The following is a 458,341-nucleotide window of genomic DNA, read 5'->3' on the forward strand; positions in this document are numbered from 1 at the left end:
TTGCTGCGCACGAAGTGCAGCGCATCTTCGTAGGCGGCGCGGGCGATGCCGGTGTCGATGGCGGCGTGAAGGATCTGCGCCAGCGGGCCGACCGGGGTCGGGCGCTCGAAAGCGCTCTGGAACGGGATGACATCTTCGGCGGCGACATACACGTCTTCGAACACCACCGAACCGCTGCCGGTGGTGCGCTGGCCGAAGCCGCTCCAGTCGTCGATCACGGTCAGGCCTTTGCTGTCGCGGGGGACGAAGGCCAGTTGCTGCACGCCGTTTTCATCGACCACGGACGTTGGAATGCGTTGGGCGTAAATCGCACCGGTCGCATAGAACTTGCGGCCATTGATGCGATAACCGCTGCCGTCGCGTTCGAGGCGGGTGACCCGGTCGTGGGCGGTCCTGGTGCCCAGTTCTGCCAGGGCATTGCCGAAGCGCTGGCCGGCGAGGACTTCGGCGTACAGCCGTTGTTTCTGCTCGTGGCTGCCGTTCACCCGAAGCACTTCGAGGGCATAGAAATGGTTCTGTGGAATCTGCCCCAGCGAGCCGTCAGCCCGGGCGATCAGGGCGATGACTTTGGCCAGGGTCACGTTGGACACACCGGCGCCACCGTACTCCTTGGGCACGCTGATGCCCCACAGGCCGGAGCGGGAAAACACGTCGAGTTCCGGCAGCGGCAGGCGGCGTTCGCGGTCGCGCAGGTTGCTGTCGCGCTGGAAATCTTCGGCCAGGTCGCTGGCGACGATCAGGGCTTGCTCGTCGCTGGTGATGAGCGCGACGGGATGGGAAAGAGTCATGTGTTTCTCCAGAGATCTGGTCAAAAGTGTTCGGGTCGTCAGATCCAGGAATGGCGAGCCGGCAACTTGCCGTTGAGGCGATAGGCGCCGACCGCGTGATACTTCCAGCGCACCGGGTCGTGCAGGGTGTGCACCCGGGCGTTGCGCCAGTGACGGTCGAGGTTGAATTCGGCGAGGGTGGCGCGGCTGCCGGCCAGTTCGAAGAGTTTTTCGCTGGCCAGCAGTGAGATCTCGGTGGTCAGCACCTTGGCTTCGGCCACGGCAATCGACGCGCGGGCGGCGGATTCGGCGGTCAGTGGCGCGGCGTGCACCTTATCCAGCACTTGCCCGGCCTTGCGCAGCAGCGCTTCGGCGGCGTGCAGTTCGATTTTCAGTTTGCCGATGTCGGCAATCACGTAGAGGTCATCGCTGGCCCGTTCGACGTTGGCGTCGATCCACGGCCGCGCGCGAGTCTTGACGAATTCGATGGCGTCATCGATGGCGCCACGGGCGATACCGGCGTCGATCGCTGCCTGAATCAGCTGCGACACCGCGCCCTGGGTGTTGGGCTTTTCGTTGATCTTCCAGTTGTCCACCACGAGGCCGGCGTCGACCCGCACGTTGTTCAACAGGATCGTGCCGCTGGCGGTGGTGCGCTGGCCGAAACCCGACCAGTCATCGACGATGCGCAATCCCGGCGTGCCGCGCCGGACGAAAGCCAGGACTTGCTTGCCGTCATCGTTGAGCGCCTTGACTGCGACCCAGTGGGCGAACAGGGCGCCGGTGGAGTAGAACTTCTGGCCATTGATCACGTAGTCATCGCCGTCGGCGGTGATGCGCGCCTTCAGTTCCAGGGTGTCCTTGGTGCCGCGTTCAGGCCCGGCGTTACCGATGCGCCAGCCTTCGAGCACGCTCTGCAGCAGATGCTTTTTCTGCTGCTCGGTGGCGCTGCCGAGGATCAGGTTGATGATGCCGAACTGGTTCTGCGGGATCTGTCCCAGCGCCGGGTCGGCTGCGGAAATGATCGCGAACACCTCGGCCAGGGTGACGAAGGAAACCTGCGGGCCGCCGTACTCGCGCGGAATCGCGATGCTGCCGAGGCCACTGCGGGTGAACTGTTCGATTTCCGACCATGGCAGCTTGCGCTGGCGATCGCGTTTGGCGGCCTGCACGCGGGCGACCTGCGCCAGCTCATGGGCGGCCTTGATGGCTTGAGCGTCGTTGCGCAGCACTTGTGCGGGCAACAACAGCGGGGCGATGTCCAGGTCACTCTGGACGTTTGCGTCTGCCAGACTGGACATCAGTGCCGCTCCTTGGCTGCACGCAATGCCCTGGCGATCTGCACTGGGGTGATTGTGTTCCGGACCATGCTACCTACCTCACATCTCATGAAAAACGCCGCAAAGGTGCGGCGAACGAAAGAATGTCCGGTGGTCCGGTGTATATACCCTAAGCGCGTATAAAATTTAAATAAACTAACTTTTAGGAATATGTATAGAAGGGGGCGTGGTCTGGCTGGTTAAGCGTGCGGCGACGAGGGACGGCGTCCCTCATCGACCGTTTTGGCTCATTTCTTTTGTGGCTCTGCCGCCTTCAGCGTTTCCTTGAGCGGCACCTTGAGGTAGGGATTCACGCATCCGATCTTCAGCGTTCGCGGCGGTGCCCAGCGCGAGTTGTTGCCGACCCGGTCGAGGATGCAATAGGTCACGTCCAGCCGCAGATCCTCGCCGGCCTCGGTGATGACTGCCGGCGGCACCCAGACCTGAATCGGCTTGCCGATATCGGCAGGGGTGATGCGTGCCAGATCCATCCGTACATCGCCCCAGCGCAAGGTGATGGCATCGCCTTCGGCCATGTTCAGATACGGCTCGATAGTCAGTGGCACGCCGCGTCTGATCTGGTTTGCGTTGACGCCCTGACGGCGAATGGTCTCGGGCAGGGTCACAGGAGCCAGTTGCTGGTTTTCGTCGCCACACAGCGCTGGAGGCTGTCCTCCGGGGCAGTCGAGCTTGACCGTGACCCGCGCCGCCGCCGACAGCGATGGCCCGTGCCCCACCCGCATGACTCGATAGTGGATGCGAGACGAGCCGCTGGCGATGAAGCTTTCCGGCACTCGCAGGCTGACTGGGGTTGCGACGTCCTGTGCTGTCAGCACGTGAGAGGCGACGTAGCAGTTGTCCCAAAACAGTTCGATCAGATCGCCGGTGTCCATGTCCGGATAAGGCGGCACATCGACCAGCAGATGAGCCGCTGCCGCGAGGTTGATGCCGTTGTTTCGGGATGGCGCCAGGCTCGGCGCGGCCAGTTCGGGAATGTGCGAAGTGCGGGTCATGAAATCCTCTCCTTGAAGCCTTGCAGCGAAATCCGTTTCTGAAAGTTCAAATGGCATGAATTGCCCAGTAATAAAAACAGGGTCGTTCGGCCATTCGTTATCGGGTCTTGGTAATGTTGTGGCGCGATGAGTGACTAGATAAAAGTTCGCTGAATGGCGTGTCAACGGACAGGGTTAGTTAATTGGAGAATTACGGATTTATCAGAAGCTTCCTACGCAGATAAGGCACTCTACCTATTCTGTATGGCGAATCGAGCCACAGCTTTTGCCGGATTTTATCGTTCTGTCGTCGGTCGGTTTGTACAGCTGGAAATTTGGAGGGGGCGAACTTTAATCGCGGCGAGACTGTTGCAGGACATATATATGTAATGCAGTCACTTGATTAATCTTTTAGTGGGGAGGGCGTAAGCGAAACTTCCATCCATGGAAGTTTGTATTCCGGAAAGTTTACAGGTCAGCCGTTATTTCTGAACTTACTGAGGAACTGTCGAGTGCGTTCTTCTTTCGGATTGGCAAACAACGCTTTCGCTTCACCTTGTTCGACGATCACGCCTTTATCGAAAAACACCACGCGGTTGGCCACATCACGAGCGAACGCCATTTCGTGGGTGACGATCACCATGGTGCGTTTCTCCTCGGCGAGGCCGCGGATGGTCGCCAGCACTTCACCCACCAGTTCCGGATCGAGGGCCGAGGTCGGCTCGTCGAACAGGATCACTTCCGGCTCCATCGCCAGCGCCCGGGCAATCGCCACGCGCTGTTGCTGGCCACCAGACAGGCGCCGTGGGTAGGCGTCTTCCTTGCCCGCCAGGCCAACCTTGGCCAGCAGCTTCTTGCCCAGGGCAATGGCTGCATCGCGAGGCGTCTTCTTGACCACGATCGGGCCTTCGATGACGTTTTCCAGGGCGGTGCGGTGCGGGAACAGGTTGAAGTTCTGGAACACGAAGCCCACATGCTGGCGCAGGTTGCGCACCAGGCTCTGCTGCTGGTTCAGCGGGCGGCTGGTATCGATCTCGATCTCGCCGACCTTGATCCGGCCGCTGGTGGGTTCCTCGAGGAAGTTCAGGCAACGCAGGAACGTGGTCTTGCCCGAGCCGCTGGGGCCGATGATTGCCACGACCTCGCCTTCCTTCACCTCCAGATCAATGCCGTTGAGCACGACTTGACCCTTGAACTGCTTTGTCAGTTTTTCCACGACAATCATGGGGTCAGGACTCCTGGTCGTGCCGATTGACCCGCTCTTCCAACTTGTTCTGGAAGTGCGACAGCACCGTGGCCAGAATCCAGTAGATCAGCGCGGCGGCAAGATACATGGTGAAGACTTCAAAAGTTCGGGCGGTAATCAGCTGCGCCTGACGGAACAGCTCCGGCACCTGAATGGTGGCGGCCAGCGCGGTGTCCTTGACCAGCGAAATGAAGCTGTTGCCCAGCGGCGGCAACGCCGTGCGCATCGCCTGCGGCAGGATGGCCCGGCGCAGGGTCTGCGCGCGGGTCATGCCGATGCTCGCAGCGGCTTCCCACTGGCCGCGTTCAATCGAGCCGATCGCGGACCGCAGGATTTCACAGGCGTAGGCGGCCATGTTCAGCGAGAAGCCGATCAGCGCCGCCGGCAGCGGGTCGAGTTCCATGCCCAATTGCGGCAAGCCGTAATAGATCACGAACAGTTGCACCAGCAACGGCGTGCCGCGAAAGAACGACACGTAGATGCGGGCCAGCCAACTGACCGACTTGAAACGCGACAGGCGCATCAACGCCAGGCCAAAGCCCAGCAGCAGGCCGAAGAACATGCCGCCGAGGCTGAGGATTACCGTGTAGTACGCGCCCTTCAACAGGAAGGGCGCGGAGTCCAGTGCGAGTTGGAAAGCTTCTTCCATTATTGGGTGACGTCAGCGTTGAAGTATTTCGTGGACAGCTTCTCAAGGGTGCCGTCGGCACGCAGTTCGTCGAGGGCCTTGTTCACGGCGGCCAGCAGTTCAGGCTCGCCTTTGCGCAGGGCAATACCGGCTTCCTGACGCGAGAAGGCTTCACCGGCGGCGATGGTTTTCGGCGCTTTCTTGGCGTATTCCAGTGCGGCCAGACGGTCGATCAGGATCGCGTCGGTACGGCCGTTGTTCAGGTCGGCGAACTTGGTCGGATCATCGTCGTAGGTGCGCACGTCGGCACCCGGCACGTTGGCGCGGACCCACTGTTCGTAGTTGGTGCCCAGGCCCACGCCGACTTTCTTGCCGGACAGGTCAGCGGCGGATTTGATGTTCAGCGCGGCGGCCTTGTCTTTCAGTACCAGCGCCTGAATCCCGGAAACGGTGTACGGCTCGGAGAAGTCATACTTCTTCTTGCGCTCGTCGGAGATGGTCACCTGATTGACCACGACGTCCAGACGCTTGGATTCCAGTGCCGCGAGGATGCCGTCCCATTTGGTCGGCTGAATCTTGGCCTTCACGCCCAGCTTCTTGGCCAGGGCTTCGGACAGTTCGACTTCGAAACCCGACAGCTTGCCGTCGGCATCGACGAAGCTGAACGGTGGGTAAGTGCCTTCCAGGCCGACGTTGATAACGCCTTTGTCCTTGATCTGTTGCAGTTGTTCACCGGCAACGGCGCTGCTGATCAGACCGGCGCTCAGTGCCAGGCCCAGCGAACCTACCAGCAGATTTCGACGTAGTGCGGAAAGAATCATGACAAGCCCCTGTGTTTTCTTATGGAAGACGCTTAAGGAAAGTTGGCGAATCCGGGAATTGGACGACAGCGCTATCCTGCCTTAAAGCAGCTTATGCGTCTCTCGCGAAATTCGCCTGCGGCGAGACTATATGACGGATCTTTTAGAATGGAAAATAATGAATTTTCTGTTTGTTATTCATCTGTGGAATATGTGTTTTTCGTATTCCGGGATGCATTCCCACGCAGAGCGTGGGAACGAGCGCGTCAGAGAAAATCCTTGTACGCAAACAACGCCGGGGCGCCGCCGGTGTGCAGGAAGATGATCGGGCCGTCGTCGAAACGCCCGCGACCGATGCCGTCGAGCAGCCCGGCCATGGCCTTGCCGGTGTAGACCGGATCGAGCAGCACGGCGTCCTGACTCGCCAGCAGTTTCACCGCCGCCAGTGTCCCGGCATTCGGCTCGCCGTAGCGCGGGCCGAAGTATTCGTCCCACAACTCGACCTTGAAGCTGTCCGGCAGCGCCACGCCCAGCAGGTCGGCGGTGCGTTCGGCCAGGCCCTGGACTTTCGGGCGCTGATCTTCTTCGCTGCGCGAGACGGTCACGCCTATCACCGGCAGTTGCGGCAGGGCTTCGCTCAACGCCAGCGCCAGACCGCTGTGAGTGCCGGCACTCCCCGAGGCCAAAACGACGGCGGAAAATTGCAGCCCGGTGTCCTTGATCTGTTCCGCCAGCTCCAGACCGGCGCGCACGTAACCCAGCGCGCCGAGGGCGTTGGAGCCTCCGATCGGCACCAGATACGGTTTCTTGCCGTTGCTGCGCAGGCGCACGGCGAGGGCGGCCAGTTGTTCGTCGGCGTTGTCGAGGTTGTCGACCAGCTCGACCTTGGTGTCGAACAGGTCCAGCAGCAGGCGATTGCCGTTGCCGGTGTAGTTGCTGTCGTCGGTGCCCAGCGGATTTTCCAGCAGCGCTACGCAACCCAGGCCCAGTTTGGCGGCCAGCGCGGCGGTCTGGCGAACGTGGTTCGATTGCAGTGCACCGGCGGTGATCAGGGTATCGGCGCCTTGGGCGAGGGCGTCGGCGGCGAGGTATTCGAGCTTGCGCAGCTTGTTGCCGCCCATGGCCAGCGGCGTCAGGTCATCGCGTTTGATGTAGACATCGCGGCCGAGCCAGGTGGACAGACGCTCGAGCTTTTCCAGTGGGGTCGGTTGGCCGAGCAGGTCGAGGCGGTTGAAGCGTTGCAGCTGTTGTTTGATCGGTTGTGTGGACATGGTTCCGTACTGGCGGAGGAAGATCACCGGACTATAGGCACGCCGATTTACCGGGGCAACCGTCAATCGCTTATAGCCAAATGTGCTTAGTCCAGCACTATCGGTTCTTAATTCGCCCCGATGGGGTTGCCGTAAAGTAGTCGCCGTTGACGCGGCCAGACAGTCCGGCCGCCCGTGAGGAGTCTTTACCGTGAGCGAGCGTTCCAGCCATTGGCAATTGCAGACCATCGTCAGCCAGCTGCGTACCGCGCGGGATCAGTGGCGGGCACAAAATGGCCGCGCGTCCGGCGAGCAGGGCGGGCGCGAATTGCCGTCCCGCGATGCGATGGCGCAAATCCTTGAAGCCCTGTGCGGCGCACTGTTTCCGATGCGGCTGGGGCCGGTGGATCTGCGTGAAGAGAGCGAGGATTTCTACGTCGGCCACACCCTCGACGTCGCGCTGAATGCGTTGCTGGCCCAGGCACGACTCGAGTTGCGTTACGTCGCCCGTCACAGTGCTCAGGCAGACACTGAAGTCGAGGCTCAGGCGATCAGGATCATCCAGGATTTCGCCCTCGCACTGCCGGGCCTGCGCAGCCTGCTCGACACCGATGTGCTGGCCGCCTACCACGGCGACCCGGCGGCGCGCAGCGTCGATGAAGTGCTGCTGTGCTATCCGGGGATTCTGGCGGTGATTCACCATCGTCTGGCTCACCATTTGTACCGCGCAGGCCTGCCGCTGCTGGCGCGGATCAGCTCGGAAATCGCCCACTCGGCGACCGGCATCGATATTCATCCGGGCGCGCAGATCGGCCGCAGTTTCTTCATCGACCACGGGACAGGTGTGGTGATCGGCGAGACCGCGATCATCGGCGAGCGCGTCAGGATTTATCAGGCGGTGACCCTCGGCGCCAAACGCTTCCCGGCGGATGAGGACGGCCAGTTGCAGAAGGGCCATCCACGCCATCCGATCGTCGAGGACGACGTAGTGATTTACGCCGGGGCGACGATTCTCGGGCGGATCACCATCGGCAAGGGTTCGACCATCGGCGGCAACGTGTGGCTGACCCGCAGCGTGCCGGCCGGGTGTAACCTGACCCAGGCCAACCTGCAGCATGATGACGGGACGCAGAAGTAAAACATCAAAAGCCACCCTCACCCCAGCCCTCTCCCGGAGGGAGAGGGAGCCGACCGAGGTGTCTGGCGCTGTACATCGACCTGAAACACCGAGTCGATTATGGATTCAGCGAAGCACTTTCACGTCGGCGTATCTCATGAATATCCCCCAATCAGTCCCCTCTCCCCCCGGGAGAGGGTTAGGGTGAGGGCGCTTTTGACTTTGATTTTTCCACTGAACGAATCCGCCCAAACCCCCGTCATACCCAACCTTGAGCTAGCGTACGAAAAGTACCGCTGAGCCCTGCGATTAGTCCTTGGCGCGCTATCCATGTTTAACTTGAACGTTCATTCAAGTTAAACCGGCGGTTCGCTGCCCGCTCACAACAGGAGGCTTGCCTTTGCTGAGTCCGATCATTTCAGCCATTTCCCAACGCCTTGAGGTGCACCGTTCATGAGTGCATCGTCCACCCCCGCCAGCGGTCTGGTGCGCATGAATCCGCCGGTGTTCTGGTTCGCCGCGACGGTGATTCTGCTGTTCGGCCTGACCGTCATCGCCATGCCGGAACAGGCCGGCGCCTGGCTTCTCGAAGCGCAAAACTGGGCGGCCAACACGGTCGGCTGGTACTACATGCTCGCCATGACCCTGTATCTGATCTTCGTGGTGGTTACCGCGTTGTCGGGCTACGGCAAGATCAAACTCGGTGCCGACCACGACGAACCCGAATTCAGTTACCTGTCCTGGGCCGGCATGCTGTTCGCCGCCGGGATCAGCATCACGCTGTTTTTCTTCTGCGTGTCCGAACCGTTGACCCACATGCTTCAGCCGCCGCAAGGCGAGGCCGGCACGGCGGACGCGGCGCGTCAGGCGATGCAGATTCTGTTTCTGCACTGGGGCCTGCACGGCTGGGGCGTGTTCGCTTTCGTCGGCATGGCGCTGGCGTATTTCGCCTACCGGCATAACCTGCCGCTGGCCCTGCGTTCGGCGCTGTATCCGCTGATCGGCAAACGCATCAACGGTCCCATCGGCTACGCGGTGGACGGCTTCGGCATCATCGCCACGGTGTTCGGCCTCGGTGCGGACATGGGCTTCGGCGTGCTCCATCTCAACTCCGGTCTGGACTATCTGTTCGGCATCGCCCACACCCAGTGGATTCAGGTCGGCCTGATCACGCTGATGATGGGCGCGGCGATCATCGTCGCCGTCTCCGGCGTGGATAAAGGTGTGCGGGTCATGTCCGACATCAACATGCTGCTGGCCTGTGCGTTGCTGCTGTTCGTGTTGTTCGCCGGTCCTACCCAGCATTTGCTCAACACCCTGATCCAGAACCTTGGCGACTACCTCGGCGCGTTGCCGATGAAGAGTTTCGACCTCTACGCCTACGACAAACCGAGCGACTGGCTCGGCGGCTGGACGGTGTTCTACTGGGCCTGGTGGATTGCATGGTCGCCGTTCGTGGGCCTGTTCATCGCACGGATTTCCCGTGGCCGGACCATCCGCGAATTCGTCTTCGGCGTGCTGCTGATTCCACTGGGTTTCACCCTGGCGTGGATGTCGATCTTCGGCAACAGCGCCATCGACCAGGTGCTCAATCACGGTATGACGGCATTGGGCATGTCGGCCCTCGACAACCCGTCGATGACCCTTTACCTGCTGCTGGAAACCTACCCGTGGAGCAAAACCGTCATCGCGGTAACGGTGTTCATCAGCTTCGTGTTCTTCGTCACCTCCGCCGACTCCGGCACCGTGGTGCTCTCGACCCTGTCGGCCAAGGGTGGCAACCCGGATGAAGACGGGCCGAAATGGCTGCGGGTGTTCTGGGGCGCGATGACCGCGCTGGTGACCAGCGCACTGTTGTTCTCCGGCAGCATCGATGCGTTGAAGTCGGCGGTGGTGCTGACCTCGCTGCCGTTCTCGATGATCTTGCTGCTGATGATGTGGGGCCTGCACAAGGCGTTCTACCTGGAGTCGCAGAAGCAGATCGCGCAACTGCATTCCCTGGCGCCGGTGTCCGGTTCACGGCGTGGCAAGGGCGGCTGGCGTCAGCGTTTGAGCCAGGCTGTGCACTTCCCGTCGCGCGACGAGGTGTACCGCTTCATGGACACCACGGTGAAACCGGCCATCGAAGAAGTGACGGCCGTGTTCGCCGAGAAAGGCCTGAACGTGGTCACCCAACCGGACCCGGCACACGACAGCGTCAGCCTGGAAATCGGTCACGGCGAGCAGCACCCGTTCATCTATCAGGTGCAGATGCGCGGCTACTTCACGCCGTCGTTTGCCCGTGGCGGCATGGGCTCCAAGCAGCTTAACAATCGCCGCTACTACCGCGCCGAAGTGCATCTGAGCGAGGGCAGTCAGGACTACGATCTGGTCGGCTACACCAAGGAGCAGATCATCAACGACATCCTCGACCAGTACGAACGGCACATGCAGTTCCTGCATCTGGTGCGTTGATCGGGGCAGGGCGCCGGGACGCTTTCAGGTCTCGGCGCTCAGCACCATGAACAACACCATCGCCGCCAGCGGCACACCATACACGGCGCTGCCGATCGCAATCTCCGACCCCAACGGCTGCCCGGCATGCACCACGCCGACCGCACCATTGATCACCGTCAACGCCAGCCACAACGCCGCGAAACCATAGGCCAGCGTCTGCCGACTGAAGCCGATGCGCTCGCCGATGTAAAACATCAGCGCCAGCAGGATCAGGCCGAAGAAGATGATGATTGCGGTGTGCATGGGGAGGCCTGCGGCATAGTCGGTGTTTGGTCGGGCGCCTTCGCGGTTTCATTTAGAGCATAGCCAAACCAGCCCACGCCATATTCGTCAGGTACTTTCCCGCTCAATGACCGTGCACTGCAGCAGATTCAACCGCTGCACCTCATCGCTCGGCAACACGCCAAGGCTTTCCAGCACCCGCGTCGCTGCCAGTACGCCAATCTCCAGCGCCGGCGGTTTGATGGTGCTCAGGCTCGGCAGCAGCATCTCGGCGAACGGGTAGTCGCCGAAGCCGAGGACGGCGCAGTCTTCGGGGATGTTGAGGCCGGCGCGTTGTCCGGCCAGCAGGCCGCCAGCGGCGAGGTTGTCGTTGGCGAAGATGATCGCGTCCGGGCGTGGTGAGGCGTTCATCAGCGCTTGCATCGCTTGCTTGCCGGCCTCGAACGGCGCGCGATCGGCGTCCGGTGCGAATACCCAGGGCTCAAGTCCTAGCTCACGCACGGTCGCCGCATAGCCGTCGCGGCGCTCCAGTGCGCTGAAGTCGCCGGGTGCGCTGTTCTGCACGAACGCGATGCGTCGATAGCCTTTGTTGTGCAGATAGCGAGCGGCGCTGACACCCACTTCAAAGTGCGAAAAACCGATCTGCATCGGCTCGCGATCCGGCTGGTAATCCCAGGTTTCGATCACCGGGATATCCGCTTCGGCAAGCATCTTTTCTGTGCCCGCGCTGTGGAAGTGACTGGTCACCACCAGCGCCGCCGGCGACCAGCCGAGGAAGGCCCGCACCGCGTTTTCTTCCTGTTCAGTGCTGAAGTAACTCGAGGCCAGAAGTAGCTGATAGCCGTGACGGCTAAGGGTGTCGCTGAAGCCCTGAATGGTGTTGGCGAAGATCGGCCCGGAAATGTTCGGGATCACCATACCGACGATTTTTCCCCGTGCCGAGGCGAGTCCGCCGGCCACCAGATTCGGCACATAACCCAGTTCGGCGACCACCGCCGCGATCCGTTCGCGACGCTCGGGCGAGACCTGTTCCGGCTGGTTGAAATAGCGCGACACGGTGATCGCCGAAACACCGGCCTGGCGCGCCACCGCGTTGAGGGTCACGCGACCGGCGCCACGGCGTTTGCGGGGCTTTTCTTCGCTCAAGGCTCGATCCTTCTTGAAAACCAAAACGCATATAAAAGTAATTTTTCAGTATTGGACGATCTATGTCCGGCTTGCCAATACTGGCGATGTTAGCGCTAACAATGCGCGTTGTCTGCTACTCGCTCGAGCGAATGCCCAAGACACCGAGACAGGCGCTGTCGTCGCAGAACGGCAGCGGTTCAGGGCAACTTTTCGAGCGGGCAAACATGCACAACATTCCTGGGGCGACACACAAACTGGCGCAATCGATCCGCGCTGCGGGCTGGCTACTCACCGGGCTGGCCGCGCTGCCGCTGCCCGTCGCGTTCGCCGCCGACAGCACCGATCAGGAGCCGACCCTCAAATCCGTCACGGTCACCGCCACCCGCCGCGAAGAGTCGCTGCAAAAAGTGCCGGTGGCGGTATCGGTGATCGACGGCGAGCAGCTGGAACGCGACAACCGCAACAGCGTGGCGAGCATCGTCCAGCAAGTGCCGTCGCTGAATTTCCGCACCGGCGCATCGAACAAGGACACCTCGTTGTTCGTGCGTGGCGTGGGGACGATTTCCACCTCGCCAGGCGTCGAGCCGACGGTGGCTACGGTGATTGATGGTGTGGTTTATGCGCGCCCCGGCCAATCCACTCTGGATCTGCTGGACCTGGAACGCGTCGAAGTCTTGCGCGGCCCGCAAGGCACGCTGTTCGGCAAGAACGCCTCGGCCGGCGTGCTGAACATCACCAGCAAGGCGCCGACCGCCGCGACCCACGGCTACATCGATCAGTCGTATTACAGCGGCAACGAAAGCCGCACCCGTTTCGGCATCGGCGGCAGCCTGATTCCGGACACGCTCAAGGGTTCGATCAGCACCTTGTTCGGCACTTACGACGGCAACGTCGACAACCAGCACAACGGTCAGGAGGTCAACGGCTACAACCATCGCGGCGTGCGCGGCAAACTGGAATTCACCCCGAACGACGACGTCACCTTTACCCTGATCGCCGACTACATGCAGTCCCACGATGACGGCCCCAACGGCGTCGTGACCAAGTCGTTGACCCCGGCCTTCGCCAATGCGTTGAGCCCGGTCAGTGCCACCAGCCACAATCGCGACATCAACACCGACACCCGCTCCCACGTCGAGGACACCAACAAGGGCCTGTCCGGCCAGCTCGACTGGCAACTGGGCGATTACACCCTGACGTCGATCACCGCGTGGCGTGGCTGGGACAACACCCAGTATCAGGACGGCGACCGTCTCGGCACGGTGACGGCGGCGTTCCCCGGCACGGCGGACAAGGGCGATCTGGCCTTCGACCAGTACTCGCAGGAGCTGCGTCTGGCGTCGCCGAAAGGCGAGTTCCTCGAATACGTTGGCGGCCTGTTCTACATGCATGGCAAGGATGACGAGACTTATCAGCGCACGCTAACTACAACAACCAGCATCAACCGTGGCGTCGCCGATTACAGCACCACCAGCGACAGCTATGCGGTGTTCGGCGAAAGCACGCTGAATTTCACCTCGGACTTTCGTGGCATCGCCGGCCTGCGCTACACCCACGACGATCTGGAATACGATCACCGTCGCGTTTCCACTTCCGCCACCACCGTCAGCGGCATTCAACCGGCCACCCGCAGTTCCGGGTCGGTGGATGAGGACGGCTGGTCCGGTCGGCTCGGTTTGCAGTACGACCTGAGTGATACCGTCACCACTTATCTGACCTATTCGCGTGGCTACAAAGGCCCGGCCTACAACGTGTTTTTCAACATGCAGCCGCGCGACACCGAAGCGCTGAAACCGGAAACCTCCAACACCTGGGAGGCGGGGATCAAGGCTTCGTCCTGGAACAATCGCCTGACCACCAACCTCGCGGTTTTCCACAGCGACTACGACAACTATCAGGCGAATTTTTTCGACACCGTCGCCGGGCAAGTCGTAACGCGCCTGATCAACGCCGGCAGCGTCAGCACCGAAGGTGTGGAACTTGATTTCGCCCTGCAGGCGACCCAGCAACTGAAGTTCTCCGGCGCGCTGGCCTACACCCGCGCGCGCATCGACGAGTTCGCCTGCCCGGCGGGTGCGGCGGCGTCGTGCAACGTCGACGGCAAACCGCTGCCGTTCAGCCCGGACTGGAAAAGCTACGTGCGGGCCGACTACACGATCCCGCTGGATAACGGCCTGGATATCGAACTCGGCACCGACTACAGCTGGCAGAGCGAAGTGCAGTACGACATCAGCCAGAACGCCGACACCAAACAGGGCGCCTACGGTCTCTGGAACGCCAGCGTGGCTCTGGCCGATTACACCAACGGCTGGCGCGTGGCGTTGCTCGGCAAGAACCTCACCGACAAGTCCTATTCGCCGCTGCTCGCCAGCGGAGGCAACTACATCTACCGCGCCGTGCCTCGCGACGACGAGCGCTACTTCGGCGTGCAACTGCGCAAGGACTTCTGAGATGAGCAGACAGCTGAAACTCGGCGCGTTCCTCATGGCCACCGGGCACCACGTCGCCGCGTGGCGTCATCCGGACGTGCCGGCCAACGCGGGACTGGATTTCGCCCATTACAAACGCCTGGCGCAGATTGCCGAGGCAGCGAAGTTCGACACCCTGTTCGTCGCCGACAGCGTCGCCGCGCCGACCCAGGACATCGCCAGCCGCATGGCCCGCTCCGATCATTTCGAGCCGCTGACCTTGCTCTCGGCATTGAGCGCAGTGACCGAACACATCGGCCTGATCGCCACCGCGACCACCAGTTACAACGAGCCGTACCACGTGGCGCGCAAGTTCGCTTCGCTCGATCACCTGTCCGGCGGGCGAGCGGGGTGGAATCTGGTGACCTCCGACAATGCCGCCGAAGCGCAGAATTTCGGCCGCGACGAACACATCGGCCATGCCGAACGTTACAGCCGCGCCCGGGAGTTTCATCAGGTCGTCACCGGGCTCTGGGACAGTTGGCAGGACGATGCCTTCATTCGCGACAAGGCCAGCGGCGCGTATTACCACCCGGAAAAACTGCACGTGCTGAATCACGTTGGCGAGCACTTCCGGGTCAAAGGCCCGCTGAATGTCGCGCGTTCGCCACAGGGTCAGCCGGTGATCGTGCAGGCCGGCTCGTCGGAAACCGGACGTGAACTGGCTGCACAGACCGCCGAAGTGGTGTTCACCGCGCAGACTTCACTGGCCAGCGCCCAGGCGTTTTACGCCGACCTCAAGGGGCGCTTGCCGAAGTACGGACGCAGTGCCGATTCGCTGAAAATCATGCCCGGCGTGTTTGTCGTGGTCGGCCAGACGGAAGCCGAAGCACAGGAAAAATGTGAAACGTTTCAGCAATTGGTCGAACCCGAGGTGGGCATCGCTCTGCTTGGGCGTATGCTGGGCAACTTCGATCTGTCGAAGTACCCGCTGGACGGGCCGTTGCCGGAATTACCGCTGACCGACAGCGGCCAGCAGAGCCGACAGAAACTGCTGACCGAACTGGCCGGCCGCGAGCATCTGACCTTGGCCGAACTGGGGCGCAGAATCGCCGGCGGTCGCGGACATTACAGCCTCGTCAGCACTCCGGCGCAGATTGCCGACCGTTTGCAGGAATGGTTCGAGCAGGGCGCGGCGGACGGTTTCAACGTGCTGGTGCCACACCTGCCCGGCGGGCTCGAAGACTTCGCCAATGGCGTGGTCCCGGAACTGCAACGGCGTGGGCTGTTCAGAACCGAATACGAGGGCCGGACCTTGCGCCAGAACCTTGGCCTCGACCGGCCCGGCAACAGATTTGCGTAGCAATCGACACCCGATTCAAGACCGACAAGAGAGGATTCGATGACTTACACCGCTGCCGAAAACCGCTATGACTCCATCCCTTACCGCCGCGTCGGACGCAGCGGTCTGGTGCTGCCGGCGCTGTCCCTGGGCCTGTGGCACAACTTCGGCGACAGCACGCCGATCGACACACAGCGCTCGTTGCTGCGCACGGCGTTCGACCTGGGCATCAACCACTTCGACCTGGCCAACAACTATGGCCCGCCCTACGGCAGCGCCGAGATCAACTTCGGCCGTCTGCTGCGCGAAGACTTCAAGCAGTACCGCGATGAACTGATCATCTCCAGCAAGGCCGGCTGGGACATGTGGCCCGGCCCTTACGGTCAGGGCGGCGGCTCGCGCAAATACGTGCTGGCCAGCCTCGACCAGAGCCTGCAACGCCTGGGCCTGGACTATGTGGATATCTTCTATTCGCATCGCTTCGACCCGGACACCCCGCTGGAAGAAACCGCCAGCGCCCTCGCCACGGCGGTGCAGCAGGGCAAGGCGTTGTACATCGGTATCTCGTCGTACTCCGGGGTGAAAACCCGCGAGATCGCCGCGTTGCTCAAAGAGTGGAAAGTGCCGCTGCTGATTCATCAACCGGCGTACAACCTGCTCAACCGCTGGGTGGAAAAGGACCTGCTCGACACCACCGACGAACTCGGCACCGGCGTGATTGCGTTCACCCCGCTGGCGCAGGGTCTGCTGACCGACAAATACCTCAACGGCGTGCCGGCGGATGCGCGGGTCAATCGTCCGGGCGGTGGTTCGTTGCAGGCTTCGCACTTGTCCGAGGCGAACATCGCTCACGTGCGGGCGTTGAATGAAATCGCCAAACGTCGCGGGCAGAGCCTGGCGCAACTGGCGTTGGCGTGGACGCTGCGCGATCCGCGAGTGACTTCGGCATTGATTGGTGCGAGCCGGCCAGAGCAGATTATCGAGAACGTCGGGGCGTTGAAGAACCTGAGCTTCAGTGCGGAAGAGCTGGCGGAGATTGACCGGTTTGCCCAGGAGGGCGGGATCAATCTTTGGGAGAGGCCTTCGACGGCGGAGTGATCGAAATTGGGGTGGGTCAGATAGATCCACCCCCTCACCCCAGCCCTCCCGAAACGTCGGACCGCCCGTAGGGAGAGGGAGCCTACCGAGGTGTCTTGCGTCATACATCGACCTGAAAAATCCGGTCGATTATGGATTCAGCAAAGTACGATCAGGTCGGTGCATCTTTAAAGCATCCCCCAATCAGTCCCCTCTCCCTACGGGCGGTCCGACGTTTCGGGAGGGTTAGGGTGAGGGGGGCTTTTGATTTTGCTCTGGCGTTAAAGGCTCAGCGAAAAAACGGCACATCCCCCAACACCGTAGCCCGCTGCATCACCCGCCGTGCAGGCCGGTAATCATCCACCGCGTAATGCTGCGTCACGCGGTTGTCCCAGAACGCGATGTCATCCTTCTGCCAGCGCCAGCGAATGGTGAATTCCGGCCGCGTCGCGTGGGCGAACAAGAACTTCAACACCGCTTCACTCTCGGTCTCCGACAGCTCATTGATCTTCGACGTGAACCCTTCGTTGACGAACAACGAGCGCCGTCCGCTCACCGGGTGCGTACGAATCACCGGGTGCGACAGCGGTGGATTCTTGCGCCGTGCCGCTTCCCACTGCGCCAGCGCTTGCGGCGTGTTGCCGTAGCGCTCCAGCGGAAAAGAACGGGTGAAATCGTGAGTCGCGGTCAGCCCTTCGAGCATTGCTTTCATCGGCGCCGACAGCGCCTCATATGCTGCAATCCCGCTGGCCCACAACGTGTCGCCACCGAACTCCGGCAACAGCTTGGCGCTGAGCACCGCGCCCATGGCCGGGGTCGGCAGGAAGGTCACGTCGGTGTGCCAGATCGCGTTGTCGCGCACGTCGGTGACGGCGGTGTCGAGGATCAGCACTTCCGGTTGTTCCGGTACGTTCGGGTAGATCGGGTGAATATGCAGGTCGCCGAAATAGGCGGCGAAGCGCGCCTGCTGCGATGGCTCGATCGGCTGATTGCGGAAGAACAGCACCTGATATTTGAGCAGTGCCTGCTCGATGGCGTCGCGCTGTTCCAGGTTCAGCGGCTGGCTGATGTCGACGCCGCTGATCTGTGCGCCGAGGGCCGAGCTTAACGGGGTGATGTTCAGGCTGCTCATGGTGGTTCTCTTCAATTCCGGGGCCCCGAAACTGTCGGGGTAGTCAGTGCTGAAAAATCAGTGGGCCTGGCCGTGCCACGGCACCAGTTTGCGTTGCAGGGCGCGCAGGCCCATTTCCATGGCGAAGGCGATCAGGGCGATGACCAGAATCCCCAGCACCACCACATCGGTGACCAGGAACTGCGCAGCCGACTGCACCATGAAGCCCAGGCCGCTGGTGGCCGCGATCAGTTCGGCGGCGACCAGCGTCGACCAGCCCACACCCAAGCCAATGCGCACACCGGTCAGAATGTCCGGCAGGGCGCTTGGCAAAATCACATGGCGGATCAGTTGCGCGCGGGTGGCGCCCAGCGACTGTGCGGCGCGCAATTTGGCCGGGTCGACGGTGCGCACACCGGTCGCGGTGGCAATCGCGATCGGAGCGAAAATCGCCAGGTAGATCAGCAGCACTTTCGACAACTCGCCGATGCCGCACCAGATCACGATCAGCGGCAGATAGGCGAGCGGCGGAATCGGCCGGTAGAACTCGATCAGCGGATCGAGCACGCCACGGGCGATGCGGTTGGCGCCGATGGCGATGCCCACCGGAACCGCGGTCAGAATCGCAAAACCCAGGCCCAGACCGATGCGGCTGAGGCTCGCGCCCAGGTGCTGCCACAACGTCGAATCCATGTAGCCCGTGGTCGCCAGCAACCAGCCTTTTTGCAGCACGGCGGACGGTGGCGGCAGGAACAGCGGCTCGATCAGGCCAGTGGCCGTCACCGCCCACCAGATCACCAGCAAGGCGAACAGGGTCAGCAGGCTGATCCAGCGGGTGCTGAGACGGCGGCGCACGGGAGTCGCCACTGACGTGGCGGCGGGTTTCACGGCGGTGGCGGAAACGTCGTAACTGCTCATGCGCGCTCCTGCCGCTGAACGGCGCTGCGTTGCGAGAACACTTTGGCGAGCACGTGTTCGCGGGTTTCGATAAAACGCGGGTCGGATTTGATGGCTCGTGCCGACTCACCGGCGGCGTAACGCTGACCGAAGTCGAGGTGCAGACGCTCAACGATCTGCCCCGGATTCGGCGCCAGCAGAATCAGGTCGGTGGCGAGGAACACCGCTTCTTCAATGTCGTGGGTAATCAGGAACACCGGTTTGGCGGTGCGTTGCCAGACTTGCAGCAACAGCTCCTGCATCTGTTCGCGGGTGAAGGCGTCAAGGGCGCCGAAGGGCTCGTCCATCAGCAGCACGCGCGGGTCGGCGGCGAGGGCGCGGGCCAGGCCAACACGTTGCTTCTGGCCGCCGGAAAGCTGCCAGATGCGACGGTGTTCAAAACCGGAAAGGTCGACCAGCGCGAGCATTTCCCGGGCGCGCTGTTCGCGTTTGTCCTTGGCCACTCCGGCCAGTTCGAGACCGAAAGCCACGTTGGCCAGCACGTCCTGCCAGGGCAACAGGGCGTCGTCCTGGAACACCACGCCGCGCTCAGCGCTCGGGCCTTTGACCGGCACGTTGTCGAGGGTGATGCGGCCGGCGCTCGGTTCGACGAAACCGGCAATCAGGTTCAACAGCGAAGTCTTGCCACTGCCGGACGGGCCGAGGGCCACCAGCAATTGCTGCGGGCCGAGGGTCAGGGAAATGTCGGACAGTACCGGTTCCGGGCTGCCGGGATACTGTGCGCTGATGCGCTCCAGCTGTAGCAAGGCCATCGCAATTAACTCCCGATCAGTTGGTGATGTACTTGGCGCTGACGTACGGCGCGTAGTCCGGCAGTACTGCTTCGACCTTGCCTTGCTCCTTGAGGAACGCAGCTGTGTCGGTGATGGCTTTGGTGGTCGGTGCGCCGAGGTCGCTGACCTGATCCGCCGCCAGTGGGTAGACGTTGCCTTGCAGCAGCAATGGGATGTCGCTGGCTTTGGCGCCGGACAGTTTCACCAGCTTGTCGACGTTGCTCTGATTGGCCAGCCAGGCTTTCGGATCCTTGCGGTAGTCGGCGTAGGCGTCGAGGGTAACCTTGGCGAAGGCGGTGACGATTTCCGGGTGCTTCTCGGCGAAGTCCTTGCGCACGATCCAGGCGTCGAAGGTCGGCGCGCCGAACTTGGCCAGTTCACCGGAAGTGATCAGCACTTTGCCGTTTTCCTTGGCCACACCCAGCGCCGGATCCCAAACGTAGGTGGCGTCGATGTCACCGCGTTTCCACGCGGCAATGATTGCCGGCGGGGCGAGGTTGAGCACGGTGACTTTCGAAGGATCGATGTTCCAGTGCTTCAGCGCGGCCAGCAGGCTGTAGTGACCGGTGGACACGAACGGCACGGCGATTTTCTTGCCGACCAGATCCTGCGGGGTCTTGATGCCGGAGCCATCACGGGCGACCAGTGCTTCGGCGGCGCCGATCTGGGTGGCGATGAGGAAGGTTTCCACCGGAACTTTGCGGGTGATCGCAGCGGTCAGCGGGCTGGAACCGAGGTAGCCGATCTGCACGTCACCGGAGGCGATGGCGGCAATGATGTCGGCACCGTTGTCGAATTTGCGCCAGTTGATGTCGGCTTTGGTGGCTTTCTCGTAGGCGCCGTCGGCCTGGGCGACTTTCGCCGGGTCAACGGTGGTCTGGTAGGCGACGGTGAGGTCGGCGGCCTGAGCCAGGAAGCTCGCAGCAGCCAGAGAGGCCACGGCCAGCAGGCGAAGCGGGAAATTCAGTTTCATTCAAGAGCTCCATATCAGGCGACCGAGCGTCGGCGTGAAAGGAGACTAAATGATCTAAGAATCTAAAAATAAATAACTTTTTAGAATGAGCTTATGAGCGGAAAAATCTAAGGCTCGCTGGTGTGGGGGGCGTTTGAGTTTTGGGTATGGCTTGAGATTTTTTCCCCCTCACCCCAACCCTCTCCCCCAGGGGGGCGAGGGGGAAAGGGAGCTGATCGCGGGCTTTTCAGATCCTGAGTTCGACTCGGTATTTCACGTCGACGTAGCTCTGATAAACACTGCGGTCAGTCCCCTCTCCCTCTGGGCGGTCCGACGTTTCGGGAGGGTTAGGGTGAGGGGGCTGCGATCCAACGCCGATCAATCAGTTACTGATCGCCAGAATGCTCGCCTGATACGACCCGACAAACACGTCGAAATCGCCCACCTCGTTCTGCTCCAGCTCCGCCTGTTGCGCCAGCGAAGACCGCGCCAGTTCTTCGAACTTCGCTTGCTCGTCAGCCGCCAACGGCTCGCTGCGGAAGAACTCCGCGTGAGCCTGGCTCTGGCGCAGGGAGAATTGCGCGAAGCTTTCCTTGTGCGCGGCCATTGCCGCCAGCACCTGGGCCGAAGGCGTCAGGGACGAATCCTTGACCTTGGCCAGTTGCGCATCGAGCGCCTTGCTGTGGGCATCGCCGCCGTGGCTTTGATCCAGCAGCGCCGCCAGCGGAGCGATTTTTTCCAGCAGTTCGGCGGCCCATTCCTTCAGCTCGACCGGTTGGCCGTCGCGCTGCAATTGCAGGCCCGGACGGCGACCTTCCTTGACCACGCTGAGGAAGTTGGAGGTGGCGTTGCCGCAGGAGTTGTTGGTCAGCAGCGGGCTTTCGTTCAGCGCGCAGTACAGCAGGAATGCGTCGAGGAAGCGCGACTCGGTGAGGTCGATGCCCATCGGCAGGAACGGGTTGATGTCCAGGCAGCGCACTTCGACATACTGGATGCCACGGGCCATCAAGGCCTGGATCGGCCGCTCGCCGGTGTAGGTCACGCGTTTCGGGCGGATGTTCGAGTAGTACTCGTTTTCGATCTGCAGGATGTTGGTGTTCAGTTGCACCCACTCGCCATTCTGGTGCGTACCGATTTCAACGTACGGCGCGTACGGCGTGGCCACCGCTTGGCGCAGGCTGTCGGTGTAGCTCGTCAGGTCGTTGTAGCACGGGGTCAGGCCCGCCTGGGCGTTGCTCTGGTAACCGAGGTCGCTCATGCGCAGGCTGGTGGCGTAGGGCAGGTACAGGGTGTCCGGATCCAGCTGTTCCAACTGGTGCGAACGACCCCGCAGGAAACCGGCGTCCAGCGCCGGCGAAGCGCCGAACAGGTACATCAGCAGCCAGCTGTAGCGGCGGAAGTTACGGATCAGCGCGATATAGGACGACGACTGGAAATCCCGGTCAGTGCCAACGAAGCCTTCGGCTTCTTTCAGCAACGGCCAGAGCTTTTCCGGCAGGGAGAAGTTGTAGTGAATCCCGGCGATGCACTGCATGGTCTTGCCGTAACGCAGGGCCAGGCCCTTGCGGTAGACGTACTTGAGCTGACCGATGTTGGAGGTGCCGTAATAGGCGATCGGGATGTCTTCCTCGGCCGGCAACGGGCACGGCATCGATGGACTCCACAGGTACTCGTTGCCGAGCTTGCTGTAGGCGAAGCGATGAATCTTGTCCAGGCTGGCCAGGGTATCGGCCGGGTCCGGCAGGGCGGGCGTGATGAACTCCAGCAGCGACTCGGAATAGTCGGTGGTGATCTGTTCGTTGGTCAGCGCGGAACCCAGGGCTTCAGGGTGCGGCGTCTGGGCCAGGCGGCCTTCGCCGGTCACCCGCAGGCATTCACGTTCGATACCGTGAAGGCACTGCTCAAGCAGAGAGAGGTTAGCGCGCTCGCCGAGCAGAGCCAGGCGGCGGTTGAGAAGTTCGCTCAATTTGGATTCCTTCACGCGTCATTCGCCCCAATATGGGGGTGGGCAGGACGGTCTACAAGGGTGAAGTTGAAACTGGCGTTTTCGCCTGGTTTGTCGGGCTCTGAAGCCCCCGTTGAAACGCCAACTTCACTCCCTGAATCTGGCCGATGCACGCGAAGATTACGCGGTTCCTGTGGGAGCGGGCTTGCCCGCGAAGGCGTCGTGTCAAGCGAACTGATGCTGCCTGACACTCCCTCTTCGCGGGCAAGCCCGCTCCCCCAGAAACGCTCGACGCTGCGATCACAGCGCCGAAATTAACTCAAAATGATGAACAACATCTACAGGACAGCGAACGTGCCTTGCGCTTTTGCGACCAGTTTGTCGCCCTGCATCACGTCGGCTTCGACCACCAGCGTGCGCCGGCCCGGGTGGATCACCCGCGCCGTGCACAGCACCTCGCCATCAGAGACGGCGCGGATGTAGTTGATCTTGCACTCGATGGTCGCGCTCTGCTGGTCGAAGCCGTGGGTGCTGGAGCAGGCCAGCCCCATGGCGATATCGACCAGACTGAACAGCGCGCCGCCGTGCAGCTTGCCGCCGCGATTGCGCAGTTCGGGTTCCAGCGCCAGGGCGACTTGCGCCACCCCGGTTTCCAGGCTGTGCAGGCGGCAGCCCAACAGCTTGAAAAACGCGCTCTCGACGAGCCCGGCCGGAATCTCCATCAGCGTTTCTTCAACTGCTTGGCGTTGGCGAACAGCGACGCCATGGCGTTGTTCGCCGGAGCCGCCGGGGTGGTTTCCTTGCGCGGCGCCGAACCTTGCGACTGGCGTGGCGCCGAGCCCGGACGCGAGCCACGGGCACCGTCGATCTTCTCGCCCGGGGTGTCGCTCATGCGCATCGACAGGCCGACGCGTTTGCGCGGGATGTCGACTTCCATGACCTTCACCTTCACCACGTCACCGGCCTTCACCGCTTCGCGCGGATCCTTGATGAATTTCTCCGACAGCGCGGAAATGTGCACCAGACCGTCCTGATGCACGCCGATGTCGACGAACGCACCGAACGCGGTCACGTTGGTCACCACGCCTTCGAGGATCATTCCCAGTTGCAGGTCCTTCAGGTCCTCGACGCCTTCCTGGAACTCGGCGGTCTTGAACTCCGGACGCGGGTCGCGGCCCGGTTTTTCCAGCTCTTGCAGGATGTCGGTGACGGTTGGCAGACCGAAAGTCTCGTCGGTGAATTTCTTCGGATCCAGACGCTTGAGGAACGCCGCATCGCCGATCAGCGAGCGGATGTCACGGTCGGTTTCAGCGGCGATGCGCTGCACCAGCGGATAGGCTTCCGGGTGAACGGCCGAGGAATCCAGCGGGTTGTCGCCATTCATCACGCGCAGGAAGCCGGCGGCCTGTTCGAAGGTTTTCTCGCCCAGACGCGCGACTTTCTTCAGCGCCGCGCGGGTCTTGAACGCGCCGTGCTCGTCACGGTGGGCCACGATGTTCTGCGCCAGGGTCGCGTTGAGGCCGGAGATCCGCGCCAGCAGTGCCACGGAGGCGGTATTCACGTCCACGCCCACGGCGTTCACGCAGTCCTCGACCACGGCGTCCAGACCGCGCGCCAGTTTCAGTTGCGACACGTCGTGCTGGTACTGACCGACACCGATGGATTTCGGGTCGATCTTCACCAGTTCGGCCAGTGGATCCTGCAGACGACGGGCGATCGAGACCGCGCCACGGATCGACACGTCCAGATCCGGGAATTCCTTGGCCGCCAGTTCCGAGGCCGAGTACACCGATGCGCCGGCTTCGGACACCATGACCTTGGTCATTTTCATCGCTGGATATTTTTTGATCAGTTCGATGGCCAGCTTGTCGGTTTCACGGCTGGCGGTGCCGTTGCCGATGGCGATCAGGTCGACCGAGTGCTTGGCGCACAGGGCGGCCAGGATGGCGATGGTCTGATCCCATTTGTTGTGCGGCACGTGCGGGTAAACCGTGGCGTGATCCAGCAGTTTGCCGGTGGAGTCGACCACCGCTACCTTGCAGCCGGTACGCAGGCCCGGGTCGAGACCCAGGGTGGCGCGCGGGCCGGCCGGGGCAGCCAGCAGCAGGTCGTGCAGGTTGTGGGCGAACACGTTGATCGCTTCGGTTTCGGCGCCGTCGCGCAGCTCGCCCAGCAGGTCGGTTTCCAGGTGGGTGTAGAGCTTGACCTTCCAGGTCCAGCGCACCACTTCGCTCAGCCATTTGTCGGCCGGACGGTTCTGGTTCTGGATGCCGACGTGCTGGCCGATCATGCCTTCGCACGGGTGCAGGGTGCCCGGCAGTTCTTCGCCGACTTTCAGTGCAGAGCTGAGAATGCCTTCGTTGCGGCCACGGAAAATCGCCAGCGCGCGGTGCGACGGCATGCTTTTCAGCGGTTCGTCGTGTTCGAAGTAATCACGGAACTTCGCGCCTTCCTCTTCCTTGCCGGCGATTACGCGGGCACTGAGGGTGGCTTCCTGCTTCAGGTAGGTGCGCAGTTTTTCCAGCAGGTTGGCGTCTTCGGCGAAGCGCTCCATGAGGATGTACTTGGCGCCTTCCAGTGCTGCCTTGGCGTCGGCCACGCCTTTTTCGGCGTCGATGAAACGTGCGGCTTCGGCTTCCGGGGTCAGCGACGGGTCGTTGAACAGACCGTCGGCCAGTTCGCCGAGGCCGGCTTCCAGGGCGATCTGGCCCTTGGTGCGGCGCTTCTGCTTGTACGGCAGGTACAAGTCTTCGAGGCGGGTCTTGGTGTCGGCGAGTTTGATTTCGCGCTCCAGCTCAGGGGTGAGTTTGCCCTGCTCCTGGATGCTGGAAAGAATGCTGATGCGCCGTTCGTCGAGTTCTCGCAGGTAGCGCAGACGCTCTTCCAGATGACGCAGTTGGGTGTCATCGAGGCTGCCGGTCACTTCTTTCCGGTAACGGGCGATGAAGGGAACGGTAGAGCCTTCATCGAGTAGCGCGACGGCCGCTTCGACCTGTTGTGGGCGTACGCCGAGTTCCTCGGCGATGCGGCTGTTGATGCTGTCCATAAAACCACCTGACAAATTGTGAAAGCAGGCTCGCAGGCGCGTGAATTAAGGCCCGGAGTCTGGTGGGGCGGCTTGATGCTGGCCGCTGCCTGGGTCAAAAGGCATCCCATTGACCCGTGAAATCGAACAATTACTGCGGCGCCCATGAAAATAAGGGACGGCCACCTGCGGTAACGATTCAGACGTTGCCTGACACAAAAGGCCGCGCATTATAACCAGCGTTCTGTCATTCGGGGGCGACACAGTCTGTAGGCACAAGCCCCGGTTTTCTGGCAGTGAAGGAAAAATCTGCTAACAATGCACACGGTGCGTATAACGGCAGCTACGCCATAATGCGCGCCGAGCTAAAAGGAGCATCCAATGAGCAGCACTGCACAAACTGCTGAAGGCGAAAAAATTCTCATCGTTGACGACGATCCGGGGCTGAGCAGCCTGCTGGAACGCTTTTTCGTCAGCAAGGGCTACCGTGCCCGCGCCGTGCCGAACACCGAGCAGATGGATCGTCTGCTGTCGCGTGAAGTGTTCAACCTGGTCGTCCTCGACCTGATGCTGCCCGGCGAAGACGGCCTGACTGCTTGCCGTCGCCTGCGTGGCGCGAACAATCAGATTCCGATCATCATGCTGACCGCCAAGGGCGACGAGCTGAGCCGTATCAAGGGCCTGGAACTGGGTGCCGACGACTACCTGGCCAAGCCGTTCAACCCGGACGAGCTGATGGCCCGCGTCAAGGCCGTACTGCGCCGTCAGGCCGCACCAGTGCCAGGCGCGCCGGGCAGTGAAGAAGAAAACGTCACGTTCGGCGATTACGTGCTGTCCCTGGCCACCCGCGAACTCAAACGCGGCGACGAAGTACACATGCTCACCACCGGTGAGTTTGCGGTGCTCAAGGCCCTGGTGATGAATGCCCGTCAGCCGCTGACCCGCGACAAGTTGATGAACCTGGCCCGTGGCCGGGAGTGGGATGCCCTTGAGCGTTCCATCGACGTGCAGATTTCCCGTCTGCGCCGGATGATCGAACCCGATCCGTCCAAGCCGCGCTACATCCAGACCGTCTGGGGTGTCGGCTACGTGTTCGTGCCGGATGGCAACTCCACCAAGTGATGGGTGATTTGTAGGAGCGAGTCTGCGGGGAACGGTCGGAAACGCCGTCCACGCAGACTCGCAATCCGCAATATGCGAGCATTGCTCGCTCCTGCAAGTGTGTAGCGGTTATCCATGAAAACCCCCGTCTGGTTCCCCCAAAGTTTCTTCTCCCGCACCCTGTGGCTGGTGCTCATCGTCGTATTGTTTTCCAAGGCATTGACCCTGGTTTATCTGTTGATGAACGAGGACGTGCTGGTGGATCGCCAATACAGCCACGGCGTCGCCCTGACGCTGCGTGCCTACTGGGCCGCCGACGAAGAAAACCGCGCGAAAATCGCCGATGCCGCGACCTTGATCCGGGTGGTCGGCGCCGGTGTGCCGGAAGGCGAACAGCACTGGCCCTACAGTGAAATCTACCAGCGGCAGATGCAGGCGGAGCTGGGCGCCGACACCGAAGTGCGCTTGCGCATGCATTCGCCGCCAGCGTTGTGGGTGCGCGCACCTAGCCTCGGTGATGGCTGGCTGAAAGTGCCGTTGTACCCGCACCCTTTGCGCGGCCAGAAAATCTGGAACGTACTCGGCTGGTTCCTGGCCATCGGGTTGCTGTCCACGGCATCTGCCTGGATTTTCGTCAGCCAGCTCAATCAGCCATTGAAACGTCTGGTCTATGCCGCCCGGCAACTCGGCCAGGGCCGCAGCGTACGCCTGCCGATCAGTGACACCCCCAGCGAAATGGCCGAGGTTTATCGCGCCTTCAACCAGATGGCCGAAGACGTCGAGCAGGCCGGTCGCGAGCGTGAGCTGATGCTGGCGGGGGTCTCGCATGACTTGCGTACGCCGCTGACCCGTTTGCGGCTGTCGCTGGAGTTGATGGGGGACCGCACGGATCTGACCAACGATATGGTGCGCGACATCGAAGACATGGACGCCATCCTCGACCAGTTCCTCGCGTTCATTCGTGATGGTCGGGACGAGTCGGTGGAGGAAGTGGATCTCAGTGATCTGGTGCGTGAAGTCGCGGCACCGTACAACCAGAGTGAAGAGAAAGTGCGCCTGCGCCTGGAGCCGATCCAGCCGTTCCCGTTGCGGCGGGTGTCGATGAAGCGTTTGCTGAACAACCTGATTGGCAACGCGTTGAATCATGCCGGAGGGAGCGTGGACGTCGCGGCCTATGTATCCGGAGACACGAGTGCGCCGTACGTGGTGCTGAGCGTAATGGACCGTGGGGCGGGAATCGCCCCGTCGGAACTTGAGGCGATTTTCAACCCGTTCACCCGAGGTGATCGGGCCCGGGGCGGAAAAGGTACCGGCCTGGGGCTGGCGATCGTCAAGCGGATTGCTTCGATGCACGGCGGCAATGTTGAACTGCGCAACCGCTCCGGTGGCGGGCTGGAGGCGCGGGTTCGATTGCCGCTGGGATTGATGCTGCCAAGAGATGCCGTTTAACGGCAGCTACAAGCTGCAAGCTACAAGCCAAAGCTGCTTTTACTCGCCGCTTGCAGCTCGTAGCTCGTCGCTGCCCCTATCCCTTGCCTTTTGTGCGGGTCATGTTCGGCCCGCCATTCTTCTCAAGGTGTTCGATGATGATCCCCGCCACGTTCTTGCCCGTGGTGGTTTCGATCCCTTCCAGGCCAGGTGACGAGTTCACCTCCATCACCAGCGGCCCGTGGTTGGAGCGCAGGATATCCACACCCGCTACCGCCAGGCCCATGACCTTGGCGGCGCGCAACGCAGTCATGCGTTCTTCCGGAGTGATCTTGATCAGGCTGGCACTGCCGCCACGGTGCAGGTTGGAGCGGAACTCGCCGGGCTTGGCCTGACGCTTCATGGCCGCGATCACCTTGTCGCCGACCACGAAGCAGCGGATGTCGGCGCCGCCGGCCTCCTTGATGTATTCCTGCACCATGATGTTCTGCTTCAGGCCCATGAACGCCTCGATCACCGACTCCGCAGCCGTTGCGGTTTCGCACAGCACCACGCCGATGCCCTGGGTGCCTTCGAGCACTTTGATCACCAGCGGCGCGCCGTTGACCATGTCGATCAGATCGGGAATGTCGTCCGGCGAGTGGGCGAAGCCGGTCACTGGCAAACCGATGCCCCGGCGCGACAGCAACTGCAGCGAACGCAGCTTGTCCCGCGAACGGGCGATGGCTACCGATTCGTTGAGCGGAAACACCCCCATCATTTCGAACTGACGCAACACCGCGCAGCCATAAAACGTCACCGACGCGCCGATCCGCGGGATCACTGCGTCAAAACCCTCCAGCGGCTTGCCGCGGTAGTGGATCTGCGGCTTGTGGCTGGCAATGTTCATGTAGGCGCGCAAGGTGTCGATCACCACCATTTCATGCCCGCGCTCGGTTCCGGCTTCGACCAGACGGCGGGTGGAATACAGACGCGGGTTCCGCGACAGCACAGCGATCTTCATGCAACACCTGTGGAGGAGGTAGATACCGGGAACACCGGCTTGTCTTGTACATATTTGATGCCCGGATTGACCACCAGCTGGCCGTCGATCAGGGCTTTGGAACCGAGCAGCAGGCGATAGCGCATGGACTTGCGGCAGGCGAGGGTGAATTCGATCGGCCAGACCCGATCACCCAGGGCCAGGGTGGTGCTGATCACGTAGCGCACCTGGGCCTGGCCATTCGAGCTCTTGATGGTCTTGCGGGCGACCAGCGGCGCTTCGCAGCGTCGATGGCGCAGCTGCACGACGGTGCCCAGGTGCGCGGTGAAGCGCACCCACTTCTCGCCGTCGCGTTCGAACGGCTCGATGTCGGTGGCATGCAGGCTGGAGGTGCTGGCGCCGGTGTCGATTTTTGCCCGAAGGCCGGCGACTCCCAGATCCGGAAGCGCCACCCACTCGCGCAGACCGATAACGGTCAAATGGTCAAATGTCTTCAATGGAAAAAACCAACAATTAACGCGTCCACGCTTCAGGGGATACCTGGGCCAACGCTTTGAATGCGGGCCTGGCGAACCAGTAACCCTGCATCAGAAATATTCCGCAGTCCGCCAGGAAATCCCGCTCACCAGCGCTCTCGATGCCTTCGGCGATGACTGTAACGTCCAACTCCGCACAGATTGTGACAATCCCCCGAACGATAGCCTGACGAACACGGTCATGGTCGATATCGCGAATCAGCGCCATATCGAGTTTGATCAGGTCCGGTTGGAAATCGGCCAGCAGATTGAGCCCCGAATAGCCGGCACCGAAATCGTCGATGGCCGTCTTGAAGCCGAATTCGCGGTATTCACGCAGAATATTGGTCAAATGGCGATAGTTATCTACATGCTCGCTTTCCAGTGTTTCGAAAATCAGCCGGTCGATCGGAAAATTGTGTTTCCTGGCGGCCTCCAGGGTGCTGCGAATGCACAACTCTGGACGATAGACGGCGTTGGGCATGAAGTTGATCGACAAGTGTGTCTGCATATTAAGTTCGGCCGCGCCTTCGATGGCGCGAGTCCGGCAGAGCTGGTCGAAACGGTAGCGGTTATCTTCTGTAACCTGATCCAGCACGGTTAATGCGCCTTCACCGGCCACACCACGGACCAGTGCCTCGTAGGCGTACACCGACTTGTCACGCAGATCCACGATGGGCTGATACGCGAAGGAAAAGTCGAAGCCCAGCGGCTCGCTTTGCTGGCAGCCCAGGCACCCGGATTTGGGCGAGGTCAATGAAGACGGAAATTTGGTCACTCGATCACTCCATGCCGTTGAACCGGCGAAGATCACAGTTTATCTGGAGGGCCGAGTTCTTGCGCCCGACAGAATCGGTAGTACAGTTCCGACTACTGGCTGAACGAGGAATTCATATGGCACAAAAAAGCGAAGAGGACGACAAGGTTCGTCTCGATAAGTGGCTGTGGGCCGCGCGTTTTTTCAAGACTCGCGCCTTGGCCAAAGCCGCCATCGAGAGTGGCAAGGTGCATTGTCGGGGAGAGCGCTGCAAGCCTGGCAAAGAACCACGCATTGGCGATGAATTCGAGATTCGCGCCGGCTTCGACGAAAAGACCGTTGTGGTTCAGGCCCTGTCGATCGTACGTCGCGGCGCACCTGAGGCGCAGACGCTGTATGCCGAGACCGAGGCCAGCATTGCCAAGCGTGAAGCGGCTGCGGCGATGCGCAAGGCGGGCGCTCTGGGTGTCACCACCGACGGTAAACCGAGCAAGAAGCAGCGTCGGGATCTGTTTAAATTTCGTGGGAACAGTAGCGGCGAATAAAAAACGCAGCCTGCCGGCCTGGGTTCAAGACCCGCCGGCGGCTGCGCTTTTTGTTCAGCAATGTTCGATTATTGCGCGGACACCACACTCATCCGCGAAACCACCGGCAGCTTGCCCAGCAGCCGGAAGACCGGTGCCGTGACCTTCAACCAGAAGTTCGCCGCGTGATAAGCAAACGGCGTGTAGTAACCCCAGCCCAGTGCCCACACCGCCAGCAGCATGCCGCCGATGTAATCGTCCTGGCCCCAATGAGCACCGGCGACCAGACGCGGCAACATGAACAGCAGTGCTAGGCCCCAGATCACCAGAAACTGACCAGCCGTACGGCTGAACACGCCCATGAACAGCGCCCAGATCAGCAGCACCGAGGCGTGGTCACCGGGGAAGCTCTGGCTCGAGCGATCCTTCAGCTCCCAGGTCTTCTCCAGATGCGGGAAGTAATCGCTGATATGCACGGCACCTTCGAGCACCATCGACGGGCTGCTGTGCTGCCAGCCCATGTGATCGGAGAACTTGGAAAACAGCGCGCGGATCACCACCATCAGCAGCAGGATCGAGAAAAAACCGAAAAAGGCGCGGCGCACGTCAATCGCCCTGAACACCCAGTCGCCCTTGATCAGCAGTGTCAGCAGAATCAGGCCGACGACGATGTCGAACGGTCGCAGACTTGCAATTGCCCAGATGTGGAGCCATATGGGGTTGCTGGCCAGCGGTGCGTTGAGTGAGCGGAACAGCCACTCGTCGAAAATCACACACAGCATCTGACCTGTAGGCCATAACCAGAAAGCCAGTAGTGCCAATGGCACAACGTTGCACAGAACCAGCCGGCCGAGGTTCCACCTTGATTGGAACAAACCCGGATTGTTCATAAAATGCCTCCCGTGGCTGAACATCGGCATCAAAAAGGATGCCAGAAGCGCGGGATTTTCATTCTTTGTAACCATTTTGTCATCACATTCAGATACCCAGACCTATGACCGATTTCCTCGATACCGATTACACCCAACGCTTCATCTTCGATGACAGCGACACGCGCGGCGAACTGGTGTCGCTGGAGCGCAGCTACGCCGAAGTGCTCGCCAAGCACCCGTACCCGGAACCGGTTGCGCAATTGCTGGGCGAACTGATGGCTGCCGCCTCGTTGCTGGTGGGCACCCTGAAATTCGATGGCTTGCTGATTCTTCAGGCCCGTTCCGAAGGCCCGATCCCGCTGTTGATGATCGAGTGCTCCAGCGAGCGCGAAATCCGCGGCCTGGCGCGCTATCACGCCGAGCAGATTCCTGCCGACGCGACCCTCGGTGATCTAATGCCGAACGGTGTCCTGGCCTTGACCGTCGACCCGATCGCTGGCCAGCGTTATCAGGGCATCGTTGATCTCGACGGCGAAACCCTGTCCGACTGCTTTACCAACTATTTCGTCATGTCCCAGCAGGTCGGCACTCGCTTCAAGCTGTGCGCCGACGGCCGTCGTGCCCGTGGTTTGCTGCTGCAGCAACTGCCGGCCGATCGCCTGAAAGACGAAGAAGAACGCGCCGCCAGCTGGCAGCACATCACCGCGCTGGGCAACACCCTGACCGCTGATGAACTGTTGAGCCTGGACAACGAAACGGTTCTGCACCGCCTCTACCATGAAGAGCAGGTTCGTCTGTTCGATGTGCAGAAACTGCGCTTCCACTGCAGCTGCTCCCGCGAGCGTTCGGGTAACGCACTGGTCAGCCTGGGTCTGGAAGATGCGCAGGCACTGGTGGCCGAGCAAGGTGGCCAAGTCGAGATCGATTGCCAGTTCTGCAACCAGCGCTACCTGTTCGACGCGGCAGATATCGCTCAATTGTTCGCTGGCGCAGGCGTCGAGACGCCGTCAGATACCCGGCACTAAAACGGTTCAGCGCAGGTAAATTCACTGCTCAACGACGGAATTACGCCGTTACGACGGGAGGGCCCTACTCTTTTTGGGCTTTTCTGGCATAATCCGGCCCACTTTTTTCGCGGTAGTAGTGCACGACTTTCTACTACAAAACGTTTGGAGCACACTCGGCCACTGGCCGACGGGGAACCTCATGACGCAAGCCAATAACGCCGTGTACACCGATCTGAGTGTTGATGATCTGGTAAAAGAAGCCCTGAACCGCGGTGAGGGCGAGCTTGCCGATACCGGCGCTCTGGTTGTTCGCACCGGTCACCGCACCGGCCGTTCGCCAGTCGACCGTTTCATCGTTGAAGAGCCTTCCACCCAGGCTGCCATTGCCTGGGGCCCGATCAACCGCAAGTTCCCGGCCGACAAGTTCGACGCGCTGTGGGCTCGTGTTGAAGCATTCAACAACGCGCAAGAGCATTTCGTTTCCCACGTGCATGTAGGCGCGGCCGAAGATCACTACCTGGCCGTGAAAATGACCACCCAGACTGCATGGCAGAACCTGTTCGGTCGTTGCCTGTTCATCAACCCGGCTCAGTACAACCCGGCCGGTCGCGAAGAGTGGCAAGTGCTGAACGTCGCCAACTTCGAGTGCGTGCCAGAGCGTGACGGCACCAACTCCGACGGTTGCGTGATCATCAACTTCGCCCAGAAGAAAGTGCTGATCGCCGGCATGCGTTACGCCGGTGAAATGAAGAAAGCCATGTTCTCCGTGCAGAACTTCCTGCTGCCGGCCGCTGACGTGCTGCCAATGCACTGCGCTGCCAACATCGGCGAAGAAGGCGACGTGACCCTGTTCTTCGGTCTGTCGGGCACCGGCAAGACCACCCTGTCCGCCGACGAAAGCCGTTACCTGATCGGTGACGACGAACACGGCTGGGGCGAAGGCGTTGTCTTCAACATCGAAGGCGGCTGCTACGCCAAGTGCATCGACTTGTCCGAGAAGAACGAGCCGGTCATCTGGAAAGCCATCAAGCACGGCGCGGTACTGGAAAACGTCGTGATCGACGACGCCAAACACGCCGACTACGCCGATGTCAGCCTGACCCAGAACAGCCGCGCGGCCTACCCGCTGGAGCACGTTGCCAAGCGTTCCGAGAAGAACCTGGGCGGCGAGCCGAACGCTGTGATCTTCCTGACCTGCGACCTGACCGGCGTCCTGCCGCCAGTGTCGATCCTCAACGAAGAACAAGCGGCCTACCACTTCCTGTCCGGCTACACCGCACTGGTGGGCTCGACTGAAATGGGTTCGGGCAGCGGAATCAAGTCGACGTTCTCCACCTGCTTCGGCGCACCGTTCTTCCCGCGTCCGGCCGGCGAATACGCTGAGCTGCTGATCAAACGCATCCGCGGCTTCGGCTCCAAGGTCTACCTGGTCAACACCGGCTGGACTGGCGGTGGCTACGGCGTCGGCAAACGCTTCAACATCCCGACCACCCGCGCGGTGATCGCAGCGATCCAGAGCGGCGCGCTGATCGGTGCAGCCACCGAGCACCTGGACACCATCAACCTGGACGTGCCACTGGCCGTACCGGGCGTCGAAACCAACCTGCTCAACCCACGCAACACCTGGGCTGACAAGGCTGCGTACGACGAAGCTGCCAAAGCACTGGCCGGTCTGTTCATCGAGAACTTCAAGAAGTTTGAAGTGAGCGACGCGATCAAGGCTGCCGGGCCTAAGTTGTAAGACTGGGTTTGTAGCGAATGAGAAAGCCGCCTCTTGAGGGCGGCTTTTTTGTGGGTGATGGGTTGGACTTCATTGTCAGATCAACTGCCATTATTCCCGCAGAATCCGCGTTAAACAGCCAGAATAATGCTACTTAAGGAGCCGTGAACTCCTAAGCATTTTCCCTCCAGCCATCATGGCCATTGCCGTCTGGTATGCAGCACTCGTAGCACTTCCACAACATCAACTTTGACTGTGTAGATGATGACGTAGTTTGGAGTGACGACGATTTCGCGGGTATCTCCCGCGATACCTTTTCGGTACAGGGCTGGGTGCTGCCGAGCGCTTTCTCCTTTCAGTTCGAAAGCCTCATCAAGTTCAATCGCTGCAGCGGGATTTTCCTGGCCGATACGCTCCATGATGTTGTCTCGGTCATCCAGCGCTTCTTGGCGCCAGACCAACCTCATCAACGTGCTCGCTGACGAAGGGCATCCCGTTTGGCGGCAAATATCCTGCGAGCGTCTTCATCGCTGACGCTGGGTCTTGGGTCATCAATGCTGATTTGTACCTGTTGCTTGACCCATTCTTCATACGCAGCTGCTTCATGAGCTTGTTTCATCGCTTCGGCGCGATCAGGGCGAGCATAGGTTTTTATCTGTAGGGGGTCGTAACTGGAGGCGTCCACATCGAAGTGATTGATGCCCACTCCTTGCAGGTAGGTCACCAGTGTTTCAAGCCGCTTGAACAGACGTACCTGGCCACTGCGTTGTGCGGTCAGTGAGTATTCTTTGCTTCCTTGCTGAATCTGAATCGACCAGCCACCCGGTTTGGCGACGATATGTGCGCTACTGATCGAACCGTTCTCAAACAGCCGCGTGAGAGTGCTGTGATCAATGGTTTCAGTGGTCATGAAGGCAAGCCCTTGGTTGAACAATGGCTCCCATCGTACGCAATCAATAATAGTTTGCAAAATTCTGATCCTTAAGTTTTGCGCCGGAGATGTCAGCGTCAGTGTTCGAGATAGAGGCAGGCAGTTCTAGCCATGAACACGCCTGCCCGAGGAGTCCGTCAGGCCGGCGCTTTCCAGTTGAGCATTCGCTGCTGGGCGACCTGGAGCAGGTCATAGCCGTCTTTGGTGAGAAGGTAGAGCGCGTGGGTGATGTGCGGGATGTCTTCGACGTCGGCGTGTTTGAAGCAGAGGCAGTAGAGGGTTTGCAGCAGGTCGCTGGAGGCGCGCAGACGCTGGACGGCGCATTCGAGGATGTCTTGCGGGTTGGCTTCGGTGTCGATGACCAGGGGCTTGGTGTCGGTGAGGTTGGAGTCGAGTGGGCGGTAGCGATCGGAGTGGAGCTCGTTCCATGATTTCATTTTTTAGATCCTCAATTGCTTCGAATGAAGCCACCACATCGTGACCAAGCGACTGGAGGCGACTGTGTTCGGGTTGGTCAACCGGTGAGGATCATGCACATACCCGGCACGCTCGGAAGCGTCCCAAACACAGCCACCATAACGCTACTGGCAATTGAGTGCCGGCAGCATACAGCGGACGCGAATGCATGTTCCATTCGGGTGACCAAGCCCGAGTCGCTGAATTGGCAGCGACAGTCACAACTATAGGTTTCGGCCCACTGGCGCCGATAGAAGACAAGGCGCCGCTACGTGTAGGAACTGGATGCATATTCCGGCAGTCCGTTCCTACAGATCAATCACGGTTTTCAACGAATAGCCCGATACCCCTCAACATCCAGCACACTCGTCGTCAGCCCGGTCGCCGGGGTGTAGATCGCGCCTTTCACCGTCGAGAGCGGAACGCCTTTGCTGCCCAGCGATACGTAGCGTTCGCCTTGATCCAGTTCGGTGAACCAGGTGTAGGAACACTTTTCCATAGCCTTGTATTTCGCTGCCGCGTTGACGATGGCGGCAGTGTGGTTGCGAAGGTCGGCATCGGTGAGGTTGAGGTTCTTGTCGAGGACGGTGCCCCAGCGTTTCAGGCAGACCTCGGCAAAGTGACGGACGATGAGGCCGGGTTCGGCCAGCACTTTTGGACCACTGTTGCCGTCGGCGGAGGCGTTGCCGACCAGGGTGGCGTGACGGCCGGGCATGGGGAAGATGCTGGTCTTGGTGCCGGTCGCGGTTTGCGGAATGACACAACTGAAACCCTTGGAGCGCTCATCCCGCGCATAGAAACCCACATATTCTTTTACGTTGCTATTGAGCTTTACCCGGTGTTCCTGAAAGTTACCGATGCCCGGCACCGGGTCGATGGCAAAGATATTCACTGGAATGTTTTTCAGTGCACTGTCGTTAAACATGGCATTGGCCAGCATGTGACAACTGATACCGCCGCGGCTCCACCCCACCAGATTGACTTTTGTTGGAATAACACCGTCCTTGCGAAAGGTTTTGATAATTTGCTCCTGTAACTTCTGTTGCGTGACGCTGCGATCACCATAGTTATATTTACGCCACAGCCAGGAACCTTCGACTTTTACATCTTCAATCGGAATGCCGGCGGCTTTGAGGCGGTTGTATTCCGCTTCGGTCAGTTGTTCGCGCTGCCAGTCACATTGGCCTTTGATGATGTTCATCGCGTGCTGGACGTTTTCCTCCCAGCCCTTGCCGAACAAGGTACCACTGAGGCCGTAGTCCTTGGACTGGGTGAACAGTTCATCGGCTTGCAGGTTGCTGGTGCCGGGGCCGTCGACCACGATCCAGTCTGCGAACTCGCGCCCGGTGTGGTGAGCGGCCAGTGTGGAGACCAATTCCCCATTCCAATAGTTAACGTGTGCATTATCAAACTTTGTAGAACCTGTACCGCAGAAGAAAATAGTTAACGTAGTCATGTTGTTGCTCTCGGTTGATATAAGAGCAATCAGGCTAGTTGTAAACTTTGTAGTAATGGAAGCGAAGGGTTGTTGCGAACTTTGTAAATGTGGCTGGCGGCGTTAGTTGTTTATTCGTTGTCTGGCAACTTCCAACAAGTCACAACCGTCTTGGGTCAATAAATAAAGCGCATTGACGATGTTGGGAATGTCTTTCACATCGGCCTGTTTGAAACACAAGCAGTAAAGAGTTTCCAGCAGATCGCTGGCGGCACGCAGGCGTTGATCGGCGGCATTGAGCAGGTCACCCGCTGTTGCAGCGGTGTCGATGACCATTACCGGGTTGTCGCCGTCGCAGGTCTTGAGAGGGCGAAAACGAGTATTCAGCGGTGTGAACATGTTCATGATTGAGGCGTGTCCTTTACGAAGTCGCTTCGGTGGGCCGACACAGTGTTTTCAGTCGCGCCGGCCACTATAGAAGGACGCCGTCGAGTGGGACAAGACGGCCGCAATGGACAGATTTCGTAAGGGTTTTTTCCACGATATGGGCATTTGCCCTACATGTTTTTTCGGTTTTTCAAAGCCAAACCCTTATTGGCGAATTTTCCGACGTGATTATCAGGCGTTTCAAAGTAAACCTCTGTATGGTGCGCGCCAGAATCCGTAGGGCGTTTCCAAATGTCCGACACACGCTTAAAGGGAATTAGGTATGCAGTGGCTACGAATGGCCTCGATCGTTTTGCTGTGGGTGAGTGGCTGTCGTTTGGCGTTGGCCTCCGACACGGGCAACGGGTTGCTGCTTGCCAACCTGGAGCGCACCGGTTGGCCCGACGCGCTCGCCACTCAGGCTGACATCGACACAGCTGCCCGTGCTGAAGTGCTGGTTTTCGGCAAGGCTCTGCTGGCGAGCGAAGCCCTGGACGAACCGGGACTCACGCAACGACTGGGCGTGCAGCCAATGCAGCTCAAGTCGATCAGACAAGTACGCGACGGTCTGTGGGATCGCTTGCTCAACACCTACCGCAATGCCAGCACTCACTGCGACGAGAAAGCATTTTGCCCCCGGGTGCGCAGCGTTGCCGACTTGCGTCAACTGGCGGCAGCCTTCACCGGCGATATCAGCCCGGCTCATGCACGATGGGCGAGCCAGAGCCTCGATGTGCATGAACGGGTACTGGATGAGCAATTGCGGGTAGCCGTATTGCGGCCCTGACACAGCGCTTGCGGGGGTTAAGTCGAGGGCGCTGCGGTGACGGTCACGGCGCTGGCCAGGATCGGCGGAAAGTCGTCGGGAGAGGGGGTGCAGCCTCCCAGCAGCAGGGAGGCAAAGATCAGGGCGAGGGGCAGTTTCAAGTTGTTCGACATGTTCACTCCTTGGTAAAAATCCATGCGCATTGGCCGTCCTGGCTCAAGGCGTGACGGACATTACCCTCGGATCGCTTCACCCGGCGATGAACAAAGTGTTTCATTTGTTTGATCCCTTGACCGTGCCGTCGACGCTGTATCATCCCGTATCGATTTGATCCCCGACCTATTCTCGACGCGCTGCGATCGCCCGCTAGGCTGTTGGCATCACAGCGGTCAACGGAGTGACAGCGAATGCACAACACCCTGGAACAGGTTTTCGGTTATCCACAGTTTCGACCCGGTCAGGAGGCCGCGATCAGCGCTGTTCTCGCCGGGCGCTCGGTGGCCGCGATATTTCCCACCGGCTCCGGCAAGTCCCTTTGTTACCAGGTCCCGGCACTCTTGCTGCCACACCTGACGCTGGTGGTCTCACCGTTGCTGGCGCTGATGCAGGATCAGCTTGAGTTCTTGCGCCGGCACGGGATATCCGCAGGCAGCATCGATTCGGCGCAGAGCCGCGAAGACGCCAACGATGTGATGGCCCGCGCCCGTTCGGGCGAACTGAAGATCCTGATGATTTCCGTGGAGCGTTTGAAGAACGAGCGCTTTCGCAACTTTTTGCAGCAGGTGCCGATCTCGCTGCTGGTGGTGGACGAGGCGCACTGCATCTCCGAGTGGGGCCACAACTTCCGCCCCGACTACCTCAAGCTGCCGGACTACCAGCGCCAGTTCAACATCCCGCAAACCCTGCTGCTGACCGCCACCGCAACGCCAAAGGTCATCGACGACATGCAGGCGAAATTCGCCATCGCGGCAGACGATGTGGTGACCACCGGTTTCTATCGGCCCAACCTCAATCTGCTGGTCGAGCCGGTGCGTGGGCAGGACAAGCGCCGGCGTCTGGTGGAGTGGATGAAAGAGCGTGAGGGCCAACCGAGCATCGTTTACGTGACCCTGCAGAAAACCGCCGAGCAGATTGCTGAACATCTGGAGCGCAATGGCATTCAGGCCGAGGCTTATCACGCCGGTTTGCCCCATGAGCAACGGGACGCGATCCAGAAGCGCTTCATGGGCGGGCAGTCCGATTGCATCGTCGCCACCATCGCCTTCGGCATGGGCATCGACAAGAGCGACATCCGCAACGTGGTGCATTTCGACCTGCCCAAATCCATCGAAAACTACAGCCAGGAAATCGGCCGTGCAGGGCGTGACGGGCAGCCGTCCGACTGCCTGGTGTTGGCCAACCGCGACAGCCTCAACGTGCTGGAAAACTTCGTGTATGGCGACACGCCGGAACAGGAGGGCATTCGTCATGTGCTGGACGAGCTGCAGGCCGCCGCGCCGGAAGGCCAATGGGAGTTTCTGCTCGGGCCGCTGGCGGATCAGAGCAACATTCGCGCGTTGCCTTTGAAGACGTTGTTGGTGCAGTTGGAGCTGCGAGGACTGATTGCCCCGCGCTACGCGTACTACGCCGAGTACCGTTTCAAATACCTGCTGGAGCCCGAGGCGTTGCTTGAGCGTTTTGAAGGTGAACGCAGGGATTTCGTCACCGCGATCATCCAGACCTCAAGCCGCGCGCGTACCTGGGCCACGGTGAATTTCCAGGCGATGTACGAGCAGTATTCCGCCGAGCGCAACCGCGTGGTGAAAGCGCTGGATTACTTTCAGGAGAAGGGCTGGGTCGAGCTTGAGAGCAAGCAGATGACCGAGGTCTACAACGTGCTGCGCGGCGATTTCGACAGCCAGACCTTGAGCGCTGAACTGCATGACTATTTCACCCGCCATGAACAAACCGAAGTGGCGCGGATTCACGCCATGCTCGAGCTGTTCGCCACCGAGCGATGCCTCGGATATCGGCTGGCGGAATATTTTGGCGATCACAATGCGCCGCAGCAGTGCGGACATTGCTCGGTGTGTCACGGGCACGTCGCCCGGTTGCCGGCGCCTCCGAAACTGCCGGCGCTTGTGGATAAAAATTTTGCGGCGTTGTGTGGCGATTTTATCCACAGGCATCAGCAGCACGCTGGCAGCGCTCCGTCGGCCGAGCGGCTGACCCGGTTCCTCTGCGGAATCAGTGTGCCGCTGTTTACCAAACTCAAGGCGCGGGCCATTTCCGGGTTTGCGGCGCTCGAGGAATATCCCTACGCCGAGGTCCGGGCCTGGGCTCAGACGCATCTTTGAGATTCCGAATCCATCTGCTGAATGTCGATCATCACGGCAATGAACTTCAAAAATGCCCGGTGGCTGACTATGGTGATGGCTGTCTTCGGATCGCCAACAAGAGAACAACATGAGCCAGACATCCTTCGCTATTCAGCAGGCCGCCGTGATCGGCGCCGGCACCATGGGCCGCGGCATTGTCATGTGCCTGGCCAACGCCGGCGTGTCAGTGCAGTGGGTCGATAACAATCCACAGATGCTTGAGCAGGCGCTGTCCACCGTGGCCGAGACCTACGCGCACAACGTGCGACAGGGGCGGATCGATCAGGCCGAAGCCGATGCGCGGATTGCCCGTGTCAGCGCGGCGGCGGACTATGTGGCAATCCGCAACGTCGACCTGGTGATCGAAGCGGTGTACGAGAACCTCGAGCTCAAGCAGAAGATCTTCCGCGAGCTCGATGGCGTGTTGAAACCCGAGGCGCTGCTGGCGAGCAATACTTCGGCGCTGGATATCGACGCCATTGCCGCCGCGACACGGCGACCGACTCAAGTGCTGGGCCTGCATTTCTTCAGCCCGGCGCACATCATGAAGTTGCTGGAAATAGTCCGTGGCGCACAAACTTCTCCGGCTGTGCTTGAGGCTGCGCTTGAGCTGGGCAAGCGCATGGGCAAGGTCAGTGTGGTGTCGGGCAACTGCCACGGTTTTATCGGCAACCGCATGCTGCATCCGTATGTGCTCGAAGCGCGCAAGATGTTGCTCGAAGGGGCGTACCCGCATCAGGTCGATGCGGCGTTGCAGAGTTTCGGTTTTGCCATGGGGCCGTTTCGCATGTACGACGTGGTCGGCATCGATCTCGAGTGGCGTGCCCGTGAACTGGCGGGCAAGGGGCAGGATGCACCGGAGGTTCAAGTGGATAACCGTCTGTGCGAGTTGGGCCGGTTCGGTCAGAAGTCCGGCAACGGTTATTACCACTACGAGCCGGGCAGTCGACAGGCCGAGCATGATCCCGAGGTCGATGCGCTGGTGTTGAGCGTCAGTGAAGGCCTGGGGTTTCATCGCCGGGATATCGGCTCGGAGGAGATCCTTGAGCGGTGCCTGCTGGCGTTGGTCAACGAGGGCGCGAAGATCCTGCAGGAAGGGATTGCCGAGTCGGCGTATGACATCGATCAGGTTTATCTGAATGGCTACGGCTTCCCGGCAGAGAGAGGCGGGCCGATGGCCTGGGCGGATGACCAGGGGCTGGCCGACATTCACAAGCGATTGCTGGCACTGGAGACCCGGCAGGGTGATCACTGGCGGCCGGCGCCATTGATTGGCGAGCTGGCGGCGCGCGGCAAGGGTTTTTATCTTTAGACTGAGCAGATCACTCCAGGAATCGACACTGATGTCCAACCCGATGCCGCAACGCAGCGATTACCCGCACTTCCAGCCGATCACCACGCGCTGGCACGACAACGACGCCTACGGTCACGTCAACAACGTCACCTATTACAGCTTCTTCGACACGGCGGTGAACACCTATCTGATTCAGGTCGGGGGGCTGGATATCCATGACGGCGAGGTGGTGGGGTTTGTGGTGAGTTCGTCCTGCGACTACTTCGCCTCGATCGCTTTTCCGGATCGAATCGAGATCGGCTTGCGGGTTGGCAAGCTGGGTAATAGTTCGGTGCAATACGAACTGGCGGTGTTCAAGGCCGAAGAAGACGAGGCCTGTGCCGCCGGGCGCTTCGTACATGTGTTTGTCGACCGGGCGTCCAATCAGCCGGTGTCGATTCCAACCCGATTGCGCGAAGCGCTGGAACGCCTGGCGATGTGACAGGCAAAAAAAATCGCAGCCCGGGGGAGCTGCGATTTTTCTTCAAGCCTTCGCCTCAGCGGTGGCGATAGTACTTGTGATGCTTGCGATGGCCGTAGGCATGACCGCGACCACGGTGGTCGTCACGGTAGTAGCGACGGTCACGGCCACGGTCGTAATGACGATCATCGTCATCGCTCTTGTTGCCCATGTAGTTACCCAGCGCGCCACCCGCGCCGCCGCCGGCTGCTGCGCCGATCAGGCTGCCGGTGGTGCCGCCCATGCTGCGGCCGACCACGTTGCCGCCGGCTGCGCCCAGCGCACCGCCAATGGCTGCTTCACCACGGCTGCGCTTGTCGGCGCCCACCGCACTACCACCCGCGCCGCCCAGGGCTGCGCCGATGGTTGAACCTGTACTGCCGCCTAACGATTGACCGACGACCGAGCCAAGAACCCCGCCCAATGCGCCGCCCACACCTGCTTCGGTGGTGCCTCCGGCAGAAGCGAAGCCACTGACCAGGCCAAGGGACAACAAGAGAATCGAGGAGAACTTCATAGAGGAGCCTCAAAGGGATGACGGCGCGATCCTGAGGCTCTGGAATGGGCGTGACAATCGAAATCCGACGAATAGCACGACCTGTATACAATTCTGCAAGTTGCTGATTTTTGGGCGGAACTTAACGGTTTTTCGCCGGTCTTTAACTACTTCGGACAGGCCGCTTTGATCACAAAGCGGCCTTTTTTGTGGGCGTTCGAAAAGTGCTCGCGAACGCCCGTTCAGGCGCCGTATCAGGCCGATCTGGCCATGATCAGCCCCGTTTCGCTCGCCGCTTCCAGGCGAATGGCAATGAACTTCGACGTCGGCGTATGGCTGCCATCGCCGGTGCTCTCCAACGGCACCAATGGATTCACCTCAGGGTAATAAGCCGCTGCCTGCCCTGCAGGAATATCGAACGCCAAGAGCGTGAAGCCCTTCACCCGACGCTCACGACCATCGTCCCACAGCGACACGATGTCAGCCTTCTGCCCCGGCTTGAAGCCCAGGCGGATGATGTCGGCTTCGTTGGCGAACAACACATCGCGCTGTCCCTTCACCCCGCGATAACGATCGTCGAGACCATAAATCGTGGTGTTGTACTGATCGTGAGAGCGCATCGATTGCAGGATAAGGTCCGGCAGTTTGCCGGTGGCGCGAGTGCGTTCGTGGATCAGGTCCTTGGGCAGCATGTTCGGCTTGAAGTTGGCCCGACCGGACGTGGTGTTCCACTTGCGCGCGCCGGCGCTGTTGCCGAGGTAGAAGCCGCCCGGGTTCTTGACCTTCTCGTTGAAGTCCTTGAAGCCCGGAATGGTGTCGGCGATCAGTTCGCGGATGCGCCGGTAGTCGGCCACCAGCCAGTTCCAGTCCACCGGTTTGCTGCCCAGGGTGGCGGCGGCAATGCCGGCGATGATCGACGGCTCCGAGCGCATCTGGTTCGACAGCGGCTGCAACTGGCCGTTGGAGGCGTGCACCATGCTGAACGAGTCTTCCACGGTGACAGCTTGCGGGCCTTCGGTCTGGATATCGATGTCGGTACGACCCAGGCACGGCAGGATCAGCGCGTCCTTGCCGTGGGCCAGGTGGCTGCGATTAAGCTTGGTGCTGATCTGCACGGTCAGGTCACAGTTGCTCAGGGCCTGGAAGGTGCGCGGGCTGTCCGGCGTGGCCTGGGCGAAGTTGCCGCCCAGACCGATAAACACCTTGGCGCGACCTTCGGCCATCGCGTGAATCGCTTCGACCACGTTGTGCCCGTTGTGACGTGGCACCTTGAACTGGAAGCGGCGTTCGAGGGAATCAAGGAACGCCACCGGCGGACGTTCGTTGATGCCCATGGTGCGGTCGCCCTGCACGTTACTGTGGCCGCGCACCGGGCACAGACCGGCGCCGGGTTTGCCAATGTTGCCGCGCAGCAGCATCAGGTTGGCGATCTCCTGGATGGTCGGCACCGAGTGGCGATGCTGGGTGATGCCCATCGCCCAGCACATGATCACGTTCTTGCCTTTGGCGTACATGCGCGCCGCTTGCTCGATTTCCACCAGGGTCAGGCCGGACTGAGTGACGATCTGCTCCCAAGGGGTATCGTCGACGACACCAATGTACTCGAGCACATTGACGCTGTGCTCATTGAGGAAGTCGTGATCGAACACGGCCGGTGCGCCAGCCTTCTGCGCATCGCGCTCCCATTGCAGCAGGAACTTGGCCATGCCGCGCAGCACCGCCATGTCGCCGCCCAGCGCCGGGCGGAAATACGCGGTGTTGGTCGGCTTGTCGCCGTTGGTGAGCATTTCCAGCGGATGCTGCGGATGCTGGAAGCGTTCCAGGCCACGTTCTTTCAGCGGGTTGACGCACACCACCTGGGCACCGCGTTTCACCGCTTCACGCAGCGGTTCGAGCATGCGCGGGTGGTTGGTGCCGGGGTTCTGGCCCCAGACAAAAATCGCATCGGCATGTTCGAAGTCGTCGAAGGTCACGGTGCCTTTGCCGACGCCGACACTCTGCGCCAGGGCCACGCCGCTGGCCTCGTGGCACATGTTCGAGCAGTCGGGGAAGTTGTTGGTGCCGAAGGCGCGCACGAACAGTTGATACAGATACGCCGCTTCGTTGCTGGCGCGGCCCGAGGTGTAGAACTCGGCCTGATCCGGGCTCGACAGCGCTTGCAGGTGTTTGCCGATCAGCGCGTAGGCATCGTCCCAGCTGATGGGTTTGTAGCGGTCGGTTTCGGCGTCATACACCAGCGGTTCGGTCAGACGACCTTGGTATTCAAGCCAGTAGTCGCTCTGTTCCAGCAACGAGGTGACGCTGTGCTTGGCGAAGAACTTGCCGTCGACCCGACGCTTGGTCGCTTCCCAGTTCACCGCTTTGGCGCCGTTCTCGCAGAATTTGACCATGCCGCTTTCCGGCGAGTCGCCCCAGGCGCAGCCCGGGCAGTCGAAGCCGCCGTTCTGGTTGGTCTTGAGCATCATGCGCAGGTTTTTCAGCGCGTTGTCGCTGGTCAACCAGGCCTGGGCCACGCTGATCAGGGCGCCCCAGCCACCGGCCGGGCCCTTGTAAGGCTTGTAGCGCGGAACGGGTTTCTGGTCGGCTTGATGATGTTGGCTCACGGGTGTTTCTCCATTTCTGGGCTATACACCCGCGGCGCGTTTTTCTGCGGCAGGTGAATGAGATTGAGGTTATGGCGTCGGGCCCATTGCACGGCGAGGCCGGTGGGCGCGGACAGGCTGACCAGGGTCTGAATCCCGGCCCGCAGGACTTTCTGGATCAATTCGAGGCTGCAACGGCTGGTGACAATTGCCAGGCCGCCGGCTGTGGATATCTTTTGCCGGATCAGACCGCCAATCAGCTTGTCGAGGGCGTTGTGCCGGCCGATGTCTTCGCGGCCCAGCAGCAATTCACCGCTGGCGTTCATGAACACCGCCGCGTGCACTGCGCCGCAATGCTGACCCAGCGGTTGGAATGCGCCGATACGCTGGCGCAAACCATCGAGCCATTCGGCGGGCGGCAAAGGTGCGCCGGGCAAGACCTTGAGGTCAGGCAGCGCCTGCTCCACCGCTTCCACGCCGCACAGTCCGCAACCGCTGGTGCCGGCCAGTTGCCGCCGCTGCTGCTTGAGGTTCCAGAAGGCGCGGTTGGCGATGGTCACTTGCGCGTATTGCGCCGAGCCCGAACCGCTCAGTTGCAGGTCGTAGATGTCCGAGGCGTCTTCGATGATGCCGCTGTCGAGGCTGAAGCCGACGATGAAGTCTTCAAGGTCGGTCGGCGTCACCAGCATCACGGCCTGACTGATGCCGTTGTAGGCAATCGCCAACGCGACTTCTTCGGCCAGCGCGGTGCTGGCCGATTCCGCGAGGGGGAGATTGCTGTAGCTGTAGGTCTGACTGGCGGCTGGCGCGGGCGTTTCGAGAGCAGGCGCCGCGCAGGCCGGGCGCTTGGCGTTCATGGCATCACCGACGGATTGATCAACGTTAAGACTAGGCGCGGCAAGATGTCGCGTCTAATCGCTAGTGTCGATCCTTCGATAGATGCCGTCGATCAAGTGTCCGTGGGTGATTTTTGATAGAGCGCGAAACAGGCCTCGGCCAGCGCCGAGCGTGGGGCGCCGCGACGCATGATCAGGCCCAGTCGGGCGAGGGTCTGGGCGTTTTCGATGGGTTGCAGGCGCAGATGATCGGTCAGGTTTTCCAGGCCGCCATCCAGTGGCATCACCGCACAGCACAAGCCGCCGTGCACCGCTTGCAACAATTGGTGAACGGCGTCGGTTTGCAGTAACGGCTGCGGCGTCAGGCCACGACTGTGGAAGTTATGGTCGATGGACTGGCGAAAGTGCATGCCGCTGGTGAGCATGCCCAGCGGCAGTTCGATCAGCGATTCCCAACTCAGCGGCGCCTCACCAAAGTTGAAGAACCGCTGGTCGTAGAGCAGACCCATCTGCGTTTCACTGAACGCCAGGGATTCAAACCGCTCGCCGTCGAGGCGGTCCAGGTAAGACACGCCAATGTCGATGCGATTGTTCGCCAGTTGCTCTAGAACCTGTTCGGAGCTCAGCGAGGACAGTTCGAAGCGCAGGTTCGGATGTTGCGCGTGCAGGCGTTGCATCAACGGCAGTGCATCGAAACTCGACAACGGCACCACGCCCAGGCGCAGGGTGCCGATCAGATTGCCGCGACAGGCCGCCGCTTCCGCCTGCAAGCCGTCGTAGGCCGCCAGTACCGTGCGCGCCCAGGCCAGCACCCGTTCGCCCGGTGCGGTGAACCCTTCGAAGCGCTGGCCACGGTTGACCAGTGGCAGGTCGAGTTCTTCCTCGAGGCTGCGCAGGCGCATCGACAGGGTCGGCTGGGTGATGTGGCAGCGGGCTGCGGCCTGGCCGAAGTGGCGGGTTTCGTCGAGGGCGATGAGGAATTTCAGCTGCTTGATGTCCATCTTCGCTCCGGGGCGCTGGCAGGGGTGGGCGATTCTACCGCTTGAGTGACGGCAGGGTCATTGGTCGGCTTGGAACCGGGTTTGTCCGGGGTGGTCTAGGCTTGGGCGTCTGGAACCCAAATCAAGGAGTGTGCGCCATGAGTCTTTTGAGCTTTGTGAAAGAAGCGGGTGAGAAACTGCTCGACCTGCTGACCCCCGGCAACGCCAATGCCAGCGAGCAATTGAAGGAACACATCAGCAAGGTCGGGTTGGGTAACCCGAATGTCCAGGCAACCGTGGACGGGGACAAGGTGACCGTTACCGGTGAAGTGGCGAGTCAGGAAGAGAAAGAGAAGATTCTTCTGGCAGTGGGCAACATTGCCGGTGTCGGCAGCGTCGATGACCAGATCACCGTGACCGGGCCGGTTGTGGCGGCGGCGCGTTTTGTGGTCGTGAAGAAGGGCGACACCCTCAGCGCGATTTCCCTGGCGGTGTATGGCAACGCCAACCAGTACAACAAGATCTTCGAGGCCAACAAGCCGCTGTTGTCACATCCGGACAAGATTTATCCGGGGCAGACGCTGCGTATTCCCGAGTAATCGCAGATACCGCTATCGCGAGCAGGCTCGCTCCCACATTGGAATGCATTTCTATTGTGGGAGCGAGCCTGCTCGCGATGGGGACGATGCGGTCTACAGGCCCGCAATCAAATCCCGATAATCCTCGACCGCCGCGAACTCCCCGGTGTCCTTCGGCCCTTTGCGGCTGTCCGGCTCTTTCACGGCCAACAGATGCGCCACGCCGAAATTCCGTGCACTGCGCAGGATCGGCAAGGTGTCGTCGATGAACAGACTACGCGCCGGGTCAAAACCGATGTCGGCCTGCAAGGCGTCCCAGAATTGCGGGTTTTCCTTGGGGAAACCGTAATCGTGGGAGCTGATCAGCCGTTCGAAGTACGGCGCCAGTTCGATGCGTTCCAGTTTCAGCGACAGTGAATCGCGGTGGGCGTTGGTGATCATCACCACGCGTTTGCCGGCTCGCTTGATCGCTTCCAGAAAAGTGTCGGCGTCCGGGCGCAGGGCGATCAGGTGGGCGGTTTCCCGTTTCAGTTCACGCACCGACAGCTTCAGCTCCGCGCTCCAGAAGTCCAGGCAGTACCACTGCAACTGACCGGCGTGGCGCTCGAACAACGGCTGCAATTCCATTTCCGCCATGGCCCGGCTCACGCCATGCAGTTCGGCGTAGCGCTGCGGCAGGTGTTCCAGCCAGAAGTGGTTGTCGAAGTGCAGGTCCAGCAACGTGCCGTCCATGTCGAGCAGAACGGTGTCGATGTCGGACCAGGGTAATGAAGGCATGGCAACGTCTCGAGCGGTAGAAGGATATCCGACGCAAACAATCGGAAAAGCCGCGTTATAGTAGCGCGTTCACGCCAAGGAGCTTTGCATGCGCCAGAAACCCACCGTACTCGCCCGCGAGATCGTCGCCACCAGCCGGCTGTTCTGCGTCGAAGAGCTGAAGCTGCGTTTCTCCAATGGCGTGGAACGCACCTACGAGCGACTGGTCGGCAAGGGCGCCGGCTATGGCGCGGTGATGATCGTGGCAATGCTCGATGCCGAGCACGCGGTGCTGGTCGAAGAATACTGCGGCGGTACCGACGAATATGAACTGTCGCTGCCCAAAGGCCTGATCGAGCCCGGCGAAGATGTGCTGGCTGCCGCCGAACGCGAGCTCAAGGAAGAAGCCGGTTATGGCGCGCGACAGCTGGAGCATCTGACCGAATTGTCGTTGTCCCCCGGTTACATGAGCCAGAAAATCCAGGTGGTGCTGGCCACCGACCTGTACGAAGAGCGTCTCGAAGGCGACGAACCCGAGCCGATGCGTGTAGACAAAGTCAATCTGCGACAGCTGTCGGCACTGGCGCAGAATCCGAATTTCAGTGAGGGCCGCGCCCTGGCGGCGCTGTACCTGACCCGCGATCTGCTGACCCAGCGCGGATTTTTCAGTCATGAGTGAGATATCGATGAATTTTCCCCATCCGTTGATGACGCCGGTGGTTGAACTGGCACTGCGGGCCGGCGAGGCGATCCTGCCGTTCTGGCGTGCCGATGTGGCGGTCACCGCCAAGTCCGATGATTCGCCGGTGACGGCTGCGGACATGGCCGCTCACCACGTGATCGTGGCGGGCCTGACGGCGCTGGACCCGAGCATTCCGGTGCTGTCCGAAGAGGACGCCAACATCCCGCAAAGCGTGCGCGCAGGCTGGCAGCGCTGGTGGCTGGTGGACCCGCTGGATGGCACCAAGGAGTTCATCAGCGGCAGCGAAGAATTCACCGTCAACATTGCGTTGATCGAAAACGGCCGGGTGGTGTTCGGTGTGGTGTCGATGCCGACCACTGGGCGGTTCTACGTCGGCGGTGCGGGACTCGGTGCCTGGCGCGGCGACACGGGCGGCACGCCGGTGGCGATTCAGGTTCGTGACGTACCGGGGCCTGGCGAAGCGTTCACCGTGGTTGCCAGCCGCCGTCATTCGAGTCCGGAGCAGGAACGCTTGCTGGCCGGTTTGAGCGCCAGCCTTGGCGAGTTGCAGCTGGCCAACATCGGCAGTTCGCTGAAATTCTGTCTGCTGGCCGAAGGTGCGGCGGATTGTTACCCGCGACTGGCGCCGACTTCGCAATGGGACACGGCGGCGGCGCAGGGCGTTCTGGAAGGGGCGGGTGGTGAAGTGCTCGACCTGAGTGGCGCAGCGTTCTGTTATCCAGCTCGGGAATCTTTGTTGAACAGTTTCTTCCTGGCGTTGCCGGCGAAAGCCGCATGGCGGGCGAAGCTGCTCGAACTTGCCCGCTCGTAAGCGTGTTCAGTCTTCAGCGGTGCAGGACGTACTGCCCGCTGAACGTCACTGCATCTTCATCGCTCCCGGCATTGACGACCCGCGTGTGCAGCGTCAGTCGCGCCCGCCCGTAGCGCTGATACATCGTCAGAAATTTCTTCCACTGCGCTGCGCTCGGTGACGGGCAAATCGCAATGGCATCACCGGTCACCGGCAGTGGATAACTGATCTGCCCCTCCTGGATCACGATGTGGCCGTCGGTGATGCCTTCTTCCTTCAATCGCAGATGCAGCCAGCCCCAACCGGCCAGCACCGCGCCGCAATACAGGCTGCCGCCGAACATGGTGCTCTTGTGATTGACGTTGGCGTCCAGCGGCAAGTGCAGGCGTAGTTGCTGTTCCTGCCAGTCGAGCACCTTGAGGCCCATGTCCCGGGTCAGCGGGATGTCGTGGTGAAGAACGGATTCCAGATAACGACTGTCGTGCTTCATGCCCGGACCTCTTGCGGCAGAAAAGTGAATTGAGCGTGCTTCATTCGGATTCGTCGGAATGGCCGCCGCTGCCAGCGAAATTCAGCCCGTGCTTGCGCAGTTTGTCGTGCAGGGTCTTGCGCGGAATGCCCAGGGCTTCGGCGAGACTGCGTACGGAACTGTGAGAGCGGGCCAGTTCGGCGGCGATCAGGGATTTCTCGAAATTTTCCACTTGTTCGCTGAGCCCGCCCGCCGTGATTTCGACGGTGATGCCGGGGCTGCCATCGGGCTGCGTGTTGTCCAGGGCCAGCTCCAGGCCGAGGGCAAAGCGCTCTGCCGCGTTCTGCAATTCCCGCACGTTGCCCGGCCATGAATGGCGCAGCAGCAACGCCCGTTGCGCCGGTTGCAGTTCGTGAGGTGGCAGTCCGTGGCGGGCACTGGCTTCGTCGGCGTAATGCTGGAATAGCATCAGCGCGTCCTCGCCCCGTTCACGCAGTGGCGGAATGCGCAGCGGTGCCACGTTGAGGCGGTAATACAGGTCGGCACGGAAGCGTCCCTGATCGGCGGCCTGGCGCAGGTCTTCCTTGGTGGCGGCGATGACGCGGATGTCCAGCGGGATCAACTGATTGCCGCCCAGACGCTCGACCACTCGCTCCTGCAGCATGCGCAGCAGTTTGACCTGCACGTCCATGCTCATGCTTTCGATTTCGTCTAGGAACAGCGTGCCGCCATTGGCGAATTCGAACTTGCCGATCCGGCGCTTTTGCGCGCCGGTGAAGGCGCCGGGCTCATGGCCGAACAGTTCGCTTTCGACCACCGACTCGGCCAGCGCCCCGGCGTTGATCGCCACGAACGGGCCGTTGCGCCGGCTCGACAGGTCATGCAGGGCGCGGGCGACGACTTCCTTGCCGGCACCGGTTTCGCCGAGGATCAAGACATCGGCCTTGGTCGCCGCCAGCGCGCCGATTTGCTCGCGCAGGCGCGACATCGGCGCCGACTGACCGACCAGCCGCGCGCTCAACTCGTTGCGATCACTCAGGGCCATGCGCAGGCTGCGGTTGTCCAGCACCAGACGGCGCAGGGCCAGGGCGCGGCGCACGCTGTCGAGCAGGGCGTCGCTGGCGAAGGGCTTTTCCAGAAAGTCGTAGGCACCGGCGCGCATGGCCTGCACGGCCAGCGGCACATCGCCGTGGCCAGTGATCAGCAGCACCGGCAACTCGGGATCCTGAGCGTGCAACTCGCTCAACAGTTCCAGGCCATCCATGCCGGGCATGCGGATGTCGCTGACCACCACGCCCGGCCAGTCGCGCTCCAGTTGCGCGGCCAGACCCTTGGCCTCGGACAGCGGAAGAATTTTCAGGCCGGCCAGATCCAGAGTCTGGCCAAGGGCCTGACGCAGGTGTGGATCGTCGTCGATCAGCACCACCTGAATGCGGTTGTCGATGGTCATGCGCTTCGATCCTCGGACGGTTGCAGGCTGACCCCGGGCGCGCCGGCGCGCAGCCGCAGGGTGATCAAGGCGCCACCTTGCTTGTGGTTGGCGAACGACAGTTCACCGCCGAAGGCGCGCATCAGGGTTTCGCAAATGGCCAACCCCAGACCCAGACCCTGGGTGCGGGTCTTGGTCGTGTAAAACGGTTCACTGGCACGGCCCAGGGCTTCCATGCAGAAACCCGGGCCATTGTCGCGAATGTACAGATTGACGCCTTCGTCGGTGGATTCGGCACTCAGCCACAATTTGCGCGGCGGGCCTTTTTCAGTCAGAGCGTCGAGGGCGTTGGCCAGCAGGTTGCCCAGCACCTGGCGCAGACGGGTTTCCCCGGCCTCGACCCAAAGGGTGGCGGCCGGCAGGTCGCGGATCAGTTCGACATCCATGCTCCGGCGACGTTTGGCCAGCAAGGCAAGTGCGTCGTCCAGCGCCGGTTGCAGGGCCACGCTTTCCGGGGCGTGGCGGTCGCGGCGGGCGAAGGCGCGCAGGTGGGCGATGATCGATGCCATGCGCCCGGTCAGCTCGCTGATCAGTTTGAGGTTGCCTCGTGCGTCTTCGGTGCGTTCGTGGTCGAGCAGCACTTCGGCGTTTTCGGCGTAGCTGCGGATCGCCGCCAGCGGCTGGTTGAGTTCGTGGCTGATGCTCGCCGACATCGTCCCCAGCGCCGACAGCTTGCCTGCCTGTACCAGATCGTCCTGGGCGCGCACCAGTTCCTGCTGGGCCTGTTCGCGTTCAAGCACTTCCTGTTTCAGGCGGCGGTTGAGGCCTTCGAGATCGCTGGTACGTTCGGCGACCCGTCCTTCGAGTTCCCGCCGGGCCTTGGCTTCGAAGGCGATCCGTTCCAGGTAATGACGACGACGCTGCATCATCAGGCCCAGCAACAGCATCACCACCAGCAAGGTGGCGCCGCCGATCGCCACGACCGTGCGTACCGGTCGGTCGATCAAGGTACGCGGGGCAAGAATGCTCACGCTCCAGCCGGTTTCCGCGATCTCCTGGGTTTGCGGCAACCACGCGGTCGGGCTCAGGTTCAGCGGGCGTGGCTCGCGGGTCGGGTAGGGCTGGATTGCGGTGATCGCCGCGCGCTCGGCATCACTGAGGGTGCGGGTCGCGCGAAAACGCCATTCCGGGCGCGAGGTGAGGATGACCACGCCGTTGTGGTCGGTCACCAGCAGTTGTTCCGGGGTTTTGCCCCACAGGCTTTCGGTGTGGTCGAGGTCAACCTTGATCACCAGCACGCCGATGATTTTTTCGCCGTTGCGCACGGCGGCGGCGAAGAAGTAGCCGCGCTTGGCAGAGGTAGTGCCCAACCCGAAGAAGCGCCCGAGGCGTCCGGCCATGGCTTCGCTGAAGTACGGCCGGAATGAGAAATTACGCCCGACGAAGCTGTCGTGTTTGTCCCAGTTGGACGCCGCGAGCGTCTGGCCGCTGGTGTCCATCAGGTACATGACTTCGGCGCCGGTCTGTGCGGCGATGTTTTTCAACAGGCGGTTGGCGTTGCCCTGGGTCACGCCGTCGTCCGGCGCCCCGAGCACCGCGCGCAGGGCCGGCAGGTCGCCGAGGATTTGCGGCAGCACTTCATAGCGATGCAGCGTGCCCAACAGGTTGGCGACGTAGAGGTCGAGGGTCTGGCGATTCTGACCGGCCAGTTCGCTGCGGTAATAGCGCTCGGCCAGATGTTCCAGCGGCCACAGCAGCGGTGCCAGGCACAGAGCCAGCAGGGCAAGACTGCGCCAGCGGGGGCGACGGGGAAGGGTCGGAGTCATGAGCATCGAGCGCCTGTGGGTACAGGCGCATTATGCCTAGGCTTGCCGGCGCAGTCTGCGCACCCGTGGCCGGGTATGCAGCGGCGCTGAAGATTCACACAGGACTTCAGGAAAAGACGTCGGCGTCCTTGAGGAAGGCGGCCGCCTGATCCTTGGCCGACAATTTTGGCGCTTCGTCGAGTTGCCAGTCGATGCCCAGATCCGGATCGTCCCAGCGAATGCTGCGCTCGGAGGACGGGTTGTAGTAGTTGGTGGTCTTGTAGAGGAATTCGGCGAATTCGCTCAGCACCACGAAGCCGTGGGCGAAACCTTCCGGTACCCACAATTGGCGATGGTTGTCGGCCGACAGGCGCACGGCGACCCACTTGCCGAAATGCGGCGAGCTGCGACGGATATCCACGGCGACATCGAGGACTTCGCCAGCGGTAACGCGAACCAGTTTGCCCTGAGTATTTTCCAACTGGTAATGCAGCCCGCGCAGCACGCCTTTCTGCGAGCGCGAATGGTTGTCCTGCACAAACTGCGTGTCGAGGCCGGTGGCGTCCTGAAAGGCCTTGGCATTGAAACTTTCGTAAAAGAACCCGCGCTCATCACCAAACACCTTGGGTTCGATGATCAGGACACCAGGCAGGTCAGTGGGGATTACATTCATGGGGATATTCCAGTGGCAGGTTTGAATGGCCGACATTCTTGCGCAAAGTGCCGGTGGGTGCGAGTGGCGCTTGCAAATCCGCCCGTCTCGCAACAGATCGGGGGACGGATGGTCGGGGGTTGCTTATCGCCTGAAGCAATGGCGATATAGGCGCCTAATAAAATTTCAGGGGTCGCTCCATGTCGTTCGCCACGTTGATTCATCGCGCCAGTTTGCCCAGCCCTCAGGTTTCGCTGGAGCAGGCACGGCATCTGCTGGCGCAGCATTACGGCTTGAACGGCACGTTGCAGGCCCTGGGCAGCCAGCAGGATCTCAATTACCGGGTCGACAGCGAGCGTGGGCGGTTCGTGCTGAAGATCTGCCGGGGCGATTATTCGCTGGTCGAGCTGCAAGCCCAGCATGCGGGCCTTAAGTACCTGGCCGAGCACGGCGCGGTGAAGGTGCCTCGGGTGATTGCGGCCAGTAACGGTGCTGACCTGCTGACCCTGGACGTCGAGGGCGAATCGGTGCATGTGCGGCTGCTCGATTACATCGAGGGCCAGCCACTGACGGCTCTCGATCATCTTGGCCACGAAGTTGTTGCCGGGTTCGGCCGGCTCTGCGGCGAAATGGATCTGGCCCTGGCCGGGTTCGACCATCCGGGACTCGAGCGCACGCTGCAATGGGACGCGCGCCACGCCAGCGCACTGATCGAGCACCTGCTGCCGGTCATCGAAGACGAACGCCAGCGCGCGCTGATCGCCGAGGCTGCCGAACAGGCCAGACTTCGTTTGCAGCCGCTGGTGGAGAAGCTGCCGGTGCAGGCGATCCACATGGACATCACCGACGACAACGTGGTCTGGCAACGGGATGCCCGGCGGCACTGGCAGTTGCAGGGCGTGATCGATTTTGGCGACCTGATCCGCACCTGGCGCGTCACCGACCTGTCGGTCACCTGCGCCGCGCTGCTGCATCACGCCGCCGGCGATCCGTTGGTGATTCTGCCGGCCGTGCAAGCCTATCACGCGGTCAATCCGCTGCAGCACGAAGAACTGCTGGCGCTGTGGCCGCTGATCGTGGCGCGGGCGGCGGTGCTGGTGCTCAGTGGCGAACAACAGGTCAGCATCGATCCGGGCAACACCTACAGCCGCGACAACCTGACCCACGAATGGGAAATCTTCCGGGTCGCCACCTCGGTGCCGCTGGCATTGATGGAGGCGGCGATTCTTACGGCGGTCGGCCAGACATTGCCGGCCATCGACAGTGAAGGTTTTGCGCCGCTGTTGCCCGATCTGATCGGGCGCGAGTTCGCATTGATCGACCTGGGTGTGTTGAGCGCGCACTTCGAGGCGGGGAACTGGGAGCAGCCTGGCATCGATCAGCGTCTGTTGAACGAGGCCGCTGTCATCCATGGTCTGGCGGCCAGTCGATACGGGCAATATCGGTTGTCGCGCACCCGGCCCGACAGCGCCGATGAGCCAGAGACTTTCCCGCTGCACGTCGAATTGCATGTACCCCAAGGTTCGACGGTGGAGGCGCCGTTCGCTGGCGTACTGCACCTGTCGGCCGACGGCGCACTGCGACTCGACGGCCCGCAACTGAGCCTGCGTCTGTGGGGCGTGAAACCTTCGTTGCACAGCGGCGCTGCACTGGTGAAAGGTCAGGTGCTGGGTTCGGTGGACGGTCCGTTGATCGTGCAATTGATTCGCGGCGCACAGCTTGAGGCGCCGCTGTTCTGCACGCCGAGCCGTGCGGCTGCTTGGCAAGCACTTTCCCCATCACCGGCCGCGCTGCTGGGCCTGGCCTGTGACGCCGAACCCGAGCTGGACGCAGCAACCCTGCTGGCGCGCCGCGACGCCAGTTTCGCCCGTACCCAGAAGCACTATTACGTCGACCCGCCGCGCATCGAGCGCGGCTGGCGCAATCACCTGATCGACATGCAGGGCCGCTCCTACCTCGACATGCTCAACAACGTCGCGGTGCTCGGCCACGGTCACCCGCGCATGGCGGCGGTGGCGAGCCGGCAGTGGTCACTGCTCAACACCAACTCGCGGTTCAACTACGCGGCGGTCGCCGAGTTCTCCGAGCGCTTGCTGAAACTGGCGCCGGAGGGCATGGATCGGGTGTTCCTGGTCAACAGCGGCAGCGAGGCCAACGATCTGGCGATCCGCCTGGCGTGGGCCGCCAGCGGTGGCCGCGACATGATCAGCGTGCTGGAGGCTTATCACGGCTGGACGGTCGGCGCGGACGCGGTCTCGACCTCGATTGCCGATAACCCGCAGGCCCTGAGCAGTCGCCCGGACTGGGTGCATGCGGTCACCGCTCCAAACACCTATCGCGGCGAATTTCGCGGCCCGGATTCGGCGCCGGATTACGTGCGCAGCGTCGAACATCATCTGGCGAAGATTGATGAGCAGAAACGCCAACTGGCCGGGTTCATCTGCGAGCCGGTCTACGGCAATGCGGGCGGGATCTCGCTGCCGCCGGGTTATCTGAAAAAGGTCTATGAATTGGTGCGCGCCCGTGGCGGCGTGTGCATCGCCGATGAGGTGCAGGTCGGTTACGGCCGTATGGGCCATTTCTTCTGGGGTTTCGAAGAGCAAGGCGTGGTGCCGGACATCATCACCATGGCCAAAGGCATGGGCAACGGCCAGCCGCTGGGCGCGGTGATCACCCGCCGGGAAATCGCCGAGGCGCTGGAGGCCGAGGGCTATTTCTTCTCGTCCGCCGGCGGCAGTCCGGTGAGCTGCCAGATCGGCATGGCGGTGCTCGATGTCATGGAAGAAGAAAAGCTCTGGGAAAACGCCCAGGTGGTCGGCGCCCACTTCAAGGCGCGGCTGGAAGCGCTGATCGATCAATATCCGTTGGTCGGCGCAGTGCACGGTTCGGGGTTCTATCTGGGGGTCGAGCTGATCCGCAATCGGGAAACCCTGGAGCCGGCAACCGAGGAAACCACCCTGTTGTGTGATCGCCTGCGCGAGCTGGGGATCTTCATGCAGCCGACCGGCGATTACCTGAACGTTCTGAAGATCAAACCGCCGATGGTCACCTCGCGTCAGAGCGTGGATTTCTTTGTCGACATGCTGGCGAAGGTGCTTGAAGAAGGGCTTTGAAGCGATCGGCAACCTTCAAATATCGATTTGTATCGGTGTTTGAAGTGATTAATTCAGATTGTTTTTTATTATTGGCTTCTAAAGCCGATATTTATCGTTTATAAAGTCGCCATAGTCCGTCGTCTAACCCTGTACGGCGTGTTGAAAACCCTCGACGGTTCCCTGGAGTCTGATCGACATGACCACATTGAAAAGTACACCACGCGCCGATGGCTTCTACATGCCGGCCGAATGGGCACCGCAAACCCAGACCTGGATGATCTGGCCGGAACGTCCGGACAACTGGCGTCTGGGCGGCAAGCCAGCGCAGGCCGCTCACGCCGCCGTGGCCAAGGCCATCGCGCGTTTCGAACCGGTAACCGTGGCGGTGTCCGCCGGCCAGTACGAAAACGCTCGCGCTCGCCTCGACGTGCCGAATATCCGCGTGGTTGAGATGTCCAGCGATGACGCCTGGGTTCGCGACAGCGGCCCGACTTTCGTGATCAACAACAGCGGCGAAGTGCGCGGTGTGAACTGGGATTTCAACGCCTGGGGCGGCTTTGACGGTGGCCTGTATTCGCCGTGGAACCGTGATTCCCAGGTCGGCGGCAAGATCCTCGAAATCGAGCGCAGCCCGCGCTACCGCACCGAAGGCTTTGTGCTCGAAGGCGGCTCGATTCACGTCGACGGCGAAGGCACCCTGATTACCACCGAAGAATGCCTGCTCAACCGCAATCGCAACCCGCACCTGGGCCGCGAAGAAATCGAAGCGGTGCTCAGTGAAAACCTGTCGGTGGACAAGATCATCTGGCTGCCGGATGGCCTGTTCAACGACGAAACCGACGGCCATGTGGATAACTTCTGCTGCTACGTGCGTCCGGGCGAAGTGCTGCTGGCCTGGACTGACGATCCGCAGGATCCGAACTACCCGCGTTGCCAGGCCGCGATGAAAGTGCTGGAAAGCAGCACTGACGCCAAGGGCCGCCCGTTCACGGTGCACAAGATGCCGATTCCGGGGCCGCTGTTTGCCACCGAAGAAGAATGCGCGGGTGTGGACCCGGTGGACGGCACTCAGGAGCGCAACCCGAGCGTGCGCCTGGCCGGTTCCTACGTGAACTTCCTGATCGTCAACGGCGGGATCATCGCGCCAAGCTTCGACGATCCGATGGACGCGCCGGCGCGGGAGATCCTGCAGAATCTGTTTCCGCAACACGAAGTGGTGATGGTGCCGGGCCGCGAACTGTTACTGGGCGGCGGCAATATTCACTGCCTTACCCAACAGCAACCCGCGCCGCACAAAGAGTGAGTGCGGATGTAACAGCTTGAGTTGATTGGGAAATCGACCGGGCAGTCATTTGTTGCCCACGCTTGAAGAGAAACCCGCAGCCCGTCAGGACTGCGGGTTTCTTTATGTCCGCTTGTCGACAATTGCCAGACATTGGCATAGCTCTTGTATCGCTCATGGTGCACTAGGGAGGGGGGAGAACTTCAACAGTTCTGTCATATACCTTGGATAACTTAGCCGCTCATGAACGGGGAGAGAGCGCTGAAATGAACGCCGAAGTGAACGTAATCAGCGAGCGGACGTTGCATCCCATGGCTGTAAATAGTGAGTCGCTCCAGATTGTCGCGCACTGGTTGAAGTCCAATGGAACGCGTCAGATCAGGGAACCTGATCCGCGCCGGATGATGATCGAGCGTTACCCCGCTGGCCTGTTCAGCGAGGCCGAACTGGAAGCACTCTGGGATGTGATGGAAGGATAAGAAGAACAAACAGGGATTGTAAAAAGCGCTGCCGGGATGGCAGCGCTTTTTTTATGGGCGCGATATCAGAAGCTGCAGGTGCCAATGCCCACCAGGTTGTCTGCCTGATCTGGAAGTGGCGGCTGCCGGTCTCGATTTGACCGATTGCCGAAACAGACTGAAAGGCATTCCGGCGTTTTTCCGCAACGACCGAGGGACTAATGTGCCGACATCATTTTTCCCACCTTCCAGCCGGAGTTTTCCGATGACTCTTCATTACATCTACGACCCGCTGTGCGGCTGGTGCTATGGCGCCAAACCGCTGGTGCACGCCGCACAGCAAGTGCTGCCGGTGATCGCCCACGCCGGCGGCATGATGACCGGTGCCAACCGCCAGAACGTTTCACCGCAACTGCGCAATTACGTGATGCCTCATGACCGGCGGATCGCCGAATACACCGGTCAGCCGTTTGGCGAAGCTTATTTCGAAGGCCTGTTGCGCGATCACACCGCGGTGTTTGATTCGGCACCGCCGATTGCCGCTGTGCTGGCAGCGGAGAAAATCGACGGCCGTGGCCTGGAGCTGCTGGGGCGTTTGCAGACGGCGCACTATGTCGAGGGGCGCCGAATTGCCGACGAAAGTGTGCTGTTGGAATACGCGGTCCAGCAGGGTTACGACGCCGCTACTTTCTTGAACGCCAAGCAGTCCGTCGACACCGAGCAACATATGAAGAACAGCCGCGCTCTGTTGGCGAAACTCGGCGGGCAGGGTTTTCCGACTCTCGCACTGGAGCAGGATGGTCAGTTCACATTGGTGGATATCGGCCCGTGGCTCGGTAAACCGCAGGCCTTCGCTCAATGGTTGAGTGAGTCGTTTACGCCTGCGACAGCGGCGCATGCCTTGCCGGTCTGTGGCCTCGACGGGTGTGCGTGACCCGGCATTAAAATCCCTGATTACAGGCGTTTCCCTGCACGAAGCCACCGCAAAATTTACTTTTTTTAGACGTTTTTCGCCTATTTAAAGACGATTCTTGAAATTGACACATTGTTGAGGGCGCGGCTACGATTCGGCCCAACGCCTGTGGCTAACCGCCATGACTCAAAATCAGGAGCAGGCCCGCCATGACATTGTCTTGAGCGGGTCTTTTTGTTTCGGGGTGAATAAAAGAGTGCAATAAGCGCCGTTTCAGCCGTTCGACACAGCGCGTTTCAACCCGTAATAAGGAAAACAAAATGTTGAACAAGCGAATCAGTTTGATCGCACTGGGGATGTTGAGTGCCACTTCGGCCATGGCTAACGACCAGGCCGAGTCCAAGGGTTTTGTTGAAGACAGCAGCCTCAAAGTGCTGCTGCGCAATGCCTACATCAATCGTGACTACAAAGATGGCAACCAGGACAAAGCCGAATGGGGCCAAGCGGCCATCGGTACGTTCTCGTCCGGTTTCACTCAAGGCACCGTGGGTGTGGGTGTGGATGCCTTCGGTCTGTATGCACTGCGCCTGGACGGCGGCAAGGGCCGCAGCGGTGCCGGTGGTATCGACTTCTTCAAACAGGGTGACAGCGGCAACGCGGCTGACGACCTGTCGAAGGGTGGCGCAGCGGTAAAATTCCGTATCTCCAACACCGTACTGACTTACGGTGACCAGATGCCGGCCCTGCCGGTGCTGAGCTACGACAACGTGCGTCTGCTGCCGGAAAGCTACACCGGTACTTTGATCACTTCCAAAGAGATCAAGGGCCTGGAGCTGAACGCCGGCCGCTTCACCGCCGAATCGCGCAAGAGCGCTGAAGGCCGTGACAGCGGTGGTCTGAAGTCGATCAACGTGTTGGGCGGTAGCTACCAGTTCACCGAACAGTTCAAGGCAGCGCTGTACGCTTCCGACGTCGAAGACGTGCTGAAGAAGCAATACGTGAACGCCAACTACGTGTTCCCGATCGACAAGGATCAGTCCCTGACCCTGGACTTCAACGGTTACCGCACCAAGCTGGACAACTCCTACGTCCGCGAAAACGGTGTGACCGGCGACGACAACAAGATCTGGAGCCTGGCAGCGACCTTCGCCACCGGCCCGCACTCGTTCACCGTGGCGCACCAGCGCTCCACCGGCGACAGCAACCTGGGTTACGCCTACGGCGGTTATCAAAAAGGTCAGGGTCGCGTGGGTGACGGTGGCAACACCATCTACCTGGCCAACTCCTACTGGTCCGACTTCAACGCTGAAGACGAGCGCAGCTGGCAGTTGGGCTACGGCCTGGACTTCAGCGCATTCGGCGTACCGGGTCTGAGCTACAACTTCGCGTACGTGCGTGGCGACAACATCACCACGTCCACCAGCGAAGGCGGCACCGAGCGTGAGATCTTCAACCAGTTCAAGTACGTCGTGCAAAGTGGCCCGGCCAAAGACCTGAGCATCAAGCTGCGTAGCTCGATCCTGCGTGTTTCGCAGAAATCCAGCGAATACAACGTCAGCGGCAACGAACTGCGTGTATTCGTGGATTACCCGATCAATATCTTCTGATGATCGGTTGACCCGCAAAACGCGACAGAAAAACCCCGACTGGTTCGGGGTTTTTTTTTGACGCTTTTTGAAAAAACAGCATAAAAACCCGTGTTTTTGTCATTTGAAATGCACTTTCAAGCCGTTTCAAATCGCGTTTCAAACAGGGCTTTAAATGCCTGAAATTCTTTCTCATGGACGCAAATTCTCCACCTAATAGATTAGGCCGCTCAATGCAGCGGAGAATTTGGTAATGATCGTTTTAACCAGAGAAGTGGGCGAATCGCTACGGCGCGACAAGTACGCCAATGTGCAGGGTGCTGACTTCAATCTCTACGGTCATTTCGCCGACTTCGTCAGACTGACCAAAAGTTGGGAAAACATGGAGCCTGACAGTTACTACGGTCAGGCCGAAGCCGGCATGCGTTACCGTCGTTACAGCGACTTTGAGTACAACCCCAAGACTCGCGAACTGAAGCAACTGGAACATCGCGCGTACGTGCAGTCCAAGGCCAACAACAGCTATGTGGGCGGCGTGGTGCGGCACTTCCAGGACTTCTCGGACGAAGTCATCAGCTCGCCGGTGATGCGCAGCCTGATCGACACCGATTTCGAAGTGTACAAAAGCGTGTTGCCGGAAGAGCTGCACGATGAAATCTGGCAGTGCCAGATCCATCAGATCCGCATCGAGATCAAGCCCGGCAAACAACTGGAAATCACTCCGGAAGGGATTCACTGCGACGGTTACCCGTTCAGCGGCGTGCACTTCTGGGGGCGCAATAACGTCGAGGGCGCGGAGAGTCGTCTGTACGACATCCACGAGCAGCAACTGGCGTCGACCACTTACCAGGAAATCCTCGACACCACCTATTTCCTCGACCGTGACATGCGTCACTACGTGACACCGGCACGCAACACTCACTCCCACGCCATGGCGTACCGGCAGATCCTGGCGATTTCCTTCTCGCGGCCCGGGACCGCTTTCGACATTGTTCGCTAATCAGATCACCCCAATCGACGGCGTCGAATGCTCGACGCCGGTGGTGCTGCGGCGCGCGACGGCCAAGGACGCGCAGCGCATGGAGCGTTTCTTCCGCCAGTTCGACGAAGTGTCGTTCTGTGAATGGCAGGACGCCAAATGCCTGCGCGGCGTGTTGATCCAGAAAACCACCACGGCCTATCTCGCCTTCGACGTCGAAGGCGAGATCGTCGGCGCGGTGCTGGGCGGCATGCTCGGCAGTCGTGGCACGATCAACCATCTGGCGGTCAGCCTGCGCTATCGCAGCCAGGGCGTGGGCCAGCGGCTGGTGGAAGCGGCGTCGGCCGACATGAAACGGGTCGGAGTGCTGCGGATGTTCCTGTTCGTCGATGATGCTAACCTCGCGGGCAAGCGTTTCTGGACGGCCCAGGGTTTTTGCGAACCTCACGGCGAGCGGACATTTGAGAGGGATCTATGAATGAAACATCCGGCAGTGCGCCGCTGATGGTCGACCGTCAGCCATCGCGCACCTTTGCCGAAGCCAGCCCGGTGGTCGCTGGTTACTTCACCGTGTCGTTCGTGTTCGGGCTGATGGCGGTCAATGCCGGGCTGCCGCTGTGGCTGCCGGTGGCGATGTGTCTGTTCGTGTATGCCGGGGCTTCGCAGTTTGCGGCGCTGGCGCTGATCAGCAGCGGTGCGTCACTGACCACCATCGTGCTGACCACATTTCTGATCAACGCGCGGCACATGTTGATGTCGGTCTACATGGCGAAAGCCCTGCGGGCACTGGGCCTGAGCCGCATGGAGCGCTGGTGCTATGCCGGCGGGCTGACCGATGAGTCGTTCGCCTTCCACAGCGTCAAACTGGGCACCGGGGCACCGGTGAACGTTCGCTACCTGATCGGCTTCAACCTGTTCTGCCACACCTCCTGGGTGATCGGCGGATTGCTTGGCGCCCTGTGTGCGCAGTACGCCTCGCATCTGATCAAATACCAGCTCGACTATGCGCTGACCGCGATGATGCTCTACGTGCTGGTCTCGCTCTGCAACACCCGCAATAAATTCATCGCCGCTATGGCTGCAGTCGTCTGCATGGGCGCACTGAGCCTGGTGGGCAGCTCGCCATTCAACGTTTTCATCGCCACGTTTGTGGGCTGCGGAGTGGGTGTATGCCTGACCAAACGTTCCTGATCCTGGTGGTCGCGCTGATGATGGCCGTGACCTTCCTGCCACGGGCCTTGCCGCTGCAGGTCAACACCGAGCACTGGCCGCCCTTCGTCGCCCGCGCGCTGGAGTACCTGCCGGTGGCGATCGTCGCTGCGATCAGCCTGACACCCTTGTTGATCAAGGATCAGCACATACAGCTCGATCGCCCGGAATTCTATGCAGCGATTCCGACGCTGTTATGTGCGTATTTCAGCAAAAACCTCTTTCTCAGTGTGGCGGTTGGGACGGCTGCGTACATTGCGCTCGGTTCGTTCATGTAGCGGCAGATCGACCACGTCGTTCAACGCCTGGCCGGACAGATCCGGGTTGTTCACCGCCAGGCGCACTTCGAGGAAATCCTCGAACCCGGGGAAAATCGTCAGGCCGTTTTTCTGCGCGGCCTCGCGGGAGACCATGCCGACCGCGTCCATTTGGGTGATGAGCGACAGGGTCAGCGTTTCGCTGCAGGAATAAATTGTGCGCTGGCTGTTCTCGTGATTGCCCAGCCCGGCGTCGAGAAAACGCAAAAAGCTGTGGGAATACGGACAATCTTCTGCGGGACGCACCTGAAACTTGTTGCCAAGCAAGGTCAGCGGATCGTTCTCCTGACCACAGTGCGCGCCGACCACCTGCACCTGTACGTCAGGCAGGACAATGCTCGGCAGACCCGGACGCTGCGGACCGATCAGCACCGCAAGGTCAAAGTCCTCGTTCTTCAGCTTGCTGAGGTTTTCCATCGACTCGGCGTAGCTGAATTCCATCTGGTAATCAGGAAACACCTCGATCAGGCGCCCGATCAGTCGCCGGTTGAAATCCGGGTCCAGCGTGGTGTTCAACGCCACTTTCAACGTGCGCTGTCCCGGCACCTTCAACGCTTCGACTTTCGCTTCCATCTGCCGCGTGGCGATCAGCACTCTGTCCATATAGGGCGTCAGCTCGGTGCCTTGCGGCGTCAGCGTCAGCCCCTTGTTGGATCGTCTAAACAAGCGGAAACCGAACTGCTCTTCGACCTTGTTCAACTGTGCGGCCAGGGCCTGCACAGTCAGGCACGAATGCTCGGCTGCGGCCGACAACGAGCCGGTCTGCACGATGCGCATGAGGTTGCGTAAGGTTCTGCTATCCATGGGTAATGCCCTCTGAAGTGGGCTGGGTATTGTTGTGTACGTGACGGCCTGAACGGCGCCATTTGCCGGCTATATTCCTGTACCTGAGCATAGTTGTCGCGCAATTAGTAGCGAATTGATGTCCCTGCCGATGGCTGGAGGCTGACACAGGATCGGGTTTTTTGGTGACGTGGGGGTGATTGGGGTCAAAAAAAGTGCCCGAATCGAAGGAGTCGTGCACTTTTTTTGTGCGGTGGGGTTACAGCGGCTGGGACAATTTCGTACAGCCATTTCGCGCTGTTCAGCGTTGATGCCGGAAGCCTCCTATTGAAAGACAAGAACGGGCTGATTTATTACCGCAGCACAAGTGGCTGAAATATCAGGCAGTTAATTTCGGGACATTTTCAGTCCGAGGCCATTAGATATCCAGGCAATGCCGGCATCCGCGAAGCTAGCGAGAGGATGCCAATGAGCGTGCCTGGGAGCAGGGCGTTACCTGAACAAAAGAACTGGAAGGATCTTGGTTTACCGGACATTCGGGACATTGATTCCGAGTTGCTGACTTCTGCGATCAGAGAATGTCCGGGTGCCGAGAGTCTGGAGGCTGCATGGGAGCAAGTTGCCAAAGGCTTCGGACTTCATGACGGCCTCAATTCAACAGTGATTGAGACACCCATTTGCCCAATTCTGGTGAGGCGCGAGCACTTGTTGCACATTGTGGAAAAACGCCCGAATGCTCGAGAGCGCTTCACGGACTTCGCGCAAGACACCCTGAAAAAGCCGTTAGAGATCTGGAAGATTTCCTACGATGACGACTCTTTCCGACTGACATACATCGGTGTCTACAACACGAAATACCAGATGCTGGTCGTGATCCATATCGATCACGGCAACGTACTTTGGAACTTCATGAACTGTGACAAAAAGGGACTGAACAAGCATCGGCATGGAGAGCTGCTGTTTCAACGTTACCGATGGCCCAAACAAAAAGGGCAGCCTTAACAGGCTGCCCTTCACGAAAAAGTTGCTTGATATTGTGCTCCCTCAAGCAGGGGAGAAGAGGTCTCACCCGAACGCTGATTATCAGGTCATCAACGGGGTTCCTAACGCCGACTATCGCCACCTGATGGCAGTCGGTTTCGCGCTCTTGGGGCCGATTCTCGGCCACTGAATTTGATGTGTCAACCTAAGACTTCAAGCGGTAAGTGGTAGCGACGTAGGTGTATCAATTCATTACACCACCTCACAAATGAAGTACCCCACCCCTACTTTTTCCCCTCCTGGCACACGCCTAAATTGAGCTCCAACACCTGACCATCATCCCGAGGGCAGGTCACTGGAGTAGTCGTCATGCCATTTGTCAGCGTACGCATCACCCGCGACGGCGTTACCCGTGAGCAGAAAGCTCAGGTGATCGCCGAAATCACTGAAACCCTGGAACGTGTCCTCAACAAACGCCCGGACCTGACCCACATCGTGATCGAAGAAGTCGACACCGATAACTGGGGCTACGCCGGCATCACCACCACCGAATACCGCCGACAGCTGGCGGAACGGGGCCAGTCATGACCCCGACCGTGACCATCGATTTCGTTTCCGACGTGGTGTGCCCCTGGTGCGCACTCGGGGCGACAGCGCTGGAGCAGGCGATCGGCAATCTGGCCGGTGAGATTTCGGTGAAGCTGACTTACAAGCCCTTCGAACTCAACCCGGACATGCCCGCCGAAGGCGAACCGGCCGTGCAGCACCTGATGCGCAAATACGGCCGCACCGCCGAAGACGTCGCCGCCGGCAAGAAGATGCAGATCGAACGCGGCAAGGCCATCGGTTTCGAGTTCGACCTGGAGAAACGCACGCACTTTCACAACACCTTCGATGCCCATCGCTTGCTGATGTGGGCGGCGCAGGAAGGGCGGCAGATCGCGCTGAAAAAGATCCTGCTGCGCGCTTACTTCCGCGACGGCGACAACCCCAACGATCACCCGACGCTTATACGTCTGGCGACCGAAGCAGGACTGGATGCGGCGAGGGCCCGCAAGGTGCTGGCCAACGACGAATTCGCCAGCGAAGTGCGGCAACTGCAGGCGTTCTACCGGCAGCACGGGATCAACTCGGTGCCCGCGCTGATCCTGAACGGCAAGCACCTGGTGTCCGGTTCGCAATCGGTCGAGTACTACGAACAAATGCTGAAACAACTGGCTGCGGCCTGATTCAACACCTACTTATTGATTGAGGATTTCATCATGAGCAATTCGAAAAAAACTGTCGTTATCACCGGAGCTTCCCAAGGTCTGGGCGAAGGCATGGTCAAGGCCTTCCGTGAGCTGGGCTACAACATCATCGCTACTTCGCGCTCGATCAAACCTTCGAACGACCCGCAGATCCTGACCATTGCCGGCGACATCGGCGACCCGGCCACCGCTCAACGCGTGATCAGCGAAGGCGTGGCGCGCTTCGGCCGTATCGACACCCTGGTCAACAACGCCGGCATCTTCGTCGCCAAACCGTTCACCGCCTACACCCCGGAAGACTACGCCGCAGTGCTGTCGGTCAACCTCAATGGCTTCTTCTACATCACCCAACTGGCCATCGCCGAGATGGAAAAACAGGGCAAGGGCCACGTGGTCAACATCACCACCAGCCTGGTCGACCACGCCATCGACGGCGTACCCTCGGTCCTCGCGTCGCTGACCAAGGGCGGCCTCAACGCCGCGACCAAATCCCTGGCCATCGAATACGCCAAACGCGGAATCCGGGTGAACGCGGTATCGCCAGGCATCATCAAAACGCCGATGCACGGCGAGGAAACCCACGCGGCACTGGGCGCACTGCACCCGGTTGGGCACATGGGCGAAATCGACGATATTGCGCAGGCCGTGGTGTATCTCGATAACGCGAACTTTGTGACTGGCGAGATTCTGCATGTGGATGGCGGGCAGAGCGCTGGGCACTGATTGATCCGGTAACACAAAGCCCTCGCCGCGATGCGAGGGCTTTTTTATGGGCGACGATTTATGGATCTGGACTCAACACTTTGACCGCGTCATCGACCAGCGCCTTGCTCAACTCCTGCAAATATTGCGAGGCGCAAGCGTGGAGTTCTGGATCGTTGGCAGCAGAAGTATCTGATGTGAGCAGTTTGGAGATGTGCAGCAGATGCGAGGCGTGGGAGAGGGCGGTGACGACCGGGACGCCGGGGTTGGTGCGGAACAGTGCGTGGTTGGACTGGAAGGAAAAATGGGTGAGACCGAGGGTTTTTAGGTCGTGGGGGTTGGTCATGGCTTCACCTACCGTTGGCTGGTTGGTGGAAAGGGCAGACTTTGGACGGATCGATGCTAATCATTTGTGAAACTCCCTGTATCAAATGAGCGCTGCCACTTCGTTCTCAGGCGAAAGGGTGGCAGCTATGCGCAGGCTGAGAAACCGGAGATACAGGAACCCGGCAGGCTCGAAAGCCTCCCACGCACAGCCGCCATTGCACGGAAATGCAGGCACAAAAAAACGCCGGCAAACGTGGGTTGGGGCGCTGGTGCGCCTGCATCTTACGCGGGTTCTCAGGCCCGGTCGCTGGATTGGCAGCGACGGGTTTGACGGTAGCGTGGGGGAGAGGGCAGCGCAATCGTGGCTAGGTGGTGGCGGGGTACGATAGTCGGAGAAGGGAAGTACGCGAGTTTTGAAGATTGTAGAAGAAAAGGAGAAAAGTTAAATAAAATTTATCTATGCGAATATATCAATAGTAAAAATTTATTATTAAATGGCTTAGCTTTAAATCTGAAGGCTCGTGCCAGGAGAGTAGGGGCACAGTAAATAGTATAACTATATGAATTTACTGGTTTTTAATTTTATAGGTTTTCGTGAATTGTTTGTTGTGATGCTTACAGTATTTTTATCGCTCGGTTTACATTGCGTATTTGTGTTCTATATTCAGTATGGATGTTTTTAGGTTTCCTCCACTGAACAGTTGGATTAACGCGAGTGTTAAGGACTGATATGGCGCGAGCGAAGAATGTCTCCTACAAAGGAGCAATGTCGTCAAAAGGGCAAGGAGCTAAATCCGGTGCGGACTTAAAAGAAACGTCTTTTTTGACCCCGTACCCTTATCCGGAGTTGGTTTTTGGTCTAGTCGGGCCGATAGGCGTGAGCTTGGATCCAGTCATTTCTGTTCTGAAAAGCAAACTAAGGACGTTTGAATACAGTTCTGATGTAATTAGATTAAGTGAGTGCATTGAGCGCTTTTTTAGCTCAGATTACAGTAGTGAACCAGAACATAAGCGAATAAAATATTTGATGGATGAGGGAACTAAGCTTCGTGTCGAAAGCGAGCGCGGGGATGCAGTTGCGTTGTTAACAATTGCTGAAATAGCAAATTCTAGAGCCTCAAATAGTAAAAAAAACTCTCGGCGCGCCTTTATTCTAAGGTCGCTTAAACATCCGCATGAAGTTGAAACCCTTAGAACGGTATATGGGAAAGGGTTTTTTCTAATTTCTGTTTACTCTCCACGAGATGTACGGGTTGCGGCGTTATCTGAACGAATAAGTAAATCTCAATTTGGTAAGGCGAATAATGCTCGAGCTAAAGCTGAGCGATTGGTAGAGAGGGATGAAGTAGAAGAGAACATTGCCTTGGGGCAGGATGTGAAAGATGCATTCCCGATGGCTGATTTATTTATAGATGGACGTGATAGAGCATCTTTTGAGAATCAAATTAATAGATTTATTGAGTTGTTGTTCGGGAATGTTTTTCTCACTCCAACTCGTGATGAACATGGTATGTACCATGCACGTTCAGCTGCGTTAAGGTCTTCTGACTTGAATCGGCAGGTTGGAGCTGCGATATTGCGCTCCGAAGGTGATCTAATTGCTGTTGGGTGTAATGACGTCCCTAAAGCAGGTGGTGACTTGTACTGGACTGGAGATAAAGGAGATGCCAGGGATTTTCTCCGTGGTATCGATTCAATGGCTGATGAGCGAGTTCAGGTTTTAGGCGAACTTCTAGAAAGATTGAAAAATGGTGGATTGCTAAACGTAAATAACAAGTCTACTGATTTTAGTAAGTTAGTTCACGATTTAATTTCGGGTAGCCAAAAGTTTGTTTTGAAGGGCAGTCGTGTAATGAATCTCTTAGAATTCGGACGAAGTGTTCATGCGGAAATGGCTGGCTTAATGACCGCAGCGCGCTTGGGGATTTCGGTTCAAGGGGCAACACTTTATTGCACAACTTTTCCTTGTCATATGTGCGCTAGACATATAGTGGCAAGTGGTGTCAAGCGTGTTGTGTATATTGAACCATACCCAAAAAGCAAGGCGAAACAGCTTCATCAAGATGCGATCGTTGTGGATCCTGTTACCTCATCTGATAGTCATGTGAATTTTGAACCGTTCGAAGGTGTGGCTCCTAGACAGTATCAGGAGATTTTCGACCCTAGGGACACTCGGAAAGATCCTCAGGGGAAGACCTCCGATTGGCAAGCAAACTCAAGTCCAAGATTTTTAAGATTTGCTACCGTTTATCGGGAGGTAGAAACGGCAATCATCGCAAATGAGATACCACACCTTGCCAAAAAGCTAGGAGTTAAACTATCCTAATTTATAGCAATCCTGAGTAGAGAGACCATGAAAAAATCGAGCAGCCTAGCAGAGCAAGTATTGAAAGCTCAAAGAGCCGTAGATGGTTGGCCTGATTCAATAAAATCTAGTATGCGACTAGAAGGGGCCGATAATTTTCTTAAGACTTTCTCTAAGGAGTCACAATTTGTTGATTCTCAGGAAGTGAAAAAGAAAAAATAACGCTTATACTTAAATAGTGAAATTAATAAGACCTTGTGTAGCAACTCAAGGTCTTTTATTTTGTTCTATTTTTGATGGTGACCTATTCAATTTGAATCTGCGTAATTTTTTCTGAAGAGATATCCACATGTAAACTATTGCAAATCTCACGCTGTGTAACCGCGAGCTTCTTTACGCGATATATGGATTGTCAGAATTGAAACGAGGGATACCATCTAGGGGATGCAAATTCACTATGGCAAGAGCGCCTATATATTCCCGCCGAAGATGTTTTTAACAGAGCTCAGGAACTTTAAGATTGCTCCGGCCCTTGGGGACGACTTCTAGCTGGTTTTGAATCGTTTCTAAGTTACTCTGAATTCGCTGTCGAGCTTCTCAGCTTGTAGAGAGCTAGCGACATGCCACTTTTCATCAGATGAGCGTGCTGAAAATCGATCTGTCCCCGGTCCGAACGTGGCTTACAGCGGATCTTCGACAGGTATATCACCTTTATTACTCTTATTTCTCAGGGCCATATATTCAGGAGAAGCTTAAATGCCGACTGCAGCGGCATAGCTGGCGGCATACGCAGATCCTCTGCTAACTGGATGTTCATGGCGTGTTCGTCTGTGCATTGCAGGCTTTCGCGCAGACCGTCGAGGCATCGGCTGAAATTGTGACTAAATGGAATTCAATGGATAGACGACAGACTAGCTTCGGCTAATGCGATGCAATATAGGGATGGCGACCAAGCAAGCTATAAGCATCATCCCTGCGAGTGCTAACGCATAACCAAATGGGAACGGGAAAAGTTTCTCAATTTCGTTGCCAACACTCGCAAAGGTGAGTCCACATCCAATTGTGAAGGCAAACCCGGTTGAGTACGCCAATGGTCTGGAGAGGATGATGTTGCGGCCGGCTGCCATTGCGAACAGAAAATACATAACGGCCAGATAGAAGGCTCCGGCCACCTTGATGACGAGTTTCATCTCGCTTGATTGCGGAACAGATGAGTCAATATAGGAAATCTGTTTCACACCAGCAATCCGAGCTTGCGCTCCGAAGGTAGGCTGACCTCCCGACGTTATCACTGTTACGAAAACGGAATCTTCTGAGTTCGATAGGTAGGGAGCGATCATCACCCGCTTATCTTCCGTAGAAACTTTAGCGGTGATGCCTTTGGGGAATGTGGTGGTAATTTGAGCTGTCACAACCACGGCGTCACCTAGAGGAACCAATTCAATAGGGGTTTCGAATTCACCGGGCAAAATCGACTTTGAACCATCGTTCACGACCTCGAATAACGATAGATAGGGGTCGTCGATTCTTCTTCCGTTTAACGTTACCTGCAGATCTTTGATACCGGCTTGCGCGCCAGGTTGAAGAGTGGTCGAGGCCAAAAGCTTGACCGAAATCGAGCGTGCATCATGTGAAGACTGCCACACGAAAGGGGCTAGTATTCCAGTAAAAGTGAGTACGAACATAACCAGATATTTCCAGTCAAGAGACCTCCAGTTCATCGTACCGTTTCCTTTTGTTACGTAGCTTTTACGTATAGCAGACAAACAAAAGCCCCGCATCGCTGCGAGGCTTTGTTTTGTATGGTGCCGGCACCAGGAATCGAACCCGGGACCTACTGATTACAAGTCAGTTGCTCTACCATCTGAGCTATACCGGCGTGTGGGCGACGATTATAGCGACTCGGGTGCTTCTGTAAACCCCTGAATTCAGACTATTTTTGCGCCCTCTGCGATTCACGCCCGGCGCAGGACGTTGCGCAGTTTTTGTACAGCGCGCCAGGCGCGGCTGTTTTGCATGGCGCGCAGTTGGGCTTCGGCTTGTTCGGCGCGTTGCAGGGCGGTTTCCAGGGCCGGGTTTACCGGGTGGGCGAGGTTGTGGCCTTTGCACAGCTGGAAGTTGTCGAGGTTGCACGGTGGCAGGTCGAACGCGGGTTTGAGGTTGATGTGTTCGTTGGCGAGGAAGAAGCTGTTGAGGCCGTCGAACAGGACGTTGGTATAGCCGGCGTCGGTCACCAGGTGTTCCCAGGTGTGGTCGCGCTCCCATGGGGTTTCGATGAGGATGATCCAGGGGCGGAAGCGGCTGAAGTCCATGCCGCGCAGGACGGTTTCTTCGTGGCCCTCGACGTCGATTTTCAGGAAGTGGATCGGCCGCTCGGCGGCGTGCTCTTCGCAGATCGAGGTCAGTGTGCGTGCGTTGACAGTGAAGCTTTGCACGTCCATGCCGAGGTTTTTGCGTTCTTGCGCAACGACCGGGTCAGCGGTGGACAGGCCGGTGTCGGCAATGCCGTAGAAAGTCAGTTCGCCCTGCTGGTCGCTGGCCACGCATTGCAGCGTGGTGTCGCGGGGGCGATGCTGGCGGAGTGCGTCGTAGTAGTTCTGCATCGGTTCGACGTTGATGCCTTGCCAGCCGCGATCATAGAAGGCCTTGGTGACCGAGTCGTGGACCGGGTCATTGGCGCCGACGTCGATATAAAAACCGTTTTCAAAATACTGCAGGGCGCGCCAGAGGCGTACGTCCTCGAAATTCTGTGCGTAAGAAATGAACGTCACGGTCGCTTCCTGTCGGTCAGATTTTTCTTGTTCGGGCGTGCGCTACCTGCACGGCGTAGGTCTGTATAGCAAGGGCAGATGGCCGGTGCAATTGTCCATTGCCGGCGTCCGCGATTCGGCGGTTATGTCCTTTTGGTCGAGGGCTTATGCACAACAGGCTTTGAAGAGGACGGGCTTAGAGGGGATTTTGTGGACGGGTTCTCATTTGAATCGCAAATCCCTGTTTTGCCAGTTTTTTATTCATATGAACAAAAAATGACCAGCGCTGTTAGTGGCCTGAAACAGCCGTGGATATTGGATCCACGATAATTCCATCAACAGAGTTATCCACAGGCTGTGGAAGATTAAGCGCGTTCGGCCAGCAACAGGAAATTGCGCGGTGTGAGCGGCGCTTCGCAGAAGGTGCCGAGACGTACGACGTATCCCTGTTCGGTGAGGAAAAGTGCCCGATCCAGATTCAGCCAAAGCTCCAGCGACCGTCGGAACAGTCCACGCAGCAGTTCCAGGTTGCGAACTTCGGCTAACCGCTGCCAACCGGCGGCTTCCAGTGCTACCCAATCTGGCGCGCCAACTGTGGATAACTCTTTCAACGCTGCCAGATCGCGGCAGTAATCAGCGAACGGTTTGTCCAGCCAGGCGCTCGGCAGGGACGGCGTCGGCAGGTATTCGTCGACGCCACGCACTTGTCGTTGCAGCAGATCGAAAGCCAGTCGGCGGGCCATGGAGGTGTCACGCTGACGTCGGACGCGGGCACCGGCGGTGACGGTTTCGCTCATCGGCAGGGACAGATCTTCCAGCGAGAGCTGTAGGGCGGAGCATGAACCTGCGGAGGACAACGCCTGATATTCAGTGCGACTGATCCGGTTGTAACAGCACGGTGCAATTGCCAGTTGTCGACAGCCAGCGGCGGAGGCCAATTGCATCAGGCGTACATGCAGATCGCCACAAGCATGCAGGGCGACAGGCGTGTGCTCGGCGTGCAGCAATGACGCGGTATTCGCCGCGAGCACATCCTGCTCGACATGCAGCGCATGCAGGTGATGACGCTGACTCAATGCCTGGCCGCTGGCGACCAACGCCGAGTCGTATTCCAGACAGGTGAGTTGCTGGCCAGTGCCGAGCAGGCGCCGGCCCAAATGGCCTTTGCCCGAACACCAATCCAGCCAGTGCTTCGGTTGCGCGGCAAACGACAAGCGGCTGGCAAAGGCCTCGATCTGCTGCCATTTGCGCCCCGGCACATCGACATTCAAACGATGCCCGGCGGCTTCCAGTGAATGCGCAGGCAATTCACCCACCGCACTCAACTCAAGCGACAGCGCCGCCAATGAAGCAAACGGCTCCGGCGCATCCAGGAGTTCGGCAGGTTGGTTGTGGGCGTTTTCCGCATCTTCCAGCGACCGCCCGCGTAGCCACGAGGCCAGTTCCGGGTAGGACGCTTCCCAGGGAAGTTGCAGATGAATGAACGGGCGGGGCTTCCATAGCGCCTGATGCGCTGTGAGAAATGTGTCCAGTGCCGTGAAACGGGCGAGCAGGGCCTCGCCCGTCAACACGTCGGAAGAATCAGCGCCCCTGGCACGCATCGACGCGCAGCCAGCGTTCCAGCAGCTTGAAGCCGCGAACCAGTACGTAGGCCATCACCAGATAGAACACGCCAGCGGCGAAGAAAATCTCCACCGGCAGGTAGGTGCGAGCAATGATCGTGCGCGCCATGCCGGTCAATTCCAGCAGGGTCACGGTGCTGGCCAGGGCACTGGCCTTGAGCATCAGGATCACTTCGTTGCTGTAGGCCGGCAGGCCGATGCGCGCGGCGCGCGGCAGGATGATGTAGAACAGCGCTTTCGGCCGGGACATGCCCAGCGCTCGCGCCGCTTCGATCTCGCCCGGCGGAATCGCCTGGATCGCCCCGCGCAGGATCTCGGCGATGTACGCCGCGGTGTGCAGGGTCATGGTCGCAGTGGCGCACCAGAACGGATCGCGCAGGTACGGCCACATCGAGCTGTTACGCACCGCGTCGAACTGCGCCAGGCCGTAGTAGACCAGGAACAGCTGAACCAGCAACGGCGTGCCACGGAAAAAGAAGATGTAGGCGTAGGGCACGGCGCGCACGTACCACAGCTTCGAAGAACGGGCGATGCCCAGCGGAATCGCCAGCAGCAAACCGGCGATCACGGCGATGGCCACCAGTTCCAGGGTCAGCGTTGCGCCCTGGGCCAGTTTCGGCAGCCACTTGATGATGACTTCCCAATTCATTGAGCGCTCCTCGCGAAGCCGCGTGCGGCGCGTTTCTCCAGCAGGTGCATGCCGATCATCGCCAGCACGGTCAGGCACAGGTACATGAGCGCCGCCACCATATAGAAGGTGAATGGCTGCTTGGACACGGTCACGCCGATCTGCGCGTGACGCATGATTTCTTCCAGGCCAATGACCGACACCAGCGCGGTGTCTTTCATCAGGATCATGAACAGGTTGCCCAGGCCGGGCAGGGCGATGCGCCACATCTGCGGCATGATCAGTTTGGTGAAGATCCGCCATTTCGACAGGCCCAGGGCCACGCCAGCCTCGCGGTGGCCTTTGGGAATGGCGAGGATCGCGCCGCGAAACACTTCCGTGGCGTAGGCGCCGAAGCACAGGCCCAGCGCAATGACGCCGGCGGCGAAGGCGCTGAGTTCCAGTCCGGGATTGCCGAAAAACTCACCGAGCGCGCGCATGGTGTTGACCGTACCGAAGTAGATCAACAGCACCCAGAGCAATTCCGGGATGCCGCGCACCAGGGTCGAATAGGTTCCGCCAAGCCATTGCAAAGGCTTGTACGGGGAAGTCTTGGCCAAGGCGCCGAGCAGACCGAGTACCAGCCCCAGGCACAGGGCCGAAAGTGCCAGTTTGACGGTCATCAGCGCGCCGGCGAAGAGCGCCGGGCCGAATCCGTAGAGGTCGATAATCATGGATTTCTTTTCAAATCGCGGCAGGCAAGGCCGGGGATCGGCACCGTCATGTAACGGCGCCGATCCGGCAGGTCAGGATCAGTAGATGCTGAACGGGAAGTACTTGTCGTTGATCTTCTTGTAGGTGCCGTCGGCAACGATTTCCTTCAGCGCAGCGTTCAGCTTCTCGCGGATCGGGTCGCCTTTACGTACAGCGATACCGATCTTGTCGCTTTCTTCCACCGGATCGCCCTTGAATTCATAGGCTTTGCCGGCGTCGCTTTTCAGCCACTCGTAGTTGACGTATTTGTCGGCGAGGATGCCGTCCAGACGACCGGAGGTCAGGTCGAGGTAGGCGTTTTCCTGGGTGTCGTAGAGTTTCACTTCGACGCCCGGCATGTTGTCTTCCATGAAGGTGCCGGCGAGGGTCGCGCGCTGGGCGCCGATCACTTTGCCTTTCAGAGAGTCCTTGTCGGTCTTGAACTCTTTATCCTTCGGCGCGATGAATTGCAGCTTGTTGGAGTAGTACGGGTCGGTGAAGTCCACCGCTTGCTTGCGCTCGTCGGTGATCGACATCGAGGAGATCAGGAAGTCGAACTTCTTGGCGTTCAGGGCCGGGATGATGCCGTCCCAGTCCGAAGTGACGACGGAGCATTCAACTTTCATCTTGGCGCACAGGGCGTCGCCGATGTCTTTGTCGAAGCCGACGACGTTGCCGCTGGCGTCTTTGTTGTTGAACGGCGGGTAAGCCGCTTCGATGCCCATCTTCAGGGTCTCGGCCATGGCACCGGCGCTGAACGCGAGGGTGACGGCGGCGGCCAGGAAGACCTTTTTGTAGTTCTGCATGCGGGTAGCTCCGTTAGCGGTTGCTGGACATGAATTGTTTGCAGCGCGCCGAAAGCGGGTTTTCGAACACCTGCTGTGGCGATCCTTGCTCTTCTACCAGGCCCTGGTGGAGGAACACCACTTCGCTGGAGACCTGACGGGCAAAGCCCATTTCGTGGGTCACGAGCAACATGGTGCGGCCTTCTTCGGCCAATGCGCGGATGACATTAAGTACTTCCTGGACCATTTCCGGGTCAAGGGCGGAGGTGGGCTCGTCGAACAGGATCACCTTGGGCTGCATTGCCAGCGTGCGGGCAATCGCCGCGCGCTGTTGCTGGCCGCCGGACAGTTGCGCCGGATAGGCGTGGCGCTTGTCGGCGATGCCGACCTTGGCCAGCAGCGCTTCGGCGACTTCGATGGCTTCGGCCTTGCTCTGGCCGAGCACGCGGCGCGGGGCTTCGATGATGTTGTCGAGCACGCTCATGTGCGGCCACAGATTAAAGTTTTGAAACACAAAACCAATCTCGGAGCGCAGGCGGTTGATCTGCTTGCCGTCTGCGGCAACCAGTTCGCCATTCTTGGCGGCCTTGAGCTTGAGTTCTTCCCCGGCCACCAGGATCTGGCCCTGATGCGGGTTTTCCAACAGGTTGATGCAACGCAGGAACGTGGACTTGCCGGAACCGGAGGAACCCAGGATCGAGATCACATCGCCGTCGCGGGCGGTCAGCGAGATGCCTTTGAGCACCTCAAGCTGTCCGTAGCGTTTGTGCAAGTTGCGGATTTCAAGCGCGGGCGTGGCCTCAGCCATGTGCGTTCCTCATATATGTTGCGCTCCTGCTGTTGGTTGGCCTTCCTGGCGAGGCGGCCAAGCTAGCATAGCGTTTCAATGGCAGCCAACAGCGCTACGAGCGGTAAACGGATGGCGTGTGGCAGGTTGTCGCATCGGCGCAGCAGACTGTCGCCCCATCAACAACCGAACGGGTGTTTGAACGTGGATTCCCGTGGGTGTCGCGTAAAAAAAGGCGCGATGTTGCCACCTTTGGCGGGGTGTTGGAAGCGCTATCCGGCCGATCGTTCCTCATTCGCCCTTTTATTGTGCATCCCGCACTTTTTCAGTGTGTTTCTGGTGCGCTCGTTCGTTTGAAAAGTGAGTCGCAGGGTAACGTTTTGGCGAAAGGCCATTATTCTCAAGGACTTGCGATGACTGTCCGGTCGCGCGGAAAACCGCAGGGCAGAAGAGTTTGAAACATTTTGGCGCATTTATTGCGTGCAGAATCCGGAACGCCCCGTTGGATTCTTTTTACGAGAAGGAACGCCAGACGGGCCGGACGCAATCGCTTTCCTCGCAAAGGTAGTTCCAATGAGCAGTACCCAAAGCTCCAATGGCCTCGAACAGGGGCTCAAACCGCGTCATGTGACCATGCTGTCGATCGCCGGGGTGATCGGTGCAGGTCTGTTCGTCGGCTCCGGCCACGCCATCGCCGCTGCCGGTCCCGCTGTTCTGCTGGCTTACGCCGCTGCTGGCGCGCTGGTTGTGCTGGTGATGCGCATGCTCGGCGAAATGGCGGTTGCCTCGCCTGACACCGGCTCGTTCTCGACTTACGCCGACCGCGCCATTGGCCATTGGGCCGGTTTCACCATCGGCTGGCTGTACTGGTGGTTCTGGGTTTTGGTGATTCCGCTGGAAGCCAACGCCGCCGCAACCATCCTGCATGCGTGGTTCCCGGGTGTGGATATCTGGGCGTTCGCGCTGATCATCACCATGCTGCTGACGGTGACCAACCTGTTCAGCGTGAAAAACTACGGTGAGTTCGAATTCTGGTTCGCCCTGCTCAAAGTCGTGGCGATCATCGGTTTCATCATTCTTGGCGTCGCGGCCATTTTCGGCTTCCTGCCGAACAGCCAGGTCAGCGGCGTGTCGCACATCTTCGACACCCAGGGCTTCCTGCCGAACGGCATGGGCGCAGTGCTGGGCGCGATCCTGACCACCATGTTCTCCTTCATGGGTACCGAGATCGTGACCATTGCGGCCGCGGAATCGAAGAACCCGGGCAAGCAGATCTCCAAGGCCACCAACTCGGTGATCTGGCGAATCGGCCTGTTCTACCTCGTTTCGATCTTCATCGTTGTGGCCCTGGTGCCATGGAACGACCCGGTTCTGGCCAGCGTCGGTTCCTACCAGACCGTACTTGAGCGCATGGGCATCCCGAACGCCAAGATGATCGTCGACATCGTGGTTCTGGTCGCTGTAACCAGTTGCCTGAACTCGGCGCTGTACACCTCTTCGCGCATGCTGTTCTCCCTCGGCAAGCGCGGCGATGCCCCGGCCATGGCGACCCGCACCAACAAAAGCGGCACCCCTTACTGGGCGGTAATGCTGTCCACTGGCGCGGCGTTCCTGTGCACCTTCGCCAACTACGTAGCCCCGGCGGCGGTGTTCGAGTTCCTGCTGGCCAGCTCCGGCGCGATCGCGCTGCTGGTGTACCTGGTGATCGCGATTTCGCAACTGCGCATGCGTAAACAACGCATGGCTCGCGGCGAGAAAATCGTCTTCAGCATGTGGCTGTTCCCGGGCCTGACCTACGCGGTGATCGTGTTCATCGTGGCGGCCCTGACCATCATGCTGTTCCAGGATGCCCATCGCGTGGAAATCCTCGCGACCGGCCTGCTCAGCCTGCTGGTGGTCGCGGCCGGTCTGCTGGTGGCTCGCCGCCGCAATCTGGAAAAGCGTGGCGCCGCAGTGCTGAACTGATCCGCAACGTGTAACGCAAAACGGCCGCTGTCAGTGATGACAAGCGGCCGTTTTTGTTACTGCGAGCGGTTTATTCGCTCTTCTCTTCCTGCGCTTCCACCGACTGACCGTAGGTGTCCAGCGCAATCCCGAAATCGCTGATGAACTGCGGTTCGCTCAGCCACGCCTGGGCGGTCTCGCGATCCATGCCATCGGCCCACATGCGGTAGTCGATCAACATGTCGGCGGCCAGGTGAGTGGCGGCCATGCCTTCGTTCTCGGCATTTTCCATGTCCAGCAGTTCAGGATGGTCGACGATGATGAACGCCAGTTCACGCAGCAGCGTCAGCAGCATTTCATTGCGGCTGACTGCTTCGGCGTCGCGCATCTTGCTGAACATCGCCAAGGTGTATTCCGGGATCGGCTCGGCCAGGTGGCCGAGGTCATCGTCCTGCGCCAGGGGTTTGCGACCGATCATGCGGATCTGCTTGGCTTTGGCCTTGGCGCGTTTGGCGCGTTTCTGTTGCTTGTTCAGGGATGCCATGGGAACTCAGTTTTTCTGTTGGGTTTGTGCGGCGATTGCGTCGGACGCGGCCACATAGTCTTTCTGGAAATCCGGCGATTCGATCCACGCCAGAGCGCCGGCCTCGTCGGTCTCGGTGGACCACTGGCGGTACTCGATCAGCGCGGCGAGGATGAAATCCATCGCGCCTTCTTCGCCTTCCTGCTCGTACACCAGCTCCAGCAGCGGGTCTTCGAGGAACGCGGTGCACAGGGCCTGCTGGCTGATCTTCTCGGCGTCGATCATTTTCTTGAACAGTTCGGTCAGGTCCACCGATTCGAAATCGATGCGGTCGTCGTTCGGGTCCAGCTCGACCGGCGCCTCGGCACGTTTAGTGCGGTTCTGCTTGGCCTTGGTCTTGGCCCGGGCGGCGCGTTTTTGCTGTTTGTTGGCGGAAGCCATGGTGTGTGTTCCGTGGTGCGTTAAAGGGCTTGGCTGCGTGGGATTGTGCGCCCCGGTGTGTCGCAGGCCAGTTCGCCGGTCTGCAGCCAGGTCAGAGCGATGGGCCATAGTGTGGCTTGGTATGCGCTGCGAAAAAAGGCGAAATGTCCGACTTGCTGTTCACCGATGTCCTGCGGCTCGATTCGCAGGTGGGTCTTTTGTGCATTGTGGAAGTAAGCCAGCAGGCGTTCGATGGCGGGAATCGTGCCGTAGGGATCGTCACTGATGCTGATTGCCAGGGCTTTGGCCCGGACGTTGGCGAAGGGCAGGTTGCGGATCGTTCTACCGCTCGGACGCCGCTCATAACGTGCGGCAGGTGTGCTCCAGTCGCGCACTACGCCGGCGGGCGTGTCTTCCAGCCAGCCAAGTCGCTTGCCCGGAAAATATCCACAGAACAGCGTGACCAGCGGCATCAGCAGATGCCATTTGCCGAACATCCGCCAGCGGTGCTCGGGCGCGTAATCGCGCCAGTAAGCGAACTGCGCGCCAACCGTCACCAGTCGTCGGATTACCTGTCCGGACGCCCCCAGGCCTGCTGCGCAGCCGCCGAAGCTGTGCCCAACCACATCGATCGGCTGACCGGGAAACTCCCGCTGTGCGCGTTTGAGCATCGCCTCGAAATCCAGCGCGCCCCAATCCGTCCACGAAGCCTGCAAATGCCTCATCGACTTCGGCCGCGATTCGCCAATGCCGCGGTAGTCGTAAATGATCACGTCGAAGTCATTGGCGAACAGATAGGCCGCGAAGCGCGAGTAGTGGCGGCAGCGCACGGACGTGGCGGCGTTGATGATGACCACGGGGCGTTGTGGATCCGGTGAGGCGTGACGCCAGGTGAAACCGCCGAGCAGATAGCCGTCGGCGGCGGGCTCTTGGAAAGGCTCGCTTTCTGCTGACAGCTGACCGAGTGGCAGTGGCACGCTTTGGAGGTTCATGGCGATCCAGACTTTCGGGGACGGGTCGAGGATGAACTTCAAGCGGGTGGGTATGCAACGAATTGGAACGCAGTGAGTACCCAATTCGCGGGTTCATCAGTCAATTGCTGATTCGAGACGCAATGCGGCGCGAATCGTTGGTGGAATTTTCTGTAGTCCTTTTCGTGTCAGCCGCAACTCCCAATCGTTCTAAAACCCACCCCGCAAGACAAAATCTAAACAGAGGTAACGATTGGGTTCCGCGAGAACCCGGGAGTCGTCCTCATGAAACGCGTTCTTTCATTCGTGCTGCCCGTCGCCGCTGCGGCGATATTACTGTTTCCGCTCATGGCGCAGGCTGAAAGTCTGGAGCCGATCAACAATTCCGCTGTGCAGGTTCAGCAGCAAGAGCAGAACGGTGTTCGTTATCTGGCCGGCGGGATTGGTGAAGATGAGTCGAAAGCCATTCAGCAATCCGCGGGCTATAACCTGCACATGACCTTCGCTGTCGGTACGCAAAACGAATACACCGCCGATGTCGACGTGGCGATCCAGAAAGCCCCCGGTCAAACCGTGCTGACGCTCAATCAAACCGGGCCATTGGTGTACGTTCAGCTACCGCCAGGCAAGTACACGGTCGTCGCCACCCGCAAGGGTGAAACGCGTCGGGATGTGGCGCAAGTAGGCGGCGGTGCTGCGCGCAATCTGGTGTTCCACTGGAACGACAACAGCTAACATCGCCGACGGTCACGCCCGGGTGGCGTGACCGTCGCGGTGCGTCCCATCCAGATCAGAAGCCAGGCAGCGCCCGACAGGAAGAGTGCGAAGAGGCAGTGCGTGGCAACAGTGAACCAGAAGTCGAAGGACTGTTCGGCCTGTGAATACACGGCGAAGTGTTTCCCCCGCGCCATGTTGCTGATGCGTCCCTGAATAAGGCCGTTCACCGTTTCATAAGTGATCAGGCCTACGCAGAGGGTCAGTACGATGCCGAGAGCGATCATCAGCCAGTCGGTGCGTTTTACGGGTGGCGCAGGATGGGGCAGGGGGACGCGGGTTCTTTTCTGGTTCATCGCGGTGATGACCCTCTTCCGTAAGGGTTGAGCAACGTATCGCCAATTCCGGCCTGCAAGAAGGACGGAATCGGGCCGTGATCAAATCGCAGGCATAAAAAAACCCTGAATCTTGCGATTCAGGGTTTTCGGTATTTGGTGCCCAGAGACGGAATCGAACCGCCGACACGGGGATTTTCAATCCCCTGCTCTACCGACTGAGCTATCTGGGCAACGGGGCGCATTAAAAGGGTTTTTCGGATTTACGTCAAACACTTTTTTAAAATTTCTTAAATTAATTCCGTCGCTTACGATCCGACCCCCGATTTCGCGGGGTTTACTCTGCAGGCGGAACGTAGCCTTCGGCCTGAGCGTATTCCTCGCCGGAGAAGTACTTGTCCATTTCGCCCTGAAGAAATTTGCGATCTTCGGCGTTCATCATGTTCAGGCGTTTTTCGTTGATCAGCAGGGTCTGGTGTTTCTGCCAGTCGGCCCAGGCCTTGGCCGAGACGTGTTCGAAAATATCCTGGCCCTTGGCGCCCGGGTACGGTGGGCGCTCCAGACCTTCGAGTTGTTCTTTGTACTTGCGGCACATTACGGTGCGGGTCATGTCGACTCTCCTGCATTCAAGACGGTGGCCGCGCGTTCGAGCAAGGTCTTGACCGGGGCGGCGAGGCCCAGGCGCGGCGGGGTGGCGAGGTTATACCAGAGCCAGTCGGCCTCGGCCACGTGACCGCCGGCCTCCTGCACCTGAACCAGCCAGGGTTCTATGGACAGCTGGAAGTGGCTGAAGGTGTGGACAAGGCTCGGCAGTGCCTGCTGCTCGCCCAGTTCCAGTGAGTGCTGCGCGGCGAGGTGTTGCAGGTCGTCGAGGTCGTCGAGTTCCGGCAGGCTCCACAAACCGCCCCACAATCCGCTGGACGGGCGCCGATAAAGCAGAATCGCGCCGTCCTCGTTGGCCAGCAGCGGCATCAGCGTGCGTTTCTGCGGAATGGCCTTGCGCGGCTTGGGGATCGGGTAGCGCGTTTCCAGCCCCAGCATGTGCGCTTCACAGCCGTTTTTCAGCGGACACAGCAGGCAGCTCGGTTTGCTGCGGGTGCAGAGCGTGGCGCCCAGGTCCATCATCGCCTGGGTGTAGGCGTTGACCCGATCCTGCGGCGTGAAGCGCTCGGCGTTGGCCCACAGTTGCTTGGCGACCTTCGGCTCGCCGGGGTAACCCTCCTGCGCGGTAAAGCGCGCCAGCACCCGTTTGACGTTGCCGTCGAGGATCGGCGCGCGCAGGCCCATGCTGATGCTGGCGATCGCGCCGGCGGTGGACAGGCCGATGCCCGGCAGCTCGGTGAGTTTCTCGACATCCCGGGGAAACTCGCCGCCGTACTGGCTGACGACGATCTTCGCGGTCTTCTGCAGATTGCGCGCGCGGGTGTAGTAACCGAGCCCGGTCCACAGGTGCAGCACTTCGTCTTCCGGCGCTTCGGCCAGGGCTTCGACCGTCGGCAGGGCGGCCATGAAGCGGTCGAAGTAATTGAGCACGGTGCTGACTTGGGTCTGCTGCAACATGATCTCGGACACCCACACCCGGTACGGGTTGATGTTCTGTTGCCAGGGCAAATCATGGCGGCCGTGGCGGTCGAACCATTCCAGCACCGCCGTGGAAAACTGCTCCGCTCTCATCGCTTGAACAGCCCCTTCAATGCGTTTTTCAGTTCCGGGCTGACTTTGTCACCCAGTTTCTCGTCGATCTTTTCGCTGATCTTGTCGCCGGCCAGTTTGCTCGCGACCTGGCCCATGCGTTCGTTGTCCACGCGGCAGGCCTTGGCACCCAGCTCCAGCGGGCCTCGGCAGCGCAGCGGCCATTCGATGCCGACGAATTTGTCGCCGACCTGACAGGCCGGGTCCGGCATGGCACTGGTATCGCCTTCGACGACGATGCCGACGCGATAGTCCATGCCCAGCACCTTGAGGTCGATATCGCCGTCACCGTTGACGCTCATGCCGGGGATGCGCACTTTCAGGTCCGGGTTGCTGGCCACCCCGTTGCGGAACGTGAGGTTGCCCTTGAGCTCCTGGAACGGTGTGTCCTTGCCGCGCGGTTCGCCGCTCAGGGATTTACGGTTGAGGGTGGCGATGCCTTTGCACAGTTGCTGCTCAAGGTTGGCGTTGAGCAGCACGCCGTTGTTGATCACGAAACTGGCGTTGCCGTTGAGGGTTTCGATCAGCGCCTGCTGGCTGTTGCCGCTGCCGGTGACGGTGCTGGTGAGATTGACCAGACCTTTGACCGGCGGGTTCTTGCCCTGGCTTTCGAGGATTTTCTCTACCGGCACCCGGTTGATCCGGGTTTGCAGGTTCAGCACCGGCGCCGTCTGGCGCACATCCAGCGTGCCCTTGGCTTCGAAGTCGCCGTTGTACAGCTCGCCGCGCAGGTTCTCCAGGGTCAGCAGGCCGCCCTGGCCGGTGGCTTTCAGTGCGGCGTTCTGGATCGGTAACTTGTCGAGGGTCAGCTGGCCGAAGGTCAGGTCAGCGTTGACGTCGAGCTTGCTCAGGCGCTCAACAGGGAACAGGCGCTCGGTGCTCCAGGCGCTTTTGCTCGGTTTTTCCGGCAGCGGGGTGCTGCCGGCCCCGGCCATCGCATCGGCTTCGGTGCTGGCGACTTCGGCCTGACGGACCTGGGTAGCGGTGTTGGCTTTTTCCGATTTCGGCGCCAGGTAACGGTCGACGTTGAAGGTGTCGGCCTTGAGGACCGCCCGCAGCGATTGTTTGGCGAAATCCTCGACGGCGATGCGGCCGCTGAAGTTGCTGTCGTCGAGTTTCAGGTTGATGTTGTCCAGCGCCAGGCTGGTCGGCGTCGCGGCGACACGGCTGACCAGTTCAACCTTGCTCAGGCTGCCTTCGGCCATGGCTGGCAGGGTCTGGCCGATGCTGTCGACGAATTTCGCGAGATCGAACTGGGCAATGGAAATTCCGCCGCTGATCTGTGGCGTCTTGTCCAGGTCATTGGCCTTCAACTCGCCCAAGGCACGCAGCTGATTGACCGAAAGCTTGATGCCGGTCCATTCGGCGACGTTGGCGGCCTTGTCCAGCAGCAGTTGGCCTTGGGCGGCGAAGGTCATGGTCTTGCCTTGCAGCGGATCGCCGGCGACTTCGCCGGACAGCTTCAGGTCTTCGAGCTTGTAGCGTTGCAGGGCGCGCTCGAAACGCAGCTCGCCGTTGAGCTCGGTGCGCACCCGCAGCACCGGCTGGTTGGTGCCGAGAAACGCGGTGGCCTTGACCGGGATGTTGGTCGAATCGTGAACAGCGCCGGTGCTCAACTGGATGCTTTCGGCGCTGAATTGCTTGCCGGTCAGCTCGTCGTTGTATTCCACGCGGGCGTTGTTGACGGTCAGGCTGTCGATGTCGAGGCGAATCGGCTGGGCCGGTTTTTCCACCGGGGCCGGTGTTGCTGGAGAGGCTTCCCCGGCGGTCGCAGGCGGTGTGCTTCCGGCGGGAGCCGGCACCTTGCCGATGTCTTCCCAGTTGCCGTGACCATTCTTGTCACGGTTCAGGCGCAGGTTCAGGCCTTCAACGCGCACGTCGCTCATTTGCACCTCGCGGCGCAGCAGCGGCAGCACGCGCACGGACAGGCCGAGCATCTGCAGGTCGGCGAACGGTTCGGCAGGCTTGGCCAGGGTAGCGACGCTGGCCTCGTGCAGTTCCAGGCCGAGCCACGGGAACAGGCTCCAGCCGATATCGCCATTGAGCGTCAGCTCGATGTGGGCCTTGTCGCGGGCAATCTGGCGGATCTCGTCCTTGTAGTCGTTGGGATCAAACAGGTGGGTCAGGGCGAAGCCCGCCGCCACAATGATCAGCAACAGCCCGAGAAGTACCAGACCCAGGATTTTGCCGAACGCTTTCATGGGCGAGTCCTTGTAAGTAGTCGAATTCGTAATTTAGCCGGGGAGTATAGCGCTGCATCAACCCTCGCTGTCGCGGTGCCCCGTCAAGGCTGCTGAACCGCGATATACAGCGCTTCGACAACGATCGGCATCGGGGTTCCCGGGCGTCCTGAGATCAGATGACATGAAAAAGGTGATATCAGTTTGGTTTTTCTGTCACGTGCAAATGGTAACCTTCGCCCGTTCGTCCGCCCATCTGCGACTTAACGTCGCGCTTTCAAGGAGCTTCACCCGCAAAAAACGGTCATGCCTGCGTGCATAAAGGCCGGGGTGGGCAGTGGCTGGCGAACCATACTAATAATTGGGGGATACACAATGAGCACGACCATTACGGCGGACGGCTTCAAAGCCGATCAGCCCGGGTTCCTGTCCAAGGAACGCATCATCGCCAAGCCCGGTTTCAACCGTTGGCTGGTCCCGCCGGCCGCTCTGGCCATTCACCTGTGCATCGGCATGGCCTACGGCTTCTCGGTGTTCTGGTTGCCGCTGTCCAAGGCGCTGGGCGTCACTGCTCCGGTGGCTTGCGCACCGGACATGAGCTTCATCGCACAAGTCTTCTCGTCGCAATGCGACTGGCCGATCTCCATGCTCGGCTGGATCTACACCCTGTTCTTCATCTTCCTCGGCTGCTCGGCAGCGATCTGGGGCGGCTGGCTCGAACATGCAGGTCCTCGCAAGGCCGGTGTTGTATCGGCACTTTGCTGGTGCGGCGGTCTGCTGATTTCTGCGCTGGGTATCTATACCCACCAGATCTGGCTGATGTGGATCGGCTCCGGCGTGATCGGCGGTATCGGTCTGGGCCTGGGGTACATCTCGCCAGTGTCGACCCTGATCAAGTGGTTCCCGGACAAGCGCGGCATGGCGACCGGCATGGCGATCATGGGCTTCGGCGGTGGCGCGATGGTCGGTGCGCCACTGGCGACCGCTCTGATGAGTCATTTCGCTTCGCCAACCGGTGTCGGCGTGTGGCAGAGCTTCGTGGCCATGGCGGCGATCTACTTCGTGTTCATGATCGGTGGCGCGCTGGCGTACCGCGTACCGCCAACCGGCTGGAAGCCTGAAGGCTGGACCGCGCCGGCGAAGAAAGCGTCGAACGCGATGATCACCCACCGTCACGTTCACGTGAATGTAGCGTGGAAAACCCCGCAATTCCGTCTGGTGTGGCTGGTGCTGTGCCTGAACGTGTCCGCCGGTATCGGCATCCTCGGCATGGCTTCGCCACTGTTGCAGGAAGTGTTCGGCGGCAAGCTGCTGGGTAACGATCTGCCGTTCGGTCAGCTGGACGCCGGTCAACTGGCTTCCATCGCTGCAATTGCGGCCGGTTTCACCGGTCTGCTGAGCCTGTTCAACATCGGCGGCCGTTTCTTCTGGGCCTCGTTCTCGGACTACCTGGGCCGCAAGAACACTTACTTCGTGTTCTTCGCACTGGGTTTTGCGCTGTACGCGCTGATCCCGAACCTCGGTCACCTGGGCAACGTTGCGCTGTTCGTGGCGGCGTTCTGCATCATCCTGTCGATGTACGGCGGTGGTTTCGCCACCGTTCCGGCGTATCTGGCCGACCTGTTCGGTACGCAAATGGTCGGCGCGATCCACGGTCGTCTGCTGACGGCCTGGGCTGCCGCTGGCGTGCTGGGTCCGGTGCTGGTGAACTACCTGCGTGAGTATCAGCTGAGCATCGGCGTTGAACGCGCCGCCGCTTACGACATCACCCTGTACATCCTCGCCGGCCTGCTGGTGCTGGGTTTCCTGTGCAACCTGCTGGTACGCCCGGTGGCCGACAAGTACTTCATGACCGACGCTGAACTGGCGGCCGAACAGGCGCTGGGCCACGACAAGGGTGCTGACGGCAGCACCGTGCTGGAGTGGAAAGCCGCGCCGGGCAGCAAGCCGTTGGCGATCGCTGCGTGGCTGGTGGTGGGGATTCCGTTGGCGTGGGGTGTGTGGGTGACCCTGCAGAAGACGGCGGTTCTGTTCCACTAAGTAGCCAAGCGCTGGCCTGAAAATCTTCAGGTCAGCGCCAAATCCTGTGGGAGCGAGCCTGCTCGCGATAGCGGTCTGACAGTCGACAGTGATGTTGAATGTACGACCCTCATCGCGAGCAGGCTCGCTCCCACAGTTGTTTTGGGCTGTCCGAAATGGCTTGTATGGACATGTCTATCCCCGACAGCGCGGGGTTCTATCCGTCAGTCATTCCACCTATCGTGTTTCTGTTTCGGCCCCGCGCCCCTATAATGGCTGCCTTTTTCGCCCAATGATTTTGCGGAGCTGGTGATGGCCGAACGTAAGGCGTCTGTCGAGCGCGACACTCTGGAAACCCAGATCAAAGCCTCGATCAACCTTGATGGCACCGGAAAGGCCCGATTCGATATCGGTGTTCCTTTTCTTGAGCACATGCTGGATCAGATCGCCCGTCACGGGCTGATCGACCTGGATATCCAATGCAAGGGCGATCTGCATATCGACGACCACCACACGGTGGAAGACGTCGGTATCACCCTCGGCCAGGCCTTCGCGCAAGCCATTGGCGACAAGAAAGGCATCCGTCGCTACGGCCACGCCTACGTGCCGCTCGATGAAGCGCTGTCGCGCGTGGTGATCGACTTCTCCGGCCGTCCGGGTCTGCAGATGCACGTGCCGTACACCCGCGCCACCGTTGGCGGCTTCGACGTCGACCTGTTCCAGGAATTCTTCCAGGGCTTCGTCAACCACGCGCTGGTCAGCCTGCACATCGACAACCTGCGCGGCACCAACACTCACCACCAGATCGAAACCGTGTTCAAGGCTTTCGGCCGCGCGTTGCGCATGGCCGTCGAGCTGGACGAGCGCATGGCCGGCCAGATGCCTTCGACCAAAGGCGTCCTGTAATGCAGACGGTTGCAGTTATCGATTACGGCATGGGCAACCTGCACTCGGTGGCCAAGGCTCTCGAGCATGTCGGTGCCGGCAAGGTGCTGATCACCAGCGATGCGGCAGTGATCCGCGAAGCTGACCGTGTGGTATTCCCCGGTGTCGGTGCGATTCGCGATTGCATGGCGGAGATCCGTCGCCTCGGTTTCGATTCGCTGGTACGTGAGGTCAGTCAGGACCGTCCGTTCCTCGGCATCTGCGTCGGCATGCAAGCCTTGCTCGACTCCAGCGAAGAAAACGACGGCGTCGACTGCATCGGCCTGTTCCCGGGCGCGGTGAAGTTCTTCGGCAAAGACCTGCATGAAGACGGCGAGCACCTGAAAGTCCCGCACATGGGCTGGAACGAAGTGAAGCAGGCGGTGGATCACCCGCTGTGGCACAACATTCCGGACCTGGCGCGTTTCTACTTCGTGCACAGCTACTACATCGCCGCCGGCAACGCGCGGCAGGTGGTCGGCAGCGGTCATTACGGCGTCGACTTCGCTGCGGCACTGGCCGAAGGTTCGCGTTTCGCCGTGCAGTTCCACCCGGAGAAGAGCCATACCCATGGCCTGCAATTGCTGCAGAACTTCGCGGCGTGGGACGGTCGCTGGTAAATGGCCGTCAAGAAATCCAAGCCGCCGATTCTGACCCTCACTCCCGAGCAGGAGAACGAGGCCAACCGCAAGATTCAGCGGTTCATGGAGGATCGTTTCGAACTGGACCTGGGTTCGTTCGAGGCGGCGGAAATTCTTGAGCTGTTTACCCGCGAAATTGCTCCGCACTATTACAACAGGGCGATTTTCGATGTGCAGACCCACCTCAAGGAGCGGTTTGAAAGCATCGAAAGCGACCTGTGGGCGCTCGAGAAAAACTGATTTCCGAGCCAAGCTGAACATTCAAATTTGAAGGTTTGCCAGATGCTGATTATTCCCGCTATCGATCTCAAAGACGGTGCCTGCGTACGTCTGCGCCAGGGCCGCATGGAAGATTCCACAGTGTTCTCCGATGACCCGGTGAGCATGGCTGCCAAGTGGGTGGAGGGCGGCTGCCGTCGTCTGCATCTGGTCGATCTGAACGGCGCTTTCGAAGGCCAGCCGGTCAACGGCGACGTGGTGACCGCGATCGCCAAGCGCTACCCGACCCTGCCGATCCAGATCGGCGGCGGCATCCGTTCGCTGGAAACCATCGAGCACTACGTCAAGGCGGGCGTCAGCTACGTGATCATCGGTACCAAAGCGGTGAAGGATCCGGCGTTCGTCGCTGAAGCCTGCCGCGCGTTCCCGGGCAAGATCATCGTCGGCCTCGACGCCAAAGACGGTTTTGTCGCCACCGATGGCTGGGCTGAAATCAGCACCGTGCAAGTCATCGACCTGGCCAGGCAGTTCGAAGCCGACGGCGTGTCCTCGATCGTTTATACCGACATCGCCAAAGACGGCATGATGCAGGGCTGCAACGTGCCGTTCACCGCTGCGCTGGCGGCTGCCACGAAGATCCCGGTGATCGCATCCGGCGGCATTCACAACCTGGGTGACATCAAGTCGCTGCTCGACGCCAAGGCACCGGGCATCATCGGTGCCATCACCGGCCGGGCGATTTACGAAGGCACTCTCGACGTCGCTGAAGCGCAAGCTTTCTGCGACTCGTACCAAGGCTGAGGACTGACCATGGCGCTGGCCAAACGCATCATCCCTTGCCTGGACGTGGACAACGGCCGGGTCGTCAAAGGTGTGAAGTTCGAAAACATCCGTGACGCCGGCGATCCGGTGGAAATCGCCCGTCGCTACGACGAGCAGGGTGCCGACGAGATTACCTTTCTCGACATCACCGCCAGCGTCGATGGCCGTGACACCACGCTGCACACCGTCGAGCGCATGGCCAGCCAGGTGTTCATCCCGCTGACCGTCGGCGGCGGCGTGCGGACCGTGCAGGATATCCGCAACCTGCTCAACGCCGGTGCGGACAAGGTGTCGATCAACACCGCTGCCGTATTCAACCCGGAATTCGTCGGCGAAGCGGCGCAGCATTTCGGCTCGCAATGCATCGTCGTCGCCATCGACGCGAAGAAGGTCTCCGGCCCGGGCGAAACCCCGCGCTGGGAGATCTTCACCCACGGCGGCCGCAAGCCGACCGGCCTCGACGCGGTCGAGTGGGCGAAAAAAATGGAAGGCCTGGGTGCCGGTGAAATCCTCCTGACCAGCATGGATCAGGACGGCATGAAAAACGGCTTCGACCTCGGTGTGACCCGCGCCATCAGCGATGCGCTGGGCATTCCGGTGATCGCTTCCGGTGGCGTCGGCAACCTGCAGCATCTGGCTGACGGCATCCTTGAAGGTCACGCCAGCGCGGTGCTGGCGGCGAGTATTTTCCACTTCGGCGAATACACCGTTCAGGAAGCCAAGGCTTACATGGCCCATCGCGGCATCGTAATGCGTTAAACATCCATACAGGCCAGTGGACAGTATGGCGTACCCAAGGCACTCTTGGGCACGCCATGGATTTCGGTAGCCCGACATGATCAAACGCCTGCTTCTCGCCCTCGCCAGTGCCTCCGTGTTGTTGATCAACAACGGCCACGCCGAAGAAAGTCCCGACACCGATCTGGTGCTCCTCACCGAAAACTTCCCGCCGTACAACATGGCGAAGAACGGCAAGAATTTCGCCCAGGACGAAAACATCAACGGCATCGCCACGGACATCGTGCGCGAGATGTTCAAGCGTGCCGGCATCACTTACAGCCTGACCCTGCGTTTCCCCTGGGAGCGGGTCTACAAGCTGGCACTGGAGAATCCCGGTTACGGTGCGTTCGTCATGGCGCGACTGCCGGACCGCGAAAAACTCTTCAAATGGGTCGGCCCGATCGGCCCGGACGACTGGGTCATGCTGGCCAAGGCCGACAGCAAGATCACTCTCGAAACCCTCAACGACGCGCGCAAATACAAGATTGGCGCCTACAAGGGCGATGCGATTGCCGAGACCCTGACCAAACAGGGGCTGAAGCCGGCAGTGGTGCTGCGCGATCAGGACAACGCCAGAAAACTGGTCAGCGGCCAGATCGACCTGTGGGCCACCGGCGACCCGGCCGGACGCTATCTGGCGCGCCAGGAAGGGGTAGCCGGGCTCAAAACCGTGTTGCGTTTCAACAGTGCCGAGCTTTATCTGGCGCTGAACAAGGACGTGCCGGACGAAGCCGTTGCCAAGCTTCAAGCCGCGCTCGATCAGATGCGCAAGGAAGGCGTGGTCGACGAAATCATGGGGCGCTATCTGTAGCAGTCGACGAGCCCGGCGACGATTGCGCAACAACGCCGGCGCCGCTCGTGATGGTTTCTGTCGATGGGTTTGCCGCCATGACAGGCATTGGGGTTGCTGTCTCGACGGCTTCTGGCGGGTATTCACTCATGACCAGGCGGGTGTCATCGGTGTAACCAAGCGGGACGGTGACTTCAGTGCCATCCTCCCGGACCAGCTCGTAGTGACTTTCCATCTGATACACCGCGACCGATTTGAGTTTCGCCGCCATGGCGATGACGACCCGAGAGCCTGATTCGCTCCACTCGCTGGAGGACGTTTCGGTGTGAGTGAAATCCCGCGGCAGGCACGCCGAGAACTTTGTTGCCCGGATATCACTGGGCATCGCAGCCGGCCAGGCCTTGGTGAATTCCACGGCGGTATGGCGATTGAATAGCCGCATGGCCGCTGCATTTTGCGCCCTTGGCGCTTTCCATTTGATCGACTGAGCCTGCTCCGTGGCATTTCGGCCGTACCCGACCAGCACATATTGGTCGGTTCTTTTCAGATCGTAGTAACGCGAATGGTGAAATCCATCATTGGGTTGAGCGTAATCCCTGACTGCAAACCACGGCAGGCGGGCAGTCTGCGTGACCCTCGCCACTGCACTTTCGGGATTCATGTGTGCAGTCAGTACCGGAGCTTCTGCAGGTACGCTGACTTGAACCGGAATCGGTATCCGTAATGCATACGCGAAAGGGCCGGTTGCCGGTTTGTTGTGGCTCGGGGCGCCGATGAAGGTGCCGGGCGCAAAGCAGATTTCGCCCGCCGCGGCGGTCGGGGGATCAATGCTCCAGGCGCTGAAGTTCAGCTTTGCACCACTGCCTTTGTCATCCCAGAGCAGATCGCCGAGGTCGGCAGCAACGACCAGATCGGCCCTGACGCAACGGATGGCGTTGAGTGAGGGTTTGCCGTGATCGCTGGAGCAGGTCATACCCAGCGCGACATAGCCTTGCGGCGCGATCGGGCGCCAGATCGAAGTGCGCGTCGCGGCTCCCGATCCGGATTCTTTCCAGACAAGTTCGAAGTCGGTGGGGCGGCTGAGTGCTTTGCCCCTGATGTTACCGTCGTCTTGTAACGTTGCCTCGCAGACCACTGCGGCGACAATTTCTCCGTTGATGGAGGTGGTGTTGGGGATGAGGATGTCTCCCAGCGGAAAGTATCCCGGCAGAAGATCGGGGGCCGGCGCAGGGCGCCAGAAGGTGGCGGGCCTGGCCCGTGTGCCGTTGCTGTTCCAGATACGGTTGAATTCGCTGGTGAAGTTGATCAGCAGGTTGTCGAGCCTGATCGGCTCCATTGGCCTGTCTCGCAATGAAGCATTGTCGTTGGTAGTCATAGTCAATCCTGATAATTGAATGGCAGCTCGAAAGAGTTGCGACCTGTGGCAGGTCTGACTATCCGGAAAGAGGGCAGGCGTCAGGCGGTAACTATTTATGGGCGTGTGTCGGTTTGTTACCGATAAATCCCGTCTTTGCCATGCGCGGCCGTGGCGCGATTGCTGCGCACACTGATCATCTGCTTGATGTCGATCCACTCGATGCCTTGGGCTTTCAGCTTCGGCAGTTCCCGCTCCAGCACTGCCAGCGTCTGTGGATAAGGGTGCCCGATCATCACGGCCGAACCCTGTTTGTGCGCCAGACTGATCGCTGTCTGCAATTGAGTCAGGATCGCCGCTTCTGTGCGCTCGTCATCGAGAAACACATCCCGCGAAACACTCGCCAGATCGATCTTTTGCGCTTGCTGCGCTGCCACAGTCTGCGCGCTGGTGCGGCTGTCGACGAAGAACTTGTGGCGGCGCTGCAACTCGCCCATCAACCACGCCATGGCCACCGGCTGTGCGGTCATGCGACTGCCCATGTGGTTGTTGATACCGGCGGTGTAGGGGACCATTTTGAACGCGGCATTCAGCCGTTTTTCGAGTTCTTCGATGGGCAGTTCGGGATGCCAGGCGAACGGGCCGGTGGCCGGGTCCATCGGCATGTGCAGGATCACGACCTTGCCGGCGCGATGGGCTTCGCGGGCGAATTCGGTGGCGTGCGGGGTGTCGGGCATGATCGCTGTGGTGACCGGGCCGGGCAGGGCCAGCACGCGGCGATCCCGGGGCAGGTTCTGCCCCAGGTCGTCGATGATCAGCGTCAGGTAGGCTTTTTGAGGTGTGGGTCTGGCAGGTTCTGCGTAGGCAGCACCCGCCAGACAGCACAGCAGGACAAAGAGGAAACGCAAAGACATCCTCAACGGCCGGACGTGATGCTCAGGCCTTTGAGCAGGCTCAGGGCCTGGGCCAACTGGTAATCGTCATCCTGCGGCATCGCCTTGGCCTTGCCGCCGGAGCCGGTCGGTTTGTCCGCGCCGCCGTTGCCGTTGCCCAGATGACCTTGCAGGTCGGCTTCCTTGAAGTAGTCGCTGTCCGCCTCGTTGGTGATCTTGGCGCGGCGCACTTCGATGTCCGGGACGATGCCCTGGGCCTGGATCGAGCGGCCGTTCGGCGTGAAGTACAGCGCCGTGGTGATCTTCAGCGCGCGGTCGTTGTTCAGCGGCAGCACGGTCTGCACCGAGCCCTTGCCGAAACTGGTGGTACCCATGACCACGGCGCGTTTCTGATCCTGCAGGGCGCCGGCGACGATTTCCGAAGCCGAGGCACTGCCACCGTTGATCAGCACGACCATCGGCACCGCTTCGCTTTCGTCCTTGCCGGTGGCGGAGAAGCGCAGTTCGGAATTGGCGATTCGGCCCTTGGTGTAGACGATCAGGCCTTTGGTGATGAAGTGATCGACCACTTCCACCGCCGCTTGCAGCACACCACCCGGGTTGTTGCGCAGGTCGAGGATGATGCCGTTGAGCTTCTTGCCGTTGTCCTTGCGCAGCTTGGCCAGGGCCTTGGAGACCTCCTCGCCGGTCTTGACCTGGAACTGGGTGATGCGGATCAGGCCGTAACCCGATTCCAGCAGTTGCGCCTTGACGCTCTTCACCTGAATCACCGCGCGGGCCAGGGTCACGTCGAACGGCGTGCCGCCGTCGCGCACCAGGGTCAGGGTGATCTTCTGGCCGATCTTGCCGCGCATCTTGTCCACGGCTTCGGTCATGGTCTGGCCGCGGGTCGGCGCCCCGTTGATCTTGACGATGAAGTCGCCGGCCTGGATGCCGGCCTTCGACGCCGGGGTGTCGTCGATTGGCGACACGACCTTGATGAAGCCGTCTTCGGCGCCGACCTCGATGCCCAGACCACCGAACTCACCGCTGGTGCTTTCCTGCAACTCGGCGAAGTCTTCAGGGCCGAGGTAGGCGGAGTGCGGATCGAGGTTGCTGAGCATGCCCTTGATCGCGTTTTCCAGCAGGGTCTTGTCGTCCACCGGTTCGACGTAGGCGGCCTTGATCCGGTCCATGACCTCGGCAAAGGTGCGCAGCTCTTCCAGCGGCAACGGCGCCTTGGAAGTCGCGGCAGTACCTGCCGGAGCGACGGCCGGAGCCGGTTGAGCGGCGAACGCCAGAGGCGCGCCGATCACCAGGGCGATCGTCAGGGCCAGCGAGGTAAGGCGGGACAAATGCAGCATGTCGAACGAACTCCTGAATTAGATGGCGTGCTTATCCTTGCGCACGGCACCATTGCGCCGGATCACTCGGGTGACCCTGCTGACGAATTGCGAAATACAGCGCTGGTGTGTCCTGGCCGCCACTGTTACCCACAGTGGAGATGGACTCACCGGCTTTTACCACGTCACCCGCAGACTTCAGCAGCGTCTGGTTGTGACCGTAAAGACTCAGAAAACCGTTGCCATGATCGAGAATCACCAGCAACCCGGCACCACGCAGCCAGTCGGCAAACACCACGCGCCCGCCGTGTACGGCATGCACCTGGCTGCCGGCGGAGGCGCTGATCATCACGCCGTCCCATTTGGTACGGGCATCGTCACCACGGGTTTCACCGAAGCGTGCCAGCAGTCGACCATCAACCGGCCATGGAAGTTTTCCCCGACTTGATGCAAAAGGGCCACCGAAGGTCTCGCCGCCGCTGGATACCAGGGCGCCGGGTGTCGATCTGACCGGTTTGCGTGGGGCGTCGGAGTTTTCCGCCTCGGCCTCACGCAAGCGCTTTTTTTCGGCTTCCTGCTGGGCGATGAGCGCTTTCTGCCGCGCTTCTTCTGCCTCGCGAGCCTGGCGGGCCAGGGTTTCTTCAATGGTTTTAAGGACTTTAGACAGATCTGCCTGATCCTGCTCGCGGGCGGCCAGTTTCTGGTCTCGGGCTTTCACGTCGTCATTGAGCTTGGCAAGGGCCTGCTGGCGCTCCTTGCGGACCTTGTCGAGCGCTTCGCGCCGAGTGTCGAGATCGTTTTGCTGTACCAGCAGCTGTGCTTGCTGCAAGCCGATGTCCTTTTCGACATTGGCCAGTTGGCGCAGGGTTTCGTTGAAGCTTTTAAGCTGCTCCAGGCGAGCCTGGCTCAGGTAGTCGTAATAGGTGAGGGTGCGGGCGAATTTCTCGGGATTCTGCTGGTTGAGCAGCAGTTTGAGGTATTCCTGGCGACCGTTCTGGTAGGCGGCGCGGGCCTGGATGGCGATCAGTCGCTGCTGTTCAGTGCGCGCGCTCTGGAGTTTTTTTTTCTCCGCATCGAGCCGCTGCAGCTCGGACTCGCTCTTCTTGAGCTCTTTCTGCAGGGCTTCGACCTGCTTCTCGAGCTTGCCCATCTCGGTTTCGGTGCCCTTGAGCTCCTTTTGTACCCCGGATTTTTCCTCCTGGAGCTTGCCCAGCAGTTTTTTCAGCTCGGCAATGTCCTGGCGCGTGGCGTCCAGTTGCTGTTGGGTTTGCGCGCGCTCATCCGCGAAGGCCGGTTGGAGCAGGCATGTCAGAGCGAGGGCGATCAGGACGCGAAGCATAGAGGCGGGCGGCACCAGGGTAAGGGACGGCCTAGTATGCCCGCCCGACGCGGCAAAAAAAACGCCTCAAAGCCAACTGCTTTGAGGCGTTCGTCATAAAAAGCCGTTTCAGGCTGATTACAGGGCGTTTTTGATATCAGACCAGAATCGAAGTGCCAGTCATTTCCGCCGGTTTTTCCAGGCCCAACAGTTTCAGCATGGTCGGCGCCACGTCCGCCAGCACGCCGCCTTCGCGGACTTTCAGGTCACGCTTGCCGACATAGATGAACGGCACCGGTTCGGTGGTGTGCGCGGTGTGCGCCTGGCCGGTGGATTCGTCGGCCATCTGCTCGACGTTGCCGTGGTCGGCGGTGATCAGTGCTTCGCCGCCGACCTTTTCCAGTGCCTCGACGATGCGGCCGACGCAGGTGTCCAGGCATTCCACGGCTTTCACAGCGGCTTCGAACACGCCGCTGTGGCCGACCATGTCGCCGTTGGCGTAGTTGACCACGATCACGTCGTAGCGCTGGTTCTCGATGGCCTCGACGATGCGATCGGTGACTTCCGGTGCGCTCATTTCCGGCTGCAAGTCATAGGTGGCGACTTTCGGCGACGGGATCAGGATGCGTTCTTCGCCCGGGAACGGCTCTTCGCGACCGCCGGAGAAGAAGAAGGTCACGTGGGCGTACTTCTCGGTTTCGGCGATGCGCAGCTGGGTCTTGCCGTTTTTCGCCAGATAGTCGCCGAGCACGTTTTCCAGGCTGCCGGGGGCAAAGGCTGCGGGTGCCGGGATGCTGGCGGCGTACTGGGTCAGGCCCACGTACTGCACTTTTGGCTGGCGTGCGCGCTCGAATTCCTTGAAGCCGTCTTCGACAAATACGCGGCTCAGCTCGCGGGCGCGGTCGGCGCGGAAGTTCATGAACACCACGGCGTCGCCGTCTTCGACTTTTACCGGCTCGCCGATGCTGGTGGCCTTGACGAACTCGTCGCTCTCGCCACGGGCATAAGCGGCTTCCAGACCTTCCTGGGCGGTGGCGGCGTTGAATTCGCCCTTGCCGTCAACGATCAGATTGTAGGCCTGGGCCACGCGATCCCAGCGGTTGTCGCGGTCCATGGCGTAATAGCGGCCGATCAGGCTGGCGATGCGTCCCTTGCCGAGGGCCTGGAAGGTCGCGTCGAGCAGTTCGATCGACGAGGCGGCGCTTTTCGGCGGCGTGTCACGGCCGTCGAGGAAGGCGTGCAGGTAGATCTTTTCGGCGCCGCGCTTGAAGGCCAGTTCGGCCATGGCGATCAGGTGATCCTGGTGGCTGTGAACGCCGCCATCCGACAGCAGGCCCATGAAGTGCACGGCCTTGCCGGCGGCCACGGCCTTGTCCACGGCGGCGCAGATGGTCGGGTTCTCGAAGAACTCGCCGTCGCGGATCGCTTTGGTCACACGGGTGAAGTCCTGATACACCACGCGGCCGGCGCCGAGGTTCATGTGGCCGACTTCAGAGTTGCCCATCTGGCCGTCCGGCAGACCGACGTCCATGCCGCTGCCCGAGATCAAGCCATTCGGCACGGTGGCCCACAGGCGATCCAGCACAGGCTTTTTGGCCGCATAGACGGCGTTGGATTCGGGGCTGTCGCTGTGACCGAAGCCGTCGAGAATCATCAGGACCAAAGGTTTAGGCGTGGTAGTCATGGAATCCACTCGTGGCTAATAAGAAGAGGGCGATGGAAAAGGGAGTTGGAGTTTAAAGCGAAGTTCCGGCGGCGTCACCGCCGGACGGGGTTTGGCCGACCATAGTGGCTGTGTATACTGGCCGACATTTTAACGCCCTGGAACCTCCTTCGATGGTTGCTCACCTGATTGAATTTGCCACTAACCACTACATTCTTGTCGGTATCTTCGTCGTACTGCTGGCTTTGCTGCTGGCGCATACGGTGCAGGGCGGCGGTAAAAGCCTGAGCACGGGCGAGCTGACCGCACTGGTCAACAAGGAAGCCGGCGTGGTGGTGGACATCCGTCCGAGCAAGGATTACGCCGCCGGTCACATCGTTGGCGCGGTGAACATTCCCCAGGACAAACTGGCCGCCCGCATCGGCGAGCTGGAAAAACACAAGGCCAAGACCATCATTCTGGTCGACGCCCTGGGCCAGACCGCCGGCACCCATGCCCGCGAGCTGATGAAGGCCGGCTTCACCGCCGCCAAGCTGTCCGGCGGGATTTCCAGCTGGAAAGGCGACAACCTGCCGTTGGTGAAGTGACATGAGCGACGTCATCGTCTACTCCAGCGATTACTGCCCTTACTGCTCGCGTGCCAAGTACCTGCTCGCGAACAAAGGCGTGGCCTTCGAAGAGATCAAGGTCGATGGCAAGCCGCAGGTGCGCGCCGCCATGGCCCAGAAGGCCGGACGCACGTCCGTGCCGCAGATCTGGATCGGCGACACCCACGTCGGCGGATGTGATGATTTGTATGCCCTGGAGCGCGCCGGCAAGCTCGACGCGCTGCTCAAGGCCTGACCTGCTGCACACGTAAAGAACCCTAAAAGACCCAAGATCAGAAAGGATCTGAGATGACTGACCAACAGAACACTGCAGCCAGCGAAGAAGAAACCGCACCGCAATTCTCCTTGCAGCGCATCTACGTACGCGACCTGTCCTTCGAAGCCCCGAAAAGCCCGGCGATCTTCCGCCAGCAGTGGGACCCGGCGGTCGCTCTGGATCTGAACACCCGCCAGAAAGCCCTGGAAGGTGATTTCTACGAAGTCGTGCTGACCCTGTCCGTCACCGTGAAAAACGGTGAAGAAGTGGCCTTCATCGCTGAAGTGCAACAGGCCGGTATCTTCCTGATCAAAAACCTGGACGCGGCTTCCATGAGCCACACCCTGGGTGCGTTCTGCCCGAACATCCTGTTCCCGTACGCTCGCGAAACCCTGGACAGCCTGGTGACCCGTGGTTCGTTCCCGGCCCTGATGCTGGCCCCGGTGAACTTCGACGCCCTGTACGCGCAAGAGCTGCAGCGCATGCAGGAATCCGGCGAGACCCCGACCGTTCAGTAAATGATCTGAGCGTTGACGCAAGTCCAATGTGGGAGCGGGCTTGCTCGCGAAAGCGGTGTGTCAGGTGGCATAAATGTCATCTGATGCGGCCCCTTCGCGAGCAAGCCCGCTCCCACATTTGTTATGCGGTGTTATTTGAAGTCGTTCTGCCGCCACGCTTCGTAAACGGCCACTGCCACGGTGTTGGACAGGTTCAGGCTGCGGCATCCTTCGCGCATCGGCAGGCGCAGGCGCTGTTCGCCGGGCAGGGCGTCGAGCACTTCCGGCGGCAGGCCACGGCTTTCCGGGCCGAAGATGAATGCATCGCCGGGGACGAACGCGGCATCGTGAAACGGCCGCGAACCCTTGGTGGTGAAGGCGAACAGCCGTGGATGACCGAGGCTTTCCAGGCAACTGGCGAGGTCGGCATGACGCTGCAAGGTGGCATACTCGTGGTAGTCGAGACCGGCGCGGCGCAAGCGCTTGTCGTCCATCTCGAAGCCCAGCGGTTCGATCAAATGCAGGTGGCAGCCGCTGTTGGCGCACAGCCTGATAACGTTGCCGGTGTTCGGCGGAATTTCCGGTTGAAAAAGGATGACGTGAAACATGCACGGCTCCGAAGGTAAAGATGACGCGCATTCTACGCCGCAAGCGGATCCGCGTTCGAAACTATTCCCGCGGGTGATGGCCTCACTGGCGATCGTCGGTGTGATGGTCGGGATGATGATCGGCCGTTTGACCACGCCTGACCCAACCGTCTTGCAGCAGGTCGAGGTGATCGATGGCGGGCTGGCGGTCTGGTTCAACAACGAGCCGAAGCTGCATGGCGAGATCGTCGATGGCAGCGTTGCGCTGTTGTTCGAGGCCGAAGGCCAGGCGCAGAAAGGTCAGCTCAAGTTCAACGGCAAGGACGTGAACTGGCGGACGCGGTTGAGTGACGGGGGATTGTTGCTGACGCTGGTGGCGGCGCGGCCGCTGCAGGGCGACTGGGCCGGCCAGGCGGTCGATGACCGCTGGCGGCTGGAGATCCATCTCCGGGAGCAATAAAAGAGGGAATCCCCGGCCTGCCTGTACCAAGGTTCCCGAAACGGGCGGGCTCATCGCATCGCGTTCTGAGCCAGTGTAAAGAAGGAACCCCTGACCTGCCTGTATCAAGGGCCCCAAAAGGGTGGACTCGATGAGTCCGGTGTAAAGAGGGGAATCCCCGGCCTGCCTGTACCAAGGCCCCCGAAAGGGTGGGTGAATCGAATCACCTGATGGAGTTATTGCAGGGGGCGTGCCAGTTTTTCTCGTTTTGATACAAAAAAGCCCGATACAACGACGAAGGCCCCGTAATACGGGGCCTTCGTCTTTTCACAGGATAGGATTTTCAGCTGTTTACAGTGCAAGCCTGGGCCAATGACCGTGCCCGATTAAGGGTCACGGTGCCTTGCAGCGGTGCAGGCTGGCACTGAATCTCAGCCTTCATCACCCTCATCGTCATCCCCGCCATCGACCTTCATGCCGAGTTCCTTGATCTTGCGGGTCAGGGTGTTCCGGCCCCAGCCCAGCAGCACGGCAGCGTCGCGACGACGCCCGGCGGTGTGCTTCAGAGCCGTTTCGATCATGATTCGCTCGAACGCCGGCACCGCGCTGTCGAGCAGGCTCGACTGCCCGCGTGCCAGGGCCTGATCGGCCCATTGGCGCAGCGCCTGTTCCCAGTTGGTCACCGGCGCCGAGTCCTGCGGCAGGCTCAGCAGTTCCGGCGGCAGGTCGCTGATATGCACCTCGCGCCCGGACGCCATCACGGTGATCCAGCGGCAGGTGTTTTCCAGCTGCCGCACGTTGCCCGGCCAAGGCAGGTTCTTCAGGTATTCCTCGGTCTCGCTTTTCAGCAGCTTCGGCTCCACCGCCAGTTCTTGCGCGGCGCGGCTGAGGAAGTGCTTGGCCAGGGTCGGGATGTCTTCGCGACGGTCCGACAGACGCGGGATGTGGATGCGGATCACGTTGAGGCGGTGGAACAAGTCCTCACGGAATTTCCCGGCGTGAACCAGGGTTTCCAGATTCTGGTGGGTCGCCGCGATGATCCGCACATCGACTTTGACCGGCACGTGCCCGCCAACGCGATAGAACTCGCCATCGGCCAGCACCCGCAGCAGGCGAGTCTGGGTGTCCGCCGGCATGTCGCCGATTTCATCGAGGAACAGCGTGCCGCCGTCGGCCTGTTCGAAACGGCCACGACGCAGGTTGGCCGCACCGGTGAACGCGCCTTTTTCGTGGCCGAACAGTTCGGATTCCATCAGGTCTTTCGGGATCGCCGCCATGTTCAGCGCGATGAACGGCGAGGCCGCGCGCGGGCTGTGGCGGTGCAGGGCGTGGGCCACCAGTTCTTTGCCGGTGCCGGATTCGCCGTTGATCAGCACGGTGATGTTGGAGTGGCTCAAGCGCCCGATGGCGCGAAACACTTCCTGCATCGCCGGCGCTTCGCCGATGATTTCCGGGGTGCGGGTCAGGGTCGGGGCGACTTCCAGGCCTTGTTGTTCCTGGGCGTGCTGATTGGCGCGTTTGACCAGCGATACCGCTTCGTCAACGTCGAACGGCTTGGGCAGGTATTCGAACGCGCCACCCTGATAGGAGGCGACAGCGCTGTCCAGATCGGAATGAGCGGTCATGATGATCACCGGCAGCCGCGGGTGCTGCTCGCGGATCCGTGCCAGCAGGTCCAGGCCACTGGCGCCGGGCATGCGGATGTCGGAGATGATCACGTCCGGCTGTTGGCGCGCGAGGCGGCTCATCACGCCATCGGCGCTGTCGAAGCTCTGGGTGGTCATGCCTTCCTGTTGCAGGGCTTTTTCCAGAACCCAACGGATAGAACGGTCGTCATCGACGATCCACACGGTTTCACTACGGCTCATGTCGATGTGGCTCCTTGTTCCAGTGGCAGAAAGATCGAGAACGTGGTGTGGCCTGGATGGCTGTCACACTCGATCAGGCCCTGGTGCTGGCTGATGATGTTCTGGGTGATGGCCAGGCCGAGCCCGGTACCGTCCGGACGGCCGCTGACCATGGGAAAGAAGATGGTTTCCTGCAGTTCCGCCGGAATGCCCGGACCGTTGTCGATGATCTCGATCTTGGTCACCAGGCGATGACGGACGTGGCCGATGGTGAACTGGCGCATGGCGCGGGTGCGCAGGCTGATGCGGCCCAGGCGCAGCTCGTTCTGGCTGCTGATGGCCTGCATCGCGTTGCGCACGATGTTCAGCACCGCCTGAATCATTTGTTCGCGGTCGATCAGGACATCGGGGATGCTCGGGTCGTAATCGCGCACCAGTGTGATGCAGCCCTGGCTTTCGGCCTCGACCAGTTGGCAGACGCGCTCCAGCACTTCGTGGACGTTGCACAGGGCCAGCGACGGCAGTTTGTTCGAACCGAGCATGCGGTCGACCAGATTGCGCAGGCGGTCGGCCTCTTCGATGATCACGTTGGTGTAGTCGCGCAGGCTGTCTTCCGGCAGTTCCCGGGCCAGCAGTTGCGCGGCGCCACGGATGCCGCCCAGCGGATTCTTGATTTCGTGGGCCAGGCCGCGCACCAGCATCTTGCTGGTTTCCTGCTTCGACAACTGGGCCTCTTCCTTGGTGATCCGTAGCAGACGGTCACGGGGATGGACTTCCAGCAGGAGCAGGGTCGCGCCGTTGCTGAGGATCGGCGTTACCGCGTAATCCACGGTCAGGGTCTGGCCGGTGAGGGCGGTGAGCATCGCTTCGCGCTTGGTGAACGGGTGCGCCTGCTCCACCGCCTGACGCAACGAGTTGAGCGCCTCGGTGGACTCGGTGAACAGCTCGCTGATGAACTGCCCATGGCTGCGCTGACCGCTGATGGCCAGCAGCATCTCCGCCGCCGGGTTCATGTACTCGAGGCGCAATTCGCTGTCGAGCAGGATGGTGGCGGTGGTCAGGTTGTCGAGTAGCAAGCGATGCAGTGCGTCACTGATGGTCATGAGGACCTCTTTTGGAGCATGGCGCGCGCAGGGATACAGCGCTGATGCGAGGAAAATGCAAAAACCAAACCAAGGCTCCGAAAAGAAGCGTTCAACCCCTGAAACGGGCGTTTGACGCTCGTTTGCGTGGCAGTCAAACCGCTCTCGCGGGTACTTTCGAACCAAAATGGGTTGGAATGTGAGTACGGTGCAGCGTATTGCACCAATATAGTGCGCAAAGCTGAACGGCGTCAGAAGAAACGCAGGAAAGGATTTTTCGGTTCGGCGGGTTTGTCTTTCAGCGGGCATTCCGGGCGCACGCCGTAGTCGGCGCTGACGCACGGTTTGACCTGACGCTTCTGTGCCAGGGAAATGCGCTGCATGTGGAACGGCTGGTTGGCGGTTTTCTCCACCGTTCGACCCTGAGCATCGAGGATCTCCACCGACAGGTTGTGGCTGCCACGATCGATGTTGCTCAGCGGGAACACCGGGCTCAGGCCGGGTTCGCCGACGGCCTGGCCATCCAGCAGCAGGCGATACCGATGACCTTTTTGCAGGCCCGGCTCGCTGGTGACGCTGACGATCAGTTCGCCGGCGCTGCTGCGAATGGTCGCGTCCGGCTCGGGGATCAGCACCCGCAGCATGTCGTAGTGGAACAGCGGCGGCTCTGCTGATTTTTTCGACGGCGTGACCGGTGCAGCGGCGGTCGGATTCGAGGCCATCCGATTGCTGTTAGCCAGCGGCACACGCTTGGCGTTGCCCCGTGGTTGATCGGTGTAGACCCGATTGCCCTGTGCGTCGACGTAAGTGAACACCTCGGCCGATGCGCCAGACGCGATCAGCGACAGGCACAAGGCAATCAATCCCCGTGTCATGGCTTGTGCACCCGCTGCACGGTGAACACCACCGCAGGACTCTGCTGAATGATCGCCTCGCCATTGATTACCTGCACCGCGAGCCGATGCTCGCCCCGGTCAACGTTCACCAGTTGCAGGATCGGCACATTGCTCGGTTGGCCATAAGGCGCGTCGTCCAGCAGCAGGCGCAATTGATGCGGCGGTTGCAGGCGCGGCTTGATCAGCACGCTGACCGTGAAGGTGCCGTTGTTGGCGCGCAGTGCCTCTTCGGTGGGCAGGCCGGTCAGCTCAAGCACTTCATAGGCATTGCGTGCTGGCGCAGGGCTGGGGGTGTCTGAAGAGGGTGGGCTCGGTGCCTGGGGCTGAACGCTGTTGAGCGGCGGCAACTCCACCGGCTGCGCCTGCACGCCGTCCGGCGCGTGATCGCTGTACACCGTGTTGCCGCTGGCATCGGTGTACTTGTAGATCTGCACGGCAGCGGGCAGGGCGATCAGCAGCAAAATACAGAGAAGGGTGCGACCCATGAAATCGACCGGAAACGAAAACGATGGGTTGCAGCATAGGCCAGTCGCGGCGGTTGGCCCAACTTGCTGCACATCCAGAAATGTATTCAAGCACCACAGGGTGGTGCATCGCCAACAAATTCCGGCCAATAAAAAAGGCCTCCCGAAGGAGGCCTCTCTTTTGTCACGCCGCGTAGCGCGGCGCTACCGGATCAGCAGCTGTAGTACAGCTCATATTCCAGTGGGTGTACGAAGGTGCGGACCTTGATTTCTTCTTCGGATTTCAGCGCGATGTAAGCGTCGATGAAGTCGTCGGAGAACACGCCGCCCTTGGTCAGGAACGCACGGCCCTTGTCCAGCTCTTCCAGGGCTTCTTTCAGGCTGCCGCAAACTTGCGGGATCTCTTTCGCCTCTTCAGGCGGCAGGTCGTACAGGTTCTTGTCGGCAGCATCGCCTGGGTGGATCTTGTTCTGGATACCGTCCAGACCTGCCATCAGCAGCGCTGCGAAAGCCAGGTACGGGTTGGCAGCCGGATCCGGGAAGCGGGCTTCGATACGACGGCCTTTAGGGCTGTTGACGTAAGGAATACGGATCGAGGCGGAACGGTTGCGAGCCGAGTAGGCCAGCATCACTGGAGCTTCGAAGCCTGGCACCAGACGCTTGTAGGAGTTGGTGGCCGGGTTGGTGAAGCCGTTCAGGGCCTTACCGTGCTTGATGATGCCGCCGATGAAGTACAGGGCGGTGTCGGACAGGCCGGCATAACCTTCACCCGCGAAGGTGTTCTTGCCATCTTTGGAGATGGACATGTGAACGTGCATGCCCGAACCGTTGTCGCCGTACAGAGGCTTCGGCATGAAGGTCGCGGTGCGGCCGTAGGCGTCGGCAACGTTGTGCACAACGTACTTCAGGGTCTGGGTTTCGTCGGCTTTCTTCACCAGGGTGTTGAACTTGACGCCGATTTCGTTCTGGCCGGCAGTTGCCACTTCGTGGTGGTGAACTTCAACGGTCAGGCCCATTTCTTCCAGTGCGTTGCACATGGAGGTACGGATTTCGTGGTCGTGGTCGAACGGCGGAACCGGGAAGTAGCCGCCTTTCACGCCTGGACGGTGGCCTTTGTTGCCGCCTTCCACGTCCTGGTCGGACATCCACGAGCCTTGCTCGGAGTAGATCTTGAACATGGAGCCGGAGATGTCGGACTTGAACTTCACTTCGTCGAAGATGAAGAACTCAGGCTCTGGACCGGCGAATACGGTGTCACCGATACCGGTGGTCTTCAGGTATTCCTCGGCGCGGCGGGCGATGGCGCGCGGGTCGCGATCGTAACCTTGCATGGTCGAAGGTTCGATGATGTCGCAGACCAGGATCAGGGTCGGCTCTTCGGTGAACGGGTCCAGAACGGCGGTTTCGTCGTCCGGCAGCAGGATCATGTCGGAGGCTTCGATGCCTTTCCAGCCAGCGATGGAGGAACCGTCGAACATCTTGCCAACTTCGAAGAAGTCGTCTTCCAGCGCATCGCGAGCCGGCATGGTCACGTGGTGCTGAGTGCCTTTGGTGTCCGTGAAGCGCAGATCAATCCACTTGACGTCATGATCTTTGATGAGTTGAACCGACTTCGACATAGTGTCCTCCGGGTGAATTAGGGCGGGTAGTGGATGCCCTTAATAGTGGTGATGCCGGCGCGAATACTCTGCCAAGGCAACCTGCCTCACAAGGGAGCAAATTGCATGCCAGTGCCCCAGCATGGGTTTTTTGCCCCAAATTCACGCTTCTAAAGGTCGAAAGCGCCTTAAAGGCGAAAATCTCGCCCTTTAATGTAGCGCTCAAATCGAAAAATGATCCGTTTTGGTGCGCGCAAAACCTTCTGCACATTAACTGGTTAAACCTTGAGCAATTTCCGCTATAATCCGCGCCCCCCTTTTTCGGCTGGCCCTGCGCGCGCTGTTTTCATGAAACTAATCGTAAAAGTCTTCCCCGAGATCACCATCAAAAGCCGACCTGTCCGGACGAAATTCATCCGCCAGCTGGCCAAGAACATCCGCACCGTGCTCCGCGACCTGGACCCGGCCGTGGTGGTGAACGGTGTGTGGGACAATCTCGAACTGGAAACCCGCGTCACCGACCCCAAAGCCCTGAAAGAGATGGGCGAGCGCCTGACCTGCATGCCGGGCATCGCGCACTTTCTGCAGATCGACGAGTACCCGCTGGGCGACTTCGACGACATCACCGAAAAGTGCAAGCAGCACTACGGCGATGCGCTGGCCGGGAAGATTTTCTCGGTGCGCTGCAAGCGTGCGGGCAAGCATGCGTTCAGCTCGATGGACGTCGAAAAATACGTCGGCAGCAAGCTGCGCCGTGAGTGCGGTGCCGCCGGAATCGACCTGAAAGCGCCTGAAATCGAAGTCCGCATCGAAGTTCGCGACAAACGGTTGTTCGTGATTCACAGCCAGCACAATGGCATCGGCGGCTACCCGCTCGGTGCGCTGGAGCAGACGCTGGTATTGATGTCCGGCGGCTTTGACTCGACGGTGGCCGCGTACCAGATCCTTCGTCGCGGCCTGATGACGCACTTTTGCTTCTTCAATCTGGGCGGTCGTGCCCACGAATTGGGCGTAATGGAAGTCGCGCATTTCATCTGGAAGAAGTACGGCAGCTCGCAACGCGTGCTATTTGTCAGTGTTCCGTTCGAAGAAGTCTTGGGCGAAATTCTCGGCAAGGTCGACGACAGTCATATGGGCGTCGTATTGAAGCGTATGATGTTGCGCGCAGCGTCGAGCATTGCCGAACGCCTGCACATCGATGCGCTGGTCACCGGCGAAGCGATTTCCCAGGTGTCGAGCCAGACGCTGCCGAACCTGTCGGTCATCGATTGCGTCACCGACAAACTGGTCCTGCGGCCGCTGATCGTCGCCCACAAGCAGGACATCATCGACACGGCCGACCAGATCGGTACCGGTGATTTCGCCCGGCACATGCCGGAATACTGCGGCGTCATCTCGGTCAACCCGAAGACCGCCGCCAAGCGTGGCCGGGTCGAGCACGAAGAGCAGGAATTCGACATGGCGGTGCTTGAGCGTGCGCTCGCAAACGCCAGACTGGTGCCGATCGATCGGGTGATCGACGAATTGGGCCAGGATTTGCAGATCGAAGAAGTCAGCGAAGCGCTGGCCGGTCAGATCGTCATCGACATCCGCCACCCGGATGCCGCCGAGGATGACCCGCTGGAGCTCGCCGGCATAGAGGTACAGACGATGCCGTTCTACGCAGTGAACGCTCGTTTCAAGGAACTGGACCCTACTCGCCAGTACCTGCTGTATTGCGACAAAGGCGTGATGAGTCGCCTGCATGCCCACCATTTGCTCAGTGAGGGGCATGCCAATGTGCGCGTTTATCGACCGAGCTAAGTGCCCGGGGCTGTTTGCCTGTGGCCTGCGTCACCGGCCCCCCGACACCGCCGTCAAGCTGTAACGGCCATGCCGGACACTACTGTCAATCGCTGCCAAGACTTGTCAGCAAACCGAATCCTCTGATCGAGATACACAAGTGATCGAAAATCTACGCAACATCGCCATCATTGCCCACGTTGACCATGGTAAGACCACCCTGGTAGACAAACTCCTGCGTCAATCCGGCACCCTGGAGCGCAACGAGCTCAACGACGAGCGCGTGATGGACTCCAACGACCAGGAAAAAGAGCGCGGCATTACCATTCTGGCGAAAAACACCGCCATCAACTGGAACGGCTACCACATCAACATCGTGGACACCCCGGGCCACGCCGACTTCGGCGGCGAAGTTGAGCGCGTTATGTCCATGGTTGACTCCGTGCTGCTGCTGGTCGACGCCCAGGACGGCCCTATGCCGCAAACCCGTTTCGTGACCAAGAAGGCTTTCGAAGCCGGCCTGCGTCCAATCGTGGTCATCAACAAGGTTGACCGTCCGGGCGCGCGTCCTGACTGGGTTCTGGACCAGATCTTCGATCTGTTCGACAACCTGGGCGCCACCGAAGAACAACTGGACTTCCAGGTTGTTTACGCTTCGGCCCTGAACGGCATCGCCGGTCTGGACCACACCGCCATGGGCGAAGACATGACCGCGCTGTACCAGGCGGTAGTCGACCACGTTCCGCCTCCGGCTGTTGACCGTGACGGTCCGTTCCAGATGCAGATCTCCGCTCTGGACTACAACAGCTTCCTGGGTGTTATCGGTGTTGGCCGTATCGCTCGTGGTCGCGTCAAGCCGAACACTCCGGTTGTCGCTATCAGCGCCGACGGCAAGCGCCGCAACGGTCGTATCCTGAAGCTGATGGGTCACCACGGTCTGCACCGCGTTGACGTTGAAGAAGCAGCGGCCGGCGACATCGTCTGCATCAGCGGTTTCGACGAGCTGTTCATCTCCGACACCCTGTGCGACATCAACAACGTCGAGGCGATGAAGCCACTGACCGTTGACGAGCCAACCGTTTCCATGACCTTCCAGGTAAACGACTCGCCATTCTGCGGTAAAGAAGGCAAGTTCGTGACCTCCCGTAACATCAAGGATCGTCTGGACAAAGAGCTGCTGTACAACGTTGCACTGCGCGTTGAAGAAGGCGACTCGGCTGACAAGTTCAAGGTTTCCGGCCGTGGTGAGCTGCACCTCTCGGTACTGATCGAAACCATGCGTCGCGAAGGCTTCGAGCTGGCCCTGGGCCGTCCTGAAGTGATCATCCGTGAAGTTGACGGCGTGAAGCAGGAACCGTTCGAAAACGTGACCATCGACATCCCTGAAGAATCCCAGGGCAAGGTCATGGAAGAGATGGGTCTGCGTAAAGGCGACCTGAGCAACATGGTGCCGGATGGCAAGGGCCGTGTTCGTCTGGAATACAACATCCCTGCTCGCGGTCTGATCGGTTTCCGTAACCAGTTCCTGACCCTGACCAACGGTGCTGGCATCCTGACCTCGATCTTCGACCGTTACGCTCCAGTGAAGTCGGGCCACATGTCCGGCCGTCAGAACGGCGTTCTGGTTTCGGTTGAAACCGGCAAGGCACTGACCTACTCCCTGGAAACCCTGCAGGCTCGTGGCAAGCTGTTCGTAGAACACGGCCAGGAGATCTACAACGGTCAGATCGTTGGTCAGAACTCCCGCGACAACGACCTGGGTGTGAACCCGACCAAAGGCAAGAAGCTCGACAACATGCGTGCTTCGGGTAAAGACGAAACCATCGCTCTGGTCCCACCTGTTCGCTTCACCCTGGAACAGGCTCTGGAATACATCCAGGAAGACGAGCTGTGCGAAGTGACTCCTAAGTCCATCCGTCTTCGCAAGAAGATCCTGGACGAAAGCGAGCGTACCCGCGCTGCCAAGAAAGCCAAGGCGTAAGATTTAGCCAAGGCTGAAAAAAACGCCCCCGGTCGAGAGATCGGGGGCGTTTTTGTTTGTCTGGGGAAAATGTGGAATAGGCCTTGAAGATCAAGAGCCCCTCACCCTAGCCCTCTCCCGGAGGGAGAGGGGACTGATCGGGGGATGCTCAAGAGATACGCCGACCTGATCGGGCTGTGCCGAATCCATAATCGACTGGTTGTTTCAGGTCGATGGATTTCGTAAGACACCTCGGTCGGCTCCCTCTCCCCCCGGGAGAGGGCTGGGGTGAGGGTCGGCTTTTAGAAGCGCTCGATCGAACGGGAGTTCTGCACCCGCTCCACTTCCTTCGGCTTGTACGCGCAATAACCCGGGCGCGGGCCGATTTTCGGGTGGTTGCGGCAGGTGTCCGGGCGCTTGTCATAAATGGTGCACAGGCGGCTCTTACGATCCAGGTAGTAGCAATCGTTGTTGCTCATGCGCTGCAGGGTGAAAATCCCCGACTTCTGGTTGAAGCGCTCGACCAGACCTTCCTTTTGCAGGCGCTTGGCGATGTTCTTCGGCGGGTCGCCCAGTTCGAACTCGTCGACCACACCGATGCGCACCAGATCCTTGATCTTGACCTCGACCGGCAGCGTGCAGCAGCTGGAAATGCACGAGCCGCACATCGGGGCCGAATATTTGGCCCAGGTATCGAGACGGTCGATCTCGGCTGCGGCGATCAGGTTGGGCTTCATCATCGGTGTTTACCAGGCGTGTGCATCAGGGCGCGCGATCATACCCGGACGGGTGGAATTTTGAACAACCTTTCGCCAGATTTTTTCTTCGCGCGGTTGCAGGGGCGACAATTCGGCACGGCCCCTGCATTCATTGAGGCATATGACAAAGTAATGCCGGTCGATCTCACACTCTCGGTAAAAACTGCCGAACCAGAGCCCTTACCGTCGGTCAGACCGTCTAGGCTCTGACAACTCCCCGCTCGCTCGAGGTCCTATCGATGACTCAAGAACCACTAGTTCGCGAAGCAGAGGTGGCCGCATTCCGCGACGCCGTCCTGACCAAACTCACCTACGCGGTGGGCAAAGACCCGGATCACGCCTTCGACCATGACTGGTTCGAAGCTATTGCCCTGGCGGCGCGCGATCATATGGTCGAGCACTGGATGGACCACACCCGGCAGATTTATCGCAAAGGCCAGAAGCGGGTGTATTACCTCTCGCTGGAATTTCTCATCGGCCGTTTGCTGTACGACAGCCTGAGCAACCTCGGTTTGCTGGACGTCGCCCGTGAAGCCTTGACCGAACTGGGCGTCGATCTCGAGCGCATCCGCATCCTGGAGCCGGATGCGGCGCTGGGCAACGGTGGTCTCGGACGGCTGGCGGCGTGCTTCATGGAAAGCATGTCGACCCTCGGTATCGCCGGCCACGGCTACGGCATTCGTTATGAGCACGGGTTATTCCGTCAGGCCATCGTCGACGGCTGGCAGCAGGAACAGACCGAACACTGGCTGGATTTCGGCAACCCCTGGGAGTTCGAGCGGCCGGAGGTGGTCTATCCGATCGGCTTTGGCGGCAGCGTCGAGACCGTCACCGACGCCAGCGGCAAGTCCCGGCAAGTCTGGCACCCGGCGGAAACCGTCCGGGCCATTGCCTACGACACCCCGGTGGTCGGCTGGCGCGGGGCGAGCGTCAACACCTTGCGCCTGTGGCGGGCGCGGGCGATGGAAGACCTGCACTTGGAGCGCTTCAACGCCGGTGACCACTTGGGCGCCGTCGCCGAAGTAGCCCGGGCCGAAAGTATCTCCCGCGTCCTCTACCCGGCGGACAGCACTGAAGCCGGGCAGGAACTGCGCCTGCGTCAGGAATACTTCTTCGTCGCTGCGTCGCTTCAGGACTTGCTGCGCCGTCATCGCAACATGCACACCTCGGTGCTGACCCTCGGCGATCACGCGGCAATCCAGCTCAACGACACCCACCCCTCGATCGCCGTCGCCGAACTGATGCGCCAACTGGTCGACGTCTACGACGTGGCTTGGGACGCGGCGTGGCAAGTCACCGTCGACACGCTGTCGTACACCAACCACACGCTGTTGCCCGAAGCCCTGGAGACCTGGCCGGTGGGGCTGATGGAGCGCATGCTGCCGCGGCACATGCAGATCATTTACCTGATCAACGCCCAGCACATCGATTCGTTGCGGGCCAAGGGCATCCACGATTTCGACGTGCTGCGCGCGGTGTCGCTGATCGAGGAAGACAACGGCCGTCGGGTGCGCATGGGCAACCTCGCGTTCCTCGGCTCGCACAGCGTCAACGGCGTGTCCGGGCTGCACACGCAGCTGATGCGCAAAACCGTATTTGCCGAACTGCACAAGCTGTATCCGGAGCGGATCAACAACAAAACCAACGGCATCACCTTCCGTCGCTGGCTGTACCAGGCCAATCCGGAGCTGACATCGATGTTGGTCGATGCCCTTGGCGCCGACGTGCTGGACAACCCTGAAGAGCGTCTGCTCGATCTTGAGCCGTTCGCCGAAAAACCCGCCTTCCGCAAAGCCTTCGCCGAGCAGCGGCTGCACAGCAAAAAAGCCCTCGCTTACCTGATCCATGAACGGCTGGGGATCGCGGTCAACCCGGCGGCGATGTTCGACGTGCAGGTCAAACGGATCCATGAATACAAACGTCAGTTGCTCAATTTGATGCACACCGTCGCGCTGTATCAGGCGATCCGCGCCGAGCCGGAAATCGACTGGGTGCCGCGGGTGAAAATCTTCGCCGGCAAAGCCGCGGCGAGTTATCACCAGGCCAAGCTGATCATCAAGCTGACCAACGACATCGCCCGGGTGGTGAATAACGACCCGACCGTGCGTGGCCTGCTCAAAGTGGTGTTCCTGCCCAACTACAACGTCAGCCTGGCGGAGAGCATCATTCCGGCGGCGGACCTGTCGGAGCAGATCTCCACCGCCGGTTTCGAAGCCTCGGGCACCAGCAACATGAAGTTCGGCCTGAACGGCGCGCTGACCATCGGCACCCTCGACGGCGCCAACGTGGAAATGTGCGAGAGCATCGGCGCCGAGCACATGTTCATCTTTGGCCTGAGCGCTCAACAGGTCGAAGCGCGCAAGCAGAACCACGAGTTCAGCGCGGTGCCGGACATTGCCGCGTCCCATCGCCTCAATGATGTGTTGCAGGCGATTCGCAGCGGGGTGTTCTCGCCGGACGACACGTCGCGCTACACCGGGCTGATCGATTCGCTGGTGGATTACGACCGGTTCTTCGTCTGCGCCGATTTCGACTCCTACTGGGAGGCGCAGATGCGCGTCGATGCGCTCTGGCACGACGCCAATAACTGGTGGCGTTCGGCGGTGCTGAATACTTCGCGCATGGGCTGGTTCTCCTCCGACCGGACGATCCGCGAGTACGCCACGGATATCTGGAAGGCACTGGAGTAACTTTTAGCGACAAATGTGCGCCCGGCCCCACGATTGTTGGGCCGGGCCGATATACTGAGCCTTGGTTCCGCCCCGCCACGGGGCTGCTCAGGGATATCGACCATGCAATGGATGTTCATGTTGATCGGGCTGCTGCTCGGCTGGCTGCTCGACGAGTCGTTCAGCGATGCGCTGTTGGGCGCCTTGCTCGGGCTCGCCATCGGCCAGGCGATGCGCATCGCGCGGCTCGGTTCCCAGGCTGCCGAGCAACAGCGTCAGCTGGATCACGCGAAGATCGCGTTGCAGGGCGTCGAACAGCGACTGTTTCTGCTGGAGGGTGCTCCGGCGTATTCGCCAGCGCCGCCGAGTGTCGCCCCGGCCAGCGCAACGGTCGTTGAGCCCGTCACGGTAGTTGAACAACCCTCTGCCGCGGAACCCGAGCTGGTCTGGGAACTGCCTCCCGAACTTGAACCTGTTGCAGTCGCCGCCAGCGAATCCAGCCAGCCGCTGCCGGTCGATGTCTGGCGTCTGGACGCCGTTACGCCTGAACCTGAACCCCGACAACCTGCCGAGCCCCGTGGCCCGAATCTCATCGAGCGCGGCATCAGCGCTGCGCGCAACTGGCTGTTCGGTGGCAACACCGTGCTGCGGGTCGGCGTGGTGCTGTTGTTCTTCGGTCTGGCGTTCCTGCTGCGCTACGCCACCGAAGGCATGGTGGTGCCGATCGAATTGCGTTACGCCGGAGTTGCGGCAGCAGCGTTGGGCTTGCTGGCGCTGGGCTGGTGGTTGCGCCATCGCAACAACAGCTACGCCTTGATGCTCCAAGGCACGGGGATCGCGGTGCTGTACCTGACGGTGTTTGCGGCGATGCGTCTGCATCCGCTGCTCGATCCGTCTGCCGCGCTGGGCTTGCTGGTGGCGGTGACGGTGTTTTCGGCCATTCTGGCCATCACCCAGGATTCCCTGGCCCTGGCCTGCGTCGCCGCACTGGGCGGTTTCGCCGCGCCGATCCTGACCTCCACCGGGGCCGGCAACCACGTCGCGCTGTTCAGTTATTTCGCGCTGCTCAACGCCGGCATTCTGGCCATCGCCTGGTTCAAGGCCTGGCGCCTGCTCAACCTGATCGGCTTCGTGGGCACCTTCGGCATCGGTTTCGCCTGGGGCTTGCGTTTGTACACGCCGGAACTGCTGTGGAGCACCGAACCGTTCCTGATTCTGTTCTTCCTGATGTACCTGGCCATCGGTCTGCTGTTTGCCCGGCGCAAGTTGCTGGATATGCCGGACGCCCCGGCGGACGACGATCGCGAGGCGCTGCTGCACTGGTCGGCGCGCAAGGGCGACTACGTCGACGGGACGATGCTGTTCGGTCCGCCGCTGGTGGGTTTCGGCCTGCAATTCGCGCTGGTCCAGCATCTGGAATTCGCTGCCGCGTTCAGTGCGCTGGCGCTGGGCATGATCTACATGGCCCTGGCCAAAGTGCTGATGGGCGGTCGGGCGATGTTGCTGGGCGAGACTTGCCTGGCGCTCGGGGTGATTTTCGCCAGCCTGGCGATCCCGCTGGGGCTGGATGCGCGCTGGACGTCCGCGGCCTGGGCGGTGGAGGGCGCGGGGATTTTCTGGCTCGGTTTGCGTCAGCAACGACCGTTGGCCCGGGCCTTCGCATTGCTGCTGCAACTGGGTTCGGCGCTGGCGTTTCTCAGTCAGTTGCGGGTTGGCGAAAGCAGCCTGCTCGACGCTGCGCCGCTGGGCGCATTGATGCTCGGCGCGGCCTTGTTGTTCAGCTTCTATCAATTGCGCAAGGCGTCGCCGGAGCAAACCTCGCCGTGGGAGCGTCAGGGCTTGCCGGTGCTGGCGTGCCTGGGGCTGACCTTCCTGTATTTGCTGGCGCCGCTGTTCTTCTTCATTCAGGGCACGGCGATCAGTTGGGCATTGGCCGGGCTGGCGACCTTGTTCGTCGGCTTGCGCCTGCAATCGCGCACGTTCCTGTTCACCGCGTTTGCCGTGCAACTGCTCGGCGGCGCGTTGTTCCTGTTGCGCCTGCAAGGGGCGGGCGAGGATTCGGCGGCCGTGTTCAGCGCTGGCTGGAGCGGTTTGCTCAGCGCCTCGTTGATCGGTCTGGCGCTGATCGCCGGCATGCTGCTGGCGGCGCGCGACGAGATGGTGCGCAGCGATGTTCGCCTGCTGCGCGGTTTGTCGGTGGTGCTGCTGGCGGGTCTGGTGCTGATCAATCTGGCGGTGTTGTTTGTGCTGCCGTGGCAGACCGCGAGCGCAGTGTGGGCGGCCAGTGGCTTGCTGATCATCTGGCTCAGTCTGTACCTCAAGCAGCGCGTGAGTTTTGTGTTCGGTCTGCTGTTGCAACTGATCGGCGGCGCGGCGTTTCTGCTCGCCGGCCCCGAGTTGCTCGGGCCGTTGTCCAGCGAGGGGCTGCGACCGCTGGCCCATGGCGGATTCTGGACGCCGCTGGTGCTGGGTCTGGCGGCGATGATCGGGGCGTGGCGCCTGCAATTGGGCAATCACGCTTCGGCGTTCGATGTTCTGAGCCTGCAGCGACTGTCCGAGGTGTTGCTGGTGTGGGGCGCCGGTTGGTGGGCGCTGGCGTGGGTCAGCGAAGTGCTGCGGTTTGCGCCGCTGAATCTGCAGGGGCCACTGTTGCTGCTGGTCGCTGCGCTGAGCGCCGCGTTGTGGGCACTGCTGGCCTTGCGCCTGAAATGGCCGTCGCTCGGGTTGCTCTGCACCTTGCTGATTCCGGCGGCCGGGCTGGTGTTGCTGGCCGCGTGGCATTCGCGTTATCACCCGGCGGCGGATTTCGGCTGGCTGGCGTGGGCGGCGGTGTTCGTTGTGCATTTCATCTGCCTGCGACGTCTGGCACCCATGCTGCCGGCGCGGGCCCTGAGCACGGCCCATGTGCTCGGTTGCTGGCTGCTGATCGGCGTGCTGGCGCTGGAGTTGCGCTACGGCCTGCTGCTGTTGTCCGAGCAATACAACGCCTGGCGCTGGCTGGGCTGGGCGATTCTGCCGAGCGTGTATCTGTTGCTGATGGCCGCACCGCGTCAGTGGCCATGGCCGGTGGCAGCGTTCCCTCGCCAATACCGTTTGTATGCGGCGGCGCCGCTGGCGGTGCTGATGCTGGTCTGGTTCTGGCTGGCCAATGGCGTGAGTGATGGCAATGCCGAACCGCTGCCTTATGTGCCGCTGCTCAACCCGCTGGAATTGGGTCTGCTGTTTGCGTTGTTCGGTGTCTACGTCTGGTCGCGCAGCGCCGTCGGCGAGCTGTCGATCCGCCAGGATTACGCCGCTTACGCGACGCAACTGATTGCTGGCGTTTCCCTGTTTGCGTTCTGCACCGCGGTGGTGACCCGCGCCGCGCACCATTGGGCGGGCATTCCGTTCGAGCTGGATCTGTTGCTCGACTCGATGCTGGTGCAGGCCGGCTTGTCCATCGTCTGGACGCTGATGGCGCTCGGGCTGATGATCGGCGGGCACCTGCGCCATCGCCGCGAAGTGTGGCTGATCGGCGCGGCGCTGATTGCGCTGGTGGTGGCCAAACTGATTTTTGTCGAATTGAGCAACCGTGGCGGACTGGCCCGGATCGTCTCGTTCATCGGCGTCGGCGTGTTGCTGCTGGTGGTGGGCTACTTTGCGCCGCTGCCGCCCAAACGCGTTGAAGCTGCACCGGTGTCGGACCAACCGGCCCCGGAAACCGAAGGAGTGTCGTCTTGAGTCGCAAGCTTAATCTCGGGTGGCTGTTGCTGGGCGTGGCCATGACGGCCGGCGCCCAGGAAAAACCGGCGGACTTCGCCGCGCAGGTGCCGTTGTCGGTCAGCGGTTCCGGCCCGTGGTATCGCCTCGAACTGCCGCTGAGCGTGCAGTTGCAGGCGCGCCAGACTGATCTCAGCGATCTGCGAGTGTTCAACGCCGCCGGAGAACCGCAGGCCTATGCGCTGGCCCGGGAATCAGCGCAGACCCGCGACGACGGCCAATTGCATGAGGTGAAGTGGTTCCCGCTGTACAACTCGGCGGATGCCACCGAGCGCGCGCCGAGTGTGCGCGTGCAATCCACCACCACCGGTACGCTGGTGGAAGTGCAGCCGTCCAGCCAGCTCGAAGCCGGGGAAGAAGTGCTGCGCGGTTGGCTGCTCGACGCCAGCGCGATCAAGGCGCCGTTGCAGCAACTGATCCTCGACTGGACCAGCGAGCGCGACGGCTTCCAGCGTTTCAGCATCGAGGCCAGCGACGACCTGCAGCACTGGCAAGCCTGGGGCGAAGGTCAGGTGGCGCGCCTGACCTTTGCCGACGAGCGGGTCGAGCAACATGAAGTGGCGCTGCCCGGGCAATCGGCGCGCTATCTGCGTTTGCTGTGGGATTCGCCGGCCTCGGCGCCGGTCCTGACGTCGGCGCAACTGAAAAGCAGCGACCCGCGCAACCTGCCGCTGCCATTGGTCTGGTCGCCGGCACTGGCCGGCAGCAGCGGCAAGGCCGGGGAATACACCTGGCAGTTGCCGATGGGGCTGAACATCGAGCGGGTGCAGGTCGAACTGAAACAGGCCAACAGCCTCGCGCCGGTGACTTTGTCGGGGCGTCGCGAAAGCAGCCTGCCGTGGCAACCGCTGAGCAGCGGCTTGCTCTATCGTCTGACCCAGAACGGCCAGGACGTGGTGCAGAACGAATTGCAGCTCTACGGCCAGACCGTGCAGCAGTTGAAACTCATGGTCGACGAACGCGGCGGCGGTCTCGGCGAACAGGCGCCGAGCGTGAAATACGCGGTGCGCGCCACGCAGGTGATCTTCCTCGCGCGCGGCGACGGGCCTTACAGCCTGGCACTGGGCAATCCGACCGTGAAAACGGCGAACCTGCCGCTGACCACGCTGATCCCCGATTTCAAACCGGAGAAACTGGCCACGCTGGGCAAGGCCTCGGTGCAGGGTGAAGCGCTGGCGACTCAGACCTCGACGGCCACCACGGCTGCGACCACCGATATCCACTGGAAGAAATTCGGCCTGTGGGCGGTGTTGCTGCTCAGTGTGCTGTTTCTGGCAGCGATGGCCTTCAGTCTGCTGCGCAAGCCGTCGGCCAAGTCCTGAATATGACGGGTGTGACCTCCACACCCGTCGGGTTTGCATCTACGCTGAATCCGGTGCCTGAACTCTCTCGGTTCGATCACGTCTGATAGCAGGAATTGCCCCCGACGCACGTTACCGGCGTCATTGCTCGCTACGGTTTCAGACTCCCTGTAAACTGCGCGGGTTTTTAGCCCCCCATTCCACCGGAGCCGTCCATGTCCCGCGTTACCCTGAGTCGCTATTTGATTGAGCAGACCCGCAGCAACAACACTCCTGCCGATCTGCGTTTCCTGATCGAAGTGGTGGCGCGCGCCTGTAAAGAGATCAGCCACGCCGTGTCCAAAGGCGCCCTGGGCGGTGTTCTGGGCAGCATGGGCACGGAAAACGTGCAAGGCGAAGTGCAGAAGAAGCTCGACGTGCTGTCGAACGAAATCCTGCTCGAAGCCAACGAGTGGGGCGGTCACCTGGCCGGCATGGCGTCCGAAGAAATGGACAATGCCTACCAGATCCCGGGCAAATACCCGAAAGGCGCCTACCTGCTGGTATTCGACCCGCTGGACGGTTCGTCGAACATCGACATCAACGCCCCGGTCGGCACCATCTTCTCCGTGCTGCGTTGCCCGAACGAATACCTGAGCCAGAACGAAGCGCTGGATGAAAAGGCCTTCCTGCAGCCAGGCACTCAGCAGGTTGCCGCCGGTTATGCGATCTACGGCCCGCAAACCATGCTGGTGCTGACCCTGGGCCACGGCGTCAAAGGCTTCACCCTGGACCGCGAAATGGGCAGCTTCGTCCTGACTCACGAAGACATCACCATTCCTGAATCCACCCAGGAATTCGCCATCAACATGTCCAACCAGCGTCACTGGGAAGCTCCGGTACAGCGCTACGTTTCGGAGCTGCTGGCCGGTGAAGAAGGCCCGCTGAAAAAGAACTACAACATGCGTTGGGTCGCGGCGATGGTTGCCGACGTGCACCGCATCCTGACCCGTGGCGGTCTGTTCATGTACCCGCGCGACAGCCGCGAGCCGTCCAAACCGGGCAAACTGCGCCTGATGTACGAAGCCAACCCGATGTCGTTCCTGGTGGAACAGGCGGGCGGCGCTTCCACCGACGGCCACCAGCGCATTCTCGACATCAAGCCTGAAGGCCTGCACCAGCGCGTAGCGGTGTTCCTCGGCTCGAAAGAAGAAGTCGCCCGCGCCACGGCTTACCACAAGGAATAAACCATGAACGCGCCCTGGCAGCCGTTGCTCGATTGGTGGTTCGGTCAGTCCGAATCGGCAAAGGATGTAACGGCTGAAAAGGGCAAGTTGTGGTTCGGCAAGAAAGACAGCCAGGACCTCGAAGCGCGTGAGCGTTTCGGGGTCTTTGTCGATCAGGCCCTCGCTGGCGAATTGACCGAGTGGACGCAACATCCCGAAGGTTGGCTGGCGCTGGTGCTGCTGCTCGACCAACTCCCGCGAATGATCTTTCGCGATACGCCCAAGGCTTTTTCCGGCGATCTACGGGCACAGAAACTGGTGGCTCAGGGGATTGCTGCAGACTTCGATCGGCAGTTGAAACCGATCCAGCGACTCTTCATTTACCTCGTCTTCGAACACTGCGAAAACCTCGCGGTGCAGAATGAAGCGGTCTCGCGATTCATCGAACTGGTGGCTGAACAGCCGGAAGCGGAGCGTGGGGTGTTTGCCGACAATCTGGATTATGCCGAGCGGCATCAGAAGGTGATTGCGCGGTTTGGACGGTTTCCGCATCGCAATGCGGTGTTGGGGCGGGAGTCTACGGTTGAGGAGCTGGCGTTTTTGAGAGAGCCGGGTTCGCGTTTTTAGGGCGATTTTCGGCAATCTCAAAAACCAGCCCTCACCCTAACCCTCTCCCGGAGGGAGAGGGGACTGACCGAGTTGGATGTTCGAGTTACGCTGACTTGAAATACCGAGTTGAACTCAGGTCTGGAAAGCGACAGAGATCGGCTCCCTTTCCCCTCGCCCCCTTGGGGGAGAGGGATGGGCGGGCGGCGTTCCGATGAGGGGGTAAGCTCTTGATCTTCAGATTCTGAAGCTACCCACCAACTGCTTCAACCGCGCAGCCTGCTGCTCCAGATCCGCACAAGCCCGCAAAGTCGCCTGCAAGTTCTCCACACCTTCCTGGTTCAGCGTGTTGATCTCGTTGATATCAACGTTGATCGACTCGACCACTGCTGTCTGCTCTTCCGTCGCGGTCGCCACCGACTGGTTCATGCCGTCGATCTCGCCGATGCGCTGGGTCACGCTGCCCAGGCGTTCGCCGGCCAGGTTGGCGATGCCGACGCTGCTTTCGCTCTCACGCTGGCTCTCGGTCATGATGCCGACCGCCTGACGTGCGCCGACTTGCAGCTCTTCGATCATCTTCTGCACTTGCTGCGCCGAATCCTGAGTGCGGTGCGCGAGGTTGCGGACTTCGTCGGCGACCACGGCGAAACCGCGACCGGCCTCACCGGCACGGGCCGCTTCGATGGCGGCGTTGAGCGCCAGCAGGTTGGTCTGCTGGGAGATGCTGGTGATCACTTCCAGAATCTGCCCGATGTTCACGGTGTTGCTGTTCAGGGTTTCGATGTTGCCGCAGGAGTCGCTGATCTTCGCCGACAGTTGCTGCATCGCGTGGATGGTCTTATCCACCACCTGCTGGCCGTCTTCAGCCAGGCTGCGCGCATCGCTGGAATGTTGCGAGGCGAGGGCGGCGTTCTGGGCGATTTCCTGGGCGGCGGCGCCGAGCTGGTTGATCGCGGCGGCCACGCTGTTGGTGCGCGAGGCCTGCTGGTCGGAGTTGAACATCGACGAGTTCGACGCCGCGACCACGCGCAGGGCGACTTCGTTGACCTGCCCGGTGGCCGACGACACTTCGCGGATCGAAGTGTGGATGCGCTCGACGAAACGGTTGAACGACAGCCCCAGCGCACCGAATTCATCGTGGCCGTGGATGGTCAGGCGCTTGGTCAGGTCGCCTTCGCCTTCGGCGATGTCATGCATGGCGCGGCCCATGGTCAGCAGCGGCTGCATCAGGACGCGGATCAGCATGCCGAGCAGGGCGATGATGATCACTACGGCAATGACCATGGCGATCAGCGCCGAGGTGCGGAATTCGCTGAGCATCGAGAACGCGGTGTCCTTGTCCAGCACCAGCGCCACGTACCAGTCGGCCGACGGCACACCGTTGACGCGGGTGAAGGAGATCAGCTGGGTCTTGCCGTCGAACTCGACTTCTTTCAGACCCGGGCTGACTTTCGGCGCGCCGTTGGGGTAGGCCTCGGCCAGGGTCTTGAGCACCAGCTTGCTGTCCGGGTGGATCAGGATCTTGCCGTCGGCGCTGACGATGAACGCATGGCCGTGGCCGCCGAAGTTCAGCGAGTTGATGATCGCGCTGACGCTGGACAGGTCAATGTCGGCGCCGGCCACACCGATCATCTGGCCCTGGCGCTGCACCGGGGTGGCAACGGTGATCACCAGTTTGCCCGACGAGGCGGCGATGTACGGTTCGGTGACGATGGTCTGTTGCGCAGCGTTGGCTGCCTTGTACCAGCCACGGGCGCGCGGGTCGTAATCCGGCGCGCGGTTGCCGGCCGGGACCGAGAACATCACGCCGTCGGCGCCACCGAAGTAGCTGAGCTGGAAATTGCCGGTGTAGGCGGGCAGGTCGATGATGCGTTTCAGGCTGGCCGGGGCGTTGCCGTCGGCGACAACCTGCTGCGCCATCGATTGCAGTAACTGGATGCGGCTTTCCAGCCAGGTCTGGATGTTGCTGGTGGTCAGGCTGCCCAGTTCCTGCATCGACGCTTCGGTGCTGCTTTGCAGGGCTTCGCGCTGGCGATAGTCGTTGAACAAAATGAAACAGGCGAATGCAACGGCCACCACGAGGGCGGCAGCCAACAAGATCTTGTGGCTGAATTTCATGTTTCTGGTCATTAAGAGAGCTACCGCGAAGGGGCTGGTCAAGAAAGGGCGGCAATTTGCCACACTATCGGGCTTTGCGCTGCTCTTATTTCGACCGCGGCGCGCCAAAGATTAGGCGGCTTTTGCGAAAGTCGACGAAATGCTCAATAGCCCCACAAAGTGTCTGATTTACCGATGAATGCCGGACGAGCGGGCGAACAAATAGCCGGTCTGCCAGGGAACCAGACAGGGGTTTTCTCTTCTAAGCTTCTGGTTGGCGCCATGCCATCCCCCTTCCGCTCCAGGAGTTACACCATGTCGCTGCGATCTATCGCCCTGCTGTCGTTTTGCGTGCTGTTGGCCGCATGCAGCAAGGTCAATCAGGAAAACTATTCGAAGCTCTCGGCCGGCATGGCCAAGTCCGAAGTCGAGACGCTGCTTGGCAAGCCCACCGATTGCTCGGGCGCGCTGGGTATGTCCAGTTGCACCTGGGGCGACAAGAACAGCTTTATCAGCGTGCAGTACGCCGGTGACAAAGTGCTGATGTTTTCCGGCCAAGGCCTGAAGTAAACCGGGGCTACGCGCCCACGGGAGAAAAACAATGAAGCGGTTATTGCTTGTCCTTTTGGCCGGCCTGGTATTGGCCGGCTGCGCCACGTCCGGTGAAGATCCGCTGGCGCCGAAGACGGTCAACAGTGTCAATCTCAAGCGTTACCAGGGCACCTGGTACGAGCTGGCCCGGCTGCCGATGTATTTCCAGCGCAATTGCGCGCAATCCGAAGCCCGTTACTCGCTCAAGCCCGACGGCAATATCGCGGTGTACAACCGCTGTCTGACGGCAGACTGGAAGTGGGAAGAGGTCAAAGGTACGGCTTATCCACAGGTGCCGGGCAAGACCGACAAGCTGTGGGTCGAGTTCGATACCTGGTTCTCGCGTCTGATTCCGGGTGTGGCGAAGGGTCAATACTGGGTGCTGTACGTCAGCGATGACTACAAGACCGCCCTCGTGGGCGACCCGAGTCGTCGCTATCTGTGGCTGTTGTCCCGCACGCCGACCGTCAACGGTGTGGTGCGTGAGGAACTGCTGAGCAAGGCGCGCCAGCAGGGTTACGACACCACGCGCCTGATCTGGCGGGCGTCGGATCAGCAGATGGCCAAGACGTCCAACTGACGCGCAACAAAAAACCTGTGGAGGTCGCCCTCCACAGGTTTTTTTATGTCAGCCCAAAAGCTCTCGCAGAACCTGGGTGAAGGCGCGATTGCTGTCCTCTTCCCCGGCATGTCGCCCCTCGCGCACGACCCACTGACCGTTGACCAGCACGTCGCGCACCTGACGATCGCCACCGGCAAACAGCCAGCGATTGAGAATCCCGTCACCGCTGGCCGTGGCCAGGTACGGATCGCTGCCATCGAGCACAATCCAGTCGGCACGCTTGCCGACTTCCAGCGCACCGATCGGCTGGCCCAGCGCCTGGGCACCTCCATCCAGCGCCGCGTCGTACAACGTGCGGCCAACCATCGGCTGATCCGCGCCATACAAGCGATTGCGCCGTTGATCGCGCAGACGCTGGCCGTATTCCAGCCAACGCAATTCCTCTACCACGCTCAACGACACATGGCTGTCGGAGCCGATGCCCATGCGCCCGCCTTGAGCGAGGAAATCCACCGCCGGGAAAATCCCGTCGCCGAGGTTGGCCTCGGTGGTCAGGCACAGGCCGGCGATGGCGCGACTCTTGGCCATCAGCGTGACTTCTTCCGGATTGGCGTGAGTCGCGTGCACCAGGCACCAGCGCTGATCGACTTCGGTGTTTTCGTACAGCCATTGCAGCGGGCGACGTCCGCTCCAGCTCAGGCAGTCATCGACTTCCTTCTGCTGCTCGGCGATGTGGATGTGCACCGGGCATTGCTGATCGCTGGCCGCCAGCACTTCGCTGATCTGCTGCGGCGTGACCGCGCGCAACGAGTGGAAGCACAGGCCCAGCGACTGCGCCTTTTGCTGTGCCAGCAACGGTTGCAGACGCGATTGCAGCTTCAGGTAACTTTCGGTGCTGTTGATGAAGCGGCGCTGGCCTTCGTTCGGGGTCTGGCCGCCAAAACCGCTGTGGCTGTAGAGCACGGGAAGTAACGTCAGACCGATGCCGGCCGAGCTGGCCGCCTGGCTGATACGCAGGGCCAGCTCGGCCGGATCGGCGTAAGGCTGGCCGTTGTTATCGTGGTGGACGTAATGGAATTCGGCGACCGAGGTGTAACCGGCCTTGAGCATTTCGATGTACAGCTGACGGGCAATCACACCGAGCTGGTCGGGGCTGATTTTTCCGACGAGCCGATACATCAGATCGCGCCAGGTCCAGAAACTGTCGTTGGGATTGCCGGCCACTTCCGCCAGTCCCGCCATCGCTCGCTGGAACGCGTGGGAGTGCAGATTGGGCATCCCCGGCAGCAGCGGACCGCTCAGCCGTTCGGCGCCGTCTGCAGTGGAATCGGCCTGGATTCGGGTCAACACGCCATCGGCGCTGACCTCGAGACGTACATTGTTGGCCCATCCGTTAGGCAGCAGCGCGCGTTCAGCAAAGAAGGCGGACATGGTTCAGCACCCCATCGTGTGTTATTTGTATATACATATACAGACGTTTGCCTGCCCGGTAAACTCCGGCAAGCTAGCCACTTTCACCAATGAACAGGGATCCACCGTGCCGACTCCGCCTCCAGTCTCCCCGTTGGCCGCGAACATGGGCGACAGTCCGGCGCCCTTGTACGCCCGCGTCAAACAGATGATCACCCAGCAGATCGACAGCGGTAACTGGCCGCCGCATTACCGCGTGCCGTCGGAAAGCGAGCTGGTCAGCCAGTTGGGCTTCAGCCGCATGACCATCAACCGCGCGCTGCGGGAAATGACCGCCGACGGTCTGCTGGTGCGCATGCAAGGCGTCGGCACTTTCGTTGCTGAACCGAAGAGCCAGTCCGCGCTGTTCGAAGTGCACAACATCGCCGACGAAATCGCCTCCCGTGGCCATCGCCACACCTGCCAGGTGATCACCCTGGAAGAGGAGGCCGCCGGTTCCGAGCGCGCGCTGGCGCTGGACATGCGCGAAGGGCAGAAGGTCTTTCACTCGCTGATCGTGCACTACGAAAACGATATTCCGGTGCAAATCGAAGACCGCTTCGTCAATGCGCTGGTCGCCCCGGAATACCTCAAGCAGGACTTCACCCTGCAGACGCCTTACGCCTACCTGAACCAGGTCGCGCCGCTGACCGAAGGTGAGCACGTGGTCGAAGCGATCCTTGCCGAAGCGTCCGAATGCAAATTGCTGCAGATCGAAAAAGGCGAGCCTTGCCTGCTGATCCGCCGCCGCACGTGGTCGGGTCGTCAGCCGGTGACGGCGGCGCGCCTGATTCACCCCGGTTCCCGTCATCGTCTGGAAGGTCGGTTTCATAAATGAAAGAGTTGAAGGTATTACGCGCCGAAGGCTACCCGCGCATGCCGTGGAAAAACGGCGGCGGCAGCACCGAGGAAATCACCCGTGACGCCGGCGCCGGCCTCGACGGTTTCGGCTGGCGTCTGTCGATTGCCGACATCGCCGAATCCGGCGGCTTTTCGACCTTCGCCGGTTACCAGCGGGTCATCACGGTATTGCAGGGCGACGGGATGACCCTGTGTGTCGACGGCGGCGATACCCGGCCGTTGTTACCCCTCGACCCGTTTGCCTTCAGCGGCGAAAGCCAGGTGTCCTGCACCTTGCTCGGCGGCGCAATCCGCGACTTCAACCTGATCTATTCACCCCGGCGTTACAGCGCACGCCTGCAATGGCTGGACGGCGAGCAGCGGTTTTTCAGTTCGGCGAGCACCGTGCTGGTCTTCAGCGTCAGCGAGCTGCTGGAGGTCACGGTCGGTGACAGCGCCTCGCAACTCGGCCGCCATGACTGCCTGCAACTGGACGGTAACACCGGGCTGACCGAGATCGCCGTGAATGCCGGTTGCTGCGTGATCGAACTGTCCCCGCGCTGATCCTTCACACGTTCTTCGTGGGAAACGATCAAAAACCGCTGCTTTGAAAGCAGCGGTTTTTTTTCGTCCCGACGTTCCCGAAATGCGCACCAACTTGTTACCGAACGCCCCAGCGTGGCGCAGAACCACGTTTCCGTAACAACCTCTCGCCACCCTCTATCCACCCCGCGAAAAATTTCATGGACGCCAGAGCCCTTGATTCAGGCGCTCTGCAGCCCTGTTCGGAATTTTTATTGAACAGCCCTCCAACAAGTTGGCCGCTCGATTGCATATGCTTGTATGTACAAGTAAAGACGTATGCGTATGAGTCGATCGAGGCTCTCCGCGGCGTCCACTGATTCGCTTGTCGCGCACTGAGGCGCACAGGCTGCTTGCCCACTGCCAGGGTTGGTTTGAATTGATCGCTGAGGAGTCTTTTTCGTGACTGACAACAAAACCACTAAGTTTCGTGACGTCGAAATCCGTGCCGCCCGCGGCAACAAGCTGACCGCCAAGAGCTGGCTGACCGAAGCGCCGCTGCGCATGTTGATGAACAACCTCGACCCGGAAGTCGCCGAGAACCCGAAAGAGCTGGTGGTCTACGGTGGCATCGGTCGCGCTGCACGTAACTGGGAGTGCTACGACAAGATCGTCGAGAGCCTCACCAACCTCAACGAAGACGAAACCCTGCTGGTGCAATCGGGCAAGCCGGTCGGCGTGTTCAAGACCCACAGCAACGCCCCGCGCGTACTGATCGCCAACTCCAACCTGGTGCCGCACTGGGCAACCTGGGAACACTTCAACGAACTCGACGCCAAAGGCCTGGCCATGTACGGCCAGATGACCGCCGGCAGCTGGATCTACATCGGCAGCCAGGGCATCGTCCAGGGCACCTACGAAACCTTCGTTGAAGCCGGTCGCCAGCACTACAACGACAACCTCACCGGCAAGTGGGTCCTGACCGCCGGCCTCGGCGGCATGGGCGGTGCCCAGCCACTGGCCGCAACCCTCGCCGGTGCCTGCTCGCTGAACATCGAATGCCAGCAGATCAGCATCGATTTCCGCCTCAAGACCCGCTACGTCGACGAGCAGGCCAAAGACCTCGACGACGCGCTGGCCCGCATCGCCAAATACACCTCCGAAGGCAAGGCGGTTTCCATCGCCCTGTGCGGCAACGCCGCTGAAATCCTTCCGGAACTGGTCAAGCGCGGCGTGCGCCCGGACATGGTCACCGACCAGACCAGCGCCCACGACCCGCTCAACGGTTACCTGCCGGCCGGCTGGACCTGGGACGAATACCGCGCCCGCGCCAAGACCGAGCCAGCCGCTGTGGTCAAGGCCGCCAAGCAATCGATGGCCGTGCACGTCAAAGCCATGCTCGACTTCCAGAAAATGGGCGTGCCGACCTTCGACTACGGCAACAACATCCGTCAGATGGCTCAGGAAGAAGGCGTCGAAAACGCATTCGATTTCCCTGGCTTCGTACCGGCCTACATCCGTCCGCTGTTCTGCCGTGGCATCGGCCCGTTCCGCTGGGCTGCGCTGTCGGGTGATCCGCAGGACATCTACAAGACCGACGCCAAAGTCAAAGAACTGATCCCGGACGACGCCCACCTGCACAACTGGCTGGACATGGCGCGCGAGCGCATCAGCTTCCAGGGTCTGCCGGCGCGTATCTGCTGGGTCGGCCTGGGCCTGCGCGCCAAGCTCGGTCTGGCGTTCAACGAAATGGTCCGCAGCGGCGAGCTGTCGGCGCCGATCGTGATCGGTCGCGACCACCTCGACTCCGGCTCGGTCTCCAGTCCGAACCGTGAAACCGAGTCGATGCGGGATGGCTCCGATGCCGTCTCCGACTGGCCGCTGCTCAACGCGCTGCTGAACACCGCGAGCGGTGCGACCTGGGTGTCCCTGCACCACGGCGGCGGCGTCGGCATGGGCTTCTCCCAGCACTCGGGCATGGTGATTGTCTGCGACGGTACTGACGAAGCGGCCGAGCGTATCGCTCGCGTGCTGCACAACGACCCGGGCACCGGGGTCATGCGTCACGCCGATGCCGGTTACCAGATCGCCATCGACTGCGCCAAGGAACAAGGGCTGAACCTGCCGATGATTACCGGCAAGTAATGCTTGCCCTGTAGGAGCGAGCCTGCTCGCGATAGCGGTTTGTCAGTCAACGAAAATGTTGCATGAACCGCCCTCATCGCGAGCAGGCTCACTGCCACAGGAACCAAAACAGCAAAATCCAGAACAATCCACAGAGGTTGAATCATGGCGGGCAACACCGATCGTGCAGGCAGTAAACCGTTGATCGAAAGGCGTTCGATCGACTACATCCCGGAAGCGGAAAGACACGGTCGTCTGTTCAGTCAGTTCACCCTGTGGATGGGTGCCAACCTGCAAATCACCGCGATTGTCACCGGGGCCCTGGCCGTGGTGCTGGGCGGCGATGTGTTCTGGTCGTTGATCGGTTTGCTGATCGGTCAACTGCTGGGCGGCGGGGTGATGGCGCTGCACGCGGCGCAAGGGCCGAAGCTTGGCCTGCCGCAGATGATTTCCAGCCGGGTGCAGTTCGGCGTCTACGGCGCGGCGATTCCGATCGTGCTGGTGTGTCTGATGTACCTCGGCTTCACCGCCACCGGAACGGTGTTGTCCGGTCAGGCGCTGGGCCAGTTGTTCGGGGTCAGCGACACCATCGGCATCCTGCTTTTCGCCAGCGTCATCGTGGTGGTTACGGTGCTCGGCTATCGGGTGATCCACTGGATCGGCCGCATCGCCAGTGTCATTGGCGTGATTGCTTTCGTGTACCTGTTCAGCCGTCTGATGAGTCAGGTGGACGTCGGCGCACTTCTGGAAATCCGCCACTTCAGCTGGAGCAGTTTCCTGCTGGCGGTGTCGCTCGCGGCCTCCTGGCAGATCGCTTTCGGCCCTTACGTGGCGGATTACTCGCGTTACCTGCCAAGCAAGGTGTCTTCGGTGAAAACCTTCTTCGCCGCAGGCGCCGGTTCGGTAATCGGTGCGCAGGTGGCGATGATCCTCGGTGTGTTCGCGGCCGCTTCGGCCAACGGGCAATTCGCCGGTCATGAGGTCGCTTACATCGTGGGTCTGGGCGGGACCGGTGCCACCGCCGCGCTGCTGTATTTCAGCATCGCGTTCGGCAAGGTCACCATCTCCACCCTGAACTCCTACGGCAGCTTCATGTGCATCGCGACCATCATCAGCGGCTTCCGTGGCCACCTGACGGTTACCCGCATGCAGCGTCTGGTGTTCGTGCTGGGGATCGTCGGCGCGGCGACCCTGATCGCGCTGCTCGGCCAGCACTCGTTCCTCGGTGCGTTCAAGTCCTTCATCCTGTTCCTGCTGGCGTTCTTCACGCCGTGGAGCGCGATCAATCTGGTGGACTACTACTGCATTACCCGCGAGCGCTACGACGTACCGGCGCTGGCGGATCCGAACGGTCGCTACGGCCGCTGGAACATCCTCGGTATCAGCGTTTACGTGTTCGGGGTGCTGGTGCAACTGCCGTTCATTTCCACCAAGTTCTATACCGGTCCATTGGTAGCAGCCCTGGGGGATGTGGATATTTCCTGGATCATCGGTCTCGTGCTGCCCGCAGCGCTGTACTACGTCTGCGCGAAAAAATGGCACGGCACCGTACCCGATCGACTGATTCTGCCCGTCGAGCAGGACAGCGTTGTACAACCTAAAACAAGCGGGGCCGGTCGCGCTGCGGCGCAGGCCTGATTTGGACGTGGACAGGGCTGGATGCCTCTTGACTGCCGTAAGCCAATTCATGATTAGGAGCGTCACAACAATGAAATCGAACAAGACCCTGCTGACCACATTGCTTTCCATGGGCCTGCTGGCCAGCGCCGGCGCGACCCAGGCCGCCGGCTGGTGCGAGTCCGGCAAACCGGTGAAATTCGCCGGCCTGAACTGGGAAAGCGGCATGCTGCTTACCGACCTTCTGCAAGTGGTGCTGGAAAAAGGTTACGACTGCAAGACCGACAGCCTGCCGGGCAACTCCATCACCATGGAAAACGCCCTGAGCAGCAACGACATCCAGATCTTCGCCGAAGAATGGGTTGGCCGCAGCGAGGTCTGGAACAAGGCCGAGAAGGCCGGCAAGGTCGTCGGTGTCGGCGCGCCGGTGGTCGGTGCGGTGGAAGGCTGGTACGTGCCGCGCTACGTGATCGAAGGCGATGCCAAGCGCAAGATCGAAGCGAAGGCACCGGACCTGAAAAACATCGCCGATCTGGGCAAATACGCCGCCGTCTTCAAGGACGCCGAAGAGCCTTCCAAGGGCCGCTTCTACAACTGCCCGGCCGGCTGGACCTGCGAGCTGGACAACAGCGAAATGCTGAAAAGCTACGGCCTGGAAAACAGCTACACCAACTTCCGCCCGGGCACTGGTCCGGCGTTGGATGCGGCCGTGCTGTCGAGTTACAAACGTGGCGAGCCGATCCTGTTCTACTACTGGACGCCAACCCCGCTGATGGGCCAGATCGACGCAGTCAAACTGGATGAGAAACCGGGCGTCGACAAGACCGTGACCATCAAGGTCGGTCTGTCCAAGACCTTCCACGAACAAGCGCCGGAGCTGGTGGCCGTGCTGGAAAAGGTCAACCTGCCGATCGACCTGCTGAACCAGAACCTGGGCCGCATGGCGAAGGAACGTATCGAGTCGCCAAAACTGGCGAAAATCTTCCTCAAGGAACATCCTGAGGTCTGGCATGCGTGGGTCAGTGAAGACGCTGCCAAGAAAATCGACGCGGCGCTGTAGGTCGAATTCCTCCCGGCCAACCGAGAGGCTGGCCGGGGTGTTCGCCGCAATCGCTTGATTGAGTTTCCTGATTGAGAGCCGCTTATGTTTCCCGAAAGCTTTACCTTTTCCATCGCCGACTGGGTCAACGGTTGGGTCGATGCGCTGGTCACCAACTATGGCGATGTGTTCCGCCACATCTCCGACACCCTGCTGTGGGCCATCGTCAATCTTGAAGGCCTGCTGCGCGCCGCACCGTGGTGGTTGATGCTGGCCATCGTCGGCGTCGTGGCCTGGCATGCAACGCGCAAAGTCGTGACCACCGCCGTGATCGTCGGTCTGTTGTTCCTGGTCGGCGCCGTCGGTCTGTGGGACAAGTTGATGCAGACCCTCGCGCTGATGATGGTGGCGACGGTCATTTCGGTGCTGATCGGCGTACCGCTGGGGATTCTCTCGGCGCGCAGCAATCGCCTGCGTTCGGTGCTGATGCCGCTGCTCGACATCATGCAGACCATGCCGAGCTTCGTGTACCTGATTCCGGTGCTGATGCTGTTCGGCCTGGGCAAGGTGCCGGCGATTTTCGCCACCGTGATCTACGCCGCGCCGCCGCTGATCCGCCTGACCGATCTGGGCATCCGCCAGGTCGACGGCGAAGTGATGGAAGCCATCAACGCCTTCGGCGCCAACCGCTGGCAGCAACTGTTCGGCGTGCAACTGCCGCTGGCCCTGCCGAGCATCATGGCCGGGATCAACCAGACCACCATGATGGCCCTGTCGATGGTGGTAATCGCCTCGATGATCGGCGCCCGTGGCCTGGGTGAAGATGTGCTGGTGGGCATTCAGACCCTCAACGTCGGACGCGGCCTGGAAGCCGGTCTGGCGATCGTGATTCTCGCAGTGGTCATCGACCGCATTACCCAGGCGTATGGTCGGCCACGGCATGAGGTGAGCAAATGAGCAACGCAACCGTGAGCAAGATCGAAGTCAAAAACGTCTTCAAGATTTTCGGCAACCGCGCCAAGGACGCTCTGGCGATGGTCGGCCAGGGCAAGACCAAGGATCAGGTGCTGAACGAAACCGGTTGCGTGGTCGGGGTCAACGACTTGTCCCTGAGCATCGGCACCGGCGAGATCTTCGTGATCATGGGCCTGTCCGGCTCCGGCAAATCGACCCTGGTGCGCCACTTCAACCGTCTGATCGACCCGACCAGCGGCGCGATCCTGGTGGATGGCGTGGACATCCTGCAATACGACATGGACGCCTTGCGCGAATTTCGCCGGCACAAGATCAGCATGGTGTTCCAGAGCTTCGGTCTGCTGCCGCACAAGACCGTGCTCGACAACGTCGCCTACGGCCTGAAAGTGCGCGGCGAGAGCAAGCAACTGTGCGCCGAGCGCGCGCTGCACTGGATCAACACCGTGGGCCTCAAGGGCTACGAAAACAAATACCCGCACCAGCTCTCCGGCGGCATGCGCCAGCGTGTAGGTCTGGCCCGGGCATTGGCGGCGGACACTGACATCATCCTGATGGACGAAGCGTTCAGCGCGCTGGATCCGCTGATCCGCGCCGAGATGCAGGACCAGTTGCTGGAGCTGCAAAAGACCCTGCACAAGACCATCGTCTTCATCACCCACGACCTCGACGAGGCCGTGCGCATCGGCAACCGCATCGCGATCCTCAAGGACGGCCGCCTGATCCAGGTCGGTACGCCGAAAGAGATCCTGCATTCGCCGGCGGACGAATATGTCGACCGCTTCGTGCAGCGGCGGGCGGCGGTGGTTTAAACAGATTTGTGTTGGCTGGGCCGGCCCCATCGCGAGCAGGCTCGCTCCCACAGTTGGAATGCGGTCTCCTGTGGGAGCGAGCTTGCTCCGGGCGGCGATCCGACGATAGCGTCGGCAAAGCTGGATCAATGTTCGGGTGAGGTTTTAGATGTCCCAGGCTGAAAAAATCGTTATCGCCGACGCCCCGATGCGTTGGCAGGATGTGGTCGCAGTCGCTCGTCATGGCGCGCAGCTCGAGCTGTCGGCGCAGACCTGGGCGCGCGTTGAAAACGCGCAAGGCATCGTCCAGCGCATCGTCGCCAGCGGCGAGCGCGCCTATGGCGTGAACACCGGGCTCGGTGCGCTGTGCAATGTTTCGCTGAAAGACGAACAGCTCAGTCAGCTGTCGCGCAACACCTTGCTCAGCCATGCGTGCGGCGTCGGTCCGGTACTGGCCGACGAGCAGACCCGCGCGATCATGAGTGCTGCGATCCGCAACTACAGCCACGGCAAATCCGGCATTCATCGCCGGGTAGTCGAAGCGCTGCTGGCGCTGCTCAATCGCGGTATCACCCCGCAAGTACCGTCCCAGGGTTCGGTGGGTTACCTGACCCACATGGCGCACATCGGCATCGCGCTGCTGGGCGTGGGCAATGTCAGCTATCGCGGGCAGATCGTGTCTGCACAGCAGGCGCTGGCCGAAGAGGGCCTGCAACCGGTGCAGCTCGGGGCGAAGGACGGTCTGTGTCTGGTCAACGGCACGCCGTGCATGACCGGCCTCGGTTGCCTGGCGATCGCCGACGCCACGCGTCTGCTGCAATGGGCCGACGTGATCGGTGCGATGAGCTTCGAAGCCCAGCGCGGCCAGATCGCCGCGTTCGATGCCGAGATCATTGCGCTCAAACCGCATCCGGGCATGCAGCAGGTCGGCGTCAATCTGCGCGCCTTGCTCGATGGCAGCGAAGTGATCGCCGCGAGCAAAGGCATTCGCACTCAGGATGCCTTGAGCATCCGCTCGATCCCGCAGGTGCACGGTGCCGCCCGCGATCAACTGGAACACGCGATCAAACAGATCGAAACCGAACTCAATGGCTGCACCGACAACCCGTTGCTGCTGGGCACACCGGACGATTTCCGGGTGATGTCCCAGGCCAACCCGCACGGGCAATCAGTGGCGCTGGCGGCGGATCTGCTGGCGATTGCGATGGCCGAAATCGGCTCGATTGCCGAGCGGCGTCTGGATCGCCTGATCAACCCGCACGTCAGCGGTCTGCCGGCGTTTCTGGTGGCCAATCCGGGGGTGAACTCCGGGATGATGATCGTGCAATACGTCGCCGCGTCGCTGTGCGCGGAAAACCGCCAGTTGGCGCAACCGGCGGTGCTCGACAACTACGTCACCTCGGGCCTGCAGGAAGACCATCTGAGCATGGGCACCAACGCCGCGCTGAAGCTGCACCGCGCGCTGGAAAACTGCACGCAGATCCTCGCCATCGAGTACCTGCTGGCGGCCCAGGCGTTTGAATTTCTCAAGGAACAGCGCTTCGGCGCGGGCACCGATACCGCCTGGCGACTGCTGCGCGAAAAAGTCCCGGCCTACGATCAGGACCGCTGGCTGGCGCCGGATATCGCCGCTGCCGCAAGCGTTCTGAAAGACCCGGATCTGCTGCACAACGCATTACCGAATTTGCACTGAAAAACTACCCACGCCAGCGTGCCAAGGCGCGGCTCCCCAAAAGGGCAGACGCGACGGACAACGGACATCTCCGGAGCGTCTGGCGAGTTAACAATAAACTCTCAAAAGGAGCACAAAATGACTGCGCTGAACCTGATCCCCGGCCAACTGAGCCTGGCCCAACTGCGCGACGTTTATCAGAACCCGGTCAAGCTGACCCTCGACAACAGCGCCAGCGCGCAGATCGAGGCCAGCGTGGCCTGCGTCGAGCAGATCCTTGCGGAAAACCGCACCGCCTACGGCATCAACACCGGTTTCGGCCTGCTGGCCTCGACCCGCATCGCCAGCGAAGACCTGGAAAACCTCCAGCGTTCGCTGGTGCTGTCCCACGCCGCCGGTGTCGGCCAGCCGATCAGCGATGAGCTGGTGCGCCTGATCATGGTGCTCAAGGTCAACAGCCTCAGCCGTGGTTTCTCCGGGATTCGTCGCGTAGTGATCGATGCGCTGATCGCGTTGATCAACGCCGAGGTCTATCCGCACATTCCGTTGAAAGGCTCGGTCGGTGCATCCGGTGACCTCGCGCCGCTGGCGCACATGTCGCTGGTGCTGCTGGGTGAGGGCAAGGCGCGCTACAAGGGTGAGTGGATGGAAGCGACCGAAGCGCTGAAAGTCGCCGGTCTGACCCCGCTGACGCTGGCGGCGAAAGAAGGTCTGGCGCTGCTCAACGGTACTCAGGTTTCCACCGCATTCGCGCTGCGCGGCCTGTTCGAAGGTGAAGACCTGTTCGCCGGCGCGCTGGCGCTGGGCGGTCTGACGGTGGAAGCGGTGCTCGGTTCGCGCTCGCCGTTCGATGCGCGCATCCACGCTGCCCGTGGCCAGAAAGGCCAGATCGACGCCGCTGCCGCTTACCGCGATCTGCTGGGCGAGCGCAGCGAAGTCTCCGACTCGCACCAGAACTGCGAAAAGGTGCAGGACCCGTACTCGCTGCGTTGCCAGCCGCAAGTCATGGGCGCGTGCCTGACCCAGTTCCGTCAGGCCGCCGAAGTGCTGGCCATCGAAGCCAACGCCGTGTCCGACAACCCGCTGGTGTTCGCGGCCGAAGGCGACGTGATTTCCGGCGGCAACTTCCACGCTGAACCAGTGGCCATGGCCGCTGACAACATGGCGCTGGCCATTGCCGAAATCGGTTCCCTGAGCGAGCGCCGCATCTCGTTGATGATGGACAAGCACATGTCGCAGCTGCCGCCGTTCCTCGTCGCCAACGGAGGCGTGAACTCCGGCTTCATGATCGCCCAAGTGACCGCTGCGGCCCTGGCCAGCGAAAACAAGGCGCTGTCCCATCCGCATTCGGTGGACAGCCTGCCAACCTCCGCCAACCAGGAAGACCACGTGTCGATGGCCCCGGCCGCCGGCAAGCGCCTGTGGGAAATGGCCGAGAACACGCGCGGGATTCTTGCGGTGGAATGGCTGGCGGCGGTGCAGGGCCTGGACCTGCGCAACGGCCTGAAGACCTCGACCAAACTGGAGCAGGCCCGAGGGATTCTGCGTCGCGAAGTGCCGTTCTACGAGAAGGACCGCTTCTTCGCACCGGACATCAATGCGGCGACCGAACTGCTGGCTTCGCGGGTGCTGACTGAACTGGTTCCGGCGAAACTGCTGCCTAGCCTGTAAGAGCCACCCCTCACCCCAACCCTCCCGAAACGTCGGACCGCCCCAAGGGGTAGAGGGGGAAAGGGAGCCGATCTTCATGATTTTCCAGACTTGAGTTCGACTCGATATTTCAGGTCGATGTACTTCGCAAGAACAACCCGGTCAGTCCCCTCTCCCTCCGGGAGAGGGCTAGGGTGAGGGGGCTTTTTAAGGCTGCCCACCAAACAGAATCCAACGGAGGCCTACAGTGAAAACCCTCTGGCAACACTGCCACGTCGCAACCATGGCGCAAGGCGTCTACTCGATCATCGAGGATGCGGCCATCGTGACGTCCGGTGCACTCATCGAGTGGATCGGCCCGCGCAGCCAATTGCCGTCAGGCGAATACCCGGCGGTCAATGACCTGCAAGGCGCGTGGGTCACCCCCGGGCTGATCGACTGCCACACCCACACCGTGTTCGGCGGCAACCGCAGCGGCGAATTCGAGAGGCGTCTGCAAGGCGTCAGCTATGCCGAAATCGCAGCGGCCGGCGGCGGCATCGCCAGCACCGTGCGCGCCACGCGCGAAGCCTCGGAAGACGAGCTGTTCGCCAGCGCCGCCAAACGCCTGAAAAGCCTGATGCGCGACGGCGTGACCACGGTCGAAATGAAATCCGGCTACGGCCTCGATCTGGCCAGCGAGCGCAAGATTCTGCGGGTCATCCGTCGCCTCGCCGCCGAGCTGCCGATCAGCGTGCGCAGCACCTGTCTGGCTGCCCACGCCTTGCCGCCGGAATACAAGGACCGCGCGGACGATTACATCGATCACATCTGCGCCGAGATGCTCCCGGCGCTGGCCGCCGAAGGCCTGGTGGATGCGGTGGATGCCTTCTGCGAATACCTGGCGTTTTCGCCGGAGCAGGTCGAACGGGTGTTCATCGCCGCGCAAAAACTCGGTCTGTCGGTGAAGCTGCACGCCGAGCAATTGTCGTCGCTGCACGGCTCCAGCCTCGCTGCGCGCTACCACGCACTTTCCGCCGATCACTTGGAGTTCATGGACGAAGCCGACGCCATCGCCATGGCCGAGTCCGACACCGTCGCGGTGTTGTTGCCGGGCGCGTTCTACTTCCTGCGCGAAACCCAGTTGCCGCCGATGGACGCCCTGCGCAAACACAAGGTGAAAATCGCCATCGCCAGCGACCTCAACCCCGGCACCTCGCCAGCGTTGTCTTTGCGCCTGATGCTGAACATGGCCTGCACCTGTTTCCGCATGACTCCGGAAGAGGCATTGGCCGGCGCCACGATTCACGCGGCGCAAGCCTTGGGCATGGCCGAGACCCACGGTTCGCTGGAAGTCGGCAAGGTCGCCGATTTTGTCGCCTGGCAGATCGACCGCCCTGCGGATCTGGCGTACTGGCTCGGTGGTGAACTGGACAAACGCGTCGTGCGTCACGGCGTTGAATCAAGTCTGTAGGAGAGCGGTTGTGGATAAGGTTCTGAACTTCAAACAAGGTCGCGTGCCGCTGCTGATCAGCATGCCCCACGCCGGTGTGCGCCTGACCCCGGCGGTCGAGGCCGGGTTGATCCCGGACGCGAAAAGCCTGCCGGACACCGACTGGCATATTCCGCAGCTCTACGATTTCGCCGCCGAACTGGGCGCCAGCACCCTGGCGGCCGAGTACTCGCGATTTGTCATCGACCTGAACCGGCCGTCCGACGACAAACCGCTGTACGCCGGCGCCACCACCGGGCTGTACCCGGCGACCCTGTTCGATGGCATTCCGTTGTTCAAGGACGGGCAGGAGCCGTCGAAAGAAGAGCGTGCGACCTATCTGGAGCAGATCTGGACGCCGTATCACCGCACCTTGCGGGAAGAGCTGGCGCGGCTAAAAGCCGAGTTCGGTTACGCACTGCTGTTCGATGCGCATTCGATCCGCTCGATCATCCCGCACCTGTTCGATGGCAAGCTGCCGGACTTCAATCTCGGCACCTTCAATGGCGCCAGTTGCGATCCGCAGTTGGCCACGCAACTGGAAGCGATCTGCGCACGCCATGGCGATTACAGCCATGTGCTGAACGGACGCTTCAAGGGCGGCCACATTACCCGTCACTACGGTAACCCGGCCGAGAACATCCACGCCGTGCAACTGGAACTGGGCCAGTGCACCTACATGGAAGAGTTCGAACCGTTCCGCTACCGCGCCGATCTGGCGGAGCCGACGCGGGTGGTGCTCAAGGAGTTGCTGCAGGGGCTGCTTGCCTGGGGCGCGACTCGCTACAAATCCTGAATACACACCAGGAACCCTGTGGGAGCGAGCTTGCTCCCACAGTTTTTGTGGTGACCACAGGTTTGTGCACGGCTTGGGTCGCCACCGTGCAAATCCCGGTCGCCTCAGTTCGCTTTTCCCGCTCGTCTGCTGCGTAATGTTTCGGCCACGGTGCAAGAAGACACCGATCCGAACAATAACCCGCTGCCGCACGAGACGATCCCACATGAAAAGACTGTTCACTCGTTGTGCGTTAATCCTCACCGGCAGTGCGCTGCTCAGCGCCGGCGCCATGGCTTCCGATGATGCTTCCTGCAAAACCGTGCGCATGGGCGTGGTCAACTGGACCGACGTGATCGCCACCAGCGGCATGGCCGACGTGCTGCTCAACGGCCTCGGCTACGAAAGCAAACAGACCAGCGCCGTGCAGCAAATCATCTTCGCCGGCATCCGCGACAAGCGTCTGGATATCTTCCTCGGCTACTGGAAACCGGCGATGGACAAGAATATTGCGCCGTTCCTCGCCGCCAATCAGGTCAAGGTCATGGACAAGCCAAGCCTGGCCGACGCCCAGGCGACGTTGGCAGTGCCGGATTACGTAGCGGCGGCGGGGCTGAAAACCTTCGGCGACATCGCTAAATTCAAGGATCAGCTCGGTGGCAAGATCTACGGCATCGAGCCCGGCAGCGGCGCCAACACCACGATCAAGACCATGATCGAAACCAACCATTTCGGCCTGAAGGATTTCAAGATCGTCGAATCCGGTGAGGCCGGCATGCTCGCCGCCGTGCAGCGGGCGGTGAACCGCAAGGAGTTCGTGGTGTTCGTCGGCTGGACCCCGCACCCGATGAACATCAACATGAAAATCACCTACCTGACCGGCAGCGAAGATGTTTACGGCCCGAACGAAGGCGCCGCCACCGTTTCCACCGTCACCGCGCCGGACTACGCCGAGCGCTGCCCGAATGTTCATCGACTGCTGGAAAACCTGACCTTCACCGCCGCCCAGGAAAGCCAGTTGATGGTGCCGATCATGGAGCGCAAGACCCCTCAGGAAGTGGCGAAGACCTGGCTGCGTGAGCATCCCGAAGACCTGCAACGCTGGCTGGCGGGTGTCAGCAGTTTCGATGGCAAGGACGGCGAGGCCACGGTTCAGGCCAGCCTGAAAAACTGATGAGTACCTATCCACTTTCACCGGCGATGGCGGCGTTCGTTGCCAGAACCGAAAGCTTCGCCAGCGATGACAGCAGCCTCGGCGGATTGCGCAAATCCTATGACGACATGTGCCGCGCCTTCACGCCCGAACGGCCGGCGGGTCTGGAGGTGGTGGATTTCCAGTTGAGCGGGGTGGCGGTGCGTTCGTATCGCCCGCCCGTCCGGCCATCGGCCAGTGGCTGGCCGTGCGTGTTGTACCTGCACGGCGGCGGTTGGGTGGTCGGCGGGCTGGATTCCCATGACTTCATCTGCTGCGAGCTGGCCATGGCGCTTGGGGCAATGGTGGTGGCGGTGGATTACCGGCTGGCGCCGGAGCATCCGTTCCCGGCCGGTTTCGAGGATTGCCTGAGCGTCTGGCGCGCGTTGCGCAGTGGGCCCTTCTGGTTCGACCCCGGACGGATGCTGGTGGCGGGCGACAGCGCCGGGGGCAATCTGGCGGCGGCGCTGTGCCTGGCGCTGCGCGATGCCGGCGAGTCGCTGCCGGGCGCGCAGGTTTTGATCTATCCGGGGCTGGGAGGCGACGAGCAGTTACCGTCGCGCAGCGAATGCGCCGATGCGCCGTTGCTCGCCAGCAGCGATCTCGACTGTTATCACGCCTTGTACCTGCGCGGCACCGCGAAGCCGAACGCCTATGCGATGCCGTTGCTGGCCCGGGATTTCCGCGGTCTGCCCCCGGCCTGGATTGCCGTGGCGCAGTTCGACCCGCTGCGTGACGACGGCATGTGCTACGCCGAACGGCTGAACGCGGCGGGCGTCGACGCGGCGCTGTATTACGGCGAAGGGCTGGTTCATGGCTGCCTGCGAGCGCGGCATCAGGTCGCCGAGGTCGATCGTCTCTTTGAGAACCTGCTGGGGTTCATGGCTGACAAAATGTGACAGCGCACGGGCATGCTCATTGACGTAAATCGGGTTTATGATGCCGGACGGCAGAATAATAGAAGTCCCCCCAGGGATGACCTCGACCCCTTACGGAGCGCGCAATGCAGACTTTGTTTCCGCAGATCAAACCTCACGCACGGCACGATCTGGCCGTCGATGACACCCATACGCTGTACGTCGACGAAAGCGGTTCACCGGAAGGTTTGCCGGTGGTGTTCATCCACGGAGGTCCCGGCGCCGGGTGCGACGCCCAGAGTCGCCGCTATTTTGATCCGAACCTGTATCGCATTGTCACCTTCGATCAGCGCGGCTGTGGTCGTTCCACGCCTCACGCCAGCCTGGAAAACAACACCACCTGGGATCTGGTCGAAGACCTCGAGCGCATCCGTAAACATCTGGGCATCGACAAATGGGTGCTGTTCGGCGGTTCCTGGGGTTCGACCCTGGCGCTGGCCTACGCGCAGACCCATCCGGAGCGCGTGCATGGGCTGATCCTGCGCGGGATCTTTCTCTGCCGTCCGCAGGAAATCGAATGGTTCTACCAGGCCGGCGCCAGCCGACTGTTCCCCGACTACTGGCAGGACTACCTCGCGCCGATTCCGCTGGACGAACGCGACGACCTGCTCAGCGCGTTCCACAAACGCCTGACCGGCAACGACCAGATCGCCCAGATGCACGCAGCCAAGGCCTGGTCGACCTGGGAAGGGCGCACCGCGACCCTGCGCCCGAATCCGCTGGTGGTCGACCGTTTCTCCGAGCCGCAGCGCGCCTTGTCGATCGCGCGGATCGAATGCCACTACTTCACCAACAATGCGTTCCTTGAGCCAAACCAGCTGATCCGCGACATGGGCAAGATCGCTCATCTGCCGGGCGTGATCATCCATGGTCGCTACGACGTGATCTGCCCGCTCGACAACGCCTGGGAGCTGCATCAGGCCTGGCCGAACAGCGAGCTGCAGGTGATCCGCGATGCCGGCCACGCCGCGTCCGAACCGGGCATCACCGATGCACTGGTGCGCGCCGCCAGCAAAATGGCCCGGCGCCTGCTCGACCTGCCGCCCGAAGAAGCATGAAGGGGCTGTTGCAGCGCGTGAAAGGCGCGCGGGTCGAAGTGGCGGGCGAGGTGGTTGGCAGTGTCGATCAGGGTTTGCTGGTGCTGGTGGCGGTAGAACCCGACGACACGCCGGCCAGCGCCGACAAACTTCTGCATAAGCTGCTTAACTATCGAGTGTTCAGTGACGCCGAGGGCAAGATGAATCTGTCCCTGGCGGATGTGGGCGGCGGGTTGCTGCTGGTCTCTCAGTTCACCCTCGCTGCCGACACCAAAAGCGGGTTGCGCCCGAGTTTCTCGACCGCCGCCCCTCCGGCGCTGGGCGAAGAATTATTCGACTATCTATTAAGCAAAGCGAAACAGATGCATGGCACAGTGGCATCAGGTAGATTCGGCGCGGATATGCAGGTGCACCTGGTCAACGATGGCCCGGTAACCTTCCTGTTACAGACATGAAAGTGCTTGAAACAACTTTTTAAGGGCTTTTCGACTGAAAACAGGGAATTTTCGCGATAAATACTTTGTTACCCCTGATGCGTTGTCACGCGGGCTACTAGATAATCGCGCGCTACGGGGATCAGCGTTCGTTGGTCCATTTTGACTTAGGTAGAGACTTGTCCGGATCCGATTGGGGAATCATTTTGACCCAGCGGAGTCGGAACAATGCTCGCCAACTTGGCAAGGGTGTCCTGCAAGGTCGGTTTTTTTGTACCGAATCCCTCACAGGCACTTCATCTGGCCGTTGGTTTATTGATCTGTTTTCGGCGAGGGTTGCTCGTGATTGTTAGTCCCTGTAATGCAGCAAAATTGTCTGCCAAACGCTTGCGCAGCGCTCTGGTAGCGGGCTCGGCAGTACTCTGCCTGCTCAGCGCCGGCCAGCTTTGGGCATTCAATCTTGACGATGTGTCGGTCAAGGCCAAAGAGCTGGCCGGGCAGAAGTTCGAAGCCCCGCGCAGCAACCTGCCGAACGAATTCCGTGAAATGAAATTCGCGGACTATCAGAAGATTCGTTTCCGCACCGAAAAAGCCGAATGGGCCGACCAGAAGACCCCGTTCAAGCTGTCCTTCTATCATCAGGGCATGCACTTCGATACGCCGGTGAAAATCAACGAAATCACCGCGAACACCGTCGAAGAGATCAAATACGATCCAAGCCGTTTCGATTTCGGCGACCTGCAGTTCGATCCGAAGGCCACCGAACAACTGGGCTACGCCGGTTTCCGTGTGCTGTACCCGATCAACAAGGCGGACAAGCAAGACGAAATCATGACCATGCTGGGCGCGAGCTACTTCCGCGTCGTCGGCAAGGGTCACACCTACGGTCTGTCGGCCCGTGGCTTGGCGATCGATACCGCTTTGCCGTCCGGCGAAGAATTCCCGCGTTTTCGCGAGTTCTGGATTCAGCAGCCGAAGCCGGGCGACAAGCACCTGGTGATCTTCGCCCTGCTGGATTCGCCACGTGCGACCGGCGCCTACCGTCTGATCCTGCGTCCGGGCAGCGACACCATTGTCGACGTCAAGGGCCAGATGTACCTGCGTGACAAGGTTGGCAAGCTCGGCATCGCGCCGCTGACCAGCATGTTCCTGTTCGGCGCCAACCAGCCGTCGAAAGTGCTCAACTACCGTCGTGAACTGCACGACTCCAGCGGTCTGTCGATCCATGCCGGCAACGGCGAGTGGATCTGGCGTCCGCTGAACAACCCGAAACACTTGGCTGTCAGCCAGTTCAGCGTCGAGAACCCGCGTGGTTTCGGTCTGCTGCAACGTGGCCGTGACTTCAGCCACTACGAAGACCTCGACGACCGCTACGACAAGCGCCCAAGCGCCTGGATCGAGCCGAAGGGCGACTGGGGCAAGGGCACCGTTGATCTGGTCGAGATCCCGACTGCGGACGAAACCAACGACAACATCGTTGCGTTCTGGAACCCGGAAAAACTGCCGGAGCCTGGCCAGCCGCTGGACTTCGCCTACCGTATGCACTGGACCATCGACGAAGCCGCGCTGCACGCGCCGGACAGCGCCTGGGTCAACCAGACCCTGCGTTCGACCGGTGACGTCAAGCAATCGAACCTGATCCGTCAGCCGGATGGCAGCGTTGCCTACCTGGTCGATTTCGAAGGCCCGTCCTTGGCCGCTTTGGCCCCGGATGCGGACGTTCGCAGCCAGGTCAGCGTCGGCGACAACGCCGAACTGGTCGAAAACAGCGTGCGCTACAACCCGGAAACCAAAGGCTGGCGCCTGACCCTGCGGATGAAGATCAAGGACCCGAGCAAGTCCACCGAGATGCGCGCAGCCCTGGTGCAGCCAGTGGTGACCGCTGATCTGGCCAAGTCTTCGGTACCGACGTCCAATTCGTCGGTAGCCAAGGCCGACAAGGTTGCCGCCAAGCAACAAGAGAAAGCCGACAAGGAAGCGAAGGCCGCCGAGGCCAAACAGGCCGACGCCAAGCCGGTTGCAGATGCCAAGGACAAGGCCAACAAAGACGCCAAGCAGCCAGCCGCTGCGGACGCGGCCCCAGCCACACCGGAATCGGCGCCGACTGAAGAAGTCCTGACCGAGACCTGGAGCTATCAGTTGCCTGCCGATGAGTAACTCTCAAGTACAGCCAGAGACTCTGTCCGAGTACCTGGCGCATCTGCCGATGACCGACGAGCAGCGCGCGGAACTCGCGGGCTGCCAGTCCTTCAGCGAATTACATGAACGCCTGTCGTCCAAGACCTTTGACGCACCGACCGAAGCCGCCCAGGCTTCGGTGGGCAAGCGCCTGATCCTGAGCACCGCCGAAGAGCTGCAAGACGCGGAAATGCTGGTGCTCGACGCCAGCGGCCGGGTCAGCATGAAGGCCACGCCGCCGATCCGTCGGACCAAGGTCGTGCCGGAGCCGTGGCGCACCAACATTCTGGTGCGTGGCTGGCGTCGCCTGACCGGCCGGACCAACCCGCCGCAACCGCCGAAGGACGCCAACGTGCTGCCGGCGGCGCGCTGGCGCACGGTCGGTTCGATCCGTCGCTACATTCTGCTGGTGCTGATGCTGGGCCAGACCATCGTCGCCGGCTGGTACATGAAAGGCATCATGCCGTACCAGGGCTGGTCGTTCGTCGATCTGGAAGAAGTCCTGCATCAACCGCTGCTGCAAACCGCCACGCAAGTGCTGCCGTATGCGCTGCAAACCAGCATTCTGATCATGTTCGGGATTCTGTTCTGCTGGGTGTCGGCCGGTTTCTGGACCGCGCTGATGGGCTTCCTCGAATTGCTCACCGGCCACGATAAATACCGGATCTCCGGTAAAAGTGCCGGCAACGAGCCGATTCCGAAAGACGCGCGCACCGCACTGGTGATGCCGATCTGCAACGAAGACGTGCCTCGGGTGTTCGCCGGTCTGCGCGCGACGTTCGAGTCGGTCGCCGCTACCGGTGACTTGGACCGTTTCGACTTCTTCGTCCTCAGCGACAGTAACGACACCGACATCTGCGTTGCCGAGCAGCAGGCCTGGCTGGACGTCTGCCGCGAAGCCAAGGGTTTCGGCAAGATCTTCTATCGCCGCCGTCGCCGTCGCGTCAAACGCAAGAGCGGCAACCTCGACGACTTCTGCCGTCGCTGGGGCGGTGACTACAAGTACATGGTCGTACTCGACGCCGACTCGGTCATGAGCGGCGAGTGCCTGACCAGTCTGGTGCGCCTGATGGAGGCCACGCCGGACGCCGGCATCATCCAGACCGCGCCGCGCGCTTCGGGCATGGACACGTTGTATGCCCGCATGCAGCAGTTCGCTACCCGTGTTTATGGTCCGCTGTTCACTGCCGGCCTGCACTTCTGGCAGCTGGGTGAATCCCACTACTGGGGTCACAACGCGATCATCCGCATGAAGCCGTTCATCGACCACTGCGCCCTGGCGCCGTTGCCGGGCAAGGGTGCGTTCTCCGGTGCGATTCTCTCTCACGACTTCGTTGAAGCTGCGCTGATGCGCCGTGCCGGCTGGGGCGTGTGGATTGCCTACGATCTGCCGGGCAGCTACGAAGAACTGCCGCCGAACCTGCTCGATGAACTCAAGCGTGACCGTCGCTGGTGCCACGGTAACCTTATGAACTTCCGTCTGTTCCTGGTCAAAGGCATGCACCCGGTGCACCGCGCGGTGTTCCTGACCGGCGTGATGTCTTACCTGTCGGCGCCGCTGTGGTTCTTCTTCCTGGTGCTATCGACCGCGCTGCTGGCGGTGAACACGCTGATGGAGCCGCAGTACTTCCTCGAACCGCGTCAGCTCTATCCGCTGTGGCCGCAATGGCACCCGGACAAGGCGATCGCGCTGTTCTCGACGACCATCGTGCTGCTGTTCCTGCCGAAGCTGTTGAGCATCATCCTGATCTGGGCCAAGGGTGCGAAAGAGTTTGGCGGCAAGTTCAAGGTGACCGTGTCGATGCTGCTGGAGATGCTGTTCTCCATGCTGCTGGCGCCGGTGCGGATGATTTTCCACACCCGTTTCGTCCTCGCCGCGTTCCTCGGCTGGGCCGCGACCTGGAACTCGCCGCAGCGTGACGACGACTCCACGCCGTGGAGCGAAGCGGTCAAGCGTCACGGTCCGCAGACCCTGCTGGGCTTCTTCTGGGCGCTGCTGGTGATCTGGCTGAACCCGAGCTTCCTGTGGTGGCTGGTCCCAATCGTCGGTTCGCTGATGCTGTCGATTCCGGTGTCGGTGATTTCCAGCCGCGTCGGTCTGGGCCTCAAATCCCGTGACGAGAGCCTGTTCCTCATCCCCGAGGAATACAATCCGCCACAGGCGCTGCTGGCCACCGATCAGTACACCCACGAAAACCGCTGGCACGCACTGAATGACGGCTTCATCCGCGCGGTGGTCGATCCACAGCAGAACGCCCTGGCGTGCTCGCTGGCGACTTCGCGTCACGGTCAGGCCGAGCCGATCGAATGGCTGCGCCAGGAACGTGTGCGTCACGCGATCAAGGTCGGCCCGGCCGGGCTGAACAACCATGATCGCCTGCAATTGCTGAGCGATCCGGTGGCCCTGGCCCGTCTGCACGAGCAGGTGTGGGCCGAAGGCCACGCCGAGTGGCTGGACGCCTGGCGGGCTTCGGTGAAAGCCGATCCCCACGCGCCGCTGCTGCCGCTCAAGCCGGTGAGCTTGCAGGCGCAACCGGCCTGATGAAGAAACCCCGCGAAAGCGGGGTTTTTTTTGCCTGCCGATTACCGTCGCGGATCACTCGTTCCCACGCTCTGCGTGGGAATGCAGCCCGGGACGCTCTGCGTTCCATCCGGCACCAACCGATCAAAAAACCTTGTGCAAACGGACGAGTGCGTTAGCATCCGTCCCCGAATTGGCGCACCCGGACAATCTTGTCCATTTCTGTCGGTTTTCGCGCCGCAAACGCAATGGTTTTGGGGACTTGAAGATGAAGAAGTATCTGTCGATGCTGCTGGTCGGCGTCACGGCACTGGTTGCAGTCAATGCGGCGCAGGCCGGCGCAATCGACGACGCGGTCAAGCGTGGCTCGTTGAAAGTCGGCATGGATCCGACCTACATGCCGTTCGAAATGACCAACAAGCGCGGCGAAATCATCGGTTTCGAAGTCGACATCCTCAAAGCCATGACCAAGGCCATGGGCGTCAAACTGGAGCTGGTCTCCACCGGTTACGACGGGATCATCCCGGCGTTGATGACCGACAAGTTCGACATGATCGGCAGCGGCATGACCCTGACCCAGGAACGCAACCTGCGCCTGAACTTCAGCGAACCGTTCATCGTGGTCGGCCAGACCCTGCTGATCCGCAAGGAGCTGGAAGGCACCGTCAAGTCCTACAAAGACCTGAACACCGCTGACTACCGCATCACCTCCAAGCTCGGCACCACCGGCGAGATGGTCGCCAAGAAGCTGATCTCCAAAGCCAAGTACCACGGCTACGACAACGAGCAGGAAGCCGTGCTCGATGTGGTCAACGGCAAGGCTGACGCCTTCATCTACGACGCGCCGTACAACGTGGTCGCGGTGAACAAGGTCGGCGCCGGCAAGCTGGTGTTCCTCGACAAGCCGTTTACCTACGAGCCACTGGCCTTCGGTCTGAAGAAGGGTGACTACGACAGCATCAACTTCATCAACAACTTCCTGCACCAGATCCACGAAGACGGCACCTACGATCGAATCCATGACAAGTGGTTCAAGAGCACCGAGTGGCTCAAGGACATGGAATAACACCCGCTCGCCGATCGTTCCCACGTCGAGGCGTCGAACCGTCTGCGTGGGAACGCATCCTGTGACGCTCCGCGTCACGATCAGGCACGGACGCAGAGCGTCCCCGGCGGCATTCCCACGCAGAGCGTGGGAACGATCATCTGAGAATCTGCAATGAAACAGAAAAAAGCCCAATGGCCCTGGCATGTCCTGACCGTGCTGGTGCTGGTCGGCCTGGCCGGCGCGCTGTATTACGCCACGTCGCTGATGTCCTACGAATGGCGCTGGAACCGTGTGCCGCAGTACTTCGCCTATCAGGCCGAGGAAACCCAGCGCGCGACCGACATTTCCACCGTCAGCGAACTGGTGCGCAAGGGCGGCAGCGCGCAGGTCACCCTGCGCAACGATGCCGGTGACGAGCAGCACCTGACCGTCGACGAAAACAGCCTGCAATTCGCTCAGGGCGACGATGTGGCCGAAGGCGACGTCGTGGGCGTGACCCGGCATTGGGCGGCGGGTCCGCTGTTGTGGGGCCTGTGGACCACGCTTTGGCTGTCAGTGGTGTCCGGGGTGCTGGGTCTGCTGATCGGTCTGGCGACCGGGCTGTGCCGGCTGTCGAACAACCCGACCCTGCGCGACCTGTCGACGATCTATGTCGAACTGGTGCGCGGTACGCCGCTGCTGGTGCAGATCTTCATTTTCTATTTCTTCATCGGCACGGTGATGAACCTGTCCCGGGAGTTCGCCGGGATTGCCGCGCTGTCGCTGTTCACCGGCGCCTACGTGGCGGAAATCATCCGTTCCGGTGTGCAGTCGATTGCCCGCGGCCAGAACGAAGCGGCGCGTTCGCTGGGTCTGAGTGCCGGCCAGTCGATGCGTCATGTGGTGTTGCCGCAGGCGTTCAAACGCGTGCTGCCGCCGCTGGCCGGGCAGTTCATCAGTCTGGTCAAAGACACTTCGCTGGTGTCGGTGATCGCCATCACCGAGCTGCTGAAAAGCGGCCGGGAAGTCATCACCACGTCGTTCTCGCCATTCGAGATCCTGTTCTGCGTCGCCGGCCTGTACCTGTTGATCAACCTGCCGCTGTCGAAAATCGCCAGCCGGCTTGAGCGGAGGCTCGCGCAAAGTGATTGAAGTCCGCGATCTGGTAAAAGTCTTCGACACCCGTGGGCAAGTGGTGCGCGCGGTGGATAACGTCAGCACGTCCGTGGCCAAGGGTGAAGTGCTGGTGGTGATTGGCCCGTCCGGTTCCGGCAAATCGACCTTTCTGCGTTGCCTTAATGGTCTGGAAGAATTCGATTCCGGCTCGGTAAGCATCGACGGCCTGCAACTGGCTGACCCGAAAACCGACGTCAACGCCTACCGCCGCGAAGTCGGCATGGTGTTCCAGCATTTCAATCTGTTCCCGCACATGACCGTGCTGGAGAACCTGTGCCTGGCGCAGAAAGTCGTGCGCAAGCGCGGCCAGAAGGAAAGCGAAGCCAAGGCTCTGGCATTGCTGGAGAAGGTCGGCATCGCCCAGAAGGCCCGCGAGTACCCATCGCGCCTGTCCGGCGGTCAGCAGCAGCGCGTGGCGATTGCCCGGGCGCTGGCGATGGATCCCAAGGTCATGCTGTTCGACGAACCGACCTCGGCTCTCGACCCGGAAATGGTCGGTGAAGTGCTGGACGTGATGAAGAACCTGGCCGTGGAAGGCATGACCATGGTCTGCGTGACCCACGAAATGGGCTTCGCCCGGGAAGTGGCGGATCGGGTGCTGTTCTTCGATCACGGCAAACTGCTGGAGGACGCCTCGCCGGCGGAGTTCTTCGATGCGCCGAAGGATCCGCGAGCCCAGGCGTTCCTGCGGCAAGTCCTCTAAACACAGGACAAAAAAATCGCAGCCAATGGCTGCGATTTTTTTGTGTGCGCGGTTTACACCTTGAACCGGCCCACCAGCGTTTGCAGGTGAGTGCCCAGGCGCGCCAGCTCGACGCTGGAGGCCGCCGTCTCTTCACTGGCCGCCGAGGTCTGATCCGACACATCCCGCACGTTCAGCACGCTACGGTTGATCTCTTCAGCCACGGCGCTCTGCTGCTCGGCCGCCGCGGCGATCTGCTGGTTCATCGCCTGAATCGCCGAAACGGTACGGGTGATGCTTTCCAGCGAACCACCGGCACGCCGGGTCAGCTCGACGCTGCTGTCGGTCAGGGTGCGGCTGTTGTCCATGATCGTTGCCACTTGCTGGGTGCCGTTCTGCAGGCCGACGATCAGCTCTTCAATCTCTTCGGTGGACTTCTGAGTGCGCTGGGCGAGGCTGCGGACTTCGTCGGCGACCACCGCAAAGCCTCGACCGGCTTCACCGGCACGGGCGGCTTCGATGGCGGCGTTGAGGGCCAGCAGGTTGGTTTGCTGGGCCACGGACTTGATCACGTCGAGCACGCTGCCGATCTTGTCGCTTTCGCGCTTGAGCTCGCCCATGGCCTCGGTGGAATGGCCGACTTCGGCGGCCAGACGTTCGATCTGGGCGATGGCCTCGCCAACCACCTTGTCGCCTTCACGGGCCTGCTGGTCGGCGGCGACCGCTGCTTCCGAAGCTTCCTCGGCGTTACGCGCGACTTCCTGCACGGTGGCGGCCATTTCGTTCATGGCGGTGGCGACCTGGTCGGTCTCGATTTTCTGATTGTTGACCCCGGCGCTGGTCTGCTCGGTCACCGCGGACAACTCTTCGGCGGCGCTGGCGATCTGGGTCACGCCGTCGCTGATGCCACCGATCAATTCGCGCAGGCCCTGGGTCATGCTCTGCATCGAGCGCTGCAATTGACCGAGTTCGTCACGGCGCAGGGACACCAGATTGTGGGTCAGGTCACCGGCGGCCACACGTTCGGCGACTTTCAGGGTCTGCTCCAGCGGAATGATGATCTGCCGGGTGATCGCCCAGGCCGCGAGCAGACCGAAGGCCAGGGCCAGCAGGGTGGCGATCATCAGCATGTTTTTGGCGTGCGCGGCATCGGTGTCGCGGACGATGGTCTGAGATTCGGTGAGTTTCTTGCTGACGTCGAGCAGGATGTCGCCTTGGGCCGACATGCGAGCCAGTGCCTTGGCGTTGTTCACCTGGGAGTCGCGGAACTGGCTGACGGCGGCGCGATAAGCCTTCAGCGATTCGGTGGCCTGTTGCAGGTTGGCGATGTGTTGCTCGGGTAGTTTGCTCGGCAGGCTTTCCAGATTGTTCAGGGCGGCGGCGATGGCATCCAGCGCCGGTTGTTCGGCTTCGGCCTTGCCGCTGTAGGTGTAGCCGCGCACCTGATAGCGCGCCTGCTGCAGCAGTTTGCTCAGCTCGATCACGCTGTTGAATTGCGCGACGCTGTCGCCTTGCAGCAGGGATTTCTCGACTTCGCTGACCTTGGCCACCGCGTTATCGGCGCTGGCGCCGAGTTTGCTGCGGGCGTCTTCACGCTGCACGGTGGCCTGGGTCATGTCGCCAAAGGCGCGTTTGTACTCGGCAACCGCCGCCAGTTGCTGATCGATCATGGCCACGTCGGACGGTTGCTCGATCATGCCGCGGGCGCTTTGCAGGCCGGCGTCGAGTTTGCCGAGCAGGTCGTTGACCGCACCGGGGCCCTGTTCGCCACGGCGGGCTTCATAGTCCAGACGCGCCAGACGCAGGTCCTTGGTCAGCTCGTTGAGGCTGGAGATGAAGCCGAGCTTGTCGCCCCGGCTGATGATCCCGCTCATGCCGGTCCAGCCGGTGAAGGTGATCAACAGGGTCAGCAGCAGCACCAGGCCGAAACCGATTCCAAGCTTACGTTTAACGCTGACGTTTCCAAGACTCTCGGCTAACCAACGGTACATGCGACGACTCCCCTCGGACCACTAATTGGACTTATGGGGAGGGTATCGGCCGCATGATGGCAATCTGTAACGCCTTTTGTCCGGAGAAGACTTCAGAACAGCCGGGCGAGCAGCGCGGTGACGGCGGTTTCGACCCGCAGGATTCGCTCGCCCAGTTGCACCGGTTGCAGCCCGGCCTTGGCCAGCAAATCGATTTCGTAGGGAATCCAGCCACCCTCGGGGCCGATGGCCAGGGTCACCGGTTCGTTCAGGGCGCGGGGGCAGGGCGGGAAATTGCCCGGATGACCGACCAGACCGAGGGTGCCGTCGGTGATGGCCGGCAGGCGATCTTCGACGAACGGCTTGAAGCGCTTCTCGATGATGATCTCCGGCAGCACCGTATCCCGAGCCTGTTCGAGGCCGAGGATCAGTTGTTCGCGAATCGCTTCCGGCTCCAGGAACGGCGTTTGCCAGAAGCTTTTCTCGACCCGGTAGCTGTTGACCAGAATCACCTTCGACACGCCCATGGTCGCCACGGTCTGGAACACCCGGCGCAGCATCTTCGGGCGGGGCAGGGCGAGTACCAGGGTCAGTGGCAGTTTGGCCGGCGGCGGTTGATCGAGGGTGACCCGCAGTTCGGCCTCACCCGCGTCCAGGCGCAGCAGCTCGGCCGAGCCCATCAACCCGTTGATGCGCCCGACCCGCAGGCTGTCGCCGACTTCCGAACGGTGGACTTCCTGCATGTGGGTCAGGCGCCGATCGCGCAGCACGACCCGGTCGGCCGCGATGAAGTCGGCCTCTTCGAGCAGCAGCAGGTTCATGGCTGAGTCGCTGGCGGCTGATCGTTGTGATCGTCGGCGGTTTCTTCCGGGCGCTCGCGCTTGCTGACCAGACTGCCGAACAGGATGCCGACTTCGAACAGCATCCACATCGGCACGGCCAGCAGGGTCTGGGAAAAGATGTCCGGCGGGGTCAGGATCATGCCGACCACGAAGCAGCCGATGATCACGTACGGGCGGATCTTCTTCAGGTATTTGACGTCGACCACGCCGATCCACACCAGCAGCACCACGGCCACCGGGATTTCGAACGCCACGCCGAAGGCGAAGAACAGCGTCATGACGAAATCGAGGTAACTGGTGATGTCGGTCATCATTTCCACACCGGCCGGGGTGGCCGAGGCGAAGAACTTGAAGATCAGCGGGAACACGAAGAAGTAGGCGAACGCCATGCCGGTGTAGAACAGCAGGATGCTGGAGATCAGCAACGGCACTGCGACACGCTTCTCGTGCTTGTACAGGCCCGGTGCGATGAAGCCCCAGATCTGATGCAGGATCACCGGAATCGCCAGGAACAGCGAGACCATCATCGTCAGTTTCAGCGGCGTCAGGAACGGCGACGACACGTCGGTGGCGATCATTGTCGCGCCGGCCGGCAGGTATTCACGCAGCGGCGTCGAAACAAAGGTGTAGATCTGCTGGGTGAAGGCAAACAGCCCGGCGAAGATGATGAAGATCGCCGCCACGCAACGCAGCAGGCGGGTGCGCAACTCGGTGAGGTGCGAAACCAGCGGCATGTGCTGGTCGTTTTCGGGGAGATCGCTCATGGGGCTCGCGGCGGCAGAGTGGTGTCGTTTGGCGCTGGTGTGGTCGGCGCGGCGGTTTGGGCTACGTGTTCAACCGAGGCTGGCGCGACGACAGGCGCTGATTCGGTTGGCGCTACAGCAGGTGCCGCTGGCGTTGGAGCGGCAGGGCTGTGAATCGTCTGCTCACCCACATGCTCGACCGGCGTCGGCTCCTGCTGAACCGGCGTGAAAATCTTCCGCGCCTCCTGTTCCAGCGACAGGATGTGCTCGTTGTGCAGTTGCCGGCGGATTTCGTCGGCACCGATTTCACGCTCAACTTCCTGTTTGATCGCGTTGAAGCTGCGCTTCAGCCGTCCGACCCACAGGCCGGCGGTGCGTGCAGCGCCCGGCAGACGCTCGGGGCCCAGCACCAGCAGGGCGACGAGGCCGACGAGCAGCAGTTCAGAGAAGCTGATACCAAACATTAGTCAGTGCTCACACGTCTTTGCGGATCGGCTCTTCGACTTTCTGCGCCTGCACGTCGATGGTGTGCGGCGGGTTGGCCTGAGCGGTGGCTTGCGGCTGTACCGGTGGCACCGGTTGCGCAGGCGTGACGGTCGGATCGGCCGGTTTTTCGTCGTCGTTCATGGCTTTACGGAAGCCCTTGATCGACTCGCCAACGTCGGTGCCGAGGTTCTTCAGTTTCTTGGTACCGAACACCAGTACCACGACCACCAGGATGACGATCCAGTGTTTCCAGTCAAAAATGCCCATGTTGCTGTTCCTCTTTTGAAGTTGTTCAGGCGGACGGGCGCGAGGCTTTCTCGACGTGTCCGGACAGGCCGAAACGGCGATCCAGTTCATCCAGCACCGCCTGCGGATGCTGCCCCAGCTGGGCAAGCATGACCATGCTGTGGAACCACAGGTCGGCGGTCTCGTAGATCACGTCGCTGCAGTCGCCGCTGACGGCGGCGTCCTTGGCGGCAATGATCGTTTCGACCGACTCTTCGCCGACTTTCTCCAGAATCTTGTTCAGACCCTTGTGGTACAGACTGGCGACATACGAGCTGTCGGCGGCTGCGCCTTTGCGCTCTTCCAGCACCTGAGCAAGGCGAGTCAGGGTGTCACTCATGTTTGTGTCCTGCGGAATAGATGGCGTGCGGGTCTTTCAGGACCGGGTCGACCGTTTTCCAGTCGCCGTTTTCGAAGACGCGGTAGAAGCAGCTTTGACGGCCGGTATGGCAAGCGATGTCGCCGATCTGTTCGACCATCAGGATGATGACGTCGGCGTCGCAGTCCAGACGCATTTCATGCAGCGTCTGTACGTGGCCGGACTCTTCGCCCTTGCGCCACAGCTTGCCACGGGAACGTGACCAATAGATGGCACGGTTTTCCGCCGCGGTCAGCTCCAGGGCTTCGCGGTTCATCCAGGCCATCATCAATACGCGTCCGGTCTTGTGATCCTGAGCAATCGCCGGCACCAGGCCATCGGCGTCCCACTTGATCTCGTCCAGCCAGTTTTTCATCTTCGACTCCGACAGCGAACCCACACTTCAATAGTCGGGCTCAGGCGTTGAAACAGTGTGCCAGCCGATCACGGAACTGGCTATCGGCGAACGACCAGATACAAGCCGACGGCCACCATGATCCCGGCGGGCCAATGCCCCAGTTCGTGCATCGGGCCCCCGGCAGCGAGGATCGTACCGCCCGCCAGATGGGCGCTGCCGAGCAGGCGCAGGAACCAGTCGTCCTTGCGTTTTTTCCACGGCGGCGGGTCGTTGGCGTGGGGCTGGGACATGCGTTCGAGCAGATCGCGGGCCATGTTGGCCAGGTGCGGCAGTTGTTCGAACTGGCTCTGAACGTTGCCGAGCAAGGCTTTCGGGCTGACGCGCTCGCGCATCCAGCGTTCGAGGAACGGCTGCGCGGTGTTCCACAGATCCAGATCCGGGTACAGCTGGCGGCCCAGGCCTTCGATGTTCAGCAGGGTCTTTTGCAGCAATACGAGTTGCGGCTGCACTTCCATGTTGAAGCGGCGCGCGGTCTGGAACAGGCGCATCAGCACCTGGCCAAATGAAATATCTTTTAATGGTTTTTCGAAGATCGGCTCGCACACGGTCCGGATCGCCGCTTCGAATTCATTCAATTTGGTTTCCGCCGGCACCCAGCCCGAATCGATGTGCAATTGCGCCACGCGGCGGTAGTCGCGTTTGAAGAAGGCGAACAGGTTGCGCGCCAGATAATCCTGGTCTTCCGGGGTCAGGCTGCCGACGATGCCGCAGTCGATCGCGATGTACTGCGGGCTCCACGGGTTGACGGTGCTGACGAAGATGTTGCCCGGGTGCATGTCGGCGTGGAAGAAACTGTCGCGGAACACCTGGGTGAAGAAGATCTCCACGCCGCGCTCGGCGAGCATTTTCATGTCGGTGCGCTGGTCGGCGAGGGTCGCCAGATCCGTCACCTGAATCCCGTAGATGCGCTCCATCACCAGCACTTTCGGCCGGCACCAGTCCCAATAGACTTGCGGCACATACAACAGCGGCGAGCCTTCGAAGTTGCGCTTCAACTGGCTGGCGTTGGCCGCCTCGCGCAACAGGTCGAGTTCGTCGTAGATGGTTTTTTCGTAGTCGCTGACCACGTCCACCGGGTGCAGCAGACGGGCGTCGGCGGAGACCTTCTCGGCGGCGCGGGCGAGGATGAACAGCCACGCCAGATCCTGGGCGATGATCGGTTTCAGGCCCGGGCGGATCACCTTGACCACCACTTCTTCACCGGTCTTCAGTTGCGCGGCGTGCACCTGCGCCACCGAGGCCGAGGCCAGCGGTTCGACGTCGAAGCGGCTGAACACTTCGCTGATCTTCTTGCCCAGTTGCTCTTCGATCAGTTTGACCGACAGCTGCGAATCGAACGGCGGCACACGGTCCTGCAGCCGCATCAGTTCATCGGCGATGTCTTCCGGCAGCAGGTCGCGGCGGGTCGAGAGGATCTGCCCGAACTTGATGAAGATCGGCCCCAGGTCCTGCAAGGCCAGGCGCAGGCGTGCGCCACGGCTCAGGTCGAGCGGCTTGCGCGGGAACCAGCGCCACGGCAGAACGTAGCGCAGCGCCAGCAGAAACCACGGCAAAGGCAGGTCGAACAACAGGTCATCGAGGCGGTAGCGGATCACGACGCGCTGGATGCGCAACAGACGGCGGACGGCGAGCAGCTTCATGCGTTATCGCTTGGGTCGAGGGATCGGGAAAGGCGCTCGAAGCGCGCCTCGAGACGTTCCAGATCGAGTTTGATCCGGTCCAGTTCGCTGAAGCGGGCTTCGGCTTCGCGCTGCCCGACGAGGGTGCGCGATTCTTCGGCCAGGTATTCGGCGAGGTTCTGGTTGAGGCTGGCAAATCCTTGTTGATACCAGCGGGCGCGGCTGCGCAGGTGGCCGCCGACCAGTTGCGTGGCGACAGGTCCCAGCCAGCGCGAGAGTTCGTACTCCCAGTCCAGCTCCAGGTCCTGCAGCACGCCCGCCAGCTCCAGCAGCACGCCGCTGTCGCCGTCGAGTTCGACTTCCGGCGCGTGCAGCACCGCCGTCTTGTCCTTGCTCAGGGCCAGTTTCACCAGACTCGAGGCCGGGGCGCGCAGGGTGCAGTCGACGCCGGTTTCCCAGTGGGACGCCAGCATCAGGCCTTCGTCGCTCGGCAGAATGAACAGTTGCAGCGCCGGGCTGCGGCAATCCACGGCAATCACTTTGCCGGTCAGGTGCGCCAGTCGCGGCAGCGCCGTGCTGTCGAGACGCAGCACGCGGTTCAGGCCGAGTTCGACGCTGGCGAGCAGCCCGGTCAGCAGCATCAGGGTTTGATGCCGCGGTGCAGGGCGACGATGCCTGCGGTCATGTTGTGATAGGTCACGCGATCGAAACCGGCGTCGACCATCATCGACTTCAGGGTTTCCTGATTCGGGTGCATGCGGATCGATTCGGCCAGGTAGCGATAGCTTTCCGAGTCGTTGGTGATCAGCTTGCCCATCAACGGCATGAAGGCGAACGAGTAGGCGTCGTAGGCCTTGGACATCAGCGCATTGGTCGGCTTGGAGAATTCCAGCACCAGCAGGCGGCCGCCCGGCTTGAGGACGCGCAGCATCGAGCGCAGGGCGTCTTCCTTGTGCGTCACGTTGCGCAGGCCGAAGGCGATGGTCACGCAGTCGAAATGGTTGTCCGGGAACGGCAGCTTTTCAGCGTCGGCCTGAACGAACTCGACATTGCCCGACACGCCGACATCCAGCAGGCGGTCACGACCGACCTTGAGCATGGATTCGTTGATGTCGGCCAGCACCACCTGACCGGTCGGGCCGACCAGGTGCGAGAATTTCTTGGTCAGGTCACCCGTACCGCCGGCGATGTCCAGCACGCGGTTGCCGGCGCGTACGCCCGACAGTTCGATCGCGAAACGCTTCCACAGACGGTGCATGCCGCCCGACAGAAGGTCGTTCATCAGGTCGTACTTGGCGGCCACGGAGTGGAACACCTCAGCGACTTTTTCCGCTTTCTGGCTTTCCGGAACGTTTTTGAAGCCGAAGTGAGTGGTGGGTTCGGCATCGCTGCCTTTGCGCTGATCAGTCATATCGCTGTCACCAAAAGAGAATGCGCGACATTCTAATCCCCAAGCCATGCTTTGTCTTGGAATGGCTAAAGGTAAGATGGGCAACCTTCGGGACGATTTGCCGCAGTGGCGGTCAAGATTCGTTGCAGGCATTCATAGCCCCATTCAAAAAGCAGGAGTCATTCAATGGCCCATATCAGTGTTGAGCGTGCCCACAGCCTGGGCAAGGAAGCGGCCCGCGAGAAAGCCGACAAACTGGCGCAGAAACTCTCCGATCAATATGGCCTGGAGCCGCAGTGGTCGGGCGATGTCCTGAACCTCAAGCGTTCGGGCGTGAAGGGCGCGGTGCACGTGGCCGAGGATTCGATCCGGGTCGACGTGGAACTGGGCCTGATGATGTCGGCCATGAGCGGCATGATCAAAGCCGAGATCGAAAAGGCGCTGGATAAAGCGCTGGTCTGATCAGGACAAAACGGGGAGCTTCGGGCTCCCCGTTTTTTTCTCCTGCACCTGCCTTTTATGTCAGTTGTTAGGGTGCCGTTTCTAATTTTTCTCCCTACTTTGTGCCTGAGCCCGACACTCGTCAGGGCAGTTCCTCAAACCTTCTGCGCGTGAGGTGCACCATGGCCAAAGTCATTTTGAAGAAAAAAATCGACGCTTCGACTTCCGCTCTGAGCGACGTCAAATCCTATGCCCGCAAGATCTGGCTGGCAGGCCTGGGTGCCTACACCAAGGTCGGTCAGGAGGGCAGCGAGTACTTTCAGGAGTTGATCAAGGCTGGTCAAACTGTTGAAAAGAAAGGCAAAAAAGCCGTCACCGAAAAACTCGAAGCGGCCAACGCCGAGATCGATGAAGCCAAGAGCGAAGTCAGCTCTTTCAAAGGCCGGGTCGAAGTTCAGCTCGACAAGGTCGAGAAGGCGTTCGACACACGTGTCGCCAGTGCCTTGAATCGTATCGGCATTCCGTCTAAACATGACGTTGAGACACTCTCTGCTAAGCTCGATGAGCTGACGGCATTGCTCGAACGCGTCGCGCGTAAATCTTAAGGAGAACGGGATGGCTGGTAAAAAGAACACCGATAAAGAAGGCAGCTCGTGGATCGGAAAAGTCGAAGACTATTCCCGCAAGATCTGGCTGGCTGGTTTAGGCGTGTACTCGAAGATCGACACTGACGGCAGCAAGCTCTTCGATACATTGGTCAAAGACGGCGAGAAAGCCGAGAAGCTCACCAAGGCTGCAGTCGGCAAAAAAGTCGATGCTGCCAAGGACTCTGCAAGCTCGGCAAAATCGCGCATCAGCGGCGTGAAAGATCGCGCACTGGGCACCTGGGATCAGCTGGAGGGGGCTTTCGACAAGCGCCTGAACAGTGCGATTTCGCGCCTGGGCGTACCGAGCCGCAACGAGGTGAAGGATCTGCACAAGAAGGTCGATACCCTGACCAGGCAGATCGAAAAACTCACCGGCCTGAAAGCTCAGCCTGTCGCGGCCAAAACCGCAGCAGCCAAGCCTGCGGCCAAAACCGCTGCCAAGCCACTGGCTAAAGCCGCCGCCAAACCGGCCGCAAAACCAGCAGCCAAAACCGCTGCCGCCAAGCCAGCAGCGAAAGCCGCGGCCAAACCGGTTGCCGCCAAGCCAGCTGCAAAAACGGCAGCAAAACCAGCTGCCAAACCGGTGGCCAAGCCAGCAGCGAAAACCGCGGCCGCCAAACCCGCTGCCAAGCCTGCCGCCAAACCGGCTGCGGCGAAAAAACCGGCAGTGAAAAAACCGGCCGCGCCGAAAGCCGCTGCGCCGAAAGTTGCTGCTCCAAAACCGGTGACCACACCGCAAGCACTGGCAAGCACGTCGAACTCGGCCTCGGCTCCAACCCCGGCGCCTGCTCCGACTGCTGCATCGACGCCGTCGACGCCAACCAGTCAGTCCTGATTTTTCAGGGCTCAAAAAAACGCCCGGCCTGTGAAGGTCGGGCGTTTTTGTTAGGGTAAAAGCCGTCGGATTACTCGTGATCTTCGAGGTACTGCAAAGCCATCCTCTCCGTCGCCACCTTCACCGGCGGCAACAGATGCGGCGCCACCAGCATCATGATCTGGTACACCACCAGCCGCACTTCGCCTTCGCGATCAAGAATCCGTTGATAGTCCAGCGAGAACAGCAGCGTCATGGTGATCTGCTCCACCAGTTGCCCCAGCGCCTGGGTGTCGCTGACCAACTGCCCCGACGCCTTCAGCCGCGCCAGCAGTGACGCCAGCGTACGCTTGAGCACGTTGAGGAACTGGCGAATACCCTTGGCCAGTTTCGGCAGGCGGCCGGCCAGGTTCGACAGGTCCTGGAACAGAAAACGGTACTGCGCCAGCCGTTCGACGATCAGGTGCAGGAACAGCCAGTAATCCTCCGGCGCCAGTTCGACATCGGCGGGCGGGTCGAGCAGCGGGGCGAGGTCGTTCTGGAAGCGCTCGAACAGTCCGAGAATCAGCGGTTCCTTGCCGTGGAAGTGGTAGTAGAGGTTGCCGGGGCTGATCCCCATTTCATTGGCAACCTCCATGGTGGAGACGTTCGGCTCGCCCTTTTCATTGAACAACTGCAGGGCACATTCGAGGATCCGTTCGCTTGTTTTCATCCAGTCTTCTTAAAAGGGCTTGAGTCAGTCAGCGCACACGCACATAGGTGCCGGGTGCTGCTTCCATCGGTGGATAATTGGCGTTGCCGAGGGTCATCTGGGTTTCGCGCAGGGTGCCAGAGCGCTGCTGCACCCACTCCAGCCATTGCGGCCACCAGCTGCCGTCGACTTTCTTGGCGTCGTAGTACCAGGCGCGCGGATCGCCGCTGAGCTTTCCGTTCTCGACGTAATGGGCTTTCGGGTTGCCCGGCGGGTTGAGGATGCTCTGCACGTGGCCGCTGTTGGACAGCACGAAGCGCCGCTCACCACCCAGCAACAGCGTCGAGCGGTACACCGCGTCCCACGGCGTGATGTGGTCGTTCATGCCGGCCACGCTGAAGCTGTCGACCGTGACCTTCTGCAGGTCGATCGGCGTGCCGCACACTTCCAGGCCCCCCGGATGGGTCAACGGGTTGTGCTTGAAGAAGTCCAGAATGTCGCCGTGAAACGCGGCGGGCAGACGAGTGCTGTCGTTGTTCCAGTAGAGGATGTCGAACGCCGGCGGCTCCTTGCCCAGCAGGTAGTTGTTGACGAAGTAACTCCAGATCAGATCGTTGGGACGCATCCAGGCAAACACCTTGGCCATGTCGCGACCGTCCAGCACGCCTTTCTGATAGGAGCGCCGCTTGGCCGCTTCGAGCGTTTGCTCATCGGCGAACAGTGTGGCCGGGGTGTTCATTTCACTGTCGAGCAGGCTCACCAGATAGGTGGCGCTGGATACTCGTCGCAACTGCCGCTTGGCCTGCAGATGCCCTTGCAGCGCGGCAATGGTCAGCCCGCCGGCGCAGGCGCCCATCAGGTTGACCTCACGGGCGCCGGTGATCGCCCGGCAGATGTTCATCGCTTCTTCCACGGCTTCGACGTAGGTCGACAGGCCCCATTCGCGATGCCGTACATCCGGGTTGCGCCAGCTGATCATGAAGGTCTGCAAGCCGTTCTTCAGGGCGAACTGGACGAAGCTGTTGCTCGGGCTGAGGTCGAAAATGTAGTACTTGTTGATTTGCGGCGGCACCACCAGCAGCGGTTTCGAATACTGTTTTTCGCTCATCGGCCGGTACTGGATCAGCTCGAGCATTTCGTTGCGAAACACCACTGACCCTGTGGTGGTGGCGACGGTCTTGCCGACTTCGAAAGCCTGTTTGGTGACCTGGCGTGGCAGGCCGTCGTTGTGCAGCAGGTCGTCGATCAGATGGCTGAGGCCGCGCACCAGACTGTGGCCGCCGGAGTTGAACAGCTCCTTGACCGCCAGCGGATTGAGCAGTGTGTTGGAGGGCGCCACGGCGTCGTTGAGCAGGGTGAAGGCGAAGTGCGCGCGGGCGCGGTCGTCGTCGCTCATGCTGCTCTCGTCGATCCAGCTCTTGACCTGTTTCTGCCAGGCCAGATAGGCCTGAAGGCTGCGCCGATAGAACGGGTTCAGGCTCCACGCCGGATCGGCGAAGCGGCTGTCCTGCGGATTGGTCGGGTGCAGGGTTTCGCCGAGCAGCACGCGTCCGAGCGCACCTCCCAGCTTCAAGGCGTGTTTTGCACTGTGGATCGGATTGCGCAAGCCGTGGGCTGCCACGCTGCGCAAGGTCGAGATCAGGTCGCGGCCACGCAGACCGGTCATGGCACTCTGTGCATTGATGAACACGGCGGGGCTGGGCACGACGCCCGTCGCTGGTTTGTCACGCATGACTCAACACTCCTTCGTCTTCAGGCCAAAAACAAACACACCGAACCAGAACACCATAGACGCTGTTGCGGGTTGTTGCCTGCGCGGCCTCCTGCCGCGCACCTGTGTGGACACGTTGCAAGACGCTGTCCAGAAATCCGTGCCGGGACGGTTATCCGCCCAGCGGTGTCGGGTGCGGATGCATCACCGCACGCTGACGTTCCTCCTGGAGGAATTTCATGATGATCGGCGCCACCGCCTCGGCCCGGGTAATCAGGAACAGATGCCCGTCGTCGATGATGTGCAGCTGCGCGTTGGGGATTCGCCAGGCGAGCATGCGCATGTTGATCAGTGGGATCAGCGGATCGTCATCACCGGCCAGCACTAGCGTCGGCTGATGGATCTTGTGCAGCCAGTGAATGCTGGTCCAGCCCAGGCCCGCGAACAGTTGCCAGTAGTAGCCGAGTTTGCCCGCCGAACGCACCTTGGCCGCATGGCTGGCTGCGAGTGTCGGGTCGCGGCGGAACGAGCCGCCGTAGATCATCGGGGCGATGCGGATCACATGGGACGGCTGGATGTAGCGCCGTGGGCTGGCCATCATCCACAGCACCTTCGGCTTGCCCGGCACCATCACCGCACCGGCGGCGGTCGCCGCCAGCACCAGCTTCTTGCAGCGCTCGGGATAGTCGTAGGCGAACTGCTGCGCCAGCGCGCCACCCCAGGACACGCCGATCACGTTGACCTGTCCGTAGTCGAGATAATCGAGCATCCGCGCGGTGAGCTTCGCCAGCCCGGGAAAGCGATATGGACGGCTCGGCGTCGAGGAACCACCGACACCGGGCACGTCGAAGGCGATCACTTCCAGGTCCGGATCCAGCGCCGCGACAAAAGGAAACACCAGCTCCAGGTTGGCGCCGATGCCGTTGAATATCAGCAAGGGCGTCAAGTGAGGCTTGCCGGGGCGGACCGCCGTGCGGATGGTCTGGCCATCCAGCTCGACGGTTCGAAAGATGAACGGGTGCGGCATGCTTCAGGGCCCTGTGGGTCGATCTCAATGTCACCTCGTACCCGTTGTGGGAGCGGGCTTGCTCGCGAAGGCGTCGTGTCAGTCGCCATTGATGTTGGCTGATCAACCGCTTTCGCGAGCAAGCCCGCTCCCACAGGGGGAATGAGGTGTGTCGGTTACCGCTCGTGAACGTAAGTGCCCGGTGAAGCTTCGCCTGCCGGATACGCCTTGTTGCCCAGTTTCGTTGGTGCTTTCTTCAATTCGCCCGAACGGGCCGCCTGCCAGGCCTGCCAGTACAGCCACCAGGAGTCGGCGTGCTTGGTCGAGTTTTCCTGCCAGTCATCGGCATTGGCGGTCATTTCGTCGCTGGTCATGTAGCGCGATTTCGGGTTGCCCGGCGGGTTCAGAATGCTCTGGATATGCCCGCTGCTGGACAGCACGAATTCGACCTTGCCACCAAACAGCTGCGCCGACTTGTAGCAGGACTTCCACGGGGTGATGTGGTCGTTGGTGCCGGCCAGCGAGAAGATGTCGGCGGTCACCTGCTTGAGGTCGATCGGCGTGCCGCACACTTCCAGTGCATTGGGGCGGATCAGTGGGTTGTTTTTGAACATCTCGATCAGGTCGCCGTGGAACGCGGCCGGCAGTCGAGTCGTATCGTTGTTCCAGAACAGGATGTCGAACACCGGCGGTTCGTTGCCGAGCAGGTAGTTGTTGACCCAGTAGTTCCAGATCAGGTCATTCGGGCGCATCCAGGCGAAGACCTTGGCCATGTCTTTGCCTTCGAGCACGCCGGCCTGATACGAATGGCGCTTGGCGGTCTCCAGTGTCTGCTCGTCGACGAACAGGGCGACGTCGCTGTCCAGCGTTGTATCGAGCACGCTGACCAGCAGGGTCAGGGCGTTGACCTTGTTCTCGCCGATTGCCGCGTAGTGGCCGAGCAGGGCGGTGCAGGTGATGCCGCCGGAGCAGGCGCCGAGCATGTTGACGTCCTTGCTGCCGGTGATCGCAGTGACCACGTCGACTGCTTCCTTCAGGGCTTCGATGTAGGTGGAAAGGCCCCACTCGCGCTGTTCCTTGGTCGGGTTGCGCCAGCTGACGATGAAGGTCTGCACATTGTTGCGCAGGCAGAAACGCGCCAGGCTCTTGTCCGGGCTCAGGTCGAATACATAGAACTTGTTGATCTGCGGCGGCACCACCAGCAGCGGGCGCTCGTGCACTTGCTCGGTGATCGGCTTGTACTGGATCAGCTCCAGCACGTCGTTGCGAAACACCACCGCACCTTCGGTCACGCCCAGGCTCTTGCCGACCTCGAACGCGCCCATGTTGACCTGGCTCGGCATGCCGCCGTTGTGCACCAGATCCTTGGCCAGATGCGAGAGGCCGTCGAGCAGGCTCTTGCCACCGGTCTCGAAGAAGCGTTTGACCGCCGCCGGGTTGGCCGCGGTGTTGGTCGGCGCCATGGCCTCGGTCATCAGGTTGATCACGAAGTGGCCGCGCGCGATGTCCTTGGGCGAGAGACTGCTGTCGTCGATCCAGGCATGGAGTTCCTTGCGCCACGCCAGATAGGTTTGCAGATAACGTTTGTACAGCGGGTTCTGACTCCACGCCGGATCGACGAAGCGACGGTCATCGCCCGCCGGTTGCAGGTCGGATTTGCCGAACAGCACGTTCTTCAGTTCGAGGCCGAACTGGGTGACGTGTTTGACACTATGGATCGGTTGTTTGATGGCCTGGGTCAGCACCATTCGAGCAGAGGCCAGCAGATCCTTTCCGCGTAGCCCAACGACAGGATTCAGCCCCAGGGTGTTCTCCGAGGCCTGGTACTTCAAATCATCGTTATTCTTGTTACTCATCTACGACGCTCCATTGTCCTGAGACGAGTACCCGGTTTTCTGCTGTGCAGTTCCACAGCCAATGCCAGGTACTACTGCTCGGGTGACCGTTGATTCTGCATAGCTGCTTTACAGTCGTAGAGCATTGCAGGGAACTTGCCAGTTCCATTGGTTACCCGAGAATGATTTTTTTCGCAAGCAGCCGATCCCGGGCCGCTTTAGCGGAGCATTCAAACAGATGAATCTAGAAAATGCCCTCTAAACAGTCCGAGCCGCGGACTAGAGCATCAGCTTGACGACGGACTGGTCCGGGTCGCGGGTTTTGCCGGCGGCTTTGAGCTCGGCCAGATAATCCGCCCAGAGTGCGTCATGACGTCGCCCCAGCTCGTACAGGTAATCCCAGGTGAACAGACCGCTGTCGTGACCGTCGTCGAAGGTCAGTTTCAGTGCGTACTGACCGGCCGGTTCTACCTTGGTCAGGCCGACGTGCAGCTTGCCGAATTGCAGGATCGGTTTGCCGTGGCCCTGGACCTCGGCGGAGGGGGAGTGCACGCGCAGGAATTCGGCGGGCAGGGTGTATTCCTCGCCGGACGCGTATTTGAGCGACAGGGTTTTCGAGGCTTTGTGCAGTTTGATGTCGGTGGGGAGTTGGGTCATCGCCGGCGTTCCGTCAGGTGGAAAAAATTGTGGGAGCCGATGGCTCCCACAGTTTCACGACCACTGTAAGTATGGCTTACAGGATATAACGGGACAGGTCTTCGTTCTGCGCCAATTCGCCCAGGTGGCTGTTGACGTATTCGGCGTCGATCTCGATCGCCTTGTCGTCGTGGGCGCTGGCCAGGTCGCCGGCACTGAACGACACCTCTTCCAGCAGTCGCTCGAGCAGCGTGTGCAGGCGACGGGCACCGATGTTCTCGGTCTTCTCGTTGACCTGCCAGGCAATCTCCGCCAGACGCTTGATGCCTTCCGGCTGGAACTGGATGTTCAGGCCTTCGGTTTTCAGCAGCGCGCAGTATTGCTCGGTGAGCGAGGCGTGCGGTTCGCTGAGGATGCGTTCGAAGTCCTGCGGGCTCAGGGCCTTGAGTTCCACACGGATCGGCAGACGGCCTTGCAGCTCCGGCACCAGATCGCTCGGCTTGCTCAGGTGGAACGCACCGGAGGCGATGAACAGGATGTGGTCGGTCTTGACCATGCCCAGCTTGGTGTTGACGGTGCAGCCTTCGATCAGCGGCAGCAGGTCACGTTGCACGCCTTCGCGGGACACATCAGCGCCGCCGACATTGCCGCGCTTGGCGACCTTGTCGATTTCGTCGATGAACACGATGCCGTGCTGCTCGACGGCTTCCAGGGCCTTGGCCTTCAACTCTTCTTCGTTGACCAGGCGACCGGCTTCTTCATCGCGTACCAGTTTCAGCGCTTCCTTGACCTTGAGCTTGCGGGCCTTCTTCTTGCCCTTGCCCATGTTGGCGAACAAGTTCTGCAACTGGTTGGTCATTTCTTCCATGCCCGGAGGCGTGGCGATTTCGATGCCGGCCATTTCGGCGACTTCGATCTCGATTTCCTTGTCGTCCAGCTGACCTTCGCGCAGGCGTTTGCGGAACAGCTGGCGGGTGTTGGAATCCTGGGTCGGCGCTTCTTCGTTGCTGAAGCCCATGCGTGCCGGTGGCAGCAGGGCATCGAGGATACGGTCCTCGGCGGCGTCTTCGGCGCGGTGGCGAACGCGGGTCATTTCCTGCTCGCGCAGCATCTTGATCGCAGCATCGGCCAGATCACGGATGATCGATTCGACGTCACGGCCGACGTAGCCGACTTCGGTGAACTTGGTCGCTTCGACCTTGATGAACGGCGCGTTGGCCAGCTTGGCCAGGCGACGGGCGATCTCGGTTTTACCGACGCCGGTCGGGCCGATCATCAGAATGTTCTTCGGGGTCACTTCAACGCGCAGCTCTTCAGGCAGCTGCATGCGGCGCCAGCGGTTGCGCAGGGCAATCGCGACAGCGCGCTTGGCATCGTCCTGGCCGATGATGTGGCGGTTGAGTTCGTGGACGATTTCGCGGGGAGTCATGGACATAATAATTGACGGTCCTCAAGCAGAAACAAGCCGTGGCACAGGGGCCGCGTCAGGCTCATTCAGCGAGATCCTGCTCCTCAATGGTCTGGGTGTGGTTGGTGAATACGCAGATGTCGCCGGCGATGCCGAGAGCGGTCTCGACGATTTCGCGGGCCGACAGGTCGGTCTTCTTCAGCAGGGCGCTGGCGGCGGCTTGCGCATAGGCGCCACCGGAACCCATGGCGATCAGGCCGTCTTCGGGTTCGACCACGTCACCGTTGCCGGTGATGATCAGCGAGGCGTCCTTGTTGGCGACCGCGAGCATCGCTTCGAGGCGGCTCAGGGAACGGTCGGTGCGCCATTCTTTGGCGAGTTCGACGGCGGCGCGAACCAGATGACCCTGGTGTTTTTCAAGCTGGCCTTCGAAACGTTCGAACAGGGTGAAGGCGTCGGCGGTGGCACCGGCGAAACCGGCGATGACTTCGCCGTGGTACAGGCGACGAACTTTCTTCGCGTTGCCTTTCATCACGGTGTTGCCGAGAGAAACCTGGCCGTCGCCGCCCATGACGACTTTGCCGTGGCGGCGGACTGAAACGATGGTGGTCAAGGGAAGAGTCTCCACACTGCAGGGCGAAAATGCCTTATGCCCATTCATATGGGGGTGGTGGAGAGGATTTCAACTGCGGGGCGGGAGAGGGGACGAGCGGTGATTTGTGCATGATCGTTCCCACGCAGAGCGTGGGAACGATCAGTGGGGAGCTGTCAGCGGCTCTGGCGTTGTTGTAACAGCAGGTTGCTGAAGCCGGCGCCCGCCAGTTGTTTCTGGGCGGTGGTCAGCTGTTCGCGGTTGCTGAACGGGCCGACCAGTACGCGATACCAGGTTTCATCCTTGACCGTCCCGGACTCAACCGCGACTGCCTGGCCGAGCAGAATGATCTGCGCGCGGACCTTGTCGGCATCCGTCTCTTTGCGGAACGAGCCGGCCTGCAGGAAGAACTTGGTCACCGGTGCAGCCTTGGTCACCGGCGGCGCTGGCGGCGGGGTGATTCCGGCCAGCGCAGCCTGCGCCCGTGCGGTGTCGATCTTCGCCGCTTCGGCCGGGGTCACCGGCGTGGTCGGGATTGCCGGCACCTGTGGCGTCGGCAGGGTTTTCTCCGGCACGGCATCAGGCGGCACGATCACTTCCGATTCCGGCAGCAGGGTGTAGAAGTCGTACTTCGGCTTCACCGGTTGCGTCGGGCTCGGCGGGGTCTTGTTAGCCTCGGCGATCTTGGAGGCTTTCTGTTGCTGCTGTTGCTCGACCTTCTCGCGCTTGACCGTGTCGCTGCCCTTGCCCGGCTCCAGTTTCATCAGGAACACGATGAACGCGCCGACCGTCAGGCCGATGGCCATCCACAGCCAGCCCGGAATCGGCTGCTTCGCTGGAGCTTGGTAACGGCTGGCGCCACGCTTGGGTGCAGGTTTTTTCTTGGCAGCCAACTTACATGCGCTCCCGGGTTTCCAGGCCGAGCAGTTCCAGGCCTTGCTTGAGGGTACGGCCGGTCAACGCGGCGAGGCGCAGACGGCTTTGCATTTGTGCCGGGGTGTCGGCGGCGAGGATCGGGCAGTTCTCGTAAAAGCTGGAGAACAGGCCGGCCACGTCGTACAGGTAGGTGCAGAGAGTGTGTGGCGTGCCCTTTTCCGCAACGTTGTTCAGCACTTCACCGAACTGCGCCAGTTTCGCCGCCAGTTCCTGTTCGTGCGCCGCTTCGAGGACGATCTGGCCGTCGACTTCGCTGAAATCCTTGCCCAGTTTGCGGAACACGCCGGCCACGCGGGTGTAGGCGTACAGCAGGTACGGCGCGGTGTTGCCTTCGAAGTTGAGCATCAGGTCGAAGTTGAAGCTGTAGTCGCTGGTGCGGTGTTTCGACAGGTCGGCGTATTTCACCGCGCCGATGCCGACTACTTTGGCGATGGCGCGCAGTTCGTCTTCGGCAAGTGTCGGGTTCTTTTCCTTCACCAGGCTGTAGGCACGTTCCTGCGCTTCGGTCAGCAGGTCGATCAGCTTCACGGTGCCGCCGTCACGGGTCTTGAACGGACGGCCGTCGGCGCCGTTCATGGTGCCGAAGCCCATGTGCTCCATTTCCATCGGATGGGTCACGAACCCGGCCTTGCGTGCCACGGCAAACACTTGCTGGAAGTGCAGGGCCTGACGCTGGTCGACGAAGTACAGCGCACGGTCGGCCTTCAGTTTGCCGCTGCGGTAGCGCACGGCCGCCAGGTCGGTGGTGGCGTACAGGTAGCCGCCGTCAGCCTTGACGATGATCACCGGCAGCGGCTCGCCTTCGGCGTTCTTGAATTCGTCGAGGAACACGCACTGGGCGCCGTTGCTTTCGACCAGCATGCCGGCGGCTTTCAGGTCGTTGACCACGTTGATCAGGTCGTCGTTGTAGGCGCTTTCGCCCATCACGTCGGCCATGGTCAGTTTGACGTTGAGCAGTTCGTAGATCTTCTGGCAGTGCGACAGCGAGATGTCTTTGAACTTGGTCCACAGTGCCAGGCATTCAGCGTCGCCGGCCTGCAACTTGACCACCAGGCCACGGGCGCGGTCGGCGAATTCCGGCGATTCGTCGAAGCGTTGCTTGGCGGCGCGGTAGAAGTTTTCCAGGTCCGACAGCTCGTCGCTGGTGATCGGGTTTTCCTGCAGGTAGGCCATCAGCATGCCGAACTGGGTGCCCCAGTCGCCAACGTGGTTCTGACGGATGACGGTGTCGCCGAGGAATTCGAGTACCCGCGCCACGCCATCGCCAATGATGGTCGAGCGCAAGTGGCCGACGTGCATCTCTTTGGCCAGGTTCGGCGCCGACAGATCGACCACGGTGCGTTGCGCCGGGCCGGCCTTGCGCACGCCAACGTGATCGTCGGCCAGGGCGGCGTCGAGGCGCGAGGCCAGTGCTTGAGTGTTCTGGAAGAAGTTGATGAAACCGGGGCCGGCGATTTCGGCCTTGGTGACGTTTTCGTCAGCCGGCAGGGCGGCGATGATTTTTTCCGCCAGATCGCGTGGCTTCATGCCCGCAGGCTTGGCCAGCATCATGGCGATGTTGGTGGCAAAGTCGCCGTGGGTCTTGTCCCGGGCATTTTCCACCTGGATCGCCGGCGTCAGGCCTTCAGGCAACACACCTTCGTTGACGAGTTGGGTGAGGGCTTGTTGGATCAGCTGGCGAATGGTGTCTTTCATGGTCTTCTCTTTCGACCGCAAGCGCGGCGGCGCATCGATGCGCGGGTGGAAAAACTGGGCATTATCCGTTGCGAAGACGGGCTTGCCAACCTTAGCAGGCAGGATGTGGATGTGTGGTGACAATTCGGCCGGTTTTGCCCGGTCAGTACAGATCCACCGGATCGACATCCAGCGACCAGCGCACCGCCCGGCCGCTTGGCATCTGTTCCAGCACCAGCAGCCAGCTCGCCAGCAATCGGTGCAGCGGCGCCCGGGCCGTGGCCTGCAACAGCAGCTGCGCGCGGAAGCGCCCGGCCCGGCGTTCCATTGGCGCCGGCACTGGCCCCAGCAGTTCAATGCCGGTCAGATTCTGTTCGGCCAGCAAACGCTCGGCCTCGCTGCATGCCTCATCGAGAAAACCTTCGGCCTGCCCCGGCTTGTGCGCTTCGGCGCGCAGCAGGGCGAGATGGGCGAACGGCGGCAGGCCGGCTGCGCGGCGTTCGCTCAGGGCCTGTTCGGCGAAGGCGAAGTAACCCTGCTCGGTCAGTTGCACCAATAAAGGATGGTCGGCCAGATGCGTCTGGATGATCACCTTGCCCGGTTCTTCCGCCCGCCCGGCGCGGCCGGCGACCTGCACGATCAGTTGCGCCATGCGCTCGCTGGCGCGGAAGTCGCCGGAGAACAGCCCACCGTCGGCATCGAGGATCGACACCAGCGTCACCCGAGGGAAGTGGTGACCCTTGGCCAACATCTGGGTGCCGACCAGAATGCACGGCTGGCCTTTCTGGATCGTGGCGAACAGCTGGTTCATCGCATCCTTGCGCGACGTGCTGTCACGGTCGACGCGCAACACCGGATAGTCCGGGAACAGAATTGCCAGCCGTTCCTCGGCCCGCTCGGTGCCGGCGCCCACAGGCCGGAGATCGACCTTGTTGCACTTCGGGCATTGGCGCGGCACGCGCTCGACGTAACCGCAGTGGTGGCAGCGCAGTTCGCCGTAACGCTGGTGCACGGTCATCCGCGCATCGCAGCGCTGGCACTCGGACATCCAGCCGCAGTCGTGGCACAGCAGCGTCGGGGCAAACCCCCGGCGGTTGAGGAACACCAATACCTGCTGGCCGGCGGCGAGGGTCTGGCCGATGGCTTGCTGCATCGGCCCGGAAATGCCGCTGTCCAGTGGACGGCTTTTCACATCCAGGCGCAGGAAACGCGGTTGCTTGGCGCCACCGGCGCGTTCGTTCAGGCGCAGGAGTCCGTAACGGCCGGTGTAGGCGTTGTGCAGGCTTTCCAGGGATGGCGTCGCGGAACCGAGCACGATCGGGATGTTTTCCTGCCGCGCCCGCACCAGCGCCAGATCCCGCGCGTGGTAGCGCAGGCCTTCCTGCTGTTTATAGGAGCCGTCGTGTTCTTCATCGATGATGATCAGCCCCGGATTCTTCATCGGGGTGAACAGCGCCGAGCGGGTGCCGATAATAATGTCGGCCTCGCCGTCACGGGCGGCGAGCCAGGCGTCCAGACGATCGCGGTCATTGACCGCCGAGTGCAGCAGGGCGATCCGGGCGTTGAAGCGTTGTTCGAAACGGGCCAGGGTCTGCGGGCCGAGGTTGATCTCCGGGATCAGCACCAGCGCCTGTTTGCCGGCCTCGAGGGTTTCGCGGATCAACTGCAAATAGACTTCAGTCTTGCCGCTGCCGGTGACCCCGGCCAGCAGGAACGCGTGATAACTGTCGAACCCGGCGCGAATTGCCTCATACGCGGCGCGCTGTTCGCTGTTGAGCGGCAGTTCGGGCTGGGCCAGCCAGTGTTCATGGCGCGCGCCGGGGGCGTGACGGCGCACCTCGACCTGCACCAGATCCTTGGCCAGCAGCAGATCGAGGCTGTCCTTGCTCAGCATCAGTTTGCTCAGCAACTGATGGGCGACGCCGTGAGGGTGCTGGGCCAGCGTCGCCAGGGCTTCACGCTGGCGCGGGGCGCGGGCGATGCGTGGGTCATCGAGGCTGGCGCCGGGAGCGGCGGACCAGAAGCGCTCCTGACGAGCCTCGGCCAATTCGCCCTGACGCAGCAGCACTGGCAACGCCCAGCTCAGAGTGTCGCCGAGGCTGTGCTGATAATACTGGGCGGTCCACAGGCACAGCTTGAACAGCGCCGGCGGCAGCGGTGCGGTGGCGTCGAGCAGGGCCAGCGCCGGTTTGAGCTTTTCCACCGGCACTTCACTGGTGTCGGTGACCTCCACCAGAATCCCGATCATCTCCCGCCGGCCGAACGGCACCCGCAGGCGCATGCCCGGTTGCAACTGCGAACGCAGCACGCCGGCCGGGGCCCGGTAATCGAACAGGCGGCGCAGGGGCGAAGGCAGGGCGAGGCGCAGAATGGCGTCGGGCACGCGGGGGATTCTCATAGGCGGGGCGGTGGAGAAGGGCGGGAGCCTAGCAGACGGTCGGTCTCAGTGACAGCTTGCGTGATCGGGATTGTCTGGTAGAATCCGCGGCCTAATTACGTGCGGTATTCAACAATCGTGTTGGATGGCGGCACGCCAGCTGAGGAAAACACCATGAAAGCCGATATCCACCCGAATTACCCAGAAGTTGCAGTAACTTGCAGCTGCGGCAACAAGTTCGAAACCCGTTCGACCTTCGGCAAAGCCTTGTCGATCGACGTTTGCAACGAGTGCCACCCGTTCTACACCGGTAAGCAGAAGACTCTGGACACCGGTGGTCGCGTTCAGAAGTTCGCCGACCGTTTCGGTGCTTTCGGCGCGAAAAAGGCCTAAGGCCCTTCATTCTGGAAAACCTCAGCGGCTTTTCCGGTCTGATGAAAAAGGCGTCCCTTGCGGGCGCCTTTTTTGTGTCCGCGATTTGGTTCTCCTCCGCTCAGGCCTTTTGCCCGGCACCTGTAGGGCTGGACAGCGCCACGGTGCAGCTGGTGGTCGATGGCGACACCCTGCGCCTGAGCGACGGGCGCAATGTGCGGATGATCGGCCTCAATACGCCCGAGCTCGGCAAGCAGGGCCGCAGCGACGAGCCGTTTGCAGTGGCCGCGCGCAAGCGTCTCGAAGCCCTGGTCGCCGAGAGCGACGGGCGGGTCGGCCTGCAACTCGGCGCCGAGTCCAAGGACCGTTACGGCCGCACCCTGGCCCATGTTTTCAGCGCCAAGGGTGAGAACCTCGAAGCGCAGATGCTCGCCGATGGCCTCGGTTTCCAGGTCGCGGTGGCGCCGAATGTCGATCTGGTCGATTGCCAGCAAGCTGCCGAACGCCGCGCGCGACAGGCCGGGCTCGGTCTTTGGAAGCGCTCACCTGTACTGAAAGCGGAGCAGCAGATCGAGCGCTCGGGTTTCGCGCTCGTCAGCGGTCGTGTGAGCAAGGTTCAGCGCAATCGCGGCGGAATCTGGATCGAGTTGCAGGACAAGCTTGTACTGCGCGTTGCACCCAATCTGCTGGATCGCTTCGACGCCGCTTCTCTGCAGGCGCTGAAGGGCAGACAGATCGAGGCCCGTGGCTGGGTGGTCGACCGTTCCCGGCGCGGTGGACTGAAATCAGGTCAGGCGCGCTGGCTGTTGCCGCTGACTGATCCTTCGATGCTCCAGTCGTCCCGCTGAAGAAAAAGTTGTAGACATTTTTTCTGTCGATTGTGAACAGTCCAGCCCTTGTGCGCCGTGGCTCTTGGCCCAAAGTCGTAGGGCAGGGCGCTTGACAGGGGTGACCGGGCAGTCTTGTGGGGACTTTGCGAGGCGCGTATCCTCGCTGACCAGTCTGTCCAACAGTAAAAAGCGGAATGCCAAAATGTCTGATCTGAAAACTGCCGCTCTCGAATATCATGCCAATCCTCGTCCAGGAAAGCTGAGTGTCGAGCTCACCAAGGCCACTGCTACCGCCCGCGACCTGTCGCTGGCCTACAGCCCCGGCGTAGCTGAACCAGTGCGCGAGATCGCCCGCGATCCTGAACTGGCCTACAAGTACACCGGCAAGGGCAACCTGGTTGCAGTCATTTCCGATGGCACCGCGATTCTGGGCCTGGGTAACCTCGGCCCACTGGCTTCCAAGCCTGTGATGGAAGGTAAAGGCGTGCTGTTCAAGCGCTTCGCCGGCATCGACGTCTTCGACATCGAAGTCGACTCCGAAAGCCCGCAAGCCTTCATCGACACCGTAAAACGCATTTCCATCACCTTCGGTGGCATCAATCTGGAAGACATCAAGGCACCTGAGTGCTTTGAGATCGAACGTGCTCTGATCGAGCAGTGCGACATTCCGGTCTTCCACGATGACCAGCACGGCACCGCGATCGTGACCGCTGCGGGCATGATCAACGCCCTGGAAATCGCTGGCAAAACCCTGGCCGACGCCAAGATCGTCTGCCTGGGCGCCGGCGCAGCCGCCATCTCCTGCATGAAATTGCTGGTGAGCATGGGCGCCAAGGTCGAGAACATCTTCATGGTTGACCGTACTGGCGTGATCCACGCTGGCCGTGACGACCTGAACCAGTACAAGGCTGTGTTCGCTCACCCTACCGAGAAGCGCACCCTGGACGACGCCATCGAAGGCGCTGACGTATTCGTCGGCCTGTCGGGCCCGAACCTGCTGAGCGCCGAGCAACTCAAGCGCATGGCCGCCAACCCGATCGTCTTCGCCTGCTCCAACCCGGATCCGGAAATCTCCCCGGAACTGGCTCACGCCACCCGTAACGACGTGATCATGGCCACCGGCCGTTCGGACTACCCGAACCAGGTCAACAACGTACTGGGCTTCCCGTTCATCTTCCGTGGTGCCCTGGACGTTCGCGCCAAGCGCATCAACGAAGAAATGAAGATCGCTGCCGCCAACGCCCTGCGCGAACTGGCCAAGCTGCCGGTTCCTCAGGAAGTCTGCGACGCCTACGGCGGTATCTCCCTGGAATTCGGTCGTGAGTACATCATTCCGAAGCCAATGGACAAGCGCCTGATCACCGTGATCTCCGACGCCGTGGCCAAGGCTGCGATCGAGACCGGTGTGGCGACCCTGCCGTATCCGAAGAACTACCCGCTGAAAAGCGTGGATGACGTGTTCAACGGCTAAGTCGTTGTAGCGCTTCATGAAGAGCCCCGCTTTTTAAGCGGGGTTTTTTTTGGTCGTGAAAATGCGTTCCGGCTTCAAGGGCGGCCCTCACCCTAACCCTCTCCCAGGGGGAGAGGGGACTGACCGTGGGATGCTTTAGAGGTACGCCGACGTGAAGGCCTTGCTGTGAATCCATAATCGACTCGGTTATTCAGGTCGACGTACAGCGCCAGACACCTCGGTCGGTTCCCTCTCCCCCTGGGAGAGGGCTAGTGAGGGCCGCTCTTGATGTGAAATGCCATTCTCAGTACGACAGAAAACAAAAAGCCCCGCACTTCTCACGAAGGCGGGGCTTTTTGGCAGTTGCGGATCAGAACAAATCGATCGGTGCCTGCTCATCCGCCGGCAGCGGACTGCCCGGCACGGTGCCATTGCCGATCTCGTTGACCGACGGTGGCGTGTCTTCGGCCTTGAACAGCTCGAAATAGGCGCCCGGCGTGCTCGGCGATGCCGCGCGACCGCTGACCGGATCCACCCGCAGGCTGAGAATGCCTTCCGGCTCCGGCTGGACATGCGGTGGCTTGTCCTTGAGCGCGGCGGCCATGTAGTTCATCCAGATCGGCAGTGCCACGGTGCCGCCGAACTCCCGGCGACCGAGGCTTTCCGGCTGGTCGAAACCGGTCCACACGGTGGTCACGTAATCGGCGTTATAGCCAGAGAACCACGCATCCTTGGATTCGTTGGTGGTACCGGTCTTGCCGGCGATGTCGCTGCGGCCCAGGGCCAGTGCGCGACGGCCGGTGCCGAGCTTGATCACGTCCTGCAGCATGCTGTTGAGGATGTAGGTGGTACGGCCATCGACGATGCGCTCGGCAACTGCGGGGGCTTGCGGTACAGCGGCGTTGCCTGGCGCCTCCCCTGGAACCGGCGCTGCGTCGACGGTGATCGATTGCGTTGCCGGTGCCGCGATACCGTCGGTGGCCGCGCCGCCCTGCGGTACGGTCGGCGGGTTGGCGACGAACAGCGTGTCGCCGTTGCGGCTTTCGATCTTGTCGATGATGTACGGGGTGATCTTGTAGCCGCCGTTGGCGAAGGTGCTCCAGCCGGTGGCGATCTCCATCGGCGTCAGGGTCGCGGTGCCCAGCGCCAGGGACAGGTTTGGCGGCAGGTCCTGCTTGTTGAAGCCGAAGCGGGTGATGTAATCGATGGTCTTGCCCACGCCCATCGCCTGCAACAAGCGGATCGACACCAGGTTGCGCGACTTGTACAGCGCCTCACGCAGACGGATCGGGCCGAGGAAGGTGTTGGTGTCGTTCTTCGGACGCCAGACCTTGTCCAGGTACTCGTCGACGAACACGATCGGCGCGTCGTTGACCAGGCTGGCGGCGGTGTAGCCGTTATCCAGTGCGGCGCTGTAGACGAACGGCTTGAAGCTCGAGCCCGGCTGACGCTTGGCCTGCATCGCACGGTTGTAGTTGCTCTGCTCGAAGGCGAAGCCGCCGACCAGCGAGCGGATCGCGCCGTTCTGTGGATCCAGCGACACCAGCGCGCCCTGCGCCTGTGGAATCTGGCTGAACTTCAGCGAATTGTTCGGCTGGCGCTGCACGCGAATCAGATCGCCGATCTGTGCCACATCCGACGGCTGGCGCGGCGCGGCACCCATGCTGTTGGTATTGAGGAACGGTCGCGCCCATTTCATGGTGTCCCACGCCACGTGCTCTTCGCCGGTGCGGGTCAGCACTTGCAGGCCGTTCTTGTCGACCTGGGTGACGATGGCCGGCTCGAGGCTGCTGATGGTGCGCTGCTTGGTCAGTTCAGTGGCCCAGGCTTCGCGGGTCTTGCCCGGCAGGCGCGACTCGGGGCCACGGTAGCCGTGACGCTGATCGTAGGTCATCAGACCTTCGTGCAGCGCGGTGTTGGCCATTTCCTGGAGGTTGCTCGGCACCGTGGTGGTGACGCGGAAACCTTCGGTATAGGCGTCGCTGCCGTAGCGGCCGACCATTTCCGCGCGAGCCATCTCGGCGATGTACGGCGCGTTCACTTCCGGGGTCGGCACGTGATAGCTGGCGTTCAGCGGCTCGTTGATCGCGGCGGTGTAGTCGGCTTCGGTGATCTTGCCGAGCTTGTACATGCGGCCGAGGATCCAGTCGCGACGCTCCTTGCTGCGCGCCGGGTTGGCCAGCGGGTTGAAGCGCGACGGGGCTTTCGGCAGGCCGGCGATCATCGCCATCTGTGCCAGGCTGACTTCGCGGATCGACTTGCCGTAATACACCTGCGCCGCCGCCTCGATGCCGTAGGCGCGGTTGCCCAGATAGATCTTGTTCACGTACAGCTCAAGGATCTCGTCCTTGGTCAGCTGGCGTTCGATCTGCAGGGCCAGAAGGATTTCCGTGGTCTTGCGCGAGAAGCTGCGTTCGCTGGTCAGGAAGAAGTTCTTCGCCACCTGCATGGTGATGGTGCTGCCGCCGGACTGGATGTGACCGCTCTTGACCAATTGGGTCGCGGCACGCATCAGGCTGCTCGGATCGACGCCATAGTGGTTGGCGAAGTTGTCGTCTTCAGCACTTAGTAACGCATTGATGAAATTGGGGGGAATGTCGGCGAAACGGATCGGTGTGCGGCGCATTTCGCCAAATTCTGCGATCAACTTGTTGTCGCTGCTGTACACCCGCAGTGGAATCTGCAACTGAATGCTTCTCAGCGCCTCCACAGATGGCAAACCCGGACTAAGGTAAAGAAACGCGCCGCTGAGACCTAAAAGCAGTCCGCAGAAAACGGCGACGATGGACCAACCGAAAAATTTCAGCAGACGAATCAAGGCTTTTGGACATCCACGGCAAAGAATGAATTGGGCGACAGGGTTCCGGGTAACACAGAACGACCCGCGCCGGCAGTAAAAGGCGGAAAAAATCGCTGGGCATTATAAGCACTTTTCCGCAGGGGGCGTCATTTGCGCTTCTGTCAAGACGGGGCGAGGGAACGCAATGCGCATTACAGAGTCCGTAACTCACGGAAAGTCATAGGGAATTGGTAGTGCTAGGACTCTTCAATAAAAAGGCCAATACGTTACTGGGGATCGACATCAGCTCCACGTCGGTGAAGCTGCTGGAGCTGAGCCGTCAGGGTGAACGCTACCGGGTCGAGGCGTATGCGGTAGAGCCGTTGCCGGCGAGTGCCGTGGTCGAAAAGAACATCGCCGAACTCGAGGGCGTCGGCCAGGCCCTGTCCCGGGTGCTGGTCAAGGCGCGTACCGGGTTGAAAACCGTGGCGGTGGCCGTGGCCGGCTCGGCGGTGATCACCAAGGTCATCGAGATGGACGCCGGGCTGTCCGACGATGAACTGGAAAACCAGCTCAAGATCGAGGCCGATCAATACATTCCCTACCCGCTGGACGAGGTCGCCATCGACTTTGAAGTCCAGGGCGTTTCGCCGCGCAACCCCGAGCGGGTCAACGTACTGCTGGCCGCCTGTCGCAAGGAAAATGTCGAAGTCCGCGAAGCGGCGCTCGCTCTCGCCGGGCTGACCGCGCGGGTGGTAGATGTAGAGGCGTATGCGCTGGAGCGCTCGTTCGGCCTGCTGGCCACGCAACTGGCCGCGTCCCAGGATCGGTTGACGGTGGCGGTGGTCGACATCGGCGCCACCATGACCACCCTCAGCGTCCTGCACAACGGCCGGATCATCTATACCCGCGAACAGCTGTTCGGCGGTCGACAGCTGACCGAGGAAATCCAGCGCCGTTATGGCCTCACCCTTGAACAGGCGGGACTTGCCAAGAAGCAGGGCGGCCTGCCGGACGATTACGTCAGCGAGGTGCTGCAGCCATTTCGTGAGGCGCTGGTGCAGCAGGTGTCGCGCTCCCTGCAGTTCTTTTTCGCTTCCGGTCAGTACAACGCCGTCGACCACATTCTGCTGGCCGGCGGCACGGCGTCGGTGCCCGGCCTCGACCGGCTGATCGAAGAGCGCCTGAACACCCCGACCCAGGTTGCCAATCCGTTTTCCGACATGGCCTTGAGCAGCAAGGTCAACGCCGGGGCTTTGGCGAGCGATGCGCCGGCCCTGATGATTGCCTGCGGGCTCGCGCTCAGGAGTTTCGACTGATGGCGCGGATCAACCTTTTACCCTGGCGCGAGGAGCGTCGTGAGGAACGGCGCAAACGCTTCCTGCTGGTCTTGATCGGTGTGGTGGTCGGTTCGGTGGGGGCGGTGCTCATCGCTGATCAGATCATCAGCGGCGCCATTGCCCGGCAGGTGGCGCGCAATGACTACATCGGCAAGCAGATCGCCGTGGTCGACGAGAGGATCAAGCAGATCAGCGACCTCAAGGCCCATCGCCAGCAACTGGTGGAGCGCATGCGCATCATCCAGGACTTGCAGGGCAACCGGCAGATCAGCGGGCGGATCTTCGATCAGCTGGCGCGCACCTTGCCCGACGGGGTGTATTTCACCGACGTGAAAATGGTCGGCAAGACCCTGTCGATAAGCGGCGCGGCGGAGTCCAACAATCGGGTGTCCGACCTGATGCGCAATCTTGATGCTTCGGACTGGTTCGATGCGCCCAACCTCAATGAAGTGAAAGCCACCACTGCCGGACAAGTGGATCAGGCCAACGTCTTTCAGCTGACCGTTCGCCAGACTCGACCCCGGCTCGAGGAGGACGACCAATGAAGCCGTCCGAGTGGCTGGAAAGCCTGCGCAATGTCGATTTCAACGATCTGGACACCAGCAACATCGGCTCCTGGCCGCCAGTGGTCAAAAGCCTGGCCGGCGGGCTGTTGATGGTGCTGGTCCTGGCGCTTGGCTATAACTTTTTCATCAGTGACCTGGAGAACCAGCTCGAACTCAAACGTGAGGAGGAAATCACCCTCAAGGAGCAGTTCGCGAGCAAGGCGCGCATGGCGGCCAATCTGGAGCTGTACACCCAGCAGATGAAAGAGATGGAAAACTCGTTCGGCGTGCTGTTGCGACAACTGCCCAGTGACACCGAAGTGCCGGGGTTGCTGGAAGACATCACCCGCACCGGACTGGGCAGCGGCCTTGAGTTCGAAGAGATCAAACTGCTGCCGGAGGTTACCCAGCAGTTCTACATCGAGTTGCCCATCCAGATCACCGTGACCGGGGCCTATCACGACCTCGCGACCTTCGTCAGTGGCGTGGCCGGGCTGCCGCGCATCGTCACCCTGCACGATTTCGAGCTGGCGCCAGCCAATCCTGAAGGCGGGCCGAAGCTGCGCATGAGCATCCTCGCCAAGACCTACCGCTACAACGACAAGGGGCTGCCGAAATGAGCCCGATCCGTTTTATCGCCCTGTCGGCATTGTTATTGGTGCTCGGTGGCTGTGGCGGCGATGACTTCAGCGACCTCGACGCCTACATGAATGAAGTGCGCCTGCGTCCGCCGGGCAAGATCGAGCCGACTCCGACCTTCCGCTCCTACCCGACGTTCACCTACAGCGCCGCCAACCTGCGCAGTCCGTTTTCGCGCCAGCTGCGGGTCGATCTGGCCGGGCAGAAACATGGCTCGCGCGACGTGAAACCCGATCCCAACCGGGTCAAGCAATACCTCGAAGGTTTCAACATCGAGCAGTTTGAAATGGTCGGCACGATTGCCAACGCCTCCGGTTCCTTCGCCCTGCTGCGAGGCGCGGGCGGCGTCCATCGGCTCAAGGTCGGCGACTATCTGGGGCGCAACGACGGGCGCATCGTCGCCATCAGCGCTTCACAGGTCGAAGTGGTGGAGATCGTTCCGGACGGCCAGGGCGCCTGGCTTGAGCGGCCGCGCACCATTCCTTTGAAAGAGCATTCATAAGTGGAAGTCGAACAATGAACAGGATTTTCTCCACCCTCGGTTTTTCGCTATGGATAGCGCTGCTTTCGCCGATGGTACAGGCAGCCAATCTGAAGGCGCTGGACGTCGCGGCACTGCCGGGGGACCGGGTCGAGCTGAAGCTGTCGTTCGATGGCCCTCCTCCGCAGCCCAAGGGCTACACCACCGATTCGCCGGCGCGGATCGCACTCGATCTGCCGGGTGTCGCCAGTCAGCTGGCAAGCAAGACCCGTGACCTGGGCAGTGGCAATGCCCGCACGGCCACGGTGGTCGAGGCCAATAATCGTACGCGGCTGATCATCAGCCTGACGCAACTGGCGCCGTACGACACCCGGGTCGAGGGCAATACGGTGTTCGTGGTGGTAGGGCAAGGCAGTAAAGCCGCTGCCCCACGTACGGCCGCTCGTGCCCCGCGCGCAGCACCTGCGGCAGCGCCGGTCCGCACGTTTACGCCGACCGCCAGAGCCATTCGCGGCGTGGATTTCCAGCGTGGTACGGCGGGCGAGGGCAACGTGGTCATCGACTTGTCCGACCCGGCTATCGCCCCGGACATCCAGGAGCACGACGGCAAGGTCATCCTCAATTTCGCCCGTACCCAATTGCCAGAACCGCTGCGGGTGCGCCTCGACGTCAAGGACTTCGCCACCCCGGTGCAGTTCGTCAATGCCGGGGTCAGCGGTGATCGGGCGACGATCACCGTCGAACCCAGCGGTACTTTCGACTATTCCACTTACCAGACCGACAACAAGCTGACCGTCAGCATCCGGCCGTTGACCGTCGATGACCTGCAAAAACGCAACGCCGATCGCAACAGCTATAACGGCGAAAAGCTCTCGCTGAATTTCCAGGACATCGATGTGCGTTCGGTGCTGCAACTGATCGCCGACTTCACCAACCTCAATCTGGTGGCCAGCGATACGGTGCAGGGCGGGATCACCTTGCGCCTGCAGAACGTGCCGTGGGATCAGGCGCTGGATCTGGTGCTCAAGACCAAAGGCCTGGACAAGCGCAAGGTCGGCAACGTGTTGCTGGTGGCGCCGGCGGATGAAATTGCTGCGCGCGAGCGGCAGGAACTGGAATCGCAGAAACAGATCGCCGAACTGGCGCCGCTGCGTCGTGAGCTATTGCAGGTGAACTACGCCAAGGCCGCCGACATCGCCAAGCTGTTCCAGTCTGTCACCAGCGCCGAGGCGAAGGTCGACGAGCGGGGTTCGATCACCGTCGATGAGCGGACCAATAACATCATTGCCTACCAGACCCAGGATCGTCTCGACGAACTGCGGCGGATCGTGGCGCAGCTGGATATTCCGGTGCGTCAGGTGATGATCGAGGCACGGATCGTCGAGGCCAACGTCGACTACGACAAGAGTCTGGGCGTGCGCTGGGGCGGTTCGATTCAGAACAAGGGCAACTGGAACACTTCCGGGGTCAGCAACGGTTCGTCGACCACCATTGGCACGCCGGGCAGCACTAGTACCAACTCGCCGTTCGTCGACATGGGCACGGTCAACAACACCTCCGGGATCGGCATCGCCTTTATCACCGACAACGTCTTGCTCGACCTTGAGCTGACCGCCATGGAGAAGACCGGCAACGGCGAAATCGTCTCGCAGCCCAAGGTGGTCACCTCCGACAAGGAAACCGCGAAGATCCTCAAGGGCACCGAGATTCCGTATCAGGAAGCCAGCTCCAGCGGCGCTACGTCGGTGTCCTTCAAAGAGGCGTCGCTGTCGCTGGAAGTGACGCCGCAGATCACCCCGGACAACCGCATCATCATGGAGGTCAAGGTCACCAAGGACGAACCGGACTACCTGAACAAAGTGCAGGATGTACCGCCGATCAAGAAAAACGAGGTCAATGCCAAGGTGCTGGTGAACGACGGCGAGACCATCGTGATTGGGGGCGTGTTCTCAAATACTCAAAGCAAGGTTGTAGATAAGGTGCCATTTCTTGGCGATGTGCCGTATCTTGGCCGCCTTTTCCGGCGTGATGTGGTTTCGGAGAAAAAATCCGAGCTGCTGGTATTTCTCACTCCGCGTATCATGAATAACCAGGCGATTGCTGTGAGTCGTTGATTCTGTGCGAAATTTGATTCTTGTAGGACCGATGGGGGCTGGAAAAAGCACCATCGGCCGATTACTGGCCAAAGAGCTGCGCCTGCCGTTCAAGGATTCCGACAAGGAAATTGAACTGCGTACGGGCGCCAATATTCCGTGGATCTTCGACAAGGAAGGCGAGCCCGGCTTTCGTGACCGTGAGCAGGCGATGATCGCAGAGCTGTGCGCGTTCGACGGCGTGGTGCTGGCGACCGGCGGCGGCGCGGTGATGCGCGATGCCAACCGCAAGGCCCTGCACGAGGGCGGGCGGGTGGTGTATCTGCACGCCTCCGTCGAGCAGCAGGTCGGTCGTACCTCTCGCGATCGCAACCGGCCGTTGCTGCGCACCGCCAATCCGGAGAAAACCTTGCGCGATCTGCTGGCGATCCGTGATCCGCTTTATCGGGAAATCGCCGACCTGGTAGTGGAAACCGACGAGCGGCCACCGCGCATGGTCGTGCTCGATATTCTCGACCGCCTGGCGCAGCTTCCGCCCCGTTAAAGCATTGCTCGAAATGCGCTATCCTCGGCGTCCTGTCACGCCCGCCGAGGTTGTGGCGGATGACGTGCGAGCGGCGTCATACCCGCTATAGGCCGCAGACAACCAATAATTCAGGGCAGGACGCCTGCTTCCATCTTCACTGTGGGGACACATGCAGACACTCAAGGTCGACCTAGGCGAGCGCAGCTACCCGATTCACATTGGCGAGGGACTGCTGGACCAGCCAGAGCTGCTGGCCCCGCATATCCATGGGCGGCAGGTGGCAATCATCTCCAACGAGACCGTTGCGCCGCTCTATCTCGAGCGTCTGACCCGCAGCCTGGCGCAGTTTTCAGTGGTTTCCGTGGTGTTGCCCGACGGCGAAGCCTTCAAGAACTGGGAAACCCTGCAACTGATCTTCGACGGACTGCTGACCGCCCGTCATGACCGCCGCACCACAGTGATCGCCCTCGGTGGCGGCGTGATCGGCGACATGGCCGGTTTCGCGGCCGCCTGCTACCAGCGCGGCGTCGATTTCATCCAGATCCCTACCACGCTGCTGTCCCAGGTTGATTCGTCGGTGGGCGGCAAGACCGGGATCAACCATCCGCTGGGCAAGAACATGGTCGGCGCGTTCTATCAGCCGAACGTGGTGCTGATCGATACCGCGTCCCTGAAAACCCTGCCAGCGCGCGAGCTGTCGGCAGGTCTGGCGGAAGTCATCAAGTACGGTCTGATCTGCGATGAACCGTTCCTGACCTGGCTCGAAGACAACGTCGACGCCCTGCGTGCACTGGATCAAACGGCCCTGACCTATGCCATCGAGCGCTCTTGCGCCGCCAAGGCTGCAGTGGTCGGCGCCGATGAGAAGGAAACCGGTGTACGGGCCACACTCAACCTCGGCCACACCTTTGGCCACGCTATCGAAACCCACATGGGCTATGGTGTCTGGTTGCATGGCGAAGCGGTCGCTGCTGGCACCGTGATGGCGCTGGAAATGTCCGCGCGTCTGGGCTGGATCAGCGAGCAGGAGCGTGATCGCGGCATCCGGCTGTTCCAGCGTGCCGGTCTGCCGGTGATCCCGCCGGAAGAGATGACCGAAGCCGATTTTCTTGAACACATGGCAATTGACAAAAAAGTGATCGACGGTCGCTTGCGCCTGGTGCTGCTGCGCCGGATGGGCGAAGCGGTGGTGACCGACGATTATCCGAAAGAGGTTCTACAGGCCACGCTGGGAGCGGATTACCGCGCTCTGGCTCAGCTTAAAGGTTAATAAGATTCCGATGACTAGTTTGCATGCCGACGAGGCGTTCCTCGGCCATTTCCAGTTAAGTCACGACCCTTTCGCGCCGCGGGTGCCGGGCTTCAAATTCTTCCCGGCCCAGCGCAAGCCGGTGCTGGGTCAGTTGCATCATCTGGCGCGTTACAGCCAGTTGCTGCTGGTGGTCACCGGCCCGCAGGGCAGCGGCAAGACCCTGCTGCGTCAGGCGCTGGTGGCCAGCACCAACAAGCAATCGGTGCAGAGCGTCGTCGTTTCCGCCCGTGGCGCCGGCGATGCCGCCGGTGTGCTGCGCCAGATCGCCCAGGCGCTGGACGTGGCCCAGGCCGAAGTCGGGGCGATCCTCGATCAGGTCGTACAACTGGCCCTGACCGGTCAGGAAGTCTATCTGCTGGTGGACGATGCCGAGCAGCTCGACGAGTCCGCCCTTGAAGCCCTGATGGCGCTGGGCGCCGGCGCGCCGGAAGGTCGCCCGCATGTGTTCCTGTTCGGCGAGTCGTCGCTGATCGCGCAGCTCGAGGCTTTGCACCTTGAGGAAGAGCGCTTTCACGTCATCGAACTGCAGCCGTACACCGAAGAAGAAACCCGCGAGTATCTTGACCAGCGGCTCGAAGGTGCCGGCCGGGGTGTCGAACTTTTCACCGCGGATCAGATCTCTGATATTCACGAAAGCTCCGAGGGTTGGCCGGGCAACATCAACCAGGTCGCTCGCGATGCTCTGATCGAAGTCATGATTGCCAGCCGCTCAGCGGTCAAGCGTCCAAGTATGGGGTTCAACATGCCGAAGAAACACGTATTGGCGATTTCCGCCGTCGTTGTGGTCGCGGTCGCTGCCGCCTGGCTGATGCCGGGTCGCAACAAGGCACCGACCACCGGTGCGCCGGCCAACGAGCAGGCGCAACTGCCATTGGGCCAAGGCACGCCGCAGGCGGGTGGCGCGCCGTCCGTCGAATTCAACGGCAATACCCAGCCGATGCCGCTGCCGCTGGTCGGCAACTCGCAGCCGGTAATGCGCGGTCCGCTGGCTGAAGCCGCTGGGGGCATCACTGAAGGCGACGACGGCGTGCCGGTCGAAGGTTCCAGCAACACGCCACCGACCGTGACCACCACCGCGCCACCTGCGGGCGTTCAGGCCGGCCCTGCGCCGACACCGGTTCCGGTTCCAGTCCCGGCGGCCAAGCCGACCCCGGCGCCGACCCAGGTCGCGACCGCCAAGCCTGCTCCGGCCGCTCCAGTGGCCAAACCAGCTCCGGCACCTGCCAAGCCTGTTGCCGCCGCGAAATCTGCCGAGAAGCCGGTCACCGTCGCCAAGGCTGCCGGTGGCAGCTGGTACGCCGGTCAGCCGACCAGCAACTACGTGGTGCAGATCCTCGGTACCAGCTCCGAAGCGACCGCGCAAAACTTCGTCAAGGAGCAGGGTGGCGAGTACCGTTATTTCAAGAAAGTCCTCAACGGCAAGCCTCTCTACGTGATCACCTACGGCAACTTCGCCAATCGTGATGCAGCCGTTTCTGCCATCAAGGCCTTGCCAGCGAAGGTTCAGGCTGGTAAACCTTGGCCTCGCACTGTCGCCAGCGTCCAACAGGAACTGGCAACAACTCGCTGAAGATTCGGCGGCCTTACCCAGGCCGCCTCTCCAAGCACCTCAAAATCTCTACAAGTGCGCGCCGTCTCTACAGACCGCGTGCCTTGTGGTGTCTGCGTCACAGTAGTCTTTGAGTCGTTGCGGTCAAAATTAAAAAAGTTTTGACTAGCACAGCAGATCGCTTTAAACCTTTCACAAATGCGACATGAATTTGCGACATTTCGTCGTCAAATTTGTGAGCCTCTGTGTCGCTGTGTACAATGACCACCCTTTTGCCCCCGCAAAGCCGGCGTACGTTCGGCGCGGCAAGCAAGTGGTTGAATTGAAAAGAAATTTGCCTCGTTAAGAGGCAGCCTGGTGAGAAAGTGTCTATGAAAGCAGGTCTGTACCAACCAGATGAATTCAAGGATAACTGCGGTTTCGGCCTGATAGCCCATATGCAGGGCGAACCCAGTCATACCCTTTTGCAAACGGCCATCGAGGCCCTGACCTGCATGACCCACCGCGGTGGGATTAATGCCGACGGCAAGACCGGTGACGGTTGCGGTCTGCTGATTCAAAAACCCGACGCCTTCCTGCGTGCCATTGCCCAGGAAACCTTCAGCGTCGAGCTGCCCAAGCAATATGCCGTGGGCATGGTCTTCTTCAATCAGGATCCGGCCAAGGCCGAAGCCGCTCGCGAGAACATGAACCGCGAGATCCTGGCCGAAGGCCTGCAACTGATCGGCTGGCGCAAAGTGCCGATCGACACCAGCGTCCTCGGCCGCCTGGCCCTTGAGCGCCTGCCGCAGATCGAGCAGGTGTACATCGGCGGCGAAGGCCTGAGCGATCAGGACATGGCGGTCAAGCTGTTCAGCGCCCGTCGTCGCTCGTCCGTGGCCAATGCCGCCGACACCGACCACTACATCTGCAGCTTTTCCCACAAGACCATCATCTATAAAGGCCTGATGATGCCGGCCGACCTGGCCGCGTTCTATCCGGACCTGGGTGACCAGCGCCTGCAAACCGCAATCTGCGTGTTCCACCAGCGCTTCTCCACCAACACCCTGCCGAAATGGCCGCTGGCTCAGCCATTCCGCTTCCTCGCCCACAACGGCGAGATCAACACCATCACCGGCAACCGCAACTGGGCGCAGGCCCGTCGGACCAAGTTCACCAACGATCTGATGGATCTGGAAGAACTCGGCCCGCTGGTCAACCGTGTCGGTTCCGACTCTTCGAGCATGGACAACATGCTCGAACTGATGGTCACCGGCGGCATCGACCTGTTCCGTGGCGTGCGGATGATCATTCCGCCAGCGTGGCAGAACGTCGAAACCATGGACCCGGATCTGCGTGCGTTCTACGAGTACAACTCGATGCACATGGAGCCGTGGGACGGCCCGGCCGGCGTGGTAATGACCGATGGTCGCTACGCGGTGTGCCTGCTCGACCGTAACGGTCTGCGCCCGGCGCGCTGGGTCACCACCAAGAACGGTTTCATCACCCTGGCTTCGGAAATCGGCGTCTGGAACTACCAGCCTGAAGACGTGCTCGCCAAGGGCCGTGTCGGCCCGGGCCAGATCTTCGCCGTGGACACCGAAACCGGGCAGATCCTCGACACCGACGCAATCGACAACCGTCTCAAATCCCGTCATCCGTACAAGCAATGGCTGCGCAAGAACGCCCTGCGCATCCAGGCGACCATGGAAGACAACGATCACGGTTCGGCTTTCTACGACGTCGATCAGCTCAAGCAATACATGAAGATGTATCAGGTCACGTTCGAAGAGCGCGATCAGGTACTGCGTCCACTTGGCGAGCAAGGCTATGAAGCCGTCGGCTCAATGGGCGACGACACGCCGATGGCCGTGCTGTCCCAGCGCGTGCGCACGCCGTACGACTATTTCCGTCAGCAGTTCGCACAGGTGACCAACCCGCCGATCGACCCGCTGCGTGAAGCGATCGTGATGTCGCTGGAAATCTGCCTCGGTGCCGAGCGCAACATCTTCCAGGAATCGCCGGAACACGCCTCGCGCGTGATCCTCAGCTCGCCGGTCATTTCCCCGGCCAAGTGGCGTTCGCTGATGAACCTCGACCGCCCGGGTTTCGAGCGGCAGATCATCGACCTCAACTACGACGAAAGCGTCGGCCTCGAAGCGGCGATCCGTAACGTCGCCGATCAGGCTGAAGAAGCCGTGCGTGCCGGTCGTACCCAGATCGTTCTGAGCGACCGTCATATCGCTCCGGGCAAGCTGCCGATCCACGCCTCGCTGGCCACCGGCGCGGTGCACCACCGCCTGACCGAAAAAGGCCTGCGCTGCGACTCCAACATCCTGGTTGAAACCGCCACCGCACGGGATCCGCACCACTTCGCGGTGCTGATCGGCTTCGGCGCCTCGGCGGTCTATCCGTTCCTGGCCTACGAAGTGCTGGGCGACCTGATCCGGACCGGTGAAGTATTGGGCGACCTCTACGAGGTGTTCAAGAACTACCGCAAAGGCATCACCAAAGGTCTGTTGAAGATCCTGTCGAAGATGGGCATCTCGACCATCGCCTCGTACCGCGGTGCGCAGCTGTTTGAAGCGATCGGTCTGTCCGAAGAAGTCTGCGAGCTGAGCTTCCGGGGCGTGCCGAGCCGTATCAAGGGGGCGCGTTTCGTCGACATCGAAGCCGAGCAGAAAGCACTGGCCACCGAAGCCTGGAGTCCGCGCAAGCCGATCCAGCAGGGCGGTCTGCTGAAGTTTGTCCACGGTGGCGAATATCACGCGTACAACCCGGACGTGGTCAACACCCTGCAAGCCGCCGTGCAGCAGGGCGACTACGCCAAATTCAAGGAATACACCTCGCTGGTGGACAACCGTCCGGTGTCGATGATCCGCGACCTGTTCAAGGTCAAGACCCTCGACACGCCGCTGGACATCAGTGAAGTCGAGCCGCTGGAATCGGTGCTCAAGCGCTTCGACTCCGCCGGTATCTCGCTGGGCGCCCTGTCGCCGGAAGCTCACGAAGCCCTGGCCGAAGCCATGAACCGCCTCGGTGCGCGTTCCAACTCCGGCGAAGGCGGCGAAGACCCGGCGCGTTACGGCACCATCAAGAGCTCGAAAATCAAACAGGTCGCGACCGGCCGTTTCGGGGTGACCCCGGAATACCTGGTCAACGCCGAAGTGCTGCAGATCAAGGTCGCCCAGGGCGCCAAGCCGGGTGAGGGCGGGCAACTGCCGGGCGGCAAAGTGAACGGGCTGATCGCCAAGCTGCGTTACGCAGTGCCGGGCGTGACCCTGATTTCGCCACCACCGCATCACGACATCTATTCGATTGAAGACTTGTCGCAGTTGATCTTCGACCTGAAACAGGTCAACCCGAAGGCGCTGGTTTCGGTGAAACTCGTGGCTGAAGCAGGCGTCGGCACCATCGCTGCCGGTGTGGCCAAGGCCTACGCGGACTTGATCACCATCTCCGGCTACGACGGCGGTACCGGTGCATCGCCGCTAACCTCGATCAAATACGCTGGCGCTCCGTGGGAACTCGGCCTGGCCGAAACCCACCAGACCCTGCGCGGCAACGACCTGCGCGGCAAGGTTCGGGTACAGACCGACGGCGGCCTGAAAACCGGCCTCGACGTGATCAAGGCTGCGATCCTTGGCGCCGAAAGCTTCGGCTTCGGCACCGCGCCGATGATCGCGCTGGGCTGCAAATACCTGCGTATCTGCCACCTGAACAACTGCGCTACCGGCGTCGCGACCCAGAACGAGAAGCTGCGCAAAGATCACTACATCGGCACCGTCGACATGGTGGTGAATTTCTTCACCTACGTCGCCGAAGAAACCCGTGAGTGGCTGGCCAAGCTCGGCGTGCGCTCCCTCGAAGAGCTGATCGGCCGTACCGATCTGCTGGAAATCCTCGAAGGCCAGACCGCCAAGCAGCATCACCTGGATCTGACCCCGCTGCTGGGCAGCGATCACATCCCGGCGGACAAGCCTCAGTTCTGCGGCGTCGAGCGCAACCCGCCCTTCGACCAGGGCCTGCTGGCCGAGAAAATGGTCGAGATGGCGACGTCGGCGATCAACGACCTCAGCGGCGCCGAGTTCGATCTGGACATCTGCAACTGCGACCGTTCGATCGGCGCACGGATCTCCGGCGAAATCGCGCGCAAGCACGGCAACCAGGGCATGGCCAAAGCGCCAATCACCTTCCGCTTCAAGGGCACGGCGGGTCAGAGCTTCGGCGTGTGGAACGCCGGCGGTCTGAACATGTATCTGGAAGGCGACGCCAACGACTACGTCGGCAAAGGCATGACCGGTGGCAAGCTGACCATCGTGCCGCCGAAGGGCAGCGTTTATAAGACTCAGGAAAGCGCCATCATCGGCAACACCTGCCTGTACGGCGCCACGGGCGGCAAGCTGTTCGCCGCCGGCACCGCAGGCGAGCGTTTCGCCGTGCGCAACTCCGGTGCCCACACGGTTGTGGAAGGCACTGGCGATCACTGCTGTGAGTACATGACCGGTGGTTTTGTCTGCGTTCTGGGCAAGACCGGTTACAACTTCGGCTCTGGCATGACCGGCGGTTTCGCCTACGTGCTCGACCAGGACAACACCTTCGTTGACCGGGTCAACCACGAACTGGTGGAAATCCAGCGGATCAGCGGCGAGGCGATGGAAGCCTATCGCAGCCACCTGCAGAACGTGCTGAACGAGTACGTCGCGGAAACCGACAGCGAGTGGGGTCGTGAACTCGCCGAGAACCTCGATGACTACTTGCGCCGTTTCTGGTTGGTCAAGCCGAAGGCTGCCAACCTGAAGTCGTTGCTTTCCAGCACCCGTGCCAACCCGCAGTGATATGCGCCTGAAGAGTTTGATGAGGTTTTAACAATGGCTGAACGTCTGAATAACGACTTCCAGTTCATCGATGTCGGGCGCAAGGATCCGAAGAAGAAACTGTTGCGTCAACGCAAGAAAGAGTTCGTGGAAATCTACGAACCGTTCAAACCCCAGCAGTCGGCCGACCAGGCCCACCGCTGCCTGGGTTGCGGCAACCCGTATTGCGAATGGAAGTGCCCGGTGCACAACTTCATTCCGAACTGGCTGAAGCTGGTGGCCGAGGGCAACATCCTCCAGGCCGCCGAGCTGTCGCACCAGACCAACACCCTGCCGGAAGTCTGCGGCCGGGTGTGCCCGCAGGATCGTCTGTGCGAGGGTGCCTGCACCCTTAACGACGGTTTTGGCGCGGTGACCATCGGTTCGGTCGAGAAGTACATCACCGACACCGCGTTCGCCATGGGCTGGCGCCCGGACATGTCCAAGGTCAAGCCGACCGGCAAGCGTGTCGCGATCATCGGCGCGGGCCCGGCGGGTCTGGGTTGTGCCGACGTGCTGGTGCGTGGCGGCGTGACCCCGGTGGTGTTCGACAAGAACCCGGAAATCGGCGGTCTGCTGACCTTCGGCATCCCCGAGTTCAAGCTCGAGAAGACCGTGCTGAGCAATCGCCGCGAAGTCTTCACCGGCATGGGCATCGAATTCCGCCTCAACACCGAGGTCGGCAAGGACGTGACCATGGAGCAACTGCTCGCCGAATACGATGCCGTGTTCATGGGCATGGGCACCTACACCTACATGAAGGGCGGTTTTGCCGGTGAGGACCTGCCGGGCGTCTATGACGCGCTGGATTTCCTGATCGCCAACGTCAACCGCAACCTGGGCTTTGAAAAGTCGCCGGAAGATTTCGTCGACATGAAAGGCAAGAAGGTCGTGGTGCTGGGCGGCGGCGACACGGCGATGGACTGCAACCGCACGTCGATCCGCCAGGGCGCCAAATCGGTGACCTGCGCCTATCGTCGTGACGAAGCAAACATGCCCGGCTCACGCAAAGAGGTGAAAAACGCCAAGGAAGAAGGCGTGAAATTCCTCTACAACCGTCAGCCGATCGCCATCGTTGGCGAAGACAAGGTCGAAGGCGTGAAGGTGGTCGAGACCCGTCTCGGCGAGCCGGACGCCCGTGGCCGTCGCAGCCCCGAGCCGATCCCGGGCTCCGAAGAGATCATCCCGGCTGACGCCGTGGTCATCGCTTTCGGTTTCCGTCCAAGTCCGGCCCCATGGTTCGAGCAGTTCGAAATCCAGACCGACAGCCAGGGCCGCGTCGTTGCGCCCGAGCAAGGTCAGTACAAGCACCAGACCAGCAACCCGAAAATCTTCGCCGGTGGCGACATGGTGCGCGGTTCCGACCTGGTGGTGACGGCGATCTTCGAAGGCCGCAATGCGGCTGAAGGGATCCTGGATTACCTGGGCGTCTAAACCCGGATCCTGAGCCAAAAGCAATAACCCTGTGGGAGCGAGCCTGCTCGCGATGGCGGTGAATCAGTCACCAGACGTATTGGCTGACAATCCGCTATCGCGAGCAGGCTCGCTCCCACAGTTGTTTCTCGCTGTTGCTGATGCCCCGTATTTATTGCGACAAATTGACCCGATAGACAAAAGGCTGACCTGCATCCGTGCCTTTTGCGTCGCGCTCTGAGAAAATGCCCGCACTTTTTTTCCGGATGCCGACATGACTGCCCTGAAGAACGACCGTTTCCTCCGCGCCCTGCTCAAGCAACCCGTAGACGTCACCCCAGTGTGGATGATGCGCCAGGCCGGCCGTTACCTGCCGGAATACCGCGCCAGCCGCGCCCAGGCCGGTGATTTCATGAGCCTGTGCATGAATCCGGAATTCGCCTGCGAAGTCACGCTGCAACCCCTCGACCGCTATCCGCAACTGGACGCGGCGATCCTGTTCTCCGACATCCTCACCATTCCCGATGCCATGGGCCAGGGCCTGTACTTCGAGACCGGTGAAGGTCCGCGCTTCAAGAAAGTCGTCAGCACCCTGGCCGACATCGAAGCTCTGCCGATCCCCGATCCGCACAAAGACCTCGGCTACGTGATGGACGCGGTCAGCACCATCCGCCGCGAACTGAACGGCCGTGTACCGCTGATCGGTTTCTCCGGCAGCCCGTGGACCCTCGCCACGTACATGGTCGAAGGCGGTTCGTCGAAAGACTTCCGCAAGACCAAGGCGATGCTCTACGACAACCCGCAAGCCATGCACCTGCTGCTGGACAAGCTGGCGCAATCGGTGACTTCGTACCTGAACGGCCAGATCCAGGCCGGTGCACAAGCGGTGCAGATCTTCGATACCTGGGGCGGCAACCTGTCGGCGGCGGCGTATCAGGAATTCTCCCTGGCCTACATGAAGAAAATCGTCAGCGGCCTGATCCGCGAGCACGACGGTCGCAAAGTGCCGGTGATCCTCTTCACCAAGAACGGCGGCCTGTGGCTGGAAAGCATCGCCGAGGCCGGCGCTGACGCACTGGGCCTGGACTGGACCTGCGACATCGGCAACGCCCGCGCCCGCGTCGGTGACAAGGTCGCGCTGCAAGGCAACATGGACCCGACCGTGCTCTACGCCAAACCTGAAGCGATCCGCACCGAAGTCGGGCGCATCCTCGCCAGCTACGGCAAGGGCAGCGGCCACGTGTTCAACCTCGGCCACGGCATCACGCCGGAAGTCGATCCGGAGCACGCTGGCGCGTTCCTGCGTGCGGTGCACGAGTTGTCGGCGCAGTATCACGAGTAATCGGCGCTCAGCTCTAAGGGTAGAAAACTAAAACGCCCGGCTTATGCCGGGCGTTTTTTATGGGCGTGAATCAGGCTTTGACGCCACCCAGCGGCGGCAACTTCGCCAGCTTCAACGCCACCAACAGTGCCACCAGCAACAGCGCGCCGATAAACAGGCCAATCCCGTTCCACCCGGCCAGGTGCCAGAACACACCGCCTGCCGTCCCGGCGATGCTCGAGCCGGCGTAATAGCTGAACAGGTACAACGACGACGCCTGGCCCTTGGCCTTGAGCGCCCGGCGGCCGATCCAGCTGCTGGCCACCGAGTGGGCGGCGAAGAAGCCGAAGGTGAAGATCAGCATGCCGACGATCACCAGCGGCAGCGGTGTGAACATCGTCAGGGCGAGGCCGGCGAACATCAGGGCGATGGTCGCCCAGAGCACTTTGCGGCGGCCCAGTTTGTCGGCCAGCGAACCGATTTTTGCCGAGCTGTAGATACCCGAGAGGTACACCACCGACAACAGCCCCACGAAAACCTGATCCATGTGGTACGGCTCCGCCAGCAGGCGGTAACCGATGTAGTTGAATAGGGTGACGAACGCGCCCATCAGCACGAACGCTTCGAGGAACAGCAGCGGCAGGCCGGCATCGCGAAAGTGCATGGTGAAGCCGTCGAGCAGGCTACGCGGATGCAGCGAGCGGGAGCGGAAGTTGCGCGACTCCGGCAGGATCTTCCAGAACACTGCTGCGGCGATCAACGCCAGGCCGCCGATCACCATCATCGCCGCGTGCCAGCTGACGAAGTCGATCAGCACGCCGGTGATCAACCGCCCGCTCATCCCGCCAATCGCGTTGCCACCGATATACAAACCCATCGCCAGACCGATGTGCTGGGGATGGATTTCCTCGCTGAGGTAAGTCATTGCCACCGCCGCCAGGCCGCTCAATGACAGCCCGATCAACGCACGCATGATCAGCACGCCGTGCCAGCTCGGCATCATCGAACTGGCGATGGTGCACAGCGCCGCGGCGAACAGTGCGGCGACCATCACCGGTTTGCGCCCGACCCGATCGGAAATCGGGCCGGTGATCAGCAGACCGAACGCCAGCATGCCGGTGGCCACTGACAGGATCAGGCTGCTCTGCGCGGCGTTGATCGAATATTCGTGGGACAGCAGCGGCATCATCGGCTGCACGCAGTACAGCAGGGCGAAGGTGGCGAAGCCGCCGCTGAACAGCGCGAGTACCGTGCGCATGAACGCGGGCGTGCCTTTCTCGATGTAGATCTCTTGCAGTTCGGTCAGTACATCGTCCGCCGCAGCGGGCGGAACTTCATGGGCCAGTGGAGCGACGGCGGTTTTCACATCAGACCTCGGAGGGCGCGGGCAGGCAGGCAATGAAAAAATCATATAGCTGGCTAATATTTCTATCCAATATATTGTTCGACCTGTTTGATAGCTTTCACGACCTAATGGGGTGTTCATGGAATTGCGTCATCTGCGCTACTTCATCGCCGTCGCCGAAGAACTGCACTTCGGCCGCGCCGCACAAGTGCTGGGCATCTCCCAGCCACCGCTGAGCCAGCAGATTCAGGCGCTGGAACAGGAAGTCGGCGCGCGACTGTTCGAGCGTACCAATCGTCGGGTCGAGCTCAGCGAGGCCGGGCGACTGTTTCTGGAGGAAGCGCGGCTGGTGCTGGCTCAGGTCGATAAAGCGGCGGACGTGGCCCGCCGCGCGCAACTCGGCGAGTTGGGTGAACTGAAGATTGGCTTCACCTCGTCGGCGCCGTTCAACTCGACCATTCCCCAGGCGATTTTTTCCTTCCGCCAGCGCTTCCCCGCCGTGCACCTGAATCTACGGGAGATGAGCAGCACCATGGTCGCCGACGCGTTGGTGGACGAATCGATCGAAGTCGGCATCATGCGACCGCTGGGTTTGCCGGATTCGCTCAGCGTGGTCGAACTGATGCGCGAGCCCTTGGTGGCGGTGCTCAGCTCCAAACATCCGCTGGCGCAGGGCTCTGAAGAGGGACTGTTCCTCTCGGCGCTGGCCCTCGAACCGTTCGTGTTCTTCCCGCGCAGCTACGGTAGTGGCCTGTATTCGCAGTTGATAAGCCTGGCCCGCGATGCGGGGTTCAGCCCGCACTTCGCCCAGGAGGCCGGCGAAGCCATGACCATCATCGGTCTGGTGGCAGCCGGTTTGGGCGTGTCAGTGATGCCGGCGTCGTATCAGCGGATGCGCATCGACGGCGTGGTCTATCGACCGCTGCTCGATCCCGAGGCCGTGACGGCGGTGTGGCTGGTGCAGCGCAAGGATCAGAAATCACCGATGGCCAAGGCATTTGTCGAACTGCTCACGCGCAAGGTTGAAGCCGGTTGATCAGGGCAGCCGCACCAGATCACCCTTCAACGCCACTCGTGTGACAAAGATGCCGGCCCGACATTCGTAAGTGTTCAGATCCTTACGCACATGCTGGTCGTAGTAGCTGACGATGTTGGTCACCGCATTCGCCCCGACACGCTTGGCCTCGGCCTGCAGCGCAATCAGATTTGACTGCAACACCCACTCGCAGGAGTCGTGATCGCTCTTGTTGAAGCCGTTGGTCTTCAGATCGCTGACCACCCCGCGCCGCAACAACCGCTGAGTGCCCTGAGGCCCGTTGCCGACCAGATAAAACTTCACACTGCCATCCAGCCGCCCGGCGCGCATCGCATCCGACACGACTGTTTCGAACGGCATGTACATCAGATTGGTGGCGTGGCTGGCGCCGGGCAGCAGGCCGAGAAGGGCGGCGGCGATCAGGGCTTTCGCTTGCATGGTTGTCTCCTTGACGGTGAAAGAGAACCGCGAGTACTTGACCGACCGGGCTCGCCGTTCCGGCAGGCACTGTGTATCGGCCTGTTTGAGCGAGTGTAGTTGTGGTGAACAGGTTTGGTTGACTCGACTCCGTACATTTCGAGTAACGGAACTGTCGTAGGGAATAAGGCCGTTGTTGCGCAAAATCAGTTCTTTTTCAAACGAGTGTCACGGATGCCACTTCGATATCAGCCTAAGGAGGGCAGCGTTTTGATTTGCGATTTCAGGGGTTATGAAATCCCCGAGATGGTCAAAGTCAGACCTGTTGTTGTGATACGTAAACATCGAACCAACAGCTTGCTGGTAACAGTAGTGCCGTTGAGTACCACTGCCCCTGATTGCTTGCTTGGGCACCATCTTGAACTTGCAAGTCACCTTCAGGGAGCCAGCCCGACCTGTTGGGCAAAGTGCGACATGATTGCCACGGTCAGTCTTTCGCGGCTTGATCGGATTAAATGCCGGGATCGGCAAGGCAAGCGCATTTACCTGATCTCACATCTTGCAACAGACGAGTTTCACGCCATTAAAACCGCGGTCAGACGGGCGTTGGGACTGTGATGGCAACGGAAGTGGCGCATCGAAGCCAAATGCCAGCCGTTGCTCGACAGGAGGTTTCAGGCAATACTGCCGGCGTTCCCGAAAGGGGCTTGTGAGACTCTGAGGATCCTGGGCAACCAGCCATCGCAGAGCCAGACAGGTGACAGGCGATGACAAGCCAACCTGTTTGTGAAAGGGCGCCGAAAGGCGCCCTTCGTCGTTCCGGCCGTTACTGAACCGTCGCCAGATCGCCCTTCAACGCTACGCCCGCCATGATGGCGCCTGCGTGGCATTCGTAGGTTTTCGCATCCTTGCGCTCGTTGCTCTTGTAGAAGCTGACGATGTTGGTCACGGCGTTGGCGCCGGCGTTTTTCGCGGCCTGGTGCAGGCTGATGATCGCCGATTGCACGACCCACTCGCAGGCTTCCTGGTCGGTCTTGTTGAAGGCGTTGGTCTTTTTGTTGGTCACGGCGCCGGGGCTGACAACGGTGACTTTGCCAGCCGGGGCGTTGCCCGCCAGATAGAACTTCACGCTGCCATCGATCTTGCCGGTGCGGGTCGCTTCGGCGACGGCCTTGTCGAACGGCAGATAGACCGCCGTGTCACGGGCCTGGCTGACGGCCGGCAAGGCGCAGATGAGCAGGGTGGCAGCGAGTTTTTTGAAGTGCATGGAGGTCTCCTTGACCTGGATTAATTCGGTTGGGGCCAGCGACGGAAAATCAGCGAGGTGTTGACCCCGCCGAAAGCGAAGTTGTTGTTCATCACGTATTCGTGGCTCATCTGGCGGAACTCGCCGCGCAGGTAGTCGAGCTTGCCGCAGTGCGGATCGACCTCGTCGAGGTTGAGCGTGTGCACGTACAGGTCGCGGTTGAGCATCTCGATGCTGAACCACGATTCCAGCGCCCCGCAGGCGCCGAGGGTGTGGCCCAGGAAGCTCTTTTGCGAACTGATCGGCATGCGCTCGCCGAACAGGGCACTGGTGGCCAGGGTTTCGGCGACATCGCCCTGTTCGGTGGCGGTGCCGTGGCCGTTGACGTAGCCGATGACGTCCGGCGCAAGGCCTGCGTCCTCCAGCGCCAGTTCCATTGCCCGGCGCATGGTGACTTGTTCTGGGCGGGTGGTGTGCTGGCCGTCGGCGTTGCTGCCGAAGCCGACGATCTCGGCGTGAATGTGCGCACCGCGCGCCAGGGCATGTTCCAGTTCTTCAAGTACCAGCATGCCGCCGCCCTCACCGATCACCAGACCGTCGCGGCCCTTGTCGTACGGGCGTGGCGAGGTGTGCGGTGCATCGTTTTTCAGGCTGGTGGCGTACAGCGCGTCGAACACCATGGCTTCGGTCGGGCACAGCTCTTCGGCGCCGCCGGCGAGCATCAGCGGCAGGCGTCCGAACTTGATCGCCTCGTAGGCGTAGCCGATGCCTTGGCTACCGCTGGTGCAGGCGCTGGAGGTCGGGATCAAGCGGCCGGTGAGGCCGAAGAAGATGCTGATGTTCGCCGCCGTGGTGTGCGGCATCATCCGCACATAGGAGTTGGCGTTGAGACCTTCGGCCACCGAGTTGAGCAGCATGTTGCCGAACGCCTTGATCTCGTCGGTGCTGCCGGTGGAAGAACCACAGGCCACGCCCATGCGCCCGTCCTTGATCGACTCGTCGCCGAGCAGGCCGGCGTCGGCCAGCGCTTTTTCCGCTGCGCCGACGGCCAGCCGCGAAACACGGCCCATGCTGCGCAACTGTTTGCGGGTCCAGTGCGCCGGCACCTGGAAATCGTCGATAGGCCCGGCCAGACGGGTGTTGAGCTCGCTGAAGCGATCCCACTCGTCCATTCGGCGGATGCCGCTGCGGTTGGCGGCGAAATTGCCGGCGATGGTGTCCCAGTCGCTGCCCAGCGAGGTAATGCCGGCCATGCCGGTGACGACGACGCGCTTCATCAACACAAGCCTCCGTTGACCGCCAGCACCTGGCGGGTGATGTACGACGCTTCCGCCGACATCAGGAAATTCACCGCACCGGCCACCTCTTCAGGCGTGCCCATGCGTTGTGCGGGGATCATTTTCAGCAGTTCTTCCACCGGCACGTTTTCATCGAGCATCGCCGTATCGATCAGACCGGGCGCGACGCAGTTGACCGTGATCTTGCGCTTGGCCAGTTCGATCGCCAAGGCTTTCGCGGCGCCGATCACGCCGGCCTTCGAGGCGCTGTAATTGACCTGACCACGGTTGCCGATCAGCCCCGACACCGAGGTAATGCACACGATGCGACCAGCGGCGCGGCGGCGGATCATCGGCATCATCACCGGGTGCAGGACGTTGTAGAAACCGTCGAGGTTGGTGCGCAACACCACGTCCCAGTCATCGTCGCTCAGGGCCGGAAACGCGCCGTCGCGGGTCAGGCCGGCATTGAGCACAACGCCGTAGTAGGCGCCGTGGGCTTCAACGTCGGCTTCGAGGATGGCTTTGCAGGTTTCGCGATCCGCCACGTCGAATTGCAGGATGCGCGCTTGGCGGCCTAGGGCCTGGATTTCAGCCTGCACCGCCTGCGCGTCGCTCAGACCACTGCGGCAATGCACGACGATGTCATGCCCGGCCTGAGCCAGACGCAGGGCGATGGCGCGGCCGATGCCACGGCTGGAGCCGGTGACCAGTATTGATTCAGTCATCGTTCGACTCCTTGTTGGTTTCGTCGCGGGATTGTTCCAGATAGTCCGCTGCCTGGGGCGGGCGGAACACGTTCAGCCGGGCGCTGGCCTCGATGCCGGGCGCGTTGATATGGCATTCGAATACGCCCATGCCGTTGTCGTCTTCCAGCGAGCGCAAGCCATGGATGGTCAGTTCGCTGCCGACCGGAAAGGCTGCGACATTGCATTCGAACTTGCGTGTGCCGAGCAGAAAACCCAGCTCCACCGGGTTGCCTTTCTGCCGCGCATGGCAGCCGGCGAACGCGGCGACGCTTTGCGCCATCAGCTCGACGCCGACCCACGCCGGCAGGCTGCCGTCGGGCAGGCTGAACAGGCCGCCGGGGCGGACGGTGAGGGTGGTGTGGATCTGTTCGTCGTCAAAGCTCAGGATCCGGTCGATCAGGATCATGTCGCCAGCGTGGGGCAGCAGTTCGGCGAGCGGCCAGTGGCTCATGGGGCGTCTCCGATAATCAGGCTGACGTTATTGCCACCGAAGGCAAACGAGTTGCTCATCAGGTAGCGGGGTGCAATGGACGCCAGGCGTTCGCTTGCGGTCACCCACTTCAGCGCTGGCAGGTCGGGATCGGCCTGGCCATCCCAGACGTGCGGCGGCAAGGCGTGATCGGGGTTGTCGGCAGTGAGGCTCAACCAGCAGAACGCCGCTTCCAGTGCGCCGGCGGCGCCGAGGGTGTGGCCGGTCATCGGTTTGGTCGAGGAACACGGCACGCCTTCGGGAAACAAGGTGGCGACGGCCAGACTTTCCATCGCGTCGTTGTGCTGGGTCGCGGTGCCGTGCAGGTTCAGGTAACTGATGTCGCCGGCTTGCAGATGGGCTTGGTCGAGGGCTTTCTGCATCGATTGCAGGGCGCCACGGCCGGTCGGTTCCGGTGCGGAAATGTGGTGCGCGTCGGAGCTGGCGCCGGCGCCGAGCAGGGCGATGCCCGGCCCAGCACCGCGCTGTTTGCTCATCACGAACAGCACTGCCGCTTCGCCGATGTTGATGCCGTTGCGGTTGGCGGAAAACGGATTGCAGCGCTCGTCCGACACCGCTTCCAGCGCACTGAAACCGTTGAGGGTCAGTTTGCACAGACTGTCGACACCGCCGCACAGCACCGCGTCGCACAGGCCCAGATCGAGCAGGCGTCGGGCGCTCATCAGCGCGCGTGCGCTGGAGGTGCAGGCGGTGGAAATCACATAGGTCGGGCCGCTCAGTTGCAGCCAGTCGGCGAGGAAATTCGCCGGGGCGCCGAGCTCCTGTTGCCGGTAGTCGTAATCGGCCGGGAACTGTTGGTCGCGGATGTAGTGCGCGAGACCTCGGCTGGCTTCGTCGATGCCCGAAGTGCTGGTGCCCAGCACCACGCCGATGCGCTCGCGGCCGTAAGTCTGGATGGCGTGCTCGATGTCGTCGCGAATCTGCAACGCCGCCTCCAGCAACAGCTGATTGTTGCGGCTGCGCTGGTCGGCCAATGCATCGGGAATCGGCGCCAGATCGCCGTGCACGGCGGCCACCGGCAGTTCGCGCTCCGGCACCCAGCCGGACTCGCGGCGCATGCCCGAGCAGTCGCCGGCAAACAGGTTGCGTGCCACGGCTGGCTTGTCGCGCCCCAGGGCGCAGATCACGCCGAGGGCATTGAGGTAGGCGGTCATGACGTCGGTTCACCGAGTGGCGTTACGCGATAGTGCGGGCCTTGTGGCAGGTTCAATTCGAAGCTCAAGGGTTGGGTGTAACGGATGTCCCAGCGCGCCGGCAGGGAACGTTGGCCGCCCTGTTGCTGCGCCTCGGGGTAGTTGCGCGACAGCTCGCCCGCCGGGGTCAGGGCGAACAGCAGCGCGGCGAACAGCTCCCGTGCTTCCGGGTTGGGCGGCAGCAGGCCGTCGGCCTGCCAGTGCCCGTCGATCAACTGCTGACGGGCCTGGGGAATGCCCAGCGGATCCATCATCGACCAGCGGATGCCGGGCCCTTCGCGCTGAATTACCAGCAACCAGTCTTGCTGTTGCCCGGCCAGGTGACGTTCGATATGCAGTTGCATCGGCAGCGGCAGGCTCGGGTTGCCGGCCGGCAGCGGCGCCTGACTGGCGCAGGAACCGAGCAGGCTGATGCAAGCCAGCAGAATAAGTCGTATCACTGCGGACAATGTGGGAGCGAGCCTGCTCGCGATGGCGTCGGAACATCCAGCATTGAAGCCAGCTGATCCACCGCTATCGCGAGCAGGCTCGCTCCCACCAGTAAAGTGCGACATCAGCAAATCCCTTCAAGCGGTTTGCGGGCTACCACGTTGACCAGGGTTTCTTCCCGCTGGCCGAATGGTTTTGGTTTGTGCAATCCAAAACGCTCGAGCAGACCGAAATCCTTCGACCGGCTCCACCACAGATACGGGTACGAAACGTTCTGTTCGGCGAACTCGAAACCCTGTTGGCGAATCATCTCCAGGTACTGCGCCGCGCTCTTTTGCACGTGCATCGGATGCCGGAACAGCCAGCGAATCACCCACGTATCAATGTAAGCCTCGGTGGACTCGGCGAACAGCAGATAACCGCCCGGCTTGAGCACCCGATAGAACTCGGCGAGGGCTTTTTCCTGCTCCACCAGATGATGGAAGGTCTGGTGACAAAACAGCAGGTCGACGCTGGCGTCCGGCACATTGAGCGTCGCGCAGTCGCTGCCGATCAGCTCGACGTCGAAGCCCAGACGCGCGGCCTCGGCGGCGCTCAGTTCAAGGCTGTGCGGGTCGGCATCGACGCCGATCAGGCGCTGTGGCGCGAAGGTCTGGCGCAGATGGCCGAACGACTTGCCCTGACCGCAGCCGGCATCCAGCAGCACCGGGTTGGCGGGCAATGATTCGCTGAACAGCCCGCGCAGATCGTTGATTGCCACGCGCAGCACATGGTGCTGCCAGGTGTGGCTGCGCAGGAACCAGAAGCCGAAGCGGGTTTCCTCGACGTAGTTGTCGCTCAAGTAATTCAAGTGTCGTCCCTTGCACAGAGTTCGGAGATCGTCTTCAGCCGACGGCGCGCTTCACTGACGAACGGGTTGCGTTCGTCCCAGGCGTAACCGGCGAGGATCGAGCAGATCATGCGGCGGATTTCCGGGGAGCCTTGCTCGTGGAAAATCACGTCCTGGAAAGTGCCGGCGTACCAGCCTTCGACGTAGCAGCGGAAAGTGTCGACCCCGCGTTTCAGCGGCTCGGCGAATTCCCGTTGCCAGTCCACCGTTTCGCCCTGCAACTGTCGATGCAGCACAGCGGCGGCCATGCTCGCCGAACGCATGGCGATGGTCACGCCCGAAGAGAACACCGGGTCGAGAAATTCCGCCGCGTTACCCAGCAGCGCAAAGCCCGGGCCGTGCAGGGTTTTGACGTTGGCCGCATAGCCGCCGAGAGTGCGCGCCGGGGTGTCCCACACGGCGTTGTTCAGCACCTTGGCCAAGCTCGGGGTTTCGGCGATGAAACCGCGCAGGCAGGCGTCGAGGTCGGCATCACGACCTGCGAAATGTTCAGCGGCAGCCACCACGCCGACGGAGCAGCGACCGTTGCTGAACGGGATCGACCAGAACCAGATATCGCGGTGCTGTGGGTGGGTGGTGATGAGGATTTTTTCCCGGTCGAAACCGGGGTGATCGATGTGGTCCTCGACGTGAGTGAACACGGCCTGGCGAACCGGGAAATTCGACGGCGCTTCCAGGTCGAGCAGGCGCGACAGCACGCGGCCGTAGCCGCTGGCATCGAGGACAAAATCGGCTTCGACGCGGTACTCGCTGGCGTCTTCGCGGCGCACGTCCAGCAACGGTCGCGGGCGTTCGAAATCGACGCTGACAATCGCGTCGCCATAGCGGATTTCCGCACCCTGCAATGCCGCCTGATCGGCCAGCAATTTGTCGAAGTCGGCGCGTTGCACCTGCAGAGTCGTGGGCTTGCCGGCGGTGAAGGTGTCGCCAAAATCGAAGGCGCTGTAGCGCTCGCCCCAGGCGAACGCCGCACCGTTCTTGCGTTGGAAACCGGCGGCATTCACCGCCTCAAGCATGCCGGCCTCTTCGACGAAATCCAGGCAATGGCAGAGCAGGCTTTCACCGATGGAGAACCTCGGGAAATGCTGACGCTCGATCACCAGCACGTCGTGCCCCTTGCGCTTGAGCAATGCGGCGGCGATGGCGCCGGAGGGGCCGGCGCCGATGATCACGACCTGACGGGATTCCATTTCAACGATTGGCACGTGAGCTCCTGGGTACGGCAATAGGGTTCAGTGACGCCCGGTGCAGGCCGATGAAGGCCGGCAACAGCGTCGCGATCAGACCCATCAGCATCAGCGCAAAGTACAGCGCCGGGCTGATGAGTTGTTGTTGCAACAGCAGGTTGAGAAAGACGATTTCGCTCAAGCCGCGAATGTTCAGCAGCACGCTCTCGCGCCAGCGGCTGGCGCCTTCGAACGACGCGCCGGCCCAGCCGAGGCCGAGCCAGTTACCCAGGATTTTGCTGGCGACCGGCAACAGCAGCAGCGCCGCCCATTGCACGGCACCGAGGCTGGCAAGGGCGCTGTGCACGTCGATCTGGACGATGCCGAAAGTCAGGATCAGCGGAATCGCGACCCAGGTCTGCAAGCGGTTCATCCAGTGCGCCGGGATCGGCAACACCAGTGGCACCTTGAGCGCGGCCATGCACAGCAGATAGCCGATGCCAAAAATCAGCGCGTTGAGTTTGTAGTGTTCGGCCAGCACCAGCAGCGCAAAAAAGCCGAGGCTGTAGGTCAATGGCCGGCGGATGCCGAACATCCGCAGCAGCACCGGCACGCAGGCCAGCCCCAGCGGCAGCAACAGACTGCTCAGGTGCAGGCTGCCCTGGGCGAGGCCGAACAGCGTCCAGCAGGTCAGGTCGATCAGGATCGCGGTCTGCACCAGACGCCGGGTGGCGGCGGGCGGGTAGTCGATGTGGCGCAGGTACAGGTACAACACCGGGATCGCGGTGATGGCGAACACCAGACCGATGGCCAGCGAGTTGATCCACGGTTGTGTCGGCAGCAGCCAGTACGCCGTCGCCAGACCGCAGGCGAACGGCACGGCGAAACTCGGCAGGGCGATCTTCACGCTCTGACGGTCCAGGCGCAGGTCGATCACGTCACTGAGGATGTGCCCCAGCAACAGGGCGAAGCTCAGGCTGTAGAGGTTTTTCAGCCAGCCCGGCGCGATCAGTTCGGCGCCGTTGAGTTGCCAGCCCGGTTCGATCCAGAAGTACATCAGCAGCGGCAGGCCGAAGCTGGCCAGCAGCAATTGACTGACGATCGGGATCAGCCCGAAATGCCGGCCGACCCGGGTGGCGACGAAGAACAGCGCCAGGGCCATCAGCCAGAAAATCACCACCATCATGCTGCAGGCTCCGTGACGGCAACCGCATGGGTCTGACGCCCGGCCCACGGCGCGAGCATGAAGCTGAACGCCAGGCCGAGGCTCACCGACAGGCCGAAGTTACTCACCGCCGGGGTGCTCGACACCGCCAGCAGGCCGAACGACAGCCAGGTGGTGGCGGCTGCGAGCAAAGTGCCGAGCAGGCTGACGGCCGCGCCGCCGACCTGTTCGCGCATGAGGATCGCGTAGTCGACGCTGATCGCCGTTACCAGCAACAGGCCGAACAGGCTGAACAGGGTCAGCGGCTGACCGAGCCAGCCCAGGCTGGCCAGGCTGCACAACGCAGCGAGCAGCGGTAGAGCAACGATTCGCAGGGCGCCACCGAGACCGAACGGCAGCATCAGCACCAGCACGATCAACACGCAGGACGCGAGTTTCAGTTCCGCGGCGCTGATCTGGGTCTGGGCGAACACCTTGTTCAGATCGCCGAGCCGATCCACCAGCATCACCCCCGGCAGATCCAGCGCCTGCACCCGCAGCAGCGAAGGATTGTTCAGGCCTTGCAGGCTGACCATCGCCACCACGCCATCCTCGGTCGGGCCGAGCCACAGCGTTCGGTAGGGCTCGCCGAGCGGGCCGGCCAGCGCCGCATCGATGTCCTCGGCGGGCAGGGCCTGCAACTGTTGCAGTTCGGTTTGCAGCGCCGCCAGCGGTACGCCGACCTCCAGCAACGGCTGCCAGAATTGCGGCAACTTGCTCAGCGCTTCCCGCACCTGTTGCTGCTGAGCCGGCGGGCTGACCAATTGATTAAGTGCCAGATAACCCTGCAACTTGTCGAGGTTGACCAGTTGATCCAGCCGCTCGCTCAGGGCCGCTTGCCGCTCCAGCAATTGCTGCTGATCGGCGGCGCGCACCAGGAAGAATTGGCTGGTCGGCTGATAGCCGGTAATCCGCGCGATGGTCTGCGCTTCATCGGTCAGGCGTTGCGGCGCGCCGACCCACTGGCGAATGTCGTTCTTGCTCTCCAGTTGCAGCAGGCCGCCGACGCAGAAGGCGATCAGCAGGGCCAGCAACACCGGCGTCCTGACGTGTTCGAGCAGGTTTTCCCGCAGCCGCACCAGACGCTCGGCCAGTTGCAGCGGCCATTGCGCCGGGCGCAGTTCGACGTTTTTCAGCAGCGCCGGCAACAGGCACACCGCCGACAGGTAGGCGCCGAGCAAACCGGCGGCGGAGAACACGGCGATTTGGGTCAGGGCCGGGAAGGGCGTCCAGGCCAGCGCCAGGTAACCGATGGCGCTGGTGATCAGGCTCAATGTCAGCCCGGACAGGGTCAGGCGCAACGCCGGCCAGCTGTGCCATGGCTTGAGGCTCCAGCTCTTGGACAGGTAGTGCAGCGGGTAATCCACTGCCACGCCGATCAGGCTGGAACCAAGCACAAGCGTCATCACGTGCATGTGCCCGAACAGCGCCACACAAGCCACTGCACCGAACAGCATGCCCACCAGCACCGGAATGAATGCCAGCAGCACCCGCCAGCGGCGGAAGGCGAGCAGCAACAGCAACAGGATGCCGATGGTGGCGCCGCCGCCGACCCAGGTCATTTCCCGGGTCGCCTGCTGCTGACCGTTGGCGGCGTACAGCAGGCCGCTGGCGGCCAGCAATTGCACGTCCGCGCGAGCCGCTTGCTCACGGCTGTGTTGCAACAGGGCGGCGACTTGCAGCGGTTGATTCATGTCGAAGGCGCTGCCGGTGGTGCGTGCGCGCAGCAGCACCCAGCTCTTGCCATCGGCGTCGGCGATCAACGCGCCGCTGCCGATGTCCAGTTGCACCGCGCCATGTTGCGGCTGGCTGTTCTGGATGCGTCCGGTCAGGCCCAGCCAGTCGTCCTGGCTCGGCACCAGACTGAACCCGGTGAACGGGTCGAACAGCGCCTGTACCCGTTGCTGGATAAAGGCGTCGGGATGTTCGATCAGCAGTTGTCGGTCATCCGCCGAGAGCATCGCCAGCCGTCCTTGCAGCAGTTGCGTGCGCAGGGCCGGCAGATCGGCTTGCAGGTTCCACTGGACCTTTTCGAACAGCCCGCTGGCCTGCCATTGCTCGCCCAGGGTCTGGGCCATGGCGACGGCTTGCTGGCGATCGGCGTGGCCGACCAGCACCAGCATGTCGCGGTTGAGCGGTTCCTGCATGCGTTGTTCGGCGCGCAGTTCGAGGGCGTCCGGGTGGGTGCCGGGCACCAGTTCCATCAGGTTGGCCGACAGCGGCGCACCGTTGCGCCACTGCCAGGCGCCGAGTGCGACGACGGCCAGCAGCAGGATCAGGAACAGCCAGGGCAGCCTGCGTTCACTCGGCAAAGTCATGTTGCTCCGCGTCGCTCAGAGGTTGGCCGGCAGTGCTGTCCTGCATGCGCAGCACGGTGCTGTCGCCCTGGGTTTCCAGCAGTTCGATGGTGTTCACCAACGTGCCGCCGCTGATGTTGATCTGGTTGAAGACCTGCTTGAGCAGCACCGAGCGCGGGGTCAGGGTCAGTTGCCATTGCTGCGCATCGCCGCTCAGGGCCAGTTCGAAATCCCGTTGCAGACCGCTGCTGTCGCCTTGCAGTACCGCCAGGAACAAGCGGTTCTGCTCGGCCCCGGCGCTCTTGTTCGGCAGCAGTTGCCAGCCGGTGGCATCACGCCGGGCGATACCCTTGGCGCTGATCCGGTAATCCTGTTGCAGCGGGGTTTTCAGCAGCCACAGCAGGCCGTGGTTTTTCGCCAGCACGAAGCTGCCCTTGCTGATCAGCGGCTGGGGCAGGGCGCGCAGGTGTTTTTCCTGGGTGAACTGGCCGTGGATCACGTCCGGTTTCGCCAGTTGCTCGCTCAACTGTTGCAGATCGAAGGCGTTGGCCAGCGACGACAGCGTCAGTAGCGCCAGGGCCCCAAGGGATTTCAACCACACATTCATCGCAGCATCCTTTCCACGGCATCGGTGAAGACTTTTGGCGAAGCCAGTTGCATCTCGCGGCTGCTCACTTCGACGGCGACCTGCACCGAGCTGGCGCGGGTCAGGCGCTCGCCGGTCTCGGCGTCGGTGATGAGGTAGTTAATCTTCAGGCGGTTTTCCCACTCCACCAGACTGGCGCGCACGTTCAGCCGCTGGCCGAACACTGCGCCGCGCACGTAGCGCAGTTGCAGGTCGATCACCGGCCAGGCATAGCCCGAGTCGACCATCTGGTTGTAGTTGTGGCCGATCTTGTCGAGCAATGCGCAACGCGCCACTTCCAGGTATTTCACGTAATGGCCGTGCCAGACGACGTGCATGGTGTCGACGTCAAAGAACGGCACGAGGATTTCTGTATCGGCGTGAAGCACTCCGGCACTACGCATGCAGCCTCCAGTGTTGCTCGGCGATGCGTTGCAGGCACAGGCGCAATTCGCTTTCCAGGGCGCGGTCTTCGATCACCGGCGGGAAGTCCTGGGCCAGTTGTTCATGCATGGCGGCCAGCGATGGCGGCAGTGGTCGTGCATCTTCATCGCGGCTACGCAGCCATACGCCTTGATTGGCCGCGAGCAGCGTGGCGGCGGCGACCTGTTCGGTCAGCTCCAGCACGCGAATGGCGTCGCGGGCGGCGATGGTGCCCATGCTCACCTTGTCCTGGTTGTGGCACTCGGTGGAACGCGAGAACACGCTGGCCGGCATGGTGTTTTTCAACGCTTCGGCAGTCCAGGCGCTGGCGCCGATCTGCACGGCCTTGAAGCCGTGGTTGAGCATCGCGCGGTCGGCGCTGGCGCCGGACAGGTTGCTCGGCAAGCCGTGGTTGTAACGTTCGTCCACCAGCAGCGCGAGTTGTCGGTCGAGCAGGTCGGCGACGTTGGCCACGAGGTTTTTCAGGCTGTCCATGGCGAACGCGATATGCCCGCCGTAGAAGTGTCCGCCGTGCAGCACGCGCTCGGCTTCGGCGTCGATGATCGGGTTGTCGTTGGCGCTGTTCAGTTCGGTTTCGATGAACGAGCGCAGCCAGTTCAGGCTGTCGGCCAGCACGCCGAGCACGTGCGGTGCGCAGCGCAGCGAGTAGCGATCCTGCAAACGGTGCAGCGGCGCGGTCGGCGCGTCGATCGCCAGATCCTTGCGCAGCCACGCGGCGACCTGCATTTGCCCCGGATGCGGCTTGGCGGCGAACAGGCGCTCGTCGAAGTGCTCCGGATTACCTTGCAGCGCCACCACGTTCAGCGCGGTGATGCGAGTGGCCAGTTGCAGCAGGTAATCGGCGCGGGCATAGGCCAGGCAGGCGAGGCCGGTCATTACGGCGGTGCCGTTCATCAGTGCCAGCGCTTCTTTCGGACGCAGCACCAATGGTGTCCAGCCCAGTTCGCGATGCACATCGGCAGCCTGGCGGCGCTCGCCACGGAACATCACTTCACGCTCGCCGGACAGGGTTGCGGCGACGTAGGACAGCGGCGTCAGATCGCCGCTGGCGCCCACCGAACCCTCTTCGGGGATCAGCGGCAGAATGTCGTGTTCAAGAAACGCATGCAGGCGTTCCAGCAGTTCTATGCGCACCCCGGACACGCCGTGGCACAGCGACTGCAAACGCGCCGCCAGCACCGCGCGGGTGGCCTGGGCGTCGAGCAGTTTGCCCAGCCCGCAACCATGGAAGGTGTAGAGATGACGCGGCAGCGCCTCGACGTGATGCAGCGGCACCGCGACCACGCAGGAATCGCCGTAACCGGTGGTCACGCCATAGATCACGCCTTCCTTGTCCAGCAGCGAGTCGAGGAACCGCGCGCCCTTGGCGATGCGTTCGCGATAAGGCGCGTCGCTCTGCAACTGCACGGGCGCCTGACGGTTGGCCAGGGCCAACACGTCTTCGATGCGCAGAGGGCGTTCGCCGAAGGTGACCGGCTCAGGAGTTGGCGTTGTCATCGGTTTTCCAGAATGGGTAAAAGTTGAACCATTGGCACGGTGCTTCGAGGCAATAGTGACTCAGGCGTTGCGCATAGCGGGTGGCCCACTGATGAATGACCTGTTCGCGCTCGCGGCGTGACCACACCACGGCGTCTGCGAAGGGTTCGAGGGTCAGGCGATAGTGGCCGTCGGGCTGTTTCAGGCACATCAGCAGGTTGACCGGGCATTTCAGCAGGCCTGCCAGCAGCCACGGCCCTTGCGGGAACGGCGCCGGGTGGCCGAGAAAGTCCACGGTCACGCTGCGCCCGCCATGCAGCGGCACGCGGTCGCCGGCAATCGCCAGCCACTCGCCGCGCTCCAGCCGTTCGTGCAGTTGCAGCATGATCACCGGATCCAGTTCGCTGACCTGGATCAGTCGCAGGTTGGTCGCCCCGGCCTCGCCCAGCAGGCGATTGAATTGTTCGGCGTGCTTGGTGTGCACCAGCACGTTCATGGTGACCTTTTCGCCCAGCTCCGCCAGCGCCCGGCACACCTCGAGGTTGCCCAGATGTGCGCCCACCAGCATTTGCCCGCGACTGCCGCGCAACTGATTGCGCAACAGCGCCGGGTCGATGATTTCGATCTGCTCGATCTTCAGCTTGCCATTCCACACGTCGAGCTTGTCGAGCAGCGAATCGGCGAATGCCATGAACTGACTGAACACCCGCCACCGGGTCGGGCGCAATTCGTGGCGACCGCTCCAGTCGGCGAGGCGCTGCTGATACTGCCAGGCACTGCGCCGGGCGGTGCGACCGAACAGGAAAAAGTACAGGACGATGCCGTACAGCAACGGGCTCAGCAGGCGTCGGCCAAGGACTTTGGCGGCGAACGCGGTGAATTTCATCAGCAGGAAACTGCCGCGCTCTTCGCGGTCGGCCCAGTGCTTCTTGTCGGTCTCGACGTTCATGCGCGCCACCGTCGCCAGAGGATCACGGGCAGGCGCAGCAACATGCCAAAGAACAGGCGCGTGTGCATGCTCGAGATCAGCACGTTGTCGTGGAACAGGCGAAAGTGCGACACGCCGTCCAGCGGGTAATGCACGCTGGTCTGCAACCAGCGCATCGGCTGATTGCGCCAGGCCAGGCGCACCAGAATGTCCGAGTCGAAATCCATGCGCTTGCCGATCCGCGCCGAGTCGATCACGCCCAGCGTCGGTTCCAGCGGATACACCCGGAAGCCGCACATCGAATCGCGGATCTGCAGCGACAGGGTGTTGATCCACACCATCACGTGGGTCAGATAACGCGCATACAGACGGCCTTTCGGCACGCTGGCGTCATACAGCGGATAACCGCAGATCAGCGACTTGGGGTGAGCGCGGGATTCTTCGATGAACCGCGCGACATCCTGCAGGTCATGCTGACCGTCGGCGTCGACCTGCAAGGCATGGCTGAAACCCAGCCGCGCCGCTTCACGCAGACCGGTCATCACCGCGCCGCCCTTGCCCTGGTTGGCGGTTAGGCGCACCAGATGAACCCGTTCGCGCTCGGCCAGTGCGTCCAGCACCGCCGCGCAGGATTTGCTGCTGGCATCGTCCACCAGGATGCACGGCAGATCCTCGGCGAGCAGGGCGTCGACCACCGTGCCGATGGCGGTTTCGTGGTTGTAGACCGGGATCACGGCGCAAGGGTTATGCATCGCCAGCCCCCAACAGAATCCGCCCGCTGGAACAGGTGGCGGTTTCGTTGCGGTAGGCGAAATACAACTTGCCGCGTTCCGGATCGAAGCGCAGGTGCAACTGGACTTCATCGCCCGGGCGCACCAGTTGCTGGAACTTCAGCACTTCCATGCCGGCGAACGCGCCGGGCAGGTTCAGCAGTTGCCGACCCAGGTTCAGTGCCCATTCGACCTGTACCACGCCGGGCAGCACCGGGGCCTTGGGGAAGTGGCCGCTGAAATAGGCCAGATCCGGCGGAACGCTCAATTGCAGGTTCCATTCGCCCTCGGTTTCGGCCTGTTCCAGAATCTCCGGCGCCTTCGGTCGTGGTGCCAGCAGCAGGGCTTCGACGTCGGCCTGAGGCAACTTGCCCTGCGAGTTCAGCGGCAACTGTCGCAGCAGGCGCCAGCGGCGGGGCAGGGCCAGGGCTTCGCAGTGGTCGCCGAGATGACGGCGCAGGGTTTCGGTCAGACTGCGCCGACCGTGTTCGCGCAGGGCAAACAGGCCCGATTCGCTAAGCACCAGCAGAGCGCCGAGGGACGCGCGGTTTTCCTGTACCACGCCCAGACGCGCTTCGGCGACCCAGTCGTGGGCCACCAGCGCCTGTTCTAGCATCGGCAGAGAAATACGTTTTTCTTCGAGTTTGACGATCCGGTCGAGCCGTCCGAGCAATTCAAAGCGGCCATCGGCCTGAATGCGTGCCGCATCGGCGGTGTGTTCGACATGCCCGGCGGGCAGATAAGGCGAAGCGATCAGCAGGGCGCCGTCGCTGTCCTGGCTCAACTCGACACCGGCAAACGGCTGCCACAACGATTCGCCCTGACGCCAGGCGATGCCGCCGGTTTCCGAGCTGCCGAGGATTTCTGTCGGCCATTGTCCCAGGCGCTGATGCAAACTTTGCGCGGCGTCTGCCGGCAGTGCGCCACCGGAGGAAAACACCCGGCGCACGGCGCTCAGGGCCGGCCAGTCGAGGTTGTCGCCCATGCGTTTGAGCAGCGCCGGGCTGGCGACCCAGGCGAAGGCCGGGTGCTCGCGGCTGGCGCGTTGCAGGTCTTCCGGGAAGGCCAGTTGCTTGCGCAGGAACGGACGCCCGGCGCACAGCGGCCACAGCACGCGGAACAGCAAACCGTAAATGTGCTGGGTGGCGACGCTGCCAAGAATGCAGGCCTCACTGAGATCGGCGCCCCAAAGTTGCTCAAGGGCTTCGACTTCGTTGGCCAGTTGCTGCAGGGATTTGTCGATGCGCTTGGGCTCGCCGCTGGAGCCGGAGGTGCACAGGCTCAGGCGGCATTGGTCGAGGTCCAATTCGGCAGCGGGCAATGCCGGTTGCTGCAGATCGCTCAGGCGAGCGTCACCGGCATGGTCGGTCAGCCACAGATCGACGTCGTTCGACCAGCGCTGGCGGGTTTGCGCTTGCAGATCCGAAGGCAGCAATACGCTGACCCCGGCGCGCCAGGCACCGAGCAGGGCGATAGCCAGATCGGCGGCATCTTCAAGATGCACGGCCAGACGCTGCACGCCCTTGGCTTGCAGACCGGCGGCCAGGCCCAGGGCCTGTTCGCGCAGTTGTGCGTGATCGAGTGCCGGTGCGCTGGTTACGGCACGCGCCGGCAGGGCCTTGAGCAACAGCTGCTCAAGTTTTATCCAATTCATGGGCGACCTCTTACCCGTTGTCGTATCAGCCATTCAATGGCAAACATCAGGCCGATCAATCCGTAGGAGATCAGGCCGGTGTACAACATCCACCAGTTCAGCGGCGCCCACAGTGTCAGCAGGGCGGCGCACAAACCGTTGCAAAAGAAAAACACGCTCCAGGCCACGGTGACCTGGCGGGTGTAACGAATCGCCTTGGGCGGCAGTTGCGGTTCACGCAGGCGCGCCAGACGCTCGACCATCGGCGGGCCGTATTTCAGGCTCAGGCTGAACAGCACCAGCATGAAGCCGCTGATCAGCACCGGGTACCAGCGCAACAGCAAAGGGCTGTCGAACACCGCCAGCAGCAGGCAGAACACGATCGCCACAAAGGCCATCCACAGGCTGCCGGGCTTGCGTTCGCCGGTCAGCGCCCGGGCCAGCCACAGGCCGCCCAGCAGCAGGCCGAACTGCCATGGTGCGAAATGCTCCATGCCGAAATACACCGCAAAGGGGTAAAGCAGGCCTGCCAGCAGCAGGCCGAGGCCGATCAGTCGGCTCATGCGGCCGGTTGAACCAGACGGTAGACCGCCTCGACCACGTCGCTGACGGTGCGCACCGACTTGAATTCCTCGGCGGCGATTTTCTTGCCGGTCTGGCGCTTGATGTGATCGATCAGGTCGACGGCGTCGATGCTGTCGATTTCCAGATCCTGATACAGGTTGGATTCCAGGCTCACGCGGGCCGGGTCCAGTTCGAACAGCTCGACCAGGGCATCGCGCAGGGTGTTGAAAATGTCGTCACGAGTTTGCATGGTCCGGTCTCAAGCTGCCTGTTTTGCCGTGACGAACGCCGCAAGGCTCGCCACGTTGGTGAAATGGTTGCGGGTGTCCTTGGCGTCGGCGTCGATCTTGATGCCGTACTTTTTCTGGATCGCCAGGCCGAGCTCCAGGGCGTCGACGGAGTCCAGGCCCAAGCCTTCGCCGAACAGCGTCTGGTCGTCGCCGATGTCCTCTGGGCTGATGTCTTCGAGGCCCAGGGCGTCGATGATCAGCTCTTTTATGTCACGGTTTAGATCGCTCATCTTCGGCGAGCTCCTTGATAAAGAATTGGTGCAAATAGTCGTTGAGCTTGCGCGAAGCCTGGGGCGGGGGGCCCTGCGCGGCGAAAGTCTGTGGGTCTATATCGGCCCCGACGTGAAAACTGAAGTGCACGCGGCGACTGGGAATGCGATACCAGGGCTCGGCTTTGGTCAGGGTGGTCGGATTGACCTTGATCACCACCGGGGTGAGGATTTTCGCACCGCGTAGCGCGATGGCCGCCGCGCCCCGATGAAAGGCCGGCGCCTGACCTGGCTGGGTGCGGGTGCCTTCGGGAAAAATGATCAGGGTCTGCCCGCTCTGCAATGCGCCGGCGGCGGCGTCGAGCATGTCCATGCTGCCGTCGTTACTGATGTATTCGGTGCTGCGCAGCGGGCCGCGGGTGAAGGGGTTTTCCCACAGGCTTTTCTTCACCACGCAATTGGCCCCGCGCACCAGACCGATCAGGAATACCACGTCGATCAGCGACGGGTGGTTGGCGATGATCATCTGCCCCGGACGGCCGAGCCGTTCGGCGCCCTGGATGTCGTAGGTCAGCACGCCGGTACGGGCCATGAACCGGACGAAAAACCAGAACAGCCGACTGACGGTCTGGCGTGCCCGCTCGCGATGCGCAATGGCGTCGCCCGGCAGGCAGCCGAGCAATGGAAATACCAGCAGGCGCAGGCACAGACCACCGAGCCCGAACAGGGCGAAGCTGGTGGCAGTGGCCAGCAGACGCCAGTAATAGGCGTCGCGGTTTTTTCCGATCACGGGTTGCGTTGCCAGGTCCATAGACGATTCTTCCAGGCATGTTGGCAATGGGGTTGCTGACCGAGCAGGGTTCGCAGCAGATTCAGTGCGTGGGGCCACTGCGGTTTTGACCGTGCTTGCGGGGCGCTGTTCAGGGTCAGCCGCCAGTCGGTACCGGGGGTGAGCAACAGCCCGACCGCGTAGGGAAACGGTACGTCGTCGATCCACGTCGAATAGGCTTCGGGCGGTTGTTCCTCGGTGATCACCAGCAGCACGGCGGGGGCCCCTTCGTTCAACAACGTCGCCGCTTCGAGCATGCCGTGTTCGAGGCCGTCGCCGGCCGCGGCGAGTGCGGTCATTTCGCTGGTTTCGCCGCGCATGATCGACCACAGGCCGATGATCGCGTTGTGCACCGACAGGCTGAACTGGGTCGGCGACAGCGGCTGTTCGTTGGCCAGATCGCTGAGGATTTCAAAGGTGCGCGGGGTTTCGCCGTGCCGGGAGACGAACACCAGCGGCAGATTTTCCCGACCGTCGGCCAGCGGCCAGCCGACACTGAACGCCATCCGCGCCAGACGGCTGAGACGACGGCGCTGCATGGCCGGCAGAAACGACACATCGGGTGCGGCATCGCTGCCTTCGAGCACGACCGGCTGTCGGCTCCAGGCTTGCCAGGCTTCCACACTGTCGAGCCCGGGAGCCCAGGCGCGCCATTGGGCGATGTTGAAGTTGATCACGGACATTTATCCCGCCCCTGCGGGCTGAGTTGACGCGGTTTCGCCAACGTCGCCGCTGAGCTGATTTAGCCTGAAATGGCATGGCGCGTGGCGCCGGGTGGCGCGCATTATCCCGGTGCGACGAGTGTGTAGCAAATGCTGGTTACGTTTTGAACGACGAAATGAACCGAATGGTACGCGGCAAGAGCTGTCACTTGGCCATTATCCAGATTGTCGGGTGTCTGTCTGTCAGGCGAATCCGCAATCAAGGAGTGTCTTTGCGCCGTATTCATTGGGAGATTTGCGCCTGACTTTGTAGTCCGCGTCCATCGAGGTAGCGAACCGGCACCGGGCACCACTACACTCGGTCATTCTTTGATACACGGAGGTTTTGTCATGCGGCGCGTGGTGTTCAATCAGAAAGGTGGCGTGGGCAAATCCAGTATTGCCTGCAATCTGGCGGCGGTAAGCGCCAGCGAGGGTTATCGCACGCTGTTGGTCGACCTCGATGCCCAGGCCAATTCCACTCAGTATCTGACCGGGCTCACGGGTGATGACATTCCGATGGGCATTGCCGATTTCTTCAAGCAGACCCTGTCTTCCGGACCATTCTCGAAAAAGAACCAGGCGGATATCTACGAAACGCCCTTCGACAACCTCCACATCATTACCGCCACCGCCGAGCTGGCCGACTTGCAGCCCAAGCTCGAGGCCAAACACAAGATCAACAAGCTGCGAAAGCTGCTCGACGAGTTGTCGGAGGATTACGACCGGATCTATCTGGATACGCCGCCAGCGCTGAATTTCTATGCGGTCTCGGCACTGATTGCCGCCGATCGGGTACTGATTCCCTTCGACTGCGACAGCTTCTCGCGTCAGGCCCTCTACGGTCTGATCGCCGAAATCGACGAGTTGAAGGAAGACCACAACGAAGGCCTGGAAGTCGAAGGCATTGTGGTCAACCAGTTCCAGGCCCGGGCCAGCCTGCCGCAGCAGATCCTCGACGAACTGATCGCCGAGGGCCTGCCGGTGCTGCCGGTCTACCTCGCCAGTTCAGTGCGCATGCGCGAATCGCATCAGGCCAACACGCCGCTGATTCACCTCGACCCACGGCACAAGCTGACGCAACAGTTCGTCGAGCTGCATAACCTGCTCGAAGACGCCTGAAGCCTTGTCAGATGCCCTGGCTGCGCAGCCAGGCCATCAACTGCGGCAACGGGAAGGCCCCGCTCTGACGGGCCACTTCCCGGCCGTTACGGAACAGAATCAGGCTCGGAATCGAACGAATCCCCAACTGCGCCGACAACTGCTGATTGGCCTCGCTATCCAGCTTGGCCAGCCGGCACTTGCCCGCCAACTGCGCAGCCGCCTGCTCGAACACCGGCGCAAACGACTTGCACGGCCCACACCAGTCCGCCCATACGTCCACCAGTAACGGCAGATCACCCTTGATCTGACTGGCGTAATCGCCTTGCTTGAGTTCGAACGGCTTGTTCAACAGCACCTCGGACTTGCAGCGCCCGCACTTCGGGTGGTCGTTGAGGCGCTCGGCGGGGATGCGGTTGAGGCCGTTGCAGGAGGGGCAGGGGATGAGGAGTGGGTCGGTCATGATCAGCTCAATGGATAAAACGGGATCGTACGACTGATCTGGAGCCGTACGGATCGATTATCAAGGTTCAGTCGTTCCCGCTTACGACGAGCAACTGATCTCCAGATGCTTGCCCCACTCCGGCGGCCGTTGCGCGTAACTCTCCATTCCAGGTTGTTCCTCGAATGGATTGCTCAGCACCGCGTGCAATCGGCGCACTTCTGAATAGTCACCCTGCTCGGCAGCATCGATTGCCTTCTGCGCCAGGTAGTTGCGCAGGATGTACAGCGGATTCACCGCATGCATGCGCGCACGGCGCTGTTCCTGATCGGTCGCGGCATCGCGTGCGACGCGGGCGACATAGCGCTCGCCCCAGGCATCGAAACCCTTGATATCGACGAAGTCATCGCGCAGGCGAGCGACGGCCTGTTCGGCTGACTGTTCGCCCAGACGACGGAAGAACAGCGTGTAGTCGACGCCGCTGTTCTGCATCAGTTGCAGCAGTTGTTCCAACAGTTGCTGGTCGTCGTCCTCGGCGGTGGTGAAGCCGAAGCGGCGGCGCATCAGGTCGAGGTAGTGCGCCTGGAACAGCGGCAGGTACAGGCCGAGGGTTTCGCGCAGGGCTTCAACGCTGATGAACGGCGTCAGGGCCTGGGCCAGGGCGCTGAGGTTCCACTGGCCGACCGGCACCTGATTGCTGAAGGAATAGCGGCCCTGGTCGTCGGAGTGGTTACAGATGAAGTTTGCATCGAAATCGTCGAGGAAGGCGAACGGGCCGAAGTCGAAGGTGATGCCGAGCATCGACATGTTGTCGGTGTTCATCACCCCGTGGCAGAAGCCGTACGCCTGCCACTTGGCGATCAGTTCGGCGTTGCGCTCGACGATCTCGCGGAACATCGCCAGATACGGTTCCGGCTGCTCCAGGCACTCGGGGTAGTGCATCGCCAACACGTGTTCGCCGAGTTGCTTCTGCTGTTCGGGACGCTTGGTGTAATAGAAGTATTCGAAGTGGCCGAAACGGATGTGGCTCGGCGCCAGGCGCAGCACCATCGCGGCGCGTTCCTGTTTCTCACGCCAGACCGGGGTGTCGGAGCCGATCACGCAGGCGGCGCGCGAAGACGGGATGTTCAGCGCATGCAGCGCTTCGGAAGCGAGAAACTCGCGGATCGACGAACGCAGCACCGCACGACCATCGCCCATGCGCGAGAACGGTGTCTGCCCGGCGCCCTTCAGATGCAGGTCCCAGTGCTCGCCGGCCGCGTTGTAGACCTCGCCCAACAACAGACCGCGACCGTCGCCCAGTTGCGGGGTATAGCCGCCGAACTGATGTCCGGAATAGACCATCGCCCGTGGCTCGGCATCGGCCCACAGCTTGTGGCCGCCGAACAGTTCGGCAAATTCCTGTGTGTCGGCCACCGCCGGGTCGAGATCCAGCAGCGCGAGGGCCGCAGGGCTGGCCACCACCAGCCGCGGATTGTCGATCGGTTCGGGCAACACGTGGGCCGAGAACGCATCGCCCAGGCGGGCGAAGCGGTTGTCGAAGGTCAGTTCGTCGAGGGCTTTCAAGGGCCGGCTCCAGCAGAATGTCCGAGCATTCTGCTGGGATTAGCCGGGTTAGTCGAGTTTGGCCGGCGGCGGTTCCTGCAACGGTTTCTGGTCGTCACTGACCGGCACGATGGTTTTGGTTTCCGGCTCGATCGGCACCATCTTGTATTCCTGGCCGTGAAGGTTCTTCAGGTAAACCTCCATCTGGCGGAACGAGATGTTGATGTGCTGCTTCTTGAACTCACGGTTGATGAAGCGGTTGACCTCGTCGAGTACCGGGTTGCGGTCGCCGAGATCACGCACATGCATCCGCAGTTCGTGGTCGAGGGTGCTTTCGCCGAAATTGAGGAAGTACACATGCGGCTCGGGTTCCTTGAGCACGCGCGGGTTTTCCCGGGCGGCCTTGAGCAGCAGTTCCTTGACCAGATCCAGATCCGAACCGTAATCGACGCCCAGTTTCAGGGTCACCCGGGTGATGGTGTCGGTCAGCGACCAGTTGATCAGTTGCCCGGTAATGAACGTCTTGTTCGGGACAATAATGTCCTTGCGGTCGAAGTCGGTGATGGTCGTGGCACGGATGCGGATCTTGCTCACCGTGCCCGAGAGATTGCCGATGGTGATGGTGTCGCCGATCCGCACCGGGCGTTCGAACAGGATCATGATGCCGGAGATGAAGTTCGCGAAGATCTCCTGCATGCCGAAACCGAGGCCCACCGACAGGGCGGCCACCAGCCATTGCAACTTGTCCCAGCTGACGCCGAGGGTCGACAGGGTGGAGACGAAACCGACCCCGGCGATCACGTACGACAGCAGCGTGGTCGTCGCGTAGGCACTGCCCTGGGCCAGATTGAGTTTCGACAGCACGAACACTTCAAGCAGGCCCGGCAAGTTGCGGGCGAGCGCAAAGGTGATGCCGATGATGATCAGCGCGCCGAGCATGTCGCCGATGCTGATCGGCACCATGCTCATGTTGGCGCCGGTGCCGCTGGTGTATTCGTAGAGGGTGATGTTGTCGAGATACGAGAATACGGTGATCAGGTCGGCCCAGACCCAGTACAGCGCGGCGATGAAACCGCCGAGCAGTGCGAGGCGGATCAGGCGCAGGGACTGTTCGTTGACCTTTTCGATGTCCAGGGTCGGCTCTTCGATCACCGCTTCGCCGTCGCCGGCTTCCTTCGCTGCCTGACGTTTGGCCAGGGCGCGCTGGTAGGCCAGACGGCGTGCCGCGACCGCGAGGCCACGGACGAAGGTCGCTTCGATCACCAACCAGAACATCAGCAGGTACAACGTGTTGATCAAGCGGTCGCTGAGCTTCAGCGCGGTGTAGTAGTAGCCGAAGCACACGGCGACGAACAGCGCGATGGGCAGCAGGGTAAACATCACGCCCACGGCCTTGCGAAACAGCGAGGCGTTTTCGTGGGTCGGGCTGCTGATCAGCAGACGGCTGAGCAGCCACGCCATCAGGGCGTAGCAGGTCAGCACAACCGGCATGCCCAGTACATCGTCGGCCAGCGCCGCCGGTTGCAGTTCGGCGACCGCCACCACGGCCACCAGCGCCATGACCACCAGTCCGAGGCGACGCACCCAGCCTTGCAGGAATTCGACCTGCGGCTTTTCCCAGCGGAAATGCAGTTCGGCAACGCCGCCCGGCGCGAGGATCCGGTAAGCGGTGTAGAACACCAGCCACGCCTGGGCCATTTGCAGCAGCGCCGCGCCCATGTTCGCGTTCTGCCCACGGGCGTCGATCTGCAACGCCAGTCCGCACAGGGCCAGGCCCAGCGCCACCGGCATCGCCAGCAGAATATTGATCAGGATCGCCTGCGGCGTGTGCCACTGACTGTCACGCTTGAAGTGACCGATGTCCTGGTGAACCTTGTTCAGGCGCGAATAGAGTTGCTTGCGCCGCCACAGTAGCGCGCCGATCAGCAGCGCCAGCGGCAGGAACAACAGCGGTCGCTGGGTCAGGCCGTCGGTCAGTTCGCTGAGGCTCGAGGCCAGCGGCAAGGTGTCGATCTGACGCTTCAGGCGCTCCGGCACGCCGCGCATCCATTCGGTGTCCAGCGGCTTGTTGCTCGGGATCCAGAACATCTGCTCGTCGAGAGTTGCGCGCAGGCTTTGCGCGGTGCTCAGCAGTTGCTTCTGGTTCAGTTGCAGGGTGATCGACTCGTTGAGCATCGCGCTCAGTTCGCGGCTTAGCCGTTCCAGCAGATCAACGCGAGTGTTGGCCAGCTCCAGCAGACTCTTGCGCAGTTGTGGCGTGACTTGCTCCGGCGGCTGGGTGGACAGCAGGTTGTCGACGTAAGTCGCCGGATTGCTCAGCTGTTCACGCTGTTGGTTGATTTCGAACTGGTACAGGCGAATGTCGGCGATCTGGTCCGCCAGATCGCGGTCGACCTTGAGGCGCGGCAGCGCTTGCTTCTGCTTATAGAGAATCTTCGACAGCAGCAGGCTGCCCTTGAGCACGTTGATCTGCTCGTCGAGGGCCGAATCGCTCTGGGTCACGCTGTCCAGTTGCTGCTTGGTCTGCAGGTTCTGCTGGGTGAGTTCGTTGAGACGGTCGGTGCTTTTGAGCAGGTAGTCGGAGAGCTTGAGGTTGGCCGCGCTTTCCGTGGCGAGCAGGGCGCTGCTGCCGGACTTTTGGGCCTCGATCGACTGCTGCGTCACGGTTTCCTGCGACAGGGTCAAGCGCTTCTGGTTGATCAGGGTTTGCAGTTCCTGGATCTCGCGATCCAGACGGTCGGACTTTTCCGAGAGCAGGTCATGCTGACTGTTGCCCAAATCCTGCAACTGGTTGTTGCCGGCCAGTTCCTGACGGCGCAGCGGGATCAGCGCGTTCAAGGCGGCCAGTTCGGCGTTGAGCAGGTCGCGCTGCTCAGCGCTGACGGTTTTGCCGGCGTCCTTGCCGGTCTTGAGGATGTTGTTGATCTGCTGGATGCGCGTCTGGCTGCTGGAAATCTCGGCCTGGGCGCGCTCGGGACGGGTCTGGGCGGTGATGATCAGGCTATTGGCGTCGGCCAGGGCTTTTTGCAGATCGCTTTGCTGGGTCGAGCGCTCGGTGAGCATCTGCTCCAGCTGCTGGATGTTTTCCTTGGGGAAGCGCTGTGCTACCGGTACCACGGCGCTGGCCTTGAGGCGGGTCAGTTCGCGCGAATTCTCGATGGTCTGCTTCGGCGCAGTGGCCAACTGCTGCTTGAGGTCGATCAGCTTCTGCTCGTAATCACGCCGGTTGTTGAGCTGGTTCAGCGTGTTTTGCAGGACCGTCTGCAGGGCCTTCTTGTCGGCCTCGGGCAGTTTGCTGTCGGTGAGCTTGTCCAGGCTGGCCTGCACGGCGTCGCTGGACGGTGGTTCGGCGGCTTGCAGCGGGCCGACGGAAAGACTCAGGCCCAGCAGGGCCGCGAGGAAAAAGGAGCGCAGGGTAGGCATAGAGACCGGTCAAGCAAGTGAGAGTGGACGCAGTTTAGAGGAAGAGTCCGGGGCCCGGGCGACTTCCTTCGGGGAATCTGACGCCCACTTTGGCGATCTTGTTCCCGTCCATGACCGCAACCGTCCAGTGGGTGCTGTTCCATTCCACCTGGTCGCCAACGATCGGTGCACCGCCGACTTTCTGGGCAATGAAGTGGCCGAGGGTCATGTCCGGATCGATGCCTTCGGCGGGCAGGCCGTACAGGGCGGCAACCGCTTTGAGCTGGGCGTCTCCTTCGAGTACGAAGTCGCCGAAGAAGCGCAGATCGAGGCCGCGTTGCGGCGCCTGGCTGAACAGTTTTCCGAGGGCCGGAAGGTTGTGTTCATGGCCGATAACACACAGCAAATCATCGACTTCCAGCACCGTACTACCCGACGGATGGAGCAGTTGCTGGCCGCGAAACAGGGCGGCGATACGGGTGCCTTCGGGCATTTTCAGTTCGCGCAGGGGCGAACCGATGCACCATTTTTCCGCGCCGAGCTTGTAGACGAACAGCTCCCACTCGCTGGTGACGTGCACTTCGAGGGCGGCGCGGGAGATCGGCGCCGGCTCCGGCGGTACGGTCACCTTCAGCAGCTTGGCCACCCACGGCAGGCTCGTGCCCTGCACCAGCAGCGACACCAGCACGATAAAGAAGGCGAGGTTGAAATACAGCTGTGCATTCGGCAGCCCGGCCATCAGCGGGAACACCGCCAGAATGATCGGTACCGCGCCACGCAGGCCAACCCAGGAAATGAAGGCTTTTTCGCGGCCATGGAAAGCCTTGAAGGGCAACAGCCCGACCAGCACCGACAGCGGCCGTGCGAACAGAATCATCCACAGCGCCAGACCCAGCGCCGGCAGGGCGATCGGCAGCAAATCATGCGGGGTGACCAGCAGCCCCAGCACCAGGAACATGCCGATCTGCGCCAGCCACGCCATGCCGTCGAGCATGTGCAGAATGCCGTGACGGCTGCGCACCGGGCGGTTGCCGATCACCAGACCGCACAGGTACACGGCGAGGAAGCCGCTGCCGTGCAGGGCGTTGGTCAGGGCGAACACCACCAGACCGCCGGCGATCACCAGAATCGGATACAGACCGGCGGCGAGATTGATCCGGTTGACCAGTTGCAGCATCAGCCAGCCACCGCCCAGACCGATCACACCGCCAATGCCGAACTCGCGGATCAGGTGGGTCAACAGGCTCCAGTGCAGGCCGGTCTGGCCGCTGGCGAGCATGTCGATCAGGGTCACGGTGAGGAACACCGCCATCGGGTCGTTGCTGCCGGATTCGATTTCCAGGCTGGCGGTCACCCGCTCGTTCAGGCCCTTGCCGCCGAGCAGCGAGAACACCGCCGCGGCGTCCGTGGAACCGACGATGGCGCCGATCAGCAGGCCTTGAATCAGATTGAGGTCGAACAGCCAGGCGGCGGCCATGCCGGTGAGGCCGGTGGTGATAAGAACGCCGACCGTGGCCAGCGACAAGGCCGGCCACAACGCCACGCGGAAACTGGACACCCGGGTGCGCAAGCCGCCGTCGAGCAGGATCACCGCCAGCGCGAGGTTGCCGACCAGATAAGCCGTCGGGTAGTTATCGAAAATGATCCCGCCGCCATCGACCCCGGCAGCCATGCCGACCGCGAGGATGATCACCAGAATCGGGATGCCGAGACGGGAAGACAGGGAGCTGACAAGAATACTTGCGCCTACCAGCAACGCGCCGATCAAGAACAGGCTGTTGATGGTCGTCGCATTCAAAGGCAGTACTCCAGAAGCGGAAAGACGGGCACAAACTGACCATGCAGTCTGCGTGCCAGCGATTCTAACCTGTTGAAATGTGATGCTGTCAAAAAGCTTTTTGCGGCGGAGTCATTAGCGGTTGTGCCTGGCTTCAGACCGCTGCCCTCACCCTAACCCTCTCCCGGAGGGAGAGGGGACTGATCGCGGCGTTTATGCGAGTTGCACCGACTTGCAATTGCGAGTCGAACTCACGATCTGCAAAGGCCCCGATCTGCTCCCTTTCCCCCTCGCCCCCTTGGGGGCGGTCCGACGTTTCGGGAGGGCTGGGGTGAGGGGGTAGCTTTTGATCTTGATCTCAAAATTACAGGCTAAACCGCCCAACCATATTGTTCAGATCCAGCGCCAATCGCGACAGCTCATTACTAGCCGCACTGGTCTGATTCGCGCCGGTCGCCGATTGCACCGACAGATCGCGGATGTTTACCAGGTTGCGATCCACTTCCCGTGCGACTTGCGCCTGTTCTTCGGCGGCGCTGGCGATCACCAGGTTGCGCTCGTTGATTTCGACGATGGCGTTGTTGATGGTGTCCAGCGACAGGCCCGCGCCACGGGCAATGTTCAGGGTCGATTCGGCGCGTTCGGTGCTGTTGCGCATCGAATCCACGGCGTGTTCGGTACCGCTCTGGATGCTGCCGATCATGCGCTCGATTTCGCTGGTCGACTGTTGGGTGCGGTGGGCCAGGGCACGGACCTCATCAGCCACCACGGCAAAACCACGACCCGCTTCACCGGCACGGGCCGCTTCAATTGCCGCGTTGAGCGCCAGCAGGTTGGTCTGGTCAGCCAGGCCGCGAATCACGTCCAGCACCTTGCCGATGTCACGGGATTCGTTGGCCAGATCGCCGATCAGGGTCGCAGTGCTCTGCACGTCGGCGCTCATGCGTTCGATGGCGCTGACGGTCTCCTGCACCAGATCGCGGCCGTCGCCGGCGGAGGTGGTGGCGTTCTTCGAGGCTTCCGAGGTGCTGACCGCGTTGCGCGCTACTTCCTCAACGGCGCTGGTCATCTCGTTGACGGCGGTGGCGGCCTGCTCGATTTCGTTGTTCTGCTGGGTCAGGCCACGGGCGCTTTCGTCGGTGACGCTGTTCAGCTCTTCGGCGGCGGAGGCCAGTTGGGTGGCCGAGCCGGAAATCCGCTGCAGCGTGTCGCGCAGCTTCGACTGCATCTTGGCCATGGCCGCCAGCAGGCGTCCGGCTTCGTCGGTGCCGTCAACGTGGATCGGCTGGGTCAGGTTGCCCTCGGCGATGGTTTCCGCTGCATCCAGCGCCTTGGCGATCGGCTTGGTGATGCTGCTGGTCAACAGCCAGGCGAACAGCAAGGTCAGGCCGGTGGCAATCACCAACAGGGTCACCACCAGATTGAACGACATGGAATACTGATCAGTGGCGCCCTGATTGGTCTCGGCGATCTGTTGGGTGTTGATCTCCAGCAAACGCGCGAGGGCGGTATTCACCGCTTCGGAGTTGGCGAGCAAATCGGTGTTGAGCATCTGTCGCAATTCGTCGACCTGATTGTTGCGCGACAGGGTTTTCATGCGGTCTTCGAGTTGACGGTACTGCGCCAGCAACTGCACGTACTGATCGTAAGCCGCGCGTTCTTGCGGGCCATCGATCAGCGGCTCGTAGGCGCGTTGCGCGTCGGCGATCTGCCGGTTGCGCAAATCGAACAGTTCGATAGTTTTTTGCTGGACGTCTGGCTCTCGGTTGATCAGCAACCGATACGACAGCACGCGCAGGCGCAGGGTCAACTGGGTGAATTCGTCGAGGGCCTTGATCGAAGGCACGCTGGCGGTGGCAATGTCTTCGCCTGCCGCGCGGATCTTGCTCATCTGATTCAGGGCGAACACGCCGAGAATCAGCATCAGGCCGCCGATCAGGGCGAAACCGGTGAACGCCCGGGGGGCGATGTTCATATTGCGAAGGGACATGGAGGCGGATACCAGGGAAGGGCCGCATCCGTGCGGGCTGAGACTGCTGTTGGGTGACTTATCGGTCATACGACTAAAGTCTTGAGGCGGTGTGCGTATTTGTCGCATGGGGCGTCGGGCGACGAAGTGCAGGAACCAGATCGGCAGATCACAGTCTCTAACACTCGCAAGAACGGTCGGCCGCCAGGAAAATCAAGGCCTTGCGCCGGTTTAACCCTGGCGTCAACGACGACTTTTCTTTATCGTACGCGCCCTTTGAAAAAGCCCTGGAAGATCAAAATGTTGGAAGCATCCCTCAGCCAATTGGAACAGCTCGTCAGCGACCTGGTGCAACAAAACCAGACCCTGTCGCAAACCAACCAGACCCTGTCCACGGAACTGGCCCAGGCCAAGGATGAAAACGAAAGCCTGCAACTGAGCCTGATGGAACAGGAAGAAAAGCACGGCGCCACCGCCGCGCGCATCCAGGCCCTGGTTGATCGCGTCAACGCAGGTCCTGTCAGCGCATGAACCATGGCACAGCAGGGGTAAAAGTCATCTCCATCATGGGGGAGGACTATTCGATCAAGGCACCGGCCGGGGAAGAACAGACCCTGCTGGACGCTGCGTTGATGCTCAAGGCCGCACTGGCCGACACCAAGAAGAAATACCCGACCCTGATCGGTGACCGCCTGCTGGTGCTGGCGGCGATGAATCTGTGCTCGCAGCAGATTGAAATGAAGAAGCAGCATCAGGAAGAACTCGAGCGTTACCAAGAGCAAGTCAGCGCCACGGTCGAGACCATCGCCAAGACCATCAATCAGGGTTGATGGGTTGCGCACAACCAAAGAATAAGATTGTCGATTGCGCTGTATACAATCGGCACGGCTGTTGCAGTGTTTCAGTCTCTTATTCTTTGGGGGTGCTCCATGCAGTTCTGGCGTCGCAGTATTCAATGGCAGCTGATCCTCGGTATGGGCACCGCCCTGCTGGTCAGCATTCTGATCGTGGTTGGCATTTATACCCTGGTGGTCAACCGCCTCGCCCAGAGCTATCTGGTCGAACAGGCGCTGCCGTCGAGCATCGAAGCGACGCGCAACGACATCGAACGAATCCTCGTTCAACCCCTCACCGCCGCCAAAGACATCGCCAGCAACACCATGGTCCGCGACTGGTTGGCCAATGGTGAAGACTCCGGTAAAACGGCAGGCTTCGCGCAGTATCTGGAAGGTATCCGCGCCGAACACAAGGCGTTTACCGCGCTGATCATCGGCACCGAATCCAATCACTACATCACCGAGAAAGGCCTGGATCGCACCCTGAGTCGCGACAAACCGGCCGATGCGTGGTTCTACTCCTTCCTCGACAGCAATCAGCCGCGAACTCTGAACATCGACAACGACGGGGCCACCGGAGAGTTGGCGCTGTTCATCGATTTGAAGGTGGAGCAGGCCGGCAAAGTGGTCGGCGTCGCGGGACTCGGGTTGAGCATGAAAGAGCTGTCGGAGCTGATCCACAACTTCAGCTTCGGCGAGCGCGGCAAGGTCTATCTTGTGCGTTCCGACGGCTTGATCCAGGTCCATCCCGAGGCACAGTTCAGCGGCAAGCGCACTTTGAGCGAGCAGATTGGCGAGTCCGCAGCGCAAGCGGTCATGGGCCATAAAGTGGCGAGCAACAGCAGCTTCCAGCGCGACGGCGAAGATTTCCTCGCCTTCAGCCTGCCTTTGCGCGACCTCGGCTGGACCCTGGTGGCCGAAGTGCCACAGTCGCAGATCTACGCCGAAGCCCGCCGGGCGATGTGGATGAGCAGCGGCATCGGTCTGGCGGTGGCGCTGGTTTGCCTGGCGCTGGTGATCTGGCTGGCTCAGGGGTTGGTGCGACCGATTCGCCAGGTAACAGCTGCATTGGTAGCAATCGGTAGCGGTGGTGGAGATTTGACTCACCGGTTAGATTCCAGCCGCGCCGATGAACTGGGCGACCTTGCGCGGGGCTTCAACCGTTTCCTCGACAGCCAGCGCGGGATGATCGGCGAAGTGCTGACCACCAGTGAACGCCTGCGTGTCGCGGTCGGCCAGGTGGCCAGGGTTGTGGATAACACCGCCGAACGCTCCGGTCGCCAGCAGGAAATGACCGACATGGTCGCCACTGCCGTCCACGAAATGGGCCTGACCGTGCAGGAGATCGCCCAGAACGCCGGCAACGCCGCGCTCGCCTCGCAAACCGCCCGCGATGAAGCGATGCAGGCGCGGGAAGTGGTTGGCGGTTCGATTCGCCATATAGAAAGCATGTCCGATGAAATTGGCGTTGCGGCCGGCGCGGTGGGTGAGTTGGCGCATCAGGTGGCGTCGATTGATCAGGTGCTGGCGGTGATTCGCGGGGTGTCGGAGCAGACCAATCTGTTGGCGCTGAACGCGGCGATTGAAGCGGCGCGGGCCGGGGACATGGGGCGTGGTTTTGCGGTGGTGGCCGATGAAGTGCGAACTTTGGCGCGCCGGACTCAGGCGTCTACCGACGAAATTCAGCAGATGATCGGCAGCCTCAAACAGGGTGCGGAGAATGCGGTGTCGTCGATGCGCACCGGGCAGGCTGCGACGGGTACTGGAGTCGAATCGAGCCAGCGTACCGGGGCGTCTTTGACTGCGATCACCGGGCAGGTCGAGCGCATCAGCGACATGAACCATCAGGTGGCGACGGCGACCGAGGAACAGTCGGTGGTGACCGAGGAGATCAACCGCAACGTGCAGGGCATTTCCGATCTGGCCCGGGCGACGGCGGGGGAGGTCCGCGCCTGTCGTGAGGATTGTCAGATGTTGCAGAAGCTGGCGGATGATCTGGCGCGGCAGATGGGTGGGTTCAAGTTGAGTTGAGTTAAGTGCCAAGATCCAAAGAGCCCCTCACCCTAGCCCTCTCCCAAAGGGAGAGGGGACCGATTGGGGGATGCTCTGGAGATGCGTCGACCTGAAAGTGCTTTGCCGAATCCATAATCAAATCGGTTTTTCAGGTCGATGTACGGCGCAAGACACCTCGGTCGGCTCCCTCTCCCTCCGGGAGAGGGCTGGGGTGAGGGCCGGCTTTAGAACCACGCATCCTGCATCCCCAGACACGTATCATCCCGCGCCTCCAGCAACGCCAGCTCATGCTGGCACCCCGGCACTTCCCACGTCAGGAAATACCGCGCCGCCTGCAACTTGCCCTTATAGAAGTCGGCGTCCGCCGTGTTTCCCTTGGCCAACCCTTCCTCGGCGCGAATCGCCTGCTCCAGCCAGCGCCAGCCAATCACCGCGTGCCCGAACACCTTCAGGTACAGCGCCGAATTCGCCAGACTGCTGTTGACCTTGCCCTGAGCCAGGTCGGTCAGCAGACCGATGGTCACCGTCTGTAGGCGCGCCACCAGTTTCTCCAGTGGCTCACGCAGTGCGGTCAACGATTCGTACGCCACCGCGCGCTCGGCGGTGTCGGCGATCAGGCGGATCAGTTGCTTGAGTCCGGCACCACCGTTCTGCGCCAGTTTGCGTCCCAGCAGGTCCAGCGACTGAATGCCGTGGGTGCCTTCGTGGATCGGGTTCAGGCGGTTGTCGCGGTAGTACTGCTCCACCGGGTACTCGCGGGTGTAACCGTGGCCGCCGAGAATCTGGATCGCCAGTTCGTTAGCCTTCAGGCAGAACTCGGAGGGCCAGGATTTGACGATCGGTGTCAGCAAGTCCAATAGCTCATGAGCCTGTTTGCGCTCCGCTTCAGTCTCAAGCGTGGTGGTGTCATCGAACAGCCGTGCCGCATACAGACCGAGATCGAACGCACCTTCGACGTAGGATTTCTGCGTCAGCAGCATCCGTCTGACATCCGCGTGCTGAATGATCGCTACCGGCGCCGTCGTCGGATCCTTGCTGTCCGGCACTCGGCCCTGCGGACGTTCGCGAGCGTATTCCAGCGAGTACAGATAACCGGCATAACCGAGCATCACCGCGCCCATGCCGACGCCGATCCGCGCCTCGTTCATCATCTGGAACATGTAGCTCAAGCCGTGATGCGGCTTGCCCACCAGATAACCGACGCACTCGCCGTTATCGCCGAAGTTCAGCGCCGTTGACGTGGTGCCGCGCCAACCCATCTTGTGGAACAGCCCGGCCAGCAACACGTCATTACGTTTGCCCAAACTGCCGTCATCGTTGACCAGAAACTTCGGCACGATAAACAGCGAAATACCTTTCACCCCGGCCGGCGCGTCCGGCAGTTTGGCCAGCACCATGTGCACGATGTTTTCCGAGAGCGGGTGATCACCGCCGGAGATGAAGATCTTGTTGCCCTTGAGGCGATAAGTGCCGTCGGACGAAGGCTCGGCGCGGGTACGAATATCCGACAGCGACGAGCCGGCGTGGGGCTCGGTCAGGGCCATGGTGCCGAAGAAGCGGCCGTCGATCATCGGTTGCAGGAAGCGTTGCTTCTGCTCTTCGGTGCCGAAGCTTTCGATCAGGTTGGCCGCGCCCATGGTCAGGAACGGATAGGAAGTCGACGCCGCGTTGGCCGATTGGAAGTGGGCGAAGCAGGCCTGGGACAACAATGTAGGAAGTTGCATGCCGCCGGCGTCGAAACTGCGCGCCGCGTTGAGGAATCCGGCTTCGAGGAACGCATCCACCGCCGGTTTCACCTCGGGAATCAGAATCGCCTGACCGTTCTCGTAGCGCGGTTCGTTCTCGTCGCCCTTGCGGTTGTGCGGCGCGAAGTACTTCTCGGCAATGTTGCGCGCTGTACCGATGGCGGCATCGAAGGTTTCGCGATTGTGCTCGGCAAACCGCTCGCGCCGGGTCAGGCCCTCGGCATCGAGGACTTCGTACAGCTCGAAAGCCAGATTGCGGGAACTGAGCAGCGTCTCGGACATGGCGGCCTACCTTTTTTTGGAATGGGCCGAGTCTAGGCGTGCGAATAAAGGCTGAACAGGAAGATTGATAACGGTGATGGAGAGGCCAAAAAAATGGGCGCCGGTGAGGGCGCCCATTTTTATGTTGCTGACAGAGTTGCTGATTAACCGATGGTCATCAGGCTGGCGTTACCGCCCGCCGCCGCGGTGTTGACGCTCAACGCGCGCTCGATCACCAGACGCTCCAGCGCAATGTTGGTCTCGCCCTGGGACAGGCCCTGAACCCCGACGATGGCGCCGGCACGCTTGGCGATCTGCTGGCAGACCGCGCGCAACTGGTCGGAATGGCCGTGATGCAGAACCGCATCGAACACCACGTCGTCCTTGTTCCAGTCGGAAACCAGTTTGATCCGCGCCTGAATTTCCTTCGGCAGGCGTGCGAACAATGCCTTGCTGGTGTCGGATTCCGGCCAGACCGCCGAACCGCCTACAGCCAGTACCGCCGCGAGTTGGGTCAGCAGATCACCTTCGATGTCCGCCAGGCACAGCACGTGCTCGCGCGGCAGGATCGCGTAGCTGTTCTTCTCGCCGGTCGGGCCGGCCAGCACGCGGGTGATACCGCTTTGCGACTGGGCTGCGTACTGCACGCACAGAGTGCTCAGATCGGCGAACTTGTTGCTGTCGGCCCAGGCTTTCAGAGCGGTCAGCGGTTTGCTCATGGCGTCGCGCAGACGAACGTCCGGCGCCACGGCAGCATCACCGCGAGCGAAGGACTGTTCGATGGCATCCGTAGGACGCGTCGACAGCAGGCGGTACAGGTACAGCGGGCCACCGGCTTTCGGACCCGTACCCGACAGGCCTTCGCCACCGAACGGCTGGACGCCGACCACCGCACCGACGATGTTGCGGTTGACGTAGACGTTACCGGCGTTGACGTTGTCGATCACCTTGGCGATGGTCTCGTCGATGCGGGTGTGCACGCCGAGGGTCAGGCCGTAACCGGAGGCGTTGATCTGGGCGATCAACTGGTCGATCTCTTTACGCTTGTAGCGCACCACGTGCAGCACCGGGCCGAAGATCTCGCGTTGCAGCTCGTCGAAGCTTTCCAGTTCGATCAGGGTCGGCATGACGAAGGTGCCGCGTTTGACTTCCTCGGCATCGGCGATGGCCACCTGATACACGTTGCGACCTTTGTCGCGCATGCCCTGGATGTGCTTCTCGATACCGGCCTTGGCTTCGGCGTCGATCACCGGGCCGATGTCCACGGACAGACGCTCCGGGTTGCCGAGACGGCTTTCAGCCATCGCACCTTTAAGCATTTCGATGACGCGATCTGCGGAATCTTCCTGCAAGCACAGGACGCGCAGGGCCGAGCAACGCTGGCCGGCGCTGTCGAAGGCCGACGACACCACGTCGATCACCACCTGTTCGGTCAGTGCCGAAGAGTCGACGATCATCGCGTTCTGGCCGCCAGTTTCGGCGATCAGCGGAATCGGACGGCCCTGGTTGTCGAGGCGACCGGCGATGTTGCGTTGCAGCAGACGGGCGACTTCGGTGGAGCCGGTGAACATCACGCCTTTGACGCGCTCATCGCCAACCAGACCGGCGCCGACGGTTTCACCGCGACCCGGCAGCAGTTGCAGCACGCCTTCCGGAATCCCGGCTTCGAGCAGCAGACGCACAGCTTGTGCGGCGACCAGCGGAGTCTGTTCGGCCGGTTTGGCCAGCACCGGGTTACCGGCGGCCAGTGCGGCGGCAACCTGACCGCTGAAGATCGCCAGTGGGAAGTTCCACGGGCTGATGCAGACCACCGGGCCCAGTGGGCGGTGGGCGTCGTTGCTGAAGTCGTTGCGAGCCTGCACCGCGTAATAACGCAGGAAGTCGACCGCTTCGCGGACTTCGGCGATGGCGTTGGCGAAGGTCTTGCCGGCTTCGCGGGCCAGCAGGCCCATCAGCGGCTGGATCTCGCCTTCCATCAAGTCAGCGGCACGTTCCAGAATCGCGGCACGTTCGGCCGGCGGGGTGGCCTGCCAGATCGGTGCGGCGTTCAGGGCGCATTGAATGGCGTTGTCGACGTCTTCGACCGTGGCTTCCTGCACATGGCCGACCACGTCACGCAGATCGGACGGGTTCAGCACCGGTGCCGGCGCTTCGTTGCTGGAGGCGCAACCGAGCATCGGCGCGGCTTTCCAGTTGTTGTGCGCGGTCGCCAGGAGGGCGCAGGACAGCGAGGCCAGACGATGTTCGTTGGCCATGTCGATGCCGGCGGAGTTGGCGCGCTCGGAACCATACAGGTCACGCGGCAGCGGAATGCGCGGGTGCGGCAGGCCGAAACCACCTTCCACGGTCGCCATCTGCTCGATCTGTGCAACTGGATCAGCCACCAGTTCCTGGATCGAAATCGACTGGTCGGCAATGCGGTTGACGAACGAAGTGTTGGCGCCGTTTTCCAGCAGACGACGTACGAGGTACGCCAGCAGGGTTTCGTGGGTGCCGACCGGAGCGTACACACGGCACGGACGGTTCAGCTTGCCTTCGGAAACTTTGCCTACAACCTGCTCGTACAACGGTTCGCCCATGCCGTGCAGGCACTGGAATTCGTACTGGCCCGGGTAATAGTTCTGACCGGCAATGTGATAAATCGCCGACAGCGTGTGGGCGTTATGCGTGGCGAATTGCGGGTAGATGACTTCCGGCACCGACAGCAGTTTGCGCGCGCAGGCGATATAGGAAACGTCGGTGTACACCTTGCGGGTGTAGACCGGATAGCCTTCCAGGCCTTCGACCTGGGCGCGCTTGATTTCGCTGTCCCAGTAAGCGCCTTTCACCAGACGGATCATCAGGCGATGACGGCTGCGGCGAGCGAGGTCGATCACGTAGTCGATCACGTACGGGCAGCGCTTCTGGTAAGCCTGGATCACGAAACCGATGCCGTTCCAGCCGGTCAGTTGCGGCTCGAAGCACAGGCGCTCGAGCAGATCCAGCGACAGCTCCAGGCGGTCGGCTTCTTCGGCGTCGATGTTCAGGCCGATGTCGTATTGCTTGGCCAGCAGGGTCAGCGACAGCAGGCGCGGGTACAGCTCGTCCATCACGCGCTCGTACTGGGCACGGCTATAACGCGGGTGCAGGGCCGACAGTTTGATCGAGATGCCCGGGCCTTCATAAATCCCACGGCCGTGGGACGCTTTGCCGATCGAGTGAATGGCTTGTTCGTACGAGGCCAGGTACTTCTGGGCGTCGTGTTCGGTCAGCGCCGCTTCACCGAGCATGTCGTAGGAATAGCGGAAGCCCTTGGCTTCGAACTTGCTCGCGTTGGCCAGGGCTTCGGCGATGGTTTCGCCGGTGACGAACTGCTCGCCCATCAGGCGCATGGCCATGTCGACGCCCTTGCGGATCATCGGCTCGCCGCTCTTGCCGATGATGCGGCTCAGGGAAGAAGTCAGGCCGGCTTCGTTGTGGGTGGAGACCAGTTTGCCGGTCAGCAGCAGGCCCCAGGTTGCGGCGTTGACGAACAACGACGGGCTGTTGCCCAAGTGCGGCTGCCAGTTGCCGGTGCTGATCTTGTCGCGGATCAGCGCATCGCGAGTGCCTTTGTCCGGGATCCGCAGCAGTGCTTCGGCCAGGCACATCAGCGCCACGCCTTCCTGGGACGACAGGGAAAATTCCTGCAACAGGCCCTGAACAATGCCTGCACGACCGCCGGCACTCTTCTGGTTACGCAGTTTTTCCGCGATGGTTGCGGCGAGTTTGTTGGTAGCTTCGGCCATCGGCGCCGGCAGGCGCGCCTGCTCGATCAGCATCGGCACCACTTCCGGCTCGGGGCGACGGTAAGCGGCGGTGATCGAGGCGCGCAGCACCGATTGCGGCAGGATGCTTTCAGCAAATTCGAGGAAGCATTGGTGCGCGTGATCGGTGTGGACTTCACCTGCGTCGTCGGTGTCCTTGGCGGACAAACCGTTCAGCTCGGTCAGGGTTGCACCACCCTCGAGTTTTTCCAGGTAATTGAAAATTGCCTGCTTGATCAGCCAGTGCGGTGTGCGATCAATCGAGGTTGCGGCGGCCTTCAGGCGCTCGCGGGTCGGGTCGTCAAGTTTGACCCCAAGGGTGGTGGTAGCCATATTTTTATCCTCATAGGTGCCGCAGTTGCGCGACAACAGCTGGCGGCAAGATTAGCCGCGAGCCGAAACAGGTGCAACCGGGTGCAACCCTTTTTTGTCGGAATATTCTGCAGCTCGTCAGGAAATAATTTCTGGTACGAAAGTGCTGCTCTTGCTTGGTGCTTTTGCTTCTAGAAAAGCGTTGTCACTGCGTTAAAAGGGAGCAAAAAGCCACTTCCGTAGGATAAATCCGACTGGGTGCAACTAATTCTCAAGAAACTGGTTGCACCTGTTTTACTTTGTTGCATAGGATTCGCGCCCAAGGTGCAACCGGGGAAACCCGACGCACCGGCCAATGGCTTTCCTGGGGAAACATTGGTCATAAATGCGCGGCCGTGCGAATCGTCTGTCAGACGTCAGTCTGCAAACGGTGCAACCGCCGCCGCTACATAAAAACAAAGCCAGGGCACGTACGTAATGAGCGCAAGCAATCCAACCCTGATCACGTTCGTGATCTACATCGCAGCAATGGTCCTGATCGGCTTCATGGCCTATCGCTCCACCAACAACCTTTCTGACTACATTCTCGGTGGCCGCAGCCTGGGCAGCGTGGTGACGGCATTGTCCGCCGGCGCTTCCGACATGAGCGGCTGGTTGCTGATGGGCCTGCCGGGCGCCATCTATATGTCCGGCCTGTCCGAAAGCTGGATCGCCATCGGCCTGATCGTCGGTGCCTACCTGAACTGGCTGTTCGTCGCCGGCCGTCTGCGTGTTCAAACCGAGCACAACGGCGATGCGCTGACCCTGCCGGACTACTTCTCCAGCCGTTTCGAAGACAAAAGTGGTCTGCTGCGCATCATTTCGGCAGTAGTGATTCTGGTGTTCTTCACCATCTACTGCGCTTCCGGCATCGTGGCCGGGGCCCGCCTGTTCGAAAGCACCTTCGGCATGTCCTACGAGACCGCGCTGTGGGCCGGTGCTGCGGCGACGATTGCCTACACCTTCGTCGGCGGTTTCCTCGCGGTGAGCTGGACCGATACCGTACAAGCCACGCTGATGATCTTCGCCCTGCTGCTGACGCCGATCATCGTGCTGCTGGCTACCGGCGGCGTCGACACCACGTTCCTGGCCATCGAAGCACAGGACCCGAGCAACTTCGACATGCTCAAAGGCACCACTTTCATCGGCATCATCTCGCTGATGGGTTGGGGTCTGGGCTACTTCGGCCAGCCGCACATCCTTGCGCGCTTCATGGCCGCTGATTCGGTGAAATCGATCGCCAACGCCCGTCGCATCTCCATGACCTGGATGATCCTGTGCCTGGGCGGCACCGTGGCCGTGGGCTTCTTCGGTATCGCCTACTTCTCGGCGCACCCGGAAGTCGCGGGTCCAGTGACCGAGAACCACGAGCGTGTGTTCATCGAACTGGCGAAGCTGCTGTTCAACCCTTGGATCGCCGGTGTGCTGCTGTCGGCCATTCTGGCGGCGGTGATGAGCACCCTGAGCTGCCAGTTGCTGGTGTGCTCGAGCGCCCTGACCGAAGACTTCTACAAGGCTTTCCTGCGCAAGAACGCTTCGCAGGTTGAGCTGGTATGGGTCGGTCGTGCCATGGTGTTGCTGGTTGCACTGATCGCCATCGCGATGGCCGCCAACCCGGATAACCGTGTGCTGGGTCTGGTGTCCTACGCCTGGGCCGGTTTCGGTGCAGCGTTCGGTCCTGTGGTGCTGATCTCGGTGATCTGGAAGAAGATGACCCGTGACGGCGCTCTGGCCGGCATCCTGGTCGGCGCGATCACCGTGATCGTGTGGAAGCACTTCGAGCTGCTGGGTCTGTACGAAATCATCCCGGGCTTCATCTTCGCCAGCCTGGCGATCTACCTGGTCAGCCTGATGGGCCAGCCGAGCGCCGGCATGGTTCAGCGCTTTGAAGCGGCCGAGAAGGACTTCCATCTGAACAAGTGATGGGAATGAGCTGAGGCTCACAAGAAAACGGCCCGCGTCCTACAGGAAGCGGGCCGTTTTTTATTGCCTGCGATTTTTCCGAAGGAAAAGTCTGTAGTCGAATGCGCCGATTCTTGAAGGGGAGATCGAAGTTTCAAGTAGGGAAAATCTGATTTTTCAGTCACCCAACCTGCACCCCTTGCCCCTCATGCAGAATCGCCCGCCCTCAATCTGCAGAGAGACATCGGATGTTCGCGCCTGCCAATCAACCGCGTTTCACGTTGACCGTCGAAGGCGCCCAGTTTGACCTCAAAGTCCTTGAGTTCACGGGCAAGGAAGCCATCAGCCAACCCTTCCGTTTTGACCTGGAGCTGGTCAGTGAACGGCCGGATCTGGATCTGGAAAGCCTGCTGCACTGTCAGGCTTTTCTGAGTTTTGATGAAGACGGTTCCGGTATCCACGGTCAGATCTATCGGGTTGGGCAGGGGGATTCCGGCAAGCGTCTGACCCGCTATCACGTCAGTCTTGTTCCGCGTCTGGCCTATCTGGGTCACCGGATCAATCAGCGAATTTTCCAGCATCAGAGCGTGCCGCAGATCGTGACGCAGATCCTCAAGGATCACGCGATCCTGCGCGATGCCTTTGAGTTTCGCCTCGGCAGTGATTACCCGGCGCGTGAATATTGCGTGCAGTACGCCGAGAGCGATCTGGCGTTCATCCAGCGGCTGTGTGCCGAAGTCGGCATTCATTTCCATTTTCAGCACAGTCCCGATGGGCATCTACTCGTGTTCGGCGACGATCAAACGGTATTCCCCCGTCTGGCCGAGCCGACGCTGTACCTGCCGGGCAGTGGCATGGCTGCGGCGGCGCCGGCGATCAAGCGCTTCACCGTTCGAGTGGAAACCCGCACCAGTGTGGTCACCCGGCGTGATTACGACTTCAGCAAACCCCGGCTGGCGCTGCAAAGTCGCGCCGAAAGCGAGCAGCGCCCGGTGCTGGAGGATTACCACTTTCCCGGCCAGTTCACCGAGCGCGAAACCGGCAAGCAACTGGCCCAGCGCACCCTTGAGCGGCATGTCGCCGACTATCGTCAGGCCGAGGGCCGCAGCGATCAATCCGCTCTCGTCAGTGGACATTTCCTGCAACTGACCGAGCATCCGCGCCAAGATCTGAATGACCTCTGGCTGCTGACCGCGATCGAGCACCGTGGCCGACAGCCGCAAGTGCTGGAGGAATCGGTCACCAGCGAGGGTGACGAATTCCAGGGTTACCGTAATACCTTTCTCGCCACGCCGTGGGACGTGTTCTTCCGCCCGCCGATGGGCCCGGAAAAACCACGGATGCTCGGCTATCACCCCGCCGTGGTCACCGGCCCGCAAGACAGTGAAATCCATTGCGACGAGTACGGCCGGGTCAAGGTGCAACTGGCCTGGGATCGCGACGGCGAACTCAACGAGCATTCCAGCTGCTGGCTGCGGGTCGCCAGCGGCTGGGCCCATGACCGTTATGGCAGCGTGCTGATTCCGCGGGTCGGCATGGAAGTGCTGGTGGGGTTCATCGATTCCGATGCCGACAAACCGCTGGTCATGGGTTGTCTGCCGAACGCCGCCACGCCGGTGCCGCTGGATCTGCCGGCCGACAAGACCCGCAGTATTTTCCGCAGCCAGAGCAGTCCCGGCGGCGGGGGCTACAACGAATTGCGTATCGAAGATCGCAAAGGCGCCGAGGAAATCTACCTGCGCGCCCAGCGAAACTGGACCCAGCACGTATTGAACGATCAGCAGGTGCAGGTGGATAACCAGCGCAGCGTTGTCGTCACCGGCCTCGCCAAACACGAGCTGAAAGCCGATGAGCAGCGCATCACCCACGGCCAGCGCCAGACCGAGGTGAGGCAGGACGACCATCTCACGGTGACCGGCGACCGGCACATCCGTGTGAGCAATCAGGCGATCAACGCCAGTGCTCAATTCCACGTCAGCGCCGGCCAGCAAGTGGTGATCGACGGCGGGGCGAGCGCGACGATTCAGGCGGGCGGGCAGTGGATCAACATCGGCCCCGGCGGGATCTTCAGCAGCGTGCCGATCGTTGTGGGTGGTGCGCCGATGGCGGCGATGAGTGCGGCGCCGACGGTGCCGGGGTTGCCGGAAAAACTGGCGGCAGCCCCGGCTGCGATTCTGACTGCTGCGCAAATCATGAGCCTGAAAGGTGATGCGCCCTTCTGTGAAGAATGCGAGCGCTGCAAGGACGGTGTCTGTGCGGCCTGATCAATGGTTGAAGGATGAGCCGCTGAAAGCGACAGAGCAGTTGTTCGCGATTTTCAGTAGCGCCAGTGCGGTGGATCCGTTGAAAGCCTGGCCGTCGAATGCGCAGATGCCGAAACCGGTCTGGGTGGAAACGATCTATGCCGAGTGGGATGCGGTGATGCCCTACTTGGGAATCGTCGACGCGGGCAGTGAGTTTCTGGATTGGGTGGCGACCACGGAGTCTCGCGACTGGGGTTGGCTGGCGGTTTCTTCGGCGGGGCTTGAGGCGGTGGTCGAGCACTTTCGCAGTTTGACCCAGGTGCTGATGCCGGACGGGAAAGCGGTGTTCTTCCGGTTTTGGGATGGGCGGTTTTTGTTGCCGATCCTTGAGTCGTCCGAGGCGGATGCCGGGCAACTACTACCGGTCCTCACGCGAGGATTGATCAACGGTCAGACCGTCGAGATCGGGGGCAGGGCGCGGGTCTCGGGTCGGGAGTTTCCTTGGTGGCAGGTGCCGGAAAAGCTGCTGGCGCAGTTCGGCGATGATGCCCGGATCAACAACGCCTTGCAGTGGTTGAGCGAGGAGCAGCCGGCGTTGTTCGAGGCGTTTCCCGCCGATGTCTTGCGCTGCAAGGTTGTCAGGTTTTTTGCGGTTTCAGCGTCAGACGAATCGTCGGCTTCGGCATTGCTGGACTACTTGCGGGACGAGTCAGACTGAAATTTCCGGGCAAAGGCTTCGGACGTTTCCTGCGAGTTGCGGCGGTTTGCGTGAACTGGTGGGCGCGGAGATGCGGGGATAGTCTTTTGGCTGTCACCGCAAATTCGGTGACAGGGCGTGGAAGCCCTTTTATCGTTAGGCGCGTCAAGCTGCACCAGTCAGACGTTTTTGTCGTTTGAGTTTTTGGTGGCTGTGCGCGGGGCGCTTTCGAGTGCGCCGGGTGCCTAACGTCCCGGTCTTCCACACCTGCGTACAGCCGCCACCTAATGCGTGGAAGTGAGAGTTGGCGGCACCATCCAATACGTTAGGAGTCATTCCAGTGCCAACATTGAAACCCGATCCACCCTACGAACCCTTCATCCCCCATCCCGACAACCGCCTCATGGCGCTGACCAGTAACTGCAACGACATGCCCACGCTGTTCATCGACACCCACGCCCCGCTCGATGTCCTGATGGACGCCGCCAACTACCGCATCCGCGCCGTGATTCAGGTCCTGGAAAACATGTGCATGCGCGGCTCGGTCGAGTGCGACTCGGTCATCCTCAGCGACTTCGCCCAACTCTGCGTGATTCCGCTGCGTGACGGCTGTGATGTCTTGGATGTGATTGGCCGCAGGTTGCGTGACCGGCCTTAGATCCCATCCCCTCACCCTAGCCCTCTCCCCGAGGGAGAGGGGACCGACCAAGGTGAATAGGTGACGTACGCCGACCTGCAACTTCGGTGGTGAACTTGGCTTGGCCAAGCCTTAGGTCGCGGTGATTTTTCAGGTCGATGCAAACCGAAAGATCACCTCCGTCAGTCCCCTCTCCCTTTGGGAGAGGGTTAGGGTGAGGGGTTTCTCAAGGATGTACCCGACAGCAAGACCACCCACTCAGCCCCCAACCCCTGACTTGCCGCCCGGTAAAAGGTAAACTTCACGGCCCTCGCAGGAGCAGCCATGAATTATCGTCACGCCTTCCATGCCGGCAATCACGCCGATGTGTTCAAACACCTGACCTTGACCCGCCTCATTGCCCTGATGTCGCGCAAGGAGCAGCCGTTTGCCTATCTCGACAGCCACGCCGGCATCGGTCTGTATGACCTGCAGGGCGATCAGGCCAACCGTACCGGCGAGTATCTGGAAGGCATCGCGCGGTTGTGGGATCAGCCGGATCTGCCGGCGCTGACCGCCGACTACATGAAAGTGCTGCACGAGATGAACCCGGACGGCCAGTTGCGTTATTACCCGGGTTCGCCGGAGCTGGCGCGGCGTCTGTCTCGTTCTCAGGATCGTGTGTTGCTCAACGAGAAGCACCCGGAAGACGGCGTACTGCTCAAGGACAACATGAAGGGCGACCGCCGTGTGGCCGTGCATCTGGGCGAGGGCTGGCATGTGGCGCGGGCGCTGCTGCCGGTGGCCGAGAAGCGTGCGGTGATGTTGATCGATCCGCCGTTCGAGAAGCTCGACGAGATGCAGCGCTGTGCGGCGTCGCTGAAAGAGGCGATCTCGCGGATGCGCCAGACCGTCGCGGCGATCTGGTATCCGGTGAAGGATCAGCGCGCACTGCGCCGTTTCTATCAGGATCTGGCCGGCACCGGTGCGCCGAAGTTGCTGCGGGTAGAGCTGCTGGTGCATCCACTGGATACGCCGAACAGCCTGAACGGCTCTGGCCTGGCGATTGCCAATCCGCCGTGGGGGCTGGAGGAAGAATTGCGTGAGCTGCTGCCGTGGCTGTCCAAGAAACTGGGCCAGACCCAGGGTGGGTGGCAGATGGATTGGTTGATCGCCGAGAGCTGATCAACCGTCAATCGCTCCCACGCCAAGCGCGGGAGCGATCAGGGTGGGCTCAGTTCCCCGCCAGACTCGGCGGCATGCACACGCCAGTGCCGCCAATCCCGCAATAGCCTTCCGGGTTTTTCGCCAGATACTGCTGGTGATAGGCCTCGGCGAAGTAAACGGTCGGTGCCTGTTCAATCTCGGTGCTGATCTCACCCAGACCCGCCTTCGACAATTCCGCCTGATAAACAGCCTTGCTCTTCAACGCCGCCTCCAGTTGCTCCGGATGGGTCGCGTAGATCACCGAACGGTACTGGGTGCCGATGTCATTGCCCTGGCGCATGCCCTGCGTCGGGTTGTGCAATTCCCAGAACATCGCCAGCAGCTCTTCGTAGCTGACCTTGGCCTTGTCATACACCACGAGCACCACTTCAGCGTGGCCGGTCAGGCCCGAGCAGACTTCTTCGTAGGTCGGGTTCGGCGTGTAACCGCCGGCGTAACCGACCACGGTGCTGACCACGCCTTCGCGCTGCCAGAAGCGGCGCTCGGCACCCCAGAAGCAGCCCAGCCCGAAGATTGCGAAGTCGACGTCCTGAAAGAACGGGCCCAGCAACGGCGTCTCGGTGAAAACAAAGTGTTTTTCAGGCAGGGCCATCGGGGTTTCGCGGCCAGGCAGAGCTTGTTCTTTAGTCGGTAGCACGTTTTTGTTCACCAGAATTTCCGAGCGCAGAACCATGATCGTTACTCTCAGTCAGGATGGGATGTAAAAGTCTGACCGCCAGTGTGCCCAATGATGCCCCGTTAATCACTAGGCAAAATGTGCGGGTACTGCCTTGGGATTTACAGGCAGAGCGGGCCGCGCGGGTAGCGCTTGAGCGCCTGGATCAGCTCGCCGCCCGGAATCGGCCGGTCGAACAGGTAGCCCTGGCCGACGTCGCAGCGGTGCCGACGCAGAAACGCCAGCTGCTCGGCGGTCTCGATGCCTTCGGCCACGACCTTGAGTTTCAGGTTGTGGGCCATGGCGATCACGGCGGAGGTGATTTCCATGTCGTCCTGATTGTCCGGGATTTCATGGATGAAGCTGCGATCGATCTTGATGATGTCGATCGGGAATTTCTTCAGGTAGCTGAGCGACGAGTAACCGGTGCCGAAGTCGTCCATGGCCAGGGTCAGGCCCAGACGCTTGAGCTGGTCGAGCTGCAAGTGGGTATCTTCAGTGGCTTCCAGCAGCAGGCCTTCGGTCAGTTCCAGCTCCAGCAGATTGGCCGGCAGCGCTTCTTCCTTGAGGATGTTGGCGATCGAGGCCACCAGATCCGGGTCGGAGAACTGCTTGGGCGACAGGTTGATCGCCACTTGCAGGTTGCCCATGCCCGCAGCGGTCAGCGCTTTGCTCATGCGGCAGGCCTGGCGGGCGATCCACTTGCCGATCGGAATGATCAGACCGGTTTCTTCGGCGACGCTGATGAACTGGTCCGGCCGGATCATGCCGCGCTCCGGGTGATTCCAGCGCAGCAGCGCTTCCATGCCCAGCAGACGACCGCTGCGCAGGCACAGCTTGGGCTGGTAGAACACGTCCAATTCATTCTGGGTCAGAGCGCGGCGCAGGTTGTTCTCAACGAACAGTTTGTAACTGGCCTCGGCGTTCAGCGCTTCGGTGAACACCTGCACCTGATGTTTGCCGTTGGCCTTGGCCTTGTGCAGAGCGAGGCCGGCGTTGCGCATCAGGGTCTGCGGGTCGCGGCCGTGCAGCGGCGCGCAGGCCAGGCCCACGGAGCCGGTGACGCTGATGAGCTGGTTGTCGACGAACATCGGTTTATCCAGCGTCGCCAGCAATTGGTTGGCGATCTGCTGCCCGGTGGCAAGGTCAGTGTCGTCGAGCAACACCGCGAATTCGTTACTGGCGAATCGCGCCAGGCTGCCGCTCGGGCTCAGGCTGTTACGCAGGCGCCGGGCCAGGCTGATCAACAGCTTGTCGCCGGTCTGGTGGCCGAGGCTGTCGTTGATCCGCTTGAAGTTGTCGATGTCCACCAGCAGCAGGCTGATCGGGGTATCGCTATCCCGGGCGAAGCGTTCATCCAGATTGCGGATAAATGCAGGCCGGTTGCCGAGGTTGGTCAGGTTGTCGGTGTACGCCAAGCGCTCGATGCGCTGCTGCGCCAGCTTGGTCTGGGTGATGTCTTCGTAGATGCCGATGTAATGCGTCAGCTCACGGTTGTCGCCGTAGACCTTGGAGATCGACAGTTGGCCCCAGTAGGGTTCGAGGTTCTTGCGGCGGCTCTTGAATTCGCCTTGCCAGCTGTTGCTCTTGGCCAGCGCCGAGGGCGCGTCGAACAGCAGCTCGCTGAGGTTTTCCAGGGCCGGCAACTCCGACAGGCGCTGGCCGTGGACTTCCTCGGTGGTGTACTGGGTGATCGCGGTGAAGCTCGGGTTGACGTACTCGACCACGCCGTCGCAGTTGACCAGCAAGAAGGCGTTGGCACTCTGCTCGACCGCGCGCTGGAACAGGTGCAGGGCGCTGGTGGCGGTACGGCGGTTGTGGTTGTTGATGACCTGGGCGAACTGGTCGGCGAGTTCACCGGCAAAGGCGATTTCGTCGGACTGCCAGGCGCGGGTGACGCCGGTCTGCTCCAGGCACAACACGCCGACCACCTGGCCGTCGACGCGGATGCTGGCGTCGAGCATGGCGTTGACGTCGCGCGGGCGCAGGGCTTCGGCCATTTCCCGGGTACGCGGGTCGCGCATCGCGTTGTGCGCGTCGATGGCGCGGCTGCCGTGCAGGGCTTCCATGTAATCGGGGAAGCCGCTGACGTCGATCACCTCCGGCAGGATGTATTCCTGGGTGGCGCGGTGGTAGGCCGAAATCGGCACCAGCTTCTGGCCTTCGAGGTTCCACAGGCTGGCACAGTCGATTTCGTAGATATCGCAGGCGCAGCGGGTGATCAGCTCGGCAGCTTCCTGCAGGGAGTTCTGGCTGCTGTAGCGCTGGCGGGCCAGCAACAGGATCAGATCCTGTTGGGCGCGCACCCGCTCCAGATGCTGCAGTTGTTCCTGCTGAGCGCGCTGGTTGAGCTCCAGGGCGATTTGCAGGCGTGAATTCTGGGTTTCAAGGTCGACGGACGGCAGCGAAGGTGCCTCGTCGAACACGTTGTCGACCGCCAGCAGGTAACCGCGCAGCAAGTGGCGGTTGTGCTGTCTGTAGGCTTCACCGAGTTCGAGAATGCTCAGCGCACCGGCGGCGGTGTGCAGGGTGTAGCGCACCAGATAATGCGGGCTGTGGCCGAGTTGTTGCTGGATCGCGTCGTGCAGTTGATAACGCGCTTCGGGTTCCATCAGGCTGGCATAGGGCGAGCCGACCAGAGCGCAGAGTTCGACGGCGGGCTGGCCGAACTGGCGTTCACAGTTGGGATCGAGAAACAACATGGCCCAACTGGCTTCATTCAAGCGCTCGAAACGCAGCATGCCGAGCCGCGAGGGCACAGGCAACTGCGTCACTACCTCGGCCACCATACGGCTGGCGGCATCGGGTTGGCTCTTCATGAAGGGAACTCGCTTGGAAATTTGCTGAACGCGCCGGGCTCGCGCCCTCTTTACTGTTGCCTGCGGCAAGGTTGCATCATTGCGGCACTGACTGACAAGAGACATGAAGGCCAAGTGCTATAAGAATATGTCGGCTGCAGTGAACATTTCTCCAGCACCCGCCGGAAACTAATGCTACCAAGCGTGAAAATGGCCGTTCCAGAGCCTTCCGGCATCCGGAACGGTCGTACCGCTGCATTCAGCGCAACGGAATATCGATGGATTGCAGGTGCCTGCCATCCCGATCGTGATAGTTGACCTGGATTCGCCCGGCTTCAACCACCATGTGCGCGAAGTTGTCCTGGCTGACGACCTCGCTGGTCAGTTCGTGCCGGTATTCGCCTGCCTCGGTCTGCGCCAGCGGCTGGTCGAGCGTGAAGGTCGCGGCGGTGGCGTAGGGCAGCAGTTTGCTGTTGCTCAGCGGTGAGGAAACGACCGTATGCACTTCAAAGTCCGGGTCTTCGCTGTGGGTCAGGCGACTGGTCAGCGAGCCATGCACATCACCGGAAATGAATACGACGTTCCTGATCCGATGCTGGCGGATGGTTTCCAGCAGGCGCAGACGCTGTTCGGGAAAGCCCATCCAGGCATCATCGCCGTTCATTTTGCGGTCGGGATAGAACATGACGCTGGTGACTACAAACTTGACCCGCGCCGGGCTATTGATCAACCACTTGCACAGCGCCTGTTCCTGTTCTTCATCGAGGATGCGCCGGTTGTCATTCGACAAGTTGCGGCAAGTTCGACTGTCCGTCACAAACCATTCGATATCGCCATCGCTGAATTGATACCAATAGTGCTTCAGTGTCGTGCGATCAATTGTTCCGCTAGTTGTTGTTGAACAGATCGGGCTATGACTCGCTTGATAAATATCGTAAGTCGCCATTGCGTTGCGATAGAGCGCTTTATCGGACTCATGGGCGTTCATTGGCCAGTTATCTTCTATTTCGTGATCGTCCAGGATCATGTAGGTCGAAGTGCCGGACATCAATCGTCGAATATTAGGCAGGGAAAACGCCGCGCGATACTTTGCAATGAACTCGTCATAGTCGCGATCCGGGGCGAACAGGTTCAAGTCGTCGGCGTAGATCTGATCGCCACACATCATGATTGCGCTGATTGCCGGTTGTGCACCCTCGATCAACTGGCTGATGGACGCGAAGATCCGGTCGCCCAGATGCGGGAGCACGGGGACGCCGGCGGTCATGCGCAGGTAACGGCAGGAGCCAAGGATGTAAGCGCGCGGCTGCAAAGGCTGGCTGCTGCGGGTGCGCAGGCGGTAAATCTCCCGTGGCCATTGCAGCGGCAACTCCGCCACGCTGTGGATGGTGTGGACGGGACTCATCGGGCTGAACCAGCCGGTCTGGTATTCGTATTCGGTGTCTGCCTTCAGATGATCGATTACGAATATTTCCGTCATGTCGCGGGTTGAATCAAGTTTGACAAACTGGGCGGGTTGCCATTGTTTCGAATCCAGTGGCCGGTAACGAATGCCGGCAAATACGGACGCATTATGTTGCAGTCCGCCACGAATGAAAATTCGCGCCTGGTTAGTTGTGGTGTGGCCAATGATCGGGCCGACAGTAGGTTTAAGCATGTTCGAATCCATTCGAATAAGTGTTGGTGAGTAATAAAGTTGCCTGGCTTGTTGGTGCAACTTTGATGCGCCAAGGTTAGTTGCCTGTCGCTGAAAAATATTGACAGGAAGTGGACTAAAGTCGTGGCCTATCTCAGCGCAAGTTGTGGGAAAAGTTCGGGCGGCCGTTATTTCAGGCAAAAAAAAGCCCCGCCAAACTGACGGGGTTGAGGTACGAGCGTGTGGCGCTCGAAAACGTGGAACACGGTCGGCCCTCCGTTGCCGGAGGGCCGAGCGCTTTACAGCAGGATGGTGCGGATGTCCGCCAGCAGGTCGCTCAGACGCTTGGTGAAGCGTGCAGCAGCGGCGCCATTGATCACACGGTGATCGTAGGACAGCGACAGTGGCAGCATCAGTTTCGGCTGGAAGGCTTTGCCGTCCCAGACTGGCTGGATGGTTGCCTTGGAAACACCGAGGATCGCCACTTCCGGCGCGTTGACGATCGGCGTGAAGCCGGTGCCGCCAATGTGGCCGAGGCTGGAAATGGTGAAGCAGGCGCCTTGCATCTCGTCCGACGAAAGCTTCTTGGTCCGGGCTTTTTCAGCCAGGGAAGCGGCCTCGGCGGCCAGTTGCAGCAGGCTCTTCTGGTCGACGTTCTTGATGACCGGTACCAGCAGGCCATCCGGGGTGTCGACGGCGAAGCCGATGTTCACGTATTTCTTGCGGATGATCGCCTTGCCGCTTGGTGCCAGCGAGCTGTTGAAGTCCGGCAGTTCCTTGAGCAGGTGTGCGCAGGACTTGAGCAGCAGCGGCAGAATGGTCAGCTTGACGCCGGCCTTCTCTGCGACAGCTTTCTGTGCGGTGCGGAACGCTTCCAGCTCGGTGATATCCGCCGAGTCGAATTGCGTTACGTGCGGCACGTTCAGCCAGCTGCGGTGCAGGTTGGCAGCACCTACCTGCATCAGGCGGGTCATCGGCACTTCTTCGATTTCGCCGAAACGGCTGAAGTCGACGACCGGAATCGGCGGGATGCCCGCGCCACCGGTTGCGCCAGCAGCAGCGGCCGGTGCTTCCTTGGCCTTCTGCATCATGGCTTTGACGTAAACCTGCACGTCTTCTTTCAGGATGCGACCGTGCGGACCGCTGGCGCCGACAGCGCTCAGCTCGACGCCGAACTCGCGAGCCAGTTGACGCACGGCAGGGCCGGCGTGAACTTTCGCACCAGGCTTGGCTGGAGCAGCGGCCGGAGCGGCAGCAGCAGGTGCAGCGGCAGCCGGAGCAGCAGCGGCTGGCGCCGGAGCGCTCGGAGCAGCGGCGGCAGCTGGAGCCGGGGCAGCAGCCGGGGCGGCGCCTTTGACTTTCAGCTTGAGGATCAGGTCGCCGGTGCCGACTTCGTCGTCCAGCTTGATGGAAACGCTTTCCACCACGCCAGCGGCAGGCGACGGGATTTCCATGCTCGCCTTGTCGGATTCCAGAGTGATCAGCGACTGATCGGCTTCAACGCTGTCGCCAGCCTTGACCAGCACTTCGATGATCTTGGCTTTGCCGGCCGAGCCGATGTCCGGAACGTGGATGTCCTGAACGCTGTCGGCAACCGGTGCGGCTGGCGCGGCGGCCTGAGCCGGCGCAGCGGCAGCGGCTGGAGCAGCAGCCTGGGCCGGAGCGGCAGCAGCAGGGGCCGCAGCACCCGCCACTTCCAGATCCAGGATCAGGTCGCCGGTGCCGACTTCGTCGTTCAACTTGACGCTGATGGCCTTGACCACGCCAGCGGCAGGCGACGGGATTTCCATGCTCGCCTTGTCGGATTCCAGGGTGATCAGCGACTGATCAGCCTCGACGGTGTCGCCGACCTTGACCTGGATCTCGATGATCTGGGCCTTGCCCGACGAGCCGATGTCCGGCACGTGCACTTGCTGAACCGAAGCGGCAGCCGGAGCTGCGGCAGGCGCAGCCGGTGTAGGAGCGGCAGCCGGTGCAGCTTCAGCCTTGGCGGCAGGAGTAGCAGCCGGAGCAGGGGCCGCTTGCGCGGCGCCCTCGACTTCCAGCTCCAGCAGTTCGTCGCCTTCTTTCAGGCGATCGCCCAGCTTCACTTTCAGGCTCTTGATGACGCCGGCTTTCGGGGCCGGCACTTCCATGCTGGCCTTGTCCGATTCCAGAGTCAGGATGCTCTGGTCGGCTTCGATACGGTCGCCGACCTTCACAAACAGTTCGATTACTTCACCTTCACCGCTGCCGATGTCAGGTACGCGAATGAGTTCGCTCACAGAGTTTCTCCTCAGCAGTCCAGTGGGTTGCGTTTTTCCGGGTCGATGCCGAACTTGGTGATGGCCTCGGCCACGACTTTAGGTTCGATATCACCACGGTCAGCCAGTGCTTCCAGGGCTGCCAACACCACGAAATGACGGTCGACTTCGAAGAAATGACGCAGTTTCTTGCGGCTGTCGCTGCGGCCGAAACCGTCGGTGCCCAGGACTTTGAATTCCTTGGACGGTACCCACTGACGGATCTGTTCGGCGAACAGCTTCATGTAGTCGGTCGATGCGATGACCGGACCCTTACGGCCGCTCAGGCATTCTTCGACGTAGCTCTGTTTAGGCTTCTGGCCAGGTTTCAGACGGTTGCTGCGCTCTACGGCCAGGCCGTCGCGACGCAGTTCGTTGAAGCTGGTGACGCTCCACACATCGGCGCCGATGTTGAACTCTTCACGCAGGATCTTCGCCGCTTCACGGACTTCACGCAGGATGGTGCCGGAGCCCATCAGCTGTACGTGGTGCGCCGCATCGCGGGTGTCTTCTTCCAGCAGGTACATGCCTTTCTTGATGCCTTCTTCGGCACCGGCCGGCATGGCTGGCTGCTGGTAGGACTCGTTCATCACGGTGATGTAATAGAAGATGTCCTGTTGCTCTTCGGTCATCTTCTTCATGCCGTCCTGAATGATCACCGCCAGCTCGTAGCCGTAGGTCGGATCGTAGGTGCGGCAGTTCGGGATGGTGGCAGCCAGCAGGTGGCTGTGACCGTCTTCGTGCTGCAGGCCTTCACCGTTCAGGGTGGTACGGCCGGCGGTGCCGCCGATCAGGAAGCCACGGGTACGGCTGTCGCCAGCGGCCCATGCCAGATCGCCGATACGCTGGAAGCCGAACATCGAGTAGAAGATGTAGAACGGCAGCATTGGCTGGTTGTGGCTGGAGTACGAAGTACCGGCGGCGATGAAGGAGCTCATGGCGCCTGCTTCGTTGATGCCTTCTTCAAGGATCTGACCTTTCTGGTCTTCCTTGTAGAACATCACCTGGTCTTTATCGACTGGCTCGTAGAGCTGGCCGACGGACGAGTAGATGCCCAGCTGACGGAACATGCCTTCCATACCGAAGGTACGGGCTTCGTCCGGGATGATCGGAACGATGCGCGGACCGATTTCCTTGTCCTTGACCAGTTGCGCGAGGATTCGCACGAAGGCCATGGTGGTGGAAATTTCACGGTCGCCGGAACCGTCGAGGATCGCCTTGAGGGTGTCCAGATCCGGAGTCGGCACGCTGAAGCTCTGGGCGCGACGCTGAGGCACGAAACCGCCCAGTGCGGCGCGACGCTCGGCCAGGTAACGGGCTTCGGCGCTGTTTGGCTCCGGCTTGAAGAACGGCAGGTTTTCCAGCTCTTCGTCTTTCACCGGGATGTCGAAGCGGTCGCGGAACAGCTTCAGGCTGTCGACGTCGACTTTCTTGGTGTTGTGCGCGGTGTTCTTCGCTTCGCCCGCACCGGTGCCGTAACCCTTGATGGTCTTGGCCAGGATGACGGTCGGTTGTTCTTTGTGGTTGACCGCTTCGTGGTACGCCGCGTAGACCTTGTACGGGTCGTGGCCGCCACGGTTGAGTTTCCAGATCTCGTCGTCGGACAGGTCTGCAACCATCGCCTTGAGTTCAGGCGTGTTGAAGAAGTGTTCGCGAACGAACGCGCCGTCTTTGGCTTTGTAGTTCTGGTACTCGCCGTCGATGACTTCGTCCATGCGACGTTGCAGGATGCCGTCGACGTCTTTGGCCAGCAGCGGGTCCCAGAAACGGCCCCAGATGACTTTGGTCACGTTCCACTGAGCACCGCGGAACACGCCTTCGAGTTCCTGGATGATCTTGCCGTTGCCGCGAACCGGGCCGTCGAGGCGCTGCAGGTTGCAGTTGATGACGAAGATCAGGTTGTCCAGCTTCTCGCGGCCGGCCAGGGAGATCGCGCCCAGGGATTCCGGCTCGTCGCACTCGCCGTCGCCCAGGAAGCACCAGACTTTCTGTTTGCCCGGCTGGATGAAGCCGCGGTGTTCCAGGTACTTCATGAAGCGTGCCTGGTAGATCGCCTGGATCGGGCCCAGACCCATGGATACGGTCGGGAACTGCCAGAAGTCAGGCATCAGCCAAGGGTGCGGGTAGGACGACAGGCCCTGACCGTCGACTTCCTGGCGGAAGTTGTTCATCTGGTCTTCGGTGATGCGGCCTTCCATGAATGCGCGGGCGTAGACGCCTGGCGAGGTGTGGCCCTGGAAGTAGATCAGGTCGCCGCCGTGTTCGTCGGTCGGGGCCTGGAAGAAGTAGTTGAAGCCGATGTCGTACAGGGTCGCACTGGAAGCGAAGCTGGAGATGTGACCACCCAGGTCAGAATCTTTCAGGTTCGTACGCATTACCATGGCCATCGCGTTCCAGCGTACCAGCGAGCGAATGCGGCGTTCCATGAACAGGTCGCCAGGCATGCGTGCTTCGTGGGTAACGGGGATCGTGTTGCGGTAAGGCGTGGTGATGGCGTAAGGGAGCTGCGAACCGCTGCGGGTTGCCAGTTCACCCATACGGGTCATCAGATAGTGAGCACGGTCTTCGCCTTCTTTGTCGAGAACCGATTCCAGGGCGTCCAGCCATTCCTGGGTTTCGACGGGATCGAGGTCTTGCATGGCTTGCTCCAGGGCGGAAAGGCTTCCAGAATCGGTTGCCTGAGTTTGCGACTGGCCTTGTGGGCAGACGATTTAAAATTCTTGGATTGCCGACAGGTTGTTCCGGCGGCGTGTAGTTTTACTACAAATCATCCGGCATTTCAGCCTCTCGAATGTATAGACGAGTAGTAAAACTACAGATGAAAGGCTTGTGGCCTCCAGCTGCGTTGTGAGAATAATCGTTAAGGTTGGTCTTTAGCCATCCGAAAAAGGTGAAAGTTTGATGCTGGCTGCCAAAGAAAAAGAAATTTCAGCTATTTCTCACTTTTGTTCGACAGTCCTTCGCGTAGCGGTTTTTCATTCATCACTACAAGCGGCCATTTACACGCCGATCAAGGATAGACCATGACCCTGCCCGCGCTTGCCGAACTGCCCGCCATTCTCCTGCCGTTTGTCAGCCGATCGGAGCAGTCGTTCCGTGCGGCCGTTGCGCAACTGGAAGACGATCACGGCTTCTCTTCCTGGACGCCGGAACGCTGGGCGCAGTTCGCCCGCGTCAGCGCCGCCAGCGATTTCGTCATTGAACAGAGCGTTCGTGACCCTTTGATGTTGTTGTCGCTGGTGCAGTCCGGCGAACTCGACCGGGCATTCGCTCCCGGCGAGTTGTGCGGGCAGATGGCGGCTGCGGTCGGCACCGCGCAGACCGAAGACGAATTGGGCCGCGTCCTGCGCCGTCAGCGCACCCGGCATCAGGTGCGGATCATCTGGCGCGACCTCAACCGCCAGGCCGATCTGGTGCAGACCTGCCGCGATCTCTCGGACATGGCCGACGCCAGCATCGATCAGGCCTATCAATGGTTGTACCGCCGCCATTGCGACCAGTTCGGCACGCCGACCGGCCGACGCAGCGGCGAACCACAGCAAATGGTCATCCTCGGCATGGGCAAGCTCGGCGCGGTCGAGCTGAACCTGTCTTCGGACATCGACCTGATTTTCGCCTACCCCGAGGGCGGCGAAACCGTCGGCGTGAAACGCCCGCTGGACAACCAGGAATTTTTCATCCGCCTCGGCCAGCGCCTGATCAAGGCCCTCGACCCGATCACCGTCGACGGTTTCGTGTTTCGCGTCGACATGCGCCTGCGCCCGTACGGCTCGTCCGGCGCGCTGGTGCTGAGCTTCAATGCGCTGGAGCAGTATTACCAGGATCAGGGCCGCGACTGGGAACGCTACGCGATGATCAAGTCGCGGGTGGTGGCCGGCGATCAGGTGGCGGGCGAGCAGTTGCAGGAAATGCTGCGGCCGTTCGTTTACCGGCGCTATCTGGACTTCTCGGCGATCGAAGCGCTGCGCACCATGAAGCAGCTGATTCAGCAGGAAGTGCGGCGCAAGGGCATGGCCGACAACATCAAGCTGGGCTCCGGTGGTATCCGTGAAGTCGAGTTCATCGCCCAGGCTTTTCAATTGATTCACGGTGGTCGCGACCTGAGTCTGCAACAGCGCCCTCTATTAAAGGTGTTGAGCACGCTCGAAGGGCAGGGCTATCTGCCGCCGGCGGTCATCAGCGAGCTGCGCGAAGGTTACGAATTCCTGCGTTACACCGAACACGCGATCCAGGCGATTGCCGATCGTCAGACCCAGATGCTCCCGGACAGCGCTCAGGATCAGGCGCGCATTGCGTTCATGCTCGGTTTCGCCGACTGGGAAGCGTTCCACGAGAAGCTGATGTTCTGGCGCGGCCGGGTCGCCTGGCACTTCGCGCAAGTGATCGCCGATCCGGATGAGGACGAAGGCGTCGAGAGTGAAGTGGTGGTCGGCGGTGAATGGCTGCCGCTGTGGGAAGAGGCTCAGGACGAAGAGGCCGCCTGTCGTCAGCTGGAAGAGGGCGGTTTCGCTGACGCGACCAAGGCCTTGAAGGCATTGGCGAGCCTGCGCGCCAGCCCGCAGTTGCGAGCGATGCAGCGTCTGGGGCGCGAACGTCTCGATGCCTTTATTCCGCGCCTGCTCGCCCAGGCGGTGGAGCATGAAAATCCCGATCTGGTGCTTGAGCGGGTGCTGCCGTTGGTCGAAGCGGTGGCCCGGCGTTCGGCTTATCTGGTGCTGCTGACCGAAAACCCCGGCGCGCTGCGGCGTTTGCTGACGCTATGCGCCGCCAGCCCGTGGATCGCCGAGCAGATCACCCGTTTCCCGCTGCTGCTCGATGAACTGCTTAACGAAGGCCGGCTGTTCAAGCCGCCGCTGGCGCCGGAGCTGGCCGCCGAGTTGCGCGAGCGCCTGACCCGGATCCCGGAAGACGACCTCGAACAACAGATGGAAGCGCTGCGTCATTTCAAACTGGCGCACCGCTTGCGCGTCGCCGCCTCGGAAATCGCCGGCAGCCTGCCGTTGATGAAAGTCAGCGATTACCTGACCTGGCTGGCCGAGGCAATTCTGGAGCAAGTGCTGGCCCTGGCCTGGCGTCAGACCGTGGCCAAATACGGCACGCCGCTGCGCACTGACGGCACGCTGTGCGATCCCGGCTTCATCATTGTCGGTTACGGGAAAGTCGGCGGGATCGAGTTGGGGCATGGTTCGGATCTGGATCTGGTGTTCATCCACGATGGCGATCAGCAGGCCGAAACCGATGGCCCGAAACCGATCGATGGCACGCAGTTTTTCACCCGGCTTGGCCAGCGGATCATTCACTTGCTGACGGCGCAGACCAACTCCGGTCAGCTGTACGAAGTGGACATCCGCTTGCGGCCGTCCGGGGCGTCCGGGTTGCTGGTCAGTTCGCTCGGCGCGTTTGCGCGCTATCAGGAAAATGAAGCCTGGACCTGGGAACATCAGGCCCTGGTGCGGGCGCGGGTGCTGGTGGGCAGCCAGGATGTCGGCCAGGCCTTCGAGAGCGTGCGGGCCCAGGTGCTGGGCAAGGCTCGGGATCTGGCGAAACTGCAACAGGAAGTGAGCGAGATGCGCGCCAAGATGCGCGACAACCTCGGCAGCAAGAGCACCGCCGCCGGCACCGGGGCGAATGCCTTCGAGGCCACGGCGCCGTTCGACCTCAAGCAGGACGCCGGAGGTATCGTCGATATTGAATTTATGGTGCAATACGCGGCCCTGGCGTGGTCGCAGACCCACCCGCCGTTGCTGCGCTGGACGGACAATATCCGCATTCTGGAAGAGCTGGAGCACGAAGGGCTGATGCCGGCCGAAGACGCCAGCCTGTTGCGCGAGGCCTACAAGGCCTATCGTTCCGCCGCCCACCGGCAGGCCTTGCAGAAGGACGCCGGGGTGATACCGGGCGATCAGTTCGCGGACGAACGGCGGCAGGTGATGCGGATCTGGCGTGAGCTGGGGCTAAGCTGATTCTCGAGACGGGGAGGCGTGAAGCCTCCCCGGTTCGTTTATGGAAACCACATGAATATTCTGATCGTTGGGCCCAGTTGGGTCGGTGACATGGTGATGGCGCAGACACTGTTTCAGTGTCTCAAGCAGCGCCACCCGCAGTGCGAAATCGACGTGCTGGCCCCGGAGTGGAGCCGGCCGATCCTCGAACGCATGCCCGAAGTGCGCAAGGCCTTGAGCTTCCCGCTCGGCCACGGCGCGCTGGAGCTGGCGACCCGTCGGCGGATCGGCAAATCCCTGGCCGGCCAGTACGACCAGGCGATCCTTCTGCCGAACTCGTTGAAGTCGGCGCTGGTGCCGTTCTTCGCCGGCATCCCGAAACGCACCGGCTGGCGCGGCGAATTCCGCTACGGCCTGCTCAATGACGTGCGCACGCTGGATAAAGAGCGTTATCCGCTGATGATCGAGCGTTTCATGGCGCTGGCTTACGAGCCGAACGCCGAACTGCCGAAACCTTATCCGCGCCCGAGCCTGCAGATCGACCCGGTCACCCGCGAGGCTGCATTGGCGAAGTTCGGCCTGACCCTCGATCGCCCGGTGCTGGTGTTGTGCCCCGGCGCCGAATTCGGTGAAGCCAAGCGCTGGCCGTCCGAGCATTACGCCAAGGTCGCCGAGGCGCGCATCCGTGAAGGCTGGCAGGTCTGGCTGTTCGGTTCGAAGAACGATCACGCGGTGGGCGAAGACATTCGCGCGCGGCTGATTCCGGGCCTGCGCGAAGAGTCGGTAAACCTCAGCGGCGGCACTTCGCTGGCCGAGGTCATCGACCTGATGTCCTGCGCCGACTCGGTGGTCTCCAACGATTCCGGTCTGATGCACGTGGCTGCCGCGTTGAATCGCCCGTTGGTGGCGGTCTACGGTTCGACCTCGCCGGGTTTCACCCCGCCGCTGGCCGAGCATGTGGAAATCGTCCGCCTGGGTCTCGATTGCAGCCCTTGCTTCGATCGCACCTGCCGTTTCGGCCATTACAACTGCCTGCGCCAGCTGATGCCGGACGCGGTCAACGATGCCTTGCAGCGTTTGCAGGGCTCTGTGGTCGAGGTTCATTAACTTGCGGGTATTGCTGATCAAGACTTCATCGCTGGGCGACGTGATTCACGCGTTGCCGGCGCTGACCGACGCCGCCCGGGCGATTCCCGGGATCAAGTTCGACTGGGTGGTGGAAGAAGGCTTCGCCGAGATTCCGACCTGGCATCCGGCCGTAGGCAAAGTGATTCCGGTGGCGATCCGCCGCTGGCGCAAAAACATCTGGAAAACCATCACCAGCGGCGAATGGAAGCGCTTCAAGCAATCCGTTCGGGCGAAAAAATATGACCTGGTGATCGACGCTCAGGGCCTGCTGAAAAGCGCCTGGCTGACCCGCTATGTCAAAGCCCCGGTGGCCGGTCTCGACAAGGGCTCGGCCCGCGAACCGATCGCCGCGCGTTTTTATGACCGCAAACTGGCGGTGGCCCGTGGGCAGCACGCCGTCGAACGTGTGCGCCAGTTGTTCGCCATTGCTTTGGGTTACGACTTGCCCAAAGGCCTGGGCGATTACGGCCTCAACGTCGAGCGTCTGGTCGAACTGCCGCGCAAGAATGCCTACGTGGTGTTCCTGCATGGCACCACCTGGGACACCAAGCACTGGCCGGAAGCCTATTGGCGCGAGCTGACCGAACGGGTCGGCTACCTCGGCGTCGGGATCAAGCTGCCGTGGGGCAACCCGCTGGAGAAGGCCCGGGCCGAGCGCATCGCCGCCGGTTTCAAACACGCCGAAGTGTTGCCGAAGCTGAACCTGGCCGGGGTCGGCAAGGTATTGGCCGGCGCCCAGGCCTGCGTCGCGGTGGACACCGGTCTCGGTCACCTTGCCGCCGCTTTGGATGTGCCGACGATTTCCCTGTTCGGTCCGACCAATCCGGGCCTGACCGGCGCCTACGGCAAGCTGCAGATTCACCTCGGCAGCGATTTCCCGTGCGCGCCGTGCCTGCAAAAGAAATGTACGTATCAACCGACCGCGCAGGATGCCCGTCAGTTTGACCTGAAACGCGAGTGGCCCCTGTGCTTCACGCGTCTGAATCCCGAGCGTGTTGCCAGCCGACTGAGCACGTTGTTGATGGCTGAGGAGCTGCGCTGATGCAATTGGCTTTTGTCCTGTACAAATATTTCCCGTTCGGCGGTTTGCAGCGCGATTTCATGCGCATCGCCCTCGAATGCCAGAAGCGCGGGCACCAGATCCGCGTCTACACCCTGATCTGGGAAGGCGACGTGCCGCCCGGTTTCGAAGTGCTGGTGGCGCCGGTCAAGGCGTTCTTCAATCATCGGCGCAACGAAAAGCTCAGCGCGTGGATGGAGGCGGACCTGGCCAAGCGTCCGGTGGATCGCCTGATCGGCTTCAACAAGATGCCGGGGCTGGACGTCTATTACGCCGCCGACGGCTGCTTCGAAGACAAGGCGCAGAACCTGCGCCATTCGCTGTATCGCCGCTGGGGCCGCTACCGCCACTTCGCCGAATACGAGCGCGCGGTGTTCGCCAAGGATGCGAAGACCGAAGTGCTGATGATTTCCGAAGTGCAGCAGCCGCTGTTCATCAAGTATTACGACACACCGCTGGAGCGCTTCCACCTGCTGCCGCCGGGCATCGCCCAGGATCGTCGCCGTCCGGCGGATGCCGACCGGATTCGCGCCGGGTTCCGCGCCGAATTCAATCTGAAGGACGACGAACTGCTGCTGGTGCAGATCGGCTCCGGGTTCAAGACCAAGGGTGTCGATCGCAGCCTCAAAGCACTGGCCGCATTGCCCGCCGAGCTGAAGAAACGCACCCGGCTGTTTGTAATCGGCCAGGATGACCCCAAATTGTTCCAGATGCAGAGTGCGACGCTGGGCCTGGGCGACAACGTGACGTTCCTCAAGGGGCGCAGCGATATCCCGCGTTTCCTGCTCGGCGCCGACCTGTTGATCCACCCGGCGTACAACGAAAACACCGGTACGGTGCTGCTTGAAGCGCTGGTCGCCGGGTTGCCGGTACTGGTCAGCGCGGTCTGCGGTTATGCCCATTACATCGCCGAGGCCGACGCCGGGCGAGTGCTGGACGAACCGTTCGATCAGGCGCAACTGACGCAATACCTGACCGACATGTTGAACGACGACGCTGCGCGGGCGGCCTGGAGCCGCAACGGTCTGGCCTTCGCCGAGACGGCCGACCTCTACAGCATGCCGCAGCACGCGGCCGATGTGATTCTGGCGGAGCACGCTTAAATGAAGTTGATGCTGGCTGAACCGTTCAAGAGCCTGTGGGCCGGACGTGACCCGTTCGCCGAGGTCGAGGGCTTGCAGGGCGAGGTGTACCGCGAGCTGGAAGCCCGCCGGACGTTGCGCACGGAAGTCGACGGCAATGGCTTTTTCGTCAAGATTCACCGCGGTATCGGTTGGGGCGAGATCTTCAAGAACCTGCTGACTGCCAAGCTGCCGGTGCTCGGCGCGGGCCAGGAATGGAAAGCCATCCAGCGCTTGCAGGAAGTCGGCGTGCCGACCATGACCGCCGTCGCGTACGGCGAGAAGGGCAGCAACCCGGCGGATCAGCATTCGTTCATCGTCACCGAAGAGCTGGCGCCGACCATCAGCCTCGAAGACTTCAGCATCGACTGGGTCAAGCAACCGCCGCAGCCAAGACTCAAGCGAGCGCTGATCGCCGAGGTCGCGCGCATGACCGGCATGATGCACCGCGCCGGGGTCAACCACCGCGACTGCTACATCTGCCACTTTCTGCTGCACACCGACAAACCGGTCACCCCGGAAGATTTCAAACTCTCGGTGATCGACCTGCACCGTGCCCAGACCCGTGCGGCGATCACCCAGCGCTGGCGTAACAAGGATCTGGCGGCGCTGTACTTCTCTGCGCTGGACATCGGCCTGACCCGCCGCGACAAATTGCGCTTCCTCAAAGGCTACTTCCAGCAACCGCTGCGCCAGATCCTGGCTGAAGAAGCGCCGTTGCTGAGCTGGCTCGAAGGCAAGGCCAACAAGCTCTACGCGCGCAAGCAACGTTACGGGGATGCGCTCTGATGGCGGGTTGGAATCTGGAGCCTGAGTACAGTGAACTTGCGCAGTATTTCGGTAGCCTCGAAGCGGTATTCGCCCTTCAGGGCGAGCGCCTGACCCGCGATCCCTTGTCCGAAGTCATTCGCGTGCAGCTCAGCGGCGTCAACTATTACGTCAAGCGCTACAGCGGTGCCGGCAAGGGCCTGCGGCGTTATCTGGGCAAGCCCCGGGTGAAGATGGAATGGCAGAACCTCAAGCGCTTCGCCAAGTGGGGCATTCCCACCGCCGAAGTGGTGGCGTGGGGTCTGGAGCGCAACGGCATGGCCTACGATCGTGGGGCGATGATCACTCGTGAACTGCCGCGCACCGAAGACCTGTCGGCACTGGCCGAACGCAACGATCCCAAGCTCAGGGATCGCGCCTGGGTCGACGGCGTCAGCCGGCAACTGGCCGGTTATACGCGTGTGATGCACGACCACCGCTTTACCCATAACGATCTGAAGTGGCGCAACCTGCTGATCGACGATCAGGCGCAGTTGTATCTGATCGACTGCCCGAACGGCGATTTCTGGCGCGGTTTCTGGCTCAAGTACCGGATCACCAAGGATCTGGCCTGCCTCGACAAGGTGGCCAAGTATCACCTGTCGAACACCCAGCGCCTGCGCTTCTACCTGCAATACCGCCAGCGTGACCGGCTGAATGCCGCCGACAAGCAACGGATTCGCCACGTGGTGAGATTTTTCGAGGGACGTGAATGACTGATTTTCTCGCCGAAGAAGACCGTGCACTGCTTGAGCGCCACGGTCTAGGTACTTTTGACGCCCTGTGGGCCAAGCAGCTTGAGGCTGTAGATGAACCCAACACCGCCCGTGGCGGCTGGAGCAGCGTGTTTCGTCTGGAGCTGGAAGGCCAGGGTTACTACCTCAAGCGCCAGAGCAATTACCTGACCCGCACCTTGCATGCGCCGTTCGGCGAACCCAGTTTCGCCCGCGAATTTCGCAATATCAGCCGATATCGCAAACTCGGCATTCCTGCGCTGCAAGCGGCTTTTTTCGGTGAGCGCAAAGTCGACGGCGAAATCCGCGCGATCCTGCTGACGCGCGCGCTGGATGGCTGGAGCGACCTTGAGTCGCTGCTGGCGCGCTGGTCGCAACTCGGTGCAACGCAACAAACGGCGATCCTCAAGGCCTGCGGGCTGCTGGCTCGGCATCTGCACGGCGTACGCCAGGTGCACGGCTGTTTCTATCCCAAGCACATTTTTCTGCGGGCCAACGGTGACGAGTACCAGGCGCAACTGATCGACCTGGAAAAAACCCGACCGTTATTGTTCGGCATGCGTGACCGGATCAAGGACCTGGAGCCGCTGCAACGCCGCGCACCGGAGTGGAGCGACGCGCAATTGCGTGAGTTGCTGGCGGCTTATCTCGATCAGCCCGCCGACAGCTCGCTGCTCGACAGCTGGCTCGCCCGGCTGACCGCACGACGTAGTCACAAGGAGACCCGCTGATGCAGCTGTCCGAGCTGACCGGTGTCGGGCGAACCCCGCCACTGCCACTGTCGGTAGCCCTCGCCGATGCGGCCGGTCCTGCGGACTTGCAATTGTTGAGTCTGTTGCGCGTGTTGCCGGGGCAGCGTTATGTCGGTGCCGGTGTGTGGCGCGGGCGTCCGGTGCTGGCCAAGTTACTGGTCGGCAACAAGGCAGCGCGACATTTTCAGCGTGAACTGGAGGGCGTGAAACTGCTCGCCGCCCAGGGCATGACCACGCCGTTGCTGCTGGCTGATGGTCTGAAGGATGGCGAAGGCGGCTGGTTGCTGTTCGAGTTCCTTGAAGGCGCCGAGAGTCTGGGCGATGCCTGGAGCAAGGTCGAATCCCTGCCGGTGCTGGCCGACGAACAATCGGCGGTGCTGGCCGAAGCGCTCGGCGCCATCGGTCAATTGCACGGCAAAGGCCTGTGGCAGGAAGACCTGCACCTGGACAACCTGCTGCGCCACGGCGGCCAACTTTATCTGATCGACGGCGCCGGTATCCGTGTGGAAACTGCCGGCCAGCCATTGTCCCGGCAAAAAGTGCTGGAAAACCTCGGGGTGTTTTTCGCCCAGTTGCCCAAATCGCTCGAGCCGTTCACCGAAGAATTGCTGGTGTATTACCTGCTGAGCAACAGCGAGCACGCATTGCCGCTGGAAGCCCTGCAAAAACAGATCGACAAGGTGCGCGCCTGGCGCTTGAAGGATTACCTGATCAAGGTCGGTCGTGAATGCACGCTGTTCAGCGTCAAGCGTGGTGCATTTGCTCTGCGGTCGATTCGCCGCGAGGAAGAGTCCGCGATGCTGCCGGTGCTGGAGCAGGCGGATGCCCTGCTCGATCAAGGACATCTGTACAAGACCGGCGGCGCGGCCAGTGTCGGCAAGGTCGAGGTCGCGGGGCGTGCGCTGGTGATCAAACGCTACAACATCAAGAATTTTGCCCATTGGCTCAAGCGCTTCTGGCGTCCGAGCCGTGCCTGGCACTCCTGGCGCGAAGGCAATCGTCTGGCGTTCCTCGGCATCGCCACGCCAAAACCGCTGGCGGTGCTGGAAACCCGGTTTTTCTGGTTGCGCAGCAAGGCTTATCTGGTCACCGAGTACCTGGCCGGGCCGGACATCATCGAGCGCTTTGCGCCTTATGTCGAAAGCGGCGCGGCGCCGGAAAACGAGTTGCAGGCACTGGACCGGCTGTTTGCACGGCTGATCGCCGAACGCATCAGCCATGGCGATTTCAAGGGGCATAACCTGTTCTGGCAGGAAGACCGCTGGGCGTTGATCGATCTGGATTCGATGTGCCAGCACGGCTCGCTGGGCAGCTTCGCCCCGGCTTATGCCCGGGACCGTGCGCGGTTCATGCGCAACTGGCCTGAAAGCAGTGCGCTGTATCAGGTGATTGATCAGCGCTTGCCCAGGGATGTAGCGGGCACTGCGTGATTATTTTCGCCAGCGCGTAAGACGTTTCTGCAGTTGGATCCGGGTGAGGCATGTGGCGACAAATCCTTGTGACTTGTCCTACGGCCTTCCCGGAACCCATGAACTGCCCCTCGCAAAACCCCGATGTTAGTTTGCCCCGACGTTCCCGGAGGGCAAATCTTGACCATCAAAAACGCTATCACGATCGGCGCATTTTCCCTGGCACTGTCCGGCTGCGGCACCGCCGTCACGGTGTTGCAGGACGATGAAGATGCCACGCGCGGCCTGCGCAAACAGAAGACCTACTGTCAGTCGATTCCGCGCATCTACAGCGGACTCGCCCATGATTTCTGCCTGCTGCACGCGCCGCCCGACCCTACTGGCATTCTGGTGCCGGTCGTCCTGCTCGACCTGACCCTGTCCGGTGTGTTCGACACGGCTTTTCTGCCGTATACGATCTATCGCCAGGCGGTGGACGGGAATATCAGTGTTTATTGGCGATCAAGCCGGGGGTAATTACCTTGCCCCCAACCAGTGAATACAGCGATGTCATCGTTTATGTCGATGAGAGCGGTGATCATGGGATGCAGACACTGGATCCCAACTATCCAGTCTTCGTGCTCGCGTTTTGTGTCTTTCATAAGAGGCATTACTGCGAGAAAGTCATTCCTGCTCTACAGAAATTCAAGTTTGCCCATATGGGACACGATCTGATCGGTCTGCATGAGCTCGAAATTCGTAAAGAAAAAGGAGCGTTTTCTGGCCTCTTCATGTCCAGAAAGCACAAGAATGCTTTTCTTGAGGAGCTGACTTGCATCATTGAAGCCAGCAACTTCGTTCTGATCAGTTGCGTCGTAGACAAGGCTTCCCTTCGTGAAAAACAAGGCACGGGACACAATCCATATCACATCGCTCTCGGCTTTTGTCTGGAAACGCTCTATGAGTTTTTGCAGGAGAAGAATCAACAAGGGGCACAGACGCATGTGATTTTCGAGCGCCGAGGAAAGCGAGAGGATAACGAGCTTGAGTTGGAATTTCGCAGGATGTGTGGTGGGGCGAATCGATGGGGTATTCAACTGCCGTTTGACATCGTTTTTGCAACCAAACAGGTGAATTCCACCGGCCTGCAGCTAGCCGATCTTGTTGCGAGGCCCATTGGCATGAGCGTGTTGAGGGCGGGTCAGGGCAGCCGTGCTTTTGACGTGCTCAAGCGCAAGTTCTATTGCAGCGGGGGGCGGAGCAAAGTTGGAGAGGGTTTCGAGAATTGGGGTTTGAAGATTTTCCCATCCCCAGAAAGCGAAAAGCCCCGATGATCTCACCGAGGCATTAGCGCCGACCGGGATCTCCCAGTCCATTTGTGCTGGAGTCTATGTCGATGCCACTCGAGTGTCAACGCACCGGCCGGCCAGTTCCGCTAGAGGTTTGTCGGCGCTTTTAAGCTATAATCCCGCCCTTTAGCTGTCTCTCGCCCGGTGCGAGGGCACATCATTTTTCAAGGCGCATCGCGCCTGAATGCAGACTAAAGAGGCTAGACCCCTGTGGCATTGACGATTCTTGGCCTGTCCGGCGCCCTTAGCCATGATCCTTCAGCAGCCTTGTACATCGACGGCAAGCTGGTCGCGGCGGCCGAGGAAGAGCGCTTCGTGCGCGATAAACATGCAAAGAACCGCATGCCCTACGAATCGGCGAAGTTCTGCCTGGAGCAGGCAGGCATCAAGCCGTCCGACGTTGACGTGGTCGCGATTCCGTTCGCTCCGATCAGCATTTTCGGCAAGGCCCGCTGGCAGTACGCCAAGCGTTACTGGTACGCCCCGGACCGTGCACTCGACGCGATCCTGATGGGCAACCGTCGCTACAAGCGCTATCGCAACAAGATCGTCTGGTGCCTGGAGCAACTGGGCTTCGATCCGAAGAAAATCAAGATCGAGCCGGTTGAACACCACCTGGCCCACGCTTCCAGCGCCTATCACTGCTCGGGTTTCAAAGAGAAAACCGCGATCCTCGGCATCGACGGCAAGGGCGAGTACGCCACGACCTTCTTCGGTTATGGCGAGAACGGCAAGATCCACAAGATCAAGGAATTCTTCGATCCGGACTCCCTCGGCGGCCTGTACGGCGCGATCACCGAGTTCCTCGGTTTCGACATGCTCGACGGCGAGTTCAAGGTCATGGGCATGGCGCCGTACGGCGACGCCAGCAAATACGATTTCTCGCGCCTGGCTTCATTCGAAAACGGCGAGCTGGTGATCAACACCGACTACGCCAACGTGATCGGCCTGCGTCGCTATAAAGAGAAGGGCAAGGGTTACTACTTCTCGCCGAAGCTGATCGAGTGGCTGGGTCCGAAGCGCGAAGGCGACATCGCCGATGAGCCGTACATCCACTACGCCGCCAGCATTCAGGCGCTGTTCGAAAAAATCGCGCTGCAGATGATCGACTACTATCTGGGCGACGTGCTTAAGGAAACCGGCAAGCTGGCCTATGCCGGTGGCTGTGCGTTGAACGTCAAGCTCAACCAGAAAATCATCGCCCGCGACGACGTCAAGGAACTGTTCGTGCAGCCTGCCTCCGGCGATGCCGGCACCGCAGTCGGCGCCGCGGCCTATGTGTCCAACGCCCGTGGCGTGCCGGTCGAGAAGATGGAACACGTCTACCTCGGCCCGTCGTACAGCAACGAAGACGTGATCGCCGCATGTGCCCGTCACGAGAACAAGCCGACCTGGCGCAAGCTCGACAACATGCCGGAGCAGATCGCCAAAATCATGGTCGATGGCAACCCGGTGGCCTGGTTCCAGGGCCGCATGGAGTTCGGTCCGCGCGCGCTGGGCGGTCGTTCGATCATCGGTTGCCCGAGCGTGGCTGGCGTGGCTGACCGCATCAACCACCAGATCAAGTTCCGCGAGCGCTGGAGGCCTTTCTGCCCGTCGATGCTCGACACCGTTGCGCCACAGATGATCAAGATCGACCACCCGGCGCCGTTCATGACCTTCACCTTCGAAGTGGCGGAAGAGTGGAAGACCCGCGTGCCGGAAGTCGTCCACGAAGACGGCACGTCCCGGGCCCAGGTGCTCAAGCGCGAATACAACCCGCGCTACTATGACATGATGAAGGCGCTGGAAGTGCTGACCGGCAACGGCGTGTCCCTGAACACCTCGCTCAACCGCCGTGGCGAACCGATGATCTGCTCGCCGACCGACGCACTGAACATGTTTTTCGGCTCGGATCTGCAGTACCTGATCATGGAAGACATCCTGGTGGTCAAAGAAGGCGCAAACGCTTATGACACGCTCGGCTGAACGCCATGTGCTGCAGTTCTCCCACGGCTATGATGGCCCGTTTCTGGACTGCGCGCGGCAGTACGCCAGCCTGTTCGCAGGCACCGGTTATCGGGTCACCACGGTCTTTCTGACCGGGGCGGCCGATAGCGAGGTGGCCGCAGCCTGCGCCTCTGATGAAGTGTTGTTCATGGAATACAGCTCCAAGGCCATTCGTGGCCTGAAGCTGGGCGCCATCGGCGATCTGCGCAAGATCGCCGCTTCCCGCAATTTCAGTTTCTGCATCGCCCATCGCTTCAAGCCGATCTACATCGCCTTGCTTGGTACTTCCCTGCCGGTGATTGGCGTGCATCACGCGTTTGGCGATTACCAACGCGGCACGCGCAAGCTCTTTGCGCACATTTTCCGCAAGCGTCTGAGCCTGCTCGGCGTGTCCGATGCGGTGCGCGACGACATGCGCCGTTGCCTGCCGAAATGGCCGGCAGCGCGCATCCAGACCCTCTACAACCGCATCGATATCTCCGCGTTGCAGATGAGTCAGGTGTCCGCCCGTGAAGCCCGCGAAACCCTTGGTCTGTCGGCGGATGCCTTCATTGTTGGCAATGTCGGTCGTCTGCACCCGGACAAGGATCAGGCCACGCTGCTGCACGGTTTTGCCGCGGCGCTGCCCGGTCTGCCGGCCAACAGCCAACTGGTGATTCTCGGCGAGGGGCGGCTTGAGGATGAACTCAAGACACTTGCCCGTGAGCTGGGCGTCGGGGATCGGGTGCTGTTTCTGGGCCAGGTGCCGGACGCGCGCAATTACTTCAGGGCGTTCGATGTGTTTGCCCTGAGTTCCGACAATGAGCCGTTTGGCATGGTGCTGCTGGAGGCCATGGCCGCCGGCGTGCCGTTGCTGGCCACGGCGTGCGGCGGGGCGAAGGAAGTGGTCGAAGGCGTCGGGATCCTGTTTCCGCTGGGCGACGCCGAGCATCTGGCCCAAGGCCTGAAACATCTGGCCGGCATGGACGAGCAGCAGCGTCGTCAGTGCGCCGAGATGATGTTCGACCGCCTGCGCGAGCGCTTCTCCGACCGCGCCGTACGCGACACCTTCTGGCATTTGCCGCAAGTTATCGATCTGGCACCGAGGGGCTGATGCTCAACCGATTTCAAGGCTGGCGCGAACGTGGCTGGTCGCCCGTTGACGCCTCAACTTATGCACAGGCCTGGCAACGTTTCGGCGGCAGCGTCGCGACTCATCCCATGGTGGTCGAGCGTCTGGCGAATCTGGCGGGCATCCCCGTGCGTTATCTGGCCTGGGAGCAACAGGGCGAAGTCAAAGCCGCGATTCCGACCTGGGGCCGCGACCTGGCCTTGTCCAAGGACGTGCTCAAGCGCAACGGCAAGAAAGGCCTGTTCGACCTGGGCAACGCCGAGCTGATCCTGCCGGCCGCCGCCGATGCCCAGGCCCCGCTGCGCCATCGTGGGCGCTACCTGTCGGCGCTCAACGAAAACCGCTTCAGCGGCCTCAAGTTGCAGACCGAGCAACTGGCCATGGCCCGTACGCCCGAAGAACTGTCGAAGAAGTTTCGCTACAACCAGCGCCGTGAACTGCGCCTGCTGGAAGAGGCGGGCGGCGTGGTGCGGCCGGTCAGCGACTTCTCCAGTGCCGAACTGGCGGCGATCTACTGCGACCTGTTCCAGCGCCGCTGGGGTTTCCCGGCCACAGGTGCGGCGTGCATGGCCGAAGTCATCGAACTGCTGCGCGAGTTGTTGATCGGCTCGGTGATCTTCCTCAACGACGCGCCGATCGCCATCCAACTGGTGTACCGCGTCGAAGCCCCGGAGTGGATCAGCGTCGAGTACATCAACGGCGGCGTCGACCCTGAAACCCGCGAGTTCAGCCCTGGCAGCGTTCTGAGTTTCCTCAATACGCAATCTGCCTGGGAACATGCCCGGGCCCTGAACAAGCCGCTGCGCTTTTCCTTCGGTCGCGCCGACCGTGAATACAAGGATCGCTGGTGCAATCCTGTGCCGGTCTTCACTGTATGAGTCAACCCATGAGCCGCAAACAGCAACTGCTCAAGCGTCACCGGCGCAATAAACGAATCGGCCTGCTGATCGCACTGGTCGTGTTGATCGCCCTTGGCTTGCTGGTGGCCTGGTGGCTGCCGCTGGTGCTGGCGGTCATTGGCTGGATTGCCCATGAGGCGTGGTTCGCCGATCACCTGTTCTATTCGCCGAAAGACGATTACCAATACAGTTTTCCGCCGTTCACCCCGCAGCCAAAAGTGCATTTGAGCGGTGAGCAATTGCGCCTTGACGAGGGCGTGATGCTGGTGGACGACGCCACGCTGATCCTCGCCGTGAAGGTTAAAAGCAGCTTCCTGGGACGCTTCTTTGATCCTCGGGTCGAGTTGGTCGGTGGCCCCCATCCCGACGTGCAGACGTTCGAGCGCGGCGTCAACGGTCTGCGTTATCTGAACCTCAGTGGACAGGCGCAGGCGCTGTCGCAAGGCCACTTGCGTCTGCGCGGGCGCTTTTGCCGGGTGTCCGGCGAGCCGCTGCTGTGGGCGCTGGAGCAACCGGACTACCGCCAGCAGCGGGTGATGGTGATCGCCCCGCACGCCGACGATGCCGAGCTGGCCGCCTACGGTCTCTACAGCCAGGCCAAAGAAGCCTGGATCGTGACCCTGACCGCTGGCGAGATCGAAGCCGAACACTATCAACAGATGGGCCTGAACAAGGTCGAGGCGGCGCGGCTCAAGGGCCGCTTGCGTGCCTGGGACAGCCTGGCCGTACCGCGCTGGGCCGGTGTGCCGCAGGAACATTGCGTGCAGCTCGGGTATTTCTGCCTGCAACTGGCGGCGATGCAGGCTGCGCCGAATCAGCCCATTGGTTCGCGGGAAGCGGATCTGAGCGACACGCGAATGTTCCGTCAGTTGAATCCGTTTGCCTTGCCCGGCGATGCCGACGGCGCACCGACCTGGAACAATCTGCTGGCCGACCTGCGTGACGTGCTGTCGCGCGCGCGCCCGGATGTGATTGTACTGCCGCACCCGACACTGGATCCGCATCCCGATCACATCTGCGCCCAAGAGGCAGTGCTGGAAGCCTTGCGCGGTCTCGATTACCAACCGACGCTGCTCGGTTACGCCAACCACTTGCACGACAACGACCGATGGCCGATGGGCGACAGCGGGCAGGGCATTGCCCTGCCGCCGACGTTCGATGCGACCCTCGCGATGCAGCCGCTGTGCCTGCCGCTGTCGCTCGAACTGCAGCGGGACAAGGCCATGGCGCTGGGCATGATGCATGACCTGCAGCCACCGGCCCCGTTCAAGCGTCGCCTGCGCCGGTTGTTTCAGCGACTGCTGGCCGGTCGGCGTCCGTCGGTTTATGGCGAGAACGAATTTTTCCGCAAAGCAATCAGACGCCAGGAGTTGTTCTGGGTACTGAAGCAGAGCGAAACAGGGGCGACGGCATCGCACCGGGGAGAGGTATGAGTCAACGCGCAAAGGTGCTGCAGCTGCAGCCCGATTACAACGTCAAATCCCATGATTTCGCCGACCTCGCCGAACAGATCGTCAAGGCGCTGCCGACCGACCGTTACGAAGTGACCGCCGCCTTCCTGCGCGGCAAACCCGGACCGGGCGAGGCGGTCAGCCGTGCCGACCGTTCGGTGTATTTCGAGTTTTCCGACAAGTCCCTCAAGGGCATGCGCCTGCGGGCGATGTGGCAGCTGTACAAGTTCTGCCGCCGGGAAAAATTCGACGTGGTGATCTGCAACCGCTTCAAACCGGTGAACATGATGCTGACGCTCAACCGCTGGTTGAAGGTGCCGTTGTGCATCGGTATTTCCCACGGCTTCGGCGAGTACGACCGCTTCTACCGTCGTCGCCAGACTCAGCGCCTGATTGATCGGCACTGGCGTTTCGTCGGCGTGTCGCCGGCGGTCAAACAGTACCTGCTGGACTGCGATTGCGGTTTCACTGACCAGAACACGTACGCGATCACCAACGCCATCGACATCGAGCAGGCCGAGGGTTTGCAGCACAGCCGCGAACGCGCGCGCGAAATGCTGGGGATCGACCCGGCGGTGCGCCTGATCGGGGCACTGGGGCGGCTGGTGTCGGTCAAGGGCCACACTTACCTGTTGCAGGCTTTCGCCCAACTCAAAGACAAATACCCGAATACCCAACTGGCAATCATCGGTGCCGGACGCCTGCAGGCGCCGCTGGCGGCCGAGATCGAACAGTTGGGCCTGACTGGCCGGGCGCATCTGCTGGGCTTCAAGGAAAACGCACTGCAATACGTGCGCGCGTTCGATATCTGGACCATGCCGTCGCTGGCCGAAGGCCTCGGGCTCGCCTTGCTGGAAGGCATGAGCGGGCACCTGCCGGTGATCGCCTCGAACGTGCCGGCCATGCTGCCGCTGATCGAAGGTGCCGGTGGCCTGTCGATCACGCCCAAGGACGTGCCGAGCCTGGTGGCGGCACTGGACACCTACCTCGCGCTGTCGGATGTCGAGCTCAAGGCCAAGGGCGAGCAGGCTTACCGCTACTTGCAGGAACAGCACGACATCGAGGTCTTCCGCCAGGAATACCTGAACCTGATCGACTCCGGCCTGGAGCAGGCCCGCAAGGAACAGCCATGAGCGAAGAAAGAGCCATGAGCGAGTCAGCAGCGATGAGCGATGCGCAACCCCTCGTCACCGTTATCATCGCGTCCTATAACCATGGGCCGTACATCGAGGAAAGCATCCTCAGCGTCATCAACCAGAGCTACCGGAACATCGAGCTGCTGGTGATCGACGACGGTTCGAAGGACGACAGCGTCGAGCGCATCAAGGCCTTGCAGGAAAAGCACGGCTTCGATTTCCGGGTGCAGCAGAACCAGGGCCTGACCAATACGCTCAATGGCGCGATCGCGCGGGCCAAGGGCAGCCTGATCGTGCCGTTCGGTTCCGACGACATCATGTACCCGGACCGGATCGCGACACAGGTCGCCTACATGGACGGCAAGCCGGAAGTGGGCATCTGCGCCGGCAACATCGAGTTGATGGATGCCGACGGCAATCTCTATCCGGAGAAACGTCAGCGCCGGGACGTGCCGTTCCGGCGCCTGGATTTCGATGACATGTTTCTGGAGCGCAAGCCGTACCCGCCGGCGCCGACCCTGATGATCCGCCGCGAAGCACTGGACAAGGTGGGCGGGTTCGATCCGACGATTCGTCTGGAGGATCTGTACATCGAACTGAAAGTGACCCGCGCCGGGTACTTCATCGATGGGTTGAACGTGGTGATGGCGCGCTATCGCAAGCACGCCACCAACTCCTACAAGAACCACCGTTTCATGATCGAAAACATCCTGCGCACCTACGCGCGGTTCAGCGATCATCCGCTGTACGACGAAGTGCGCTACAAGTCGCTCAATTCGATGTTTCTGAAGACCGCCAACCGCGACCGCAAACTGGCGCGGGAGCTGCTGGCGCAGATTCCTTTCAAGGCCTGGAACAAGAAGACCTGGCGCGGGCTGGGCCGGTTACTGTTTTTGCCGCTGGAAAAAGACTGAGGTCGTTGTCGCTCGCACTCGGCGAGCGACTTTTTCCGCCAGTTGCTTGCACGAAGCCATGGAGCAGATAGGTGCTGTAGCTGATTTCCCTCAGCCAGCGGATGCTGCGTGGTTTCAAGGCACCGAACAAAGTGTTGTCAGAAGCCACGATCACGAAAAACAGCGACAGCAGAAACAGCGGCGGTGACGATGGCCGGCAGAGGCGGCCAGCGTAATGAACGGACTGGTCTGAATCATCAATGAACCCGAGCCGGCGCGTTGCCGGCCAGCACTTGCTTGTGCAGATTCTCTACGGCGGATTTCGACGCTGTTACGGCGTACCCCTGGAGCAGCGCCTCGAGGTGATCCTCGAACAGCCAGCGCTTGTCGACGGTGTAGCGTTGCATGTGGCGCAGATTACGCTGACGCAGTGACAGGCTGAGGGGCGAAGGGTAGATCCGCAGGTCGGCCAGATCGATCAGCCCGAACTCGCCATCCTCCAGCACCAGCACATTGCCCAGGTGCAGCGAGCGGAAATACACGCCTTGCTCATGCAGGCCGGCCATGAATTTGCCGAAACGTTCCACCAGCGCCTGTCGCACGGCTGGCGCGGTGATTCCCTGCAAGACCTGGCGCAGGGTGTGGCCCGGCAGCGGCGTGTAATGCACGGCGCTGCTGCCGTCGTCGAGGCGATACAGGTTCAGCACCTGGGGCGTGGGAATGCCCATTCGGCGCAATTGCTCGCTGTTGACGGCAAACCGCTCGGAATACGGATTGAAACTGCCCGAGGTGTACCAGCGGCGGCGGCGAAACAGCTTGAGAAAGCTGCCATCGGCCAGGCGCAGGACCTTCGGCCCGAGTCCGTCTTCCTCGATGACCTGGGCGCCGTGGCCGAGCTGTTGCAGAGCGGATGCCGAAAGCTTCTGTACCGGCATTGTCAAAAGACGTCGGGCCCGTTGATTGATGCTCAGGGCTGCAATCAGCGCCAAAGGAATCCACAGCAGGAACCAGTGCTCCTTGGGGCGCGAAATGATCCCGCCACCCTCGGTCAGCCCGGCACCGATGCCGAACACCAGCCAGGTCGAGGCGATGATCAGCAGCGGCTGCACGCGCTGGCGCCAACTGCTCAGCAAGCCCCAGGCCTGAAAAAACAGCCACGGCAGCATGCCGAGGATGCCGACGTAATAAAGCACGCCCAGCGCAAAGCTGTGGGGTTCCTGGAAGTTGTAACCGACACCCGGGTCAATCGCCAGTGTGGCGTTGTAGCCGTGGCCGATCCATGGGTGTTCGGCGATTTTTTCCAGGGCTTGCTGCCAGATTTCGAAACGGTAGGAGTCACCGCGTTCGATGATCATCTTCGAGAACAGCACCGACATGGTTGCGCCGCCGACCGCCAATGTCCCCAGCAGCACCAGCGAGCGACGGTTCCAGCAAATCAGGCTTAGCCACAATGCCGCCATGGTCAGCGCCACCAGTGGGGTGCGCGAGCCGGTTCCGATCACGGCCATGAACATGATCAGCATCGCGGGAATGCTGAGCCAGTACAGCCGGCGATTCTTGCAGGTCATGCTCAGACTGAGCCAATAGGCGCAGAAAAATCCGAACAGATGGGAGCTGAGCAAAGGGTTGTCGAACGCGCCACCACCGATCAGGCGCTCGCCGGGTTCAGAGTGGAGCACGAATGGAATCAGGAAACTGATCGTTGCGACCAGGGCCACCAGCGCGGCGCCGAACAGCAATGGCGAAAGAATGTCGCTGCGGTAACGAACCAGCAGGAAACACCCGGCGAACAGCATCAGGGTATGCAGCGGAGGTTTGAACATGCCGCCTATCGGCTCGCCCTGCGGCCCCCAGCAAAGGCTCAGCAGTGCCCAGGCGGCAAACAGCAGCAACGCAATGAACACCGGCTCACGCAGCATTTCCTTGAGTTCCCGCGGGCGCAGGCACAGTGCAATCAGCGTCGGAATGCTGAACAAGCCGTAAAACAGCTTGTGATGAACACTGCGACCCGGCAGGAAAAACAGCGCGCACAAGAGCAGGAAGTAGCCGACGGGAAGTATCCACAGGCTGATGAAGTCGAAAATTCGATTGGACGTACTGCTGAAGCCGCGAAGTTGCATGCTGAGAGATTCAATCCTGAAGTTGATCGGCCATTTCGATGATGGCTATTTGACGCAGAAAAAGACGCCTAACAATAACAGCCTTTGGCCGATTGCCAGAACCCTGAAGAAGCTGTGCTAAAGTCAGCGTCCTTTTTATCGACTTTCGCGTGATATGACCGACTCCAGTCCCGCCGCAAGCCCTTCGAGCTTGAAAATCTACTTCCGCCTGCTCGGCTACGTCCGGCCGTACATCAGTCTGTTCCTGATCAGCATCGTCGGTTTTCTGATTTTCGCCTCGACCCAGCCGATGCTCGGCTACATCCTCAAGTACTTTGTCGACGGTCTGTCCAATCCCGAGGCGGTGCTGTTTCCCACCGTGCCTTACCTGCGGGATCTGCAACTGTTGCAGGCCGTACCGCTGCTGATCATCCTGATCGCCGCGTGGCAGGGGCTGGGATCCTATCTGGGCAACTATTTCCTGGCCAAGGTTTCGCTGGGCCTGGTGCACGATCTGCGGGTGCAGTTGTTCAACAACTTGCTGGTGCTGCCGAACCGGTATTTCGACAAGCATAACTCCGGTCATCTGATTTCGCGTATCACCTTCAACGTGACGATGGTCACGGGGGCGGCAACAGATGCGATCAAGGTCGTAATCCGTGAAGGCATGACGGTGATCTTCCTGTTCGCCTCCCTGCTGTTCATGAACTGGAAGCTGACGCTGGTGATGGTTGCGATTCTGCCGCTGATTGCCGTCATGGTGCGTACCGCGAGCAAGAAATTCCGCAAGCAGAGCAAGAAAATCCAGCTGGCCATGGGCGACGTGACGCACGTGGCGTCGGAAACCATCCAGGGCTATCGCGTGGTACGCAGCTTTGGCGGCGAAGCCTACGAGGAAAAGCGCTTCCTCGATGCCAGCCAGGGCAATACCGACAAGCAGTTGCGCATGACCCGCACCGGGGCCATCTATACGCCGCTGCTGCAACTGGTGATCTACAGCGCCATGGCGATCCTGATGTTCCTCGTGCTGTACCTTCGCGGCGACGCATCGGCCGGTGATATGGTCGCCTACATCACGCTCGCGGGCCTGCTGCCCAAACCGATCCGTCAGTTGTCCGAAGTCAGTTCGACCATCCAGAAAGGTGTGGCCGGGGCCGAAAGCATTTTCGAGCAACTGGACGTCGAGCCGGAAGTCGATACCGGCACGGTCGAGCGCGACTCGGTCAGCGGTCGCCTCGATGTACGCAACCTGAGCTTCACCTACCCGGGCACCGAGCGGCAGGTGCTCGATGACATCAGTTTCTCGGTCGAGCCGGGGCAAATGGTGGCGCTGGTGGGGCGTTCGGGCAGCGGCAAGTCGACCCTGGCCAACCTGATTCCGCGCTTCTATCACCACGACAAGGGCGAAATCCTGATCGACGGCGTGGAAGTCGAACAGTACAAGCTGCTGAACCTGCGCCGCCATATTGCCCAGGTCACCCAGCACGTCACGCTGTTCAGCGACACCGTAGCCAACAACATCGCCTATGGCGATCTGGCCGGGGCGCCGCGCGAAGACATCGAGAAAGCCGCGCGTGATGCCTACGCGATGGACTTCATTTCTCAGCTGCCTGAAGGCCTGGATACTCAGGTCGGCGAAAACGGCGTGCTGCTTTCCGGCGGCCAGCGCCAGCGTCTGGCGATTGCCCGTGCCTTGCTCAAGAACGCGCCGTTGCTGATTCTCGACGAGGCCACCTCGGCCCTCGACACCGAGTCCGAGCGACACATTCAGGCGGCGCTGGATCAAGTGATGAAGGGCCGCACCACGCTGGTGATCGCTCATCGCCTGTCGACCATCGAGAAGGCCGACCTGATTCTGGTCATGGACCAGGGCCGGATCGTCGAGCGCGGCACCCACGACAACCTGCTGGCACAGAACGGCTACTACGCGCGTCTCAACGCCATGGGTCTCGACGCTCCGGCCGAAGACATCGCCTGATCCGGCCTCGATAACGCCGGGCGCGCAATATGCGTCCGGCGTTTTTTCTCGCTGCACCGGTCTGTCGTCGGTTGAGAGCCTCCTTGCTTGAAAAATGCACAAAAAGGCCTGTGGTTTAATCCTGTTGCAGCCGCCGCACAAGCCTTCGCCAACCCTGTGTTAATATCGCGCCCCTGTTCATTTTGTATGTGGGTTGCTCCATGAAGTTGTCCATGCCGCGATTCGATCAAGCCCCTGTCTTGGTGGTCGGCGATGTCATGCTCGACCGTTACTGGCATGGTGGTACCTCACGGATTTCCCCTGAGGCGCCGGTTCCTGTCGTTAAAGTCGAGCAAATCGAAGACCGCCCGGGCGGTGCCGCCAACGTTGCCTTGAACATTGCCGCGCTGGGTGCGCCGGCGTCGCTGGTCGGTGTGACCGGTGACGACGAAGCCGCCGACAGCCTGAGCAACAGCCTCAAGGGTGCGGGCGTACGAGCCTTGTTCCAGCGCATCGCGCACCAGCCGACCATCGTCAAGCTGCGGGTCATGAGCCGGCACCAGCAATTGCTGCGTATCGACTTCGAAGAACCGTTCGCCACCGACGCACTGGCCCTTGGCGCGCAGGTCGACGACCTGCTGGAAGGCATCAAGGTGCTGGTGCTGTCCGACTACGGCAAAGGTGCCCTGAAAAACCATCAGGCGCTGATCCAGGCTGCGCGTGCCAAAGGCATTCCGGTGCTGGCCGACCCGAAGGGCAAGGATTTCTCGATCTACCGTGGCGCGAGCCTGATCACCCCGAACCTCAGCGAATTCGAAGCCATCGTCGGCGGTTGCGCCGATGAGCACGAGCTGGTGGCCAAGGGCGCGACGCTGATGCATGACCTGGATCTCGGCGCGCTGCTGGTCACCCGTGGCGAACACGGCATGACCCTGTTGCGTCCGGATCATCCGGCGCTGCATTTGCCTGCGCGGGCCCGTGAAGTGTTCGACGTGACCGGTGCCGGCGACACGGTGATTTCCACCCTGGCAGCCGCGATTGCCGCTGGCGAAGAACTGCCGCACGCGGTAGCGCTGGCCAACCTGGCGGCGGGCATCGTGGTCGGCAAGTTGGGTACGGCGGCGATCAGCGCCCCGGAACTGCGTCGCGCCATTCAGCGTGAAGAAGGTTCCGAGCGCGGTGTGTTGGGCCTGGAGCAGTTGCTGCTCGCGGTGGCCGATGCCCGTGCACACAACGAAAAAATCGTTTTCACCAATGGCTGCTTCGACATCCTGCATGCCGGTCATGTGACCTACCTGGAGCAGGCGCGGGCTCAAGGCGATCGTTTGATTGTCGCGGTCAACGACGATGCTTCGGTCAGCCGCCTCAAGGGGCCTGGCCGTCCGATCAACAGCGTCGACCGGCGCATGGCTGTGCTGGCGGGGCTTGGGGCGGTGGACTGGGTCATCAGTTTCCCTGAAGGTACGCCAGAAAACCTGCTGCGCGAGGTCAAGCCGGACGTGCTGGTCAAGGGCGGGGATTATGGGATTGACCAGGTGGTCGGCGCCGACATCGTGACGGCTTATGGCGGCACCGTGAAAGTGCTGGGACTGGTGGAAAACAGTTCGACGACCGCGATTGTCGAAAAAATCCGCAGTCGTTGATAGATGGATCTTTATCGTTTTGTACTGCGTGTGAACGGATTTTGCCTTGGGGATCTAACCGTTTCCGTTGATGTTGGCAGGTTTGAATCCGCTGCGCTTGCCTGCTTACGTCGTGTGGTCATTTAACCTATGAAAGTCATGCTCCTGGTGATGAACGAACAGCGGGTCATTCTCGACCGGCTCTACGACATCGTGCAGCAGAACTGTGATGAATGCGTCATCTATCGACTCAGCAAACAGCAACAGATGAACCTGGGGCCTTTTTTGGCCTCGGTTGATTACCAGACCTTTGATCGTGTCGTGATCTTCTCCAGGGTCAAGCGCCTGGTCCCGCAGTTGCGGGTGCTCAAGTGCATTCCCGGGCTGGTCTTTCTCGAACACGACGCCTACCAGAACTACATGCCCGCCAGTAAATATCGTGGCGTTTATTCGCGTCTCTACAGGCGCCTGCCGAGTTGCCGGGCGCTGGTATCCGGGGCGGTGGTCGCACGCAAGATGCTTGCTGAAGGCATCGACACGGTGTTCGTCTCCAAGGGTTATGACGAGCAGATGCTGCGCAACACCGGGTCCGAGCGCGACATTCCCATCGGTTTTCTCGGCAGCCTGAAGAGCACCGAGTACGCCCAGCGCAAGGCTCTGCTCGAATCGCTGGCGCAGCGTACCGGTATGCTGGTGACCCGCACCCGCTCCGGCTCCGAATACCTGGAAACGCTCAATCGCATCAAGATTTTCGTCAGCGCCGACATCGGCATGAACGAGTTCATGATCAAGAACTACGAGGCCATGGCCTGCGGTTGTGTGCTGCTGGCCTGGAGTCAGGGCGAAGAAGACAAGTTGCTCGGTTTCGAAGACATGCACAACACCGTGTTCTATCGCAGCGAAGACGAGGCGGTGGAAAAGATCAAACTGTTGCAGGGCGATCCGGAGCTGTCGCAGCGTATCGCCAGCAATGGTCAGGCCTTTGCAGAAAGTCGCTATTCCTTCGCCCGTGTCGGCCAGGCCCTCGCCACTGAAATACAGCGCGAGATGCGCCCATGGCAGCCGCCGTCAGCATTCACGCGGTTCTGGGTGAAACTGCGTTTCGGCATGAAGGTGCCGGTCTGAATGAAGGATGAACACATGGCGCTGGATGCGCTCCCCGGCGGTAACCAGTCGGTGCTGGGCGCGTTGCCCGAGGCATTGCGCGAATGCCTGAGCCGCGCGCACCGGGTCGTCCTGATCGCGAATAACCCGGCCATCACGGCGGCGGATTTTCAGGCACTGAATATCAGCGCCAATGACGTCGTCGTCAGTTTCAACACCTGCATCAAGGCGCCGCTGCTCAACGAGCAAAGCTTGAACGTCTTCGTGCATGGCTATAACGCGCCGGACGCCTATTTTTTTGGTCTGCCTTACGGCCCGGACGTGCAACGATTGTTCGAGCATGCGGGCGAGCGTTGTTTCACCATGCTGGTCGGCTGCGCCGCACCGATGTGTCCGTTGCCACGGGTGGCCATGTATTGGGATCGCATCCCGCTGCCGCCCCTGTGGAACTATCCGGTCGACCGTCCGGGCGGCAAGCGCTACGTTGGGCCTTCGACCGGTTTCAATACGCTGGTGGTATTAGAGTGGTTGCGCGGTCACGCCGGTTATTCCTATCAGCTCATGACCCTGGGGTTTTCCAACGAATCGGGGAAACTGTGGGGTGGGCATGCCTGGGATTACGAGCGCGACTGGCTGCAGCAGTCGGACGTCATTGTGGTGCCTTTGCAACCCCGTCGCTGGTGGCAAAAGCTCTTTCGCCAAAAATAAAAGGTGCTGTTGAGTGTTGAAAATTGCCGTCGCTTTTTTCGGGATCCCGAGAAATTCGCAGATTTGCTTCCCTTCCATTGAACAGAACGTTCTGGCGCAGTTTCCGGCGGGCAGCGACGTACAGTGCTTCTATCATTTGTACAAAATCGATGAAGTACAGAACTTGCGCTCAGGCGAAAAAGGCGAGTTGGCGGCTGACAACTATCAGCCGTTCGAATCGATGATCGGGGCCCTGACTTCGACTGACGGGGTGCTGGAGCGTTGGGATTTCGAGCAGGTCAAAGCGCAGGGCGATACCTGGGCCGATGACTATGCGTCGCTGCGCAACCTGATCTATCAGCTCAATTCACTGCACACCGTGACCAGCATGATCGAAACCTTCAATCCCGATTTCGTCGTGTTCGTGCGCCCGGACATTTTCTTCCACAACCCGCTGCCCGCCTATGTCTTCAATCATCCAGAGGCTCGGAGGCACTCTGCCTACATTCCGGACTGGCAGTGGTGGGGCGGGTTGAACGACCGCTTTGCCATTTGCGGGCGCGATACCTATGTCGCCTATGGCAAGCGGATCGAGCGCATTTTCCAATTCTGCAAAGCGACGGGAAGAAAGCTGCACTCCGAGCGCTTGCTCAAGTACGCGCTACAGCAGACCGGTGCCAAAGTCTGCACGCTACCGACCCAAGCCTCTCGGGTGCGAATCACCGGCGCTTTTGCCGAAGAGTCGTTTTCGCCCAAGCGCGGCATGGGCAAGCGTGAAAACCGTTATTTCCATTTCTTCGCGACCTTGCGCACCTGGATCGATCGTCGGCGCTAATCGGCTATTTGCTCGCGCGTTTCTTGCCAATACCAACCAGACGCAGCGCCTTCAGACTCAATTGCTTGAGTCCCGCGCGAGGGGGCTTCGCCGGTTGCAGGCCCTGTTGCACGACCCAATCTTTCCAGCGAATCCGCTCTTCACGCACGACCCAGCCCGTCTGGGTCGCAAAGCTTTCGGCCAGATATAGCCCGCGGGTGCTGGCCGGCAGGAGCTTGTCGCGCTTGAGGGTATACAGCTCGGCCAAGGGCGCGCCGTCCTTGAGCGGCATCAGGTAGAGATCGGGGCGCTTGCGGTCCAGCCGAGCCACCAGTTGATCTCCCTCCAGACGCTCGTCGACGTGGAACAGGCTCAGGGATTTTGCCTCCTTGGGCACGTCCAGCCGCAAGTCGTAGATCAATTGCAGGGACGCGGTCGGCAAGTGCACGTAGGCCCGTGGCCGTTCGAGCAATTGCAGATTGGCGCAGCGCACCGGCCGTGCCGAGCCGGACAGCGGCGTCAGGCGAAAGGGCAGGGCCTCGCGATAATGCAGCGCCGATGCGTACGGCGCCGGCAGCCAGGTGTCGTTGAAACGCCCGCCGAGCCAGCCTTCCGGGGTTTCCAGCAGGCACTCCTCGGCGATTTCCTGAATCGCCGTGTGCAGCGGGATATTCAGCTCATGGGCTGGCACGTAGCCGGAAATCAGTTTGAGCACCACGTCGCCGCGATCCTGCCGGCGCTGGCGTACCAGCACCCAGTAATCGCGATTCTGCCAGTGCAGGGTCAGGCGCACCGAGACGCCGAGGTTGGCCAGCTCCAGCGCAAAGCGCTCGGCATCGGCCACGCTGACCGGTTTGCGCCGCTGCAGGGTCTGGGCGAAATTCAGCGGCATGCCCACGCTCTGGTAGGTCAGGCCTTCCGGGGTGGCTTCGACGAACAGCGGCAGCGTCTTGAAGTTGCTCGGGTTCTTTCTGATGAGCGTACGCGGCATGTCGGCTCCTGCTTAAGGCCGCGAGGCGGCGTCATTGTCCACGTAGGACCTGGGCAACGGTCGCAACGTTATGGGCGAGGTGCAGCGGATTGATGGTCCCGACGATGGCACTGGCCACACCGGGCTGGGCGAACAGCAACTCGAAGCTGGCACGCACCGGGTCCACGCCGGAACTCAGGCACACGTGACCGCTGGCCAGCGCCTTCTTCACCAGAATGGCTTTACCGTGGGCAGCAGCATAGTCAATGACCGCCTTCTCGTTTTGTTCGTTCAGATTGTAGGTGACCATCGCGCAGTCGCCTTGCTCCAGTGCTTTCAAACCACCATCGACCGTCTTGCCGGAGAAACCGAAGCCGCGGATCTTGCCCTCGGCCTTCAGTGCGGCGAGGGTTGCGTAGACTTCGCTGTCGTTGAGAATCGCCAGATCGTTGCCGTCGGAGTGCACCAGCACCAGGTCGATAAAATCGGTTTCAAGACGTTGCAGGCTGCGCTCCACCGACATCCGGGTGTGAGCGGCGCTGAAATCGTGGGTCGATTGGCCGTCGACAAATTCTTCGCCGACCTTGCTGACGATCACCCAGTCCTGGCGCTCGCCGCGCAGCAGCGGGCCGAGGCGTTCTTCGCTGCGGCCATAGGCTGGCGCAGTATCGATCAGGTTGATACCCAGCTGGCGCGCCTGCTTGAGCAACATACGCGCGGCGTCGTCGTCGGGGATCTGGAAGCCGTTGGGATATTTCACGCCCTGGTCGCGGCCAAGTTTGACGGTGCCCAGGCCCAGCGGCGAGACCAGCAGCCCGGTGCTGCCCAGCGGGCGGTGCAAATTGTGCAGGGTCGGCAGGCTCATGGCAGCAGTTGCTCCCAGGCGGGAACGCCCATCGGTGGTTTTGGCAGCTCGGGCAGGGGAGCAGCGTGGCTTGGCTGGATGCCGTCGCGTTCCAGGGAGGCAATCACCCGGTCAGCGAAGTCCGGGGCCAATGCGAGTTTGGTTGGCCAGCCGACCAGCAGGCGACCTTCTTCGGCGAGGAACGCGTTGTCCGGACGGGTCAGGCCGGTTTGCAACGGTTCGGCACGATCGACGCGCAGGGTCGCCCATTGCACGGTGCTCAGGTCGATCCAGGGCAGCAGCTGTGCGATTTCCTTTTGTGCAGTGGCGATCTGCTCGGCGGGCTCACGGGCCACGCCTTCGGATTCGGCAATGTCGCCGCCCAGATACCAGACCCACTGACCGTCGGCGGCCGGGTGGGTGGTCACGGTAATACGCGGCTTGGTGCCGCCACCGAGGCAGTGCGCGTACAGCGGCTTCAGGCCAGGGCCCTTGGCGATGATCATGTGCAGCGGCCGGCGTTGCATCGCCGGATGAGTCAGGCCCAAAGCAGTCAGCAGGTCGGCAGTACCGGCGCCGGCGCTGAGGACGATGCGCTGGGCACGAATCTCACGGCCATCGACTTTCAGACCGACCAGCACACCGCTTTCCAGTAACGGCTCGATGCCGTGGCCGGCGAGCAGACCGTCGCCCGACAAATCCGCCAGACGCTGAATCAGGCTCGGCACGTCGATCACCAGTTCGGCGAGGCGGTAGACCTTGCCCTTGAAGCGCTTGTCTTGCAGGGCCGGTGGCAGTTGATCGCCCTTGACCTGATCGACCCGGCCACGCACCGCTTTGCTGGCGAAGAAACTGGTGAGGTTGCCGGCCAGGGTGCCCGGCGACCACAGGTAGTGGGCCTCGGACAGCAGGCGCACGCCGCTCAGGTCCAGTTCACCGTTGCCCGCCAGGGCTTCACGCCAGCGGCGCGGCATGTCGGCGATGGCTTCCGAGGCGCCGGTCAGCGCACCGTGCAGCGCGTACTTGGCGCCGCCGTGGATGATGCCCTGGGACTTCACACTCTGCCCGCCGCCGAGGCTGGCGCTTTCCACCAGCACGGTCGAGAAACCCTGGCGACGCAGGCGCGCGTTCAGCCAGAGACCGGCGACACCCGCGCCGACAATCAGCACGTCGGTGGAAATTGGAGATGGCATGCAACGACCTCAGTGTTCAAGACGAGGGCGCAGTATACAGACTCGGGGAAAAGGGGATTTGTCGATGATCAACAGAGGGGAAGGTGTCGGGCAATGTGGGAGCGGGCTTGCTCGCGAAATCGGTCTATCAGTTAACAACAATGTTGCCTGACACACCGTCTTCGCGAGCAAGCCCGCTCCCACAGGAGGTTATGCATTAATCAGTTAATGGCCGGCGGTTTTGGAAAAGAGTTGAATCACCACCACACCGAGCACGATCAGCGCCATTCCGAGCATCGCCGGGATATCCAGCTTCTGCCCGTAGATGAACAGCGCCGCGACGCTGACCATCACGATGCCCATGCCGGCCCATACCGCATAGGCCACGCCCACCGGCACGCTGCGTACCACCAGGGTCAGCATCCAGAACGCAATGGCGTAGCCGACGATGACCAGCACCAGTGGCAATGGCGTGCTCAAGCCTTTGACGGCTTTCATCGAAACGGTCGCGATCACCTCGGCGCAGATGGCGATGGCCAGATAGACGTAAGCGTTCATGTTCAAGTCCTCGTGTGTAGCGTTGCTTTCTGAGGCGGCATTCTAGTGACTCCCCAGATGGGGTAAAGTCATTACCTATCTGTTTACAAGATGGGTTGGCCGATGAGCATGCAGTGGAATCTGGAGCAGTTGCGGGTGTTCGTCGCGGTGGCCGAACAGCGCTCGTTTTCCGCCGTGGCGCGTCAGCAGCGCAAGGCGCAGTCGGCGATCAGCAGCGCGATTGCCATGCTCGAGGACGACCTCGGTGTCAGCCTGTTCGAGCGTAGCAGTGGTCGCCAGCCGAGTCTTACCGAAGCAGGGGAGGCGTTGCTGGAGGAGGCGCGTGAAGTGTTGCGCCAGTGCGAGCGCCTGAACGGCCGGGCCGTGGCCATGATGCGCGGGCAGGAGGCGCAGTTGCGGGTGGCACAGGACGAAGCGATGCCCTATCAGGCGCTGGTGGAAAGCTTCGCCGCGCTGGCCGAGCAATTCCCGAGCCTGGAAGTGCAACTGACCAGCGCCGCCCAAGGTGAGGTTTCGCGCAAACTGGTGGAGCGCCGGGCCGATCTCGGGCTGTTGTTCTATCACGATGAAATCCCTGAAGCGCTGGAGCGCCGGGTGCTGGGCAGTGTGGAAATGGTCACGGTCTGCGGCGTCAACCATCCCTTAGCAGCGCAGGCTTACGTCACCTGCCAGCAATTGGCGCAGCATCGGCAGTTGTTGATGTCGACCCAGACCAGTATTTATCCCGGCAATGAGCCGGCCAGTCCGCAGGTCTGGCGCGCCGACAGTTTCTACGTGATGGCTGAATGGCTGGTGCGCGACCTCGGCTGGGCCTGGCTGCCGCGCCACGTGGTGCAGTACTCGGCGTATCAGGGCCTGATGGTGGAACTGGACAGCGAATGGACGCCGCCGGCGCTGGTGGTGGAACTGGTCTGGCGCCGTGATGAACCGCTCGGGCCGGCGGCGCGTTGGCTGGCGGAGCGATTTGCCATACACCTGCGGGCGATCGGCGGCAAAAGCCGATAAACTCCGCCGCCATGAATAGAACTCTCTACACCGCGCTGTTTTACCTGGGGCTGCCATTGGTGGCGATTCGGCTGTGGCTGCGTTCGCGCAAAGCGCCGGCGTATGCCAAGCGGATTGGCGAACGTTTCTCCTATGGCCTGCCGACCTTGCAGCCCGGAGGTATCTGGGTTCACGCCGTGTCGGTGGGCGAAAGCATCGCCGCCGCGCCGATGATTCGCGCGCTGCTGCAACGTTATCCACAGCTGCCGATCACCGTGACCTGCATGACGCCGACCGGGTCGGAACGCATTCACGCAATGTTCGCCAACGAGCCACGCATCCAGCACTGCTACTTGCCCTACGACTTGCCCTGCGCGGCGGCGCGTTTCCTGGATCGCGTACAGCCGAAACTGGCAGTGATCATGGAAACCGAACTGTGGCCCAACCACATTCACCAATGCGCCAAACGCGGGATTCCGGTGGCATTGGCCAACGGACGCCTGTCCGAGCGTTCGGCCAAAGGCTATGGCCGCTTCAGCAAACTGACCGCGCCGATGCTCGCCGAAATGAGTCTGTTCGCCGTGCAGACCGAGGCCGAAGCCCAGCGCTTCCGCGATCTCGGTGCGCGCCCGGAGACAGTCGAAGTCACCGGCTCGATCAAGTTCGACCTGACCATCGACCCGCAACTGCTGAAGCGTGCCCATGAATTGCGCGGTCAGTGGCAGGCGCTGGAGCGTCCGGTGTGGATCGCCGCCAGCACCCATGAAGGCGAAGACGAGGTGGTGCTGAATGCTCACCGTCGCTTGCTGGCCAACCATCCCGATGCGCTGCTGATTCTGGTGCCACGCCATCCGGAGCGTTTCAATTCGGTGTTCGAATTGTGCCAGCGTGAAGGCTTTGCCACGGTGCGTCGTTCGACCGGCGCGAGCGTCGATGCACAGACTTCGGTGCTGCTCGGCGACACCATGGGCGAATTGCTGTTTCTCTACGCCCTGGCCGACAGCGCGTTTGTTGGCGGCAGTCTGGTGCCCAACGGCGGGCACAACCTGCTGGAGCCGGCAGCGCTGGCGAAACCGGTGATCAGCGGCCCGCATCTGTTCAACTTCCTCGACATCGCTGCGCAACTGCGCAGCGCCGGGGCGTTGGCCGAGGTGGATGACGCCGAAGGTCTGGCGACAGAGGTGCAGCGTCTGTTCGAACTGCCGCGCGACGCACAGCGCATGGCCGACGCCGGGCTGAGCGTGATGCGCCGCAATCAGGGCGCGTTGCAGCGCTTGCTCGATGGCCTGGGAAGGTTGATCGACCGCCCATAAAAAACGCAGCCTCAGGGCTGCGTTTTTTTGTTCAAGGCCGGGCCTTTAGCTGGGCTTCGGCAGCCTTGGCCAGATCCGGCGGCAGGAAATCCTTGTCCGGGTTGTAGTCGGCTTTCAGATAACGCGTCAGATCCTGCAGGTCGCCCGGGTTCAATGTCCCCGCCGCCTGCTTCAGGCGCAGGTTGTCGAGGATGTAGTCGTAGCGGGTGTTGTTGTAGTTGCGCACCGAGGTGTAGAGCTGACGCTGGGCGTCGAGCACATCGACGATGTTGCGCGTCCCCACCTGGTAACCGATTTCCGTGGCTTCCACCGCGCTCTGGTTGGAGATGATCGACTGGCGGCGCGCCTGCACCTGCTCGACGTCGGTGTTCACCGCGCGGTGCAGGTTGCGGGTGTTCTCCACCACTTGCCGGCGCAGGCCTTCACGCTGCTGCTCGGTCTGGTCCAGCCGAGAGTACGACTCGCGCACTTGCGAGCTGGTCAGCCCGCCGCTGTAGATCGGGATGTTCAGTTGCAGGCCCACGGTGCTCTGCTCGACGTTGCCACTGTACGGCGTACCGAACGCGTTCGGGTTGGAGAAGCCGAGGGCGTCGTTGTCGCCTTTTTCGTATTTGGCCACGGCGTCGAGGGTCGGCAGGTGCCCGGCCTTGCGCTGTTTCAGGGTCTGTTCGGCGGAGCTGACCGCGTAGTTGCTGGCTAGCAGATTGAGGTTCTGTTTCGCGGCGGTATCGACCCAGGCCTTGGCGTCGTTCGGCGCCGGCGGCAGGATCGGCAACGTGTGGACGATGCCCTGGATCGAGTTGTACTGGCGGTTGGTCAGGGTGATCAGCGCTTGGAACGCATCATCGACCTGACGCTGGGCGACGATCCGGTTGGCCCGTGCGGTGTCGTAACTGGCTTGCGATTGCAGCACGTCGGTCTTGTCCGACAGGCCCACGTCGAAGCGCTCGTTGGACTGGTCGAGCTGGCGCTTGAACGCGGCTTCCTCGGCCTTGGTCGAGGCCAGGTTGTCCTGGCTGCGCAGCACGTTGAAGTAGCTTTCGGCGGTTTGCAGGATCAGGTTCTGCTCGGTGGCCGAAAGTTGCAGCGCGGCCTGCTCGTTGACGTCCTTGGCGGCCTGGTACTGGAACCAGCGATCGGCGCGGAACAGCGGTTGCGCCAGCGTCGCCTGATAGGAGTGCGCGCTGCGATTGGCGATGGCCGAGGGCTGGTCGATCGAAGTGCGCACGTTGGCGACTTCAGCGCCGCCGGACAGGTTCGGCAGCAGCCCGGCGCGGGCCTGGGGCACCACTTCTTTCTGCGCACCGTACTGGGCGCGGGCGGCGGCCAGGTCGGCGTTGTTGTCGACCGCTTCCTGGTAGACGCTGACCAGATCGGTCCTGGTCGATAAAGGCGCTTCTGCTGCCCAGGCCGTTGCGGTGGACGCACAAGACACGGCGACAGCCAGTGAGAGTTTGCGCAGCATGAGGCGATCCCTAGCATGAATATTATGGAAATAATCCGGGCGCCAAAGGTAAGGCGCGGCCCATGCAGCGTCAAGGCGCGGCATGGCGTAGCGAGTGTAGTAGCGCCGACGGCAGGCAACAATCTGCCAATTGCGCCATTCATCATGGTGTTTGCCACGGTGTTGGCGTTCTTTGCCGGTTGTGTCTAGACTGGCCGGGTTCTTGTCGGGGTGCCTTGCTATGAGGCTGAGATCGAATAATTTCGGATCCCGTTGAACCTGATCAGGTTAGCGCCTGCGTAGGGAACAAGATTTCTCGTCACCCGGCGAGTCCTCTTGTGCTTCGTCCGGGATATTGTTCGACAATCGAACGCTCGACGACGATGCACAGCACCAGTCCTGGTGCGTCCGTGCCTTTCAGGTTCTGCTCCGACAATCCACTGCCTGGATGCTGTCTGGAGAGCCCGTGATGACTACAAAATCTAAAAGCGCGATCAACCTGAGTGACTCGGCCAAGGTCGACGAGCAGTCGGTTCAACCGTTCACCCGTTCGCAAAAAGTCTACGTTCAGGGCTCCCGCCCGGACATCCGCGTGCCGATGCGCGAAATTACCCTTGATGTGACCCCGACCGACTTCGGCGGCGAAATCAACGCGCCGGTCACCGTCTACGACACCTCGGGCCCGTACACCGATCCGAACGTGGTGATCGACGTGCGCAAAGGTCTGGGCGACGTGCGTTCGGCATGGATCGACGACCGTGGCGACACCGAGCGCCTGCCAGGCCTGAGCTCGAATTTCGGTCAGGAGCGTCTGGCCGATCCTGAGCTGACCAAACTGCGTTTCGCTCACGTCAACAACCCGCGCCGCGCCAAGGCCGGGGCCAACGTCAGCCAGATGCACTACGCGCGCAAAGGCATCATCACCGCCGAGATGGAATACGTCGCCATCCGCGAAAACATGAAGCTGCAAGAGGCCCGCGCTGCCGGCCTGTTGAAGCAGCAGCACGCCGGCCACAGCTTCGGCGCGAGCATCCCGAAAGAAATCACCCCTGAATTCGTGCGCGAAGAAATCGCCCGTGGTCGCGCGATCATCCCCGCCAACATCAACCACGTCGAACTGGAACCGATGATCATCGGCCGTAACTTCCTGGTGAAGATCAACGGCAACATCGGCAACAGTGCGCTGGGTTCGTCCATCGAAGAAGAAGTGGCGAAACTGACCTGGGGCATTCGCTGGGGCTCGGACACAGTGATGGACTTGTCCACCGGCAAACACATTCACGAAACCCGCGAGTGGATCATCCGCAACTCGCCGGTTCCGATCGGCACCGTGCCGATTTATCAGGCACTGGAAAAAGTGAATGGCGTCGCCGAAGACCTGACCTGGGAGCTGTTCCGCGACACGCTGATCGAGCAGGCCGAGCAGGGCGTCGACTACTTCACCATCCACGCCGGCGTGTTGCTGCGCTACGTGCCGCTGACCGCCAAACGCGTGACCGGCATCGTGTCCCGTGGCGGTTCGATCATGGCCAAGTGGTGCCTGGCGCACCACAAAGAGAACTTCCTCTACACCCACTTCGACGAAATCTGCGAAATCATGAAGGCCTACGACGTCAGCTTTTCGCTGGGCGACGGCCTGCGTCCGGGCTCGATTGCCGACGCCAACGACGAAGCGCAATTCGGCGAACTGGAGACCCTCGGCGAGCTGACCAAGATCGCCTGGAAGCACGACGTGCAATGCATGATCGAAGGCCCCGGCCACGTGCCGATGCAGTTGATCAAAGAGAACATGGACAAGCAGCTGGAGTGCTGCGACGAGGCGCCGTTCTACACTCTCGGCCCGCTGACCACCGACATCGCACCGGGTTACGACCACATCACCTCGGGTATCGGTGCGGCGATGATCGGCTGGTTCGGTTGCGCGATGCTCTGCTACGTGACGCCGAAGGAACACCTGGGTCTGCCGAACAAGGATGACGTGAAGACCGGGATCATCACCTACAAGATCGCGGCCCATGCGGCGGATTTGGCCAAGGGGCACCCGGGCGCGCAGATCCGCGACAACGCCTTGAGCAAGGCGCGTTTCGAATTCCGCTGGGAAGACCAGTTCAACCTCGGTCTGGACCCGGACACCGCCCGTTCGTATCACGATGAAACCCTGCCGAAGGACTCGGCGAAGGTCGCGCATTTCTGCTCGATGTGCGGGCCGAAATTCTGCTCGATGAAGATCACTCAGGAAGTCCGCGAATACGCGGCCAACCAGCGGATCGACGCGGTCGACGTGGACGTCGCCCAAGGCCTGGCGGAACAGGCCGAGCGGTTCAAGAAGGAAGGCAGTCAGCTGTATAAAAAAGTTTGATCCCGCACTGATCGTTCCTACGCGGACGGTTCGACGCCTCGACGTGGGAACGATCACAACGGGTCAGCACAACAACAAATGTCCCTCTGAGATAACACCCTTGAGCATTCAACCCGGTACTTATTCCCCCGACCTCGCCGTGCCCGCCAACCAGCGTGTGTTCGGCGGTCGCGATCTGTTTTCCCTGTGGTTTTCCCTCGGCATCGGCCTGATGGTGTTGCAGACCGGCGCGTTGCTGGCGCCGGGGCTGGGCCTGTCGGGATCGCTGCTGGCGATTTTCCTCGGCACCCTGGTCGGCGTCCTGTTGCTGGCCGCCGTTGGCGTGATAGGCAGTGACACCGGCCTGTCGTCGATGGCCGCGCTGAAACTCAGCCTCGGCAGCAAAGGCGCGAGCCTGCCGGCGCTGCTCAACCTGCTGCAACTGATCGGTTGGGGTTCGTTCGAAATCATCGTCATGCGCGATGCGGCCAGCCTGCTCGGCACCCGTGCGTTCAGCGAAGGTTCGCTGTGGGCCAGTCCGATGCTGTGGACGCTGTGTTTCGGTGCGCTGGCGACCTTGCTCGCGGTCAGCGGGCCGTTGACGTTCGTGCGCAAGATCCTGCGCAAGTGGGGCATCTGGCTGATTCTGGCCGCGTGCATCTGGCTGACCTGGAACCTGTTCGCCAAGGCCGATCTCGCCGCCTTGTGGGCTCAGGCCGGGGATGGCTCGATGCCGCTCGCCGTGGGTTTCGACATCGCCATCGCGATGCCGCTGTCGTGGCTGCCGCTGATTGCCGACTACTCGCGTTTCGGCAAACGGGCGAAGAATGTGTTCGGTGGCACCGCCATCGGTTTCTTCATCGGCAATTTCTGGCTGATGAGCCTCGGCGTCGCCTACACCCTGGCCTTTGCGCCAAGCGGTGAAGTCAACGCGCTGCTGCTGGCACTGGCCGGCGCCGGTCTGGGGATTCCGCTGTTGCTGATTCTGCTGGACGAGTCGGAAAACGCTTTCGCCGACATTCACTCGGCAGCGGTGTCCAGCGGGATTCTGTTGCGTCTGAAAGTCGAGCATCTGGCGCTGGCCATCGGTGTGATCTGCACCCTGATTGCCTTGCTCGCGCCGTTGGCGCAGTACCAGAACTTCCTGCTGCTGATCGGCTCGGTGTTCGCGCCGCTGTTCGGCGTGGTGCTGGTGGATCACTTCATCCTGCGCAAGCGCAGTGCCCAAGTGGCGTCGGCCGCCTTGCGCTGGCCGGCACTATTGGCCTGGCTGGGTGGCATCAGCACCTATCATTTGCTGGCCAATCTGTATCCGGATGTCGGCGCGACCCTGCCGGCGCTGGTGCTGGCAGGGCTGCTGCAACTCGTGCTCGGCCGGGCTTTCAGTTACGGCCGGGAAACAGCTCGGGCTTGAGAATGCCGTTCAGGCGCGGGTAAGGGATCTTCAGTTCGACGTGGCCCAGCGCATAAGGCGCGATGGTGGTCACGTCGTACTTGAGGATCACGCCGCCGTAGGTCAGCGCCACGTTCGGGGTTTTGACGAACGGCCAGCTCTTCACGAATTCCGGTTCCTGATCGAGCTTGGTGCTGATCAGCCAGCTGTTGTGCGCCACTTGCGCCGCTTTCCAGAACGCCTCTTCCTGACCCGGCAGCAACATGTCCGCCAGGGTCAGCACCTTGTGCTGCTGACGCGAATAGTTGATGAAACCGCGTCCCGGCGTACCGTGGGCACCGCCAGTGTCCAGGTAGCTCGAGGTTTCGATGATCACCAGACCGTCATGCTGCTCGCGTACTTTCGCCTGCAGATAGCTGCTGTTGCGCGGGCCGGCGTTGGCCAGGAACTGCTCGCGATACGCTGCCAGCGTTGGTGCTACCGGGGCGTTCGGCGCGGTGCGGGTCATTTGCAGCAAGCGTTTTTCGATGATGCCGTCCAGCGCCGGTTCTGCCGGGAAGCGCAACGTATCGATGTTCACCAGCGGACAGTCCTGGTTGGAACAGCCGGGTTTCAGCGTTTCCGAGGCGTCGCGGGTGGTTTCCAGCGGCGTGCGATAGTTGGGCTGGAACAGGCTGGCGCAGGCGCCCAGGGTCAGGGCGATGGCGGCCACGGAGGCAATTTTGAAAAGCGACATGGGCGTCCTTTCTGAAGCAGGGGAAGGCAAAAAGTTACCGCTTCGACTCTCAACGAAGCGGTCAGTTCGCCACTAAGCTAATTAGAGTGGGTTTCGCCTCCACCGTCCATCCCGCTGACAGTAAAGGGGCTGCATCAAACGTCACGGGCGCGTTAGGATGGCGCGAAGTCGAGGTCGCAAGAAGGCGCCTCGTGTTGGATTTGCAGTAAAGAGGATGCTCATGACCGATTTTGCCAAAGCCATTCCGAGCGCCGTCGATATCGTGCGACGCGAGCAGTGCTACAAGGGCTTCTACAAGCTCGACCGTCTGCACTTGCGCCACGAACTGTTCGCCGGTGGCATGAGCCGCGAAATCAATCGTGAAGTGTTCGTGCGCCACGATGCCGTGTGCATGCTGCCCTACGATCCGCAGCGCGATGAAGTGGTGCTGATCGAGCAGTTTCGCGTCGGGGCTCTGGGCAAGGCGGACAACCCGTGGCTGGTGGAACTGGTCGCCGGTCTGATCGACAAGGACGAACAGCCGGAAGAAGTTGCTCACCGCGAGGCACAGGAGGAAGCTGGGCTGGACATCAGGGCCCTGTGGCCGATGACCAAATACTTTCCGTCGCCGGGCGGCAGCAACGAATTCGTGCATCTGTATCTGGGGCGTTGCAGCACCGAAGGCGCGGGCGGCCTGCATGGGCTGGAGGAAGAAGCCGAAGATATTCGCGTCACGGTCTGGGCCTTTGAAGATGCCCTGCAGGCCGTACGTGACGGACGGATTGCCAATGCGGCGAGCATCATCGCCTTGCAGTGGCTGGCGCTCAATCGCGCCGAAGTGAGGGGGCTATGGTCGTAAACAAGTTGCGCGATCGCTACCGCGTCGACCTCGCAGGGCTGCAAGCCGCCTGCGAGGCGAACTATGCGCGCCTGATGCGACTGTTGCCGGACATGCGCAGCGACCCCGAAGCGCGGCGCATCGCGGTGACCCAGGGTGACCAGATGCTCGGCGTGCTGACGCTGGAAGTGTTGCAGGCCTGTCCGTACACCACGACCCTGCAGGTGCGCCAGGAACACAGCCTGCCGTGGCTGCCGGTGCCGCAACTGGAAGTGCAGGTCTATCACGACGCACGCATGGCCGAGGTGATCAGCGCCGAGCATGCGCGACGTTTTCGCGGCGTCTATCCTTACCCGAATGCGGCCATGCACCAGCCGGACGAAAAAGCCCAACTCAATCTGTTCCTGGGCGAATGGCTGAGTCATTGCCTGGCGTGCGGACACGAATACGCGGCGGTCCGATAACCAGCGCAAGTTGTGAACTGCGTCCGGTTCGCCGGTTTCTCTTTGTGGTGTCCCCCCGCATAATTGCCGCTCCTATCCAGTCCCGTGATCCCCGGGGAGAACGCCTTGCCGAGCGTATCGACTTTGACCACCGCCGACACGGCGTTGCTGGTACAACTCTCTGACAGCCATCTGTTCGCCGAGGCGGACGGAACGCTGCTGGGCATGAACACCCGCGAGAGTCTGCAAAAAGTCATTGAGCTGGTGCTCGAACAGCAACCGCGGATCGACCTGATCGTTGCCAGCGGCGACCTGTCCCAGGACGGTACGCTGGAGTCCTACCAGCAATTCCGGCAGATGACGGCGCAGATCGACGCACCGGCCCGCTGGATCCCCGGCAATCACGACGAACCGCAGATCATGGCTCAAGCGACTGTGAAGAGCGCGTTGCTGGAGTCCGTGGTGGATGTCGGCAACTGGCGCGTGACCCTGCTCGATTCGGCGGTGCCCGGATCGGTGCCGGGGTATTTGCAGGATGATCAACTGCAATTGCTTGCCCGCTCTCTGAGTGAAGCGCCGGATCGCCATCATCTGGTGTGCTTCCACCACCATCCGGTGTCGATCGGCTGCCCCTGGATGGAGCCGATCGGCTTGCGCAATCCGGAAGCCTTTTTCGAGGTGCTCGATCGGTTCCCGCAGGCCCGCGCGGTACTGTGGGGGCATGTGCATCAGGAAATCGACCGCGAACGTAACGGCGTAAGGCTGATCGCCTCGCCGTCGACCTGCATCCAGTTCGAGCCGGGCAGTGAAGACTTCAAGGTCGGCGAGCAGGCACCGGGGTATCGCTGGTTGCGGTTGTTGCCGGATGGACGTCTGGAGACTGGCGTCGAGCGCGTCACCGACTTCGAGTTCACCGTCGATTACGGCTCTGAAGGCTACTGAAAACCGAGCCGCGTCCTTCGCGAGCAAGCTCGCTCCCACCATGGATTTGCCAACGGCACAGATCCCTTGTGGCAGCGAGCCTGCTCGCGAAGGCGTCCTTACAGACACCCACGACCCCCTGACTCCCTGTAAACTCCGCTTTCTTAAGCCGACGCCCAGGGAGCTCAAATGTCCGGTTCGATTCTCTATATCCATGGTTTCAACAGCGCGCCGGCCTCGAAAAAGGCCTGTCAGCTGGTCGAGGTGATGGAACGGCTGGGTCTGAGCGATCAACTGCGTGTGCCGGCGCTGCATCACCACCCGCGCGAAGCCATCGGTCAGCTGGAACAGGCAATCGCCGAACTCGGCCGGCCATTGCTGGTGGGAAGCTCGCTCGGCGGCTACTATGCGACTCACCTGGCCGAGCGCCATGGCCTGAAAGCCCTGCTGGTCAACCCGGCCGTCAGTCCGCACCGGATGTTCGACGGATACCTGGGCACCCAGAAAAACCTGTACACCGACGAAACCTGGGAGCTGACCCACGACCACGTGACGGCCCTGGCCGAGCTGGAAGTGCCGGCGCCGCAGGATCCGCAGCGTTATCAGGTATGGTTGCAGACCGGGGATGAAACGCTGGATTATCGCCTTGCCCAGCAGTATTACCGGGCCTGCGCCTTGCGCATTCAGGCCGGCGGCGACCACAGTTTCCAGGGATTTGTTACACAATTGCCGGCATTGCTCAGCTTTGCCGGGATTGGTGCCGATACCTATCAGGCAATCGATTTCACCGCACTGTGAAGTCTTGCCCCATTTTCATTGAATCACTGACGACGAGACCCTATGGCCACTCCCAGCGCTAGCTCCTATAACGCCGACGCCATCGAAGTCCTCTCGGGCCTCGACCCGGTGCGCAAGCGCCCCGGAATGTACACCGACACCAGTCGGCCGAACCACCTCGCCCAGGAAGTCATCGACAACAGTGTCGACGAAGCCCTGGCCGGCCACGCCAAATCGATCCAGGTCATCCTCCATGCCGATCACTCGCTGGAAGTTTGCGACGACGGTCGTGGCATGCCGGTCGACATCCACCCGGAAGAGGGTGTGTCGGGCGTCGAACTGATCCTCACCAAGCTCCATGCGGGCGGCAAGTTTTCCAACAAGAACTACCAGTTCTCCGGCGGTCTGCATGGGGTGGGTATTTCGGTGGTCAACGCCTTGTCGACCCAGGTGCGGGTGCGGGTCAAGCGTGACGGCAACGAATACGAAATGACCTTTGCCGACGGCTTCAAGGCCACCGATCTGCAAGTGATCGGCACCGTCGGCAAGCGCAATACCGGGACCAGCGTGTACTTCGCGCCGGACCCGAAATACTTCGACTCGCCAAAATTCTCCATCAGCCGCCTCAAGCACGTGCTCAAGGCCAAGGCCGTTCTGTGCCCGGGGCTGCTGATCAGCTTCGAAGACAAAGGCACTGGCGAGAAGGTCGAGTGGCACTACGAAGATGGCCTGCGCTCCTACCTGGTGGATGCGGTCAGCGAATTCGACCGCCTGCCGGATGCGCCGTTCTGCGGCAATCTGGTCGGCACCAAGGAAGCGGTCGAGTGGGCGCTGCTGTGGCTGCCGGAAGGCGGCACTTCGGTCACCGAAAGCTACGTCAACCTGATCCCGACGGAGCAGGGCGGTACCCACGTCAACGGTCTGCGTCAGGGTCTGCTCGACGCGATGCGTGAGTTCTGCGAATTCCGCAGCCTGCTGCCGCGCGGCGTGAAGCTGGCACCGGAAGACGTCTGGGAACGCATCGCTTTCGTCCTGTCGATGAAGATGCAGGAACCGCAATTCTCCGGTCAGACCAAGGAACGTCTGTCGTCCCGTGAAGCGGCGGCGTTTGTCTCCGGCGTGGTCAAGGATGCGTTCAGCCTGTGGCTCAACGCCAACCCGGAAACCGGTCTGGCCCTGGCGGAACTGGCGATCAGCAACGCTGGCCGGCGCCTGAAAGCCAGCAAGAAAGTCGAACGCAAGCGCATCACCCAGGGCCCGGCATTGCCGGGCAAACTGGCCGATTGCGCCGGGCAGGACCCGATGCGTTCCGAGCTGTTCCTGGTGGAAGGTGATTCCGCCGGCGGTTCGGCCAAGCAGGCGCGGGATAAGGAATTCCAGGCGATCCTGCCGTTGCGCGGCAAGATCCTCAACACCTGGGAAGTCGACGGCAGCGAAGTGCTGGCCAGCCAGGAAGTGCACAACATCGCCGTGGCCATCGGTGTCGATCCGGGCGCCGAGGACATGAGCCAGCTGCGCTACGGCAAGATCTGCATCCTCGCCGACGCCGACTCCGACGGTCTGCACATCGCAACCTTGCTCTGCGCCTTGTTCGTCCAGCATTTCCGCCCGCTGGTGGATGCCGGTCATGTCTATGTGGCAATGCCGCCGCTGTACCGCATCGATCTGGGCAAAGAAATCTACTACGCCCTCGACGAAGCCGAGCGCGACGGGATCCTCGACCGTCTGGTGGCCGAGAAGAAGCGCGGCAAGCCGCAGGTCACCCGATTCAAAGGTCTGGGTGAAATGAACCCGCCGCAACTGCGCGAAACCACCATGGACCCGAACACCCGGCGCCTGGTGCAGTTGACCCTCGGGGACGACTTCGCACAGACCTCGGAAATGATGGACATGTTGCTGGCGAAAAAGCGCGCCGGCGACCGCAAGACCTGGCTCGAATCCAAGGGTAACCTCGCCGAGGTTCTGGCCTGATGCGGTTTGGCTGGGCCTTGGCGGGTGCATTGCTGCTGGGTTCGATGACGGTGTCGGCAGAGCCTGTGCAAGAGCTGCGCGTGCTCGCCGAACACCCGGTCGAAGGCATGCGCGGCGGCAACCTGTCGGGGCTGGCCTTGTGCGGCAATGACCTGTGGACGGTTTCGGACCGCGACGATGATCAGATCTACCGTCTCGATATCCGCGACCGGGTCTGGCAGGCCACGGCCGTGCGCATCGATCCGCCGAAAGTGCCGGACAGCGGCCTACCGTGGGGCATCAGTTCGCGCACCTGGGCGGCGTCGTTCATTCGGGGCGGCGATCTGGATTTCGAAGGCATCAGCTGTGACAGCGCCGGCAACCGCTATATCGTCAGCGAAGCTCACGCGGCCGTGCTGCAAGTGCCGCCGCAGGGGCCGTCGTCGTGGCTGAAAATCTCGCCGATGATGGTACGCGAAGCGCGGGCCAGTGGGATGTTGCTGCAATTCAACGCGATCTTCGAAGGTCTGGCGATCAATCCGACGGGCGATCAGATGTGGCTGGCTGCCGAACGGCAGAGTCGCGGCTTGTTGATGATCAAGCGTCAGCAGACGGTGTGGGATTGTGACGGTCGCTGCGTATTGCTCAGCGAAGGCGGCATGGAAATGCAACCGCCGCAGTTTCCCAAGGCCCGTCCGGTCAATCGCGATTTTTCCGACGTGTCATTGTTCGACGGCAAACTGTTTACCCTTGAACGCAACGCCTACCAGATCTGTCGTCGCGATGCGCAGACAGCCAAGGTCGAGCTCTGCTGGTCGTATGCGGCCGAGCTGTTGCAGGCCAATCGGCGTTATTCGCAGAACTTCGGGCTGGAAGAGGCGCTGGTCGTCGATGCTCAAGGTGCCTGGATCGGCGTCGACAACAATTTCGGCCCGCGCGCCGATGGCGAGGTTCGCCCGATCATCTGGCGTTTCGCCGCGCCTGAGGGTGGCTGGAGCGCCAAGCCGTGAGCCAGCAACCACCGGGCAAGCGCGCCGGTCGGGTGCTGATGATTCTGGCGTGGTGCGCGGCGCTGTTTCTGGCCACGCGGTTTTTCGGCCAGTGGGAAGAGCGCCAGCGCAATCCCAATGTGGAAGTGGCTTCGCAGCAGGGTAACGGCTTTATCGAAGTGAAACTGATCGGCAACGCCCAGGGACATTTTGTCGCCAGCGGCCTGATCAACGGTCGGCCGGTGGAGTTCATGCTCGACACCGGCGCGACCGACGTGGCAATCCCGGCCGAGGTGGCGAAAAACCTCAGGCTGGAAGAAGGTTTCGGTGTGACCCTGAGCACGGCCAATGGCCTGAGCCAGGGCTATCGCACCCGTATCGACCGCCTGCAACTGGGCGACATCGTGTTGCGGGATGTCCGCGCACTGGTGGCGCCCGGCCTGCATGGCGATCAGGTGCTGCTCGGCATGAGCGCCCTGAACAAACTTGAATTTACCCAGCGCGGTGGCACCATGCTGCTGCGCCAGACAACGAACCGATGAGGCCCGCATGAGCGACTCCCTTGATCTCAGCCTGGACGGTGTAGAACGCCGCTCGCTGGCTGACTTCACCGAAAATGCCTACCTCAACTACTCCATGTACGTGATCATGGACCGTGCCCTGCCGCATATCGGCGACGGTCTGAAACCGGTACAGCGGCGTATCGTCTACGCCATGAGCGAGCTGGGGCTGGATGCCGATTCCAAGCACAAGAAGTCGGCGCGTACCGTCGGCGACGTGCTCGGCAAGTTCCACCCGCACGGCGACTCGGCGTGTTACGAAGCGATGGTGCTGATGGCCCAGCCGTTCAGCTATCGCTACACGCTGGTGGACGGCCAGGGTAACTGGGGTGCGCCGGACGATCCGAAGTCTTTCGCCGCCATGCGTTACACCGAAGCGCGGCTGTCGCGTTATTCCGAAGTGCTGCTCAGCGAACTGGGCCAGGGCACCGCAGACTGGGGCCCGAACTTCGACGGCACCCTGCAGGAACCTCTGGTGTTGCCGGCACGTTTGCCGAACATCCTGCTCAACGGCACTACTGGCATCGCCGTGGGCATGGCCACCGACGTACCGCCGCACAACCTGCGCGAAGTCGCCACTGCGTGCGTGCGTCTGCTTGATGAGCCGAAAGCCACGGTCGAACAGCTCTGCGAACACATTCAGGGCCCGGACTATCCGACCGAAGCGGAAATCATCACCCCGCGCGCCGACCTGCTGAAAATGTACGAAACCGGCAAGGGCTCGGTGCGCATGCGCGCCGTGTACCACGTCGAGGACGGCGACATCATCGTTACCGCGCTGCCGCACCAGGTCTCCGGGGCCAAGGTGCTGGAGCAGATCGCCGCACTGATGCAGGCCAAACCGTCGAAAGCGCCGCAGATCGCCGACCTGCGTGATGAATCCGACCACGAAAACCCGTGCCGCATCGTGATCATCCCGGTCAACAGCCGTGTCGATCACGAAGCACTGATGCAGCACCTGTTTGCCAGCACCGAGCTGGAGTCGACCTACCGGGTCAACGTCAACATCATCGGTCTGGACGGCAAGCCGCAGCTGAAAAACCTCCGTGCGTTGCTGGTGGAGTGGCTGGAATTCCGTGTGCTGACCGTGCGTCGCCGCTTGCAATTTCGCCTCGACAAGGTCGAGCGTCGCCTGCACCTGTTGGACGGTTTGCTGATTGCCTACCTCAACCTGGATGAAGTGATCCACATCATCCGCACCGAGGAACATCCGAAAGCCAAACTGATCGAGCGTTTTGCCCTCAGCGAAATCCAGGCCGACTACATCCTCGACACCCGTCTGCGTCAGTTGGCGCGACTGGAAGAGATGAAGCTGCGCGACGAGCAGGACGAACTGCTCAAGGAACAGGCCAAGCTGCAAGCCCTGCTGGGCAGCGAAGCCAAGTTGAAGAAACTTGTGCGCAGCGAATTGTTGAAAGATGCCGAAACTTACGGCGATGACCGTCGGTCGCCAATCGTTGAACGTGCCGAAGCCAAGGCGCTGACCGAGCACGATCTGCTGCCGAACGAGAAAGTCACCGTCGTGCTGTCGGAAAAAGGCTGGATCCGTTCGGCCAAGGGCCACGATATCGACGCCACCGGCCTGTCGTACAAGGCCGGGGACGGCTTCAAGACTTCGGCGGCGGGGCGTTCGAACCAGTCGGCCGTGGTCATCGACTCCACGGGCCGCAGTTACTCGCTGGCCACCCACACCCTGCCATCGGCACGGGGTCAGGGCGAGCCGTTGACCGGCCGTCTGACGCCACCGCCGGGCGCAACGTTCGAATGCGTGCTGATGCCTGAAGAGGACTCGCTGTACGTGATCGCCTCCGACGCCGGCTACGGTTTCGTGGTGAAAGGCGAAGATCTGCAAGCCAAGAACAAGGCCGGCAAGGCGCTGTTGAGCCTGCCGAACAATGCCAAGGTGATCGCGCCGCGTCCGGTCGCCGACCGCGAGCACAACTGGCTGGCCTCGGTGACGACCGAGGGTCGCCTGCTGATCTTCAAGATCAGCGATCTGCCACAATTAGGTAAGGGCAAGGGCAACAAGATCATAGGTATTTCCGGTGAGCGTGTGGCCAGTCGCGAAGAATATGTCACGGACATCGCCGTTCTTCCGGAAGGCGCCACCTTGGTGCTGCAGGCCGGAAAACGCACCTTGTCGCTGAAGGCCGACGACCTCGAACACTACAAAGGTGAGCGTGGTCGCCGTGGTAACAAACTGCCACGTGGCTTCCAGCGGGTGGATGCGCTGCTCGTCGAAAACCTCAATTAAGCGGCCAGGAAGCGGTCGCACTCATTTCTCCTTCGGAGAAAATGACTGAGAACGCCTCTCTAGAGCGTCCGATCTACGATTTAACCCGTAGATCGGCGCTTTGGCGCTGGAGTCGGAACGCATATTCACGGATGATATGGCCTTTCCAAGCGCCGGCGTGGCCGAGCGTTATTCATATTTATTGAGTATTTTCACTGTGGTCAGCCTTGTGGCGGCCACCTGGACGGGATGATGACTTCTCTGCGCCCCCTTATTTTCCTGCTCGCCGGCGTTCTTGGCCTGGCGGGTTGCAGCGTTCACCAGCCGGTGTCGCTGTATCAGCTGGACAGCGGAAGTCCGGCCCAGCCTGCGCAAAGCGCGGGCATGGCAGTTTTGCTGGGCCCTGTGATCGTTGCCGATTACCTGCAACGGGAAACCCTGTTGCAGCGTCAGCCGGACGGCAGCCTGCAAGCCTCGGTCGATGGCCGCTGGGCCGGCAGCCTGTCTTCGGACATCGATCAGTTGCTGTTGCGTCAGGTTGCCGGGCATCTGGACAGTCAGCGCGTGGTGCTGGCGCCAGCGACCCTGGGCTTCACCCCGGATGTGCAGGTGCTGTTGACCATCACTCGTCTGGATTCCGGTGCCAAGCAACCGGCGATTCTGGACGCGCAATGGCGCCTGATCGACCGCCGTGGCCAGGTGCGTGACAACCGCATCGTCCATCTGCAGGAGCAACATGCCGGTACCACCGCCGCACAGGTGCAGGCGCAGGGCGTGTTGTTGCAGCGTCTGGCCGAGCAATTGTCGGTAGCGCTCAAACCGTTGGCCAATCAGCCACCGGTCGCCGAGGCGCCACGCAAGTCGGCACCGAAACCGGCAGCGCCGGCGGCGGAAGCCGAAAAGCAGCCGAAGATACCGATGGCTTCGCCGATTCGTACGGATATGGAAGTGTTCCGCTTCTAAGGCTAGAACGAGTCAGGACAGAGCCCGCCTTGTGCGGGCTTTGTTGTGTCTAGAGCTGTGAAAAGTCAAAAGCCCCTCACCCCCGCCCTCTCCCGGAGGGAGAGGGCGCCGACCGAGGTGTCTGGCGTTATCCATCGACCTGAAAGATCTTGGCGATTATGGATTTGGCGCAGTGCGGTCTTACGATTGTGGATTCGGCACGGCACGTTCAGGTCGGTGTAGATACCCAATATTCCCCTATCAGTCCCCTCTCCCTCTGGGAGAGGGCTAGGGTGAGGGGGCTCCAAAGCCTGGCGCAATCACGAAAACCCCACGCACAAAAAAGCCCGCAGACAATCACTCGTCTGCGGGCTTCTTTGTAACTGGCTTAAGGCTTAAGACCGGCGCTCATGCATCCGCGCCAGTTGCCGCTCAAGCATTGACGGATAAGGCTCCATCAACCGCTCCACACAGCAAGCCCCCTCAGGGCTGGCAATCGGCCGGATTCGTGCGCGCTGGCGAATCAGCGCGTCGTCACCGACCTTGCGCTCCACCAGCAGCAGGTTGCGGCTGTGTTGCGACAGGGCCAGGGCGTCCTGGGCGGAATCGGTCAGCAACAGGTCGATCTGGCTCAGGCCGAACAGTTCGTCGCCGAGTGTCAGGCCCAGCTGCAATTGCAGGGTGATGCCGCTGTCGGCGACTTCGATCTGCAACTGGTGGCCCAGCGCCCGCAGCAGCTCGCCGCAGCAGATGGCGTTGGTCAGGTAATCGTCGCCGCTGTCTTCAGTGTGGAACAGCATCAGGGTGCTGCCGTCGTTCAGGGTTTCGATTTCGCCCTGATACAGCGAAGCGGCCTGCTCCAGACAGTCGCGGTAGCGATCCTGCAACTCTTCCAGACGTGCACGCGGTAAACGGCGCAGTTGTTCCTGCGAGCCCAATTGCACCGCCAGCACCGCCGTGTGTTGCGGCACGCTCGAGGTCGGTCGGCGCACGGCCGGTTGCGCGGTATCGCTCAGCGATTCGTCACGCAGGTCGGCGAACGGGTCTTCGTCATCGTCGTCTTCAACGGTGCTGACCACATGGCGTGGCGCAGGCTTCTGCGCAGCCATCGGGCGGCTTTCGTCGAAACTCGGATCACGCAGGTTGCGCACTTCGAATTCCGGCTCGTCGTCCTCGAACTCCGGCTCCGGCTCGGGCTCCGGTTCGGCTGGCTCCGGGGCGTAGTTGGCGTGCAACTGGCGGGCAAGATCGCCGATCTCGTCCTGACGCTCGATACCCGGCGTGTATTCGTCGATACGGCGCAGCCACACGCGCAATTGCAGCAGCGGTGTAGAGATGTGCCGGCCCAGACGCAGGCTCAGGGCCAGGGACAGTGCCAGCAGGATCGCACTCAGGATGCCCATGCTTTGCAGGCTGATGGTCATCGGCTGCTGGAACTGATCCATGTCCAGGCTGATGCGCAGTTGTCCGGCGGTCACGTCCTGAAAGGTGATCTTGCTCTCGTACATGCCCTCGGCCTCGCCCAGCAGGCCGTGCTTGGGCCGCTGGCCGGACTCGGCGAGGATGCGGTTGTCCACGCTGTAGATGGCGGCGTGGGCCACCAGCTTGTTCTTGGTCAGGTTGTTGAGCAGCACGTTGAGGCTGAGGATGTCGTTGGACACCAGCAGTTCGGTGGCAGAGGTGGCGGTCTGCGTAGTCAGGCTTTCGCCCAGCGCATCGGCCTGCTCGTGCATGGCCTGCTTGAACTGCAGGCCCATCACGCAGGCATAGATCACCAGGGCCAGAGCGACCAGGATCACGTTATGGCTGGCGATGCGCAATGCAATCGGTACACGGCGGTGGCGCAGTGCACGGAAGATCAGCAGAAAGAAGTTATCGGTTTTAACTGGCGTGGGCCGGTTCACTGAGCTCGGCTCTTTTGTCCGTGAAGTTGACGCGCAGTATAGCGACAGGCCCTAGACCGGCAAAGCGCTGGCGGTGCCCGATGGTCACTGAAAGTGGGTAGAATGCGGTTTTTTTCCAGTTGCGGGGGTGCGCGTTGCGCGAAATCGTCCTGATTAACATCACGGGAGTCGACCGTCCGGGTCTGACAGCGGCCATTACCGGTGTTCTGGCCCAGGGTGGTGTGAATATCCTCGACATCGGTCAGGCGGTGATCCACGACATGCTGTCGTTCGGCATCCTCGTAGAAATCCCCGATTCCGAGCAAGGCAAGTCGGTGCTCAAGGACATCCTGTTCAAGGGCTATGAGCTCGACCAGCAGGTGCGCTTCACCCCGGTGTCCGAAGAGGATTACCAGCAATGGGTGGGCAATCAGGGCAAGAAACGCCACATCGTTACCCTGCTGACCCGCAAGGTCACTGCCGGCCAGTTACAGGCCGTGAGCTCGATCACCGCCAAATACGGCCTGAACATCGACCATATCGACCGTCTGTCGGGTCGCATGCCGCTGGACACCCCGGCGGACAAGGGCAAGGGCTGCATCGAGTTCTCCGTGCGTGGCGAAGCCGCCGATCCGCAGGCCCTGCGCGCCGAGTTCCTCAGCGTGGCTCAGGAGCTGAACGTCGACATCGCCTTCCAGGAAGATTCGCTGTTCCGTCGCAACCGTCGTCTGGCGGTGTTCGACATGGACTCGACCCTGATCGAAGCCGAGGTCATCGACGAACTGGCCAAGGCCGCCGGCGTTGGCGACCAGGTTTCGCAAATCACCGAGCGGGCGATGGCCGGCGAGCTGGACTTCCGCGCCAGCTTCAAGGAGCGTCTGGCGCTGCTCAAGGGCCTGGATGTCAGCGTGCTCGATTCGATCGGCGCCTCGCTGCGCCTGACCGAGGGCGCCGAAACCCTGTTCGCCGAACTCAAGCGCCTGGGCTACAAGACCGCGATTCTGTCGGGCGGCTTCACCTACTTCGCCAAGCAATTGCAGGCCAAACTCGGCATCGATTACGTGTTCGCCAACGAACTGGAAGTGGTCGACGGCAAGTGCACCGGCGTGGCGATCGAGCCGATCGTCGATGCCCAGCGCAAGGCCGACCTGCTGAAGCAGCTGGCTGAAAAAGAAGGTTTGCGTCTGGAGCAGACCATCGCCGTGGGCGACGGCGCCAACGACCTGCCGATGCTGGCGATTGCCGGTCTGGGCGTGGCGTTCCGCGCCAAACCGCTGGTCAAGCAGTCGGCGAAGCAGGCGATTTCCACCCTGGGGCTGGATGGCGTGTTGTACCTGCTGGGCTTCCGCGATCGCGACGGACAGCTCTGAAAGCTCTGTCGCCTGAGCTGGCCCCTTCACGAGCAAGCCCGCTCCCACAATTGAAATGCATTCCACTGTGGGAGCGGGCTTGCTCGCGAAAGGGGCGCCCAGGATTATCCGATTCCACTCAAAGGGATTTCCACAACGAGTCGAAATCCTCCTCGCTGCCGCCATTCTGCGCGGCCTCCAGCGAGCGATAGGCAAACTGATTGAAGCTGTGGGTGCTGGCCACCCGCCGGTCCAGCCCGGCGCGGTGCTCTTCACCCTGGGTGTTGATCAGCACTTTATTGCCCTCCTGAAACGGCAGCCGTGGCGCCAGTAACGTCGCCGGCAAGTCGATCGCACTGATTTCCGGCAATAACAACCCTCGCAGGTAATGACTGTGATCATCCCGGGTGCGCACCAGCTGCAAGCCGCAGGGCTGAGCGTGGGGCGCCACCAGTTCGATGCCCATTTGCGTACCGGCGCCGCGCACCTGGCGGATCCAGCGCACCACGGCAATGCTCCAGCCCTGATTGAGGCTGTCTTGAATCCCGACCATTTCCCCGGCCTGCAATTCGGCAGGTACTTCTTTTGGCCAGGCCAGGCAATAACCGCCGGGGCTGTGGTTGATGACGGGCAAGGCATAGGTCGGGTAGTGCGGCGGGCTGTCGGTGTCGCTTTCGTCGTCGGCCAGCGGTTCGTAGCGGATTTCCTCGTAGGGCAACAATTCGTCGGACGTGCCCTGTGGCGCGGCATCGAACGCCTGGCTCCAGCTGTCCTTTTCGCCCTGAACCACTGCGCGGCTGAAATTTGCCGCACGGGCGCCGGGGTGCTTGAGCAATTCGCTGAAAGTGCGTTCGCCGCCGAGGTAAAAGTGCAGGGCGCTCATGCCGACGCACACGGTCAGGTTGCCCTGGCCGACGGTGCGCTGAAAGCTGCGCTCGGCGGCTTCGCCCCAGGTCGCGTGCAGGTGTTGCAGGGTGTCGAGGGTCAGGCCGGCCGGCACGGGCAGCGGCGTCGTTGTGTCCTGATGCTGAAGGTGGGCCTCGATGGCATTCACCAACGGTTGCGGATCGAAACCGAGCAACCCTGCCTGTTGCTCGCTGCGAAACTGCGAGCGGTAACGCGGGCCGGCGTCGATGTCTGCCGAGACCGCGAACAAGCCCGCGCCCGGATTGGCGGGCTGCAGCTTCAGCCACGCGCTCCAGGGCTCGACCACTTGGGCCAGGCGCGCGATCTGATTCTGGCGCAACTGATTGCAGCGAGCGCTGCCCAGCAACAGGGCCGCGAGGTAGGTCTGTTCGACACTCAACTCGCCGGTCAGGCTGGCGAGGTCGTCGCGTACCCGGCGATGCTGCAGTTGCAGCTCGCAGGCGCAGCGAAACAATTGATGCAGTTCGAACCACAGCTGTTCCGGCGCCGGGCTGTACAGCTGCGTGGCGCGAACCAGTTGCCCTTTCAGCGCGTGGGCCGCCCGCTGCAGCGCTTCGCTCACCAGGGCTGCGCGATCCCGGGAGTACTTGGGCGCGATCCGCAGAATGATGTGTTTGTAACCGATGGCCAGCTGACTTTGCAGGGCCTGGCACAGATTGCTGATCTTGCGTGAGCGCTCATCGAGCATGATCGCCTGATGCAGAAAATGCCGTTCCAGATGCTGGCAGACGAAATACACCTCGGGCCGCAACAGCTCAAGTAAATGCAGACGGTTGTCGCTGGGGGTCAGCAGTTGATTGAGTTCGCCGAGGCCTTGATACAGCAGGCGCGCGGTTTCGCCGATGTTGGCCTTGGGCAGGTCGGCGATCCAGCGCTTGAGGTCGCGCGGGGTGGCTTCACAGAAGGACAGGCGCAACTGCGTGGGCGTCGGGGCGCTCAGTGGTGGTCGGGATCGTGGCTCACTCATGCCGTGACAAGCTCCGGCGGCGAATAGGGCAATGCCAAAAACTCTAGCAGTTGTGGTCTGTTTCGCAGGTGTTTGTCAGGGTTTTTTACCGTTGGTCTGCTGGCCTGGTGCCATTCCCGCAGGCGCTACTAGTCTCTCAGGCGTGCGATCGGAAACGCACGGTTGCACGGCCTGCCGTCAACGTCGGGGCAGGTCTCCCGAAACTTCAAGGAGATGAGGTTCATGTCTAAATACGCAGTGGCAAATCAATGGGGCGGTAGTTCGGCACCTTGGCATCCGGGTGGAACCTGGGTGCTGGGCGCGCGGGACAACCAGAACGTCGTCGCGATCGAGATCAAGTCCGGCGACGGTGGCAAAACCTTTACCGGCACCATGACCTACGCCGGCGAAGGCCCTATTGGCTTCAAGGCTCAGCGCACTGGCCAGAACCAGTACAACGTCGAAAACCAGTGGGGTGGCAACGATGCCCCCTGGCATCCAGGTGGCAAGTGGGTGATCGGCGGGCGGGATAACCAGAACGTTATCGCGTTGAGCGTCACGTCCAGTGACGGCGGGAAAAACCTCAGCGGCACCAATACCTACGCCAACGAAGGGCCGATCGGCTTCCGTGGGCAGATAGAGTAACGGCGCCACCCAGGTCGTGTCCGCCCCTTCGCAGACGTGCGAAAGGGCGGATCAACCGGTTCAGGCGTTCGACAGTGCCAAGGCCTGGCCCATCTGTACCGGCGAGCCGGCTTTCAATTCTTCAACCCATTTAACCTGATCCGGCCCGAACAACACGATCGCGGTCGAACCCAGTTTGAAGCGCCCCAGTTCCGCACCTTTTTCCAGATGAATCGGCGCACGGGCGGCTTCGTCGTAACGGAAGGTTTTCAGTTCGCGCTTCGGTGGCGTGACCAGACCGGCCCACACGGTTTCAATCGACGCCACGATCATCGCGCCCACCAGCACCACGGCCATCGGCCCGCGCTCGGTATCGAAGATGCACGCTACGCGCTCGTTACGGGCGAACAGTTCCGGAACGTTTTCAGCGGTGGTCTGGTTGACCGAGAAGATCCGGCCCGGAATGTAGACCATTTCGCGCAGGGTGCCGGCCAGCGGCATGTGCACGCGGTGGTAGTCCTTCGGCGACAGGTAAACAGTCGCGAATTCACCGCCCATGAACGGCGCCGCATTGGCCGCGTCGCCGCCCAGCAGTTCCAGCACGCTGAAGCTGTGGCCCTTGGCCTGGAAGATGCGGCCGTGTTCGATCGGGCCGAGCTGGCTGATCGCACCGTCGGCCGGGCTGAGGATCGCGCCCGGGGTCTGGTCCAGTGGACGTGCGCCATCTTTCAGCGCACGGGTGAAGAAGGCGTTGAAATGCTCGTAAGCGGTCACGTCTTCAACCAGTGCCTGCGACATGTCCACTTGATAACGCTTGGCGAACCAGGTGGTGAAGGCATTCTTGAACCAGCGCACGCGGCACTCGGCGACGCAGCCGGCCAGGCGCGACAGCAAGTGATGGGGCAGCAGGTACTGGCTGATGATAAACAAACGCTCTTTCATGACTGTCCTTAAAAATCCTTAAAGCTCGACGGGGGTGTCGGGGTGGTTGCCCCATTCGCCCCAGGAACCGGCGTAGCCCTTGACCCGCGGATAACCGAGGGCCTTGGCCACCAGATAAGTGAAACCGGACCGGTGATGGGTCTGGCAGTGGGTAATGATTTCTTTGTCTTTGGTGATCCCGAGGCTTTCCAGGATCTGCGGCATGTCGGTACGGATGCGCAGCTGGCGCGCCTGATCCATGCCCGCCGTCCATTCGAAATTGACCGCGCCGGGGATGTGTCCACCCTTGGCCGCCAGCACCTTCTCGCCGGAATACTCCAGCGGCCCGCGAGCGTCCCAGATGGCCAGGTCAGCGGCGCCGAGACGACTTTGCAGGTATTCGCGGGTGGCGGTCGGTTCCTCGTGCAGGGTCAGGGCAACCGGGCCGCCCGCCGCAGGAGGGATCTGGATCGACATCGGCGAACCTTCCGCCAGCCACGCCGGCAGACCGCCGTCGAGGTAGTGGTACTTGTCGTGACCGATCACGTCGAGCAGCCAGATGAAACGCCCGGCCCAGCCGCCGCCTTCGTCGTCATAGACCACGTAGACCGCATCCTTGCGATGACCCAGCTCACCGAACAGTTCTTCGAGTTTTTCCTTGCTCGGCAACAGCCCCGGAGCCGGCGCCTGACCCAGCTGGGTGCGTTTCGGATCGACGAAGCGTGCGCCGGGAATGTGTCCCTCGGCGTAGCGGGCGGCACTGGTCAGATCCACCAGAATCAGATCGCGGGATTCGAGGCGCGGCAGCAGGTCGCTCGGCTCGATCACCAGGGCCAGGCCAGAGAAATCAGACATGTGAGGTCTCCAGAGCACAAAGGGGAAGGATTGTAGCTGTCATTGGCCGCGCTGGCTAAAACTGTGCAGGGCTTTCTCGATGCACTGCGCGGTTTTGCCGAAGGCTTGCACAGTGATGTCGGCGAACGGCCCGCCACCCTGGTCGGCGACCACGATCATGATCACCCGGCCGTTGTTTACCAGCGAGCGCAGGAACAGGTGTTCGCCGCGAAACAGCGTGCGCAGCGAGGGCGGCAACAGGGCGGAAAACTGGGCGTTGTTGTCCGGGGTGATGCGCACTTGCGCCTGCTGCGCGAGCAAGCGTTGCAGCACCGAACTCTGGCTGACGACGAAATTCAGCGCAGCGGCTTCCTTCGGCAACCCCGAGGTTTGATGGACGCGCAGATTGGCGTGGCTGCGGTCGGCCATCAGGATCATCACCCGGCGCATGCCGCTGGCGACCAGCGCATCGCGGGCGGCGACGGTCAGGCTCATGGCGTTGGTGAAGCGGCTTGGCACGGCCAGCAGCTCGGCGCATTGCCGGCGCCACTGGCTCAGGTCGTCAGCGGACGGCGCCGCAGCCGGCAGCATTCCGGCGGGCAGGCGACGGGTGCCCCACGGCCACAGCAGCGAAACCGCCGGGTGCCAGAGGTCGGGCATGAAATGATGACGAGCGCTGACGGCGGCCTGCTGGTGCAACTGTTGTTGTACCTCGTCCATCGAGATTTGCAGGTAGAGGCTGGTCAGGTACTGCCAGCGCTCACTGTGCGGACTGTCCCAGGCTTGTTGCGCCGAGAGTGCCAGGCCGTTGGCCAGCAACACGGTGTTGGCCGGCTGATTGAGCCAGCGGCGCAGGGTCGGGTCGTCGTCGAGGCGGTTTTGCTGGCGCAACGGATGATCCACATCGCGGGCAATGCGCAGGACTTTGACCAGTTCGCGCTGTTCGGTCAGCAGCAGCCGATAGCCTTGCTGGACCCAGATCGGCAAACGCCAGGCTTCCACCAGCGCTTCGCCGATTTTCAGCAAGCGCACGCCGAACAATTGTTTCTCGACATCGCAGGCCGATTCGCCCTTGTGGATAACCCGTACTTCCCACTCTTCAAGCAGTTTGGGAAAGGTCAGCGCCAATGGCCACAGCGGCGACAGAAACAACAGGCTGCCCCAATGAATGTCCTGCCACAGTCGCGCCAGGCGACCGGCGAAAAAACCGTTGGCCTGTTGCGTGGCGTGCTGGCTGATCATCTGCAACTGGCGCAGTGGCTGGGGGATCTGCGCGGCAGGTTCGGCGGGCAGGCGAGCCAGCAGTTCTTCGGTGCGGGCAAGGCCTAGGCGATTGATCGCCACTTCGAGGTTTTCCGCCGGCGCGCTCATGTTGCCGTGGGTGTGGCGGTTGGCTTCGCGGATGATGCTCAGGGCCAGCGCCGGGCTGTCCTGCATCAGGTCGGCGATGTCGCGCAGCGAGCTGCGGTCATCGCGAATCGCCCGGCAGACCCGGTCATGGGCGTCTTGCGGCACCGGCAGGCGAACGCTGTCGAGCAGCTTCACCCAGCCATCGAGTGTGGTCGGTTTCACGTGTGGGACGTTCGTTTCATTAGCCATGTCTGGACGAGATCTTCACTGACTGTAGACGCGCCCGGCATGGGCTAAATTGGCTTTTCGCCTGAACTGGCTATAGTCTGGCGCAGTTTTGCCGATAAGTAGAAGAAGAGATTTTTTAACTTCCGAATATGACCTTGAACCCGACTTAAACAAGTACCTTTCTACCTATGGCTAAAATTATCGGCATCATCGTCGTATTCGCGAGCGTGCTCGGCGGATACGTGCTCTCCCACGGCAAGATTGCCGCCCTGATCCAGCCTTTCGAGGTAATGATCATCGGCGGTGCGGCACTCGGAGCATTCCTCCAGGCCAACCCCGGCTACATGACGATGCACGTGCTCAAGAAATCCCTGAGCATGTTCAGTTCGCGTTTCAGCCACACGTTCTATCTGGAAGTGCTGGGCCTGATCTACGAGATCCTCAACAAGAGCCGCCGCGAAGGCATGATGGCCATCGAAGGCGACATCGAAGACGCGGCCGCGAGCCCGATCTTCGCCAAGTACCCGGCGGTACTGAAAGACGAACGCATGACCGCGTTCATCTGCGATTACCTGCGCATCATGTCCTCCGGCAACATGGCTCCCCACGAGCTGGAAGGCCTGTTCGACATGGAACTGTACAGCCTGAAGGAAGACCTCGAGCATCCGTCCCACGCGGTGAACGGCATTGCCGACGCCATGCCGGGTTTCGGTATCGTCGCGGCGGTACTGGGTATCGTGGTGACCATGGCCTCCCTGGGTGAAGGCGATCAGAAATCCATCGGTCTGCACGTAGGTGCGGCACTGGTCGGTACCTTCTTCGGTATTCTCGCGGCGTACGGTTTCTTCGGCCCGCTGGCGCACTCCCTGGCGCACGATGCCAAGGAAGAGCTGAACGTCTACGAAGCCATCAAGGCCTCGCTGGTGGCTTCGGCTTCCGGCATGCCGCCGTCGCTGGCTGTCGAGTTCGGTCGCAAGGTGCTGTACCCGGCTCACCGTCCAAGCTTTGCCGAGCTGGAACAAGCCGTTCGCGGTCGTTAAGTCATGGAAAATAACCAGCCGATAATCATCAAGCGCGTCAAGCGCATCGCCGGCGGGCATCATGGCGGGGCGTGGAAGATCGCCTTCGCCGACTTTGCGACGGCGATGATGGCGTTCTTCCTGGTGTTGTGGCTGCTGTCCACCGCGACCCCGGAACAGAAGATCGCCATCGCCGGTTACTTCAAGGACCCGGTCGGTTTCTCCGAAAGCGGCACGCCGTACATCATCGACCTGGGCGGTACGCCGACCCTCGCGCCGGAAAACACCCTCAACCCTGAAGTGAAGTCGCAGCCTCAACCGGACAAGGTCACGGTCGACACCGAACAGGTTGAAGGCATGGCCGAGCAGGTCGAGAAGGAACGCCTGGAACTGCTGCTGCAGGAACTGCAGAACAAGGTCGACGAGAACCCGCAACTGCAGAAATTCAAGGACCAGATCCTGTTCGAAATCACGCCGAACGGCTTGCGCATCCAGATCATGGACGCCGAGAACCGGCCGATGTTCGACTCCGGTTCTGCCCGCCTGAAGCCGTACTTCGAAGACATCCTGCTGGCCATGGCCGACACCATCAAAGCGGTGCCGAACAAGATCAGCATCAGCGGTCACACCGATGCCAAGCCTTACGTGGGCAACGGCGACTTCGGCAACTGGGAGCTTTCGGCCAACCGTGCCAACGCCGCCCGGCGTGCGCTGGTGGCGGGCAGTTATCCGGACGCTCAAGTGGCTCGGGTTGTTGGTTACGCCTCGTCGGCACTGTTCGACAAGGAGAACCCGTTCAACCCGGTCAACCGCCGCATCGACATCGTGGTGCTGACCAAAAAGGCCCAGGCCGCCATCGAAGGTGCGCAAGGCGCCGACCCGTCGAAACCGGCAGATCAAGGCCAGAACGGCGCCGCGCCGGCCACCCCGGTCGACCCGAACGCCTTGCCGGCGGATCAGCAACCGGTACCGGCCCACGAGTTGCGCGAACGGCTGAACCTGTTCGACGACCCGCTGCCGAAACCGACCGAGCCGGGCGCAGCGGCACCAGCACCGGCGCCTGCACCGGCCCCCGCGCCGAAACAGTGACCCACAAAAAAGCCGCGAGATGATCGCGGCTTTTTTGTGTCTGGTTACTTGAAAGTCTAGTAACCGTTTTCCGGCAGGCTGGCGATGATCGAGCGGTAGCTGTTCATTCGCTGCTGCTGCACGCGGCCGTCTTCCAGGGCCTTGAGGAGTGCACAACCGGGTTCGCGGTCGTGCTTGCAGTCGCGGAAGCGGCAGGTGCCGAGCAGGTCGTTGAACTCGATGAAGCCGGCTTCGACGTCGGCGCGGCTGACGTGGCCGAGGCCGAATTCGCGGATGCCCGGGGAGTCGATCAGTTCGCCGCCGCCGGGGAAGTGGAACAGACGTGCGGTGGTCGTGGTATGCGTACCTTGACCGGACAGCTCGGACAGCGGGCCGACGCGGGTTTCGACTTCCGGCAGCAGGCTGTTGACCAGCGACGACTTGCCGACACCGGACTGGCCGACGAACACGCTGATGCGCCCGTCGAGCTGCTTTTGCAATTGCTCCATGCCGTTGCCGTGGTGCGCCGAGACTTCCAGTACCGGATAACCCAGTGTGCGGTAGACCGCCAGCAGCGCATTCAGCGCCGGGGCGTTCTGCTCGTCGATCAGGTCGAATTTGTTCAGCAGCAGCAACGGGCGAATGCCGGCGTGTTCGGCGGCGACCAGATAACGGTCGATCAGGTTGGCATGGGGCTCGGGCAGCGGGGCGAAGACGATGACGATCATGTCGACGTTGGCGGCCACCGGCTTGAGCTGGCCACGGCTGTCCGGACGGCACAGCTCGGTGGTGCGCGGCAGTTGCGCGACGATCACGCCGATGCCCTGGTTGCCGGCGCGCCATACGACCCGGTCGCCCGTCACCAGCGCCGGCAGGTTGGCCCGCAGGTGGCAGCGGAAGACCTGGCCGGCCAGCTCACCGTCAATGGCCTCGACCTCGACCTGCACACCGAAGTGGGCGATCACCAGGCCGTGCTGTTCCGGGCCGAGGTCGCCGCCTTCGAGCGCCTCGACGGCCGAGGACTCGCGTTTGGCGGCGCGGGCGGCGCGCTCGCCCTGAATCTTTTCGATGCGCCAGTTTTGACGACGATTGAGTTGGCGTTTGGCCATGGGTGTTCCGTCTGAAGAATACAGCGATTAGGTAAAACGGCCGCGAGTTTAGCACGCCCGGCAGGCTGCCTAGGCTAAACTGCGCAGCATTGCTCAGGAGCCGAAAAATGCAAAACCCGCAGAATCTGATCTGGATCGACCTCGAAATGACCGGTCTGGATCCGGAAAACGACGTCATCATCGAAATGGCCACCATCGTCACCGACAGTGACCTGAACACCCTGGCCGAGGGCCCGGTGATCGCCATCCACCACAGCGACGAAGTCCTCGCCCGCATGGATGAGTGGAATACCCGCACCCACGGCAACTCCGGCCTGACCCAGCGCGTACGCGACAGCCGCATCAGCATGGCCGAGGCCGAGGCTGAAACCATCGCCTTCCTCGAAAAGTGGGTGCCGAAGGGCAAGTCGCCGATCTGTGGCAACAGCATCTGCCAGGATCGCCGCTTCCTTTATACCCACATGAAGTCGCTGGAAAGCTACTTCCACTATCGCAACCTGGACGTCTCCACGCTCAAGGAACTGGCCGCGCGCTGGGCGCCGGACGTGCGTGACAGTTTCAAGAAGGGCAGCACTCACCTGGCGCTGGACGACATCCGCGAATCCATCGCCGAGCTGCAGCACTACCGCAAGCATTTCATCAAGTTCTGAGATCGGCACCCACGCCGAGGCGCCCTCTTTTGGTGCCTCGGTGAAGTGAGTAGACTGCGCGCCTTCCTGCCAGGATCGCCACCATGTTGCTGATGCTCTACCTCGTCGCCATTACTGCCGAAGCCATGACCGGCGCCCTGTCTGCGGGCCGTCGCGGCATGGACTGGTTCGGCGTGGTGCTGATTGCCTGCGTCACGGCATTGGGCGGCGGTTCGGTGCGTGACGTGCTGCTCGGGCACTACCCGCTGACCTGGGTCAAACACCCGGAGTACCTGGTGCTGACCACGGTCGCGGCGATGATCACCGTGTTTACCGCACGGTGGATGCGTCACCTGCGCTCGCTGTTTCTGGTGCTCGACGCGGTCGGTCTGGTGGCATTCACCCTGATCGGCTGCATGACCGCCCTGGAAATGGGCCACGGCATGCTGGTGGCCTCGGTCAGCGGAGTGATCACCGGCGTGTTTGGGGGCATCCTGCGCGATATTTTCTGCAACGATATTCCGTTGATCTTCCGCCGTGAGCTGTATGCCAGCGTCTCGTTCGCTGCCGCGTGGTGCTACATGCTCTGTCTGTTCCTGAATGTGCCGAGCGAGCAGGCGATTCTGATCACGTTGTTCGGTGGCTTTCTATTAAGGCTGTTGGCGATTCGCTTCCATTGGGAAATGCCGAAGTTCGTTTATAACGACGAGCATTGACGGTCGGCGTGCTGTTTCAGCGCCCACTCCACATGTTCTCGCACCAGCTCTGACGGGTATTCGCGCCGCGCCTTGAGTGCTTCCAGCACTGGAATGCTTGACGGTGCATTTCCCAGTCCCACCGCCAGATTTCGCAGCCAGCGCTCGTAACCGGCCCGACGCAGCGGCGAACCTTCGGTGCTGCTGAGGAATTTGTCCTCATCCCACAGAAACAGTTCTGCCAGTTCGGCATTGTCGAGGTTGTGCCGTGGCTTGAAATCGCTTTCGCCAGACGGTTTGGCGAAGCGGTTCCACGGGCAGCAGATCTGGCAGTCGTCGCAGCCGAACACGCGGTTGCCGATCAGCGGCCGCAGGTCTTCGGGAATGGCATTTTTCAGCTCAATGGTCAGGTAGGAAATGCAACGTCGCGCGTCCAGCACGTAGGGGCCTACGAAAGCGTTGGTCGGGCAGATGTCGAGGCATGCGGTGCAGCGGCCGCAATGTTCGGTGCTATGCGGTTCATCCACCGGCAACGGCAGATCGACGAACAGTTCGCTGAGAAAGAAATAACTGCCGGCCTTGCGATTGAGCACCAGAGTGTTCTTGCCGATCCAGCCCAGCCCCGCCTGCTCGGCGATGGCTTTTTCCAGCACCGGAGCGCTGTCGACGAAGGCTCGGAAACCGAACGGACCGATTTCGGACTGAATCCTGTCCGCCAGTTGTTGAACGCGTTTACGGATCAATTTGTGATAATCGCGGCCCAAGGCATAACGCGAGATGTAGGCTTTTTCCGGTTTGCCCAGCAATTGCGCCATTTGTGTGTCGCCCGGCAGGTAGTCCATGCGCAGCGACACCACGCGCAAGGTGCCCGGCACCAGCTCCTCAGGGTGCGAGCGTTTGCTGCCATGGGCGCCCATGTAATCCATTTCGCCGTGGTAGCCGGCCTCGAGCCAGCGTTGCAGGTGCTGTTCGTGCTCGGCCAGGTCCAGACCGCTGATGCCGACTTGCTGGAAGCCCAGCTCGCGGCCCCAGTCCTTGATGGATTGGGCGAGGGCGGGCAGATCTGTGGTGATGGCGGACATGAGGCGAGAGAAACCGGAGCTGAGGTGCGTATAATTCTGCCAGACATCGGAGCCCGAAGACGCATGCCGCACACTAAAGATCAATTACCCGACGCGCTGTACCGCGCCACGCAGGTGCGGGCACTCGATGCGCGGCTGATCGCTGCCGGCACTCCGGGCTTCGAATTGATGCAGCGAGCGGCCCATGCCACATGGCGCGCGCTGGTTCGACATTGGCCATCTGCTAACGAATTGACGGTGCTGGCAGGGCACGGCAACAACGCGGGTGACGGATACCTGGTGGCAGCGCTGGCCCATCGGGCCGGTTGGCAGGTTCGGGTAGTGGCCGTGGGCGATCCGCAGCGATTGCAGGGTGATGCGGCCGTAGCGCATGCCGATGCCGTGGCCGAAGGCGTGGTGATAGCCCCCTGGCATCCTTCCTGCGAGTTGCGCGGAATCGTCGTTGACGGGTTGCTCGGTACCGGTCTGAGCGGTGAAGTGCGTGAGCCTTACGCCGCTGCGATTGCGGCAATCAATGCCAGTGGATTGCCGGTGGTGGCGGTCGATATCCCTTCCGGGTTGTGCGCCGACACCGGTCATGCGTTAGGTCATGCGGTGCGCGCTGACCTCACCGTGACCTTCATCGGCCTGAAGCTCGGGCTGTTTACGGGCTCGGCGGCGGATCATGTCGGGGAACTGCTGTTTAACGATCTGCAGGCCACGGCCGAAAACTTCAGTGACATTCCTGCCGCCGCTCAACGGCTCAATGCGGTTAACCTGCCGCGTCTGGCGGCCCGTGCGCCGACTGCGCACAAGGGGCGTTTCGGTCATGTGCTGCTGATCGGCGGCGATCATGGTTTTGGCGGGGCGATCCTGTTGAGCACCGAAAGCGCGCTGCGCAGTGGCGCCGGGATGGTATCGCTGGCGACTCGCCCGGAACATGTACCAGCGGCATTGAGCCGGGTGCCGGAAGCCATGGCGTTGGGCGCCTCTTCGGCCAATCAATTGATGGGGCTGCTGGAAAAGGTGTCGGTGCTGGTCGTCGGGCCGGGGCTGGGCCAGGCCGCTTGGGGGCGGGCACTGTTGTCGGCCGCCGCCAATGCGGCGCTGCCGCAGGTGTGGGATGCCGATGCGCTGAACCTGCTGGCCTCAGGTTTTGTCAGTTTGCCCAAGGATTGCGTGATCACGCCGCATCCGGGGGAAACAGCACGTTTATTGGGGATCAGTACCGCCGAAGTGCAGGCTGATCGTCCGGCGGCGGCGCTGGCATTGAGCAAAAAATACACAGCGGTGGTGGTGCTCAAGGGGGCGGGCACTTTGATTGCTCATCCCGATGGTCGTCTGGCGCTGTGTCATCAAGGCCATCCGGCGATGGCCACTGCCGGGCTCGGCGATGTGCTGGCGGGCCTGATCGGCGCGCTGCTGGCCCAGGGCATGGACGGTTTTGACGCCGCGAGTCTGGCAGTCTGGCTGCACGCCAACGCCGGTCTGCACCAAGGTAAATTCGGCCGTGGGCTGGCGGCCAGTGATCTGATTCCAGCCATTCGTCAGTTGTTGGAGGAGCATGCACCGTGTCTGAAGTAACCCTGTACCTGGCCGATGAACAGGCCATGAGCGACTTTGGCGCACGCATCGCCCGTATCACCCAGGGCCATGGCCTGATCTTTCTCGAAGGCAACCTCGGGATGGGCAAAACCACGCTGTCGCGGGGCATCATTCGCGGTCTGGGGCATGTGGGAGCGGTGAAAAGTCCGACCTTCACGCTGGTCGAGCCCTACGAGATCGGTGACGTTCGCGCGTTTCACTTCGACCTGTATCGTCTGGTCGATCCGGAGGAACTGGAGTTTCTCGGCATCCGCGACTATTTCGAAGACGACGCCCTGTGCCTGATCGAATGGCCCGATAAAGGTGCAGGCTTTTTGCCAAAGCCTGACCTGACCATTACCATTAGCCCGCAAGACAGCGGACGTTCGCTGACCATTTTATCCCAGGGCTCGCGCGGCGAGGCCTGGTGTGCCGCTTTGGCATTGGAAACCAATTGAATGATGGGGTTAGGTATGCGCTTTCGCGCGTTGGTGGCTGCCGTTGGACTGATGTTGATGGCAGTAACCGTCAACGCTGTGGCCGAGACGAAGGTCAACAGCGTGCGCCTGTGGCGGGCGCCGGACAACACGCGACTGGTGTTCGACCTGACAGGCCCGGTGCAGCACAGCGTCTTCACGCTGACCGCGCCGGATCGTCTGGTGATCGACATCAACGGCGCCACCCTCGGCGCGCCGCTGAATGTGCAGACCGCCAACACGCCGATCACTGCGATGCGTTCGGCCCAGCGCACGCCGACCGACCTGCGGGTGGTCATCGACCTGAAAAAAGCGGTCACCCCGAAAAGCTTCTCGCTGGCGCCGAACGCCCAGTATGGCAACCGTCTGGTGGTCGATCTGTTCGACAACCCGGCAGACGCGGCGCCACCGCCTGCGCCGACGCCGTCGGTCGCTACCGTACCGGCGGTGCCTGTCACGCCGGCTGAACCTGCGATCAAACTGCCACCGGCCCCGGCCGGAAAGCGCGACATCATCGTGGTCATCGACGCCGGTCACGGCGGTGAAGACCCGGGCGCATCGGGTTCTCGCGGCCAGCGCGAAAAAGACGTGGTACTGCAGATCGCCCGCGAGTTGCAGCGTCAGGTCAACGGCATGAAAGGCTTCCGCGCCGAACTGACCCGTACCGGCGACTACTTCATCCCGCTGCGCGGCCGTACCGAGATTGCCCGCAAGAAGGGCGCCGATCTGTTTGTCTCGATCCACGCCGACGCCGCGCCTTCTGCGGCCGCGTTTGGTGCGTCGGTGTTCGCCCTGTCCGATCGTGGCGCCACCTCGGAAACCGCCCGTTGGCTGGCCGACAGCGAAAACCGTTCCGACCTGATCGGCGGTGCCGGCAACGTCAGCCTCGACGACAAGGACCGCATGCTGGCCGGCGTTCTGCTCGACCTGTCGATGACCGCCTCGCTGACCTCCAGCCTCAACGTCGGCCAGAAGGTTCTGACCAATATTGGCCGGGTCACCCCGCTGCACAAGCAGCGCGTGGAACAGGCCGGGTTCATGGTGCTGAAATCGCCGGACATCCCGTCGATCCTGGTGGAAACCGGCTTCATCTCCAACGCCAACGAAGCGAACAAACTCTCGGCAGCGAGCCACCAGCAGGCGCTGGCGCGTTCGATCAGCAGCGGCGTGCGTCAGTTCTTCCAGCAGAATCCGCCACCGGGCACTTACATCGCCTGGCTGCGTGATTCGGGCAAGATCGCTCAAGGGCCGCGTGATCACCGGGTAGGTCCGGGTGAGACCGTGGCGATGATTGCCGTGCGTTATCAGATTTCGCCGGCCACACTGCGTAGCGCCAACAATCTGAAAAGCGATGATCTGAAAGTCGGCCAGCACCTGACCATTCCCGGCACCGAACTGGCGTCCAAAGAATGAATCAGGTCCTGAACGCTGCCCGCATTGAACTGCTCAGCCCGCGGCTGGCGAACCAGATCGCCGCCGGTGAGGTGGTCGAACGCCCGGCCTCGGTGATCAAGGAGCTGCTGGAAAACAGCCTCGACTCCGGCGCCAAGCGTATCGACGTCGATGTCGAGCAGGGCGGTGTCAAACTGCTGCGAGTGCGCGACGACGGCAGCGGTATTTCCGCCGATGACCTGCCGCTGGCCCTGGCCCGTCACGCCACCAGCAAGATCCGTAACCTGGAAGACCTCGAACAGGTGATGAGCCTGGGTTTCCGGGGCGAGGCTTTGGCTTCGATCAGCTCCGTGGCGCGTCTGACCCTGACCTCGCGCACCCGCGACGCCGATCAGGCCTGGCAGGTCGAGACCGAAGGCCGCGACATGGCGCCCCGCGTGCAGCCAGCGGCGCACCCGGTCGGCACTTCGGTGGAAGTCCGTGACCTGTTCTTCAATACACCGGCACGGCGCAAATTCCTCAAGACCGAAAAAACCGAATTCGATCACCTGCAGGAAGTGATCAAGCGTCTGGCACTGGCGCGTTTCGACGTGGCTTTCCATTTGCGCCACAACGGCAAGACCATCCTCAGCCTGCACGAAGCCCACGATGATGCGGCCCGCGCCCGGCGTGTGGCGGCGATCTGCGGTTCGGGCTTCCTCGAGCAGGCGCTGCCGATCGAGATCGAACGCAATGGCCTGCATTTGTGGGGCTGGGTCGGTCTGCCGACCTTCAACCGCAGTCAGGCGGACTTGCAGTATTTCTTCGTCAACGGCCGTGCGGTGCGCGACAAACTGGTGGCCCACGCGGTGCGTCAGGCCTATCGCGATGTGCTGTTCAACGGCCGGCATCCGACGTTTGCGCTGTTTTTCGAGGTCGATCCGGCAGCGGTCGACGTCAACGTGCACCCGACCAAGCACGAAGTGCGCTTCCGTGACGGGCGCATGGTGCATGACTTCCTGTATGGCACCTTGCACCGTGCCCTCGGCGATGTGCGGCCGGAAGATCAGCTTGCCGGCTCGGTCACCACCGCGATCGTCCGGCCGACCGGCCTTGAAGCTGGTGAATTCGGACCGCAGGGCGAAATGCGTCTGGCGGCCAATGCGTTGCTGGAGCAACCGCAGGCGCAACCGGCGTTCAATACCTCGTCGGGTGCCAGCGCTGGCGGCGCTTATCAGTATCAATACACGCCACGTCCGCAATCGACCGTGCCGGTAGCCGAGGCCCAGGCCGCGTACCGCGAGTTTTTTGCGCCGCTGCCCGAGGCCAATGCCAATGCATTGCCAGCCGGTCAGGAAGACATTCCGCCGCTTGGCTACGCGCTGGCTCAGCTCAAGGGCATTTATATTCTGTCCGAGAACGCCCAAGGCCTGGTTTTGGTGGACATGCACGCCGCTCACGAGCGGATCATGTATGAGCGCCTGAAGATCGCCATGGCCAGCGAAGGCCTGAGCGGTCAGCCGCTGCTGGTGCCGGAATCGCTGGCGGTCAGTCAGCGCGAGGCCGACTGCGCTGAAGAGCATGCGGCGTGGTTCCAGCGCCTTGGTTTTGAATTGCAGCGCCTTGGCCCGGAAACCCTTGCGATCCGGCAGATCCCCGCCCTGCTCAAGCAGGCCGAAGCCAACCGACTGGTCGGTGATGTGCTGTCGGACTTGATGGAATACGGCACCAGCGACCGGATTCAGGCGCATCTGAATGAACTGCTCGGCACCATGGCCTGCCACGGCGCGATCCGCGCCAACCGCCGCCTGGCCTTGCCGGAAATGAACGGCCTGCTGCGCGACATGGAAAATACCGAGCGCAGCGGTCAGTGCAACCATGGCCGACCGACCTGGACCCAACTGGGCCTGGACGATCTGGACAAACTGTTCCTGCGCGGTCGTTGATGAGCCAGCTTCCTCCAGCGATTTTCCTGATGGGCCCGACCGCTGCGGGCAAGACCGATCTGGCCATCGAGCTGACCAAGGTGCTGCCGTGCGAGCTGATCAGTGTCGATTCGGCGCTGGTTTATCGCGGCATGGACATCGGCACCGCCAAGCCTTCCAAAGAACTGCTGGCGGAGTTTCCGCACCGACTGATCGACGTTCTCGACCCGGCCGAAGCCTATTCGGCAGCGGATTTCCGTCGCGATGCGCTGGAGGCCATGGCCGAGATCACCGCACGCGGAAAAATTCCGCTGCTGGTGGGCGGCACGATGCTCTATTACAAGGCTTTGATCGACGGTTTGGCGGACATGCCGGCGGCCGATCCCGAGGTTCGCGCGCAGATCGAAGAAGAGGCTGCACGCCTTGGCTGGCAGGCCCTGCACGATCAGTTGGCGGTCATCGATCCGGAGTCTGCAGCACGCATCCATCCGAACGATCCACAACGACTGAGTCGTGCGCTGGAAGTTTACCGGGTCAGCGGTCAGAGCATGACTGCGCTGCGCCTGCAACAATCTGCGCAAAGTGCTGAAGCGTCCGCATCGGGACTGCAACAATTGCCCTATACTGTCGCGAACCTGGCGATTGCTCCAACTAATCGGCAGGTATTGCACGAGCGCATTAAACAAAGATTCACAAATATGCTGGAACAGGGATTCATCGACGAGGTCGTAGCCCTGCGTAATAGAAGTGACCTGCATGCCGGGTTGCCGTCTATACGTGCGGTAGGCTACCGCCAGGTCTGGGACTACCTGGATGGCAAGCTGACGTCGGCCGAGATGCAGGAACGGGGCATCATCGCCACGCGCCAATTGGCCAAACGCCAGTTCACCTGGCTGCGCAGCTGGAAAGATTTACACTGGCTCGACAGTCTGGATTGCGACAATCTGCCACGTGCCTTGAAATACCTTGGGACGATCTCCATATTGAGCTGAGTCCTTGCAATTGCCGTCTATCCTTGGGGGTGTGGCGGCAAAAGCCATTTGTTTACCTATTTTTTATATTGAATCCTTAAAGGAGTGCGGCACATGTCAAAAGGGCATTCGCTACAAGACCCTTACTTGAATACTTTACGTAAAGAGAAAGTGGGGGTTTCCATCTACCTGGTGAACGGGATCAAACTGCAAGGCACGATCGAGTCGTTCGACCAGTTCGTTATCCTGCTGAAGAACACCGTCAGCCAGATGGTTTACAAACACGCTATCTCTACAGTCGTGCCGGTTCGTCCAATTCGTCTGCCAAGCGCAACCGAATCCGAAGCAGGTGACGCTGAGCCAGGTAACGCCTGATAGGAGTCTCCTTTGTTCTTTGAGCGCCACGGTGGTGGTGAACGAGTCATCCTCGTTCACTTGGATGGACAGGACCCTGAGGCGCGCGAAGATCCGCAGGAGTTTCAGGAACTGGCAAATTCGGCTGGCGCCGAGACCGTTGCGTTTTTTAACGTGCCGCGTCATCGGCCAACCGCCAAATACCTGATTGGCAGCGGCAAGGTCGAGGAACTGCGCGACCTGGTCCACGCCAAAGAAGCCGATCTGGTTATCTTCAATCACACCCTTACACCCAGTCAGGAACGTAACCTCGAACGTGTTTTCGAGTGTCGCGTGATCGACCGTACCGGTCTGATTCTCGATATTTTCGCCCAACGCGCCCGTACCCATGAGGGCAAGCTCCAGGTCGAACTGGCCCAGCTTGACCACATGAGCACCCGGCTGGTTCGCGGCTGGACTCACCTTGAGCGTCAGGGTGGCGGTATCGGCATGCGCGGCCCGGGTGAAACCCAGCTCGAAACCGACCGGCGACTGCTGCGGGTTCGCCTGCGCCAGATCAAGGGTCGGCTGGAGAAAGTGCGCAGCCAGCGCGAACAGTCGCGTCGCGGCCGCTCGCGTGCGGATATCCCTACCGTATCTCTGGTGGGATACACCAACGCCGGTAAATCCACGCTGTTCAATAACGTGACCAAGTCCGACGTGTACGCTGCTGACCAGCTGTTCGCCACGCTCGATCCGACCCTGCGCCGTCTGGATCTGGACGACCTGGGGCCGATTGTCCTGGCCGACACCGTGGGCTTCATCCGCCACTTGCCGCACAAACTGGTCGAGGCATTTCGGTCTACGCTCGAAGAGTCGAGCAACTCCGACCTGCTGTTGCACGTGATCGATGCGGCCGAACCGGATCGCATGTTGCAGATCGAGCAGGTGATGGTGGTGCTGGGCGAGATCGGTGCCCAGGACTTGCCGATCCTCGAGGTCTATAACAAACTCGATTTGCTTGAAGGCGTTGAGCCACAAATCCAGCGCGATGAAAACGGCAAGCCCCAGCGGGTCTGGCTGTCGGCGCGTGATGGCACCGGTCTGGAATTGCTCGAGCAGGCGATTGCCGAGTTGTTGGGCAGTGACCTGTTCGTGGGAACCTTGCGCCTGCCTCAGCGGTTCGCGCGTCTGCGTGCACAGTTCTTCGAACTGGGCGCGGTACAGAAAGAAGAACACGACGAAGAAGGGGTCAGCTTGCTGGCCGTTCGATTGCCACGCTCGGAGCTCAATCGACTGGTCAGTCGTGAAGGCGTTGTGCCGACGGAGTTCATCGAGCAACACACTTTGCAATAAAAGCCTGGCAAAGCGGTTGTGCCGCAACGGCAGGCATTCTGTAGCATTGGTCGGCGCGCCGTGGGTGCGTCTTTGCTTTATCAGATGGAGAGCGCTATGGCTTGGAATGAGCCGGGTGGCAACTCGAACAATCAGGATCCTTGGGGTGGCAAGCGTCGCAACAACGGCGACCGCAAGGGACCGCCGGATCTCGACGAGGCCTTCCGAAAGCTGCAGGAAAGCCTGAACGGGTTGTTCGGTGGTGGAAAGAAACGCGGTGATGACGGTGGTGGCTCGGGCAAGAGCGGCGGCTTCGGCGGCCTGCTCGGCATCGGCCTTGTCGTGCTGGCGGCCGTCTGGCTGTACAGCGCGGTGTACGTTGTGGACGAGCAGGAGCAGGCCGTGGTGCTGCGCTTCGGCAAGTACTACGAGACTGTCGGTCCCGGCCTGAACATCTACTTCCCGCCGATCGACAAGAAGTACATGGAGAACGTCACGCGTGAGCGTGCCTACACCAAGCAGGGCCAGATGCTGACCGAAGACGAGAACATCGTCGAAGTGCCGCTGACCGTGCAGTACAAGATCAGCAACCTGCAGGACTTCGTGCTGAACGTCGACCAGCCGGAAATCAGCCTGCAACATGCGACCGACAGTGCGCTGCGCCATGTGGTGGGTTCCACCGCGATGGACCAGGTGCTGACCGAAGGTCGTGAGCTGATGGCCAGCGAGATCAAGGAGCGTCTGCAACGTTTCCTCGATACCTATCGCACCGGTATCACCGTTACCCAGGTCAACGTACAAAGCGCAGCGGCACCGCGTGAAGTGCAGGAAGCCTTCGATGACGTGATCCGCGCCCGTGAAGACGAGCAGCGTTCGCGCAACCAGGCTGAAACCTACGCCAACGGCGTGGTGCCGGAAGCCCGTGGTCAGGCCCAGCGCATCCTCGAAGATGCCAACGGTTACCGTGACGAAACGGTCTCGCGCGCCAAGGGTGAGGCAGATCGCTTCACCAAACTGGTTGCCGAGTATCGCAAGGCGCCCGAGGTCACTCGCCAGCGTCTGTACCTGGACACCATGCAGGAAGTCTTCAGCAGCACCAGCAAGGTACTCGTGACCGGCAACAAGAACGGCCAGAGCAACCTGCTTTACCTGCCGCTGGACAAGATGATTCAGAACAGTTCGGGCAGCAATGCACCGGTCACCGGTTCGGCTGCCGCCAGCAACAACACGGACGTCACGCCGCATGTCACTGACGTGCCGCAGTCGCGTACAAGGGAGACCCGCTGATGAGCAATAAATCGCTGATCGCCCTGATCGTTGGCGTTGTCGTGGTACTGGTTGGCTGGAACTGTTTCTACATCGTGGCTCAGACCGAGCGTGCGGTGTTGCTGCAGTTCGGTCGCGTGGTTCAGGCTGATGTTCAGCCAGGTCTGCATGTGAAAGTGCCTTACGTTAACCAGGTGCGTAAATTCGACGCACGTCTGATGACGCTGGATGCACCGACACAGCGCTTCCTGACGCTGGAAAAGAAAGCCGTGATGGTCGATGCGTATGCCAAGTGGCGCGTGAAAGATGCCGAGCGCTTCTACACCGCAACGTCCGGCCTCAAGCAGATCGCTGACGAGCGTCTGTCCCGTCGTCTGGAATCGGGTCTGCGTGACCAGTTCGGTAAGCGCACCCTGCACGAAGTGGTGTCGGGTGAGCGCGATGCGCTGATGGCTGACATCACCGCGTCGCTGAACAAGATGGCGGAAAAAGAGCTGGGTATCGAAGTGGTTGATGTCCGGGTCAAGGCCATCGATCTGCCGAAAGAAGTGAACCGCAGCGTGTTCGAACGTATGAGCACCGAGCGTGAGCGTGAAGCTCGCGAGCACCGCGCCAAGGGTAACGAGCTGGCCGAAGGCATCCGTGCCGACGCCGATCGTCAACGCCGTGTGCTGCTGGCTGAAGCCTATCGTGAATCCGAAGAGATTCGCGGTGACGGTGATGCCCAGGCCGCTGCGATCTACTCCAAGGCCTACGGCCAGGATCAGGAATTCTACGGTTTCTACCGTAGCCTGCGTGCCTACCGTGAAAGCTTCGCGAACAAATCCGACGTCCTGGTCCTCGACCCAAGCAGTGACTTCTTCCGTTATCTGGAAAAGTCCAAGCCTTGATACGACGTTGACCTGAATCATTCCGCCCGGCGGCTAATACCTCGGGCGGGGTGATCCTTTGGGAAAACGTGTGTATGATGCGGCAGCCGGGAAATTCCCGGCTTTTTTGCGTCTGCACGTTTGATTGCTGTTTTTGTTGCAGAAGATCGGGTTGAATGGCCCGACAGTTTTTCGAGGAAAGTGATGGGCGAAGCCGGTAACAGGCCTTTCGCCGCGTCGTTCATGCGCGTGCGTTTTGAACGGGCCGGTCATTTTCTGCTTCACTCAAGGCTCGCCCTCGGGCTGGCCGCCCGGATCTAAGGGGAATGGCGTAATGGCAACGGTAGACCGCTGGCTGCTGCCAGATGGCATCGAAGAAGTACTGCCACCGGAAGCGGCGCGCATTGAAGTCGCGCGTCGTCAGGTGTTGGATCTGTTCCAGAGCTGGGGTTACGAGTTTGTCGTGACTCCCCATATCGAGTACCTGGAATCCCTGCTGACCGGCGCGGGCCAGGACCTGGATCTGCGTACCTTCAAGGTCATCGACCCGCAATCGGGCCGGCAGATGGGTTTCCGTGCCGACATCACGCCGCAAGTGGCGCGCATCGATGCGCACACCCTGCGTCGCGAAGGCCCGAGCCGCCTGTGCTACGCCGGCAGCGTGCTGCATGCCCAGCCGCGTGCCTTGTCGTCCTCGCGCAGCCCGATCCAACTGGGCGCCGAGTTGTACGGCGATGCCAGCCCGAGCAGCGACGTTGAAGTCATCAGCCTGATGCTGGCCATGCTGCAACTGGCCGACGTGCCGGACGTGCACATGGACCTCGGGCATGTCGGCATCTACCGCGGTCTTGCCCAGGCGGCCGGTCTGTCGGGTGAAGTCGAGCAGCAGTTGTTCGATGCATTGCAACGCAAGGCCATCGACGAGGTCATTACCTTGACCGAAGGCCTGCCGGCCGATCTGTCCGGCATGTTGCGCGCGCTGGTCGACCTGTGCGGCGGCCGTGAAGTGCTGAGCGCTGCCCGCGAGCGTCTGGCCAATGCGCCAGCGCCGGTACTGGCGGCGCTGGAAGATTTGCTGGCGATCGCCGAGCGTCTGTCGGTGCGCTTCCCGGAGCTGCCGCTGTACTTCGATCTGGGCGAACTGCGCGGTTATCACTACCACACCGGTGTGGTGTTTGCGGTATTCGTGCCGGGTGTTGGCCAGTCCATCGCCCAGGGCGGTCGCTACGACGACATCGGCGCCGACTTCGGTCGCGCCCGTCCGGCGACGGGCTTCTCCACCGATTTGAAAACCCTGGTGACCCTGGGGCGTGCTGAGATCGAGCTACCGTCTGGCGGTATCTGGATGCCTGACAGTACGGATGCGGCACTCTGGCAGCAGGTTTGCCAGTTGCGCAGTGAGGGTCAGCGTGTCGTTCAGGCGTTGCCTGGACAGCCTTTGGCCGCCGCCCGTGATGCGGACTGCGACCGGCAATTGATCCAGCAGAACGGGCTTTGGCAAGTATCGCCACTGGCTTCTTGAGTTTTCCTGCCGGCTGACGCCGGCACCAAGTTTGCGCGAATGAGGACAAGTGTTATGGGTAAGAATGTCGTAGTCCTGGGCACCCAATGGGGTGATGAGGGCAAAGGCAAGATCGTTGATCTGCTGACCGAACATGCTGCCGCCGTAGTGCGCTACCAGGGTGGCCACAACGCCGGTCACACTCTGGTGATCGACGGTGAAAAAACCGTCTTGCACCTGATCCCTTCGGGCGTGCTGCGCGAAGGCGTGCAGTGCCTGATCGGCAACGGCGTGGTGGTTGCACCTGACGCCCTGCTGCGCGAGATCACCAAGCTGGAAGAGAAGGGCGTACCGGTGCGCGAGCGTCTGCGCATCAGCCCTTCCTGCCCGCTGATCCTGTCCTTCCACGTGGCGCTGGACCAGGCCCGTGAAAAGGCCCGCGGCGAGCTGAAGATCGGTACGACCGGTCGCGGCATCGGCCCGGCTTACGAAGACAAGGTTGCTCGTCGCGGTCTGCGTGTTGGCGATCTGCTCAACATGCCGCGCTTTGAAGACAAGCTGCGTGAACTGGTGGACTACCACAACTTCATGCTGGTCGGTTACTACAAAGAGCCTGCCATCGAGTACGAAAAGACTCTGGCCGAGTGCAAGGAATACGCCGAGCTGCTCAAGCCGCTGATGCTGGACGTGACTGCCGAGCTGCACGACCTGCGTCGCGCCGGCAAAGACATCATGTTCGAAGGCGCCCAGGGTTCGTTGCTCGACATCGACCACGGTACCTACCCGTACGTGACCAGCTCCAACACCACCGCGGGTGGCGTGGCGACCGGTTCGGGCGTTGGTCCGATGTTCCTGGACTACATCCTGGGCATCACCAAGGCTTACACCACTCGCGTAGGTTCGGGCCCATTCCCGACTGAGCTGTTCGACGAAGTCGGTGCGCACCTGGCCAAGCAAGGTCACGAGTTCGGCGCTACCACCGGCCGTGCCCGTCGTTGCGGCTGGTTCGACGCCGTTATCCTGCGTCGTGCTATTGATGTGAACAGCATCTCGGGCATCTGCCTGACCAAGCTGGACGTACTCGACGGCCTGGAAACCATCAACATCTGCACCGGCTACAAAGACGCGCAGGGCAATGCCGTTGCTCCGACTGACGCTGACAGCTACGTGGGTCTGCAGCCTGTGTACGAAGAAGTGCCAGGCTGGACCGAATCGACCGTGGGCGCCAAGACCCTGGAAGAGCTGCCGGCTAACGCTCGTGCCTACATCAAACGCGTTGAAGAATTGATCGGCGCGCCGATCGACATTATTTCGACGGGTCCGGACCGCAACGAAACCATCGTTCTGCGTCATCCGTTCGCTTGATAAGTCGTTGATGTAAAAACACAAAGGCCCCTTCATCGGGGCCTTTGTCGTTTATGCCTGTTGGACGGCATGACCTTTGCTGTGATTCTGTCTACAAGAGTGCCATCAAATTAATGGCGTCAGACGTAGAGGGATTCAAAGTGTCAGCCGTTCTCTCACTGTTACAAAGCCGTCTGTTGCGGCCCGTGTTCGTTACCCTTGGTATCGCTCTTTTGGTGCAAGTGCTGGTGGCCGTCGCCCTGACGCGGAGCACCGTCACCGCGCTGGAAGCCGATCTCGGCACTCGCCTGGGCGCCGACAGCCAGAAGTTGTCCGGTGAGCTGGAGCAGGCCGGGCGCGAAGTCACGTCGAGTCTCGACAACCTCTCCTCAAGTACCCGTCAGCGTCTCACCGCCGGTCTTTCCTCGCGTCTGAAGGAAGAGCAGGCACAGCTGCGTGCGACGTTGGAAAAAGACCTGAAGGATTCGGCCAATGACATGGCCCAACTGCTGGCCTCCGTGGCGCCCCGTGCCATGTGGGACAGCGACGTGCCGACCCTCTCCGAGTTCGCCCGCCGGGCACAGCGCAATCCCAACGTGCTGTTCGTGGTGTATGACGACGCCACCGGCCAGCATCTGACCCGCTACCTCAACCGCGAAAACCCGATCAACAAGGCCCTTTTGGAAAAAGGCCAGGGCGAGCGGGCGCTGGACAAGGTGTTGGATGCGGCGAAGAACGATCCGTCGGTCTACTACCTTGAAGCCTCGATCAACCCCAATGGCGTGGAAATCGGCAAGGTGCTGATGGGTGTCTCGACCGCCTCGGTTGAAACCGATCTGGCGGCGCTCGATCAGCGCTTCACGGCGTTGATTGCCAGCAGCGATCAACTGGTCGGTGACAGCCTCAAGGGCGCCGCTGCCGACAGCGCCACCGCCATGCAGGCTCGCCTGCAATCGGCACAGTCCACAGCTGCCGAGATGAAAGCCAACACCACCAGTACCGTGCAGGATGCTGCTGCAACGCTGCGCTGGCGTATCGGCATGGGCCTGGCGCTGGTGGGGGCCGGGGTGCTGTTGCTGCTGGCGGTGGTGCTCGGTCATCGAGTGGTCAATCGCCTGAAAATGCTCAACGCCGCCATGGATGATCTGGCAGCAGGCGAGGGCGATCTGACCAAACGCGTGCAGATCAACAGCAAGGACGAAATCGGCGACATGGCCTCGGCGGTCAACCGCTTTGTGGACAAGTTGCAGCCGATCGTGCGCGAGGCCGGGGATGTGGCTCAGCGCACCGGTGTGGAAATCGGCGCCATGACCCTGCGCAACGCCGGGGCCGACGCAGCGGCCGGGATGCAGCGTGATGAAGTGGCCGAAAGCCTGCGAGCGCTGTCGCAAATGGCCGATGAGGCTCAGTCGGAAAGCCATGCGATGCAGGCGGCGTTGAAGCAGGTGGTGGATATTCGTCAGGCTACCGACGAGAACACTCGCACCTCGGCCAAGGTCGGCAGCCTGATCGAGGCGCTGGCGGGGCAGGTCGATACCGGGGCGAAAGTCATTGAGCGGCTGGCACAGCAGAGCGAGCAGATTGAAGTGGTGCTGACCGTGATTCACGGCATCGCCGAGCAGACCAACCTGCTGGCGCTCAACGCGGCCATCGAAGCGGCCCGGGCCGGCGAGACCGGTCGCGGGTTTGCAGTGGTGGCGGATGAAGTCCGGGCGTTGGCGAGCAAGACCCAAAGCTCCACCGGCGATATTCAGGCGCACATCGTGGCCCTGCAGCAGGGCGCCCGTGAGGCGGTGGAGGCGATTGGTCAGGCTGGGCGTCAAGCGAGCGAAGGTTTGCTGGTGCTGCGTGACAGCGCGCGACTGCAGCAGTCGGTGCAGGCGTCGGTCGAGCAGGTGCATGCGGCGATTGGCCTGGCGACTCAGGCAGCGGCGCATCAGGCGCAGGGCGCGCAGGCTGTGCGTGGGCGGGTCGAAACGATTCATGCCCAGGCCGAAAAAGCTGCACAGGCGGTGGTCGAGACCACGGCCAGCGGCAAGGTGCTGGATGGTCTGGCGGCGCAGCTCAAGGCCAGTCTGGGGCAGTTCCGGGCCTGATAGTGCGGGCAAAAAAAATCGCAGCTTCGGCTGCGATTTTTTTATCGGCTCAAATACATCCGGGTTGTCAGCAGGTAGACGGGCAATCCCGACACCACAATCAACAACGCCGCATAAGGCGCTGCGGCTGCGAACTCGACATTTGCGGTATGCGCCCAGACTTCAGTCGCCAATGTGTTGAGCCCGGTCGGACTCAGCAGCAATGTAGCCGTCAGTTCTTTCATGGCATCCAGAAACACCAGCGCAAAGGCTGCGCCCAGTGCCGGGAAGATGATCGGTAAAGTCACCCGGCAGAACGCCGTGAACGAAGAGGCGCCGAGGGTGCGGGCGGCTTCTTCGAGTTGCGGCGCGGCCTTGTTCAACGCCGTGCGGATCGGCGCCTGAGCCAGCGGCAGAAACAGCAGGGCATAGGCGATCAGCAATAGCGCGGAGGTCTGGTACAGCGCCGGCACGTAATGCAGGGCGAAATACACCAGCGTCAACGCGATCACCAATCCCGGCAGGGCGTGCAGCAGATAGGGCAGGCGCTCGGCCCAGATCGCCAGTTGGCCTTTGTAGCGAACCACCAGCAATCCGACCGGCACTGCCAGCACCAGACACAATCCCGCGCCACCCAGCGATAGCGCCAATGAAGACAGCAAGGCTTCAGTGATCGCCGCAACCGGGAATGCCGCTGACGATCCCACGGCGAGCCAGTAAGCCAGCATGCCGAGCGGAATCCCGCTGCCGACAATCGCCAGCATCAGGCAATACAGCTGACCGGCAATCGCCCAAGGCCCGAGTCGCACTTGTTCAGCTCGACGCGCCGCACCTTGGCCGGTACGTACATGTCGTCCCTTGCCGCGCACCCGCAACTCCAGCCACAACAGCATCAGGCACAGCGCCAGCAATACCGCCGACAGCATCGCCGCGTTGGCATTGCTGAATTCCAGTTCGAATTGCTGATAGATCGCGGTGGTGAAAGTTTGCAGGCCGATGATCGACAGTGCGCCGAATTCCACCAGCATGTGCAGCGCAATCAGCAGCGAACCGGCCAGCAAGGAAGGCCAGAGCAGCGGCAGGGTGACGCGGAAAAACACGCCCCAGCGATTCTGCCCCAGGGTGCGAGCGGACTCCTCAAGAGAAGGATCAAGATTGCGCAGCGTGGCGGCTACCGGCAGAAAGATCAGCGGGTACTTCGACAGGCTCATAACCAGGATCGCTCCACCAAGGCCTTCAAACTGTGCGCTCAGCGACACCCAGGTGAAGCTGCTGACAAACGCTGGCACTGCGAACGGCAGGCAAAGAATCACGCCCCACAGTCGTCGCCCCGGCAAGTTGCTGCGCTCCAGCAGCCACGCCAGCGACAGGCCGATCACGCCACAGGTCACGGTCACGCCAACCATCAGCGCCAGCGTGTTGCGCAGCAGGCCGAACACATAGGGGCGCCACAGTAAATGCAGCGCTTCGGTCCAGCCCGCCTGCCAGGCTTTCAGCCCGACGTAGGCCAGCGGCAACAGGCTCATGACCACCAGCAGCAAAACCGGCAGCACCAGCCAGATCGACGGCCGTTTGCGCCGTGGTACGTAACCCCCGCGTGTAGCGGGGGCGGATAACGATGCGGTCATCAGTTCAGGCCAACTTCGCGTTCCAGCTCCAGCGCCTCTTCGGCATTACCCAGATCGGCCGGCGTGACATCCGGCGCTTCCAGTTCGCTGAACGGCTTGAGGCCGCGATCCGATTCCATGCCTTTGTGCAGCGGGTATTCGGCGGTGGTCTGGGTGATCACGCGCTGGCCTTCTTCGCTGGCCATGTAGGCGAGAAATTGCTGGGCTTCTTTTGGGTGTTTGCTGGATTTCAGCACGGCTGCGCTGGACACGGTGATCAGGCCGCCGACATCGCCGCCGGTGAAGTAATGCAGTTTGGAATCAAGCTGGCCTTTCTCCCGCTGCAGGGCGAACCAGTAGTAGTTGTTCACCAGTACGGTGGCGACTTCGCCGTTTTCCACCGCCTTGAGGGCAACCATGTTGTTGCTGTAGGTCTTGCCGAAGGCGCGCAGGCCGGTCAGCCATTCTTCGGCGGCTTCGCGACCGTGCTTTTTGATGATGGCCACGGCCTGTTCCTGGAACGCGCCGCTGGTCGGGACGAAGCCGACCTTGCCTTGCCACTGCGGATCGGCGAAATCCAGCACCGATTTGGGCAGATCTTTTTCGTCGATCAGTTTCGGGTTGAAGGCCACCACGCGAACCCGGGCGGTGACGCCGATCCAGGTGCCGTTGCCGGCGACGTATTTTTTCGGCAGAACGGCCAGGGTCGCATCGTCAGCCTTGGCCAGCAGGCCTTGCTCGCCGAGGTTGTTCAGCGGCGGGGATTCTTCGGTGTAGATGACGTCGGCAGGTGAGCGGTCGCCTTCTTCGATGATCTGGCTGGCGAGCTGGTTGCTGCTACCCTTGCGCACATTGACGTGAATGCCGGTCTTGGCTTCGAAAGCTTTGGCGATCGCGTCGCCGACTTCCTTGTGTTGACCGTTGTAGAGCGTCAGGGAAACCGTGTCGGCAGCCTGGGCGAGGGGAGTGGCGAGTGCCAGGCCGAGCAGGGTGAAGGTCAAGCCGCGGCGCAGGGTATTTCGAAACATCATTCGCAGGGTTCCTCACTGTCGCATTGCAAAAACTTGCAACAATGATAAACGATATTGTTTCTCAAGTGCGCCTTGCAGGGGAGGGGTGGGTCTGATAGGCGTTGGGATTCAGGTTTTCCAAACCCCGGAAACGCAAAAACCCGCTTTCGCGGGTTTTTGTGAGATTCAAGATCGTGACCTTGAATTTGAATTGGTGCCCAGAAGAAGACTCGAACTTCCACGACCGTAAGGTCACCAGCACCTGAAGCTGGCGTGTCTACCAATTTCACCATCTGGGCTTCATCTTCAGCGTCGCCGCTGTTGATGTGGCGCACTATACGGAGCGCCTTTTGATCTGTAAACCCCTGATTTGATTTTAATAAATCAATTTCAGAAAAAGCGGGGCGCAGAATGCAAAAAACCCGCTTTCGCGGGTTTTTGTGTGAGTCTTGAAACTGATCTAGTCTCAAACTCTAAATTGGTGCCCAGGAGAAGACTCGAACTTCCACGACCGTAAGGTCACCAGCACCTGAAGCTGGCGTGTCTACCAATTTCACCACCTGGGCATCTCGTCAACGTGTGTACGTCGTCGATGGCGCGCACTATACGGAGCGACTTTTTAACTGTAAACCCCTGCCGGCAAAAAAAATGATTTTTTTTACCAGCGGTGTTCAAAACGGCTTTCGAACGTCGATAGAGGGCTTTAGAAAGGCCTTTATAGTCTGAAATTTCCCGTTTGATGGCGCCTATGCCAAACTAACCCGCATATAGACAAGGTGAAAACTCTCTAATGGCCGATTGGCAGTCCCTCGATCCCGAGGCCGCTCGTGAAGCGGAAAAATATGAAAACCCTATTCCCAGCCGCGAACTGATCCTTCAGCACCTTGCTGATCGAGGTTCGCCTGCTGCCCGCGAGCAACTGGTCGAAGAGTTTGGTCTGACCACAGAAGACCAGATCGAAGCCCTGCGCCGCCGCCTGCGCGCCATGGAGCGCGATGCTCAACTGATCTATACCCGCCGCGGCACGTATGCACCGGTCGACAAGCTCGACCTGATCCTCGGTCGCATCAGCGGTCACCGCGACGGCTTCGGCTTCCTGGTGCCGGATGATGGCTCCGACGACCTGTTCATGAGCCCGGCGCAAATGCGTCTGGTGTTCGACGGCGACCGTGCCCTGGCCCGTGTCTCCGGCCTGGACCGTCGCGGTCGTCGCGAAGGCGTGATCGTCGAAGTGGTGTCCCGTGCCCACGAAAGCATCGTCGGCCGCTACTTCGAAGAAGGCGGTATCGGCTTCGTCGTCGCGGACAACCCGAAGATCCAGCAGGAAGTGCTGGTGACGCCGGGCCGTAACGCCAACGCCCAGATCGGTCAGTTCGTCGAGGTGAAAATCACTCACTGGCCGACTCCGCGCTTCCAGCCGCAAGGTGATGTGATCGAAGTGGTCGGCAACTACATGGCGCCGGGCATGGAAATCGATGTCGCCCTGCGCACCTACGACATTCCGCACGTCTGGCCTGAAGCCGTTCTGAAGGAAGCCGGCAAGCTCAAGCCGGAAGTCGAAGAAAAAGACAAAGAGAAGCGCGTCGACCTGCGCCATCTGCCGTTCGTCACCATCGACGGCGAAGATGCCCGCGACTTCGACGACGCGGTCTACTGCGAAGCCAAGCCAGGCAAACTGCGGCTGTTCTCCGGCGGCTGGAAGTTGTACGTGGCGATTGCCGACGTTTCCAGCTATGTGAAGATCGGTTCGGCTCTGGACAACGAAGCCCAGGTGCGCGGCAACTCGGTGTACTTCCCCGAGCGCGTGGTGCCGATGCTTCCGGAGCAGCTCTCCAACGGCCTGTGTTCGCTGAACCCGCACGTTGATCGTCTGGCCATGGTTTGCGAGATGACCATCTCCAAGTCCGGCGAAATGACCGACTACTGCTTCTATGAAGCAGTGATCCATTCCCACGCCCGTCTGACCTATAACAAGGTCAGCGCGATGCTGGAAACGCCGAAAGCGACAGAAGGGCGCAAGCTGCGCGGTGAATACACCGACGTCTTGCCGCACCTCAAGCAACTCTACGCGCTGTACAAGGTATTGCTGGCTGCCCGTCATGTGCGTGGCGCGATCGATTTCGAAACGCAGGAAACCCGGATCATCTTCGGTTCCGAGCGCAAGATTGCCGAAATCCGTCCGACCACCCGTAACGACGCGCACAAGCTGATCGAGGAATGCATGCTGGCGGCCAACGTGGCCACCGCCGAATTCCTGAAGAAGCACGAGATCCCTGCGCTGTACCGTGTCCACGACGGCCCGCCACCGGAGCGTCTGGAAAAACTGCGCGCGTTCTTGGGTGAACTCGGTCTGTCCCTGCACAAAGGCAAGGATGGCCCGTCGCCGAAGGACTATCAGGCACTGTTGGCCAGCATCAAGGATCGTCCGGATTTCCACCTGATCCAGACCGTGATGCTGCGCTCCCTGAGCCAGGCGGTGTACAGCGCCCAGAACGAAGGCCACTTCGGCCTGAATTACGAAGCCTATACCCACTTCACCTCGCCGATCCGTCGTTACCCGGACCTGCTCACGCATCGGGCGATCCGCAGCGTGATCCATTCGAAACAGGACACCCCGCACGTTCGCCGTGCCGGTGCGATGACCATTCCGAAGGCGCGCATCTATCCGTACGACGAAGCAGCGCTGGAGCAACTCGGCGAGCAGTGCTCGATGAGCGAGCGCCGTGCCGACGAAGCGACCCGCGACGTGGTGAACTGGCTCAAGTGCGAGTTCATGAAAGACCGCGTGGGCGAATCGTTCCCGGGCGTGATCACTGCCGTGACCGGTTTCGGGCTGTTCGTCGAACTGACCGATATTTACGTCGAAGGTCTGGTGCACGTTACGGCGTTGCCGGGTGACTACTACCACTTCGACCCTGTGCACCACCGCCTGGCGGGTGAGCGCACCGGTCGCAGCTTCCGTCTTGGCGATACCGTTGAAGTGCGCGTCATGCGCGTCGATCTCGACGAGCGCAAGATCGACTTCGAGATGGCTGAAAAAACCATCAGCGCGCCGATCGGCCGCAAGAAGCGTGGCGCCGAGACGACCACTCCTGCAGCCAAGGTTGTGGAAGAAAAGGCTCCGGCAAAAACCGCCAGCCGTCGTCCGGCCAAGGAGAAGGCTGTCGAGGCCTATCGTCCGAGCGATGCCGTGGCGAAAAACGCCGAGCTGCGCAAAAGCCGTGAATTGAAGAAGGCCTTGCTGGCCGATGCCAAAAACGGTGGTAAAGCGGCGTCCGGGGGAAAGGCCGGACGGTCGGCGCCTGACAAGGCTTCCGGCGGCAAGCCAGCCAAACCGAGCAAACACCGTAAAGGCCCGCCGAAAGCGGGTTCCGCTCCAGCCAAAAGTGGCGGGGCGCGTAAACCGAAGGCGAAGTCATGAGTCAGTTGGAAAAAATCTACGGCGTTCACGCGGTAGAAGCGTTGCTGCGTCACCACCCTAAACGCGTCAAGCAGATCTGGCTGGCCGAGAGTCGCAACGATCCGCGCGTGCAAACGCTGATCGAGTTGGCCAACGAAAACCGGGTCCAGATCGGTCAGGCCGAGCGCCGCGAAATGGACGCCTGGGTTGAAGGCGTGCACCAGGGCGTGGTGGCGGACGTCAGTCCGAGCCAGGTCTGGGGCGAGGCGATGCTCGACGAGCTGCTCGATCGCACCGAAGGCGCGCCGCTGTTGCTGGTGCTCGACGGCGTGACCGACCCGCACAACCTCGGCGCCTGCCTGCGTTCGGCGGACGCTGCCGGTGCGCTGGCGGTCATCGTGCCGAAAGACAAGTCGGCCACCCTGACGCCTGTCGTACGTAAAGTGGCTTGCGGCGCGGCGGAAGTGATCCCGCTGGTAGCTGTCACCAACCTTGCGCGCACCCTGGAAAAACTCCAGCAGCGTGGGTTATGGATTGTTGGTACGGCGGGTGAGGCCGAAGTCAGCATCTATGACCAGGACCTGACCGGCCCAACCATCCTGATCATGGGTGCCGAAGGCAAAGGCATGCGCCGCCTGACCCGCGAGCATTGCGATTACCTGGTGCACTTGCCGATGGCCGGTAGCGTCAGCAGTCTCAATGTCTCGGTTGCGACGGGCGTGTGCCTGTTCGAGGCCCAGCGCCAGCGCGGTGCCAAGGCCAAGGCAGCTGCCAAGAAGGCTTAAGCCTCACGGCGTCATAAATGTGGGAGCGAGCCTGCTCGCGAAGCGGAGTTACATTCAGCATCATTGTTGGATGTTAAGCCGCCATCGCGAGCAAGCTCGCTCCCACAGTGTTTTCTGGTGTGGCAGAAAGTGTGGCTGTTCAAATAATCACCAATTGCCTTGCACCTCTTCAGTCCCTTCTCTACAATTGCGCCCCTTGCTGTGGCGGCAGGCATGCATGTGCCCCGCGCCAGCAAGTCCATAAGTGTCATTCACTCCTTGTCTGACCGTTTTTGAGCGGCAGGCTACAACCCGTAAGGAGCATTCATGCGTCATTACGAAATCATCTTTCTGGTCCACCCTGACCAGAGCGAGCAAGTCGGCGGCATGGTTGAGCGTTACACCAAGCTGATCGAAGAAGACGGCGGCAAAATCCACCGTCTGGAAGACTGGGGCCGTCGTCAACTGGCCTACGCAATCAACAATGTTCACAAGGCTCACTACGTGATGCTGAACGTTGAGTGCACCGGCAAGGCCCTGGCCGAGCTGGAAGACAACTTCCGCTACAACGATGCTGTGATCCGTAACCTGGTCATCCGTCGCGACGAAGCCGTTACCGGCCAGTCCGAGATGCTCAAGGCTGAAGAAAACCGCAGTGAGCGCCGTGAGCGTCGCGAACGTCCTGAGCACGATGGCAGCGCCGATGGCGATGACAGCGATAGCGACAGCGACAACAGCGATAACGCTGACGAGTAATCCACGGACCTTTTAAGGAGCCTATCAAATGGCACGTTTCTTCCGTCGTCGTAAATTCTGCCGCTTCACCGCTGAAGACGTGAAGGAGATCGACTACAAAGATCTCAACACTCTGAAAGCCTACGTATCCGAGACCGGCAAAATCGTTCCAAGCCGCATCACCGGTACCAAAGCTCGTTATCAGCGTCAGCTGGCCACCGCTATCAAGCGCGCCCGCTTCCTGGCCCTGCTGGCCTACACCGACAGCCACGGCCGCTGAGACCGGGCAGTCGACAAGTAGCAAAGGATTGAATGCATGCGTGCCTTAGCTGAGTTCATCATGCGCGGCCGTATGCAGGCCACTCTCGTAGTGGCCGGGTGTGCAACATTGCCGTTGTTGTATTGGTTGGGTGCTGCCGCCGGGAGCCTGGTGCTTCTGCGGCGCGGATTGGCCGACGCCCTGGGCGTCGTGTCGCTGGGACTGCTGCCGGCATTGATCTGGTGGTTGTATGCCGATGACCCACGGGCACTTCTGGTGCTGCTGGGGTCTTCGGGGCTTGCGCTGGTGTTGCGCGCAAGCGAGTCCTGGGTCCGTACGCTGCTGGTCAGCGTAGCCATGGGGCTGGTGTTTTCAGTGGTGCTCGGGGCGGCGTTCGCGCCCCAGATCGAGATGCTGGCGCAGGCCTTGGTAAAGGTCATGCCCGCGCTTCTCGGTGATGCCTACCAACAATTGTCGGTAGACGAGCAGGCGCGTTTCGCGTCGCTGATCGCACCGGTCCTGACCGGCCTGATTGCGGCCTTGTTGCAGATCGTCAGCGTGCTGAGCCTGATTGTCGGGCGTTATTGGCAGGCGTTGTTGTACAACCCGGGTGGTTTTGGTCGCGAGTTTCGCGCCATCCGGATCCCGCTGGGACCGGCGATGTTGCTGCTGGCGTTGATGCTTCTGGGCCCGAATCTCGGTGCACAGATGGCCATGTTGACGCCGTTGTGCAGTGTGCCGCTGGTGTTCGCCGGGCTGGCCCTGATTCACGGGCTGGTGGCGCAAAGGCGACTGGCCGGTTTCTGGCTGGTGGGGTTGTACGTGACGCTGTTGCTGTTCATGCAGCTGATCTATCCGTTGCTCGTGGTTCTGGCCATTGTCGACAGCCTGATTGATTTTCGCGGTCGGGTGTCGAAAGACACCGATAACGCGAACGGTGAAGGTTAAAAGTTAAGAGGATTTCCACATGCAACTGATCCTTCTGGAAAAAATCGCCAACCTGGGCAACCTGGGCGACAAAGTAAACGTTAAGGCCGGTTACGGCCGTAACTACCTGCTGCCTTTCGGCAAAGCCACCGCTGCGACCGCTGCCAACCTGGCTGCGTTCGAAGAGCGTCGCGCTGAGCTGGAAAAAGCCGCCGCAGACCGTAAGGCATCGGCTGAAAGCCGTGCTGCCCAACTGGCCGAGCTGGAAGTGACCATCACTGCCACCGCTGGCGACGAAGGCAAGCTGTTCGGTTCGATCGGTACTCACGACATCGCTGACGCACTGACCGCCTCCGGCGTTGAAGTGGCGAAAAGCGAAGTTCGTCTGCCGAACGGCACCATCCGCAACGTGGGTGAATTCGACGTGGCTGTGCACCTGCACGCCGAAGTTGAAGCCACCGTGCGCGTTGTCGTGGTAGCAGCTTAAGCAACACCCTGATCGACTGGCGGCCTGTCCGTCAGACGGTTAACATCGGGCACGATCCTGTTTACAGGTCGTGCCCTTTGTCTTTCTGCACTCCCTGCTTTTCCTGATTAAAAAGTGGCCATGAACGAAATCTCCGCTCCCGAGCAATACGATCTGCAAACTGCCGCGCTGAAGGTGCCGCCGCATTCCATCGAGGCCGAACAGGCCGTGCTCGGTGGTCTGATGCTGGACAACAACGCCTGGGAACGCGTGCTCGATCAAGTCTCCGACGGCGATTTCTACCGGCATGACCACCGTCTGATTTTCCGTGCGATCGCCAAACTGGCCGATCAGAACCTGCCGATCGACGTCGTGACCCTTGCCGAGCAACTGGACAAGGAAGGACAGACCTCGCAAGTCGGCGGCCTCGGTTACCTGGGCGAACTGGCGAAAAACACGCCGTCCGTCGCCAACATCAAGGCCTATGCGCAGATCGTCCGCCAGCGTGCGACGTTGCGTCAGTTGATCGGTATCAGCACGGAAATTGCCGACAGCGCCTTCAACCCTGAAGGTCGCACCGCCGAGGAAATCCTCGACGAAGCCGAGCGGCAGATCTTCGCGATTGCCGAAGCCCGGCCGAAAACCGGCGGCCCGGTGGGGGTGAATGACCTGTTGACCAAGGCCATCGACCGCATCGATACCCTGTTCAACACCGCCGACTCGATCACCGGCCTGTCCACCGGCTACACCGACCTCGACGAGAAAACCAGCGGACTGCAACCGGCCGACTTGATCATCGTCGCCGGCCGTCCTTCGATGGGTAAGACGACTTTCGCGATGAACCTGGTGGAAAACGCCGTGTTGCGCAGCGACAAGGTCGTGCTGGTGTACTCCCTCGAGATGCCAGGCGAATCGCTGATCATGCGTATGCTGTCGTCCCTCGGTCGTATCGACCAGACCAAGGTGCGTTCCGGCCAGCTGGAAGACGACGACTGGCCGCGCCTGACCTCGGCGGTCAACCTGCTCAACGACCGCAAGCTGTTCATCGATGACACCGCCGGCATCAGCCCGTCGGAGATGCGTGCCCGAACCCGGCGTCTGGTGCGCGAGCACGGCGACATCGGCCTGATCATGATCGACTACCTGCAGCTGATGCAGATCCCGGGTTCCAGCGGCGACAACCGGACCAACGAGATTTCCGAGATCTCCCGATCCTTGAAAGCCCTGGCCAAGGAATTCAACTGCCCGGTAGTTGCTCTGTCGCAGCTCAACCGCTCCCTGGAACAACGTCCCAACAAGCGCCCGGTGAACTCCGACTTGCGGGAATCCGGAGCGATCGAGCAAGACGCCGACGTGATCATGTTCGTGTACCGGGACGAGGTGTATCACCCGGAAACCGAACACAAGGGCATTGCCGAAATCATCATCGGCAAGCAGCGGAACGGCCCGATCGGCTTCATCCGCCTGGCCTTCATCGGCAAGTACACCCGCTTCGAAAACCTCGCGCCGGGCAGTTACAACTTCGACGACGACGAGTAACGCAATTGATCACGCCAGATGCTCAAACAGTTTCTGGGCAACCCTTGGGCTGATGAGTTCTCGCCAGATCCGTTGGTGGGGCCGCCCAGCCTGTTCTTCGCGCTGTTGAAACGAGCTGCCGAGCAGGCGCTGCTCCAGCGTTTTCAGATGTGCACCCTTGACGGTGTAATCCAGCGCAGCGCGGTCTTGCCTGTCGTAATGAAAGTGGGCCTCCCACAATGGTGTGTTGTCCGAGCGGTCCATGATCGAATAGACGTCGAGAAATGACCTGTCTTTGCCCTTGCCCAGTTGCTTGCGCGCCACCGTTTTGACCACCTTGAGCTGGGCGTGATCGAGCAGGAAGCTCAGGCGCGGGACGTCCAGCACATCCTTGTTTTTATACATCCGTATCAGAATGTCCTGGCCTTCGGCGTCCATTGAGTCGCCGGCAGCTTTCAGACGCCCGATCAAACCTGTGGTTTCAGCGTCTACTGCCATTTGATCGAGGGTCTCGAGGCGTTTCGCCAGATCTGTGAGTCGATCCACCTCGGCCCCCAGGTATTCGACAATGGTGGTCGGGTTGTCCCTTCGGTTTTCCATCATCCTTGCCTGGGCAAGATGCGCCTCCACGTTGCCAAGGCGTGCTGTGGCTTCGTTCATCAGCTGAGGTTTGGGAACCGGTGCCGGGGAGGGGCGCACTGGCCGCCATTCACCCTCTCTCTTCTCGTACCGTTGAGGTGGATCGTTCGGTTTGAAGATGTCGGGAACATTGAGCGTGACACTGCCGTCCGCAGCGGTGTCCTGAACGCCCACCAGTACCCGGTAGGTGCCATGTTGACGGGTTCGGAACAACTTTCGCGGCGCTGCGATTTCGGCGGCTCCTGAAGGTTGCGCCGGGAGGAAGTCGAAGTCGATATCATGATCGTCGCCAGGCAGTTCGTTGTTGCTGCCAACCCGATCATAGATTTCATTCAGCCGGGTTTCGATTTTCGATTCGAAGGTATCCATCAGTGACAGTGCCTGATTGACGTACTCTGCCCTTGTAGGGGGTGTCGAAGTGATCAATGCCAACAATCCGGCCCTGTCGCTTTTGATGCTCTCGATCGCCAGTTGCAGCGCGAGAGGTTCGGGATATCCGGAAACTTCGTTCAGGTCATGTTTGAGCAAGTGCATCGACATGGCAGTGCGCATGCCATGATTTGACGGGTTTTGTGGATCGTCGGAAATCAGGCGCAGGAAAATGTTGTATTTACTGGTGTTGATCTGGTCAACAGTGGGGATTCCGCGATTCATGTCATCCAGCTCCCCTTGGGCGCTACGATCAGCTTTTAGAATCTGATCCATCACAGCCTGGCGATCGTCCATGATCTTCAGCTTTTTGTTGAGATGGACAAGGTTGCGCTTCAGCGACTCGACGGTAATCACATCCAGGGTTGGCAGAACCCTGCGATCCATGACAGCAATCAATTTGTTGAGGTAGTCGATTCTGTTGATCTGCTGAGCATGAAGCTCGGTTTTGTAGAGCCCGCCAGCCTTGAGCAGTAGCAACCAGTCCTTGTTATCGATCAGTGATTTGACGTAATCGGCCTGCATTCTTGTGTGTTTGATCACATGCACTTCGAGTTCGATCAGCGCGGCTTTCTCGGCGTCACTTCCCTCAGGCAGGTGTTCGGCGCTGGCCCAGAGTTCGCCATAGCGCCTGTTGGATGCGGCCAGGGCATCGAAGGCGTTCCTGATGAATTCATGCCGTTGAAGCAGATAGGCTTTGCTGTCCTGAGCTTGCGCGTTGCGACGCATGCCACCCTTTAGTCCGTCGAGACTGAACCCCCAAAAACCGTCGGACGTGCGGGCAATGGCCAGCGTTTCACCGCCCCGACTGGCGCGGTAGATGTTTTCGCTGTCAGTGGCGACAGGATCTTTCGGCTTGACCACCCGCCAGACCTTGTGTGCGGGAGAGGATGCATCGACATCCTGCATTACTTGATAGGCCTGGCTGTCGATGATCACGTAGCGCTTACCTTCGAAGCTGTGCAGACCGTCACTGTCCGGCGCGACACCGACGAAATTCAGAGGCGTCCTGAACGCTTCCAGTCGACTGGAAGTCAACGCAATGGGTTCAGCCTCGAAATCATCCACCGGATGCCATCGCTTGTTTTGGGGATCCTGAACGAGAACAGGGCCCGAGGGATTCAATTCACTGCTCAGCCTTGCCCGGTAAAGTCGGCTGTCAGGGTCCAGGCCAACCTGCAGGACGCTGCCATCGTACGCATCGACGAACAGCCGCCCCTTGAAGTTTCTGAAGCCTTGCGCATCGGCCTCTGGCAGTTGCGACCCGAAACGGATGCGATAGGTATCAAACGAAGGACGTACCGGTGTTGCCCTCGGGGAGGAATGGATTTCGTCGAAGGTCACGGCTGGTGCGGGAGAGATTGTGTCCGGGTCTGCAAATGCCGGAGTCCTGTCCGGTGCAGGTTGAGAAGGGGGGCGGCGTACGACCGGGGGAGTTAGAGGCGAAGCGGGGGGCTGTGGTGAACGGTTGGTCGCTGAAGTCGAAGGTGGATTGTGAACTTCGACGGTGGTGACGCCTCTGGAGGGTGGTTTTACAGGCATGTGTATTCATCCTTGAATAAGTCGTGAACCCATTTGTTGAACAAAGTGCTTGGCCGTGGACGAGGCTGAGAGAAACCGACCACAGTCGTCGGAATTGGTCAAAATTTGTGCTATATTCCGCGCCCGCGAATTCAATGAAAGCCAACACCGGTTATCGACATGCAAGCAGCCAAGCCGTTATTTGACTATCCAAAATATTGGGCCGAATGTTTCGGGCCCGCGCCGTTCCTGCCGATGAGCAGGGAGGAGATGGATCAGCTTGGCTGGGATTCCTGCGACATCATCATTGTTACGGGAGATGCCTACGTCGATCACCCGTCGTTCGGCATGGCGATCATCGGCCGGCTGCTGGAGTCCCAAGGCTTCCGCGTCGGGATCATCGCGCAGCCCAACTGGCAGTCCAAAGACGACTTCATGAAGCTCGGCGAGCCGAACCTGTTCTTCGGCGTCGCGGCCGGCAACATGGACTCGATGATCAACCGTTACACCGCGGACAAGAAAATCCGTTCCGACGACGCCTACACCCCGGGCGGCATGGCCGGCAAACGTCCCGATCGCGCGAGCCTGGTCTACAGCCAGCGCTGCAAGGAAGCCTACAAGCACGTGCCGATCGTGCTCGGCGGTATCGAAGCCTCCCTGCGCCGCATCGCCCACTACGACTACTGGCAGGATCGCGTGCGCAACTCGATCCTGATCGACGCCAGCGCCGACATCCTGCTGTACGGCAACGCCGAGCGGGCGATTGTCGAAGTCGCCCAGCGTCTGTCCTACGGTCACAAGATCGAAGACATCACCGATGTGCGCGGCACCGCGTTCATCCGTCGCGACACACCCGCGGGCTGGTACGAAGTCGACTCCACGCGCATCGACCGTCCGGGCAAGATCGACAAGATCATCAACCCGTACGTCAACACCCAGGACTCTCAGGCTTGCGCGATCGAGCAGGAGAAGGGCCCGGTTGAAGACCCGGAAGAAGCCAAGGTCGTACAGATCCTGGCCAGCCCGAAAATGACCCGCGACAAGACCGTGATCCGCCTGCCGTCGATGGAAAAGGTGCGTAACGACCCGGTTCTGTACGCCCACGCCAACCGCGTGCTGCACCTGGAAACCAACCCGGGCAACGCCCGTGCGCTGGTGCAGAAGCATGGCGAGATCGACGTCTGGTTCAACCCGCCGCCGATTCCGATGACCACTGAAGAAATGGACTACGTGTTCGGCATGCCTTACGCACGTGTTCCGCACCCTGCGTACGGCAAGGAAAAAATCCCTGCCTACGACATGATCCGTTTCTCGGTGAACATCATGCGTGGCTGCTTCGGTGGCTGCACCTTCTGCTCGATCACCGAGCACGAAGGCCGGATCATCCAGAACCGTTCCGAAGAGTCGATCATTCGCGAAATCGAAGAGATCCGCGACAAGGTGCCGGGCTTCACCGGCGTCATCTCCGACCTCGGCGGCCCGACCGCGAACATGTACCGCATCGCCTGCAAGAGCCCGGAAATCGAATCCGCGTGCCGCAAGCCGTCCTGCGTGTTCCCGGGCATCTGCCCGAACCTGAACACCGACCACTCGTCGCTGATTCAGCTGTACCGCAGCGCCCGTGCGTTACCGGGTGTGAAGAAGATCCTGATCGCCTCCGGCCTGCGTTACGACCTCGCGGTCGAGTCGCCGGAATACGTCAAGGAGCTGGTGACCCACCACGTCGGCGGTTACCTGAAGATCGCCCCGGAACACACCGAGGAAGGTCCGCTCAACCAGATGATGAAACCGGGGATCGGCACCTACGATCGCTTCAAGCGCATGTTCGAGAAGTACACCAAGGAGGCGGGGAAAGAGCAGTACCTGATCCCGTACTTCATCGCCGCGCACCCGGGCACCACCGACGAAGACATGATGAACCTGGCCCTGTGGCTCAAGGGCAACGGCTTCCGCGCCGACCAGGTGCAGGCGTTCTATCCGTCGCCGATGGCTACCGCCACCGCGATGTACCACTCGGGCAAGAACCCGCTGCGCAAGGTCACCTACAAGAGCGACGGCGTGACCATCGTCAAGAGTGAAGAGCAGCGTCGTCTGCACAAGGCGTTCCTGCGTTATCACGACCCGAAAGGCTGGCCGATGCTGCGTGAAGCGCTGACCCGCATGGGCCGTGCCGACCTGATCGGGCCGGGCAAGAACCAGTTGATCCCGCTGCACCAGCCGGCTACCGACAGCTACCAGAGTGCCCGTCGCAAGAACTCGACGCCGGCCGGCAGCCACAAGGTCGCGAAAGAGAAGACCACCAAGATCCTCACGCAGCACACCGGTCTGCCTCCGCGCGCCAGTGACGGCGGCAATCCTTGGGACAAGCGTGAACAGGCCAAGGCCGCGGCATTCGCCCGCAACCAGCAGGCCGCCAAGGAGCGCAAGGAAGCGGCGAAAGGCAAAGGCCCGAAACCGGCACGCAAGCCGGTCGTACCGCGCTGAAATGCACTTGAGCTGAACAGAACGCCAACCTTCGGGTTGGCGTTTTGCGTTGTGCCTCGCAACATTTGCGTGCAACTGTGCCAAACCATTTCACCGCATCGCCCGATTTTGGTGCTGTACTGCCCTAAGCATTCCGGGAAAGCGCCCAAGCCTCTGCATGGCATAAGTCTTGCGCGCTTTCGAATACGCTTGGGCTCGCAGGAGGCACGCCGTGTCGATTCATGTCGCATTGCATCACGTCACGCATTACCGCTACGACCGCGCTGTCGAACTCGGCCCGCAGATCGTGCGTCTGCGCCCGGCTGCCCACAGCCGTACGCGGATTCTGTCCTATTCACTGAAAGTCTCGCCCGAGCAGCACTTCATCAACTGGCAGCAGGACCCTCAGGGCAACTACCTCGCCCGGCTGGTGTTCCCCGAGAAAACCGCCGAACTGCGGATCGAGGTCGATCTGCTGGCCGAGATGGCGGTGTTCAACCCGTTCGACTTTTTCCTCGAGCCCTACGCCGAGAAAATCCCCTTCGCCTACGCCGCCGATGAGCGCAAGGAACTGGCGCCGTACCTCGAAACCCTGCCGCTGACGCCGACATTCAAGGCCTATCTGGACGCCATCGACCGCACGCCGTTGCCGGCCGTGGATTTCCTGGTGGCGCTCAACCAGCGTCTGAGCGAAGACATCAATTACCTGATTCGCATGGAACCGGGTGTGCAGACTCCGGAGCACACCCTCGAACATGCCTCCGGTTCCTGCCGTGATTCGGCGTGGTTGCTGGTGCAACTGCTGCGCAACCTCGGGCTGGCGGCGCGTTTCGTCTCCGGCTACCTGATTCAATTGACCGCCGACGTGAAAAGCCTCGACGGCCCGTCCGGCACCGAAGTGGACTTTACTGACCTGCACGCGTGGTGCGAGGTGTATCTCCCCGGCGCCGGCTGGATCGGCCTCGACGCCACCTCCGGACTGTTCGCCGGGGAAGGGCACATCCCGTTGGCCTGCAGTCCCGATCCGTCCTCGGCGGCGCCGATCAGTGGTCTGGTGGAGCCTTGCGAGTGCGAGTTCAGCCACGAAATGTCCGTAGAGCGGATCTGGGAAGCACCCCGGGTCACCAAGCCCTACACCGATGAGCAATGGCTGGCGATCCAGGCGCTGGGCCGGCAAATCGATGCCGATCTGCTGGAAGGCGATGTGCGCCTGACCATGGGCGGCGAACCCACCTTCGTATCGATCGACGACCCCGATGGCGCCGAATGGAACACCGCCGCGCTGGGTCCGGACAAGCGCCGGCTCTCCGCCGAACTGTTCCAGCGCATGCGCAAGCATTACGCGCCCAAGGGGCTGGTGCATTTTGGCCAGGGCAAATGGTATCCAGGCGAGCAACTGCCGCGCTGGTCACTGAATTGTTACTGGCGCCGCGACGGTGTGCCGATCTGGCACAACAACGCACTGATCGCCGATGAGCAGCAGGACTACGGCGCCGATGGCGCACTGGCCGGGCGCTTTCTGGCGAGTGTCGCCGAGCGCCTGAAAGTGCCGACACGCTTCGTGTTCCCGGCCTACGAAGACAACTTCTATTACCTCTGGCGCGAGGGCGCCTTACCGAGCAACGTCAGCGCCGAAGACTCGCGTCTGGAGGAACCCCTGGAACGTGCGCGACTGCGCAAGGTGTTCAGTCAGGGGCTGGACAAGATCATCGGCCAGGTGTTGCCGCTGGCGCGCACCGCCAAGGGCGATCAGTGGCAGAGCGGGCGCTGGTATCTGCGCGATGAGCATTGCCGGCTGGTGCCGGGGGATTCACCGCTCGGCTATCGCCTGCCGCTGGGCTCGCAGCCCTGGGTGAAGGCAGCGGAGTATCCGTTCATTCATCCGAACGACCCGAACCAGGATTTCCCCGAGCTGCCCGAAACAGCGCAGCTCAACGACCACCGTGAGCCGGCTCCGGCAGACGAGCGTGTACCGAAGATCGATGAGTCCGCCGACTGGCTGACCCGCACCGCCTTGTGCGCCGAGGCCCGGGAAGGCCGGTTGTACCTGTTCATGCCGCCGCTGGAGCGGGTCGAGGATTATCTGGAACTGGTCGCGGCCATCGAAGCCACCGCCGAAGAGCTGCATTGTCCGGTGTTGCTGGAAGGCTACGAGCCGCCGAGCGATCCGCGCCTGAGCAATTTCCGCATCACCCCGGATCCCGGCGTGATCGAGGTCAACGTGCAGCCGTCCGCGACGTGGGACGAGTTGGTCGAACGCACCGAGTTTCTGTACGAAGAAGCGCGCCAGACCCGACTGTCCACCGAGAAATTCATGGTCGACGGGCGGCACACCGGCACCGGCGGTGGTAACCATTTCGTGCTCGGCGGCGCGACACCGGGCGACTCACCGTTTCTGCGCCGTCCGGACCTGCTGCGTAGCCTGATCAGTTACTGGCATAACCATCCTTCACTGTCGTACCTGTTTTCCGGTCTGTTCATCGGCCCGACCTCTCAGGCGCCGCGGGTCGACGAAGCGCGCAACGACGCGCTGTATGAACTGGAAATCGCTTTCGCACAAATGCCGGCGCCGGGAGAGGAATGCCCGCCGTGGCTGGTCGATCGCCTGTTGCGCAATTTGCTGATCGACGTCACCGGCAACACCCACCGCGCCGAGTTCTGCATCGACAAGCTGTATTCACCGGACGGCGCCACCGGGCGCCTCGGCTTGCTGGAGTTGCGTGGTTTCGAAATGCCACCCCATGCGCGCATGAGCCTGGCGCAGCAGCTGTTGTTGCGAGCGCTGGTGGCGCGGTTCTGGCGCGAGCCCTATGCGCCGCCGAAACTGGCGCGCTGGGGTACGGAGCTGCACGACCGCTTCATGTTGCCGCACTTCATCGAACAGGACTTCGCCGACGTCATCGTCGAACTCAACAATGCCGGTTACCCCCTGCGTGCGGAATGGTTTGCGGCGCATCTTGAGTTCCGTTTCCCCAAGGTCGGCGATTACGCCGTCAACGGTATCGAGCTGGAATTGCGCCAGGCTCTCGAACCCTGGCACGTGCTGGGAGAGGAGGGCGCGGCGGGCGGCACGGTGCGCTACGTCGATTCATCGCTGGAGCGTTTGCAGGTCAAGCTTACGGGGCTGCCGCCGCAGCGCTATCTGCTGACCTGCAATGGCATCCCGGTGCCGCTGCAACCGACCGGACGGGTTGGCGAGTTTGTCGCCGGCGTACGTTTCCGCGCGTGGCAACCGGCCAACTGCCTGCAACCGACGATCCCGGTGCATGCGCCGCTGGTGTTCGACTTGCTCGATACCTGGATGCAGCGTTCGCTGGGCGGCTGTCAGTACCACGTCGCCCATCCGGGCGGGCGCAATTACGAGACGCTGCCGGTCAACGCCAACGAAGCGGAGAGCCGGCGCATGGCGCGGTTCTTCCGCATCGGACACACGCCGGGGAAACTTCCTGTACCGAACCTGACTATCTCCGACGAACTGCCGATGACTCTCGATTTACGACGTTTTTGATTCGTACACGACGCCCGGATTTTTCGTATATCCGGGCGTCATGTGCCTGCGTTAGTCTGACTGTTCCCTGCCGGCTGCCGAGCTTTCCATGCCTGACCTGCTTGACCGCTACCCGCTGACTGCGGGCACCTATCACGAACTGCTCGACGACAGCGGGGCGGTGCGCCCGCACTGGCGGCGACTGGTCGACCATTTGCAGCGCAGCACCCCGGCGCACCTGGTGCAGCGTCAGGCATTGCTGACCCGGCAGATTCAGGAAAACGGCGTGACCTACAACGTCTATGCGGATCCGAAAGGCGCGGATCGTCCGTGGGAGCTGGATCTGCTGCCCCACGTGATCGCTGCTGACGAGTGGCAGCAACTGTCCGCCGGAATCGCCCAGCGCGCGCGGCTGCTCAATGCGGTGCTGGCGGATCTGTACGGCCCGCAGCGGCTGATCAGCGAAGGGCTGCTGCCGGCGGAGCTGGTGTTCGGCCACAACAACTTCCTCTGGCCCTGTCAGGGCATTGCGCCGCCGGACGGGGCCTTTCTGCACCTGTATGCCGTGGATCTGGCGCGCACGCCGGACGGACGCTGGTGGGTGACGGCGGATCGTACCCAGGCGCCATCCGGCGCCGGTTATGCGCTGGAAAACCGCACCATCGTGTCCCGCGCCTTCCCCGAGTTGTATCGGGATCTGAAAGTGCAGCATCTGGCCGGATTCTTCCGCACCCTGCAGGAAACCCTCGCCCGTCAGGCTCCCTGCGACGATGACGCGCCGCTGGTGGTGTTGCTGACCCCGGGGCGCTTCAACGAGAGCTATTTCGAACATCTTTATCTTGCCCGCCAGCTCGGTTATCCGCTGGTGGAGGGCGGTGACCTGACGGTGCGTGATGCCACGGTCTACCTGAAAACCCTCAGTGGCCTGCGCCGGGTACACGCGATCCTGCGCCGGCTCGACGATGACTTCTGCGATCCGCTGGAATTGCGCACCGATTCCGCGCTCGGCGTTCCCGGATTGCTGGACGCGGTGCGTCAGGGCCGGGTGCTGGTGGCCAATGCACTGGGCAGTGGCGTACTGGAGTCGCCGGGGCTGCTCGGTTTTCTGCCGAAGATCAATCAGTACCTGTTCGGCGAAGACCTGATCCTGCCTTCCATCGCCACGTGGTGGTGCGGCGAAGCGCCGGTGTTGGCCCAGGCCCTGGAGAAACTGCCGGAGCTGTTGATCAAGCCGGCGTTCCCCTCGCAAAGCTTCCCTCCGGTTTTTGGCCGGGATCTGAGCGAAAAACAGCGTGAAAGTCTCGCCGCGCGCATGCAGGCCCGCCCTTATGCCTATGTCGCGCAAGAACTCGCGCAGCTGTCCCAGGCGCCGATCTGGCAGCCCGAGGACGGGCAACTGCAACCCCGGGCAATCGGCATGCGCATGTACGCGGTGGCCAGTCACGACGGTTATCGGGTGTTGCCCGGTGGCCTGACCCGGGTCGCGGCCGAAGCCGATGCCGAAGTGGTGTCGATGCAGCGCGGTGGTGCGAGCAAGGACACCTGGGTGCTGGGGGATCGGCCGCCGAGCGGGGAACAGTGGAAAGCCCAGCGCAATATCGGCGTGCCCGATCTGGTGCGCCGCGATCCGTACCTGCCGTCGCGGGTGGTGGAAAACCTGTTCTGGTTCGGCCGTTACTGCGAGCGCTGCGACGACAGCGCGCGGCTGCTGCGGATCATGCTCGCGCGCTACGTCGACGGCGATGACCCGCAAGCCTTGCAGGCCGCTGTGGATCTGGGCGAGCGACTGATGCTGCTGCCGGACGAAGGTGAACTGCCGGAACGCTTGCTTGCGGCGCTGCTCGGCGAGGACTGGTCGTTCAGCCTGCGTTCCAACCTGCAACGCTTGCAGTGGGCGGCATCGCAGGTGCGCGGCAAGCTCTCGCGGGAAAACTGGCAGGCGCTGGTGGAGCTGCAACGCGAGGCTTCGGAGCTGGACACCGACGAACCGGATTTCGGCGAGTTGCTGGATTTTCTCAACCGGCTAGTGATGTCGCTGGCGGCGCTGTCCGGGTTTGCCCTCGACGACATGACCCGCGACGAAGGCTGGCGCTTCCTGATGATCGGCCGGCGGATCGAGCGCCTGCAATTTCTCAGCAGCAGCCTCGCGGGTTTCTTGCGTGGCGCCGGGGCGTTCGATCAGGCCGGGCTTGAGTGGTTGCTGGAGCTGGGCAACAGCAGCATCACCTATCGCTCGCGTTATCTGGCGGTGGCGCAGTTGATTCCGGTGCTCGACCTGTTGCTGCTGGACGAGCAGAACCCCCATGCGGTGCTGTTCCAGTTGAAGCTGGTGACCCGCACCCTCAAGCGGCTGAATGATGACTTCGGTATGCCGAGGGAGGCAGGATTGCCGCCGCTGGTCGAGCGTCTGGCGCGCTTCGATCTGAGCTGTCTGGAGAATCCCCTGTTCGGCGAGTCCAGCGTGCGCGCGGCCCTCGACGGACTGGCGGATTTGCTGCAGGAGATCGCCGACGCCAGCAGTCAGGTGTCGGACCGTCTGGCCCTGCGCCATTTCGCCCATGTCGATGATGTCAGCCAGCGTACGGTGTCCGTCTGATGAGCGCCCATTACCAGATCTTTCACGACACCTGCTATCGCTACGACAGCCCGGTATCCCTGGCCCAGCAACTGGCGCATCTGTGGCCGCGCGAGTGCGACTGGCAGCGCTGCACCGAGCAGCAATTGCTGATCAGCCCGCAGCCGACCACCCGCCGTGACGAGCAGGATGTGTTCGGCAATCCGCTGACCCGCCTGGCCTTCGAACGGCCCCACGATGAATTGCAGGTCAACGCACGGCTGACGGTCGAAGTGCTGGCGCGGCCCGTGGTGGATTTCCAGCAGTCGCCGGCCTGGGAACTGACCCGCAACGCGCTGACCTACAGCAGCCAGCCGCTGTCCGCTTCGTTGCTGGAAGTCTGTCGCTATCGATTTCAGTCGCCCTACGTGCATCTCAAACGCAGCTTCGTCGAGTTTTCGGAGAGCTGTTTCCCGGCCGGCAGACCGTTGATGCTGGGTGTGCAGGCCCTGATGCAGAAGATCTTCAGCGAATTCACCTTCGATGCCGAAGCGACGCAAGTCGCGACGCCGCTGGTGGAAGTGCTGGAGCGCCGACGCGGGGTCTGTCAGGACTTCGCGCACCTGATGCTCGCCTGTGTGCGATCACGCGGGCTGGCGGCGCGTTACGTCAGCGGCTACCTGCTGACCCAGCCGCCGCCGGGGCAGCCACGGTTGATCGGCGCCGATGCGTCCCATGCCTGGGTCTCGGTGTTTTGCCCGGTACTGGGCTGGGTGGATTTCGATCCGACAAACAATGTGCAGCCGGCACTGGAGCACATCACCCTGGCCTGGGGCCGGGATTTCTCCGATGTCTCGCCGTTGCGCGGGGTGATTCTGGGTGGTGGCAATCACGACCCGGAAGTCCGCGTCACCGTGTTGCCACTGGAGGAGTGAAGATCAAATGTGGGAGCGGGCTTGCTCGCGAAAGCAATTTTTCAGTCACATCCATAGTGAATGTCACGACGCTTTCGCGAGCATGCCCGCTCCCACAGGGATTGTGTTCAAGGTTTCAGCAATTTGCTCAGGCGTCGGGCGCCGGGTCTTTCGGTGTCTCAACATCATCATCTTCAGTCGCCACTTCACCGTCAGGGTTCAGTGCCGCCTCTTCAGCCATCTGTTTCTTGCGCTGAAGTTTTTCCTCTTTCTTCTGTTCCTTGGCCAAGTCACGTTGACGTTTGGCGAAGGAGTAATTGGGTTTGGCCATGGGCGATCCTCTGGGGTCGAAGGTGAGGTTGAGCGGCGCGTATTCTGCCCTGTATCGGTGCCCGGCGGTTAATCGGGTTTCTGGTCGACCCACTTTGGCGTGACGGTCGGCTGCCATTGATCGAGGGCTTCGAGCAGCGTTTGCGGCGATTCGCTCACTTGCAGCATGTCACGGTGCGGCGCACGAACGAAGCCTTCGCCGACGATGTGATCGAGAAATGCAGTGAGTTTGCTGTAGAAACCGTTCACTTCCAGCAGGCCCAGCGGCTTGCCGTGGTAGCCGAGCTGGCCCCAGGTCCAGACTTCGAACAACTCTTCCAGGGTGCCGAGGCCACCGGGCAGGGCGATGAACGCATCGCTGAGTTCGGCCATTCGCGCCTTGCGGGCGTGCATGCCGTCGACCACTTCCAGGCGCGTCAGGCTCTTGTGACCGATTTCCTTGTCCATCAGGCTCTGCGGGATGATGCCGATCACTTCGCCGCCGGCCGCCAGTGCAGCGTCGGCGACAATCCCCATCAGGCCGACAGCGCCACCGCCGTAGACCAGCGTCAGCTTACGCTCGGCGATAGCTGTGCCGAGGGCGATGGCGGCTTCGGTGTACGCCGGAGTGGTGCCGGCGCTGGCACCGCAAAATACACAAACGGATGTGAGAGACATGCCTTCCTCCTGGGTCAATCGGTCACAGGGTAATGGCTGGCACGTCTTGATCCAAGGGCTAGACTTCGCGTTTCGGGGTTTCACAGGTACCGCTGGCGCCACAGGCGTAAGCAGCGAGCAGACTGCACAACAGGCTGTTGAAGGACATGACGGATGCTCCAGATGAGTGTCGAGCCCTGAAGATACGGCCCGGCCAAACGTCTGGCTGTTAGATTGTTTCGATGAGTGTCATAGCCTGGAAGTTGTATACAATTTTTGACTCAAGTCATAGGAACTTGCGAAGATTTCAGGCAGTCTTCCAACCATTCGTGTTTTGTTAACCCTGCCTTGGAGATTCACCATGTTTTCCAAAGTTGTTGCGGTATTCCTGCTGGCGCTGGCCAGCAGCCAATTGATGGCTGCCGAGTGCAAAACCACCGTTGACTCCACCGACCAGATGTCCTTTAACACCAAGGCCATCGAAATCGACAAGAGCTGCAAGACCTTCACCGTCGAGCTGACCCACTCCGGCAGCCTGCCGAAGAACGTCATGGGCCATAACCTGGTGATCAGCAAAGAAGCCGACATGCAGCCGATCGCCACCGACGGCCTGGCCGCCGGCATCGACAAGAACTACCTGAAGGACGGTGACGAGCGCGTCATCGCTCACACCAAGATCATCGGCGCCAAGGAAACCGACTCGGTGACCTTCGACGTGTCCAAGCTCAAGGCTGACGAGAAGTACGGCTTCTTCTGCTCGTTCCCGGGCCACATCTCGATGATGAAAGGCACCGTGACCCTGAAGTAAGCAACACACGGTCAAAAAAAGCGTCCCGAAGGACGCTTTTTTTATGCCCTGGATTCAAGGCGCAAACGGCATCACGCGTTTGTGATGAGTCTTTTTGTAGGTGTTGACGATGATGTCGAACGCTTCCTGACGCACCGGCTCGCCGTGCAGGAAAGCGTCGATTTCGGCGTAGGTCACGCCGTGGGAGGCTTCATCCGGCTTGCCCGGCGACAGGTCTTCCAGATCCGCCGTCGGCACTTTTTCCACCAGCGATTCCGGTGCGCCAAAGCTGCGGGCGATGGCTCGGACCTGGTTTTTCACCAGACCGCTGAGCGGGGCCAGGTCGCAGGCGCCGTCACCGAACTTGGTGAAGAAACCCATCACCGCTTCCGCCGCGTGGTCGGTACCGATCACCAGGCCATGGGCCGCGCCGGCGATGGTGTACTGGGCGACCATGCGCATCCGCGCCTTGGTGTTGCCGAGCACGAAATCCACCGACACCGCGTGCTTGCCTTCGAAGGCAGCGACTTCGCTGGCCAGGGACTTCACTGCCGGGCCGATGTTGACGGTGTGGCGCTCGTCCGGGGCGATGAAGTCCACCGAAGCCTGGGCGTCGTGTTCATCGAACTGCACGTCGTACGGCAGGCGCACGGCGATAAACTTGTAGGCCTCGTCACCGGTGCGCTCGCGCAGTTCACGCATGGCGCGCTGGGCCAGCAGGCCGGCGGTCAGCGAATCCACCCCGCCGCTGATGCCCAGCACCAGGGTCTTGAGTCCGGAATTGGTCAGGCAATCCTGGATGAAGGTGATGCGGCGGGCGACTTCCGCTTCGAGGGCCTGGTGATCGGCGAACGGCGGCTGAACGTTGAGCTGTTCAGCAATCTCACGCTGTACGGCTTGCATGAATTCACTCCTTGCTGGAAAGGCTGGAAACGGCAGGAACCTGGAAAACGTGTCGCAAGTAGGCGACGAAATTCGGATCTTTGCAGTGGGTCTTGCCCGGCTCGTCGGAGATCTTCGCCACCGGTTGGCCGTTGCAGGCGGTCATTTTAAGCACGATGCTCATCGGTTCGACACCCGGAATGTCACAGGTCAGGTTGGTGCCGATACCGAAGCTGACATTGATCCGACCACGCAGCGCCCGGAAGATCTCCAGCGACTTGGGCAGGGTCAGGCTGTCGGAGAACACCAACGTCTTGCTCATCGGGTCGATGCCGAGCTTGTGATAGTGGGCGATGCATTTTTCGCCCCACAGCACCGGGTCCCCGGAGTCGTGGCGCAGACCGTCGAACAGCTTGGCGAAGAACAGATCGAAATCGCCGAGGAACGCGTCGGTGGTGATGCAGTCCGTGAGGGCGATCCCCAACAAGCCGCGGTACTCGCGGACCCAGCAATCGAGGGCGGCGATCTGGCTGTCGATCAGTCGCGGGCCGAGTTGCTGGTGGGCCATGATCCATTCGTGGGCCATGGTGCCCAGCGGTTTCATGTCCAGTTCGCGGGACAGGTGCACGTTGCTGGTGCCGACGAAACGCCCGGGGAAATCGTGCTTGAGCACGTTCACCACTTCTTCCTGCACGCGGTAGGAAAATCTGCGACGTGTGCCGAAATCGGCGACCTGCAATTGCGAAAGTTCTTCGGCCGAGGCATTGGCGGTCAGCCAGTCGAACTTGCGATACAGCTGTTCGCGGGCCTGTTCCAGCACCGTTTCGCGGTAGCGATAGCGGTTGCGCACTTCGCTGACGATCGCCAGCAGCGGCACTTCAAACAGAATCACATGCAGCCACGGCCCGCGCAGGCGGATGAACAGCTCGCCGTTCTCGATGCCGGTGTGCAGGTAGCGCAGGTTGAAACGGAACAGACCGAGGAACCGCAGGAAATCCGGCTTGAGGAACGAGATGCGCTCGAGAAAACTCAACTGATCGGCGCTCAGGCTCAACTCGGCCAGACGCTCGACCTGGAAGCGGATCTCCGCCAGATAAGGGCGCAGATCCTCACTGTTACGGCAACGGAACTCCCATTCGACTTCGACGTTGGGGTAGTTGTGCAGCACCGCCTGCATCATCGTCAGTTTGTAGAAGTCGGTGTCGAGCAGGTTCTGCACGATGCGATCGGCAAACACACTCTCGCTCATAAAGGGGTCTCCAGGCGGACCGCGCGTTGGCGCGGTATCAATCAATGGCGCTAGTGGCGCATATCCGGGGTGGGGATTGCCAGCGATTTTTTGACCGCCACAGGGACTGAATACAACTTCAAACCGGACTGTCGATCTGCTCCAGCATCCACTTCACGAAATCCCGCACCTTGGGCACTTCTGCCGCGTGTTCCGGGTAGGCCAGGTAATAAGCGTCGGTGCTGGGCATCGCATGCTGCCAGGGAATGACCAGTTTGCCGTCGGCCAATTCCTCTTCCACCAGAAACCTCGGCAGCAGGGCGACGCCGCAGCCGACCTGGGCGGCGCGGATGCACATATAAAAGGTTTCGAAGCGCGGGCCGTGGTAGCTGTGTTCGGTCTGGTAGCCCTGGCTGTCGAACCAGTCGTGCCACGCTTGCGGGCGGGAAGCATTCTGCAGCAGGACCAGATCGGTGAGTTGCGTTGGGTCAGTCAACGGAGTGTCCGGCAGGCTGCTCGGCGCGCAGACCGGCACCAGTTCTTCGCCGAACAGCTTCAGGCACTCGGTGCCGGGGCGCGAACCCTGGCCGAAATAGAACGCCAGGTCGCTGCGCCCTTGCAGCAGATCATCCGCTTCTTGCTCGTTGCACAGGTCCAGATGAATCGACGGATGACGCAGACGCCAGCCCTTGAGGCGTGGCACCAGCCAGCGAGCGCCGAAGGTCGAGGGCGTAGAGACGCGCAGGACTTCGGTCTCGCCGCCGTAGGAACGCAGGTAATGGGTCGACATCTCGACCTGGGTCAGGATTTTTCTGACTTCCACCAGGTACAGATCGCCGGCCGGGGTCATCTGCAAACGCCGGCGTACCCGGCGGAACAACAAGTGCTGCAGCAATTCTTCGAGCTGCGCCACCTGCTTGCTGACAGCGCTCTGGGTCAGGTTCAGTTCCTCGGCGGCCCGGGTGAAACTCAGGTGCCGGGTCACGGCCTCGAAGCACTGCAACGCGGTGATCGACGGCAAGTGGCGTTTGTTCAGCATGGGCGATCCTTTTCTTGTCTTTCTGCGCAGCATGAATAAACGGAATGATATCTCGCGTAAAGGTCGTTTGTTGCACAGCCTTCCTGACGCTACAACTAAAGGTCTGCCCGGTCGTGAAAACGCGCCCGCACACATTCAGTTTTTTGCTTGAGGAGTGACCCATGGTTGCCGCATTGCTTGATCGTCTAGGTGTGAACCCGGCCCTGTACCAGAACGGCAAAGTGCCGGTGCATTCGCCCATCGACGGCAGCCGCATCGGCGCCGTGAACTGGGAAGGCCCGGCCGAAGTCGAGCAGCACATCAGTCGCGCAGATCATGCGTTCGAACATTGGCGCAAGGTGCCGGCCCCGCGTCGCGGCGAGCTGGTGCGTCAGTTCGGCGAAGTGCTGCGTAAATACAAGACCGAGCTCGGCGAACTGGTTTCCTGGGAGGCGGGCAAGATTACTCAGGAAGGCTTGGGTGAAGTGCAGGAGATGATCGACATCTGCGATTTCGCCGTCGGCCTGTCCCGCCAGTTGTACGGCTTGACCATCGCCTCCGAGCGTCCGGGCCACCACATGCGTGAAACCTGGCACCCGCTGGGCGTGGTCGGCGTGATCAGTGCGTTCAACTTCCCGGTCGCGGTGTGGGCGTGGAATACCACGCTGGCGCTGGTCTGCGGCAACCCGGTGGTGTGGAAACCATCGGAGAAAACCCCGCTGACCGCGCTGGCCTGTCAGGCGCTGTTCGAGCGCGTACTGAAGAATTTCAGCGATGCTCCGGCGCACCTGAGCCAGGTCATCATCGGCGGTCGCGATGCCGGCGAAGCGCTGGTGGATGACCCGCGTGTCGCGCTGATCAGCGCCACCGGCAGCACCCGCATGGGCCGCGAAGTGGCGCCGAAAGTCGCCGCACGTTTCGCCCGCAGCATTCTCGAACTGGGCGGCAACAACGCGATGATCCTCGGCCCGAGCGCCGATCTGGACATGGCCGTGCGCGCCATCCTGTTCAGCGCCGTCGGCACCGCCGGTCAGCGTTGCACCACGTTGCGTCGCCTGATCGCCCATGAATCGGTGAAAGAAGAAATCGTCACCCGCCTCAAAGCCGCGTACTCCAAGGTTCGTATCGGTCACCCGCTGGAAGGCAATCTGATCGGGCCGCTGATCGACAAGCACAGCTTCGAAAACATGCAGGATGCGCTGGAGCAGGCGCTGAGCGAGGGCGGCCGGGTGTTCGGCGGCAAGCGTCAACTGGAAGACCAATTCCCTAACGCCTACTACGTGTCGCCGGCCATCGTTGAAATGCCGGAGCAGAGCGACGTGGTGTGCAGCGAGACTTTCGCACCGATCCTGTACGTGGTCGGTTACAGCGAATTCGAAGAGGCGCTGCGCCTGAACAACGCCGTGCCGCAGGGCCTGTCGTCGTGCATCTTCACCACCGATGTGCGCGAGGCCGAGAAATTCATGTCGGCGGTCGGCAGCGACTGCGGCATCGCCAACGTCAACATCGGCCCGAGCGGCGCGGAAATCGGCGGCGCGTTTGGTGGCGAGAAAGAGACGGGCGGTGGTCGTGAGTCGGGCTCGGATGCATGGCGCGCGTACATGCGCCGGCAGACCAATACCGTGAACTACTCGCTGGAATTGCCGCTGGCGCAGGGCATTACGTTCGATTGACAGAGTAATCGATGCGACGAAGAAACCTGTGGGAGCGGGCTTGCCCGCGATAGCAATCTTTCAGCCAACTAACCCCTGACTGGACTGACGCAATCGCGGGCAAGCCCGCTCTCACAGGGTATGCAGTGTTTGTTAGGTTTCTGTTGGAGTCTGGCAATGCCGTTACGCGAAGAATGTCTGTGGGAAAAGCTCACGCCGCAACGACCGGATAACACGGCGCTCAGGGGCGAGGTCAAAGTCGATGTGTGCGTGATCGGCGCCGGGTTTACCGGGTTGTCGGCGGCGCTGCATCTGTTGGAAAAGGGCAAGAGCGTCTGTGTGCTCGAAGCCCATCGCGCCGGGCATGGCGGCTCCGGGCGCAACGTCGGGCTGGTCAACGCCGGGATGTGGATTCCGCCGGACGAGATCGAAGCCGGCTTCGGCGAGGCGGTCGGCAGTCAGCTCAACCGCATGCTCGGTGCGGCGCCGGCGCTGGTGTTCAGCCTTGTGGATAAATACAACATCGATTGCCAGTTGCGCCGCGAAGGCACCCTGCACATGGCACATAACGCCAAGGGTGAGGCGGATCTGCGCAGTCGCGAAGAACAATGGAAGCGCCGCGGTGCGCCGGTCGAACTGCTGACTGGCAAGGCCTGTGAGCAGGCGACCGGCACACAGAAGATCGCCGCCGCGCTGCTCGACCGGCGCGCCGGTACGCTCAATCCGATGGCTTATGTCACCGGGCTGGCCAATGCGGTCATCAGTCTTGGCGGACAGATGTTCGATCACTCGCCGGTCGCGCGTCTTGAACGGCAAGGGCAGAAATGGTCGGTGCAGACCGAGCAGGGTTCGGTGCTGGCCGAACAAGTGGTGATCGCCTCCAACGCCTACACCGAAGGCGACTGGACCGAACTCAAGCGCAATTTCTTCCCCGGTTACTACTATCAGGTCGCTTCGGTGCCGCTCACCGAAGACGCCGCCCAGGAAATCCTCCCGGGCGGGCAGGGCTCGTGGGATACCCGCCAGGTGCTGAGCAGCATCCGCCGCGACAAGGACGGGCGTTTGTTGCTGGGCAGCCTCGGCAACGGCAATCAGAAACCGACCTGGTTCCTCAAGGCCTGGGCCGACCGGGTGCAGCAGCATTACTTCCCCAATCTGAAACCCGTGGAGTGGGAATGCACCTGGACCGGGCGCATCGCGTTCACCCCTGATCATTTGATGCGCCTGTTCGAACCGGCGCCGGGACTGGTGGCCGTCACCGGTTACAACGGCCGGGGCGTGACTACCGGCACTGTGGTCGGCAAGGCCTTCGCCGATTACCTGTGTAACGGAAATCCTCAGGCATTGCCGATTCCGTTCGCACCGATGCAGCCGCTGGCGGGAGTTGGCTTGCGCAGTTGTCTGTACGAGGCCGGGTTCTCGCTGTATCACGCGGGCCAGTGCCTGCGGATCGTCATCTGAGTGTTGAAATATGTTGCCGGAAGCGGCGCTTTTCGATGTAGCGACTAGCCTGTAATGGTGCGGGTTGTAGCAGTCCCGCACCAGCAGTGTGCAGTTCGGTGACGCGGGCTGTTACAGGCTGGTTGCACGTCGTTTGGCGCCGCGGTTGCAATGATGGCGCGTGCGGGTTGCGCCTGAAAAAATAAATGGTTTCACCTTCCGCGGTTTAGACGGTTGCACGCCCAATGAAAATGGGAACGAAACAGTCGAAATAACAAGAAAGCAGCGACTTTTTGAAGAATAAAAAACCGATGGCACGGCCCTTGCTCTGAGCATTCAAGTGAAGTCGCAGTGCCAACTAAAAAAAACCTTGGAGCACCACCTCATGTCCCAGACGTTTTACAAGAAAGGCTTTCTGGCCCTCGCAGTGGCTACTGCGCTGGGTGTTTCTGCGTTTGCACAAGCTGATGTGAAAATCGGTGTGGCGGGTCCGATGACGGGCGCCAACGCGGCATTTGGCGAGCAATACATGAAAGGGGCACAAGCGGCGGCCGACGCGGTCAACGCGGCGGGCGGCGTCAACGGGGAGAAGATCGTCCTGGTCAAGGGCGATGACGCTTGCGAGCCGAAACAGGCGGTGACGGTCGCCAAGGACCTCACCAACCAGAAAGTCGCCGGTGTGGTCGGCCACTTCTGCTCGTCCTCGACCATTCCTGCGTCAGAGATCTACGACGAAGCCGGGATCATCGCCATCACGCCGGGTTCCACCAACCCGCAAGTGACCGAGCGCGGCCTGAGCGCCATGTTCCGTATGTGCGGCCGTGACGACCAGCAAGGCATCGTCGCCGGCGACTACATCGTCGACGTGCTCAAGGGCAAGAAAGTCGTCGTGCTGCACGACAAGGACACCTACGGTCAGGGCCTGGCCGATGCCACCAAGGCTCAGCTGGAAAAACGCGGCGTGAAGCCAGTGCTGTACGAAGGTCTGACCCGTGGCGAAAAAGATTTCAGCACCATCGTCACCAAGATCCGTGGCGCCGGTGCCGATGTCGTCTACTTCGGCGGCCTGCACCCGGAAGCCGGCCCGCTGGTTCGCCAACTGCGTGAACAAGGCCTGAAAGACGTCAAGTTCATGTCCGACGACGGCATCGTGACCGACGAACTGGTGACCACCGCCGGTGGCCCGCAGTTCGTCGACGGCGTGCTGATGACCTTCGGTGCCGACCCACGCCTGCTGCCAGACAGCAAGACCGTGGTAGATGCATTCCGCAAGGCTGGCACCGAGCCTGAAGGCTACACCCTGTACGCCTATGCATCGGTTCAGACCCTGGCCGCCGCCTTCAACGGCGCCAAGTCGAACAAGGGCGAGGAGGCCGCTGCCTGGCTGAAGAAGAACCCGGTCAAGACCGTCATGGGCGAGAAGACCTGGGATTCCAAAGGCGACCTTAAGGTCTCCGACTACGTGGTCTACCAGTGGGACAAGGACGGCAAATATCACCAGCTGGAAAAACAGAAGTAAGGGCTGACGCGATCGGCTGACCTCCACTGTTCCATGTGGGAGCGAGCCTGCTCGCGAAGACGGACTGACAGGCAACATCGCTGTTGAATGATCAACCGCTTTCGCGAGCAGGCTCGCTCCCACAGGATCCTGTGGTGGTCGGGCTGAATGCGCTCTGACATTGCTCCGACGTAAATCTGTATTTTTCCTAGAAGAACCGCGCGCCTCAGGGTGTGCAGGTTCTCACTGCGTGAGATTGCGTTATGGATGGTATTTTCCTGCAGCAACTGGTCAACGGCCTGACCCTCGGGTCGGTCTATGGCCTGATCGCCATCGGCTACACAATGGTCTACGGCATCATCGGCATGATCAACTTCGCCCACGGCGAGGTTTACATGATTTCTGCTTACCTGGCGGCAATCAGTCTGGCTCTGCTGGCTTACTTCGGTATTGAATCCTTCCCGCTGCTGATGCTCGGCACCCTGGTATTCACCATCGTGATCACGGCGGTGTATGGCTGGGTCATCGAGCGAGTCGCTTACAAACCCCTGCGCAATTCCACCCGACTGGCACCGTTGATCAGCGCCATCGGCATCTCCCTGATCCTGCAGAACTACGCACAGATCGCCCAAGGCGCCAAACAACAGGGCGTTCCCACCCTGCTGACCGGAGCATGGCGAGTCGAAGTCGGTACCGGCTTCGTGCAGCTGACCTACACCAAAGTCTTCATCCTGGTGGCCGCATTCGTCGGCATGGGCCTGCTGACCTATGTCATCAAGTACACCAAGCTCGGGCGCATGTGCCGTGCGACCCAGCAGGACCGCAAGATGGCTTCGATCCTCGGCATCAACACCGACCGAGTGATTTCCTACGTGTTCATCATCGGTGCGGCCATGGCGGCGTTGGCCGGCGTGCTGATCACCATGAACTACGGCACCTTCGACTTCTATGCCGGCTTCATCATCGGCATCAAGGCATTTACCGCGGCGGTACTGGGCGGGATCGGTTCGCTGCCTGGCGCCATGCTCGGCGGGATCATCCTCGGGATCTCCGAGTCGCTGTTCTCGGGCCTGGTCAACTCCGACTACAAAGACGTGTTCAGCTTCTCGCTGCTCGTACTTGTTCTGGTCTTCCGGCCTCAGGGCCTGCTGGGCCGTCCTCTTGTGTCGAAGGTGTAAGCGATGTCTTCAACCACTGCAAAATCCATTGATGTCAAAAAAAGCCTGGTTGAGGCGATTCTCGCCGGTCTGATCGCCCTGATTGTGTTCGGGCCGATCGTCGGCGTCGTACTCGACGGCTACAGCTTCAACCTCGAACCGACCCGCGTGGCGTGGATCATTGCCATCGTCATGGCCGGCCGGTTTGCCCTCAGTCTGTTCCTGCAAACCCCGAAGGGCCTGCGCATTCTCGACGGATTCGAGAGCACCGGTTCCGGCGTACATGTGCTGGCCCCGGACTACAAATCGCGCCTGCGCTGGATCATCCCGCTGATGATCGCCATCGCCGTGGCGTTGCCGTTCTTCTCCAACTCCTACCTGCTGGGCGTGGTCATCCTTGGTTTGATCTACGTGCTGCTGGGGCTGGGACTGAACATCGTGGTCGGTCTGGCCGGCCTGCTCGACCTGGGTTACGTGGCGTTCTACGCCATCGGCGCCTATGGTCTGGCGCTCGGGTATCAGTATCTCGGCCTGGGCTTCTGGACCGTGCTGCCACTGGCGGCGATCACCGCCGGACTTGCCGGTTGCATCCTTGGTTTCCCGGTATTGCGTCTGCACGGCGACTACCTGGCGATCGTGACCCTGGGCTTCGGTGAAATCATCCGTCTGGTGCTCAACAACTGGCTGTCCCTGACCGGCGGCCCGAACGGCATGCCGGCGCCACTGCCGACCTTCTTCGGTCTGGAATTCGGCAAGCGGGCGAAGGATGGCGGGGTGCCGTTCCACGAGTTCTTCGGCATCGCCTACAACCCGGACGTGAAGTACTACTTCATTTATGCGGTGCTGTTCCTGGTGGTGCTGGCCGTGCTGTATATCAAGCATCGTCTGGTGAAAATGCCGGTCGGCCGCGCCTGGGAAGCCCTGCGTGAAGACGAGATCGCCTGCCGCTCGATGGGCCTCAACCACGTGCTGGTCAAGCTCTCGGCGTTCACCATCGGTGCATCCACCGCCGGTCTGGCGGGTGTGTTCTTCGCCACCTATCAAGGCTTTGTCAACCCGACCTCGTTCACCTTCTTCGAATCGGCGCTGATTCTCGCCATCGTGGTGCTCGGTGGCATGGGCTCGACCATCGGTGTGGTGATTGCAGCGTTCGTGCTGACGGTTGCTCCGGAACTGCTGCGCGGCTTCGCCGAATACCGCGTGCTGCTGTTCGGCATCCTGATGGTGTTGATGATGATCTGGCGACCTCGCGGGCTGATCCGCATCAGCCGTACCGGGGTCACTCCACGCAAAGGTGCCATTCACTATGAGAGGACTGCGCCATGAGTGAAGTCGTACTCTCTGTTGAAAAACTGATGATGCACTTCGGTGGCATCAAGGCCTTGAGCGACGTCAGCCTGAAGGTCAAACGCAACTCGATCTTCGCCCTGATCGGCCCCAATGGCGCCGGCAAGACCACGGTGTTCAACTGCCTGACCGGGTTCTACAAGGCCTCCGGCGGCAAGATCGAACTCAACGTGCGCGGCCAGCAGACCAACGTCATCCAGCTGCTGGGCGAGTCGTTCAAACCGACCGACTTCGTCTCGCCGAAAAACTTCGCCAGCCGCCTGTACTACAAGATGTTCGGCGGCACCCACCTGGTGAACCGCGCGGGCCTGGCCCGGACGTTCCAGAACATTCGCCTGTTCAAGGAAATGTCGGTGCTGGAGAACCTGCTGGTAGCCCAGCACATGTGGGTCAACCGCAACATGCTGGCCGGCATCCTCAATACCAAGGGCTACCGCAAGGCCGAAAGCGACGCGCTGGACTGCGCGTTCTACTGGCTGGAAGTGGTGGATCTGGTGGACTGCGCCAACCGTCTGGCCGGTGAACTGTCCTACGGCCAGCAACGCCGTCTGGAAATCGCCCGGGCCATGTGCACGCGGCCGCAGATCATCTGCCTCGACGAACCGGCCGCCGGCCTCAACCCTCAGGAAACCGAAGCGCTGAGCGCGATGATCCGGCTGCTGCGCGACGAGCACGATCTGACCGTGGTGCTGATCGAACACGACATGGGCATGGTAATGAGCATTTCCGATCACATCGTGGTGCTGGACCACGGCATCGTCATCGCCGAGGGCGGGCCGGATGCCATTCGTAACGATCCGAAAGTGATCGCTGCCTACCTGGGCGCCGACGAAGAGGAAGTCGTATGACGCAACCCATCCTCGAACTCAAGGACCTGGACGTGTTCTACGGCCCGATCCAGGCCCTCAAAGGTGTTTCGCTGCAGATCAACGAAGGGGAAACCGTCAGCCTGATCGGCTCCAACGGTGCCGGCAAATCCACGCTGCTGATGTCGATCTTCGGCCAGCCACGGGCGGCGGGCGGGCAGATCCTTTATCAGGGCGTGGACATTACCCACAAGTCATCGCACTACATCGCTTCCAACGGCATCGCGCAATCGCCGGAAGGGCGGCGGGTGTTCCCCGACATGACCGTCGAGGAAAACCTGCTGATGGGCACCATTCCGATCGGCGACAAGTACGCCAAGGAAGACATGCAGCGCATGTTCGAGCTGTTCCCGCGGCTCGAGGAGCGCCGTAATCAGCGGGCCATGACCATGTCCGGCGGCGAGCAGCAGATGCTCGCGATCGCGCGGGCGTTGATGAGCCGGCCCAAGCTGTTGCTGCTGGATGAGCCAAGCCTGGGGCTGGCGCCGATCGTGGTCAAACAGATCTTCGCCACCCTGCGGGAACTGGCGAAAACCGGCATGACCATTTTCCTCGTCGAGCAGAACGCCAATCATGCGTTGAAGCTGTCCGACCGGGCATACGTGATGGTCAACGGCGAGATCCGCCTGACGGGAACCGGCCAGGAACTGCTGGTGAACGAGGAGGTGCGTAACGCTTACCTCGGCGGTCACTGATCGGTTGAAGTTGTCCACAAGCCTCGATGCGAAAGTGTCGGGGCTTTTTTGCGCCTGCCTGTTCACCGAAGACAGACACATTCGGGAAATTGTGGAAAACAAAATTGCCAACCTGCCAAAGCGCGACATATAGACGCTGCAAATGGCTGTTTTTCCACAGTTTTGACTTGTCCCCGTTTGCTGTGGAGCTGGCTGTGAATAACGTGGGTGTAGCTGGCTGGAAGCCTTTGAATACGTGGCTTTCAGCGCTGTGGTTGTTTTTTGAGCAGTGTGCTTTTGATGGTGGGCAGACCTGTTTGTCAACCTTTTTATGGGGGGACAAAACAGCGCGGATGGCTGTGGTCAATCCTGTGGATAAGTCTGTGATTAAACTCTGGAAAGACTCGGCTGAGGGCCGTAATTGCTGGCCTCGCGCAATCATGGGCATGACCGGCCGGTCGTGCAAAATGCCCTGCCCGGCACAACTGGTTGTTCAGGGTCAAGCAAAAAACTTTCCAGATCACCCGCAAAGCCTTGTGTGGCGCGGCTTTGCGCTTTTCCACTTGCCCCCGGAAACTGTGGAAGGGCTTGTGGATAACGTGCGTGCACATGGCTACAGGCCACGGCGCATATGGCGTAGCGGCCGTTGATCAATTAATGAGCAGGATTCGATGGTTGCCGGTTAAAGCGGGGCCGGGCATGCTGCCCGCTGATTTTCTATTCCAATGGCTGCCCGGGCGGCCGAAGCAAGGAGAACACGATGTCCAACACCCTGTTTATCACCGGCGCGACCTCCGGTTTTGGTGAAGCCTGTGCCCGTCGTTTTGCCGAGGCCGGCTGGAAACTGGTGCTGACCGGTCGTCGTGAAGAACGCCTCAATGCGCTGTGCGCCGAGCTGTCGAAGCAGACCGAAGTGCATGGCCTGGTGCTGGACGTGCGTGATCGCAAGGCGATGGAAGAGGCGATTGCCAATCTGCCGCCATCGTTCGCCAAGCTGCGCGGCCTGATCAACAACGCCGGGCTGGCGCTGGGCGTGGACCCTGCACCGAAGTGCGACCTCGACGATTGGGACACCATGGTCGACACCAACGTCAAAGGTCTGATGTACAGCACTCGCCTGTTGCTGCCTCGCCTGATCGCCCACGGTCGTGGGGCCGGCATCATCAACCTCGGTTCCATCGCCGGTAACTACCCGTACCCGGGCAGCCACGTTTACGGCGCGACCAAGGCCTTCGTCAAACAGTTCTCGCTGAACCTGCGCTGCGACCTGCAGGGCACCGGCGTGCGCGTCAGCAACATCGAGCCGGGCCTGTGCGAGAGCGAGTTCTCGCTGGTGCGTTTCGCCGGCGATCAGGCGCGTTACGACGCCACCTACGCCGGTGCCGAGCCGATCCAGCCGCAGGACATCGCCGAGACCATCTTCTGGGTGCTGAACGCGCCGGCGCACATCAACATCAACAGCCTGGAACTGATGCCGGTGAGTCAGACCTGGGCGGGTTTTGCCATCGAGCGTAACAAGGCCTGATACGGTGTTGCCCTCTTCGCCAATCTGTTGGCGAAGAGGGCAAATCGGCCAAATTCTGGCAGTAAGGTAGACTCTTTCCTCAACAACCCCACCGCACCCAGCGGTTTTCAAGGTTTTTCGAGGAGTCAAAGTGAGTAACCGAGGTGAGCAGTCGCTGCTCAAGCAATCCACCCTTCTAATGTTGGCCGTGTCGGTCGCCGGAATCGTCACCGGTTTTGTTTCGGGTTCCCAGTCCATCCTGTTCGATGGCTTTTTTTCGCTGATCGCCACCTTCATCAAAGTCCTGATGCTGATCACCGCGAAGCTCATCGCCAAGCAAAGCAACCAGCGTTTCCAGTTCGGTTTCTGGCACCTAGAGCCGATGGTGCTGCTGATCGAGGGCAGTTTCCTGCTGCTGATCGCCATTTACGCGTTTCTCAACGGTGTGTTCGGCATCATCAATGGCGGACGTGAAATCGAACTGGGCCTGGTGATCATCTACGCGGCGGTGTTCACCGTTGTCGAGTTCGCCTACTTCTTCTATGTGCGCCACCGCAATCGCACGCTCAAGTCGAGCCTGATCCAGTTCGACAACATCAGTTGGCTGGTGGACGCGATGCTGTCGGTGGGCCTGCTGATCAGTTTCCTCGCGGCGCTGTTGCTCCAGTCCCAGGGTTACGGCGAGTGGGCGAAATTTGTCGACCCGCTGATCCTGATCGTGCTGGCCCTGACCATGCTGCCGCCGGCCTTCAAGATCCTCGGCCCGGCGTTGCGGGACGTGCTCGGCATTGCGCCGGACACGCTGGACGATCAGGTGCGCCAGGTGATGGACGCGGCCAGGGTCGAGCATGGTTTCGACGACTACGTGTCCTACGTGCAGAAGCACGGGCGGGCGCGGTTCATCGAGATTCATGTGGTGTTGCCAGCGGACTACCGGCTGCAGAGCGTCGGGCAGTTGGATGTGCTGCGTGAGGAGATTTCCGCGAAGCTGGGCAAACCGGATGCGGCGCGCTGGCTGACCATCAGCTTCACTGGCGACAGGAAGTGGATTGCTTGACTTGTGCGGGCGCGCGGGCTCGCCACGACGTCAGCTCAGATAGTCGGCGATGCCGCGATAGCAGGTCGCCAAATGATACGGCGTGGTCGACGGCATGTCCTTGCGGCTGACCTGGCCCTGATCGTCACGGCACTCGTGCCAGCCGCCGGCATGCAGGAAGCGCTGTTGCAACGCCTGCAACTGGCGCCGCACCGCGCTCTCGCTGTTCGGGCGCAAGGTCAGGGCGCGCAGGTATTCGGCCTGGGCCCAGATGCGTTGGGTCGAATCCTTACCGTTTCCTTGCGGATCAAGCATGGCCAGTACCGCACCGGTGTCGGCCTCTACGCCCTGTTGTTCGGTGAAGGCAAACGCACGATCCAGTGCCGCGTGCAGCTTCGAGCCGCGTAGCAGCGGTGAGGATTCGAGCAGGAAATACCATTCGAACTGATGCCCCGGTTCAAACCAGTTATCCACAGCCCCCAGCGGCTTTTCCATCAACACGCCCTGTTGCGGTTCGATGAAGCGCTTGTGCATGGCTGTGCATAACTCGCTCAGCGCCTGCTGGGTCTGGGGATCTTCGCGCACCGCCAAGGTGGCCAGGAAGGCTTCGGCCAGGTGCATCAGCGGATTTTGCAGCGGGCCGGTTTCCAGCGTGATCCAGTCGCGATCAAGGCAGGCTTCGTAGAGACCGTCGCCCGTTGCGAAGCGCCGGCCGATCACTTCCAGCGCAGCGTTGAGCGTCGATTCCACCAAGGGCTCGCGGGATTTTTCCCAGTAATGCGCGCAAGCGAACAGGATAAAGGCGTGGGTGTAGAGATCCTTGCGCTTATCCAGCGGTTTGCCCTGCGGATCGATGCTGTAGAACCAGCCGCCGTGCTCGGCATCGTGGAAGTGCCGTTGCAGGGAGCGAAACAGCGCAGCTGCGCGGACTTCGGCGTTATCCACAACCCCGATCAGGCTGGAAAACAGGTACAGCTGCCGTGCGCAGGCCATGGCCCGATAGCGCTGCGGTGGCAGCGGCTGATGCGCGGCGTCCAGCGCCTCGTAAGGCAACGCCATGTCGGCGTTCCAGCCCGGTCCTTGCCAGAGGGGCACGATCACGTTCAGAAAGTGCTGTTGCACTTCGCCGAACAGGGCGGTCAGTTCAGGCAGGGAGGTGGAGCGGGAAGCGTGGGGCATGGGCGGACGTCGTCACGGCAGGGGCGATTGCGCGACATGGTAGCAGAGAGACCGGCCTTAGAGACGCGGTGTCTGTCAGGCCGCTTTCGTCGGAGCGCCGCCCGGACCAAGCCCGCTCCCACGATGGTCACGCCGAACACAATACTTGTGAACAACACAGAACAACTGTGGGAGCGGGCTTGCTCGCGAAGAGGCCTGATCAGGCGATAGAGTTCAACCGGCCAACAACCACGCGCCCGTCACCGCCGAAGCGGCACCGGCCAGTCGAACCATTGGCGCGGCCGCCTGAGGCAGAAAACGCACGACGGCATAACCTGCCGCATGCAATGCAGCCGTTGCGACCACGAAACCGGAGGCATACGCCCATGGGCTCGACATGTCCGGCAACTCCAGGCCGTGGGCCACGCCATGGAACAGCGCAAACAGCGCCGTCGCCGCCACCGCCATCATCAGTGGCGGACGCACCGCCAGCGCTACCGCCAGACCCAGCGCCAGCACCGAGGCGGCAATCCCGCTTTCCAGCGCCGGCAATTCCAGCCCTTCAAAGCCGAGCAGGCCACCGATCAGCATGGTGCCGACAAAGGTGCATGGCAGCGCCCAGCGTGCGGGGCCTTGCTGCTGCGCGGCCCACAGGCCGACGGCCAGCATTGCCAGCAAATGGTCGAGACCGCCGATCGGGTGGCTGATGCCGGCCACCAGACCAGAGTCGCCGTGGCCAGGGTGGGCGAAGGCCAGGGCCGGGGTCAGCAGCAGCGCGACGGCGCCGAGAATACGTTTGAGTGTCATGGATAAGCTTCCTTGTTGAGCAGTGAATCAGGCTGCAGTCAGCAGGCCCTGGCGTTCGATGAAGGCGATGATGTCTTCCAGGCCCTGACCGGTTTTCTGGTTGCTGAACACGAACGGCTTGCCGTTGCGCATGCGTTGGGTGTCGCTGTTCATCATCTCCAGCGAGGCGCCGACCAGCGGCGCAAGGTCGATCTTGTTGATCACCAGCAGGTCGGATTTGCAAATGCCGGGCCCGCCCTTGCGCGGCAGCTTGTCGCCGGCGGAAACGTCGATCACGTAGATGGTCAGGTCGGACAGTTCCGGGCTGAAGGTTGCGGAAAGGTTGTCGCCGCCGGACTCCACCAGAATCAGGTCCAGCCCCGGAAAACGTCGGTTCAGTTGATCCACCGCTTCGAGGTTGATCGAAGCGTCCTCGCGGATCGCCGTGTGCGGGCAGCCGCCGGTTTCCACGCCGATGATGCGTTCCGGCGCCAGGGCTTCGTTGCGCACCAGAAAGTCGGCGTCTTCGCGGGTATAGATGTCGTTCGTGACTACAGCCAGGTTGTAGCGCTCGCGCAGGGCCAGGCACAGGGCCAGGGTCAACGCGGTCTTGCCGGAACCGACCGGGCCGCCGATGCCGACGCGCAGGGGTTGTGTGTTCATGTGCTTCTCCAGATAAAAGGCCCTAGGAACGGAACAGGCGGCTGTATTGGCGCTCATGGGCCATGCACGCCAGGGACAGACCGAACGCGGCGCTGCCGAGGTGTTCGGGATTGATTCGGGTGGCGTCCTGCTGGGCCTGTTGCAGCAGCGGCAGCAGTTCGCTGGTCAGGCGCTGGGCGGCTTGCTGGCCCAGCGGCAGGGTTTTCATCAGCACCGCGAGCTGGTTTTCCAGCCAGCTCCACAGCCACGCAGCGAGGGCGTCCTGCGGGCTGATCTGCCAGGCGCGCGCGGCCAGTGCCCAGCACAGAGCAAGATGCGGTTCGGCGCAGTGTTCAAGGAAGTCCCGCGCGGCCTGATCGAGCTCGGGCAAGCCGTTGAGCAATTGCTGCAACGAGTAGCCCATCTGCCGGCTCTCCAGATGCAGTTCGCGGGTTTCGCGGCTGGCGCGGTGGCTTTCGCAGATATGCAGCAGCTCGTCCCAGTTTTCCTGCGTAGCGGCCTGACAATGGGCGAGCAGCATCGGCGCTTCGAACCGCGCGAGGTTGAGCAGCAATTGATCGCTGATCCAGCGACGGGCGCTGTCCGGGCTGTCGACGCGGCCGTTATCCACAGCCATTTCCAGGCCCTGGGAATAGCTGTAGCCGCCAATCGGCAATTGCGGACTGGCCAGGCGCAGCAGCGCCCAGGCCGGGTTCACAAACGGACGCCGAACTGATGGAGTTTCGGCGCGTAGTTGAAGTCTTCGTCACCGTGCCGCGAATGATGATGGCCGCCACCGTAGGCGCCGTGCTCGGGCTGAAAGGGTGCTTCGATCGATTCGACCTGCGCGCCCAGTTGTTCAAGCATCGCCTTGAGCACGTAATCGTCGAGCAGCCGCAACCAGCCGTCACCGACTTGCAGAGCAACGTGGCGATTGCCCAGGTGATAGGCGGCGCGGGTCAGTTCGAAAGCATTGGCGCAGGTGACGTGCAGCAATTGTTCGGGGCGGGCGCAGACCCGGACGATCCGGCCATCTTCGGCTTGCAGGCACTCACCGTCATACAGCGGCGGCTGACCGCGCTCCAGAAACAGTCCGACGTCCTCGCCTTCGGCACTGAAACAGCGCAAGCGGCTTTTGCTCCTGGCTTCGAAGGTCAGGTGCAACTCGGCGGCCCAGACGGGTTGGGGGTCGATTCTGCGATGAATCACCAGCATCGGAAAGCTTCCAGCAATGGACAATGCTCAGGCTAGAGCAAGGGGCTTGCCAATCGGACGAGATGTAGGAAAACCCTGTCGGAGCGTAGTGGATGTTTCAAGATGTTGCAGGATTGTGAGGTGTTTTGGTGCATGAAGTTTTTTACATGCACCAAATAGGAGCTTACGTGGGGGTTGGGGGATCTGGAGGAGAACTATTCGGTACTGCCGAGCCCTTGCCAGTGCTTCAGCCCGATAAAGATAAAGCGCAACTGCTGGGTGATCTTCGCCTGTGGCGTCAGATGCTCCGGCAGAGCTTCGGCGGGCGGGTCGATGATGTCCGGCAGGGTGGCGAACACCGATTTGACGATCAGGTCGGCCATCACGCTCAGGCCATCGCGATTCAGATGCTGAAGCTTGGGCATCAGGGCCAGGTCCGCCGCCAGGTCGGAGCTGATGTCTTCACGCAAGCGGCCGATGGCCTGACGCACCGGCAACGATCCGCCGTACTGCTCGCGGGCCAGAAACAGGAATTGCGAACGGTTGGCGCTGACCACGTCGAGGAAGATCCGCACCGACGCATCGATGATGCCGCCCATGACGAATTCGTTGTGGCGGACCAGGCGGATGGTTTCGCGGAAGGTCTGGCCGACTTCACTGACCAGCACCAGGCCGAGTTCGTCCATGTCGGCGAAATGGCGGTAGAAACCGGTGGGCACGATACCGGCGGTTTTCGTCACTTCACGCAGGCTCAGGCTGCCGAATCCTCGGCCGCTTTCCATCAGGTGGCGGGCAGCGTCCATCAGGGCGTTGCGGGTCTGTTGTTTCTGTTCGGCGCGGGGCAGCATCGCAAGGGTGTGTTCTTAGGCAAGACAAGCGCCGCACTCTAGCAAATCGGCTTTGTCGGCGTCGAACGGCAGGGGAGATGGAGGCGGGAAATCGCGACTTCTTTATACAGGCTGCTGAAAAGTCAAAAGCCCAATCCGGGGATTGGGCTTTTTTTCCAGGCCGCCATGGGCTTAGCTCAAAGCGCTGTTGCGTTCGATCACACGGTCACCACCGCCTTCGGCCAGAGTTTGACCTTGTGGGGTGCGATCACCACCGTCCGATGCCAGCGTCTGGCCTTGTGGGGTACGGTCGCCGCCGTCAGAAGCCAGGGTTTGACCTTGTGGAGTGCGATCCGAACCGTCTTGAACCAGACCTTTCTCTTCCAGACGATCGCGACCACCTTCAGCTACGGTTTGACCTTGTGGGGTTTTGTCATAGCCATCTTGAACCAGGCCTTTTTCTTCCAGACGGTTACGACCGTTTTCAGCCAGGGTCTGGCCTTGTGGAGTGCGGTCCGAGCCATCAGCAGCAACAGTCTGGCTGAACACCGAGTGGCTGGTTTTGACTTGCGGCGTTGCTTGATCGGCAGCTGGCAGAGCGAAAGCGGTGCTGGCCAGCATCGAGAGGGTAAGACTGAACAGAAGTTGGCGTTTCATGATGGGTTGCTCCTTGGGAGGGCGATAAAGTGGGTACGAAGCTAATGCTACTCTCGATAAGTCGATATAAAAGTTCATAAACACAATGGTAATAATCAACAGAATTGATTGTTCCATTGGGAGGCTCTAGCTCGGGCGTTTCAGGCGGGCGGTTTTGCACTGCGGTGGGTATTTTCCACCCACTTGCGCCCCGCAAATGTGCGGGGCCGGTAAAGCCAAATCGACCGATCGGTCAGAATGGCGACCGTTTTTTCCCCTCGCTGGGGCTTTGGATTAAACCTGCGGGCTGTTTGTCAGTCACAGATTTCATGAGGGCCATCATGGCCTGCCGTTTCAGCTGCGTCGTGCCAATGGATGCAGTCGTCTTCAGGAGCTTTGTGCATGACGCGCACCCGTAAAATCTTCGCCTGGACCTTCGCCACCCTTGTGCTGCTTCTGGCGGTGCTGGTGTTGGTCATCGTGTTTTTCGACTGGAACCGGATCAAGCCGCCGCTCAATGCCAAAGTCTCGGAAGAATTGCACCGACCGTTCGCCATCAACGGCAACCTGTCGGTGGTCTGGCGGCGCGAAATCGACGAGGGCGGCTGGCGCGCCTGGGTGCCGTGGCCGCATGTGGTGGCCGAAGACCTGACGCTGGGCAATCCGGACTGGTCGAAACAGCCGCAGATGGTCACCCTCAAACGGGTCGAGCTGCGCATCTCGCCACTGGCCTTGCTGGCGCAACGGGTGACGATCCCGCGGATCGACCTGACTGAGCCGAACGCGCAATTGCAGCGCCTGGCCGACGGTCGCGCCAACTGGACCTTCAAGTTCGATCCCAAGGACCCGAACGCCGAGCCCTCGAACTGGGTGGTCGACATCGGCGCCATCGGTTTCGACAAGGGCCACGTCACCCTGGATGACCAGACCCTCAGGACCAACCTCGACTTGCTGATCGATCCGCTGGGCAAGCCGATTCCGTTCAGCGATATCGTCGGTGAAAAAGCCGCGAAAACCGCACAGGACAAGGGCGGTGCACCGCAGGATTACGCCTTCGGCCTGAAAGTCACCGGCCAGTACCACGGCCAGAAACTTGCCGGTCAGGGCAAGATCGGCGGCCTGCTGGCGCTACAGGACGCGAGCAAACCGTTCCCGTTGCAGGCCCAGGCGAAGATCGGTGATACCAGCGTCGAACTCGCCGGCACCCTGACCGATCCGCTGAATCTCGGCGCCCTCGATCTGCGCCTGAAACTGGCCGGCGCCAGCCTCGGCAATCTGTATCCGCTGACCGGCGTAACCCTGCCGGACACCCCGCCTTATGCCACCGACGGCCATTTGATCGCCAAGCTGCATGAGCCGGGCGGCGCGCAGTTCCGCTACGAACAGTTCAACGGCAAGATCGGCAGCAGCGACATCCATGGCGATCTGGCCTACGTCGCCAGCCAGCCACGGCCCAAGCTGAGTGGCGCGCTGCTGTCCAATCAACTGTTGTTTGCCGACCTCGCGCCGCTGATCGGTGCCGACTCCAATGCCAAGCAGAAGGCCCGTGGCGGCGAGAGCAAGCAGCCGGCGGACAAGGTGTTGCCGGTGGAAGAGTTCAAGACCGAGCGCTGGCGCGACATGGACGCCGACGTCGAATTCACCGGCAAACGCATCGTCCACAGTGAAGAACTGCCTTTCACCGATCTCTATACCCACCTGAAACTCAACGACGGCGAACTGAGCCTGGAGCCACTGCGCTTCGGTGTGGCCGGCGGCAATCTCGACGCGCAGATTCGCCTCAACGGTCGTACCGAGCCACTGGAAGGCCGGGCCAAATTGACCGCGCGCAAGTTCAAGCTCAAACAGCTGTTCCCGACCTTCGAACCGATGAAGACCAGTTTCGGCGAGCTTAACGGCGATGCCGACATCGCCGGTCGCGGCAACTCGGTGGCGAAGCTGCTGGGCGGCGCCAACGGCAATCTGAAGATGCTGATCAACGACGGCGCCATCAGTCGCGAGTTGATGGAGCTGGCAGGCCTGAACGTCGGCAACTACGTGGTCGGCAAGATCTTTGGCGACAAGGAAGTGAAGATCAACTGCGCGGCGGCGGACTTCGACATCAAGACCGGCCTGGCCAGTACGCGGCTGTTTGTGTTCGATACCGAGAACGCGATCATCTACATCGACGGCACGGCGAACATGGCCACCGAGCAACTGGATCTGACGGTGACGCCGGAATCCAAGGGCTGGCGCCTGATTTCCCTGCGCTCGCCGTTGTATGTACGCGGCAAGTTCATCAAGCCGGATGCCGGGGTGAAAGCGGTGCCGTTGATGTTGCGCGGGGCAGGGATGGTGGCGTTGGGCGTGATCGCCGCGCCGGCGGCGGGGCTGCTGGCGCTGGTGGCGCCGAGCGGCGGCGAGCCGAATCAGTGCGCGCCGTTGCTGGAGCAGATGAAGGCGGGCAAGGCACCCGTCACAGTGAAACCTACAAAATGATCGGTGATTGACAGGGCCTCTTCGCGAGCAGGCTCGCTCCCACATTTGGAATGCATTTCCATTGTGGGAGCGAGCCTGCTCGCGAAGGCGGTTTTCGCCAGAATTACAGGTCTTTCAGGATATCGGCCATGTCATCGGCATGCTCTTCTTCCTGAGCCAGGATGTCTTCGAAGATCCGGCGGGTGGTCGGATCCTTTTCACCGATGTACTGGATGATCTCGCGGTAGCTGTCGATGGCGATCCGCTCGGCCACCAAGTCCTCGTAGACCATTTCCTTCAAGGTGTTGCCGGCCACGTATTGCGCGTGGGACATCTTCGACAGCAGGTCAGGGTTGAATTCGGGCTCGCCGCCCAGTTGCACGATGCGTTCGGCGAGACGGTCGGCGTGTTCGGCTTCCTGAGTGGCGTGCTCGAGGAACTCGTTGGCGGCGACGTTGGCTTTCAGGCCGTTGGCCATGAAGTAGTGGCGCTTGTAGCGCAAGACGCAGACCAGTTCAGTGGCCAGCGACTCGTTGAGCAGGCGCAGCACTTCTTCACGGTTGGCGCTGTAGCTTTCGGTCACCGCGCCATTTTCCACATGCAGTCGTGCGCGCTCGCGCAGGGTTTGAACATCAGACAAATGCAGGTCACTCATTTCAGTCTCCTGGAGGCTAATCCGATTGGCGTCACGTTCTGCTGACGTGATCGTTACCAGGTTGTGAGTGATGAACGCGGCAAAAAGTTTTGTCGGATTCAGCGCGGGGCATGTCCCGAAAGCAATGCCTCCTCGCGCAGCCAGGCAAAAAACGCCTTCACCGGCGGGTGCCGCTCGCGGCCCGGTACGCAAAGTGCGCTGTAACCGGCGCCGTCGACCTGCACTTCACCCTTGTACGGCACCAGCAGACCACTGGCGACGCTCTGCGACACCAGAATATTGCTCGCCAGCACCAGCCCCTGTCCGGCAATGGCCGCTTGCAGGGCGTAATGCTCTTCGTCGTACTCGCGGACGGCCGGGTGCTGATTCAGCCAGTTCTCGCCCGACTGCGCGCACCAGGCCTCCCAGCCGTGGGCGTAGAGCTTCGAATTGTGCCAATGCACGCTGATCAGCGCCGGGGTGCGACGGGCGGCCAGCGCCACCTGTTCCGGCGAGCCGTACACGCCGAACGATTCATCGAACAGGCACAACCCGTAGAGGTTCGGGTAATCGTCGAGGCTGTAGCGCAACACCAGATCGACGCTCGCGTCCTGATGCAGGTCGATGACTTCGCAATGCGTATCCAGGCGCACATTGATATTCGGGTGCCTGGCGTAAAACCGCCCCAGGCGCGGCACCAGCCATAGCGCAGCAAACGCGGCGGTGGTCGACAGCGTCAAGCTGCTGCCGCTGCGTTGCGGGCGCAGGGTGTCGACGCTTTGCGCCACTTCCAGAAATGCGCCGTGCAGGCTGCGAAACAGCCGCTCGCCGCCCTCGGTCAGGCGCACCTGACGCGGCAGGCGTTCGAACAGCGCCACGCCGAGCCAGTCCTCCAGCGAGCGGATCTGATGGGAAATCGCCGTGGGCGTCACCGCCAGTTCTTCGGCGGCCGCCTTGAAACTCAACAGACGTGAGGCGGATTCGAACGCGCGCAGGGCGGTCAGGGGCAAGGCTGCGAACATGAAAACTCCACGGATGAGATCAATTCATCCCGACTGATTTTTGCTCATTTGAGGCGGTGATGTGATGCCTGCAATCTGGCGCCACACAGTCACTCAAGTCTAGACCTCAAGGAGATTCAGATGAGCAAGATTCTTGCAATCCATGCCAGCCCACGCGGTGAACGTTCTCATTCGCGGCGTCTGGCAGAAAGCTTTCTCTGCGCCTGGCAAGTCCGCCATCCACAGGCTCAGGTCACCCGCCGTGAAGTCGGGCGGGCGGTGATTCCGGCGGTTAATGAGGCGTTTGTCGCGGCGGCGTTTTACCCGGAGCCCGAGGCTCGACCGCTGACGATGCAAGCCGATCTGGCGCTCAGCGATCAACTGGTGGGCGAGCTGTTCGATCACGACCTGCTGCTGATTTCCACGCCGATGTACAACTTCAACGTGCCCAGCGGCCTCAAGGCCTGGGTCGATCAGATCGTCCGGTTGGGCCTGACGTTTGATCACACCCTCGACAACGGCATCGCCCAGTACACGCCGTTGTTGCACGGCAAGAAGGCGCTGATCGTCACCAGTCGCGGCGGTTTCGGATTCGGCCCGGGTGGCGAGCTGGAGGCGCTGAACCATGCCGATCCATGGCTGCGCACGGCATTGGGTTTCATCGGCATCAACGACGTCACGGTGGTCGCCGCCGAGGGTGAGGAATCCTCCGAGCGCACCTTCGCGGTGTCGGTGGCCGAGGCCGAGCAGCGCTTGCTCGACCTGGCCCGGGAGTTCTAGGTGGCCTGGCTGTTTCTGCTGATCGCGGCCGGGTTTGAGGTCACTTTCGCCATGGGCATGAAGTACGCCGAAGGTTTCACCCGGCTCTGGCCATCGCTGATCACTGTGGTCGCGGCGGTGGGCGGGGTGTACTTCCTGACCCTGGCGATGCGCGAGTTGCCGGTGAGCATCGCCTATCCGATCTGGACCGCCATCGGTTCGCTCGGCACGGTGTTTCTCGGTTTCGCCCTGCTGGGCGAGAGTCTGACGCTGGTGAAGTTGCTGTCGGTGGGGCTGATTGTGGCGGGGGTGGTGGGGCTGAAGTAGGCTGGTCGTGGAGTTGTCATCATCGAGGAGGATGCTTGGCGGGCGTTTTGCACGCCTTGCATCCACTCACCGACCACAAGGATGTTTGCCCATGTCGCAAGATTCGGCCACACGTTATCCACTGGTGCTGGTGCCGGGAATGCTCGGTTTCATCCGTCTCGTGCTGTACCCGTACTGGTACGGGATCATCAAAGCGTTGCGCCGGGGTGGTGCGACAGTGATTGCGGTGCAGGTGTCGCCGCTCAACTCCACCGAAGTGCGCGGCGAGCAGTTGCTGGCGCGCATCGATGAAATCCTGCGCGAGACCGGTGCGGCCAAGGTCAATCTCTTCGGCCATAGCCAGGGGTCGCTGACGGCGCGTTATGCGGCGGCCAAGCGTCCGGACCTGGTGGCCTCGGTGACGTCGGTGGCCGGGCCCAATCACGGTTCGGAACTGGCCGACTACCTGGCGAAACACTATCCGGCGGACAGCGCCAAGGGGCGCATTCTTGAGGCGCTGTTACGCTTTGTCGGCTGGCTGATGGCACTGCTGGAAACCGGCTATCACGGGCCGAAACTGCCGGTGGATATCCACGCCTCGCACAACTCGCTGACCACCGAAGGCGTGGCGCTGTTCAACCAGCGTTATCCACAGGGCTTGCCGCAAACCTGGGGCGGGCACGGGCCGGAAGAGGTCAACGGGGTGCGCTATTACTCGTGGTCCGGCACCTTGCAGCCGGGCAAGACCGATCGTGGTGGCAACCTGTTCGACGGCACCAACCGCAGTTGCCGGTTGTTCGCCAAAACCTTCGTGCGCGAGCCGGGGCAGTGCGACGGCATGGTCGGACGCTACAGCTCGCACCTGGGCACGGTCATCGGCGATGACTACCCGATGGATCACTTCGACATCGTCAACCAGTCACTGGGACTGGTCGGCAAAGGCGCGGATCCGGTGCGGCTGTTTGTCGAGCATGCGGCACGGTTGAAAGCCGCAGGAGTCTAGGCGGCGCTTGGAGTGCGGGAGCGACCGAGGACGGTGGTCCAGCGCTCGGAAAGAATTACCCCACCCAGTGTCAGCAAACCACCGACCAGGTGATACATCGCCAGTTGTTCCTTCAATACCACCGCAGCAATCAGCGCGGTGATCAGTGGCAGCAGGTTAAAGAACAGCGTGGTCCGGCTCGGGCCCAGACGCTGCACGGCCTGCATCCACGCCAGCGGCGCGAGCATCGAGGCCAGCAGGCACGCATACAGCACCAGCGGAATGTTCTGCAGGGTCAGGCCGGTTTTCGGCGACACGGCGTACAGCGGAAACAGCACCACCACCGCCACCAGCACCTGCAAATACAGCAACACCAGCGGCGGCAGGCGCAGTTGCCACTTTTTCAGCAGGGTGCTGTAGATCGCGTAGGCGAGGGTGGCGACCAGCATCATCGCGTCACCCAGGTTCACCCCGTGTTGCAGCAACGCGCCGAGGCTGCCGGACGACACCACCACCAGCACACCGGCGAACGACAGCAGCGCACCGACCAGCGCACCGGCCGTCAGGCGCTGGCCGAGGCTGATGATCGCCATGGCCAGCGACATCAGCGGCATCAGGGACAGGATGATGCCCATGTTGGTGGCGCTGGTCAGGGTCGCGGCGAAGTAGGCCAGGCTCTGGTAGACCGCCATGCCGAGTACACCGAGGATGAAGATCTTGCCCAGGTTCGGGCGAATCTGCGGCCAGTGCGCGATCACCTTCTTGAGCATGAACGGGGTAAACAGCAGGCCGGCGAGCAGCCAGCGGTAAAAGCCGATCTCGGCGGGAAAGATCGCACCGACCGCGAGCTTGTTGATCACGGTGTTGCCGGCCCAGATGAAAATCGCCAGCAGGGGAAACGCGTATTGCATGGGAGGAGAAACCAGTACGTTGATGAACGGCGATTATCCCCTGTCTGGATGCAGGCCTATACTGCGAACCGGACAACCCGCCCCTGATTCCGGACAGCATGAACAGTAAACACATCGATCTGCTGGATTTCAGCGAACTGCCGTCGGCAGTGTATTTCCGCTATGCCGACTTCAACGCCCATGAATACGCCGCGCCGCACCGCCATCCGTGGGGCACGCTGGAGTACGCAGCCCACGGCGTGCTGCACATGGATGTCGACGGCAGCCGTTTCATGTCGCCGCCGCAGTACGCGGTGTGGGTGCCGCCGCAGGTCGAGCACAGTTTCTACAGCCATCAGCCGGTCAATTATCGGGCGGTGTGCCTGGCGCCGGATGTGTGTTCCGATTTGCCGGCGCAGGCCTGCACTCTTGCGATCAGCGACATTCTCAAGGCGATCCTCAAGGACTTCGCCGCCCGCGATGTGAAGATTCCCGCGTTCGAAGCCGACCAGCGCCTGGCCCAGGTGTTGGTGGATCAATTGCGCCAGGCGCCGGTTCATCAATGCTATCTGCCCTACGCCAGCAGCCCCGGATTGCTGACCATCCTTGAAACCCTGCAGGCCGAGCCCGGCAACAACCAGCCGCTGGCGCACTGGGCGGCGCAGGTGTATGTCAGCGAGCGCACCCTGGCCCGGCAGTTCGTGCGGGAGCTGGGGATGAGTTTCGGCGAATGGCGTCAGCGGCTGCGCTATCTTGCGGCGATCGAGGCGCTGGAGAGTTCGCGCAGCGTGCAGGAAATCGCCTTCGATCTCGGCTACAGCAGCGGTTCGGCCTTCATCGCCATGTTTGCCCGGCAGGCCGGATGTACCCCGGAGCAGTATCGGCGCAGCCATCTTGAGGCTAGGAAGGTGTAACAAGCTTTGACTACACTCCAGCAGAGGCCGCCTCCATCGAGGCGGCGCCAAGGAGAAAACTCCATGAAGATGTTGCGTGTCCCTTTGTTGATGATCGGTCTGCTGCTGTGCTCCCAGGGTTTCGCCGCCACGGCGCAACAGAACAAGATGACCACCTGCAACGCCGACGCCACGGCCAAGAGCCTCAAGGGCGACGAGCGCAAAGCCTTCATGAGCACCTGCCTCAAGGCAGCCCCGGCGGCCAACGACGCCAAGGCCCTGACCCCGCAGCAACAGAAAATGAAAACCTGCAATGCCGATGCGGCCACCAAGGCGCTGACGGGGGATGCGCGCAAGACGTTCATGAGTGATTGTCTGAAGAAAAAATAAGATCGACAGATCGCAGCGAGCGGCAGGGCATCCGCTCGCTTCGGCGCCGGATCGCTGGCAGACTGCCAATCCTTTTACGCCGTTCGTTTTGAGGCTGTATGCCAACGTTTTCTGAGCGTCATGTTGTGTTCTGGGTCAGTTGCATCATCATTTTCGGCGGTCTGTTGCTGGTGTTGCCATTGCGTTTGCTGCCAAGCCTGCTGGCCGGGTTGCTGGTGTTCGAACTGGTCAACATGCTCACCCCGCAACTGCAACGGCTGATCGAAGGCCGTCGCGCGCGCTGGCTGGCGGTGGCGCTGCTGGGCACGCTGGTGGTGAGTGTGCTGGCACTGATCTTTGCCGGGGCTATCAGTTTCCTGTTGCATGAAGCGGAAAACCCCGGCGCTTCCCTCGACAAATTCATGGGTGTGGTTGACCGCGCCCGCGGGCAACTGCCGCCGTTTATCGATAGCTACCTGCCGGCCAGTGCCGCCGAGTTCCGGGTGGCCATCGGTGAATGGGCGAGCAAGCATTTGTCGGAGCTGCAACTGGTGGGCAAGGACGCGGCGCACATGTTCGTGACGCTGCTGATCGGCATGGTGCTGGGCGCGATCATCGCCTTGCAGCGCGTACCGGACGTCACCAAGCGCAAACCGCTGGCGGCCGCCCTGTTCGACCGTCTGCACCTGCTGGTTCAGGCGTTTCGCAACATCGTGTTCGCACAGATCAAGATTTCCCTGCTCAACACCTTCTTCACCGGGATCTTCCTGGCCGTGATCCTGCCGCTGTTCGGGATCAAGCTGCCGCTGACCAAGACCCTGATCGTGCTGACCTTCCTGCTCGGCCTGCTGCCGGTGATCGGCAACCTGATGTCGAACACGCTGATCACCATCGTCGGCCTGTCGCTGTCGATCTGGGTGGCGATTGCGGCGCTGGGCTACCTGATCTTTATCCACAAGCTCGAATACTTTCTCAACGCGCGCATCGTCGGCGGGCAGATCAGTGCCAAGTCCTGGGAGTTGCTGCTGGCAATGCTGGTGTTCGAGGCCGCGTTCGGCCTGCCGGGGGTGGTGGCGGGGCCGATTTATTACGCGTATCTGAAGAGTGAGTTGAAGCTGGGCGGGATGGTTTGATCCAGACTTCCAGCGTCTGAACTGGCCCTTTCGCGAGCAAGCCCGCTCCCACAGGATCACACTGAACCTGCGGGAGCGGGCTTGCTCGCGAAGGGCGCACCGCCGCTTTTGGATCAGTTCACCGAGCCGTAACGTTTCATGGCTTCAATCGCCAGACCGCTACCAATGCTGCCAAAGATGTTCCCTTCCACATGCCGCGCGTTCGGCAGCATCGCCGAGACGCTGTTGCGCAGTGCCGGGATGCCGCTGGAACCGCCGGTGAAGAACACCGTATCGACCTGACCCACCGCCACATTCGCGTCGGCCAGCAACCGGGTGACGCTGGCGCGCACGCGCTCGAGCTGCGACTCGATGGCCGACTCGAACAATGCCCGGGTCAGTTCCACGCTCAGGCCCGACTCAATGCGATCCAGCGGCACATGACGGCTGTCGTTGTGGGTCAGGTGGATCTTGGTTTCTTCCACTTCCATCGCCAGCCAGTGCCCGGCGCGCTGTTCGATCAGCTTGAACAGACGGTCGATGCCGCCGGTGTCCTCGATGTCGTAGCGCATGCTGCCCAGGGCCAGGGTCGATTTCTGCGAGTACACCGAGTTGATGGTGTGCCAGGTCGCCAGGTTCATGTGGTGGCTGGTCGGCATGAACGCGCCGCTTTTCATGCGGCTGCCGTAGCCGAACAGCGGCATCAGGCCTTGCAGGCTCAGCTGTTTGTCGAAATCGGTCCCGCCGATGTGCACGCCACCGGTGGCGAGAATGTCGTCGTGGCGGTTATCCACACCACGACGTTCGGGCGACAGGCGCACCAGCGAGAAGTCCGAGGTACCACCGCCGATGTCGACGATCAGGACCAGCTCTTCCTTTTCGATGGTCGACTCGTAGTCGAAGGCCGCGGCAATCGGCTCGTACTGGAACGACACGTCCTTGAAACCGAGCTTGCGTGCCACTTCCACCAAGGTGTCCTCGGCTTCCTGGTCGGCCAGCGGATCGTCGTCGACGAAGAACACCGGACGGCCCAGCACCACTTGCTCGAACTCACGACCGGCGGTCGCTTCAGCGCGGCTCTTGAGCTGGCCGATGAACAGCCCGAGCAAGTCCTTGAACGGCATCGCGGTGCCGAGGACGCTGGTGTCGTGCTTGATCAGCTTGGAACCCAGCAGGCTCTTGAGCGAGCGCATCAGCCGACCTTCGTAGCCTTCCAGGTATTCGTGCAGCGCCAGACGGCCGTAAACCGGACGGCGCTCTTCGATGTTGAAAAAGACCACCGACGGCAGGGTGATCTTGTCGTCTTCCAGCGCGATCATCGTTTCCATGCCGGGGCGCAGCCAGCCGACGGTGGAGTTGGACGTGCCGAAGTCGATGCCGCAGGCACGGGCTGGAGAGGCGTCTTTCATGGTCTTACGGTTCCGGTCAAAAAACGGCCGCGCAGTGTATGTCAGTGCGCGACAGATTCGAAGGCCGGTCATCTGCTATTTCACGACTAAGCTTGCTTGAAACTCGGCGCTTTGCCCCAAACTTGCTGGCATGGGCCGGCAGACATACCGGCGGTCGCAAGAACCGCCGTCCACTGCCGATAAACTTCTGCTGCGCCACCCGGTCACAACCTTGAGATCGGTCAACCCGGCACGTGCGAATCGGCGCATGCTGGCATCGGCGCGAAATCGATAACGGATGGTGATTCCTTCGATGGACTTCAAAGACTATTACAAGATACTCGGCGTGGAGCCGACGGCTGACGACAAGGCGATCAAGGCTGCCTATCGCAAGCTGGCGCGCAAATACCACCCCGATGTCAGCAAGGAAAAGGACGCCGAGGCCAAGTTCAAGGACGCCTCGGAAGCCTATGAAGCGCTGAAAAGCGCCGACAAGCGCGCCGAATACGACGAACTGCGTCGTTATGGCCAGCACGGTCAGCCGTTTCAGGGCCCGCCGGGCTGGCAGAGCCGTGGCGGCTTTGGTGGCGGCGGTGGCGACACCGGTGACTTCTCGGACTTCTTCAGTTCGATCTTCGGCAATCGCGGCCCCGGTTTCGGTGGCGGCGCTGGCCGGCAATCCCGCAGCGCCGGACGGCGAGGGCAAGACGTGGAACTGGAACTGCCGATCTTTCTGGAAGAGACGCTTTCGAACGAATCGAAAAAGATCAGCTTCCAGGTGCCGCAATACAACGGTTCGGGCCAGCATGTCAGCAACACCAGCAAGAGCCTGAACGTGAAGATCCCGGCCGGCGTGGCCGACGGCGAGCGCATCCGCCTCAAGGGCCAGGGCGCACCGGGCATCGGTGGCGGCGCCAATGGCGATCTGTACCTGACCATCCGTTTCGCGCCGCACCCGAAATTCGACGTTGAAGGCGAAAACCTGATCATCACCTTGCCGTTGGCACCGTGGGAGCTGGCGCTGGGCGCCGAAGTGGCCGTGCCGACCCTGACCGGCAAGATCAACCTCAAGGTCCCGGCCGGCAGCCAGAACGGCCAGCGCATGCGTGCCAAGGGCCACGGTCTGCAGAACAAGGCGGGCGAGCGCGGTTATCTGTTCGTCCAGCTCAAGGCCGTGATGCCCAAAGCCAACGGCGATGACGTCAAGGCGCTGTGGCAGGAACTGGCGAAGAAGGCCGCCTTCAATCCGCGCGAGAACTTCTGATACTGACGACGGAGTAGCCCAACATGAGCAGCCCCCTGATCGTTCAACTGGACATGGCAGAATTCTGTGAGGCGGCCGACCTGTCGGACGTCTACGTGATCGAAATCGTCGAACACGGCATCCTCGAACCTCAGGGCGCGCAGCCCAGGGAATGGCGCTTCACCGATTACGAACTGGCCCTGGCCAAACGCGCCGCCAAGCTGCGGCGCGACCTGGAGCTGGAATGGGAAGGTGTCGCGCTGGCGCTGGACCTGCTGGAAGAAGTGCAGGAGTTGCGATCCGAGAACCGCATGCTCCGTCAGCGTCTGGCGCGGCTGGTGGTCGAGTAGCGTTTCATACCCGTCTGGGCAGCGTCACGCTGAACAGCGTACCGTCGGCTGCGCTTGAACTGACTTCGATCGTCCCGCCGTGGGCGGTCACCACTTCCTTGACGATGAACAGGCCCAGACCGAGGCTGGTCGACGGCTGTCCGAGTTCTTCGTCGGCACTGCGCACCAATGGATCGAAAAGGGTGCCGATGGCTTCCTCAGGGATCGGCACGCCGTGGTTGTGCACGCTCAGGTGCACGCTTGCAGCGTCGCCCCGCAGCGTCACCAGGATCTCCTGCCGGTTCGAGCCATGCTGCAAGGCATTACCGATCAGATTCTGCAGCAGTTGATCGATCCGTCCGGCATCCCAGACGCCACGGGTATCGCCCTCGGCTTTCAGGGTCGGGTCGCATTGTGGATTGCCGGCGCAGGCCTCGGCGATGGCCGCTCGCGCCGCGTCGGCCAGGTCCATCGGCGCGGGTTCGATCGGCAGGCTTCTGCCCAGGCGGCTGCGTACCAGCTCCAAGAGGTCGCTGACCATGGCCCCCATGTGTCGCGCGCCTGTTTTGATGTTCAGCGCGCAAGTCAGAGCATCGCCTTGCAGCGTGGTTTTGCGCATCAGCAACTCGGTGGACATGCTCACCGCTTGCAGGGGCGCGCGCAGGTCATGGCCGAGAATGGCGAGGAAAATGTCGCGTGAGCGGTTGACCTGCTCGGCGTAGGCGGCGGTCGATTCGGCCAGGGCTTCGTCGATGGCTTCGTTGAAGCGGATCATGTCCTGGAAGTACGCCATGTCCGGCGATTCCAGACTGTCGACCCAGCGCCGTATCACACAGGCGCGCAGGTGGCGGAATTCCGAGGTCATCTGCACCAGGTCAAAGCCGACGGTATGGCGAAGTTCTCCATGGCTGGCGCCGGCTTCATCCAGACTCGGGGTCTTTTCGGGGCCCTCGCCCTTGGCCTTGGCGACCTGTTCGTCGCGGCTTTGCGGTTTGCTCATGTCGCGGGCGGCGGCCCGCAGGATGGCGCTGGCGTGATCGCGCAGACCGGCGGAGTCCAGATAGTCGGCGGCCGGGGTGATGGTAGCGGCAAACTGTTCCCATTCATCGACGATAGCGTCGATATTGGCCAGGATGAACTCGGAAAGACGCATGGGCAGTTCCTGAAAAAAGGCGACAGCGAATCGAATATTAGTCCCTTTGGCGAGAAATACACGACCCTTTGCCCGGTGGTTTTCCAGCACCACGAAAAAGGCCCCGAGACCCTGCGTCAGGCAGGTGCTCGGGGTCTTTTTTGCGTGCGTCGGCTGTCAGAACAGGAAGTAACGCTGTGCCATCGGCAGGGTTTCGGCCGGTTCACACCAGAGCAGCACGCCGTCGGCCTTGACCTGATAGGTCTGCGGGTCGACGTCGATGTTCGGCAGATAGTCGTTGTGGATCAGGTCGGTTTTCTGCACCTCGCGGCAACCTTTGACCACGGCGATTTTCTTCTTCAGGCCCAACGCTTCGGGCAGTCCCGACGCCTGCGCCGCCTGGCTGATGAAGGTCAGGCTGGTGGCGTGCAGCGAGCCACCGTAGCTGGCGAACATCGGGCGGTAGTGCACCGGTTGCGGGGTCGGGATCGAGGCGTTGGCGTCACCCATCAGGCTCGCGGCGATGGCGCCGCCCTTGAGGATCAGCGTTGGCTTCACGCCAAAGAACGCCGGGCGCCAGAGCACCAGATCGGCCCACTTCCCGACTTCCACCGAACCCACTTCATGGCTGATGCCATGGGTGATCGCCGGGTTGATCGTGTACTTGGCGATGTAGCGTTTGGCGCGGAAGTTGTCGTTGCCTTCGCCGTCCTGCGCGAGCGGGCCGCGCTGCTTTTTCATCTTGTCGGCAGTCTGCCAGGTGCGCGTGATGACTTCGCCGACGCGGCCCATGGCCTGGCTGTCGGAGCTGATCATCGAGAACGCGCCGAGGTCATGCAGGATGTCTTCGGCGGCAATCGTTTCGCGGCGGATGCGGCTTTCGGCGAACGCCACGTCTTCGGCAATGCTCGGGTCGAGGTGGTGGCAGACCATCAGCATGTCGAGGTGTTCGTCGATGGTGTTGCGGGTGAACGGCCGGGTCGGGTTGGTCGAACTCGGCAGCACGTTGGCGAAACCGCAGGCTTTGATGATGTCCGGCGCATGGCCGCCACCGGCCCCTTCGGTGTGATAGGTGTGGATGGTGCGACCCTTGAACGCGCCGAGGGTGGTTTCGACGAAACCGGACTCGTTGAGGGTGTCGGTGTGGATCGCCACCTGCACGTCGTACTGGTCGGCAACGCTCAGGCAGTTGTCGATGCTCGCCGGGGTGGTACCCCAGTCTTCGTGCAGCTTGAGGCCGATGGCGCCGGCCTTGACCTGTTCGATCAGCGGTTCCGGCAGGCTGGCGTTGCCCTTGCCGGTGAGGCCGATGTTCATCGGGAACGCGTCCGCCGCCTGGAGCATCCGCGCCAGGTGCCACGGCCCAGAGGTGCAGGTGGTGGCGTTGGTGCCGGTGGCCGGGCCGGTGCCGCCGCCGATCATGGTGGTGACGCCGCTCATCAGCGCTTCTTCGATTTGCTGCGGGCAGATGAAGTGGATGTGGGTGTCGATGCCGCCGGCGGTGAGGATCATGCCTTCGCCGGCGATCACTTCGCTGCTGGCGCCGATGGCGATGGTCACGCCGGGCTGCACGTCCGGGTTGCCGGCCTTGCCGATCGCGGCGATGCGCCCGTCCTTGAGGCCGACGTCGGCCTTGACGATGCCCCAGTGGTCGATGATCAACGCGTTGGTGATGACGGTGTCGACCACTTCAGCCGCCAGCAACTGGCTCTGGCCCTGGCCGTCGCGGATCACTTTGCCGCCGCCGAACTTCACTTCTTCGCCGTAGGTGGTGAAGTCCTGTTCGACTTCGATCCACAGCTCGGTGTCGGCCAGGCGCACCTTGTCGCCGACGGTGGGGCCGAACATGTCGGCGTAGGCTTGTCTGGAAATCTTCATCTAGCGTCCTTCAGGAAAATAGCGTTGAGCCATCGACCCTCACCCTAACCCTCTCCCAGAGGGAGAGGGGACTGATCGCGGTGAGGCGGCTATCGGTGATCGGCTCCCTCTCCCTCCGGGCGGTCCGACGTTTCGGGAGGGTTGGGGTGAGGGCTGCAGTACACGCGGACTCAAAGGTCACCCATGACCCGCCCGGCAAACCCGAACACCCGCCGGTGCCCGGCGTAATCCACCAGTTCCACCTCGCGGCTCTGCCCCGGCTCGAAGCGCACGGCGGTGCCCGCCGGAATGTTCAGGCGCATGCCACGGCTGGCGGCGCGGTCGAAAGTCAGGGCGTCGTTGGTCTCGAAAAAATGGTAGTGCGAACCGACCTGGATCGGCCGGTCGCCGCTGTTCGCCACCTTCAGGCTGACGGTGCGGCGACCGACGTTGAGTTCGATGTCGCCGGGCTGGATTTTGTACTCGCCGGGAATCATCAGTTCGCTCCTTGCAGGACTTTGTAATAGAGGGCCGTCGGGCGATAGGTGCCGTTCGGGTCGCAGGCGTAATCGGGAATTTCCCCGGCGCGGGTGTAGCCCAGGGCCTTGTAGAAATCTTCGGCGGGAGAGCCGGCCTCGGTGTCGAGGTAAAGCATGCCGCGCTTGTACTGACGCGCGGTCTGTTCCAGCGCTTGCATCAACTGTTGGCCGAGGCCGCGCCGCCGGGCGTGTTCGCGCACCAGCAGTTTCTGCACCTCGGCGCGGTTCAGGCCGTTGGCCTTCTGGCACAGGCTCAACTGGACGCTGGCCTGCACCTGTTCGTCCTTGACCACCACCCACAGCAACACGTTGCCCTTGTTCAGGTTGTCCTGCACGTCGTCGAAATAGGCGCGGGCCTGCGTGGCATTGAGGTCGGCCATGAAACCGACGCTGGCGCCATACCCCACGGCGTCGAGTAGCACGTCGATCAGGCCCTGACGATAGTGCGCAAAACTTTCAGCATTGACGCGTCGCAGTTGGGCGGGGTTCATCGGTGTCACTCCTTGTTGGCGGGCGGCGGCTCCGCGCCAGGATTGAGGGTCAGTTGCATGAAGGTCAGGTCGAGCCAGCGGCCGAACTTGGTGCCGACTTGCGGCATCTGCCCGGTGGTGATGAAACCGGCGCGTTCGTGCAAGCGAATCGACGCGGCGTTACCGCTTTCGATGGCGGCGACCATGACGTGCTTGTCGCAGGTTTTCGCGCGTTCGATCAGTGCGCTCATCAATTGCGGGCCGAGACCGTTGCCGCGCTGGTCGTTGCGCACGTAGACCGAGTGCTCGACGGTGTGGCGGAAACCGTCGAACGGCCGCCAGTCACCGAACGAAGCGTAGCCGAGGGTGGTGTTGTCGGCGTCGACGATCACCAGGATCGGATAGCCCTGGGCCTGGCGCGCGCTGAACCATGCCTGACGGTTGCCGAGGTCGACGGCGGATTCATTCCAGATCGCCGTGGTGTTGAGCACGGCGTCGTTGTAAATGTCGCGGATCGCCGGCAGGTCGGCGTGCAGGGCATCGCGGATGGTGTAGGTCATGGCACGGCCTCAGACGATCGGTTGGTGGACGGTGACCAGTTTGGTGCCGTCGGGAAACGTCGCTTCGACCTGGATCTCCGGGATCATTTCCGGGATGCCTTCCATCACCTGCTCGCGGGTCAGCAGGGTGGTGCCGTAGTGCATCAGCTCGGCCACGGTCTGGCCGTCACGGGCGCCTTCGAGCAGCGCCGCCGAGATGTAGGCCATGGCTTCGGGGTAGTTGAGCTTCACGCCACGGGCCAGTCGCCGCTCGGCCACGAGGCCGGCGGTGAAGATCAGCAGCTTGTCTTTTTCGCGTGGGGTCAGGTCCATCGTTTGAAATCCATTTGGGCAGATTTGTGTGGTTCTTGTGGTGAGTGGGGTGTCAGTCAGACCCAGCCCTCACCCTAGCCCTCTCCCGGAGGGAGAGGGGACTGATCTCGGTCGTTTTCAATGGCCAGTTCAGTCAGTTGAATTCTTGTGTCTGAAACATTTCCAGCGGTCACCTCGGTCAGGCTCCCTCTCCCTCCGGGAGAGGGCGGGGGGTGAGGGCTGGTTTTCAGGTGCTCCATATTCTTGGCGGCACTGCCTCGCGTCCCATCAATTTCGGCCGCAGCAACCGCCACAATTCAATAAGCCACGCTCGCGCCAGCAACGCTTCACTGGCCAGGCAACGGGCAACCAGAAGACCGGGCAATTGCGTCAAATCCCCGCGCACGTCGTGCCCCAGCGAGCGGCAGCGTTCCAGCAATTCAGCATCGATCTCACCGGTCACCAGCAAGGTTGCAAACACCGGATTGCCATCCAGTCCGATCGGCGAATCAAGCAAACCATCGTTGCCAACGATGCGCTGGCGCTCATGCCACAACAACCGCCCATCACGGCGAATATCCAGATGCGCCTGTAAATGCCCGAGGTCAAAGCGCTCGCCACTGGCCGGGCGACCCAGCGCTACCACGTCCCAGTAAAACAGTCGCGCATCGCCTTCAAGCTCAATCGAAGTCGTGAGTTCCGCCTGGGCGGCGCTGTAAACGATGGTTTCCTGGGGCAGCCATTCCAGTGTCGCGCCATCAGCGACATGCAGGTCTAGCGACTGATAAGCGGGCCCCGCCGCGCGATACCACTTGGCCGCGCCGGGGCTGGTGATCTGTGCCCAGGCGTCTTGCTCAACGCGGGCGCTGATGTCGAGCCGGTCACCGCCGGCAATCCCGCCCGGCGGGTGGACGATGATGTGCTGGCAGACCTCGGGCCCTTCGGCGTACAGATGCTTTTGCACCCGCAACGGGCCGAGGTGCCGGCGGCGGGTCGGCCGCGTGCAATCGCCGAAGCGGGCGTAGGCCAGCTCCAGCTCGGCATGCCAGCTCGGGGTAAACAGGGCAGTCGCAACAGGTAAGTTCATGTTTTCTGATTATCGTTAGGACGCTACAGATTAGACCGTAACCTCAAATAGTCACCAGCCCGCGCACACCTTCGGCTTCCATATTTTCGCCACGGCCCTGCTGCACGATCTCGCCCCGGGACATCACCAGGTACTGATCGGCCAGTTCGGCGGCGAAATCGTAGAACTGCTCCACCAGCAGAATCGCCATGTCGCCACGGGCGGCGAGTTTTTTGATCACCGCGCCGATTTCCTTGATCACCGACGGCTGGATGCCTTCGGTGGGCTCGTCGAGGATCAGCAGACGCGGACGGCTGGCCAGTGCGCGGCCGATGGCGAGCTGCTGTTGCTGACCACCGGACAAGTCGCCGCCGCGCCGCTGTTTCATTTGCAACAGCACCGGGAACAGCTCGTAGATGAACGCCGGCACTTCTTTGGCTTCGCTGCCGGGAAAACGCGACAGGCCCATCAGCAGGTTTTCTTCCACTGTCAGCCGGCCGAAAATTTCCCGGCCCTGCGGCACGTAGGCGATCCCGGCGTGCACACGTTGATGCGGCTTGAACGTGGTGATCGGTTTGCCTTCCCAGTTCACCGCGCCTTCCTTGGCCGGCAACAGGCCCATCAGGCATTTGAGCAGCGTGGTCTTGCCCACGCCGTTGCGCCCGAGCAGGCAGGTCACTTCGCCGACCTTCACGTCAAAGCTCAGGCCGCGCAGGATGTGGCTTCCGCCGTAGTACTGGTGCAGCTTGTCGACTTGCAGCATGTTCAAGTTCTCCTCAAATCCCCCTGTGGGAGCGGGCTTGCTCGCGAATGCGGTAGATCAGCCACCATCAACTTTGAATGACACACCGCATTCGCGAGCAAGCCCGCTCCCACATTGGAAAGGTATTTGCAGTTTCAGCGGCCGAGATAGACTTCGATCACGCGCTCGTTGTCCTGCACCTGTTCCAGCGATCCCTCGGCCAGCACGCTGCCCTGATGCAACACCGTGACGTGGTCGGCAATCGAGCCGACGAAGCCCATGTCGTGTTCCACCACCATCAGCGAGTGCTTGCCTGCGAGCGACTTGAACAGCTCGGCGGTGAACTCGGTTTCGGCGTCGGTCATGCCTGCCACTGGCTCATCGAGCAGCAGCAATTGCGGGTCCTGCATCAGCAACATGCCGATTTCCAGAAACTGTTTCTGTCCGTGGGACAGCAGCCCCGCCGGGCGATTGACCGAAGTGGTCAGGCGAATGGTGTCGAGCACTTCGCTGATCCGGTCTTTCTGTTCGCCGCTCAACTTCGCCCGCAGGCTGGCCCACACCGACTTGTCGGTTTTCTGCGCCAGCTCCAGGTTCTCGAACACGCTCAACGCTTCGAACACCGTCGGTTTCTGGAACTTGCGCCCGATCCCGGCCTGGGCGATCTGCACTTCGCTCATCTGCGTCAGGTCAAGGGTTTCACCGAACCATGCCTTGCCGTGGCTCGGGCGGGTCTTGCCGGTGATCACGTCCATCAGTGTGGTCTTGCCCGCGCCGTTGGGGCCGATGATGCAGCGCAGTTCGCCGACGCCGATGTACAGGTTCAGATTGTTCAGCGCGCGGAAGCCGTCGAAGCTGACGCTGATGTCTTCCAGCGTCAGGATCGTGCCGTGACGGGTATCGAGGCCCGGCCCGACGCGTTGCCCGAGGCCGATCGAGTCGCGGCTGGTGCCTTCGTCCTTGTTCGGTTCCACCGGGAAAAAGGCCGGTTCCAGCATGAATTCAGCGCTCGCCGTGACTCTCATGATTCACCTCGTTTCTTCAGCAGACCGATCACGCCCTTGGGCAGGTACAACGTCACGACGATGAACAGCGCGCCGAGGAAGAACAGCCAGTATTCGGGGAAGGCCACGGTGAACCAGCTCTTCATGCCGTTGACCACGCCGGCGCCAAGCAACGGGCCGATCAGCGTGCCGCGCCCGCCAAGGGCTACCCACACGGCAGCTTCGATCGAGTTGGTCGGCGACATTTCGCTCGGGTTGATGATCCCCACCTGCGGCACGTACAACGCACCCGCCAGACCACACAACACCGCACTCAACACCCAGACGAACAGCTTGAAGCCGCGCGGGTCGTAGCCGCAGAACATCAGGCGATTTTCCGCGTCACGCAACGCGGTCAGCACCCGGCCGAACTTGCTGCGCGCCAGCCGCCAGCCGATGAACAGGCTCGCCACCAACAACAGCACCGTCGCCAGAAACAGCACCGCGCGAGTGCCCGGTTCGGTGATACCGAAACCGAGGATCGTGCGGAAATTGGTGAAGCCGTTGTTGCCGCCGAAGCCGGTCTCGTTGCGGAAAAACAGCAGCATCCCGGCGAAGGTCAGGGCCTGGGTCATGATCGAGAAATACACGCCCTTGATCCGCGAGCGGAAGGCGAAAAAACCGAATACCAGCGCCAGCAACCCCGGCGCCAACACCACCAGGCACATCGCCCAGAGGAAGCTGCCGGTGCCGCTCCAGTACCACGGCAATTCGGTCCACGACAGGAAGGTCATGAACGCCGGCAAGCCATCACCGGCAGCCTGGCGCATCAGGTACATGCCCATCGCATAACCGCCGAGGGCGAAGAACAGACCGTGGCCCAGCGACAGGAGACCGGCGTAACCCCAGACCAGATCCAGTGCCAGGGCGACGATGGCGTAGCAGAGAATCTTGCCCACCAGCGTCAGGGTGTAGGCCGAAACATGCAGCGAGCTGTCCGCCGGCAACAGCGACAGCAGCGGCAGGGCGATCAGCAAGGCGAGCACCACCGCGCCGATGGCGAGGGTGACTTTCGGGCCGGCCTTTTGTGTGGCCGTGACTAGTAGAGGCTGGTTCATCAGTCGATCACCCGTCCTTTCAGTGCGAAGAGGCCTTGCGGACGTTTCTGGATGAACAGAATGATCAGCGCGAGGATCAGGATCTTGCCGAGCACCGCACCGATCTGCGGTTCGAGAATCTTGTTGGCGATGCCCAGGCCGAACGCGGCGAACACGCTGCCGGCCAATTGCCCGACGCCGCCGAGCACCACCACCAGGAACGAGTCGATGATGTAGCTCTGGCCGAGGTCCGGGCCGACGTTGCCGATCTGGCTCAGGGCCACGCCACCGAGCCCGGCGATGCCCGAGCCGAGGCCGAAAGCGAGCATGTCGACGCGCCCGGTGGGCACGCCGCAACAGGCGGCCATGTTGCGGTTCTGGGTGACGGCGCGCACGTTCAGACCCAGGCGGGTCTTGTTCAGCAGCAGCCAGGTCAGCACCACCACGAACAGCGCAAAGGCGATGATCACGATGCGGTTGTACGGCAGCACCAGATTCGGCAACACCTGAATCCCGCCGGACAGCCATGCCGGGTTCGCCACTTCAACGTTCTGCGCACCGAACACCAGACGCACCAGTTGAATCAGCATCAGGCTGATGCCCCAGGTGGCCAGCAGGGTTTCCAGCGGGCGGCCGTAGAGGTGACGGATCACCGTGCGCTCCAGGGCCATGCCGATGGCAGCGGTGACGAAGAACGCCACCGGCAGCGCGATCAGCGGATAGAACTCGATGGCCTGCGGCGCGTAGCGCTGGAACATCAACTGCACGACGTAGGTCGAGTAGGCGCCGAGCATCAGCATCTCGCCGTGGGCCATGTTGATCACACCGAGCAGGCCGAAGGTGATCGCCAGGCCGAGCGCGGCAAGCAGCAGAATCGAGCCGAGGGACATACCGCTGAAGGCCTGGCCGAGCAGTTCGCCAACCAGCAGTTTGCGCTTGACCTGGGCGAGGCTGGTTTCGGCGGCGGTGCGCACGTTGGCATCGGTTTCGACGCCGGGTTCGAGCAAACCTTCGAGGCGGGTACGGGCCAGCGGGTCGCCGGTTTCACCGAGCAGACGCACGGCCGCGAGGCGCACCGCCGGGTCGGTGTCGACCAGTTGCAGATTGGCCAGCGCCAGGCTCAGGGCGGCGTGGACGCTTTCGTCTTGTTCGCCAGCCAGTTGCTGGTCGAGGAATTTCAGCTGCGCCGGTTTGGCGCTTTTCTGCAATTGCTGCGCGGCGGTCAGACGGGTTTTGGCGTCGGCGGCGAGCAATTGGTGGCTGGCCAGCGCGGTGTCGATCAGACCCCGCAGGCGGTTGTTCAGGCGCAGGGTCTTGGGTTGGCCGTCGACGGTCAGTTCGCCTTGTTGCAGGGCGTTGATCAGTTCGACACGCGCCGGATCGGGCTGCGCGGCCCAGGCTTCCAGCAGTTTGGCCTGTTGCGTGGGGTTGGCGGCGACGAAGTCTTCGGCGTCGCTGGCGTGGGTCATCATGGGCAGCAGGAGCAAGAGGGCCAGGATGACGCGGTAAAAGGCAGTGGGCATGGGTGGTGCTTCCTGTGTTGCGGTGGCCGATGGAGCGGTGTCCGACTGCGAAATCCAGCCCTCACCCTAGCCCTCTCCCGGAGGGAGAGGGGACTGACCGAGTTGTCTGTTCATCAAGCATCGACCTGAAAAAACAGAGTCGAACTCAGGCTTTGAAAACGATGGAGATCTGCTCCCTTTCCCCCTCTCCCTGAGGGAGAGGGCTGGGGTGAGGGGGAAGGTCTCAAGTCCGCCTCAAGGTCTGAATCCGCCTCAGTTGCTCTTCACCGCATACTCCGGCTTCTTGTCATTACCCGGAATGAACGGACTCCACGGTTGCGCCCGAATCGGCCCTTCGGTCTGCCACACGACGTTGAACTGACCGTCGCTCTGGATCTCGCCGATCATCACTGGTTTGTGCAGGTGGTGATTGGTCTTGTCCATGGTCAGGGTGTAGCCCGACGGCGCGGCGAAGGTCTGGCCGCCGAGGGCTTCGCGGACCTTGTCGACGTCGGTGGATTTGGCTTTCTCCGCCGCCTGCGCCCACATGTGGATGCCGACGTACGTGGCTTCCATCGGGTCGTTGGTCACGGCCTTGTCGGCGCCCGGCAGGTTGTGTTTCTTCGCGTAGGCTTTCCAGTCATCGACGAACTTCTTGTTCACCGGGTTCTCCACCGACTCGAAGTAGTTCCATGCCGCGAGGTTGCCCACCAGCGGCTTGGTGTCGATGCCGCGCAGTTCTTCTTCGCCCACCGAGAACGCCACCACCGGTACGTCGGTGGCTTTCAGGCCCTGGTTGGCCAGCTCTTTGTAGAACGGCACGTTGGAGTCGCCGTTGACGGTGGAGATCACAGCGGTCTTGCCGCCGGCCGAGAATTTTTTGATGTTGGCGACGATGGTTTGATAGTCGCTATGACCGAACGGGGTGTAGACCTCTTCGATGTCTTTATCCGCTACGCCTTTGGAGTGCAGGAACGAGCGCAGGATCTTGTTGGTGGTGCGCGGGTACACGTAATCGGTGCCAAGCAGGAAGTAGCGCTTGGCACTGCCGCCTTCTTCGCTCATCAGGTATTCAACCGCCGGGATCGCTTGCTGGTTCGGCGCGGCGCCGGTGTAGAACACGTTCGGCGACATCTCTTCACCTTCGTATTGCACCGGGTAGAACAGCAGGCCGTTGAGTTCTTCGAACACCGGCAGCACCGATTTGCGCGACACCGAGGTCCAGCAGCCGAACACCACCGCGACCTTGTCCTGGGTCAGCAACTGGCGGCCCTTTTCCGCGAACAGTGGCCAGTTCGACGCCGGGTCGACCACCACCGGTTCAAGCATCTTGCCGTTCACCCCGCCCTTGGCGTTGATCTCGTCGATGGTCATCAACGCCATGTCCTTGAGCGACGTTTCGGAGATCGCCATGGTGCCGGACAACGAATGCAGAATCCCGACCTTGATGGTCTCGGCGGCCTGTACGGTCCAGGTCATGCCCATCGCGGCAATCGATGCCGTGAGTGTGAAAGCCTTGATCAAACTGCGACGCTTCATTGTGCGATCTCCATGAACGTTAAAGTTTTTTATGGTTGGCAGATGCGAACGACTGAAGGCTGTTTTGCAAGGGCTGTGCCCGGTCGGGTTTGGGCAGGAAAATGTCGGTTTAGAGCGGTCGCGCGTTGAGTCGGCGCACCATGAGGGGACGTGTTGCATGCAAAGGTGCAGTGGGGCGCGCCAAATTGGGGCGCGCCCCGAGAAATCAGCGGCGGCGCATCAGTCCGATGAAGAACAGCCCGCCGAGGGCTGCGGTGGCAACACCGATGGGCAGGTCTTCGGGGGCTATCAACGTGCGGGCGGCGACGTCCACCCAGACGAGGAAAACGCTGCCGAGCAACACGCACACCGGCAGCAGGCGCCGATGCTCGGCACCGATCAGGCGCCGGGCAATGTGCGGCACCATCAGCCCGACAAACCCGATGGAGCCGCTGATCGACACCAGCACCCCGGTCATCAGCGAAGCAATCACGAACACCCGCAGACGCACCGCCCGGGCATTCAGGCCGAGGGTGACGGCGGTCTGTTCGCCGGCCATCAAGGCGTTCAGCGGGCGGGCCATGCCGATCAGCAGAAGCAAGCCGAGCAACACGCTCAGCGCCGGCACCGCCAACAACGCCCAGCGCGCCAGACCAAGGCCGCCAAGCATCCAGAACATCACCGCCGAACTGGCGCGATGATCGCCCATGAACAACAGCAGATTGGCGATCGCCATCATCACGAACGAAACGGCCACGCCGCACAGCAGCAGACGATCACTGTCCAGCCGACCCTGGCGGTTGGCGATGCCCAGCACCAGAAACATGCTCAACAGCGCGCCGATGAACGCGGCGATCGGCAAGGTCAGCAGGCCGACGATTTCACCGACGTGCAGCACCACGATCACTGCACCGAGCGTGGCACCGGAGGTGACGCCAAGCAGGTGTGGATCGGCCAGCGGATTGCGCGTCACCGCTTGCAGCACCGCGCCGATCAGCGCCAGCCCGGCACCGACCAATGCACCGAGCAGCATGCGCGGCACGCGGATCAGCCAGACGATGTGTTCCTGGCCGGCGCTCCAGTCCGCCACACCGAGGCCGAACAGTTTGTGCAGCAGAATCCGCCACACCACGTCCACCGGCACCCGCGCCGGGCCGAAGCCCAGCGACACCACGCACGACACCAGCAGCACGGCACCGAGGGTGATCAGCAGCAGCGCATAGCGACGATCGATCATTCGCCGTGGAAACCTTTGGCCAGGGTTTCCACCGCCAGCACGTTGTCGATCCCCGGCGTGGCCTGCACGTAGGGGATGACGATGAAGCGCTGGTTCTTGATCGCGTCCACCGATTGCAGCGCCTTGTTCTTCAGCAGGAATTCAATCTTCTGCTCGGCGGTGATTTCGCTGTAGTCGACGATGACGATCACCTGTGGATTACGCTCGACCACGGTTTCCCAGTTGACCCGGGTCCAGCTCGCTTCGACGTCATCGAGAACGTTGTGCCCGCCAGCGGCGTCGATCAGCGCCTGCGGCATGCCGAGGCGGCCGGAGGTCATGGCGCGGTCTTCGCCGCTGTCGTACAGGAACACCCGTGGTTTTTCAGCAGGCAGGTCTTTACGGATTTCGGCGACTTGATTCTGCATTTCAGAGATCAGCGCGTTGGCGCGATCCTGCACGTCGAAAATCTTTCCGAGGTTGCGCAGGTCGTTATAAGTGTCGTCCAGCGTGGCGGCCGGACGCTTCATCACGAAGGCGCAGGATTCAGTCAGCTCATAGACGTTGATGCCCAGCAGTTGCAGGGTCTGCGGCGTGAGATCACCGCCGACGCGCATGCCGTAATCCCAACCGGCGAAGAAGAAATCGACGTTGGCGTTGAGCAGGGTTTCCACCGACGGGTACTTGGCCGCCAGTTCCGGCAGGCCGTCGAGCAGGCTCTGCATTTCAGGCGTTACCGATTTCCAGCCACTGACGCCGCTGTAGCCGGCCATCTTCGACTTGAGGCCGAGGGCGAGCATCATCTGGGTCATGTTGATGTCGTGGCTGACCGCATGCTTCGGCGCTTCCTTGAAGGTCACTTCACGGTTGCAGCTGTGGATCGTCAGCGGGTACTTCGTCTCCTCGGCGAAGGCGTGGGTGGTGCCCAGCAACAGGGCGAGGCAAAGCAGGGAGCGCACAGTCATGGTCGGGTTATCCAGGTGATTCGCGGGTAGCCGTGGAGGGGGTGGGGATCGATCAATGCTTCGACGCCGAATACGTCGCGCAGCAGTTCTACGGTGAGCACTTCTTGCGGCGTGCCGCTGGCGACGATCCGGCCGTGGTTGATCACATACAAACGGTCGCAGAATGCGGCGGCCAGGTTCAGGTCGTGGATGCTCGCCAACGTGCTGATTTGCAAACGCTTGACCAGTTGCAGCAGTTCCAGTTGATAACGCGGGTCGAGGTGGTTGGTCGGCTCGTCGAGGATCAGCAGTTGCGGTTGCTGGGTCAGGGCGCGGGCGAGGATCACCCGCTGTTTTTCACCGCCGGACAGCGTGGCGAATGCGTGATCTTCGAAGCCGTCGAGCCCCACGGATTTGAGGGCCTGGGTAGCGAGATTGCGGTCTTCCAGCGTGTCGCCGTCGAACAGGCCTTTGTGCGGCGTGCGGCCCATGGCGACCACTTCTTCGACGGTCAGGCCGAAGGCGTCGGGGAATTCCTGCAGCACCACGGCGATGCGTTGCGCACACCAGCGTGAGGATTGTTTCCACACGTTGTGATGATCGAGTCTGACCTCACCGTGTTCCGGCTGACTGAAGCGATAGGCGCAGCGCAACAGGCTGGTCTTGCCGCTGCCATTGGGCCCGATCAACCCGACGAACTCCCCGGCGGCCACTTGCAACGAGGCGTCACGCAGCTGGAACTGGTGATGACAGTGGCCGTGGCCCAAGGGGGACCAAGCGAGATTAGTGAGGGACAGTGAGGTCATGTGAGGTTCAGTGTGATTTCTAAGGTTATGTCTGTCTGGTAGATCCATCCCCCTCACCCCAGCCCTCTCCCCCAAGGGGGGCGAGGGGGAAAGGGAGCCGATCTTCGTGCTCTTCAAAGCCTGAGTTCGACTCGGTATTTCAGGTCGGTGTAACTTGCCCAAACACCTCGGTCAGCCCCGTCCATAGGGGAAATGGGAGCCGATCTTCGTGCTCTTCAAATCCTGAGTTCGACCCGGTATTTCAGGTCGGTGTAACTTGCCCAAACACCTCGGTCAGCCCCGTCCATAGGGGAAATGGGAGCCGATCTTCGTGCTCTTCAAGTCCTGAGTTCGACCCGGTATTTCAGGTCGGTGTAACTTGCCCAAACACCTCGGTCAGTCCCCTCTCCCTCCGGGAGAGGGTTAGGGTGAGGGCGGGGCCAGTGAGTCAAAAGGTGTAGTCAGCGGTGACAAAGAACGAACGAGGCTCACCCAGAATCCACTGCTGGCCCTCATTGTATTGGCTTTGTGCGTACGTCCGGTCAAACAGATTGTTCACCTGCAACCCAAGCGTGGTGTTGCGCAGGGCTTTCCACGACAGCGTCGCATCGACCACGGTGTAGCTCGGCAGCTCGTTGCGGTTGGCCATGTCGGCGTAGCGCGCATCGACATAACGCACACCGGCGCCGGCCTTCAGGTCATCAGTGAGCGCTTTACTCAGCCACAGATTCGCCGTGCGGCGTGGCACGTCCACCGGGCGATTGCCGTTGCGCGACACCGGCACGCCGCCGACCACTTCTTCAAAATCGTCGTACTTGGCTTTGACGATGGTGGCGTTGGCCTGCAGCTGCCAGGCGTTCGGCAGTTGCAGATCGAGGCTGGCTTCCAGCCCGTTCGACGATTGCTGGCCGACCTGCTGCTTGAGTGTCGGGTTGCCTGGATCGTCGGTCAGCAGCTTTTTCTTCACGATGCGATACGCCGCCAGCGTGAATTCGCCACGCTGGTCCCAGAACAGCTGCTTCATGCCGATTTCGGTTTGCCGCGCGGTGGACAGGTCATATTGCTGCTGACTAGGGCTCAGCGAAATCAGACCGCCGATGCCATCGGTGCTGGTGGCGACCTGACCGTAGAACGAGGTGTCTTGCGTCAACGCGAACACCAGGCCGGCCTTCCAGTTGTTGCCGGTCAGGGTCTTGTCGCTCTGGCTGCCGTCGACCAGGTTGTTGCGATCCACATGCACGTAGTCGCGGCGCACACCGGTCACCAGCGACCAGCGCTCGCTCAATTGCGTGCGGTTTTCGGCGAATACCGACATCTGTCTGGTGGTGCTGTCGAACTGATCGCGATACGGATCGGCGCTCTCGAAATAACCGGTTTGCGGGTGATACCGATCCAGCGGCTGGCCATTCGGCAATACGTCGTTGAACGGCGAGTTGCTGTCGAGCTGGAAGCGAATACGGTTGTAGTCGACGCCGGTCACGGTCTGGCTGTCGAGACCGAACAGTGAGTGCTTGAAGGTGAAGGTCTGGCGGTCGCCGACCTGTTCCTGTTGGTGGCCAATGCCGAAGTAACCGCTGCGGCTGAGTTGTTGGCTATCGGCGTCGAAATTGTAGTTCTCGGCGTTCTGCCAGCGGCGTTGGGCCTTGAGGTAGTACAGCTCGTTGCTGGCGCTGACCGCCTCGTTGATCTGCCAATCCGAGGTCAGGCGCGTCCATTGATCGTTGTAGTGCTGCTTGTCGTCGCGCACGTTGTAGTTCTTGTTGCGCAGGCTGTCTTTCAATTGGCCGTTGATCAGTGGCGTGCCGAAGTAGTTTTGCGGGCGCTGATCGCCGTAATCGTGGGCGAGGGTGAAGGTCAGGTCGTCGGTCGCCTGCCAGCGCAGGGCGGCGCTGATGAAGTCGCTGGACGAGTCGCCGTGATCGACCCAGCCGTTGCTGCGCAGGCGGTTGAGGTTGAGGCGATAGCTCAGGGTGTCGGTCAGCGAGCCGCCGCTGTCGAACGCCTGCTGCTGGCGGTCGAACGAGCCGTAGCCGACCCGCACATGGTTTTCGATTTCGCCATCGAACGGCTTCTTCGGGATCACGTTGACCACCGCGCCGGTCGCGCCTTCGCCGTACAGCACCGAGGCCGGGCCGCGCAGGACATCGACGCGTTCCACCGACCAGGTGTCGACCGGAAACGTCACCGTGCCCATGCCGGTGTACATGCGGTTGCCGTCATACAACTGCATCACCGAACTCTGCCCGGTAAAACCCCGGGCCTGTAACGAGGTGCCGCCGTCGCCCGGCGTGCCGGTGCGACTGATGCCGGTACTGCGCGACACCGCGTCCTGCACGCTGCGGTCGCCACGGGCGCGGACCTGTTCGCCGCTCAGGCTTTCGACACTGGCCGGGGTTTCCATCGCACTGAGGTTCAGGCGCGAGCCGGCGCTGGTCGGCGTGGTCAGGCTGACGGTCGGGTCGTCATTGGCCAAGGCGGTGATGGTGCCGGTGGGCAGCATCAGCGGGGCGTTGTCGGCGTGGGCGCTGTTGTTCAAGGCGAACAGACAGAGGCTGGACAAGAGGTACTTGTTCATCGGGGCGGTGAATCACTTCTTCAAAAGAAAAGCCCGCCGGCTCATGACAATGCATGGCCGCGGGCAGAGCAGCAAATTTGCGTTATACAGTAACACTAAAAAATGCCGGAGTTTAAGCCCCGGCAGTTTAAAGATCTGTCTAAACCGCGCATCTCGCCTGTTTCATGATGAAGTTGAGGCGGATTCAGTTTGTCGGCCCAGACGCGACAGCAGCAACCGATCCAGCAACCACACCACCACCAGCGAAGCCCCCACCAGCGGAAACACCACCGCGAGTACGAGCATGATTGCCACGCCGGTTTTCCACTTCGGCAGATCGTGACGCAGCGGCGGTACGCCGAACTTGCCGTGCGGCCGGCGCTTCCACCAGATCACCACGCCGCTGACGGCGCTGAGCAGAATCATCAGGCAGATCAGCAGCACGATGATCTGGTTGAAGGTGCCGAACATCTTGCCCTCGTGGAGCATCACGCCGATCTCGGTAGCGCGGGCAACAGCGCCGTATTGCTCGAAGCGCACATCGGCGAGAACCTTGCCGGTGTGCTGATCGATGTGCAGGGTCGCGTCGTTGCGTGGGTCGTCGGCGAACACGGCGATGGTGAACACGCCGGTTGCGGTGGTCGGCAGGGTGATGCTGTAGCCCGGCTCGACCTTGCGCTCGATGGCGATGTTCTGCACGTCCTGCAGGCGGATGGTCGGCGCGGCGGGGCCGTGTTGCATGCCACCGTGGGCCATGTGTTCGGCGTGGTCGCCGGACATCGGCATCGGGGTGTTTTCCATCGCCCAGGGTACGGTCTGGCGCGCGGCGTTGTTGAGGCTGCCGGCCTCGACGTCGGAGGTTGGCACGTTGTCCCACATCGCCGCCGGGAACACGTTCCACACCTGGGCGTACTGTTTGCCCCAGAAGCCGGTCCAGGTCATGCCGCTGAGCAGCATCACCAGCAGCAATGCCGCGCCCCAGAATCCGGTGACCGCATGCAGGTCACGCCACAGCACGCGGCCGCGACTGCTCAGGCGTGGCCACAGAATCCCCGCGGCCTGACCTCGCGGCCACCACAGGAAAACCCCGGACACCACCAGCACCACGCCCCAGCCGGCGGCCATTTCGATCAGTCGGTCACCGACGGTGCCGATCATCAGTTCGCCGTGAATCGCCCGGGCGATGGCTTGCAGGTTCTGCTTGGCATCCTGCTCGCCGAGGATGTCGCCGTGGTACGGATCGACGAACACGTTCAGCTCATGGCCGGCATTGGCCACGACAAACTGCGCGCTGCGCTCGGCATTCACCGGCGGCAGGTACTGGGTGACCTGGCCCTGTGGATAAGCGCTTTTGACCTTTTGCAGCAAGTCATCGGCCGGCACGGTGTGATGCCCGGCGGGGACGTTCAGCAGGCTGCTGTACATCAGCGAATCGAGTTGCGGCTTGAACAGGTAAATGATGCCGGTCAGGGCCAGCATCACCATGAATGGGGCGACGAACAATCCGGCATAAAAATGCCAACGCCAGGCCAGGTTGTAGAAATTCGGTTTGGGCTGTTTCATCACGTGTGCTCCGCTTGGCTTGGATCTTCTCGTTGTCTGTTGCGGTTGCTGCGCAACCTATCGCTAGCAGGGCTAGCTCCCACAGGTTCAACTCGATCCTTGTGGGAGCCAGCCTGCTGGCGATGCTGTTAGAAACTCATGTCCACCTTGGTCCAGAGCGTGCGCCCTGGTTCATTGATGGCTTGCGGGTCGTTGGCCGGGTAGCCGAACCCGGCGTTGCCCGCCAGGTTCAGGTGTTCGGCGTAGGCCTTGCCGAACAGGTTGTCGACGCCGGTACTGACCTTCCAGTGTTTGTTGATCCGGTAGGCACCGTTGAGCGAGAACACGCCGAAGCCTGAACTCTTGTCGTAATCCTTGCCGACCACGTTGCCCTTGTTCTGATCGATACGGTTTTGCGCGGCGACCACCCTCCACAGTGCGCCGGCACTCCAGTTGTCTTCGCTGTAGGTCAGGCCGAAACGTGCATCCAGCGGCGGCATCTGCGGCAGGGCCTTGCCATCGCTGCTGTTCTTGCCCCAGGCGTAGGCCAGGGTCGCATCGGCTTTCCAGTTGTCGGTGAGTTTGTAAGCGGCACCGAGTTCACCGCCCATGATCCGCGCGTCGATGTTCTCGGCGCGGGAGGTGCTCATGCCCATCATCGTCGGGGTGTAATCGAACAGGATGTAATCGCGCACCTGGCCGATGTAACCGGAGGCCCAGGCTTCGAGGTCGGCGCTCTTGTAGTTCACGCCGAAGTCGAGCTGGGTGGTCTTTTCCGGCTTGATCGAATCGAACGCATTGACCGAACCGGCCGGGCCGGATTTGGGCGAAAACAGCTCCCAGTAATCCGGGAACCGCTGGGCATGGCCGAGGCCGGCGTAGAGCGTGGTCGGGCTGTCGGCCAGGTCATGCTCGTAACGGATGAAACCGCTCGGCAGGGTGTCGGCGCGGGTATCGCCAGCGGTCGGGTTCGGCCGGGACATCATTCCCGAGCCGGTGCTCTGCCGATAATCCTTGGCCGAGGCGCGGTCGACCCGGGCGCCGGTAATCAGCCGGTCGCGGTCGGCGGCGTACCAGGTCATTTCGCTGAACACGCCGTAGTTATGGAAGTCGGCGTCCTTGGTGAACGGCTGATCCTTGTAGGTATCGATGCCCATGCCGCTGCGCTGCCGGTGTTCGTTGGTCTGCGCATCGAGCCCGGTGATCAGCTGGATGTCGGCCCAGCGCCAGGTGGCCTTGATCCGTGCGCCGAGGGTGCGGCGGTCGACATTGGATGCCATGGGACCTGCCATCATCCCGGTGCCGGACGGCGTGCGCAGGGTGTAGTTGTCCATCACGTGGTCGGCGTAGTTGTAGTAGACCTGGGCTTCGAGCTTCTCCAGCACGTCGCTGATGTTGGATTTCTCGAAACGCAGACCGAGGCTTTCGCGCAGGAATTGCGAGCCGTCCATGCCGCGTCCGGCGTAGCGCGCTTCGCCGTCGCCCTTGCCGGCGGTGAGTTCGATCAGGGTGTCGGCGTCCGGGGTCCAGCCCACCGCCACGTCGCCGTTCCACTTGTCATAGCGCGAGGCAACGATGTCGTTGTTGCCGTCGCGGTAATCGTCGGAATGCGCGGTGTTGCCGATCACCCGCACGTAGCCCAACGAACCGCCGGCCGCCGCATCGACGACTTTGTCGAAGCGCCCGTGGGAGCCGGCCAGCACGCTGGCGTTCACCCGCGTGCCCAGTTCGCCGAAGCTTTCCGGTTCGCGGTCGAACAGGATCGTGCCGGCCGAGGCGCCCGGTCCATAAAGCACGGTTTGCGGGCCTTTGATCACGGTGAGTTTGTCGTAGGTCTCGGGCGAAATGTACGAGGTCGGCGCGTCCATTCGGCCGGGGCAGGCGCCGAGCATCATGCTGCCGTTGGTGAGGATGTTCAGGCGCGAACCGAACATGCCGCGCAATACCGGATCACCGTTGGTGCCGCCGTTGCGCACCAGGGCGAAGCCGGGAATGGTCTTCAGGTAGTCGCCGCCGTCACTGGCCGGCACCGGTTGGCGCGGGTCTTTCGGGTTGGTGACGATGGTCAGCGGCGAGCTCGGGGCGATGGCGGTGATCACCGTCGGGCTCAGCTCATCAGTGTGGCCGGCGTGTTCGTCGGCGTGGACCAGCGGGGACAGCAGGACGCCGCAAAGGACGGCGGTCGCGTGTCTGAAACGAACGCGGGATTCGTTCAGAGCAAAGGACGCCGGGGCAGAACCCGGGCGTGGGACAGCAGAAAACCTGGACATGACAATTTCCATCAAACAGTCGTAAACAACACGGCCGGCAGCCTGAAGCTGTCTTCTCAACCGTGTGCAATCAGAGGTGGGTGTTTACGCTGCGACGGGCGGGGCGCGGGTGCGGGCGCCGGGGAAGAAGGTCCGCCGGGCATGGCCCAGACGCGGGGAGGGTGGGGTGAAGGTGTTGACCAGTGGAATGCTGAAGGTGGCGAAGCTGCCACCGCCGGTCAGCGCCGGGCAGTTGAACAGCAGGCTGCAATAACCGCATTTTTCCCACAGTACGTGGTGCGAGGATTGCGGCGGGCAATGTTCTGCGGTGGGTTGCGCGGTGTGCCCGGAGTGATCCATACCCGTCATGTCCATCGACATGTCCATGCTCATCGGCATGGAGGTCGAGGCGTGCTGATCCATCGGCATCGACTGGGAAATCAGCGGGCCGATGAAGATCATCAACATGGCGAACAGGGCGATCCAGCTGCCGCGGGTCAGGTGTTCAGTCTGACGGCGTTGCAGGGAGGGCCTGGCGCTCAGGGGGCGCATGGGCGAAGTCTGCCGGAACGGTTACTGGGCGTGCGCGTGGGCTTGCGTGGCTTGCGGCGGCTTCTTCTGCACGGCGACTTCGACGGTCACGTCACCGGCCTTTTCGAAGTGCATCGTCAGGGGAAAGCGTTTGCCGTCGGTCAGCAGACTGCGGTCGGTCGGATTCATCAGCATCACGTGATAGGCCATCGGCGCGAATGTCACGTTTTCACCGGCCGGGATGGCCACGTTCGGCACCTGTTGCATCTTCATCAGATCGCCCTGCATCACGTGCTCGTGCAGTTCCGCTGTCGGGGCAATCGGCGAGTCGACGCTGAGCAGGCGGTCAGCGGTCTTGCCGGCGTTGTGAATGATGAAATACGCGGCAACGGTCGGCGCGTTCGGCGGCAGTTCCTGCGACCACGGGTGGGCGATTTCCAGCTCGCCGGCCTTGTATTCGTGGGCATGGGCGAAGCACGCAGGCAGCAACAGCGCAGCGATGACGATGAATTTGTTCAACATGGCAGTTCTCCAGAACGATTTGAAACGCAGGTCAAATGCGGGAACAAATCAGACCAGAGGAGAGGCGCGGGGATTGAGGCTCGGCCATTGCTGGCGCGGTGTCGGGGTTTGCAGCAAGGCGGGCGCCACACTGCGATTGCTTTCGTACTGAGCGAAATACAGCTGCGGCGAATGCCCCGGCAACGCCACCACCGGCGCCGATCCGGAACAGCACCAGCAATGCTGCATGGTCGAATGATTGTCACCGCTTTGCGGTGCTTTCTGATCGAGGCTGCCGATGTCGATCGCCACCATCTTCGTCCCGCTGCCGGTGCAGAAACTGCTCCACAGCAACTGCTCGGCCGGCGACTGCGCCGCCTGCGCCATCGCTCCCGTCAACGGCATGGCAAGCATGTTGAACAGCACTGCGAAGCAGGCGATCCAGGCAAATGCGAGCCGGTGTCGGTTCATGGGACAGGTCCGTAGGGTGGGCGATCAGGCGCGGCTATTTAGCCTGATCAGGGCCGATAAGTAAAAAAGCGTCGTGCGGTTTGGTGTCGCAGCGATCTCATCAACCAATCGCTCAGTTCACTGGTACCGCGTGAACCTCCATGTCTACTCCCAGCGTAGCTCGGATTACCGAAAAAATTTTCGCCAGATTGTCCATGCTCGGGTTGCCTTTGGCGGACAACATTCGATGCAGGCTTTTGCTGGGCTTTTCAGTTTCCCTTGCAAGCTCTTCGAATCCGACAGTTGCATTGACGAGGTCGCGCAAAATTATCCTGGCAACTTCTGGCTCGCCATTCAGAAAAAGCGTTGCGGCTTCGTCCAGTAATGCCTGGGCAAATTCGGGATCACGTTGTGCACGCTCTGAAATTGAAATTTTGTAGCTTCGAGTGAGCGCCATCAAATTACCTCTGGTTCTGTTCAGCTTTTTTTCGAATTCGAAATTCGGCTATCAGTGCTTTCACCTGTTTGATGTCCTGTCTCTGTGTGGATTTATCTCCTCCACCGAACAAGATGATCAGTCGTTTTCCCTCTTGTATCAGATAAATTCTATAGCCAGGACCCCAGTTTATTTTGTATTCGCCGAGACCATCGAACCATTTGATGTTGGAGGTGTTGCCCGCTTCCAACCGTGCCAAGGCTTTCGAAACCCTCGCTGCGGCCGGCACGCTCAAAGTGGAGATCCAACGGCCAAACGGGCTTGAATCGTTTTCTTGTAGATATTCTTCGAGTGTGATCACAGTCGGCCCTGAAGGTAACAAATAGGTTACTTATCATGCAAGCCGTGGATCTTGCCTCAGGAGTTGATTGTCTCCAATTCAACAAGTGTTTCTTGAAGCGTCCAAAACTCCCGATCAACCCCCGCCAACTCCGGCCGCTTCAACACCATCACCGGCACCCCAAGCGCCCGCGCCACGTCCAGCTTCGGCTCGGTTGCGGTGCTGCCGCTGTTCTTGCTGATCAGCACGTCGATCTGCCGGCTTTCGAACAGGGTTCGTTCATCCTGCAGCAGAAACGGCCCGCGGGCGCCGATGACTTCGCAGCGTTCGTTGCCGGGGTAGACGTCGAGGGCGCGCAGGGTCCAGAACTGGTGCGCAGGGATTTCATCGAGGTGTTGCAGCGGTTCGCGGCCGAGGGTGAACAGTGGGCGATGGAAAGGGGCGAGGGCGGTGATCAGTTCGGCCCAGTCGGCGACTTCGCGCCAGTCATCGCCGGGTTGCGGTTGCCACGCGGGGCGGCGCAGGGCCCAGCAGGGGATGCCGGTGAGTTGCGCAGCGGTGGCGGCGTTCCGGCTGATTTGTGCGGCGTAGGGGTGGGTCGCGTCGAGCAAAAGTGTGATGCCTTCAGCGCGAATGAACTGCGCCAGACCTTCGGCGCCACCGTAGCCGCCGACGCGCACCTGACACGTCAGATCGGTCGGCACCCGGCCGACACCGGCCAGGCTGTAGATGTGCTCCGGTCCCAACGTGCGTGCGATCGCCAACGCTTCCGTCACGCCGCCGAGCAACAAGATTCGCTTCATTCAAAGGCACCCGCATGGCCAACAATGCCACCCTGACGATCAATCGCAAACACCTCGACCTGCACCTGCGCCGGCACCACGCTGCGGGCGAATTCCAGCGCATGGCGGCAAACTTCATCACCGAGGGCAACGCCCGCCGCACTGGCCATCGCCAACGCCTGCTGACTGGTGTTCGCCCCGCGAATGGCTTGCTGCAACGCATCGTCAGCACCAATCGCCGCTGCCCATTCCGCCAGTTGCGGCAGGTCGATACTCGAATGACGCGAGTGCAGGTCCATGTGCCCGGCCGCCAGTTTGCTGATCTTACCGAAGCCGCCGCACAGGCTGAGTTTATCCACAGGTACTTTGCGCAGGTGCTTGAGCACCGCGCCGACGAAGTCGCCCATTTCGATCAGGGCGATTTCCGGCAGGTTGTAGACCCGGCGCATGGTGTCTTCGCTGGCGTTGCCGGTGCAGGCGGCGATGTGCAGGTAGCCGTTGGTTTTCGCCACGTCGATGCCTTGATGGATCGAAGCGATGTATGCCGCGCAGGAAAACGGCCGGACGATGCCGCTGGTGCCGAGGATCGACAGGCCGCCGAGAATCCCCAGACGCGGGTTCATGGTTTTCAGCGCCAGGGCTTCGCCGCCCTCGACATTGACCGTCACCTCGAAGCCGCCGCGATAGCCGGTTTCTTCGGCGAGCAGGGTCAGGTGATCGCTGATCATCTTGCGCGGCACCGGGTTGATCGCCGGTTCGCCGACGCCCAGCACCAACCCTGGCCGGGTCACAGTGCCGACGCCCTTGCCGGCCACGAAGCGAATCCCCGGCTCGTCCATCAGCCGCACCCGCGAATAAAGCAGGGCGCCGTGAGTCACGTCCGGATCATCGCCGGCATCCTTGATCGTTCCGGCTTCGGCGCCGTGTTCGGTCAGCCGGCAGAACTCCAGACGCATCTGCACCTGCTTGCCCTTGGGCAACACGATCTGCACGGCGTCGGCCGATGAGCCACCGAGCAGCAGACGGGCAGCGGCGAGGCTGGTGGCCGTGGCGCAGCTGCCGGTGGTCAGGCCGCTGCGCAGGGGCGCGGGTTGTTCGGCGGTTTCGTCACGCATCAAGGGGTTTGACCAGATCGAGCAGGGTGATCGGCAAGGCCTGGCGCCAGGTGTCGAACTCGCCCAGCGGCTGTGCCTGGGCAATGTGGATGCGGGTCAACTCGCCACCGTGGCGTTCGCGCCAGGCCATCAAGGTCATTTCGCTTTGCAGCGTCACGGCGTTGGCCACCAGTCGGCCGCCGGGTTTGAGGTGTTCCCAGCAGGTGTCGATCACGCCTTCGCGGGTCACGCCGCCGCCGATGAAAATGGCGTCCGGACGCTCAAGACCGGCGAGGGCCTGAGGAGCACTGCCGCGAATCAGTTGCAGGCCAGGAACGCCCAAGGCATCACGGTTGTGTTCGATCAGTTGCTGGCGACCCTCGTCGGCCTCGATGGCCAGGGCGCGGCAGCTCGGGTGAGCGCGCATCCACTCGATGCCGATCGAGCCGCTGCCGGCGCCGACGTCCCACAACAGTTCGCCCGGGGTCGGGGCGAGGCGGGCGAGGGTGATGGCGCGCACGTCGCGCTTGGTCAGTTGGCCGTCGTGCCGGAAGGCGGAGTCCGGCAGACCGGCGAGACGCGACAGGCGTGGTGTATCTGGATCACCCAGGCATTCGATGGCGATCACGTTGAGGTCGGCAATGAGCGGATCGTTCCAGTCGTTGGCTGTGCCGTCGATCCGGCGTTCAGCGTCGCCGCCCAGATGTTCCAGAACACTCAGGCGACTGGCGCCGAATCCGCGTTCACGCAGCAACGTGGCAACCGCCGCCGGGCTCTGGCCGTCATTGCTCAGCAGCAACAGGCGCACGCCGCTGAACAGTTGCGCATTGAGGGCCGCAAGAGGGCGGGCCACCAGCGACAGCACATTGACGTCCTGCAACGGCCAGCCCAGCCGGGAAGCCGCCAGCGAGCATGAGGATGGCGCTGGCAGAACCAGCATTTCGGTTCCTGGCACCTGCCGCGCCAGACTTGCGCCAACGCCGTAGAACATCGGATCACCGCTGGCCAGCACGCACACCGCTTCACCGCGACGATCGAGCACCGGGGCCAGGGAAAACGGGCTCGGCCACAACTGGCGCTCGCCACGGATGCACACCGGCAACAGGTCCAGCTGACGCTGACCGCCGATGATCCGCGAAGCGCCCATCAAGGCGCGCCGGGCATTCTTGCCCAGGCCCTTGAAGCCGTCTTCACCGATTCCCACTACCGTCAGCCAGGGTGTCATGCCGTTCCTCAATCTCATGCGCCGTTCAAGCGGCGCATGATAGCGCGGCTTCTGTTGTCTGGCGCTGCTGCCTTGTTGCAGGCGAAGGCAGCGGTAGACATGTTATGTGGTTGAAAACCGATTGGCGGATCTAACGTCTTTGTTATTTTGGTTTTTGATCAAGTTGAACGTTACCCATAAAACGGGCTGGATCATCTTCTGAACGATTATTTAATTAACTAGTGATTGAACGCCTTGCTGGCGTCCGGTGATAGGGATGTGAGGATAAACATGGATGACATAAAACATAATGCGACACTTGTCGGCGATATATTGCTGACCGGCAGTCGGGGGCAATCAAACGAGGATTATCAGTTCGCGTTGAACTGTACTTACCTGGCACAGCGCCAGGCGGATATGACTTATAACAGTACGACCCAGCCTGGACGATGGACCGATTATTTTACCGATGTACTGTGGTCGCATGGCTGGAGCCGCGATTATCAGCCGATCGAGCATGTTCAAACGCAGTTCAGGGGCAGCGTGCGCGAGGTCTGGTCACGACTGGCATCGCCGCTGCTGAGTGCTGAACAGGTGGCTGGCGTTGATCGAGGGCTGGTGGCGCTCGAAGGCGACGTTGAACTGTTGAAAAAGGTCAAAGGCCTTAGTGGCAAAGTCTTCGATTTCAAAATCATGCCGATCAATTACAACGCCAATGGTGATATGGAATTGATCGTGACAAATACCCGGTTCATCAAGTCGAGCCTGAACACCGGGTATTTTTTCTGGAACGTTTCGCAAGTAATGACTCAGCTGGATGTTCTGGCTCGGAAGGTGGTGATCAGTCGCCGGGTCTTGGACGCTCGTCGAGCCAGTGTGATAAAGGCGCTGGAGGGGATCAAATTCAATTTCGAGGATTACCCGCTGTGACCGCCTCCCTCTGAGGCGATTTTCTTCCACGGGAATAGCCCGGCAACGCAGAATCCGACCGGCAGGCATTTTCATGCGCTCGGGCAAAGCAGGCATAATGGCGACCTTTCGCCCTCACGGTGCTGCCAGCCAGCCGGTCATCCCTTGAACGAACGCTCGATGTCAACAGCTCTACGCCCCTCGGCTTGTCCGGGGTTGCTGCGTATCGTCCAGGCGCTGGATGGCGGTATCTGCCGGATCAAACTCAATGGTGGTTCGATCAGCGCCGATCAGGCTGAGGTGGTGGCGCATGCCGCCGAGCGTTTCGCCAGTGGCGTGATCGAGGCAACCAACCGCGCCAACCTGCAGATTCGCGGGATCGGCGAGCACGGCACCGCGCTGATCGACAGGCTGCTGGCCGCCGGCCTCGGGCCGCGAACCGCCGCCGGTGATGATGTGCGCAACCTGATGCTAAGCCCTGCTGCAGGGATCGACCCGCAGATGCGCCTGGATACCCGCACGCTCGCCGGGCAGATTCTCGATACCCTGCAAAGCCATCCGCGTTTCCACGAGTTGAGCGCCAAGTTCGCCGTGCAACTGGATGGCGGTGAAGCGCTGGCGATGCTCGAACATCCCCATGATCTGTGGTTGTCGGTATACGAAGATCGCGGCGAAACGCTGTTGGCATTCGGCCTGGCGGGCTGTCCGTCGGAGCGACCGCTGGCCGCCGTGGCGCTTGCGCACGGACATGCGCTGGTGGTGGCGGTGCTGGAGGTGTTCCTCGATCTGGCTCGACCGGAGCAGACGCGAATGCGTCATCTGCTGGATGAATGTCCGGCGCCGATGTTCCTGGCAACACTCGGGCGGCGGATCCGTCTGCAAAGCGTCGGCGACTGGCGGCGTGAATCGACGCCGGAAGGCTTGCACATCGGCATCCATCCTCAGCCATCGGCCGGTCAGGTGTATGTCGGTGCCGCACCGGCGTTTGGCCGCCTCGATCCGGACATGCTGCGTGGCGCCGCGCAACTGGCCAGAACTTTCGGCGACGGCACCCTGCGTTTCACCCCTTGGCAGAGTCTGTTGCTGCCCAATGTGCGGGAAACCGCTGCGGTTCAAGTGCTCGACGAATTGGGCAAGCTGAACCTGCTGACCCATGCCGAAAATCCTGTAGCGCACCTGATCGCCTGCACCGGTTCCAACGGTTGCGGCAAAGGCCTGGCCGACACCAAACACGATGCCCGCCTGCTGGCGACGCTGTTGCCACATGCCGTGGATGTGCACCTGTCCGGCTGCCCGCGTTCCTGCGCCGCCGCCCACCGCGCTCCGGCAACGTTGCTGGCCGTCAGCCCCGGTCATTACGACCTCTATATTCGCGATGCAGCGGTGCCCGGTTTCGGCGCGCTGCACGCTCAAAACTTTACTATCGAAGCGGCCGCGACCCTGCTCGTCGCCCGCTCACGGAGCCCCCTTGATGCTTGATTACATCCGCGACGGTCAGGAGATCTATCGCAACTCCTTCGCGATCATTCGCCGCGAGGCCAACCTCGCGCGCATCCCGGCCGACCTGGAAAAACTCGCGGTGCGGGTGATCCATGCCTGCGGCATGGTCGAGGCGATCGACGGGCTGCAATTCTCCGCAGGCGCCGGCAAGGCCGGGCGCGATGCGCTGGCCGCTGGCGCGCCGATCCTGTGCGATGCGCGGATGGTTTCCGAGGGCGTGACCCGTGCGCGCCTGCCGGCCAACAACGAAGTGATCTGCACCCTGCGCGACGACAGCGTGCCGGAGCTGGCGCGCGAGCTGGGCAACACCCGCTCGGCAGCGGCGCTGGAACTGTGGCGTCCGCATCTGGAGGGCAGCGTGGTGGTGATCGGCAACGCGCCGACCGCGCTGTTCTATCTGCTGGAAATGCTCGACGCCGGCGCCCCGAAACCGGCGCTGATCCTCGGCTTTCCGGTGGGCTTCGTCGGCGCTGCCGAATCCAAGGCCGAGCTGGCTGCCAACAGCCGTGGCGTGCCGTTCGTGATCATGCAGGGCCGCCTCGGCGGCAGCGCCATGGCCGCCGCGGCGGTCAATGCCCTCGCCACGGAGATCGAATGATGCAGGCTAAAGGTCGTTTGATTGGCCTGGGCGTCGGCCCCGGTGATCCGGAACTGATTACCGTCAAGGCCCTGCGCCTGCTGCGCGAGTCGCCAGTGGTGGCGTACTTCGTGGCCAAGGGCAAGAAGGGCAACGCCTTCGGCATCATCGAAGCGCACCTGCAGGACGCGCAGAACCTGCTGCCGCTGGTGTACCCGGTGACCACCGAAGTGCTGCCGGCGCCGCTGTCCTACGAGCAGGTGATCAGCGATTTCTACGATGACGCGGCAGAGGAAGTGGCCGCGCATCTGGATGCCGGCCGCGATGTAGCGGTGATCTGCGAAGGTGACCCGTTCTTCTACGGTTCCTACATGTACCTGCATGACCGCCTGGCCAACCGTTATGAAGCCGAAGTGGTGCCGGGCGTCTGCTCGATGCTCGGCGGCGCGTCGGTGCTGGGCGCGCCGCTGGTGTATCGCAATCAGAGCCTGTCGGTATTGTCCGGTGTCCTGCCTCATGACGAGCTCAAACGTCGTCTGGCCGATGCCGACGCGGCGGTGATCATGAAGCTGGGGCGCAATTTCCCGAAAGTGCGCGACGTGTTGGCAGAACTGGGTCTGGCCGAGCGTGCGCTGTACGTCGAGCGCGCGACCATGGCCAACCAGAAGATCGTGCCGCTGGATGAGGTCGAGCCGATGTCCTCGCCGTACTTCTCGCTGATCATTGTTCCCGGCGAACGGTGGCAAGGCTGATGACTCATTCCACACCGGCCATCGTCATTCTCGGCCAGGGCGCGTTGGCCACGGCCCGTCGCCTGCAGCAGGTCTATCCAGCTGCGCAGATTCATGGACTGAAAGGGCGCGTCGATGGCGCCGACCTGACTTACAGCGACTTCGGCGCGACCCTGCGCGAGCTGTATCAACAGGACACGCCGATCATTGCCCTGTGCGCGGCGGGCATTGTCATCCGCACGCTGGCGCCGCTGTTGCTGGAGAAAGGCGCCGAACCACCGGTGCTCGCCGTGGCGGAAGACGGCAGCGCCGTGGTGCCGCTGCTCGGTGGCCTCGGTGGGGTGAACGTCATGGCTCGCGAGATTGCGGCTGCACTTGAAGTGGCAGCGGCGATCACCACCAGCGGCGAGTTGCGTTTCGGCACTTGCCTGCTCAATCCACCCGGCGGTTACGCGCTCGGCGATCTGGAGCAGGGCAAGCGATTTGTCTCTGATCTGCTCGCCGGCCACAGCGTGCGCATCGACGGTGCCGCGCCGTGGCTTGCGCAGGCGCAACTGCCGGAAGATCCACAGGCGCAGCGCTCGATTCGTGTGGGCAGCGATGCTCGCGCGGCGAGCGCCAGTGAGTTGTTGATTTATCCACGCAGTGTGGCGGTAGCGGTAGGTGCTGATGTGGTCGACCTGCCGGGCACTATCCGTGATGCGTTGCAGCATGCTGGTGTGGCGATTCAATCGCTGGCCTGTCTGGTGGCGGCGGACGTTCAGATGGCCAGCCCGGCGTTGCGTGAAGCAGCGCTCGAGCTGACGGTGCCGTTGCGCTTTGTTGCGCCGGCGGATGACCTTAGTCAGCTCGCCGGTCATGCCGTCCCCCATGCTCGGGTCATCGCGACATCCCCCAACATCGCCATCGCAGTGGCAGAACAGCCACTGGATGTTTCGCAGATCGGCCGCCCGCGCGGTCGTCTTGCCGTCATCGGTCTTGGTCCGGGCGCGGCCGAGTTGATGGTGCCAGCGGTAAAAGCCGAGCTGGCCCGGGCCACCGACGTGCTGGGTTATGAAACCTACGTGCGCATGGCCGGCCCCTTCCGCGACGATCAGGTGCAGCATTGCACCGACAACCGCGAAGAAATGCAGCGTGCCCGTCACGCTTTCCGACTGGCCGCGCAGGGCCGATCGGTGATTGTGGTTTCGTCCGGCGATCCGGGGGTGTTCGCCATGGCGGCGGCGGTGCTCGAAGCGTTGCACGAGTCGACGGATCCGGCGTGGCACAGCGTCGATCTGGAAATCCTGCCGGGTGTGTCCGCCTCACTCGCTACCGCCGCACAGGCCGGTGCACCGCTGGGACACGACTTTTGCGTGATGTCGCTGTCGGACAACCTCAAGCCATGGTCGATCATTGAGAAGCGCCTGGACCTGGCCGCCGAGGCCGATCTGGCATTGGCGTTTTACAATCCGATCTCCCGCGCCCGTCCGTGGCAGTTGGGGCGAGCCCTGGAAATCGTTGCCCAACATCGCACGCCGCAGACGCCGGTGGTGCTCGGTCGCGATATCGGCAGACCGGGGCAGACCCTGCGTACCACTACGCTGGGCGCATTGACCGCGGATCAGGTGGACATGCGCACCATGGTGCTGATCGGTTCATCCACCACCTGCACCTTCCCCCGTGCGACGGGAGGCGACTGGGTGTACACCCCCCGCTGGTATGGCGAAAAGCCTGGCGGCTGATGCTCCCTTCCATGCTGTGTGCCCACTCGGGTATCGATTGACAAGACAAGGCCGCGAATGGGTTGTTCGCGGCCTTGTCTTTCGTATCGCACGGCAATTTATATATCTGTGACACTTGTTTGGAAGTTTTGATGTGGCGGGAAGTTTCCGTTGAAATTGTTTGAATGGCTTGTTGTTTGTTGAGTTGGTTTTTTTATACTAGTTTCGCTTCCGGAAAGTGCGTGTCGATCTGTTGTTTGTGCATTGATATCAACTTGTTGCAAGAGCGATTTTTTTGTAATGGGGTATTTGTGCGCGTGATTTTCAATCGGCTCGTGTAATTTGTTATTTCGGGAGTTCACGTATGCGGGAAATTAATAATGATGTTGCCGATGTCGGTCATCTGAAGTTTGCGACGTTGTTCAAGTTTTCCGAATTTGAGCAGGCTCTGCAGCCTTACAAGGACAGCGCGCAATATGACGCGGCGCTTCGTTACTATTCTGCGTGTATCGATCTGCTCGACTCGCCTCGACTGTTGCAACCGCTGGCGCTGCTCAAGCAGGCACTGGGAGAATTGAACAAGGGGCGAGTGCGCCGTAGTTTAGACAAGGCACCGGTATCGACACCGGACGGCGGGACAGCGCCGGATCTTGCGCAGATCTTTGACAGGCTCGAAGTTGTCGAGTCGCGCCTGCACTCCAGTGTCGGGTTGATGAAACTTCCGGCTACGGCCGTGCCGAAAATCCTGCACTTCGTCTGGCTCGGTGGCGGGCTTGGCGAGATCCAGCGCGACTACATCAATCTCTGGAAACAAGTGCTGGCTGGAGAGGGTTACAAGATCAACCTCTGGTATGACAGTGATGCCATGTTGGCGCATGAAACCAATCGGCTGATCAGCGAGGCAGCGAAACTGCACAGCCTGCAGAACGGCGGTATGGATAGCTCCACTGAAGCGCAACTTGGATCAATGTATGAGGCGCGGGCCATCGTACTGAAACAGGAGATGTTCGCGCACATCAATCAGGCTGTTGCAAACGGGGTGTCGGCTGATGAGGCTCGGACGCAGTTGTTGAGTCGGGCGTACGGACAGCAGGCAGAAAGACTCAAATCGTTGAAAGAGCGCAATTTGCAGAGCGTGCATGCGTTGGTCGGTGGCGACTTGCAATTGCGCGATTTGGCGGGTGCTCCACAACCCATGCAGTTGCAAGCCATCTACGATCAGGAGATGCGCTTGCGCGGCAATCTTGCCGCCGGATCCGATGTCGTGCGGCTGGAGGCATTGCTCCCCGAAGGGGGGCTGTACGCGGATGTCGATAATCTCCCGCCGTTGGTGAAGGTACTGGGCGGCGTGGACATCAGTACGGTCGGAAACGATGGCCAGCGGGGGATTTTGCAATTACTGCTGGACCACAATCCGCACTGGATGCCGGGGCGCCAGGCGGTGCGCGGCGGGTACACGGATTATGCCGACAGTATTCCCGCAGAGCATCGCCAGGCGCTGGAAGCGTTCGCCGGAAGCCGCCCTGCGCTGAATCAGGTTTTCCAGCCCCCTTCCGATCTCCTTGCACGCCCCTACATGTTGCGTGCTGTGCGTGAGGGCAATTCGTTGAGCAATGCCTGGCTGATGGCGCACCCGGGCTCGCCAATGCTGGAGGCCGTCATGCAGCGGCTGGGTTTTAACTATCAAGTGGTCAACGCAGTGTTCCGGACGGCGGCTGAAAGAGGTGTAGCCCCTCACGACGATGATTCCATGCAAGCCCTGGCGATCGCGGAGCTTGAGGATCGCCTCGGTGCCCTGGAGGGGCTGTCGGACGAGGATGAAATCGCGATGAGATATCTGGCGGACGCCGCTGCCAGTTACTACAGCGACGGCATTCGCCTTGAACGTGAGGGCACGATCTATCTCACCGGACCGGCTGCCATGCGTCTTGGCATGGGAGATTACGAGCAGGCGCATTTCACCCCGCGTGCTGGCGAAGCCTCTCGGGCTGAAGTCGGCATTGAACCGAAGGGCACGGTCAGTCGTTCAAGCGAGGAAGAGCTGGATCATTCCTGGAAAGAAAACGGAGCCGATGAACAACAGTGGGTCAGGAACGAACAGCAGCGTTTTCGCGACGGCCGATACACCACCCGTTACGCCGGCGACCTCGACGAACTGCTCAATCATTCCACCGTCGAGTTCGAGCTCGGCTGGCCGCTCATTGAAGGGCGCCATGTTCTGCTGACCGGGCTGCTGCAACGCCTGGCCGAGCGTCTGGGTAAACCGTTTACCCAGGCGATGATGAACGGCCATGACGGCCCGGTAGTGTTCGTCGACCGGCTGCCACTGGATTTCGACGACCGTCAGGCGATCCGCAATCAGGACACGCGGCTGCGACCACCGGCTTCTCTGGCCAATGAACAGACCCGGAGCCTTGCGCTGGACGAAGTGCTGGTGCGTCTGGGGGCGGGCTCCTTGCAACGGGCTCACCTCAGTCCGTTGCAGCGCCTGACACTCGGGGCCTTGCTCGGCGTTGAATCGCTGGATGAACAGAGTTTGCTGGCGCAGAACAGTGTGATGGAAAACCTGATCAACAGTGTCAGGGAGCGCGGGACTTCGGGACGGTTCGGGGCGATCGAGCAGCATCTGTTTCAGCGCAGGGACACCGCATTCGTTGCCGGGTTGAACAGTGTCCAGCACGAACTGCCGATGGACTTGCCGAGTGCGCTGAGTCTGAAGAAAGCCGCCCTGGCCGGGGCGACGACGCTGTATGAGTGGGGGCAGCAGGTCGCGCAGATCAAGAAGGTGGCCCTCCAGGAACATCGTGAGCAAGTGCAGGATCGCCTGGAGCAGGTGCTCAATCAGCTTGAGGGCGGTGCCGTGAAACTGGCGCCACAGGACCTGCTGATGCACGGAATGGGCGATATGACTGCCGGGCGATGTTTTCCTCTTGCGCTGGCGATGAGTGCAGCCATCACTGAGGGCAAGGCTGCCACCCAGCGATTGCACGAGCGTTTTTACCTTGCGGTACTCGAGCCGGAACACGCTGACACAATCGCCTTTCTGGGGGCACTTGAGGAGATGCGTGGCGTGAAGTATGGCGATGTCGGGACTCCGCTGGGGCGGCTGGATCTGGACCAGGTCACGGCGACCCTCGAGGAGTCTGTCGGTACTCGAACCTTGATGCTCAACTCTGACAATCATTCGATGCTGGTTGCTCGTACCGTCAACGGCACGGAAGTCATCTACCACTTTTATGATCCCAACTTCGGCCTCTTCGAGTTCGAGACTGCTGCCACATTCAGAGCGGTACTGACGAGATTTTTCCAGAGAGGCATGACCAGACATTACGCCGCCTATGGTGAGCCTGACCGTCCGCAGTTCGATCTGATCGATCTCCAGGGGGAACGGGTAGCCGATCTGGATCTGTCGAGCGGTGCCAAGGTGGCACACCTTTTAAGGGAGGATGCGTTGCCGAGCATGCCGCTGCGCAGGGTTCGCCAGCGGCTTTTCAGCGCACACGGACAATCGCTGGTTGAAAATCCACACCTGGCCAGCACATTGCTGCAGTCCGACAGCCACTGGTGGGCCGAACAGGTCGCAGACGTGACTTCGCGGTTGCAGGAGGGGCATGAGTCAGTGTCGCCACTGGTGCCGTTATTCGAGTCGCTGGAGGTCACCCTCGAGGGCACTTATCGGGTGAGCATGCTCGATCCGAAGAGCGGCGAGGTGATGGCAACGGTCATCAGCCGCGACAGCCGTCTGCTGCGGATCAAAAATTATCTGGCCGAGCTGTTTTCGACGCTGGCCCAAAAACGTACCCGGGCCGGCGCGCCAGTCGATCCGACGGAAGCTTCCGCTGTTCACACCCTCAACGCCGGGTTCGCCGTTCAGGCGTTGATGAATGCCTTGCGCGACCGCGAAGGTGAAGGCCGCACATTGACCACCGCCGTGCAATGGCATGCCTACGTCAACTATGCGCAGCTGGTGCATGGCAATCTGGTGGACGTGGCGGGGCTGGTCGGGGTCCTGCAAACGGCATTGCGTGATGAAAGGATCATGGCCCGGACCACTGGGCAAGTGGTGGCCGAAGCGCTGGCGCCACTGACCGCCAGAACTTTGGGCAATGTGGCGGGGCATGTGGCCAATGAAGGCGTTGGCGCGGTACTGGGGCTGGCCAATGTCGGGTTCGATATCTATCAGTTGGCGAACGCAAAGAACGATGTGGAGGTCGCGACTTACGGTACTCAGTTGGGCTTTGACGCGGCGAGCCTGGCCCTGACCGGTACAGGGCTTGCTGCGGCGGCCCTGGGGGCGGGTACGGCCGCTGCGGTGCTCGGTGGCGCCGGGGTGATTCTGGGCGGGCTGGCGATCGGGGTGACCGCGTTGGCACATGCCTACGCCATCATTGCCGAGGAGGCAAAAGCCGTCGGTCTGTTCTTCGATGAAATCGAGCAGGCTCATCGCGGTGCCGGCTACCGGTACGACGGCACGCAAGGTGCCTGGCTGCCGCGACCGTCGCTGATTATCAGGCAGCTGGATCTGGGCAACGGCAGGATGCAGCTGGACAGCACCCGGCTGTATCCGCTGCGTGATCATTTCGGAGTGCCGGAATTCGAAGCCGATTACTCACGCGCCATCAACCTCAGTGCCGAATTGGGTTATCCCGACGAGATGAGTTTCACTGCGCCCTCCGATCAACCCATCGTTTTACCCTGTACACCGCTGAACTGTTATCGCTACGAGTACAAGACCCTGCCGTTTGTCTCGGTGTTTCACGACAAGGGTTTTGACATTGCACGTCGCCTGGAAAAGAAAAAACCGGACGGCCAATGGCTGTTCCTGTTTTCGTTCTATTCCTTTCCCAGCGAATACGTCGTCTATCGGATTTATCCCGATTACCGACCCACCGACATCACTGTCAAGCTTGATGCCCGCGAGCGCAAGCTGGTCGTGCCGGTGATCCCGTCCCTGTGGCGGGGCAAGGTTTCCTATCGGCTGCAGGGGGGCGGCGGGACTTGCACGCTGGTGCTCAATCCCGGTGTCGACGTTGAGTTACAGACGATCGGTGCGCAGAAGGATCGCTGGATTATCGCGGCGCCCTGGGCTCGTGAAACCGACATCGTGTTCGGCGAGGACGGCCGGTTCAGCGTCAAGGATTGCCGGTTCAAGGTCAGTGCCGGTGTTCCACCTGATCTGTATGTGCTGCTCGAAGGCGGCAACCTGTTCAAAGTCGAAGGCCGCATACTCACGTTATTGCTGGACCACCCCCCTCAGGAACAGCACGGACAGGTATTGCAGAATCATCTGCAGGAACTGGCCCGGGCCCATCGGCTGGTGCTGCCCTACACGCCGATCCACGATTATCTGATTCCATTCGAACCAGCCGATGCACCGCGTTACACCACCGGTTGGTACGACGCCCGTGAGGACCGGGTTCTTTACGTGCGCAATGATGACGTGTCGGCCGACGATGCGCAGTTGTCGGTCGTGGTGGGCGAGTCGGCGTTTTTTCAATCGGCCGAGGGTTTCGAAATCTGGCAGGTCGAGGCGAACACTGGGTTGCTCAGCCATCGCTATCGTCTGTTGTTCAAGCCGCGTGGCACCAGCTCGATTCGCAGTGTGGAGGCCGACGGGCAGGGTGTGGTTCATGTGGTGCAGGAGTATCTGCAAGCAGACGGCCGTGTGGAGCGCTTCAATTACCTCATTCACGATGGGCAGTTATGGTTGAGTTCAGTCACACGCGGTCTTGAACCGGCATTCGAGGCACTCCTTGATGAAACGGCCCCGTTGACCGATTGGACGTCTGTGCTCGGCGAGCAGATCGTGCTCAAGTCGAGTCATGACAAGTCCTACGCGACGGTCCACTGGCAGTTCGCGCCCTATGTGTCGATCTGCTGGATGATCGAAAACAACCTCCGTGACATGGCCTGGATCCGCACCCGCGACGACCTGATCATTCGCCCGGTGCCGCGTCGTCATCGCGCCCGGGGCTGGGCCGATTCGATCCAGAATCTGAACGACCTGATGCTGCTGACGGTGGCTGATGACAGCGATGTATTTGTCATCTATGACCGTAACGCGCAGACCTTGTGCCGGACGCAGTGCACGGTGCTCAAGGGCAAGATGCAATGGGCTCATCGTTGGGTGCAGCCTGCTGGACTGAAGCAGATTGCGGCACAGGAAAGCGGCTATCTGGCAAGTACCGCAGAGGGGCTCTCGTTTGAAATCGACAGCACCGGTGAAGTGCGCTTCGCCGGCGTGAGCGAACAATGGCTCAAGAGCCGCACCCAATGGTGGCTGGCGCTGGAAGGGCTGGCCAAGCGGTACTCCGTTGAACGGTTCACGATTGTCGGCGTTGTCAATGCCACCGGCGACGCGCGTTTGCATGCCTGGTACTTGGATAACCATCTGGTGCTGAGTGGGGCGCGGCAGGGCGATGTACGTCTTCTGGGACTGACCCCCGACAGACAGGCGGCGTGGTTGTTCGAACCGGCGGCAGGGCAAGTCTGGCGTCAGGCGTTGATCGATCCGCAGCGACTGGATCAGGCGTTCGGAACCGCTGCGCAGCTATTGCACGCTGAAGTGTTGACCCCGCCGGAACGGCAATGGGCACCGTGGAGCTTCGCCGACGTCAGGATCGACGGTACGGGGCTGCTGGGCACGACCCTCGATGGCCAGGTGTTGCAGTTGCACGCTCAGGCGCAACCTGTGCTGGCTGGTGTGGCGCTCGATTGGGTAGTCGCTCATGACGAGCACCTGATTCGTGACCTCGAGGCCATGCTGGTGAACCAGGCGCATCGCCCGTTCATTTCCATCGCCACCCGCGACGCCAGCGCGTGCTGGTACTTCGTCGACAGTGCGCGATTGATCCGGATCGCAGCGCAGGATCTACCCGGGGATTACGAGTTGCTGGGCGTGCGGCGACACACGGATGTCCTTCTGAACGATTCAGGGCAGCGACTGATTCGGGGTTATCCGAGCAAGCGGCAGATCGGGCCGCTGGATTACGTCCAGCGCAACGCCGAGGTGCTGGTGATCGAAGGGCAAGTGGGTGCGCCGAACCTGTTGCCGCTGATTCCTGATGGCGTGCGCACACTGGTGGTGCGGATGGGCCGCGGCTCCATGAAGTGCCATCTGTCGCAGGCTCTGACGCGCAGACTGGAACGGCTGGTCATTGATGCACGGTTCCCGCTGGCCGGCCCGCCCGCGGTGATGAGTCGCCTGATCTGGTCGCTGGACACATCGCAAGCGGTGGAGGTCGGCGTTGTCGGGGATCACCTGGTGCTGATCGATCCTGATTCCGGACTCTGCGTGTTGTTCCGTGATGCCTGCGCGAACGATCCGGCGTTGCACGGCGACGTCATACTCGAGGTCAAGGGGTTGCGACCTTGCCAGGTATCGACGCTCGCCCGAGGGATGTTGGGGCCCAATGGCGTGACAGGCAGCGTGACACTCAAAAGCTTGATAGAGGAGGCGAAGAGCAACCTCATGACTGAATCAACGATCTGAGTTAACGATTCAGTTGTGCTTGAAAGATAGTTGTCAGTGATCAAAGAAGACCGCCGATGGAAGTATTGGCGGTCTTTTGCATTCCGGTCTATGGCACCAGATAGCCCTTCACCCCGGTGAAGATGATCTGTGCGGCCAGCGCGCACACGAACAATCCCATCAGGCGACTGACGATCTGCAAGCCTTGATCGCCGAGGATCCGTTCGATGCGATTCGACAGATAAAGTACGACACCCACGGTAAAGCTGGCCAGGGCGATGCTCATGATGGCGGTGAGTTTGTCGTCCCAGTGGGGCTGACTGACGCCCATGACCAGCAACGCACCAATAGTGCCCGGGCCGACAGTCAGGGGAATGGTCAGCGGCACGATCGTCACGTCCTGCTGCACATTGTCCGTCTGCACCACCGACTTGCCTTGCGCCATGCCCAGTGCCGAGATGAACAGCACGCTGCCGGCGCCGATCCGGAAAGCATCTACGGTAATGCCGAACACATCGAAAATCACTCGCCCGAACAAATACAGAAGAACGCTGGAGACCAGCGTGGCGATCGCCACTTTCCAGGCCAGGCGTCGTTGCTCCTTGCGCGAATAACCACGGGTCAGGCTGATAAAGCAGGACAGCACGAAGAACGGGCTGTAGAGCACAAGCATCTTCAGGTAAACGCTGAACAACACATGGAGCATGGTTTCGACTCGCCGCTGTGGAGTGGACGACGTGGAGTCTATCAGTGGTTTAGTTGTTTGTGTCTGGAAGCGTGGTTTTAATCAGGTTTGATTTAACTTGTGTGGAAGTTGCTAAGTGGGTGGAAAGTTCAGATATCAAGTTACATGTTTTGCTTTGTTGTTTGTTTGGTACTTGGTTATTGTTATTTGGCAAGTTCATGAGGAGCTTGTGATTCTAACTAATGGATGTGTCAAATGTATAATCAAGCTGTTCGTGAAAGTTATGTAAACACCTGTCTTGAAACGCTGGGTGAGTGTGATATCGGTGATCCGCTGATTATCAAGCCACGTGGCTTGCAGATTTCCGGTGATGATGTTGAAGCGCCGTCGCGCGGTAGCATCGTCGGTGAGGGCGTGCTGGGTTTCTCCAGTAACCTCACTGGCGATAACAAGTCCGATGCGCAGAATGCTTTTTTATTCGCAACGCGTGCAGCAAACAAAAAATACCCTGAAGAATCTCAGGGCAAGGAATGGTACCTGTACTTCCGGGACATCATGACCATGGCAGGCTGGACCCCTGTCAGCCGTTACTACAGCGATCTGCAAGTGGGTGGTACCAGTGTTCGCATGGACAAACTGGTTCTGGAGATTCTGTCTTCGGTCGTCGCGGGTGTTGCCTTGCCTGGCCCAACCAGCGCATTGATGCTGAAAGTAGCGGGCGATGCCATTGCCGCCCTGCAGAAGCGTGACACCGCAGCACTGACCGTTTACGAACGCAATCTGCTCGAGCATGGCGTCGGTGGTGTTTCCAGCGCCGCCTGCGTGGAAGTTGACGGTGAAGCGATCATGGCGGTCGGCGCAGTGCGCTTCCTGCGTCGGAACACCTCGACCAAAGTCATGTTTGTGGATCTTGATATTCGTAATGTGAAGTTGTATCGCGGTGAAACGGTATTTGCCAAAAATACATTCGTGGCGGATGGCGTGCGTGAGTTGATCAAGAACAAGTTGATTCCGCACAAGGACAAGATTGACGAGATCGACATTTGATGAGTGAAAAGGCGGCCGTAACAGGTCGCCTTTTTTACGGGGGACGATATGAAACTTGATTATTCGGTTTTGATCGTTGGCGCTTGCGTGATGTTGCTACCGGCAGCGGACGATGCGGATAGTTACAGCGATCTGGTCAACTCAGTGTTGTTGGCGCAGTTGGCCGCGAGCAAGAAAGTCGAAAAGTCGCAAGGTACTGACTGGTATGACGCTTACATCCAATTGATGGATGACTACTGGCTGCGCTACGCGCGCGCCCGACAAGACTGGTCCGTCAATGAGGGGGATGTCGAATCCGTCAGCGAATGGATCAGTGGCGCTATTGCCAAAGGTGGTTCGCAAAACGCCAGTGCGGCGGTGGCGACCTTGCAGCGTTTGGCTCAGTTATCGGGAGCCGAACCCGTCATGGCGCTGCTGCGAGCTCATGTGCAAAGGACCATGTCCCTACCCGATGAGGCTCATGCCCCTGCCGGACCCGTTCGATTGCTAGCGATCATCGCCTCGACGCCAATGCGCATTTCGAGCGTCTATGTTGAGTTCCAGGCTCATGGGTCTATCGAACTCAACCCGCTGGCCCAGCGTTTCGAAGCACGGGACATACAGGGAGCGGTCTGCTTGCGCTACGCCAAAGCCAGTTTGTCGGAAACACTCTACGGGCCTGTACGTGATGCCATCGCCTTGAAAGTCAGGGACAGGCAAGCGGCTCACGTTTTGGCGATGGCTGTTGAATAGCGGCGAGACGCTTGATCGGCAACGCCGCTCAGAACGTTGAGGCGGTGCGATTCTGTTGGTCACGCTGTGCCACCCAGTGCTCGATCAGCTCACGCAGTTGCGACAGTTCCACCGGTTTGGCCATGTGCCCGTCCATCCCGGCCTGCCGCGCGCGCTCCTTGTGTTCAGCGAGGATGTGCGCTGTCAGCGCAACGATCGGCGTGCGAATGCGCTGGTTGCTGACTTCCCATGCGCGCAATTGCTGAGTCGCCGAGAACCCGTCGAGGATCGGCATTTCGCAGTCCATCAACACCAGGTCGTAACGCTGGGCTTTCATTGCCTGCAAGGCTTCTTCGCCATTGCTGGCGGTGTCCGGTTGCAGATTGAGTTTGCCGAGCATGCCGCGGATGACCTTGGTGGAAATCGTGTTGTCTTCGGCCACCAGAATGCGGAAGTCGCTCGGCACCTTGACCGGCGCAGCGGGGCTGGCCGGCTGCGGCTGGAACACCACCTGGCCACGGTTGCGCTGGTTCAGTTCGTCGGCAAGCGTGGTCTTGAGGGTGTAGCCGGCCACCGGTTTGGCCAGGATGCGCTTGATCCCTGAATTGCGCGCGATGATCTTGCTTGGCGCATTGCTGATGCCGGTAAGCATGATCAGCAGGATGTCGTGGTTCAGGCTCGGGTCTTCCTTGATCTTGGCCGCCAGTTGCATGCCGGTCATGCCGGGCATGTTCTGGTCCAGCAGAACCACGTCGAAATAGTCGCGCAGGTGCGCCTTGGTACGCAGCAGGGCCAGCGCTTCCTTGCCCGACGGCACGGCGCTGACGTTCAGGCCCCAGGCGCTGCATTGCTGCACCAGCACCTTGCGGCAGGTGTCGTTGTCGTCAACCACCAATACGCGTGCGCCTTGCAGCGGGCTGTCGAGGTCCGAGGTCGGGTGCTCCAGGCGATCGGGATCCAACGGCAGGGTCAGCCACAGCGTACTGCCCTGGCTGGCGCCGCTCTTGATGCCGAACTCGCCCTGCATCAAACGGATCAATTGGCGGGCGATCACCAGCCCGAGGTTGCCACCCAGACGGTTGGCCGACAGGAAGTGCTTGCTGTGCAACTCGGCGTGCATCAGCGCATCGCGCTCCTCCTGGTCCATCGGCTGGCCGCTGTCCTGCACCGCAATGCGCAGGCGTGGCCCGGCGCTGCGTTCGTCGAGGGCGACCACCACCAGCACTTCGCCTTCCTCGGTTTTCTTCAGGGCGTTTTCCAGCAGGCTCAGCAGTGTCTGGCGCAGGCGCGTCGGGTCGCCACTGATGACCCGTGGCACTTGCGGCTGGATAAAGCTGATCAGCTCGACGTTCTGCTGTTCGGCCTTGGCGCGGTAGATGCTCAGGCAATCGTCGATCAGCGCGTTGAGGTCGAACTGCACGTCGTCGAGTTCGATCTGCCCGGACTCGAGCCGCGAGATGTCGAGGATCTCGTTGATCAGGGTCAGCAATTCGTTGCCGGCGCTGTGGATGGTTTGCACGTAGTCGCGTTGCTTGACCGACAGCGGCGTGCCGAGCAGCAGTTCGGTCATGCCCAGTACGCCGTTCATCGGCGTGCGGATTTCGTGGCTGATCTTGGCCAGGAACTCGGCCTTGGCGTTGATCTCGGCGTTGCTCGCGGCGAGGTCGCGGCTGATGCTGAAACGGCTTTCGGTAATGCTGCGCTGACGTTCGCCGAGGGCGATGCTCATCAACAGGCCGCTGATGCAGATGAAACCCATCAGGGTCATGATCAGGCCTTGCGGCGCCACCAGGGTCAGCCCCAGCAAGGCCGGGAGAATGATCAGTGTGCCGATGTTGAACACCACCATCGCGGCAACGAACAAGCGGGCAGGGCGGTAGCCTTTCTGCCAGTGATAGAAACCCACCAGCAGCATGCTCAGCCCAGCCAGGGCTACGAGCGCATAGGTGATGATGTTCAGCGGCAGGGTGTTGACGAACAACAGCAGCAGGCTGCAGATCACGATGAACAGGATGTCGCCGATCAGCAGCTTGTTTAGCGGATGCGGGCCGAGCGGCGCGAAGAAACGGTAGGCGAACATCAGGCCCGCCGGTGCGGTCAGCAGCAGGGCCAGATAGGCGCCGGGAGTCTGGATCGCATGCCAGTTCGGCAGCCACGGACCGGCGAGGTTGAGCAACAGCAACAGGCTCAGGCTCAACAGGCCTTCACACACCGCGAGCCACAGGCTGCTGCGTGAGCGGGTGTAGGCGTAGCGGATCAGGTTGTGCAGGATCAGCATCGCCAGACAGCCGAACAGCAAGCCGTAGATCAGCGTCTGGTTGTGATTGGCCGCGGCCATCACTGCCGATTGCAGGGTGATATACGGGCGCAACTGGTGATCGGAGACCAGTCGCAGGTAGACGTCGAGGGGTTTGTCGCTTTGCGGCAGCGGCAGCATGAAATCGCTGCTCGGCAGCGGTCGTTCAACCTGGGGCTGAGCGGTACCGGTGTCGCGTTGTTCGATCAGGCGATCGCCGTCGAGGACATACAGATTGAGGTGCGACAGGTCGGGGGCGAAGATCCGCAGCACTTGTTCGTGCGTGCCGGGCGCCAGCCTGAAGCGCAGCCACAGGGCGCCATCGGGTTCGGCCGCGGTGAGGCGGTCAAGCTCGATAGGGCTGAATTGATTGGTGTAGCGGGCGGAGCGGATGTCGCTCAGCTGCAGGTTGCCCTGATCGTCAAGCAATACCGACCAGCCACTGCCTTGCGCGGCCTGGGCCGGGAGCATGCAGAGCAAGGTCAACAGCGTGACGGTGAAGCCTATGGCAATCCTGAGCCAGCGCACGGCGAAATCCCTTCGTAGGTTGATGCCAGAATATAACGATGCGCAGCGTCGGAACAGTCCGGCAAGGGCGATGAGCCCCTGCCGGAAACACAGCGTAGCTTATTACTGAGACTCACCGCGTTCACGGGCAATGGCGCGGTAGCCAATGTCGGTGCGGTAGAAGCAGCCTTCCCAGTCGATGGCCTTGGCCAGTTTGTAGGCCTGCTCCTGGGCGGCGCCGACGCTGGCGCCCATGGCGGTGGCGCACAGCACCCGACCGCCGGCCGTCACGACGTTGCCGTCCTTGAGCGCAGTACCGGCGTGGAAGACCTTGCCTTCCAGTGCGGCGGCTGCGTCCAGACCGTTGATCGGCGCGCCCTTGGCGTAGTCGCCCGGGTAACCGCCGGCGGCCAGCACGATGCCGACGCTCGGACGTGGATCCCACTGCGCTTCAACCTTGTCCAGCGCCTGGGCCAGTGCCGCTTCGACCAGCAGCACCAGGCTCGACTGCAGACGCAGCATCACCGGTTGGGTTTCCGGGTCGCCGAAGCGGCAGTTGAACTCGATGACCTTCGGATTACCGGCCTTGTCGATCATCAGACCGGCGTACAGGAAACCGGTGTAGACGTTGCCTTCGTCGGCCATGCCGCGCACGGTCGGCCAGATCACTTGGTCCATCACGCGCTGGTGCACGTCGGCGGTGACCACCGGTGCAGGGGAGTAAGCACCCATGCCGCCGGTGTTCGGGCCGCTGTCGCCGTCGCCGACGCGTTTGTGGTCCTGGCTGGTGGCCATCGGCAGAACGTTCTTGCCGTCGACCATGACGATGAAGCTGGCTTCTTCGCCGTCGAGGAATTCTTCGATGACAACGCGCGAACCGGCGTCGCCAAAGGAATTGCCGGCGAGCATGTCGCGCACGGCGTCTTCGGCTTCGGCCAGGGTCATGGCGACGATCACGCCTTTACCGGCGGCCAGACCGTCAGCCTTGATCACGATCGGTGCGCCTTTTTCACGCAGATAAGCCAGGGCCGGCTCGATCTCGGTGAAGTTCTGGTAGTCGGCGGTCGGGATCTTGTGGCGTGCCAGGAAATCCTTGGTGAAGGCTTTCGAGCCTTCCAGCTGCGCGGCGCCGGCGGTCGGACCGAAGCAGTCCAGGCCACGGGAGCGGAACAGGTCGACGACGCCAGCCACCAGCGGTACTTCCGGGCCGACGATGGTCAGGGAAACGTTTTTCTCGGCGAAGTCAGCGAGCTGCTCGAGGGCCAGCACGTCGATGGCGACGTTTTCGCACTTGGCCTCAATCGCGGTGCCGGCGTTGCCTGGTGCGACGAAAACCTTCTGCACACGCGGATCCTGAGCCACTTTCCAGGCCAGGGCGTGTTCGCGGCCACCGCTGCCAATGATCAAAACATTCATTTCAAAAACCTCAAAATTCTGTCAGGCGCTGCTGGAGCGCTTTATGTGGGAGCGAGCCTGCTCGCGAAAGCGGTGTGTCAGTCAACGTCAACGTCGCTGGCAGATTGCATTCGCGAGCAGGCTCGCTCCCACATTTGAATCTGTGTATCAGTGACGGAAATGACGCATGCCGGTGAACACCATCGCGATGCCGGCCTCATCAGCAGCAGCAATCACTTCAGCATCACGCATCGAGCCACCCGGCTGGATCACTGCCGTGATACCAACCTTGGCCGCGTTGTCCAGACCGTCGCGGAACGGGAAGAACGCGTCCGACGCCATTACCGAACCAGCCACTTGCAGACCGGCGTGCTCAGCCTTGATCGCGGCGATACGCGCCGAGTTCACGCGGCTCATCTGGCCGGCGCCGACACCGATGGTCTGGCGGTTCTTGGCGTAGACGATGGCGTTGGATTTGACGAACTTGGCCACTTTCCAGGCGAAGATCAGGTCGTGGACTTCCTGTTCGGTCGGGGCGCGCTTGGTCACCACTTTCAGGTCGTCGGCGCCGATCATGCCGATGTCGCGGCTCTGTACCAGCAGCCCGCCGTTGACGCGCTTGTAGTCCCAGGCCGGAACGCGATCGGCCGACCACTCGCCGCAGGCCAACAGGCGAACGTTAGCCTTGGCAGCGACGATGGCACGGGCTTCTTCGCTGACGCTTGGGGCGATAATCACTTCAACGAACTGACGCTCGACGATCGCCTTGGCGGTCTCGGCATCCAGTTCACGGTTGAAGGCGATGATGCCGCCGAACGCCGATTCGGTGTCAGTGGCGTAGGCCAGTTCGTAAGCCTGACGGATGCCGCCTTCGGCGTCCGGGCTCACGGCCACGCCGCACGGGTTGGCGTGCTTGACGATCACGCAGGCCGGTTTGACGAAGCTCTTCACGCATTCCAGCGCAGCGTCGGTGTCGGCCACGTTGTTGTACGACAGCTCTTTGCCTTGCAGCTGGGTGGCGGTGGCGATGCCGACTTCGGCAGGCTTGGCTTCAACGTAGAACGCCGCGCTCTGGTGCGGGTTCTCGCCGTAGCGCATTTCCTGGGCTTTGATGAACTGGCTGTTGAAGGTACGCGGGAATTCGCTGCGACCTTCGGTGCTCAGGGTTTCGGCAGCCTGGTTCACGGTGCCCATGTAGTTGGCGATCATGCCGTCGTAGGCGGCGGTGTGTTCGAACGCCTTGAGCATCAGGTCGAAACGCTGAGCGTAGGTCAGGCCACCGGCCTTGAGGTTTTCCAAGACGTTGGCGTAATCGCTGGCATTCACCACGATGGCCACGTCTTTGTGGTTTTTCGCCGCCGAACGGACCATAGTCGGGCCGCCGATGTCGATGTTTTCGATGGCGGTCGGCAGGTCGCAGCCTGGCTTGCTGATGGTGGCTTCGAACGGGTACAGGTTCACGGCTACCAGATCGATCGGCTTGATGCCGTGCTCGTTCATGATGGCGTCGTCGATACCGCGACGACCGAGGATCCCGCCGTGGATTTTCGGGTGCAGGGTTTTCACCCGACCGTCCATCATCTCTGCGAAACCGGTGTAATCCGCGACTTCCACTGCGGCCACGCCGTTGTCCTGCAGCAGTTTGAAGGTCCCGCCGGTGGAAAGGATTTCCACGCCCAGGGCTTCCAGCTCCCTGGCGAATTCGAGGATCCCGGTCTTGTCGGAAACACTGATCAAGGCGCGGCGGATCGGCAGGCGGGTAGTCTGGTCGGTCATCTCAATTTCCATCAAAAGCAAGGGAAGTCAGCAAAAAAGGCGACCGGTTTTACGCGGGCGCCTTTCTGGTTTGATTGAATGCTTACAGCAGATCGTACTGCTTGAGTTTCTTGCGCAGCGTGCCGCGGTTCAGTCCGAGCAGCTCGCTGGCCTTGGTCTGGTTGCCCTTGACGTAGTTCATCACGCTTTCGAGCAGGGGAGCCTCGACTTCGGAGAGCACCAGGTTGTACACATCCGTGACGGACGCGCCCTCAAGGTGGGCGAAATAATTGTGCAGCGCCTTCTCGACACTCCCGCGAAGGGTCTGGCCTTCTTCGCTCGGGGTATTGAGGTGCTGTTTCAAATTCACGTTGTCGCTCACGGGTGTTGTTCCACTCACTAAAGTCTCGGTCATCATCGTCATGCGGCCACCCCTTCTCCGTCCCCTGTCAGGCTCTTGTAACGTTCGGCGAAGAACTCCCGAACGTTGGCGCATTGTGTTTCCGTACCATCCAAACGATTGAAGTGGGCGCGAAACTCCCTGGCGCCCGGCAAGGTTGCGAGATACCAGCCCACATGCTTGCGGGCAATTCGCACACCCATCACGTCCCCATAGAAGGCGTGGAGGGCGGCCAGATGCTCAAGCAGAATGCGTTCCACCTCGATCAGCTCCGGCGCCGGCAGTTTTTCGCCGGTACGCAGAAAGTGTTCGATCTCGCGAAAAATCCATGGCCGCCCCTGGGCGGCCCGGCCGATCAACAGGCCATCGGCACCGGTCGCGTCGAGCACGTAGCGGGCCTTTTCCGGCGATACGATGTCGCCGTTGGCAAAGACCGGAATCGACACCGCCTGCTTGATCGCGGCAATGGTGTCGTACTCGGCTTCGCCGGTGTACAGGTCGGCGCGGGTGCGGCCATGCACCGCCAGCGCCGTGATCCCGGCCTGTTCGGCGATCTTCGCCACGGTCAGGCCGTTCTTGTTGTCGCGATCCCATCCGGTGCGGATCTTCAGGGTCACCGGCACATCAACCGCCGCCACGACGGCATGCAGGATCTCGGTAACCAGTGCTTCATCCTTCAACAACGCGGAGCCGGCGGCCTTGTTGCAGACCTTCTTCGCCGGGCAACCCATGTTGATATCAATAATCTGTGCGCCCAGCTCGACGTTGGCCCGGGCCGCATCCGCCAGCATCTGCGCATCGCCACCGGCGATCTGCACCGAGCGTGGCTCGGGATCGCCTTCGTGGATCATGCGCATGCGCGACTTGCGGGTGTTCCACAGGCTCATGTCACTGGTGACCATTTCCGAGACTACAAGCCCTGCGCCCAGACGCTTGCACAGCTGACGAAAGGGCTGGTCGGTGACACCCGCCATCGGGGCGAGGATCAAACCGTTCTGCAATGTATATGGGCCGATGCGTACCGCCGACATAGGACTTCCCTGAAGTGGGGCCGGATCATGAGAGTTCGAAAAAGGGTTGGCATGATACCCGCTCTCGATGACTGGATAAAGGCTGAATTGAACAAAATCTGAACAGTTATTCTGTTATTACCGCCGGTTTGGTTGTGCGGTGTGCAGTCAGAAAATTGCCGTCAATCCGGGAGCGGTAAAGCGCTCACTCGGGTGAGTGGAAACTCAGGCTGTAGTTCACCGCTTTCGGGCCTGGATCGAGGATGTCCAGAGCGATGTGGATCGGCGTCTGCGGCGGCATTTCCGCCATGCCTTCGAGGTCGCCGTTGAGGTATTCGCCGGGTTTGAAGCGACGACTGGCGATCAGGTGGCCGTTGAGGTCGGCGAAGCGCAGCTCCAGCAGCGGAAACGGCTGCGAGAACGGCGCGCGGTTATAAATGATCGCGTCCACCACCAGCGCACCGCTGAATTCCGGGTGGCTGCGCACCACCAGGTTGCTGCTCTTGATCTTGGCGATATCCACTTTGGACGGCACCGTGCAGCCGATTTGCGGGCACAGTTGCTGGAACCATGGCCGGTATTGATCCTGGCGCGCCAGCTCGTCGAAGTGATAGGCGACGTATTGTCCGCCCAGGCCGGCGGCGGCCAGCACGATGAGCAACAGCCAGAGCAGGCGACGGCCCCAGGGCGAGCGGCGTTTCTGCCAGTCCAGTTGCAGCGGATCATCGGTCAGATCCTGCAAGGCTTCGGCGCGAACACTGGATTCGACGCGTTCGCGTTTTTTGCGCGCAGGCTCGATCAGTGGCAGTTCGTCGTCGGCGTCATCGCTGGCCGACAGGCGTTCACGACGGGCATTCGGGTCGATCGGATCGTGCAGGCGCAGTTGCGGGATCGGCGGTTCGTCGTCGAGATCCACCGGCTCCAGCGACAGCGAAGGTTCGGTGCGCTCCGATCGGACGGGTTCAGGCTCGACGACGTCGGGTTCATCTTCGACTTCGGGAGCTCGCTCATCTGCCGGTTCGCTGAACAGGCTGTCCGGCCATGTCGTGTCTTCCGGTTCGTGGCTGTCGCGACGAGCGCTCAGGGCGTCTTCGCGTGGACGGCCGAACTCGGTGGTCGGCTGGATTTCCCGTTGCTCGAGGCGGGCCAGCTCTTCGTCCAGATCCAGACTGTCCAGATCCAGCTCGGCGGCGCTCCATTGCTTCTGGCTGATGGCGCGCGGCTCGGGCGCTTCGACGATGGCCGGTGGCTCGACGGGCTCAGGCTCGCTGATCGGCGGCTCGCTGATTAGCGGCGCCACCGGCGTGGCCGCTTCCTTGCCTGCGTGTTGCTCCAGCAATTGCTTGGCGGCATTGAACACTTGCAGGCAGGAGCCGCAACGAACCACCCCGCGGGCCACGCTCAACTGAGCGTGGCTGACGCGGAAACTGGTTTGGCAATGCGGGCACTGGGTGACGAAGCTGTCGGTCATGCGGCGGTCCGGATTGAGCAGGCGGTCATTCTAGCGCCGACGGCCGGTGATGCGCACCCAGCCATCACGATTGGCGATCGGGTCGAGATCGAAGTCCTGCGCGTAGGCGGCAGCGACTTCGTCACCTTGTTCGGCGAGGATCCCGGACAGCGCCAGACGCCCGCCGGACTTGACCAGGCCGGACAGTTGTGGCGCCAGGGAAACCAGCGGGCCGGCCAGAATGTTGGCCACCAGTACGTCGGCTTTGACCTGCGGCAGGTCTTCCGGAAGGTACAGCGGGAACAGTTCGTCCGCGATGTTGTTGCGCCCGGCGTTGTCGCGGGAGGCTTCGAGTGCCTGCACGTCGATGTCGGTGCCCACGGCTTCTTTCGCGCCCAGCAGCAGGGCGGCAATCGCCAGAATCCCCGAGCCGCAGCCGAAGTCCAGCACGTTGCAGTCTTTCAAGTCCTGGCCGTCCAGCCATTCCAGGCACAGGGCGGTGGTCGGGTGGGTACCGGTGCCGAACGCCAGGCCCGGGTCCAGCAGCAGGTTGACCGCGTCCGGCTCCGGGGCGGCGTGCCAGCTCGGCACGATCCACAGACGCTGACCGAAACGCATCGGCTGGAAACCATCCATCCAGCTGCGTTCCCAGTCCTGGTCTTCGATTACTTCGCTGTGGTGCTCGGGCAGCGGGCTGCCGGTCAGCAGTTCCAGATGGGCCAGTACCGGGGCGGCTTCAGTGCCGCCCTCGAACAGGGCCAACAGGTGGGTGTGTGCCCACAGCGGGGTGGTGTTGAGTTCCGGCTCGAAGATCGGCTGGTCTTCGGCGTCCATGAAGGTCACCGAAACGGCGCCCACTTCAAGGAAAGCGTCTTCGTAGGTTTCGGCTTGTTCCGGGCTGATGGCGAGTCTTACTTGCAGCCAAGGCATGGCGGGCACCTGTGAAAAAGATTGATTGCAGCCTAGCGGCCTGCGAGAAGCGCGCAAGTTTACGCGAGCGCGACGGTTTTGTGGGAGCGGGGAATGTGTGAGCAGATGAAACCTTCGGAAACAACAAAGCCGCCCGAAGGCGGCCTTGTCTGGTGCGGGCTGAAGCTTAGTGCTTCTCGCCAGCCAACTTGTGCTCGAGGTAGTGAATGTTCACGCCCCCTTTGCAGAAGCCTTCGTCACGGGTCAGATCACGGTGCAGCGGGATGTTGGTCTTGATCCCGTCAACCACGATTTCGTCCAGGGCATTGCGCATGCGGGCCATGGCTTCGTCGCGGGTCGCGCCGTAAGTGATCAGCTTGCCGATCAGCGAGTCGTAGTTCGGCGGAACGGCATAACCGCTGTACAGGTGCGAATCGACGCGAACGCCGTTGCCGCCTGGTGCGTGGAAATGCTTGACCGTACCCGGGCTCGGCATGAAGGTTTTCGGGTCTTCGGCGTTGATCCGGCATTCCAGCGAATGACCGCGGATCACCACATCATCCTGGGTATACGACAGCTTGTTGCCAGCGGCGATGCTGAGCATCTCCTTGACGATGTCGATACCGGTGACCATTTCCGAAACCGGGTGTTCCACCTGAACACGGGTGTTCATTTCGATGAAGTAGAAACGACCGTTCTCGTACAGGAACTCGAAGGTGCCGGCGCCACGGTAGCCGATGTCGATGCACGCCTTGACGCAGCGAGCCAGGACTTCCTTGCGCGCGTTCTCGTCGATGCCCGGTGCCGGCGCTTCCTCGAGAACCTTCTGGTGGCGGCGTTGCAGCGAGCAATCGCGGTCGCCCAGATGGATGGCGTTGCCCTGGCCGTCGGACAGAACCTGCACTTCGACGTGACGCGGGTTGGTCAGGAATTTTTCCAGATAGACCATCGGGTTGCCGAACGCCGCGCCAGCTTCGGAGCGGGTCAGTTTCGCCGAGGCGATCAGGTCTTCTTCCTTGTGCACCACGCGCATGCCGCGACCACCACCGCCGCCGGCGGCCTTGATGATCACCGGGTAGCCGACTTCACGACCGATGCGCAGCGCCGTTTCCTCGTCTTCCGGCAGCGGGCCGTCGGAACCTGGAACGGTTGGCACGCCCGCTTCGATCATCGCGTGCTTGGCCGATACCTTGTCGCCCATCAGGCGAATGGTTTCGGCTTTCGGACCGATGAAGGCGAAGCCGGAGTTCTCGACCTGCTCGGCGAAGTCGGCGTTTTCCGCGAGGAAACCGTAGCCTGGGTGAATGGCGGTAGCGCCAGTCACTTCAGCGGCAGCGATGATGGCCGGGATGTGCAGGTAGGACTGAGCGGCAGAAGCCGGGCCGATGCAGACGGATTCGTCTGCCAGACCCAGGTGCATCAGCTCTTTGTCGGCCTTGGAGTAAACGGCGACGGTCTTGATGCCCATCTCTTTGCAGGCACGCAGAATCCGCAGGGCGATCTCACCGCGGTTAGCGATCAGAACTTTTTCCAACTTCGCAGTCATCAAAGGCTCTCCGCAGTTCAAACGATGGTGAACAGCGGTTGGTCGTACTCAACCGGCTGGCCGTCTTCGACGAGGATGGACTCGATCACACCGCTGGTTTCAGCTTCGATGTGGTTCATCATCTTCATGGCTTCGACGATGCACAGGGTGTCGCCTTTCTTCACGGTCTGGCCGACTTCAACGAAGGACGGCGAGGTTGGCGAAGATTTGCGATAGAAGGTGCCGACCATCGGCGAACGGGCAACGGTGCCGTTCAGCGCTGGAGCAGCAGCGGCAGCTGGAGCTGCGGCAGCAGCAACCGGAGCGGCAGCGGCGGCAGGTGCAGCGGCCGGAGCCTGCATCGGAGCCGGTGCGTAGTACTGCTGCGCCGGGGTCTTGCTGTGACGGCTGATGCGTACGGACTCTTCGCCTTCCTTGATCTCGAGCTCGTCGATGCCGGACTCTTCCAGCAATTCGATCAGTTTCTTAACTTTACGGATATCCATGAATCATCAACTCCCAAGGGTCGGTCAGGGGCGTATAGCTTGTTGTTCAAGCTGCTCTAGTGCAGCCTCCAGGGCCAGTCGATAACCGCTGGCGCCAAGGCCGCAGATCACTCCTACCGCTACGTCGGAGAAGTAAGAGTGATGGCGGAAAGGTTCGCGTTTGTGCACGTTGGACAAATGCACTTCGATGAATGGGATGCTCACTCCCAGCAGCGCGTCACGTAATGCGACACTTGTGTGTGTAAATGCCGCCGGGTTGATCAGAATGAAGTCCACGCCTTCGCCGCGTGCGGCGTGGATGCGGTCGATCAATTCGTACTCGGCGTTGCTTTGCAGATACAGCAGATGATGGCCGGCTTCACGGGCGCGGCGTTCCAGATCCTGATTGATCTGCGCCAGGGTGGTCGACCCGTAGGTCCCGGGTTCCCGGGTGCCGAGCAGGTTCAGGTTGGGGCCGTGCAGCACCAGTAGCGTTGCCATCTGCGTGTTCCTTGTTATGGGTGAGCCTTCGTCAGAACCCGGCGACTATGCCGCAAAGACTTTGTGACTGTCCAGTTCTCTGCAATAGCCAGCACGATGACCGATGTTTGCGCAAAATATGTGACTGACTGATTAAATCCGGTCATTCGCTTTGGCGACACGTTCGGCGAAGTCGCTGGCGTTGATCTCGCCGATCACCCGCACATCGCGACGTTCCACCCCGTCCTTGCCGAAGAACATCAGCGCCGGTGGGCCGAACAGGCTGTAGCGGTCGAGCAGGGTGCGCTGTTCGGCGTTGCTGGCGGTGATGTCGAAGCGGATCAGCCGAAAGCCCTTGAGCCGATCCACGACTGTGGCGTCATTGAGTACTTCGTGTTCGATGACTTTGCAGCTGATGCACCAGTCGGCGTACCAGTCAAGCAGCAACGGGGTGCCGGCGGTTTTCGCTTCGAGCAGTGCCCGATCCAGTTCCGCCGGGGTGCTGACGGTCTGCCACGAGCCGCTGTTTTGCGCGGTCGAGCCGCTGTCGGCAAGTCGTGCCGGGGCTATTGGATTCAGCGGGTCGGTCTGCCCGCTGAACGCGCCGTACCAGCAGGCCAGCGCATAAAACAGCAGGAACAGGCCCAGCAACTGGCCGAGGCGTTTGCGCGGCGGTTTGTAGACGAATTCCAAAGCGCCGAGGAACAGGCCGACGCCGCCGGCCAGCAGGCCGATCAGCAACAAGGTGATCTGTCCCGGCAATACCCGGCTGAGCAAACCGATGGCCAGCCCGAGCAGCAACACGCCGATGCCGTTCTTCACGTACATCATCCACGGCCCGCTTTTCGGCAGCCACGCCGCGCCACCGGTAGCCACCAGCAACAGCGGCGCGCCCATGCCCAGGCCGAGCATGAACAGCTTCAGGCCGCCACCCAGCGCGTCGCCGCTGGCGCTTATATAAAGCAGTGCGCCGGCCAGCGGTGCGGAAACGCACGGCGATACCAGCAAACTCGACACCACACCCAACACCGCCGCGCCCCACAACGAGCCGCCTTCGGTGCGCCCGGCGATCCGGTCGAGGCGGCTGCTGATGAAGTGCGGCAGTTTCAGCTCGAATACGCCGAACATCGCCAGCGCGAACACCGCAAAGAACATCGCGAACGGCACCAGCACCCACGCCGATTGCAGCCGTGCCTGCAAATTCAGTTGCGCGCCGAAGAGCCCCATCAAGGCCCCGAGCAGCGCGAAGCACGCGGCCATCGGCAGCACATAAGCCAAGGACAGATTGAAGCCACGCAAACCGCCGACCTGCCCGCGCAACACAACACCGGACAGGATCGGCAGCATCGGCAATACACACGGCGTGAAGGTCAGGCCCAGGCCCGCCAGGAAAAACAGCGCCAGATCTCGCCAGTCCCAACCTGCTACCGGCGCGGACGCACCACTTGGCGCTGCGTTGCCCTCGATGCTCAGACGTTCGGTTTCCGGTGGATAGCACAAGCCTTTGTCGGCACAGCCCTGATAGGTGACGGCCAGCGTGAACGCTCGGGCATCATTGCGTGGCAGCTCCACATCGAGAATGCCGTGGTAGACCTCGACGTCACCGAAATACTCGTCGTGTTTCTGTTCGCCTTGCGGCAGTTGTGCGGCGCCAAGTTTTACCTCCGCCGGCTCGGCGCGAAATTGGAAACGGTGGCGGTAGAGGTAATAGCCTTCGGTGGCTACGAAGCGCAGTTTGACCGATTGCGGCGTGCTCTCGACCAGACTCAGTTGAAAGGCTTCGCGCACCGGCAGGAAATCGGCGCTATTGTTGACCGAGCCCAGCGTGGCGCTGGGTTTGCTGTCGAACAGACCGGCGGCGCCGGCCGGCAGGGCGAAGACGAAAAACAGCAGGCAGAGCAGACGGCGCATGACAATCTCGCGAATCAAAGGTGCGGGAATGATAGCGGACTTGGCCCTGCGCTGTGTGTCACACGCGGAACGCCTGCACGGCGGTGTGCAGCTGACCGCCCAGCAACAGCAAGTTCTCGCCTTGCTCGCGGCCCTGACCGATGCGCAGCAGATTGTCCCCGCCCAACTGGTGAATCCGTTCGCTGTGATCGCGAATCTCGCTGACCGCGCCGCTCTGTTGCGCGGTGATCTCGGCAATGCGGATGGCCGTGTCGGAGATGGTCTGGATCGCGCCGACAATCCTGTCCAGCGCCCCGTCCGCCGATTGCGCCTGATTGGCGGTGGCCTCGGCATGTTCGACCTGTGCGCGCATGCCCTCGACCGATTGCCGGGCGGCGGTTTGCAGGCCGGCGATCAGGGTCTGGATTTCGGCGGTGGCGCCGGCGGTGCGTTGCGCCAGTGAGCGGACTTCTTCGGCCACCACGGCAAACCCACGGCCCATTTCCCCGGCGCGGGCGGCTTCGATCGCCGCGTTGAGCGCCAGCAGGTTGGTCTGGTCGGCAATCGAGCGGATTACCGTCAGTACGCCGCCGATGGTCGCCGACTCTTCGGCCAGGTGTTCGATCATCTGCGCATTGCCTTGCACTTCACCGACCAGCGCGTGCAGGCCGGTGAGGCTCTGGCCGATCACCTGTTGCCCGTGTTCGACCGCCAGCCCGGCATGGCGACTGGCGTCGGCGGCCTGGCGCGCATCGCCGGCCACTTGCTGAATGGTCGCTTCCAGTTCGCCGAGAGAATCACGGATCAGCGCTGTATCGCCGGCCTGATGTTCGGCACCGCTGTGCAAGTCATTGCTCAGTTCGGCGAGGGTGCGGCTGCTGCCCGCCACCTGTTCGGCATTGCCGCGAATGGTCCCGACCAGATCCACCAGGTAGGCGCGCAGACGATTGAGCGAGGCTTCGATGTCGTGCAGTTCGCGGTTGGTCTTGCCCAGATGAATGTCGCGGCTGAAGTCGCCTTCGGCCCAGGTCGACAGCGCCGGCGCGAGGTTGGTCAGGGTGCGGGCCAGGCGCCGCTGCAGGGTATCGATCAGCAGCGCGATCAGCAGAATCAGGCCGATCATCACGCCTTGCATCAGCCGTACTTCGCCCTGGATCTGCCCGTGCTGGGCGCGTACCACCGGTTCGAGGCCGGCGATGGCTTGTTGCACGGCGGCGATTTTCTGGTGGGTTGCGGTGCTCAGGTCGGTGCGCTTCTGGATCTGCTCGCGGGTGCGCGCCAGCTCCGCCGGATAACGGCCGAGCAAACTGTTGAGTTCGCGTTTGAGGCCGACGCCGGCGTCTTCGGCGGCGGCTTTTTCGGTGCTTTCGATGCCCATCAGCGCGGCGAAGTCGTCGCTGCCGGACTCACTGCTGGCGACCACACCGAGCAAGGGCAGGGCATCGATCGTTTGGGCCTGGGCGCGGATGTTGCTGACTTCGCGCTCGACATCGGCGGCCAGTTCACTGCGTCCGCTGCTGACCAGTTTGTCCCGGGCCAGCGACAGTTTGCCCAGATGTTGAGAGGCGATCAGCAGGGGCGTCAGGTAGGTCGCGTTGCCACCGGCGTAGGTGCTGAGTTGGTCGAGACTGGCGCTCAATTCGCGCTCGGCCTGCAATAGCAACGCCTGCGGATCACCGGCGAGTTTGCCGGCAGCCAGCAGGTCGGTCTTGCTGAATTCATCGAGGCCGCTGAGGCTCGGGCGCAAGGTGTCGGCCAGCGCGGGTGGCAGCTCACCGAGTTCTTTGTGCAACTGATCGATGGCCTGGCTGGCGCTGCTCAGGCGCAGAGCGTCACCGCTGGCGAGGTAATCCTCGACGTTGCGTGCGACTTCATTCTGAAATTGCTGCGACAGCCCCAGATAACGCTCCATCAACAGATACGGGCGTTCCAGGGCTTTCTGCGACCACCACAGGGTGGCGCCGAGGGCCACGCAGACGGCGACCAGCAACAGAGTGTTGAGATTGGTGAGCAACTTCAGGCGCATGACGGCTACCAACGGCAGAATGGTAAGTGCCTGAATTTATTGCGGTTCTGTTACAGGGTTATGACCGATTGGGGCGATTCCGATGAAAAAGTGGCACTTTGCTTTGAGTCGCGGGCGGTCTGCACCCGATTGCGCCCTTCGCCCTTGGCGCGATACAGCGCCTCGTCGGCCTGGCTGGCCATCATCAGGCTGTCGGAGTCGTCGCGCATCTCCACCACGCCGGCGCTGAAGGTGCACCACAGATCCTGCGGCTGGGCCGGATAGTGAATCTCGGCAAAGCGCTGGCGGATTTCGTCGAGCACTTTGTGCGCGGCTTCTATATCGGTGTCGGGCATGACGATGGCGAACTCTTCGCCGCCGTAACGGCCGATGAAGTCGGTCTTGCGCAGACGTTGCTTGAGGAACAGCGCCAGGCTCTTGATCACCCGGTCGCCCATGGGGTGGCCGTGGCTGTCGTTGACCCGTTTGAAGTGGTCGATGTCGAGCATGGCAAAGCTCAACGGCTTGTTCTCGCGGCGGGCGCGGAACGAACAGTCTTCGAGCAATTGCAGAATGTGCGTGTGGTTGTAGAGGCCAGTGAGGCTGTCGCGAACCATCCGTGCTTTCAGGTTGCGCGCGCGGGCGGCGCGGTTGCGTACGGTGGTGATCAGGTGGCGCGGCTTGATCGGCTTGGTCAGGAAGTCGTCGCCGCCCTCGCTCATGGCGTCGAGCTGCTTGTCCAGATCGTCTTCGGCCGACAGGTAAATGATCGGCACGCTGACGTAGCGATCGTTATGACGAATGACCTTGGCCAGCTCGGTGCCGGTGCAGGCCGGCATGTACATGTCGAGAATGATCAGGTCCGGCTGGAAGTCCGCCAGCTCGGCCATGGCCTGGATCGGTTCGATCAGGGTGCGGGTGACGATCCCGGCGCTGTTGAGCAGGCGTTCGGTGTGCAGGGCCTGGGCGCGGGAGTCGTCGATGATCAGCACTTTATAGGGTTCGTACTGGGCGACGCAGGTCAGGACTTCGATCTTCTCCAGCAGGCTCGAGGCTTCGAGGGTACCGGTGAGAAATTCCTGGCCACCGGCGCGCACCGCTGCGAGGCGGGTCGGGGTGTCGGTTTCGTGCAGGCTGAAGAACAGCAGCGGCAGCGGTTCTTCCAGACCTTGCTGGGCTTCGGCGGCGAGCTTCAGACCGACGCCGGCGCCGCTGAAATCCACGTCCATGACAATCGCGGCCGGCAGGCGCTCGACCATCGAGGAGCGAAACGCCGACACACTGTCCAGCGCCTGAGCGCTCAGACCGAAAAACTCCAGCTGCTTGGCCAGCCGCTCGGCGCGGTCGTGATCCTGCAGCATCACGTAGATCGGTTTGCGCAAGGGCGGCAGGAAGGTCTGATCGAGCTGATCGCCATGGCGCAGCCCGGTGCGCGACAGACGCTGCATCAAACGGTTGAGATCGGTGATCAGGCCGCTGCTCAGGCGTCCGCGATTGGCGTCCACCGCTTCCAGCGACTGGCTGATGTGGCGGGCCAGCTGCGTGTGCTCGGGCTGTTCGAAGCGCTCGGCAAAACGCAGCAGGCGCAGATTGGCCTCGCTCAGTTCGGCGAGGTCGGCAGTGGACCACTCACTGCGTTGCAGGCGCTGCCATATCTCAAGAATCTGACGTGCCTGATGAATTACCCGCTGGGCAAAGTGGTGCTTGAGGCGCTCACGGCTGGGGTCTTCTGGCTCGGTCATATCCTGACTACTAGTTAGGCTGCATGCTGAGATCGACTGGTGGCTCTATGCTAGCACCTCTTTTCCCTTACATGAGTGTCGTACGTCAATAATCTGCTGTGCGTCACCATTCAGTTTCTGACTGATCGGTTTCATCCGGGACTTGCTCGTCGATCAAATGCCCGTAAACCGGGCCTTGAAGGATGTTTCTTAGGGCTTTTGAGGACGCTTCCCCGCGCTCGATGGTCATCGTCTGTCAGGGCTTTCTGATTTTTCCCAAGGTCGGTTTCGCAAGTGTTTTGCGCTGGTAGGGTCAGGGAAACCCCTACCGGATGTTTGCCCGGACATGACCCAGTGTTTCAACAAATACCCCAGCGATGCCCTGCGCCTGAATCACAACATCACGCCCGTTGCCGACTGTGAGTGCAATGAAGAGATGTTGTATGGCGAACGGGTGAGGGTGACCGAGGTGCCGGTTTTGACGTGCCAGTGCCTTTGGCGTGCCTATCAGCGGGAGGCGGAGAACATCGTCGCCCCTGACGGCGTGCTGATCGCCGATCCGGTGCAGCGCAACCGGGCGATCAACGCCGCGTATGCCCGACTGTGGCTGCATGACTCGCGGTTCCAGTGGGCCGGGCTGGCGGCGTTCGCGTCCAAGCAGGTCGGTTGTGGATTGCTGCATGCGGGGGACAGTATCGAGCTGATCCGCCAGGAGCATGAGGCGCGGCAGCGGGTGCGGGACGGGCGCCGTGAGTCCGGGCTGCTCACTCCGGACAAAATGCCCCGACAGGCCGAGGACTGGGGGGATTACCAAGAGGCGAGGGCGCGCAACCCTGTGCCTTCGCTGGATTTGCGTACTTCGGGTGAAGAGCTGTCATTGGTGCAGCAACAGTTCCGGCATGTGTACGACATGATGGCGATGGGCAATACCACGCTGTTTCTGGATGTTTATCCGCTGCATCAGTTTTATGCGGTGCGAGGGTTGGCGGAGTTGAAGAAGTGTTTGAGGGCACGCGAAGGCATTTATGGGCACGCAAAGTTTCCCGTGCTTTGGCCGGTAAGTCAGGAAACGCTCCCGTTTGGGAAGGCGTTTGAACAAGTCTTGAATGCCTTCGAGGCCATTGAGGCGGGAAACATTGCCTCAAGCGTGCAGCATCTGGCCTGGCACGAACAGCAAAACATTCTTCAGCCGAGCATCTACGAAAACCGTCAATTGGTAATGCTGCTGCGTAGCAACCATTTTTCTTACGTGACCGGCTTCCCTTCCGGTGTAGCCCAGGCCATCGAGCTGACCCTCTCCAGTCAATGTCAGCGGGTCGATGACGGTCGCACCATCGATTTTGGCCGCAACCCGCTGGCGAACCTATCCGATCTCGATCAGCGAATGGCGTTTGTCCTGCGGGCCGCAGCCCGTTTTCACCAGATGCTCAATGACAGCAACAGAGACGCACTGGCGCAATCCATCCGTGAGATTGCTGCCTTGGAGGGCGCTTGATGTGCTTGCGTGCCTGTCTGTCCAGATGGCGTTGTTGGGCATGGCTGGGGTTTTGTGGTGTTTTGGCAGTGGCTGCCGCACGTCAATTGACACAGCCTTTGTGGGGCGATTCTGTGATCGCCATGTCCGTTGGAGGAACGTATGAGTACATGCGTGACCATTCAACCGCACCCCTCGTTATATGGGGCCATGTTGGCAGGCGCGTCTGGGGTGGCGCTTCCAGGACAGATGCGCGCCTGCGATTTGTCGATCCGCAGTACGGTTTCGAAACGCCGCTGGCGCGGTTCTTTACGTTCACTTTCAAGGGTGACGTGGTCGGTAATATTCGTATGTCTCCCCAGGTCGAACCGTTGCTGATTGAAGATGCCTTGAAGGTCGTTCTCGATCTGCAAGCCCAATGGTGCGCGAAAGGGTGGAAACCCATGGGGACGCGGAACAATCCCACCATCGCGGACACCCCCGAGTGGCGGGCCTTTCTAAGACCGGGGGTACGGACTGGTACCACTTACTGGAAGGCCGGCGAGCAGTACGAAGCGATGTTGTTTCTTGGACGATTCGCCGACTCCAGACACCCCCACCAGGAGCGCTATCTCATCACTCTAGAGCTCAGCAAACCCTGGAGATTCGAGGAAACGGAAGACCTCTACGAAGAACCCCACCCCTTTCCCCCGCCGCAACCCAAAAAAGGAGCAATACCATGCCAACCCCTGCCTTTATGACCCTTCATGGCAGCCGCCAGGGCCTGATCAGCGCCGGTGCCTTCACCGAACCGTCGGTGGGCAACAGCTACCAGAACGGGCGTGAGGACAAGATCATGGTTCAGGCCTTCAGCCACGGCATTCTCCTGCCCAACGGCGCGGGTGCCGGGCGGCGAATGCACAAACCGCTGGTCATCACCAAAACCATCGACAAAGCGTCGCCGCTGATCCAGGTCGCCCTGTGTTCCGGTGAACGGCTGAGCAAGTGTTGTCTGGAGTTCTATCGAACATCGGCCCACGGTACTCAGGAGCACTTCTATACGATTGAACTGGAGGACGCGCAGATCGTCAGCGCCGAGGTCTTTATGCCCGACTGCCAGGACCCAGTCACAGCGCACCTGACACAACGGGAAAAAGTCCACTTCAGTTACCGTCGCATCTACTGGCGGCATGAGATCAGCCGGACGATGGGTTCGGATGAGTGGCAGAGCGAGGGCCAGGGATGAGGATGGTTCACCATTCGCACCTGACCGAAAACGAACGCCAGCATGTCTACCCCGTGGACCAGGCGCTGGAGCTGGTTTGCAAGGTGTTGCTGGAGCGGCAACCCCTCGAAGGTCTCGATCAGTTGCGGGCAGGCCTGATGCTCGATCTGGACAGTGAAGTGCTGGAGCAGATTGAACACGGCGACTGGCTGCTGCTCAGGGCTGACGCCGATTACGGCGAATGGCCCACTGCCCAGTCAGCGTTCGATCAAGCGGTACTCGACCTGATGAACAATCCCCCGCCCCAACCCACCCGAACACCGCGAATCTATCGTCTGGTCGACAGCATGACCGGCGAGCCATTGCCGCAGCAGGCCTACATTGCAACGGTCGATGGTGTTCCCACCCAGCGCCGAACCGACGCGCAGGGCATCGCGCATCTGTTCATGCCAGATGATGTCCGGCAGATTTCAATGCGAATTTTCAACGTCTGAAGGCTGCGTCTATCCTTTCGTTCACTGCCGACCTTCACTTGTTTTTCTCCGCTACCCTGATCGCGGGTGCCCGGTCGAGGCACGTTGTTGTATGGTTGTGGTCGAACCGTTGAACCCAAGATTGAAAGGATATCGCCATGCTGGACTGGAAGAACCGCGCGGGCAGCGCGCCTGAACGTGCCGCCGAGCCCAAGTCGGCCGCCCGCAGCTATGTCGGCGGGCTGTTGTTCAGCCGGGCGCTGGCCACGCTGGTCGCCATTTACCTGTTGGTGACTATTGCCCTTGGCTGGTACTGGAGCCAGGAGCCGGCGCTGTTTCCCGTAGCGCAGAACGCTCAGGTTGCCGCCGAGAAAGAGGGCAAGCAGATGGTGGTTGGCTACACCACCGTCGAAACCCTGAAAACCGTTGCCGGCACGTTGCTCGACAAGCCGGGCGGCTATATTTCCAACGACCGTTTCCCGCCTGGCCTGTGGATGGACAACATGCCGAGCTGGGAATACGGCGTACTGGTGCAGGTCCGCGACCTGACCCGCGCCCTGCGCAAGGATTTCGCCCGTTCGCAGTCGCAATCGGCTGAAGACGCCGACCTGGCCAAGGCCGAACCGCGCTTCAACTTCGACAACAAGAGCTGGGTCCTGCCATCCAGCGAGTCGGAATATCAGGAAGGCATCAATTCCCTGAGCCGTTATCAGGCGCGCCTGTCCGATCCGACCCAGAAAAACGCGCTGTTCTACGCCCGTGCCGACAATCTGAACAACTGGCTGGGTGATGTCGGCACTCGTCTCGGGTCGCTGTCGCAACGCCTGTCGGCCAGTGTTGGCCGGGTCAAACTCAACACCGCGCTGAAAACCGAAGTGCCGGCGGTGGGTGAAGTGCCGCAGGTCGACGAGGAAGTCGTCGAGACTCCGTGGATGCAGATCGACAACGTGTTCTACGAAGCTCGCGGTCAGGCCTGGGCGCTGTCGCACCTGCTGCGCGCGATCGAGGTCGATTTCGCCGATGTGCTGGCAAAGAAGAACGCGACCGTCAGCGTGCGTCAGATCATCCGCGAACTGGAAGCCTCCCAGGAACCGATCTGGAGCCCGATGATCCTCAATGGCAGCGGCTTCGGTGTGCTGGCCAACCACTCGCTGGTCATGGCCAACTACATTTCCCGGGCCAACGCGGCCGTGATCGATTTGCGTCAACTGCTCAATCAGGGCTGAGTCATGGACGAGAGCGCCAAAGAGGCGGCCCACCGCGCCGCCTCGGATGCCGAACAGATCGCCTGGGTGGACGAGCAGGACAACCTGCTCGGCGCCCTGGTGCGTTCGGACCTGCGAGAACGCGGACTGATCGGCCGTGGCACCTACATCATGCTGTTCAACTCCGCCGGTGAACTCTGCGTGCATCGGCGCACGTTGAGCAAAGCCATCTATCCCGGTTACTGGGACGTGGCGGCGGGCGGCATGGTGCAGGCGAACGAGACCTACGCCGAGTCGGCGGCCCGTGAGCTGGAGGAAGAGCTGGGGGTGAGTGGTGTCGAACTGACGGTCCACGACCATTTCTACTTCGAAGACACCGGCAATCGCCTGTGGTGTTCGGCGTTTTCGGCGGTGTGGGACGGGCCGTTGATCCTGCAGCCGGAGGAGGTGCTCGAAGCGCGCTTCATTCCGATCGAACAGGTCATGCGGGAAATCGAGCAAAAGCCTTATTGCCCGGACTCTCTGGCAGCCTTGAAACGTTATCTGAAGGCTCAGCAAAGCAACGTCGCAAAGAACACATAAATTGGCGCCGATTGGCACTTAGCAATCGGCGTTTTTGCCGTTACACTGCGCGACCTTTTCAAGCTGCACCGGCCTGCTTTTATTGAAGAACCGGTGCAGTAGCGCTGCCCCTGCCTGAGTGGGGCTTCGCGGTCGATAGCCTTGCCCAAGGCTGCGATCAGTCTTTGTCCTCCCGAGAGGATTGCCGGTGGCCAAAAAAGCCGCATCCTTCGCCGCCCTGGGCGGCCTGGTATTTTCCACCGACGCAGGTCGTCATTGCCCGGAATGCAGCAAGCCGGTGGACGCCTGTATCTGCAAGCAAACCGTGATCCCGGCCGGCGACGGCATTGCCCGTGTGCGCCGCGAGAGCAAGGGGCGTGGCGGCAAGACGGTGACCACCATCACCGGCGTGCCTCTGGCCGAAGACGCACTCAAGGAGCTGGCGACAACGTTGAAGAAACGTTGCGGCACCGGCGGTGCGTTGAAAGACGGGATCATCGAGATCCAGGGCGACCATGTCGAGCTGCTCCTGGCCGAGTTGGTCAAGCACGGCTTCAAAGCGAAGAAGTCCGGCGGCTAGCAGCCTCTGTGAAACCCACCGGCGGCTTGATTCAGCTCCAGAGTCCCTGGGCCTGACGTCGTTTCCATGGTTTTCACAGAGCCTGTTCATGACCGGTTTCTAAACTCAACGCTGTCAGCGCGGTCTACCGCCCCGCTGACGAACCGTCATTTTCATTCTTTAGACTGCGCCGGCCTGCGATCAGGCGACGCACTATGACTTCTTTATAGGGGACTTCGATGTCCGTACGACGCACACGCAAAGACGATGGCAGCCAATGGACAGTTGCGGACAGCCGCAGTGTTTACGGGATTCGCCATTGGGGGGCCGGGTATTTCGCGATCAATGACGCCGGTCGCGTCGAAGTTCGTCCGAACGGCCCGAGCAGCTCGCCTATCGATCTGTTCGAACAAGTCGACCAGCTGCGCAAGAGTGGCTTGTCCCTGCCGCTGCTGGTGCGTTTTCCCGACATCCTGCAAGACCGCGTCCGTCAGCTGACCGGCGCTTTCGATGCGAACATCGAGCGTCTGGAATACCAGAGCAAATACACCGCGCTGTACCCGATCAAGGTCAACCAGCAGGAAGCGGTGATCGAGAACATCATCGCCACCCAGAACGTTTCGATCGGTCTGGAAGCCGGCTCCAAGCCCGAGCTGCTGGCCGTGCTGGCGCTGGCGCCGAAGGGCGGCACCATCGTCTGCAACGGTTACAAGGACCGCGAGTTCATCCGTCTGGCGCTGATGGGCCAGAAGCTCGGCCACAATGTATTCATTGTGATCGAGAAAGAATCCGAAGTCGGTCTGGTGATCGAAGAGGCCGCCTCGCTCAAGGTCAAGCCGCAGGTCGGTCTGCGCGTGCGTCTGTCCTCCCTGGCGTCGTCGAAGTGGGCGGACACCGGTGGCGAGAAATCCAAGTTCGGTCTGTCGGCGGCGCAACTGCTGTCGGTGGTCGAGCGTTTCCGCGCGGCGGGCCTGGATCAGGGCATCCGTCTGCTGCACTTCCACATGGGTTCGCAGATTGCCAACCTGGCCGACTACCAGCACGGTTTCAAGGAAGCGATCCGTTACTACGGCGAGCTGCGCAACCTCGGTCTGCCGGTCGATCACATCGACGTCGGTGGTGGCCTGGGTGTGGACTACGACGGTACGCACTCGCGCAACGCCAGTTCGATCAACTACGACATGGATGACTACGCCGGTGTCGTGGTCGGCATGCTCAAGGAGTTCTGCGATGCGCAGGCGCTGCCGCATCCGCACATCTTCTCCGAAAGCGGCCGCTCGCTGACCGCGCACCACGCGATGCTGGTGGTGCAGGTTACCGACGTCGAGAAACACAACGACGAAATCCCGTTGATCGAGAACAAGGAAGCGCTGCCGGAAACCGTGCAGTGGCTGGTTGACCTGCTGGGCCCGACCGACATCGAAATGGTCACCGAAACCTACTGGCGCGCCACCCACTACATGAGCGACGTGGCCGCCCAGTACGCCGACGGCAAACTGACCCTGGCCGAGAAGGCCCTGGCCGAGCAGTGCTACTTCGCCGTATGCCGTCGTCTGCACAACTCGCTGAAGGCACGTCAGCGTTCGCACCGTCAGGTGCTGGACGAACTCAACGACAAGCTGGCCGACAAGTACATCTGCAACTTCTCGGTATTCCAGAGCCTGCCGGACACCTGGGCGATCGATCAGGTGCTGCCGATCATCCCGTTGCACCGTCTCGACGAAGAGCCGCTGCGTCGCGCGGTGCTGCAGGATCTGACCTGCGACTCCGACGGCAAGATCAACCAGTACGTCGACGAGCAGAGCATCGAGACCAGCCTGCCGGTGCATGCGCTGAACGAAGGTGAAGACTATCTGCTGGGCGTGTTCCTGGTCGGCGCCTATCAGGAAATTCTTGGCGACATGCACAACCTGTTCGGTGACACCGACTCGGTGAACATTTACCAGAACGCCGACGGCAGCGTGTACCACGCCGGCATTGAAACCCACGACACCATCGAAGACATGCTGCGCTATGTGCATCTGTCGCCGGAAGAACTGATGACTCACTATCGCGACAAGTGCGCCAGTGCCCGCATCAGCGCCAGCGAACGCACCCAGTTCCTCGATGCCCTGCGCCTGGGTCTGACCCGCTCCTCCTACCTGTCCTCCTGAGACCAGGTTCCGCTTTTATCTGGTTGTCTGAAATTGTTCCGCCCACCGCGGACGTTTCAGATGACCGGGTGAGACGCTTCTTTTTCTCTTCGCGAAATGGCCTGTTTCCAGGCCAGCAAAGTGACGTTGTCTGCTTTTCGCGTAGGTCATTTCCGAATTTGTAGTTCGGCCCTCTACTCGGCCATGGGTCTCGGCGAGAATCCCCGCCCGCCCCCCTGTAGAGAATCCCCCCATGTTCGATCCAGCCGACGAGCCGTCGTTTCGTCTCGATGTAGCGGGCCTGTCCGACTCGCTTGAAGTCCTGGCATTTACGGGTTGCGAAGCCATCAGCGAGCCTTTCGCGTTCGAGATCGACTTGCTGGTCGATGATCCGCACCTGGACCTTGCCGGGCTGATGTATCGTTCGGCGCGCCTGTGTTTCGGGCCTTGCGGCAATGGTATTCACGGGCAGTTGCATAGCCTTGTCCAGCATGAACAGGGGCGCAGCGCCCGGTTGTGCCGGGCGCGGCTGGGGCCGCGGTTGAGCTGTCTGGGACTGCGCTTCAGCCAGCGTATCTTCAGCGACCGCTCGGTGCCGCAGATTCTGGATCAGGTGCTCAAGGAGCACGGCATCAGTGGCAACTGGCGTCGGTTCGATCTGCAAGGCGCTTATCCGCCCCGGACATTCTGCACCCAGTACGGCGAGTCGGATCTGCAACTGGTACAGAGGCTGTGCGGACAGGCACGCATTCACTATCACTTCGAGCAAGGGAGCCAGGGGCATTGCGTGGTGTTCGGTGATGACCCGGCCCAGCTGCCACGCGCCGGCAACCTGCAATTCGAGAGCGAAGAAGGAGCGCCGTCGCCGCCAGTGCGCCGCTGGCAACTGGGCGAGCATGCCCGCCTGCACGCAAAGGGGCCGCGGCGGTCACTGACGGCGCAGGGGCATTCCGATTCGCCAACCCTGCGCAGTGGTCATTGGTTGACGATTTCCGGCGAGCCCTTGGCAGACGCCAATACGGACTGGCTGGTGAGTCGAATCGAGCATCGAGCCGATCAGTCGCTCGAGCCGCCCTACAGCAACCGGATTTTTGCCCTTGACCAGTTGCCGGAGCCTCGATCACCCGTTGAATACCGCGGTGCTCGCATGTGCAGCCCACAGCGTGCCTGGGTGGTGTCGGTCGAGGAGACGCAACCTGATGCCGTGCGGCCGGTGGCCGTTCAGTTCGACTGGCTTTATCAGGGCGAAGGGGCCCGCCCCAGCCACTGCTGGCTGCCGCTGGCGCCGGCGTTGGCCGATACGCCGATGGCATCATTGAAGGACGGGGTAGAGGTGGTGGTGAGCTTTCTCGAAGGTGACCCTGAGCAGCCCGTGATCAGTGGCGTCTTGCAGGTCCCGGCTCTCGCCGAAGTCGTTGAGGATGACGCGCCGTCACCTCTGCCCGAGCGCCTGGATACCGCCGGCGTGCCTCAATGGTTGAAGGCGGCCGAGCCTCTGTTGTTGCTGTGCCTGATACCGGGGGGCGGCAGTTATCGCCATTGCTCGGCGTCACTGTGCAGCTGTCGATTGGTCGCCGGGCTCAAAACGAGCGATGGAAGATGAGCGGCGCAGCCCCCGGACAACGCGCTCAATGGTTGTTGCTGGATATCGCACAGGCGCCTCAGGCAGTGAAGACGTTACGTCAGGGATTCTCCGGTGTGCACTGCCTGCAGCTGTTTGACGGTACCGAGTTTCAGCCGGTCAGTGAGCAAGGCCCATGGCTGATCGACCTGCGTGACTGCCCGGCGCTATCGGCGCTCTGTCATACCGATCCCATGACCTGGCAAGGGCTGCTGCTGGGCAGCGAGGTCTCGGCGCAGTCACTGCGCGAACACTTGCAGCGGATGCTGACCGTGTCCATCGGCCTGAATCACCGGGCACTGCTCAATTTCTACAATCGGCAGACCGCCAGTTACTTTTTCGATGCCTGCGATGCCCGGCAATTGAGCTGCTGGCTTGGGCCGATCGGATGGCTGCGCTGGTTCGGCGGGACCTGGGCCGATCTGGCTGGTGGCAGTCAGGGCTGGCAGCAACTGCGCAATCCGGGGCTGCCCGTGGAGCCGCTGCGCATCGAGCAAAGCCTGACCCGTCAACAGCGTGAACGCTTGCACCGTTGCCTGCTGGATCAGCATGTCTGGCGCTGGAGTCAGGCGACGGGAAACAACTTTCGGCTGATATCTGCCTTTCAGGAACAAGGTCTGGCACTGGGCTTCAGCGAGCGGACGCTGCTGGACGACTGGTTGTGGCTGCGTTTGCTGAATCCGCGTGCCGAGCTGATGCCGCTGCCGCAAGGTCTGACTCCGCGGGAACGACTCGAACTGTTGCGTCGACGCTGGCTGAGCGATCCATCGTGAAGCACAGCTTCAGTGAGCGGCACCGTTGAACCAGCCATCGGTGCGTCGCAGCCACCACGCCAGTCCCCCGAGGGTCAGGCTGCGCAGCACCATGAACA

General features: G+C 61.4%; 397 protein-coding genes, 4 tRNA genes, 5 pseudogenes and 1 riboswitch (2 of these 407 only partly in view). Of the genes and pseudogenes, 204 read left to right on the forward strand and 202 right to left on the reverse strand.

The window, feature by feature from the left end:
- From ACKUG4_RS04080 to ACKUG4_RS04110, 7 genes are all read right to left on the reverse strand, one after another.
- A protein-coding gene (locus ACKUG4_RS04080; protein WP_064592705.1) for an SfnB family sulfur acquisition oxidoreductase crosses the window boundary here: on the reverse strand, positions 1 to 788 show its 5' portion. Its footprint begins 406 nt before the window's first position; only the first 788 of its 1,194 coding nucleotides appear in the window; it begins with the start codon at positions 786 to 788; its stop codon lies beyond the left edge, outside the window.
- Between the two features lie 38 nt (positions 789 to 826).
- Positions 827 to 2,068 carry an SfnB family sulfur acquisition oxidoreductase gene (locus tag ACKUG4_RS04085; RefSeq protein WP_445433513.1) on the reverse strand — a complete coding sequence of 414 codons (1,242 nt, stop codon included), beginning with the start codon at positions 2,066 to 2,068 and terminating at the stop codon, positions 827 to 829.
- A gap of 266 nt (positions 2,069 to 2,334) precedes the next feature.
- Complete coding sequence (locus ACKUG4_RS04090) at positions 2,335 to 3,099, reverse strand: hypothetical protein (protein ID WP_085647937.1); 765 nt, start codon at positions 3,097 to 3,099, stop codon at positions 2,335 to 2,337.
- A gap of 454 nt (positions 3,100 to 3,553) precedes the next feature.
- A complete protein-coding gene (tcyN, locus tag ACKUG4_RS04095) occupies positions 3,554 to 4,303 on the reverse strand; it encodes an L-cystine ABC transporter ATP-binding protein TcyN (RefSeq protein WP_064382730.1) in 750 nt (249 codons plus the stop codon).
- A gap of 4 nt (positions 4,304 to 4,307) precedes the next feature.
- Complete coding sequence (gene tcyL / locus ACKUG4_RS04100; protein WP_007952735.1) at positions 4,308 to 4,973, reverse strand: cystine ABC transporter permease; 666 nt, start codon at positions 4,971 to 4,973, stop codon at positions 4,308 to 4,310.
- Positions 4,973 to 5,773 (reverse strand): cystine ABC transporter substrate-binding protein, encoded by an 801-nt coding sequence (gene tcyJ, locus ACKUG4_RS04105; protein WP_445433514.1) that lies wholly within the window; start codon positions 5,771 to 5,773, stop codon positions 4,973 to 4,975. Before tcyJ ends, tcyL begins: the two co-directional genes overlap by 1 nt.
- 245 nt (positions 5,774 to 6,018) lie before the next feature.
- Positions 6,019 to 7,023 (reverse strand): D-cysteine desulfhydrase, encoded by a 1,005-nt coding sequence (locus ACKUG4_RS04110; RefSeq protein ID WP_085647938.1) that lies wholly within the window; start codon positions 7,021 to 7,023, stop codon positions 6,019 to 6,021.
- 190 nt (positions 7,024 to 7,213) lie between these two features.
- Between ACKUG4_RS04110 and epsC the strand changes: the two genes are divergently transcribed.
- Positions 7,214 to 8,140 (forward strand): serine O-acetyltransferase EpsC, encoded by a 927-nt coding sequence (gene epsC / locus ACKUG4_RS04115; protein WP_007952730.1) that lies wholly within the window; start codon positions 7,214 to 7,216, stop codon positions 8,138 to 8,140.
- Positions 8,141 to 8,611: 471 nt separating this feature from the next.
- Entirely contained in the window at positions 8,612 to 10,573 is a 1,962-nt protein-coding gene (gene betT, locus ACKUG4_RS04120) for a choline transporter BetT (protein ID WP_172829513.1), read from the forward strand.
- A gap of 24 nt (positions 10,574 to 10,597) precedes the next feature.
- On the opposite strand, the gene ACKUG4_RS04125 is transcribed toward betT, so the two are convergent.
- Positions 10,598 to 10,858 (reverse strand): hypothetical protein, encoded by a 261-nt coding sequence (locus ACKUG4_RS04125; RefSeq protein WP_007952727.1) that lies wholly within the window; start codon positions 10,856 to 10,858, stop codon positions 10,598 to 10,600.
- 87 nt (positions 10,859 to 10,945) lie between these two features.
- Complete coding sequence (locus tag ACKUG4_RS04130) at positions 10,946 to 11,983, reverse strand: LacI family DNA-binding transcriptional regulator (RefSeq protein ID WP_445433515.1); 1,038 nt, start codon at positions 11,981 to 11,983, stop codon at positions 10,946 to 10,948.
- Positions 11,984 to 12,189: 206 nt separating this feature from the next.
- Between ACKUG4_RS04130 and ACKUG4_RS04135 the strand changes: the two genes are divergently transcribed.
- Genes ACKUG4_RS04135 through mgrA form a run of 3 tightly spaced genes read left to right on the forward strand, consistent with a single transcriptional unit; the run spans position 12,190 to position 16,813 of the window.
- Complete coding sequence (locus ACKUG4_RS04135; protein WP_445433516.1) at positions 12,190 to 14,415, forward strand: TonB-dependent receptor; 2,226 nt, start codon at positions 12,190 to 12,192, stop codon at positions 14,413 to 14,415.
- 1 nt (position 14,416) lies between these two features.
- Positions 14,417 to 15,736, forward strand: a complete 1,320-nt coding sequence (locus ACKUG4_RS04140) for an LLM class flavin-dependent oxidoreductase (RefSeq protein ID WP_445433517.1) — start codon at positions 14,417 to 14,419, stop codon at positions 15,734 to 15,736.
- Between the two features lie 39 nt (positions 15,737 to 15,775).
- Entirely contained in the window at positions 15,776 to 16,813 is a 1,038-nt protein-coding gene (gene mgrA, locus ACKUG4_RS04145) for an L-glyceraldehyde 3-phosphate reductase (protein WP_158829994.1), read from the forward strand.
- A 268-nt stretch (positions 16,814 to 17,081) separates the two neighbouring features.
- On the opposite strand, the gene tauD is transcribed toward mgrA, so the two are convergent.
- The 7 genes from tauD to ACKUG4_RS04180 all read right to left on the reverse strand — a co-directional run bounded on the left by tauD (position 17,082) and on the right by ACKUG4_RS04180 (position 25,576).
- Entirely contained in the window at positions 17,082 to 17,924 is an 843-nt protein-coding gene (tauD, locus tag ACKUG4_RS04150) for a taurine dioxygenase (protein ID WP_039764564.1), read from the reverse strand.
- Positions 17,925 to 17,981: 57 nt separating this feature from the next.
- On the reverse strand, positions 17,982 to 18,821 hold the full coding sequence (gene tauC / locus ACKUG4_RS04155) for a taurine ABC transporter permease TauC (RefSeq protein WP_074689446.1): 840 nt from the start codon (positions 18,819 to 18,821) through the stop codon (positions 17,982 to 17,984).
- Positions 18,818 to 19,612, reverse strand: coding sequence for a taurine ABC transporter ATP-binding subunit (tauB, locus tag ACKUG4_RS04160; protein WP_011331959.1), 795 nt, complete (start codon positions 19,610 to 19,612; stop codon positions 18,818 to 18,820). The genes tauC and tauB overlap by 4 nt, the downstream gene beginning before the upstream one ends.
- 16 nt (positions 19,613 to 19,628) lie before the next feature.
- Complete coding sequence (gene tauA, locus ACKUG4_RS04165) at positions 19,629 to 20,606, reverse strand: taurine ABC transporter substrate-binding protein (RefSeq protein ID WP_007952702.1); 978 nt, start codon at positions 20,604 to 20,606, stop codon at positions 19,629 to 19,631.
- Between the two features lie 361 nt (positions 20,607 to 20,967).
- Complete coding sequence (gene gshA / locus ACKUG4_RS04170; protein ID WP_445433518.1) at positions 20,968 to 22,551, reverse strand: glutamate--cysteine ligase; 1,584 nt, start codon at positions 22,549 to 22,551, stop codon at positions 20,968 to 20,970.
- Positions 22,552 to 22,868: 317 nt separating this feature from the next.
- A complete protein-coding gene (locus tag ACKUG4_RS04175) occupies positions 22,869 to 23,252 on the reverse strand; it encodes a PaaI family thioesterase (RefSeq protein ID WP_085647944.1) in 384 nt (127 codons plus the stop codon).
- Positions 23,252 to 25,576, reverse strand: a complete 2,325-nt coding sequence (locus tag ACKUG4_RS04180; RefSeq protein WP_236188788.1) for a Tex family protein — start codon at positions 25,574 to 25,576, stop codon at positions 23,252 to 23,254. Before ACKUG4_RS04180 ends, ACKUG4_RS04175 begins: the two co-directional genes overlap by 1 nt.
- A gap of 360 nt (positions 25,577 to 25,936) precedes the next feature.
- On the opposite strand from ACKUG4_RS04180, the gene ompR reads away from it, so the two are divergent.
- A complete protein-coding gene (gene ompR / locus ACKUG4_RS04185; protein WP_007952694.1) occupies positions 25,937 to 26,677 on the forward strand; it encodes an osmolarity response regulator transcription factor OmpR in 741 nt (246 codons plus the stop codon).
- 114 nt (positions 26,678 to 26,791) lie between these two features.
- A complete protein-coding gene (locus ACKUG4_RS04190; protein WP_039764576.1) occupies positions 26,792 to 28,105 on the forward strand; it encodes an ATP-binding protein in 1,314 nt (437 codons plus the stop codon).
- Between the two features lie 76 nt (positions 28,106 to 28,181).
- Here the strand turns inward: ACKUG4_RS04190 and rimK are convergent, their stop codons facing one another.
- The 3 genes from rimK to rimA are packed head-to-tail and all read right to left on the reverse strand — an operon-like array spanning position 28,182 to position 30,359.
- Complete coding sequence (rimK, locus tag ACKUG4_RS04195) at positions 28,182 to 29,087, reverse strand: 30S ribosomal protein S6--L-glutamate ligase (protein WP_007949201.1); 906 nt, start codon at positions 29,085 to 29,087, stop codon at positions 28,182 to 28,184.
- The gene (gene rimB / locus ACKUG4_RS04200) at positions 29,084 to 29,563 is read right to left on the reverse strand and encodes a retropepsin-like aspartic endopeptidase RimB (protein ID WP_011331964.1); all 480 of its coding nucleotides are present in this window, start codon (positions 29,561 to 29,563) and stop codon (positions 29,084 to 29,086) included. Before rimB ends, rimK begins: the two co-directional genes overlap by 4 nt.
- A gap of 16 nt (positions 29,564 to 29,579) precedes the next feature.
- Positions 29,580 to 30,359 (reverse strand): S6 modification regulatory phosphodiesterase RimA, encoded by a 780-nt coding sequence (gene rimA, locus ACKUG4_RS04205; protein ID WP_085611198.1) that lies wholly within the window; start codon positions 30,357 to 30,359, stop codon positions 29,580 to 29,582.
- Between the two features lie 116 nt (positions 30,360 to 30,475).
- On the opposite strand from rimA, the gene ACKUG4_RS04210 reads away from it, so the two are divergent.
- On the forward strand, positions 30,476 to 30,883 hold the full coding sequence (locus ACKUG4_RS04210; protein ID WP_011331966.1) for an Hsp15 family ribosome-associated heat shock protein: 408 nt from the start codon (positions 30,476 to 30,478) through the stop codon (positions 30,881 to 30,883).
- 68 nt (positions 30,884 to 30,951) lie between these two features.
- Here the strand turns inward: ACKUG4_RS04210 and ACKUG4_RS04215 are convergent, their stop codons facing one another.
- Positions 30,952 to 31,752 (reverse strand): phosphatase PAP2 family protein, encoded by an 801-nt coding sequence (locus ACKUG4_RS04215; RefSeq protein ID WP_064592738.1) that lies wholly within the window; start codon positions 31,750 to 31,752, stop codon positions 30,952 to 30,954.
- A 104-nt stretch (positions 31,753 to 31,856) separates the two neighbouring features.
- Here ACKUG4_RS04215 and hslO point away from each other — a divergent pair, with 104 nt between their 5' ends.
- Positions 31,857 to 32,759: an Hsp33 family molecular chaperone HslO gene (gene hslO, locus ACKUG4_RS04220; protein ID WP_011331968.1), complete on the forward strand. Its 903-nt coding sequence runs from the start codon at positions 31,857 to 31,859 to the stop codon at positions 32,757 to 32,759.
- A gap of 181 nt (positions 32,760 to 32,940) precedes the next feature.
- Positions 32,941 to 34,482, forward strand: coding sequence for a phosphoenolpyruvate carboxykinase (locus ACKUG4_RS04225; protein ID WP_007952682.1), 1,542 nt, complete (start codon positions 32,941 to 32,943; stop codon positions 34,480 to 34,482).
- Between the two features lie 173 nt (positions 34,483 to 34,655).
- On the opposite strand, the gene ACKUG4_RS04230 is transcribed toward ACKUG4_RS04225, so the two are convergent.
- The 5 genes from ACKUG4_RS04230 to ACKUG4_RS04250 all read right to left on the reverse strand — a co-directional run bounded on the left by ACKUG4_RS04230 (position 34,656) and on the right by ACKUG4_RS04250 (position 37,688).
- Positions 34,656 to 34,928: a type II toxin-antitoxin system RelE/ParE family toxin gene (locus tag ACKUG4_RS04230; protein ID WP_236188777.1), complete on the reverse strand. Its 273-nt coding sequence runs from the start codon at positions 34,926 to 34,928 to the stop codon at positions 34,656 to 34,658.
- Positions 34,928 to 35,371 carry a hypothetical protein gene (locus tag ACKUG4_RS04235; RefSeq protein WP_039764743.1) on the reverse strand — a complete coding sequence of 148 codons (444 nt, stop codon included), beginning with the start codon at positions 35,369 to 35,371 and terminating at the stop codon, positions 34,928 to 34,930. The genes ACKUG4_RS04230 and ACKUG4_RS04235 overlap by 1 nt, the downstream gene beginning before the upstream one ends.
- Positions 35,372 to 35,529: 158 nt before the next feature.
- Entirely contained in the window at positions 35,530 to 35,829 is a 300-nt protein-coding gene (locus tag ACKUG4_RS04240; RefSeq protein ID WP_007952679.1) for a hypothetical protein, read from the reverse strand.
- A 347-nt stretch (positions 35,830 to 36,176) separates the two neighbouring features.
- Complete coding sequence (locus tag ACKUG4_RS04245) at positions 36,177 to 37,304, reverse strand: hypothetical protein (protein WP_445433519.1); 1,128 nt, start codon at positions 37,302 to 37,304, stop codon at positions 36,177 to 36,179.
- Positions 37,305 to 37,406: 102 nt separating this feature from the next.
- On the reverse strand, positions 37,407 to 37,688 hold the full coding sequence (locus ACKUG4_RS04250; protein ID WP_085647951.1) for a hypothetical protein: 282 nt from the start codon (positions 37,686 to 37,688) through the stop codon (positions 37,407 to 37,409).
- Positions 37,689 to 37,992: 304 nt separating this feature from the next.
- Between ACKUG4_RS04250 and ACKUG4_RS04255 the strand changes: the two genes are divergently transcribed.
- Complete coding sequence (locus tag ACKUG4_RS04255; RefSeq protein ID WP_064592749.1) at positions 37,993 to 38,496, forward strand: hypothetical protein; 504 nt, start codon at positions 37,993 to 37,995, stop codon at positions 38,494 to 38,496.
- Between the two features lie 17 nt (positions 38,497 to 38,513).
- Here the strand turns inward: ACKUG4_RS04255 and ACKUG4_RS04260 are convergent, their stop codons facing one another.
- Complete coding sequence (locus ACKUG4_RS04260; RefSeq protein WP_257784437.1) at positions 38,514 to 38,648, reverse strand: hypothetical protein; 135 nt, start codon at positions 38,646 to 38,648, stop codon at positions 38,514 to 38,516.
- Positions 38,649 to 38,882: 234 nt separating this feature from the next.
- Here ACKUG4_RS04260 and ACKUG4_RS04265 point away from each other — a divergent pair, with 234 nt between their 5' ends.
- From ACKUG4_RS04265 to ACKUG4_RS04275, 3 genes are all read left to right on the forward strand, one after another.
- Positions 38,883 to 40,811 carry a RecQ family ATP-dependent DNA helicase gene (locus tag ACKUG4_RS04265; RefSeq protein WP_445433520.1) on the forward strand — a complete coding sequence of 643 codons (1,929 nt, stop codon included), beginning with the start codon at positions 38,883 to 38,885 and terminating at the stop codon, positions 40,809 to 40,811.
- 109 nt (positions 40,812 to 40,920) lie between these two features.
- On the forward strand, positions 40,921 to 42,144 hold the full coding sequence (locus ACKUG4_RS04270) for a 3-hydroxyacyl-CoA dehydrogenase (protein ID WP_445433521.1): 1,224 nt from the start codon (positions 40,921 to 40,923) through the stop codon (positions 42,142 to 42,144).
- Between the two features lie 31 nt (positions 42,145 to 42,175).
- Positions 42,176 to 42,607, forward strand: coding sequence for an acyl-CoA thioesterase (locus ACKUG4_RS04275; RefSeq protein WP_039764604.1), 432 nt, complete (start codon positions 42,176 to 42,178; stop codon positions 42,605 to 42,607).
- A gap of 55 nt (positions 42,608 to 42,662) precedes the next feature.
- Here the strand turns inward: ACKUG4_RS04275 and ACKUG4_RS04280 are convergent, their stop codons facing one another.
- The 4 genes from ACKUG4_RS04280 to ACKUG4_RS04295 form a co-directional block, all read right to left on the reverse strand.
- On the reverse strand, positions 42,663 to 43,142 hold the full coding sequence (locus ACKUG4_RS04280; protein ID WP_085608624.1) for a glycine zipper domain-containing protein: 480 nt from the start codon (positions 43,140 to 43,142) through the stop codon (positions 42,663 to 42,665).
- A 233-nt stretch (positions 43,143 to 43,375) separates the two neighbouring features.
- Complete coding sequence (locus tag ACKUG4_RS04285) at positions 43,376 to 45,724, reverse strand: FdhF/YdeP family oxidoreductase (RefSeq protein WP_064592755.1); 2,349 nt, start codon at positions 45,722 to 45,724, stop codon at positions 43,376 to 43,378.
- Complete coding sequence (gene fdhD, locus ACKUG4_RS04290) at positions 45,721 to 46,560, reverse strand: formate dehydrogenase accessory sulfurtransferase FdhD (protein ID WP_445433522.1); 840 nt, start codon at positions 46,558 to 46,560, stop codon at positions 45,721 to 45,723. Before fdhD ends, ACKUG4_RS04285 begins: the two co-directional genes overlap by 4 nt.
- 92 nt (positions 46,561 to 46,652) lie before the next feature.
- Positions 46,653 to 47,540: a LysR family transcriptional regulator gene (locus ACKUG4_RS04295; protein ID WP_085611192.1), complete on the reverse strand. Its 888-nt coding sequence runs from the start codon at positions 47,538 to 47,540 to the stop codon at positions 46,653 to 46,655.
- Positions 47,541 to 47,677: 137 nt separating this feature from the next.
- Here ACKUG4_RS04295 and lysM point away from each other — a divergent pair, with 137 nt between their 5' ends.
- Entirely contained in the window at positions 47,678 to 48,118 is a 441-nt protein-coding gene (gene lysM, locus ACKUG4_RS04300) for a peptidoglycan-binding protein LysM (protein WP_039764611.1), read from the forward strand.
- Between the two features lie 93 nt (positions 48,119 to 48,211).
- On the opposite strand, the gene yrfG is transcribed toward lysM, so the two are convergent.
- Complete coding sequence (yrfG, locus tag ACKUG4_RS04305; protein ID WP_085647958.1) at positions 48,212 to 48,874, reverse strand: GMP/IMP nucleotidase; 663 nt, start codon at positions 48,872 to 48,874, stop codon at positions 48,212 to 48,214.
- Between the two features lie 88 nt (positions 48,875 to 48,962).
- Between yrfG and nudE the strand changes: the two genes are divergently transcribed.
- Together nudE and cysQ are read left to right on the forward strand one after the other, a co-directional pair.
- On the forward strand, positions 48,963 to 49,532 hold the full coding sequence (gene nudE / locus ACKUG4_RS04310; RefSeq protein ID WP_064592763.1) for an ADP compounds hydrolase NudE: 570 nt from the start codon (positions 48,963 to 48,965) through the stop codon (positions 49,530 to 49,532).
- 1 nt (position 49,533) lies between these two features.
- Positions 49,534 to 50,367: a 3'(2'),5'-bisphosphate nucleotidase CysQ gene (gene cysQ, locus ACKUG4_RS04315; RefSeq protein WP_085648154.1), complete on the forward strand. Its 834-nt coding sequence runs from the start codon at positions 49,534 to 49,536 to the stop codon at positions 50,365 to 50,367.
- Between the two features lie 13 nt (positions 50,368 to 50,380).
- Here cysQ and ACKUG4_RS04320 read toward each other — a convergent pair whose 3' ends face one another.
- The 4 genes from ACKUG4_RS04320 to rfbC all read right to left on the reverse strand — a co-directional run bounded on the left by ACKUG4_RS04320 (position 50,381) and on the right by rfbC (position 54,722).
- Positions 50,381 to 50,836, reverse strand: coding sequence for a thioesterase domain-containing protein (locus ACKUG4_RS04320; protein WP_085611190.1), 456 nt, complete (start codon positions 50,834 to 50,836; stop codon positions 50,381 to 50,383).
- A gap of 40 nt (positions 50,837 to 50,876) precedes the next feature.
- The gene (locus ACKUG4_RS04325; protein WP_445433523.1) at positions 50,877 to 52,265 is read right to left on the reverse strand and encodes a sigma-54-dependent transcriptional regulator; all 1,389 of its coding nucleotides are present in this window, start codon (positions 52,263 to 52,265) and stop codon (positions 50,877 to 50,879) included.
- On the reverse strand, positions 52,262 to 54,070 hold the full coding sequence (locus tag ACKUG4_RS04330; RefSeq protein ID WP_074689724.1) for a sensor histidine kinase: 1,809 nt from the start codon (positions 54,068 to 54,070) through the stop codon (positions 52,262 to 52,264). The genes ACKUG4_RS04325 and ACKUG4_RS04330 overlap by 4 nt, the downstream gene beginning before the upstream one ends.
- Positions 54,071 to 54,176: 106 nt before the next feature.
- Positions 54,177 to 54,722, reverse strand: a complete 546-nt coding sequence (gene rfbC, locus ACKUG4_RS04335) for a dTDP-4-dehydrorhamnose 3,5-epimerase (RefSeq protein ID WP_221398496.1) — start codon at positions 54,720 to 54,722, stop codon at positions 54,177 to 54,179.
- A gap of 179 nt (positions 54,723 to 54,901) precedes the next feature.
- Between rfbC and ACKUG4_RS04340 the strand changes: the two genes are divergently transcribed.
- The 9 genes from ACKUG4_RS04340 (at position 54,902) to ACKUG4_RS04380 (ending at position 64,501) form a co-directional block, all read left to right on the forward strand.
- A complete protein-coding gene (locus ACKUG4_RS04340; protein ID WP_445433524.1) occupies positions 54,902 to 57,814 on the forward strand; it encodes an aminotransferase in 2,913 nt (970 codons plus the stop codon).
- Positions 57,815 to 57,992: 178 nt separating this feature from the next.
- Positions 57,993 to 59,099 (forward strand): agmatine deiminase, encoded by a 1,107-nt coding sequence (aguA, locus tag ACKUG4_RS04345; protein ID WP_007952634.1) that lies wholly within the window; start codon positions 57,993 to 57,995, stop codon positions 59,097 to 59,099.
- Between the two features lie 245 nt (positions 59,100 to 59,344).
- Positions 59,345 to 59,557, forward strand: coding sequence for a hypothetical protein (locus tag ACKUG4_RS04350; RefSeq protein WP_007952633.1), 213 nt, complete (start codon positions 59,345 to 59,347; stop codon positions 59,555 to 59,557).
- A gap of 244 nt (positions 59,558 to 59,801) precedes the next feature.
- A complete protein-coding gene (locus ACKUG4_RS04355; protein WP_445433525.1) occupies positions 59,802 to 60,470 on the forward strand; it encodes a DsbA family protein in 669 nt (222 codons plus the stop codon).
- Between the two features lie 299 nt (positions 60,471 to 60,769).
- On the forward strand, positions 60,770 to 62,056 hold the full coding sequence (locus ACKUG4_RS04360) for an OprD family porin (RefSeq protein ID WP_064592776.1): 1,287 nt from the start codon (positions 60,770 to 60,772) through the stop codon (positions 62,054 to 62,056).
- A gap of 232 nt (positions 62,057 to 62,288) precedes the next feature.
- A complete protein-coding gene (locus ACKUG4_RS04365) occupies positions 62,289 to 63,035 on the forward strand; it encodes a 2OG-Fe dioxygenase family protein (protein ID WP_011331995.1) in 747 nt (248 codons plus the stop codon).
- A 79-nt stretch (positions 63,036 to 63,114) separates the two neighbouring features.
- Positions 63,115 to 63,492 carry a GNAT family N-acetyltransferase gene (locus ACKUG4_RS04370; RefSeq protein ID WP_007952618.1) on the forward strand — a complete coding sequence of 126 codons (378 nt, stop codon included), beginning with the start codon at positions 63,115 to 63,117 and terminating at the stop codon, positions 63,490 to 63,492.
- Positions 63,489 to 64,205 (forward strand): AzlC family ABC transporter permease, encoded by a 717-nt coding sequence (locus tag ACKUG4_RS04375; RefSeq protein ID WP_236188767.1) that lies wholly within the window; start codon positions 63,489 to 63,491, stop codon positions 64,203 to 64,205. Before ACKUG4_RS04370 ends, ACKUG4_RS04375 begins: the two co-directional genes overlap by 4 nt.
- Positions 64,184 to 64,501 (forward strand): branched-chain amino acid transport AzlD family protein, encoded by a 318-nt coding sequence (locus ACKUG4_RS04380; protein ID WP_007952614.1) that lies wholly within the window; start codon positions 64,184 to 64,186, stop codon positions 64,499 to 64,501. Before ACKUG4_RS04375 ends, ACKUG4_RS04380 begins: the two co-directional genes overlap by 22 nt.
- Here ACKUG4_RS04380 and ACKUG4_RS04385 read toward each other — a convergent pair.
- Positions 64,418 to 65,344, reverse strand: coding sequence for a LysR family transcriptional regulator (locus tag ACKUG4_RS04385; protein ID WP_445433526.1), 927 nt, complete (start codon positions 65,342 to 65,344; stop codon positions 64,418 to 64,420). The genes ACKUG4_RS04380 and ACKUG4_RS04385 overlap by 84 nt on opposite strands.
- A 447-nt stretch (positions 65,345 to 65,791) precedes the next feature.
- Between ACKUG4_RS04385 and ACKUG4_RS04390 the strand changes: the two genes are divergently transcribed.
- The 4 genes from ACKUG4_RS04390 (at position 65,792) to ACKUG4_RS04405 (ending at position 68,277) form a co-directional block, all read left to right on the forward strand.
- Entirely contained in the window at positions 65,792 to 66,325 is a 534-nt protein-coding gene (locus tag ACKUG4_RS04390; RefSeq protein WP_445433527.1) for a PBECR2 nuclease fold domain-containing protein, read from the forward strand.
- 348 nt (positions 66,326 to 66,673) lie between these two features.
- Complete coding sequence (locus ACKUG4_RS04395; RefSeq protein ID WP_007952610.1) at positions 66,674 to 66,892, forward strand: tautomerase family protein; 219 nt, start codon at positions 66,674 to 66,676, stop codon at positions 66,890 to 66,892.
- Positions 66,889 to 67,533 (forward strand): DsbA family oxidoreductase, encoded by a 645-nt coding sequence (locus ACKUG4_RS04400; RefSeq protein ID WP_445433528.1) that lies wholly within the window; start codon positions 66,889 to 66,891, stop codon positions 67,531 to 67,533. Before ACKUG4_RS04395 ends, ACKUG4_RS04400 begins: the two co-directional genes overlap by 4 nt.
- A 33-nt stretch (positions 67,534 to 67,566) precedes the next feature.
- Positions 67,567 to 68,277 carry an SDR family NAD(P)-dependent oxidoreductase gene (locus ACKUG4_RS04405; protein WP_445433529.1) on the forward strand — a complete coding sequence of 237 codons (711 nt, stop codon included), beginning with the start codon at positions 67,567 to 67,569 and terminating at the stop codon, positions 68,275 to 68,277.
- A gap of 58 nt (positions 68,278 to 68,335) precedes the next feature.
- Here ACKUG4_RS04405 and ACKUG4_RS04410 read toward each other — a convergent pair whose 3' ends face one another.
- Positions 68,336 to 68,602 carry a DUF3077 domain-containing protein gene (locus tag ACKUG4_RS04410; RefSeq protein ID WP_085698038.1) on the reverse strand — a complete coding sequence of 89 codons (267 nt, stop codon included), beginning with the start codon at positions 68,600 to 68,602 and terminating at the stop codon, positions 68,336 to 68,338.
- Between the two features lie 711 nt (positions 68,603 to 69,313).
- Here ACKUG4_RS04410 and ACKUG4_RS04415 point away from each other — a divergent pair.
- Together ACKUG4_RS04415 and ACKUG4_RS04420 are read left to right on the forward strand one after the other, a co-directional pair.
- Positions 69,314 to 70,909 (forward strand): anti-phage dCTP deaminase, encoded by a 1,596-nt coding sequence (locus ACKUG4_RS04415; protein WP_445433530.1) that lies wholly within the window; start codon positions 69,314 to 69,316, stop codon positions 70,907 to 70,909.
- Between the two features lie 27 nt (positions 70,910 to 70,936).
- On the forward strand, positions 70,937 to 71,110 hold the full coding sequence (locus ACKUG4_RS04420; RefSeq protein ID WP_445433531.1) for a hypothetical protein: 174 nt from the start codon (positions 70,937 to 70,939) through the stop codon (positions 71,108 to 71,110).
- A 689-nt stretch (positions 71,111 to 71,799) separates the two neighbouring features.
- On the opposite strand, the gene ACKUG4_RS04425 is transcribed toward ACKUG4_RS04420, so the two are convergent.
- From ACKUG4_RS04425 to ACKUG4_RS04460, 8 genes are all read right to left on the reverse strand, one after another.
- Positions 71,800 to 72,573, reverse strand: coding sequence for a hypothetical protein (locus tag ACKUG4_RS04425; RefSeq protein WP_445433532.1), 774 nt, complete (start codon positions 72,571 to 72,573; stop codon positions 71,800 to 71,802).
- 118 nt (positions 72,574 to 72,691) lie between these two features.
- Positions 72,692 to 72,767: transfer RNA gene (locus ACKUG4_RS04430), tRNA-Thr, on the reverse strand.
- A gap of 76 nt (positions 72,768 to 72,843) precedes the next feature.
- Complete coding sequence (locus ACKUG4_RS04435; RefSeq protein ID WP_445433533.1) at positions 72,844 to 73,659, reverse strand: FkbM family methyltransferase; 816 nt, start codon at positions 73,657 to 73,659, stop codon at positions 72,844 to 72,846.
- 344 nt (positions 73,660 to 74,003) lie between these two features.
- Positions 74,004 to 75,239, reverse strand: a complete 1,236-nt coding sequence (locus ACKUG4_RS04440) for a methyltransferase (protein ID WP_445433534.1) — start codon at positions 75,237 to 75,239, stop codon at positions 74,004 to 74,006.
- Positions 75,220 to 75,909 carry an ABC transporter permease gene (locus ACKUG4_RS04445; protein ID WP_039764656.1) on the reverse strand — a complete coding sequence of 230 codons (690 nt, stop codon included), beginning with the start codon at positions 75,907 to 75,909 and terminating at the stop codon, positions 75,220 to 75,222. The genes ACKUG4_RS04440 and ACKUG4_RS04445 overlap by 20 nt, the downstream gene beginning before the upstream one ends.
- The gene (locus ACKUG4_RS04450; RefSeq protein ID WP_445433535.1) at positions 75,906 to 76,601 is read right to left on the reverse strand and encodes an ABC transporter permease; all 696 of its coding nucleotides are present in this window, start codon (positions 76,599 to 76,601) and stop codon (positions 75,906 to 75,908) included. The genes ACKUG4_RS04445 and ACKUG4_RS04450 overlap by 4 nt, the downstream gene beginning before the upstream one ends.
- A gap of 78 nt (positions 76,602 to 76,679) precedes the next feature.
- Entirely contained in the window at positions 76,680 to 77,426 is a 747-nt protein-coding gene (locus tag ACKUG4_RS04455; RefSeq protein ID WP_064592811.1) for an ABC transporter substrate-binding protein, read from the reverse strand.
- A gap of 13 nt (positions 77,427 to 77,439) precedes the next feature.
- The gene (locus tag ACKUG4_RS04460) at positions 77,440 to 78,213 is read right to left on the reverse strand and encodes an ABC transporter ATP-binding protein (RefSeq protein WP_007897462.1); all 774 of its coding nucleotides are present in this window, start codon (positions 78,211 to 78,213) and stop codon (positions 77,440 to 77,442) included.
- Positions 78,214 to 78,765: 552 nt separating this feature from the next.
- Between ACKUG4_RS04460 and gabP the strand changes: the two genes are divergently transcribed.
- A complete protein-coding gene (gabP, locus tag ACKUG4_RS04465; RefSeq protein WP_007952562.1) occupies positions 78,766 to 80,157 on the forward strand; it encodes a GABA permease in 1,392 nt (463 codons plus the stop codon).
- Positions 80,158 to 80,227: 70 nt separating this feature from the next.
- Here gabP and ACKUG4_RS04470 read toward each other — a convergent pair whose 3' ends face one another.
- The 3 genes from ACKUG4_RS04470 to ACKUG4_RS04480 are packed head-to-tail and all read right to left on the reverse strand — an operon-like array spanning position 80,228 to position 82,071.
- Positions 80,228 to 80,680 carry a hypothetical protein gene (locus ACKUG4_RS04470; RefSeq protein WP_445433536.1) on the reverse strand — a complete coding sequence of 151 codons (453 nt, stop codon included), beginning with the start codon at positions 80,678 to 80,680 and terminating at the stop codon, positions 80,228 to 80,230.
- Between the two features lie 6 nt (positions 80,681 to 80,686).
- On the reverse strand, positions 80,687 to 81,100 hold the full coding sequence (locus ACKUG4_RS04475; RefSeq protein WP_007952560.1) for a hypothetical protein: 414 nt from the start codon (positions 81,098 to 81,100) through the stop codon (positions 80,687 to 80,689).
- A 20-nt stretch (positions 81,101 to 81,120) separates the two neighbouring features.
- A complete protein-coding gene (locus ACKUG4_RS04480) occupies positions 81,121 to 82,071 on the reverse strand; it encodes an alpha/beta hydrolase family protein (protein ID WP_445433537.1) in 951 nt (316 codons plus the stop codon).
- 264 nt (positions 82,072 to 82,335) lie between these two features.
- Between ACKUG4_RS04480 and ACKUG4_RS04485 the strand changes: the two genes are divergently transcribed.
- Positions 82,336 to 82,785 (forward strand): hypothetical protein, encoded by a 450-nt coding sequence (locus ACKUG4_RS04485; RefSeq protein WP_039764662.1) that lies wholly within the window; start codon positions 82,336 to 82,338, stop codon positions 82,783 to 82,785.
- Here the strand turns inward: ACKUG4_RS04485 and ACKUG4_RS04490 are convergent.
- The 5 genes from ACKUG4_RS04490 to ACKUG4_RS04510 form a co-directional block, all read right to left on the reverse strand.
- Complete coding sequence (locus tag ACKUG4_RS04490) at positions 82,782 to 83,120, reverse strand: hypothetical protein (protein WP_445433538.1); 339 nt, start codon at positions 83,118 to 83,120, stop codon at positions 82,782 to 82,784. The two genes, ACKUG4_RS04485 and ACKUG4_RS04490, sit on opposite strands and share 4 nt — an antisense overlap.
- Before the next feature lie 136 nt (positions 83,121 to 83,256).
- Positions 83,257 to 83,332, reverse strand: a tRNA-Phe gene (locus ACKUG4_RS04495).
- A gap of 104 nt (positions 83,333 to 83,436) precedes the next feature.
- Positions 83,437 to 83,709: an oxidative damage protection protein gene (locus ACKUG4_RS04500; RefSeq protein WP_007952551.1), complete on the reverse strand. Its 273-nt coding sequence runs from the start codon at positions 83,707 to 83,709 to the stop codon at positions 83,437 to 83,439.
- Positions 83,706 to 84,773: an A/G-specific adenine glycosylase gene (gene mutY / locus ACKUG4_RS04505; protein ID WP_236188737.1), complete on the reverse strand. Its 1,068-nt coding sequence runs from the start codon at positions 84,771 to 84,773 to the stop codon at positions 83,706 to 83,708. The genes ACKUG4_RS04500 and mutY overlap by 4 nt, the downstream gene beginning before the upstream one ends.
- Positions 84,770 to 86,992, reverse strand: coding sequence for an AsmA family protein (locus ACKUG4_RS04510; protein WP_445433539.1), 2,223 nt, complete (start codon positions 86,990 to 86,992; stop codon positions 84,770 to 84,772). Before ACKUG4_RS04510 ends, mutY begins: the two co-directional genes overlap by 4 nt.
- 354 nt (positions 86,993 to 87,346) lie before the next feature.
- Between ACKUG4_RS04510 and ACKUG4_RS04515 the strand changes: the two genes are divergently transcribed.
- From ACKUG4_RS04515 to ACKUG4_RS04545, 7 genes are all read left to right on the forward strand, one after another.
- A complete protein-coding gene (locus ACKUG4_RS04515; protein WP_039764668.1) occupies positions 87,347 to 89,011 on the forward strand; it encodes an OFA family MFS transporter in 1,665 nt (554 codons plus the stop codon).
- Between the two features lie 291 nt (positions 89,012 to 89,302).
- A complete protein-coding gene (gene hisB, locus ACKUG4_RS04520; protein ID WP_039764670.1) occupies positions 89,303 to 89,896 on the forward strand; it encodes an imidazoleglycerol-phosphate dehydratase HisB in 594 nt (197 codons plus the stop codon).
- On the forward strand, positions 89,896 to 90,534 hold the full coding sequence (hisH, locus tag ACKUG4_RS04525; protein ID WP_440813401.1) for an imidazole glycerol phosphate synthase subunit HisH: 639 nt from the start codon (positions 89,896 to 89,898) through the stop codon (positions 90,532 to 90,534). The genes hisB and hisH overlap by 1 nt, the downstream gene beginning before the upstream one ends.
- On the forward strand, positions 90,535 to 90,795 hold the full coding sequence (locus ACKUG4_RS04530) for a DUF2164 domain-containing protein (protein WP_025110933.1): 261 nt from the start codon (positions 90,535 to 90,537) through the stop codon (positions 90,793 to 90,795).
- Positions 90,796 to 90,837: 42 nt separating this feature from the next.
- Positions 90,838 to 91,575 (forward strand): 1-(5-phosphoribosyl)-5-[(5-phosphoribosylamino)methylideneamino]imidazole-4-carboxamide isomerase, encoded by a 738-nt coding sequence (gene hisA / locus ACKUG4_RS04535; protein WP_445433540.1) that lies wholly within the window; start codon positions 90,838 to 90,840, stop codon positions 91,573 to 91,575.
- Between the two features lie 9 nt (positions 91,576 to 91,584).
- On the forward strand, positions 91,585 to 92,355 hold the full coding sequence (gene hisF / locus ACKUG4_RS04540) for an imidazole glycerol phosphate synthase subunit HisF (protein WP_007897430.1): 771 nt from the start codon (positions 91,585 to 91,587) through the stop codon (positions 92,353 to 92,355).
- 76 nt (positions 92,356 to 92,431) lie between these two features.
- Positions 92,432 to 93,187: a substrate-binding periplasmic protein gene (locus tag ACKUG4_RS04545; protein ID WP_445433541.1), complete on the forward strand. Its 756-nt coding sequence runs from the start codon at positions 92,432 to 92,434 to the stop codon at positions 93,185 to 93,187.
- Here ACKUG4_RS04545 and ACKUG4_RS04550 read toward each other — a convergent pair.
- The 5 genes from ACKUG4_RS04550 to gpmI all read right to left on the reverse strand — a co-directional run bounded on the left by ACKUG4_RS04550 (position 93,168) and on the right by gpmI (position 99,737).
- Positions 93,168 to 94,541, reverse strand: a complete 1,374-nt coding sequence (locus ACKUG4_RS04550) for a Vps62-related protein (protein ID WP_082934350.1) — start codon at positions 94,539 to 94,541, stop codon at positions 93,168 to 93,170. The two genes, ACKUG4_RS04545 and ACKUG4_RS04550, sit on opposite strands and share 20 nt — an antisense overlap.
- 116 nt (positions 94,542 to 94,657) lie before the next feature.
- Complete coding sequence (locus tag ACKUG4_RS04555) at positions 94,658 to 95,434, reverse strand: divergent polysaccharide deacetylase family protein (RefSeq protein ID WP_085647987.1); 777 nt, start codon at positions 95,432 to 95,434, stop codon at positions 94,658 to 94,660.
- Between the two features lie 2 nt (positions 95,435 to 95,436).
- On the reverse strand, positions 95,437 to 96,756 hold the full coding sequence (locus tag ACKUG4_RS04560) for a S41 family peptidase (RefSeq protein ID WP_011332024.1): 1,320 nt from the start codon (positions 96,754 to 96,756) through the stop codon (positions 95,437 to 95,439).
- A gap of 31 nt (positions 96,757 to 96,787) precedes the next feature.
- Entirely contained in the window at positions 96,788 to 98,074 is a 1,287-nt protein-coding gene (locus ACKUG4_RS04565) for a murein hydrolase activator EnvC family protein (protein ID WP_236188724.1), read from the reverse strand.
- Positions 98,075 to 98,210: 136 nt separating this feature from the next.
- Positions 98,211 to 99,737, reverse strand: a complete 1,527-nt coding sequence (gene gpmI, locus ACKUG4_RS04570) for a 2,3-bisphosphoglycerate-independent phosphoglycerate mutase (protein ID WP_064592833.1) — start codon at positions 99,735 to 99,737, stop codon at positions 98,211 to 98,213.
- Between the two features lie 152 nt (positions 99,738 to 99,889).
- On the opposite strand from gpmI, the gene ACKUG4_RS04575 reads away from it, so the two are divergent.
- Genes ACKUG4_RS04575 through secB form a run of 3 tightly spaced genes read left to right on the forward strand, consistent with a single transcriptional unit; the run spans position 99,890 to position 101,098 of the window.
- Entirely contained in the window at positions 99,890 to 100,303 is a 414-nt protein-coding gene (locus ACKUG4_RS04575) for a rhodanese-like domain-containing protein (protein WP_007952524.1), read from the forward strand.
- A 1-nt stretch (position 100,304) separates the two neighbouring features.
- The gene (gene grxC / locus ACKUG4_RS04580; protein WP_007952522.1) at positions 100,305 to 100,559 is read left to right on the forward strand and encodes a glutaredoxin 3; all 255 of its coding nucleotides are present in this window, start codon (positions 100,305 to 100,307) and stop codon (positions 100,557 to 100,559) included.
- Between the two features lie 53 nt (positions 100,560 to 100,612).
- Entirely contained in the window at positions 100,613 to 101,098 is a 486-nt protein-coding gene (gene secB / locus ACKUG4_RS04585) for a protein-export chaperone SecB (RefSeq protein ID WP_007909233.1), read from the forward strand.
- A 131-nt stretch (positions 101,099 to 101,229) separates the two neighbouring features.
- Here secB and ACKUG4_RS04590 read toward each other — a convergent pair whose 3' ends face one another.
- Positions 101,230 to 101,685, reverse strand: a complete 456-nt coding sequence (locus tag ACKUG4_RS04590) for a tRNA (cytidine(34)-2'-O)-methyltransferase (protein ID WP_007952520.1) — start codon at positions 101,683 to 101,685, stop codon at positions 101,230 to 101,232.
- On the opposite strand from ACKUG4_RS04590, the gene ACKUG4_RS04595 reads away from it, so the two are divergent.
- Positions 101,684 to 102,124 carry a hypothetical protein gene (locus tag ACKUG4_RS04595; protein WP_064592837.1) on the forward strand — a complete coding sequence of 147 codons (441 nt, stop codon included), beginning with the start codon at positions 101,684 to 101,686 and terminating at the stop codon, positions 102,122 to 102,124. The two genes, ACKUG4_RS04590 and ACKUG4_RS04595, sit on opposite strands and share 2 nt — an antisense overlap.
- 410 nt (positions 102,125 to 102,534) lie before the next feature.
- On the opposite strand, the gene ntrC is transcribed toward ACKUG4_RS04595, so the two are convergent.
- From ntrC to glnA, 5 genes are all read right to left on the reverse strand, one after another.
- On the reverse strand, positions 102,535 to 103,971 hold the full coding sequence (gene ntrC, locus ACKUG4_RS04600; RefSeq protein ID WP_007952518.1) for a nitrogen regulation protein NR(I): 1,437 nt from the start codon (positions 103,969 to 103,971) through the stop codon (positions 102,535 to 102,537).
- Positions 103,968 to 105,053, reverse strand: a complete 1,086-nt coding sequence (glnL, locus tag ACKUG4_RS04605; RefSeq protein WP_007952516.1) for a nitrogen regulation protein NR(II) — start codon at positions 105,051 to 105,053, stop codon at positions 103,968 to 103,970. The genes ntrC and glnL overlap by 4 nt, the downstream gene beginning before the upstream one ends.
- A 230-nt stretch (positions 105,054 to 105,283) precedes the next feature.
- The gene (locus tag ACKUG4_RS04610) at positions 105,284 to 105,907 is read right to left on the reverse strand and encodes a DUF4124 domain-containing protein (RefSeq protein WP_445433542.1); all 624 of its coding nucleotides are present in this window, start codon (positions 105,905 to 105,907) and stop codon (positions 105,284 to 105,286) included.
- Positions 105,904 to 106,413 (reverse strand): DUF4124 domain-containing protein, encoded by a 510-nt coding sequence (locus tag ACKUG4_RS04615; RefSeq protein ID WP_445433543.1) that lies wholly within the window; start codon positions 106,411 to 106,413, stop codon positions 105,904 to 105,906. The genes ACKUG4_RS04610 and ACKUG4_RS04615 overlap by 4 nt, the downstream gene beginning before the upstream one ends.
- Before the next feature lie 191 nt (positions 106,414 to 106,604).
- Complete coding sequence (gene glnA / locus ACKUG4_RS04620) at positions 106,605 to 108,011, reverse strand: glutamate--ammonia ligase (RefSeq protein ID WP_011332032.1); 1,407 nt, start codon at positions 108,009 to 108,011, stop codon at positions 106,605 to 106,607.
- 327 nt (positions 108,012 to 108,338) lie between these two features.
- Between glnA and thiI the strand changes: the two genes are divergently transcribed.
- Together thiI and typA are read left to right on the forward strand one after the other, a co-directional pair.
- Positions 108,339 to 109,793, forward strand: a complete 1,455-nt coding sequence (gene thiI, locus ACKUG4_RS04625) for a tRNA uracil 4-sulfurtransferase ThiI (protein WP_085684040.1) — start codon at positions 108,339 to 108,341, stop codon at positions 109,791 to 109,793.
- Positions 109,794 to 109,932: 139 nt separating this feature from the next.
- The gene (gene typA, locus ACKUG4_RS04630; RefSeq protein WP_007952502.1) at positions 109,933 to 111,753 is read left to right on the forward strand and encodes a translational GTPase TypA; all 1,821 of its coding nucleotides are present in this window, start codon (positions 109,933 to 109,935) and stop codon (positions 111,751 to 111,753) included.
- 281 nt (positions 111,754 to 112,034) lie between these two features.
- Here typA and ACKUG4_RS04635 read toward each other — a convergent pair whose 3' ends face one another.
- On the reverse strand, positions 112,035 to 112,472 hold the full coding sequence (locus tag ACKUG4_RS04635) for a YkgJ family cysteine cluster protein (protein WP_236188706.1): 438 nt from the start codon (positions 112,470 to 112,472) through the stop codon (positions 112,035 to 112,037).
- Between the two features lie 257 nt (positions 112,473 to 112,729).
- Between ACKUG4_RS04635 and ACKUG4_RS04640 the strand changes: the two genes are divergently transcribed.
- From ACKUG4_RS04640 to ACKUG4_RS04660, 5 genes are all read left to right on the forward strand, one after another.
- Positions 112,730 to 115,180, forward strand: a complete 2,451-nt coding sequence (locus tag ACKUG4_RS04640; protein WP_039764697.1) for a glycogen/starch/alpha-glucan phosphorylase — start codon at positions 112,730 to 112,732, stop codon at positions 115,178 to 115,180.
- A 102-nt stretch (positions 115,181 to 115,282) separates the two neighbouring features.
- Positions 115,283 to 118,879, forward strand: a complete 3,597-nt coding sequence (locus ACKUG4_RS04645; protein ID WP_445433544.1) for a DUF2339 domain-containing protein — start codon at positions 115,283 to 115,285, stop codon at positions 118,877 to 118,879.
- The gene (locus tag ACKUG4_RS04650; protein WP_445433545.1) at positions 118,876 to 120,240 is read left to right on the forward strand and encodes a DUF3999 domain-containing protein; all 1,365 of its coding nucleotides are present in this window, start codon (positions 118,876 to 118,878) and stop codon (positions 120,238 to 120,240) included. Before ACKUG4_RS04645 ends, ACKUG4_RS04650 begins: the two co-directional genes overlap by 4 nt.
- 194 nt (positions 120,241 to 120,434) lie before the next feature.
- The gene (locus tag ACKUG4_RS04655; RefSeq protein WP_007952492.1) at positions 120,435 to 121,445 is read left to right on the forward strand and encodes a class 1 fructose-bisphosphatase; all 1,011 of its coding nucleotides are present in this window, start codon (positions 120,435 to 120,437) and stop codon (positions 121,443 to 121,445) included.
- Between the two features lie 3 nt (positions 121,446 to 121,448).
- Positions 121,449 to 122,051 carry a DUF924 family protein gene (locus ACKUG4_RS04660; RefSeq protein WP_445433546.1) on the forward strand — a complete coding sequence of 201 codons (603 nt, stop codon included), beginning with the start codon at positions 121,449 to 121,451 and terminating at the stop codon, positions 122,049 to 122,051.
- A gap of 216 nt (positions 122,052 to 122,267) precedes the next feature.
- On the opposite strand, the gene ACKUG4_RS04665 is transcribed toward ACKUG4_RS04660, so the two are convergent.
- Together ACKUG4_RS04665 and ACKUG4_RS04670 are read right to left on the reverse strand one after the other, a co-directional pair.
- Positions 122,268 to 123,032: a methyl-accepting chemotaxis protein gene (locus ACKUG4_RS04665; protein WP_371857895.1), complete on the reverse strand. Its 765-nt coding sequence runs from the start codon at positions 123,030 to 123,032 to the stop codon at positions 122,268 to 122,270.
- A 93-nt stretch (positions 123,033 to 123,125) separates the two neighbouring features.
- A pseudogene (locus tag ACKUG4_RS04670) lies at positions 123,126 to 124,160 on the reverse strand (HAMP domain-containing protein); the annotation flags it as partial.
- Between the two features lie 282 nt (positions 124,161 to 124,442).
- Between ACKUG4_RS04670 and ACKUG4_RS04675 the strand changes: the two are divergent.
- Both ACKUG4_RS04675 and ACKUG4_RS04680 read left to right on the forward strand, forming a co-directional pair.
- On the forward strand, positions 124,443 to 124,697 hold the full coding sequence (locus ACKUG4_RS04675) for a hypothetical protein (RefSeq protein ID WP_016772095.1): 255 nt from the start codon (positions 124,443 to 124,445) through the stop codon (positions 124,695 to 124,697).
- Positions 124,698 to 124,728: 31 nt separating this feature from the next.
- Positions 124,729 to 125,298 (forward strand): lipocalin family protein, encoded by a 570-nt coding sequence (locus ACKUG4_RS04680; protein ID WP_064592853.1) that lies wholly within the window; start codon positions 124,729 to 124,731, stop codon positions 125,296 to 125,298.
- Between the two features lie 48 nt (positions 125,299 to 125,346).
- Here ACKUG4_RS04680 and ACKUG4_RS04685 read toward each other — a convergent pair whose 3' ends face one another.
- Positions 125,347 to 126,711, reverse strand: coding sequence for a formimidoylglutamate deiminase (locus tag ACKUG4_RS04685; RefSeq protein WP_064592855.1), 1,365 nt, complete (start codon positions 126,709 to 126,711; stop codon positions 125,347 to 125,349).
- 145 nt (positions 126,712 to 126,856) lie between these two features.
- Between ACKUG4_RS04685 and hutC the strand changes: the two genes are divergently transcribed.
- The 20 genes from hutC (at position 126,857) to ACKUG4_RS04785 (ending at position 151,387) form a co-directional block, all read left to right on the forward strand.
- Positions 126,857 to 127,567, forward strand: a complete 711-nt coding sequence (gene hutC, locus ACKUG4_RS04690) for a histidine utilization transcriptional repressor HutC (protein ID WP_170844914.1) — start codon at positions 126,857 to 126,859, stop codon at positions 127,565 to 127,567.
- Positions 127,564 to 128,133, forward strand: a complete 570-nt coding sequence (locus ACKUG4_RS04695) for a HutD/Ves family protein (RefSeq protein ID WP_445433547.1) — start codon at positions 127,564 to 127,566, stop codon at positions 128,131 to 128,133. Before hutC ends, ACKUG4_RS04695 begins: the two co-directional genes overlap by 4 nt.
- A 420-nt stretch (positions 128,134 to 128,553) precedes the next feature.
- Positions 128,554 to 130,236 carry a urocanate hydratase gene (hutU, locus tag ACKUG4_RS04700; RefSeq protein ID WP_445433548.1) on the forward strand — a complete coding sequence of 561 codons (1,683 nt, stop codon included), beginning with the start codon at positions 128,554 to 128,556 and terminating at the stop codon, positions 130,234 to 130,236.
- A gap of 144 nt (positions 130,237 to 130,380) precedes the next feature.
- On the forward strand, positions 130,381 to 131,853 hold the full coding sequence (locus tag ACKUG4_RS04705) for a purine-cytosine permease family protein (RefSeq protein WP_445433549.1): 1,473 nt from the start codon (positions 130,381 to 130,383) through the stop codon (positions 131,851 to 131,853).
- 70 nt (positions 131,854 to 131,923) lie between these two features.
- On the forward strand, positions 131,924 to 132,892 hold the full coding sequence (locus ACKUG4_RS04710; protein WP_064592859.1) for an ABC transporter substrate-binding protein: 969 nt from the start codon (positions 131,924 to 131,926) through the stop codon (positions 132,890 to 132,892).
- Positions 132,893 to 132,976: 84 nt separating this feature from the next.
- Positions 132,977 to 133,828: an ABC transporter permease gene (locus ACKUG4_RS04715; RefSeq protein WP_007952475.1), complete on the forward strand. Its 852-nt coding sequence runs from the start codon at positions 132,977 to 132,979 to the stop codon at positions 133,826 to 133,828.
- Positions 133,825 to 134,655 carry a quaternary amine ABC transporter ATP-binding protein gene (locus ACKUG4_RS04720; protein WP_011332047.1) on the forward strand — a complete coding sequence of 277 codons (831 nt, stop codon included), beginning with the start codon at positions 133,825 to 133,827 and terminating at the stop codon, positions 134,653 to 134,655. The genes ACKUG4_RS04715 and ACKUG4_RS04720 overlap by 4 nt, the downstream gene beginning before the upstream one ends.
- A 148-nt stretch (positions 134,656 to 134,803) precedes the next feature.
- Entirely contained in the window at positions 134,804 to 136,327 is a 1,524-nt protein-coding gene (gene hutH, locus ACKUG4_RS04725) for a histidine ammonia-lyase (protein WP_445433550.1), read from the forward strand.
- Between the two features lie 117 nt (positions 136,328 to 136,444).
- Positions 136,445 to 137,977, forward strand: coding sequence for a histidine ammonia-lyase (gene hutH / locus ACKUG4_RS04730; RefSeq protein ID WP_085647999.1), 1,533 nt, complete (start codon positions 136,445 to 136,447; stop codon positions 137,975 to 137,977).
- 226 nt (positions 137,978 to 138,203) lie between these two features.
- Positions 138,204 to 139,409 (forward strand): imidazolonepropionase, encoded by a 1,206-nt coding sequence (gene hutI / locus ACKUG4_RS04735; RefSeq protein ID WP_445433551.1) that lies wholly within the window; start codon positions 138,204 to 138,206, stop codon positions 139,407 to 139,409.
- 10 nt (positions 139,410 to 139,419) lie between these two features.
- Positions 139,420 to 140,223 (forward strand): N-formylglutamate deformylase, encoded by an 804-nt coding sequence (gene hutG, locus ACKUG4_RS04740; RefSeq protein ID WP_445433552.1) that lies wholly within the window; start codon positions 139,420 to 139,422, stop codon positions 140,221 to 140,223.
- Positions 140,224 to 140,428: 205 nt separating this feature from the next.
- Positions 140,429 to 141,376 carry a choline ABC transporter substrate-binding protein gene (locus tag ACKUG4_RS04745; protein ID WP_085648002.1) on the forward strand — a complete coding sequence of 316 codons (948 nt, stop codon included), beginning with the start codon at positions 140,429 to 140,431 and terminating at the stop codon, positions 141,374 to 141,376.
- Positions 141,376 to 142,293 carry an alpha/beta hydrolase gene (locus ACKUG4_RS04750; RefSeq protein WP_445433553.1) on the forward strand — a complete coding sequence of 306 codons (918 nt, stop codon included), beginning with the start codon at positions 141,376 to 141,378 and terminating at the stop codon, positions 142,291 to 142,293. The genes ACKUG4_RS04745 and ACKUG4_RS04750 overlap by 1 nt, the downstream gene beginning before the upstream one ends.
- A gap of 104 nt (positions 142,294 to 142,397) precedes the next feature.
- Positions 142,398 to 143,369 (forward strand): prolyl aminopeptidase, encoded by a 972-nt coding sequence (gene pip / locus ACKUG4_RS04755; RefSeq protein ID WP_007952436.1) that lies wholly within the window; start codon positions 142,398 to 142,400, stop codon positions 143,367 to 143,369.
- A complete protein-coding gene (gene dtd, locus ACKUG4_RS04760; RefSeq protein ID WP_064592873.1) occupies positions 143,366 to 143,803 on the forward strand; it encodes a D-aminoacyl-tRNA deacylase in 438 nt (145 codons plus the stop codon). Before pip ends, dtd begins: the two co-directional genes overlap by 4 nt.
- 321 nt (positions 143,804 to 144,124) lie before the next feature.
- Entirely contained in the window at positions 144,125 to 145,939 is a 1,815-nt protein-coding gene (locus tag ACKUG4_RS04765) for a glucan biosynthesis protein G (protein ID WP_085648155.1), read from the forward strand.
- Positions 145,932 to 148,502 (forward strand): glucans biosynthesis glucosyltransferase MdoH, encoded by a 2,571-nt coding sequence (gene mdoH, locus ACKUG4_RS04770; protein ID WP_064592875.1) that lies wholly within the window; start codon positions 145,932 to 145,934, stop codon positions 148,500 to 148,502. The genes ACKUG4_RS04765 and mdoH overlap by 8 nt, the downstream gene beginning before the upstream one ends.
- A 247-nt stretch (positions 148,503 to 148,749) precedes the next feature.
- Complete coding sequence (locus ACKUG4_RS04775) at positions 148,750 to 149,547, forward strand: transporter substrate-binding domain-containing protein (RefSeq protein ID WP_085648005.1); 798 nt, start codon at positions 148,750 to 148,752, stop codon at positions 149,545 to 149,547.
- A 153-nt stretch (positions 149,548 to 149,700) separates the two neighbouring features.
- Positions 149,701 to 150,660, forward strand: a complete 960-nt coding sequence (locus tag ACKUG4_RS04780; protein WP_134825203.1) for an amino acid ABC transporter permease — start codon at positions 149,701 to 149,703, stop codon at positions 150,658 to 150,660.
- Positions 150,653 to 151,387, forward strand: a complete 735-nt coding sequence (locus ACKUG4_RS04785) for an amino acid ABC transporter ATP-binding protein (RefSeq protein WP_064592877.1) — start codon at positions 150,653 to 150,655, stop codon at positions 151,385 to 151,387. The genes ACKUG4_RS04780 and ACKUG4_RS04785 overlap by 8 nt, the downstream gene beginning before the upstream one ends.
- Before the next feature lie 53 nt (positions 151,388 to 151,440).
- On the opposite strand, the gene ACKUG4_RS04790 is transcribed toward ACKUG4_RS04785, so the two are convergent.
- The 11 genes and pseudogenes from ACKUG4_RS04790 to ubiE all read right to left on the reverse strand — a co-directional run bounded on the left by ACKUG4_RS04790 (position 151,441) and on the right by ubiE (position 159,498).
- On the reverse strand, positions 151,441 to 152,313 hold the full coding sequence (locus ACKUG4_RS04790; protein WP_371850981.1) for a methyl-accepting chemotaxis protein: 873 nt from the start codon (positions 152,311 to 152,313) through the stop codon (positions 151,441 to 151,443).
- Positions 152,296 to 153,357, reverse strand: a pseudogene (locus tag ACKUG4_RS04795) (methyl-accepting chemotaxis protein); the annotation flags it as partial. The pseudogene ACKUG4_RS04795 and the gene ACKUG4_RS04790, both read right to left, overlap by 18 nt.
- 92 nt (positions 153,358 to 153,449) lie before the next feature.
- A complete protein-coding gene (locus ACKUG4_RS04800) occupies positions 153,450 to 154,157 on the reverse strand; it encodes a 16S rRNA (uracil(1498)-N(3))-methyltransferase (protein ID WP_375744985.1) in 708 nt (235 codons plus the stop codon).
- Complete coding sequence (gene tatC, locus ACKUG4_RS04805; protein WP_007952425.1) at positions 154,154 to 154,942, reverse strand: twin-arginine translocase subunit TatC; 789 nt, start codon at positions 154,940 to 154,942, stop codon at positions 154,154 to 154,156. Before tatC ends, ACKUG4_RS04800 begins: the two co-directional genes overlap by 4 nt.
- Positions 154,939 to 155,385: a Sec-independent protein translocase protein TatB gene (tatB, locus tag ACKUG4_RS04810; RefSeq protein ID WP_236188664.1), complete on the reverse strand. Its 447-nt coding sequence runs from the start codon at positions 155,383 to 155,385 to the stop codon at positions 154,939 to 154,941. The genes tatC and tatB overlap by 4 nt, the downstream gene beginning before the upstream one ends.
- A gap of 10 nt (positions 155,386 to 155,395) precedes the next feature.
- Positions 155,396 to 155,674 carry a twin-arginine translocase TatA/TatE family subunit gene (locus ACKUG4_RS04815; protein ID WP_007952423.1) on the reverse strand — a complete coding sequence of 93 codons (279 nt, stop codon included), beginning with the start codon at positions 155,672 to 155,674 and terminating at the stop codon, positions 155,396 to 155,398.
- Positions 155,675 to 155,699: 25 nt separating this feature from the next.
- Positions 155,700 to 156,032 carry a phosphoribosyl-ATP diphosphatase gene (locus ACKUG4_RS04820; RefSeq protein WP_007952422.1) on the reverse strand — a complete coding sequence of 111 codons (333 nt, stop codon included), beginning with the start codon at positions 156,030 to 156,032 and terminating at the stop codon, positions 155,700 to 155,702.
- A complete protein-coding gene (gene hisI / locus ACKUG4_RS04825) occupies positions 156,025 to 156,426 on the reverse strand; it encodes a phosphoribosyl-AMP cyclohydrolase (RefSeq protein WP_007909357.1) in 402 nt (133 codons plus the stop codon). The genes ACKUG4_RS04820 and hisI overlap by 8 nt, the downstream gene beginning before the upstream one ends.
- A gap of 80 nt (positions 156,427 to 156,506) precedes the next feature.
- On the reverse strand, positions 156,507 to 158,108 hold the full coding sequence (gene ubiB / locus ACKUG4_RS04830; RefSeq protein ID WP_445433554.1) for a ubiquinone biosynthesis regulatory protein kinase UbiB: 1,602 nt from the start codon (positions 158,106 to 158,108) through the stop codon (positions 156,507 to 156,509).
- Complete coding sequence (locus tag ACKUG4_RS04835; protein ID WP_007952419.1) at positions 158,105 to 158,728, reverse strand: ubiquinone biosynthesis accessory factor UbiJ; 624 nt, start codon at positions 158,726 to 158,728, stop codon at positions 158,105 to 158,107. The genes ubiB and ACKUG4_RS04835 overlap by 4 nt, the downstream gene beginning before the upstream one ends.
- Entirely contained in the window at positions 158,728 to 159,498 is a 771-nt protein-coding gene (gene ubiE / locus ACKUG4_RS04840) for a bifunctional demethylmenaquinone methyltransferase/2-methoxy-6-polyprenyl-1,4-benzoquinol methylase UbiE (protein ID WP_007952418.1), read from the reverse strand. Before ubiE ends, ACKUG4_RS04835 begins: the two co-directional genes overlap by 1 nt.
- Positions 159,499 to 159,663: 165 nt before the next feature.
- On the opposite strand from ubiE, the gene ACKUG4_RS04845 reads away from it, so the two are divergent.
- The 3 genes from ACKUG4_RS04845 to ACKUG4_RS04855 all read left to right on the forward strand — a co-directional run bounded on the left by ACKUG4_RS04845 (position 159,664) and on the right by ACKUG4_RS04855 (position 161,400).
- Complete coding sequence (locus ACKUG4_RS04845; protein ID WP_007952417.1) at positions 159,664 to 159,939, forward strand: polyhydroxyalkanoic acid system family protein; 276 nt, start codon at positions 159,664 to 159,666, stop codon at positions 159,937 to 159,939.
- Between the two features lie 161 nt (positions 159,940 to 160,100).
- On the forward strand, positions 160,101 to 160,523 hold the full coding sequence (locus tag ACKUG4_RS04850) for a phasin family protein (protein WP_039772451.1): 423 nt from the start codon (positions 160,101 to 160,103) through the stop codon (positions 160,521 to 160,523).
- 10 nt (positions 160,524 to 160,533) lie between these two features.
- A complete protein-coding gene (locus ACKUG4_RS04855; protein ID WP_445433555.1) occupies positions 160,534 to 161,400 on the forward strand; it encodes a phasin family protein in 867 nt (288 codons plus the stop codon).
- A gap of 70 nt (positions 161,401 to 161,470) precedes the next feature.
- Here the strand turns inward: ACKUG4_RS04855 and ACKUG4_RS04860 are convergent, their stop codons facing one another.
- The 10 genes from ACKUG4_RS04860 to ACKUG4_RS04905 form a co-directional block, all read right to left on the reverse strand.
- Positions 161,471 to 162,091, reverse strand: a complete 621-nt coding sequence (locus ACKUG4_RS04860) for a TetR/AcrR family transcriptional regulator (protein ID WP_007952414.1) — start codon at positions 162,089 to 162,091, stop codon at positions 161,471 to 161,473.
- Between the two features lie 28 nt (positions 162,092 to 162,119).
- Positions 162,120 to 163,802, reverse strand: a complete 1,683-nt coding sequence (phaC, locus tag ACKUG4_RS04865; protein WP_445433556.1) for a class II poly(R)-hydroxyalkanoic acid synthase — start codon at positions 163,800 to 163,802, stop codon at positions 162,120 to 162,122.
- Positions 163,803 to 163,953: 151 nt separating this feature from the next.
- The gene (gene phaZ, locus ACKUG4_RS04870; RefSeq protein ID WP_007952412.1) at positions 163,954 to 164,808 is read right to left on the reverse strand and encodes a poly(3-hydroxyalkanoate) depolymerase; all 855 of its coding nucleotides are present in this window, start codon (positions 164,806 to 164,808) and stop codon (positions 163,954 to 163,956) included.
- A 155-nt stretch (positions 164,809 to 164,963) separates the two neighbouring features.
- Positions 164,964 to 166,643, reverse strand: coding sequence for a class II poly(R)-hydroxyalkanoic acid synthase (phaC, locus tag ACKUG4_RS04875; protein WP_039772445.1), 1,680 nt, complete (start codon positions 166,641 to 166,643; stop codon positions 164,964 to 164,966).
- A gap of 258 nt (positions 166,644 to 166,901) precedes the next feature.
- Positions 166,902 to 167,279, reverse strand: coding sequence for a gamma-butyrobetaine hydroxylase family protein (locus ACKUG4_RS04880; RefSeq protein ID WP_011332068.1), 378 nt, complete (start codon positions 167,277 to 167,279; stop codon positions 166,902 to 166,904).
- Positions 167,280 to 167,355: 76 nt separating this feature from the next.
- Positions 167,356 to 168,693, reverse strand: a complete 1,338-nt coding sequence (gene hslU / locus ACKUG4_RS04885; protein ID WP_039772441.1) for an ATP-dependent protease ATPase subunit HslU — start codon at positions 168,691 to 168,693, stop codon at positions 167,356 to 167,358.
- Between the two features lie 55 nt (positions 168,694 to 168,748).
- Positions 168,749 to 169,279 carry an ATP-dependent protease subunit HslV gene (gene hslV / locus ACKUG4_RS04890; RefSeq protein WP_003196958.1) on the reverse strand — a complete coding sequence of 177 codons (531 nt, stop codon included), beginning with the start codon at positions 169,277 to 169,279 and terminating at the stop codon, positions 168,749 to 168,751.
- A gap of 155 nt (positions 169,280 to 169,434) precedes the next feature.
- A complete protein-coding gene (locus ACKUG4_RS04895) occupies positions 169,435 to 170,151 on the reverse strand; it encodes an SPOR domain-containing protein (RefSeq protein WP_039772438.1) in 717 nt (238 codons plus the stop codon).
- A gap of 1 nt (position 170,152) precedes the next feature.
- Entirely contained in the window at positions 170,153 to 171,889 is a 1,737-nt protein-coding gene (gene argS, locus ACKUG4_RS04900; RefSeq protein ID WP_445433557.1) for an arginine--tRNA ligase, read from the reverse strand.
- A gap of 142 nt (positions 171,890 to 172,031) precedes the next feature.
- Positions 172,032 to 174,251, reverse strand: a complete 2,220-nt coding sequence (locus ACKUG4_RS04905) for a primosomal protein N' (RefSeq protein ID WP_007952400.1) — start codon at positions 174,249 to 174,251, stop codon at positions 172,032 to 172,034.
- A 168-nt stretch (positions 174,252 to 174,419) separates the two neighbouring features.
- Between ACKUG4_RS04905 and rpmE the strand changes: the two genes are divergently transcribed.
- From rpmE to ACKUG4_RS04920, 3 genes are all read left to right on the forward strand, one after another.
- Complete coding sequence (gene rpmE / locus ACKUG4_RS04910; protein ID WP_064592895.1) at positions 174,420 to 174,638, forward strand: 50S ribosomal protein L31; 219 nt, start codon at positions 174,420 to 174,422, stop codon at positions 174,636 to 174,638.
- A 41-nt stretch (positions 174,639 to 174,679) separates the two neighbouring features.
- Positions 174,680 to 175,465 carry a thermonuclease family protein gene (locus tag ACKUG4_RS04915; RefSeq protein ID WP_445433558.1) on the forward strand — a complete coding sequence of 262 codons (786 nt, stop codon included), beginning with the start codon at positions 174,680 to 174,682 and terminating at the stop codon, positions 175,463 to 175,465.
- Positions 175,466 to 175,649: 184 nt separating this feature from the next.
- Complete coding sequence (locus ACKUG4_RS04920) at positions 175,650 to 176,918, forward strand: malic enzyme-like NAD(P)-binding protein (RefSeq protein WP_007952395.1); 1,269 nt, start codon at positions 175,650 to 175,652, stop codon at positions 176,916 to 176,918.
- A gap of 349 nt (positions 176,919 to 177,267) precedes the next feature.
- Here the strand turns inward: ACKUG4_RS04920 and ACKUG4_RS04925 are convergent, their stop codons facing one another.
- Positions 177,268 to 179,712: a penicillin-binding protein 1A gene (locus ACKUG4_RS04925; RefSeq protein ID WP_371857896.1), complete on the reverse strand. Its 2,445-nt coding sequence runs from the start codon at positions 179,710 to 179,712 to the stop codon at positions 177,268 to 177,270.
- 218 nt (positions 179,713 to 179,930) lie between these two features.
- On the opposite strand from ACKUG4_RS04925, the gene ACKUG4_RS04930 reads away from it, so the two are divergent.
- From ACKUG4_RS04930 to hemE, 11 genes are all read left to right on the forward strand, one after another.
- Positions 179,931 to 180,995, forward strand: a complete 1,065-nt coding sequence (locus ACKUG4_RS04930) for a pilus assembly protein PilM (RefSeq protein WP_007952389.1) — start codon at positions 179,931 to 179,933, stop codon at positions 180,993 to 180,995.
- Positions 180,995 to 181,561, forward strand: a complete 567-nt coding sequence (locus ACKUG4_RS04935) for a PilN domain-containing protein (RefSeq protein WP_064592903.1) — start codon at positions 180,995 to 180,997, stop codon at positions 181,559 to 181,561. The genes ACKUG4_RS04930 and ACKUG4_RS04935 overlap by 1 nt, the downstream gene beginning before the upstream one ends.
- Positions 181,558 to 182,181: a type 4a pilus biogenesis protein PilO gene (pilO, locus tag ACKUG4_RS04940; protein WP_445433559.1), complete on the forward strand. Its 624-nt coding sequence runs from the start codon at positions 181,558 to 181,560 to the stop codon at positions 182,179 to 182,181. Before ACKUG4_RS04935 ends, pilO begins: the two co-directional genes overlap by 4 nt.
- Complete coding sequence (locus ACKUG4_RS04945) at positions 182,178 to 182,702, forward strand: pilus assembly protein PilP (protein WP_039766425.1); 525 nt, start codon at positions 182,178 to 182,180, stop codon at positions 182,700 to 182,702. Before pilO ends, ACKUG4_RS04945 begins: the two co-directional genes overlap by 4 nt.
- Positions 182,703 to 182,716: 14 nt before the next feature.
- Complete coding sequence (locus ACKUG4_RS04950) at positions 182,717 to 184,795, forward strand: type IV pilus secretin PilQ (RefSeq protein ID WP_445433560.1); 2,079 nt, start codon at positions 182,717 to 182,719, stop codon at positions 184,793 to 184,795.
- A gap of 4 nt (positions 184,796 to 184,799) precedes the next feature.
- Positions 184,800 to 185,318: a shikimate kinase AroK gene (aroK, locus tag ACKUG4_RS04955; protein ID WP_011332081.1), complete on the forward strand. Its 519-nt coding sequence runs from the start codon at positions 184,800 to 184,802 to the stop codon at positions 185,316 to 185,318.
- 151 nt (positions 185,319 to 185,469) lie between these two features.
- Positions 185,470 to 186,570, forward strand: a complete 1,101-nt coding sequence (aroB, locus tag ACKUG4_RS04960; RefSeq protein WP_011332082.1) for a 3-dehydroquinate synthase — start codon at positions 185,470 to 185,472, stop codon at positions 186,568 to 186,570.
- Positions 186,571 to 186,580: 10 nt separating this feature from the next.
- Positions 186,581 to 188,182, forward strand: coding sequence for an AAA family ATPase (locus ACKUG4_RS04965; protein WP_445433561.1), 1,602 nt, complete (start codon positions 186,581 to 186,583; stop codon positions 188,180 to 188,182).
- A 350-nt stretch (positions 188,183 to 188,532) separates the two neighbouring features.
- A complete protein-coding gene (gene gltB / locus ACKUG4_RS04970; RefSeq protein WP_064382840.1) occupies positions 188,533 to 192,978 on the forward strand; it encodes a glutamate synthase large subunit in 4,446 nt (1,481 codons plus the stop codon).
- 33 nt (positions 192,979 to 193,011) lie between these two features.
- Positions 193,012 to 194,430 (forward strand): glutamate synthase small subunit GltD family protein, encoded by a 1,419-nt coding sequence (locus ACKUG4_RS04975; protein ID WP_007909438.1) that lies wholly within the window; start codon positions 193,012 to 193,014, stop codon positions 194,428 to 194,430.
- A 253-nt stretch (positions 194,431 to 194,683) separates the two neighbouring features.
- A complete protein-coding gene (gene hemE / locus ACKUG4_RS04980) occupies positions 194,684 to 195,751 on the forward strand; it encodes a uroporphyrinogen decarboxylase (RefSeq protein WP_007968321.1) in 1,068 nt (355 codons plus the stop codon).
- Positions 195,752 to 195,821: 70 nt separating this feature from the next.
- Here hemE and ACKUG4_RS04985 read toward each other — a convergent pair whose 3' ends face one another.
- Positions 195,822 to 197,096, reverse strand: a complete 1,275-nt coding sequence (locus tag ACKUG4_RS04985) for an MFS transporter (RefSeq protein WP_445433562.1) — start codon at positions 197,094 to 197,096, stop codon at positions 195,822 to 195,824.
- Between the two features lie 118 nt (positions 197,097 to 197,214).
- Between ACKUG4_RS04985 and ACKUG4_RS04990 the strand changes: the two genes are divergently transcribed.
- Complete coding sequence (locus ACKUG4_RS04990; RefSeq protein ID WP_039766450.1) at positions 197,215 to 198,111, forward strand: LysR family transcriptional regulator; 897 nt, start codon at positions 197,215 to 197,217, stop codon at positions 198,109 to 198,111.
- Here the strand turns inward: ACKUG4_RS04990 and ACKUG4_RS04995 are convergent, their stop codons facing one another.
- Positions 198,112 to 198,549 (reverse strand): excinuclease, encoded by a 438-nt coding sequence (locus tag ACKUG4_RS04995; protein ID WP_445433563.1) that lies wholly within the window; start codon positions 198,547 to 198,549, stop codon positions 198,112 to 198,114.
- 213 nt (positions 198,550 to 198,762) lie between these two features.
- Between ACKUG4_RS04995 and ACKUG4_RS05000 the strand changes: the two genes are divergently transcribed.
- Positions 198,763 to 199,146, forward strand: coding sequence for a type II toxin-antitoxin system PemK/MazF family toxin (locus ACKUG4_RS05000; protein WP_445433564.1), 384 nt, complete (start codon positions 198,763 to 198,765; stop codon positions 199,144 to 199,146).
- Positions 199,147 to 199,354: 208 nt separating this feature from the next.
- On the opposite strand, the gene ACKUG4_RS05005 is transcribed toward ACKUG4_RS05000, so the two are convergent.
- The 21 genes from ACKUG4_RS05005 to ACKUG4_RS05105 all read right to left on the reverse strand — a co-directional run bounded on the left by ACKUG4_RS05005 (position 199,355) and on the right by ACKUG4_RS05105 (position 217,919).
- Positions 199,355 to 199,795: an excinuclease gene (locus ACKUG4_RS05005; protein ID WP_085648021.1), complete on the reverse strand. Its 441-nt coding sequence runs from the start codon at positions 199,793 to 199,795 to the stop codon at positions 199,355 to 199,357.
- A 20-nt stretch (positions 199,796 to 199,815) separates the two neighbouring features.
- Entirely contained in the window at positions 199,816 to 201,051 is a 1,236-nt protein-coding gene (locus tag ACKUG4_RS05010) for a beta-ketoacyl-ACP synthase (RefSeq protein ID WP_085611127.1), read from the reverse strand.
- The gene (gene fabG, locus ACKUG4_RS05015; RefSeq protein ID WP_085648023.1) at positions 201,051 to 201,779 is read right to left on the reverse strand and encodes a 3-oxoacyl-ACP reductase FabG; all 729 of its coding nucleotides are present in this window, start codon (positions 201,777 to 201,779) and stop codon (positions 201,051 to 201,053) included. Before fabG ends, ACKUG4_RS05010 begins: the two co-directional genes overlap by 1 nt.
- Positions 201,772 to 202,251, reverse strand: coding sequence for a hotdog family protein (locus ACKUG4_RS05020; RefSeq protein WP_085611125.1), 480 nt, complete (start codon positions 202,249 to 202,251; stop codon positions 201,772 to 201,774). The genes fabG and ACKUG4_RS05020 overlap by 8 nt, the downstream gene beginning before the upstream one ends.
- On the reverse strand, positions 202,248 to 203,444 hold the full coding sequence (locus tag ACKUG4_RS05025) for a beta-ketoacyl-[acyl-carrier-protein] synthase family protein (protein WP_445433565.1): 1,197 nt from the start codon (positions 203,442 to 203,444) through the stop codon (positions 202,248 to 202,250). Before ACKUG4_RS05025 ends, ACKUG4_RS05020 begins: the two co-directional genes overlap by 4 nt.
- Positions 203,441 to 203,923, reverse strand: coding sequence for a hypothetical protein (locus ACKUG4_RS05030; RefSeq protein WP_445433566.1), 483 nt, complete (start codon positions 203,921 to 203,923; stop codon positions 203,441 to 203,443). Before ACKUG4_RS05030 ends, ACKUG4_RS05025 begins: the two co-directional genes overlap by 4 nt.
- A 113-nt stretch (positions 203,924 to 204,036) precedes the next feature.
- The gene (locus tag ACKUG4_RS05035) at positions 204,037 to 204,762 is read right to left on the reverse strand and encodes a class I SAM-dependent methyltransferase (protein ID WP_445433567.1); all 726 of its coding nucleotides are present in this window, start codon (positions 204,760 to 204,762) and stop codon (positions 204,037 to 204,039) included.
- Positions 204,759 to 206,006, reverse strand: coding sequence for an NAD(P)/FAD-dependent oxidoreductase (locus ACKUG4_RS05040; protein ID WP_445433568.1), 1,248 nt, complete (start codon positions 206,004 to 206,006; stop codon positions 204,759 to 204,761). Before ACKUG4_RS05040 ends, ACKUG4_RS05035 begins: the two co-directional genes overlap by 4 nt.
- Positions 205,993 to 207,153, reverse strand: coding sequence for a cation:proton antiporter (locus ACKUG4_RS05045; RefSeq protein ID WP_445433569.1), 1,161 nt, complete (start codon positions 207,151 to 207,153; stop codon positions 205,993 to 205,995). The genes ACKUG4_RS05040 and ACKUG4_RS05045 overlap by 14 nt, the downstream gene beginning before the upstream one ends.
- Entirely contained in the window at positions 207,150 to 209,489 is a 2,340-nt protein-coding gene (locus ACKUG4_RS05050) for an MMPL family transporter (protein ID WP_445433570.1), read from the reverse strand. The genes ACKUG4_RS05045 and ACKUG4_RS05050 overlap by 4 nt, the downstream gene beginning before the upstream one ends.
- A complete protein-coding gene (locus ACKUG4_RS05055; RefSeq protein ID WP_064592934.1) occupies positions 209,473 to 210,075 on the reverse strand; it encodes an outer membrane lipoprotein carrier protein LolA in 603 nt (200 codons plus the stop codon). Before ACKUG4_RS05055 ends, ACKUG4_RS05050 begins: the two co-directional genes overlap by 17 nt.
- Positions 210,072 to 210,497 (reverse strand): acyl-CoA thioesterase, encoded by a 426-nt coding sequence (locus ACKUG4_RS05060; RefSeq protein ID WP_064592936.1) that lies wholly within the window; start codon positions 210,495 to 210,497, stop codon positions 210,072 to 210,074. The genes ACKUG4_RS05055 and ACKUG4_RS05060 overlap by 4 nt, the downstream gene beginning before the upstream one ends.
- Positions 210,490 to 212,034 (reverse strand): HAL/PAL/TAL family ammonia-lyase, encoded by a 1,545-nt coding sequence (locus ACKUG4_RS05065; RefSeq protein WP_445433571.1) that lies wholly within the window; start codon positions 212,032 to 212,034, stop codon positions 210,490 to 210,492. Before ACKUG4_RS05065 ends, ACKUG4_RS05060 begins: the two co-directional genes overlap by 8 nt.
- The gene (locus ACKUG4_RS05070) at positions 212,015 to 212,962 is read right to left on the reverse strand and encodes a lysophospholipid acyltransferase family protein (RefSeq protein WP_445433572.1); all 948 of its coding nucleotides are present in this window, start codon (positions 212,960 to 212,962) and stop codon (positions 212,015 to 212,017) included. The genes ACKUG4_RS05065 and ACKUG4_RS05070 overlap by 20 nt, the downstream gene beginning before the upstream one ends.
- Positions 212,959 to 213,693, reverse strand: a complete 735-nt coding sequence (locus tag ACKUG4_RS05075; RefSeq protein WP_007952349.1) for a glycosyltransferase family 2 protein — start codon at positions 213,691 to 213,693, stop codon at positions 212,959 to 212,961. Before ACKUG4_RS05075 ends, ACKUG4_RS05070 begins: the two co-directional genes overlap by 4 nt.
- Positions 213,686 to 215,365, reverse strand: coding sequence for an ApeI family dehydratase (locus ACKUG4_RS05080; protein ID WP_445433573.1), 1,680 nt, complete (start codon positions 215,363 to 215,365; stop codon positions 213,686 to 213,688). Before ACKUG4_RS05080 ends, ACKUG4_RS05075 begins: the two co-directional genes overlap by 8 nt.
- The gene (locus ACKUG4_RS05085) at positions 215,362 to 215,907 is read right to left on the reverse strand and encodes a COG4648 family protein (protein WP_011332105.1); all 546 of its coding nucleotides are present in this window, start codon (positions 215,905 to 215,907) and stop codon (positions 215,362 to 215,364) included. The genes ACKUG4_RS05080 and ACKUG4_RS05085 overlap by 4 nt, the downstream gene beginning before the upstream one ends.
- On the reverse strand, positions 215,904 to 216,158 hold the full coding sequence (locus tag ACKUG4_RS05090) for an acyl carrier protein (protein WP_007947135.1): 255 nt from the start codon (positions 216,156 to 216,158) through the stop codon (positions 215,904 to 215,906). Before ACKUG4_RS05090 ends, ACKUG4_RS05085 begins: the two co-directional genes overlap by 4 nt.
- 9 nt (positions 216,159 to 216,167) lie before the next feature.
- Positions 216,168 to 216,428 carry a phosphopantetheine-binding protein gene (locus ACKUG4_RS05095; RefSeq protein WP_064592948.1) on the reverse strand — a complete coding sequence of 87 codons (261 nt, stop codon included), beginning with the start codon at positions 216,426 to 216,428 and terminating at the stop codon, positions 216,168 to 216,170.
- On the reverse strand, positions 216,409 to 217,218 hold the full coding sequence (locus tag ACKUG4_RS05100; RefSeq protein WP_064592950.1) for a lysophospholipid acyltransferase family protein: 810 nt from the start codon (positions 217,216 to 217,218) through the stop codon (positions 216,409 to 216,411). The genes ACKUG4_RS05095 and ACKUG4_RS05100 overlap by 20 nt, the downstream gene beginning before the upstream one ends.
- On the reverse strand, positions 217,194 to 217,919 hold the full coding sequence (locus tag ACKUG4_RS05105; RefSeq protein WP_064592952.1) for a beta-ketoacyl synthase chain length factor: 726 nt from the start codon (positions 217,917 to 217,919) through the stop codon (positions 217,194 to 217,196). Before ACKUG4_RS05105 ends, ACKUG4_RS05100 begins: the two co-directional genes overlap by 25 nt.
- Positions 217,920 to 218,288: 369 nt before the next feature.
- Here ACKUG4_RS05105 and ACKUG4_RS05110 point away from each other — a divergent pair, with 369 nt between their 5' ends.
- Positions 218,289 to 219,059: a ParA family protein gene (locus tag ACKUG4_RS05110; RefSeq protein ID WP_007952339.1), complete on the forward strand. Its 771-nt coding sequence runs from the start codon at positions 218,289 to 218,291 to the stop codon at positions 219,057 to 219,059.
- 7 nt (positions 219,060 to 219,066) lie between these two features.
- Here ACKUG4_RS05110 and trxC read toward each other — a convergent pair whose 3' ends face one another.
- From trxC to ACKUG4_RS05135, 5 genes are all read right to left on the reverse strand, one after another.
- Positions 219,067 to 219,501: a thioredoxin TrxC gene (gene trxC / locus ACKUG4_RS05115; RefSeq protein ID WP_064592954.1), complete on the reverse strand. Its 435-nt coding sequence runs from the start codon at positions 219,499 to 219,501 to the stop codon at positions 219,067 to 219,069.
- A gap of 81 nt (positions 219,502 to 219,582) precedes the next feature.
- Entirely contained in the window at positions 219,583 to 221,046 is a 1,464-nt protein-coding gene (gene selO, locus ACKUG4_RS05120; RefSeq protein WP_445433574.1) for a protein adenylyltransferase SelO, read from the reverse strand.
- A 48-nt stretch (positions 221,047 to 221,094) separates the two neighbouring features.
- Complete coding sequence (gene mscK / locus ACKUG4_RS05125; RefSeq protein ID WP_039766495.1) at positions 221,095 to 224,448, reverse strand: mechanosensitive channel MscK; 3,354 nt, start codon at positions 224,446 to 224,448, stop codon at positions 221,095 to 221,097.
- 34 nt (positions 224,449 to 224,482) lie between these two features.
- Positions 224,483 to 226,225 carry a potassium/proton antiporter gene (locus ACKUG4_RS05130; RefSeq protein WP_445433575.1) on the reverse strand — a complete coding sequence of 581 codons (1,743 nt, stop codon included), beginning with the start codon at positions 226,223 to 226,225 and terminating at the stop codon, positions 224,483 to 224,485.
- A 343-nt stretch (positions 226,226 to 226,568) separates the two neighbouring features.
- Complete coding sequence (locus tag ACKUG4_RS05135; protein WP_085648041.1) at positions 226,569 to 228,194, reverse strand: methyl-accepting chemotaxis protein; 1,626 nt, start codon at positions 228,192 to 228,194, stop codon at positions 226,569 to 226,571.
- A gap of 279 nt (positions 228,195 to 228,473) precedes the next feature.
- Here ACKUG4_RS05135 and ACKUG4_RS05140 point away from each other — a divergent pair, with 279 nt between their 5' ends.
- The 4 genes and pseudogenes from ACKUG4_RS05140 to ACKUG4_RS05155 all read left to right on the forward strand — a co-directional run bounded on the left by ACKUG4_RS05140 (position 228,474) and on the right by ACKUG4_RS05155 (position 231,040).
- On the forward strand, positions 228,474 to 228,704 hold the full coding sequence (locus ACKUG4_RS05140) for a hypothetical protein (protein WP_064592964.1): 231 nt from the start codon (positions 228,474 to 228,476) through the stop codon (positions 228,702 to 228,704).
- Positions 228,701 to 229,003 (forward strand): cell division protein ZapA, encoded by a 303-nt coding sequence (locus tag ACKUG4_RS05145; RefSeq protein ID WP_064592966.1) that lies wholly within the window; start codon positions 228,701 to 228,703, stop codon positions 229,001 to 229,003. Before ACKUG4_RS05140 ends, ACKUG4_RS05145 begins: the two co-directional genes overlap by 4 nt.
- A gap of 144 nt (positions 229,004 to 229,147) precedes the next feature.
- Positions 229,148 to 230,173: pseudogene (locus ACKUG4_RS05150) on the forward strand (cache domain-containing protein); the annotation flags it as partial.
- A gap of 135 nt (positions 230,174 to 230,308) precedes the next feature.
- Positions 230,309 to 231,040, forward strand: coding sequence for a methyl-accepting chemotaxis protein (locus ACKUG4_RS05155; RefSeq protein ID WP_445433674.1), 732 nt, complete (start codon positions 230,309 to 230,311; stop codon positions 231,038 to 231,040).
- Between the two features lie 206 nt (positions 231,041 to 231,246).
- Here ACKUG4_RS05155 and ACKUG4_RS05160 read toward each other — a convergent pair whose 3' ends face one another.
- Together ACKUG4_RS05160 and putA are read right to left on the reverse strand one after the other, a co-directional pair.
- Positions 231,247 to 233,049, reverse strand: a complete 1,803-nt coding sequence (locus tag ACKUG4_RS05160; RefSeq protein ID WP_445433576.1) for an acyl-CoA dehydrogenase — start codon at positions 233,047 to 233,049, stop codon at positions 231,247 to 231,249.
- A gap of 143 nt (positions 233,050 to 233,192) precedes the next feature.
- Entirely contained in the window at positions 233,193 to 237,146 is a 3,954-nt protein-coding gene (gene putA / locus ACKUG4_RS05165; protein ID WP_445433577.1) for a trifunctional transcriptional regulator/proline dehydrogenase/L-glutamate gamma-semialdehyde dehydrogenase, read from the reverse strand.
- Positions 237,147 to 237,602: 456 nt separating this feature from the next.
- On the opposite strand from putA, the gene putP reads away from it, so the two are divergent.
- From putP to ACKUG4_RS05190, 5 genes are all read left to right on the forward strand, one after another.
- Entirely contained in the window at positions 237,603 to 239,087 is a 1,485-nt protein-coding gene (gene putP / locus ACKUG4_RS05170) for a sodium/proline symporter PutP (RefSeq protein WP_039766513.1), read from the forward strand.
- A gap of 227 nt (positions 239,088 to 239,314) precedes the next feature.
- Positions 239,315 to 241,330, forward strand: coding sequence for a type VI secretion system Vgr family protein (locus ACKUG4_RS05175; RefSeq protein ID WP_445433578.1), 2,016 nt, complete (start codon positions 239,315 to 239,317; stop codon positions 241,328 to 241,330).
- A complete protein-coding gene (locus tag ACKUG4_RS05180) occupies positions 241,275 to 242,027 on the forward strand; it encodes a DUF4123 domain-containing protein (RefSeq protein WP_445433675.1) in 753 nt (250 codons plus the stop codon). Before ACKUG4_RS05175 ends, ACKUG4_RS05180 begins: the two co-directional genes overlap by 56 nt.
- Before the next feature lie 319 nt (positions 242,028 to 242,346).
- Complete coding sequence (locus ACKUG4_RS05185) at positions 242,347 to 242,664, forward strand: hypothetical protein (protein WP_445433579.1); 318 nt, start codon at positions 242,347 to 242,349, stop codon at positions 242,662 to 242,664.
- A 303-nt stretch (positions 242,665 to 242,967) separates the two neighbouring features.
- The gene (locus ACKUG4_RS05190) at positions 242,968 to 243,807 is read left to right on the forward strand and encodes a 23S rRNA (adenine(2030)-N(6))-methyltransferase RlmJ (RefSeq protein ID WP_445433580.1); all 840 of its coding nucleotides are present in this window, start codon (positions 242,968 to 242,970) and stop codon (positions 243,805 to 243,807) included.
- 49 nt (positions 243,808 to 243,856) lie between these two features.
- On the opposite strand, the gene msrA is transcribed toward ACKUG4_RS05190, so the two are convergent.
- From msrA to aceE, 5 genes are all read right to left on the reverse strand, one after another.
- Positions 243,857 to 244,522 (reverse strand): peptide-methionine (S)-S-oxide reductase MsrA, encoded by a 666-nt coding sequence (msrA, locus tag ACKUG4_RS05195; RefSeq protein WP_039766523.1) that lies wholly within the window; start codon positions 244,520 to 244,522, stop codon positions 243,857 to 243,859.
- 104 nt (positions 244,523 to 244,626) lie between these two features.
- The gene (locus tag ACKUG4_RS05200) at positions 244,627 to 247,323 is read right to left on the reverse strand and encodes a putative bifunctional diguanylate cyclase/phosphodiesterase (RefSeq protein ID WP_064592984.1); all 2,697 of its coding nucleotides are present in this window, start codon (positions 247,321 to 247,323) and stop codon (positions 244,627 to 244,629) included.
- 238 nt (positions 247,324 to 247,561) lie between these two features.
- Positions 247,562 to 248,959, reverse strand: coding sequence for an alkaline phosphatase D family protein (locus ACKUG4_RS05205; RefSeq protein WP_445433581.1), 1,398 nt, complete (start codon positions 248,957 to 248,959; stop codon positions 247,562 to 247,564).
- A gap of 278 nt (positions 248,960 to 249,237) precedes the next feature.
- Positions 249,238 to 251,202: a dihydrolipoyllysine-residue acetyltransferase gene (aceF, locus tag ACKUG4_RS05210; protein ID WP_445433582.1), complete on the reverse strand. Its 1,965-nt coding sequence runs from the start codon at positions 251,200 to 251,202 to the stop codon at positions 249,238 to 249,240.
- 11 nt (positions 251,203 to 251,213) lie between these two features.
- Positions 251,214 to 253,859, reverse strand: coding sequence for a pyruvate dehydrogenase (acetyl-transferring), homodimeric type (gene aceE / locus ACKUG4_RS05215; RefSeq protein WP_064592997.1), 2,646 nt, complete (start codon positions 253,857 to 253,859; stop codon positions 251,214 to 251,216).
- Positions 253,860 to 254,243: 384 nt separating this feature from the next.
- Between aceE and glnE the strand changes: the two genes are divergently transcribed.
- From glnE to ACKUG4_RS05295, 16 genes are all read left to right on the forward strand, one after another.
- The gene (glnE, locus tag ACKUG4_RS05220; RefSeq protein ID WP_445433583.1) at positions 254,244 to 257,183 is read left to right on the forward strand and encodes a bifunctional [glutamate--ammonia ligase]-adenylyl-L-tyrosine phosphorylase/[glutamate--ammonia-ligase] adenylyltransferase; all 2,940 of its coding nucleotides are present in this window, start codon (positions 254,244 to 254,246) and stop codon (positions 257,181 to 257,183) included.
- 51 nt (positions 257,184 to 257,234) lie between these two features.
- Entirely contained in the window at positions 257,235 to 258,269 is a 1,035-nt protein-coding gene (gene waaF, locus ACKUG4_RS05225) for a lipopolysaccharide heptosyltransferase II (RefSeq protein WP_445433584.1), read from the forward strand.
- A gap of 1 nt (position 258,270) precedes the next feature.
- A complete protein-coding gene (waaC, locus tag ACKUG4_RS05230; RefSeq protein ID WP_445433585.1) occupies positions 258,271 to 259,332 on the forward strand; it encodes a lipopolysaccharide heptosyltransferase I in 1,062 nt (353 codons plus the stop codon).
- A complete protein-coding gene (locus ACKUG4_RS05235) occupies positions 259,332 to 260,453 on the forward strand; it encodes a glycosyltransferase family 4 protein (RefSeq protein WP_064593003.1) in 1,122 nt (373 codons plus the stop codon). The genes waaC and ACKUG4_RS05235 overlap by 1 nt, the downstream gene beginning before the upstream one ends.
- Positions 260,454 to 261,260, forward strand: coding sequence for a lipopolysaccharide core heptose(I) kinase RfaP (rfaP, locus tag ACKUG4_RS05240; protein ID WP_064593004.1), 807 nt, complete (start codon positions 260,454 to 260,456; stop codon positions 261,258 to 261,260).
- Positions 261,260 to 261,994 carry a lipopolysaccharide kinase InaA family protein gene (locus ACKUG4_RS05245; protein ID WP_064593006.1) on the forward strand — a complete coding sequence of 245 codons (735 nt, stop codon included), beginning with the start codon at positions 261,260 to 261,262 and terminating at the stop codon, positions 261,992 to 261,994. The genes rfaP and ACKUG4_RS05245 overlap by 1 nt, the downstream gene beginning before the upstream one ends.
- Positions 261,991 to 262,743 carry a lipopolysaccharide kinase InaA family protein gene (locus ACKUG4_RS05250; protein WP_064593014.1) on the forward strand — a complete coding sequence of 251 codons (753 nt, stop codon included), beginning with the start codon at positions 261,991 to 261,993 and terminating at the stop codon, positions 262,741 to 262,743. The genes ACKUG4_RS05245 and ACKUG4_RS05250 overlap by 4 nt, the downstream gene beginning before the upstream one ends.
- Positions 262,743 to 264,194 carry a lipopolysaccharide kinase InaA family protein gene (locus ACKUG4_RS05255; RefSeq protein WP_445433586.1) on the forward strand — a complete coding sequence of 484 codons (1,452 nt, stop codon included), beginning with the start codon at positions 262,743 to 262,745 and terminating at the stop codon, positions 264,192 to 264,194. The genes ACKUG4_RS05250 and ACKUG4_RS05255 overlap by 1 nt, the downstream gene beginning before the upstream one ends.
- A 159-nt stretch (positions 264,195 to 264,353) precedes the next feature.
- On the forward strand, positions 264,354 to 264,689 hold the full coding sequence (locus tag ACKUG4_RS05260; protein WP_064593018.1) for a YceK/YidQ family lipoprotein: 336 nt from the start codon (positions 264,354 to 264,356) through the stop codon (positions 264,687 to 264,689).
- A complete protein-coding gene (locus tag ACKUG4_RS05265) occupies positions 264,668 to 265,486 on the forward strand; it encodes a DUF3800 domain-containing protein (protein ID WP_445433587.1) in 819 nt (272 codons plus the stop codon). Before ACKUG4_RS05260 ends, ACKUG4_RS05265 begins: the two co-directional genes overlap by 22 nt.
- 225 nt (positions 265,487 to 265,711) lie before the next feature.
- The gene (locus ACKUG4_RS05270; RefSeq protein WP_007952261.1) at positions 265,712 to 267,469 is read left to right on the forward strand and encodes a carbamoyltransferase family protein; all 1,758 of its coding nucleotides are present in this window, start codon (positions 265,712 to 265,714) and stop codon (positions 267,467 to 267,469) included.
- A complete protein-coding gene (locus tag ACKUG4_RS05275; RefSeq protein WP_064593022.1) occupies positions 267,453 to 268,583 on the forward strand; it encodes a glycosyltransferase in 1,131 nt (376 codons plus the stop codon). Before ACKUG4_RS05270 ends, ACKUG4_RS05275 begins: the two co-directional genes overlap by 17 nt.
- Entirely contained in the window at positions 268,583 to 269,479 is an 897-nt protein-coding gene (locus ACKUG4_RS05280; protein WP_085611095.1) for an antimicrobial resistance protein Mig-14, read from the forward strand. Before ACKUG4_RS05275 ends, ACKUG4_RS05280 begins: the two co-directional genes overlap by 1 nt.
- 8 nt (positions 269,480 to 269,487) lie before the next feature.
- Positions 269,488 to 270,933: a PIG-L family deacetylase gene (locus ACKUG4_RS05285; RefSeq protein ID WP_445433588.1), complete on the forward strand. Its 1,446-nt coding sequence runs from the start codon at positions 269,488 to 269,490 to the stop codon at positions 270,931 to 270,933.
- Positions 270,930 to 272,084, forward strand: coding sequence for a glycosyltransferase (locus ACKUG4_RS05290; protein WP_064593035.1), 1,155 nt, complete (start codon positions 270,930 to 270,932; stop codon positions 272,082 to 272,084). The genes ACKUG4_RS05285 and ACKUG4_RS05290 overlap by 4 nt, the downstream gene beginning before the upstream one ends.
- A 32-nt stretch (positions 272,085 to 272,116) precedes the next feature.
- Positions 272,117 to 273,001: a glycosyltransferase gene (locus ACKUG4_RS05295; protein ID WP_064600654.1), complete on the forward strand. Its 885-nt coding sequence runs from the start codon at positions 272,117 to 272,119 to the stop codon at positions 272,999 to 273,001.
- 49 nt (positions 273,002 to 273,050) lie between these two features.
- Here the strand turns inward: ACKUG4_RS05295 and ACKUG4_RS05300 are convergent.
- Positions 273,051 to 273,179: pseudogene (locus ACKUG4_RS05300) on the reverse strand (acyltransferase family protein); the annotation flags it as partial.
- A 58-nt stretch (positions 273,180 to 273,237) separates the two neighbouring features.
- Positions 273,238 to 275,100, reverse strand: coding sequence for an O-antigen ligase family protein (locus tag ACKUG4_RS05305; protein WP_445433589.1), 1,863 nt, complete (start codon positions 275,098 to 275,100; stop codon positions 273,238 to 273,240).
- A gap of 154 nt (positions 275,101 to 275,254) precedes the next feature.
- Between ACKUG4_RS05305 and msbA the strand changes: the two genes are divergently transcribed.
- The 5 genes from msbA (at position 275,255) to ACKUG4_RS05330 (ending at position 281,284) form a co-directional block, all read left to right on the forward strand.
- Positions 275,255 to 277,057, forward strand: coding sequence for a lipid A export permease/ATP-binding protein MsbA (gene msbA / locus ACKUG4_RS05310; RefSeq protein ID WP_064593039.1), 1,803 nt, complete (start codon positions 275,255 to 275,257; stop codon positions 277,055 to 277,057).
- A gap of 200 nt (positions 277,058 to 277,257) precedes the next feature.
- On the forward strand, positions 277,258 to 278,679 hold the full coding sequence (gene hldE, locus ACKUG4_RS05315) for a bifunctional D-glycero-beta-D-manno-heptose-7-phosphate kinase/D-glycero-beta-D-manno-heptose 1-phosphate adenylyltransferase HldE (protein WP_064593041.1): 1,422 nt from the start codon (positions 277,258 to 277,260) through the stop codon (positions 278,677 to 278,679).
- A 129-nt stretch (positions 278,680 to 278,808) separates the two neighbouring features.
- On the forward strand, positions 278,809 to 279,783 hold the full coding sequence (locus ACKUG4_RS05320) for a glycosyltransferase family protein (protein WP_064593047.1): 975 nt from the start codon (positions 278,809 to 278,811) through the stop codon (positions 279,781 to 279,783).
- Positions 279,784 to 279,798: 15 nt separating this feature from the next.
- Positions 279,799 to 280,470 carry a hypothetical protein gene (locus ACKUG4_RS05325; RefSeq protein ID WP_445433590.1) on the forward strand — a complete coding sequence of 224 codons (672 nt, stop codon included), beginning with the start codon at positions 279,799 to 279,801 and terminating at the stop codon, positions 280,468 to 280,470.
- Positions 280,471 to 280,483: 13 nt separating this feature from the next.
- A complete protein-coding gene (locus tag ACKUG4_RS05330) occupies positions 280,484 to 281,284 on the forward strand; it encodes a hypothetical protein (RefSeq protein ID WP_085648056.1) in 801 nt (266 codons plus the stop codon).
- A 4-nt stretch (positions 281,285 to 281,288) separates the two neighbouring features.
- On the opposite strand, the gene ACKUG4_RS05335 is transcribed toward ACKUG4_RS05330, so the two are convergent.
- The 4 genes from ACKUG4_RS05335 to ACKUG4_RS05350 all read right to left on the reverse strand — a co-directional run bounded on the left by ACKUG4_RS05335 (position 281,289) and on the right by ACKUG4_RS05350 (position 284,807).
- On the reverse strand, positions 281,289 to 282,254 hold the full coding sequence (locus ACKUG4_RS05335; protein WP_064593054.1) for a hypothetical protein: 966 nt from the start codon (positions 282,252 to 282,254) through the stop codon (positions 281,289 to 281,291).
- Positions 282,255 to 282,285: 31 nt separating this feature from the next.
- The gene (locus ACKUG4_RS05340) at positions 282,286 to 283,098 is read right to left on the reverse strand and encodes an aldo/keto reductase (protein WP_445433591.1); all 813 of its coding nucleotides are present in this window, start codon (positions 283,096 to 283,098) and stop codon (positions 282,286 to 282,288) included.
- Entirely contained in the window at positions 283,095 to 284,270 is a 1,176-nt protein-coding gene (locus ACKUG4_RS05345) for an NAD(P)/FAD-dependent oxidoreductase (protein WP_445433592.1), read from the reverse strand. The genes ACKUG4_RS05340 and ACKUG4_RS05345 overlap by 4 nt, the downstream gene beginning before the upstream one ends.
- A 204-nt stretch (positions 284,271 to 284,474) precedes the next feature.
- Positions 284,475 to 284,807: a DMT family transporter gene (locus ACKUG4_RS05350; RefSeq protein WP_115076325.1), complete on the reverse strand. Its 333-nt coding sequence runs from the start codon at positions 284,805 to 284,807 to the stop codon at positions 284,475 to 284,477.
- A 102-nt stretch (positions 284,808 to 284,909) separates the two neighbouring features.
- Between ACKUG4_RS05350 and ACKUG4_RS05355 the strand changes: the two genes are divergently transcribed.
- Together ACKUG4_RS05355 and waaA are read left to right on the forward strand one after the other, a co-directional pair.
- The gene (locus tag ACKUG4_RS05355) at positions 284,910 to 285,812 is read left to right on the forward strand and encodes a LysR family transcriptional regulator (protein WP_064593062.1); all 903 of its coding nucleotides are present in this window, start codon (positions 284,910 to 284,912) and stop codon (positions 285,810 to 285,812) included.
- An 11-nt stretch (positions 285,813 to 285,823) separates the two neighbouring features.
- The gene (gene waaA, locus ACKUG4_RS05360; protein ID WP_445433593.1) at positions 285,824 to 287,104 is read left to right on the forward strand and encodes a lipid IV(A) 3-deoxy-D-manno-octulosonic acid transferase; all 1,281 of its coding nucleotides are present in this window, start codon (positions 285,824 to 285,826) and stop codon (positions 287,102 to 287,104) included.
- A gap of 31 nt (positions 287,105 to 287,135) precedes the next feature.
- Here the strand turns inward: waaA and ACKUG4_RS05365 are convergent, their stop codons facing one another.
- Positions 287,136 to 288,569 (reverse strand): TolC family outer membrane protein, encoded by a 1,434-nt coding sequence (locus ACKUG4_RS05365; RefSeq protein ID WP_039766588.1) that lies wholly within the window; start codon positions 288,567 to 288,569, stop codon positions 287,136 to 287,138.
- Positions 288,570 to 288,765: 196 nt separating this feature from the next.
- Positions 288,766 to 288,871: riboswitch (TPP riboswitch) on the forward strand.
- A 146-nt stretch (positions 288,872 to 289,017) separates the two neighbouring features.
- Between ACKUG4_RS05365 and thiC the strand changes: the two genes are divergently transcribed.
- Both thiC and cytX read left to right on the forward strand, forming a co-directional pair.
- Complete coding sequence (gene thiC, locus ACKUG4_RS05370; RefSeq protein WP_064593066.1) at positions 289,018 to 290,907, forward strand: phosphomethylpyrimidine synthase ThiC; 1,890 nt, start codon at positions 289,018 to 289,020, stop codon at positions 290,905 to 290,907.
- A 100-nt stretch (positions 290,908 to 291,007) separates the two neighbouring features.
- The gene (gene cytX, locus ACKUG4_RS05375; RefSeq protein ID WP_262193707.1) at positions 291,008 to 292,300 is read left to right on the forward strand and encodes a putative hydroxymethylpyrimidine transporter CytX; all 1,293 of its coding nucleotides are present in this window, start codon (positions 291,008 to 291,010) and stop codon (positions 292,298 to 292,300) included.
- Here the strand turns inward: cytX and ACKUG4_RS05380 are convergent.
- Entirely contained in the window at positions 292,269 to 293,015 is a 747-nt protein-coding gene (locus tag ACKUG4_RS05380; protein WP_011332159.1) for an RsiV family protein, read from the reverse strand. The two genes, cytX and ACKUG4_RS05380, sit on opposite strands and share 32 nt — an antisense overlap.
- Before the next feature lie 220 nt (positions 293,016 to 293,235).
- Between ACKUG4_RS05380 and ACKUG4_RS05385 the strand changes: the two genes are divergently transcribed.
- The 9 genes from ACKUG4_RS05385 to ACKUG4_RS05425 all read left to right on the forward strand — a co-directional run bounded on the left by ACKUG4_RS05385 (position 293,236) and on the right by ACKUG4_RS05425 (position 302,668).
- A complete protein-coding gene (locus ACKUG4_RS05385) occupies positions 293,236 to 293,853 on the forward strand; it encodes an NUDIX domain-containing protein (RefSeq protein ID WP_445433594.1) in 618 nt (205 codons plus the stop codon).
- The gene (locus ACKUG4_RS05390) at positions 293,844 to 294,296 is read left to right on the forward strand and encodes a DUF1249 domain-containing protein (protein WP_039766596.1); all 453 of its coding nucleotides are present in this window, start codon (positions 293,844 to 293,846) and stop codon (positions 294,294 to 294,296) included. Before ACKUG4_RS05385 ends, ACKUG4_RS05390 begins: the two co-directional genes overlap by 10 nt.
- A 105-nt stretch (positions 294,297 to 294,401) precedes the next feature.
- A complete protein-coding gene (gene cpdA, locus ACKUG4_RS05395) occupies positions 294,402 to 295,217 on the forward strand; it encodes a 3',5'-cyclic-AMP phosphodiesterase (protein WP_085648062.1) in 816 nt (271 codons plus the stop codon).
- Positions 295,218 to 295,385: 168 nt separating this feature from the next.
- Positions 295,386 to 295,994, forward strand: coding sequence for a YqiA/YcfP family alpha/beta fold hydrolase (locus ACKUG4_RS05400; RefSeq protein ID WP_064382909.1), 609 nt, complete (start codon positions 295,386 to 295,388; stop codon positions 295,992 to 295,994).
- Between the two features lie 42 nt (positions 295,995 to 296,036).
- On the forward strand, positions 296,037 to 297,944 hold the full coding sequence (parE, locus tag ACKUG4_RS05405) for a DNA topoisomerase IV subunit B (protein ID WP_445433595.1): 1,908 nt from the start codon (positions 296,037 to 296,039) through the stop codon (positions 297,942 to 297,944).
- Positions 297,944 to 298,933, forward strand: a complete 990-nt coding sequence (locus ACKUG4_RS05410; protein WP_064593073.1) for an esterase-like activity of phytase family protein — start codon at positions 297,944 to 297,946, stop codon at positions 298,931 to 298,933. The genes parE and ACKUG4_RS05410 overlap by 1 nt, the downstream gene beginning before the upstream one ends.
- Positions 298,930 to 299,454, forward strand: coding sequence for a retropepsin-like aspartic protease family protein (locus tag ACKUG4_RS05415; RefSeq protein ID WP_007952204.1), 525 nt, complete (start codon positions 298,930 to 298,932; stop codon positions 299,452 to 299,454). The genes ACKUG4_RS05410 and ACKUG4_RS05415 overlap by 4 nt, the downstream gene beginning before the upstream one ends.
- A gap of 7 nt (positions 299,455 to 299,461) precedes the next feature.
- Positions 299,462 to 301,726 carry a DNA topoisomerase IV subunit A gene (gene parC / locus ACKUG4_RS05420; protein ID WP_039766608.1) on the forward strand — a complete coding sequence of 755 codons (2,265 nt, stop codon included), beginning with the start codon at positions 299,462 to 299,464 and terminating at the stop codon, positions 301,724 to 301,726.
- Between the two features lie 231 nt (positions 301,727 to 301,957).
- The gene (locus tag ACKUG4_RS05425) at positions 301,958 to 302,668 is read left to right on the forward strand and encodes a PqiC family protein (RefSeq protein ID WP_064593079.1); all 711 of its coding nucleotides are present in this window, start codon (positions 301,958 to 301,960) and stop codon (positions 302,666 to 302,668) included.
- Positions 302,669 to 303,042: 374 nt separating this feature from the next.
- Here the strand turns inward: ACKUG4_RS05425 and ACKUG4_RS05430 are convergent, their stop codons facing one another.
- Positions 303,043 to 304,551, reverse strand: a complete 1,509-nt coding sequence (locus ACKUG4_RS05430; protein ID WP_445433596.1) for an AhpA/YtjB family protein — start codon at positions 304,549 to 304,551, stop codon at positions 303,043 to 303,045.
- Positions 304,552 to 304,685: 134 nt separating this feature from the next.
- Here ACKUG4_RS05430 and serB point away from each other — a divergent pair, with 134 nt between their 5' ends.
- The gene (serB, locus tag ACKUG4_RS05435) at positions 304,686 to 305,900 is read left to right on the forward strand and encodes a phosphoserine phosphatase SerB (protein WP_039766615.1); all 1,215 of its coding nucleotides are present in this window, start codon (positions 304,686 to 304,688) and stop codon (positions 305,898 to 305,900) included.
- Between the two features lie 118 nt (positions 305,901 to 306,018).
- Here the strand turns inward: serB and ACKUG4_RS05440 are convergent, their stop codons facing one another.
- A complete protein-coding gene (locus ACKUG4_RS05440) occupies positions 306,019 to 307,773 on the reverse strand; it encodes a cyclic-di-GMP receptor FimW-related protein (protein ID WP_445433597.1) in 1,755 nt (584 codons plus the stop codon).
- A 222-nt stretch (positions 307,774 to 307,995) separates the two neighbouring features.
- Between ACKUG4_RS05440 and ACKUG4_RS05445 the strand changes: the two genes are divergently transcribed.
- Positions 307,996 to 308,397 (forward strand): lectin OAA family protein, encoded by a 402-nt coding sequence (locus ACKUG4_RS05445; RefSeq protein WP_039766619.1) that lies wholly within the window; start codon positions 307,996 to 307,998, stop codon positions 308,395 to 308,397.
- 60 nt (positions 308,398 to 308,457) lie between these two features.
- On the opposite strand, the gene asd is transcribed toward ACKUG4_RS05445, so the two are convergent.
- Genes asd through ACKUG4_RS05460 form a run of 3 tightly spaced genes read right to left on the reverse strand, consistent with a single transcriptional unit; the run spans position 308,458 to position 311,730 of the window.
- A complete protein-coding gene (gene asd, locus ACKUG4_RS05450; RefSeq protein WP_007952166.1) occupies positions 308,458 to 309,318 on the reverse strand; it encodes an archaetidylserine decarboxylase in 861 nt (286 codons plus the stop codon).
- An 18-nt stretch (positions 309,319 to 309,336) separates the two neighbouring features.
- Positions 309,337 to 310,152, reverse strand: coding sequence for a rhodanese-like domain-containing protein (locus ACKUG4_RS05455; RefSeq protein ID WP_039766622.1), 816 nt, complete (start codon positions 310,150 to 310,152; stop codon positions 309,337 to 309,339).
- A gap of 39 nt (positions 310,153 to 310,191) precedes the next feature.
- Positions 310,192 to 311,730, reverse strand: a complete 1,539-nt coding sequence (locus ACKUG4_RS05460) for an HDOD domain-containing protein (RefSeq protein ID WP_445433598.1) — start codon at positions 311,728 to 311,730, stop codon at positions 310,192 to 310,194.
- A gap of 167 nt (positions 311,731 to 311,897) precedes the next feature.
- Between ACKUG4_RS05460 and motA the strand changes: the two genes are divergently transcribed.
- Together motA and motB are read left to right on the forward strand one after the other, a co-directional pair.
- A complete protein-coding gene (gene motA, locus ACKUG4_RS05465; RefSeq protein WP_007952169.1) occupies positions 311,898 to 312,749 on the forward strand; it encodes a flagellar motor stator protein MotA in 852 nt (283 codons plus the stop codon).
- 3 nt (positions 312,750 to 312,752) lie between these two features.
- Positions 312,753 to 313,817, forward strand: coding sequence for a flagellar motor protein MotB (gene motB, locus ACKUG4_RS05470; RefSeq protein WP_445433599.1), 1,065 nt, complete (start codon positions 312,753 to 312,755; stop codon positions 313,815 to 313,817).
- Positions 313,818 to 313,873: 56 nt separating this feature from the next.
- On the opposite strand, the gene rsgA is transcribed toward motB, so the two are convergent.
- Positions 313,874 to 314,905 (reverse strand): small ribosomal subunit biogenesis GTPase RsgA, encoded by a 1,032-nt coding sequence (gene rsgA / locus ACKUG4_RS05475; RefSeq protein ID WP_445433600.1) that lies wholly within the window; start codon positions 314,903 to 314,905, stop codon positions 313,874 to 313,876.
- Between the two features lie 107 nt (positions 314,906 to 315,012).
- On the opposite strand from rsgA, the gene orn reads away from it, so the two are divergent.
- Positions 315,013 to 315,555 (forward strand): oligoribonuclease, encoded by a 543-nt coding sequence (gene orn, locus ACKUG4_RS05480; protein WP_064593092.1) that lies wholly within the window; start codon positions 315,013 to 315,015, stop codon positions 315,553 to 315,555.
- 83 nt (positions 315,556 to 315,638) lie between these two features.
- Positions 315,639 to 316,250, forward strand: a complete 612-nt coding sequence (locus tag ACKUG4_RS05485; RefSeq protein WP_064593093.1) for a trimeric intracellular cation channel family protein — start codon at positions 315,639 to 315,641, stop codon at positions 316,248 to 316,250.
- On the opposite strand, the gene queG is transcribed toward ACKUG4_RS05485, so the two are convergent.
- Complete coding sequence (gene queG / locus ACKUG4_RS05490) at positions 316,232 to 317,311, reverse strand: tRNA epoxyqueuosine(34) reductase QueG (protein WP_445433601.1); 1,080 nt, start codon at positions 317,309 to 317,311, stop codon at positions 316,232 to 316,234. The genes ACKUG4_RS05485 and queG overlap by 19 nt on opposite strands.
- A 63-nt stretch (positions 317,312 to 317,374) precedes the next feature.
- Here queG and ACKUG4_RS05495 point away from each other — a divergent pair, with 63 nt between their 5' ends.
- The 12 genes from ACKUG4_RS05495 (at position 317,375) to ACKUG4_RS05550 (ending at position 332,361) form a co-directional block, all read left to right on the forward strand.
- Positions 317,375 to 318,874 carry an NAD(P)H-hydrate dehydratase gene (locus ACKUG4_RS05495; protein ID WP_445433602.1) on the forward strand — a complete coding sequence of 500 codons (1,500 nt, stop codon included), beginning with the start codon at positions 317,375 to 317,377 and terminating at the stop codon, positions 318,872 to 318,874.
- Entirely contained in the window at positions 318,862 to 319,332 is a 471-nt protein-coding gene (tsaE, locus tag ACKUG4_RS05500) for a tRNA (adenosine(37)-N6)-threonylcarbamoyltransferase complex ATPase subunit type 1 TsaE (RefSeq protein ID WP_007950729.1), read from the forward strand. The genes ACKUG4_RS05495 and tsaE overlap by 13 nt, the downstream gene beginning before the upstream one ends.
- 51 nt (positions 319,333 to 319,383) lie before the next feature.
- Positions 319,384 to 320,763, forward strand: a complete 1,380-nt coding sequence (locus ACKUG4_RS05505; RefSeq protein ID WP_371857703.1) for an N-acetylmuramoyl-L-alanine amidase — start codon at positions 319,384 to 319,386, stop codon at positions 320,761 to 320,763.
- The gene (gene mutL, locus ACKUG4_RS05510) at positions 320,760 to 322,667 is read left to right on the forward strand and encodes a DNA mismatch repair endonuclease MutL (protein ID WP_039766643.1); all 1,908 of its coding nucleotides are present in this window, start codon (positions 320,760 to 320,762) and stop codon (positions 322,665 to 322,667) included. Before ACKUG4_RS05505 ends, mutL begins: the two co-directional genes overlap by 4 nt.
- The gene (gene miaA / locus ACKUG4_RS05515) at positions 322,667 to 323,638 is read left to right on the forward strand and encodes a tRNA (adenosine(37)-N6)-dimethylallyltransferase MiaA (RefSeq protein WP_445433603.1); all 972 of its coding nucleotides are present in this window, start codon (positions 322,667 to 322,669) and stop codon (positions 323,636 to 323,638) included. Before mutL ends, miaA begins: the two co-directional genes overlap by 1 nt.
- A 93-nt stretch (positions 323,639 to 323,731) precedes the next feature.
- Positions 323,732 to 323,992 (forward strand): RNA chaperone Hfq, encoded by a 261-nt coding sequence (gene hfq, locus ACKUG4_RS05520; RefSeq protein ID WP_007902656.1) that lies wholly within the window; start codon positions 323,732 to 323,734, stop codon positions 323,990 to 323,992.
- 12 nt (positions 323,993 to 324,004) lie between these two features.
- Positions 324,005 to 325,306, forward strand: a complete 1,302-nt coding sequence (gene hflX / locus ACKUG4_RS05525) for a ribosome rescue GTPase HflX (RefSeq protein ID WP_445433604.1) — start codon at positions 324,005 to 324,007, stop codon at positions 325,304 to 325,306.
- A gap of 96 nt (positions 325,307 to 325,402) precedes the next feature.
- Complete coding sequence (gene hflK, locus ACKUG4_RS05530; RefSeq protein WP_039766653.1) at positions 325,403 to 326,572, forward strand: FtsH protease activity modulator HflK; 1,170 nt, start codon at positions 325,403 to 325,405, stop codon at positions 326,570 to 326,572.
- Positions 326,572 to 327,441 carry a protease modulator HflC gene (gene hflC / locus ACKUG4_RS05535; protein ID WP_007950723.1) on the forward strand — a complete coding sequence of 290 codons (870 nt, stop codon included), beginning with the start codon at positions 326,572 to 326,574 and terminating at the stop codon, positions 327,439 to 327,441. The genes hflK and hflC overlap by 1 nt, the downstream gene beginning before the upstream one ends.
- 313 nt (positions 327,442 to 327,754) lie before the next feature.
- Positions 327,755 to 328,942, forward strand: a complete 1,188-nt coding sequence (locus ACKUG4_RS05540; protein ID WP_011332186.1) for an ATP phosphoribosyltransferase regulatory subunit — start codon at positions 327,755 to 327,757, stop codon at positions 328,940 to 328,942.
- A gap of 54 nt (positions 328,943 to 328,996) precedes the next feature.
- Positions 328,997 to 330,286 carry an adenylosuccinate synthase gene (locus tag ACKUG4_RS05545; protein ID WP_007950715.1) on the forward strand — a complete coding sequence of 430 codons (1,290 nt, stop codon included), beginning with the start codon at positions 328,997 to 328,999 and terminating at the stop codon, positions 330,284 to 330,286.
- Positions 330,287 to 330,426: 140 nt separating this feature from the next.
- Positions 330,427 to 332,361, forward strand: coding sequence for a methyl-accepting chemotaxis protein (locus ACKUG4_RS05550; protein ID WP_039766777.1), 1,935 nt, complete (start codon positions 330,427 to 330,429; stop codon positions 332,359 to 332,361).
- Between the two features lie 41 nt (positions 332,362 to 332,402).
- Here the strand turns inward: ACKUG4_RS05550 and ACKUG4_RS05555 are convergent, their stop codons facing one another.
- From ACKUG4_RS05555 to ACKUG4_RS05570, 4 genes are all read right to left on the reverse strand, one after another.
- On the reverse strand, positions 332,403 to 333,968 hold the full coding sequence (locus ACKUG4_RS05555; RefSeq protein ID WP_064593105.1) for an ABC transporter permease: 1,566 nt from the start codon (positions 333,966 to 333,968) through the stop codon (positions 332,403 to 332,405).
- A complete protein-coding gene (locus ACKUG4_RS05560) occupies positions 333,968 to 334,978 on the reverse strand; it encodes an extracellular solute-binding protein (RefSeq protein WP_064593107.1) in 1,011 nt (336 codons plus the stop codon). The genes ACKUG4_RS05555 and ACKUG4_RS05560 overlap by 1 nt, the downstream gene beginning before the upstream one ends.
- 191 nt (positions 334,979 to 335,169) lie before the next feature.
- Positions 335,170 to 335,256: transfer RNA gene (locus ACKUG4_RS05565), tRNA-Leu, on the reverse strand.
- A gap of 180 nt (positions 335,257 to 335,436) precedes the next feature.
- Positions 335,437 to 335,523, reverse strand: a tRNA-Leu gene (locus ACKUG4_RS05570).
- A 224-nt stretch (positions 335,524 to 335,747) separates the two neighbouring features.
- On the opposite strand from ACKUG4_RS05570, the gene rnr reads away from it, so the two are divergent.
- The 7 genes from rnr to dnaB all read left to right on the forward strand — a co-directional run bounded on the left by rnr (position 335,748) and on the right by dnaB (position 343,047).
- The gene (gene rnr, locus ACKUG4_RS05575; RefSeq protein WP_064593109.1) at positions 335,748 to 338,378 is read left to right on the forward strand and encodes a ribonuclease R; all 2,631 of its coding nucleotides are present in this window, start codon (positions 335,748 to 335,750) and stop codon (positions 338,376 to 338,378) included.
- On the forward strand, positions 338,375 to 339,142 hold the full coding sequence (rlmB, locus tag ACKUG4_RS05580; protein WP_007950704.1) for a 23S rRNA (guanosine(2251)-2'-O)-methyltransferase RlmB: 768 nt from the start codon (positions 338,375 to 338,377) through the stop codon (positions 339,140 to 339,142). Before rnr ends, rlmB begins: the two co-directional genes overlap by 4 nt.
- Before the next feature lie 306 nt (positions 339,143 to 339,448).
- Positions 339,449 to 339,877, forward strand: a complete 429-nt coding sequence (gene rpsF / locus ACKUG4_RS05585; protein WP_007950702.1) for a 30S ribosomal protein S6 — start codon at positions 339,449 to 339,451, stop codon at positions 339,875 to 339,877.
- Between the two features lie 28 nt (positions 339,878 to 339,905).
- Entirely contained in the window at positions 339,906 to 340,136 is a 231-nt protein-coding gene (gene rpsR, locus ACKUG4_RS05590; protein ID WP_002551829.1) for a 30S ribosomal protein S18, read from the forward strand.
- A 36-nt stretch (positions 340,137 to 340,172) separates the two neighbouring features.
- Complete coding sequence (locus ACKUG4_RS05595) at positions 340,173 to 341,063, forward strand: YybS family protein (protein WP_085611056.1); 891 nt, start codon at positions 340,173 to 340,175, stop codon at positions 341,061 to 341,063.
- A gap of 19 nt (positions 341,064 to 341,082) precedes the next feature.
- Entirely contained in the window at positions 341,083 to 341,529 is a 447-nt protein-coding gene (gene rplI, locus ACKUG4_RS05600) for a 50S ribosomal protein L9 (protein WP_003186385.1), read from the forward strand.
- A 120-nt stretch (positions 341,530 to 341,649) separates the two neighbouring features.
- The gene (gene dnaB, locus ACKUG4_RS05605) at positions 341,650 to 343,047 is read left to right on the forward strand and encodes a replicative DNA helicase (protein WP_011332193.1); all 1,398 of its coding nucleotides are present in this window, start codon (positions 341,650 to 341,652) and stop codon (positions 343,045 to 343,047) included.
- Between the two features lie 9 nt (positions 343,048 to 343,056).
- On the opposite strand, the gene ACKUG4_RS05610 is transcribed toward dnaB, so the two are convergent.
- Positions 343,057 to 345,438, reverse strand: coding sequence for a hypothetical protein (locus ACKUG4_RS05610; protein WP_445433605.1), 2,382 nt, complete (start codon positions 345,436 to 345,438; stop codon positions 343,057 to 343,059).
- Between the two features lie 357 nt (positions 345,439 to 345,795).
- Between ACKUG4_RS05610 and ACKUG4_RS05615 the strand changes: the two genes are divergently transcribed.
- From ACKUG4_RS05615 to ACKUG4_RS05630, 4 genes are all read left to right on the forward strand, one after another.
- The gene (locus ACKUG4_RS05615) at positions 345,796 to 348,099 is read left to right on the forward strand and encodes a YgiQ family radical SAM protein (RefSeq protein WP_445433606.1); all 2,304 of its coding nucleotides are present in this window, start codon (positions 345,796 to 345,798) and stop codon (positions 348,097 to 348,099) included.
- 211 nt (positions 348,100 to 348,310) lie between these two features.
- The gene (locus tag ACKUG4_RS05620; RefSeq protein ID WP_445433607.1) at positions 348,311 to 351,586 is read left to right on the forward strand and encodes a transglutaminase family protein; all 3,276 of its coding nucleotides are present in this window, start codon (positions 348,311 to 348,313) and stop codon (positions 351,584 to 351,586) included.
- Positions 351,587 to 351,674: 88 nt separating this feature from the next.
- Positions 351,675 to 354,161 (forward strand): circularly permuted type 2 ATP-grasp protein, encoded by a 2,487-nt coding sequence (locus ACKUG4_RS05625; protein WP_445433608.1) that lies wholly within the window; start codon positions 351,675 to 351,677, stop codon positions 354,159 to 354,161.
- The gene (locus ACKUG4_RS05630) at positions 354,161 to 355,054 is read left to right on the forward strand and encodes a transglutaminase family protein (RefSeq protein ID WP_085648077.1); all 894 of its coding nucleotides are present in this window, start codon (positions 354,161 to 354,163) and stop codon (positions 355,052 to 355,054) included. Before ACKUG4_RS05625 ends, ACKUG4_RS05630 begins: the two co-directional genes overlap by 1 nt.
- A 127-nt stretch (positions 355,055 to 355,181) precedes the next feature.
- On the opposite strand, the gene ACKUG4_RS05635 is transcribed toward ACKUG4_RS05630, so the two are convergent.
- Positions 355,182 to 355,364 carry a hypothetical protein gene (locus ACKUG4_RS05635; RefSeq protein WP_064593122.1) on the reverse strand — a complete coding sequence of 61 codons (183 nt, stop codon included), beginning with the start codon at positions 355,362 to 355,364 and terminating at the stop codon, positions 355,182 to 355,184.
- A gap of 68 nt (positions 355,365 to 355,432) precedes the next feature.
- Positions 355,433 to 356,020 (reverse strand): cytokinin riboside 5'-monophosphate phosphoribohydrolase, encoded by a 588-nt coding sequence (locus ACKUG4_RS05640; RefSeq protein WP_445433609.1) that lies wholly within the window; start codon positions 356,018 to 356,020, stop codon positions 355,433 to 355,435.
- A 340-nt stretch (positions 356,021 to 356,360) separates the two neighbouring features.
- Here ACKUG4_RS05640 and azu point away from each other — a divergent pair, with 340 nt between their 5' ends.
- Positions 356,361 to 356,807: an azurin gene (gene azu / locus ACKUG4_RS05645; RefSeq protein WP_445433610.1), complete on the forward strand. Its 447-nt coding sequence runs from the start codon at positions 356,361 to 356,363 to the stop codon at positions 356,805 to 356,807.
- 54 nt (positions 356,808 to 356,861) lie between these two features.
- Here the strand turns inward: azu and nadE are convergent, their stop codons facing one another.
- The 3 genes from nadE to ACKUG4_RS05660 all read right to left on the reverse strand — a co-directional run bounded on the left by nadE (position 356,862) and on the right by ACKUG4_RS05660 (position 359,935).
- Positions 356,862 to 357,689: an NAD(+) synthase gene (nadE, locus tag ACKUG4_RS05650; protein ID WP_039766691.1), complete on the reverse strand. Its 828-nt coding sequence runs from the start codon at positions 357,687 to 357,689 to the stop codon at positions 356,862 to 356,864.
- A 4-nt stretch (positions 357,690 to 357,693) separates the two neighbouring features.
- On the reverse strand, positions 357,694 to 358,917 hold the full coding sequence (gene pncB / locus ACKUG4_RS05655; RefSeq protein WP_011332202.1) for a nicotinate phosphoribosyltransferase: 1,224 nt from the start codon (positions 358,915 to 358,917) through the stop codon (positions 357,694 to 357,696).
- 118 nt (positions 358,918 to 359,035) lie between these two features.
- Positions 359,036 to 359,935 (reverse strand): LysR family transcriptional regulator, encoded by a 900-nt coding sequence (locus ACKUG4_RS05660; RefSeq protein ID WP_064593129.1) that lies wholly within the window; start codon positions 359,933 to 359,935, stop codon positions 359,036 to 359,038.
- Positions 359,936 to 360,096: 161 nt separating this feature from the next.
- On the opposite strand from ACKUG4_RS05660, the gene amaB reads away from it, so the two are divergent.
- From amaB to ACKUG4_RS05710, 10 genes are all read left to right on the forward strand, one after another.
- On the forward strand, positions 360,097 to 361,587 hold the full coding sequence (amaB, locus tag ACKUG4_RS05665; RefSeq protein ID WP_445433611.1) for an L-piperidine-6-carboxylate dehydrogenase: 1,491 nt from the start codon (positions 360,097 to 360,099) through the stop codon (positions 361,585 to 361,587).
- 156 nt (positions 361,588 to 361,743) lie between these two features.
- On the forward strand, positions 361,744 to 363,027 hold the full coding sequence (amaA, locus tag ACKUG4_RS05670; RefSeq protein ID WP_039766701.1) for an L-pipecolate oxidase: 1,284 nt from the start codon (positions 361,744 to 361,746) through the stop codon (positions 363,025 to 363,027).
- A 364-nt stretch (positions 363,028 to 363,391) separates the two neighbouring features.
- On the forward strand, positions 363,392 to 364,525 hold the full coding sequence (locus ACKUG4_RS05675) for an ABC transporter substrate-binding protein (protein ID WP_039766703.1): 1,134 nt from the start codon (positions 363,392 to 363,394) through the stop codon (positions 364,523 to 364,525).
- A 242-nt stretch (positions 364,526 to 364,767) separates the two neighbouring features.
- Entirely contained in the window at positions 364,768 to 365,682 is a 915-nt protein-coding gene (locus ACKUG4_RS05680) for an ABC transporter permease subunit (RefSeq protein WP_039766704.1), read from the forward strand.
- Between the two features lie 3 nt (positions 365,683 to 365,685).
- The gene (gene livM / locus ACKUG4_RS05685; protein WP_064593135.1) at positions 365,686 to 366,987 is read left to right on the forward strand and encodes a high-affinity branched-chain amino acid ABC transporter permease LivM; all 1,302 of its coding nucleotides are present in this window, start codon (positions 365,686 to 365,688) and stop codon (positions 366,985 to 366,987) included.
- Positions 366,984 to 367,856 carry an ATP-binding cassette domain-containing protein gene (locus ACKUG4_RS05690; RefSeq protein ID WP_007950657.1) on the forward strand — a complete coding sequence of 291 codons (873 nt, stop codon included), beginning with the start codon at positions 366,984 to 366,986 and terminating at the stop codon, positions 367,854 to 367,856. The genes livM and ACKUG4_RS05690 overlap by 4 nt, the downstream gene beginning before the upstream one ends.
- Positions 367,853 to 368,569, forward strand: coding sequence for an ABC transporter ATP-binding protein (locus ACKUG4_RS05695; protein WP_011332208.1), 717 nt, complete (start codon positions 367,853 to 367,855; stop codon positions 368,567 to 368,569). Before ACKUG4_RS05690 ends, ACKUG4_RS05695 begins: the two co-directional genes overlap by 4 nt.
- 194 nt (positions 368,570 to 368,763) lie before the next feature.
- The gene (locus ACKUG4_RS05700; RefSeq protein WP_445433612.1) at positions 368,764 to 369,198 is read left to right on the forward strand and encodes a hypothetical protein; all 435 of its coding nucleotides are present in this window, start codon (positions 368,764 to 368,766) and stop codon (positions 369,196 to 369,198) included.
- A gap of 110 nt (positions 369,199 to 369,308) precedes the next feature.
- A complete protein-coding gene (locus ACKUG4_RS05705; RefSeq protein ID WP_011332209.1) occupies positions 369,309 to 370,073 on the forward strand; it encodes an SDR family oxidoreductase in 765 nt (254 codons plus the stop codon).
- A 130-nt stretch (positions 370,074 to 370,203) separates the two neighbouring features.
- Positions 370,204 to 371,109: a cation diffusion facilitator family transporter gene (locus ACKUG4_RS05710; RefSeq protein ID WP_445433613.1), complete on the forward strand. Its 906-nt coding sequence runs from the start codon at positions 370,204 to 370,206 to the stop codon at positions 371,107 to 371,109.
- A gap of 30 nt (positions 371,110 to 371,139) precedes the next feature.
- Here ACKUG4_RS05710 and ACKUG4_RS05715 read toward each other — a convergent pair whose 3' ends face one another.
- The 7 genes from ACKUG4_RS05715 to ACKUG4_RS05745 all read right to left on the reverse strand — a co-directional run bounded on the left by ACKUG4_RS05715 (position 371,140) and on the right by ACKUG4_RS05745 (position 376,352).
- Entirely contained in the window at positions 371,140 to 372,267 is a 1,128-nt protein-coding gene (locus tag ACKUG4_RS05715; RefSeq protein ID WP_445433614.1) for an AGE family epimerase/isomerase, read from the reverse strand.
- Between the two features lie 213 nt (positions 372,268 to 372,480).
- Positions 372,481 to 373,053: a HupE/UreJ family protein gene (locus ACKUG4_RS05720; protein ID WP_445433615.1), complete on the reverse strand. Its 573-nt coding sequence runs from the start codon at positions 373,051 to 373,053 to the stop codon at positions 372,481 to 372,483.
- Between the two features lie 27 nt (positions 373,054 to 373,080).
- Positions 373,081 to 373,695 (reverse strand): urease accessory protein UreG, encoded by a 615-nt coding sequence (gene ureG, locus ACKUG4_RS05725; RefSeq protein WP_007950645.1) that lies wholly within the window; start codon positions 373,693 to 373,695, stop codon positions 373,081 to 373,083.
- Between the two features lie 22 nt (positions 373,696 to 373,717).
- On the reverse strand, positions 373,718 to 374,392 hold the full coding sequence (locus tag ACKUG4_RS05730) for an urease accessory protein UreF (protein WP_445433616.1): 675 nt from the start codon (positions 374,390 to 374,392) through the stop codon (positions 373,718 to 373,720).
- A complete protein-coding gene (gene ureE, locus ACKUG4_RS05735; RefSeq protein WP_011332214.1) occupies positions 374,389 to 374,889 on the reverse strand; it encodes an urease accessory protein UreE in 501 nt (166 codons plus the stop codon). The genes ACKUG4_RS05730 and ureE overlap by 4 nt, the downstream gene beginning before the upstream one ends.
- A 194-nt stretch (positions 374,890 to 375,083) precedes the next feature.
- Positions 375,084 to 375,716: a TetR family transcriptional regulator gene (locus tag ACKUG4_RS05740; protein ID WP_039766718.1), complete on the reverse strand. Its 633-nt coding sequence runs from the start codon at positions 375,714 to 375,716 to the stop codon at positions 375,084 to 375,086.
- A 171-nt stretch (positions 375,717 to 375,887) separates the two neighbouring features.
- A complete protein-coding gene (locus tag ACKUG4_RS05745) occupies positions 375,888 to 376,352 on the reverse strand; it encodes a hypothetical protein (RefSeq protein WP_064379127.1) in 465 nt (154 codons plus the stop codon).
- Positions 376,353 to 376,733: 381 nt separating this feature from the next.
- Between ACKUG4_RS05745 and ACKUG4_RS05750 the strand changes: the two genes are divergently transcribed.
- Complete coding sequence (locus ACKUG4_RS05750; RefSeq protein WP_445433617.1) at positions 376,734 to 378,809, forward strand: AsmA family protein; 2,076 nt, start codon at positions 376,734 to 376,736, stop codon at positions 378,807 to 378,809.
- A 103-nt stretch (positions 378,810 to 378,912) separates the two neighbouring features.
- Here ACKUG4_RS05750 and ACKUG4_RS05755 read toward each other — a convergent pair whose 3' ends face one another.
- Together ACKUG4_RS05755 and ACKUG4_RS05760 are read right to left on the reverse strand one after the other, a co-directional pair.
- Positions 378,913 to 379,443 carry a ferritin-like domain-containing protein gene (locus tag ACKUG4_RS05755; RefSeq protein WP_064593148.1) on the reverse strand — a complete coding sequence of 177 codons (531 nt, stop codon included), beginning with the start codon at positions 379,441 to 379,443 and terminating at the stop codon, positions 378,913 to 378,915.
- Between the two features lie 98 nt (positions 379,444 to 379,541).
- On the reverse strand, positions 379,542 to 380,444 hold the full coding sequence (locus ACKUG4_RS05760) for a LysR substrate-binding domain-containing protein (protein WP_074689655.1): 903 nt from the start codon (positions 380,442 to 380,444) through the stop codon (positions 379,542 to 379,544).
- A gap of 120 nt (positions 380,445 to 380,564) precedes the next feature.
- Between ACKUG4_RS05760 and ACKUG4_RS05765 the strand changes: the two genes are divergently transcribed.
- The 3 genes from ACKUG4_RS05765 (at position 380,565) to ACKUG4_RS05775 (ending at position 382,491) form a co-directional block, all read left to right on the forward strand.
- On the forward strand, positions 380,565 to 381,203 hold the full coding sequence (locus tag ACKUG4_RS05765) for an FMN-dependent NADH-azoreductase (RefSeq protein ID WP_445433618.1): 639 nt from the start codon (positions 380,565 to 380,567) through the stop codon (positions 381,201 to 381,203).
- Positions 381,204 to 381,509, forward strand: a complete 306-nt coding sequence (locus tag ACKUG4_RS05770; RefSeq protein WP_011332220.1) for a DMT family transporter — start codon at positions 381,204 to 381,206, stop codon at positions 381,507 to 381,509.
- A gap of 91 nt (positions 381,510 to 381,600) precedes the next feature.
- A complete protein-coding gene (locus ACKUG4_RS05775; protein WP_085611041.1) occupies positions 381,601 to 382,491 on the forward strand; it encodes an esterase/lipase family protein in 891 nt (296 codons plus the stop codon).
- Here the strand turns inward: ACKUG4_RS05775 and ACKUG4_RS05780 are convergent.
- Entirely contained in the window at positions 382,488 to 383,381 is an 894-nt protein-coding gene (locus tag ACKUG4_RS05780; RefSeq protein WP_064593155.1) for a DMT family transporter, read from the reverse strand. The genes ACKUG4_RS05775 and ACKUG4_RS05780 overlap by 4 nt on opposite strands.
- A 98-nt stretch (positions 383,382 to 383,479) precedes the next feature.
- Here ACKUG4_RS05780 and ACKUG4_RS05785 point away from each other — a divergent pair, with 98 nt between their 5' ends.
- The 3 genes from ACKUG4_RS05785 to ACKUG4_RS05795 all read left to right on the forward strand — a co-directional run bounded on the left by ACKUG4_RS05785 (position 383,480) and on the right by ACKUG4_RS05795 (position 385,755).
- Positions 383,480 to 384,274 carry an AraC family transcriptional regulator gene (locus tag ACKUG4_RS05785; protein WP_445433619.1) on the forward strand — a complete coding sequence of 265 codons (795 nt, stop codon included), beginning with the start codon at positions 383,480 to 383,482 and terminating at the stop codon, positions 384,272 to 384,274.
- Between the two features lie 63 nt (positions 384,275 to 384,337).
- Positions 384,338 to 384,643 carry a PsiF family protein gene (locus ACKUG4_RS05790; RefSeq protein WP_011332224.1) on the forward strand — a complete coding sequence of 102 codons (306 nt, stop codon included), beginning with the start codon at positions 384,338 to 384,340 and terminating at the stop codon, positions 384,641 to 384,643.
- Between the two features lie 98 nt (positions 384,644 to 384,741).
- Positions 384,742 to 385,755: an AI-2E family transporter gene (locus ACKUG4_RS05795; RefSeq protein WP_064593159.1), complete on the forward strand. Its 1,014-nt coding sequence runs from the start codon at positions 384,742 to 384,744 to the stop codon at positions 385,753 to 385,755.
- A gap of 113 nt (positions 385,756 to 385,868) precedes the next feature.
- Here the strand turns inward: ACKUG4_RS05795 and ACKUG4_RS05800 are convergent, their stop codons facing one another.
- Positions 385,869 to 387,143: an Hsp70 family protein gene (locus ACKUG4_RS05800; protein WP_064593161.1), complete on the reverse strand. Its 1,275-nt coding sequence runs from the start codon at positions 387,141 to 387,143 to the stop codon at positions 385,869 to 385,871.
- 292 nt (positions 387,144 to 387,435) lie between these two features.
- Here ACKUG4_RS05800 and ACKUG4_RS05805 point away from each other — a divergent pair, with 292 nt between their 5' ends.
- Together ACKUG4_RS05805 and ACKUG4_RS05810 are read left to right on the forward strand one after the other, a co-directional pair.
- Positions 387,436 to 388,386, forward strand: coding sequence for a DnaJ C-terminal domain-containing protein (locus tag ACKUG4_RS05805; RefSeq protein WP_064600657.1), 951 nt, complete (start codon positions 387,436 to 387,438; stop codon positions 388,384 to 388,386).
- Positions 388,387 to 388,409: 23 nt separating this feature from the next.
- Positions 388,410 to 388,715, forward strand: a complete 306-nt coding sequence (locus tag ACKUG4_RS05810; RefSeq protein WP_039766735.1) for a chaperone modulator CbpM — start codon at positions 388,410 to 388,412, stop codon at positions 388,713 to 388,715.
- Positions 388,716 to 388,719: 4 nt separating this feature from the next.
- Here the strand turns inward: ACKUG4_RS05810 and ACKUG4_RS05815 are convergent, their stop codons facing one another.
- The 26 genes from ACKUG4_RS05815 to cbiE all read right to left on the reverse strand — a co-directional run bounded on the left by ACKUG4_RS05815 (position 388,720) and on the right by cbiE (position 415,100).
- The gene (locus ACKUG4_RS05815; RefSeq protein WP_085611036.1) at positions 388,720 to 389,847 is read right to left on the reverse strand and encodes a sensor histidine kinase; all 1,128 of its coding nucleotides are present in this window, start codon (positions 389,845 to 389,847) and stop codon (positions 388,720 to 388,722) included.
- A gap of 156 nt (positions 389,848 to 390,003) precedes the next feature.
- Positions 390,004 to 391,704, reverse strand: coding sequence for an urease subunit alpha (ureC, locus tag ACKUG4_RS05820; protein ID WP_064593165.1), 1,701 nt, complete (start codon positions 391,702 to 391,704; stop codon positions 390,004 to 390,006).
- A 170-nt stretch (positions 391,705 to 391,874) separates the two neighbouring features.
- On the reverse strand, positions 391,875 to 392,180 hold the full coding sequence (locus ACKUG4_RS05825) for an urease subunit beta (protein WP_007950605.1): 306 nt from the start codon (positions 392,178 to 392,180) through the stop codon (positions 391,875 to 391,877).
- Positions 392,180 to 392,713, reverse strand: a complete 534-nt coding sequence (locus ACKUG4_RS05830; protein WP_445433620.1) for a GNAT family N-acetyltransferase — start codon at positions 392,711 to 392,713, stop codon at positions 392,180 to 392,182. The genes ACKUG4_RS05825 and ACKUG4_RS05830 overlap by 1 nt, the downstream gene beginning before the upstream one ends.
- 5 nt (positions 392,714 to 392,718) lie before the next feature.
- Positions 392,719 to 393,252 (reverse strand): GNAT family N-acetyltransferase, encoded by a 534-nt coding sequence (locus ACKUG4_RS05835; RefSeq protein ID WP_445433621.1) that lies wholly within the window; start codon positions 393,250 to 393,252, stop codon positions 392,719 to 392,721.
- A gap of 9 nt (positions 393,253 to 393,261) precedes the next feature.
- Positions 393,262 to 393,564: an urease subunit gamma gene (ureA, locus tag ACKUG4_RS05840; RefSeq protein WP_011332234.1), complete on the reverse strand. Its 303-nt coding sequence runs from the start codon at positions 393,562 to 393,564 to the stop codon at positions 393,262 to 393,264.
- Between the two features lie 226 nt (positions 393,565 to 393,790).
- Positions 393,791 to 394,630, reverse strand: a complete 840-nt coding sequence (locus ACKUG4_RS05845) for an urease accessory protein UreD (protein ID WP_445433622.1) — start codon at positions 394,628 to 394,630, stop codon at positions 393,791 to 393,793.
- A 43-nt stretch (positions 394,631 to 394,673) separates the two neighbouring features.
- Positions 394,674 to 395,372, reverse strand: coding sequence for an urea ABC transporter ATP-binding subunit UrtE (gene urtE / locus ACKUG4_RS05850; protein ID WP_007950600.1), 699 nt, complete (start codon positions 395,370 to 395,372; stop codon positions 394,674 to 394,676).
- Between the two features lie 134 nt (positions 395,373 to 395,506).
- Complete coding sequence (urtD, locus tag ACKUG4_RS05855; RefSeq protein WP_007950599.1) at positions 395,507 to 396,376, reverse strand: urea ABC transporter ATP-binding protein UrtD; 870 nt, start codon at positions 396,374 to 396,376, stop codon at positions 395,507 to 395,509.
- Positions 396,373 to 397,452 carry an urea ABC transporter permease subunit UrtC gene (gene urtC / locus ACKUG4_RS05860; protein WP_039766758.1) on the reverse strand — a complete coding sequence of 360 codons (1,080 nt, stop codon included), beginning with the start codon at positions 397,450 to 397,452 and terminating at the stop codon, positions 396,373 to 396,375. Before urtC ends, urtD begins: the two co-directional genes overlap by 4 nt.
- The gene (urtB, locus tag ACKUG4_RS05865) at positions 397,452 to 398,954 is read right to left on the reverse strand and encodes an urea ABC transporter permease subunit UrtB (protein ID WP_085648092.1); all 1,503 of its coding nucleotides are present in this window, start codon (positions 398,952 to 398,954) and stop codon (positions 397,452 to 397,454) included. The genes urtC and urtB overlap by 1 nt, the downstream gene beginning before the upstream one ends.
- A gap of 252 nt (positions 398,955 to 399,206) precedes the next feature.
- On the reverse strand, positions 399,207 to 400,472 hold the full coding sequence (gene urtA, locus ACKUG4_RS05870; protein ID WP_011332239.1) for an urea ABC transporter substrate-binding protein: 1,266 nt from the start codon (positions 400,470 to 400,472) through the stop codon (positions 399,207 to 399,209).
- 205 nt (positions 400,473 to 400,677) lie between these two features.
- The gene (locus ACKUG4_RS05875) at positions 400,678 to 401,688 is read right to left on the reverse strand and encodes a FecCD family ABC transporter permease (RefSeq protein ID WP_445433623.1); all 1,011 of its coding nucleotides are present in this window, start codon (positions 401,686 to 401,688) and stop codon (positions 400,678 to 400,680) included.
- A complete protein-coding gene (locus ACKUG4_RS05880; RefSeq protein ID WP_445433624.1) occupies positions 401,685 to 402,632 on the reverse strand; it encodes an ABC transporter substrate-binding protein in 948 nt (315 codons plus the stop codon). Before ACKUG4_RS05880 ends, ACKUG4_RS05875 begins: the two co-directional genes overlap by 4 nt.
- Complete coding sequence (locus ACKUG4_RS05885; protein WP_445433625.1) at positions 402,629 to 403,417, reverse strand: ABC transporter ATP-binding protein; 789 nt, start codon at positions 403,415 to 403,417, stop codon at positions 402,629 to 402,631. Before ACKUG4_RS05885 ends, ACKUG4_RS05880 begins: the two co-directional genes overlap by 4 nt.
- Positions 403,418 to 403,844: 427 nt before the next feature.
- Positions 403,845 to 405,971 (reverse strand): TonB-dependent receptor, encoded by a 2,127-nt coding sequence (locus tag ACKUG4_RS05890; protein WP_445433626.1) that lies wholly within the window; start codon positions 405,969 to 405,971, stop codon positions 403,845 to 403,847.
- Positions 405,972 to 406,133: 162 nt separating this feature from the next.
- On the reverse strand, positions 406,134 to 407,513 hold the full coding sequence (locus tag ACKUG4_RS05895) for a PepSY-associated TM helix domain-containing protein (protein WP_445433627.1): 1,380 nt from the start codon (positions 407,511 to 407,513) through the stop codon (positions 406,134 to 406,136).
- A 128-nt stretch (positions 407,514 to 407,641) separates the two neighbouring features.
- A complete protein-coding gene (locus ACKUG4_RS05900; RefSeq protein ID WP_445433628.1) occupies positions 407,642 to 409,762 on the reverse strand; it encodes a TonB-dependent copper receptor in 2,121 nt (706 codons plus the stop codon).
- Between the two features lie 84 nt (positions 409,763 to 409,846).
- Positions 409,847 to 410,293, reverse strand: coding sequence for a DUF2946 domain-containing protein (locus ACKUG4_RS05905; RefSeq protein ID WP_445433629.1), 447 nt, complete (start codon positions 410,291 to 410,293; stop codon positions 409,847 to 409,849).
- Positions 410,294 to 410,314: 21 nt separating this feature from the next.
- Positions 410,315 to 410,794, reverse strand: coding sequence for a copper chaperone PCu(A)C (locus tag ACKUG4_RS05910; protein WP_085648100.1), 480 nt, complete (start codon positions 410,792 to 410,794; stop codon positions 410,315 to 410,317).
- Between the two features lie 48 nt (positions 410,795 to 410,842).
- Complete coding sequence (locus ACKUG4_RS05915) at positions 410,843 to 411,244, reverse strand: DUF2946 domain-containing protein (protein WP_064593200.1); 402 nt, start codon at positions 411,242 to 411,244, stop codon at positions 410,843 to 410,845.
- Positions 411,245 to 411,356: 112 nt separating this feature from the next.
- A complete protein-coding gene (locus ACKUG4_RS05920) occupies positions 411,357 to 411,680 on the reverse strand; it encodes a helix-turn-helix domain-containing transcriptional regulator (RefSeq protein ID WP_007951041.1) in 324 nt (107 codons plus the stop codon).
- Positions 411,681 to 411,684: 4 nt separating this feature from the next.
- Positions 411,685 to 412,020 (reverse strand): type II toxin-antitoxin system RelE/ParE family toxin, encoded by a 336-nt coding sequence (locus ACKUG4_RS05925; RefSeq protein ID WP_085648101.1) that lies wholly within the window; start codon positions 412,018 to 412,020, stop codon positions 411,685 to 411,687.
- Positions 412,021 to 412,076: 56 nt separating this feature from the next.
- Entirely contained in the window at positions 412,077 to 412,802 is a 726-nt protein-coding gene (locus ACKUG4_RS05930) for a cobalt-precorrin-6A reductase (protein ID WP_445433630.1), read from the reverse strand.
- A complete protein-coding gene (locus ACKUG4_RS05935) occupies positions 412,799 to 413,896 on the reverse strand; it encodes a cobalt-precorrin-5B (C(1))-methyltransferase (RefSeq protein WP_445433631.1) in 1,098 nt (365 codons plus the stop codon). Before ACKUG4_RS05935 ends, ACKUG4_RS05930 begins: the two co-directional genes overlap by 4 nt.
- Complete coding sequence (gene cbiE / locus ACKUG4_RS05940; protein WP_445433632.1) at positions 413,889 to 415,100, reverse strand: precorrin-6y C5,15-methyltransferase (decarboxylating) subunit CbiE; 1,212 nt, start codon at positions 415,098 to 415,100, stop codon at positions 413,889 to 413,891. Before cbiE ends, ACKUG4_RS05935 begins: the two co-directional genes overlap by 8 nt.
- A 270-nt stretch (positions 415,101 to 415,370) precedes the next feature.
- Here cbiE and ACKUG4_RS05945 point away from each other — a divergent pair, with 270 nt between their 5' ends.
- The 6 genes from ACKUG4_RS05945 (at position 415,371) to ACKUG4_RS05970 (ending at position 427,991) form a co-directional block, all read left to right on the forward strand.
- Positions 415,371 to 416,009 (forward strand): hypothetical protein, encoded by a 639-nt coding sequence (locus ACKUG4_RS05945; RefSeq protein ID WP_445433633.1) that lies wholly within the window; start codon positions 415,371 to 415,373, stop codon positions 416,007 to 416,009.
- 159 nt (positions 416,010 to 416,168) lie between these two features.
- Positions 416,169 to 417,467, forward strand: coding sequence for a precorrin-3B synthase (gene cobG, locus ACKUG4_RS05950; RefSeq protein ID WP_445433634.1), 1,299 nt, complete (start codon positions 416,169 to 416,171; stop codon positions 417,465 to 417,467).
- Positions 417,460 to 418,086: a precorrin-8X methylmutase gene (locus ACKUG4_RS05955; RefSeq protein WP_064593212.1), complete on the forward strand. Its 627-nt coding sequence runs from the start codon at positions 417,460 to 417,462 to the stop codon at positions 418,084 to 418,086. The genes cobG and ACKUG4_RS05955 overlap by 8 nt, the downstream gene beginning before the upstream one ends.
- A complete protein-coding gene (locus ACKUG4_RS05960; protein WP_445433635.1) occupies positions 418,083 to 418,817 on the forward strand; it encodes a precorrin-2 C(20)-methyltransferase in 735 nt (244 codons plus the stop codon). Before ACKUG4_RS05955 ends, ACKUG4_RS05960 begins: the two co-directional genes overlap by 4 nt.
- Positions 418,817 to 420,520: a precorrin-3B C(17)-methyltransferase gene (gene cobJ, locus ACKUG4_RS05965; RefSeq protein ID WP_445433636.1), complete on the forward strand. Its 1,704-nt coding sequence runs from the start codon at positions 418,817 to 418,819 to the stop codon at positions 420,518 to 420,520. Before ACKUG4_RS05960 ends, cobJ begins: the two co-directional genes overlap by 1 nt.
- Positions 420,521 to 420,863: 343 nt before the next feature.
- A complete protein-coding gene (locus ACKUG4_RS05970; protein ID WP_445433637.1) occupies positions 420,864 to 427,991 on the forward strand; it encodes a TcdA/TcdB pore-forming domain-containing protein in 7,128 nt (2,375 codons plus the stop codon).
- Positions 427,992 to 428,079: 88 nt separating this feature from the next.
- Here ACKUG4_RS05970 and tspR read toward each other — a convergent pair whose 3' ends face one another.
- Positions 428,080 to 428,676, reverse strand: a complete 597-nt coding sequence (tspR, locus tag ACKUG4_RS05975; RefSeq protein WP_064593220.1) for a type III secretion system genes modulator TspR — start codon at positions 428,674 to 428,676, stop codon at positions 428,080 to 428,082.
- A gap of 234 nt (positions 428,677 to 428,910) precedes the next feature.
- On the opposite strand from tspR, the gene ACKUG4_RS05980 reads away from it, so the two are divergent.
- Both ACKUG4_RS05980 and ACKUG4_RS05985 read left to right on the forward strand, forming a co-directional pair.
- Entirely contained in the window at positions 428,911 to 429,702 is a 792-nt protein-coding gene (locus ACKUG4_RS05980) for a hypothetical protein (protein ID WP_064593221.1), read from the forward strand.
- A gap of 48 nt (positions 429,703 to 429,750) precedes the next feature.
- Positions 429,751 to 430,434 carry a hypothetical protein gene (locus ACKUG4_RS05985; protein ID WP_445433638.1) on the forward strand — a complete coding sequence of 228 codons (684 nt, stop codon included), beginning with the start codon at positions 429,751 to 429,753 and terminating at the stop codon, positions 430,432 to 430,434.
- A gap of 28 nt (positions 430,435 to 430,462) precedes the next feature.
- Here ACKUG4_RS05985 and ACKUG4_RS05990 read toward each other — a convergent pair whose 3' ends face one another.
- From ACKUG4_RS05990 to gcbA, 13 genes and pseudogenes are all read right to left on the reverse strand, one after another.
- A complete protein-coding gene (locus tag ACKUG4_RS05990) occupies positions 430,463 to 433,237 on the reverse strand; it encodes a hybrid sensor histidine kinase/response regulator (RefSeq protein WP_064593225.1) in 2,775 nt (924 codons plus the stop codon).
- Between the two features lie 102 nt (positions 433,238 to 433,339).
- Entirely contained in the window at positions 433,340 to 434,632 is a 1,293-nt protein-coding gene (gene purD, locus ACKUG4_RS05995; RefSeq protein WP_007951030.1) for a phosphoribosylamine--glycine ligase, read from the reverse strand.
- A gap of 147 nt (positions 434,633 to 434,779) precedes the next feature.
- Complete coding sequence (gene purH / locus ACKUG4_RS06000) at positions 434,780 to 436,387, reverse strand: bifunctional phosphoribosylaminoimidazolecarboxamide formyltransferase/IMP cyclohydrolase (RefSeq protein ID WP_039772035.1); 1,608 nt, start codon at positions 436,385 to 436,387, stop codon at positions 434,780 to 434,782.
- Between the two features lie 82 nt (positions 436,388 to 436,469).
- Positions 436,470 to 436,790 (reverse strand): DNA-binding transcriptional regulator Fis, encoded by a 321-nt coding sequence (gene fis, locus ACKUG4_RS06005; protein ID WP_002555375.1) that lies wholly within the window; start codon positions 436,788 to 436,790, stop codon positions 436,470 to 436,472.
- Complete coding sequence (gene dusB, locus ACKUG4_RS06010; protein ID WP_007951027.1) at positions 436,787 to 437,797, reverse strand: tRNA dihydrouridine synthase DusB; 1,011 nt, start codon at positions 437,795 to 437,797, stop codon at positions 436,787 to 436,789. The genes fis and dusB overlap by 4 nt, the downstream gene beginning before the upstream one ends.
- Positions 437,798 to 437,981: 184 nt before the next feature.
- Positions 437,982 to 439,247 carry a DUF3426 domain-containing protein gene (locus ACKUG4_RS06015; RefSeq protein ID WP_445433639.1) on the reverse strand — a complete coding sequence of 422 codons (1,266 nt, stop codon included), beginning with the start codon at positions 439,245 to 439,247 and terminating at the stop codon, positions 437,982 to 437,984.
- Positions 439,248 to 439,277: 30 nt separating this feature from the next.
- Positions 439,278 to 440,156 (reverse strand): 50S ribosomal protein L11 methyltransferase, encoded by an 879-nt coding sequence (prmA, locus tag ACKUG4_RS06020; protein ID WP_007951025.1) that lies wholly within the window; start codon positions 440,154 to 440,156, stop codon positions 439,278 to 439,280.
- A gap of 166 nt (positions 440,157 to 440,322) precedes the next feature.
- Positions 440,323 to 441,681 carry an acetyl-CoA carboxylase biotin carboxylase subunit gene (gene accC, locus ACKUG4_RS06025; RefSeq protein WP_064593229.1) on the reverse strand — a complete coding sequence of 453 codons (1,359 nt, stop codon included), beginning with the start codon at positions 441,679 to 441,681 and terminating at the stop codon, positions 440,323 to 440,325.
- Between the two features lie 17 nt (positions 441,682 to 441,698).
- Positions 441,699 to 442,166, reverse strand: coding sequence for an acetyl-CoA carboxylase biotin carboxyl carrier protein (gene accB / locus ACKUG4_RS06030; protein WP_007951023.1), 468 nt, complete (start codon positions 442,164 to 442,166; stop codon positions 441,699 to 441,701).
- Between the two features lie 24 nt (positions 442,167 to 442,190).
- A complete protein-coding gene (gene aroQ / locus ACKUG4_RS06035; protein ID WP_007951022.1) occupies positions 442,191 to 442,646 on the reverse strand; it encodes a type II 3-dehydroquinate dehydratase in 456 nt (151 codons plus the stop codon).
- A 132-nt stretch (positions 442,647 to 442,778) separates the two neighbouring features.
- Positions 442,779 to 444,536 carry a protein-disulfide reductase DsbD gene (locus ACKUG4_RS06040; protein WP_445433640.1) on the reverse strand — a complete coding sequence of 586 codons (1,758 nt, stop codon included), beginning with the start codon at positions 444,534 to 444,536 and terminating at the stop codon, positions 442,779 to 442,781.
- A 58-nt stretch (positions 444,537 to 444,594) separates the two neighbouring features.
- Positions 444,595 to 445,101: pseudogene (locus ACKUG4_RS06045) on the reverse strand (methyl-accepting chemotaxis protein); the annotation flags it as partial.
- Positions 445,102 to 446,591: 1,490 nt separating this feature from the next.
- The gene (gene gcbA, locus ACKUG4_RS06050; RefSeq protein ID WP_039772046.1) at positions 446,592 to 448,262 is read right to left on the reverse strand and encodes a diguanylate cyclase GcbA; all 1,671 of its coding nucleotides are present in this window, start codon (positions 448,260 to 448,262) and stop codon (positions 446,592 to 446,594) included.
- Between the two features lie 325 nt (positions 448,263 to 448,587).
- Between gcbA and ACKUG4_RS06055 the strand changes: the two genes are divergently transcribed.
- From ACKUG4_RS06055 to ACKUG4_RS06100, 10 genes are all read left to right on the forward strand, one after another.
- Complete coding sequence (locus ACKUG4_RS06055) at positions 448,588 to 449,736, forward strand: DUF2515 family protein (RefSeq protein WP_445433641.1); 1,149 nt, start codon at positions 448,588 to 448,590, stop codon at positions 449,734 to 449,736.
- A 68-nt stretch (positions 449,737 to 449,804) separates the two neighbouring features.
- Positions 449,805 to 450,455, forward strand: a complete 651-nt coding sequence (locus tag ACKUG4_RS06060; RefSeq protein WP_445433642.1) for a hypothetical protein — start codon at positions 449,805 to 449,807, stop codon at positions 450,453 to 450,455.
- Positions 450,434 to 450,940: an Hcp family type VI secretion system effector gene (locus tag ACKUG4_RS06065; protein ID WP_445433643.1), complete on the forward strand. Its 507-nt coding sequence runs from the start codon at positions 450,434 to 450,436 to the stop codon at positions 450,938 to 450,940. The genes ACKUG4_RS06060 and ACKUG4_RS06065 overlap by 22 nt, the downstream gene beginning before the upstream one ends.
- The gene (locus ACKUG4_RS06070) at positions 450,937 to 451,413 is read left to right on the forward strand and encodes a hypothetical protein (RefSeq protein ID WP_445433644.1); all 477 of its coding nucleotides are present in this window, start codon (positions 450,937 to 450,939) and stop codon (positions 451,411 to 451,413) included. The genes ACKUG4_RS06065 and ACKUG4_RS06070 overlap by 4 nt, the downstream gene beginning before the upstream one ends.
- Positions 451,414 to 451,550: 137 nt before the next feature.
- Positions 451,551 to 452,618 carry a DUF2333 family protein gene (locus tag ACKUG4_RS06075; protein ID WP_011332269.1) on the forward strand — a complete coding sequence of 356 codons (1,068 nt, stop codon included), beginning with the start codon at positions 451,551 to 451,553 and terminating at the stop codon, positions 452,616 to 452,618.
- Positions 452,619 to 452,621: 3 nt separating this feature from the next.
- Positions 452,622 to 453,179 carry an NUDIX hydrolase gene (locus tag ACKUG4_RS06080; RefSeq protein WP_445433645.1) on the forward strand — a complete coding sequence of 186 codons (558 nt, stop codon included), beginning with the start codon at positions 452,622 to 452,624 and terminating at the stop codon, positions 453,177 to 453,179.
- 187 nt (positions 453,180 to 453,366) lie between these two features.
- A complete protein-coding gene (locus ACKUG4_RS06085) occupies positions 453,367 to 453,738 on the forward strand; it encodes a translation initiation factor Sui1 (RefSeq protein WP_007951016.1) in 372 nt (123 codons plus the stop codon).
- Positions 453,739 to 453,956: 218 nt separating this feature from the next.
- A complete protein-coding gene (speA, locus tag ACKUG4_RS06090; protein ID WP_039772053.1) occupies positions 453,957 to 455,870 on the forward strand; it encodes an arginine decarboxylase in 1,914 nt (637 codons plus the stop codon).
- Positions 455,871 to 456,102: 232 nt separating this feature from the next.
- Entirely contained in the window at positions 456,103 to 457,452 is a 1,350-nt protein-coding gene (locus ACKUG4_RS06095; protein WP_445433646.1) for a type VI secretion system Vgr family protein, read from the forward strand.
- Positions 457,449 to 458,243, forward strand: coding sequence for a DUF4123 domain-containing protein (locus ACKUG4_RS06100; RefSeq protein WP_445433647.1), 795 nt, complete (start codon positions 457,449 to 457,451; stop codon positions 458,241 to 458,243). The genes ACKUG4_RS06095 and ACKUG4_RS06100 overlap by 4 nt, the downstream gene beginning before the upstream one ends.
- Before the next feature lie 9 nt (positions 458,244 to 458,252).
- On the opposite strand, the gene ACKUG4_RS06105 is transcribed toward ACKUG4_RS06100, so the two are convergent.
- Positions 458,253 to 458,341: the final stretch of an MATE family efflux transporter gene (locus ACKUG4_RS06105; protein WP_445433648.1), read on the reverse strand. The gene runs 1,261 nt beyond the window's last position; the window shows 89 of its 1,350 coding nt (coding positions 1,262-1,350); the start codon falls outside the window, past its right edge — the gene reads right to left on this strand; the stop codon is at positions 458,253 to 458,255.

This window comes from Candidatus Pseudomonas auctus (genome assembly GCF_048654275.1).
In the GTDB taxonomy this organism is placed as follows: Bacteria; Pseudomonadota; Gammaproteobacteria; order Pseudomonadales; family Pseudomonadaceae; genus Aquipseudomonas; species Aquipseudomonas pharyngis.

Excerpts from the sequence above, each read along its gene's own strand:
- ACKUG4_RS04085 (WP_445433513.1), bottom strand. The coding sequence starts at position 2,068 with ATGTCCAGTCTGGCAGACGCAAACGTCCAGAGTGACCTGGACATCGCC.
- ACKUG4_RS04090 (WP_085647937.1), bottom strand. The coding sequence starts at position 3,099 with ATGACCCGCACTTCGCACATTCCCGAACTGGCCGCGCCGAGCCTGGCG.
- tcyN (WP_064382730.1), bottom strand. The coding sequence starts at position 4,303 with ATGATTGTCGTGGAAAAACTGACAAAGCAGTTCAAGGGTCAAGTCGTG.
- tcyL (WP_007952735.1), bottom strand. The coding sequence starts at position 4,973 with ATGGAAGAAGCTTTCCAACTCGCACTGGACTCCGCGCCCTTCCTGTTG.
- tcyJ (WP_445433514.1), bottom strand. The coding sequence starts at position 5,773 with ATGATTCTTTCCGCACTACGTCGAAATCTGCTGGTAGGTTCGCTGGGC.
- ACKUG4_RS04110 (WP_085647938.1), bottom strand. The coding sequence starts at position 7,023 with ATGTCCACACAACCGATCAAACAACAGCTGCAACGCTTCAACCGCCTC.
- betT (WP_172829513.1), top strand. The coding sequence starts at position 8,612 with ATGAATCCGCCGGTGTTCTGGTTCGCCGCGACGGTGATTCTGCTGTTC.
- ACKUG4_RS04125 (WP_007952727.1), bottom strand. The coding sequence starts at position 10,858 with ATGCACACCGCAATCATCATCTTCTTCGGCCTGATCCTGCTGGCGCTG.
- ACKUG4_RS04135 (WP_445433516.1), top strand. The coding sequence starts at position 12,190 with ATGCACAACATTCCTGGGGCGACACACAAACTGGCGCAATCGATCCGC.
- ACKUG4_RS04140 (WP_445433517.1), top strand. The coding sequence starts at position 14,417 with ATGAGCAGACAGCTGAAACTCGGCGCGTTCCTCATGGCCACCGGGCAC.
- mgrA (WP_158829994.1), top strand. The coding sequence starts at position 15,776 with ATGACTTACACCGCTGCCGAAAACCGCTATGACTCCATCCCTTACCGC.
- tauD (WP_039764564.1), bottom strand. The coding sequence starts at position 17,924 with ATGAGCAGCCTGAACATCACCCCGTTAAGCTCGGCCCTCGGCGCACAG.
- tauC (WP_074689446.1), bottom strand. The coding sequence starts at position 18,821 with ATGAGCAGTTACGACGTTTCCGCCACCGCCGTGAAACCCGCCGCCACG.
- tauB (WP_011331959.1), bottom strand. The coding sequence starts at position 19,612 with ATGGCCTTGCTACAGCTGGAGCGCATCAGCGCACAGTATCCCGGCAGC.
- tauA (WP_007952702.1), bottom strand. The coding sequence starts at position 20,606 with ATGAAACTGAATTTCCCGCTTCGCCTGCTGGCCGTGGCCTCTCTGGCT.
- ACKUG4_RS04175 (WP_085647944.1), bottom strand. The coding sequence starts at position 23,252 with ATGGAGATTCCGGCCGGGCTCGTCGAGAGCGCGTTTTTCAAGCTGTTG.
- ACKUG4_RS04180 (WP_236188788.1), bottom strand. The coding sequence starts at position 25,576 with ATGGACAGCATCAACAGCCGCATCGCCGAGGAACTCGGCGTACGCCCA.
- ompR (WP_007952694.1), top strand. The coding sequence starts at position 25,937 with ATGAGCAGCACTGCACAAACTGCTGAAGGCGAAAAAATTCTCATCGTT.
- ACKUG4_RS04190 (WP_039764576.1), top strand. The coding sequence starts at position 26,792 with ATGAAAACCCCCGTCTGGTTCCCCCAAAGTTTCTTCTCCCGCACCCTG.
- rimK (WP_007949201.1), bottom strand. The coding sequence starts at position 29,087 with ATGAAGATCGCTGTGCTGTCGCGGAACCCGCGTCTGTATTCCACCCGC.
- ACKUG4_RS04210 (WP_011331966.1), top strand. The coding sequence starts at position 30,476 with ATGGCACAAAAAAGCGAAGAGGACGACAAGGTTCGTCTCGATAAGTGG.
- ACKUG4_RS04215 (WP_064592738.1), bottom strand. The coding sequence starts at position 31,752 with ATGAACAATCCGGGTTTGTTCCAATCAAGGTGGAACCTCGGCCGGCTG.
- hslO (WP_011331968.1), top strand. The coding sequence starts at position 31,857 with ATGACCGATTTCCTCGATACCGATTACACCCAACGCTTCATCTTCGAT.
- ACKUG4_RS04225 (WP_007952682.1), top strand. The coding sequence starts at position 32,941 with ATGACGCAAGCCAATAACGCCGTGTACACCGATCTGAGTGTTGATGAT.
- ACKUG4_RS04230 (WP_236188777.1), bottom strand. The coding sequence starts at position 34,928 with ATGAGGTTGGTCTGGCGCCAAGAAGCGCTGGATGACCGAGACAACATC.
- ACKUG4_RS04235 (WP_039764743.1), bottom strand. The coding sequence starts at position 35,371 with ATGACCACTGAAACCATTGATCACAGCACTCTCACGCGGCTGTTTGAG.
- ACKUG4_RS04240 (WP_007952679.1), bottom strand. The coding sequence starts at position 35,829 with ATGAAATCATGGAACGAGCTCCACTCCGATCGCTACCGCCCACTCGAC.
- ACKUG4_RS04245 (WP_445433519.1), bottom strand. The coding sequence starts at position 37,304 with ATGACTACGTTAACTATTTTCTTCTGCGGTACAGGTTCTACAAAGTTT.
- ACKUG4_RS04250 (WP_085647951.1), bottom strand. The coding sequence starts at position 37,688 with ATGAACATGTTCACACCGCTGAATACTCGTTTTCGCCCTCTCAAGACC.
- ACKUG4_RS04255 (WP_064592749.1), top strand. The coding sequence starts at position 37,993 with ATGCAGTGGCTACGAATGGCCTCGATCGTTTTGCTGTGGGTGAGTGGC.
- ACKUG4_RS04260 (WP_257784437.1), bottom strand. The coding sequence starts at position 38,648 with ATGTCGAACAACTTGAAACTGCCCCTCGCCCTGATCTTTGCCTCCCTG.
- ACKUG4_RS04265 (WP_445433520.1), top strand. The coding sequence starts at position 38,883 with ATGCACAACACCCTGGAACAGGTTTTCGGTTATCCACAGTTTCGACCC.
- ACKUG4_RS04270 (WP_445433521.1), top strand. The coding sequence starts at position 40,921 with ATGAGCCAGACATCCTTCGCTATTCAGCAGGCCGCCGTGATCGGCGCC.
- ACKUG4_RS04275 (WP_039764604.1), top strand. The coding sequence starts at position 42,176 with ATGTCCAACCCGATGCCGCAACGCAGCGATTACCCGCACTTCCAGCCG.
- ACKUG4_RS04280 (WP_085608624.1), bottom strand. The coding sequence starts at position 43,142 with ATGAAGTTCTCCTCGATTCTCTTGTTGTCCCTTGGCCTGGTCAGTGGC.
- fdhD (WP_445433522.1), bottom strand. The coding sequence starts at position 46,560 with ATGAACGCCAAGCGCCCGGCCTGCGCGGCGCCTGCTCTCGAAACGCCC.
- ACKUG4_RS04295 (WP_085611192.1), bottom strand. The coding sequence starts at position 47,540 with ATGGACATCAAGCAGCTGAAATTCCTCATCGCCCTCGACGAAACCCGC.
- lysM (WP_039764611.1), top strand. The coding sequence starts at position 47,678 with ATGAGTCTTTTGAGCTTTGTGAAAGAAGCGGGTGAGAAACTGCTCGAC.
- yrfG (WP_085647958.1), bottom strand. The coding sequence starts at position 48,874 with ATGCCTTCATTACCCTGGTCCGACATCGACACCGTTCTGCTCGACATG.
- nudE (WP_064592763.1), top strand. The coding sequence starts at position 48,963 with ATGCGCCAGAAACCCACCGTACTCGCCCGCGAGATCGTCGCCACCAGC.
- ACKUG4_RS04320 (WP_085611190.1), bottom strand. The coding sequence starts at position 50,836 with ATGAAGCACGACAGTCGTTATCTGGAATCCGTTCTTCACCACGACATC.
- ACKUG4_RS04325 (WP_445433523.1), bottom strand. The coding sequence starts at position 52,265 with ATGACCATCGACAACCGCATTCAGGTGGTGCTGATCGACGACGATCCA.
- ACKUG4_RS04330 (WP_074689724.1), bottom strand. The coding sequence starts at position 54,070 with ATGACTCCGACCCTTCCCCGTCGCCCCCGCTGGCGCAGTCTTGCCCTG.
- rfbC (WP_221398496.1), bottom strand. The coding sequence starts at position 54,722 with ATGAATGTAATCCCCACTGACCTGCCTGGTGTCCTGATCATCGAACCC.
- ACKUG4_RS04340 (WP_445433524.1), top strand. The coding sequence starts at position 54,902 with ATGTCGTTCGCCACGTTGATTCATCGCGCCAGTTTGCCCAGCCCTCAG.
- aguA (WP_007952634.1), top strand. The coding sequence starts at position 57,993 with ATGACCACATTGAAAAGTACACCACGCGCCGATGGCTTCTACATGCCG.
- ACKUG4_RS04350 (WP_007952633.1), top strand. The coding sequence starts at position 59,345 with ATGAACGCCGAAGTGAACGTAATCAGCGAGCGGACGTTGCATCCCATG.
- ACKUG4_RS04355 (WP_445433525.1), top strand. The coding sequence starts at position 59,802 with ATGACTCTTCATTACATCTACGACCCGCTGTGCGGCTGGTGCTATGGC.
- ACKUG4_RS04360 (WP_064592776.1), top strand. The coding sequence starts at position 60,770 with ATGTTGAACAAGCGAATCAGTTTGATCGCACTGGGGATGTTGAGTGCC.
- ACKUG4_RS04365 (WP_011331995.1), top strand. The coding sequence starts at position 62,289 with ATGATCGTTTTAACCAGAGAAGTGGGCGAATCGCTACGGCGCGACAAG.
- ACKUG4_RS04370 (WP_007952618.1), top strand. The coding sequence starts at position 63,115 with ATGGAGCGTTTCTTCCGCCAGTTCGACGAAGTGTCGTTCTGTGAATGG.
- ACKUG4_RS04375 (WP_236188767.1), top strand. The coding sequence starts at position 63,489 with ATGAATGAAACATCCGGCAGTGCGCCGCTGATGGTCGACCGTCAGCCA.
- ACKUG4_RS04380 (WP_007952614.1), top strand. The coding sequence starts at position 64,184 with ATGCCTGACCAAACGTTCCTGATCCTGGTGGTCGCGCTGATGATGGCC.
- ACKUG4_RS04385 (WP_445433526.1), bottom strand. The coding sequence starts at position 65,344 with ATGGATAGCAGAACCTTACGCAACCTCATGCGCATCGTGCAGACCGGC.
- ACKUG4_RS04390 (WP_445433527.1), top strand. The coding sequence starts at position 65,792 with ATGAGCGTGCCTGGGAGCAGGGCGTTACCTGAACAAAAGAACTGGAAG.
- ACKUG4_RS04395 (WP_007952610.1), top strand. The coding sequence starts at position 66,674 with ATGCCATTTGTCAGCGTACGCATCACCCGCGACGGCGTTACCCGTGAG.
- ACKUG4_RS04400 (WP_445433528.1), top strand. The coding sequence starts at position 66,889 with ATGACCCCGACCGTGACCATCGATTTCGTTTCCGACGTGGTGTGCCCC.
- ACKUG4_RS04405 (WP_445433529.1), top strand. The coding sequence starts at position 67,567 with ATGAGCAATTCGAAAAAAACTGTCGTTATCACCGGAGCTTCCCAAGGT.
- ACKUG4_RS04410 (WP_085698038.1), bottom strand. The coding sequence starts at position 68,602 with ATGACCAACCCCCACGACCTAAAAACCCTCGGTCTCACCCATTTTTCC.
- ACKUG4_RS04415 (WP_445433530.1), top strand. The coding sequence starts at position 69,314 with ATGGCGCGAGCGAAGAATGTCTCCTACAAAGGAGCAATGTCGTCAAAA.
- ACKUG4_RS04420 (WP_445433531.1), top strand. The coding sequence starts at position 70,937 with ATGAAAAAATCGAGCAGCCTAGCAGAGCAAGTATTGAAAGCTCAAAGA.
- ACKUG4_RS04425 (WP_445433532.1), bottom strand. The coding sequence starts at position 72,573 with ATGTTCGTACTCACTTTTACTGGAATACTAGCCCCTTTCGTGTGGCAG.
- ACKUG4_RS04440 (WP_445433534.1), bottom strand. The coding sequence starts at position 75,239 with ATGCGTGCCAGGGGCGCTGATTCTTCCGACGTGTTGACGGGCGAGGCC.
- ACKUG4_RS04445 (WP_039764656.1), bottom strand. The coding sequence starts at position 75,909 with ATGAATTGGGAAGTCATCATCAAGTGGCTGCCGAAACTGGCCCAGGGC.
- ACKUG4_RS04450 (WP_445433535.1), bottom strand. The coding sequence starts at position 76,601 with ATGATTATCGACCTCTACGGATTCGGCCCGGCGCTCTTCGCCGGCGCG.
- ACKUG4_RS04455 (WP_064592811.1), bottom strand. The coding sequence starts at position 77,426 with ATGCAGAACTACAAAAAGGTCTTCCTGGCCGCCGCCGTCACCCTCGCG.
- ACKUG4_RS04460 (WP_007897462.1), bottom strand. The coding sequence starts at position 78,213 with ATGGCTGAGGCCACGCCCGCGCTTGAAATCCGCAACTTGCACAAACGC.
- gabP (WP_007952562.1), top strand. The coding sequence starts at position 78,766 with ATGAGCAGTACCCAAAGCTCCAATGGCCTCGAACAGGGGCTCAAACCG.
- ACKUG4_RS04470 (WP_445433536.1), bottom strand. The coding sequence starts at position 80,680 with ATGGCATCCCTGAACAAGCAACAGAAACGCGCCAAACGCGCCAAGGCC.
- ACKUG4_RS04475 (WP_007952560.1), bottom strand. The coding sequence starts at position 81,100 with ATGGCTTCCGCCAACAAACAGCAAAAACGCGCCGCCCGGGCCAAGACC.
- ACKUG4_RS04480 (WP_445433537.1), bottom strand. The coding sequence starts at position 82,071 with ATGAACCTCCAAAGCGTGCCACTGCCACTCGGTCAGCTGTCAGCAGAA.
- ACKUG4_RS04485 (WP_039764662.1), top strand. The coding sequence starts at position 82,336 with ATGAAACGCGTTCTTTCATTCGTGCTGCCCGTCGCCGCTGCGGCGATA.
- ACKUG4_RS04490 (WP_445433538.1), bottom strand. The coding sequence starts at position 83,120 with ATGAACCAGAAAAGAACCCGCGTCCCCCTGCCCCATCCTGCGCCACCC.
- ACKUG4_RS04500 (WP_007952551.1), bottom strand. The coding sequence starts at position 83,709 with ATGACCCGCACCGTAATGTGCCGCAAGTACAAAGAACAACTCGAAGGT.
- mutY (WP_236188737.1), bottom strand. The coding sequence starts at position 84,773 with ATGAGAGCGGAGCAGTTTTCCACGGCGGTGCTGGAATGGTTCGACCGC.
- ACKUG4_RS04510 (WP_445433539.1), bottom strand. The coding sequence starts at position 86,992 with ATGAAAGCGTTCGGCAAAATCCTGGGTCTGGTACTTCTCGGGCTGTTG.
- ACKUG4_RS04515 (WP_039764668.1), top strand. The coding sequence starts at position 87,347 with ATGAGCACGACCATTACGGCGGACGGCTTCAAAGCCGATCAGCCCGGG.
- hisB (WP_039764670.1), top strand. The coding sequence starts at position 89,303 with ATGGCCGAACGTAAGGCGTCTGTCGAGCGCGACACTCTGGAAACCCAG.
- hisH (WP_440813401.1), top strand. The coding sequence starts at position 89,896 with ATGCAGACGGTTGCAGTTATCGATTACGGCATGGGCAACCTGCACTCG.
- ACKUG4_RS04530 (WP_025110933.1), top strand. The coding sequence starts at position 90,535 with ATGGCCGTCAAGAAATCCAAGCCGCCGATTCTGACCCTCACTCCCGAG.
- hisA (WP_445433540.1), top strand. The coding sequence starts at position 90,838 with ATGCTGATTATTCCCGCTATCGATCTCAAAGACGGTGCCTGCGTACGT.
- hisF (WP_007897430.1), top strand. The coding sequence starts at position 91,585 with ATGGCGCTGGCCAAACGCATCATCCCTTGCCTGGACGTGGACAACGGC.
- ACKUG4_RS04545 (WP_445433541.1), top strand. The coding sequence starts at position 92,432 with ATGATCAAACGCCTGCTTCTCGCCCTCGCCAGTGCCTCCGTGTTGTTG.
- ACKUG4_RS04550 (WP_082934350.1), bottom strand. The coding sequence starts at position 94,541 with ATGACTACCAACGACAATGCTTCATTGCGAGACAGGCCAATGGAGCCG.
- ACKUG4_RS04555 (WP_085647987.1), bottom strand. The coding sequence starts at position 95,434 with ATGTCTTTGCGTTTCCTCTTTGTCCTGCTGTGCTGTCTGGCGGGTGCT.
- ACKUG4_RS04560 (WP_011332024.1), bottom strand. The coding sequence starts at position 96,756 with ATGCTGCATTTGTCCCGCCTTACCTCGCTGGCCCTGACGATCGCCCTG.
- ACKUG4_RS04565 (WP_236188724.1), bottom strand. The coding sequence starts at position 98,074 with ATGCTTCGCGTCCTGATCGCCCTCGCTCTGACATGCCTGCTCCAACCG.
- gpmI (WP_064592833.1), bottom strand. The coding sequence starts at position 99,737 with ATGACTACCACGCCTAAACCTTTGGTCCTGATGATTCTCGACGGCTTC.
- ACKUG4_RS04575 (WP_007952524.1), top strand. The coding sequence starts at position 99,890 with ATGGTTGCTCACCTGATTGAATTTGCCACTAACCACTACATTCTTGTC.
- grxC (WP_007952522.1), top strand. The coding sequence starts at position 100,305 with ATGAGCGACGTCATCGTCTACTCCAGCGATTACTGCCCTTACTGCTCG.
- secB (WP_007909233.1), top strand. The coding sequence starts at position 100,613 with ATGACTGACCAACAGAACACTGCAGCCAGCGAAGAAGAAACCGCACCG.
- ACKUG4_RS04595 (WP_064592837.1), top strand. The coding sequence starts at position 101,684 with ATGCACGGCTCCGAAGGTAAAGATGACGCGCATTCTACGCCGCAAGCG.
- ACKUG4_RS04590 (WP_007952520.1), bottom strand. The coding sequence starts at position 101,685 with ATGTTTCACGTCATCCTTTTTCAACCGGAAATTCCGCCGAACACCGGC.
- ntrC (WP_007952518.1), bottom strand. The coding sequence starts at position 103,971 with ATGAGCCGTAGTGAAACCGTGTGGATCGTCGATGACGACCGTTCTATC.
- glnL (WP_007952516.1), bottom strand. The coding sequence starts at position 105,053 with ATGACCATCAGTGACGCACTGCATCGCTTGCTACTCGACAACCTGACC.
- ACKUG4_RS04610 (WP_445433542.1), bottom strand. The coding sequence starts at position 105,907 with ATGACACGGGGATTGATTGCCTTGTGCCTGTCGCTGATCGCGTCTGGC.
- ACKUG4_RS04615 (WP_445433543.1), bottom strand. The coding sequence starts at position 106,413 with ATGGGTCGCACCCTTCTCTGTATTTTGCTGCTGATCGCCCTGCCCGCT.
- glnA (WP_011332032.1), bottom strand. The coding sequence starts at position 108,011 with ATGTCGAAGTCGGTTCAACTCATCAAAGATCATGACGTCAAGTGGATT.
- thiI (WP_085684040.1), top strand. The coding sequence starts at position 108,339 with ATGAAACTAATCGTAAAAGTCTTCCCCGAGATCACCATCAAAAGCCGA.
- ACKUG4_RS04635 (WP_236188706.1), bottom strand. The coding sequence starts at position 112,472 with ATGATGAAGCCCAACCTGATCGCCGCAGCCGAGATCGACCGTCTCGAT.
- ACKUG4_RS04640 (WP_039764697.1), top strand. The coding sequence starts at position 112,730 with ATGACTCAAGAACCACTAGTTCGCGAAGCAGAGGTGGCCGCATTCCGC.
- ACKUG4_RS04645 (WP_445433544.1), top strand. The coding sequence starts at position 115,283 with ATGCAATGGATGTTCATGTTGATCGGGCTGCTGCTCGGCTGGCTGCTC.
- ACKUG4_RS04655 (WP_007952492.1), top strand. The coding sequence starts at position 120,435 with ATGTCCCGCGTTACCCTGAGTCGCTATTTGATTGAGCAGACCCGCAGC.
- ACKUG4_RS04660 (WP_445433546.1), top strand. The coding sequence starts at position 121,449 with ATGAACGCGCCCTGGCAGCCGTTGCTCGATTGGTGGTTCGGTCAGTCC.
- ACKUG4_RS04665 (WP_371857895.1), bottom strand. The coding sequence starts at position 123,032 with ATGTTCAACTCCGACCAGCAGGCCTCGCGCACCAACAGCGTGGCCGCC.
- ACKUG4_RS04675 (WP_016772095.1), top strand. The coding sequence starts at position 124,443 with ATGTCGCTGCGATCTATCGCCCTGCTGTCGTTTTGCGTGCTGTTGGCC.
- ACKUG4_RS04680 (WP_064592853.1), top strand. The coding sequence starts at position 124,729 with ATGAAGCGGTTATTGCTTGTCCTTTTGGCCGGCCTGGTATTGGCCGGC.
- ACKUG4_RS04685 (WP_064592855.1), bottom strand. The coding sequence starts at position 126,711 with ATGTCCGCCTTCTTTGCTGAACGCGCGCTGCTGCCTAACGGATGGGCC.
- hutC (WP_170844914.1), top strand. The coding sequence starts at position 126,857 with ATGGGCGACAGTCCGGCGCCCTTGTACGCCCGCGTCAAACAGATGATC.
- ACKUG4_RS04695 (WP_445433547.1), top strand. The coding sequence starts at position 127,564 with ATGAAAGAGTTGAAGGTATTACGCGCCGAAGGCTACCCGCGCATGCCG.
- ACKUG4_RS04705 (WP_445433549.1), top strand. The coding sequence starts at position 130,381 with ATGGCGGGCAACACCGATCGTGCAGGCAGTAAACCGTTGATCGAAAGG.
- ACKUG4_RS04710 (WP_064592859.1), top strand. The coding sequence starts at position 131,924 with ATGAAATCGAACAAGACCCTGCTGACCACATTGCTTTCCATGGGCCTG.
- ACKUG4_RS04715 (WP_007952475.1), top strand. The coding sequence starts at position 132,977 with ATGTTTCCCGAAAGCTTTACCTTTTCCATCGCCGACTGGGTCAACGGT.
- ACKUG4_RS04720 (WP_011332047.1), top strand. The coding sequence starts at position 133,825 with ATGAGCAACGCAACCGTGAGCAAGATCGAAGTCAAAAACGTCTTCAAG.
- hutH (WP_445433550.1), top strand. The coding sequence starts at position 134,804 with ATGTCCCAGGCTGAAAAAATCGTTATCGCCGACGCCCCGATGCGTTGG.
- hutH (WP_085647999.1), top strand. The coding sequence starts at position 136,445 with ATGACTGCGCTGAACCTGATCCCCGGCCAACTGAGCCTGGCCCAACTG.
- ACKUG4_RS04745 (WP_085648002.1), top strand. The coding sequence starts at position 140,429 with ATGAAAAGACTGTTCACTCGTTGTGCGTTAATCCTCACCGGCAGTGCG.
- ACKUG4_RS04750 (WP_445433553.1), top strand. The coding sequence starts at position 141,376 with ATGAGTACCTATCCACTTTCACCGGCGATGGCGGCGTTCGTTGCCAGA.
- pip (WP_007952436.1), top strand. The coding sequence starts at position 142,398 with ATGCAGACTTTGTTTCCGCAGATCAAACCTCACGCACGGCACGATCTG.
- dtd (WP_064592873.1), top strand. The coding sequence starts at position 143,366 with ATGAAGGGGCTGTTGCAGCGCGTGAAAGGCGCGCGGGTCGAAGTGGCG.
- mdoH (WP_064592875.1), top strand. The coding sequence starts at position 145,932 with ATGAGTAACTCTCAAGTACAGCCAGAGACTCTGTCCGAGTACCTGGCG.
- ACKUG4_RS04775 (WP_085648005.1), top strand. The coding sequence starts at position 148,750 with ATGAAGAAGTATCTGTCGATGCTGCTGGTCGGCGTCACGGCACTGGTT.
- ACKUG4_RS04780 (WP_134825203.1), top strand. The coding sequence starts at position 149,701 with ATGAAACAGAAAAAAGCCCAATGGCCCTGGCATGTCCTGACCGTGCTG.
- ACKUG4_RS04790 (WP_371850981.1), bottom strand. The coding sequence starts at position 152,313 with ATGCAGAGCATGACCCAGGGCCTGCGCGAATTGATCGGTGGCATCAGC.
- ACKUG4_RS04800 (WP_375744985.1), bottom strand. The coding sequence starts at position 154,157 with ATGAACCTGCTGCTGCTCGAAGAGGCCGACTTCATCGCGGCCGACCGG.
- tatC (WP_007952425.1), bottom strand. The coding sequence starts at position 154,942 with ATGAGCGATCTCCCCGAAAACGACCAGCACATGCCGCTGGTTTCGCAC.
- tatB (WP_236188664.1), bottom strand. The coding sequence starts at position 155,385 with ATGTTTGGTATCAGCTTCTCTGAACTGCTGCTCGTCGGCCTCGTCGCC.
- ACKUG4_RS04815 (WP_007952423.1), bottom strand. The coding sequence starts at position 155,674 with ATGGGCATTTTTGACTGGAAACACTGGATCGTCATCCTGGTGGTCGTG.
- ACKUG4_RS04820 (WP_007952422.1), bottom strand. The coding sequence starts at position 156,032 with ATGAGTGACACCCTGACTCGCCTTGCTCAGGTGCTGGAAGAGCGCAAA.
- hisI (WP_007909357.1), bottom strand. The coding sequence starts at position 156,426 with ATGAAAAACTGGCTGGACGAGATCAAGTGGGACGCCGATGGCCTGGTG.
- ubiB (WP_445433554.1), bottom strand. The coding sequence starts at position 158,108 with ATGAAGCTGCTCGCCGTCCGCCGTCTGTTGCGCATCCAGCGCGTCGTG.
- ACKUG4_RS04835 (WP_007952419.1), bottom strand. The coding sequence starts at position 158,728 with ATGCTGCTGACCGGGCTGCTCGCCAGCGTCGAACTCGGCCTGAACCGC.
- ubiE (WP_007952418.1), bottom strand. The coding sequence starts at position 159,498 with ATGACTGATCAGCGCAAAGGCAGCGATGCCGAACCCACCACTCACTTC.
- ACKUG4_RS04845 (WP_007952417.1), top strand. The coding sequence starts at position 159,664 with ATGGCCCATATCAGTGTTGAGCGTGCCCACAGCCTGGGCAAGGAAGCG.
- ACKUG4_RS04850 (WP_039772451.1), top strand. The coding sequence starts at position 160,101 with ATGGCCAAAGTCATTTTGAAGAAAAAAATCGACGCTTCGACTTCCGCT.
- ACKUG4_RS04855 (WP_445433555.1), top strand. The coding sequence starts at position 160,534 with ATGGCTGGTAAAAAGAACACCGATAAAGAAGGCAGCTCGTGGATCGGA.
- ACKUG4_RS04860 (WP_007952414.1), bottom strand. The coding sequence starts at position 162,091 with ATGAAAACAAGCGAACGGATCCTCGAATGTGCCCTGCAGTTGTTCAAT.
- phaC (WP_445433556.1), bottom strand. The coding sequence starts at position 163,802 with ATGCGTGACAAACCAGCGACGGGCGTCGTGCCCAGCCCCGCCGTGTTC.
- phaZ (WP_007952412.1), bottom strand. The coding sequence starts at position 164,808 with ATGCCGCACCCGTTCATCTTTCGAACCGTCGAGCTGGATGGCCAGACC.
- phaC (WP_039772445.1), bottom strand. The coding sequence starts at position 166,643 with ATGAGTAACAAGAATAACGATGATTTGAAGTACCAGGCCTCGGAGAAC.
- ACKUG4_RS04880 (WP_011332068.1), bottom strand. The coding sequence starts at position 167,279 with ATGACCCAACTCCCCACCGACATCAAACTGCACAAAGCCTCGAAAACC.
- hslU (WP_039772441.1), bottom strand. The coding sequence starts at position 168,693 with ATGTCCATGACTCCCCGCGAAATCGTCCACGAACTCAACCGCCACATC.
- argS (WP_445433557.1), bottom strand. The coding sequence starts at position 171,889 with ATGAAAGACACCATTCGCCAGCTGATCCAACAAGCCCTCACCCAACTC.
- rpmE (WP_064592895.1), top strand. The coding sequence starts at position 174,420 with ATGAAAGCCGATATCCACCCGAATTACCCAGAAGTTGCAGTAACTTGC.
- ACKUG4_RS04915 (WP_445433558.1), top strand. The coding sequence starts at position 174,680 with ATGAAAAAGGCGTCCCTTGCGGGCGCCTTTTTTGTGTCCGCGATTTGG.
- ACKUG4_RS04920 (WP_007952395.1), top strand. The coding sequence starts at position 175,650 with ATGTCTGATCTGAAAACTGCCGCTCTCGAATATCATGCCAATCCTCGT.
- ACKUG4_RS04935 (WP_064592903.1), top strand. The coding sequence starts at position 180,995 with ATGGCGCGGATCAACCTTTTACCCTGGCGCGAGGAGCGTCGTGAGGAA.
- pilO (WP_445433559.1), top strand. The coding sequence starts at position 181,558 with ATGAAGCCGTCCGAGTGGCTGGAAAGCCTGCGCAATGTCGATTTCAAC.
- ACKUG4_RS04945 (WP_039766425.1), top strand. The coding sequence starts at position 182,178 with ATGAGCCCGATCCGTTTTATCGCCCTGTCGGCATTGTTATTGGTGCTC.
- ACKUG4_RS04950 (WP_445433560.1), top strand. The coding sequence starts at position 182,717 with ATGAACAGGATTTTCTCCACCCTCGGTTTTTCGCTATGGATAGCGCTG.
- aroB (WP_011332082.1), top strand. The coding sequence starts at position 185,470 with ATGCAGACACTCAAGGTCGACCTAGGCGAGCGCAGCTACCCGATTCAC.
- ACKUG4_RS04965 (WP_445433561.1), top strand. The coding sequence starts at position 186,581 with ATGACTAGTTTGCATGCCGACGAGGCGTTCCTCGGCCATTTCCAGTTA.
- gltB (WP_064382840.1), top strand. The coding sequence starts at position 188,533 with ATGAAAGCAGGTCTGTACCAACCAGATGAATTCAAGGATAACTGCGGT.
- ACKUG4_RS04975 (WP_007909438.1), top strand. The coding sequence starts at position 193,012 with ATGGCTGAACGTCTGAATAACGACTTCCAGTTCATCGATGTCGGGCGC.
- hemE (WP_007968321.1), top strand. The coding sequence starts at position 194,684 with ATGACTGCCCTGAAGAACGACCGTTTCCTCCGCGCCCTGCTCAAGCAA.
- ACKUG4_RS04990 (WP_039766450.1), top strand. The coding sequence starts at position 197,215 with ATGGAATTGCGTCATCTGCGCTACTTCATCGCCGTCGCCGAAGAACTG.
- ACKUG4_RS04995 (WP_445433563.1), bottom strand. The coding sequence starts at position 198,549 with ATGCAAGCGAAAGCCCTGATCGCCGCCGCCCTTCTCGGCCTGCTGCCC.
- ACKUG4_RS05000 (WP_445433564.1), top strand. The coding sequence starts at position 198,763 with ATGCCACTTCGATATCAGCCTAAGGAGGGCAGCGTTTTGATTTGCGAT.
- ACKUG4_RS05005 (WP_085648021.1), bottom strand. The coding sequence starts at position 199,795 with ATGCACTTCAAAAAACTCGCTGCCACCCTGCTCATCTGCGCCTTGCCG.
- ACKUG4_RS05010 (WP_085611127.1), bottom strand. The coding sequence starts at position 201,051 with ATGAAGCGCGTCGTCGTCACCGGCATGGCCGGCATTACCTCGCTGGGC.
- fabG (WP_085648023.1), bottom strand. The coding sequence starts at position 201,779 with ATGACTGAATCAATACTGGTCACCGGCTCCAGCCGTGGCATCGGCCGC.
- ACKUG4_RS05020 (WP_085611125.1), bottom strand. The coding sequence starts at position 202,251 with ATGAGCCACTGGCCGCTCGCCGAACTGCTGCCCCACGCTGGCGACATG.
- ACKUG4_RS05025 (WP_445433565.1), bottom strand. The coding sequence starts at position 203,444 with ATGACCGCCTACCTCAATGCCCTCGGCGTGATCTGCGCCCTGGGGCGC.
- ACKUG4_RS05045 (WP_445433569.1), bottom strand. The coding sequence starts at position 207,153 with ATGATGGTGGTGATTTTCTGGCTGATGGCCCTGGCGCTGTTCTTCGTC.
- ACKUG4_RS05050 (WP_445433570.1), bottom strand. The coding sequence starts at position 209,489 with ATGACTTTGCCGAGTGAACGCAGGCTGCCCTGGCTGTTCCTGATCCTG.
- ACKUG4_RS05055 (WP_064592934.1), bottom strand. The coding sequence starts at position 210,075 with ATGAATGTGTGGTTGAAATCCCTTGGGGCCCTGGCGCTACTGACGCTG.
- ACKUG4_RS05060 (WP_064592936.1), bottom strand. The coding sequence starts at position 210,497 with ATGCGTAGTGCCGGAGTGCTTCACGCCGATACAGAAATCCTCGTGCCG.
- ACKUG4_RS05065 (WP_445433571.1), bottom strand. The coding sequence starts at position 212,034 with ATGACAACGCCAACTCCTGAGCCGGTCACCTTCGGCGAACGCCCTCTG.
- ACKUG4_RS05070 (WP_445433572.1), bottom strand. The coding sequence starts at position 212,962 with ATGAACGTCGAGACCGACAAGAAGCACTGGGCCGACCGCGAAGAGCGC.
- ACKUG4_RS05075 (WP_007952349.1), bottom strand. The coding sequence starts at position 213,693 with ATGCATAACCCTTGCGCCGTGATCCCGGTCTACAACCACGAAACCGCC.
- ACKUG4_RS05080 (WP_445433573.1), bottom strand. The coding sequence starts at position 215,365 with ATGAATTGGATAAAACTTGAGCAGCTGTTGCTCAAGGCCCTGCCGGCG.
- ACKUG4_RS05085 (WP_011332105.1), bottom strand. The coding sequence starts at position 215,907 with ATGAGCCGACTGATCGGCCTCGGCCTGCTGCTGGCAGGCCTGCTTTAC.
- ACKUG4_RS05090 (WP_007947135.1), bottom strand. The coding sequence starts at position 216,158 with ATGCAAACTCGTGACGACATTTTCAACACCCTGCGCGATGCCCTGGTC.
- ACKUG4_RS05095 (WP_064592948.1), bottom strand. The coding sequence starts at position 216,428 with ATGAGCGATCTAAACCGTGACATAAAAGAGCTGATCATCGACGCCCTG.
- ACKUG4_RS05100 (WP_064592950.1), bottom strand. The coding sequence starts at position 217,218 with ATGGACCTGGCAACGCAACCCGTGATCGGAAAAAACCGCGACGCCTAT.
- ACKUG4_RS05105 (WP_064592952.1), bottom strand. The coding sequence starts at position 217,919 with ATGTCCGTGATCAACTTCAACATCGCCCAATGGCGCGCCTGGGCTCCC.
- ACKUG4_RS05110 (WP_007952339.1), top strand. The coding sequence starts at position 218,289 with ATGCGGCGCGTGGTGTTCAATCAGAAAGGTGGCGTGGGCAAATCCAGT.
- trxC (WP_064592954.1), bottom strand. The coding sequence starts at position 219,501 with ATGACCGACCCACTCCTCATCCCCTGCCCCTCCTGCAACGGCCTCAAC.
- mscK (WP_039766495.1), bottom strand. The coding sequence starts at position 224,448 with ATGCCTACCCTGCGCTCCTTTTTCCTCGCGGCCCTGCTGGGCCTGAGT.
- ACKUG4_RS05135 (WP_085648041.1), bottom strand. The coding sequence starts at position 228,194 with ATGTCCCTTCGCAATATGAACATCGCCCCCCGGGCGTTCACCGGTTTC.
- ACKUG4_RS05140 (WP_064592964.1), top strand. The coding sequence starts at position 228,474 with ATGTTGGAAGCATCCCTCAGCCAATTGGAACAGCTCGTCAGCGACCTG.
- ACKUG4_RS05145 (WP_064592966.1), top strand. The coding sequence starts at position 228,701 with ATGAACCATGGCACAGCAGGGGTAAAAGTCATCTCCATCATGGGGGAG.
- ACKUG4_RS05155 (WP_445433674.1), top strand. The coding sequence starts at position 230,309 with ATGGTCGCCACTGCCGTCCACGAAATGGGCCTGACCGTGCAGGAGATC.
- ACKUG4_RS05160 (WP_445433576.1), bottom strand. The coding sequence starts at position 233,049 with ATGTCCGAGACGCTGCTCAGTTCCCGCAATCTGGCTTTCGAGCTGTAC.
- putA (WP_445433577.1), bottom strand. The coding sequence starts at position 237,146 with ATGGCTACCACCACCCTTGGGGTCAAACTTGACGACCCGACCCGCGAG.
- putP (WP_039766513.1), top strand. The coding sequence starts at position 237,603 with ATGAGCGCAAGCAATCCAACCCTGATCACGTTCGTGATCTACATCGCA.
- ACKUG4_RS05175 (WP_445433578.1), top strand. The coding sequence starts at position 239,315 with ATGTTCGCGCCTGCCAATCAACCGCGTTTCACGTTGACCGTCGAAGGC.
- ACKUG4_RS05180 (WP_445433675.1), top strand. The coding sequence starts at position 241,275 with ATGCGCCCTTCTGTGAAGAATGCGAGCGCTGCAAGGACGGTGTCTGTG.
- ACKUG4_RS05190 (WP_445433580.1), top strand. The coding sequence starts at position 242,968 with ATGAATTATCGTCACGCCTTCCATGCCGGCAATCACGCCGATGTGTTC.
- msrA (WP_039766523.1), bottom strand. The coding sequence starts at position 244,522 with ATGGTTCTGCGCTCGGAAATTCTGGTGAACAAAAACGTGCTACCGACT.
- ACKUG4_RS05200 (WP_064592984.1), bottom strand. The coding sequence starts at position 247,323 with ATGAAGAGCCAACCCGATGCCGCCAGCCGTATGGTGGCCGAGGTAGTG.
- ACKUG4_RS05205 (WP_445433581.1), bottom strand. The coding sequence starts at position 248,959 with ATGCTTAAACCTACTGTCGGCCCGATCATTGGCCACACCACAACTAAC.
- aceE (WP_064592997.1), bottom strand. The coding sequence starts at position 253,859 with ATGCAAGACCTCGATCCCGTCGAAACCCAGGAATGGCTGGACGCCCTG.
- glnE (WP_445433583.1), top strand. The coding sequence starts at position 254,244 with ATGACCCTGCCCGCGCTTGCCGAACTGCCCGCCATTCTCCTGCCGTTT.
- waaF (WP_445433584.1), top strand. The coding sequence starts at position 257,235 with ATGAATATTCTGATCGTTGGGCCCAGTTGGGTCGGTGACATGGTGATG.
- ACKUG4_RS05235 (WP_064593003.1), top strand. The coding sequence starts at position 259,332 with ATGCAATTGGCTTTTGTCCTGTACAAATATTTCCCGTTCGGCGGTTTG.
- rfaP (WP_064593004.1), top strand. The coding sequence starts at position 260,454 with ATGAAGTTGATGCTGGCTGAACCGTTCAAGAGCCTGTGGGCCGGACGT.
- ACKUG4_RS05245 (WP_064593006.1), top strand. The coding sequence starts at position 261,260 with ATGGCGGGTTGGAATCTGGAGCCTGAGTACAGTGAACTTGCGCAGTAT.
- ACKUG4_RS05250 (WP_064593014.1), top strand. The coding sequence starts at position 261,991 with ATGACTGATTTTCTCGCCGAAGAAGACCGTGCACTGCTTGAGCGCCAC.
- ACKUG4_RS05255 (WP_445433586.1), top strand. The coding sequence starts at position 262,743 with ATGCAGCTGTCCGAGCTGACCGGTGTCGGGCGAACCCCGCCACTGCCA.
- ACKUG4_RS05275 (WP_064593022.1), top strand. The coding sequence starts at position 267,453 with ATGACACGCTCGGCTGAACGCCATGTGCTGCAGTTCTCCCACGGCTAT.
- ACKUG4_RS05280 (WP_085611095.1), top strand. The coding sequence starts at position 268,583 with ATGCTCAACCGATTTCAAGGCTGGCGCGAACGTGGCTGGTCGCCCGTT.
- ACKUG4_RS05285 (WP_445433588.1), top strand. The coding sequence starts at position 269,488 with ATGAGCCGCAAACAGCAACTGCTCAAGCGTCACCGGCGCAATAAACGA.
- ACKUG4_RS05290 (WP_064593035.1), top strand. The coding sequence starts at position 270,930 with ATGAGTCAACGCGCAAAGGTGCTGCAGCTGCAGCCCGATTACAACGTC.
- ACKUG4_RS05295 (WP_064600654.1), top strand. The coding sequence starts at position 272,117 with ATGAGCGATGCGCAACCCCTCGTCACCGTTATCATCGCGTCCTATAAC.
- ACKUG4_RS05305 (WP_445433589.1), bottom strand. The coding sequence starts at position 275,100 with ATGCAACTTCGCGGCTTCAGCAGTACGTCCAATCGAATTTTCGACTTC.
- msbA (WP_064593039.1), top strand. The coding sequence starts at position 275,255 with ATGACCGACTCCAGTCCCGCCGCAAGCCCTTCGAGCTTGAAAATCTAC.
- hldE (WP_064593041.1), top strand. The coding sequence starts at position 277,258 with ATGAAGTTGTCCATGCCGCGATTCGATCAAGCCCCTGTCTTGGTGGTC.
- ACKUG4_RS05320 (WP_064593047.1), top strand. The coding sequence starts at position 278,809 with ATGAAAGTCATGCTCCTGGTGATGAACGAACAGCGGGTCATTCTCGAC.
- ACKUG4_RS05325 (WP_445433590.1), top strand. The coding sequence starts at position 279,799 with ATGGCGCTGGATGCGCTCCCCGGCGGTAACCAGTCGGTGCTGGGCGCG.
- ACKUG4_RS05335 (WP_064593054.1), bottom strand. The coding sequence starts at position 282,254 with ATGCCGCGTACGCTCATCAGAAAGAACCCGAGCAACTTCAAGACGCTG.
- ACKUG4_RS05340 (WP_445433591.1), bottom strand. The coding sequence starts at position 283,098 with ATGAGCCTGCCGACCCTGCACAATTTGCACCGCCCGCTGGGCAGCACC.
- ACKUG4_RS05345 (WP_445433592.1), bottom strand. The coding sequence starts at position 284,270 with ATGCCATCTCCAATTTCCACCGACGTGCTGATTGTCGGCGCGGGTGTC.
- ACKUG4_RS05350 (WP_115076325.1), bottom strand. The coding sequence starts at position 284,807 with ATGAACGCTTACGTCTATCTGGCCATCGCCATCTGCGCCGAGGTGATC.
- ACKUG4_RS05355 (WP_064593062.1), top strand. The coding sequence starts at position 284,910 with ATGAGCATGCAGTGGAATCTGGAGCAGTTGCGGGTGTTCGTCGCGGTG.
- waaA (WP_445433593.1), top strand. The coding sequence starts at position 285,824 with ATGAATAGAACTCTCTACACCGCGCTGTTTTACCTGGGGCTGCCATTG.
- ACKUG4_RS05365 (WP_039766588.1), bottom strand. The coding sequence starts at position 288,569 with ATGCTGCGCAAACTCTCACTGGCTGTCGCCGTGTCTTGTGCGTCCACC.
- thiC (WP_064593066.1), top strand. The coding sequence starts at position 289,018 with ATGACTACAAAATCTAAAAGCGCGATCAACCTGAGTGACTCGGCCAAG.
- ACKUG4_RS05380 (WP_011332159.1), bottom strand. The coding sequence starts at position 293,015 with ATGTCGCTTTTCAAAATTGCCTCCGTGGCCGCCATCGCCCTGACCCTG.
- ACKUG4_RS05385 (WP_445433594.1), top strand. The coding sequence starts at position 293,236 with ATGACCGATTTTGCCAAAGCCATTCCGAGCGCCGTCGATATCGTGCGA.
- ACKUG4_RS05390 (WP_039766596.1), top strand. The coding sequence starts at position 293,844 with ATGGTCGTAAACAAGTTGCGCGATCGCTACCGCGTCGACCTCGCAGGG.
- ACKUG4_RS05400 (WP_064382909.1), top strand. The coding sequence starts at position 295,386 with ATGTCCGGTTCGATTCTCTATATCCATGGTTTCAACAGCGCGCCGGCC.
- parE (WP_445433595.1), top strand. The coding sequence starts at position 296,037 with ATGGCCACTCCCAGCGCTAGCTCCTATAACGCCGACGCCATCGAAGTC.
- ACKUG4_RS05410 (WP_064593073.1), top strand. The coding sequence starts at position 297,944 with ATGCGGTTTGGCTGGGCCTTGGCGGGTGCATTGCTGCTGGGTTCGATG.
- parC (WP_039766608.1), top strand. The coding sequence starts at position 299,462 with ATGAGCGACTCCCTTGATCTCAGCCTGGACGGTGTAGAACGCCGCTCG.
- ACKUG4_RS05425 (WP_064593079.1), top strand. The coding sequence starts at position 301,958 with ATGACTTCTCTGCGCCCCCTTATTTTCCTGCTCGCCGGCGTTCTTGGC.
- ACKUG4_RS05440 (WP_445433597.1), bottom strand. The coding sequence starts at position 307,773 with ATGAGTGAGCCACGATCCCGACCACCACTGAGCGCCCCGACGCCCACG.
- ACKUG4_RS05445 (WP_039766619.1), top strand. The coding sequence starts at position 307,996 with ATGTCTAAATACGCAGTGGCAAATCAATGGGGCGGTAGTTCGGCACCT.
- asd (WP_007952166.1), bottom strand. The coding sequence starts at position 309,318 with ATGAAAGAGCGTTTGTTTATCATCAGCCAGTACCTGCTGCCCCATCAC.
- ACKUG4_RS05455 (WP_039766622.1), bottom strand. The coding sequence starts at position 310,152 with ATGTCTGATTTCTCTGGCCTGGCCCTGGTGATCGAGCCGAGCGACCTG.
- ACKUG4_RS05460 (WP_445433598.1), bottom strand. The coding sequence starts at position 311,730 with ATGGCTAATGAAACGAACGTCCCACACGTGAAACCGACCACACTCGAT.
- motA (WP_007952169.1), top strand. The coding sequence starts at position 311,898 with ATGGCTAAAATTATCGGCATCATCGTCGTATTCGCGAGCGTGCTCGGC.
- motB (WP_445433599.1), top strand. The coding sequence starts at position 312,753 with ATGGAAAATAACCAGCCGATAATCATCAAGCGCGTCAAGCGCATCGCC.
- rsgA (WP_445433600.1), bottom strand. The coding sequence starts at position 314,905 with ATGGCCAAACGCCAACTCAATCGTCGTCAAAACTGGCGCATCGAAAAG.
- orn (WP_064593092.1), top strand. The coding sequence starts at position 315,013 with ATGCAAAACCCGCAGAATCTGATCTGGATCGACCTCGAAATGACCGGT.
- ACKUG4_RS05485 (WP_064593093.1), top strand. The coding sequence starts at position 315,639 with ATGTTGCTGATGCTCTACCTCGTCGCCATTACTGCCGAAGCCATGACC.
- queG (WP_445433601.1), bottom strand. The coding sequence starts at position 317,311 with ATGTCCGCCATCACCACAGATCTGCCCGCCCTCGCCCAATCCATCAAG.
- ACKUG4_RS05495 (WP_445433602.1), top strand. The coding sequence starts at position 317,375 with ATGCCGCACACTAAAGATCAATTACCCGACGCGCTGTACCGCGCCACG.
- ACKUG4_RS05505 (WP_371857703.1), top strand. The coding sequence starts at position 319,384 with ATGTTGATGGCAGTAACCGTCAACGCTGTGGCCGAGACGAAGGTCAAC.
- mutL (WP_039766643.1), top strand. The coding sequence starts at position 320,760 with ATGAATCAGGTCCTGAACGCTGCCCGCATTGAACTGCTCAGCCCGCGG.
- miaA (WP_445433603.1), top strand. The coding sequence starts at position 322,667 with ATGAGCCAGCTTCCTCCAGCGATTTTCCTGATGGGCCCGACCGCTGCG.
- hfq (WP_007902656.1), top strand. The coding sequence starts at position 323,732 with ATGTCAAAAGGGCATTCGCTACAAGACCCTTACTTGAATACTTTACGT.
- hflK (WP_039766653.1), top strand. The coding sequence starts at position 325,403 with ATGGCTTGGAATGAGCCGGGTGGCAACTCGAACAATCAGGATCCTTGG.
- hflC (WP_007950723.1), top strand. The coding sequence starts at position 326,572 with ATGAGCAATAAATCGCTGATCGCCCTGATCGTTGGCGTTGTCGTGGTA.
- ACKUG4_RS05540 (WP_011332186.1), top strand. The coding sequence starts at position 327,755 with ATGGCAACGGTAGACCGCTGGCTGCTGCCAGATGGCATCGAAGAAGTA.
- ACKUG4_RS05545 (WP_007950715.1), top strand. The coding sequence starts at position 328,997 with ATGGGTAAGAATGTCGTAGTCCTGGGCACCCAATGGGGTGATGAGGGC.
- ACKUG4_RS05555 (WP_064593105.1), bottom strand. The coding sequence starts at position 333,968 with ATGACCGCATCGTTATCCGCCCCCGCTACACGCGGGGGTTACGTACCA.
- ACKUG4_RS05560 (WP_064593107.1), bottom strand. The coding sequence starts at position 334,978 with ATGATGTTTCGAAATACCCTGCGCCGCGGCTTGACCTTCACCCTGCTC.
- rnr (WP_064593109.1), top strand. The coding sequence starts at position 335,748 with ATGGCCGATTGGCAGTCCCTCGATCCCGAGGCCGCTCGTGAAGCGGAA.
- rlmB (WP_007950704.1), top strand. The coding sequence starts at position 338,375 with ATGAGTCAGTTGGAAAAAATCTACGGCGTTCACGCGGTAGAAGCGTTG.
- rpsF (WP_007950702.1), top strand. The coding sequence starts at position 339,449 with ATGCGTCATTACGAAATCATCTTTCTGGTCCACCCTGACCAGAGCGAG.
- rpsR (WP_002551829.1), top strand. The coding sequence starts at position 339,906 with ATGGCACGTTTCTTCCGTCGTCGTAAATTCTGCCGCTTCACCGCTGAA.
- ACKUG4_RS05595 (WP_085611056.1), top strand. The coding sequence starts at position 340,173 with ATGCGTGCCTTAGCTGAGTTCATCATGCGCGGCCGTATGCAGGCCACT.
- rplI (WP_003186385.1), top strand. The coding sequence starts at position 341,083 with ATGCAACTGATCCTTCTGGAAAAAATCGCCAACCTGGGCAACCTGGGC.
- dnaB (WP_011332193.1), top strand. The coding sequence starts at position 341,650 with ATGAACGAAATCTCCGCTCCCGAGCAATACGATCTGCAAACTGCCGCG.
- ACKUG4_RS05615 (WP_445433606.1), top strand. The coding sequence starts at position 345,796 with ATGCAAGCAGCCAAGCCGTTATTTGACTATCCAAAATATTGGGCCGAA.
- ACKUG4_RS05625 (WP_445433608.1), top strand. The coding sequence starts at position 351,675 with ATGCCTGACCTGCTTGACCGCTACCCGCTGACTGCGGGCACCTATCAC.
- ACKUG4_RS05630 (WP_085648077.1), top strand. The coding sequence starts at position 354,161 with ATGAGCGCCCATTACCAGATCTTTCACGACACCTGCTATCGCTACGAC.
- ACKUG4_RS05635 (WP_064593122.1), bottom strand. The coding sequence starts at position 355,364 with ATGGCCAAACCCAATTACTCCTTCGCCAAACGTCAACGTGACTTGGCC.
- ACKUG4_RS05640 (WP_445433609.1), bottom strand. The coding sequence starts at position 356,020 with ATGTCTCTCACATCCGTTTGTGTATTTTGCGGTGCCAGCGCCGGCACC.
- azu (WP_445433610.1), top strand. The coding sequence starts at position 356,361 with ATGTTTTCCAAAGTTGTTGCGGTATTCCTGCTGGCGCTGGCCAGCAGC.
- nadE (WP_039766691.1), bottom strand. The coding sequence starts at position 357,689 with ATGCAAGCCGTACAGCGTGAGATTGCTGAACAGCTCAACGTTCAGCCG.
- pncB (WP_011332202.1), bottom strand. The coding sequence starts at position 358,917 with ATGAGCGAGAGTGTGTTTGCCGATCGCATCGTGCAGAACCTGCTCGAC.
- ACKUG4_RS05660 (WP_064593129.1), bottom strand. The coding sequence starts at position 359,935 with ATGCTGAACAAACGCCACTTGCCGTCGATCACCGCGTTGCAGTGCTTC.
- amaB (WP_445433611.1), top strand. The coding sequence starts at position 360,097 with ATGGTTGCCGCATTGCTTGATCGTCTAGGTGTGAACCCGGCCCTGTAC.
- amaA (WP_039766701.1), top strand. The coding sequence starts at position 361,744 with ATGCCGTTACGCGAAGAATGTCTGTGGGAAAAGCTCACGCCGCAACGA.
- ACKUG4_RS05675 (WP_039766703.1), top strand. The coding sequence starts at position 363,392 with ATGTCCCAGACGTTTTACAAGAAAGGCTTTCTGGCCCTCGCAGTGGCT.
- ACKUG4_RS05680 (WP_039766704.1), top strand. The coding sequence starts at position 364,768 with ATGGATGGTATTTTCCTGCAGCAACTGGTCAACGGCCTGACCCTCGGG.
- livM (WP_064593135.1), top strand. The coding sequence starts at position 365,686 with ATGTCTTCAACCACTGCAAAATCCATTGATGTCAAAAAAAGCCTGGTT.
- ACKUG4_RS05690 (WP_007950657.1), top strand. The coding sequence starts at position 366,984 with ATGAGTGAAGTCGTACTCTCTGTTGAAAAACTGATGATGCACTTCGGT.
- ACKUG4_RS05695 (WP_011332208.1), top strand. The coding sequence starts at position 367,853 with ATGACGCAACCCATCCTCGAACTCAAGGACCTGGACGTGTTCTACGGC.
- ACKUG4_RS05705 (WP_011332209.1), top strand. The coding sequence starts at position 369,309 with ATGTCCAACACCCTGTTTATCACCGGCGCGACCTCCGGTTTTGGTGAA.
- ACKUG4_RS05715 (WP_445433614.1), bottom strand. The coding sequence starts at position 372,267 with ATGCCCCACGCTTCCCGCTCCACCTCCCTGCCTGAACTGACCGCCCTG.
- ACKUG4_RS05720 (WP_445433615.1), bottom strand. The coding sequence starts at position 373,053 with ATGACACTCAAACGTATTCTCGGCGCCGTCGCGCTGCTGCTGACCCCG.
- ureG (WP_007950645.1), bottom strand. The coding sequence starts at position 373,695 with ATGAACACACAACCCCTGCGCGTCGGCATCGGCGGCCCGGTCGGTTCC.
- ureE (WP_011332214.1), bottom strand. The coding sequence starts at position 374,889 with ATGCTGGTGATTCATCGCAGAATCGACCCCCAACCCGTCTGGGCCGCC.
- ACKUG4_RS05740 (WP_039766718.1), bottom strand. The coding sequence starts at position 375,716 with ATGCTGCCCCGCGCCGAACAGAAACAACAGACCCGCAACGCCCTGATG.
- ACKUG4_RS05745 (WP_064379127.1), bottom strand. The coding sequence starts at position 376,352 with ATGAAACGCCAACTTCTGTTCAGTCTTACCCTCTCGATGCTGGCCAGC.
- ACKUG4_RS05750 (WP_445433617.1), top strand. The coding sequence starts at position 376,734 with ATGACGCGCACCCGTAAAATCTTCGCCTGGACCTTCGCCACCCTTGTG.
- ACKUG4_RS05755 (WP_064593148.1), bottom strand. The coding sequence starts at position 379,443 with ATGAGTGACCTGCATTTGTCTGATGTTCAAACCCTGCGCGAGCGCGCA.
- ACKUG4_RS05760 (WP_074689655.1), bottom strand. The coding sequence starts at position 380,444 with ATGTTCGCAGCCTTGCCCCTGACCGCCCTGCGCGCGTTCGAATCCGCC.
- ACKUG4_RS05765 (WP_445433618.1), top strand. The coding sequence starts at position 380,565 with ATGAGCAAGATTCTTGCAATCCATGCCAGCCCACGCGGTGAACGTTCT.
- ACKUG4_RS05775 (WP_085611041.1), top strand. The coding sequence starts at position 381,601 with ATGTCGCAAGATTCGGCCACACGTTATCCACTGGTGCTGGTGCCGGGA.
- ACKUG4_RS05780 (WP_064593155.1), bottom strand. The coding sequence starts at position 383,381 with ATGCAATACGCGTTTCCCCTGCTGGCGATTTTCATCTGGGCCGGCAAC.
- ACKUG4_RS05785 (WP_445433619.1), top strand. The coding sequence starts at position 383,480 with ATGAACAGTAAACACATCGATCTGCTGGATTTCAGCGAACTGCCGTCG.
- ACKUG4_RS05790 (WP_011332224.1), top strand. The coding sequence starts at position 384,338 with ATGAAGATGTTGCGTGTCCCTTTGTTGATGATCGGTCTGCTGCTGTGC.
- ACKUG4_RS05795 (WP_064593159.1), top strand. The coding sequence starts at position 384,742 with ATGCCAACGTTTTCTGAGCGTCATGTTGTGTTCTGGGTCAGTTGCATC.
- ACKUG4_RS05800 (WP_064593161.1), bottom strand. The coding sequence starts at position 387,143 with ATGAAAGACGCCTCTCCAGCCCGTGCCTGCGGCATCGACTTCGGCACG.
- ACKUG4_RS05805 (WP_064600657.1), top strand. The coding sequence starts at position 387,436 with ATGGACTTCAAAGACTATTACAAGATACTCGGCGTGGAGCCGACGGCT.
- ACKUG4_RS05810 (WP_039766735.1), top strand. The coding sequence starts at position 388,410 with ATGAGCAGCCCCCTGATCGTTCAACTGGACATGGCAGAATTCTGTGAG.
- ACKUG4_RS05815 (WP_085611036.1), bottom strand. The coding sequence starts at position 389,847 with ATGCGTCTTTCCGAGTTCATCCTGGCCAATATCGACGCTATCGTCGAT.
- ureC (WP_064593165.1), bottom strand. The coding sequence starts at position 391,704 with ATGAAGATTTCCAGACAAGCCTACGCCGACATGTTCGGCCCCACCGTC.
- ACKUG4_RS05825 (WP_007950605.1), bottom strand. The coding sequence starts at position 392,180 with ATGATTCCCGGCGAGTACAAAATCCAGCCCGGCGACATCGAACTCAAC.
- ACKUG4_RS05830 (WP_445433620.1), bottom strand. The coding sequence starts at position 392,713 with ATGAACCCCGCCCAACTGCGACGCGTCAATGCTGAAAGTTTTGCGCAC.
- ACKUG4_RS05835 (WP_445433621.1), bottom strand. The coding sequence starts at position 393,252 with ATGACCTACACCATCCGCGATGCCCTGCACGCCGACCTGCCGGCGATC.
- ureA (WP_011332234.1), bottom strand. The coding sequence starts at position 393,564 with ATGGACCTGACCCCACGCGAAAAAGACAAGCTGCTGATCTTCACCGCC.
- ACKUG4_RS05845 (WP_445433622.1), bottom strand. The coding sequence starts at position 394,630 with ATGAACTTACCTGTTGCGACTGCCCTGTTTACCCCGAGCTGGCATGCC.
- urtE (WP_007950600.1), bottom strand. The coding sequence starts at position 395,372 with ATGCTGCAAGTCGACAAGCTGCACCAGTACTACGGCGGAAGCCACATC.
- urtD (WP_007950599.1), bottom strand. The coding sequence starts at position 396,376 with ATGAGAGTCACGGCGAGCGCTGAATTCATGCTGGAACCGGCCTTTTTC.
- urtC (WP_039766758.1), bottom strand. The coding sequence starts at position 397,452 with ATGAACCAGCCTCTACTAGTCACGGCCACACAAAAGGCCGGCCCGAAA.
- urtB (WP_085648092.1), bottom strand. The coding sequence starts at position 398,954 with ATGCCCACTGCCTTTTACCGCGTCATCCTGGCCCTCTTGCTCCTGCTG.
- urtA (WP_011332239.1), bottom strand. The coding sequence starts at position 400,472 with ATGAAGCGTCGCAGTTTGATCAAGGCTTTCACACTCACGGCATCGATT.
- ACKUG4_RS05875 (WP_445433623.1), bottom strand. The coding sequence starts at position 401,688 with ATGATCGATCGTCGCTATGCGCTGCTGCTGATCACCCTCGGTGCCGTG.
- ACKUG4_RS05880 (WP_445433624.1), bottom strand. The coding sequence starts at position 402,632 with ATGACTGTGCGCTCCCTGCTTTGCCTCGCCCTGTTGCTGGGCACCACC.
- ACKUG4_RS05885 (WP_445433625.1), bottom strand. The coding sequence starts at position 403,417 with ATGACCTCACTGTCCCTCACTAATCTCGCTTGGTCCCCCTTGGGCCAC.
- ACKUG4_RS05890 (WP_445433626.1), bottom strand. The coding sequence starts at position 405,971 with ATGAACAAGTACCTCTTGTCCAGCCTCTGTCTGTTCGCCTTGAACAAC.
- ACKUG4_RS05895 (WP_445433627.1), bottom strand. The coding sequence starts at position 407,513 with ATGAAACAGCCCAAACCGAATTTCTACAACCTGGCCTGGCGTTGGCAT.
- ACKUG4_RS05900 (WP_445433628.1), bottom strand. The coding sequence starts at position 409,762 with ATGTCCAGGTTTTCTGCTGTCCCACGCCCGGGTTCTGCCCCGGCGTCC.
- ACKUG4_RS05905 (WP_445433629.1), bottom strand. The coding sequence starts at position 410,293 with ATGCGCCCCCTGAGCGCCAGGCCCTCCCTGCAACGCCGTCAGACTGAA.
- ACKUG4_RS05910 (WP_085648100.1), bottom strand. The coding sequence starts at position 410,794 with ATGTTGAACAAATTCATCGTCATCGCTGCGCTGTTGCTGCCTGCGTGC.
- ACKUG4_RS05915 (WP_064593200.1), bottom strand. The coding sequence starts at position 411,244 with ATGAACCGACACCGGCTCGCATTTGCCTGGATCGCCTGCTTCGCAGTG.
- ACKUG4_RS05920 (WP_007951041.1), bottom strand. The coding sequence starts at position 411,680 with ATGGCGCTCACTCGAAGCTACAAAATTTCAATTTCAGAGCGTGCACAA.
- ACKUG4_RS05930 (WP_445433630.1), bottom strand. The coding sequence starts at position 412,802 with ATGAAGCGAATCTTGTTGCTCGGCGGCGTGACGGAAGCGTTGGCGATC.
- ACKUG4_RS05935 (WP_445433631.1), bottom strand. The coding sequence starts at position 413,896 with ATGCGTGACGAAACCGCCGAACAACCCGCGCCCCTGCGCAGCGGCCTG.
- cbiE (WP_445433632.1), bottom strand. The coding sequence starts at position 415,100 with ATGACACCCTGGCTGACGGTAGTGGGAATCGGTGAAGACGGCTTCAAG.
- ACKUG4_RS05945 (WP_445433633.1), top strand. The coding sequence starts at position 415,371 with ATGGATGACATAAAACATAATGCGACACTTGTCGGCGATATATTGCTG.
- cobG (WP_445433634.1), top strand. The coding sequence starts at position 416,169 with ATGTCAACAGCTCTACGCCCCTCGGCTTGTCCGGGGTTGCTGCGTATC.
- ACKUG4_RS05955 (WP_064593212.1), top strand. The coding sequence starts at position 417,460 with ATGCTTGATTACATCCGCGACGGTCAGGAGATCTATCGCAACTCCTTC.
- ACKUG4_RS05960 (WP_445433635.1), top strand. The coding sequence starts at position 418,083 with ATGATGCAGGCTAAAGGTCGTTTGATTGGCCTGGGCGTCGGCCCCGGT.
- cobJ (WP_445433636.1), top strand. The coding sequence starts at position 418,817 with ATGACTCATTCCACACCGGCCATCGTCATTCTCGGCCAGGGCGCGTTG.
- ACKUG4_RS05970 (WP_445433637.1), top strand. The coding sequence starts at position 420,864 with ATGCGGGAAATTAATAATGATGTTGCCGATGTCGGTCATCTGAAGTTT.
- tspR (WP_064593220.1), bottom strand. The coding sequence starts at position 428,676 with ATGCTCCATGTGTTGTTCAGCGTTTACCTGAAGATGCTTGTGCTCTAC.
- ACKUG4_RS05980 (WP_064593221.1), top strand. The coding sequence starts at position 428,911 with ATGTATAATCAAGCTGTTCGTGAAAGTTATGTAAACACCTGTCTTGAA.
- ACKUG4_RS05985 (WP_445433638.1), top strand. The coding sequence starts at position 429,751 with ATGAAACTTGATTATTCGGTTTTGATCGTTGGCGCTTGCGTGATGTTG.
- purD (WP_007951030.1), bottom strand. The coding sequence starts at position 434,632 with ATGAATGTTTTGATCATTGGCAGCGGTGGCCGCGAACACGCCCTGGCC.
- purH (WP_039772035.1), bottom strand. The coding sequence starts at position 436,387 with ATGACCGACCAGACTACCCGCCTGCCGATCCGCCGCGCCTTGATCAGT.
- fis (WP_002555375.1), bottom strand. The coding sequence starts at position 436,790 with ATGACGATGATGACCGAGACTTTAGTGAGTGGAACAACACCCGTGAGC.
- dusB (WP_007951027.1), bottom strand. The coding sequence starts at position 437,797 with ATGTCGGCGGTACGCATCGGCCCATATACATTGCAGAACGGTTTGATC.
- ACKUG4_RS06015 (WP_445433639.1), bottom strand. The coding sequence starts at position 439,247 with ATGACCGACAGCTTCGTCACCCAGTGCCCGCATTGCCAAACCAGTTTC.
- prmA (WP_007951025.1), bottom strand. The coding sequence starts at position 440,156 with ATGCCTTGGCTGCAAGTAAGACTCGCCATCAGCCCGGAACAAGCCGAA.
- accC (WP_064593229.1), bottom strand. The coding sequence starts at position 441,681 with ATGACTGCGAAGTTGGAAAAAGTTCTGATCGCTAACCGCGGTGAGATC.
- accB (WP_007951023.1), bottom strand. The coding sequence starts at position 442,166 with ATGGATATCCGTAAAGTTAAGAAACTGATCGAATTGCTGGAAGAGTCC.
- aroQ (WP_007951022.1), bottom strand. The coding sequence starts at position 442,646 with ATGGCAACGCTACTGGTGCTGCACGGCCCCAACCTGAACCTGCTCGGC.
- ACKUG4_RS06040 (WP_445433640.1), bottom strand. The coding sequence starts at position 444,536 with ATGCGCCGTCTGCTCTGCCTGCTGTTTTTCGTCTTCGCCCTGCCGGCC.
- gcbA (WP_039772046.1), bottom strand. The coding sequence starts at position 448,262 with ATGACCGAGCCAGAAGACCCCAGCCGTGAGCGCCTCAAGCACCACTTT.
- ACKUG4_RS06055 (WP_445433641.1), top strand. The coding sequence starts at position 448,588 with ATGACCCAGTGTTTCAACAAATACCCCAGCGATGCCCTGCGCCTGAAT.
- ACKUG4_RS06065 (WP_445433643.1), top strand. The coding sequence starts at position 450,434 with ATGCCAACCCCTGCCTTTATGACCCTTCATGGCAGCCGCCAGGGCCTG.
- ACKUG4_RS06070 (WP_445433644.1), top strand. The coding sequence starts at position 450,937 with ATGAGGATGGTTCACCATTCGCACCTGACCGAAAACGAACGCCAGCAT.
- ACKUG4_RS06075 (WP_011332269.1), top strand. The coding sequence starts at position 451,551 with ATGCTGGACTGGAAGAACCGCGCGGGCAGCGCGCCTGAACGTGCCGCC.
- ACKUG4_RS06080 (WP_445433645.1), top strand. The coding sequence starts at position 452,622 with ATGGACGAGAGCGCCAAAGAGGCGGCCCACCGCGCCGCCTCGGATGCC.
- speA (WP_039772053.1), top strand. The coding sequence starts at position 453,957 with ATGTCCGTACGACGCACACGCAAAGACGATGGCAGCCAATGGACAGTT.
- ACKUG4_RS06095 (WP_445433646.1), top strand. The coding sequence starts at position 456,103 with ATGTTCGATCCAGCCGACGAGCCGTCGTTTCGTCTCGATGTAGCGGGC.
- ACKUG4_RS06100 (WP_445433647.1), top strand. The coding sequence starts at position 457,449 with ATGAGCGGCGCAGCCCCCGGACAACGCGCTCAATGGTTGTTGCTGGAT.